The 450281-nt window shown below is 68.3% G+C and carries 432 protein-coding genes, 11 tRNA genes and 3 pseudogenes (1 of these 446 running past the window's edge); 207 read left to right on the top strand and 239 right to left on the bottom strand.

What is annotated here, in order from left to right:
* The 8 genes from acs to ACP2AD_RS09050 form a co-directional block, all read right to left on the bottom strand.
* Positions 1-1050, bottom strand: partial view of an acetate--CoA ligase gene (gene acs, locus ACP2AD_RS09085; RefSeq protein WP_425229749.1) — the 5' portion only. It extends 882 nt beyond the left edge of the window; the window shows 1050 of its 1932 coding nt (coding positions 1-1050); it begins with the start codon at positions 1048-1050; its stop codon lies off the left edge, out of view.
* Positions 1047-2519, bottom strand: coding sequence for a flavin-containing monooxygenase (locus ACP2AD_RS09080; RefSeq protein WP_425229748.1), 1473 nt, complete (start codon positions 2517-2519; stop codon positions 1047-1049). The genes acs and ACP2AD_RS09080 overlap by 4 nt, the downstream gene beginning before the upstream one ends.
* A 55-nt stretch (positions 2520-2574) precedes the next feature.
* Positions 2575-2650 (bottom strand) — tRNA-Lys (locus ACP2AD_RS09075).
* A gap of 78 nt (positions 2651-2728) precedes the next feature.
* Positions 2729-3838, bottom strand: a complete 1110-nt coding sequence (gene rodA / locus ACP2AD_RS09070) for a rod shape-determining protein RodA (RefSeq protein ID WP_425229747.1) — start codon at positions 3836-3838, stop codon at positions 2729-2731.
* A gap of 10 nt (positions 3839-3848) precedes the next feature.
* Entirely contained in the window at positions 3849-5921 is a 2073-nt protein-coding gene (gene mrdA, locus ACP2AD_RS09065; RefSeq protein WP_425229746.1) for a penicillin-binding protein 2, read from the bottom strand.
* Complete coding sequence (mreD, locus tag ACP2AD_RS09060) at positions 5918-6424, bottom strand: rod shape-determining protein MreD (protein ID WP_425229745.1); 507 nt, start codon at positions 6422-6424, stop codon at positions 5918-5920. The genes mrdA and mreD overlap by 4 nt, the downstream gene beginning before the upstream one ends.
* Positions 6421-7275, bottom strand: coding sequence for a rod shape-determining protein MreC (gene mreC, locus ACP2AD_RS09055; RefSeq protein ID WP_425229744.1), 855 nt, complete (start codon positions 7273-7275; stop codon positions 6421-6423). The genes mreD and mreC overlap by 4 nt, the downstream gene beginning before the upstream one ends.
* A 139-nt stretch (positions 7276-7414) precedes the next feature.
* Complete coding sequence (locus tag ACP2AD_RS09050) at positions 7415-8431, bottom strand: rod shape-determining protein (RefSeq protein WP_425231135.1); 1017 nt, start codon at positions 8429-8431, stop codon at positions 7415-7417.
* A gap of 140 nt (positions 8432-8571) precedes the next feature.
* On the opposite strand from ACP2AD_RS09050, the gene mutL reads away from it, so the two are divergent.
* Positions 8572-10377, top strand: coding sequence for a DNA mismatch repair endonuclease MutL (mutL, locus tag ACP2AD_RS09045; RefSeq protein WP_425229743.1), 1806 nt, complete (start codon positions 8572-8574; stop codon positions 10375-10377).
* Positions 10378-10683: 306 nt separating this feature from the next.
* Here the strand turns inward: mutL and rplI are convergent, their stop codons facing one another.
* From rplI to rpsF, 3 genes are read right to left on the bottom strand one after another with little or no spacing between them, the layout of a single operon-like run.
* On the bottom strand, positions 10684-11280 hold the full coding sequence (rplI, locus tag ACP2AD_RS09040; protein WP_425229742.1) for a 50S ribosomal protein L9: 597 nt from the start codon (positions 11278-11280) through the stop codon (positions 10684-10686).
* Positions 11281-11293: 13 nt separating this feature from the next.
* Complete coding sequence (rpsR, locus tag ACP2AD_RS09035) at positions 11294-11518, bottom strand: 30S ribosomal protein S18 (RefSeq protein ID WP_095996642.1); 225 nt, start codon at positions 11516-11518, stop codon at positions 11294-11296.
* Positions 11518-11976 (bottom strand): 30S ribosomal protein S6, encoded by a 459-nt coding sequence (gene rpsF, locus ACP2AD_RS09030; RefSeq protein ID WP_425229741.1) that lies wholly within the window; start codon positions 11974-11976, stop codon positions 11518-11520. Before rpsF ends, rpsR begins: the two co-directional genes overlap by 1 nt.
* A 201-nt stretch (positions 11977-12177) precedes the next feature.
* Between rpsF and fabD the strand changes: the two genes are divergently transcribed.
* From fabD to fabG, 3 genes are read left to right on the top strand one after another with little or no spacing between them, the layout of a single operon-like run.
* Positions 12178-13137, top strand: a complete 960-nt coding sequence (fabD, locus tag ACP2AD_RS09025; RefSeq protein WP_425229740.1) for an ACP S-malonyltransferase — start codon at positions 12178-12180, stop codon at positions 13135-13137.
* Entirely contained in the window at positions 13134-14078 is a 945-nt protein-coding gene (locus ACP2AD_RS09020; RefSeq protein ID WP_425229739.1) for a hypothetical protein, read from the top strand. The genes fabD and ACP2AD_RS09020 overlap by 4 nt, the downstream gene beginning before the upstream one ends.
* Positions 14079-14085: 7 nt before the next feature.
* The gene (gene fabG / locus ACP2AD_RS09015) at positions 14086-14826 is read left to right on the top strand and encodes a 3-oxoacyl-[acyl-carrier-protein] reductase (RefSeq protein ID WP_425229738.1); all 741 of its coding nucleotides are present in this window, start codon (positions 14086-14088) and stop codon (positions 14824-14826) included.
* Here fabG and ACP2AD_RS09010 read toward each other — a convergent pair.
* A complete protein-coding gene (locus ACP2AD_RS09010) occupies positions 14755-15987 on the bottom strand; it encodes a glycosyltransferase family 87 protein (protein WP_425229737.1) in 1233 nt (410 codons plus the stop codon). The two genes, fabG and ACP2AD_RS09010, sit on opposite strands and share 72 nt — an antisense overlap.
* 115 nt (positions 15988-16102) lie before the next feature.
* On the opposite strand from ACP2AD_RS09010, the gene ACP2AD_RS09005 reads away from it, so the two are divergent.
* From ACP2AD_RS09005 to mltG, 3 genes are all read left to right on the top strand, one after another.
* Positions 16103-16339: an acyl carrier protein gene (locus tag ACP2AD_RS09005; RefSeq protein ID WP_425229736.1), complete on the top strand. Its 237-nt coding sequence runs from the start codon at positions 16103-16105 to the stop codon at positions 16337-16339.
* Positions 16340-16441: 102 nt separating this feature from the next.
* Complete coding sequence (gene fabF / locus ACP2AD_RS09000; RefSeq protein ID WP_425229735.1) at positions 16442-17701, top strand: beta-ketoacyl-ACP synthase II; 1260 nt, start codon at positions 16442-16444, stop codon at positions 17699-17701.
* A gap of 6 nt (positions 17702-17707) precedes the next feature.
* Positions 17708-18673, top strand: a complete 966-nt coding sequence (gene mltG, locus ACP2AD_RS08995; protein ID WP_425229734.1) for an endolytic transglycosylase MltG — start codon at positions 17708-17710, stop codon at positions 18671-18673.
* 137 nt (positions 18674-18810) lie between these two features.
* Here the strand turns inward: mltG and ACP2AD_RS08990 are convergent, their stop codons facing one another.
* Genes ACP2AD_RS08990 through ACP2AD_RS08965 form a run of 6 tightly spaced genes read right to left on the bottom strand, consistent with a single transcriptional unit; the run spans position 18811 to position 23611 of the window.
* Positions 18811-19776, bottom strand: coding sequence for a glucokinase (locus ACP2AD_RS08990; RefSeq protein WP_425229733.1), 966 nt, complete (start codon positions 19774-19776; stop codon positions 18811-18813).
* Between the two features lie 11 nt (positions 19777-19787).
* A complete protein-coding gene (gene pgl, locus ACP2AD_RS08985; RefSeq protein ID WP_425229732.1) occupies positions 19788-20507 on the bottom strand; it encodes a 6-phosphogluconolactonase in 720 nt (239 codons plus the stop codon).
* 43 nt (positions 20508-20550) lie between these two features.
* Entirely contained in the window at positions 20551-22014 is a 1464-nt protein-coding gene (zwf, locus tag ACP2AD_RS08980) for a glucose-6-phosphate dehydrogenase (protein WP_425229731.1), read from the bottom strand.
* A 13-nt stretch (positions 22015-22027) separates the two neighbouring features.
* Positions 22028-22942 carry an N-acetyl-gamma-glutamyl-phosphate reductase gene (gene argC / locus ACP2AD_RS08975; RefSeq protein ID WP_425229730.1) on the bottom strand — a complete coding sequence of 305 codons (915 nt, stop codon included), beginning with the start codon at positions 22940-22942 and terminating at the stop codon, positions 22028-22030.
* Entirely contained in the window at positions 22939-23217 is a 279-nt protein-coding gene (locus ACP2AD_RS08970; RefSeq protein WP_425229729.1) for an SH3 domain-containing protein, read from the bottom strand. The genes argC and ACP2AD_RS08970 overlap by 4 nt, the downstream gene beginning before the upstream one ends.
* 52 nt (positions 23218-23269) lie before the next feature.
* A complete protein-coding gene (locus ACP2AD_RS08965) occupies positions 23270-23611 on the bottom strand; it encodes a MarR family transcriptional regulator (RefSeq protein WP_425229728.1) in 342 nt (113 codons plus the stop codon).
* Positions 23612-23809: 198 nt separating this feature from the next.
* On the opposite strand from ACP2AD_RS08965, the gene secG reads away from it, so the two are divergent.
* Complete coding sequence (gene secG / locus ACP2AD_RS08960) at positions 23810-24190, top strand: preprotein translocase subunit SecG (RefSeq protein ID WP_425229727.1); 381 nt, start codon at positions 23810-23812, stop codon at positions 24188-24190.
* Positions 24191-24275: 85 nt separating this feature from the next.
* Positions 24276-25910: a CTP synthase gene (locus ACP2AD_RS08955; protein WP_425229726.1), complete on the top strand. Its 1635-nt coding sequence runs from the start codon at positions 24276-24278 to the stop codon at positions 25908-25910.
* A 112-nt stretch (positions 25911-26022) separates the two neighbouring features.
* On the opposite strand, the gene ACP2AD_RS08950 is transcribed toward ACP2AD_RS08955, so the two are convergent.
* Entirely contained in the window at positions 26023-26493 is a 471-nt protein-coding gene (locus tag ACP2AD_RS08950; protein WP_425229725.1) for an Hsp20 family protein, read from the bottom strand.
* Positions 26494-27019: 526 nt separating this feature from the next.
* Here ACP2AD_RS08950 and ACP2AD_RS08945 point away from each other — a divergent pair.
* Genes ACP2AD_RS08945 through ACP2AD_RS08910 form a run of 8 tightly spaced genes read left to right on the top strand, consistent with a single transcriptional unit; the run spans position 27020 to position 36313 of the window.
* The gene (locus tag ACP2AD_RS08945) at positions 27020-28267 is read left to right on the top strand and encodes a lipoprotein-releasing ABC transporter permease subunit (RefSeq protein ID WP_425229724.1); all 1248 of its coding nucleotides are present in this window, start codon (positions 27020-27022) and stop codon (positions 28265-28267) included.
* Positions 28260-28940 carry an ABC transporter ATP-binding protein gene (locus tag ACP2AD_RS08940; protein ID WP_425229723.1) on the top strand — a complete coding sequence of 227 codons (681 nt, stop codon included), beginning with the start codon at positions 28260-28262 and terminating at the stop codon, positions 28938-28940. The genes ACP2AD_RS08945 and ACP2AD_RS08940 overlap by 8 nt, the downstream gene beginning before the upstream one ends.
* Positions 28937-29590, top strand: a complete 654-nt coding sequence (gene lepB / locus ACP2AD_RS08935; RefSeq protein ID WP_425229722.1) for a signal peptidase I — start codon at positions 28937-28939, stop codon at positions 29588-29590. The genes ACP2AD_RS08940 and lepB overlap by 4 nt, the downstream gene beginning before the upstream one ends.
* Entirely contained in the window at positions 29587-30186 is a 600-nt protein-coding gene (locus ACP2AD_RS08930; RefSeq protein WP_425229721.1) for a GNAT family N-acetyltransferase, read from the top strand. The genes lepB and ACP2AD_RS08930 overlap by 4 nt, the downstream gene beginning before the upstream one ends.
* Positions 30183-30662 carry a glutathione peroxidase gene (locus ACP2AD_RS08925; protein WP_425229720.1) on the top strand — a complete coding sequence of 160 codons (480 nt, stop codon included), beginning with the start codon at positions 30183-30185 and terminating at the stop codon, positions 30660-30662. The genes ACP2AD_RS08930 and ACP2AD_RS08925 overlap by 4 nt, the downstream gene beginning before the upstream one ends.
* A gap of 49 nt (positions 30663-30711) precedes the next feature.
* On the top strand, positions 30712-31047 hold the full coding sequence (locus tag ACP2AD_RS08920; protein ID WP_425229719.1) for a hypothetical protein: 336 nt from the start codon (positions 30712-30714) through the stop codon (positions 31045-31047).
* Between the two features lie 51 nt (positions 31048-31098).
* Complete coding sequence (gene dnaE, locus ACP2AD_RS08915) at positions 31099-34701, top strand: DNA polymerase III subunit alpha (protein WP_425231134.1); 3603 nt, start codon at positions 31099-31101, stop codon at positions 34699-34701.
* A 16-nt stretch (positions 34702-34717) separates the two neighbouring features.
* Positions 34718-36313: a long-chain fatty acid--CoA ligase gene (locus ACP2AD_RS08910; protein ID WP_425229718.1), complete on the top strand. Its 1596-nt coding sequence runs from the start codon at positions 34718-34720 to the stop codon at positions 36311-36313.
* Between the two features lie 44 nt (positions 36314-36357).
* Here ACP2AD_RS08910 and ACP2AD_RS08905 read toward each other — a convergent pair whose 3' ends face one another.
* Positions 36358-36498: a hypothetical protein gene (locus tag ACP2AD_RS08905; RefSeq protein ID WP_425229717.1), complete on the bottom strand. Its 141-nt coding sequence runs from the start codon at positions 36496-36498 to the stop codon at positions 36358-36360.
* A gap of 198 nt (positions 36499-36696) precedes the next feature.
* Between ACP2AD_RS08905 and ACP2AD_RS08900 the strand changes: the two genes are divergently transcribed.
* Positions 36697-37152, top strand: a complete 456-nt coding sequence (locus ACP2AD_RS08900) for a hypothetical protein (RefSeq protein ID WP_425229716.1) — start codon at positions 36697-36699, stop codon at positions 37150-37152.
* 2 nt (positions 37153-37154) lie between these two features.
* On the opposite strand, the gene ACP2AD_RS08895 is transcribed toward ACP2AD_RS08900, so the two are convergent.
* Complete coding sequence (locus ACP2AD_RS08895) at positions 37155-38225, bottom strand: PA0069 family radical SAM protein (RefSeq protein ID WP_425229715.1); 1071 nt, start codon at positions 38223-38225, stop codon at positions 37155-37157.
* Between the two features lie 39 nt (positions 38226-38264).
* Between ACP2AD_RS08895 and ACP2AD_RS08890 the strand changes: the two genes are divergently transcribed.
* Complete coding sequence (locus ACP2AD_RS08890; protein ID WP_425229714.1) at positions 38265-38621, top strand: VOC family protein; 357 nt, start codon at positions 38265-38267, stop codon at positions 38619-38621.
* On the opposite strand, the gene ACP2AD_RS08885 is transcribed toward ACP2AD_RS08890, so the two are convergent.
* The 4 genes from ACP2AD_RS08885 to ACP2AD_RS08870 all read right to left on the bottom strand — a co-directional run bounded on the left by ACP2AD_RS08885 (position 38618) and on the right by ACP2AD_RS08870 (position 42232).
* Positions 38618-38944 carry a PilZ domain-containing protein gene (locus tag ACP2AD_RS08885; RefSeq protein ID WP_425229713.1) on the bottom strand — a complete coding sequence of 109 codons (327 nt, stop codon included), beginning with the start codon at positions 38942-38944 and terminating at the stop codon, positions 38618-38620. The two genes, ACP2AD_RS08890 and ACP2AD_RS08885, sit on opposite strands and share 4 nt — an antisense overlap.
* 170 nt (positions 38945-39114) lie before the next feature.
* Positions 39115-39642 (bottom strand): molybdenum cofactor biosynthesis protein B, encoded by a 528-nt coding sequence (moaB, locus tag ACP2AD_RS08880; protein WP_425229712.1) that lies wholly within the window; start codon positions 39640-39642, stop codon positions 39115-39117.
* A gap of 116 nt (positions 39643-39758) precedes the next feature.
* A complete protein-coding gene (locus tag ACP2AD_RS08875; protein WP_425229711.1) occupies positions 39759-41534 on the bottom strand; it encodes a transglycosylase SLT domain-containing protein in 1776 nt (591 codons plus the stop codon).
* The gene (locus ACP2AD_RS08870; RefSeq protein WP_425229710.1) at positions 41531-42232 is read right to left on the bottom strand and encodes a uracil-DNA glycosylase family protein; all 702 of its coding nucleotides are present in this window, start codon (positions 42230-42232) and stop codon (positions 41531-41533) included. Before ACP2AD_RS08870 ends, ACP2AD_RS08875 begins: the two co-directional genes overlap by 4 nt.
* 111 nt (positions 42233-42343) lie before the next feature.
* Here ACP2AD_RS08870 and ACP2AD_RS08865 point away from each other — a divergent pair, with 111 nt between their 5' ends.
* The 5 genes from ACP2AD_RS08865 (at position 42344) to ACP2AD_RS08845 (ending at position 48018) form a co-directional block, all read left to right on the top strand.
* Complete coding sequence (locus tag ACP2AD_RS08865) at positions 42344-44005, top strand: electron transfer flavoprotein-ubiquinone oxidoreductase (RefSeq protein WP_425229709.1); 1662 nt, start codon at positions 42344-42346, stop codon at positions 44003-44005.
* Between the two features lie 124 nt (positions 44006-44129).
* On the top strand, positions 44130-44951 hold the full coding sequence (locus ACP2AD_RS08860) for a 4-(cytidine 5'-diphospho)-2-C-methyl-D-erythritol kinase (RefSeq protein ID WP_425229708.1): 822 nt from the start codon (positions 44130-44132) through the stop codon (positions 44949-44951).
* A gap of 110 nt (positions 44952-45061) precedes the next feature.
* The gene (gene recA / locus ACP2AD_RS08855) at positions 45062-46135 is read left to right on the top strand and encodes a recombinase RecA (protein WP_425229707.1); all 1074 of its coding nucleotides are present in this window, start codon (positions 45062-45064) and stop codon (positions 46133-46135) included.
* Between the two features lie 233 nt (positions 46136-46368).
* Complete coding sequence (locus tag ACP2AD_RS08850) at positions 46369-47214, top strand: methyltransferase domain-containing protein (protein WP_425229706.1); 846 nt, start codon at positions 46369-46371, stop codon at positions 47212-47214.
* Between the two features lie 174 nt (positions 47215-47388).
* Positions 47389-48018, top strand: a complete 630-nt coding sequence (locus ACP2AD_RS08845; protein ID WP_425229705.1) for a glutathione S-transferase family protein — start codon at positions 47389-47391, stop codon at positions 48016-48018.
* On the opposite strand, the gene ACP2AD_RS08840 is transcribed toward ACP2AD_RS08845, so the two are convergent.
* Positions 48009-49343: a dicarboxylate/amino acid:cation symporter gene (locus tag ACP2AD_RS08840; RefSeq protein WP_425229704.1), complete on the bottom strand. Its 1335-nt coding sequence runs from the start codon at positions 49341-49343 to the stop codon at positions 48009-48011. The genes ACP2AD_RS08845 and ACP2AD_RS08840 overlap by 10 nt on opposite strands.
* A gap of 75 nt (positions 49344-49418) precedes the next feature.
* Here ACP2AD_RS08840 and ACP2AD_RS08835 point away from each other — a divergent pair, with 75 nt between their 5' ends.
* The 4 genes from ACP2AD_RS08835 to ACP2AD_RS08820 are packed head-to-tail and all read left to right on the top strand — an operon-like array spanning position 49419 to position 55106.
* Positions 49419-50669, top strand: coding sequence for a M24 family metallopeptidase (locus ACP2AD_RS08835; RefSeq protein ID WP_425229703.1), 1251 nt, complete (start codon positions 49419-49421; stop codon positions 50667-50669).
* Positions 50666-51568: a diacylglycerol/lipid kinase family protein gene (locus ACP2AD_RS08830; protein WP_425229702.1), complete on the top strand. Its 903-nt coding sequence runs from the start codon at positions 50666-50668 to the stop codon at positions 51566-51568. The genes ACP2AD_RS08835 and ACP2AD_RS08830 overlap by 4 nt, the downstream gene beginning before the upstream one ends.
* Positions 51569-51579: 11 nt before the next feature.
* Entirely contained in the window at positions 51580-54249 is a 2670-nt protein-coding gene (gene alaS / locus ACP2AD_RS08825) for an alanine--tRNA ligase (RefSeq protein WP_425229701.1), read from the top strand.
* The gene (locus ACP2AD_RS08820) at positions 54246-55106 is read left to right on the top strand and encodes a hypothetical protein (protein ID WP_425229700.1); all 861 of its coding nucleotides are present in this window, start codon (positions 54246-54248) and stop codon (positions 55104-55106) included. Before alaS ends, ACP2AD_RS08820 begins: the two co-directional genes overlap by 4 nt.
* 17 nt (positions 55107-55123) lie before the next feature.
* Here the strand turns inward: ACP2AD_RS08820 and ACP2AD_RS08815 are convergent, their stop codons facing one another.
* The 3 genes from ACP2AD_RS08815 to ACP2AD_RS08805 all read right to left on the bottom strand — a co-directional run bounded on the left by ACP2AD_RS08815 (position 55124) and on the right by ACP2AD_RS08805 (position 58470).
* Positions 55124-56887: a cation:proton antiporter gene (locus ACP2AD_RS08815; protein WP_425229699.1), complete on the bottom strand. Its 1764-nt coding sequence runs from the start codon at positions 56885-56887 to the stop codon at positions 55124-55126.
* Positions 56888-56937: 50 nt separating this feature from the next.
* Positions 56938-57129 (bottom strand): hypothetical protein, encoded by a 192-nt coding sequence (locus tag ACP2AD_RS08810; RefSeq protein WP_425229698.1) that lies wholly within the window; start codon positions 57127-57129, stop codon positions 56938-56940.
* A 120-nt stretch (positions 57130-57249) separates the two neighbouring features.
* Complete coding sequence (locus ACP2AD_RS08805; protein WP_425229697.1) at positions 57250-58470, bottom strand: NADP-dependent isocitrate dehydrogenase; 1221 nt, start codon at positions 58468-58470, stop codon at positions 57250-57252.
* 304 nt (positions 58471-58774) lie between these two features.
* Here ACP2AD_RS08805 and ACP2AD_RS08800 point away from each other — a divergent pair, with 304 nt between their 5' ends.
* Together ACP2AD_RS08800 and ACP2AD_RS08795 are read left to right on the top strand one after the other, a co-directional pair.
* On the top strand, positions 58775-59512 hold the full coding sequence (locus ACP2AD_RS08800; RefSeq protein ID WP_425229696.1) for a phosphatidylserine decarboxylase: 738 nt from the start codon (positions 58775-58777) through the stop codon (positions 59510-59512).
* Between the two features lie 148 nt (positions 59513-59660).
* The gene (locus tag ACP2AD_RS08795; protein ID WP_425229695.1) at positions 59661-60452 is read left to right on the top strand and encodes a CDP-alcohol phosphatidyltransferase family protein; all 792 of its coding nucleotides are present in this window, start codon (positions 59661-59663) and stop codon (positions 60450-60452) included.
* Here the strand turns inward: ACP2AD_RS08795 and ACP2AD_RS08790 are convergent.
* Positions 60403-60642, bottom strand: a complete 240-nt coding sequence (locus ACP2AD_RS08790; protein ID WP_425229694.1) for a hypothetical protein — start codon at positions 60640-60642, stop codon at positions 60403-60405. The genes ACP2AD_RS08795 and ACP2AD_RS08790 overlap by 50 nt on opposite strands.
* A 314-nt stretch (positions 60643-60956) precedes the next feature.
* Here ACP2AD_RS08790 and rpsB point away from each other — a divergent pair, with 314 nt between their 5' ends.
* The 11 genes from rpsB to fabZ all read left to right on the top strand — a co-directional run bounded on the left by rpsB (position 60957) and on the right by fabZ (position 72318).
* Entirely contained in the window at positions 60957-61802 is an 846-nt protein-coding gene (rpsB, locus tag ACP2AD_RS08785; protein WP_425229693.1) for a 30S ribosomal protein S2, read from the top strand.
* A 97-nt stretch (positions 61803-61899) separates the two neighbouring features.
* A complete protein-coding gene (gene tsf, locus ACP2AD_RS08780; RefSeq protein WP_425229692.1) occupies positions 61900-62859 on the top strand; it encodes a translation elongation factor Ts in 960 nt (319 codons plus the stop codon).
* Between the two features lie 88 nt (positions 62860-62947).
* On the top strand, positions 62948-63718 hold the full coding sequence (gene pyrH / locus ACP2AD_RS08775; protein WP_425229691.1) for a UMP kinase: 771 nt from the start codon (positions 62948-62950) through the stop codon (positions 63716-63718).
* A 3-nt stretch (positions 63719-63721) separates the two neighbouring features.
* Positions 63722-64279, top strand: coding sequence for a ribosome recycling factor (frr, locus tag ACP2AD_RS08770; RefSeq protein WP_425229690.1), 558 nt, complete (start codon positions 63722-63724; stop codon positions 64277-64279).
* A gap of 125 nt (positions 64280-64404) precedes the next feature.
* On the top strand, positions 64405-65115 hold the full coding sequence (gene uppS, locus ACP2AD_RS08765; protein ID WP_425229689.1) for a polyprenyl diphosphate synthase: 711 nt from the start codon (positions 64405-64407) through the stop codon (positions 65113-65115).
* Positions 65112-65963 (top strand): phosphatidate cytidylyltransferase, encoded by an 852-nt coding sequence (locus tag ACP2AD_RS08760; RefSeq protein WP_425229688.1) that lies wholly within the window; start codon positions 65112-65114, stop codon positions 65961-65963. The genes uppS and ACP2AD_RS08760 overlap by 4 nt, the downstream gene beginning before the upstream one ends.
* 7 nt (positions 65964-65970) lie before the next feature.
* The gene (gene dxr, locus ACP2AD_RS08755) at positions 65971-67125 is read left to right on the top strand and encodes a 1-deoxy-D-xylulose-5-phosphate reductoisomerase (protein WP_425229687.1); all 1155 of its coding nucleotides are present in this window, start codon (positions 65971-65973) and stop codon (positions 67123-67125) included.
* Entirely contained in the window at positions 67122-68255 is a 1134-nt protein-coding gene (locus ACP2AD_RS08750; protein ID WP_425229686.1) for a M50 family metallopeptidase, read from the top strand. Before dxr ends, ACP2AD_RS08750 begins: the two co-directional genes overlap by 4 nt.
* A 137-nt stretch (positions 68256-68392) precedes the next feature.
* Positions 68393-71152, top strand: a complete 2760-nt coding sequence (gene bamA, locus ACP2AD_RS08745; RefSeq protein WP_425231133.1) for an outer membrane protein assembly factor BamA — start codon at positions 68393-68395, stop codon at positions 71150-71152.
* Complete coding sequence (locus tag ACP2AD_RS08740; RefSeq protein WP_425229685.1) at positions 71152-71817, top strand: OmpH family outer membrane protein; 666 nt, start codon at positions 71152-71154, stop codon at positions 71815-71817. The genes bamA and ACP2AD_RS08740 overlap by 1 nt, the downstream gene beginning before the upstream one ends.
* Positions 71818-71868: 51 nt before the next feature.
* Positions 71869-72318: a 3-hydroxyacyl-ACP dehydratase FabZ gene (gene fabZ, locus ACP2AD_RS08735; RefSeq protein ID WP_425229684.1), complete on the top strand. Its 450-nt coding sequence runs from the start codon at positions 71869-71871 to the stop codon at positions 72316-72318.
* On the opposite strand, the gene ACP2AD_RS08730 is transcribed toward fabZ, so the two are convergent.
* Complete coding sequence (locus tag ACP2AD_RS08730; protein ID WP_425229683.1) at positions 72284-72715, bottom strand: hypothetical protein; 432 nt, start codon at positions 72713-72715, stop codon at positions 72284-72286. The genes fabZ and ACP2AD_RS08730 overlap by 35 nt on opposite strands.
* A gap of 135 nt (positions 72716-72850) precedes the next feature.
* Here ACP2AD_RS08730 and rpmE point away from each other — a divergent pair, with 135 nt between their 5' ends.
* The 3 genes from rpmE to ACP2AD_RS08715 all read left to right on the top strand — a co-directional run bounded on the left by rpmE (position 72851) and on the right by ACP2AD_RS08715 (position 74224).
* On the top strand, positions 72851-73084 hold the full coding sequence (gene rpmE / locus ACP2AD_RS08725) for a 50S ribosomal protein L31 (protein ID WP_425229682.1): 234 nt from the start codon (positions 72851-72853) through the stop codon (positions 73082-73084).
* Between the two features lie 84 nt (positions 73085-73168).
* Positions 73169-73450: a PilZ domain-containing protein gene (locus ACP2AD_RS08720; protein WP_425229681.1), complete on the top strand. Its 282-nt coding sequence runs from the start codon at positions 73169-73171 to the stop codon at positions 73448-73450.
* A gap of 69 nt (positions 73451-73519) precedes the next feature.
* A complete protein-coding gene (locus ACP2AD_RS08715; RefSeq protein ID WP_425229680.1) occupies positions 73520-74224 on the top strand; it encodes a DUF6445 family protein in 705 nt (234 codons plus the stop codon).
* A 102-nt stretch (positions 74225-74326) separates the two neighbouring features.
* On the opposite strand, the gene ACP2AD_RS08710 is transcribed toward ACP2AD_RS08715, so the two are convergent.
* Positions 74327-74416, bottom strand: a tRNA-Ser gene (locus ACP2AD_RS08710).
* Between the two features lie 105 nt (positions 74417-74521).
* On the opposite strand from ACP2AD_RS08710, the gene ACP2AD_RS08705 reads away from it, so the two are divergent.
* The 9 genes from ACP2AD_RS08705 (at position 74522) to mazG (ending at position 82654) form a co-directional block, all read left to right on the top strand.
* Positions 74522-75547, top strand: a complete 1026-nt coding sequence (locus ACP2AD_RS08705; protein ID WP_425231132.1) for a lytic murein transglycosylase — start codon at positions 74522-74524, stop codon at positions 75545-75547.
* A 13-nt stretch (positions 75548-75560) separates the two neighbouring features.
* Positions 75561-75914, top strand: coding sequence for a septal ring lytic transglycosylase RlpA family protein (locus tag ACP2AD_RS08700; RefSeq protein ID WP_425229679.1), 354 nt, complete (start codon positions 75561-75563; stop codon positions 75912-75914).
* Between the two features lie 69 nt (positions 75915-75983).
* On the top strand, positions 75984-77141 hold the full coding sequence (locus ACP2AD_RS08695; protein ID WP_425229678.1) for a D-alanyl-D-alanine carboxypeptidase family protein: 1158 nt from the start codon (positions 75984-75986) through the stop codon (positions 77139-77141).
* Positions 77142-77150: 9 nt separating this feature from the next.
* A complete protein-coding gene (locus tag ACP2AD_RS08690) occupies positions 77151-78116 on the top strand; it encodes a DNA polymerase III subunit delta' (RefSeq protein WP_425229677.1) in 966 nt (321 codons plus the stop codon).
* A gap of 62 nt (positions 78117-78178) precedes the next feature.
* Positions 78179-79729, top strand: coding sequence for a methionine--tRNA ligase (gene metG / locus ACP2AD_RS08685; RefSeq protein WP_425229676.1), 1551 nt, complete (start codon positions 78179-78181; stop codon positions 79727-79729).
* Positions 79729-80508, top strand: coding sequence for a TatD family hydrolase (locus ACP2AD_RS08680; RefSeq protein ID WP_425229675.1), 780 nt, complete (start codon positions 79729-79731; stop codon positions 80506-80508). The genes metG and ACP2AD_RS08680 overlap by 1 nt, the downstream gene beginning before the upstream one ends.
* Complete coding sequence (locus tag ACP2AD_RS08675) at positions 80505-81269, top strand: MBL fold metallo-hydrolase (RefSeq protein WP_425229674.1); 765 nt, start codon at positions 80505-80507, stop codon at positions 81267-81269. The genes ACP2AD_RS08680 and ACP2AD_RS08675 overlap by 4 nt, the downstream gene beginning before the upstream one ends.
* Positions 81266-81874 (top strand): retropepsin-like aspartic protease family protein, encoded by a 609-nt coding sequence (locus ACP2AD_RS08670; RefSeq protein ID WP_425229673.1) that lies wholly within the window; start codon positions 81266-81268, stop codon positions 81872-81874. The genes ACP2AD_RS08675 and ACP2AD_RS08670 overlap by 4 nt, the downstream gene beginning before the upstream one ends.
* Before the next feature lie 72 nt (positions 81875-81946).
* Positions 81947-82654, top strand: a complete 708-nt coding sequence (gene mazG / locus ACP2AD_RS08665; protein ID WP_425229672.1) for a nucleoside triphosphate pyrophosphohydrolase — start codon at positions 81947-81949, stop codon at positions 82652-82654.
* On the opposite strand, the gene hflX is transcribed toward mazG, so the two are convergent.
* From hflX to dusB, 7 genes are read right to left on the bottom strand one after another with little or no spacing between them, the layout of a single operon-like run.
* Positions 82635-83942: a GTPase HflX gene (hflX, locus tag ACP2AD_RS08660; RefSeq protein WP_425229671.1), complete on the bottom strand. Its 1308-nt coding sequence runs from the start codon at positions 83940-83942 to the stop codon at positions 82635-82637. The two genes, mazG and hflX, sit on opposite strands and share 20 nt — an antisense overlap.
* Positions 83939-84493: an RNA chaperone Hfq gene (gene hfq / locus ACP2AD_RS08655; RefSeq protein ID WP_425231131.1), complete on the bottom strand. Its 555-nt coding sequence runs from the start codon at positions 84491-84493 to the stop codon at positions 83939-83941. The genes hflX and hfq overlap by 4 nt, the downstream gene beginning before the upstream one ends.
* Positions 84494-84526: 33 nt before the next feature.
* Positions 84527-85900: a sigma-54-dependent transcriptional regulator gene (locus ACP2AD_RS08650; protein WP_425229670.1), complete on the bottom strand. Its 1374-nt coding sequence runs from the start codon at positions 85898-85900 to the stop codon at positions 84527-84529.
* Positions 85901-85906: 6 nt separating this feature from the next.
* Positions 85907-88105, bottom strand: a complete 2199-nt coding sequence (locus tag ACP2AD_RS08645) for an ATP-binding protein (protein WP_425229669.1) — start codon at positions 88103-88105, stop codon at positions 85907-85909.
* Positions 88106-88158: 53 nt separating this feature from the next.
* Entirely contained in the window at positions 88159-89589 is a 1431-nt protein-coding gene (gene ntrC / locus ACP2AD_RS08640; protein ID WP_425229668.1) for a nitrogen regulation protein NR(I), read from the bottom strand.
* Positions 89586-90647 carry a two-component system sensor histidine kinase NtrB gene (locus ACP2AD_RS08635; RefSeq protein ID WP_425229667.1) on the bottom strand — a complete coding sequence of 354 codons (1062 nt, stop codon included), beginning with the start codon at positions 90645-90647 and terminating at the stop codon, positions 89586-89588. The genes ntrC and ACP2AD_RS08635 overlap by 4 nt, the downstream gene beginning before the upstream one ends.
* Positions 90634-91632, bottom strand: a complete 999-nt coding sequence (gene dusB, locus ACP2AD_RS08630) for a tRNA dihydrouridine synthase DusB (protein ID WP_425229666.1) — start codon at positions 91630-91632, stop codon at positions 90634-90636. Before dusB ends, ACP2AD_RS08635 begins: the two co-directional genes overlap by 14 nt.
* Before the next feature lie 78 nt (positions 91633-91710).
* On the opposite strand from dusB, the gene ACP2AD_RS08625 reads away from it, so the two are divergent.
* The 3 genes from ACP2AD_RS08625 to ACP2AD_RS08615 are packed head-to-tail and all read left to right on the top strand — an operon-like array spanning position 91711 to position 93889.
* Positions 91711-92853 carry a bifunctional 2-C-methyl-D-erythritol 4-phosphate cytidylyltransferase/2-C-methyl-D-erythritol 2,4-cyclodiphosphate synthase gene (locus ACP2AD_RS08625; RefSeq protein WP_425229665.1) on the top strand — a complete coding sequence of 381 codons (1143 nt, stop codon included), beginning with the start codon at positions 91711-91713 and terminating at the stop codon, positions 92851-92853.
* Entirely contained in the window at positions 92850-93374 is a 525-nt protein-coding gene (locus tag ACP2AD_RS08620; protein WP_425229664.1) for a hypothetical protein, read from the top strand. Before ACP2AD_RS08625 ends, ACP2AD_RS08620 begins: the two co-directional genes overlap by 4 nt.
* A complete protein-coding gene (locus tag ACP2AD_RS08615) occupies positions 93374-93889 on the top strand; it encodes a CinA family protein (protein ID WP_425229663.1) in 516 nt (171 codons plus the stop codon). Before ACP2AD_RS08620 ends, ACP2AD_RS08615 begins: the two co-directional genes overlap by 1 nt.
* On the opposite strand, the gene ACP2AD_RS08610 is transcribed toward ACP2AD_RS08615, so the two are convergent.
* Positions 93835-94308 (bottom strand): type II toxin-antitoxin system RatA family toxin, encoded by a 474-nt coding sequence (locus tag ACP2AD_RS08610; RefSeq protein WP_425229662.1) that lies wholly within the window; start codon positions 94306-94308, stop codon positions 93835-93837. The two genes, ACP2AD_RS08615 and ACP2AD_RS08610, sit on opposite strands and share 55 nt — an antisense overlap.
* Positions 94301-95233 (bottom strand): lipoyl synthase, encoded by a 933-nt coding sequence (gene lipA, locus ACP2AD_RS08605; protein ID WP_425229661.1) that lies wholly within the window; start codon positions 95231-95233, stop codon positions 94301-94303. The genes ACP2AD_RS08610 and lipA overlap by 8 nt, the downstream gene beginning before the upstream one ends.
* Positions 95234-95284: 51 nt before the next feature.
* Between lipA and ACP2AD_RS08600 the strand changes: the two genes are divergently transcribed.
* Complete coding sequence (locus ACP2AD_RS08600) at positions 95285-95914, top strand: carbonic anhydrase (RefSeq protein WP_425229660.1); 630 nt, start codon at positions 95285-95287, stop codon at positions 95912-95914.
* Positions 95915-96035: 121 nt separating this feature from the next.
* Here the strand turns inward: ACP2AD_RS08600 and ACP2AD_RS08595 are convergent, their stop codons facing one another.
* Positions 96036-97415: an APC family permease gene (locus tag ACP2AD_RS08595; protein ID WP_425229659.1), complete on the bottom strand. Its 1380-nt coding sequence runs from the start codon at positions 97413-97415 to the stop codon at positions 96036-96038.
* Positions 97416-97540: 125 nt separating this feature from the next.
* Here ACP2AD_RS08595 and ACP2AD_RS08590 point away from each other — a divergent pair, with 125 nt between their 5' ends.
* A complete protein-coding gene (locus ACP2AD_RS08590) occupies positions 97541-98860 on the top strand; it encodes an APC family permease (protein WP_425229658.1) in 1320 nt (439 codons plus the stop codon).
* 3 nt (positions 98861-98863) lie between these two features.
* Here ACP2AD_RS08590 and aspS read toward each other — a convergent pair whose 3' ends face one another.
* The gene (gene aspS / locus ACP2AD_RS08585; protein ID WP_425229657.1) at positions 98864-100681 is read right to left on the bottom strand and encodes an aspartate--tRNA ligase; all 1818 of its coding nucleotides are present in this window, start codon (positions 100679-100681) and stop codon (positions 98864-98866) included.
* 95 nt (positions 100682-100776) lie between these two features.
* Between aspS and rnd the strand changes: the two genes are divergently transcribed.
* Entirely contained in the window at positions 100777-101970 is a 1194-nt protein-coding gene (gene rnd / locus ACP2AD_RS08580; protein ID WP_425229656.1) for a ribonuclease D, read from the top strand.
* A complete protein-coding gene (locus ACP2AD_RS08575) occupies positions 101967-102239 on the top strand; it encodes an I78 family peptidase inhibitor (protein ID WP_425229655.1) in 273 nt (90 codons plus the stop codon). The genes rnd and ACP2AD_RS08575 overlap by 4 nt, the downstream gene beginning before the upstream one ends.
* A 12-nt stretch (positions 102240-102251) precedes the next feature.
* On the opposite strand, the gene ACP2AD_RS08570 is transcribed toward ACP2AD_RS08575, so the two are convergent.
* Genes ACP2AD_RS08570 through ACP2AD_RS08555 form a run of 4 tightly spaced genes read right to left on the bottom strand, consistent with a single transcriptional unit; the run spans position 102252 to position 107791 of the window.
* The gene (locus ACP2AD_RS08570; RefSeq protein ID WP_425229654.1) at positions 102252-103730 is read right to left on the bottom strand and encodes a Ppx/GppA family phosphatase; all 1479 of its coding nucleotides are present in this window, start codon (positions 103728-103730) and stop codon (positions 102252-102254) included.
* On the bottom strand, positions 103727-105895 hold the full coding sequence (locus ACP2AD_RS08565) for an RNA degradosome polyphosphate kinase (RefSeq protein ID WP_425229653.1): 2169 nt from the start codon (positions 105893-105895) through the stop codon (positions 103727-103729). The genes ACP2AD_RS08570 and ACP2AD_RS08565 overlap by 4 nt, the downstream gene beginning before the upstream one ends.
* Positions 105892-106521 (bottom strand): HdaA/DnaA family protein, encoded by a 630-nt coding sequence (locus ACP2AD_RS08560; RefSeq protein ID WP_425229652.1) that lies wholly within the window; start codon positions 106519-106521, stop codon positions 105892-105894. Before ACP2AD_RS08560 ends, ACP2AD_RS08565 begins: the two co-directional genes overlap by 4 nt.
* A gap of 22 nt (positions 106522-106543) precedes the next feature.
* Positions 106544-107791, bottom strand: a complete 1248-nt coding sequence (locus tag ACP2AD_RS08555; protein ID WP_425229651.1) for a heavy-metal-associated domain-containing protein — start codon at positions 107789-107791, stop codon at positions 106544-106546.
* A 67-nt stretch (positions 107792-107858) separates the two neighbouring features.
* On the opposite strand from ACP2AD_RS08555, the gene purM reads away from it, so the two are divergent.
* Genes purM through ACP2AD_RS08535 form a run of 4 tightly spaced genes read left to right on the top strand, consistent with a single transcriptional unit; the run spans position 107859 to position 110449 of the window.
* Complete coding sequence (gene purM / locus ACP2AD_RS08550; protein ID WP_425229650.1) at positions 107859-108950, top strand: phosphoribosylformylglycinamidine cyclo-ligase; 1092 nt, start codon at positions 107859-107861, stop codon at positions 108948-108950.
* 34 nt (positions 108951-108984) lie between these two features.
* Entirely contained in the window at positions 108985-109494 is a 510-nt protein-coding gene (gene purN / locus ACP2AD_RS08545) for a phosphoribosylglycinamide formyltransferase (RefSeq protein WP_425231130.1), read from the top strand.
* Positions 109491-109868: an MmcQ/YjbR family DNA-binding protein gene (locus tag ACP2AD_RS08540; protein WP_425229649.1), complete on the top strand. Its 378-nt coding sequence runs from the start codon at positions 109491-109493 to the stop codon at positions 109866-109868. The genes purN and ACP2AD_RS08540 overlap by 4 nt, the downstream gene beginning before the upstream one ends.
* On the top strand, positions 109865-110449 hold the full coding sequence (locus ACP2AD_RS08535; RefSeq protein ID WP_425229648.1) for a hypothetical protein: 585 nt from the start codon (positions 109865-109867) through the stop codon (positions 110447-110449). Before ACP2AD_RS08540 ends, ACP2AD_RS08535 begins: the two co-directional genes overlap by 4 nt.
* Here ACP2AD_RS08535 and ACP2AD_RS08530 read toward each other — a convergent pair.
* On the bottom strand, positions 110446-110955 hold the full coding sequence (locus ACP2AD_RS08530; RefSeq protein ID WP_425231129.1) for a GNAT family N-acetyltransferase: 510 nt from the start codon (positions 110953-110955) through the stop codon (positions 110446-110448). The genes ACP2AD_RS08535 and ACP2AD_RS08530 overlap by 4 nt on opposite strands.
* A 14-nt stretch (positions 110956-110969) precedes the next feature.
* A complete protein-coding gene (gene ndk, locus ACP2AD_RS08525; protein WP_425229647.1) occupies positions 110970-111392 on the bottom strand; it encodes a nucleoside-diphosphate kinase in 423 nt (140 codons plus the stop codon).
* Between the two features lie 88 nt (positions 111393-111480).
* Between ndk and ACP2AD_RS08520 the strand changes: the two genes are divergently transcribed.
* Positions 111481-112404, top strand: coding sequence for an MBL fold metallo-hydrolase (locus tag ACP2AD_RS08520; protein ID WP_425229646.1), 924 nt, complete (start codon positions 111481-111483; stop codon positions 112402-112404).
* A 111-nt stretch (positions 112405-112515) separates the two neighbouring features.
* Here ACP2AD_RS08520 and ACP2AD_RS08515 read toward each other — a convergent pair whose 3' ends face one another.
* The 3 genes from ACP2AD_RS08515 to ACP2AD_RS08505 all read right to left on the bottom strand — a co-directional run bounded on the left by ACP2AD_RS08515 (position 112516) and on the right by ACP2AD_RS08505 (position 115767).
* Complete coding sequence (locus ACP2AD_RS08515) at positions 112516-113694, bottom strand: acyltransferase family protein (protein ID WP_425229645.1); 1179 nt, start codon at positions 113692-113694, stop codon at positions 112516-112518.
* A 110-nt stretch (positions 113695-113804) separates the two neighbouring features.
* Positions 113805-114245 carry a DNA polymerase III subunit chi gene (locus ACP2AD_RS08510; RefSeq protein WP_425229644.1) on the bottom strand — a complete coding sequence of 147 codons (441 nt, stop codon included), beginning with the start codon at positions 114243-114245 and terminating at the stop codon, positions 113805-113807.
* A 49-nt stretch (positions 114246-114294) separates the two neighbouring features.
* Positions 114295-115767 (bottom strand): leucyl aminopeptidase, encoded by a 1473-nt coding sequence (locus tag ACP2AD_RS08505; RefSeq protein WP_425229643.1) that lies wholly within the window; start codon positions 115765-115767, stop codon positions 114295-114297.
* 152 nt (positions 115768-115919) lie between these two features.
* Here ACP2AD_RS08505 and ACP2AD_RS08500 point away from each other — a divergent pair, with 152 nt between their 5' ends.
* The 4 genes from ACP2AD_RS08500 (at position 115920) to rsmA (ending at position 121422) form a co-directional block, all read left to right on the top strand.
* Entirely contained in the window at positions 115920-118157 is a 2238-nt protein-coding gene (locus ACP2AD_RS08500; RefSeq protein ID WP_425231128.1) for an LPS-assembly protein LptD, read from the top strand.
* A gap of 112 nt (positions 118158-118269) precedes the next feature.
* A complete protein-coding gene (locus ACP2AD_RS08495; protein ID WP_425229642.1) occupies positions 118270-119595 on the top strand; it encodes a foldase protein PrsA in 1326 nt (441 codons plus the stop codon).
* A complete protein-coding gene (gene pdxA, locus ACP2AD_RS08490) occupies positions 119588-120586 on the top strand; it encodes a 4-hydroxythreonine-4-phosphate dehydrogenase PdxA (protein ID WP_425231127.1) in 999 nt (332 codons plus the stop codon). The genes ACP2AD_RS08495 and pdxA overlap by 8 nt, the downstream gene beginning before the upstream one ends.
* Positions 120583-121422, top strand: coding sequence for a 16S rRNA (adenine(1518)-N(6)/adenine(1519)-N(6))-dimethyltransferase RsmA (rsmA, locus tag ACP2AD_RS08485; RefSeq protein WP_425229641.1), 840 nt, complete (start codon positions 120583-120585; stop codon positions 121420-121422). The genes pdxA and rsmA overlap by 4 nt, the downstream gene beginning before the upstream one ends.
* On the opposite strand, the gene ACP2AD_RS08480 is transcribed toward rsmA, so the two are convergent.
* The 4 genes from ACP2AD_RS08480 to guaB form a co-directional block, all read right to left on the bottom strand.
* Entirely contained in the window at positions 121423-121926 is a 504-nt protein-coding gene (locus ACP2AD_RS08480) for a tetratricopeptide repeat protein (protein ID WP_425229640.1), read from the bottom strand.
* A 37-nt stretch (positions 121927-121963) separates the two neighbouring features.
* Positions 121964-123130, bottom strand: a complete 1167-nt coding sequence (locus tag ACP2AD_RS08475) for an RsmB/NOP family class I SAM-dependent RNA methyltransferase (protein WP_425229639.1) — start codon at positions 123128-123130, stop codon at positions 121964-121966.
* A 121-nt stretch (positions 123131-123251) separates the two neighbouring features.
* Positions 123252-123608 carry a hypothetical protein gene (locus tag ACP2AD_RS08470; RefSeq protein WP_425229638.1) on the bottom strand — a complete coding sequence of 119 codons (357 nt, stop codon included), beginning with the start codon at positions 123606-123608 and terminating at the stop codon, positions 123252-123254.
* A 164-nt stretch (positions 123609-123772) separates the two neighbouring features.
* Positions 123773-125230, bottom strand: coding sequence for an IMP dehydrogenase (gene guaB, locus ACP2AD_RS08465; RefSeq protein WP_425229637.1), 1458 nt, complete (start codon positions 125228-125230; stop codon positions 123773-123775).
* Positions 125231-125417: 187 nt separating this feature from the next.
* Between guaB and ACP2AD_RS08460 the strand changes: the two genes are divergently transcribed.
* Positions 125418-127172, top strand: coding sequence for a DUF885 domain-containing protein (locus ACP2AD_RS08460; RefSeq protein WP_425229636.1), 1755 nt, complete (start codon positions 125418-125420; stop codon positions 127170-127172).
* A gap of 341 nt (positions 127173-127513) precedes the next feature.
* Here the strand turns inward: ACP2AD_RS08460 and ACP2AD_RS08455 are convergent, their stop codons facing one another.
* Entirely contained in the window at positions 127514-129139 is a 1626-nt protein-coding gene (locus tag ACP2AD_RS08455; protein WP_425229635.1) for a phosphoenolpyruvate carboxykinase, read from the bottom strand.
* A gap of 149 nt (positions 129140-129288) precedes the next feature.
* On the opposite strand from ACP2AD_RS08455, the gene ACP2AD_RS08450 reads away from it, so the two are divergent.
* The 7 genes from ACP2AD_RS08450 to ACP2AD_RS08420 all read left to right on the top strand — a co-directional run bounded on the left by ACP2AD_RS08450 (position 129289) and on the right by ACP2AD_RS08420 (position 134568).
* The gene (locus ACP2AD_RS08450; protein ID WP_425229634.1) at positions 129289-129996 is read left to right on the top strand and encodes a response regulator; all 708 of its coding nucleotides are present in this window, start codon (positions 129289-129291) and stop codon (positions 129994-129996) included.
* Entirely contained in the window at positions 129965-131584 is a 1620-nt protein-coding gene (locus ACP2AD_RS08445; protein ID WP_425229633.1) for a stimulus-sensing domain-containing protein, read from the top strand. The genes ACP2AD_RS08450 and ACP2AD_RS08445 overlap by 32 nt, the downstream gene beginning before the upstream one ends.
* Positions 131577-132008, top strand: coding sequence for an HPr kinase/phosphorylase (locus ACP2AD_RS08440; protein WP_425229632.1), 432 nt, complete (start codon positions 131577-131579; stop codon positions 132006-132008). Before ACP2AD_RS08445 ends, ACP2AD_RS08440 begins: the two co-directional genes overlap by 8 nt.
* A complete protein-coding gene (gene rapZ / locus ACP2AD_RS08435; protein ID WP_425229631.1) occupies positions 132005-132922 on the top strand; it encodes an RNase adapter RapZ in 918 nt (305 codons plus the stop codon). The genes ACP2AD_RS08440 and rapZ overlap by 4 nt, the downstream gene beginning before the upstream one ends.
* A 3-nt stretch (positions 132923-132925) precedes the next feature.
* Positions 132926-133333: a PTS sugar transporter subunit IIA gene (locus tag ACP2AD_RS08430; protein ID WP_425229630.1), complete on the top strand. Its 408-nt coding sequence runs from the start codon at positions 132926-132928 to the stop codon at positions 133331-133333.
* Positions 133334-133343: 10 nt separating this feature from the next.
* On the top strand, positions 133344-133622 hold the full coding sequence (locus tag ACP2AD_RS08425; protein WP_425229629.1) for an HPr family phosphocarrier protein: 279 nt from the start codon (positions 133344-133346) through the stop codon (positions 133620-133622).
* Positions 133623-133773: 151 nt separating this feature from the next.
* Entirely contained in the window at positions 133774-134568 is a 795-nt protein-coding gene (locus ACP2AD_RS08420; RefSeq protein ID WP_425229628.1) for a TrmH family RNA methyltransferase, read from the top strand.
* A gap of 12 nt (positions 134569-134580) precedes the next feature.
* Here ACP2AD_RS08420 and ACP2AD_RS08415 read toward each other — a convergent pair whose 3' ends face one another.
* The 3 genes from ACP2AD_RS08415 to recR all read right to left on the bottom strand — a co-directional run bounded on the left by ACP2AD_RS08415 (position 134581) and on the right by recR (position 137416).
* Positions 134581-135927, bottom strand: a complete 1347-nt coding sequence (locus ACP2AD_RS08415) for a DNA recombination protein RmuC (RefSeq protein ID WP_425229627.1) — start codon at positions 135925-135927, stop codon at positions 134581-134583.
* A 299-nt stretch (positions 135928-136226) separates the two neighbouring features.
* Positions 136227-136751: a peptide deformylase gene (gene def, locus ACP2AD_RS08410; RefSeq protein WP_425229626.1), complete on the bottom strand. Its 525-nt coding sequence runs from the start codon at positions 136749-136751 to the stop codon at positions 136227-136229.
* Between the two features lie 68 nt (positions 136752-136819).
* The gene (gene recR / locus ACP2AD_RS08405) at positions 136820-137416 is read right to left on the bottom strand and encodes a recombination mediator RecR (RefSeq protein WP_425229625.1); all 597 of its coding nucleotides are present in this window, start codon (positions 137414-137416) and stop codon (positions 136820-136822) included.
* A 198-nt stretch (positions 137417-137614) separates the two neighbouring features.
* Here recR and fmt point away from each other — a divergent pair, with 198 nt between their 5' ends.
* Both fmt and truA read left to right on the top strand, forming a co-directional pair.
* Positions 137615-138526: a methionyl-tRNA formyltransferase gene (gene fmt, locus ACP2AD_RS08400; RefSeq protein WP_425229624.1), complete on the top strand. Its 912-nt coding sequence runs from the start codon at positions 137615-137617 to the stop codon at positions 138524-138526.
* Positions 138523-139260, top strand: a complete 738-nt coding sequence (truA, locus tag ACP2AD_RS08395) for a tRNA pseudouridine(38-40) synthase TruA (protein ID WP_425229623.1) — start codon at positions 138523-138525, stop codon at positions 139258-139260. The genes fmt and truA overlap by 4 nt, the downstream gene beginning before the upstream one ends.
* On the opposite strand, the gene ACP2AD_RS08390 is transcribed toward truA, so the two are convergent.
* The 11 genes from ACP2AD_RS08390 to dapA form a co-directional block, all read right to left on the bottom strand.
* Positions 139250-140416: a class I SAM-dependent RNA methyltransferase gene (locus ACP2AD_RS08390; RefSeq protein ID WP_425229622.1), complete on the bottom strand. Its 1167-nt coding sequence runs from the start codon at positions 140414-140416 to the stop codon at positions 139250-139252. The two genes, truA and ACP2AD_RS08390, sit on opposite strands and share 11 nt — an antisense overlap.
* Positions 140413-141858 carry an NAD(P)H-hydrate dehydratase gene (locus tag ACP2AD_RS08385; protein ID WP_425229621.1) on the bottom strand — a complete coding sequence of 482 codons (1446 nt, stop codon included), beginning with the start codon at positions 141856-141858 and terminating at the stop codon, positions 140413-140415. The genes ACP2AD_RS08390 and ACP2AD_RS08385 overlap by 4 nt, the downstream gene beginning before the upstream one ends.
* 1 nt (position 141859) lies before the next feature.
* On the bottom strand, positions 141860-142207 hold the full coding sequence (locus ACP2AD_RS08380; protein ID WP_425229620.1) for a hypothetical protein: 348 nt from the start codon (positions 142205-142207) through the stop codon (positions 141860-141862).
* Positions 142208-142304: 97 nt separating this feature from the next.
* The gene (gene ilvD / locus ACP2AD_RS08375) at positions 142305-144023 is read right to left on the bottom strand and encodes a dihydroxy-acid dehydratase (protein ID WP_425229619.1); all 1719 of its coding nucleotides are present in this window, start codon (positions 144021-144023) and stop codon (positions 142305-142307) included.
* Positions 144024-144097: 74 nt separating this feature from the next.
* Positions 144098-144448, bottom strand: coding sequence for a response regulator (locus tag ACP2AD_RS08370; protein WP_425229618.1), 351 nt, complete (start codon positions 144446-144448; stop codon positions 144098-144100).
* 75 nt (positions 144449-144523) lie between these two features.
* Positions 144524-146896 carry a response regulator gene (locus ACP2AD_RS08365; protein WP_425229617.1) on the bottom strand — a complete coding sequence of 791 codons (2373 nt, stop codon included), beginning with the start codon at positions 146894-146896 and terminating at the stop codon, positions 144524-144526.
* A 68-nt stretch (positions 146897-146964) separates the two neighbouring features.
* The gene (locus ACP2AD_RS08360) at positions 146965-149004 is read right to left on the bottom strand and encodes a M13 family metallopeptidase (protein ID WP_425229616.1); all 2040 of its coding nucleotides are present in this window, start codon (positions 149002-149004) and stop codon (positions 146965-146967) included.
* Positions 149005-149082: 78 nt separating this feature from the next.
* The gene (locus ACP2AD_RS08355; RefSeq protein WP_425229615.1) at positions 149083-149646 is read right to left on the bottom strand and encodes a DUF2062 domain-containing protein; all 564 of its coding nucleotides are present in this window, start codon (positions 149644-149646) and stop codon (positions 149083-149085) included.
* Entirely contained in the window at positions 149639-150121 is a 483-nt protein-coding gene (smpB, locus tag ACP2AD_RS08350; protein WP_425229614.1) for an SsrA-binding protein SmpB, read from the bottom strand. The genes ACP2AD_RS08355 and smpB overlap by 8 nt, the downstream gene beginning before the upstream one ends.
* A gap of 67 nt (positions 150122-150188) precedes the next feature.
* Entirely contained in the window at positions 150189-150983 is a 795-nt protein-coding gene (locus ACP2AD_RS08345) for a DUF805 domain-containing protein (protein WP_425229613.1), read from the bottom strand.
* Complete coding sequence (gene dapA / locus ACP2AD_RS08340; protein ID WP_425229612.1) at positions 150980-151876, bottom strand: 4-hydroxy-tetrahydrodipicolinate synthase; 897 nt, start codon at positions 151874-151876, stop codon at positions 150980-150982. The genes ACP2AD_RS08345 and dapA overlap by 4 nt, the downstream gene beginning before the upstream one ends.
* A 74-nt stretch (positions 151877-151950) precedes the next feature.
* On the opposite strand from dapA, the gene ACP2AD_RS08335 reads away from it, so the two are divergent.
* Genes ACP2AD_RS08335 through ACP2AD_RS08320 form a run of 4 tightly spaced genes read left to right on the top strand, consistent with a single transcriptional unit; the run spans position 151951 to position 155896 of the window.
* Entirely contained in the window at positions 151951-153912 is a 1962-nt protein-coding gene (locus ACP2AD_RS08335; protein WP_425229611.1) for a lytic transglycosylase domain-containing protein, read from the top strand.
* Between the two features lie 8 nt (positions 153913-153920).
* Positions 153921-154406 (top strand): transcription elongation factor GreB, encoded by a 486-nt coding sequence (gene greB, locus ACP2AD_RS08330; RefSeq protein WP_425229610.1) that lies wholly within the window; start codon positions 153921-153923, stop codon positions 154404-154406.
* 60 nt (positions 154407-154466) lie between these two features.
* Positions 154467-155267, top strand: a complete 801-nt coding sequence (locus ACP2AD_RS08325) for an NYN domain-containing protein (RefSeq protein ID WP_425229609.1) — start codon at positions 154467-154469, stop codon at positions 155265-155267.
* A gap of 50 nt (positions 155268-155317) precedes the next feature.
* Positions 155318-155896: a Uma2 family endonuclease gene (locus ACP2AD_RS08320; protein ID WP_425229608.1), complete on the top strand. Its 579-nt coding sequence runs from the start codon at positions 155318-155320 to the stop codon at positions 155894-155896.
* On the opposite strand, the gene ACP2AD_RS08315 is transcribed toward ACP2AD_RS08320, so the two are convergent.
* Positions 155803-156306 (bottom strand): ribose-phosphate pyrophosphokinase, encoded by a 504-nt coding sequence (locus ACP2AD_RS08315; protein ID WP_425229607.1) that lies wholly within the window; start codon positions 156304-156306, stop codon positions 155803-155805. The two genes, ACP2AD_RS08320 and ACP2AD_RS08315, sit on opposite strands and share 94 nt — an antisense overlap.
* Positions 156307-156351: 45 nt before the next feature.
* On the opposite strand from ACP2AD_RS08315, the gene ACP2AD_RS08310 reads away from it, so the two are divergent.
* A complete protein-coding gene (locus tag ACP2AD_RS08310; RefSeq protein ID WP_425229606.1) occupies positions 156352-156924 on the top strand; it encodes a Uma2 family endonuclease in 573 nt (190 codons plus the stop codon).
* Between the two features lie 217 nt (positions 156925-157141).
* On the opposite strand, the gene ettA is transcribed toward ACP2AD_RS08310, so the two are convergent.
* Positions 157142-158821 carry an energy-dependent translational throttle protein EttA gene (ettA, locus tag ACP2AD_RS08305; protein ID WP_425229605.1) on the bottom strand — a complete coding sequence of 560 codons (1680 nt, stop codon included), beginning with the start codon at positions 158819-158821 and terminating at the stop codon, positions 157142-157144.
* Positions 158822-158923: 102 nt separating this feature from the next.
* On the opposite strand from ettA, the gene ACP2AD_RS08300 reads away from it, so the two are divergent.
* From ACP2AD_RS08300 to ACP2AD_RS08290, 3 genes are all read left to right on the top strand, one after another.
* Entirely contained in the window at positions 158924-160354 is a 1431-nt protein-coding gene (locus tag ACP2AD_RS08300; RefSeq protein WP_425229604.1) for a M28 family peptidase, read from the top strand.
* A gap of 128 nt (positions 160355-160482) precedes the next feature.
* The gene (locus tag ACP2AD_RS08295; RefSeq protein ID WP_425229603.1) at positions 160483-160755 is read left to right on the top strand and encodes a hypothetical protein; all 273 of its coding nucleotides are present in this window, start codon (positions 160483-160485) and stop codon (positions 160753-160755) included.
* Positions 160756-160846: 91 nt separating this feature from the next.
* Complete coding sequence (locus ACP2AD_RS08290) at positions 160847-161113, top strand: hypothetical protein (RefSeq protein ID WP_425229602.1); 267 nt, start codon at positions 160847-160849, stop codon at positions 161111-161113.
* Between the two features lie 104 nt (positions 161114-161217).
* Here ACP2AD_RS08290 and ACP2AD_RS08285 read toward each other — a convergent pair.
* Positions 161218-161291: transfer RNA gene (locus ACP2AD_RS08285), tRNA-Ile, on the bottom strand.
* A gap of 271 nt (positions 161292-161562) precedes the next feature.
* Here ACP2AD_RS08285 and ACP2AD_RS08280 point away from each other — a divergent pair.
* Positions 161563-161639 (top strand) — tRNA-Pro (locus ACP2AD_RS08280).
* A gap of 2 nt (positions 161640-161641) precedes the next feature.
* Here ACP2AD_RS08280 and ACP2AD_RS08275 read toward each other — a convergent pair.
* On the bottom strand, positions 161642-162586 hold the full coding sequence (locus ACP2AD_RS08275) for a polysaccharide deacetylase family protein (protein ID WP_425229601.1): 945 nt from the start codon (positions 162584-162586) through the stop codon (positions 161642-161644).
* 62 nt (positions 162587-162648) lie between these two features.
* The gene (locus tag ACP2AD_RS08270; protein WP_425229600.1) at positions 162649-164391 is read right to left on the bottom strand and encodes a histidine kinase dimerization/phospho-acceptor domain-containing protein; all 1743 of its coding nucleotides are present in this window, start codon (positions 164389-164391) and stop codon (positions 162649-162651) included.
* 180 nt (positions 164392-164571) lie between these two features.
* Here ACP2AD_RS08270 and ACP2AD_RS08265 point away from each other — a divergent pair, with 180 nt between their 5' ends.
* Positions 164572-165039 carry an Lrp/AsnC family transcriptional regulator gene (locus ACP2AD_RS08265; protein WP_425229599.1) on the top strand — a complete coding sequence of 156 codons (468 nt, stop codon included), beginning with the start codon at positions 164572-164574 and terminating at the stop codon, positions 165037-165039.
* Between the two features lie 28 nt (positions 165040-165067).
* On the opposite strand, the gene ACP2AD_RS08260 is transcribed toward ACP2AD_RS08265, so the two are convergent.
* Positions 165068-166429 (bottom strand): hypothetical protein, encoded by a 1362-nt coding sequence (locus ACP2AD_RS08260; protein WP_425229598.1) that lies wholly within the window; start codon positions 166427-166429, stop codon positions 165068-165070.
* A gap of 156 nt (positions 166430-166585) precedes the next feature.
* Here ACP2AD_RS08260 and ACP2AD_RS08255 point away from each other — a divergent pair, with 156 nt between their 5' ends.
* Positions 166586-167335, top strand: coding sequence for a YaaA family protein (locus ACP2AD_RS08255; RefSeq protein WP_425229597.1), 750 nt, complete (start codon positions 166586-166588; stop codon positions 167333-167335).
* On the opposite strand, the gene ACP2AD_RS08250 is transcribed toward ACP2AD_RS08255, so the two are convergent.
* The 12 genes from ACP2AD_RS08250 to ACP2AD_RS08195 form a co-directional block, all read right to left on the bottom strand.
* Positions 167332-168789 (bottom strand): methyltransferase domain-containing protein, encoded by a 1458-nt coding sequence (locus ACP2AD_RS08250; protein ID WP_425229596.1) that lies wholly within the window; start codon positions 168787-168789, stop codon positions 167332-167334. The genes ACP2AD_RS08255 and ACP2AD_RS08250 overlap by 4 nt on opposite strands.
* Positions 168783-169211 (bottom strand): hypothetical protein, encoded by a 429-nt coding sequence (locus ACP2AD_RS08245; protein ID WP_425229595.1) that lies wholly within the window; start codon positions 169209-169211, stop codon positions 168783-168785. The genes ACP2AD_RS08250 and ACP2AD_RS08245 overlap by 7 nt, the downstream gene beginning before the upstream one ends.
* On the bottom strand, positions 169208-172012 hold the full coding sequence (gene tssH, locus ACP2AD_RS08240) for a type VI secretion system ATPase TssH (RefSeq protein ID WP_425229594.1): 2805 nt from the start codon (positions 172010-172012) through the stop codon (positions 169208-169210). Before tssH ends, ACP2AD_RS08245 begins: the two co-directional genes overlap by 4 nt.
* A 3-nt stretch (positions 172013-172015) precedes the next feature.
* On the bottom strand, positions 172016-173047 hold the full coding sequence (gene tssG / locus ACP2AD_RS08235; RefSeq protein ID WP_425229593.1) for a type VI secretion system baseplate subunit TssG: 1032 nt from the start codon (positions 173045-173047) through the stop codon (positions 172016-172018).
* The gene (gene tssF / locus ACP2AD_RS08230) at positions 173011-174873 is read right to left on the bottom strand and encodes a type VI secretion system baseplate subunit TssF (RefSeq protein WP_425229592.1); all 1863 of its coding nucleotides are present in this window, start codon (positions 174871-174873) and stop codon (positions 173011-173013) included. Before tssF ends, tssG begins: the two co-directional genes overlap by 37 nt.
* Positions 174874-174886: 13 nt before the next feature.
* Positions 174887-175423, bottom strand: a complete 537-nt coding sequence (tssE, locus tag ACP2AD_RS08225; RefSeq protein ID WP_425229591.1) for a type VI secretion system baseplate subunit TssE — start codon at positions 175421-175423, stop codon at positions 174887-174889.
* An 11-nt stretch (positions 175424-175434) separates the two neighbouring features.
* Positions 175435-176223, bottom strand: coding sequence for a type VI secretion system accessory protein TagJ (locus ACP2AD_RS08220; protein ID WP_425229590.1), 789 nt, complete (start codon positions 176221-176223; stop codon positions 175435-175437).
* 34 nt (positions 176224-176257) lie between these two features.
* The gene (locus ACP2AD_RS08215; protein ID WP_425229589.1) at positions 176258-176740 is read right to left on the bottom strand and encodes an Hcp family type VI secretion system effector; all 483 of its coding nucleotides are present in this window, start codon (positions 176738-176740) and stop codon (positions 176258-176260) included.
* 66 nt (positions 176741-176806) lie between these two features.
* Positions 176807-178294 (bottom strand): type VI secretion system contractile sheath large subunit, encoded by a 1488-nt coding sequence (gene tssC / locus ACP2AD_RS08210; protein ID WP_425229588.1) that lies wholly within the window; start codon positions 178292-178294, stop codon positions 176807-176809.
* Between the two features lie 78 nt (positions 178295-178372).
* On the bottom strand, positions 178373-178906 hold the full coding sequence (tssB, locus tag ACP2AD_RS08205; RefSeq protein ID WP_425229587.1) for a type VI secretion system contractile sheath small subunit: 534 nt from the start codon (positions 178904-178906) through the stop codon (positions 178373-178375).
* Positions 178907-178978: 72 nt separating this feature from the next.
* Positions 178979-180022 carry an ImpA family type VI secretion system protein gene (locus ACP2AD_RS08200; RefSeq protein ID WP_425229586.1) on the bottom strand — a complete coding sequence of 348 codons (1044 nt, stop codon included), beginning with the start codon at positions 180020-180022 and terminating at the stop codon, positions 178979-178981.
* 39 nt (positions 180023-180061) lie between these two features.
* A complete protein-coding gene (locus ACP2AD_RS08195) occupies positions 180062-180874 on the bottom strand; it encodes an OmpA family protein (protein ID WP_425229585.1) in 813 nt (270 codons plus the stop codon).
* A gap of 220 nt (positions 180875-181094) precedes the next feature.
* Between ACP2AD_RS08195 and ACP2AD_RS08190 the strand changes: the two genes are divergently transcribed.
* Genes ACP2AD_RS08190 through tagH form a run of 3 tightly spaced genes read left to right on the top strand, consistent with a single transcriptional unit; the run spans position 181095 to position 185597 of the window.
* Positions 181095-183116, top strand: a complete 2022-nt coding sequence (locus ACP2AD_RS08190; protein ID WP_425229584.1) for a type VI secretion system Vgr family protein — start codon at positions 181095-181097, stop codon at positions 183114-183116.
* A 28-nt stretch (positions 183117-183144) separates the two neighbouring features.
* Positions 183145-183747: a DUF6931 family protein gene (locus tag ACP2AD_RS08185; RefSeq protein WP_425229583.1), complete on the top strand. Its 603-nt coding sequence runs from the start codon at positions 183145-183147 to the stop codon at positions 183745-183747.
* Positions 183744-185597: a type VI secretion system-associated FHA domain protein TagH gene (tagH, locus tag ACP2AD_RS08180; protein WP_425229582.1), complete on the top strand. Its 1854-nt coding sequence runs from the start codon at positions 183744-183746 to the stop codon at positions 185595-185597. The genes ACP2AD_RS08185 and tagH overlap by 4 nt, the downstream gene beginning before the upstream one ends.
* A gap of 120 nt (positions 185598-185717) precedes the next feature.
* Here tagH and ACP2AD_RS08175 read toward each other — a convergent pair whose 3' ends face one another.
* The 6 genes from ACP2AD_RS08175 to tssK are packed head-to-tail and all read right to left on the bottom strand — an operon-like array spanning position 185718 to position 195702.
* Positions 185718-187952, bottom strand: a complete 2235-nt coding sequence (locus tag ACP2AD_RS08175; protein ID WP_425229581.1) for a protein kinase domain-containing protein — start codon at positions 187950-187952, stop codon at positions 185718-185720.
* The gene (locus tag ACP2AD_RS08170) at positions 187949-188707 is read right to left on the bottom strand and encodes a PP2C family protein-serine/threonine phosphatase (protein ID WP_425229580.1); all 759 of its coding nucleotides are present in this window, start codon (positions 188705-188707) and stop codon (positions 187949-187951) included. The genes ACP2AD_RS08175 and ACP2AD_RS08170 overlap by 4 nt, the downstream gene beginning before the upstream one ends.
* Positions 188708-188712: 5 nt before the next feature.
* Positions 188713-189255: a type VI secretion system-associated protein TagF gene (gene tagF, locus ACP2AD_RS08165; RefSeq protein ID WP_425229579.1), complete on the bottom strand. Its 543-nt coding sequence runs from the start codon at positions 189253-189255 to the stop codon at positions 188713-188715.
* A gap of 10 nt (positions 189256-189265) precedes the next feature.
* Positions 189266-192784: a type VI secretion system membrane subunit TssM gene (gene tssM, locus ACP2AD_RS08160; protein WP_425229578.1), complete on the bottom strand. Its 3519-nt coding sequence runs from the start codon at positions 192782-192784 to the stop codon at positions 189266-189268.
* A 16-nt stretch (positions 192785-192800) separates the two neighbouring features.
* Positions 192801-194351, bottom strand: a complete 1551-nt coding sequence (icmH, locus tag ACP2AD_RS08155; protein WP_425229577.1) for a type IVB secretion system protein IcmH/DotU — start codon at positions 194349-194351, stop codon at positions 192801-192803.
* Positions 194352-194361: 10 nt separating this feature from the next.
* Entirely contained in the window at positions 194362-195702 is a 1341-nt protein-coding gene (gene tssK / locus ACP2AD_RS08150; RefSeq protein WP_425229576.1) for a type VI secretion system baseplate subunit TssK, read from the bottom strand.
* A gap of 117 nt (positions 195703-195819) precedes the next feature.
* On the opposite strand from tssK, the gene ACP2AD_RS08145 reads away from it, so the two are divergent.
* Positions 195820-197244 carry a peptidoglycan DD-metalloendopeptidase family protein gene (locus tag ACP2AD_RS08145; RefSeq protein ID WP_425229575.1) on the top strand — a complete coding sequence of 475 codons (1425 nt, stop codon included), beginning with the start codon at positions 195820-195822 and terminating at the stop codon, positions 197242-197244.
* On the opposite strand, the gene ACP2AD_RS08140 is transcribed toward ACP2AD_RS08145, so the two are convergent.
* The 9 genes from ACP2AD_RS08140 to ACP2AD_RS08100 all read right to left on the bottom strand — a co-directional run bounded on the left by ACP2AD_RS08140 (position 197237) and on the right by ACP2AD_RS08100 (position 213844).
* A complete protein-coding gene (locus ACP2AD_RS08140) occupies positions 197237-198115 on the bottom strand; it encodes a lysostaphin resistance A-like protein (protein ID WP_425229574.1) in 879 nt (292 codons plus the stop codon). The genes ACP2AD_RS08145 and ACP2AD_RS08140 overlap by 8 nt on opposite strands.
* Before the next feature lie 17 nt (positions 198116-198132).
* Entirely contained in the window at positions 198133-198612 is a 480-nt protein-coding gene (locus tag ACP2AD_RS08135; RefSeq protein WP_425229573.1) for a DUF4123 domain-containing protein, read from the bottom strand.
* Positions 198609-199091 carry a PAAR domain-containing protein gene (locus ACP2AD_RS08130; protein ID WP_425229572.1) on the bottom strand — a complete coding sequence of 161 codons (483 nt, stop codon included), beginning with the start codon at positions 199089-199091 and terminating at the stop codon, positions 198609-198611. Before ACP2AD_RS08130 ends, ACP2AD_RS08135 begins: the two co-directional genes overlap by 4 nt.
* Position 199092: 1 nt before the next feature.
* Positions 199093-199566 carry a hypothetical protein gene (locus ACP2AD_RS08125; RefSeq protein ID WP_425229571.1) on the bottom strand — a complete coding sequence of 158 codons (474 nt, stop codon included), beginning with the start codon at positions 199564-199566 and terminating at the stop codon, positions 199093-199095.
* A complete protein-coding gene (locus ACP2AD_RS08120) occupies positions 199557-200375 on the bottom strand; it encodes a hypothetical protein (RefSeq protein WP_425229570.1) in 819 nt (272 codons plus the stop codon). The genes ACP2AD_RS08125 and ACP2AD_RS08120 overlap by 10 nt, the downstream gene beginning before the upstream one ends.
* Positions 200376-200388: 13 nt before the next feature.
* A complete protein-coding gene (locus ACP2AD_RS08115) occupies positions 200389-200724 on the bottom strand; it encodes a hypothetical protein (RefSeq protein WP_425229569.1) in 336 nt (111 codons plus the stop codon).
* Positions 200725-200788: 64 nt separating this feature from the next.
* Positions 200789-203962, bottom strand: a complete 3174-nt coding sequence (locus ACP2AD_RS08110; RefSeq protein WP_425229568.1) for a CHAT domain-containing protein — start codon at positions 203960-203962, stop codon at positions 200789-200791.
* Entirely contained in the window at positions 203959-212025 is an 8067-nt protein-coding gene (locus ACP2AD_RS08105; protein ID WP_425229567.1) for a filamentous hemagglutinin N-terminal domain-containing protein, read from the bottom strand. The genes ACP2AD_RS08110 and ACP2AD_RS08105 overlap by 4 nt, the downstream gene beginning before the upstream one ends.
* A 52-nt stretch (positions 212026-212077) precedes the next feature.
* Entirely contained in the window at positions 212078-213844 is a 1767-nt protein-coding gene (locus ACP2AD_RS08100) for a ShlB/FhaC/HecB family hemolysin secretion/activation protein (protein WP_425229566.1), read from the bottom strand.
* A 302-nt stretch (positions 213845-214146) separates the two neighbouring features.
* On the opposite strand from ACP2AD_RS08100, the gene ACP2AD_RS08095 reads away from it, so the two are divergent.
* From ACP2AD_RS08095 to ACP2AD_RS08050, 10 genes are all read left to right on the top strand, one after another.
* Positions 214147-215175 carry an SPFH domain-containing protein gene (locus tag ACP2AD_RS08095; protein WP_425229565.1) on the top strand — a complete coding sequence of 343 codons (1029 nt, stop codon included), beginning with the start codon at positions 214147-214149 and terminating at the stop codon, positions 215173-215175.
* 7 nt (positions 215176-215182) lie between these two features.
* Positions 215183-215854 (top strand): DUF4178 domain-containing protein, encoded by a 672-nt coding sequence (locus ACP2AD_RS08090; protein WP_425229564.1) that lies wholly within the window; start codon positions 215183-215185, stop codon positions 215852-215854.
* Positions 215855-215857: 3 nt separating this feature from the next.
* Positions 215858-217195 (top strand): DUF4178 domain-containing protein, encoded by a 1338-nt coding sequence (locus ACP2AD_RS08085; RefSeq protein ID WP_425229563.1) that lies wholly within the window; start codon positions 215858-215860, stop codon positions 217193-217195.
* The gene (locus tag ACP2AD_RS08080) at positions 217195-217359 is read left to right on the top strand and encodes a hypothetical protein (protein ID WP_425229562.1); all 165 of its coding nucleotides are present in this window, start codon (positions 217195-217197) and stop codon (positions 217357-217359) included. The genes ACP2AD_RS08085 and ACP2AD_RS08080 overlap by 1 nt, the downstream gene beginning before the upstream one ends.
* Before the next feature lie 10 nt (positions 217360-217369).
* Positions 217370-217576 carry a DUF350 domain-containing protein gene (locus ACP2AD_RS08075; RefSeq protein ID WP_425229561.1) on the top strand — a complete coding sequence of 69 codons (207 nt, stop codon included), beginning with the start codon at positions 217370-217372 and terminating at the stop codon, positions 217574-217576.
* Positions 217569-219221, top strand: a complete 1653-nt coding sequence (locus ACP2AD_RS08070; RefSeq protein ID WP_425229560.1) for a polyamine aminopropyltransferase — start codon at positions 217569-217571, stop codon at positions 219219-219221. Before ACP2AD_RS08075 ends, ACP2AD_RS08070 begins: the two co-directional genes overlap by 8 nt.
* Entirely contained in the window at positions 219218-220837 is a 1620-nt protein-coding gene (locus ACP2AD_RS08065) for an FAD-dependent oxidoreductase (protein WP_425229559.1), read from the top strand. The genes ACP2AD_RS08070 and ACP2AD_RS08065 overlap by 4 nt, the downstream gene beginning before the upstream one ends.
* Before the next feature lie 9 nt (positions 220838-220846).
* Positions 220847-221197, top strand: coding sequence for an adenosylmethionine decarboxylase (speD, locus tag ACP2AD_RS08060; protein ID WP_425229558.1), 351 nt, complete (start codon positions 220847-220849; stop codon positions 221195-221197).
* A gap of 117 nt (positions 221198-221314) precedes the next feature.
* Positions 221315-222007, top strand: a complete 693-nt coding sequence (locus ACP2AD_RS08055; protein ID WP_425229557.1) for a response regulator — start codon at positions 221315-221317, stop codon at positions 222005-222007.
* Between the two features lie 138 nt (positions 222008-222145).
* Positions 222146-223702, top strand: coding sequence for a sensor histidine kinase (locus ACP2AD_RS08050; protein WP_425229556.1), 1557 nt, complete (start codon positions 222146-222148; stop codon positions 223700-223702).
* Here ACP2AD_RS08050 and ACP2AD_RS08045 read toward each other — a convergent pair.
* A complete protein-coding gene (locus tag ACP2AD_RS08045) occupies positions 223680-224273 on the bottom strand; it encodes a TetR/AcrR family transcriptional regulator (protein ID WP_425229555.1) in 594 nt (197 codons plus the stop codon). The two genes, ACP2AD_RS08050 and ACP2AD_RS08045, sit on opposite strands and share 23 nt — an antisense overlap.
* A gap of 99 nt (positions 224274-224372) precedes the next feature.
* On the opposite strand from ACP2AD_RS08045, the gene ACP2AD_RS08040 reads away from it, so the two are divergent.
* From ACP2AD_RS08040 to ACP2AD_RS08015, 6 genes and pseudogenes are all read left to right on the top strand, one after another.
* Positions 224373-227393: a DUF2339 domain-containing protein gene (locus ACP2AD_RS08040; RefSeq protein ID WP_425229554.1), complete on the top strand. Its 3021-nt coding sequence runs from the start codon at positions 224373-224375 to the stop codon at positions 227391-227393.
* A gap of 11 nt (positions 227394-227404) precedes the next feature.
* Complete coding sequence (locus ACP2AD_RS08035; protein ID WP_425229553.1) at positions 227405-230791, top strand: acyl-[ACP]--phospholipid O-acyltransferase; 3387 nt, start codon at positions 227405-227407, stop codon at positions 230789-230791.
* Positions 230792-231050: 259 nt separating this feature from the next.
* Positions 231051-232067 carry a 4-hydroxyphenylpyruvate dioxygenase gene (hppD, locus tag ACP2AD_RS08030; protein WP_425231126.1) on the top strand — a complete coding sequence of 339 codons (1017 nt, stop codon included), beginning with the start codon at positions 231051-231053 and terminating at the stop codon, positions 232065-232067.
* Positions 232068-232212: 145 nt separating this feature from the next.
* Positions 232213-233496, top strand: a complete 1284-nt coding sequence (gene hmgA, locus ACP2AD_RS08025; RefSeq protein WP_425229552.1) for a homogentisate 1,2-dioxygenase — start codon at positions 232213-232215, stop codon at positions 233494-233496.
* Positions 233493-234116, top strand: a complete 624-nt coding sequence (gene maiA / locus ACP2AD_RS08020) for a maleylacetoacetate isomerase (protein ID WP_425229551.1) — start codon at positions 233493-233495, stop codon at positions 234114-234116. The genes hmgA and maiA overlap by 4 nt, the downstream gene beginning before the upstream one ends.
* Positions 234113-234469: pseudogene (locus tag ACP2AD_RS08015) on the top strand (Rieske (2Fe-2S) protein); the annotation flags it as partial. The gene maiA and the pseudogene ACP2AD_RS08015, both read left to right, overlap by 4 nt.
* Before the next feature lie 227 nt (positions 234470-234696).
* Here ACP2AD_RS08015 and ACP2AD_RS08010 read toward each other — a convergent pair.
* Both ACP2AD_RS08010 and ACP2AD_RS08005 read right to left on the bottom strand, forming a co-directional pair.
* Positions 234697-234771, bottom strand: a tRNA-Gln gene (locus tag ACP2AD_RS08010).
* A gap of 43 nt (positions 234772-234814) precedes the next feature.
* Positions 234815-235906: a branched-chain amino acid aminotransferase gene (locus ACP2AD_RS08005; protein ID WP_425229550.1), complete on the bottom strand. Its 1092-nt coding sequence runs from the start codon at positions 235904-235906 to the stop codon at positions 234815-234817.
* A 127-nt stretch (positions 235907-236033) separates the two neighbouring features.
* On the opposite strand from ACP2AD_RS08005, the gene ACP2AD_RS08000 reads away from it, so the two are divergent.
* Positions 236034-236459, top strand: coding sequence for a MarR family transcriptional regulator (locus tag ACP2AD_RS08000; RefSeq protein ID WP_425231125.1), 426 nt, complete (start codon positions 236034-236036; stop codon positions 236457-236459).
* Between the two features lie 156 nt (positions 236460-236615).
* Here ACP2AD_RS08000 and ACP2AD_RS07995 read toward each other — a convergent pair whose 3' ends face one another.
* From ACP2AD_RS07995 to dxs, 7 genes are all read right to left on the bottom strand, one after another.
* Positions 236616-237392 (bottom strand): pyrroline-5-carboxylate reductase family protein, encoded by a 777-nt coding sequence (locus ACP2AD_RS07995; RefSeq protein WP_425231124.1) that lies wholly within the window; start codon positions 237390-237392, stop codon positions 236616-236618.
* Between the two features lie 35 nt (positions 237393-237427).
* The gene (locus tag ACP2AD_RS07990) at positions 237428-237931 is read right to left on the bottom strand and encodes a YbjN domain-containing protein (RefSeq protein ID WP_425229549.1); all 504 of its coding nucleotides are present in this window, start codon (positions 237929-237931) and stop codon (positions 237428-237430) included.
* A 103-nt stretch (positions 237932-238034) separates the two neighbouring features.
* Complete coding sequence (locus ACP2AD_RS07985) at positions 238035-238307, bottom strand: accessory factor UbiK family protein (RefSeq protein ID WP_425229548.1); 273 nt, start codon at positions 238305-238307, stop codon at positions 238035-238037.
* A 21-nt stretch (positions 238308-238328) separates the two neighbouring features.
* Positions 238329-238880, bottom strand: coding sequence for a TspO/MBR family protein (locus ACP2AD_RS07980; RefSeq protein ID WP_425229547.1), 552 nt, complete (start codon positions 238878-238880; stop codon positions 238329-238331).
* Between the two features lie 52 nt (positions 238881-238932).
* A complete protein-coding gene (locus tag ACP2AD_RS07975) occupies positions 238933-239679 on the bottom strand; it encodes a TlyA family RNA methyltransferase (protein ID WP_425229546.1) in 747 nt (248 codons plus the stop codon).
* Positions 239660-239794, bottom strand: a complete 135-nt coding sequence (locus ACP2AD_RS07970) for a hypothetical protein (RefSeq protein ID WP_425229545.1) — start codon at positions 239792-239794, stop codon at positions 239660-239662. Before ACP2AD_RS07970 ends, ACP2AD_RS07975 begins: the two co-directional genes overlap by 20 nt.
* Positions 239791-241713, bottom strand: a complete 1923-nt coding sequence (gene dxs, locus ACP2AD_RS07965) for a 1-deoxy-D-xylulose-5-phosphate synthase (protein WP_425229544.1) — start codon at positions 241711-241713, stop codon at positions 239791-239793. The genes ACP2AD_RS07970 and dxs overlap by 4 nt, the downstream gene beginning before the upstream one ends.
* Before the next feature lie 140 nt (positions 241714-241853).
* On the opposite strand from dxs, the gene ACP2AD_RS07960 reads away from it, so the two are divergent.
* Positions 241854-242330 (top strand): GNAT family N-acetyltransferase, encoded by a 477-nt coding sequence (locus ACP2AD_RS07960; RefSeq protein ID WP_425231123.1) that lies wholly within the window; start codon positions 241854-241856, stop codon positions 242328-242330.
* Here the strand turns inward: ACP2AD_RS07960 and ACP2AD_RS07955 are convergent.
* Both ACP2AD_RS07955 and ACP2AD_RS07950 read right to left on the bottom strand, forming a co-directional pair.
* Entirely contained in the window at positions 242327-242797 is a 471-nt protein-coding gene (locus ACP2AD_RS07955; RefSeq protein ID WP_425229543.1) for a Fur family transcriptional regulator, read from the bottom strand. The two genes, ACP2AD_RS07960 and ACP2AD_RS07955, sit on opposite strands and share 4 nt — an antisense overlap.
* A 55-nt stretch (positions 242798-242852) precedes the next feature.
* Positions 242853-243233 carry a MerC domain-containing protein gene (locus ACP2AD_RS07950; RefSeq protein WP_425229542.1) on the bottom strand — a complete coding sequence of 127 codons (381 nt, stop codon included), beginning with the start codon at positions 243231-243233 and terminating at the stop codon, positions 242853-242855.
* Positions 243234-243389: 156 nt separating this feature from the next.
* On the opposite strand from ACP2AD_RS07950, the gene ACP2AD_RS07945 reads away from it, so the two are divergent.
* From ACP2AD_RS07945 to ACP2AD_RS07925, 5 genes are all read left to right on the top strand, one after another.
* Positions 243390-244334, top strand: coding sequence for a hypothetical protein (locus ACP2AD_RS07945; protein ID WP_425229541.1), 945 nt, complete (start codon positions 243390-243392; stop codon positions 244332-244334).
* Positions 244335-244519: 185 nt separating this feature from the next.
* Positions 244520-245554 (top strand): COX15/CtaA family protein, encoded by a 1035-nt coding sequence (locus ACP2AD_RS07940; protein WP_425229540.1) that lies wholly within the window; start codon positions 244520-244522, stop codon positions 245552-245554.
* Positions 245555-245682: 128 nt separating this feature from the next.
* Positions 245683-246162, top strand: coding sequence for a 50S ribosomal protein L13 (gene rplM, locus ACP2AD_RS07935; RefSeq protein WP_425229539.1), 480 nt, complete (start codon positions 245683-245685; stop codon positions 246160-246162).
* Positions 246162-246710, top strand: a complete 549-nt coding sequence (rpsI, locus tag ACP2AD_RS07930; protein ID WP_425229538.1) for a 30S ribosomal protein S9 — start codon at positions 246162-246164, stop codon at positions 246708-246710. Before rplM ends, rpsI begins: the two co-directional genes overlap by 1 nt.
* 224 nt (positions 246711-246934) lie before the next feature.
* Positions 246935-247615, top strand: coding sequence for a 5'-methylthioadenosine/S-adenosylhomocysteine nucleosidase (locus ACP2AD_RS07925; protein ID WP_425229537.1), 681 nt, complete (start codon positions 246935-246937; stop codon positions 247613-247615).
* Between the two features lie 256 nt (positions 247616-247871).
* On the opposite strand, the gene ACP2AD_RS07920 is transcribed toward ACP2AD_RS07925, so the two are convergent.
* Positions 247872-249626, bottom strand: a complete 1755-nt coding sequence (locus tag ACP2AD_RS07920) for a class I adenylate-forming enzyme family protein (protein ID WP_425229536.1) — start codon at positions 249624-249626, stop codon at positions 247872-247874.
* A 123-nt stretch (positions 249627-249749) separates the two neighbouring features.
* On the opposite strand from ACP2AD_RS07920, the gene ACP2AD_RS07915 reads away from it, so the two are divergent.
* The 6 genes from ACP2AD_RS07915 to ACP2AD_RS07890 all read left to right on the top strand — a co-directional run bounded on the left by ACP2AD_RS07915 (position 249750) and on the right by ACP2AD_RS07890 (position 257784).
* On the top strand, positions 249750-250973 hold the full coding sequence (locus tag ACP2AD_RS07915; protein WP_425229535.1) for a serine hydrolase domain-containing protein: 1224 nt from the start codon (positions 249750-249752) through the stop codon (positions 250971-250973).
* A gap of 14 nt (positions 250974-250987) precedes the next feature.
* Positions 250988-253015, top strand: coding sequence for a 3-hydroxyacyl-CoA dehydrogenase NAD-binding domain-containing protein (locus ACP2AD_RS07910; RefSeq protein WP_425229534.1), 2028 nt, complete (start codon positions 250988-250990; stop codon positions 253013-253015).
* Positions 253016-253079: 64 nt separating this feature from the next.
* Positions 253080-254420 (top strand): amidase family protein, encoded by a 1341-nt coding sequence (locus ACP2AD_RS07905; RefSeq protein ID WP_425229533.1) that lies wholly within the window; start codon positions 253080-253082, stop codon positions 254418-254420.
* Complete coding sequence (locus ACP2AD_RS07900; protein WP_425229532.1) at positions 254417-255616, top strand: acyl-CoA dehydrogenase family protein; 1200 nt, start codon at positions 254417-254419, stop codon at positions 255614-255616. The genes ACP2AD_RS07905 and ACP2AD_RS07900 overlap by 4 nt, the downstream gene beginning before the upstream one ends.
* Positions 255617-255763: 147 nt before the next feature.
* Positions 255764-256891, top strand: a complete 1128-nt coding sequence (locus tag ACP2AD_RS07895; RefSeq protein ID WP_425231122.1) for an acyl-CoA dehydrogenase family protein — start codon at positions 255764-255766, stop codon at positions 256889-256891.
* Positions 256891-257784, top strand: coding sequence for an acyl-CoA thioesterase (locus tag ACP2AD_RS07890; protein WP_425229531.1), 894 nt, complete (start codon positions 256891-256893; stop codon positions 257782-257784). Before ACP2AD_RS07895 ends, ACP2AD_RS07890 begins: the two co-directional genes overlap by 1 nt.
* On the opposite strand, the gene ACP2AD_RS07885 is transcribed toward ACP2AD_RS07890, so the two are convergent.
* The 5 genes from ACP2AD_RS07885 to ACP2AD_RS07865 form a co-directional block, all read right to left on the bottom strand.
* Positions 257781-258578, bottom strand: coding sequence for an SDR family NAD(P)-dependent oxidoreductase (locus tag ACP2AD_RS07885; protein WP_425229530.1), 798 nt, complete (start codon positions 258576-258578; stop codon positions 257781-257783). The two genes, ACP2AD_RS07890 and ACP2AD_RS07885, sit on opposite strands and share 4 nt — an antisense overlap.
* Positions 258579-258594: 16 nt before the next feature.
* On the bottom strand, positions 258595-259359 hold the full coding sequence (locus ACP2AD_RS07880; protein ID WP_425229529.1) for an SDR family NAD(P)-dependent oxidoreductase: 765 nt from the start codon (positions 259357-259359) through the stop codon (positions 258595-258597).
* A 39-nt stretch (positions 259360-259398) separates the two neighbouring features.
* Positions 259399-260442: a phosphotransferase family protein gene (locus ACP2AD_RS07875; protein ID WP_425231121.1), complete on the bottom strand. Its 1044-nt coding sequence runs from the start codon at positions 260440-260442 to the stop codon at positions 259399-259401.
* Positions 260443-260504: 62 nt separating this feature from the next.
* The gene (locus ACP2AD_RS07870) at positions 260505-261590 is read right to left on the bottom strand and encodes a Zn-dependent alcohol dehydrogenase (RefSeq protein ID WP_425229528.1); all 1086 of its coding nucleotides are present in this window, start codon (positions 261588-261590) and stop codon (positions 260505-260507) included.
* Positions 261591-261673: 83 nt separating this feature from the next.
* Positions 261674-262963: an acyl-CoA dehydrogenase family protein gene (locus tag ACP2AD_RS07865; RefSeq protein WP_425229527.1), complete on the bottom strand. Its 1290-nt coding sequence runs from the start codon at positions 262961-262963 to the stop codon at positions 261674-261676.
* Positions 262964-263104: 141 nt separating this feature from the next.
* Here ACP2AD_RS07865 and ACP2AD_RS07860 point away from each other — a divergent pair, with 141 nt between their 5' ends.
* Positions 263105-264349, top strand: a complete 1245-nt coding sequence (locus tag ACP2AD_RS07860; RefSeq protein ID WP_425229526.1) for a TetR/AcrR family transcriptional regulator — start codon at positions 263105-263107, stop codon at positions 264347-264349.
* Positions 264350-264587: 238 nt separating this feature from the next.
* Here ACP2AD_RS07860 and ACP2AD_RS07855 read toward each other — a convergent pair whose 3' ends face one another.
* The 3 genes from ACP2AD_RS07855 to ACP2AD_RS07845 form a co-directional block, all read right to left on the bottom strand.
* Complete coding sequence (locus ACP2AD_RS07855; protein WP_425229525.1) at positions 264588-267473, bottom strand: TonB-dependent receptor; 2886 nt, start codon at positions 267471-267473, stop codon at positions 264588-264590.
* Between the two features lie 229 nt (positions 267474-267702).
* On the bottom strand, positions 267703-268770 hold the full coding sequence (locus ACP2AD_RS07850; RefSeq protein ID WP_425229524.1) for an acyl-CoA dehydrogenase family protein: 1068 nt from the start codon (positions 268768-268770) through the stop codon (positions 267703-267705).
* Positions 268771-268955: 185 nt separating this feature from the next.
* Positions 268956-270194: an acyl-CoA dehydrogenase family protein gene (locus ACP2AD_RS07845; RefSeq protein WP_425229523.1), complete on the bottom strand. Its 1239-nt coding sequence runs from the start codon at positions 270192-270194 to the stop codon at positions 268956-268958.
* 290 nt (positions 270195-270484) lie between these two features.
* On the opposite strand from ACP2AD_RS07845, the gene ACP2AD_RS07840 reads away from it, so the two are divergent.
* Positions 270485-271714, top strand: coding sequence for an MFS transporter (locus ACP2AD_RS07840; protein WP_425229522.1), 1230 nt, complete (start codon positions 270485-270487; stop codon positions 271712-271714).
* Here ACP2AD_RS07840 and ACP2AD_RS07835 read toward each other — a convergent pair.
* A complete protein-coding gene (locus ACP2AD_RS07835; protein ID WP_425229521.1) occupies positions 271686-272483 on the bottom strand; it encodes an SDR family NAD(P)-dependent oxidoreductase in 798 nt (265 codons plus the stop codon). The genes ACP2AD_RS07840 and ACP2AD_RS07835 overlap by 29 nt on opposite strands.
* On the bottom strand, positions 272480-273094 hold the full coding sequence (locus ACP2AD_RS07830) for a glutathione S-transferase family protein (protein WP_425229520.1): 615 nt from the start codon (positions 273092-273094) through the stop codon (positions 272480-272482). The genes ACP2AD_RS07835 and ACP2AD_RS07830 overlap by 4 nt, the downstream gene beginning before the upstream one ends.
* 65 nt (positions 273095-273159) lie before the next feature.
* Between ACP2AD_RS07830 and ACP2AD_RS07825 the strand changes: the two genes are divergently transcribed.
* The 5 genes from ACP2AD_RS07825 (at position 273160) to ACP2AD_RS07805 (ending at position 277983) form a co-directional block, all read left to right on the top strand.
* Positions 273160-274692, top strand: a complete 1533-nt coding sequence (locus tag ACP2AD_RS07825) for a class I adenylate-forming enzyme family protein (protein WP_425229519.1) — start codon at positions 273160-273162, stop codon at positions 274690-274692.
* Complete coding sequence (locus tag ACP2AD_RS07820; RefSeq protein WP_425229518.1) at positions 274689-275462, top strand: thioesterase family protein; 774 nt, start codon at positions 274689-274691, stop codon at positions 275460-275462. The genes ACP2AD_RS07825 and ACP2AD_RS07820 overlap by 4 nt, the downstream gene beginning before the upstream one ends.
* Positions 275463-275559: 97 nt before the next feature.
* On the top strand, positions 275560-275880 hold the full coding sequence (locus tag ACP2AD_RS07815) for a hypothetical protein (protein WP_425229517.1): 321 nt from the start codon (positions 275560-275562) through the stop codon (positions 275878-275880).
* Between the two features lie 30 nt (positions 275881-275910).
* A complete protein-coding gene (locus ACP2AD_RS07810; RefSeq protein ID WP_425229516.1) occupies positions 275911-276630 on the top strand; it encodes a response regulator in 720 nt (239 codons plus the stop codon).
* A 57-nt stretch (positions 276631-276687) separates the two neighbouring features.
* Positions 276688-277983, top strand: coding sequence for a sensor histidine kinase (locus ACP2AD_RS07805; RefSeq protein WP_425231120.1), 1296 nt, complete (start codon positions 276688-276690; stop codon positions 277981-277983).
* Here the strand turns inward: ACP2AD_RS07805 and ACP2AD_RS07800 are convergent.
* The 9 genes from ACP2AD_RS07800 to ACP2AD_RS07760 all read right to left on the bottom strand — a co-directional run bounded on the left by ACP2AD_RS07800 (position 277980) and on the right by ACP2AD_RS07760 (position 285772).
* Positions 277980-278183 (bottom strand): hypothetical protein, encoded by a 204-nt coding sequence (locus ACP2AD_RS07800; RefSeq protein WP_425229515.1) that lies wholly within the window; start codon positions 278181-278183, stop codon positions 277980-277982. The genes ACP2AD_RS07805 and ACP2AD_RS07800 overlap by 4 nt on opposite strands.
* On the bottom strand, positions 278180-278929 hold the full coding sequence (locus ACP2AD_RS07795) for a Crp/Fnr family transcriptional regulator (RefSeq protein ID WP_425229514.1): 750 nt from the start codon (positions 278927-278929) through the stop codon (positions 278180-278182). The genes ACP2AD_RS07800 and ACP2AD_RS07795 overlap by 4 nt, the downstream gene beginning before the upstream one ends.
* Positions 278930-279022: 93 nt before the next feature.
* Positions 279023-279475, bottom strand: coding sequence for a MaoC family dehydratase (locus ACP2AD_RS07790; protein WP_425229513.1), 453 nt, complete (start codon positions 279473-279475; stop codon positions 279023-279025).
* 130 nt (positions 279476-279605) lie between these two features.
* Positions 279606-280502 carry a crotonase/enoyl-CoA hydratase family protein gene (locus tag ACP2AD_RS07785; protein ID WP_425229512.1) on the bottom strand — a complete coding sequence of 299 codons (897 nt, stop codon included), beginning with the start codon at positions 280500-280502 and terminating at the stop codon, positions 279606-279608.
* Between the two features lie 151 nt (positions 280503-280653).
* Entirely contained in the window at positions 280654-282636 is a 1983-nt protein-coding gene (locus ACP2AD_RS07780; RefSeq protein ID WP_425229511.1) for an acetyl/propionyl/methylcrotonyl-CoA carboxylase subunit alpha, read from the bottom strand.
* Between the two features lie 118 nt (positions 282637-282754).
* Positions 282755-283243, bottom strand: a complete 489-nt coding sequence (locus tag ACP2AD_RS07775; protein WP_425229510.1) for a nuclear transport factor 2 family protein — start codon at positions 283241-283243, stop codon at positions 282755-282757.
* Positions 283243-283695, bottom strand: a complete 453-nt coding sequence (locus tag ACP2AD_RS07770) for a hypothetical protein (RefSeq protein ID WP_425229509.1) — start codon at positions 283693-283695, stop codon at positions 283243-283245. The genes ACP2AD_RS07775 and ACP2AD_RS07770 overlap by 1 nt, the downstream gene beginning before the upstream one ends.
* Before the next feature lie 14 nt (positions 283696-283709).
* The gene (locus ACP2AD_RS07765; RefSeq protein ID WP_425229508.1) at positions 283710-285311 is read right to left on the bottom strand and encodes a carboxyl transferase domain-containing protein; all 1602 of its coding nucleotides are present in this window, start codon (positions 285309-285311) and stop codon (positions 283710-283712) included.
* A complete protein-coding gene (locus ACP2AD_RS07760) occupies positions 285308-285772 on the bottom strand; it encodes a DUF3237 domain-containing protein (protein WP_425229507.1) in 465 nt (154 codons plus the stop codon). Before ACP2AD_RS07760 ends, ACP2AD_RS07765 begins: the two co-directional genes overlap by 4 nt.
* A 51-nt stretch (positions 285773-285823) precedes the next feature.
* On the opposite strand from ACP2AD_RS07760, the gene ACP2AD_RS07755 reads away from it, so the two are divergent.
* On the top strand, positions 285824-287206 hold the full coding sequence (locus tag ACP2AD_RS07755; RefSeq protein WP_425229506.1) for an aromatic ring-hydroxylating oxygenase subunit alpha: 1383 nt from the start codon (positions 285824-285826) through the stop codon (positions 287204-287206).
* A 33-nt stretch (positions 287207-287239) separates the two neighbouring features.
* Here the strand turns inward: ACP2AD_RS07755 and ACP2AD_RS07750 are convergent, their stop codons facing one another.
* From ACP2AD_RS07750 to ACP2AD_RS07730, 5 genes are all read right to left on the bottom strand, one after another.
* Positions 287240-287494 (bottom strand): hypothetical protein, encoded by a 255-nt coding sequence (locus ACP2AD_RS07750; protein WP_425229505.1) that lies wholly within the window; start codon positions 287492-287494, stop codon positions 287240-287242.
* Between the two features lie 10 nt (positions 287495-287504).
* Positions 287505-288674: an acyl-CoA dehydrogenase family protein gene (locus ACP2AD_RS07745; RefSeq protein WP_425229504.1), complete on the bottom strand. Its 1170-nt coding sequence runs from the start codon at positions 288672-288674 to the stop codon at positions 287505-287507.
* A gap of 135 nt (positions 288675-288809) precedes the next feature.
* Positions 288810-288894, bottom strand: a tRNA-Leu gene (locus ACP2AD_RS07740).
* A gap of 57 nt (positions 288895-288951) precedes the next feature.
* A complete protein-coding gene (locus ACP2AD_RS07735; protein WP_425229503.1) occupies positions 288952-289527 on the bottom strand; it encodes a DUF805 domain-containing protein in 576 nt (191 codons plus the stop codon).
* Between the two features lie 513 nt (positions 289528-290040).
* Positions 290041-291549 carry a YifB family Mg chelatase-like AAA ATPase gene (locus tag ACP2AD_RS07730; RefSeq protein ID WP_425229502.1) on the bottom strand — a complete coding sequence of 503 codons (1509 nt, stop codon included), beginning with the start codon at positions 291547-291549 and terminating at the stop codon, positions 290041-290043.
* Between the two features lie 233 nt (positions 291550-291782).
* Between ACP2AD_RS07730 and rpmH the strand changes: the two genes are divergently transcribed.
* The 5 genes and pseudogenes from rpmH to yihA all read left to right on the top strand — a co-directional run bounded on the left by rpmH (position 291783) and on the right by yihA (position 294988).
* A complete protein-coding gene (gene rpmH / locus ACP2AD_RS07725) occupies positions 291783-291917 on the top strand; it encodes a 50S ribosomal protein L34 (protein WP_017978410.1) in 135 nt (44 codons plus the stop codon).
* 17 nt (positions 291918-291934) lie between these two features.
* A pseudogene (gene rnpA, locus ACP2AD_RS07720) lies at positions 291935-292264 on the top strand (ribonuclease P protein component); the annotation flags it as partial.
* 3 nt (positions 292265-292267) lie between these two features.
* Positions 292268-292480: a membrane protein insertion efficiency factor YidD gene (gene yidD, locus ACP2AD_RS07715; protein WP_425229501.1), complete on the top strand. Its 213-nt coding sequence runs from the start codon at positions 292268-292270 to the stop codon at positions 292478-292480.
* A 16-nt stretch (positions 292481-292496) separates the two neighbouring features.
* Positions 292497-294236, top strand: coding sequence for a membrane protein insertase YidC (gene yidC, locus ACP2AD_RS07710; RefSeq protein ID WP_425229500.1), 1740 nt, complete (start codon positions 292497-292499; stop codon positions 294234-294236).
* A gap of 155 nt (positions 294237-294391) precedes the next feature.
* A complete protein-coding gene (yihA, locus tag ACP2AD_RS07705; RefSeq protein WP_425231119.1) occupies positions 294392-294988 on the top strand; it encodes a ribosome biogenesis GTP-binding protein YihA/YsxC in 597 nt (198 codons plus the stop codon).
* Here the strand turns inward: yihA and ACP2AD_RS07700 are convergent.
* Positions 294985-295452, bottom strand: coding sequence for an OsmC family protein (locus ACP2AD_RS07700; protein ID WP_425229499.1), 468 nt, complete (start codon positions 295450-295452; stop codon positions 294985-294987). The genes yihA and ACP2AD_RS07700 overlap by 4 nt on opposite strands.
* 77 nt (positions 295453-295529) lie before the next feature.
* On the opposite strand from ACP2AD_RS07700, the gene ACP2AD_RS07695 reads away from it, so the two are divergent.
* Together ACP2AD_RS07695 and dapE are read left to right on the top strand one after the other, a co-directional pair.
* The gene (locus ACP2AD_RS07695) at positions 295530-296198 is read left to right on the top strand and encodes a glutathione S-transferase family protein (protein WP_425229498.1); all 669 of its coding nucleotides are present in this window, start codon (positions 295530-295532) and stop codon (positions 296196-296198) included.
* Entirely contained in the window at positions 296195-297319 is a 1125-nt protein-coding gene (gene dapE / locus ACP2AD_RS07690; protein ID WP_425229497.1) for a succinyl-diaminopimelate desuccinylase, read from the top strand. Before ACP2AD_RS07695 ends, dapE begins: the two co-directional genes overlap by 4 nt.
* 33 nt (positions 297320-297352) lie before the next feature.
* Here dapE and ACP2AD_RS07685 read toward each other — a convergent pair whose 3' ends face one another.
* The 4 genes from ACP2AD_RS07685 to ACP2AD_RS07670 form a co-directional block, all read right to left on the bottom strand.
* Complete coding sequence (locus ACP2AD_RS07685; protein ID WP_425229496.1) at positions 297353-297511, bottom strand: hypothetical protein; 159 nt, start codon at positions 297509-297511, stop codon at positions 297353-297355.
* Between the two features lie 128 nt (positions 297512-297639).
* A complete protein-coding gene (locus tag ACP2AD_RS07680) occupies positions 297640-298155 on the bottom strand; it encodes a Smr/MutS family protein (protein ID WP_425231118.1) in 516 nt (171 codons plus the stop codon).
* Positions 298156-298180: 25 nt separating this feature from the next.
* On the bottom strand, positions 298181-299452 hold the full coding sequence (locus ACP2AD_RS07675; RefSeq protein ID WP_425231117.1) for a murein transglycosylase A: 1272 nt from the start codon (positions 299450-299452) through the stop codon (positions 298181-298183).
* A 40-nt stretch (positions 299453-299492) separates the two neighbouring features.
* Positions 299493-300143 (bottom strand): Tim44/TimA family putative adaptor protein, encoded by a 651-nt coding sequence (locus ACP2AD_RS07670; protein ID WP_425229495.1) that lies wholly within the window; start codon positions 300141-300143, stop codon positions 299493-299495.
* A 148-nt stretch (positions 300144-300291) separates the two neighbouring features.
* On the opposite strand from ACP2AD_RS07670, the gene secB reads away from it, so the two are divergent.
* The 4 genes from secB (at position 300292) to ACP2AD_RS07650 (ending at position 304627) form a co-directional block, all read left to right on the top strand.
* Complete coding sequence (gene secB / locus ACP2AD_RS07665) at positions 300292-300789, top strand: protein-export chaperone SecB (RefSeq protein WP_425229494.1); 498 nt, start codon at positions 300292-300294, stop codon at positions 300787-300789.
* Positions 300790-300888: 99 nt separating this feature from the next.
* Positions 300889-302460 carry a murein biosynthesis integral membrane protein MurJ gene (gene murJ, locus ACP2AD_RS07660; RefSeq protein WP_425229493.1) on the top strand — a complete coding sequence of 524 codons (1572 nt, stop codon included), beginning with the start codon at positions 300889-300891 and terminating at the stop codon, positions 302458-302460.
* A 5-nt stretch (positions 302461-302465) separates the two neighbouring features.
* Positions 302466-303470, top strand: coding sequence for a tryptophan--tRNA ligase (gene trpS / locus ACP2AD_RS07655; protein ID WP_425229492.1), 1005 nt, complete (start codon positions 302466-302468; stop codon positions 303468-303470).
* 98 nt (positions 303471-303568) lie between these two features.
* On the top strand, positions 303569-304627 hold the full coding sequence (locus ACP2AD_RS07650) for a CAP domain-containing protein (RefSeq protein WP_425229491.1): 1059 nt from the start codon (positions 303569-303571) through the stop codon (positions 304625-304627).
* A 14-nt stretch (positions 304628-304641) separates the two neighbouring features.
* Here ACP2AD_RS07650 and dnaA read toward each other — a convergent pair whose 3' ends face one another.
* The 3 genes from dnaA to mutM form a co-directional block, all read right to left on the bottom strand.
* Entirely contained in the window at positions 304642-306030 is a 1389-nt protein-coding gene (gene dnaA, locus ACP2AD_RS07645; protein WP_425229490.1) for a chromosomal replication initiator protein DnaA, read from the bottom strand.
* A gap of 399 nt (positions 306031-306429) precedes the next feature.
* Complete coding sequence (rpsT, locus tag ACP2AD_RS07640; protein WP_425229489.1) at positions 306430-306693, bottom strand: 30S ribosomal protein S20; 264 nt, start codon at positions 306691-306693, stop codon at positions 306430-306432.
* A 101-nt stretch (positions 306694-306794) separates the two neighbouring features.
* Positions 306795-307610, bottom strand: coding sequence for a bifunctional DNA-formamidopyrimidine glycosylase/DNA-(apurinic or apyrimidinic site) lyase (gene mutM, locus ACP2AD_RS07635; protein WP_425229488.1), 816 nt, complete (start codon positions 307608-307610; stop codon positions 306795-306797).
* A gap of 63 nt (positions 307611-307673) precedes the next feature.
* Here mutM and ACP2AD_RS07630 point away from each other — a divergent pair, with 63 nt between their 5' ends.
* From ACP2AD_RS07630 to ACP2AD_RS07605, 6 genes are read left to right on the top strand one after another with little or no spacing between them, the layout of a single operon-like run.
* Entirely contained in the window at positions 307674-308405 is a 732-nt protein-coding gene (locus tag ACP2AD_RS07630) for a class I SAM-dependent methyltransferase (RefSeq protein WP_425229487.1), read from the top strand.
* A 7-nt stretch (positions 308406-308412) separates the two neighbouring features.
* Positions 308413-309954 (top strand): 2-polyprenylphenol 6-hydroxylase, encoded by a 1542-nt coding sequence (gene ubiB / locus ACP2AD_RS07625; protein ID WP_425229486.1) that lies wholly within the window; start codon positions 308413-308415, stop codon positions 309952-309954.
* A gap of 32 nt (positions 309955-309986) precedes the next feature.
* The gene (locus ACP2AD_RS07620) at positions 309987-311072 is read left to right on the top strand and encodes a hypothetical protein (protein ID WP_425229485.1); all 1086 of its coding nucleotides are present in this window, start codon (positions 309987-309989) and stop codon (positions 311070-311072) included.
* Positions 311069-312253, top strand: a complete 1185-nt coding sequence (gene coaBC, locus ACP2AD_RS07615; protein WP_425229484.1) for a bifunctional phosphopantothenoylcysteine decarboxylase/phosphopantothenate--cysteine ligase CoaBC — start codon at positions 311069-311071, stop codon at positions 312251-312253. The genes ACP2AD_RS07620 and coaBC overlap by 4 nt, the downstream gene beginning before the upstream one ends.
* On the top strand, positions 312250-312687 hold the full coding sequence (gene dut, locus ACP2AD_RS07610; RefSeq protein WP_425229483.1) for a dUTP diphosphatase: 438 nt from the start codon (positions 312250-312252) through the stop codon (positions 312685-312687). Before coaBC ends, dut begins: the two co-directional genes overlap by 4 nt.
* Complete coding sequence (locus tag ACP2AD_RS07605; protein WP_425229482.1) at positions 312684-313436, top strand: HesA/MoeB/ThiF family protein; 753 nt, start codon at positions 312684-312686, stop codon at positions 313434-313436. Before dut ends, ACP2AD_RS07605 begins: the two co-directional genes overlap by 4 nt.
* 137 nt (positions 313437-313573) lie before the next feature.
* On the opposite strand, the gene ACP2AD_RS07600 is transcribed toward ACP2AD_RS07605, so the two are convergent.
* Complete coding sequence (locus ACP2AD_RS07600) at positions 313574-314572, bottom strand: NAD-dependent epimerase/dehydratase family protein (protein ID WP_425229481.1); 999 nt, start codon at positions 314570-314572, stop codon at positions 313574-313576.
* Entirely contained in the window at positions 314572-315441 is an 870-nt protein-coding gene (gene galU, locus ACP2AD_RS07595) for a UTP--glucose-1-phosphate uridylyltransferase GalU (protein WP_425229480.1), read from the bottom strand. Before galU ends, ACP2AD_RS07600 begins: the two co-directional genes overlap by 1 nt.
* A 117-nt stretch (positions 315442-315558) precedes the next feature.
* On the opposite strand from galU, the gene wecB reads away from it, so the two are divergent.
* From wecB to ACP2AD_RS07550, 9 genes are all read left to right on the top strand, one after another.
* Positions 315559-316695: a non-hydrolyzing UDP-N-acetylglucosamine 2-epimerase gene (gene wecB / locus ACP2AD_RS07590; protein WP_425229479.1), complete on the top strand. Its 1137-nt coding sequence runs from the start codon at positions 315559-315561 to the stop codon at positions 316693-316695.
* On the top strand, positions 316679-317983 hold the full coding sequence (wecC, locus tag ACP2AD_RS07585; protein ID WP_425229478.1) for a UDP-N-acetyl-D-mannosamine dehydrogenase: 1305 nt from the start codon (positions 316679-316681) through the stop codon (positions 317981-317983). Before wecB ends, wecC begins: the two co-directional genes overlap by 17 nt.
* 49 nt (positions 317984-318032) lie before the next feature.
* Positions 318033-318788, top strand: a complete 756-nt coding sequence (locus tag ACP2AD_RS07580) for a metallophosphoesterase family protein (protein ID WP_425229477.1) — start codon at positions 318033-318035, stop codon at positions 318786-318788.
* 130 nt (positions 318789-318918) lie between these two features.
* The gene (locus ACP2AD_RS07575) at positions 318919-319164 is read left to right on the top strand and encodes a hypothetical protein (protein ID WP_425229476.1); all 246 of its coding nucleotides are present in this window, start codon (positions 318919-318921) and stop codon (positions 319162-319164) included.
* A 201-nt stretch (positions 319165-319365) separates the two neighbouring features.
* Positions 319366-321345 carry a polysaccharide biosynthesis protein gene (locus ACP2AD_RS07570; protein ID WP_425229475.1) on the top strand — a complete coding sequence of 660 codons (1980 nt, stop codon included), beginning with the start codon at positions 319366-319368 and terminating at the stop codon, positions 321343-321345.
* An 88-nt stretch (positions 321346-321433) separates the two neighbouring features.
* Complete coding sequence (locus ACP2AD_RS07565; protein WP_425229474.1) at positions 321434-322375, top strand: hypothetical protein; 942 nt, start codon at positions 321434-321436, stop codon at positions 322373-322375.
* Positions 322376-322380: 5 nt separating this feature from the next.
* Complete coding sequence (locus ACP2AD_RS07560) at positions 322381-323130, top strand: glycosyltransferase (protein ID WP_425231116.1); 750 nt, start codon at positions 322381-322383, stop codon at positions 323128-323130.
* The gene (locus tag ACP2AD_RS07555) at positions 323121-323783 is read left to right on the top strand and encodes a hypothetical protein (protein WP_425229473.1); all 663 of its coding nucleotides are present in this window, start codon (positions 323121-323123) and stop codon (positions 323781-323783) included. The genes ACP2AD_RS07560 and ACP2AD_RS07555 overlap by 10 nt, the downstream gene beginning before the upstream one ends.
* Positions 323780-324883: a glycosyltransferase gene (locus ACP2AD_RS07550; protein ID WP_425229472.1), complete on the top strand. Its 1104-nt coding sequence runs from the start codon at positions 323780-323782 to the stop codon at positions 324881-324883. Before ACP2AD_RS07555 ends, ACP2AD_RS07550 begins: the two co-directional genes overlap by 4 nt.
* Here ACP2AD_RS07550 and ACP2AD_RS07545 read toward each other — a convergent pair.
* The 5 genes from ACP2AD_RS07545 to ACP2AD_RS07525 are packed head-to-tail and all read right to left on the bottom strand — an operon-like array spanning position 324867 to position 329782.
* Complete coding sequence (locus ACP2AD_RS07545; protein ID WP_425229471.1) at positions 324867-325646, bottom strand: FkbM family methyltransferase; 780 nt, start codon at positions 325644-325646, stop codon at positions 324867-324869. The genes ACP2AD_RS07550 and ACP2AD_RS07545 overlap by 17 nt on opposite strands.
* Before the next feature lie 37 nt (positions 325647-325683).
* Positions 325684-326973 (bottom strand): lipopolysaccharide biosynthesis protein, encoded by a 1290-nt coding sequence (locus ACP2AD_RS07540; RefSeq protein WP_425231115.1) that lies wholly within the window; start codon positions 326971-326973, stop codon positions 325684-325686.
* A gap of 44 nt (positions 326974-327017) precedes the next feature.
* Entirely contained in the window at positions 327018-327770 is a 753-nt protein-coding gene (locus tag ACP2AD_RS07535) for a glycosyltransferase family 2 protein (RefSeq protein WP_425229470.1), read from the bottom strand.
* A 12-nt stretch (positions 327771-327782) separates the two neighbouring features.
* On the bottom strand, positions 327783-329147 hold the full coding sequence (locus ACP2AD_RS07530) for a hypothetical protein (RefSeq protein ID WP_425229469.1): 1365 nt from the start codon (positions 329145-329147) through the stop codon (positions 327783-327785).
* Entirely contained in the window at positions 329144-329782 is a 639-nt protein-coding gene (locus tag ACP2AD_RS07525; RefSeq protein WP_425229468.1) for an FkbM family methyltransferase, read from the bottom strand. Before ACP2AD_RS07525 ends, ACP2AD_RS07530 begins: the two co-directional genes overlap by 4 nt.
* A 212-nt stretch (positions 329783-329994) precedes the next feature.
* Here ACP2AD_RS07525 and ACP2AD_RS07520 point away from each other — a divergent pair, with 212 nt between their 5' ends.
* Entirely contained in the window at positions 329995-330570 is a 576-nt protein-coding gene (locus tag ACP2AD_RS07520; protein WP_425229467.1) for a sugar transferase, read from the top strand.
* On the opposite strand, the gene ACP2AD_RS07515 is transcribed toward ACP2AD_RS07520, so the two are convergent.
* Genes ACP2AD_RS07515 through ACP2AD_RS07495 form a run of 5 tightly spaced genes read right to left on the bottom strand, consistent with a single transcriptional unit; the run spans position 330567 to position 337224 of the window.
* Positions 330567-331481 carry an NAD-dependent epimerase/dehydratase family protein gene (locus ACP2AD_RS07515; RefSeq protein WP_425229466.1) on the bottom strand — a complete coding sequence of 305 codons (915 nt, stop codon included), beginning with the start codon at positions 331479-331481 and terminating at the stop codon, positions 330567-330569. The genes ACP2AD_RS07520 and ACP2AD_RS07515 overlap by 4 nt on opposite strands.
* A gap of 8 nt (positions 331482-331489) precedes the next feature.
* A complete protein-coding gene (locus tag ACP2AD_RS07510) occupies positions 331490-332830 on the bottom strand; it encodes a hypothetical protein (RefSeq protein ID WP_425229465.1) in 1341 nt (446 codons plus the stop codon).
* On the bottom strand, positions 332784-334970 hold the full coding sequence (locus ACP2AD_RS07505) for a GumC family protein (RefSeq protein WP_425229464.1): 2187 nt from the start codon (positions 334968-334970) through the stop codon (positions 332784-332786). Before ACP2AD_RS07505 ends, ACP2AD_RS07510 begins: the two co-directional genes overlap by 47 nt.
* A 9-nt stretch (positions 334971-334979) precedes the next feature.
* The gene (locus ACP2AD_RS07500) at positions 334980-335756 is read right to left on the bottom strand and encodes a polysaccharide biosynthesis/export family protein (RefSeq protein ID WP_425229463.1); all 777 of its coding nucleotides are present in this window, start codon (positions 335754-335756) and stop codon (positions 334980-334982) included.
* A 19-nt stretch (positions 335757-335775) separates the two neighbouring features.
* Complete coding sequence (locus ACP2AD_RS07495; RefSeq protein WP_425229462.1) at positions 335776-337224, bottom strand: O-antigen ligase family protein; 1449 nt, start codon at positions 337222-337224, stop codon at positions 335776-335778.
* Positions 337225-337450: 226 nt separating this feature from the next.
* On the opposite strand from ACP2AD_RS07495, the gene ACP2AD_RS07490 reads away from it, so the two are divergent.
* On the top strand, positions 337451-338626 hold the full coding sequence (locus ACP2AD_RS07490) for a hypothetical protein (RefSeq protein ID WP_425229461.1): 1176 nt from the start codon (positions 337451-337453) through the stop codon (positions 338624-338626).
* A gap of 8 nt (positions 338627-338634) precedes the next feature.
* Here ACP2AD_RS07490 and ACP2AD_RS07485 read toward each other — a convergent pair whose 3' ends face one another.
* Entirely contained in the window at positions 338635-339243 is a 609-nt protein-coding gene (locus ACP2AD_RS07485) for an FKBP-type peptidyl-prolyl cis-trans isomerase (RefSeq protein WP_425229460.1), read from the bottom strand.
* 110 nt (positions 339244-339353) lie between these two features.
* Positions 339354-339560 carry a 30S ribosomal protein S21 gene (gene rpsU, locus ACP2AD_RS07480; RefSeq protein WP_007404630.1) on the bottom strand — a complete coding sequence of 69 codons (207 nt, stop codon included), beginning with the start codon at positions 339558-339560 and terminating at the stop codon, positions 339354-339356.
* A gap of 209 nt (positions 339561-339769) precedes the next feature.
* On the opposite strand from rpsU, the gene ACP2AD_RS07475 reads away from it, so the two are divergent.
* The 6 genes from ACP2AD_RS07475 to cysS all read left to right on the top strand — a co-directional run bounded on the left by ACP2AD_RS07475 (position 339770) and on the right by cysS (position 346453).
* Positions 339770-340555 (top strand): response regulator, encoded by a 786-nt coding sequence (locus ACP2AD_RS07475; RefSeq protein WP_425229459.1) that lies wholly within the window; start codon positions 339770-339772, stop codon positions 340553-340555.
* Positions 340542-341837 carry a sensor histidine kinase gene (locus ACP2AD_RS07470; protein WP_425229458.1) on the top strand — a complete coding sequence of 432 codons (1296 nt, stop codon included), beginning with the start codon at positions 340542-340544 and terminating at the stop codon, positions 341835-341837. Before ACP2AD_RS07475 ends, ACP2AD_RS07470 begins: the two co-directional genes overlap by 14 nt.
* Positions 341838-341927: 90 nt before the next feature.
* Positions 341928-342875: an intradiol ring-cleavage dioxygenase gene (locus tag ACP2AD_RS07465; protein ID WP_425229457.1), complete on the top strand. Its 948-nt coding sequence runs from the start codon at positions 341928-341930 to the stop codon at positions 342873-342875.
* A 64-nt stretch (positions 342876-342939) separates the two neighbouring features.
* Complete coding sequence (gene gmd / locus ACP2AD_RS07460; RefSeq protein ID WP_425229456.1) at positions 342940-344022, top strand: GDP-mannose 4,6-dehydratase; 1083 nt, start codon at positions 342940-342942, stop codon at positions 344020-344022.
* Positions 344019-344984: a GDP-L-fucose synthase family protein gene (locus ACP2AD_RS07455; RefSeq protein ID WP_425229455.1), complete on the top strand. Its 966-nt coding sequence runs from the start codon at positions 344019-344021 to the stop codon at positions 344982-344984. Before gmd ends, ACP2AD_RS07455 begins: the two co-directional genes overlap by 4 nt.
* 41 nt (positions 344985-345025) lie before the next feature.
* The gene (cysS, locus tag ACP2AD_RS07450) at positions 345026-346453 is read left to right on the top strand and encodes a cysteine--tRNA ligase (RefSeq protein ID WP_425229454.1); all 1428 of its coding nucleotides are present in this window, start codon (positions 345026-345028) and stop codon (positions 346451-346453) included.
* On the opposite strand, the gene ACP2AD_RS07445 is transcribed toward cysS, so the two are convergent.
* Positions 346445-347413 (bottom strand): M48 family metallopeptidase, encoded by a 969-nt coding sequence (locus tag ACP2AD_RS07445; protein ID WP_425229453.1) that lies wholly within the window; start codon positions 347411-347413, stop codon positions 346445-346447. The genes cysS and ACP2AD_RS07445 overlap by 9 nt on opposite strands.
* A gap of 62 nt (positions 347414-347475) precedes the next feature.
* Between ACP2AD_RS07445 and ACP2AD_RS07440 the strand changes: the two genes are divergently transcribed.
* A complete protein-coding gene (locus tag ACP2AD_RS07440) occupies positions 347476-348414 on the top strand; it encodes a D-2-hydroxyacid dehydrogenase (RefSeq protein ID WP_425229452.1) in 939 nt (312 codons plus the stop codon).
* Between the two features lie 7 nt (positions 348415-348421).
* Here the strand turns inward: ACP2AD_RS07440 and ACP2AD_RS07435 are convergent, their stop codons facing one another.
* Both ACP2AD_RS07435 and ACP2AD_RS07430 read right to left on the bottom strand, forming a co-directional pair.
* Positions 348422-349441, bottom strand: coding sequence for a UDP-glucuronic acid decarboxylase family protein (locus tag ACP2AD_RS07435; protein ID WP_425229451.1), 1020 nt, complete (start codon positions 349439-349441; stop codon positions 348422-348424).
* A gap of 36 nt (positions 349442-349477) precedes the next feature.
* On the bottom strand, positions 349478-350059 hold the full coding sequence (locus tag ACP2AD_RS07430; protein ID WP_425229450.1) for a TetR/AcrR family transcriptional regulator: 582 nt from the start codon (positions 350057-350059) through the stop codon (positions 349478-349480).
* Positions 350060-350102: 43 nt separating this feature from the next.
* Here ACP2AD_RS07430 and ACP2AD_RS07425 point away from each other — a divergent pair, with 43 nt between their 5' ends.
* Complete coding sequence (locus ACP2AD_RS07425) at positions 350103-351536, top strand: carotenoid oxygenase family protein (RefSeq protein WP_425229449.1); 1434 nt, start codon at positions 350103-350105, stop codon at positions 351534-351536.
* Between the two features lie 29 nt (positions 351537-351565).
* The gene (locus ACP2AD_RS07420; protein ID WP_425229448.1) at positions 351566-352975 is read left to right on the top strand and encodes a class II 3-deoxy-7-phosphoheptulonate synthase; all 1410 of its coding nucleotides are present in this window, start codon (positions 351566-351568) and stop codon (positions 352973-352975) included.
* A 3-nt stretch (positions 352976-352978) separates the two neighbouring features.
* On the opposite strand, the gene ACP2AD_RS07415 is transcribed toward ACP2AD_RS07420, so the two are convergent.
* Positions 352979-353890, bottom strand: coding sequence for a class I SAM-dependent methyltransferase (locus ACP2AD_RS07415; protein WP_425229447.1), 912 nt, complete (start codon positions 353888-353890; stop codon positions 352979-352981).
* 274 nt (positions 353891-354164) lie between these two features.
* On the opposite strand from ACP2AD_RS07415, the gene ACP2AD_RS07410 reads away from it, so the two are divergent.
* The gene (locus ACP2AD_RS07410; RefSeq protein ID WP_425231114.1) at positions 354165-355280 is read left to right on the top strand and encodes an N-acetylneuraminate synthase family protein; all 1116 of its coding nucleotides are present in this window, start codon (positions 354165-354167) and stop codon (positions 355278-355280) included.
* Here the strand turns inward: ACP2AD_RS07410 and ACP2AD_RS07405 are convergent.
* The 9 genes from ACP2AD_RS07405 to ACP2AD_RS07365 form a co-directional block, all read right to left on the bottom strand.
* On the bottom strand, positions 355277-356239 hold the full coding sequence (locus ACP2AD_RS07405) for an FkbM family methyltransferase (RefSeq protein ID WP_425229446.1): 963 nt from the start codon (positions 356237-356239) through the stop codon (positions 355277-355279). The two genes, ACP2AD_RS07410 and ACP2AD_RS07405, sit on opposite strands and share 4 nt — an antisense overlap.
* Positions 356227-356745, bottom strand: coding sequence for a GtrA family protein (locus ACP2AD_RS07400; RefSeq protein WP_425229445.1), 519 nt, complete (start codon positions 356743-356745; stop codon positions 356227-356229). Before ACP2AD_RS07400 ends, ACP2AD_RS07405 begins: the two co-directional genes overlap by 13 nt.
* Positions 356742-358559 (bottom strand): thiamine pyrophosphate-binding protein, encoded by a 1818-nt coding sequence (locus ACP2AD_RS07395; protein ID WP_425229444.1) that lies wholly within the window; start codon positions 358557-358559, stop codon positions 356742-356744. Before ACP2AD_RS07395 ends, ACP2AD_RS07400 begins: the two co-directional genes overlap by 4 nt.
* Entirely contained in the window at positions 358556-359593 is a 1038-nt protein-coding gene (locus ACP2AD_RS07390; RefSeq protein ID WP_425229443.1) for an NAD-dependent epimerase/dehydratase family protein, read from the bottom strand. The genes ACP2AD_RS07395 and ACP2AD_RS07390 overlap by 4 nt, the downstream gene beginning before the upstream one ends.
* Positions 359590-360924, bottom strand: coding sequence for a hypothetical protein (locus tag ACP2AD_RS07385; RefSeq protein WP_425229442.1), 1335 nt, complete (start codon positions 360922-360924; stop codon positions 359590-359592). The genes ACP2AD_RS07390 and ACP2AD_RS07385 overlap by 4 nt, the downstream gene beginning before the upstream one ends.
* On the bottom strand, positions 360921-361934 hold the full coding sequence (locus ACP2AD_RS07380) for a glycosyltransferase family 2 protein (RefSeq protein ID WP_425229441.1): 1014 nt from the start codon (positions 361932-361934) through the stop codon (positions 360921-360923). The genes ACP2AD_RS07385 and ACP2AD_RS07380 overlap by 4 nt, the downstream gene beginning before the upstream one ends.
* Positions 361921-363048: a capsule biosynthesis protein gene (locus tag ACP2AD_RS07375; RefSeq protein ID WP_425229440.1), complete on the bottom strand. Its 1128-nt coding sequence runs from the start codon at positions 363046-363048 to the stop codon at positions 361921-361923. The genes ACP2AD_RS07380 and ACP2AD_RS07375 overlap by 14 nt, the downstream gene beginning before the upstream one ends.
* Complete coding sequence (locus tag ACP2AD_RS07370) at positions 363048-365027, bottom strand: SLBB domain-containing protein (protein WP_425229439.1); 1980 nt, start codon at positions 365025-365027, stop codon at positions 363048-363050. Before ACP2AD_RS07370 ends, ACP2AD_RS07375 begins: the two co-directional genes overlap by 1 nt.
* 130 nt (positions 365028-365157) lie before the next feature.
* Positions 365158-365994: an inositol monophosphatase family protein gene (locus ACP2AD_RS07365; protein ID WP_425229438.1), complete on the bottom strand. Its 837-nt coding sequence runs from the start codon at positions 365992-365994 to the stop codon at positions 365158-365160.
* An 88-nt stretch (positions 365995-366082) separates the two neighbouring features.
* Here ACP2AD_RS07365 and ACP2AD_RS07360 point away from each other — a divergent pair, with 88 nt between their 5' ends.
* From ACP2AD_RS07360 to ACP2AD_RS07350, 3 genes are all read left to right on the top strand, one after another.
* A complete protein-coding gene (locus ACP2AD_RS07360; protein WP_425229437.1) occupies positions 366083-366736 on the top strand; it encodes a M23 family metallopeptidase in 654 nt (217 codons plus the stop codon).
* Between the two features lie 701 nt (positions 366737-367437).
* On the top strand, positions 367438-367638 hold the full coding sequence (locus ACP2AD_RS07355) for a hypothetical protein (protein ID WP_425229436.1): 201 nt from the start codon (positions 367438-367440) through the stop codon (positions 367636-367638).
* Positions 367639-367772: 134 nt separating this feature from the next.
* Positions 367773-368090 (top strand): Crp/Fnr family transcriptional regulator, encoded by a 318-nt coding sequence (locus ACP2AD_RS07350; protein WP_425229435.1) that lies wholly within the window; start codon positions 367773-367775, stop codon positions 368088-368090.
* A 51-nt stretch (positions 368091-368141) separates the two neighbouring features.
* Here the strand turns inward: ACP2AD_RS07350 and ACP2AD_RS07345 are convergent, their stop codons facing one another.
* Entirely contained in the window at positions 368142-368315 is a 174-nt protein-coding gene (locus tag ACP2AD_RS07345) for a hypothetical protein (RefSeq protein ID WP_425229434.1), read from the bottom strand.
* A gap of 307 nt (positions 368316-368622) precedes the next feature.
* Between ACP2AD_RS07345 and ACP2AD_RS07340 the strand changes: the two genes are divergently transcribed.
* Positions 368623-369267, top strand: coding sequence for a DUF433 domain-containing protein (locus ACP2AD_RS07340; RefSeq protein WP_425229433.1), 645 nt, complete (start codon positions 368623-368625; stop codon positions 369265-369267).
* The gene (locus ACP2AD_RS07335) at positions 369267-369671 is read left to right on the top strand and encodes a DUF5615 family PIN-like protein (RefSeq protein ID WP_425229432.1); all 405 of its coding nucleotides are present in this window, start codon (positions 369267-369269) and stop codon (positions 369669-369671) included. The genes ACP2AD_RS07340 and ACP2AD_RS07335 overlap by 1 nt, the downstream gene beginning before the upstream one ends.
* Before the next feature lie 131 nt (positions 369672-369802).
* Here ACP2AD_RS07335 and ACP2AD_RS07330 read toward each other — a convergent pair.
* The 4 genes from ACP2AD_RS07330 to rfbF all read right to left on the bottom strand — a co-directional run bounded on the left by ACP2AD_RS07330 (position 369803) and on the right by rfbF (position 372782).
* Positions 369803-369878: transfer RNA gene (locus tag ACP2AD_RS07330), tRNA-Glu, on the bottom strand.
* A gap of 110 nt (positions 369879-369988) precedes the next feature.
* Positions 369989-370843, bottom strand: coding sequence for an outer membrane protein (locus tag ACP2AD_RS07325; RefSeq protein WP_425229431.1), 855 nt, complete (start codon positions 370841-370843; stop codon positions 369989-369991).
* Between the two features lie 89 nt (positions 370844-370932).
* On the bottom strand, positions 370933-372015 hold the full coding sequence (gene rfbG, locus ACP2AD_RS07320) for a CDP-glucose 4,6-dehydratase (protein ID WP_425229430.1): 1083 nt from the start codon (positions 372013-372015) through the stop codon (positions 370933-370935).
* Positions 372012-372782, bottom strand: coding sequence for a glucose-1-phosphate cytidylyltransferase (rfbF, locus tag ACP2AD_RS07315; protein ID WP_425229429.1), 771 nt, complete (start codon positions 372780-372782; stop codon positions 372012-372014). Before rfbF ends, rfbG begins: the two co-directional genes overlap by 4 nt.
* 105 nt (positions 372783-372887) lie before the next feature.
* Between rfbF and ACP2AD_RS07310 the strand changes: the two genes are divergently transcribed.
* Positions 372888-374540: an ArnT family glycosyltransferase gene (locus ACP2AD_RS07310; RefSeq protein ID WP_425229428.1), complete on the top strand. Its 1653-nt coding sequence runs from the start codon at positions 372888-372890 to the stop codon at positions 374538-374540.
* 16 nt (positions 374541-374556) lie between these two features.
* Here ACP2AD_RS07310 and ACP2AD_RS07305 read toward each other — a convergent pair whose 3' ends face one another.
* The 3 genes from ACP2AD_RS07305 to ACP2AD_RS07295 form a co-directional block, all read right to left on the bottom strand.
* Entirely contained in the window at positions 374557-376566 is a 2010-nt protein-coding gene (locus tag ACP2AD_RS07305) for an SPFH domain-containing protein (protein ID WP_425229427.1), read from the bottom strand.
* 66 nt (positions 376567-376632) lie between these two features.
* Entirely contained in the window at positions 376633-377271 is a 639-nt protein-coding gene (locus ACP2AD_RS07300; RefSeq protein WP_425229426.1) for a hypothetical protein, read from the bottom strand.
* 33 nt (positions 377272-377304) lie between these two features.
* Positions 377305-378801: a hypothetical protein gene (locus ACP2AD_RS07295; protein ID WP_425229425.1), complete on the bottom strand. Its 1497-nt coding sequence runs from the start codon at positions 378799-378801 to the stop codon at positions 377305-377307.
* A gap of 203 nt (positions 378802-379004) precedes the next feature.
* On the opposite strand from ACP2AD_RS07295, the gene ACP2AD_RS07290 reads away from it, so the two are divergent.
* The gene (locus tag ACP2AD_RS07290) at positions 379005-379952 is read left to right on the top strand and encodes an OmpA family protein (protein ID WP_425229424.1); all 948 of its coding nucleotides are present in this window, start codon (positions 379005-379007) and stop codon (positions 379950-379952) included.
* A gap of 32 nt (positions 379953-379984) precedes the next feature.
* Here ACP2AD_RS07290 and ACP2AD_RS07285 read toward each other — a convergent pair whose 3' ends face one another.
* The 3 genes from ACP2AD_RS07285 to ACP2AD_RS07275 all read right to left on the bottom strand — a co-directional run bounded on the left by ACP2AD_RS07285 (position 379985) and on the right by ACP2AD_RS07275 (position 384750).
* The gene (locus ACP2AD_RS07285; RefSeq protein WP_425229423.1) at positions 379985-381838 is read right to left on the bottom strand and encodes a CHASE4 domain-containing protein; all 1854 of its coding nucleotides are present in this window, start codon (positions 381836-381838) and stop codon (positions 379985-379987) included.
* Complete coding sequence (locus tag ACP2AD_RS07280; RefSeq protein ID WP_425231113.1) at positions 381838-383688, bottom strand: two-component system response regulator; 1851 nt, start codon at positions 383686-383688, stop codon at positions 381838-381840. The genes ACP2AD_RS07285 and ACP2AD_RS07280 overlap by 1 nt, the downstream gene beginning before the upstream one ends.
* Before the next feature lie 147 nt (positions 383689-383835).
* Complete coding sequence (locus ACP2AD_RS07275; protein ID WP_425229422.1) at positions 383836-384750, bottom strand: ROK family protein; 915 nt, start codon at positions 384748-384750, stop codon at positions 383836-383838.
* Positions 384751-384854: 104 nt separating this feature from the next.
* On the opposite strand from ACP2AD_RS07275, the gene ACP2AD_RS07270 reads away from it, so the two are divergent.
* The gene (locus tag ACP2AD_RS07270; protein WP_425229421.1) at positions 384855-385850 is read left to right on the top strand and encodes an SDR family oxidoreductase; all 996 of its coding nucleotides are present in this window, start codon (positions 384855-384857) and stop codon (positions 385848-385850) included.
* Positions 385850-386359 carry a DUF4142 domain-containing protein gene (locus tag ACP2AD_RS07265; protein WP_425229420.1) on the top strand — a complete coding sequence of 170 codons (510 nt, stop codon included), beginning with the start codon at positions 385850-385852 and terminating at the stop codon, positions 386357-386359. The genes ACP2AD_RS07270 and ACP2AD_RS07265 overlap by 1 nt, the downstream gene beginning before the upstream one ends.
* Positions 386360-386384: 25 nt before the next feature.
* Here ACP2AD_RS07265 and glmS read toward each other — a convergent pair whose 3' ends face one another.
* Positions 386385-388205, bottom strand: a complete 1821-nt coding sequence (gene glmS / locus ACP2AD_RS07260; RefSeq protein ID WP_425229419.1) for a glutamine--fructose-6-phosphate transaminase (isomerizing) — start codon at positions 388203-388205, stop codon at positions 386385-386387.
* A gap of 241 nt (positions 388206-388446) precedes the next feature.
* Between glmS and ACP2AD_RS07255 the strand changes: the two genes are divergently transcribed.
* On the top strand, positions 388447-389322 hold the full coding sequence (locus ACP2AD_RS07255) for a hypothetical protein (protein WP_425229418.1): 876 nt from the start codon (positions 388447-388449) through the stop codon (positions 389320-389322).
* 19 nt (positions 389323-389341) lie between these two features.
* Here the strand turns inward: ACP2AD_RS07255 and glmU are convergent, their stop codons facing one another.
* Positions 389342-390694 carry a bifunctional UDP-N-acetylglucosamine diphosphorylase/glucosamine-1-phosphate N-acetyltransferase GlmU gene (gene glmU / locus ACP2AD_RS07250; protein ID WP_425229417.1) on the bottom strand — a complete coding sequence of 451 codons (1353 nt, stop codon included), beginning with the start codon at positions 390692-390694 and terminating at the stop codon, positions 389342-389344.
* A 60-nt stretch (positions 390695-390754) separates the two neighbouring features.
* Between glmU and ACP2AD_RS07245 the strand changes: the two genes are divergently transcribed.
* Positions 390755-391435 carry an HAD-IA family hydrolase gene (locus ACP2AD_RS07245; RefSeq protein WP_425229416.1) on the top strand — a complete coding sequence of 227 codons (681 nt, stop codon included), beginning with the start codon at positions 390755-390757 and terminating at the stop codon, positions 391433-391435.
* Here ACP2AD_RS07245 and ACP2AD_RS07240 read toward each other — a convergent pair.
* The 4 genes from ACP2AD_RS07240 to ACP2AD_RS07225 all read right to left on the bottom strand — a co-directional run bounded on the left by ACP2AD_RS07240 (position 391401) and on the right by ACP2AD_RS07225 (position 394011).
* On the bottom strand, positions 391401-392423 hold the full coding sequence (locus ACP2AD_RS07240) for a nucleotidyltransferase domain-containing protein (RefSeq protein ID WP_425229415.1): 1023 nt from the start codon (positions 392421-392423) through the stop codon (positions 391401-391403). The two genes, ACP2AD_RS07245 and ACP2AD_RS07240, sit on opposite strands and share 35 nt — an antisense overlap.
* The gene (locus ACP2AD_RS07235) at positions 392408-393250 is read right to left on the bottom strand and encodes an HprK-related kinase A (RefSeq protein WP_425229414.1); all 843 of its coding nucleotides are present in this window, start codon (positions 393248-393250) and stop codon (positions 392408-392410) included. Before ACP2AD_RS07235 ends, ACP2AD_RS07240 begins: the two co-directional genes overlap by 16 nt.
* Positions 393247-393516, bottom strand: coding sequence for an HPr-rel-A system PqqD family peptide chaperone (locus tag ACP2AD_RS07230; protein WP_425229413.1), 270 nt, complete (start codon positions 393514-393516; stop codon positions 393247-393249). Before ACP2AD_RS07230 ends, ACP2AD_RS07235 begins: the two co-directional genes overlap by 4 nt.
* An 87-nt stretch (positions 393517-393603) precedes the next feature.
* Positions 393604-394011 carry a hypothetical protein gene (locus tag ACP2AD_RS07225; protein ID WP_425229412.1) on the bottom strand — a complete coding sequence of 136 codons (408 nt, stop codon included), beginning with the start codon at positions 394009-394011 and terminating at the stop codon, positions 393604-393606.
* A 98-nt stretch (positions 394012-394109) separates the two neighbouring features.
* Here ACP2AD_RS07225 and ACP2AD_RS07220 point away from each other — a divergent pair, with 98 nt between their 5' ends.
* The 5 genes from ACP2AD_RS07220 (at position 394110) to ACP2AD_RS07200 (ending at position 398700) form a co-directional block, all read left to right on the top strand.
* Complete coding sequence (locus tag ACP2AD_RS07220) at positions 394110-395324, top strand: ATP-binding protein (protein ID WP_425229411.1); 1215 nt, start codon at positions 394110-394112, stop codon at positions 395322-395324.
* A gap of 3 nt (positions 395325-395327) precedes the next feature.
* On the top strand, positions 395328-396020 hold the full coding sequence (gene phoB, locus ACP2AD_RS07215) for a phosphate regulon transcriptional regulator PhoB (RefSeq protein ID WP_425229410.1): 693 nt from the start codon (positions 395328-395330) through the stop codon (positions 396018-396020).
* 121 nt (positions 396021-396141) lie between these two features.
* Positions 396142-396579, top strand: coding sequence for a hypothetical protein (locus ACP2AD_RS07210; protein WP_425229409.1), 438 nt, complete (start codon positions 396142-396144; stop codon positions 396577-396579).
* 79 nt (positions 396580-396658) lie between these two features.
* Complete coding sequence (locus ACP2AD_RS07205) at positions 396659-397558, top strand: SDR family NAD(P)-dependent oxidoreductase (protein WP_425229408.1); 900 nt, start codon at positions 396659-396661, stop codon at positions 397556-397558.
* A gap of 77 nt (positions 397559-397635) precedes the next feature.
* A complete protein-coding gene (locus ACP2AD_RS07200) occupies positions 397636-398700 on the top strand; it encodes a hypothetical protein (protein WP_425229407.1) in 1065 nt (354 codons plus the stop codon).
* Between the two features lie 9 nt (positions 398701-398709).
* Here the strand turns inward: ACP2AD_RS07200 and ACP2AD_RS07195 are convergent, their stop codons facing one another.
* From ACP2AD_RS07195 to epsC, 3 genes are read right to left on the bottom strand one after another with little or no spacing between them, the layout of a single operon-like run.
* Positions 398710-399090: a hypothetical protein gene (locus tag ACP2AD_RS07195; protein WP_425229406.1), complete on the bottom strand. Its 381-nt coding sequence runs from the start codon at positions 399088-399090 to the stop codon at positions 398710-398712.
* Between the two features lie 41 nt (positions 399091-399131).
* A complete protein-coding gene (locus tag ACP2AD_RS07190; protein ID WP_425229405.1) occupies positions 399132-399470 on the bottom strand; it encodes a DUF2794 domain-containing protein in 339 nt (112 codons plus the stop codon).
* Complete coding sequence (gene epsC, locus ACP2AD_RS07185; RefSeq protein WP_425229404.1) at positions 399470-400156, bottom strand: serine O-acetyltransferase EpsC; 687 nt, start codon at positions 400154-400156, stop codon at positions 399470-399472. The genes ACP2AD_RS07190 and epsC overlap by 1 nt, the downstream gene beginning before the upstream one ends.
* Positions 400157-400266: 110 nt before the next feature.
* Here epsC and ACP2AD_RS07180 point away from each other — a divergent pair, with 110 nt between their 5' ends.
* A complete protein-coding gene (locus ACP2AD_RS07180; RefSeq protein ID WP_425229403.1) occupies positions 400267-400881 on the top strand; it encodes a fasciclin domain-containing protein in 615 nt (204 codons plus the stop codon).
* Positions 400882-400896: 15 nt separating this feature from the next.
* Here the strand turns inward: ACP2AD_RS07180 and ACP2AD_RS07175 are convergent, their stop codons facing one another.
* The 3 genes from ACP2AD_RS07175 to pgsA are packed head-to-tail and all read right to left on the bottom strand — an operon-like array spanning position 400897 to position 402181.
* Positions 400897-401373, bottom strand: a complete 477-nt coding sequence (locus ACP2AD_RS07175; protein ID WP_425229402.1) for a molybdenum cofactor biosynthesis protein MoaE — start codon at positions 401371-401373, stop codon at positions 400897-400899.
* Positions 401370-401621 (bottom strand): molybdopterin converting factor subunit 1, encoded by a 252-nt coding sequence (moaD, locus tag ACP2AD_RS07170; RefSeq protein WP_425231112.1) that lies wholly within the window; start codon positions 401619-401621, stop codon positions 401370-401372. Before moaD ends, ACP2AD_RS07175 begins: the two co-directional genes overlap by 4 nt.
* 8 nt (positions 401622-401629) lie before the next feature.
* Positions 401630-402181, bottom strand: a complete 552-nt coding sequence (gene pgsA, locus ACP2AD_RS07165; RefSeq protein ID WP_425229401.1) for a CDP-diacylglycerol--glycerol-3-phosphate 3-phosphatidyltransferase — start codon at positions 402179-402181, stop codon at positions 401630-401632.
* Positions 402182-402346: 165 nt separating this feature from the next.
* Between pgsA and ACP2AD_RS07160 the strand changes: the two genes are divergently transcribed.
* Positions 402347-403678: an MFS transporter gene (locus ACP2AD_RS07160; protein WP_425229400.1), complete on the top strand. Its 1332-nt coding sequence runs from the start codon at positions 402347-402349 to the stop codon at positions 403676-403678.
* On the opposite strand, the gene ACP2AD_RS07155 is transcribed toward ACP2AD_RS07160, so the two are convergent.
* Positions 403650-403817: a hypothetical protein gene (locus ACP2AD_RS07155; RefSeq protein WP_425229399.1), complete on the bottom strand. Its 168-nt coding sequence runs from the start codon at positions 403815-403817 to the stop codon at positions 403650-403652. The two genes, ACP2AD_RS07160 and ACP2AD_RS07155, sit on opposite strands and share 29 nt — an antisense overlap.
* 161 nt (positions 403818-403978) lie before the next feature.
* On the opposite strand from ACP2AD_RS07155, the gene ACP2AD_RS07150 reads away from it, so the two are divergent.
* Positions 403979-405409: an NAD-dependent succinate-semialdehyde dehydrogenase gene (locus ACP2AD_RS07150; RefSeq protein ID WP_425229398.1), complete on the top strand. Its 1431-nt coding sequence runs from the start codon at positions 403979-403981 to the stop codon at positions 405407-405409.
* A gap of 274 nt (positions 405410-405683) precedes the next feature.
* Here ACP2AD_RS07150 and ACP2AD_RS07145 read toward each other — a convergent pair.
* Both ACP2AD_RS07145 and ACP2AD_RS07140 read right to left on the bottom strand, forming a co-directional pair.
* Positions 405684-405759: transfer RNA gene (locus ACP2AD_RS07145), tRNA-Ala, on the bottom strand.
* Positions 405760-405843: 84 nt separating this feature from the next.
* On the bottom strand, positions 405844-406170 hold the full coding sequence (locus ACP2AD_RS07140) for a TIGR02300 family protein (RefSeq protein ID WP_425229397.1): 327 nt from the start codon (positions 406168-406170) through the stop codon (positions 405844-405846).
* Positions 406171-406271: 101 nt separating this feature from the next.
* On the opposite strand from ACP2AD_RS07140, the gene aroA reads away from it, so the two are divergent.
* The 7 genes from aroA to ACP2AD_RS07105 all read left to right on the top strand — a co-directional run bounded on the left by aroA (position 406272) and on the right by ACP2AD_RS07105 (position 412618).
* The gene (aroA, locus tag ACP2AD_RS07135; protein WP_425229396.1) at positions 406272-407618 is read left to right on the top strand and encodes a 3-phosphoshikimate 1-carboxyvinyltransferase; all 1347 of its coding nucleotides are present in this window, start codon (positions 406272-406274) and stop codon (positions 407616-407618) included.
* Positions 407615-408232 (top strand): (d)CMP kinase, encoded by a 618-nt coding sequence (cmk, locus tag ACP2AD_RS07130; RefSeq protein WP_425229395.1) that lies wholly within the window; start codon positions 407615-407617, stop codon positions 408230-408232. Before aroA ends, cmk begins: the two co-directional genes overlap by 4 nt.
* Positions 408233-408524: 292 nt before the next feature.
* Entirely contained in the window at positions 408525-410237 is a 1713-nt protein-coding gene (gene rpsA / locus ACP2AD_RS07125; protein ID WP_425231111.1) for a 30S ribosomal protein S1, read from the top strand.
* A gap of 129 nt (positions 410238-410366) precedes the next feature.
* The gene (gene ihfB, locus ACP2AD_RS07120) at positions 410367-410645 is read left to right on the top strand and encodes an integration host factor subunit beta (protein ID WP_425229394.1); all 279 of its coding nucleotides are present in this window, start codon (positions 410367-410369) and stop codon (positions 410643-410645) included.
* A gap of 46 nt (positions 410646-410691) precedes the next feature.
* A tRNA-Leu gene (locus tag ACP2AD_RS07115) sits at positions 410692-410772 on the top strand.
* On the top strand, positions 410742-412190 hold the full coding sequence (locus ACP2AD_RS07110; RefSeq protein ID WP_425229393.1) for an ABC transporter substrate-binding protein: 1449 nt from the start codon (positions 410742-410744) through the stop codon (positions 412188-412190). The genes ACP2AD_RS07115 and ACP2AD_RS07110 overlap by 31 nt, the downstream gene beginning before the upstream one ends.
* Positions 412191-412195: 5 nt before the next feature.
* Positions 412196-412618: a DUF4112 domain-containing protein gene (locus tag ACP2AD_RS07105; protein ID WP_425229392.1), complete on the top strand. Its 423-nt coding sequence runs from the start codon at positions 412196-412198 to the stop codon at positions 412616-412618.
* Here the strand turns inward: ACP2AD_RS07105 and ACP2AD_RS07100 are convergent.
* The 11 genes from ACP2AD_RS07100 to ACP2AD_RS07050 all read right to left on the bottom strand — a co-directional run bounded on the left by ACP2AD_RS07100 (position 412615) and on the right by ACP2AD_RS07050 (position 420644).
* Complete coding sequence (locus tag ACP2AD_RS07100) at positions 412615-413316, bottom strand: ribonuclease T2 family protein (protein WP_425229391.1); 702 nt, start codon at positions 413314-413316, stop codon at positions 412615-412617. The genes ACP2AD_RS07105 and ACP2AD_RS07100 overlap by 4 nt on opposite strands.
* Positions 413313-413795, bottom strand: a complete 483-nt coding sequence (locus ACP2AD_RS07095; protein WP_425229390.1) for a hypothetical protein — start codon at positions 413793-413795, stop codon at positions 413313-413315. The genes ACP2AD_RS07100 and ACP2AD_RS07095 overlap by 4 nt, the downstream gene beginning before the upstream one ends.
* A gap of 12 nt (positions 413796-413807) precedes the next feature.
* Complete coding sequence (gene nadC, locus ACP2AD_RS07090; protein ID WP_425229389.1) at positions 413808-414677, bottom strand: carboxylating nicotinate-nucleotide diphosphorylase; 870 nt, start codon at positions 414675-414677, stop codon at positions 413808-413810.
* 145 nt (positions 414678-414822) lie between these two features.
* Complete coding sequence (nadA, locus tag ACP2AD_RS07085) at positions 414823-415824, bottom strand: quinolinate synthase NadA (RefSeq protein ID WP_425229388.1); 1002 nt, start codon at positions 415822-415824, stop codon at positions 414823-414825.
* Between the two features lie 40 nt (positions 415825-415864).
* A complete protein-coding gene (locus tag ACP2AD_RS07080; RefSeq protein WP_425229387.1) occupies positions 415865-416542 on the bottom strand; it encodes a hypothetical protein in 678 nt (225 codons plus the stop codon).
* Positions 416527-417384 (bottom strand): MBL fold metallo-hydrolase, encoded by an 858-nt coding sequence (locus ACP2AD_RS07075; RefSeq protein WP_425229386.1) that lies wholly within the window; start codon positions 417382-417384, stop codon positions 416527-416529. The genes ACP2AD_RS07080 and ACP2AD_RS07075 overlap by 16 nt, the downstream gene beginning before the upstream one ends.
* Positions 417385-417471: 87 nt before the next feature.
* Positions 417472-419088 (bottom strand): M56 family metallopeptidase, encoded by a 1617-nt coding sequence (locus tag ACP2AD_RS07070; protein ID WP_425229385.1) that lies wholly within the window; start codon positions 419086-419088, stop codon positions 417472-417474.
* Positions 419085-419453 (bottom strand): BlaI/MecI/CopY family transcriptional regulator, encoded by a 369-nt coding sequence (locus ACP2AD_RS07065; RefSeq protein WP_425229384.1) that lies wholly within the window; start codon positions 419451-419453, stop codon positions 419085-419087. Before ACP2AD_RS07065 ends, ACP2AD_RS07070 begins: the two co-directional genes overlap by 4 nt.
* A gap of 288 nt (positions 419454-419741) precedes the next feature.
* Complete coding sequence (gene grxD / locus ACP2AD_RS07060; RefSeq protein WP_425229383.1) at positions 419742-420074, bottom strand: Grx4 family monothiol glutaredoxin; 333 nt, start codon at positions 420072-420074, stop codon at positions 419742-419744.
* Between the two features lie 4 nt (positions 420075-420078).
* Positions 420079-420315, bottom strand: a complete 237-nt coding sequence (locus ACP2AD_RS07055; RefSeq protein WP_425229382.1) for a BolA family protein — start codon at positions 420313-420315, stop codon at positions 420079-420081.
* 5 nt (positions 420316-420320) lie between these two features.
* Entirely contained in the window at positions 420321-420644 is a 324-nt protein-coding gene (locus ACP2AD_RS07050) for a DUF1476 domain-containing protein (protein ID WP_425229381.1), read from the bottom strand.
* Between the two features lie 139 nt (positions 420645-420783).
* On the opposite strand from ACP2AD_RS07050, the gene ACP2AD_RS07045 reads away from it, so the two are divergent.
* The gene (locus ACP2AD_RS07045) at positions 420784-421230 is read left to right on the top strand and encodes a hypothetical protein (RefSeq protein WP_425229380.1); all 447 of its coding nucleotides are present in this window, start codon (positions 420784-420786) and stop codon (positions 421228-421230) included.
* A 34-nt stretch (positions 421231-421264) separates the two neighbouring features.
* Here the strand turns inward: ACP2AD_RS07045 and ACP2AD_RS07040 are convergent, their stop codons facing one another.
* From ACP2AD_RS07040 to ACP2AD_RS06975, 14 genes are all read right to left on the bottom strand, one after another.
* Positions 421265-422263: an NADPH:quinone oxidoreductase family protein gene (locus ACP2AD_RS07040; protein ID WP_425229379.1), complete on the bottom strand. Its 999-nt coding sequence runs from the start codon at positions 422261-422263 to the stop codon at positions 421265-421267.
* Positions 422226-422858, bottom strand: a complete 633-nt coding sequence (gene leuD, locus ACP2AD_RS07035) for a 3-isopropylmalate dehydratase small subunit (RefSeq protein WP_425229378.1) — start codon at positions 422856-422858, stop codon at positions 422226-422228. The genes ACP2AD_RS07040 and leuD overlap by 38 nt, the downstream gene beginning before the upstream one ends.
* 194 nt (positions 422859-423052) lie before the next feature.
* Positions 423053-424489, bottom strand: coding sequence for a 3-isopropylmalate dehydratase large subunit (gene leuC / locus ACP2AD_RS07030; protein WP_425229377.1), 1437 nt, complete (start codon positions 424487-424489; stop codon positions 423053-423055).
* Between the two features lie 42 nt (positions 424490-424531).
* Positions 424532-425407, bottom strand: a complete 876-nt coding sequence (locus ACP2AD_RS07025) for an alpha/beta hydrolase (RefSeq protein WP_425229376.1) — start codon at positions 425405-425407, stop codon at positions 424532-424534.
* Complete coding sequence (locus ACP2AD_RS07020; protein WP_425229375.1) at positions 425407-426045, bottom strand: CoA transferase subunit B; 639 nt, start codon at positions 426043-426045, stop codon at positions 425407-425409. Before ACP2AD_RS07020 ends, ACP2AD_RS07025 begins: the two co-directional genes overlap by 1 nt.
* A 3-nt stretch (positions 426046-426048) precedes the next feature.
* Positions 426049-426390 (bottom strand): DUF5076 domain-containing protein, encoded by a 342-nt coding sequence (locus tag ACP2AD_RS07015; protein ID WP_425229374.1) that lies wholly within the window; start codon positions 426388-426390, stop codon positions 426049-426051.
* Positions 426387-427184, bottom strand: a complete 798-nt coding sequence (locus tag ACP2AD_RS07010; RefSeq protein ID WP_425229373.1) for an HAD family acid phosphatase — start codon at positions 427182-427184, stop codon at positions 426387-426389. Before ACP2AD_RS07010 ends, ACP2AD_RS07015 begins: the two co-directional genes overlap by 4 nt.
* Before the next feature lie 167 nt (positions 427185-427351).
* Positions 427352-428080 carry a CoA transferase subunit A gene (locus ACP2AD_RS07005; RefSeq protein ID WP_425229372.1) on the bottom strand — a complete coding sequence of 243 codons (729 nt, stop codon included), beginning with the start codon at positions 428078-428080 and terminating at the stop codon, positions 427352-427354.
* Positions 428081-428119: 39 nt separating this feature from the next.
* The gene (locus ACP2AD_RS07000) at positions 428120-428863 is read right to left on the bottom strand and encodes a glutathione S-transferase family protein (RefSeq protein ID WP_425229371.1); all 744 of its coding nucleotides are present in this window, start codon (positions 428861-428863) and stop codon (positions 428120-428122) included.
* On the bottom strand, positions 428860-429333 hold the full coding sequence (locus ACP2AD_RS06995; protein WP_425229370.1) for a GNAT family N-acetyltransferase: 474 nt from the start codon (positions 429331-429333) through the stop codon (positions 428860-428862). Before ACP2AD_RS06995 ends, ACP2AD_RS07000 begins: the two co-directional genes overlap by 4 nt.
* Positions 429326-430264: an SMP-30/gluconolactonase/LRE family protein gene (locus ACP2AD_RS06990; protein ID WP_425229369.1), complete on the bottom strand. Its 939-nt coding sequence runs from the start codon at positions 430262-430264 to the stop codon at positions 429326-429328. The genes ACP2AD_RS06995 and ACP2AD_RS06990 overlap by 8 nt, the downstream gene beginning before the upstream one ends.
* A gap of 286 nt (positions 430265-430550) precedes the next feature.
* A complete protein-coding gene (locus ACP2AD_RS06985; protein WP_425229368.1) occupies positions 430551-430754 on the bottom strand; it encodes a CsbD family protein in 204 nt (67 codons plus the stop codon).
* A gap of 90 nt (positions 430755-430844) precedes the next feature.
* Entirely contained in the window at positions 430845-431852 is a 1008-nt protein-coding gene (thiS, locus tag ACP2AD_RS06980; RefSeq protein WP_425229367.1) for a sulfur carrier protein ThiS, read from the bottom strand.
* 13 nt (positions 431853-431865) lie between these two features.
* The gene (locus tag ACP2AD_RS06975) at positions 431866-432084 is read right to left on the bottom strand and encodes a hypothetical protein (RefSeq protein ID WP_425229366.1); all 219 of its coding nucleotides are present in this window, start codon (positions 432082-432084) and stop codon (positions 431866-431868) included.
* A gap of 48 nt (positions 432085-432132) precedes the next feature.
* On the opposite strand from ACP2AD_RS06975, the gene aroQ reads away from it, so the two are divergent.
* Genes aroQ through ACP2AD_RS06955 form a run of 4 tightly spaced genes read left to right on the top strand, consistent with a single transcriptional unit; the run spans position 432133 to position 434662 of the window.
* The gene (gene aroQ, locus ACP2AD_RS06970) at positions 432133-432564 is read left to right on the top strand and encodes a type II 3-dehydroquinate dehydratase (protein WP_425229365.1); all 432 of its coding nucleotides are present in this window, start codon (positions 432133-432135) and stop codon (positions 432562-432564) included.
* Positions 432565-432576: 12 nt separating this feature from the next.
* The gene (gene accB / locus ACP2AD_RS06965; RefSeq protein WP_425229364.1) at positions 432577-433053 is read left to right on the top strand and encodes an acetyl-CoA carboxylase biotin carboxyl carrier protein; all 477 of its coding nucleotides are present in this window, start codon (positions 432577-432579) and stop codon (positions 433051-433053) included.
* A gap of 2 nt (positions 433054-433055) precedes the next feature.
* Complete coding sequence (gene accC, locus ACP2AD_RS06960) at positions 433056-434408, top strand: acetyl-CoA carboxylase biotin carboxylase subunit (RefSeq protein WP_425229363.1); 1353 nt, start codon at positions 433056-433058, stop codon at positions 434406-434408.
* The gene (locus ACP2AD_RS06955; RefSeq protein WP_425229362.1) at positions 434405-434662 is read left to right on the top strand and encodes an arsenate reductase (glutaredoxin); all 258 of its coding nucleotides are present in this window, start codon (positions 434405-434407) and stop codon (positions 434660-434662) included. The genes accC and ACP2AD_RS06955 overlap by 4 nt, the downstream gene beginning before the upstream one ends.
* Before the next feature lie 116 nt (positions 434663-434778).
* Here ACP2AD_RS06955 and ACP2AD_RS06950 read toward each other — a convergent pair whose 3' ends face one another.
* Positions 434779-435723: a hypothetical protein gene (locus ACP2AD_RS06950; protein ID WP_425229361.1), complete on the bottom strand. Its 945-nt coding sequence runs from the start codon at positions 435721-435723 to the stop codon at positions 434779-434781.
* Positions 435724-435977: 254 nt separating this feature from the next.
* Between ACP2AD_RS06950 and ACP2AD_RS06945 the strand changes: the two genes are divergently transcribed.
* From ACP2AD_RS06945 to ACP2AD_RS06930, 4 genes are all read left to right on the top strand, one after another.
* Positions 435978-436316, top strand: a complete 339-nt coding sequence (locus tag ACP2AD_RS06945) for a P-II family nitrogen regulator (RefSeq protein ID WP_425229360.1) — start codon at positions 435978-435980, stop codon at positions 436314-436316.
* A gap of 49 nt (positions 436317-436365) precedes the next feature.
* Positions 436366-437778, top strand: a complete 1413-nt coding sequence (gene glnA / locus ACP2AD_RS06940; RefSeq protein ID WP_425229359.1) for a type I glutamate--ammonia ligase — start codon at positions 436366-436368, stop codon at positions 437776-437778.
* 151 nt (positions 437779-437929) lie between these two features.
* The gene (locus ACP2AD_RS06935) at positions 437930-438484 is read left to right on the top strand and encodes a DUF1579 domain-containing protein (protein WP_425229358.1); all 555 of its coding nucleotides are present in this window, start codon (positions 437930-437932) and stop codon (positions 438482-438484) included.
* A gap of 67 nt (positions 438485-438551) precedes the next feature.
* Positions 438552-439850: a M20/M25/M40 family metallo-hydrolase gene (locus ACP2AD_RS06930; RefSeq protein WP_425229357.1), complete on the top strand. Its 1299-nt coding sequence runs from the start codon at positions 438552-438554 to the stop codon at positions 439848-439850.
* 10 nt (positions 439851-439860) lie between these two features.
* On the opposite strand, the gene ACP2AD_RS06925 is transcribed toward ACP2AD_RS06930, so the two are convergent.
* The 3 genes and pseudogenes from ACP2AD_RS06925 to ACP2AD_RS06915 form a co-directional block, all read right to left on the bottom strand.
* A tRNA-Met gene (locus ACP2AD_RS06925) sits at positions 439861-439934 on the bottom strand.
* Between the two features lie 56 nt (positions 439935-439990).
* On the bottom strand, positions 439991-440521 hold the full coding sequence (locus ACP2AD_RS06920) for a 2'-5' RNA ligase family protein (protein ID WP_425229356.1): 531 nt from the start codon (positions 440519-440521) through the stop codon (positions 439991-439993).
* 29 nt (positions 440522-440550) lie between these two features.
* A pseudogene (locus ACP2AD_RS06915) lies at positions 440551-440802 on the bottom strand (TM2 domain-containing protein); the annotation flags it as partial.
* A 705-nt stretch (positions 440803-441507) separates the two neighbouring features.
* Between ACP2AD_RS06915 and ACP2AD_RS06910 the strand changes: the two are divergent.
* A complete protein-coding gene (locus ACP2AD_RS06910) occupies positions 441508-441762 on the top strand; it encodes a hypothetical protein (RefSeq protein WP_425229355.1) in 255 nt (84 codons plus the stop codon).
* 149 nt (positions 441763-441911) lie between these two features.
* Here the strand turns inward: ACP2AD_RS06910 and ACP2AD_RS06905 are convergent, their stop codons facing one another.
* A complete protein-coding gene (locus tag ACP2AD_RS06905) occupies positions 441912-443888 on the bottom strand; it encodes a potassium transporter Kup (RefSeq protein ID WP_425229354.1) in 1977 nt (658 codons plus the stop codon).
* Positions 443889-443984: 96 nt separating this feature from the next.
* On the opposite strand from ACP2AD_RS06905, the gene ald reads away from it, so the two are divergent.
* Positions 443985-445091 (top strand): alanine dehydrogenase, encoded by a 1107-nt coding sequence (gene ald, locus ACP2AD_RS06900; protein ID WP_425229353.1) that lies wholly within the window; start codon positions 443985-443987, stop codon positions 445089-445091.
* A 37-nt stretch (positions 445092-445128) separates the two neighbouring features.
* Entirely contained in the window at positions 445129-445353 is a 225-nt protein-coding gene (locus tag ACP2AD_RS06895) for a DUF3072 domain-containing protein (protein ID WP_425229352.1), read from the top strand.
* A gap of 172 nt (positions 445354-445525) precedes the next feature.
* Here the strand turns inward: ACP2AD_RS06895 and ACP2AD_RS06890 are convergent, their stop codons facing one another.
* The 7 genes from ACP2AD_RS06890 to ACP2AD_RS06860 all read right to left on the bottom strand — a co-directional run.
* Complete coding sequence (locus tag ACP2AD_RS06890) at positions 445526-446152, bottom strand: tetratricopeptide repeat protein (protein ID WP_425229351.1); 627 nt, start codon at positions 446150-446152, stop codon at positions 445526-445528.
* Positions 446153-446326: 174 nt separating this feature from the next.
* The gene (locus ACP2AD_RS06885) at positions 446327-447400 is read right to left on the bottom strand and encodes a Glu/Leu/Phe/Val family dehydrogenase (RefSeq protein ID WP_425229350.1); all 1074 of its coding nucleotides are present in this window, start codon (positions 447398-447400) and stop codon (positions 446327-446329) included.
* 24 nt (positions 447401-447424) lie between these two features.
* A tRNA-His gene (locus ACP2AD_RS06880) sits at positions 447425-447501 on the bottom strand.
* A 174-nt stretch (positions 447502-447675) separates the two neighbouring features.
* Entirely contained in the window at positions 447676-448389 is a 714-nt protein-coding gene (gene gspN / locus ACP2AD_RS06875) for a type II secretion system protein N (protein ID WP_425229349.1), read from the bottom strand.
* Positions 448386-448862, bottom strand: coding sequence for a type II secretion system protein GspM (gene gspM / locus ACP2AD_RS06870; RefSeq protein ID WP_425229348.1), 477 nt, complete (start codon positions 448860-448862; stop codon positions 448386-448388). The genes gspN and gspM overlap by 4 nt, the downstream gene beginning before the upstream one ends.
* Complete coding sequence (gene gspL / locus ACP2AD_RS06865) at positions 448859-449941, bottom strand: type II secretion system protein GspL (protein WP_425229347.1); 1083 nt, start codon at positions 449939-449941, stop codon at positions 448859-448861. Before gspL ends, gspM begins: the two co-directional genes overlap by 4 nt.
* A partial coding sequence (locus tag ACP2AD_RS06860; RefSeq protein ID WP_425229346.1) for a type II secretion system protein GspK occupies positions 449938-450281 on the bottom strand: 344 nt, incomplete at its 5' end. The genes gspL and ACP2AD_RS06860, both read right to left, overlap by 4 nt.

The following is a 450281-nucleotide window of genomic DNA, read 5'->3' as shown; positions in this document are numbered from 1 at the left end:
GACAGTGTGGACCTGATGCCGGTCGACGATCTGCCAGATGCGGCTGGCGTCGGGCCAGTTGGGCAGCCCTTCGTACATCAGCGTCGTCGCGCCGTTCGCGAGCGGGCCATAGAGGATGTAGCTGTGGCCGGTCACCCAGCCGATGTCGGCCGCACACCACCACACGTCACCGGGGCGATAGTCGAAGCACCATTCATGTGTGCAGGCGGCCCAGAGCAGATAGCCGCCCGTGGTGTGCATCACGCCCTTTGGCTTGCCCGTCGACCCCGATGTATAGAGCAGGAACAACGGGTCCTCCGCCCCCATCGGCGCGGCCGGGCAGCTGTCCGCAACGTCCGCGACCGCCTCATGATACCAGCGGTCGCGCTCGTTCGTCGCCACGTCGGCGCCGGTTGCCCTCACGACGATCACGCAGTCGATCGGCACGCGCTCCGCCGCCGCGTCGACATTCGCCTTGAGCGGCACGCGCTTGCCACCGCGTCGCCCTTCGTCGGCGGTGACGACGACCCGCGAGCCGCAGTCCTCCATCCGCCCCGCCAGCGCCTCGGGCGAGAAGCCGCCGAACACCACAGAATGGACCGCGCCGATCCGTGCGCAGGCGAGTACCGCGAACGCCGCCTCCGGGATCATCGGCAGGTAGATGGTGACCCGGTCGCCTTTCTTGACGCCCTGCGCGGTCAGGACGTTGGCGAAGCGGCACATCTCCCGGTGCAGCTCACGATAGGTGAAACGGCGCGGTTCCTCCGCCGGATCGTCGGGCTCCCAGATCAGCGCGACCTGATCGCCGCGGGTGTAGAGATGCCGGTCAACGCAGTTCGCCGCGGCGTTGAGCACGCCGTCCGCAAACCATTTGATGTGAAAATCCTTCTTCCCGAACGACCAGTCGCCCGCGATCGTCGGCTTCTTGATCCAATCCAGCCGTTCGGCCTGCTCCATCCAAAACTTCGCCGGGCTGCTGACCGACTGTTCGTACACCCGCTTGTACCCCCCCTCGTCGATGCGGGCATGCGCCGTCCACGATGCTGGAACGGGGTAGGTCTGGTCGGTCATGCCGGCTCCGGGATTAGCAGGAGGTCCTCGCGCCGGACGCGCTCGGTCGCGGCGGCAAAAGCGGCGGCGTCGCTCCCCCAATTCTGCGGATTGCGGCCGTCCGCGGTCTTGTACCAGGACGTGCAGCGCGGATCGGCCCACACCGTCTTCGCGAGCTTCGTCTGCAGTTCGGCGTTGAACCGCGCCTGCGCGCCCGCGTCGACCTCCAGAGCCGCCTTGCTTTCCGCGTCGAGCAGCCGGAGCGCGTCGAGCATGAAGGCGACCTGTGCCTCCATCATATAGGTGATCGAGTTGTGCCCGAGGTTCGTGTTGGGCCCATAGATCACGAACATGTTCGGGAAACCGTGGACCAGCGTGCCCAGATACGCCTGGGGCGCGGGCCGCCATGTCTCGGCAAGGCTACGCCCGTCGACACCGATGACCTCGAACGACCAGTTCCAGCCGGTCGTCTCGAACCCCGTCGCGAGGATGAGCACGTCGAGCGCGTGCTCGGCTGCCGCGGTGGTGACGCCCGCTGCGGTCACCGCGCGGATCGCAGCGACCTCCAGCGTCACGTTTGGCCGGGTCAGCGCGGGGTAGAAATCGTCGGAGAAGATCACCCGCTTGCACCCCGCCGGGTAATCGGGGGTCAGCTTCGCCCGCAGGCCGACGTCGGTCACCTGCGCGTGAAGGTGGTCGCGCGCCTGTCGCTCGACCGCGGCGCGCCCTTCCGGCGTCCATTCGATCGCCTGGAACAGGAAGGCGTCGGCGTTCTCGAAGATCATCGCACGCTGCATCTGGTACAGCCGCATCGCCGCCTCCGGCCGCGTCATCGCCAATGCCATGTCCTCTGGCGTCACCGCCCGGTCGTTGCGTGGCAGCAGCCAGTTGGGCGAGCGCTGGAAGACCGTGAGGTGGCCCGCGACCTTCGCCAGTTCGGGGACGATCTGCGCGGCGCTTGCGGCGGAGCCGATGATGCCGACACGCTTGCCGGCGAGATCGACCCCGTGGTTCCAGCGCGCCGAGTGAAAACGCGCGCCGGCAAAGCTCTCCAGGCCGGGCAGGGGCGGGGTCCACGGCCGGCTTAGCTGCCCCGTCGCAGGCACCAGGACATCGAATCCCTCGTTCCCACCCGCCATGGTCTCGACCTGCCATTTCGCGGAACGCCCGTCCCACGCGACGCGTGTGACGCCTTCGTTCAGCCGCAGCGTTTCGGTTAGGCCGAACTGTTCGACCAGCGCCTGCGTATAGGCGTGGATCTCCGGCTGACGCGCATAGAGGTGGCTCCATGCCGGGTTGGGCGCGAACGAGAGCTGATAGAGTAACGCGGGCACATCACACGCTGCGCCAGGATAGCGATTGTCCCGCCACACCCCGCCGACGCTGTCGCCCGCCTCGAAGATGGTGACGGCATGCCCCGCCTCGCGCAGCTTGATCGCCGCGGTCAGCCCGCCCAGACCGGCTCCGATAATCGCCACCCGCTTTGCCATCGCGCATCCTCTCTCGCGCACGGCGTAGCGCAGGTGAGGAGCATCCCCAAGGGGATGGTGGACGCACTTGGGCTCGAACCAAGGACCCGCTGATTAAGAGTCAGCTGCTCTACCAACTGAGCTATGCGTCCGCGATCGGCGGCGGGAACGGCGCTCCCGGGATCGGAGGCGCGCTGTTAGCATTCCGGCGGCGCGATGCAAGCCCCTCATCACCGCCAGCCGACCCGCTTGCGGTTCTGCCGGTCCATGGACATCAGGATCGCGAGGCACAGCAAGACCGTCATCTGGGCCGAACCGCCGAAACTCACTAACGGTAACGGTATCCCGACCACAGGCGCGAGGCCCATCACCATCGCCAGATTGATCGCGACGTAAAAGAAGATCGTTGTCGCAAGCCCAGCCGCGGTCAGCCGGGCGAAGCGGCTCTCGGCGCGCTGGCCGACGTCGATGCCCCAGCGGATCACCAGCAGAAACGCGAGGATCAGCAGGCAACCGCCGACCAGCCCCCATTCCTCTGCCATGGTCGCGAAGACGAAGTCGGTGTGCCCCTCCGGCAGATAATCGAGGTGGCTCTGCGTTCCGTTCAGGAAGCCCTTGCCCCAGATGCCGCCCGACCCGATCGCGATCTTGGACTGACTGATGTGATAGCCGGTGCGCAGCGGATCGCTTTCCGGATCAAGGAAGATCAGGATGCGGTTGCGTTGATATTCGCGCAGGAACCCGAACCCGATCCGCCCGACGACCGCGGCGCCCAGCGCACCGCCGACGAACAGCCGCAGCGGCAGCCCGGCGAGGAACATCACCGTCGCGCCGCCCGCCCCGATCATGATCGCTGTGCCGAGATCGGGCTGCAGCATCACCAGTGCGGCGGGAACGGCGATCAGCACCGCCGGTCCGATCACCGCCGGCCAGCGGCGGATCTCGGCGGGCGGCATGAAGTCATAGAAGCGCGCGACCGCCAGGACGATGGCGGGCTTCATCAGTTCCGACGGCTGCAGCCGGATGAAACCGAGATCGAGCCAGCGTTGCGATCCCCCCGAAATGTGGCCCAGCGCCTCGACCCCGATAAGCGCCAGCGTCAGCAGCGCATAGACCGGCCAGGCGCCGGCCTTCCACACCCCTTCCGGTACGCGCGAGGCGGCGACGGCGGCACCCAGGAAAACGACCAGCTTGATCCCCTGCGACAGCGCCCAGGGGCGCACCGACCCGCCCGCCGCCGAATAGAGGACGAGCAGGCCGAACGAACCGATCGCCAGCACCAGCAGGATGATGCGCCAGGGCAATTCCGCCAGCGGTTGGGGAATAATGCCCGCCCTCATCTGCCGTCCCTCACTCGTCCGGCCGTTCGGTCGAGCCGTCCTGCGCCACCGTGTTGCCCTGCGGCCCTGCCGTTGCCAGGCTCTCCTGCACATTGGCGGCCTGATCGGTCGCGGACTCGACCGCGTCCGCGGTGGAGGGCACTTCCGCGTCGATCTTGGTCGCGGCGGCAGCAGGGGGGGGCAGTCTGGACAGGCGATACGCCTCCGCCTGCGCCGCCATCCGCGTCTGTATATCGCCGCCCCAGGTCGGCTCGAGCGCGGCCAGCGACTGCAGCGCGCGATCGCGATCGAGCAGATAGGTCATCACGTCGCGACCGATCCCCGGCGTGTCGAGGTTGCGTTCGGTATGACCGCCATGTTCCAGCACGATACCTGCCGCATAGCGGGGATTGTCGGCGGGTGCGAAGCAGATGAATAGCGCGTGGTCTCGCATGCGGAACGGCAGGGCGGCATTGCGCAGCACCCCGGTCGCGCGTTCGGCCATCGTGATGCGCCGAACCTGTGCGGTGCCGGTTTTCGCCGCGATCTGGACGCCCGGAATCGCAAGCCGCGCCGCGCCGCCGGTGCCGCCGCCGTTCACCACCTTGACCATCCCTTCGCGGACGATCTGAAGATGGGCGGGATCGACCGGCAGCCGCGCGGCCGGGCGCGCCGCCCCTGCAAGCAGCGTCGGCTGCAGCAGCCGTCCCGAAGCGATGCGCGACGCGGCCACCGCGAGTTGCATCGGATTGGCCAGCACATAGCCCTGACCGATCGAGGCGTTGACCGAGTCCGCGACGGTCCACCGGCTGCGGTACTTGCGCTGCTTCCAAGTGCTGTCGGGCACGGTGCCGAACCGCTGCGTGGAAAACGGCAGATCGAAGCGTTGCCCCAGCCCCAGCATCCGCAGCGAAGGGGCGAACCGGTCGTACCCCAGCCGTCGCGCCATTTCGAAAAAATAGACGTCGCAGCTCTGCGCGATCGCGTTGCGCAGGTCCATGGCGCCATGACCGCTCTTCTTGTGGCAATGAAAGATGCCGTTGCCGACGCGGATCGCACCACGGCAGACCACCCGATCCTCCGCTGCGACTCCGGCAGCGAGCAGCGCCAGCCCGTTCATCGGCTTCACCGTCGAGCCGGGGGGATACAGCCCCTGCGTCACCTTGTTCATCAAGGGGACGTGATCGTCCTCCGACAGCATCTGCCATTCCAGATGGCTGACACCGTCAGAAAAGGTGTTGGGGTTGTAGGCCGGCATCGATACCAGGCTGAGGATTTCGCCGGTGCGGCAGTCGAGCACCACCGCCGATCCCGAATTGGTGCCGAGGCGGCGTGCGACATACTCCTGCAAGCCCGCGTCGATCGTCAGCCGCTGCGTTGCGCCCGGCGTGTCGGGACGGCTGGCGAGTTCGGCGACCAGCTTGCCCCGGGCCGTGACCTCCACCCGCTTTGCCCCCGGCACCCCGCGCAGCTTCGGCTCGAGCGCACGCTCCAGCCCGTCCTTGCCGAGCTTGAACCCCGGCGTGACGAGCAGCGGGTCTTTCGCGGCGCGATACTGTTCTGCGGTCGCCGCCCCGACATAGCCCGTCAGGTGCGCTACCGCCGCGCCGGCAGGATAGGCGCGCGAGAACCCCCGCGACGGCGCGACGCCGGGCAGTTCGGGCTGGCGTAGCGAGACGGCGGCGAACCGCTCCCAGCTGATATTCTCGGCCACCTGCACCGGCTGGAACCCTGCCGCCTGCTTCAGGTCGAGGCGGATGCGGTTCAGGTCGGCGGGCGCGAGCTGCAACAGCCGGCCGAGCAGCGCCAGCTCGCGCTCGGCATCCTCCAGCCGCTCGGGAATAATATCGACGCGGAAATCGGTGCGATTGTTTGCGATCGCGACGCCGTGCCGGTCGACGATCCAGCCGCGCCGCGGCGGCACCAGCGTCGTGTTGACGCGGTTGCTCTCGGACAGCACGCGGTAATGCTCGTTCTCCGCGATCGCGAGCCACCCCATCCGCACCGCCAGCGCGCCGCCGATCACGCCCTGGGCGGTGCCGAGCAGCCAGGCGCGGCGCGAAAAGCTGAACGCCTGGCTGGCGGCGGTGGGCGCGGGTTTCACGGATAGGCTCGCTTGGCGTCGATCCACGCCGCCACCCGCGTCGCCAGCGGAAACAGCAACACCGCCATGCCCCACTGCGCCACCACGGCGGCGTCGAGATGCGCCGCGAGCGGCACCGCGATCAGGCGGCCACCCCACAGCGCAAGGGCGAGCAGGCCGGCGGCGATCAGCCAGTCCTGCCAGAAGTCGCGAAAGGCGAGCCGCTGTTCGATCAGGTCGATCATCAGGAAGCAGAGCGACCAGAGCAACACCGCGGATCCGAGCGGCTGGCCGCTCAGCAGATCGTCGACGAAACCCAGCGGCGCCGCCGCCCAGCGTCGCATCGCGTAGCGCGCGAGCAGCCGCCATCCGAGCAGCATGAGCAGTCCGAAGGGCGGCAACAGCGGGACATGCGCGACAAGCGGGACTGCGGTCAGCAGCGACCCCGCAATGACGCTGAACCATGGCAACGCGCGGGCGGGATTGCGCGGCAGCGGCGGCGCGAAAGGGCGATCGGGCGTCACTGTCCCGGCGCCGGCATCAACGCCCGGGTCACCAGCGCGAAATCGAGCGCCTCGGGCCTGGCGATCGGCACCGCGGGCGCATTGTCCTCACCAGCGGCCATCACGCGCGCCACCGGCAGGCCGGGCGCGTAGATGCCGCCGGTGCCGGTAGTGACGAAGACGTCGCCCGGCCGCAGCTGCGTGTTGGTGCTGACCGATCGGATGTCGAGCAGGCCGTCGCCGCGCCCGACCGCGATCGCGGGCACGCCGTCGCGCGTGCGGCGGACGGGCACGGAGCTCTCGGCATCGGTCAGGAGCAGCACGCGGGCAACGGCCGGCCCGGTTTCGACCACCCGCCCCACCAGGCCGTCGGGTCCGGTGACCGGCATGCCGGCATGAACACCCTGCCACCGCCCGGCGTCGAGCAGCGCGAAACGGCGTCCGGACGAAGCGGTGGAGCTGACCAGCCGCGCCGTGACGACCACGTCCACGCTGCGATCACGCACCGCCAGCAGCGCGCGGAGGCGGCGATTGTCGTAGACGATCGAGCGGGCGCGGGCGAGCAGCGCCCGGTTGCGGCTGATCTCGCCGCGCAACCGCGCATTGTCGCTCTTGACCGCGAAGTGATCGCCGATCGCATCGGGTATCGCCGCCACCCAACCGGCCACCGTATCGAGCCCAGCGGAAACCGGTACGGTGATGCTCGCCGCGGTCATCCTGACCGCGGCAAAGGCGGGCGGGTCCAACCGCGAGAGCAACAGCAGCACCGCACCGACCACCGCGCCAGCGACGGCGACGACATAGCTTGCGAAGGCGCCATACTGCCGTCGCCGCGAGAAGCCGGTACGGCGGTCGCGAGCGGAAACGGCCATGCGCGCGCGCCTTCACCACCCCGGCGACGGCCGGGGACCAGCAGCGCAGCAATTGATCGGGCCGGGAGCCTGCATCGTTGGCCGTTTCGCACCTGGGCCCCGGCCGTCGCCGGGGTGAGATTGCCGTTGGGGCGTCGTCTTAGCCGCTTTGCAGCACGCCGCGGTAGACCGGATCCTCCAGTGCGCGGCCGGTGCCCAGCGCAACGCAGGTCAGCGGGTCCTCGGCAACCGTCACCGGCAGACCGGTCTCGTCGCGCAGCACCTCGTCCAGTCCCTCCAGCAACGCACCGCCGCCGGTCAGGACGATGCCCTGGTCGACGATATCGGCGGCGAGTTCGGGCGCGGTGTTCTCCAGCGCGACGCGCACGCCCTCGACAATGGTCGCCACCGGCTCCGACAGCGCCTCCGCGATCTGGCCCTGGTTGATCTGGATCTCCTTGGGCACGCCGTTGACGAGATCACGTCCCTTGATGAAGATCACCTGGCCGATCCCGTCCGCCGGGGGGCGGGCTATCCCGACTTCCTGTTTGATCCGCTCGGCGGTCGATTCGCCGATCAGCAGATTGTGGTTGCGCCGGACGTAGCTGACGATCGCCTCGTCCATCTTGTCGCCGCCGGTTCGCACCGAGGTGGTGTACGCCAGGCCGCGCAGGCTGAGCACCGCGACTTCGGTGGTGCCGCCGCCGATATCGACCACCATGCTGCCGATCGGCTGCGTCACCGGCATGTCGGCGCCGATCGCCGCCGCCATCGGCTCCTCGATCAGCCACACCTGGCTGGCGCCCGCGTTGGATGCAGCATCGCGGATCGCGCGGCGCTCCACCTTGGTGGAGCCCGACGGCACGCAGATCACGATTTCCGGCCAGCGCGCGAACTTGCGCGGCCCGTGCACCTTGCGGATGAAATGCTTGATCATCTCCTCGGCGATGTCGATGTCGGCGATGACGCCGTCGCGCAGCGGGCGGATCGCCTCGATCGAGCCGGGGGTCTTGCCCATCATCAGCTTGGCGTCGTCGCCGACCGCCTTGACGCGCTTGACGCCATTGATCGTCTCCACGGCGACGACCGACGGTTCGTTGAGCACGATGCCACGGCCGCGCACATACACCAGCGTATTGGCGGTGCCGAGGTCGATCGCCATGTCGTGCGACATCATCTTGAAGAAACGAGAAAAGATGCTGGGCAAAGTTCGGGTCCGATTGCGAGGGGCGCGGCTGTACCCCGCGCCCACCGCCGTCGGTGCGTGCCTCGTCAGCGGGGTCGCGGGATGCGGCCGGATGGGCTAGGGTTTGCCCGGTGTCAATACGCCGTCTGCCCGAGCATCTGATCAATCGCATCGCGGCGGGCGAAGTGGTGGAAAGACCCGCCAGCGCGTTGAAGGAGCTGGTTGAAAACGCGCTGGACGCGGGCGCGACTCGCGTCGCGGTCAAGCTGGCGGGCGGCGGCATCGACCGGCTGGAAGTTGCGGACGATGGCTGCGGCATGAACCCGGCCGAGATGGCGCTGGCGCTGGAGCGGCATGCGACGTCGAAGCTGCCCGACGAAGCGATCGAGGCGGTAACGACGCTGGGCTTCCGCGGCGAAGCGCTGCCGTCGATCGCCAGCGTCGCCCGGCTGACGGTGGAGAGCCGGGTCGGCGGCGGGGAGGGCTGGATGCGGGTCGTCGACAACGGCCATCCGGCGGGGGAGGGGCCGGCCGCGCTGCCGCCCGGGACGCGGATCGTGGTCGAGGCACTGTTCGCGCGCGTTCCCGCCCGGCGCAAGTTCCTTAGGTCGGTGCGGTCCGAATATGCCGCCTGCCTAGAAGTCGCGCGTCGGCTGGCGATGGCGCGGCCGGAGGTGGCGTTCTCCGTCGAGCATGACGGCCGCCGCGTGCTCGGCGTCCCGGCGGGACAGGACCGGCCGGCGCGGGTAGCGGCGCTGACCGACCGCTCGCTGATCAACAATGCCGTGCCGGTCGACTTGGTGCGCGAAACGCTTCAGCTCGGCGGGGTGGCAAGCCTGCCGACGTTCAATCGCGGTGTCGCCGATCATCAGTATCTGTTCGTCAACGGCCGCCCGGTGAAGGACCGGCTGCTCCTTGGCGCGATCCGCGGCGGCTATGCCGAGATGCTGCCACGCGACCGCCACGCCGTCGTCGCGCTGTTCCTCGACCTGCCAGCGAGCGAGGTCGACGTGAATGTGCACCCGGCGAAGACCGAAGTCCGCTTCCGCGACCCGGCGATCGTCCGCGGGCTGGTCGTGTCGGGCCTGCGGCGCGCACTCGATCAGGCGGGGTTCCGGGCGGCACAGCCCGCCGCCCCCGACCTGCGGGCGCTGTTCCGGGCGGGCGGGCTTGGCAGTTTCATCGGTCATCCAGACGGCGACTACCCATCACCTTCCTGGCCGCTCGCAGACGGCGGGCCGCAGGCTGTCGCGGGAGTGTCGGCGGCTGCGCTCCACGAGGCGCGCCCCACCTTCTTCAACCCTCCGCCCCAGGCTCGTGCCGACATTGCGGTCGCGGCGCCACCTCCGACGGTCACCCATCCGCTCGGCGTCGCCCGCGGGCAGGTCGCCAGGACCTACATCGTCGCCGAGGCCGAGGACGGGCTGGTGCTGGTCGATCAGCATGCCGCGCACGAGCGGCTGGTGCTGGAGCGGATGCGGGCTGCGCTGGCCGATGGCCGCGTCGCAGCGCAGACGCTGCTGATGCCAGCCGTCGTCGAACTGGACGAGCCGGCCTGCGACCGGCTGGAGGCGCGGGCGCAGGAGCTTGCGGATTACGGATTGGACCTGGAACGTTTCGGCCCTGCCGCGATGCTGGTCCGCGCGACTCCGGCAGCGCTCGGTGCCGCCGACCCGAGCGCGCTGGTCACCGACCTGGCCGACGAGCTCGCCGCATTCGACGAAACCCTGTCGTTGCGTGAGCGGCTCGATCGCATCGCCGCGACGATGGCGTGCCACGGTTCGGTCCGCGCCGGGCGCGTGCTCGCCGTCGCCGAGATGAACGCGTTGCTGCGGGAGATGGAAGCGACCCCACGGTCCGGCCAATGCAACCACGGCCGTCCGACCTGGGTGAAGCTGGCGCATGGCGATATCGAGAAGCTGTTCGGACGGCGGTGATCAAGCCGACCCGCTAAACGGACTCAACCTTCTGGTTCAGCCCTTCGCAACCTTTGCGCGTCAGGAACATTCAAGCAGCAACCCAGAACAAGCACAGGTTGCTCGGCCATGAAACAGATGTTCCCCCTAGTGATGGCGCTCATTCCCCTGTGTGCGGTGATCGGCGCCTGCGTCAGCTGCCCCTGACCAACGATCTCTTTGACCGGAAGAAGATAGGGCCGCTCGACTGATGTCGAGCGGCCCTTAACTTTGGCAAGACGGTCAGAACCGGATGCCCGGTCCACATCGCCGGCCGGACAGTCGCCGTTACGCCTGCTGGCCGTCAGCCGCCGGCGCCGGAACCTCGGCGGTGGCACCAGGTTCGGCGTTAGGATCATAGGCCTCGACGAAACCCGCCTCGTCCTTCTCGAACATCGCCGACATGACGTCGACGCCCGACGCCTGCATCTCGGCCTCTTCGGGCGAACGGGCGACGTTGACCTTGACGGTCACCGCCACCTCGGGGTGCAGCGCCAGCTTGACCTCATACAGCCCGATCGCCTTTATCGGCTTGTCGAGCACGACCTGCGCCTTCGACACCTTGTGACCGTCGGCGACGAGTGCATCGACCAGGTCGCGCACCGCGACCGAGCCGTACAGCTGGCCGGTGTTCGACGCCTGACGAATCAGCGTCACGGTCGCCTTTTCGAAGGTCTTGGCTTCCGTTTCGGCCTCGCCGCGGCGGCTGGCATTGTCGGTCTCGATCCGCGCACGATTGCTCTCGAAAACCTTGCGGTTGGCCTCGTTGGCGCGCAGCGCCTTCTTGCGCGGCAGCAGGAAGTTACGGGCGAAGCCGTCCTTCACCTTGACCACGTCACCGATGGCGCCGAGCTTCTCGACGCGTTCCAGCAGAATGACATCCATTGCTGCTACTCCCTCACTTCACGACATAGGGCAGCAGGCCCAGGTGACGCGCGCGCTTGATCGCGACCGCCAGCTCGCGCTGCTTCTTGGCCGACACGCTGGTGATGCGCGACGGCACGATCTTGCCGCGCTCGGACACGAAGCCCTGGAGCAGGCGGACGTCCTTATAGTCGATCCGCGGCGCGTCCTTGGCGCTGAACGGACATGACTTGCGGCGGCGGAAAAACGGACGGGCCATTATGCCATCTCCTCTTCACGACGCGGACGGGGAGCGCCGCCGTCACGGCTACCGTCACGATCGCGGCCGCCGTCACGGCCGCCTTCGCGCGGTCCATCCCGCCCTTCGCGGTCGGCGCGGCGCTCGCGGTCGCGCTCCTGCTTGCGCATCATCACGCTGGGGCCGGCCTCGGCCTCGTCGACCTTGACGGTCATGTAGCGGATGATGTCCTCGTTGATCTGCATCTGCCGCTCCAGCTCGGCGACGGCGCCGCCGGGCGCATCGATCTCCAGCATCACGTAATGCGCCTTGCGGTTCTTCGCGATCCGATAGGCGATCGAGCGCAGGCCCCAGCTCTCGGTCTTGGTGACCTTGCCCTGGCTATCGGTGATGATCTTGGTGGCGGTTTCCGCCAGCGCGTCCACTTGCGCCTGAGCCAGATCCTGGCGCGCAAGGAACACATGCTCGTATAGAGCCATGTTTCCGGTTCTCCTGCCGATCGCTGACGCCGCCCCATGCGGCGCCCCTCCGGCTGTCGTCTCAAAAGCAAGCGGGCGAGAGACTTGCGTCCTCGCCCGCTGGGGAGGCCCCTAGCCGAAGTGCGGGCCGGCCGCAACTCTTGCCGTTGCCGTGCGCTTGCTCGTAACGGCCGAACGGCGAAACGAAGCGAGAGGAAGCCGATGCGGGCATTCATCTTTCCCGGGCAGGGCAGCCAGGCGGTCGGCATGGGCAAGGCGCTTGCCGACGCCAGCCCCCACGCGCGCGAGGTGTTGCAGGAGGTCGACGAGGCGCTGGGGCAGAGCCTGTCGCGGCTGATGGCGGCGGGGCCGGCCGAGGAGCTGACGCTGACCGAGAACGCGCAGCCTGCGATCATGGCCAATGCAATCGCGACGCTCCGGGTGCTGGAGCGCGAGGGCGGGGTGCGGCTGGCCGAGAAGTGCGATTACGTCGCGGGGCATTCGCTGGGCGAATATACGGCGCTGTGCGCGGCGGGGGCGTTGGACCTTACGACGACCGCCCGGCTGCTGCGGACGCGGGGGCAGGCGATGCAGGAGGCGGCGCCGGTCGGCGAGGGGGCGATGGCGGCGCTGCTCGGCTGCGGCCTTGACACGGCGCGCGCGATCGCCGGCGCGGCCCGCGACGCGATCCGGCTGGAGGGCGGCGGCGAGACGGTCTGCACGGTCGCCAACGACAACGACCCGTCGCAGGTGGTGATCTCCGGCCACCGCGCCGCGATCGAGCGGGCGATACCACTGGCGAAGGAGCTGGGCGCGAAGCGTGCGGTGCTGCTGCCGGTCTCTGCGCCGTTCCACTGCGCGCTGATGCAGCCCGCCGCCGACGTCATGGAGAATGCGCTGCTCGACGCCGATCTGCGCGCGCCCTTGGTCCCGGTCTACTGCAATATCGATGCCGTGCCGATCGCGACGCCGGGTCAGATCAGGGTGGCGCTGGTGCAGCAGGTGACGGGCATGGTGCGGTGGCGGGAATCGGTGCTGGCGATGGTGTCAGCGGGGGTGACGGAGTTCGTCGAACTGGGCGGCAAGGTGCTGGGCCCGATGGTCAAGCGGATCGCGCCGGACGCGACCGTGACCAGCATCGTCGCGATTGCCGATATCGAAGTGTTGGCGGCGACCCTGTGACGCGCTGGCTGCTCGCGATCTTGGCGCTGGTGCCGTTACCGGCGATCGCGCAGACCGGCGCACCACGTGTCGAGCTGCCGGTGCGCGAGGTCGACCTGCCCAATGGCGACCGGCGGTTCGCGACGACGCTGCAGATCGACGGACGCGCAGTCGAGGTGGGGATCGACACCGGCTCGACCGGCCTGCGGGTGCTGCCGCGCGCGTTGGGTCCGGCGGGCGCGGCTGCGCATGGTTCCCGCGTGACCTACAGCTATGGCGCGGGCACCGGCTTCGCCGGGTCGGCTGTCGATGTCGCGGTCGCCGCGGGCGCCGTCGCCGGCACGATCAGGGTGATGCGGATCGAGGCGGTCGGCTGCACCGCGACGCATCCCGACTGCCCCGTCGCGCATGCCGACCTCGCCGCCTATGGCGTGCAGGGCGACGGCATCGCGGGGCAGGGCTTCGCCGCCATCCTGGGCATCCGCCTGCAGCATGACGAGATTGCCAACCCGTTCGAGCAGCTCGGCGTGCGCCGCTGGATCGTCGAGCTGCCGACGTCGGGCACGCAGCCCGGGCGGGTCATCCTCAACCCCGACGACGCGGAGGTGGCGGCCTATGCGCGGGTCGATGTCGACGCCGCCGGGACCACGCCTGTATGCCTGCAAGGACCGGAGCGTATCTGCGCGCGCGGGTTCTTCGACAGCGGCGCGGCAGGGCTGCGCGTGATCCGCGCGGCGCCGTTCCGGCCTTGGCCCAACGGCACCCCCACGACGATCACCGTCGGCAGCGGCGGCGCGGCGCAGCAGATGGCGGTGACGATCGGCCGCCGCGATCAGGCGAGCGCCCTGCTTTATGCGCCCGGCGGCGGCGACACGCGGCTGTCGCTAGGCTTCGCGCCCTATTTCCACTGGTCGGTGCTGTACGACGCCGCCGCGCATCAGATCGGGCTGAAGGCCCGCTAGGAGGATCATGTTCGATCTCAGAGGCATGACCGCGCTGGTCACCGGCGCGTCCGGCGGCATCGGCTCGGCGATTGCGCGCGCGCTGGCGGGGCAGGGGGCGCGGCTGGCGGTGTCGGGATCGAATGCCGACAAGCTGGAGCAGTTTCGCAGCGAATTGGGCGGCGATCACGTCGCGGTGCCTGCGAACCTGGCCGACGCGGCCGAGGTCGACGCGTTGGTGCCGACCGCGGTTGAAAAGCTCGGCGGCCGGCTCGACATCCTGGTCAACAACGCCGGCGTGACGCGCGACAATCTCGCAATGCGGATGAAGGACGAGGAGTGGGATACGGTCATCCGCGTCAATCTGGAGGCCGCTTTCCGCCTGATCCGCGCTGCCGCCAGGCCGATGATGAAGGCGCGCTTCGGCCGCGTGGTCTCGATAACCTCGGTGGTCGGCGCGACCGGCAATCCGGGGCAGGCGAACTATGCCGCGTCCAAGGCGGGGCTGGTCGGCATGTCCAAGGCGCTGGCGCAGGAGCTGGCGAGCCGCAACATCACGGTCAACTGCGTGGCGCCCGGCTTCATCCGCTCGGCGATGACCGATGGGCTGCCCGAGGCGCAGAAGACCGCGCTGCTGACGCGCATCCCCGCGGGCGAACTGGGAGCGGGCGAGGACATCGGCGCGGCGGTAGTGTACCTAGCCAGCCGCGAGGCGGGCTATGTCACCGGGCAGACGCTCCACGTCAACGGCGGCATGGCGATGCTCTAGCGGCAGCGCCCGCCTGATCGCCAGCCCGGCCACCATCAGGATTGCGAAAAGGTTGAGCGGTAACCCCGTCGCCTGCGCGACGGCGCGGCCGACCAGCGGCGCGATCCAGGCGAGCGCCAGTGCGGTCTTCTCCCAGTCCCGCCAGCCGCTCGCCTGCGCGTCGGCGGCGAGGAAGGCGATGGCGAGGCCCAGCACGACCATGTCGTAATCGAATGCGTAGGGCGTCGCGAGCAGCGTCGCGGCGCAGACGATCGCGTTGCGCATCGCCGGCGGCCCGCGCCAGGCGGTGACCGCCGCCGCGATCACGGCCGTGGCGCTCACGATCGCCTGCACGCCATAGGCGAGCGCGACGCCGCCGCCGTTCAGCCGCACCGCCGCGAACGCGCTGACGATCTTGTACGCGCCGGTGTCCGCGCCTTCGATCACCACCGTCCGCGTCAGCGTCAGCGAACGGGCGAACGCCGTCCACACCTCGACGCCCCAGATCCCGGTGGTCAGCGCCACCAGCGCCAGCGCCGTCACCACCGCCGTGCCCGTCGCGCGCCAATGGCGGCCCATAAGCAGCAGCAGCGGCAGCACCGGCGCGAACTGCGGCTTGTAGCACAAGCAGCCAAACAGCACCCCCGCCAGCACCGGCCGCCGCTCCAGCGCGAGCAGCCCGCCGCCGAGCAGCGCCGCGGTCAGGAAGCCGTTCTGGCCATGCCCCAGGCACACGAACACCGCCGGATAGCCCAGCGCGACGAGCCCGGCTCCCGGCGCGATCCGCCGCGTCACCAGCCACGCCGCGACCAGCGTCACCGCCTGATAGACGAGGTACGATGCCACATAGGGCAGCCACGCCAGCACCGTCGCGACAAGGAGAAACGGCGGGGGATAGTGCCAGCCATAGAACGGCACGCCGCGCCCATGCAGCGCCTGCTGCGCCGCATAGTGCTGCGGCCAGTCCCAAGCCGCCGCCGCGCGGCCGGCGCCGGCCATCTGCCCGGCGGTCCAGACGTTCGAGAAATCCGTACCTACCGGCCGTCCCCAGAGGTCGACGGTGCCGTGCGCGGTCAGCACCAGCCAGCCGATCGCCAGCACCGTCATGGCGACGCTGACGATCGCGAACCGGTGTGCGCGATCGGTGGTCAGCCAGGTGCCCGAGCGAAGCGAACGCCACATCCGCAACCTGTTAGGCAAGCCTTCGTTAAGGATGCCTCACCGCCGCACGGGCTTGTCAGGCTCCCGACCCCGTTCTACGGCGGGCCCAGCACCAACCCCAAGAGGGAATGAGTTTATGAGCGAGACCGCCGACCGCGTGAAGAAGATCGTCGTCGAGCACCTCGGCGTCGAGGCCGACAAGGTGACCGAGGATGCGAGCTTCATCGACGATCTCGGCGCGGACTCGCTCGACATTGTCGAACTGGTGATGGCGTTCGAGGAAGAATTCGGCGTCGAGATACCCGACGACGCGGCGGAAAAGATCACCACGGTCAAGGATGCGATCAGCTATATCGACGAGCACAAGTCCTGAGCCTTTGAGGCTGGGCCATCGCTCGTCATGACATATGAACGGCTCCCGCCCGGGCCACGGGCCGGGGGCCGTTTTTTTTTGATCAAGGGAAAGGGAGCGCAGATGCGGCGTGTCGTCGTTACCGGCCTGGGCCTGGTCACCCCGCTCGGCGCGAACGTCGAGACAGCCTGGGCGAACATCATCGCCGCCAAATCCGGTGCGGGCACGATCACCCGGTTCGACGCGACCGACTTCCAGTCCAATTACGCCTGTGAGGTGAAGCCGGCCGACCACGAATACGGCTTCGACCCCGGCAAGCGCGTCGACCACAAGGTGCAGCGGCAAGTCGATCCCTTCATCGTCTACGGCATCGACGCCGCGGGGCAGGCGCTGGAAGACGCCGGGCTGACCGACATGGCGGAGGCGGAGCGTTTCCGCGCGGGCGCGTCGATAGGCTCGGGGATCGGCGGGCTGCCGGGGATCGAGAGCGAGTCGCTGGTCCTCGCCGAGAAGGGGCCGAAGCGCGTCAGCCCGCACTTCGTCCACGGGCGCCTGATCAACCTCATCACCGGCCAGGTGACGATCAAATACGGGCTGATGGGCCCGAACCATGCGGTCGTCACGGCGTGTTCGACCGGCGCGCACTCGATCGGCGACGCGGCACGAATGATCGCGATGGACGACGCCGACGTCATGCTCGCGGGTGGCGCAGAGGGAGCGATCTGCCCGCTCGGCATCGCCGGTTTCGGCCAGGCGCGCGCGCTGTCGACGGGGTTTCGCGACGAGCCGTGGCGCGCCAGCCGTCCCTATGACAAGGGTCGCGATGGGTTCGTCATGGGCGAGGGGGCGGGCGTCGTCTGCCTCGAGGAATATGAGCGCGCGAAGAAGCGCGGGGCGAAAATCTATGCCGAGGTGATCGGCTATGGACTGTCGGGCGACGCCTATCACGTCACCGCCCCGCATCCCGAAGGCTCGGGCGCGTACCGGGCGATGGAGATGGCGATGAAGAAGTCAGGGCTCGCGCTCGGCGATATCGACTATATCAACGCGCACGGCACCTCGACCCCCCTTGGCGACGAGCTGGAGCTGGGCGCGGTGCGGCGGCTGTTCGGCAACGCGATTGGGACGCTGTCGATGAGTTCGACCAAGTCGGCGATCGGGCACCTGCTGGGCGGTGCCGGCGCGGTCGAGTCGATCTTCTGCATCCTGGCGCTGCGCGATCAGGTCGCGCCGCCGACGCTAAACCTCGACGATCCCAGCGATAATTGCGCGGGCGTCGATCTGGTGCCGCACCAGGCGAAGCAGCGACCGATCCGGGCGGTACTGAACAACAGCTTCGGCTTTGGCGGGACCAATGCGTCGCTGGTCATGACGGCGGTCTAGCAGCTGATGCGCCGGCTCGGCTGTTCCGGTCTCGTCGCGATCCTCGCCGCGGTAGGCGTGCTGTTCTGGACGGTGCGGAGCTGGGGCGGGGCGGGGCCGAGCACGCACACGATCACCTTCGAGGTGGCGCCCGGCGCATCGCTCGCGTCTACTGCGCAGAAGCTGGAGCATGCCGGCGCGATCCGTTCGGCCGACCGCTTCCGGCTGCTCGCGCGGGTGTTCGGCTCGGGCGAGGGGATCAAGGCGGGCGAATACCGGCTCCCGCCGCACATCTCGGCCGCCGACGTCCTGAAGCTCGTCCAGGGCGGCCGGACGCTGCAGCGGATGGTCGTCGTCCCGGAGGGCTGGGCGTCGGTGCAGGTGCAGGATGCGCTTCGCGACGCGCAGGGGCTGACCGGCCCGCCGCCGCTGCCGCCCGAGGGCTCGATCCTCCCCGACAGCTACGCCTTTGAGCGCGGCGCGACACGCGCGAGCGTCGCGGCGCGAATGGAAAAGGCGATGCGCGATTACCTCGCCGCAGCGTGGGCGAAGCGGAAACCCGGCATTGCGGTGACCACGCCCGAACAGGCGATCGTCCTCGCCTCGATCGTCGAGAAGGAGACCGGCAAGGCGTCCGAGCGGCGGCTGGTCGCGGCTGTTTATTCCAACCGCCTGCGGCGCGGCATGAAGCTGCAGGCCGATCCGACGGTGATCTATCCGATCACCCACGGCCGCCCGCTGGGCCGGCGTATTCGCGAGTCGGAATTGCAGGCGGTGAACGGCTACAATACCTATGCCGCGATCGGGCTGCCGGCCGGGCCGATCGCCAATCCCGGCCGCGCCTCGATCGACGCGGTACTCGATCCGGCGGACAGCCAGGCGCTGTACTTCGTCGCGGACGGCAGCGGCGGCCACGTCTTCGCGACGACGCTGGACGAGCACAACCGCAATGTCGCGAAGTGGCGCGCGTACCGCGCGGCGCACGGGACCTGATCCCCCGCGCGTGCGGAGAGGTGGCGCGCGGCGCAGCCGCGGGACGGAGGGGCGGCCGTTTCAGGCGGCGTCGCTAACGGGATACCCCTCCACCACGCGCTTCGCGAGTGGTTCCCCTCCGCCGCAAGCGGGGAGGATCACCCAAACTGCTGGGCCGCCGCCGCAGCCGCGCCGAACAGGCCAGGCTGCGGGTGGGTGATGAGCTTGACCGGCAACCCCGCCATCAGCTGCTGGAACCGTCCTTTCGCGGTGAAGCGCACCCCGAACCCTGACCGCGGCAGCCGATCGCGCAGCCGATAGCCCAGCCCGCCCGCGATCACGACCGCCTTCGCGCCCTGCGCCAACGCGAGGTCCCCCGCTACCGCGCCGAGCGCGAGACAGAAGCGGTCCAGCGCCGCCACCGCCAGCGGATCGTCGCCGTCGAGCGCAGCGGTCCAGATCGCGCGGTCGTCGCGATGCGTCACCGCCGCGCCATCCAGCCCGGCCAGCGTCTCATACCAGGCGACGATCCCCGGTCCCGCACACACCCGCTCCGCCGACACCCGCGTGAACTGCGCGCGCAGCCGGACGATCAGGGCGTCCTCGACCGCGTCGAGCGGCGCATAATCGACATGACCGCCCTCGGTCTCGATCACATGATAGCCGCCTGCCATCCGCAACAGCTGCGCGACACCCAGCCCCGTGCCCGGCCCGCAGATGCTGATGCTGCCCATATCGGGCAGCGCCATGTCGGGGCCGCAGAGATGCTCGAACTGATCGGGCGCCGCATGCTGGACTGCGTGGCCAACCGCGCCGAAGTCGTTGACCAGCAGCTGCCGGTCGAGCCCCAGCTGCGCAGCCAGCTCGGCGGGGCGGATCACCCAGGGGTTGTTGGTCAGCTTGATGACCTCGCCCCCGACCGGCGACGCGATCGCCAGCGCTGCGGCACGGGGCAGGGGCTGGCCGACGCTGCGCCCGAACGCTGCCCAGGCGAGCTGGAGGCTGCCATGTTCGGCAGTCTTGAGCGTCACCGGCTCGCTGAGCCGGACGACATGGCCATCGGCGACCTCTGCAAGCGCGAACCGCGCGTGAGTCCCGCCGATGTCCGCCGCGACCAGTTCCATCGCCGTCGCCTCTATGGCGCCCAGTGGATGTCGACCGGCAGGTCTGCGCCCGCCAGCACGCGCCCGATCGGATAGCTCGACGATTCGCCCTGCTTGATCGCATCCTCCAGCACCTGGCGCTTCTTGGCGCCGGTGATGACCACTGTCAGCGCCTTCGCGGTGACGATCCCCTGCCGCGACAGGCTGACGCGGGCGACCGGCGCTTCGGGCGGCAGCGGCGCTGGCATCACGCCCAGCGCCCGGCGCTCACGCGGGCCCGACAGCGCCTCGTCATAATCGGGGCCATGGAAGATCGAGGCGGTGTGCCCGTTCTCGCCCATGCCGAGCAGCACCAGGTCGAGCGGCCAGTGCAGGTCCTGCATCAGCGCATCGGCGGAGCGGCCCGCCGCCTTGTAATCCCCAAGGGATGCCGGCGTCGCCTGCGGGACGATCGGCATCACGCGCGCGCCCTTGGGAATGAACGCCTTGCCGATCATCGTCACGTTCGACAGCTTGTCGCCGATCGGAACGACGCGCTCGTCGGTTGGGATGATCGTCACCCGCTTCCAGTCGAGCTTGGCCGCGGCGAGCTTGGCATAGACCGGCGCGGGGGTGCTGCCGCCCGCCAGCGCAATCACCGCCGCGCCGCGCGCGTCGAGCGCCGATTCGATCACGAACTGCACATCGCCCGCGACGGCGTCGGCGAACTCCGCCGCGTCGTCATATTCCCACCATTCGACTTCTTCGGTCATCAAACTTCCTCGGATGACCTCTCCCGCTGGCGGAAGAGGGTGTTCAATCGTCCTGCCATGTCACGCCGTCGCGCTCGGTCAGCGCGATCGCGGCGGACGGCCCCCAGCTGCCCGAGGCGTAGCTCTTCGGTCGCGTCCCGTTTGCAGCCCAGCCGGCGCGGATCGCATCGATCCAGCGCCATTGCCCCTCCACCTCGTCGCGGCGAACGAACAGCGTCTGGTCGCCCTCGATCAGGTCGAGGAGCAGGCGTTCATAGGCAATACGCCGCCGTTGGCCGCCGAACTCCTGGTCGAGGCTGAGGTTCAACGGCACCTCGCGCAGCTTGACGCCATCGCGATCGAGCCCCGGCTGCTTCGCCATCACCAGCAGCTGGATATACTCCTCCGGTTGCAACCGAATGACGAGCACATTGGGCTGGAGCATGCCGCCGCGTCCGGCAAACATCGAATGCGGCACCGGCTTGAACTGGATCGCGATTTCCGACCGCCGCACCGCCAGCCGTTTGCCGGTGCGCAGGTAGAAGGGCACGCCTTGCCACCGCCAATTGTCGACATAAGCCTTGATCGCGACGAAGGTCTCGGTGTCGGATGGCTTGCCCAGCTCGTCGGTATAGCTCTTGACGATCTCGCCGCCCGAGGCGCCGGCACCGTACTGGCCGGAGACGACGTTGCGGCCGACATCTTCGGGGGTGATCTCGCGCAGCGAGTGGAGCACCTTCGCCTTTTCGTCGCGGATCGCGGTCTTGTCGTAGCGGGCAGGGGGCTCCATCGCGACCAGCGTCAAGAGCTGCAGCGTGTGGTTGGCGATCATGTCGCGCAGCGCGCCCGCGCCATCGTAATAGCCCGCGCGCTCCTCCAGCCCGACCGTCTCCGCGATCGTGATCTGGACGTTGTCGATCCCGCGCGCGTTCCAGATCGGCTCGAAGAAGGTATTGCCGAAGCGCAGCGCCAGGATGTTCTGCACCGTCTCCTTGCCCAGATAATGATCGATGCGGAAGATGCGTTCCTCCGGAAAAACCTTGGCGACCGCGTCGTTGATCTCGCACGACGAGGCGAGGTCGTAGCCGAGCGGCTTTTCCAGGCCGATGCGCACCGTCGGCCCGGCAAGGCCGACCGCCTCCAGCCCGCTGATCGCCGCCTCGAACAGCGACGGCGCGGTCGAGAGATAGATGGCGAGCCCGCCCGCCACGTCGCCGACTTTGTCCGCCAGCGGCTTGAACTGGTCGGGCTGGCTCATGTCCATCGCCTGATAGCCGAGCCGCGGGAGGAAAGTGCCGAGCGCGCTTTCGTCCTTCAGCTCGGGCGGCAGGAACTTGTCGAGCGCCTTCTTCGCGAAGTCGCGATAGCTGTCGTCATTATAGTCGCTCCGCGCCGCGCCGGTGATCGTCAGGTCCTTGGGGAGCAGCCCGTCGGCGTGGAGGCCGTAGAGCGACGGCAGCAGCATTCGCTGCGCAAGGTCGCCGGTCGCGCCGAACAGGAGGAGCTTGGAGACGGGATTGCGGTCCATCGGCGTTCCTTCGCTACACGACGAGGCCGGTCAGCGGATCGACGCCGGCCATAAGGTTAAGGTTCTGCACCGCGGCACCGGCGGCGCCCTTGCCGAGATTGTCGAGCACGGCAACCAGCCGTGCCTGCGTTCCGGCTGTGTCGGTGGCCACATAGAGGTCGAGCCGGTCGGTCGGCGCGGCGTCAACCACGATCAACAGCTCGGCCGGCACGGTGTCGTGGACGCGGACCAGTGGCGCGCCGGCGAACTGGCGGTGGAGCACGTCGAGGATCGCGGCGCGCGAGGGCCGGGCGGGCAGCGCCGCGAGCGGCAGCGGCACCTCGACGATCATGCCGCGAAAGGCGCGGGTGACGCTGGGCGCGAACACCGGCGGATGGGCGAGGCCGGCGTGGCGCTGCATCTCCGGCACATGCTTGTGATCGAGCGCGAAACCATAGCTGCGGAAGGCGAGCGTCGTGTCGCCCTCGACCCGTTCGATCAGCGCCTTGCCGCCCCCCGAATAGCCCGACACCGCATTGACGGTCAGCGGCCAGTCGGCGGGGATCAGCCCCGCACGGACCATGGGCGCGATGAACGCCAGAAAACCGGAGGGGTAGCAGCCAGGGTTCGACACCCGCCTCGCCGCCGCGACGTCGAAGCCGAGTTCGGCAAAGCCATAGGTCCAGCCCGCCGCCACCCGGTGCGCGCTCGAAGCATCGATCACGCGGGTAGCACCGCGGATCAGCGCCACCGCCTCGCGCGCGGCGGCGTCGGGCAGGCACAGGATCGCGATGTCGGCGTCGTTCAGCGCCTCGGCGCGCGCGGCGGCGTCCTTGCGCCGCGCCTCGTCCAGCACAATCAGCGACAGGTCGTCGCGCCCCGCCAGCCGCTCGCCGATCTCCAGCCCCGTCGTTCCCGCGGCCCCATCGATGAAGACGCCCGTCGTCATGCCAGCGCCAGCGCGGTGCGATCGCAATAGCCGACCAGTCCGGCCCCCTCCGCGATTCCCCAGGCGCTGCCCCCCGCGAGCTCCAGCAGCGCGAACGCTTCGCCGGGCGCGAGCTCGGCGAGCAGCTCGCCGTCGTCCCAACGGCTATGCAACGCGGTCGCCACGCTCACGAGGCAGGCGATCGGCAGCGCGTAATGCGGTGCGAATACCTGGTCGGCGAGGCGGACGTCTGCAAGATCGCCGCGCACGGCATGGGTCCGCGGATCGAGGCGCACGGACGGGCCGGTCAGTGCAAATTGCGGCCGGACGGTAAGTCCGCCGCCGGGGTCAGGCGACCGCGGGCTGGGCAGTGGCGTGCTGGAAGAGCGCGGGGCGTCGCTCGCGTTCGCCAATGAATTGCCCGAACTCTTCAAGGAAAGCCGCCCCCCGGGGTGTGCGCGCGACGAAGATGTTGCGCTTGTCGCTGTCGTCACGTTGCCGGCGCAGATAGCCGAGCGTCCCCAGCCTGTTCAAGGCGCGCGTGACCACCGGCTTCGACACGTTCAAACCCTGCGCCAGCCCGCGCACCGTATGCGGGCCGGGATCGAGATAGACGACCATCAGCAGCGCCATCTGACGGTTGGTCAGGTCCGGCTCGCCCGAGCGGACGTAATCGACCAGCGTCGCCATCCAGCTCGATAGGGTAGGGGCCAGGCTCGGCACGGGCACGCAGGTCCGATCTCAGTCGTTGCGCTTGCATAACGCCCTGGCCTAGCGACGGTTTCGCTGGGGCAAGGATTATCCGGACTGCGCATCAGGTTGATCGGCCGGGCGCCTGCGCCTATGTCGCGCGCCGACCACCGAACCGCGAAGGCTTCACCCGCGCCCATGTTCCAGTTTCTGCTCGTCATCCACGCGCTGGTCGCTGCCGTCCTGGTAACGGTGATTCTGATGCAGCGGTCCGAAGGCGGCGGGCTGGGGATGGGGGGTAGCCCGTCGGGGTTGATGAGCGCGCGTGGCGCTGCCGATTTCCTGACGCGGATGACGTCGATCACCGCGACGCTGTTCGTCGGGCTGTCGATCGTGTTGGCGGTAACGGCGGCAACTCGGCACAACGAGACGATCGACACCTCGCTGGCGCGCCGGACGCCGGCGCCGGCCGCGCGGCCTGCGCCAGTGATCGATCCGGGCGCGCCGCCCGCCGAAGCGCCAAACACGACCTCGCCTGCCTCACCGCCCGCCAACGGTCAGGCGCCGTTCGGGCAGTAATCCACAGCTGTCGTCGCAGCTCGCCGCCCGTCTGACCCGCGGGCGCTTGCCGCGCATGCTTCCTTCCGGCTAAGCGGATTTCCCCATGGCCCGGTTCATTTTCGTCACCGGCGGCGTGGTGTCCTCGCTCGGCAAGGGCCTGATGGCCGCCGCGCTCGCCGCGCTGCTTCAGGCACGCGGCTACCGCGTCCGCATCCGCAAGTTCGATCCCTATCTCAATGTCGATCCGGGTACGATGAGCCCGTACCAGCATGGCGAGGTCTATGTCACCGACGACGGGGCGGAGACCGATCTCGACCTGGGCCATTACGAGCGCTTCACTGGCGTCGCCTCGCGCCAGTCGGACAATGTCACCTCGGGCCGCATCTATCAGCAGATCATCACGCGCGAGCGCCGCGGGGATTATCTGGGCGCGACGGTGCAGGTGATCCCGCACGTCACCGACGCGATCAAGGCGTTCGCACGGGCGGAAACCGAAGACCTCGACTTCGTCCTGTGCGAGATCGGCGGGACGGTCGGCGACATCGAATCGCTGCCCTTCATCGAGGCGATCCGTCAGCTCCGCAACGAGCTGGGGCGCGGCCAGACGGTCAGTATCCACACCACGCTTGTACCCTACATTACTGCTGCGGGCGAGCTGAAGACCAAGCCGACCCAGCATTCGGTGCGCGAGCTGGCGGCGCTGGGCGTGGTGCCGGACGTGCTCGTCTGCCGCTGCGAACACCCGCTTCCCGCCAGCGAGCGCGCCAAGATCGCGCTGTTCTGCAACGTTCCCGCGTCGGCGGTCATCCCGGCGCTCGACGCCAAGAGCATTTACGCCGTCCCGCTCCAATATCATGCCGAGGGGCTGGACGAGGAGGTGCTCCGCGCCTTCGGCATCATGCCCGCGAGCGCGCCCGACCTGTCCCGCTGGACCGATATCGCCGATCGCCTGACCAATCTGGAAGGCGAGGTGACGGTCGGCGTGGTCGGGAAATATGTCGGGCTGCAGGACGCGTACAAGTCGTTGAACGAGGCGCTGGTCCATGGCGGGCTAGCCAACCGGGTCAAGGTCAACATCCGCTGGATCGACGCTGAACTGTTCGAGGGCGAGGAGGCGGACGTCGCCGCAGCGCTGGAGCCGTGCCACGCGATCCTTGTCCCCGGCGCGTTCGGCGAGCGCGGCGCGGAAGGCAAGATCGCCAGCGTCCGCTTCGCGCGCGAGCGAGGCGTGCCGTATTTCGGCATCTGCTTCGGCATGCAGATGGCGTGTGTGGAAGGCGCTCGCAGCCTCGCCGGAATAGCGGGCGCTAGCTCCACCGAGTTCGGTCCGACGCCCGAGCCGGTGGTCGGCCTGATCACCGAATGGATGGGGCGTGACGGCCTGGAGAAGCGCGAGGAGCAGGGCGACCTCGGCGGCACGATGCGGCTCGGCGCCTACGAAGCGCGCCTCGACGGCAATTCGGTGGTCGCTTCGATCTATGGCGGCAGTATCATCAGCGAGCGGCACCGCCATCGCTATGAGGTCAACACCGGCTATCGCGACGCGCTGGAGCGTGGCGGCCTGGTCTTCAGCGGCATGTCGCCCGACGGCATGCTGCCCGAGATCGTCGAGCGGCCCGACCACCCGTGGTTTGTCGGTGTCCAGTTCCATCCGGAGCTGAAGAGCAAGCCCTTCGCGCCGCATCCCCTGTTCCGCAGCTTCATCGAAGCCGCGGTGAAGCAGAGCCGGTTGTTCTAAGGTCTTCGCCCCGGTCCCGCAGTGCCCCCTGGTGCTCGCCGTTGCCCCCACGCGAAAAGGGCGCCCGGACCACCGGCCCGGACGCCCTAGGCATCGTCAGACGCGGGCCGGCTTACGCCGCCTTTGTCTCGTTGTCGGACGCGTTCTCGACGGCGGCGAGCGGCGCGCCGGTCTTGATCGACACCGTCTTAGGCTTCATCGCCTCGGGCACCTCGCGGGCCAGGTCGATCACCAGCAGCCCGTCGTTCAGCCGGGCATCGCTGACCAGCACGAAATCGGCCAGTTCAAAACGACGCTCGAACGAGCGGTTGGCGATACCCAGGTGGAGGAAGTCGCCCTGCGGCGCCTTGTCGTCCTTGCGCCCAGCGACGAGCAGCAGGTTCTGCTGTGCGGTGATCTCGATCTCGTCGCGAGTGAAACCGGCGACCGCCAGCGTGATGCGGTAGCGGTCATCGGCGACGCGCTCGAGATTGAACGGCGGATAGTTGTCGGCTGACGCGCGCTGTGCGGTGGTCTCCAGCATGTCGAACAGCCGGTCGAACCCGATCGTCGAGCGGCGGTAGGGGGTCAGGTCAAGTCGCATGTGATCAATACCTCTGGTTGAGCGAGTTGATGTGAGCGGGGCGCCCGCCGATGTGCGGCGCTCCGTACGGCCCCGAAGGCGCCGCATGGATGAGATGGGATCGGGCTGCGGCGCGTCAAGGGCCGCCTGCCGGTTGCGCATCAGCGCAAGGCTGCGGCGGCAAAGGTGCGTGCCGATGTTCCAAAGGCTACCGCTCATTCGAACGGCCGCCTTGGCAGCCCAGAGTGCAGCGCACGCACAAACGCCCGGGCCTTTCGGCCCGGGCGTCCTGCGTGACGAAAACTCGTCAGCCCCCGATCTCTCTTCCGCCGCGCGCGCGCGCTTGGCTGCGCGCTGACAGACCCTTCCCCGAACCACGGCCATTGCCTGTGCCTCGAACGACCAGGTGGGTAGGTCAGGGCTATGGCGTTGTCATCCGGCAAGTATCGGCGATCGCACGATTGCGGCGGGTCTGTGGCAGCCGCGCAACATAGCCTGCCGGGTCGCCCCGGTTGCCACTCGCGCAGCCCGTCCCTAAGCGCCGCCCATGCTGCTGTCCCGCTACGAACGGCTCATCGCCCGGCGCTATCTGCTGCCGGGCAAGGGGGAGCGCTTCATCGTCCTGGTCGCGGGGCTCAGCCTGGGCGCCGTCATGCTCGGCGTTGCGGCGCTGGTGATCGTGCTCAGCGTGATGAACGGATTCCGTGCCGAGCTGTTCGACAAGATCGTCGGCCTGAACGGCCACGCCGTCATCCAGGGCGTCGGCGGCCGGCTGCCCGACTGGCGCGAGGTGGTGCAGGCGGCGCGGCATACGCCGGGCGTCACCAGCGCGGTGCCGCTGATCGAACAGCCGCTCGCCGCCACCTATAATGGCCGCGCAGAGGCGGTGTTGGTCCGCGGTATGCAGCTGGAGGACATCCGCGCGCTCGGCGCCAAGGGACAGGTCATCGCGGGCAGTCTGGCGAGCATCACGCCCGGCTCAAATCGCATCGCGATCGGATCGCGCCTTGCCGAACAGCTCGGCGCACAACCCGGGTCCGAGATCGCGCTGTTCAGCCCGCAGGGGCAAACCACGCCGTTCGGTACCGTGCCGCGGATCGTCAGCTATACCGTCGGTGCGATCTTCGAGATCGGCGTCTATGATTACGACAAGGCGTTCATCGTGATGCCTATTCCCGATGCGCAGACGCTGCTGCTGATGGGCGACGATGTCGGCATGGTCGAAATCCAGACGGACGACCCCGACCATGTCGGCCGGATCCTCCGCCCGCTGCAGGGCCGGATCGGCGGTCAGGCGGTGATCGCCGACTGGCGAAGCATGAACGCCAGCCTGTTCGACGCACTGGCGGTCGAGCGGATCATGATGTTCCTGGTGGTCGGGCTGGTGATGCTGGTCGCGGCGTTCAACATCGCGTCGGCGCTGATCATGCTGGCGCGCGCCAAGACCCGCGACATCGCCATCCTGCGCACGATGGGGGCGAGTCGTGGCGCGATCCTGCGCGTCTTCATGGTCGTCGGCACCAGCATCGGCGTACTCGGCACGATCGCCGGGCTGGGCTTGAGCGTCCTGTTCCACTTCAATCGGCAAGCGGTGGTCAACGCTGTCCAGTTCGTGACCGGGCAGAACCTGTGGGACCCGTCGATCCGCTACCTGACCGAGCTGCCGTCGAAGCCTAATCCGCTCGAAGTCACCGTGGTCGTCGCAATGGCGCTGTTCTTCTCCTTCGCGGCGACGCTGTACCCGGCGTGGACGGCGGCGAGCACCGACCCGGTGCAGGTGCTGCGCTATGAGTGACGCGGCTGCGGTGCTGGCGACCGCCGGGCTGTCGCGCGATTTCACGCAAGGGGGGCAGACGATCCATGTGCTCCGCGGCATCGACCTCAGCGTCGAGCCTGGCGAGATCGTGGCGCTGCTCGGCGCGTCCGGGTCGGGCAAGTCGACGCTGCTCCAGGCGGTCGGGCTGCTCGAAGGCGGGTTTTGCGGGTCGATCCGCATCGACGGCGAGGAAGCGGCGCGGCTCACCTCCGCGCAGCGGACCGCGCTGCGCCGCGACCGGCTCGGCTTCGTTTATCAGTTCCACCATCTGCTGCCCGACTTCACCGCCGTGGAAAATGTCGCGATGCCGCCACTCATCGCCGGGCGCGCGCACGGAGAGGCGACCGCGCGCGCGACCGAATTGCTGGCGGCACTCGGGCTGGGGCACCGTCTCGGTCACCGCCCCGCCAAGCTGTCGGGAGGCGAGCAGCAGCGCGTCGCCGTCGCGCGCGCGCTCGCGAACCGGCCGCGGCTGGTGCTGGCGGACGAGCCGACCGGCAACCTGGACGAGGCGACCGCCGATATCGTTCTCGCCGAGTTCCTCCGCCTGGTCCGCGGCGAAGGCGCCGCCGCGCTGATCGCCACGCACAACGAGCGGCTGGCGGCGAAGATGGATCGCGTAGTGCGCCTGCACGACGGCGTCCTGGCATGAGCCGGGCGGCGCGCTTCGGGATCGCCATCGCGCTGGCCGGATGGGCGATGATCGGCATAGCGATCTGGCTCGCCTGGCCCGCGATCGGTCAGATGGCCGATCCGCACAGGCCCAAGACCTGTTACATTCCCTCCGAAAGCATGCTCCCGACCCTGCACGTCTACGACCGGTTGCGGCCGCGCGAGGCCGTCGAGCAGGATTTGCGGCGCGGCGTCGTGATCGTCTCTCAAGCCCCGTCGGCCGTTCGCGTCGCCCGCATTGTCGGCGTCGCCGGGGATGTGATCGCGCTGCATGCTGGTATTCTGGCGGTCAACGGTCATAGCGCGGTGCGCCGGCTGGGCCCCGGCCCGTTGATCGACGGCGCGCCGACACAGCTTCAAGCCGAACGTCTTCCGGGAGAGGCCGGTGAGCATCGCCTGCTCGACGCCGGTCCGTCAATTGGCGACGAGTTTGGCCCGGTCAGCGTTCCGGCCGACTATCTGTTCGTCCTCGGCGACAACCTCGATCGCGCCGCCGACAGCCGCTATCAGCCCGATCAGCTGGGGGTCGGGATGGTGCATATCAGCGCGGCGATCGGCATCGTCGACCGGCTCCTGTGGTCGGCCGGGTTCCATGACCTTGGCCGGCCGATCGACGCGGTCAGGCGATGAGCGCCTGGCGCGAGACCCCGACGCTGCGCGGCGCGCATGTGACGCTGCGTCCACTTGACCCGGCCGACCTGCCCGCGATCGAAGCGGCGGCGGCCCAAGACGATCTATGGGACACTTTCTACGCCGGTGTCGCGCAGCTCAAGGACGGAGCGCGCTGGCTCGCCGCGGCGATGGAGCAGCGCGACGCCGGGCGCGCGCTCCCCTTCACCGTCCTCGACGCCGGCGGTGCGGTGGTCGGGACGACGCGGTTCATGCGGATGAGCGAAGCCAACCGGCGGCTGGAGATCGGCGGCACCTTCTACGCGCGCCAGGTGCAGCGCACCGGCGTCAACACCGAGGCGAAGCTGCTCCTGCTCACGCAAGCCTTCGACGCGCTCGGCTGCCAGTGCGTGCAGATCCGTACCGACTGGCTCAACAAGGGGTCGCAACGTGCGATCGAGCGGCTGGGCGCGAAGCGCGACGGCGTGTTGCGCGGGCATCAGCGCTTCGCCGACGGCCGCTTGCGTGACACGGTGGTCTATTCCATCCTCGACCGGGAATGGGCGGGGGTTCGGGACAATCTGCAGCTGATGCTCACGCGCGGAGGACGATCATGACGGCGATCACCGACATCGAGGTGAAGGCGGCCGACGGCGGCGTGGTCAGCCTCGACACGTGGCGGGGCAAGGTCCTGCTGATCGTCAATACCGCGTCGAAGTGCGGCTTCACTCCCCAGTATGAGGGGCTGGAGGAGCTGCACGCCCGCTATGGCGGCCAGGGGTTCGAGGTCCTGGCGTTCCCGTGCAACCAGTTCGGCGGGCAGGAGCCGGGCGACGCGGCCGAGATCGCCAATTTCTGTTCGCTGACCTACGATATCACCTTTCCGATTTTCGCCAAGATCGACGTCAACGGGCCGAAGACGGACCCGCTGTTCCAGGAACTAAAGGAACAGGCCCCGGGAGTGCTGGGCAGCCGCGGGATCAAATGGAACTTCACCAAGTTCCTGATCGACCGCGACGGCAAGGCGGTGCGCCGCTACGCCCCCACGGTGAAGCCGGAGGCGCTGACGCGGGATATCGAGGCACTGCTTTGATCGCTTCCTGGCCGCGCCGTTTGCCCATCCGCGCGTCTTCGGGCTGCGCGTGCAGCAGACTGAGGCCAGCGTCATCACCAACCCCTCGCAGTTCCTCCGCTCCGATGGCTGGCCGGACCTCGCGGCGGGGGCGACCCGCAATGTCTACGCGATCGAGACACTGGCCAATGCCGATCGCGACGCACGCCAGCAGAGCCATCGTGACCACCTCCAGGACGCGATCACGCTCGCGACGGCGGTATCCCGCGGGCGTGGCCGTGGCGGAGGCGGCCGGATGGAAGCGCGCGGGCACGCCTTTACCCAGCGCGAAGTTCCGCTTCAACAAGACGCTGCAAGGCAACAGCTTCTACACTACGGACCTGAGCGCGGCGTGAGCCGGGGATAGTCCGTGCACAGCCGGTGGCTGGGCGAATCAGCCGCGACGGCGCATAGCAACCTGATGCATGCCGATTACGTCCCGCTGCGCATCTTCTCGTCCTACACGATGCTTGACGGCGCGATCGAGCCCAAGGATCTCGCCGCTCGGGCCGCGACGCTCCGCTTTCCGGCGGCCGCCCTGACCGATCGCAACGGGCTGTACGCGGCGATGGCCTATTCGGACGCGGCGCGTGCGAAGGGGGTGCAGCCGATCATCGGCGCGATGCTTGCGGTCGCGCGGCCCGACATGCCCGAGGGCGCGGCGCCCGTGCTCGACTGGCTGGCGCTTTATGCGCAGGACGAGGACGGCTATCAGGCGCTGTGCGCGCTGGTGAGCGAGGCGCATCTCGACCGGCCGATCGAACAGCCCGCACATGTCCGCTTTGCTGCACTGGCGGAGCGCACCGCGGGACTGCTGGCGCTGACCGCTGGCGGGGAGGGCGCGGTGGCGCGGCTGCTGGCGGAGGATCAGGCGGCGCGCGCCGCGGCGTATCTCCACCGGCTGGAGCTGTTGTTCCCCGATCGGCTCTACATCGAGCTCGCACGCCGCGGCGATCCGGTCGAGGAGCGGGCGGAGGAGGCGCTGATCGACCTCGCCTACGCCCGCAACCTGCCGCTGGTCGCGACCAACCCCAGCTGCTTCGCCGAGGCGGCGTTTGGTGACGCACACGACGCGATGCTGTGCATCGCCAGTTCCTCCTATGTCGACAGCGAGGATCGCGCGCGCAGCTGCCCGCACGCGTGGATGAAGCCCGCCGCCGTCATGGCCGAGCTGTTCGCGGACCTGCCGGAGGCGATCGCCAATACGCTGGTGGTGGCGCAGCGCTGCGCGGTCGCGGCGCCGGCGCGCAAGCCGATCCTGCCGACGCTGGCGGGCGATACTGCGGCAGAGGCCGACCTGCTGCGTCGCGACGCCCGCGCCGGGCTGGAGATACGGCTGGGCAGGATCGAGGAACTGGGAAAAGGCGGGGAAGGCGACTGGCGCGAACCGTACCGCGCCCGCCTGGCGTTCGAGCTCGACGTCATCATCCAGATGGGCTTTCCAGGCTATTTTCTGATCGTCGCCGACTTCATCGGCTGGGCGAAGGATCACGACATTCCGGTCGGGCCGGGGCGCGGGTCGGGCGCGGGCTCGGTCGTCGCATGGGCGCTCAGGATCACCGACCTCGACCCGCTCCAGCTCGGGCTGCTGTTCGAACGGTTCCTCAATCCCGAGCGCGTGTCGATGCCGGACTTCGACATCGACTTCTGCGAAACCCGGCGCGAAGAGGTGATCCGCTACGTGCAGGGCCGCTACGGCGCCGACAAGGTCGCGCAGATCATCACCTTCGGCCGGTTGAAGGCACGAGCGGTGCTGAAGGATACCGGCCGCGTGCTGCAGATGAGCTATGGCCAGGTCGACAGGCTGGCGAAGCTGGTGCCCAATCACCCCACCGACCCCTGGACGCTGGAGCGCGCGCTGAACGGCGTGCCCGAGCTGGCGCGCGAATACGCCAACGACAATGGCGTCCGGCGCCTGCTCGATCTCGCCCGGCAGCTCGAGGGGCTGCCGCGCCACTCCTCGACCCACGCCGCCGGGGTCGTGATCGGCGACCGGCCGCTCGCCGAGCTGGTGCCGCTGTACCGCGATCCGCGCTCGGACATGCCGGTCACGCAGTTCGACATGAAATATGTCGAGGGTGCGGGGCTGGTGAAGTTCGACTTTCTCGGCCTCAAGACGCTGTCGGTGCTGCAGAAGGCGGTGCAGCTGCTGGCGGCGCGGGGGATCACGGTCGATCTCGATGCGCTGACCTGGGATGACCCGGCGGTCTATGTGCTGCTCCAGCGCGGCGACACGGTCGGCGTGTTCCAGCTTGAATCGGAGGGGATGCGGCGCACGCTGGCGGCGGTAAAGCCGAGTAATTTCGGCGATATCATCGCGCTGGTCTCGCTCTACCGCCCCGGCCCGATGGACAACATCCCCAGCTTCGGCCGTCGCAAGGGAGGCAGTGAGCCGATCGACTATCCGCACCCGCTGCTGGCCCCGATCCTGGGCGAGACCTATGGCATCTTCGTCTATCAGGAACAGGTGATGCAGGCCGCCCAGGTGCTGGCCGGCTATAGCCTGGGCGGCGCCGACCTGCTGCGCCGGGCGATGGGCAAGAAGATCAAGGCGGAGATGGATGCCCAGCGCGCGACCTTCGTCGACGGCTGCGCCGCCACCAACGGCATCGCCGCGGCGAAGGCCAATGCGCTGTTCGACCTGATCGACAAGTTCGCCGGCTATGGCTTCAACAAGAGCCACGCCGCCGCCTATGCGCTGCTCGCCTATCAGACCGCGTGGCTGAAGGCGCATCACCCCGCCGAATTCTACGCTGCGTCGATGTGCTACGACATGGCGCTGACCGACAAGCTGGGGCTGTTCGTCGAGGATGCGCGCCGTCTGGGCGTTGCGGTTCTGCCCCCCGACATCAATCGCAGCGGAGCGGATTTCGGCGTGGAGCTTGTCGAGCATGGCAAGCCCCTCCCCTTCAGGGGAGGGGATGGGGGCCGGGCCCCTGCTCTAGACGAACGGCTCGGGGCGACGCCCCACCCCAACCCCTCTGCTGAAGGGGAGGGGCGAACCACCGCCGTCCGCTACGCGCTCGGCGCGCTCAAGTCGGTCGGTGAAGGCGCGATGGAGCGGCTGGTCGCAGAGCGCGACGCCAATGGCCCGTTCGCCAGCCTCGACGACCTCGCCCACCGCGTCGACCCGCGCCTGCTCAACAAGCGGCAGCTGGAGACGCTGGCGGGGGCGGGGGCATTCGACGGCATCGACGCGAACCGGGCCGGCGCGTTCGCGGTTGCGGAGACGATGCTGGCCGTCGCGGCGCGGACGCATGAGAACCGCACCAGCGGGCAGGGCGGGCTGTTCGGCGCCGACGCTCCCACCGGCGACGCGGTCCAGCTGCCGCATTCGGCGCGCTGGAGTATCGCGGAGCGGATGGAGGCGGAAAAAGAAGCATTCGGCTTCTACTTCTCCGCCCACCCGGTCGACCGTCACGCGCATCTGGCGCGGATGTACGGCGCGCGGGCCTATGCCCGGCTGGGCGAGTTGCAGATTCCCGACGACGGCACGCGTGCCGGCGCGACGATGGCCGTACTGGTCGAGGACACCCGCTGGCGCACCTCGGCGCGCGGCAGCCGCTACCTGATGGCGACGCTGTCCGACGCGTCGGGCCAGTTCGTCGCGACCTGTTTCGACGACGCCGTGTCAGGCGAGCTGGAAGCAGGCGCCGCGGCGGGTGGTTGCGCGCTCGTCACCGTCGAGCTGGACCGCCGCCCGGGCGAGGATGCGCCGCGCGTCGCCGTCAAGCGCGTCCAGCCGTTCGAGGCACTGGCGGCGGGCGCGCGCTTCGCGGTCGAGCTGACCGTCACCGACGCCGCTGCCTTCCCGGCGCTGGCGGCACTGCTGGCCGATCATCGCGGCGCGCGTGGGGAGCTGCGCGCCCGCGTCCCGCTGGCGGACGGCGGCGAGGCCAGGCTACTGCTCGGGCGCGACTTCCTGCTCGACGCGGAGCTTGCCGGGCGATTGGAGGCGATGCACGGTGTGGAGGCCGTGGAGTTCAGGCAGGCGGATACGCGCCTCCAGCTCGTCGGATAGGCAGAGGAAAAAGGCCATGAGCGGTAGCGAGAGCACGATGCAGGATTTCGCACTGCGCGTGCCGCGTCTCATCGATCACGCCGCCCGCGAACATGGCCGCCGCGAGATCGTCAGCCACTGGGCCGACGGCGGCGAGACGCTGACCGACTGGGCAGGCATCGCCCGCGACGCCCGCAGGCTGGCCCAGGCGCTTGAACGGTTGGGCGTGAAATCCGGCGACCGCGTCGGCACATTGGCGATGAACCACGCTCACCATCTGGTCGCCTGGTACGGCACGATCGGCATGGGCGGGGTGATCCACACCATCAACCCGCGCCTGTTCGACGACCAGCTCGTCTACATCGCCAACCATGCCGAGGATCGCGTCCTCTTCTACGACAGGCAGTTCCAGCCGCTGGTCGACCGGCTGCGCGATCGCTGGACGACGATCGAGCATTACATTCCGTTCGATGGCGGGCCGCAATGGGATGCGCTGCTCGACGCGGAGGATGGCGATTATGCCTGGGTCGAGGGGCCGGAGCGCGATCCGTGCATGCTGTGCTATACCAGCGGCACGACGGGCAACCCCAAGGGCGTGCTCTATGAACACCGGTCCACCGTCATCCACGCGCTGGCGGAGATCGCGCCCGCGATCTTCAATCTGTCGAGCCGCTCGGTCGTGCTTCCCGTCGTGCCGATGTTTCACGCCGCCTGCTGGGGGCTGCCGTTCGCGGGCGCGCTGGCGGGGGCGAAGTTCGTCTTCTCCGCCACCAACGACGCGGCCGTGCTCTGCGGGCTGATGAACCGCCACCGGGTCACGCACTCGGCCGGCGTGCCGACGGTCTGGCTCGCGATGTTCGGACACATCGACGCGACCGGCGATGCGCCGCAATATCTGGAACAGGCGACGATCGGCGGCTCGGCGGCGCCGCGCGCGATGATCGAGCGGATCATGGGCATGGGGGTGGAGGTCAAGCATCTGTGGGGCATGACCGAGACCTCGCCGATCGGCACAGCCGGTTCGTCCCCGCCCGACTGGGCGGCCATGAGCCTGGACGAGAAACTCGACCGCGTGTCGAAACAGGGTCAGGTGCCGTTCGGGATCGAACTGCGCGTGGTCGGCGATGACGGCGTCGAACAGCCGCGCGACGGAGTCAGCTCCGGTCGGCTGCAGGTGCGTGGCCCGTGGGTGGTGCAGCGCTACTTCAAGGCCGACGCGCCCGCCGTTGATGCCGACGGCTGGTTCGACACCGGCGATGTCTCAGTGATGCACCCCGACGGCACGATGCAGATCACCGACCGCGCCAAGGACGTCATCAAGTCCGGCGGCGAATGGATCAGCTCGGTCGAGCTGGAGAATGCCGCGATCGGCTGCGCCGGTGTGGCGGAGGCGGCGGCGATCGGCGTCGCGCATCCCAAATGGGACGAACGTCCGCTGCTGCTGGTCGTCCGCAAGCCGGGCAGCGCGGTGACGGAGATGGAGGTCCGAACGCATCTGACCGGCGTGGTCGCCAAATGGTGGCTGCCCGACGCGATCGTCTTCGTCGACGACTTGCCGCACACGGCGACGGGCAAACTGCTGAAGACCGCGTTGCGCGAGCAGTTCAAGGATTTCAGACTGGCAGCTGCCTAGGCCGGCAAGGTTGACGGGCCGGCCCGCGCCGGCCCGCCGGAGACTTATTCCTTGGCGTCGCCCGTGCCCTCGGTCTCACCCTTCTGCTTCTCGTCGGCGCCATTGTTGCCATAGCCCGCCCCGGAGCCGCCCGCGTCGCCGCCGGTCTTGCCCGAGCTGTCTTCGCCGGTCTTTTCGTCAGCCATTCTACCCTCCTGCTGGTGCGCCTTGCCGAACGGTCGGCAGGCGATTCGGTTCAACCGAACCGGCCCATCTTGCGCCGACGGCCAGGGCGGGGCGAGTCCCGCGCCGTGCCTGTCGGCGATTGTCATGCGGCGGCGGCTTACGCCACGGACCGGACCTGTTAGCGTGACTGCAGAAGATCCGGGTAAATTCACATGATGATGGCCGCATTGCTGACGCTCGCACAGGCTCATCTCGATCACCGGCCAGGCTATCGGCTGCGGGCGCCGTCGGGCTGCGTCATCGCCGGTGCGACGCCAGTGGGACGGCTGGACGCGATCCCGACGGGCATCCGCCAAGCGGCCGACCTGCCGACAATGGCGGAGGCGGACGAACCCTTTAACGGGCGCGACATGGTGGATTGGCGGCCGAGCGCCCGGTTTCTGCGTGCCTATCGTCACGGCGACCAATGGGCGATCTGGTTCGAAACGGGCGGCTGGCATCCCCGGCGGCATGCCGTGGGCGTCCGCCCCGGCCTGGTCCACGGCGATATGAAGCCGCTGCTGTCGGCTTACTTCCTGGCCGGGAACGACGAAGTGCTGTGTCTGGCGTCCCGCGCGTTCTTCGCCGGCGCCTCGACGGAGGTCGAGCTGCGGCCCCGATCGGACACGCAATAGGGTCAGAACAGCTCCCCCTGCGGTCCTCGTGGCGCGCGGAACAGGTCGGTGCGCAGCGTCATGCGCTCGTTGCCCAGACCGTGTTTACGGCAGGCCCGCCCAAACCGCACCTTGAGCAGGTCCGCCCACGCCCCGCTGCCTTTCATTCGCGTGAAGAAGTCCGGATCGTTGTCACGGCCACCCCGTAGCGACTGGATCGTCGCCATCACCTTGCCTGCACGCTCCGGGAAATGCCGGTCGAGCCAGGCGCGGAACAGCGGCGCGACCTCCCAGGGCAGCCGCACCGGAATATAGAAGCACCCTCGCGCCCCCGCCTCTGCGGCGCGCTCGATCAGATGCTCCAGCTCATGGTCGGTGATCGCCGGGATAACGGGCGCGATCGAGACGAACACCGGCACGCCCGCGTCGGCCAGCCGCCTGACCGCGGTCAGCCGCCGCTCCGGCGCGGGTGCACGCGGTTCCACCGTCATCGCGATCCGCGGGTCGAGCGACGTCACCGACAGGCACACCGCCGCCAGCCCCTTCGCCCCCATCGGCGCGAGCAGGTCGAGGTCACGCACCACCCGGTCGGACTTGGTGGTGATCGTCACCGGATGATCGACCTCGCGCAGCACTTCCAGCACCCCACGCGTCACCCGCCACTCGCCCTCGATCGGCTGATAGGGATCGGTGTTGGTCCCCATCGCGATCGGCTTGCAGACATAGCCCGGCTTGGCGAGTTCGGCGCGCAGCAGCGCCGCCGCGCTCGGCTTGGCGAACAAGCGGCTCTCGAAGTCCAGCCCCGGCGACAGGTCGTGAAACGCATGGCTCGGCCGCGCGAAGCAATAGATGCAGCCATGCTCGCAGCCGCGATATGGGTTGATCGACTGATCGAACGGGACGTCGGGGGAGGCGTTGCGGGTCAGGATTGTGCGCGGGTGCTCGACGGTGACGGTGGTGCGCAGCGGCGGCGCCGCGCCATCGATCTCGTCGCGCGCATCAAGCCAGTCGCCGTCCGCCTCGCGCGCGGGCAGGTTGAAGCGGCTGCTCTCGGCGTTGAGCGTGGCGCCGCGGACGGCACGGGTCTTGGCCATGCTGATGCACTATGCTAATCGCCAGAACATAGCAAGAACTTGGAGGACGGGATCAGAGCCAGGATCAACTATGTCGAGCTGCCGGTCGCCGACACCGCGGGGATAAAGGCGTTCTATGCGCAGGCGTTTGGGTGGACCTTCACCGACTGGGGCCCGGACTATTCGGCGACGACGACCGGCGACACCGATTTGGGGCTGAACGGCGACCGCGCGCAATGGACCGCGCAGTTGCTGCCGGTGATTGAGGTCGACGATCTCGAAGCCGCCCTGGCGGCGGTCGAGGCGGCGGGCGGAGCCGTCACACTGCCGGTCTTCGCCTTCCCCGGCGGCCGCCGCTTCCACTTCCGCGACCCCCACGGCCACGAACTGGCGGCGATGCAGGCGGACGGCGGCTAGACAGCGCCGGGCAATAGCGAGCGCATCAGGTTCTGGCTGATGGGGGCGGCGAACCGGCAGCCGGCGACGTCGCCCTCGACCCAGGCGACAGCGGCGATCACCGGGGGCGAGCCGGGCAGGCGGACCCACAGCCGCTCGCCGGGTTCCAAGCCTGCCGCCTCGACCAGGCGACAGCCGAAGCTGGAGATGTTGTCGAGCAACGCCGCGAAGGGCTGCTCGCCGGGGTCGGCCGCGTCGCCGCGCGTGGTCACGCGCACGCATTGAACCCGATGCCGCGCCTCATCGCGCTGCTCGACCAGCGCCGCCTCGCGACGATTGAACAAGACCCTTGTCGCCATTTCTCACCCGCTCGGCGCTTCTCGTGCGAGCAGGCAGGCACCAGCAAAGCTGCAGCTTCGATGAACGGACCGTCAGCATTGTCCGCCGCTACGTCCGGTTGTTCATCATCGACGATGAGCCGAACATTTCCAGCAGCTTAGCCGGTTTGCATCGACTATCTCTCGGTCAGCCTCGGCATCAGCTCGACAAAGTTGCAGGGCCGGTGGCGGCTGTCGAGCTGGTCCTGAAGAATGCCGTCCCAGCCATCCTTCACCGCGCCGGTCGAGCCCGGTAGCGCGAACAGATAGGTGCCGCGCGCGACCCCGGCACAGGCGCGCGACTGCACCGTGGAGGTGCCGATCGTCCGGAACGACAGCCAGCGGAACAGCTCGCCGAACCCGGGAATCTCCTTTTCCCATACCCGCGCGAACGCCTCGGGGGTGACATCGCGCCCGGTCACTCCGGTACCCCCGGTCGATATTACGCAATCGACCGTCGGGTCCGCGATCCACGCATGCAGCCGCGCGACGATGAGGTCGGCGTCGTCGCGCTCGATCGCGCGATCGGCGAGGACATGGCCCGCCGCGGTCAGCCGCGCCACGAGCGTATCACCCGAGCGGTCGTCGGCTGGGCCGCGCGTGTCGCTGACGGTGAGCACCGCGATGCGGACGGGGAGCAGGGGCAGGGTAGAGTCGATGGGCACTGGCACCTCGTCATCCCGACATCCTGCCGGGATCCATCGTCGAACCGGGCGCGCCGCCCGCGTTTGACGCCGAGCGCCAAGATGGGTGCCGGGTCAAGCCCGGCATGACGACCGATTCAGTTCGTTCCGGCCGACGCCACCGCGACGCCTGCCACCGCCGCGCGCGGCTCCACCCGCACCGCCGCTGCGCCCGGCAGCCCCGGAAAGCGCGGCCACAGCCCCTGCGCCAGCGCCGCCCGGCTCGGCGAGCGGGTGCGGCCCGTCTGTGCTTCGTACACCCAGTAGTTGCGCAGCACGGTCAGCACGTAGCCGCGCGTCTCCCAATAAGGGATGCTCTCGATATAGAGCAGCGGATCGCCGCCGTCGCGGACTAGCGCATTCCAGTCGCCGACCGGCCTCGCGCCAGCATTGTAGGCGGCGATCACCTTGGGCAGCAGCCCGCCGGTGGCGGTCATGTCGCGCAACCGCTCTAGCTGCCGCTGACCGACGTCCATGTTGGTCGAGGGGCGGGCGAGGGCGTTACGGTCGACCGCAGGCAGTCCGCGCTCTCGGGCGAAATCGGTCGCCGCGGCGGGCATGATCTGCATCAGGCCATAGGCGCCGGCGGCGCTGGCGACCCGCTGACGGAACCCCGATTCCTGGAGCATGTGCGCCAGCACCAGCGGCCGGTCGACGCGCCAGCCGCTGTCCGGCCGCCAGCTCGGCGTCGGAAAGCGCGCCTCGGGTGCGGCAGCGACGCCCACGGGACAATTGTGCGCGAGCCAGACCGTTGTCGCCGGCAGGTCCAGCGTCTCGGCCAGCCGCACCAGCGCCGGAAACTCGCCCGCGGGCCCGATCCGCGCCTGCTGCCGCACGACGCGGTCGGCCAGCTCGGTCTCACCGACCTCGACCAGCGCCGCGGCGACGCGGACATTGGGCCGCGCCTGCAGCGCCGCCCAGTCGGCCGGAACCAGCCCACCGGCGGGCCGCGCCGCCGTGCCCAACCCCAGCGCCTGGCGCGCCAGCTGTCCGTAGAAACTCTCGGTCCATTGCGCCGCGGTCTTGAGCCGCCCCTCGACCCGGTCGGGCCGCCCGCCCGCAATGTCCGCACGCGCCGCCCAATACAGCGCCGCCGCGCGCAGGTCGACATCGCCCGCCCGCGCCGCCACCGCCTGGAACGCCACGCTCGCCGCCGTCCAGTCACCCAGCCGCCACGCCGCCAGCGCCCCGGTCCAACGCCCCTGCACCGCCCAGTCGCCCGCGCCGTCCTGCGCCAGCGCCGCGAGCCGCCGCGCGTCTGCGTCGTGCCCCGCATGATAGTACATCCAGGCCGTCCGCGCCTGCCATTCGGTTGTCGCTTCCGGCGACAGCCCGGTGGTCGAGCCCAACAGCGCCTCCGCCCCGGTGCCGTCGTCGGCATGGACGAACGGCTGCATCGCCGCCGCCAGCGTCGACGCCACAGCGTCGCCCCGCGTTGCATGCACCCGCACCCGGACCGGCGCGCCTTCCTGCCAGATCAGCGCCCGCGTATCGGGAAGCGGCGGCAGCTCGACCGCGCCGCGTGCGCGCGCCAGCCGCTGCAGCGCCTCCGCCTCGGGCAACTCGGGCGCTTCGTTGAGCAGCTGAACCACGGGGTCGAGATCGACCCGGGGGCTGCCGTGCGCGGTGAACAGCTCCGCGCGCGCGATCGCGTGGAGGGGGCCGGGGGCGATCGCGTCGAGCGCCAGCTGCGCATCCTGCCAGCGACCCTCGCGGATTGCGGCGAAGACGCGGACGTATCCCGCCCGCTGCGTCGCATCGAGCAGCGGCGGGATCGCCGCTGCCGCCGCCACGTGCGTGCCGCCGGCCGGCTCGGCGAACAGCGGCGCGGGTGCAGCCGCCACCAGCAGCGCAAGGAGCAGCGCGTTTCTCATCCGGCACCCATCAGCAATTGCAGGTCGCGCCACGCCTCCGCCTTGCGCGCCGGGTTCTTGAGCAGGAAGCGCGGGTGGAAGGTCGCCACGGCTATCGTTTGACCACCGTCATGGTTAACGGCGTGTAAAGCTCCGCCCGCGCGCACCACTTCGGTTCCGAGCAGCGCGCGCGCCGCGCCGTCGCCCATCAGCAGCAGCCGCTTGGGCGCGAGCAGGCCGAGATGATGCCGTGCCAGCCGATGCAGCTCGCCCTCGACGTCGCGCACGGCATAGGAGGTGGCGGGCCGCCGCGCGCATACCGCTGCCAGGTGCACGGAGTCGCGGCCGAGCCCGATTGCCGCGAGCATCCGATCGAACAGCCGCCCCGCCTCGCCGCCGAGCAGCCGCTCGCCGTCCTCGCGATCGGGGCAGTCGACCAGCACCATCGTATCGGCATCGAGCGGCCCTGACGGCGCGACCCAGGCGCCGCGCCACGTGGCTTCGGGGGCCGTCTCGCCAACGCGCCAAATCAGGAACGCGGCGAGCGTCGCGGGCAACGCCACCGCCGGCGCTGTCGCCACATATGTCGGGACCGGCTCGACCCTGGCCAGCCAGTCGCGCGGCGTCTCGTCGACCAGCACGTCGACCCCTGCCTCGCGCCACCAGTCGAGCGCGCTGACCGCGGCCGCTTCCCAGCCCCCCAGATGCGCCAAACTCACGATCCGGACCTAGCGCCCCGGTTGACGCGGCGGTCAACTTGGCCAATCGGCTTTGTCGTCAGGACGTTGCGCGGCCACGGCGATCCGTGCGCCCGCCCGGGAGCGAAGAGAATGACCGAACGCGAGTCGATGCCTTATGACGTGGTGATCGTCGGCGCCGGCCCGGCCGGGCTGTCCGCCGCGATCCGCCTCAAGCAGCTCGCCGAAGAGAAGGGTGCGGAGCTGGCGGTCTGCGTGCTGGAGAAGGGGTCGGAAGTCGGCGCGCACATCCTGTCGGGGGCGGTGATCGACCCGAGCGGTATCGACAAGCTGATCCCGGACTGGCGCGACACCGATTGTCCGCTGGCGGAGACGCCGGTGACGCAGAACCACCATTGGGTACTGACCCGGGGCAGGAAGTTTAACCTGCCGCATCTGTGGACGCCGCCATTCCTCCACAACAAGGGCACCTACACCTGCTCGCTCGGCAATTTCTGCCGCTGGCTGGCGGGCCGGGCGGAGGCGATGGGGGTCGAGATCTTCCCCGGCTTCGCCGCGGCGGAAATCCTGTTCGATGACGACGGCCGCGTGAAGGGCGTTGCCACCGGCGACATGGGCGTGGCGCGCGACGGCACGCACAAGCCCGATTATCAGCCGGGCCTGGAACTCCACGCGAAATATGTCTTCTTCGCCGAAGGGGTGCGCGGTCACCTCACCAAGGAGATCATCCGCACCTTCGACCTCGCCCGCGATGCACAGCCGCAGGTTTACGGTCTTGGCATCAAGGAGCTGTGGGACGTCGCGCCCGGCAAGCACGAGCCGGGCAAGGTCGTCCACACCCAGGGCTGGCCGCTGACCGAGACCGACGGCTCCAACGGCGGCGGCTGGATCTATCATCAGGCGAACGGGCAGGTCAGCCTGGGGTTCGTCACCTGGCTCAACTACACCAATCCGTACCTCTCGCCGTTTCAGGAAATGCAGCGGTGGAAGACCCATCCCGCGGTGCGCGACCTGCTGGAAGGCGGCAAGCGCGTCTCGTATGGCGCGCGTGCGATCAACGACGGCGGGTTGCAGGCCATCCCGAAGCTCGTCTTTCCCGGGGGTGCGCTGATCGGCTGTTCGGCGGGCTTTCTCAACGTGCCGCGGATCAAGGGCACCCATGGTGCGATGCTGTCGGCGCAGATGGCGGCAGAGGCGGCGTTCGCGGCGATCGAGGCGGGGCGCGCGCAGGACGAACTTGCCGCGTATCCCGAAGCGTTCGACCGTTCCGGCCTCAAGAAGGAGCTGTCGATCGTCCGCAACGTCGTGCCGCTGGTCAAGAAATGGGGCGACTTCGTCGGCTCTGGTCTGTCGGGCGTCACCATGTGGCTCGAGCATTTCGGGCTGAAGATGCCGTTCACGATGAAGCATCATCCGGACAATGAGAGCCTGTGGCGCAGGGACCTGGTCCAGCCGATCAGCTATCCCAAACCCGATGGGGTGCTGACCTTTGACCGGCTGTCGAGCGTGTTCCTGTCGAACACCAACCATGAGGAGGACCAGCCGGTCCACCTGACGCTGCGCGATCCCGACATTCCGGTGGGCTATAATCTGCCGATGTATGATGGCCCGTCGCAGCGTTACTGCCCGGCCGGCGTCTATGAGTTCACCGGCGTCGAGGAGGGCAATCCCAAGTTCGTGATCAACGCGCAGAACTGCGTCCACTGCAAGACCTGCGACATTAAGGACCCGCTGCAGAACATCAACTGGGTGGTGCCGGAGGGCGGCGGCGGGCCGAACTATCCGAACATGTAGCGCAGCCGGCAAGCACGCAACGCAGCTGCGGGCGAGACGGGCAAGCCCGGCCGGCGGGTCGCAGAGCGAACCCGTCCGACGTCCCGGGATTTACTCGCGTGACGGCTTGCCCATAGCGGATGCGGTGATCACCGAACCCGCCCCCGCCAAGATCAACCTCGCGCTGCACATCCGCCGGAAGCGTCCGGACGGTTACCATGACCTCGAAACCCTGTTCGCCTTCGCCCGTGACGGCGACATGGTGACCGTCGCTCCGGCCGAACGGGACAGTTTCACGGTCACCGGCCCGTTCGCCAAGGCGCTGGGGGACGGCGACAACCTCGTCACCCGCGCTCGCGACGGCTTTCGCTTGGCGTGCTCCTGCGCGCCGGTCACCATCACGCTCGACAAGAACCTCCCCGTCGCATCAGGTATCGGCGGCGGTTCGGCCGACGCGGCGGCCACGCTGCGGGCGCTGGCGCGACTCACCGGCGTCGATCCCGCCGATCAGCGGCTATTCGCCACCGCCGCTGGCCTCGGCGCCGATGTTCCCGCCTGCCTGCGTGGCCAGACCGCCTTTGCGACCGGCCGCGGTGACGACCTGCAGCCGCTGCCGCCGCTCGGTGATCTGCCGCTGCTTCTCGTCAATCCGAACGTGCCGCTGTCCACCGCCGCGATGTTCGCAGCGTGGGACGGCGTCGATCGCGGGCCGATTCCCCGCCGCGGCGCGACGCTGGCGTGTGCCTCGGCTGGACACAATGATTTCACGCAGCCGGCCGTGCGCGCCGCGCCTGTGGTTGGCGAAGTCCTGCTGCTCCTGAACGCCGCGCCCGGCTGCACCTTCGTCCGAATGTCCGGATCAGGTGCTACCTGTTTCGGGCTCTTCACCGACGCCGGGAGCCGCGACATGGCGGCGGCGGCGGCTGCGGAGCGGGGCTGGTGGACGCTAAGGACCTTCGCAACCTGAGCGTCGAAAATCCCCATGTTCCTCTCTTGTTCCCAGCGAACAAAGCTGATACGCAAGCTTCCATAGCGTTGAACCGGGCCGGTAGATGCCCTAGCGATGGAGCCTGACGAATGGCCGCTCAACTGAAAGTGATCGACACCGGCATGGCAACCGCAACGACCGACCGGCAAAAGGCGCTGGACGCCGCGCTGGCACAGATCGACCGCGCCTTTGGCAAGGGCTCGGCGATGAAGCTGGGCGCCAAGGAGACGATGCAGGTCGAGACGATCTCCACCGGTAGTCTCGGGCTCGACATCGCGCTTGGCGTCGGCGGTTTGCCGCGCGGCCGTGTCATCGAGGTCTATGGCCCGGAAAGCTCGGGCAAGACGACGCTCGCGCTCCATGTCATCGCCGAGGCGCAGAAGGGCGGCGGCACCGCCGCATTCGTCGATGCCGAGCATGCGCTCGACCCGGTCTATGCCAAGAAGCTGGGCGTCAACATCGACGAGCTGATCGTGTCGCAGCCCGATACCGGCGAACAGGCGCTCGAGATCGTCGACACGCTGGTCCGCTCCAACGCGGTCGACGTGTTGGTGGTCGATTCGGTCGCGGCGCTGGTCCCGCGCGCAGAAATCGAGGGCGAGATGGGCGATAGCCATGTCGGCCTGCAGGCGCGGCTGATGTCGCAGTCGCTGCGCAAGCTGACCGGATCGATCAGCCGCTCGCGCTGCATGGTCATCTTCATCAACCAGCTGCGTATGAAGATCGGCGTGATGTACGGCAATCCGGAGACGACGACGGGCGGCAACGCGCTGAAGTTCTACGCCAGCGTGCGTCTCGACATCCGCCGCACCGGCGCGATCAAGGACCGTGACGAGGTGACCGGCAACGCTACCCGTGTGAAGGTAGTCAAGAACAAGGTCGCACCGCCGTTCAAGCAGGTCGAGTTCGACATCATGTATGGCGAGGGCATTTCCAAGATCGGCGAAATACTCGATCTGGGCGTCAAGGCGGGGCTGGTCGAGAAGTCGGGCGCCTGGTTCAGCTACGACTCGGTACGGATCGGGCAGGGACGCGAGAATTCGAAAACCTATCTGCGCGACAATCCCGACATGGCCGCGCGTCTGGAAAAGGCGATCCGCGCGCGCACGGACAAGGTCGCCGAGGAGCTGATGGCCGGACCCGATGCCGATGACGACATGTAGCGCACTTCTTTTCCATTTAGGGGGCGTCGAGCGGGTCATGCCCCCGGCATGGCCTAGACGGAGTGGAATGCTGTTCACCTGATGCGGAAGGGACCGCAAACCGGCGGAGGGAAAGAAGAGACGACAATTGCTTGTATCGTTCGCCTGGAAAGGTCTCGGCGACGGCAGGCCTATCGTCCATTCGCGTAGCGTGACATGGAAGCGTTACGCATGAACTTCATAAACTTTGACGCATGCGGCAGGGCGATGTGACTACCGCCATCGAATGGTCCGGCCCCGTCGGCGACGTATGGGCGGCCGAGTGGCGGCGCACCGATCGCAGCTTCGCCGGGCTGACACCGCATCTTGACGCCGCGATCCTTGCCGCGGCCCCGGCCACGGGCGGCAGGGCGGTCGACCTCGGCTGCGGCGCCGGCCAGACCAGCATCGCGCTCGCCGCCGCGCTGCCCGGCCTGGCGGTGACCGGCGTCGACATTTCGGCGGAACTGGTTCGCCTGGCAGCCGGGCGCGCGGTGGCTATGCCTAACCTCCGCTTCACGGCCGCCGACCTCAACAGCGACGTCGCCGTAGCCGACGGCGCGGACCTGCTCTGCTCGCGTCACGGTGTCATGTTCTTCGCCGATCCCCGCACGGTCCTCACCCGGCTCCACGCCGTTGTGGTCCCAGGCGCGCGGCTCGTCTTCTCCTGCTTCCGCGTGGTGTCGGAAAACGCCTGGGCAGGCACCCTCGTCGAGCGGCTGACCGGGCAATCCTTGCCTGCGCTGGACGGCTACGTGCCGGGACCATTCGGCTTTGGCGACGAGGAGATGGTCGCCGCGATGCTGAAGAACGCGGGCTGGGCCGCCCCGCCGCCCGTACCGATCGACTTCGACTATGTGGCTGGCGAGGGGGCCGACCCGGTCGGCGACGCGGCCGCCTTCTTTCGCCGCATCGGCCCGGTCGCGGCGGCGCTGCGTGCCGCGCCGGATGATCAGCGCGTCGCGATGGGGGATCGCCTGCTCACTGTGCTGACGGAGCATCGCTGCGGCGATCGCGTCGTCTTCCCCGCAGCCGCGTGGATCTGGACGGCGCAGGCCTGAATCCGGGGCTGTCCTACAGCGGCCGACCTGTCATAAGGCGGCGCCGATGATGACGCTTCGACCCGAACCCGGCGGCGCGGCGCGTTCGACCCGCCGGTACGCCGGTGGCCGCGCCTTCACGCCGGCCCGCGCAGGCCTCTACTTAGCCTCTACTTCCGACCGGAGCCGTTGCCGATGATCATCGTCCACCACCTCGAGAACTCCCGCTCGCAGCGCGTGCTGTGGATACTGGAGGAGCTCGGCCTGCCTTACGAAATCCGCCGCTATGAGCGAAACAAGAGGACGATGCTCGCCCCGCCCGAGCTCAAGGCCGTCCACCCGCTCGGCAAGTCGCCGGTGATCGAGGACACCCAGGAGGGCCGGGTGGTCGCGGAGACCGGCGCGATCGTCGAATATCTGGTCGAGAAGGCCGACGGCCGGCTCGGTCCGCCGCCACACCGCGAGGATGCGCTGCGCTATCGCTTCTGGCTCCATTACGCCGAGGGCTCGCTGATGCCGCCGCTGCTCGTCAAGCTGGTGCTCACCCGCATCCCCATCTTCGGCAAGGCCGGGCAAAAGCGCATTCAGCCGATGATCGATGTCCATCTCGACCATGTCGAAGCCGAGCTGGCGCAGCGTTTCTGGTTTGCAGGCGACCAGCTCACCGCCGCGGATGTGATGATGAGCTTCCCGCTCGAAGCCGCGCGCAGCCGCGCCGGCCTGGATGCGAGCCGCCCTGTGACGATGGCGTGGCTCGACAAGGTCCATTCCCGCCCGGCCTATCAGACGGCGCTCGCCAAGGGCGGCCCCTATGCCTATGCCTGAGGGCGATCCGGAAGCGGTGCCTGGTCGATCCGCTCTAAGTTGACCGGTTGGGGCGGCAGGCCCCCTGACGGGGCGGGAGCGTTGTCGATGACCGGCGATCCCGCCCGGTCGAGCTGCCCCTCCCATCGCGCCACCACCGCCGTCGCCACCGCGTTGCCGACCACGTTGGTACCGGTCCGCCCCATGTCGAGGAACTGATCTACCGCCAGGATCAGTACCAGCCCCGCCTCGGGCAGCCCGAACTGCGCCATCGTCCCCGCGATCACGACCAGCGACGCGCGCGGCACCGCAGCCATGCCCTTCGACGTCAGCATCAACGTCAGCAGCATCGTCACCTGCTGGCCGAGAGAAAGGTGGATGCCCGCCAGCTGCGCGATGAAGATCGACGCGAACGTCATGTACATCATGGAGCCGTCAAGGTTGAATGAATAGCCCAGCGGCAGCACGAAGCTGGCGATTCTGGGCGGCACCCCGAACCGGTCGAGCGCCTCCAGCGTGCGGGGATAGGCCGCCTCCGACGATGCAGTCGAAAAGGCGAGCAGGATCGGCTCTCGGATGTAGCGGAACAGTGTCAGCGCGCGCCTGCCGATGACGAGATACGCGGCGACCAACAGCAACGCCCACAACATCGCCAGCCCCAGATAGAAGGAGCCGATGAACTTACCGAACGTCAGCAGCACCCCCAGCCCGTTGGTCGCGACCGCCTTCGTCATCGCCGCGAACACCGCCAGCGGCGACACCCGCATGACATAGTTGGTGACGACCAGCATCACCTCGACCAGCGCGTCGATGCCCCGGACGATGGGCCGCGCCTTGTCGCCGACCGCGGTCATCGCCACGCCGAAGAACACCGAAAAGATGACGATCTGCAGCATCGTCGTGTTCGCCATCGCCTCGAAGATCGACTTGGGCGCCATTTCGGTGATCGTGGTGAACATGTCGGCATGGACGGCGTCGATCCCCGACGATCCGTGCGCGGCGGCGATGTCCAGGCCCGAATTGATCCCTGGCTGGAGCAGGTTGACCAGCGCCATGCCCAGCGTCAGCGACACCAGGGTCGCACCCAGAAACCAGCCGATCGTCTTCGCACCCACGCGGCCCAGCGACGCGGTGTCGCCCATATGGACAATCCCGGCGACCAGTGTCGCGAACACCAGCGGCCCGACGATCATCTTGATCAGCCGGAGGAAGATGTCGGTCACCATCTTGAACCACTTGCTCGCCTCCGTGATCGTGGCGGGCGACAGGGTCGCGTGCATGACGGCGCCGACGACGATGCCGAGCACCAGGCCGATGAAGATGAACAGGGTCAGGCGCTTGGCCATCTAAGGCTCCCGGAGTGTGTAGGCCGGAGGGAAGGGGATTGCGGCGACGCGGTCAAGCGCTCACACGCTGCCGCCATGATGCCGAACCGTCGCCAGCTTCTCGCTGCGGGCGCTGCAGCGCCGCTTCTTGCAGGGGCAGGGGCGGCCCGTGCCGCCGACCCGGAACTGTCGGCGTTGCGGGACATGACGGCTGCGGCCTGCCCGATCGACGCCGCCGAGCGGGCCGGCCGGCTCGCCCGCGCCCGGGCGCTGATGCGCACGCAGGGATTGGGCGCGGTGATCGTCGAGGCCGGCTCGTCGATGAGCTACTTCACCGGTGTCCGCTGGGGCCGGAGCGAGCGGCCGACGCTGGCGGTCATCCCGGTCCAGGGACAGCCCTGCATCGTCACACCGTTCTTCGAGGAGCCGTCGGTACGCGAGACGCTCGCCGTCCCTGCTGAGGTGCGAATTTGGCAGGAGGACGGCAGCGCGTTCACGGTGGCCGCAGGGTTCCTGCGCGATCGCGGCTTGGCCGCGCGGCCGGTCGGGGTTGAGGAGACGGTGCGCTTTTTCATCAGCGACGGACTGGGGCAGGCGCTGGGCAGGCGGCTGGTCTCGGCCAATCAGGTGGTGCGCGGGTGCCGCATGATCAAGACGCCGGCCGAGCTGGCGCTGATGCAGGCCGCGACCGACGTCACGATCGCCGCCTATCGCTGGACCTATCCGCGTGTCGAGGCGGGGATGACCGGCCCCGACGTCGCGGCACTGATGAACGCCGCCACGCGACAGCTGGGGGGCAGTCCCGAGTTCGCGCTGGTGCTGATCGGCGAGGCCGCCGCCTATCCGCATGGCAGTCGCGAAGTCCATCGCGTCGCGCCCGGCCAAGTCGTGCTGATGGACTGCGGCTGTACGGTGCAGGGCTACCAGTCCGACGTTTCGCGGACCTTCGTCTTCGGGACCGCCTCGCGCGAACAGCGCACCGTGTGGGAGCAGGTCGCACAAGGGCAGCGGGTCGCCTTTGCCGCCGCACAGATCGGCACGCCCGCGGGCAACGTCGACGATGCGGTAAGGCGTTACTACGCCTCGCTCGGCTATGGCCCTGACTATCGCTTGCCGGGGCTGTCGCACCGTACCGGCCACGGCATCGGCCTCGACGGACACGAGCCGGTCAACCTCGTCCGTGGCGAGATGACGCCGCTGGCGGCTGGCATGTGCTTTTCCGATGAACCGGGGCTCTATCTGCCTGGAAGGTTCGGCGTGCGGCTGGAGGACTGCTTCCACATGACGCCTGAAGGGCCGCGCTGGTTCAGCGAGCCGCCCCGATTGCTGGATGCGCCGTTCGGATGAGCGAGCGTGTCCCTGTGCTCGTGAACGCGGGGGGCGGGACGGCGCGCACGCTAGGCGAGCGCTGCCCGGCCGAGGTCGAAGCGGCCTTTGCGGCGGCGGGGATGACGGTCGACGTGCGCATGGTGCCGGGCGGCGCGATCGGCCGCGAGGCAGCGGCGCTTGCCGGCCGCCGCCTGGTCGTGGTCGGCGGCGGCGACGGCACGCTGGGGACGGCCGCCGGAGAGCTGGCGAAAAGCGGCGCGACACTGGGCATCCTGCCGCTGGGGACGCGCAACCATCTCGCGCGGGACCTGGGCATCCCCGACGATTTGGGGGAAGCCGCAAAGCTGATCGCGAGCGGCTCGGTGCGGCGCATCGACCTTGCGCGTGTCAATGGCCATGCCTTCGTCAACAATGCCTCGATCGGCGCCTATCCGCATCTGGTCGAGGAGCGGGACCGGCATACCGGTCCGAAATGGTTGGGTACTATTCCAGCCGTGCTGTCGGTGCTGAAGAACCTCCGTCACCACCGGCTGCGGCTACAGTCCGGTGATCAGGAACGGCCGATCGCGACCCCGTTGCTGTTCGTGGGCAATAACCGGTACGCGCTGGATGCCGGTCATCTGGGCGAGCGGGCCGCGCTGGCGGATGGCGTCCTGTCGGTGTTCGCGGTCGCGGCGCAACGGCGGCGCGAGCTGATCGGGTTCGGGCTGCGAACGCTGCTGGGCCGTGCCGATGCGGGGCGCGACTTCGCGGCGATCGACGACACGCCCGTCCTGACGGTCGCAGGCCATGCCCGCCTGATCGCGGTCGCGCTGGACGGAGAGGTCATGCGTCTGCCGCTGCCATTGCGCTTCAAGGTCGAAGCCGGGGCCCTTGCCGTCGTCGCTCCGCTTGAGGGCAAAGCCGCAACCGCCTAAGCCGCGGCGACATGACCTCCACCAACGATATCCGCCGCGGCTTCCTCGACTATTTTGCAGGTGAGGGTCACCAGATCGTCCCATCAGCGCCGCTGGTGCCGCAGAACGACCCAACGCTGATGTTTGTCAACGCCGGCATGGTGCCGTTCAAGAACGTCTTCACCGGGCTGGAGACGCGATCCTATCAGCGGGCGACCAGCAGCCAGAAGTGCGTGCGCGCGGGGGGCAAGCACAACGACCTTGACAATGTCGGCTACACCGCCCGGCATCACACCTTCTTCGAAATGCTGGGCAATTTCTCGTTCGGCGATTATTTCAAGGAACGTGCGATCGGCCTTGCGTGGACCCTGCTGACGAAAGAATGGGGGCTGCCGGCGGAGAAGCTGACCGCAACGGTATACCACACCGACGACGAAGCGTTCGAGCTGTGGCGCAAGATCGCGGGCCTGCCCGAGCACCGCATCATCCGCATTCCGACCAAGGACAATTTCTGGGCGATGGGCGACAGCGGCCCATGCGGGCCGTGTTCCGAAATCTTCTACGATCACGGCGAGCATATTCCCGGCGGCCCACCAGGATCGCCCGACGAGGACGGCGACCGCTTCGTCGAGATCTGGAACCTCGTCTTCATGCAGTTCGAGCAGGAGGCGAACGAGATCACCGGCGCGTTGCCACGGCCGTCGATCGATACCGGCATGGGACTGGAGCGCATCGCCGCGGTGATGCAGGGCGTCTCGGACAATTACGATACCGACACTTTCAGGGCGCTAATCGCCGCATCGGGCGCGCTCACGCACACCGCGATCACCGGCGCAGCTCAGGCGAGCCACCGGGTCATCGCCGATCACCTGCGCACCGCCGGCTTTCTGGTCGCCGATGGCGTGCTGCCCGCTAATGAGGGGCGGGGCTATGTGCTGCGCCGGATCATGCGGCGCGCGATGCGGCACGCGCATCTGCTCGGCAGCGCCGAGCCGCTGATGTGGCGGCTGGTGCCCGCGCTGGTCGCCGAGATGGGTGCCGCCTACCCCGAGCTGGTGCGGGCGCAACCGTTGATCGAGGCGACGCTGCGCCAGGAGGAGGTGCGTTTCCGCCAGACTCTCGACCGCGGGCTGAAGCTGCTCGACGAGGCGACCTCCGGGCTGGCCGCGGGCGGGACGCTGGCGGGCGAGACCGCGTTCCGGCTCTACGACACCTATGGCTTTCCTTATGATCTGACCGAGGATGCATTGCGGGCCCAGGGTTTTGGGGTCGATCGCATCGGGTTCGACACGGCGATGGCCGAGCAGAAGCGCGCGGCGCGGGCAGCATGGAAAGGCTCGGGCTCCAAGGCATCCGACGATCTGTGGTTCGACCTCGCCGAAGCGTTCGGCGCGACCGAGTTCACCGGCTACGCCGCGGAGCAGGGCGAGGGCGAGGTGCTCGCGATCCTCAAGGACGGCGCACGGGTCGGCCGGGCGGCAGCGGGCGAGACTATCGAACTCGTGCTCAATCAGACTCCCTTCTACGCCGAGAGCGGCGGTCAGGTCGGCGATGCCGGAACAGCGCGCAGCGACAAGGGCTTCGCCGGCGCGGTCCAGGACACGCAGAAGCACCTCGGCCGCATCTGGGCGCACCGCACGCGTATCGAGGCCGGTGAGATCGCGGTCGGCGACGCGGTGCAGCTGACCGTCGATCACACGCGCCGCGGTGCGATCCGCGCCAACCATTCGGCGACGCACCTGCTCCATGCAGCGCTGCGCGAGCGTCTAGGCGCCCATGTCGCCCAGAAAGGCTCGCTGGTCGCGCCGGAGCGGCTGCGCTTCGACGTGTCGCACCCGGCGGCGATGAGCGCCGCCGACCTGGCGCAGGTCGAGGCGGATGTGAACGCGCAGGTGCGGGCGAACACGCCGGTGACGACCCGGCTGATGACGCCCGACGAGGCGATCGCCGAGGGCGCAATGGCGCTGTTCGGCGAGAAATACGGCGATGAGGTACGCGTCGTCTCGATGGGAACCGACGCGGGGCGCTATTCGGTTGAGCTGTGCGGTGGCACCCATGTGGGAGCGCTGGGCGATATCGGACTTTTCAAGGTGATCGGTGAGGGCGCGGTCTCGTCGGGCGTCAGACGTGTCGAAGCGTTGACCGGCGAGGCGGCGCGGGTATGGCTGACGGCACGGGACGACAAGCTGCGTGAGACGGCCACGGCGCTGAAGACCTCACCCGACGAGGTGCCGCTGCGCGTCGCGGCGCTGGTCGAAGACCGGCGGCGGCTCGAGCGCGAACTCGCCGAGGTCAGGAAGCAGCTTGTTTCGGCGGCTGGACTGGCGAGCGGGACATCGACCGCGCAGGGCGTCAGCCAGCTGTTGGTGGGCGGCGTCGCCTTTGCCGATACCATCGCGGATGGGCTGAACCCCAAGGACTTGCGCTCAACGGTGGACAATCTGAAGCAGCGTCTCGGATCGGGCGTCGCCGTCGTGGTGGCGGTCAACGACGGACGCGCTTCGATCGCGGTCGGGGTCACCGACGACCTCACCACCGGAATTAGCGCGGTGGACCTGCTCCGCGCCGCCGTGACCGTCCTTGGCGGGCAGGGCGGGGGTGGGCGTCCCGACATGGCGCAGGGCGGCGGACCGGACGGCGGCAGAGCCGTCGACGCGGTTGCGGCAGTGCGGGCGGCGCTCGCGGAGCGGGCGGCGGCATGATCCTGCCCTTCCTCCTGCTCGTCCAGGCAGGCACGGCGCAAGCGGCGGCACATGACGTCACGGTCACCGCCCGCCGCCCCGATCATGACCGCGCGGTGCAACACATGACTGCGACCATCGCCCCGCTCGGCGACGCTAGCCAGCCGCTGCCGCGCTTCGCTGCACCGATCTGCCCAGAGGCCGCTGGGCTGCCGCCCGCCATCGCCGTCCGCTTCGCCGGTCGCATGCGGCAGGGCGCGCGGGCGGCGGGGCTGCGCGTGGACGAAGTCGGCTGCGCGCCGAACATCACCGTCGTCTTCGTGCCAAACGGTCAATCGGTGGTCCGCGCGTTGAAGCGCAGCAACCCCGCGATGTTCGGCGGGCTGGAGCCATATCAGGTTCGCCGTCTCGCGGCCGACAGCGGTCCAGTCCATGCGTGGAGCTTCACGGAGGTGATGAGCCGCGATGACGACCGGCCGCGGGTCGGCACGAGCACCGGACTGCAGGCGCCCGAGCTGCAGGTGCGCAGCGCGTCCATCCTGTCATCGCCGATCCGCATCGTCGTCGACGGCGCGGTACTGCTGATCGATCAGGGCGCGGCCGAAGGCAAGACGATCACCCAGCTTGCCGATTATGCGACGATGCGGTTGCTGGCATCGGCGCGTCCGGTCGGCGACGCCGCTTCTGAGCCGACCATCCTGCGGCTATTCGATCGGGCCGGCACACCGGCGGCGGGCCTGACGCCGTTCGACACTACATATCTGCGGGCGCTGTACCGCGGTGAGCCGACCGATTTTGCGACCACGCGGATCTCGACCATGGCGCGGCAGATCAATCGCGATCTGGCGCGTGCCGTAGCGGGAACGCCCGCGCCCTAACCGAACTGGCGACATTGTCAGGCGGGCTTGCGTCGGCCCCGGATGCGGCGGATGCGCGGCTCGCGCTCCAGGTCGGCGGCGACGCGGATCGCCTGGCGCAAGGCATCTCGCTTCTCGTGGATCGAAGCGATCACCGGACCCATCGCGACACCCAAATCTACCAGCACGGCTTCCGATAGCTGCAGCGAGCTCTCGAGCGTCTCGGGCACCGCATCGGTCACTCCGGCGCGATAGAGTTCCGCAGCGTGTGCAGGATCGCGGGCACGGGCGATCAGAGTCAGCGACGGCGCCAGCGCGCGGACCCGCTTCGCCAAGCTTACGGTGAGCGGCGGGTCGTCCATCGTCAGCACCAGCGCCTCGACCCGGTCGAGGCCAAGCCGCTCGATCAGGTCGGCGCGAACCATGTCGCCGTACATGACGGGGAAGCCGTCGCGGCGACCGGCGGTGACGCAGTCGACGTCGGCGTCGAGCGCTAGAAACCGTCGGTCGTGCGCCTGCAGCATCTCGGCGACGAGCCGTCCGACTCGACCGAACCCGATGATGACGGTGCCCGGTCCGGCTTCATCGATGTCGACGACGGGCAGCGCTGTCGCTCTTCGGCTCAAAGTGCTAGTCGCGATCTGACCAAGGCGGACGATCAACGGGGTGACCGTCATACCCAGCGCCGTCGCGGTCTGCCAGAATGCCGCGTCCGCATGGCTGACCAGCATCGCCTCCGCAGCAACGCCAAGCACGATCAACGTCGTCTCGCCGGGACTGCCGAGCAACAAGCCGACCTCGATGGCGACGGCCCATCCTTCGCCACGCTGGCGGAGCAGCAAGGCGGTGACTAGCGTCTTGACCACGACAACGCCCGCGAGTGCGGCCGCCAACAGGGGCCAGCCGGATAGCAGCGCCTTGAGATCAAGACGCATCCCGACCGTGATCAGAAACACGCCGAGCGCCAGCCCCTGAAACGGGCGAACGATGTTCTCGACCTCCTCGACATAAGCGGTCTCAGCGATCAGCAACCCGGCAAGCAGGGCGCCTACGATCGGCGACAACCCTGCAGCGGCTGTGGCCAGGCTTGCGGTGATCGCGACGAGGAGCGCGGCGGCGAGAAACAATTCGGGGCTCTTCGTTCGTGCCGCTTGGGCGAAAAGGCGCGGCAGCACCGCCCGCCCGGCGCCGAACATCGCGATGACGGTCAGCCCGCCCAGCAATGCCGTCCGGCCGACGCCGCCGAGCCCCCCGCCGGCCATCGCGCCGAGGGCGAATACGATCGGCACCAACGCCAGGTCTTGCAGCAGGAGCAGTGGAAAGGCGCCACGGCCGAGCGGGCCGTCAGTGCCGGTGATCGGCAGCACCAGCGCGGTCGAGGACAGCGCGATGGCCAGCGAGATCGCGACCGCAGCGCCGACCGGCTGACCTGTAATTAGCAGGGCCGCGCCGAGCAGGATGGCGCAGAGCAGCAGCTGGATGCTGCCGGAACCGAACACGCTTGCGCGCATCGTCCACAGGCGGCGGAAGGATAGCTCCAGCCCGATCGAGAAGAGCAGGAGGACGATACCGATCTCCGCGATCGGCGCCATCGCCGCAGGATTCGTGATCGTGACGTGATAAAGCCACGGGTGGCGGTCGACCAGTGCGCCAAGGCCGGCGGGCCCAACCGCAATCCCGACCAGGATAAAGCCGATGACCGGGCTGATCCGCACCCGGGCGAACGCGGGGATGATCAGCCCGGCCGCGCCGAGCACGACGAGCGCATCGCTGATCCCGTCGCCGCCCAGCTCGCCTGCCATCCGGCGGTTAGATCAGCGCCGCACCGATAATGCCAGCATATTGTCGGCCGTCAGCGGCGGCGCCCGGTGTGACGCGCCGGAGTGGCGCTGGGCGTCGTCGGGGTAGTTGGCTGCGACTCGGCGGGGGTGACGGTGGGGCCGTCGACGCCCGGTGGAGTGGTCGAGCTCGGCGGGTTGGTCTGCGCGAGGGCCGCAGTCGCGGTCAGGGCGGCGGCGGTAGCGAACAGGGTGACAAAACGCATGAGTGTGGCTTTCGTTGTTGATCCCACTCATCAACAGCCCGGCCACACCGGCCACACCGGCCGTTCCGGCCGCGACACGGTTGATCGCGCGCCGGCCACAGCCTGCCCCTTGGTGCGGGGTCAGGCCTCGCTGGCCATCGCCTGTTCGAGATTGACGCGGACCGCCTCGAAAAAACGCTCGGTCGTCATCCAGGGCTGATCGGGACCGATCAGAATTGCGAGGTCCTTTGTCATGTCTCCCTTCTCCACGGTCTGGATGCAGACGCGCTCCAGCGTCTCGGCGAAGCGGGTCACGTCGGGCGTGCCGTCAAACTTGCCGCGATATTTCAGGCCGCCGGTCCACGCGAAGATCGACGCGATCGGGTTCGTTGAGGTCGCCTTGCCCTGCTGATGCTGGCGATAGTGGCGGGTGACGGTGCCATGCGCCGCCTCCGCCTCGATCGTATTGCCGTCCGGCGTCATCAGCACCGAGGTCATCAGGCCCAGTGATCCAAAGCCCTGGGCGACCTGATCCGACTGGACGTCGCCGTCATAATTCTTGCAGGCCCAGACAAACTCGCCGCTCCACTTGAGCGCGGAGGCGACCATGTCGTCGATCAGGCGGTGTTCGTAGACGATCCCGGCCGCCTGGTACTGGTCCTTGAACTCGGCCGCGAACACCTCTTCGAAAATGTCCTTGAAACGGCCGTCATACGCCTTGAGGATGGTGTTCTTGGTCGAAAGGTAGAGCGGCCATTTGCGGCCTAGCGAATAGTTCATGCTGGCACGCGCAAAGTCGCGGATCGACTCGTCGAGATTGTACATCGCCATCGCGACCCCAGATGCGGGAAAGTCGAACACGTCATGCTCGATCGTGTCGCCGTTCTCGCCTTCCCATTTGATCGTCAGCTTGCCTTTGCCGGGCACGCGAAAGTCGGTTGCGCGATACTGGTCACCGAAGGCGTGGCGGCCGACCACGATGGGCTGCGTCCAGCCAGGGATCAGCCGCGGAACGTTACGGATCACGATCGGCTCGCGGAAGATGACGCCGCCCAGGATGTTGCGGATGGTGCCGTTCGGCGACTTCCACATCTTCTTGAGATGGAACTCCTCGACCCGCGCTTCGTCCGGCGTGATCGTCGCGCATTTCACCCCGACGCCATAGCGCTGGATGGCTTTCGCGCTGTCGACGGTGACCTGATCGTCGGTCGCGTCGCGATGCTCCACGCCCAGGTCGTAATAGTCGAGCTGAATGTCGAGATAGGGCTTGATCAGGCGTTCGCGAATCCATTCCCAGATGATCCGCGTCATTTCGTCGCCGTCGATTTCCACGACGGGCGTCTTCACCTGAATCTTGGCCATGCTTTTCGGTCCTCGGATGCGTTGGGCGGGCGTCTAGGCAGTTGGGATAAGGCAATCAAGGCGAGGGCGGGGCAGGGACATGTTGTCCATGTTGTCCGCCAAACGCGTTTCTCGGTCTGGCGCGGCGAGCCGGGCGCGGCGACGCGCAGCAGGCCGGCGCGAACGCCCCAAGGGCGCGAGGCCAAGCGACGGAGGCGTTGGGGCGAGATCGTATCGAGCGCATCGCCTGTCCAGAGCACGGCCGGGGGGTTGTAGGACAGCGCTGATTGTGTCGGGGCGTTCACGCGGGTACACGCCTTGCCGCATGGCATCGCTCGACAAGCCGCCCCACACGCCGTTGCCGACGACGACGGTCAAGTGGCGCTTTCCCGCCGTCCATTCCGAAGGCTATAAGTTCGTCGCGATCGCGATCGGGCTCACGCTTCTGCTCACGATCGCGTCCAACATCCTGTTCTGGCCGATGGTCGGGCTGACAATCTGGGTCGCCGCCTTCTTCCGCGATCCAATCCGGACAACACCGCAGGGGCAGGGGCTGATCATCGCGCCCGCCGACGGGCTGATCACGATGATCGAGCGGGTGCCGGTGCCGCGCGAACTTGACGGGCCCAACGGGCTGCTGACCGGCGACTATGTGCGGGTGTCGATCTTCATGTCGGTGTTCGACGTCCACATCAATCGCTCGCCGATTGCGGGGACCGTGAGGCAGGTAGTCTATGTCGCGGGCAAGTTCCTGAACGCCGATCTCGACAAGGCGTCGGACGAAAATGAGCGGCAGTATTTCGTGGTCGAGGGGCATGACGGCCGGCGCGTCGGGTTCACGCAGATCGCCGGGCTGGTGGCGCGGCGCATCCTGGGCTTCGTCAAGGCGGGCGACATCGTCGCGGGCGGGCAGCGGATCGGGCTGATCCGCTTCGGCAGCCGCGTCGACGTGTTCCTGCCCGAAGATTGCGTATGCCAGGTCGCGCTGGGGCAGCGCAGCATCGCGGGCGAGACGGTGCTGGGCCGCGCCGGCGGGATCGCGCCGGTGGGCGTGGCGCAGTGAGACGTGCAGCGGCCCTCCCCGGAGAGGGGGGTGGTGCGTGCCATACGACGGAGGGGGGTCGCCGGCTCGACCGGCATGCGTTCACGTCAAAAGCCTCACCCCTCCGACCGGCTGCGCCGGTCACCTTCCCTTGCAGGGAAAAATCCAGGTGACGGTGCGTCCCCGCTTCCGGCCGCGGCCGCGCGGCATCCCGCTGCGGGCGGTGGCGCCCAACGTCATCACCGCACTGGCGCTTTGCTCCGGCCTGTCGGGGGTCCGCTTCGCGATCGCGGGCGAGTGGGAGCGTGCCGTGACGATGATCGTTCTCGCGGGCGTACTCGACGGGCTCGACGGGCGCGTCGCCCGGATGCTGCGCGGTGAGAGCCGGTTCGGGGCGGAGCTCGATTCGCTTGCCGACGCGATCTCGTTCGGGGTCTCGCCGGCGCTGGTGCTGTTCCTGTGGTCGCTGACCGGGTTGCCGCGGCTCGGGTGGATCGCGGCGCTGATGCTGGCGGTCTTCTGCGCGCTGCGGCTGGCGCGGTTCAACGCGCAAATCGATGTCGACGATCAGCCGCGCAAGGCAGCGGGGTTCTTCACCGGTGTGCCCGCGCCGGCGGGGGCGGGGCTGGCGCTCTTGCCGCTGATCGCATGGCTGTGGAGCGGGGAGCCGCTGCTGCGCTCCTATTGGCTGGTCGCGCCCTGGGTCGCATTCGTCGCCACGCTGATGGTATCGAGCGTGCCGACGTTGAGCTGGAAGTCGTTCCGCCTGCGCCGCACCGTGCGGTTCGAGGCGATCGCGGCGGCGGTGGTGCTGGCCGCCGCACTGGTCACCGCACCGTGGCAGACGCTGACGGTTGTCTCGATCTTCTACCTGCTGACCATTCCGGCCAGCATGGTCAGCTATGCGCGGTTCAGGCGGCGCGCAGCTGCCGCACCACTCGCACCGCCACCGGCGACGTAGCGGCGGCCCAGCGGCGCACCGCAATGCGATGCTCGGCGCGGGCGAGGTTCGCCAACGGCTGGAACGGCTGATCGGGATTGCCCGCGGCGAGCCGCACGATGCGCCGCCATTGCGGCGCGATGCTCACCCAGATCGCCGCCGACGCCAGCGCCATTGCGCCCGTGAAAACAATCGTCCCGATCACTGCCATCATGTTCGCCTCCCTGACGCGAACGCACCCTTCGATAGTGCGTTAACCATCCAGTTATCCACAGGTTCCCGCAACCTGTGGAAAAGTTGTTCGTTCAGAGGATGCTGGCCCGGATTGTTGATCCGCATCAGCTCAACGTGCCTCTTACGAGCACTGTATGTTCTACTCGCGTTCTTTCTGTCAAGGCTTGTCAGTCGACAGCCGCGCGACTATGTGGCGCGACTTCAACACCGCATGGGAAGCATCATAACCCGGTGTCCGCGCTCGCGTGGATCATCCGCTTTCCAGAGGCATAACCGGAAGGATCGATCCCTATGGCGGCTCCTGTCGTCTCCATGCAGCAGCTCATCGAGACGGGCGCGCATTTCGGCCATCAGACGCATCGCTGGAATCCGAAGATGAAGCCATACATCTTCGGCGACCGCAACGGCGTCCATATCCTCGACTTGTCGCAGACCGTGCCGCTGTTCGCGCGCGCGCTCGAGTTTGTCAGCTCCACCGTCGCCGGGGGCGGAAAGGTGCTGTTCGTCGGCACCAAGCGTCAGGCGCAGGAGCCGGTCCGCGACGCGGCGCAGCGTTCCGGCCAGCATTTCGTCAACCATCGCTGGCTGGGCGGGATGCTTACCAACTGGAAGACGATCTCCAATTCGATCCGGCGGATGAAGAGCCTGGAGGAGCAACTCCACGGCGACACCGTCGGGCTGACCAAGAAGGAAGTGCTGCAGCTGACGCGTGAGCGCGACAAGCTGGAGATGAGCCTGGGCGGCATCCGCGACATGGGCGGCATTCCCGAAGTCATGTTCGTGATCGACGCCAACAAGGAAGAACTGGCGATCAAGGAGGCCAATACGCTGGGTATCCCGGTGGTGGCGATCCTGGATTCGAACGTGTCGCCGGATGGCATCGCCTTCCCGGTGCCCGCCAATGACGACGCCAGCCGCGCCATTCGCCTGTATTGCGAGGCGATCGCGATCGCGGCGACGCGTGGCGGACAGGAGCAGCAGGCGCGCTCGGGCCGCGACATCGGCGCGATGGACGCGCCGCCCGCGGAGGAGGCGCTGACCGAGCCGACGCCGCACGCCGAGCCGACGGCCGAGGCTGAGTTCGCGCCGGTCGAGGCTGCGCCTGCGACGACCGAGGGCGCAGACGCCGCCGTCTGACCGTCACATTTGCCGATTACCGGCATCAACGACCGGGCGGGCGGGGCTGAAGCGATCAGCGCCGCCCGCTGTACATGCTATATTGAAGGACGATGACATGGCCGACATCACGGCTGCGATGGTCAAGGACCTGCGCGAGAAGAGCGGCGCGGGGATGATGGACTGCAAGAAGGCGCTGAACGAGACCGGCGGCGAAATGGACGCGGCGATGGACTGGCTGCGTACCAAAGGCCTTGCCGCCGCGCAGAAGAAATCGAGCCGCACCGCCGCCGAAGGGCTGGTCGGCGTCGCCGTCAGCGGTACGCGCGGTGCGGCTGTGGAAGTCAATTCGGAGACCGACTTCGTCGCCAAGAACGAGCAGTTCCAGAACTTTGTCCGCGAAGTGACGCAGGTCGCGCTCACGGGCGCGGCGGACGTCGACGCGATCAAGTCGGCGGCGATGCCGTCGGGCACGACGGTCGCGGAGACGCTGACCAACAACATTGCCACGATCGGCGAGAACCAGTCGATCCGGCGCGTCCGGCGGCTGGAGGTCGGCAAGGGCGCGGTGGTCAGCTACGTCCACAACGCCGCCGCCCCGGGGCTGGGCAAAATCGGGGTCCTAGTGGCGCTGGAGAGCGAGGCGCCGGCCGACGCGCTCGCCAAACTGGGCAAGGACCTGGCGATGCACATCGCCGCGGCCTTCCCCAAGGCGCTGAACGAGGGCGACCTGGACGAGGCGGAGATCGATCGCGAGCGCGCGATCGCGACCGAGAAGGCGGGCGAGTCAGGCAAACCCGCGGACATCATCGCCAAGATGGTCGAGGGCTCGATCGCCAAGTACCGCAAGGAGCATGCGCTGGTCAGCCAGTTGTTCGTGATGGACGGCAAGACCAAGATTTCGGACGTCGTCGCCAAGGCGGGAAAGGATGCGGGCGCGGCCATCGTGCTCACCGATTACGTCCGGTTTCAGCTGGGCGAGGGGATCGAACGCGAGCAGTCCGACTTCGCGGCCGAGGTCGCGGCGGCGAGCGGCGTGCCGCAGAAGCCCAAGGACGAAGACAAGCCGCAGGTTTGAGCCGGTTTTCCTTGTCCTGCAGGCGGGAGAAGGAGAAACGGTGCAGACGGTTGCCCCCGTCACCTTCCCCGCGTAACCCGCTCTCCCGATGACCGCCCGCCGCTTCAACCGCATCCTCCTGAAGCTGTCTGGTGAGGTCCTGATGGGCGGCGCGGGCCAGGGCGACGGCTATCCCGAGGACCGCCGCAAGGGAGGCGGCGACGGCGGGCTTGCGATCGACCCGACGGTAACGGCGCGCGTCGCGCAGGAGATCGCGGACGTCCGCGCGGAGGGCTATCAGCTCTGCGTCGTCGTCGGCGGCGGCAACATCTTCCGCGGACTGTCGGCGGCGGCCAAGGGGATCGAGCGCGCGACAGCCGACTATATGGGCATGCTGGCGACGGTGATGAACGCGCTCGCGGTCCAGAACGCGCTGGAGCAGATCGGGGTCGAGACCCGCGTCCAGTCGGCGATCCCGATGGCGGCGGTGTGCGAGCCCTTCATCCGCCGGCGCGCCGAGCGGCATTTGCAGAAAGGGCGGGTGGTGATCTTCGCCGCCGGCGTCGGCTCGCCCTTCTTCACCACCGACAGCGGCGCGGCGCTGCGCGCGGCGGAGATGAAGTGCGATGCGTTGTTCAAGGGCACCAGCGTCGACGGCGTGTACGACGCCGATCCGAAGAAGGTGGCGACCGCCACGCGCTACGAAACGGTGAGCTACGGCCGCGTGCTGTCCGACAACCTGAAGGTCATGGACGCGAGCGCGGTGGCGCTGTGCCGCGACAACAACATTCCGATCGTCGTCTTCAACATCCGCGAGCACGGCAATTTCGCTGCAGTGCTCGCCGGGAGGGGGATCAGCACGGTCGTGCAGGGAGGATGAGCGATGCCGGCATATGACAAGGCCGATCTGGAGCGCCGGATGACGGGCGCGGTCGACTCGCTCAAGAGCGACCTGGCCGGTCTGCGCACCGGCCGCGCGTCGACCGCGCTGCTCGATCCGGTGACGGTGGAGGTGTATGGCAGCCACATGCCGCTCAACCAGGTGGCGACGGTCTCGGCGCCCGAGCCGCGGATGCTGTCGGTGCAGGTGTGGGACAAGAGCAATGTCGGCCCCGTGGAAAAGGCGATCCGCTCGGCCGGGCTGGGGCTCAATCCGATCAACGACGGCAACAACCTGCGGCTGCCGATCCCCGACCTGACCGAGGAGCGGCGCAAGGAGCTGGCGAAGCTGGCGGGCGCCTACGCCGAAAAGGCGAAGATCGCGGTGCGCAACGTGCGGCGCGACGGCATGGACGCGCTCAAGACCGACGAGAAGAAGCACGTCTTCGGCGAGGACGAGCGCAAGCGCCACGAGACCGAGCTGCAGAAGCTGACCGACAAGACGGTCGGCGACATCGATGTCGCCGCGGCGGCGAAGGAAAAGGAGATCATGGGGAAGTGAGGGGACAAGCGTCTCTTCACCCCTCCCCTTCAGGGGAGGGGCCGGGGGTTGAGCCTCTCGGTCGGGCGAATGGCTTAAGGCACCACCCCACCCCAACCCCTCTCCTGAAGGGGAGGGGTTAGCCGATGGCCACCGCGCTTGCGCCGCAGCCGGCCCCTATCCCCCGCCACATCGCCATCATCATGGACGGTAACGGGCGCTGGGCGAAGCGGCGGCATCTGCCGCGGCTGGCGGGGCATCGCGCCGGTGTTGAGGCGGTGCGCCACGTGACGCGTGCGGCGCGGGCGATGGGGATCGAGGCGCTGACGCTTTACGCCTTTTCGTCGGAGAACTGGCGGCGGCCCGAGGCGGAGGTCGGCGACCTGATGGGGCTGTTGCGGCTGTTTATCCGCTCCGACCTGGAGGAGCTGGTCCGCGAGAATGTCAGGTTGAAGGTGATCGGCGATTTCCGCCGCTTCGCCCCCGACCTGGTGGCGATGGTCGACGATGCGGTGGCGCGGACCGCGCGCAACACCGGGCCGATCCTGGCGATCGCGCTCAATTATGGCGCGCAGGCGGAACTGGCGGCGGCGGCGCGGCGGCTGGCGGCCCGGCTCAGCCCGGAGGAGATCGACGAGGCGGCGATCGAGGCGGAACTGGAGACGCGCGAGCTGCCGCCGCTCGACCTGCTGATCCGGTCGTCGGGGGAACAGCGGCTGTCGAACTTCCTCCTGTGGCAGGCGGCCTATGCCGAGCTGCTGTTCGTCGACACGCTGTGGCCCGATTTCGGCGCGGACGAGCTGGCCGAGGCGGTGGCGGCGTTCGGACAGCGGCAGCGGCGCTACGGCGGGCTGTGAGCGGCGAGGCCAAGCCCAAGTCGGACCTGCCGGTGCGCGCGGCGGTGGGGGTGGCGCTGATCGTCGTCGCGCTGGTGGCGGTGTGGTTCGGCGGTGCGGCCTATTGGCTGCTGGTGACGGTCGCGGCGCTGTTGATCGTCGATGAATGGGGCAATCTTCACGGTGCTAGTCAGCGGGCGAAGCGGCTGGCGCAGTTCGCGCTGTTCGTACCGCTGGTGACGATGGCGCCCGCCTGGATCATCGGCGAGACGCGCGACTTCTTCACGCTGGGACTGCTGGCGGGCGCGGCGTTCTTCGTCGTCATCGTCACGCGCCAGCCAAAGCTTGCGCTCGGCGTCCTCTATGCCGGGCTGCCGGTGCTCGCGCTGGTCGTGGTGCGCCGACAGCATGGCGTGCTGGCGTTCGGCGGGCATCGCCTAGGCGAGGGCCTGACCTATACGGTGTGGGCGCTGGCGCTGGTGTGGGTGACTGACATCGGCGCTTATTTCGCGGGACGGACGATCGGAGGCCCGAAGCTGTGGCCTGCGGTCAGCCCCAACAAAACCTGGGCGGGGCTGATCGGCGGCGTCGTGGCGGCGAGCCTATTCGCGGTCGCGATGCACTTTCATGCCGGGCTGCCGCTGCGGCTGACGCTGGCGACGCCGGTGCTGGCGGTGCTGGCGCAGGGCGGCGACCTGTACGAGAGCTGGCTTAAACGGCGGGCCGGGGTCAAAGATTCGGGCAGGCTGCTGCCCGGACATGGCGGAGTGATGGACCGGCTTGACGGACTGGTGCCGGTAGCACCGGTGGCGGCGGTGCTGGTCGTGCTGCCCAGCCTGCTGCGCTATCTGCACGCGCAGTTCGGGTGAGCTGGCGGTGAGGAGCGTAACGGTGCTGGGCGCGACCGGGTCGGTCGGGCGCTCGACGCTCGACCTGGTGGAGCGTGCGCCCGACCGTTTCCGGGTGCGGGCGCTGACCGCCAATTGCGATGTTGACGCGCTGGCCGTGGCGGCGCGGCGGACGCGCGCGGGGCTGGCCGTGGTCGCCGATGAGGCTTGCCTCCCGGCGCTGCGCGAGGCGCTGGCCGGGAGCGGCGTCCGCGCGACGGGGGGGCGTCATGCGGTGATCGAGGCTGCGGCGGGCGCCGACTGGACAATGGCGGCGATCGTCGGCTGTGCGGGGCTGGAACCCGTCATGGCGGCGATCGCGGGCGGCGGCACGGTGGTGCTCGCCAACAAGGAGCCGCTGGTCTCGGCCGGCGAGCTGGTGCTGGCCGCCGCGCGCGCGTCGGGCGCCACGCTGCTCCCCGCCGACAGCGAGCACAACGCGATCTTCCAGTGCTTCGATTTCGCCCGTCCGGAGCGCGTGCGCCGGATCGTACTGACCGGCAGCGGCGGGCCGTTCCGCGACTGGACGCGCGAGGCGATGCGCAATGCCACCCCCGAACAGGCGGTGGCGCATCCGAACTGGTCGATGGGGGCCAAGATCTCCGTCGACAGCGCAACCCTGTTCAACAAGGGGTTGGAGCTGATCGAGGCGGCGCGGCTGTTTCCGGTGCCGCCGGACGCGATCGAGATCGTCATCCACCCGCAATCGGTGATCCACAGCCTCGTCGATTATGTCGACGGGTCGATGCTGGCGCAGCTGGGGCCGAGCGACATGCGGGTGCCGATCGCGCACACGCTGGCCTGGCCGGACCGGATGCCGACGCCGATGGCGCCGCTCGACCTGGTCGCGCTGGGGCGGCTGGACTTCGCGGCGCCCGACGCGGCGCGCTTCCCAGCGCTCGGCCTGGCGCGCGCGGCGCTGGTCGCGGGCGGCGCGCGGCCGGCGATCCTCAATGCCGCGAACGAGGTCGCGGTCGCGGCGTTCCTGCAGCGGCGGATCGGCTTTCTTGAAATCGCCGCAATCGTCGCTGATACGCTGACGCGCTACGACCCGCCCGCGCCCGCCACGCTCGACGCCGTGCTAGCGGTCGACACGGAGGCGCGGGCGTTGGCCGGAGAGCGCGTGAAGGATTGCGTTTCTTGATCCACTCCCCCGGCCTCGCGCTGACGATTGTCGCATTCCTGTGCGTCATCGGCCCGCTCGTCTTCGTGCATGAGATGGGGCATTATTGGGCGGCGCGGCTGTTCGGGGTGAAGATCGACGCCTTTTCGATCGGGATGGGACGCGAGGTCGGTGGCTGGACCGACCGGCGCGGCACGCGGTGGAAGCTGGGCTGGGCGCCGATCGGCGGCTATGTCCGCTTCGCGGGCGACATGAACGCGGTATCGCAGCCGACCGTCGAGTGGCTGGCGCTGCCCGCGGGCGAACGCGCCCGCACCTTCCAGGCGAAACCGGTGTGGCAGCGCGCGATCATCGTCGCGGCGGGGCCGTTCGTGAACTTCCTGCTGGCGATCCTGATCCTCGCGGGCTTTGCGATCGGCTATGGCGACAGCCGAACGCCCGCGGTGGTCGGCGGCGTCGAGGCCCACAGCGGGGCGGCGGCGGCGAGGCTGCAGGCGGGGGACCGGATTACGGCGCTCGGGGGCCGCGAGACGGAAGTGTTCGGCGACTTGGCGCAGTATCTTCAGATACGCCCCCACGAACAGGTGCGCGTCGACTTCGTACGCGGCGGCCGTGCGCAAAGCGTGCAGGCGACGGTCGGGGCGGACACCCTGGTCGATCGCTTCGGCAACCGCACCGAAATCGGCCTACTCGGCATCGCCCCGCCGCCAGCGGTAGTCGTACCTGTCGGCTTGGCGCAGGCGCCCGTCGTCGCCGTTCGGCGCACCGGCGAGGTCCTGCGCTTGATGATCGACACCATCGGTCAGATCGTGACCGGTCAACGCTCGTTGAAGGATATGGGCGGCCCCTTGCGCATCGCCAAGGCGTCGGGCGAGCAGATGTCGCAGGGGCCACAGGCGTTCGTGGCGTTGATCGCCCCGGTCTCCATCAATCTGGGGTTCATCAACCTGCTGCCAGTCCCGATGCTGGATGGCGGCCACCTGTTCTTCTACGCGATCGAGGCGATCCGGCGAAGACCCGTGGGGCCGGAGGTGATGGAATGGGCGTATCGCGGCGGTCTGGCCGCGCTGCTCGCCCTGATGCTGCTGGTGACCGTTAACGATCTCGGCTCCTTCGGCTTGTGGCACAGGCTGGCCGGGCTGGTCGGCTGAAGATTGATAAGCGGGGCAGAATAGGGCAGGGGGCGCGGCTTGGGCCGCGAGGGCTTTCTTTCCACGCGGGTTGGGGTTTTTTGGTGGCATTTTCGAAGCTTTCTACGCCCGGCGCGCGCTCCGTCGCGACGCTGCTGATGACCAGCACGGTGCTGGTGAGCATCCCCGTGCCCCTCTATGCACAGACCGGCGCCGGCGGCGCGCCGCGGGCAGGACAGGCGCGGCGCGGCGCGCCGCCCGCCGGGCGTCCAGGCAATCTGAGTGTTCCCGCCACTGCGCGCGCGGAACAGCTGCCTGCACCCAATCCCGCCGCGCCGCGGCCGGTTACCGACCCCGCCGCCCGCACCATCCGCACACTGCGCGTCGAGGGGGCGCAGCGGATCGAGCCGGAGACGGTGCTGTCCTACACCCGCCTGCGCGTCGGTGTGCCATACAATGCAGAGACGCTCGACCAAGCGTTGAAGGACCTCCAGGGGTCCGACCTGTTCGCCGACTTCTCGATCTCGGGTGTCGAGAGCGGCGACATCGTGCTGCGCGTGCGCGAAAACCCGATCATCAATCGCGTCATCTTCGAGGGCAACCGCGCGCTCAAGACCGACAAGATCCAGAAGGAAGTGAAGCTCGCGCCGCGGCAGATCTTCACTCGCTCGGCGGTGCGCGCCGACGTTGCACGGATCGTCGAGCTGTACCGCCGCCAGGGCCGCTTCGCCGCCGTCGTCGAGCCGCAGATGGTCAGCCTCGATCAGAACCGCGTCGACATCGTTTTCTCAATCACCGAGGGCGCCAAATCCAAGGTCCGCCAGATCAACATCATCGGCAACCACGTCTTCTCCGCCGACCAGCTGCGTGGCCAGATGGCGACCAAGCAGGCGCGCTTCTTCCGCCTGCTCTCGTCGGGCACCAGCTACGATCAGGATCGGCTAAACTACGATCAGCAGAAGCTGCGGCAGTTTTACCTGACACATGGCTATGCCGACTTCCGCGTCGTCTCAGCGGTCGCCGAGCTGACGCCGGACAAGCGCGACTTCATCATCACCTATGTGGTGGAGGAGGGTCAGCGCTATCATTTCGGCGGCGTCACGGTGGACTCCGAGATTCGCGATTTCGACAACACGCGGCTGGCGGCGACGCTGCCAGTCAAAGCCGGCGAATGGTACAACGCCAAGCTGGTCGAGGATTCGATCGACCAGCTGAGCGAGGCGGCCGGGCTGTTCGGCTACGCCTTCACCGACGTCAGCCCGGAATACACGCCTGATCGCGAACATCTGACGATGACGATCAACTTCCACATCGCGCAGGCCCAGCGCACCTATGTGGAGCGCGTCGAGATCAACGGCAACACGCAGACCCAGGACAAGGTGATCCGCCGCGAGATCAGGCTGGCGGAAGGCGACGCCTTCAACAGCTTTCAGGTCAAGCGGTCGCAGGATCGCATCAATTCGCTGGGTTTTTTCCAGGACAAGTTCGAAATCCATCAGACGCCTGGCTCCGCGCCCGACCGCGTCGTGCTCGAAGCGAATGTCGAGGAGAAGTCGACCGGCGAGCTGCAGCTGTCTGCTGGTTACTCGAGCCTGGAAAAATTCATCATCCAGGCGAATATCACCCAGCGTAACTTCCGCGGGCGGGGCCAGGAGCTGCGGCTGGGGGTGAACTATTCGAGCTATTCCAAGTCGATTGAGGCCGGCTTTACCGAACCTTATCTGTTCGACAAGAATGTTGCGCTTGGGATCGACGTTTTCCGGCGCGACTACAACGCATTCAATTACGTCGGCAACCAGCGCCAGACGACGTACACGCAGGTGTCGACCGGTTTTCAGGCGCGGGTCGGCGTACCGCTGACCGAATATTGGTCGCTGTCGGGTCGGTACGGACTGTCTTATGACGAAGTCGGGCTGGACCAGAGCACCTATTTCACCAACGGCCAGTGTGATCCGCTCAAGGCCGGGCGTTATCTGTGCGAGGCGTTGGGCAATCGCTGGACGTCGTCGGTCGGCTTCTCGCTGATCAACGACAGCTTGAACAGTCGCCTCCGGCCGACTGCCGGGTCTCGCTTTTCGCTGGGCGCCGACTTTGCCGGGCTTGGCGGCGACGTGCGCTATTTCCGCGCGATCGGCAATTATGCGCGGTACAAGGACATCGGCAGCGGGTTCATCGCATCCGTCAACCTGGAGGGCGGCTTCATCCGCTCGCTCGAGGCGAGCCGCGGGGTTGGCGTTGACCGGGTGCGGATCACCGACCGGTTTTATCTCGGCGAGCCGCAGTTCCGGGGCTTCGACATTCGCGGGGTCGGGCCGCGCGTGCAGCGGATCGGCTATACCACCGATGCGAATACTGGCGCGCAGGTGCTGGTCACCGACCGCGACCAGATCGTCGACGATGCGTTGGGTGGGCGGGCCTATTATCTCGGCCGACTGGAGGTGGAGCTACCGCTCGGCTCGGGCGCGCGCGAGCTGGGCCTGCGGCCGTCGGTCTATGTCCAGGCTGGCTCGCTGTTCGGGATCACCCGGCCGTTGCCGACCGCCACCTTCCCTGTCGTCAACGGCGTGGTGCAGCCGATCGTGACACCCGTGCTGGATAGCTCCGGCCGGCAGCTGTATGTCGTTGACGCGGCAGACACGACCAATGCCGGGCTGTTGACGACCTGTCAGACCGGCTATTCGGCGACGCTGGGCGGCGCCTGTGCCGGCACCTCGACCAACACCGCTTACGCCACGACGACCAGCCCGTTCCTCGAGCGTTTCCTCGGCAACTCGGCCCGGCCGCGCCTGTCGGTCGGGTTCGGGGTCAACTGGAACTCCCCCTTCGGCCCCTTGCGCATCGACGTCGCCAAGGTGCTGCTGTCGCAACCGGGTGACGACAAGAAGCTCGTCACCTTCAACGTAGGAACGCAGTTCTGATGACCAAAATCGCCAAGATCATGCTCGCCGCCGCGCTGGTCGCGCCCGGCGCCGTCGCCGTCGCGCCCGCCAGCGCGCAGGTCGGCGGGGTCGCCGTCGCCGATCCGCAGGGCGCGGTCGCCAACAGCCATGCGTGGCAGGCGGCACGGACGCAGATCCAGACCACGTACGCAGCCCAGCTCGCACAGGCCGAGACGCGCAGCCGCGCGATCCAGGCCGAGCTCGCGCCGATGGTGACTGCGTTCCAGACCGCGCAGCGCGCGCCCAACGCCAATCAGGCGGCGCTGCAGACGCAATATACCGCGATCCAGACCAAGCAGCAGACCGGCCAGCAGGAGCTGGCGCGGATCACCGCTCCGGCCGAGCGGGCGCAAGCCTATGCAGTGGAGCAGATCCAGGGGCATCTGGGCGAGGCCGTCCAGAACGTCGTGCGCGCGCGCAATGTCAACCTGCTGATCTCGCCGCAGGCGGTCTTGTTCCTGCAGCCGACCGCGGACATCACGCCCGCGATCACGACCGAGCTCGACCGGCTGGTCCCGACCGTCAGCACCGCGGTGCCGGCAGGTTGGCAGCCCGGCCAGCAGCAGGCGCCCGGTACGGCGCCGGCGCCCGGAACCGCGCCTGCGCCCGCGACGACGCCTTCAACGCGCAGCAACGGCCGCTGAGCCACGCTGCCGGTGAGCGAGGGATCGAATAGCGGCGGGGGCAGAGCGCCGATGGGCGCGCTTGATATCGGGCGCGTCATGACGGCGCTGCCGCACCGCTATCCGATGCTCCTCGTCGATCGGGTGGAGGAGCTGATCCCCGACGAGCGGATTGTCGCGATCAAGGCCGTCTCGATGAACGAGCCGTTCTTTCAGGGTCACTTCCCCGGCCGCCCGATCATGCCGGGCGTTCTCCAGGTGGAGGCGCTGGCGCAGGCGGCGGGGGTGCTGGCAGTGGAGAGCCTGGGCCTCGCCGGCACGGGCAAGCTGGTCTATTTCATGTCGATCGACGGCGTGAAGTTCAGGAAGCCGGTCGAGCCGGGCGTGCTGCTCCGGCTGGAGGTGTCATTCCTTCAAAAGCGCGCGCGCGTCTGCAAGTTCGCGGGTCGTGCGTTGCTCGACGGCCACATCACGGCCGAGTGCGAGTTCACCGCGATGATTGCGGACCCGCCACAGGGCTAGCGTCCTTCGTCTGCGTGGCAGCCGGGGTGGCGTCCGTCTCGGGCCTCTGCCCGGCCGGCGCGGGTTGCAGCGGCATCGGCGCCCCGGCAAGCGTGATGACGGGTGGCTGGATCTGCGCGACCTTTGGGGCCGGATGATGCGCGCCCCTTGACGGCGCCTTTGCCGACGCCCCCGATGCGACCAGCGCCGCCGCAGCGAGCACGGACGCGACCGGCACCCGGTAGCTCACGCAGATGTCGCCGTCGCATCGCCGCAGCAGCGCCGCGCGCTCGGCGTCACTCAGATCGGTGATGTCGTGGACCTGCTGTCCGCAGACACGGCACCAGTCGCCGTCCATTACCGCCGACAGCTCGGCCTGATAGGGGCAGGGGCGTCGGAAGCTCGGGAACAGCGGCATGGCGTCTCTCCTATATGGCACAGTATAACATGACCGATTACGTATGGCCAGCCGGTTGCCGCAGCCGGCTGCCTCTGCTAGGCGCGCGCCTTCCGTTCGAGGCTGGTCGGAACCAGCCACCCCAGGAGCTTACCCATGAAGGCCGAAATCCACCCCGACTATCACCTGATCAAGGTTCAGATGACCGATGGCACCGTGTACGAGACCCGCTCCACCTGGGGGAAGGCCGGTGACACAATGACCCTGGAGATCGATCCGCTGGCGCATCCCGCCTGGACCGGCGGCCGCGGCACGATGCTCGATCAGGGTGGTCAGGTCGCACGCTTCAACAAGCGCTTCGGCGGGGGGCTGACGCTGAAGGGCCGCTGAGCCGGATCGTCGGCGTCGCTAACGCGGCGTTTACCATCGGCGGCTAGGCTCCACGCCATGTTTGCCGCGGAATATGAACCAGCCGTGCTCGACCGGCGCCGGAGCCCGCGGGCCCCGGTTTCGCTGGACGCGCGACTGGGCCGCGGCGGACTGGAACGTGCGCTGTGCAAGGTCGTCGACCTGTCGATGCACGGTGCGCGCGTGCAGAGCTATTCGGGGATGAAGAAGGGCAGCACCATCTGGCTGACTCTGCCCGGCATCGCGCCAGTTGCCGCCGACGTGATGTGGGCGGAGGATTATGTCGCGGGCTGCCAGTTTCGCGTGCCGCTGACGGTGGAGCAGTTCGAGGGGCTGCTGGAACGGTAAGGCAGGGCGTCGCGCGCCGTTTCTTCGGATACGGCTCTGGCGGGAAATGTTGCGGCTCGGTCGACCGCGATGCAGAAGGCACGCGTGACGCCCTCCCTTGCCCTTGTCGGAGCATGTTCCAGTCCGATCCTGGTGATTGACGGCTTTGACGGTGATCCATTGAGGGTCGTGGTGACCGCCGCTGCGCTCAGCCCTTTCCCGAGCGCAGAGGGCACCTATTATCCGGGCCTGCGGAGACCTCTGACACGAGAGGACAAGACGGCCTGGCGTTATGTCGAGCGCTCCGTCCGAGCGGTCGCGCCATTCGTCGGTCGCGCGTTTGGTGTTGCGGCGTTCGACCTGCTGGCCGCCAGCTTCTCTATCGTGACCAGCTTACCCGCCACGCTTTCGCCGGTTCAGCGCATTCCGCACTTCGACTCCGCCAACCCCAAAGTTTTGGCGATGCTGCATTATCTGGGCGGCACGACCGGCACGGGCACCGCTTTCTATCGGCAACGATCGACCGGCATCGAGATGGTCGACGAGGAAAACCGCGCGGCTTTTATCGCTGCCGCCAGCCCGGCGAGCGCCAGTGCAACGGGCTATATCAACGCTTCGGACAATCATTTTGAGCAAATCGCATTCGTGCCAGCGAAACCGGACAGGTTGGTCGTTTATCAAAGCGCCCTGCTTCATTCCGGCATCATACCGGCCGACCTTCCGTTCTCGGCCGATCCGAGCGTCGGCCGATTGACGGCCAATTTCTTTCTCGAGCTTGCCGATCGCCACCAGTAGGGGAGGGGTACGCCCCGGCCACATCCGGCCCTGGGCGCGATCGCATGGCGTTCAGGGCCTTATGCGGCCGCATCGTCTCGATCGGCCGGATGCGGAAATCGGTGGCGGAGCGGGTGGGATTCGAACCCACGGTGGACTTGCACCCACGGCGGTTTTCAAGACCGCTGCCTTAAACCACTCGGCCACCGCTCCGGTGTCAGCGCCCTAGGGCCGCCGCGGCGCTGCGTGCAAGGGGCGCGACGAAAGGGGTTCGCCGCGCGGCGCCGCCATGGCAAAGCTGCGGCCATGTGGGGATGGATGAAAACGGGGGCGATGGCGGCGCTGCTGGCGATGGCCGGCGGCGCATGGGCGCAGGAAGACCCGCCGCGAGGAGACACCGCGTTCCAGGCGTATCTGGGCGATCTGCGCGCGCAGGCGATCGCGGCGGGCGTGCGACCGGCGACCGTGGATGCGGTGCTGCCGACGCTGACGCTCGACCCGCAGGTGATCCGTAACGACCAGGCGCAGCCAGCGCCGGTCAATACCGACCGGTTCAGCCCCTTCGCGCCGTATCGGGCGCAGCATCTGACCGCTGGCCTGATCGCGGGTGGCCGCCGGGTCTGGGCGGCACAGCGTTACCGGCTGACGGCAGTCGAGCGCGAGACGGGCGTGCCCGAGGCGATCACGGTTGCGATCTGGGGGCACGAGACGAGCTACGGCGTCGTCACCGGGCGTTACGACCTGCTCCGCAGCCTGGCGACACTGGCCTATGAAGGCCGACGGCGGACGCTGTTTGCGGGTGAGTTCGTCGCGACACTCCGGATGCTGGAGCGCGGCGTCCCTCGCGAGCGGCTGCGAGGGAGCTGGGCGGGCGCGTTTGGGGGGCCGCAGTTCCTCCCGTCGGTCTATCTGCGCCTGGCGCGGGACGCCGATGGCGATGGGCTTGCCAATCTCTGGAACAGCGACGCCGACACGCTGGCGTCGATCGGTGCCTATCTGCAGGATGCCGGATGGCGCGCTGGGCAGCCCTGGGGCCTCGCGGTCGGGGTGCCGCCGGGGTTCGACCGGACGAGCTTCCGCTCGCGCCTGCTCGCCCCGCGCTGTCCGCGAGTGTTCGTGCGGCATTCGGGATGGCGGACGATGGCGGAGTGGCGGGCGGCCGGCCTGGTCCCTCAAAATCGCGGCTGGCCCGCCGATGACGTCATGGCGACACTGATCGAGCCGGACGGCGAGGGCGCGACCGCCTATCTGCTGACGAGCAATTATCGCGCGATCCTCGACTATAATTGCTCCAATTTCTACGCGCTGTCGGTCGGGCTGCTGGCGGATGCGGTCGAGGGCTAGTCTTGCGGCAGCGGTGCTGGCGCTGACGGCGTGCGGCGGTGGCCGCGAGCACCTGCGCGCGCCAGCCACGGCGATGCGGTATGACGAGACCGGCATCGCAAGCTGGTACGACGCTGCCTTTGCCGGACGGCCGACGGCGTCGGGCGAACGCTTCGACCCGGCGGCCATGACCGCCGCGCACCGGACGCTGCCGTTCGGCACGTTCGTCCAGGTGACGGCGCTGACCACCGGCCGGTCGGTGGTGGTGCGGATCAATGATCGTGGTCCGGGACGCCGCGACCGGCTGATCGACCTGTCGCGCGGGGCGGCAGGGCGGCTGGGCATGCTCGACGGCCTGGCGCGGGTGCGGGTGCGCACGATCCGCTGAGCTTCGCGCGTGACGCCGCCGCACCGCATGGTTAAGGCCATGGCGTCTGCCGAAGCACACGGACCTGTCATGACCCGCTACCTCGCCGCTCCCCTCGCGATCGCGCTGCTCGTCGCGCCCTCGACCGCCGCCGCGCCGCAATTCGCCGGCGCCGCGCCGATCGCGTTCATGGAGGACGTGTCGACCGGCGCGGTGCTCTACGCGCGCGACGCCGACCGCCGGATGCCGCCCGCGTCGATGGCGAAGATGATGACCGTCTACGTCGCCTTCGACATGATCAAGCGCGGGCAGCTGCGGCTCGACCAGACCTATAACGTCAGCCCCGACACCTGGCGGCAATGGCACGGGCCCGCGGCTGGATCGACCATGTTCCTGTCGGTCAACGAGAATGTCAGCGTCGAGAATCTGCTGAAGGGCATTGTCACCTTGTCGGGCAACGACGCCTGCGTGGTGCTGGCGCAGGGCGTGTCGGGGACCGAGCAGGCGTTCACCGACCGGATGAACGAGACTGCGCGGCGGCTAGGGCTCGCCAACAGCCATTTCGGCACGTCGAACGGCTGGCCAGACAATGGCGTCACCTATGTCAGCGCGCGCGATCTGGCAGCGCTGGCGACGGCGACGATCCGCGACTTTCCGGACCTATACCGGCGCTTCTACTCGCTGCGCGAGTTCACCTGGGGGCATACGCTCGGCAGCAACGCCGACATCACGCAGGCAAACCGCGACCCGCTGCTGGGGCATGTCGCTGGCGCCGATGGGCTGAAGACCGGGCATACCGACGAGGCAGGGTACGGGTTCACCGGCTCGGCCGAACAGAACGGACGGCGGCTGGTGATGGTGGTGGCTGGACTGCCGACCTTCGGCGCGCGGGCCGCCGAGTCGGTCAGCTTCATGAACTGGGGCTTTGCGGCGTGGCAGGCGAAGCCGATCGTCGCGGCGGGGCGGCATGTCGCCGACGCTGAGGTCCAGCTGGGCGACGCCCGTACCGTTGGGCTGGTCGCGTCTCAGGCGCTGAGCGTCGCGATCCCGTCGGGGGCGTCCCCGCCGCTGACCGCGCGCGTGGTTTACGAGGGGCCGCTCAAGGCGCCGCTGGCCAAGGGTGTTCATGTCGCCGACCTGGTGGTGACGAGCCCCGGCCTGCCCGAGCAGCGCTTGCCGTTGGTGACGGCGGCGGCGGTGGGAGAGGCAGGGTTCTTCCGCCGCGCTTGGACGGGGCTGTTTGGCTGACGTGACGCCGTGACGTCAATCGTCGGAAACACCGCCGCGCAGACGCAGTTCGCGGCCGCGCTGGCAGGAGGCGCGCTCCACCACGCCTGGCTGATCGCCGGGCCCCCGGGGGTGGGAAAGGGCAGCTTCGTGCGGGCGGCGGCGGCAACGCTGATCGGTGGCGGAGCGCAGCGCGACTCACTGATCGCCAGCCGCGGCCATCCAGACTATGTGCTGATCGAGCGTGAGCCGTGGACGACCGGGTCGACGCCGCGGGTGGTACCGCTCGACGAGCGCAAAGGCGACGAGCCGATCGCGCGGTCGATCCGCATGGCGCAGGTACAGGCGTTGGCGCCGAAGCTGGCGATGCGCCCGTCGTTCGGCGAACGCCGCGCGATCGTCATCGATGCGGTCGACGATCTGGAGCGCGGCGGGGCGAATGCGCTGCTCAAGAATCTGGAGGAGCCGCCGGCGGGGACGGTGTTCCTCTTGGTCAGCCATGCGCCCGGCGGGCTGTTGCCGACGATCCGGTCGCGGTGCCGGCTGCTACGCTTCGGGTTGCTGAACGAGGCCGAGGTCGGGCAGGTGCTGCGCGCCGTCGAGCCCGAGCTGGGCGACGCGGAGGTCGCGGCGCTGGCCGCGGCGGGGGAGGGGTCGCCGGGAAGGGCGCTGCGCTTCGCCGGGCTCGATGTGCGTGGGCTCGACCGCGCGATCACGGCGATCGCAGGCGACGGCGATCCCGACAATGCGCAGCGGAGTGCACTGGCGCGGTCGCTCGCCGGCAAGGCGGCGCAGGCGCGCTACGAGGCTTTCCTCGAACGCGTGCCCGCATTCATCGCACAGGCGGCGCGGCGGCGGAGCGGGGCAGCGCTGCAGGCGACCCTGGGCGCACATGCCCGGGCACGCGACGTGGCCGGCGCGGCGCTGGGCCTTAGCCTCGACGCGCAGGCGACGGTGTGGGAGATGGCGGGGGTGCTTGCCGGTTTGCCGCGCTAGCGGGGGGTGACACGCGCTGGCGGGGGTGACGGGGTGCAGCGGCCTCTGCTAGTCGCGTGATCATGGCCGAGCCCTTCTACGTCACCACGGCGATCAGCTACCCGAACGGCCGTCCGCATATCGGCCATGCCTATGAAGCGATCGCCGCCGACGCGATCGCCCGGTTCCAGCGGCAGGCAGGGCGTGACGTGCGCTTCCAGACCGGCACCGACGAACACGGCCTGAAGATGATGCAGGCGGCACGTTCTGCAGGGCTGGCGACAGCTGTTTATGCTGAACGGATGTCGTCACAATTCAAGGCGATGTGCGATCGTCTTCAGATCAGCTACGATCGATTCTTCCGCACGACGGACCCCGCGCATCACGCTGCCAGCCAGGCGATCTGGGCAAGAATGGCGGCGAATGACGACCTGTACCTGAGCCGCTACGAAGGATGGTATTCGGTACGCGACGAGGCGTTCTACGACGAGAAGGAGCTGACCGGGGAGGGCGAAGCGCGCCGATCGCCACAGGGCACGCCGGTCGAGTGGACGACGGAGGAAAGCTGGTTCTTTAGGCTGTCGAAATACCAGCAGCCGCTGCTCGACCTCTACGCCGCCAATCCCGATTTCATCCGGCCCGACAGCCGCCGAAACGAGGTGATGCGCTTCGTCGAGGGCGGACTGTCCGACCTGTCGGTGTCGCGGACCAGCTTCGACTGGGGCGTGCCTGTGCCGGGGTGTCCGGGGCATGTGATGTATGTCTGGGTCGACGCGCTGACGAGCTATCTGTCGGGCACCGGCTGGCCCGGGGAAACGCCGGACGCCCGTTTCTGGCCCGCCGACCTGCACCTGATCGGCAAGGATATCGTGCGCTTCCACACGGTCTACTGGCCCGCCTTCCTGATGAGCGCATCGCTTCCTTTACCTAAGAGCATATTCGGACACGGCTTCCTGCTCAGCCGGACGGGCGAGAAGATGTCGAAGACGGTGGGCAACGTCGTCGATCCCGACGCGCTGGCCGACGCCTTCGGGGTCGACGCGCTGCGCTATTTCCTGCTGCGCGAGGTCAGCTTCGGGCAGGACGGCAGCTATTCCCCAGAAGCGATCGTGACGCGGGTCAATGCCGAGCTTGCGAACGGCTTCGGTAATCTGGTCCAGCGGACATTGTCGTTGGTCGCCAAGAACCTGGAAGGCGCCTTTCCCGAACTGGGCAAGGTCGACGCTGCGGACGGCGTGCTGATCGAGGAGGTGGTGGTCGCCTGCGCCGGTTTCCGATCGGCGTTCGACGACCTGATGCTGTCGCAAGCGATCGAAGCATGGATGCGCGGGGTATTCGCGTGCAACGGGTACATTACCGCCGAGGAGCCCTGGGCGCTGCGCAAGACTGATCCGTCGCGGATGCATGCGGTGCTGGGAACGCTGCTGCGCGCGATCCGGATGCTGGCGATCACGATCCTGCCGGTGGTGCCGGAGGCGGCGGCCAAGGTGCTCGACCAGCTTGGCGCCCCAGCGCGCGATCACGCGGCGGTGGACGATGACGGCTGGTACGCGCGGACGGCGGCGGGCGGCTTCCGCATCGCCCCGCCGACGCCCGTCTTCCCGCGGCTCGAGCTGCCGGCGGAGCCCGTCTGATGCTGGCGGACAGTCACTGCCACCTGAATTACAAGGGCGTGGCCGAGGATCAGGCCGGCATACTGGCGCGGGCACGCGCCCGCGGTGTGACGGCGATGCTCAATATTGCGACGCGCGAGAGCGAATGGGATGCGGTGCTGGCGACCGCCGAACGGGAAGCGGACGTGTGGGCGACGGTGGGCGTCCATCCGCATGAGGCGGACCAGCACGCGCATGTCGATGCGGCCAAACTGGTCGCGCGCGCGCAGCATCCGCGCGTTGTCGGCATCGGCGAGAGCGGCCTCGACTATTACTACGATCATAGCGATCGTGCGCGGCAGCAGGTGAGCTTCCGCACCCACATCGTTGCGGCGCGCGAAGCCGGGTTGCCGATCGTCGTCCATACCCGCGATGCCGAGCAGGATACGCTGGGCATCCTCGCCGACGAACTGCGTCAGGGAGCGTTTGCGGGCGTCATCCATTGCTTCACGGGTACCGGAGCGTTCGCCGACAAAGCGCTGGAAATGGGCTTCTTCATCTCCATTTCCGGGATCGTGACCTTCAAGAGCGCGCGCGATCTTCAGGCGACGGCGGCGCGGCTGCCGGTCGAGCGGCTGCTGATCGAAACGGACGCCCCGTTCCTCGCGCCCGTGCCCCATCGGGGAAAGGCGGGCGAGCCGGCCTTTGTGGCCGACACGGCGGCCTTCCTTGCCAAGCTGCGCGGAGAGGACGTCCAAGAGCTGACGAGGCGGACCGCCAAAAACTTCCACACGCTGTTCAGCAAGACGGTTGCGGCGTGAAGGCCCGCATCCTCGGATCGGGTACCTCTTCCGGGGTGCCGCGGCTGGGGAACGATTGGGGAGCGTGCGACCCGGCCGAGCCCCGCAACCGGCGTACCCGTGCGTCGCTGCTGGTCGAGCAGGACGGCGTACGCGTGCTGGTCGACACTAGCCCTGACATGCGAGAACAGCTGCTGGCGGCGGATGTGGCGACGGTCGATGCGGTAATCTGGACGCACGACCACGCCGACCATCTGCACGGCATCGACGATCTTCGGCAGGTCTACCACGCCCTTGGCCGGCCGGTACGCGGGCTCGCCCGGGCGGAGACGCTGGCGGTGATCGGCAGACGATTTGGCTATGTCTTTGCTGGACGTGAGGGGTATCCGGCGACCGTGGCGGCACAGCAGCTGCCCGACCGGCTGCAGATCGGCGGGCTGACGATCCGTTGCGTCGATCAGCCGCACGGGAGCATCTCATCGGTCGGGCTGAGGTTCGAAGGAGACGGCAAGAGCATCGGCTATGCCACTGATTTCCATGATCTCACCCCAGCCATGCATGCGCTCTACACGGATCTCGACGTATGGATTGTCGATGCGCTGCGTCATGCGCCGCATCCGACCCATCCAACGGTAGCCTCGGTGCTCGATTGGGTGAGGGAGTTGCGGCCGCGGCAAACCGCGCTCATTCATATGGACAATTCAATGGACTATCGGACGGAGGCGGAAACGCTGCCCGCGGGGGTCGAGCCAGGCTATGACGGGCAGGAGTTCATGCCATGAACGACATTGGTCCGAACATCTGGATCTATGCGGCGCTGCTGGTCCTGCCGCTGTCGGCGCTTGTTGCGCGACGCGTGCCGTTTCTGCGGGTCGTCACCATGCTGGCGACCTGGGGCGCGTTGTTCACCATCCTGGCGCTGGTCGTTGCGCAACGCGAGCGGTTCGACCCCTATCTGGCGCGTGTCACCAGCGTGCTTCATCTGTCGGATCAGCAGGTCGAGGGCGCGGAGGTGCGAATCAGGATGAGCGGCGACGGGCATTTCTGGGCGGATGTCGACCTGAACGGCACACAGCGGCGGATGCTGATCGACAGCGGCGCGACGATCACCGCGCTGTCCAGCGGTACGGCAGCGGCAGCCGGCATTACACCGGAACGGCCGCTCTTTCCGATGGTGATCGAAACGGCCAACGGCCGGGTCTCGGCGAAGACCGCAACCGTGGCGACACTAAGGTTGGGCAACGCCGTGGCGCGCGATCTGCCGGTGGTCGTGTCGCCGGCCTTTGGCGAAACGGACGTGCTAGGGATGAATTTCCTGTCGAAGCTCAAAAGCTGGCGGGTGGAGGGACGGACCCTGATCCTCCAGCCCAACCATCCAGCTAATTAAACATAATGTGTATTATCGGACTCCGATGTGGTTGAGGAAGCGGGCTCCCCCATCGCGCGACTGACAGCGATCATGGCGCGGCTGCGCGACCCGGTCAGAGGCTGCGATTGGGATCTGGAGCAAAGCTGGGCTTCGATCGCACCGTATACGATCGAGGAAGCTTACGAGGTGGCGGACGCGATCGCACGCGACGACGCGGCGGACCTGAAGGACGAACTCGGCGATCTGCTGCTCCAGGTCGTTTTCCACAGCCGTATCGCCGAGGAAATCGGTGCGTTCACGCTTGCCGACGTCGCCACCGGGATCGCCAACAAGATGGAGCGCCGGCATCCCCATATCTTCGGCGACGCTGACGCGCTCGACTGGGAACGGTCGAAGGCGGCGGAGCGCGCGGCCAAGGGTGCGGCTGGCGCACTCGACGGCGTGGCGCTGGGATTGCCGGCGCTGTTAAGGGCGGAAAAGCTGCAGAAGCGCGCCGGGCGGGTCGGCTTCGACTGGCCTGATGCGAGCGGACCGCGCGCCAAGATCGACGAAGAGTTGCAGGAAGTTGAAGAAGCTTGCTGCGAAACTATCAAGGAAGAAGTCGGCGACCTGCTATTCGCAATCGTGAACTGGGCGCGACATCTGGGCGTCGACGCCGAGGCAGCGCTGCGGGCGGCTAATGGCAAGTTCGAGAAGCGATTCAGGGCGATGGAAGCCGATGCCGGAGCGGCCTTTGCCGGCCTGTCGCTGAACGATAAGGAAGGGCTGTGGAACGCCGTCAAGCATCGCGGCGGGTGAAGCGTTCATAGTCGGCGGGCGACAAGCGCACCTCGTAGCTTGTCTCCTCCTCCCCCGGCACCTGCATTAACACTTCGCCATGGGCATGCAGCCAGGCGGCACCCGCCCCGTCGGCGGCGCCCAGTACGACCGTATAGCGGCGGTGACCCGCCGTCAGATCGGTCGCGATGTGCCGGGTGAGGACGTCCACGCCCTCTCCCGTCAGCGCTGATACCGGTATTACATCGGTACGCCTGGCGGCGTCGGCGAGTAGCGCGTCGCGGTCTGCGGCGTCGATCAGGTCGAGCTTGTTCCACGCCTCGATCCGCGGGGTTTCAGCCGCGACGCCGATCTCTGCCAGCACCGCCTCAACGTCGGCGCGCTGAGCCTCGGTGTCCGGATGAGCGACATCGCGGACGTGGAGGAGCAGGTCGGCGGCGACCACCTCCTCCAGCGTCGCCTTGAACGCGGCGACCAACTGGGTCGGCAGGTCGGAAACGAAGCCGACGGTGTCCGACAGGATCGCCTTGTCCAGCCCCGGCAGGCTGATCTGGCGCAGCGTCGGATCGAGCGTCGCGAACAACAGGTTTTCCGCCATGACGTCAGCGCCGGTCAACCGATTGAAAAGCGTCGACTTGCCGGCATTGGTGTAGCCGACCAGCGCGATGACCGGCCAAGGCGCTCGCTGGCGCCGATCGCGGTGGAGACTACGCGTGCGGCTGACGCCCTCAAGCTCGCGGCGCAGGCGCGCCATGCGGTCGCGGATCAATCGGCGGTCGGCCTCGATCTGCGTCTCGCCAGGGCCGCCCAGAAAGCCGAACCCGCCGCGCTGACGTTCGAGATGGGTCCAGCTGCGCACCAGACGGCCGGCCTGATAATCCAGATGGGCCAGTTCAACCTGCAGCCTGCCCTCCGCGGTGGCGGCGCGTTCACCGAAAATTTCGAGGATCAGCCCGGTCCGGTCGATCACCTTGGCGTCGAGCGTCGTCTCCAGATTGCGCTGCTGCACCGGCGTCAGGGCGCCATCGAAGACGACGAGCTGTGCTTCTTCCTGCCGCACGCGAACCGCCAGCTCATCCGCCTGACCGGAACCGATCAGCGTCGCCGGGCGCGGCGCGCGGACGCGCAGCGCGACCCTGGCGGCGACGACAAGGCCGATCGCCGCGGCGAGCCCCGCCGTCTCCGCCAGCCGAGCGTCGGCATCGCGCGTCGCGTCGCCACGGTCGGGCAGGACGACCAGCGCACGGGCGCCGCGGGCGAACTCATCCTTGTCGCGATCGAACCCGCCGCTCGTCACCGGCAGGCTCAATCCGGGTCGCCATCGGGCTCGGCCTGCTCCTCGGCGAGATTGAGTGGACGGGCTGGCTGAATGGTCGACACCGCGTGCTTATAGACCAGCTGCGCCATACCCTCCCGCGTCAGCAGCATGCAGAACAGGTCGAACCCGGCGATATAGCCCTGCAGCATGACGCCGTTGATGAGGAACATCGTAACGCTTTCATCCGAGCGGCGGACGGCGTTGAGAAAAACATCTTGCAACAACGGCTTGCGCGCCGTTTCTGCGATCGGTCCCACGATCGCGTCGAGGTCGATCGAACCCGCCGGCATAATCGTCGAGATGGCGTGTTTGTAGATCAGCTGCGACTGCCCGTCGCGGCGCAGCAACACCGAAAAATTGTCGAACCAGGTGACGATGCCCTGCAGCTTGACGCCCTTGACCAAGAACATGGTAACTGGCGTCTTGGTCTTGCGAACGCCGTTGAGGAACAGATCCTGCAGCGAGCCCTGCTTGTCGGTCATCGCCTGTACCTTTCGTTCTTGGCGGGTCCATGCCCCGCGTCGCGCCGGTTCCGGCGTCAGGATCCACAACGTAGGGAGCGGCGCGCCCGGCGTCTATGAGTCGTCGCGCGTTTCCGCGATCCCGAGCAACTTCAGTTTTCGATGAAGAGCGGAGCGCTCCATGCCGATAAAGCTGGCGGTGCGGGAGATGTTGCCGGAAAATCGGCGGATCTGAACGCGGAGATACTCGCGCTCGAAGCTCTCGCGCGCCTCACGCAGCGGTGCGCCCATCATCGCGCCCGCCCCGCCCCCACTGCCCCCTTCGCCCAGCACCTCGGCCGGGAGCAGATCGAGATCGATCCGCCCGATCCGATCGCCGGGTGCCAGGATAATGGTGCGCTCGATGACATTGCGGAGCTGGCGGACATTGCCCGGCCAGTCATAGGATTGCAGCGCCACCATCGCATCGGCGGCAACCTCCGGCGTCGGCACGCGGCGGTCCGAGGCGTAGTGCGCGGTGAAATACTGGACCAGCGGCGGGATGTCCTCCCGCCGCTCGGCCAATGCGGGAAGCGACACGGGCACGACGTTCAGGCGGTAATAGAGATCCTCGCGGAAGCGGCCCTCGGCGATCTCGTGGGTCAGGTCCCGGGCGGTGGCGGAGACGACGCGGACATCGACCTTGACGATGCGGGTGCCGCCGACCCGGGTGAAACTCTGGTCGGTCAGGACACGCAGGATGCGCGCCTGTGTGGCGACCGGCATGTCGGCGATCTCGTCGAGAAACAGCGTGCCGCCATGCGCCTGTTCGAGCAGGCCGGGGCGGACCAGGTCGCCACCCTCCTCAACCCCGAACAGCTCCTCCTCGACGCGCTCGGGCGTCATACGCGCGGCGGAGACGACGATGAAGGACCCGCCCGCGCGGTTGCTCCAGCCGTGGAGCAGGCGCGCGGCGACTTCCTTGCCTACCCCCGCCGGCCCCATGATCAGCACCCGGCTGCCGGTCGCGGCCACGCGCTTCAGCGTTGCCCGGACCGCGTTGATCGAGGCTGAGCTGCCGGTCAGATCACCGTCGCGACCGGCCGAGGCGCGCAGCGAAACAATCTCGCGGCGCAGGCGCTCGGCCTCGGTCGCGCGCTCGACCATCAGGAGCAGGCGTTCGGCCTCGAACGGCTTTTCGATGAAGTCGGCGGCGCCGCGGCGGATCGCGGCGACGGCGGTGTCGAGGTTACCGTGCCCGGAGATGACCAGCACAGGCAGCGTCGGGTCGCGACGCTTCACCTCGTCGAGCAGCTCCAGCCCGCCGAGCCGCGAGCCGTGCAGCCATACGTCGAGCAGAACGAGCGACGGGCGGCGGGCGGCGATCGCCTCCAGCGCATCGTCGCTGTTCGCCGCGGCGCGGGTGTCGTAACCTTCGTCCTCCAACACCCCGGCCACCAGCTCGCGGATGTCCTGTTCGTCGTCGACCACGAGAATATCGAGCGCCATGAGGGGTCAGGTCCGTAGAGGCATGAGTTGGGCGAGCTGTTCCTCGCCTGACGCGCCGGCGTGATCGCCATTGTCGCCTAGGGCGGCAAGCGCGACGGTATCGAAGGAGAGCAGCACAACCGTGCCGCCGCCGTCGCGGTCGGACAAGGTCATCGTGCCCGCATGTTCCTCAACGATCTTTGCCACGATGGCGAGTCCCAAACCGGTGCCGCGGGCGCGGGTGGTGACGTAAGGCTCGAGGATGCGCGCACGGTCGGCGGGCAGACCGATGCCGGTATCGCTGATCGCGATCGTGGTGCGCGCATCGGCTTCGCCCAGAGCCAGCGTCACCTCACCTTGCGCGGCCCCGGTCGCCTCGATCGCCTCGGCAGCATTCTTGACAAGATTGGTCAGCGCTTGGCCGATCTGGCGGCGGTCACAGATCAGATGCGGCGCTGGGTTGGGTGCGTCGAGGCTGAAGCTGATGCCGGGGTGCGCGACCTCGTGGAGGAAGAGCGTCTGGCGGGCGATGTCGGCGAGCGGCTCGTCGCGGAACACCGGCTTGGGCATGCGCGCGAAGGACGAGAATTCGTCGACCATGCGGCGGAGATCGCCAACCTGGCGAACGATGGTGTCGGTCAGCCGCTGGAAGGTGGTGTCGCCCGCCTCGACCTTGCCGCCGTAACGCCGCTGCAGGCGCTCGGCGGCGAGCTGGATCGGCGTAAGCGGGTTCTTAATTTCGTGCGCAATGCGGCGTGCGACATCGGCCCAGGCAGCGCGCCGCTGATCGAGCTGTTGCTCGGTGATGTCGTCAAAGGTCAAAATCGCGCCGGTCCCGCCGCGCGCGATACGCACCGCGAGCGTGCGTTGCTCCCCCTCCCCACCGACCTCGATGATCGCTTCACGCTGATTGTCGCGGACGAGTAGATCGAGCGCGGGCGCTGTCTCGGCGAGCGGCCGTCCGGGCAGCGAGGCGCCGCCGAGCAGGCGGATGGCGGAGCTGTTCGCCACAGTGACGGTGCGATCGGCGTCGGTGGCGATGACGCCCGCGGAGACCCCCGCCATCACCGCCTCGATAAAGGCGCGGCGGCTGTCCAGCACGCCGTTCTGCTCCTGCAACCGTCCGGTCATCCGGTTGAAGGCGCGCGCGAGCGTGCCAACCTCATCGCGCTCTTTGGTCTCTGCGACGCGGGCAGACAGGTCGCCCTCGGTCACCCGTTGCGCGGCACCGACGAGTTCGTCGATCGGCCGGACAAGACGGTCGGCCAGGCGCAAGGCGATCCAGACGGCGATGCCGACGATGAGGAGGCCCAACAGCAGCAGCGCGGCGTTGAAGCGGAGCTGAAGCGAGCGGGACCGGGACTGGAGCGCGCGATAGTCCGACGCGATCGCATCGCTCCGCTGCATCTGCGTTGCGAGCCGCTCCTGAAAAACCCGCGATGTGTAGAGATAGGTGTGGCTACCGTAAGCCAGCGGCAACAATACGCCCAGCCGGTCGCGTTCCTCGATCAGAACCTGCGGCTCCCCGCGGTCTATTGCGTTCATCATCGCCGATGTGACGACGTTGACCAACGGGCGGCCGTAAGGATTGAGCACCGCCAACGGATCGCGGTCCGCCCGGTCGACGATCATCGCTTCGGACAGGTTGCGAACATAAGCCTGATACAAGAGCGCATCGGTGAAAGCCTTGCTGCTGATCGAGGATTCGGCCAGCGTTCTCGCCAGGTCGCCGCTCATCGCCTTGCCTTCGTTGGCGACTCTGTCCTGCTCGGTCCGGTAATTCTCCTGCACCAGCGCCCGGGCGTTGCCGAGCATGGCTTGGGCACGCTGCGAGGACCAGAACTCCGTGCCGTACTGAAATAGCAACGACGCCGTGATCGTGACCAGGATCATCGGCACCGCCGCCGCTGTCGAGAACAGCGCGACCAGCCTGACGTGAAGTTGGCCGTTCCCGCCCGACGGCGAGCGGGCGGCGCGGCGGCGCGCGATGCTGCGGCCGATCAGGACCAGGACCGCCGACCCGGCGATCAGATTGCCGACCAGCAGCAGCGCAATCAGCAGCGGGTTGTATGGCGTCGCGGCACTGCCCTGCCGCGTGATGTAGATGTAGCTGCCGGTCGCGGCGGCGACGAGCGCGGCGACCAGCATGGCCCGCCACACCGGCGCCAGGGTCGGCGGGGAGAGGCGAAGCTCCCCACCACTGTCCGCAAATACGCTCGACGCCATTACCTGTCCGCTACCGCGTCAGGTGTTGCAAGGAAAGCACATATTGCGGATGGCTACCCTGCGTCGGGTCCTCGCGCCACGATGCCGAGCATATCCAGACGTTTTTTGAGGGTGTTGCGGTTCAGTCCCATCGCGCGGGCCGCGCGGAGCTGGTTGCCGCCGTGACGGCTCAACATGGCCTCGATGAGGGGGCGTTCGACATCGGCGATAACGCGGTCGTAGAGCGATCCATCGTCGAGCGCTCCAGTACGTTCACGTGCGATCTGCTCGATCAGCAGCCGGACAGCCACCGCCATGCCGTCGGTCGCCTGCGGCTCGCGCTGACCGCCCAACATGGCGCGGATGCCGTCGGCTTCGATAACCTCGTCGCGCGCAAGCACCGCCAGGCGTCGCATGAGGTTCTCGAGCTCGCGGACGTTGCCGGGCCAGTCATGGGCGGCGAGCACGACAACCGCATCAGCGGCAAGCAGACGGCGGGGCAGCCCCTGCGCGGCGGCGATCTCAAGAAAATGACGGGCGAGCAGCGGCACGTCCTGCCGACGCTCGCGTAACGGCGGCAGCCGGACCGGGACGACGTTGAGCCGGTAGAACAGGTCTTCGCGAAACACGCCGCCAGTCACCTGTGAAGCAAGATCGCGGTTGGTGGCGGCGATGATCCGGACATCGGCACGGATCGCTCGGGCGCCGCCAACGGTGGTGAACTCGCCCTGCTGCAGGACGCGGAGCAGGCGGGTCTGCGCCTCGATCGGCATGTCGCCGATCTCGTCGAGGAACAGCGTGCCCCCCGCCGCCTGCTCGAATCGGCCGGCGGTGCGCTGGGTCGCGCCGGTGAAAGCGCCGCGCTCATGCCCGAACAGCTCGGCCTCGATCAGCTCACGCGGGATCGCAGCCATGTTTATCGCGACGAATGGCGCGGCGCGGCGCGGACCCAGATCGTGGATGGCGCGCGCGACCAGCTCCTTGCCCGTGCCCGACTCGCCCGACACCAATACGGTCAGGTCGTTGGCGACGACGCGTGCGATGACGCGATACACGTCCTGCATCGACGGCGAGCGGCCGATCAGCGGCAGCCCACGTTCCTGGGCGGCGTCCTCCTCCCCCGCCCCGCTCTCCGCGACCGCGCCGCCGCGAGCGAGCGCGCCGGCGACAGCGTCGGTCAGCGCCCCCAGATCAAACGGCTTTGGCAGATATTCATAGGCGCCCATCTCGGTCGCGCGAACCGCGGTGGTGAGCGTATTGCGCGCCGACAGGACGATCACGGGGAGCGCGGGGTATAGCGCCGCGACATTGGCGAGATGATCCAAGCCGTTGCCGTCGGGAAGCACGACGTCGGTGACGAGGACGTCGGGCGCCGCGGCGGCGAGCGCACGATCTGCGGCGGCGAGCGTCTCGACCGCCTCAACCTCATGCCCGGTGCGCCGCAGCGCCTGGGCGACGACGGTGCGAATGGCTGCGTCATCCTCGATGACCAGGATGCGACTCATGCCGCTCTCGGCAGCAGGAGGCGCAGCACCGTCATCTCGGGCACGCCCTCGCGGGCATATTGGACGATGCCGCCCTGGTCACGCATCAGCTTGTCGACCAGCGCCAGCCCCAGGCCCTGCCCTTCCGGACGGCCCGAGACGAACGGATCGAACAGATGGTCGGCGATATCGGCGGGCGCGCCCGGTCCGTTGTCATGAACGCAGATTTCGATCGGTAGCGGTTGCCGCGGGCGATCGGGACCGGCGCTGACCGCCATGCCGTGACGGTACGCGGTGCTGAGCATCAGGCGCGGTTGGACGATCCCGCGAACCGCCTCGCGTGCGTTCTTGAGGAGGTTGAGCAGGATCTGCGTCATGGCGTCCGCGTTGACTTGGGCGGGCGGCAGCGACGGATCGAACCGTTCCTCGATCGCGACCCCCGCCGCGAACCCGGCCTGCGCCACCCCGCGGACGTGAGCGAGCAGCGGATAGATGTTCGCCGGCTGGGTCGGCAGCGGGCGTGTGTCCGCAAAATCGGCCATCCGGTCGATCAGCGCCGCGATGCGGTCGACCTCGGTGACGATCAGCTGCGGCAGCGCGGGTCCTGCTTCCCCCTGACCGATCAGCTGCGCGGCGCCGCGGATGCCCGACAGCGGGTTCTTGATCTCGTGCGCCAGCATTGCCGCCGCGCCGACCGCCGCGCGCGCGCCGGCGTCGCGATCGGCGGAATGACCGAGCCGGCGCGAGGCGGCGCCGGGATGAAGCGTGATCAGCCGCCAGCCGGAGCGGTGTGGCACCTGCACCTTCAGGTAGTCGACCCGCAACGTGCCGCGAGGGGTTGTGATCTGTGTGTCATACGCCGCAAAATTGTGGCCGTCGCGGCCGCCGCCATGATCGGGCGGGGGCAGCACGGTTGCGAGCGGCTGGCCGATCATGTGGCGTTCGGACATCTGAAGCAGCTGCTCCGCGACGGCGTTGGCGTGGGCGATGCGATCGCCGGGGTCGACCAGCAGCGCTGCGACGGGGAGCGCGGCGAACAGCTCGCCGCCGTCCGGCCGCGACCGTTCAGGCGGCGGCACGCGTCCGCCAGGGCAGGTAGAACTCAGCCAGCATCGTGCGGACGCGCTGCGGGCTCGGCTCCTGATTGACCGCATTGCGGAACTCGGCCGAGCCGGGCAGCCCCCTGGTGTACCAGCCGATATGCTTGCGCGCCATGTTGACGCCGGTGACGATGCCGTAATGCGCCAACATCGCCTCGTAATGGCCAGCGATCGTGTGATATTGCTCGTCGAGCGACGGATCGGCGATCTGGCGGCCGGTGCGCAGCCCCTCCATCACCTGCGCCAGCAGCCAGGGGCGGCCATAGCTGCCGCGGCCGATCATCACGCCGTCGGCGCCCGACTGGTCGAGCGCCGCCTCCGCGTCCGTCACCGAGCAGATGTCGCCATTGACGATCACCGGCACACTCACCGCCTGTTTGACGCGGCGGACAAAGGCCCAGTCGGCCTGACCCTTGTACATCTGATTGCGGGTGCGGCCGTGGACCGTGACCATCTTCACGCCCAGATCCTCGGCGATCCGCGCCAGCTCGGGCGCGTTGAGGCTGTCTTGATCCCAGCCCATCCGCATCTTGAGCGTGACTGGGGCGCCGACCGCCTTGACCACGCCCGCCACGATCGCTGCGGCGAGCCGCAGGTCGCGCATCAGTGCGGAGCCCGCGTCCCCCGACGTCACCTTGCGGACCGGGCAGCCCATATTGATGTCGATGATCGCCGCGCCGCGATCTTCCGCCAGCCGCGCCGCCTCCCCCATCTCATAGGGCGTGCAGCCGACCAGCTGCATAGACACCGGCTCCTCGATTGGATCCCAGGCGAGCTTCTGGAGCGACTGGCGCGTCTCGCGAATGGCGGCCTGGCTGGCGATCATCTCGGTCACGTTGAGGCCGGAGCCGTAGCGGCGGACGAGCGTGCGGAACGGCAGGTCACTGACGCCGGTCATCGGCGCCAGGATGACGGGGGTGTCGATCTGGACGGAGCCGATCTTAAAGGGAGCGAGAGTACGCATGCGTGCCTGAAAAACGGGCAGCGTGTACGCCGATTGTGCAGTTGCAGCAAGGCTCCAGGAGGGAGTAGCGGCGCGGACATGTCGGTCGCCGCCATCATTGTCGCCGCCGGGTCCGGCATTCGCGCGGGCGGTGCCCTCCCCAAGCAGTTCACGACGGTGGCGGGGCTGCCGATGGTGGCGCATAGTTACCGCGTCTTGCGGGCTCACCCGGCAATCGCGGAGATCGTGATCGTGGTGGGCGAGGGGCAGGACGCGTTGGCGCGGACCGCGACCGGTGAGGCTCGGTTATCGCTGGGCGGTGCGACACGGCGGGAGTCGGTGCGCAACGGACTGGCGGCACTGACGAACCGGCCTGCGCGAGTGCTGGTCCACGACGCCGCGCGGCCGTTCGTGCCGGCGGCGGTGGTCGACCGGCTGCTGTTCGCGCTCGATACCCATGATGGCGCGGTCCCGGTGCTTGCGGTAGCGGACACGCTGGTGTCTGCCGATGGAGAAACGGTCGACCGCGCGCCACTACGCCGGGTACAAACACCGCAGGCGTTCCGCCGGGACGAACTGCTGGCCGCCCACGCGGCGTGGTCCGGACCGGAGCCGACCGACGACGCACAGATGGTGCGCGCGCTTGGCGGCAGCGTCGCGCTGGTGCAGGGCGACCCGATGCTGGACAAGGTCACCTATCCGGAGGACTTCGCCATAGCGGAGGCACGCGCCCAAGCTTTCGGAACGTGGGAGTGGCGCAGCGCCACCGGGTTCGACGTCCACCGGCTGGCGGCGGGCGAAGAGCTGTGGCTCGGCGGCGTGCTGATCCCGCACGACCGGGGTTTGTCGGGGCACAGCGACGCGGACGTGGCGCTGCACGCGCTGACCGACGCGCTGCTCGGCACGATCGCGGCCGGGGATATCGGCACGCACTTTCCGCCGAGCGACCCGCAGTGGAAGGGTGCGGCGTCGCACCGCTTCCTGACCCATGCCGCCGGCCTGATCGCGGCACGCGGCGGGCAGGTGAGCTTCGTCGACCTGACGCTGATCTGCGAGGCGCCGAAGATCGGGCCGCACCGGGCGGCGATGCAGGCGCGGATCGCCGAGCTGCTGAGGCTCACCCCCGACCGAGTCAGCGTCAAGGCGACAACCACCGAGCAGCTGGGCTTCACCGGCCGCGGCGAAGGTATCGCGGCGCAGGCGAGCGCGACGGTGCGGCTGCCGGCGGGCGCGCCGCGATGAGGGCGGTAGGGGCTATAGCGGCCGCGCTGCTGCTGACCGCCGCCGCGCCGCCGGCCGACGCGTGCCTGACCGATAGCGAGGCGCAGGCGCTGGCGAGCGCGGCGCTGCCCGAAATCCTGCGTCAGACGGGGACGGCCTGTGCCACGCGGCTGCCGGCGACCAGCCTGCTCAGACGGACGCCGTCACCGCTGCTGGGCCGCTACGATGCCGAGGCCGACCGCGCCTGGCCGGCGGCGCGGGCGGCGCTGGTCAAGCTGTCCAACCCGACCGCCGACGCGTTGCTCGGCTCCGCCTATGCGCGGCCGCTGCTCGCCTCGCTGGTCGCGCCGCTGATCGTGGGCCGGATCGCGCTGCGCGACTGCGGCACCGTCGACCGGCTGGTGACGCTGCTGGAGCCGCTGCCGCCCGCCAACGCGGCGGGCGTGATCGTGACCGCGCTGCGCTACGCCGCGGCGCAGCCGTCGCCGGGCGCACGCAACCCCGTCGCGACGCTGCCGTTGTGCCCGGTGGAGACCCGCTGATGGACACGCTCTTGCCCGCCGAACTGGTCGAGGCCGCGCGCAAGGTGATCGACGCCAACCGCGCCGCCGGTCGGCGGGTGGCGGTGGCGGAGAGCTGTACCGGCGGACTGGTATCGGCGGCACTAACCGAACTGCCCGGATCGTCGGATGTGTTCGTCGCGGGCTTCGTCACCTATGCCGACGAGGCGAAGGCAGGCATGCTCAAGGTCTCGACCGACGTGATCGAGACCTTCGGCGCGGTCTCGATCGCGACCGCGTGGAGCATGGCGCAGGCGGTACTGAAGCGGACCGAAGTCGACGTCGCGGTGGCGATCACCGGTGTCGCCGGGCCCGGCGGCGGATCTGACCGCAAGCCGGTTGGCACTGTCGTTTTCGCGCGCGCCGAGAAGGGGCAGGACCCGGCCGATGTCCATGCAGAGCGCAAGGATTTCGGCGACCTCGGCCGCGGCGGCGTCCGGCTTCAGGCGGCGCTGTGCGCGCTGGAGCTACTGCTGCCCGCCTCGCCCGCGCCGTAGAGCTGGGCGGCGCGGGTCTCGAACGCGCCGATCATCCGGCGCAGCGCCTGGCCGAACACCTGTCCCGCCAGCAGCTCGAACACCCGGTTCTTGAACGCGAAGTCGACGGTGAAGTCGACCGCGCACCCCTGCCCCTCCGGCCGGAACGCCCAGTCGTTGCGGAGGTGCTTCAGCGGACCGTCGATATAGTCGACATGGATATGCTCCGGCCGCAGCTTGCCGACGCGGCTGGTGAAGGTCTCGCGCAGCCCCTTGAACCCGACGATCATGTCGGCGAGCGTCTCGGTCGGCGTGTCACGGCGGACGCGCATGGCGCTGACCCAGGGCAGGAACTCGGGATAGCGCTTCACGTCGGCGACCAGATCGAACATCTGCTGCGCGGTATAGGGCAGATGCCGGGTCTCGTGGTGGCTAGGCATGCGCGGGGGTACGACGGAGCAGCGCCTCCCGCGCCGCCTTCATCTTCGCAAAATCGTCGCCGGCATGATAGCTCGAGCGCGTCAGCGGGGTCGCGGCGACCAGCAGGAAGCCCTTCGCCCGCGCGATCGCGGCATAGGCGTCGAATGCCTTGGGGGCGACGAACTCGGCAACCTTGGCGTGGCGCGGGGTTGGTTGCAGGTATTGGCCCATGGTCAGGAAGTCGATGTCGGCCGAGCGCATGTCGTCCATCACCTGGTGCACCTCCAGCCGCTCCTCGCCCAGCCCCAGCATGACGCCGGACTTGGTGAAGATCGACGGGTCGTGGCGCTTCACCGATTCGAGCAGGCGCAGCGAGGCGTAGTAGCGCGCGCCGGGGCGGATAGTCGGGTAGAGCCGCGGCACCGTCTCCAGATTGTGGTTGTAGACGTCCGGTCGCGCCTCGACGATCGACTCGACCGCGGCCTGCGCCTTGTTGCGGAAGTCGGGGGTCAGGATCTCGATTGTCGTCGCGGGCGTGGTGCGGCGCAGCGCCTGGATCACCTTGACGAATTGCGACGCGCCGCCGTCGGGCAGGTCGTCGCGATCGACCGAGGTGACGACGATGTGGGTGAGGCCCAGCTCCGCCGCGGCAACGGCGACATGTTCGGGCTCATGGGCGTCAACCGCCCGCGGCATGCCGGTCTTGACGTTGCAGAAGGCGCAGGCGCGGGTGCAGGTGTCGCCCAGGATCATCACCGTCGCGTGCTTCTTGGTCCAGCACTCGCCGATATTGGGGCAGGCCGCCTCTTCGCAAACCGTGGCCAGGCCCAAGCGCCGCATCAGCTTGCGGGTCTCGCCGACCCCGGCCGAGGTCGGCGCTTTGACCCTGATCCAGTCGGGCTTGCGTTGCCGGGCAGGAGCGGCCAGCGGGAGAGCGTCACTCATGGAGCGGCAGATAGCGACTGCCCGGCCGCCAGACAACGAAGGGACACGCGCGTGACGCACTTCACCGACCTGATCGAGGGCTATTACCGGTTTCGTGGCACCGAATGGCAGGCCGAGCGCGCGCGCTGGTCCGAGCTGGCGACGGGACAATCGCCCAAGGTGATGGTGATCGCCTGTTCCGATAGCCGGGTCGACCCCGCGACGATCTTCGGCAGCCGCCCGGGCGAGGTGTTTGCGGTCCGCAACGTCGCCGCGCTGGTGCCGCCTTTCGAGACGGGAGGTATCTATCATGGCGTCTCCGCCGCGCTGGAGTTCGCGGTTACCAAGCTGGAGGTGGAGGAGATCGTCGTGCTGGGCCATGGCGCGTGCGGCGGCGTGAACGCCGCGCTGACGCAGAGCTTGGCGGGAGCCGGGATCGGCGAAGGCGGCTTCGTGGCGAACTGGATCTCGCTGCTCGACGCTGCACGCGACAAGGTGGCGGCCGAGCATGGCACCGGCGCCGAGGGCCAGGCGGCGCTGGAGCAGGAAGGGGTCAAGGTCTCGATCGCCAACCTGATGACCTTTCCCTTCGTCCGCGAACGGGTGGAGGCGGGGACGCTCCACCTCCACGGCGCGGTGTTCGCGATCGCCGACGGCAAGCTGCGGGTACTGGGCGAGGACGGACGGTTCGCGGCGGCGTGAGACGCGGAAGTAGAGGCTAAGTAGAGGCTCGATCAGTCGCGCGTCCGACCTGTCCCAGCGCGTTACCGGCACCTCTCCGCCGGCGCGGTGGTGATGCACAGCGCGGCGCATGTAGGACAGTTTATTCGGGGACGTTCACGGTCCACGCCCCCCGGCGGCGCAGCACCAACCAGTACCACGCCGCCGCCGCGGCGATCTGCACCGCGGTCGCGATCAGCGCGGGGCGGCCGGTCTGACGGTCCATCCAGTTGGTCCAACCGACGTAGAACAGCGCTGCGACCGTGACGAGCGGCGCCAGCGGATAGAGCGGCATCCGGTACGGCGCGTGGGCACTGGCGCCGCTGCGGCGGCCAACCATCACCGCAACCGCAATTCCAGCGTAGATCGCAATCAGCCCGGTGCCGCTCCACACCTCCAGCCGCGCCTTGTCGATAAAGCAGAGCAGCATGCCGACCGCGCCGACCACCAGCGTGCCGATCCACGGCGCGCCGGTCCGCGGATGGATTGCGGTGAGCAGCCGGTCGACCGGCGCGCCCCAGCTGCGGTCTCGCGCGGTGCCGTAGAAGAAGCGCGCGCAGGCGAGCACCCAGGCGATCAGCGCGTTGACGATGGCGAGCGCGACCCCAACGGCGACCCACCTCGCCAGCCCTGCGCCGCCGAGCTGCGCGACCAGCTCGCCGAACGGATTGCCGCTGTGGAACAAGGCCGGCAGGTCGCGGGCGCCGGTGAGCGCGGCGACCAGCGGCAGCGCCTCCAGCGCCAGCGTCAGCACCAGCGCCCCCATGATCGCGCGGGTAATCTTCGCCGGCGCATCGAGCATCTCCTCGCCGAAATAGACCGCCGCGCCATAGCCGTTGAGCGCAAAGATGGCGATCGAGGTGGCGACCCCGACCGAGGCGATCCCGGCAGGCGCGAGCGTCGGCCCCGCGACTGGGTCAGTCAAGAACGCGACCGGCGAGCGCACGGCGTCGCTCAGGCCGAGCGCGGCGACGACGGCCAGCGTCGCCACCTCCAGCGCGAGGAAGCAGCCGGTGATGGCGGCGTTCACGCGGATGTCGAACAGCCCGACCACGGTGCATGCCGCGACGACGCCGAGCGCGACCGGCAGCTGCGGCAGGCCGGGCAGGACAACTGACAGGACGTCGCTGATCCCCAGCCCCGCAACGGGAAGGAAGATGAGGTTGTTGACAACGTTGACGCCGAGCATGACGAAGCCCGCGAACGGGCCCAGCGTCTGTGCGACCATGACGTACTCGCCGCCCGCGACCGGCCAGGCGGAGGAAAGCTCGGCATAGATGAACGCGGTCGCGACGCAGACCAAAGCGGCGATGACGAACGCCCACACCGCACCGGTACCCGCCGCGCCGAACATGTCGGGGATGAAGACGAACACCGAGGAGGCGGGCGTCGCGACCGACAAGGTGAGGAACAGCACGCCGAGGACGCCGAGCGAGCGCACGAACGGCGGCGGCGCGTCGGAACCGAGCTGTGCTTTCTGCATGCGTCCCCCGATGTTGGCGCGCTTGGTGGTGGCACGCTCGCTGGGCCACGTCACCCGGCTTGCTGCAGACCGCGTACTCTGCTCTTGTCGTTGCGATCCCGGAACAGTCAGGATGGGAATAGCAGATGGCCGAGGTTATGACGGGCCAGCTTCGCCGGGTGCTGGGTGTGGTGTTCGGGATTGCGGCGATCATCGGCGGCACGATCGGTCAAGGCATCCTGCGCGCGCCCGGACAGGTCGCGGCCGGCGTGCCCGACGCGACGATCATCATGGCGGCGTGGATTGTGGTCGGGCTGTTCTCTTTTGTCGACGCGATGTCCACTGTGGAGTTGGCGGTGGCGATCCGGCGCACCGGCGGGCCGTACACCTTCGCCGAGCGCGCGTTCGGCCCGTTTGTCGGGCTGGCGGTCGGGCTGACAGACTGGGTCAGCAACGTCGCCGCGATCGGCTATATCAGCGTCGTGCTGGGCGAATATCTGCACCGCATGGGTCTGGCGACCGCGGTACCCGTCGGCGCGCTGGCGGCGCTGCTGCCGATCGCGATCGGCGGTATCCAGCTCACGGGGACGAGGGCGGCGGGGCGGTCACAGGAATTGGGCAGCGCGGTCAAGATGCTGTTGTTCACCATGCTGATTGTCGCGTTGCTGTTCGGCCCGCGGGGTGTGCCGGTCGTGCATGCCGCCCCGCCGGTCGCGGTGTCGATCCTTGGCGTCGTCGCGGCGCTGCGCGCGGTGATCGGCACGTACAACGGCTGGAACGGCGCTGCTTATTATTGCGAGGAGACGGTGGATCCGCGCCGGGCGATCACGCGCGCGACCTTCAGCGGTATCGCTATGGTCACGGCGTTGTACGTGCTCGCCAATCTCGCCTTCCTGCGGCAGGTCGCGCCGGCGGCGATGGCAGGCGATACGCTGGTCGCGGCGAGCGCGACCGCAGGTCTGTTCGGCCCACGCGCCGATTTCTACGTCACCGCGCTCTCCACGATATCGCTGGTCACGATCGTGAATTCCTCGCTGATGATGTACACGCGCGTGCTGTGGGGCGTGGCGCGCGATCGACGTGTGCCGGTGCTCAACGCGGTCGCGGCCAATGGCACGCCGCGGACGGCGCTGCTCGCGACGGTCGCGGCGTCGGCGCTGATGGCGACCGTGGGACTGTTCGACGTGCTGCTGGCGTTGAGCACGGCGCTTTACGCGGGAATGTGCGCCAGCGTGAACCTGGCGGCGCTGGTGCTTCGGCGCCGTGAGCCGGCGCTGGAGCGCCCTTACCGGATGCCGCTCTTTCCCGCGCCCGCGCTGCTCGCCCTCGCGGTCAACACGGCGCTCGCTACCGCCTTCACGATCGAGTCGCCCCGCTCCGCGGGCGCGGGCTTCGCGTTGATGCTGGCCGTGACGGCGATTGTGCAGGTGGCAGTGGGGCGATCGGGACGCGCCGCCACCGCCTAACGGCTAGCCAGCCTGAATCGACACCGCGGCCGCATCCTTCACCTCCGCCGTCGAGCGCAGGTGAAGCTCCTTCAGCTGCTTCGCGCTGACGAAGCTGGGCGCGCCCATCATCAGGTCCTCCGCCTTTTGAGTCATCGGGAAGGTGATGACCTCGCGGATGTTCGGCTCGTCGGCGAGCAGCATGACCATACGATCAATGCCGGGCGCGGAGCCGCCATGCGGGGGAGCGCCGAACTTGAAGGCGTTGATCATGCCCGCAAAGTTCTTGTCGACGTCCTCGCGGCTATAGCCGGCGATCTCGAACGCCTTGTACATGATCTCCGGCCGGTGGTTGCGGATTGCCCCCGACGACAACTCGATGCCGTTGCAGACGATGTCGTACTGATAGGCGAGGATGTCGAGCGGGTCCTTCGAGACAAGCGCAGCCAGCTCGCCCTGCGGCATCGAGAAAGGGTTGTGGCTGAAATCGACCTTCTTGGCGTCCTCGTCATATTCGAACATCGGAAAGTCGACGATCCAGCAGAACTCGAAGCGCTTTGCGTCGATCAGGCCGAGCTGTTCGGCAACACGGGTGCGGGCGAGGCCGGCTAGTCTTGTCGCCTGCGCGACGGGGCCCGCCGCGAAGAACAGCCCGTCATCCGGGCCGAGGTCCAGCGCGTCGGCCATCGCCGACATCTTGTCCTCACCATGGTTCTTGGCGATCGGGCCGCCCCACTCGCCGCCCTTGCGCGTCGCGTAGCCGAGGCCGGCGAAGCCCTCGCCCTGCGCCCAAGCGTTCATATCGTCGAAGAACTTGCGGCTTTTGTCTGCGGTGCCCGGCGCGGGGATCGCACGGACGACGTCGCCCGCCTCGACAATCGATGCAAAGCGGCCGAAGCCAGAACCGCGGAAATGGTCACTGACGTCCGCGATGAGGATAGGGTTGCGCAGGTCGGGCTTGTCGTTGCCGTATTTCAGCATCGATTCGCGGTACGGGATGCGGCGAAACGGGAGGGCCGAAACCTGACGACCCTTGCCCTGCCAGTCGGCGAACTCCTCGAACAGGCCGTGAAGGACCGGCTCGATCGCGGCGAAGACGTCGTCCTGGGTGACGAAGCTCATCTCGAAATCGAGCTGATAGAACTCGCCCGGCGAGCGGTCGGCGCGCGCGTCCTCGTCGCGGAAGCACGGCGCGATCTGGAAATAGCGGTCGAAGCCGGCGACCATCAATAGCTGCTTGAACATCTGCGGCGCCTGCGGCAGCGCGTAGAACTTGCCGGGGTGGACGCGGCTGGGGACGAGATAGTCGCGCGCACCCTCCGGGCTGGACGCGGTCAGGATCGGGGTCTGGAACTCGGTAAAGCCCTGCCCGATCATGCGCTGGCGGATCGAGGCGATGACCTGCGCGCGCAGCATGATGTTGGCGTGGAGCCGCTCGCGACGGAGGTCCAGAAAGCGATAGCGCAGCCGGATGTCCTCCGGATATTCAGCCTCGCCGAAGACGGGGAGCGGAAGCTCCTGCGCGGGCGACTGGACCGTCACCTCGCCCGCCTCGACCTCGATCTCGCCGGTCGGCAGATTGGCGTTCGCCTGACCCGCCTCGCGCGCGACGACCCGGCCGGTGACGGTGACGACCGTCTCGACGCGCAGCCCCTCCAGCAGCGCGAAGACAGGGCTGCCGGTCTTGGCGACGATCTGGGTAATGCCGTAATGATCGCGCAGGTCGATGAACAGCACGCCGCCATGGTCGCGTTTGCGGTGAACCCAGCCGGATAGGCGGACGGCGTTGCCGACGGCCTCGGCGTCGAGCGCGGCGCAGGTGTGGGTGCGGTAGGCGTGCATGGGTATCGCGATCGTCGAGAGGCTGTGAACCGAGCGCGGGCCCTCCCCACCCCTCCCCCTTTTGTCAACCCGATGCAGCGCCTATGGCCCGGCCGATGCACGTTCACCCGCTGGTCACCGACACCGACACGCTCCGCCGCCTGTGCGACCGCTGGTCGCAATGCGACTTCGTCACGGTCGACACCGAGTTCATGCGCGAGAGCACCTACTGGCCGGTGCTGTGCCTGATCCAGGTCGCGGGCGGCGACGATGCGGCAGCGATCGACCCGATGGCGGGCGGCATCGACCTGTCGCCGCTGCTCGACCTGCTGACTGCCAACGAAGAGGTGCTCAAGGTCTTCCATGCCGGCGGCCAGGACCTGGAGATCATCTACAATCTGACCGGCAAGACTCCGCACCCGCTCTTCGACACGCAGGTCGCGGCCATGGCACTGGGGCAGGGCGAGCAGATCGGCTATTCGAACCTCGTCGACAGCTGGCTGGGCATCCAGATCGACAAGGGTGCACGCTTCACCGACTGGGCGAAGCGGCCGCTGGAGGCGCGGCAGATCGATTATGCGATCGGCGACGTCACCCATCTGCTGCAGATTTTCCCCAAGATGCTGGAGCGGCTGAAGAAAAACGGGCGCGGCGGCTGGCTGGATCAGGAGATGGAGCGGCTGGCGGACCCTGCCAACTACGCCAACGACCCCGATCTCGCCTGGCGCCGGGTGCGGGTGCCGAGCCGCAAGGCCGAGGTGCTGGGGCGCCTCAAGGCGCTGGCACGGTGGCGCGAGATGGAGGCGCGCGGCAAGGACCTGCCGCGCGGCCGCATCGTCAAGGACGAGACGCTCGCCGATCTGGCGGGGCATGCGCCGCGGCGGCAGGCCGACCTGGCCAAAGTGCGCGGGCTGTCGGCGACCTGGGCGGGGAACGAGATCGGCGCACGGCTGATGGCGGCGATCGAGGGCGCGTCGCCGCTGAGCGAGGCGGAGCTGCCGCCGCGTGAGGACCGGACGCCGGGGTTGGGCAAGGACGGCGCGCTGGTCGCGGACCTGCTCAAGCTGCTGCTCAAGATCAGGGCGCGCGACATCGACGTTGCGTCCAAGCTACTGGCGCGCGCCGACGAGCTGGAAGCGCTGGCGGCAGGCGTGCGGAGCGGGCTGCCGATGCTGGAGGGCTGGCGTTTTGACCAGTTCGGCCGCGACGCCCTCGACCTGGTGGAGGGGCGATTGGCGTTCGCGGTCACCAAGGGCAAGCTCAAGATGACGCGAACCGACGATCAGGCTGAAGAGGAGATGGCGGCATGATGCTGGCCGTGATGCTGATGCTGGCGCAGTCCGCTACGCCGATCGATCGCGACGATGCGGTGCCGGGCATGTGCGCGGCGGCGGCGGCCGAAGTGCTGGTCGGCGAGCATTACCGGCGGCACGTGCCGACCCGGGCCAGACAATTGTCGGGCGCGCGGACGGTGCGGGTGATCTGGCCGGGGCAGATGGTGACGCAGGATTTCCGCGAAGACCGGCTGAACCTGCGCATCGATCACCGGCGGACGATCACGGCGGTCAGCTGCGGGTAGCTGCTCGCCCGATCAGGCGCTGAGGATCGGCAGGCGGCCGAGGAACGCGGCCAGTCCGGTGTGCCTGCGCTCCACCGCTTCGCCGTAGAGGGCGCGATCCTCGGGGGCGAGATGAAGCGTCACCGTGCCCTCGTCCGCCGACAGGCGCGAGCGCTGGAGCGGGCCGGCCAGGCCACCGCTAAGCCGCTGGCCTAGCCGCATCGCCAGGCCCCAGGCAGTGGCGCGATCGAGGCGGTCCTTGGGCGCCAGTCGCGGCAGCGGATCGGGCGCGCCTTCGCCGCCCAGGCTGGCGTGGAGCGCCTGGGCGAGCTGGGCGCGGCCGGGCGCGTCGATGCCGACCCAGTTGCCGTGCAACGCGACCTCGACCGCGCGCACTGCGCGGAACTCCGGATTGGCGCGCCAGCCGACATCGGCGAGCTGACAGGCGGCGTGGCGGAGGCGCGCGGCGGCAGGCTGATCGCGGTCGAACAGGGGTGCGAGCCAGCGGTCGAGCAGGTCGCCATGTTCGGGAAACCGCCCTGCCCTACGCCCCTCGTCGCGGGTCGCGACCGCGAGCGGGTCCTGCAACCGCGTGGCGGCGTCGAGGTCCTGGAACAACAGCCCTTCGCGCAGGCCATAGGCCGAGGCGATCGTCGCGGTGCTGCCGAGATGCCTGAGCAGCAGCGTCAGCACCGCCGCCGCGTCGCCCAGCGTCGGAATGCGGCCAGCCGACAGGCCCGGCGCGGCGCGCACGCGACCCTTGGGAGACTGGTCGATCAGTATCTTCAGCCGCCCGACGGCAGCATCGTCCATGCAGTAATGGTGGATCATCGGCAGCGGGTAATCGGTCTGGACCATGTCGAGCCGCGCCAGCGCACGCCACGAGCCGCCGACCAGATAGAGCGGCAGGCCCTTGCCCCGCCCGCTCCACCCCGCCTTGTCGATGGCGCGGACGACCTGCTTCTCGAACGCCGCGTCGCCCTTCGCACGCGCGGCGGCGACGCGGAGCACGCCCAGGGGGAACGACACCCGCTCGCCCGCCTCGCCGTCCCTCACGCGGATCAGCTCCAGGCTGCCGCCGCCCAAATCGCCGACGATGCCGTCTGCGTCGGGAAAGGCGGACAGGACGCCGTGACCGGCGGCGAGCGCCTCGTCCTCCCCCGACAGCAGCTCGACTGAAAGGCCGACCTCCTCGGCATAAGCGATCAGCCTCGCGCCGTTGGCGGCATCGCGTACCGCGGCCGTGGCGACGGTGCGGATCCGAGTGACGGTCATCTCGCGCGCCAGGGCGGCGAAGCGGGCGAGCGCGGCGCGGGCGAGCGCCATCGACTCGGGCGCGATCGCGCCGGTCGCGGCGAGCCCGCGGCCGAGCCCGGCGAGCACCTTCTCGTTGAACAGGATCGAGGGGACACGCGGCGGCCCGGCATAGACGACGAGCCGGATCGAATTGGAGCCGATGTCGATGATCGCGGTACGAGGATCGGCGGTCTTGCTGCGGCCGAACAGGTTCAACTGCCCTGCCCCAGCGACAGATGCGGGACCTCGCCGCCTTCCTCGCCCGCCGCGCCGCGGCCCGACAGCGACGGGTTGGTCATGAAGTAGCGGTGGAGGTTGAACGGCCGCTCGCCCGGATCGGTTCGGGAGTAGTCGCCGTCGGCGCCGAGCGCCCAGCTTTGTTCGGTATCGATCAGGTTCGCGACCATCACCTGGTCGAGAATCTGTTCGTGGACGGTCGGGTTCTCGATCGGCAGCATGTATTCGACACGGCGGTCGAAATTGCGCGGCATCCAGTCCGCGGACGAGATGAAGAGCGCCGCACGGTCATTGGGCAGCGCCCTGCCCTGTCCGAACGCCCAGACGCGGCTGTGCTCCAGGAAGCGGCCGACGATCGACTTGACGCGGATGCGCTCGGACAGGGCGGGGACGCCGGGTTTGAGGCAGCAGATACCGCGAATGACCAGGTCGATCTCCACCCCCGCCGCACTCGCCTCGTACAGCTTCTCGATGATCGCCGGGTCGACCAGGCTGTTCATCTTGGCCCAGACCGCGCCGGGACGGCCGGCCTGTGCATGCGCGATCTCCGCGTCGATCAGTGCGGTCAGCCGGGTCCGCAGGTCGCGTGGACTGAGCGCGAGCTTGGCGAGCCCGGTCGGCTCGACATAGCCGGTGATGTAATTGAACATCTGCGCCGCATCGCGCCCGGTCGCCGGATCGGCGGTGAAGAAACTGAAATCGGTATAGATGCGCGCGGTGACCGGGTGATAGTTGCCGGTGCCGAAATGGCAGTAGGTGCGAAACGCCGTGCCTTCGCGCCTCACCACCATCGCGACCTTGGCGTGGGTCTTCCAGTCGATGAAGCCATAGACGACCTGCACCCCCGCGCGCTCCAGCGCCGACGCCCAGGCGAGGTTCTGTTCCTCGTCGAAACGCGCCTTCAGCTCGACCACTGCAGTAACCGACTTGCCCGCTTCGGCGGCGGCGATCAGCGCGTTGATCACCGCGGACTGCTTGCCGGCGCGATAGAGCGTCTGCTTAATCGCGACCACGTCGGGGTCGGCGGCGGCCTGTTTGAGAAAGGCGATCACCACCTCGAACGTCTCATAGGGATGGTGGACGACGATGTCCTTTGCCCGGATCGCGGCGAAACAGTCGCCGCCATATTCGCGGATGCGCTCGGGAAAACGGGGGGTCAGCGCGGCGAACTTCAGGTCGGGGCGGTCCTGGTCGACGAGCAGCTCGAGGTCGGCGAGACCAAGCAGCTGGCCCGATTCGGTGACGATCGCGTTGGCGCCGCCCAGCTCGTCGCGGAGCACGGTGGCGAGCGCGGCAGGGGTACCGGTCTCCAGCTCCAGCCGGATGACGCGGCCGCGGCGGCGGCGCTTGATGGCATTGGCGAAGTAGCGGACCAGATCCTCCGCCTCCTCCTCCAGCTCGATGTCGCTGTCGCGGAGGACACGAAAGGTAGCGCTGCCGCCGATCGAGTAGCCGGGAAACAGGAGAGGCGCGAAGCGTTTGAGCAGCGTCTCGACGGCAACGAACCGCGCCGGTTCGCCGGGTAGCTGGACGAAGCGGCGGGTAACGGCGGGAAGCATGACCAGCTCGCGGATCGGTTCGCCATCCGATTCGCGAACCAGATCGAAGATCACCGACAGGCCGCGATTGGGGATGAACGGGAACGGATGCGCGGGATCGAGCGCCTGCGGAGTCAGCGTCGGGAAAACCTGATCGCGAAAATGCTCCTCCAGCCAGATCGAGCTGGCGGCATCGATCTCGTCGCGCCGCAGCACGCGCAGGCCCGACTCGTCCAGCTCGGCGCGCAGATCGGCCCAGACGCGCTGCTGCGACGCCATCAGCCGGTCGGCCTCGACAACCACCGCGGTCAGCTGCTGACCGACAGTCAGCCCGTCGGCGGAGCGGTGGTCGACGCCCTGCAGTTGCTGCCCCTTCAGTCCGGCGACGCGGACCATGAAGAACTCGTCGAGGTTGGAGCCTGAGATCGACAGGAAGCGCAGCCGTTCGAGCAGCGGGTGGGCGCGATTACACGCCTCCTCCAGCACGCGGCGGTTGAACGCGAGCCAGCTCAGCTCGCGATTGAAATAGCGATCGCCCTGCGGCCCCGCGCCCGCCGGATCGTCGTCGGGCTCGGTCAGCCGCGCAAGATAGGGTCGACCGGTCATGCCCCCTCCAAACGCTCCGGGTTCGCGATCAGCCCCGCCGCCCTGAGCGCCGTGCGGGCGAGCGGGATCGAGAGGCGTTTGCGGGTTTCGAGCACCTCCTGATCCAGCACATCCACCGTCCGGATGACAGCTACATGACTGCGCTCCAACCGCGCCGCCAACCAATCGATCAGGTCGGCGCGCGCATCGAGACCGCGGCGCTCGAACTGAGCGGCCAGAAGCGCGCGGACGAGCTGGTCGTCGGGCGCGCCGATCTCGGCGACGATGCCGGCTGCCAGCCGCGAGCGTAGATCGGGCAGCGTGATGGTCCAGCGCGGCGGCGGCGCATCCGCGACCATCAGCAGGGGACGACGCATGGCCTGCGCGTCGTTCCAGGCGTGGAACAGCTGTTCCTCCGGCGCACGCTCGGCGTCGTCGATCACCCGGCCCCCGCTCTTCGCGGCGAAGATGCGCGCGAGCAGGCTGCGTCCTGACTTGCGCGGTCCGACGAGCAGCGCCGCCAGTACGGGCCACGCGCCCCAGTGGTCGAGCAGGTGCGCAGCATGGGCGTTGGACGCGGTGACGAGAAACGCATCGTCGCGGGGCCGGGGCGGCCAGCCGAGCGGCAGCGCGATCTGCCCGCTCACGTCGCGCGATCCCTGGCGCGGGTCACCCGCTCGGCCGGTCGTCCGTGGGAAAATCGGGCAGCTGCAGCTGCGGTGCGCGCCGGATCCGCAAGGTCGTGCCGCTGCCGTTGACGGTATAGCCGCGACTCTCCAGTGCCGTGCGCAGCCCCTCCGGATCGCCGTCGAAGACGACGCGCATCAGCGACACGCCGCCCAGCGCCAGGCTGCTTGTCTGCGCCGAGCGGACACCCGCCACGCCGCGCAACGTCGACTCGGCGTTCGCGACCGATGCCGCTGATGGCGAATCATACTGGACGGTGACTGTAACAGCCTGTCCGGCCCCGGCGGCCGTCGGGGCATCGTCGGCCGTGTCGGTCGCGTCGATCAGATCGCCGACCTCATCCGGCGGCGGCGCGACCGGCTGCGGCGGCGGCGTTAACGCGATGTCGCGGCTGAGCGCGCCGAGCGACAGCGCGCGCGCGTACAGCGCATCCATCCGCCGAACCCCGGCGTCGAGCAGCGCGGCAACGCCGTCGGCCGAGGCGACCCGGAGCGAAAAGCTGTCGAGCAGCTCGTTGTCGGGGCCGTGCCGCGCCTCGAACACACCGATTACCGGGCCGCCGGGCCATTGCCGCTGCAGCCGGACAATCGGGATCAGGATGTCGGACGCACCATATTGATCGAGCAGCATTCGCCACCAGCCACGGCCGCGCCGCTGCGCCTGCCCTGCGGTCAGCAGCAGCGAATCGGGGCCGGTGCCGGCCGCACGGACATAGTCGATCGCGCTGTTGCCCGTGCGAAAGCGCGCCCATGCCTCCTGCCAATCGGTGCGCGCCTCGAACACCTGCGCGACGCCGCCCGACACCTGCACCGGGATGACGAGCATGGGCGAGGAGTGCGCCGCCTGGTCGACGATGCCCAGCATCGCGGAGGTCCGAGCACGGTCGAACAACACGCCAAGCCGCGCGATGTAGCGGGTCGGGCCGATCTGCTCATTCTCGACGACGATACCGGAGACGAGCTGGTCGAGCGTGCCGTCGCTGACCGCGCCCCCGCCCGCGCCCATGCGCCGCGACAGCTGAGTCCATGCCTTGCGCTGGGCCGCGCGCCAGCCGCCATAGCGCGCCTCGTCGGCGGTCCTGGCGGCGACATCGACAGTGATGCCCGACACTTCGTAGGACGAGGTACCCGCCATCGGCGCGACGCCGCGATCGCCACCTTCGATCTGCGCCCACGCCGCCGCCGCGAGCGCGGTTGAGACAAGACCGGTGAGGATGAGGGACGCGCGCATGGGTTGCCGCAGCTTTTGGCAAGGCGGCGGTGGAAAGGGAAGCGGCAACGGTCTAGGCGGCGGTCCGATGAGCGACGACGCCTATAGCTATGCCCGCGCGGGCGTGTCGATCGCGGCGGGCAACGCACTGGTCCGCGCCATCGCGCCGCTCGCCCGCGCGACGCGCCGGCCCGGCGCCGACGCGGAGCTGGGCGGCTTTGGCGGGGTGTTCGATCCCAAGGCGGCCGGGTTCGTCGACCCGCTGCTGGTCGCGGCGAACGATGGCGTCGGCACCAAGCTGAAGCTGGCGATCGAGTGGGGCCGGCACGACGGCGTTGGCGTCGACCTGGTCGCGATGTGCGTCAACGACCTGATCGTGCAAGGCGCGGAGCCGCTGTTCTTTCTCGATTACTACGCGTGCGGGCGGCTGGAGACCGCCGTCGCCGAGCGGGTGGTCGCCTCGATCGCCGAAGGGTGCCGGCAGGCGGGCTGCGCGCTGATCGGCGGCGAGACGGCGGAGATGCCGGGGATGTACGCCGGGGGCGATTACGACCTGGCGGGCTTTGCGGTCGGGGCGGTCGAGCGCGAGCGGCTGTTGACCGGCGCGCACATCACGCCGGGCGACGTGCTGCTGGGGCTGGCGTCGACCGGTGTCCACTCCAACGGCTTTTCGCTGGTGCGGCGGCTGGCGGCGGACAAGGGCTGGCGGCTCGACCGGCCGGCGCCGTTCGACCAGGACCGGCTGCTGATCGACACGCTGATGACACCGACGCGGATATACGTCGCATCGCTGCTGCCGCTGCTCAAGACGGGGCGGATCAAGGGGCTGGCGCATATCACCGGCGGCGGGCTGCTGGAGAATGTGCCACGGGTGCTGCCGGCCGGGTGTCATGCCTCGATCGCGGCGGACGCGTGGGAACAGCCGCGGCTGATGGCGTGGCTGCAGGCGCAGGGTGCGATCGAGCCGGAGGAGATGGCGCGGACGTTCAATTGCGGGATCGGGATGGTCGCGGTGGTCGCACCCGCCGAGGCCGATAGCGTCGCCGCCGCCCTCTCCGCCGCGGGCGAAACGGTAATTCCGATCGGCGACGTGCAAGCCGGCGAGCGCGGCTGCACCGTGGCCGGTGGCCCAGAGGATTGGAGCGGCCGGAGGGCGTGGTCCGGCATGCACCTTGCATAAGGTCGGCGTGCTGATCTCCGGGCGCGGGTCGAACATGATGGCGTTGGTGGACCAGGCGCGCGGATACGCGCTGACGCTCGTTGGCTCCGACAATCCCGACGCGGCTGGGCTGGCATGGGCACGCGAGCGTGAGCTGGCGACCTTTGCACTCTCGCCCAAGGGGATCGGCAAGGCGGCGTATGAGCAACGGCTCGACGCGGCCCTTCGCGACGCAGAGGTCGAGGTGATAGCGCTAGCGGGTTATATGCGGCTGCTGTCGCCCGATTTCATCGCGTGCTGGCGGGGGCGCATCCTCAACATTCACCCTTCCCTGCTGCCGCGGCACAAGGGGCTCGACACGCACGCCCGCGCGCTGGCGGCGGGTGACGTCGAGCATGGCTGTTCGGTCCACCTCGTCACCGCCGAACTGGACGCGGGCGAGGTGCTGGCGCAGGCGCGCGTGCCGGTGCTGGCCGGCGACACGCCGGAAAGCCTTGCGGCGCGGGTGCTGGTGGAGGAACATCGGCTCTACCCGGCGACGCTGGCGGAGTTCGTGACGCGATGAGTCCAGACTATCCCGCCGACCTGGAGCGTCTCCGGGCCATCGCGCTGGCGCTGCCCGAGGCGGTCGAGCGCACCTCGCATGGTTCGCCGGGTTTCCTGATCAAGGGCGGCCGGTTCTTCGCCTATATGTGGCACGACCATCACGGCGACGACGAGACGGCGGTAATCGTCAAGTGCGCCGACCGTGACGAGCAGGCGATGCTGGTCGGGGCGGACCCGGCCTTCTACTATGTCCCTGCTTATCTCGGGCCGTCGGGCTGGGTGGCGATGCGGGTCGGTGCGGCCGACACCGACTGGGACCGGATCGATGATCGCGTGGCACGGAGCTGGGAGCTGGCCGCGCCGCGGCGGTTGCTGGAGGCGGGCGGACGATGAACGGGTCCGGTAATGAGACGGTGGAGCAGAAGGTGCGGCGGCGGCGCTGGCTGTCGCTCGCCGAGTTCGTCGCGGTGGCGGGCGTGCTGATCGCGGGCGCTGGACTGTATCTGACCTGGTCCGACCGGCAGGCGTCGCGCGCCGACCATGCGCGATCGAGCGCGGCGGAGGAGCGCGTGACGCTGACCGCGACGGTGGCGGACGGCGGCCGGACGCTCCGCCTGGCGGATACGCGGCACGAGATCAGCGATGTCGCGATCGCCTATCCGCGGGCGTTGGGAATCGTAACGCAGCGGCCGTCGGGCGACCCCGTCATCACGACGGATGCAATTGGAGACACGCTGCTGCGGCTGACCGACGGTGGCTCCGACAGCAGGAGCGGGCGGCTGCCGGTGCTCGTCACCGTCACCTATGTCGACGGCGACGCGCGGCGCGATGCGAGCGGCGTCTATGACGTCGTCTGGGCGACGCACGGCCGGATGCTGCGCGGGCGGGTGCTGGTGCTGACCGGGCTCAGGCTGCGCCAGCGCGGCGGCGGACAGGCGGCGGTCGACGCGGCCTGGGCGCGCGAGAAGCCCTAGAGATCGAGGGCGTAGATCGGGTCGGTGAACCGCTGCGTTCCGACGGCGAAGGTGCGTTCGCCGACCACCGTGAAGCCGTTGCGCTCGTAAAAGCGCCGCGCCCGGCGATTGTCAGGGTGGACGCCGAGCAGCAGGCGGTGGTGACCGCGCGCGCGGGCTTCGATCAAGGCGGCGTCGAGCAGCGCCGGCCCGAGCCCCGCCCCATGCGCGGCGGCTAGCGTGTAGATGCGACGGAGTTCCCAGTCGCCGGGTCGCAGCACCGCCGCCGGGAATTCGGCTGTGGTCAGGACCGCGTAGCCGAGCGGCGCTTCGGTGCCAGCCGCGCCCGCGTAAAAGACCTGCGAGTCAGCGCCCGCGATCCAGCCGCCGAACGCCGCGGCGCTGCTCTTGCCGGTCGTGTGCGCCACCAGGTCGGCGGCGGGAATGATCGCGTGAAACGTCTCCAGCAGCGTCGCGCCCGCGACCAGCGCCAGCGCGCCCGCGTCGCCGGCGCGGGCCGGACGCAGGGACCAGCCGACGCTCAGCCGACGATCTCCTCGGGCTTGAAGAAATAAGCGATCTCGATCGCCGCGTTTTCGTCCGAATCAGAGCCATGGACGCTGTTCGCCTCGATCGATTCGGCCAGCTCCTTGCGGATTGTGCCGGCATCCGCATTGGCGGGGTTGGTCGCGCCCATCACATCACGGTTGCGCTGCACGGCGTTGTCGCCCTCCAGCACCTGCACCACCACCGGGCCCGAGATCATGAAGCTGACCAGGTCGGCGAAGAACGGGCGCTCGCGATGGACGGCGTAGAAGCCCTCCGCCTGATCCTGCGTCATCCGGATCCGCTTCGACGCGACGACGCGCAGCCCCGCCTCCTCCAGCATCCTGGTGACCGCGCCGGTCAGATTGCGGCGGGTGGCGTCGGGCTTGATGATCGAAAAGGTACGGGTCGCGGCCATGACGGTCACGTGCTCCTGGGTTCAACGGTTGCGGAAAGTCGCGCGCCCCCTAGGCTGGGCAGGCGGCGAGCGCAAGGAGGGGACGATGGTGGCGCGGTGGCTGCGACGGCTGGGCTGCGCCGGGGGAGTGATCGTCCTGCTCCTGGGCGCGGCGGTGTGGTGGCTGTTCTACGACAACCGGATGCCGCGTTCGGGCCGCTTCGACCTCGATCTGGCGGCGATCCGGGCGGAGGCGGCGCGGCTGCCCGGGCCGGGGCCGGCGCGGATCGAGGTGGAGCTGCTGTCGCATACCAATGCGCCGCGGATCGGCATCGTCGCCGGGACGAGCTGGGGCAAGATGGACATGGTGCGCGCCAGCTATCGGCTGGTCTGGCCCGATCAATCGATCATCGTCGACACGGGCAACAGCGGCGCGCTGGCCCGGCGTTTCGGGGCGCGCAGCTATGACGCGGCGGCGTGGTCGCGGTTGGTCGCGGCGATGGACCGCGCGAGCGATATCGTCGTCACTCACGAGCATGCCGACCATATCGGCGGGCTGGTAGAGAGCCCGCATCTCGCCGCGATCATCGGCCGGGCGCGGGTGACGCGCGAGCAGCTGGCCGACCCGACCGAGATGGAGCCGCTGCGCTGGCCGCGCGGCCAGACGCCGACGCCACTGATCTATGACCGCCTCCATGCGCTTGCGCCGGGCGTCGTGCTGATGAAGGCGCCTGGGCACACGCCGGGGTCGCAGATGGTCTATGTCCGCCGCGCCGACGGGCGCGAGTATCTGTTCATGGGCGATGTCGCGTCCAACGCCGACAATGTCCGGCTGCAGCGCATCCGGCCGCGCTACACGACGACCTACCTCGACGGCCACCACGACGATCGTCGCGCGGTGATGCTGGAGACGCAGGCGCTGGGGCGGCTGGCGACGAGCGACCCGGCGCTGGTGCTGGTGCCGGGTCACGATGCGATCGCGATCCACGAGTTGGTACGTCGGGGACTGCTCCACTGCGGCTTCCGGCTTTAGGTGCGCAGGTCCGGGCGCTGGCGTCGGCATTCTAGCGATAGTCCGGCGAGCCGTCAGGGCTGTTGACGCGCGGCCGGCCGGGGCGCGATTTATGGATCGCAAGCGCTATCGCTAGGTTGCGACTGGTATCCCACCGGCATTACGCTCGTGCGGATTGCCCGTCACGGCCGTCTCCGCCGCAATTTCGATCGGATCGGGCGCGCCGAGCCGGAGCGCCCAACGTTTACCCAGCTGGCGGCCTGGACGCTCGACAACCCGGTAGACAACCTCCTGTATCACCAGCACGAGGGGCACGGCCGGGAGCATCCACAGGGTCAGCGCCGGTCCGGCTGAAACGCCCCGGTGGGTGGCGATCGCACCCATCAGCGTGATGATCGGCCAATGCAGCAGGTAGGTCGAGTAGGAGCGCTCCGCCAGAAACAGGGTCGCCCGGCTTTCCAGCAGCGCCCGCATGACGCGAACATGCACTAGGTCCATGCCGATCGCGACGTCCGGTTTCCTGAGCACGAAGGCATAGACGAGCATCCACATTGCAATCGACGGCGGCCCGATCCACAGCAGCGAACAGGCAAGGCTAAGCCCCGTCGCGGCGACGTAAGGTAACCGCCCCGCCAGATAGGGCGCCGCGAAGCGGCAGCCGATGCCGATCAGAAAGAATTTGGCCGTCCCGACGAGAAAGCTGGGCCGATCCCACAGCGGGCGCAGCGCGAAATGGTAGGCGACGCTCATGATCGCGACCGTCCCGACCAGCACGACGGCGCGGCTGTGAGTGCGGCACAACCAGATCACCGCCGGCGCGACCAGATAAAACTGCCATTCCAGCGACACGCTCCAGCCGGGCGGGATGAACGCGTATTCGGACAGGGGCAGCACCGTGTTCGGGATGGCGCCGTGCAGCATCAACAAATGGGCGACGCTATGCGCAGGCAGGTAGGCGATCAGGTTGCGGTATTCGATGCCGTGAGACGGTTCGAACCAGCCCGCCGCTGCCCACTGTGATCCAAGGGCGAGCGATCCGGCGCCCAGCGCACAGGCCACGACGAAGGCCGGAAACAGACGCATGAAACGAGGGATGATGTAGGCGAGATAGCCGCCGGACCGTTCGATCAGCAGATGCGTGATGACGAAGCCGCTGATGATGATGAACGTGTCGACCGCCTGTCCGCCGAGGTCGAGCTTGATCCAGGCGGCCGGGCCGCCGCCGGGCAAGCCCTGCTGAACAATGTGCATGGCGAGCACCAGCCATGCCATCCACGCGCGAAGTCCATCGATCGCGACGAAGCGCAGCATCGCCGTCGGTGCGGCTCCCCTGTCCAACCCTCAGCCCCCAATTGCTCCGACGAGCCTTTACCCCCTTCTGGTATTAACATGGTTAAGCAGGGGGAATGCAATTGCGGCAGTCAGGCGACCTGCTCCCAGCGGCCGGTATCGTTCTGCTTCCAGTAGCGCGGCTCAACGCCGTCGCGGTCCTTGACCAGCCGCCAGGCGGCGCGTGCATCGGCAATACGTTCTTCGTCGAAGAAGTGGAATGCGCGGTCGAAGTCCAGCGCACCGTCGCGCCATTTGCCGTCGGCGAGCGCCACGTTGCGGGCGCCGTTGGCGGCGTTGATGTCGGGCGCGAGGAGGACGGGCTGGGCCGTGTCGCCGCCGGTGCCGACCTGCGCGTGCGGCATGAAACTGCCGGCAGTGTAGGTCCAGAGATGACGGTCGAGCCGGACCCGCTCGGCTTCATCCTCGACGACGATCAGCAGGCGGTCGCCCGCCGCGAGCACCTTTTCGGCGATCTGCGGCAGGACGCGGTCCAAGGGCTGGCGGGTAAGGTGATAGAAGTCGACCTGCATCCAACCTCCGCCATGCCGGGCGCGACGAGAAACAACGCGAAATGCCGGGTCAAGCCCGGGATGGCGAGGCCTGTTCGACATTGTCGCGGACGAAGCGGTCGAGCAGGCGGACGCCGTAGCCGGTGGCGCCCTTGTCGTGATGAACGCCAGGCTTGTCGCTCCACACCATCCCGGCGATGTCGAGATGAGCCCATTTCACGCCGTCTTCGACAAACCGCTGGATAAATTGCGCCGCGGTGATCGACCCCGCACCGCGCGGGCCGACATTCTTGACGTCGGCGATCGGCGAGTCGATCAGCTTGTCGTAGGTCGCGGACAGCGGGAAACGCCACAATTTGTCGTCGGTGGCGAGTCCCGCCGCCTCCAGCTGCCTGGCCAGCGCGTCATCGTTGCTGAACAGCCCGCCATATTCATGGCCCAGCGCGACGATCATCGCGCCGGTCAGCGTCGCCAGGTCGACGATCGTTTCGACCCCATGCGTCCGCTGTACCCAGGTGATGCAGTCGCACAGCACCAGCCGCCCTTCGGCATCGGTGTTGAGCACCTCGATCGTCTGACCCGACATCGAGGTCAGCACGTCGCCCGGACGGATGGCGTTGCCGTCGGGCATGTTCTCGACCAGCCCCATGACGCCGATCACGTTCGCCCTTGCCTTGCGAACGGCGAGCGCCTTCATCGCGCCCGCGACGGCGCCGGCCCCGCCCATGTCCCACTTCATGTCCTCCATGCCAGCAGCGGGCTTGATCGAGATGCCGCCGGTATCGAAGGTGACGCCCTTGCCGACCAGCGCGATCGCGGGCGCGCCCTCTCCCGCCCCGTTCCACCTGAGCGCCAGCAGGCGTGCGTCGCGGGCCGAGCCCTGGCTGACGCCGAGCAGCGCACCCATGCCGAGCTCACGCATCGCGGGCTCGTCGAGGACGGTGATCTCCAGGCCAAGGCCTTCGACCGAGGCCGTCACCTGTTCGACGAATGTCTCCGGATAGAGGAGGTTCGGCGGCTCGGTGACGAGCTGACGGGTCAGCGCCATGCCGTCCGTGACCGCGCTCTGCGCCAGCCAGGCGGCGTCGGCGCCATCGGGCGCGCCGACGATCGTCAGGCTCGCGAGCGTCGGCTTTTGCGCCTCGGGCAGTCTGGTGCGGTAGACGTCGTGCCGCCACGCGCGCTGCGCCGCCGCGCCCGCCAACCGCGCCACCGCCGCCGGGGTGACCGAGATACCGGTCAGGTCGATCGTTGCCGCCGCTGCGGTGGTCAGCAGCTTCGCGGTCAGCGCGCCGCCCGCCTTTGCCCAGTCGGCCTCGTCGCCGCCGCCGACGCCGAGCAGGATGCGGTGGCGCACCCCCGCCGCTTCGCCCGCGAACAGATCAACGCTGCTGCCCGCCTCGCCGGTGAATCGCGCGGCGGCGGCAGCGGCGTCGGCGACCGCGCGCGCGTCAGCCAGATCGCGGCGGCCGAGCGCGTCCTTCTCGACCGGAAGGACGAGGACGTCCGCCTTGCCGGCAACGGACGCGAAACTGATCTGCATGGAAAGTCAGGCCTTTGCGGTGATGATGTCCCGCCTCTACGCCGTGCGGGCGGCGAGGCAAGCGATTGCGGTGGCGGCGGGGCTGCGATAGGCGCGCGGTCAGCGGCGGATCGGCCGCCAAAAGGGGTCGGCTTATCCTCCTGTTGCGTGATTTGTTGCGGGCGAGTTCCGCTGCGCTCGCGTTGGCCGCGGTGACGCCGGCGGGCGCGCAGGATCTGCAGACCCGGCCGGTCGCGCCGCCGCCCGCGATCGATCCGGCGGCGGCTCAGGCGGCGCCGGCGGACGCGCAGCAGGTCCAGTTCTCGTCCGACAGCCTGGAATATGACAACAACGCCGATGTCGTCACCGCCGTCGGCGCAGTGCGCATGACGCGCCAGGGCAACCGTTTGCGCGCCGATCGCGTCGTGTGGAACCGGCGCACCGGCCAAGTCGTCGCGACCGGCAACATCGCCGTCGTCAACCCGCAGGGCGACGTCGCCTATGGCGATTCGATCGAACTGACCGACAGCCTAAAGGATGGGGTCGTCGACAACATGCTGGTCGTGCTGGAGCGCGGCGGAAGGCTGGCGGCGGCGCGCGGCACGCGGTCGGAGGACGGGACGGTCGATCTCAACCACGCCGCCTACACGCCGTGCGCGGTGGTCAACAGCGCAGGCTGTCCCAAGGCGCCATCGTGGAAGATCACGGCCGTGCGCGTGACCTATCGCCCCGACCGCGAGCGCATCTATTTCGTTGGCGGCCGATTTCACCTGTTCGGTCTGCCGACCATCCCGCTGCCGAAGTTCTCCGCGCCAGTGGGCGAAGACAGCGACAGCGGCTTTCTGACCCCCGACATCCGTTACAAGAACGTCAACGGGCTGGAGATCGTCGCACCCTATTATTGGCGGCTCGCGCCCAATCGCGGGCTGACCTTCACGCCGCATCTATTTACCGCGGTGCTGCCGATGGTGGAGCTGTCCTATGACGCGCTGGGCACGTCCGGCGCGTTCAAGGTGACCGGCTATGCGACCGCGAGCCGGCGCAGCGACGACCTATCGACGGTGACGGGAAGCGGCACGGAGCAGGCGTTTCGCGGTTACCTCGACGGCGTCGCGCGCTATCAGTTCTCGCCCATGTGGTCGGCCAGCGGCTCGCTTCGCGTGACGACCGACCGCACGTTCCTGCGCCGCTACGACATATCGCGCGATGACCGGTTGCGCTCGACCGCGTCGCTAGAGCGTATCGACCGCGACAGCTACTTCGCGATCACCGGCTGGGCGGTGCAGACGCTGCGCGTCGCGGACAGCCAGGGCATGCAGCCGATCGCCCTGCCCGAGATCGACTATCGCCGGCGCTTCACTCAAGTCGCGGGCGGGGTGGCGCAGCTACAGCTCAATAGCCTGGCGCTGACGCGGACCGGCGGTCAGGACACGCAGCGCGCCTTTGCGAGCATCCGCTGGGATCTGCGGCGGGTGACGAGCGGCGGGCAGGTGCTGACGCTGACCGGCTATGCCCGTGGCGACGCCTACAACACCCACGACACGCTCAGCACGGCGGTCACCAGCTATCGCGGGCTGGAGGGGTTCCACACGCGCGCCATCGGCGCTGCGGCAGCCGACCTGAGCTGGCCGCTGATCGGTGCGCTCGGCGGCGGCACGCAGCGCTTTACGCCGCGGCTGCAGATCGTCGCCTCGCCGCGGATCGCCAACCTGTCGCTGCCCAATGAGGACGCGCGCGCGGTCGACCTGGACGACAGCAATCTGTTCGCGCTCAATCGCTTTCCCGGATATGACCGGTGGGAGGACGGAACGCGCGCGACCTATGGCGCGGAATGGGCGCTCGACCTGCCGGGCCTCCGGGTCGATGCGGTGGTCGGGCAGAGCTATCGCCTGACGCGGCGCGCGGGCATTCTGCCGGACGGAACGGGGCTGGCCGATCGCTGGTCGGATATCGTCGGGCGGACCGAGGTGAGATTCCGCGACTTCGTGTCGGTGACCCACCGCTACCGGCTGGACAAGGACAGCCTCGGGTTTCGCCGCAATGAGCTGGACGCGACGATCGGCTCGCGCTCGACCTATGTGCTCGCAGGATACCTGCGGCTGGACCGCAACATCTATCCCGCGATCGAGGACCTGCAGGACCGCGAGGAGCTGCGGCTGGCGGGGCGGGTGCAGTTCCGCCGCTTCTGGTCGGCCTTCGCCAGTACCGTCATCGACCTTACCAACAAGGCCGAAGACCCGCTCAGCCTTGCCGACGGTTTCGACCCCGTCCGCCACCGGGTCGGGGTTGAGTATCAGGACGATTGCCTGCGGCTGGGACTGACCTGGCGGCGTGATTACCAGGATACTGGCGACGCGCGTGCGGGCAACGCCTTTTTGTTGACACTGGCCTTCACTAATCTCGGTCGCTAAGCGCGCGTTCAGGGCACGGCAGCCAGTTGCGGTCGCGGATGCAGGGCCGCGCCGGTGCGCGTGCGGGAGTGACGACAGAGTGATCAGGCGTTTCAGAAGCGTGTGTGCAGCCGTGGCGGCGCTGGTGACGATCGGCGCGGGAGTTTCCGCTCAGACGGTGCCGGACCAGAGCGCGCCGGAAACCGGCGGACTGGATATCCCGGCCAATCTGCAGATTTTCGGGCGGTTCGATCCCAACATCCGCAAGCCGACCGCGGTCGTCAACGAGACGGTGATTACCGGCACCGATGTCGATCAGCGCATGGCGCTAATCGCGCTGTACAACAACGTGCCGGTGGCGAGCATCACGGGCGACGAGCGCGACCGGTTGCGGCTCCAGGTGCTGCGCCAGCTGATCGACGAAACCCTGCAGCTGCAGGAGGCGAAGACCGCCGAGATCACCGTCACGCCGCCTGAGATCGAACAAGCGTTCGCGCGCACCGCGCAACAGAGCTTTCACGTCACGTCGCCGGCGATGCCCGCGCTGCTGCAGCGCGCGGGCACGTCCGAGCGGACCCTGCGCCATGAGATCGAGGCGGAGCTGGCGTGGCAGCGCTATCTGCGGCGCAAGATCTCGCCCTTCGTCAACGTCAGCGATCAGGAGGTGGCGGGCATCCTCCACCGCCTGGAGCTGGCGCGCGGGACCCAGGAGTTCAACGTCCGCGAAATCTTCCTGCGCGCGACGCCCGCCAACGAGCAGCAGGTGTTCGCCACCACGCGCCAGATCATCCAGCAGCTGAGCGCCGGCACGCTGACCTTCGACGCGGCGGCGCGCCAATATTCGCAGGCTTCGACCAGCAGCGTCGGCGGCGATCTGGGCTGGGTGCGCGCCAACGTGCTGCCTTCCGAGCTCGCACAGGCGGCGCAGGAGATGCAGATCGGGCAGGTTGCGGGACCCGTGCAGAACTCTGGCGGTTTCTCCATCCTGTACATGACCGACAAGCGGCAGGTGCTGACCGCCGATCCGCGCGATGCGCGCCTCAGCCTCAAGCAAATGACGCTGCGATTCCCCGCCGGGATCACCCAGGCTGATGCGACCGCGCGCGCCGCGGCGTTCGCGACCGGGCTGCGGACGCTGCAGGGGTGCGGCACCGTCGAGCGCATCGGCGCGTCGCTGGGCGCCGAAGTGGTCGACAACGACGCGGTCCAGCTCCGCGCGCTGCCGCCGCAGCTGCAGGAGATCGTGCTGCACCTGCAGATCGGTCAGGCGACGCCGCCCTTCGGCTCACCGACCGAAGGCGTTCGCGCGCTGGTGCTGTGCGGACGCGATGATCCCACCACCGCACAGCTGCCGCGCGCCGATCAGGTGCAGGACCAGCTGGAGCAGACCCGCGTCAATCTGCGCGCGCAACAGCGGCTGCGTGACCTGCGGCGCGATGCGGTGATCGACTATCGGTAAGCCGGCGCTGCGCCCGCTCCCGCTGGCGGTGGCAATGGGCGATCCGGTGGGTATCGGGCCCGAGATCATTGGCAAGGCGTGGCGCGCCAGGGAGGCGGAGACGCTGCCGGTGTTCGCCGCGGTAGGCGACGCTAACGCGGCGTGGGGCGTGCCAGTCGAGGTGATCGGGACGGTGGCCGAGGCGTCATCCATCTTTGACCGCGCACTACCGGTGCTCGCCGTCGCCGAGGCGGGCCGCCACGCGCCGGGGACGCCCACGCAGGCGGGGGCACGCGCCGCGTTCGCATCGCTGACCGCTGCGACCGGCCTTGCACGCGCCGGTGACGCTGCGGCGCTGGTGACCGGACCGGTGGCGAAAGCACAGCTCTATGCGATCGGGTTCGATGCGCCAGGGCAGACCGAGTTCATCGCGGACCGGTGCGGCGTCGCCCGGCGTGACACGGTCATGATGCTGGCGGGGCCGTCGCTCCGCGTCGTGCCGCTGACGGTGCATGTGCCGCTCGCCGATGTCTCGCGGCTGCTGACCGTGGAGCTGATCGTCGCCAAGGCAATCGCGACGGCGGCGGGACTGCGGCGCGATTTTGGGATCGCCGCACCGCGGCTCGCGGTGGCGGGGCTGAACCCGCACGCAGGCGAGGACGGCACCCTCGGGCGCGAGGAGATCGACGTCATCGCCCCCGCCGTCGCGGCGCTGCGGGCGCAGGGCATCGATGCCCGCGGGCCGTTCGCGGCCGACACGCTGTTCCATGCACGAGCGCGCGCCGCCTATGATGTGGCGCTGTGTCCGACGCACGACCAGGCGCTGATCCCGATCAAGACGCTCGACTTCGACGAGGGCGTCAACATGACGCTCGGCCTGCCAATCGTGCGGACATCGCCCGATCACGGCACGGCCTTCGACATCGCGGGTAAGGGCATGGCGCATCCGGGCGCGATGATCGCCGCGATCCGGATGGCGGGCGAGGCGGCGGCCCGGCGCGCCGGAGCGTGACCCCTGACCTGCCGCCGTTGCACGCCCTGCCCGCTCTTCGAGACGTGGTGGCGCGGCACGGGCTGCAGGCCTCGAAGGCGCTGGGGCAGAACTTCCTGTTCGATCAGCGGCTGCTCGCCCGGATCGCGGCGATCCCGGGCGACTTGGCCGACGCGGCGGTGCTGGAGGTTGGACCCGGTCCCGGCGGGCTGACCCGGGCGCTGCTCGCGGCGGGTGCGCGGGTGACGGCGGTGGAGCGCGACCGGCGGTGCCTGCCGGCGCTGGCGGAACTGGAGTCGGTATATCCCGGACGGCTGCGGGTGATCGAGGGAGACGCGCTGGCGATCGATCTGCCGGGGCTGTTCGACGCTCCCGCGCATATCGTGTCCAACCTGCCGTACAATGTCGGCACCGCGCTGCTGGTCCAGTGGCTGACTGCCGCATGGCCGCCCTGGTGGGCATCGGCGACGTTGATGTTCCAGCGCGAGGTGGCGGAGCGGATCGTCGCAGCCGCCGGTAGCGGTCATTACGGCCGGCTGGCGGTGCTTGCCCAGTGGCGCGCGGCGGCGCGGATCGCCATGCCGGTGCACCGCTCCGCGTTCACGCCGCCGCCCAAGGTGATGTCGGCAGTGGTCCATCTGGCGCCGGGCGCGTCGCCAGCAGGCGTAGAGGTCGCCGTACTGGAGCGGCTGACCGCGGCGGCGTTCGGAAAGCGGCGCAAGATGCTCCGGCAGAGCGTCAAGGCCGTGCCGGGCGCGCTCGCGGCGCTGGACGCGCTCGCGATCGATCCGGCGCGGCGGGCGGAAACCGTCACCGTACCGGAGTGGATCGCAATGGCGCGGCTGCTGTCGGGCTGACTATTCGTGCGCTGCGGCAGGGACGGGTGTCACCGCCTGCGCCGTCGCGACCGGCGGTCCGTGGGCGATCGCGGCGGTCAGCTGGGCGAGCTGAGGGCAGCCGCCACGGCACAGCGTGCGCACCCTGGCGAGGTTTTCACGCGCGCGATTGACGGCGCCGCGGCGGACCAGCGCCTCGCCTTGCCCCGCCAGCGCGACGACGTCGTTGGGCTCCAGCTCCAGCGCCTCGCGGTACAGCCTGATCGCCTTTCCGGGCAGATTGCGTGCTTCCGCGATTTCGGCGAGCTGGATGAACGCCTGCCGATTGCGAGGATCGACCGCGGCCGCCGCCTCCAGCGCGTCCTGCGCCGCGTCGAGATCGCCCGCAGCGCGCGCCGTCTTGCCCTCCGTCAGCAGCTGCAGCGAGCGCGTGTCGATCGCCGCAGCGGGACGCTGCCCCGCAAGCGAGGTGGATATGGAGAGCACGGCCAGCGAACCGGCGAGCACGAGCGGCAGGGAACGCATCATCATCTCCAGACGGGATCGCACGCGCAGCAGGCTATCACGGTGCCCGGAACCGCGCGACAAAAAAGCCGTCTGTATCGTCGTGCGCCGGATCGAGCCGCCAGCCGGCGCCGTGCGCACAGCCTGCGGACAGATCGACCTGCTCGGCCGCCCAGCCGCTGCGCGCCGCGAAGGCGGCGGCCTGATCGGCGCCTTCCACATCAAGTAGTGAACAGACGACATAGACCAATGCGCCACCCGAACGGAGCAGCGGTGCGGCGATGTCGAGCAGGCGCGCCTGGGTCGCGGCGAAACGCGCGAGCCGATCGGCGTTGAGCCGCCAGCGCGCCTCCGGATTACGCCGCCAGGTGCCGGTGCCCGAACAGGGCGCGTCGACAAGCACCGCGTCCGCCCTGCCCTGCCACCCGGCCAGTGCCTCGCGTTCGCGATCGGGATCGAGCAGCAGCGTTTCGATAATCCTCGCGTCCGCCTTTTGGGCACGCATGGGCAGCCGCGACAACCGGCCGCGATCGGTGTCGCAGGCGACGATGCGGCCGTCATTGACCATCGCGGCCGCGAGCGCGAGGCTCTTGCCGCCTGCGCCCGCACACAGGTCGACAACGGTTTGTCCCGGGCGGGCGTCAACGGCGAGCGTCACGAGCTGACTGCCCGCGTCCTGCACCTCGACGCGGCCGAGGACCGGGGCGATGTCGGTCCCCGCGGGCAGGCGCAGCGCGGCGGACAGGCCCGCGATCGGCCTGCCGCCGATCTCTGTCGCGACCGCTGCCGGGTCGGCGAGAAGCGTGTTGACGCGAACGTCGAGCGGCGCACGGTCGATCAGCGCATGCTGCCCCGCGGTATCGATCCCGGACGCCGCCAGCAGCTCGGCGAGCCAGGCGGGCGCGACGCCGGCCGTGGCGATCCGCTCGCCCGGAGCGATGGCTGCAGGCCCGTGTGGCGAACCGTCGAAGGTGGCGGCGACCGCCGGATCGGCCTTCGCCAAGAGCAGCAGCGCCGCGCGCCCGCTCTCCGGCCGCTCACCGGCGGCGCGGACCGCGGCGTAGACCAGCGCGCGCACGGCCCGGCGGTCCTTCGATCCTGCATAGCGCCGCACCGCGAAGTATCGGCCGATCAGCGTATCGGCCGCCGGGCCATGGTCGCGTGCGGCGGCGATGATGGCGTCGAGCAACTCGATAGCGGCTTGGGTACGGGCGGCAGGGGTCATCGCAGCTACTCGATCCTCACCCTGCAGGACTCGCTAAGGCCATGTCCGCGGCCAGTGTGCCGCGGCTCGCCGGCCACCAATGGTCATAGCCGCACGCCGCACGCGGGTCGAACGGCGATGCTCAAGGAACCGGCTTGCGTCCGAAGCCGCGCGGCGCCGCCGTCGCGACAACCGGCGAGGTGGATCGCTCCGCACGGGGCCGTGCGACTGCGGCCGGGGGGTCGGCGGCGACGCCGGCCGGTGCGGCGGGATCGGCGTTACTGCCGCGGAACGCACGAAAAGCGCCGATGCCGGCATAGATGAAGCAGGCGAGCGCGCCGATCGTGGCGACCAGCGCGAAAAGGTGGTATTGAAGTGCCCCGGCATTGTTGCCGGTTGCATGGTCGATATCGCCCAACTCGCCGATCAGCTTGCCCAATCGGTACAAGCCAAAGCCGATGCCTGCAGGGAGCGCAGTGCGGGTGAAGGAGAGCGCCATGCGCGGCCGGATAGCGGCGCAGGGTTAAGCATTTTCTACCCGCGCCGATGCGATCTGCATCGCAACGGCAACTCACCGACGTTGACCGGCGGCGTGGGCGACAACGCTGCTTCCCGCCAGCTGCGCTCGGCCGAATGGTGCGTTTGGTGCTGCCCGCACATGCGTCATCGCGTGGGGTAGTTCGGTGCTTCCCTGGTGATCGTCACGTCGTGGACATGGCTTTCGCGCAGGCCGGCGCCGGTAATCTGCACGAAGCGGGCGCGGGCGCGGAGTTCATCGAGGGTCTGCGCGCCGGTGTAGCCCATCGCTGCCTTCACCCCGCCGACGAGCTGATGGACGATGTCGCGCGCCGGGCCTTTGAAGGGGACCTGGCCCTCGATACCCTCGGGGACTAGCTTCATCTGGTCCTTGACGTCGCCCTGGAAATAGCGGTCGGCCGAACCGCGACCCATCGCGCCGACCGAGCCCATGCCGCGATAGGATTTGTACGCGCGGCCCTGGTAAAGGAAAGTTTCGCCCGGCGCCTCCTCAGTGCCTGCGAGCAGCGAGCCGATCATCACCGACGATGCGCCCGCCGCCAGCGCCTTGGCGATGTCGCCCGAGGTGCGAATGCCGCCGTCGGCGATCACCGACACGCCCGCGGCGCGGCCCGCCTCGGCGCACTCCATTACGGCGGTCAGCTGCGGCACGCCGACGCCGGCGACGACGCGGGTGGTGCAGATCGAGCCGGGGCCGATCCCGACCTTGACCGCGTCGGCGCCCGCACCAGCCAGCGCGCGGGTTGCCTCGGCGGTGGCGACGTTGCCGGCAACGACCTGAACCGAGTTGGAGAGCTTCTTCACCCGCTCGACCGCGCGCGCGACGTCGCGGTTGTGGCCATGCGCGGTGTCGATCACGACCAAGTCGCATTCGGCGTCGACCAGAGCCGCGGTCCGTTCATAGCCCTTGTCGCCGACCGTGGTCGCGGCGGCGACGCGGAGGCGGCCGGCGGCGTCCTTGGTCGCGTCGGGATAGGTCACCGCCTTTTCGATGTCCTTGACGGTGATGAGGCCGATGCAGCGATAGGCGTCGTCGACGACCAGCAGCTTCTCGATCCGGCGCTGATGGAGCAGGCGGCGCGCCTCCTCCTGCCCTACCCCATCGCGGACCGTCGCAAGGTTGTCGCGGGTCATCAGCTCGGCGACAGGCTGGGCGAGATGTTCGGCAAAGCGGACATCGCGGTTGGTGAGGATGCCGACCAGCTTGCCGTCGGCCTCCACCACCGGGATGCCGCTGATCCGGTGGCCGGTCATCAGTGCGCGCGCGTCGGCCAGCGTCGCGGTCGGCGCAATAGTGATCGGATTGACCACCATGCCCGATTCGTAGCGCTTGACCTGACGGACGGCGGCGACCTGCTCCTCGACGGAGAGGTTGCGGTGGAGCACGCCGACGCCGCCCAGCTGCGCCATCGCGATCGCCATGTCAGCCTCGGTCACCGTGTCCATCGCCGACGAAAGGATGGGGATATTGAGACCGATGCCGCGCGTCAGCCGCGTCCGGGTGTCGGCGGCGGTCGGAAGCACGTCCGATTCGGCGGGAATGAGGAGGACGTCATCGAAGGTGAGGCCGAGGCGGATGTCCATTTGTGGCTCTTAGCGAGGTCAGGGCGGGAGGCAAGGCAGTCCGCCCCCCTCCCCTGTAGGGCAGCGAGGGGGGTGGCGTGGCGTCACAAGCGCAGTGCTCGGGGAGAGGCCCCACCCCAACCCCTCCCCCGCAGGGGGTGGGCGATACTCGCTTGCGGCCGTCGCCGCCTTCGCCGAAGCTGGCGAGATGCTGACCCGCCGCGCTGTCCTCGCCGCCACCACCGCCACCGTCGCGGCGGCCGCCGTTCCCGCCTTCGCGGCCGGCGACGATCCGACGGTTGCGCTCGACGCGATCGCCGAGCGGTTCCTGCAGGATTATCCGGCGCAGGCGTCGGAGCTGGGGGTCGACACCGGCGCGCGCGCGGCGCTGCGCGGGCGGCTGGCGGACCGCAGTCCGGCGGGACTCCAGGCGATCGCAGGGCATCTGCGCGACGGCTTGGCGCGGCTCGAGCGGCTGGACCCCAGGCGGCTCGACCCGGCGGCGCGGGTGCATGTCGACGTGGTGCGGACCGCCTACACCAGCGCGCTGGAGGGGTTCGCCTTTGCCTATGGCGAGGTCGATGTCGGCGGGTGGCGCAACTCGCCCTATCCGGTGATCCAGAATGTGGGCGCGTTCATCGACGTGCCGCGGCTGCTGACGGGCACGCAGAAGCTGGACAGCGTCGGCGACGCCGATGCCTATCTGGCGCGGCTGGCGGGCTATGCGGCGCAGCTGGAAGGCGAGACCGAGCGCGTGCGGCTGGGCACGGCAGCGGCGGCGGTGCCACCCGACTTCCTGCTCGACAAGGCGATAGCCGCGCTGACCCTGTCGCGCGGCGGCGATCCCGCGGGGTGGCCAGTGGTGACGACGCTGGCGTCGAAGTTTCCGGCGCGCGCAGCCGAAGCGGTGCGGCTGTGCCGGGAGCGGGTCGTCCCGGCGCTCGACCGGCAGATCGCGGCGTTGCGCGACCAGCGGGCACGGGCGGGGAGCGACGCGGGGGTGTGGCGGCTGCCGCAGGGCGACGCCTATTACCGCTGGGCGCTGGCGGCGGCGACGACGACGACGCGCTCGCCCGACGAGATCCATCGCCAAGGTCTGGACGAGCTGGCGCATTACCAGTCGGAAATGGACGCTATCCTGCGGCCGCTCGGCTACACGCAAGGATCGGTCGGCGCGCGGATGACCGCGCTCGGACGCGACCCGCGCTTCCTGTTTCCCGACAATGATGCCGGCCGGGCGCAGATCATCGCCTTTATGCAGGTGCAGATCGACGCGATCCGGCCGAAGCTGCCGGGCGCCTTCGCGCATCCGGTGCGCGGGCAGGTGGAGGTGCGACGAATCCCGTCGGCGGAGGAGCCGGGCGCCGCGGGCGCCTATGGCGGCGCGGGCGCGATCGACGGCTCGACGCCGGGCAAGCTGTGGATCAACCTGCGCTCGCCCGGCGCGCTCCCCCGCTATTCGCTGCCGACGCTCGCCTATCACGAGGCGATCCCCGGCCATGTCTGGCAGGGCGAATATGCCTTCCGCCTGCCGGTGATCCGCAACCTCCTGAGCTTCAGCGCCTATCAGGAGGGCTGGGCGCTCTATGCCGAGCAACTGGCCGACGAGCTGGGCATGTACGCCGACGCGCCGGTCGACCGGCTGGGCTTCCTGCAATCGATGGCGTTCCGCGCGGGTCGGCTGGTGGTCGATACCGGGCTGCACGCGAAGCGCTGGACCCGGGACCAGGCGATCCGCTGGTTCGCGGCGGCGAACGGCCAGGATCCGGGCGAGGTGACGAGCGAGGTCGACCGCTATTGCAGCTGGCCGGGCCAGGCATGCGCGTACAAGGTCGGGCATTCGGAGATCCTGCGGCTGCGCGCAGCAGCGCGCGGACGGCTGCACCTGAAGGCGTTTAACGACCGCGTGGTTCAGGCCGGGCCGGTGCCGATGACGGTGCTGGCGCGGATCGTGGCGGCATAGCCTGCGGCGTCAGAAAGCGCGTCACGGAGCCGCGCCGAGCCTACACGACCCCGTGTCCATGCTGCTAATCATCTTAATTGTGCGCTGGATACTTAGGTCTGTCCGGCTAACGACGTACGACAACAGCCTGTTCTGGAAGCGTACCTCTGTTGGCGTGAAGGCGGCAGGATAGCTTTCCGAATAGCCGGTCGATCTAAGTGCGGTGGTGACAGAGCCGTTCGCCTCGTCAGCTGTCACGTCCAATACTGCGTCGTTACCGGGAAGGTACATTGCAGATAGGTCGACTGACCAGTCAGGGCAGCTAAAAGAAATAAGCTTACTATTAATTTAGAATCCTTCGCTCAGGCCGGCTCGCTGACCTTCGTCACCTTGGGCGCGGCCTGGCGGACGCCCTCGTCGACATGCTCCGCGAACTGAGCGAAGTTGTCGACGAACTTGTCGACCAGCTCGGCCGCGGTGGCGTCATAGGCCTGCTTGTCGAACCAGGTCGCGCGCGGATCGAGGATCGTGCTGTCCACCCCCTGCACCGCCACCGGCACCTGGAAGCCGAAGTTCGGATCGGTCCGGAACTCGGCCGCGTTGAGGCTGCCGTCGAGCGCGGCGTTGAGCAGCGCGCGGGTGACCTTGATCGGCATGCGGTGGCCGACGCCGTATTTGCCGCCGGTCCAGCCGGTGTTGACCAGCCAGCAATCGACCCCGCCCGCGGCGATCCGCTCCTTCAGGAGATTGCCGTAGACCGACGGGTGGCGCGGCATGAACGGGGCGCCGAAACAGGTGGAGAAGGTCGCGTCGGGCTCGACCACCCCGATTTCGGTGCCTGCAACGCGCGCGGTGTAGCCCGAAAGAAAGTGATACATCGCCTGGTCGGGAGTCAGCTTCGCGATCGGCGGCATCACGCCATAGGCGTCCGCGGTCAGGAAGATCATGTTGGTCGGGACGGGCCCGAGATTGTCGCGCGACGCATTGGGGATGAAGTTGATCGGATAGACGCCGCGGCTATTCTCCGCGAGCGTCGGATCGTCCAGGTCGAGCGTCCTCGCTTCGGCGTTCATGACGACGTTCTCGAGCACGGTGCCGAAGCGCTTCGTCACCGCGAAGATCTCCGGCTCCGCCTCCGCCGACAGCCGGATCATCTTGGCATAGCAGCCGCCCTCGAAATTGAAGACCGCGGTGTCGGACCAGCCATGCTCGTCGTCGCCGATCAGCGTGCGCGTCGCATCGGCCGACAGCGTCGTCTTGCCGGTGCCCGACAGGCCGAAGAAGATCGCAGTGTCGCCCTTGGGCCCGATATTAGCCGAACAGTGCATCGGCATGACGCCGGTCGGCGGCAGCAGGTAGTTGAGCAGGCTGAACACCGACTTCTTCATCTCGCCGCCATAGCGCGTGCCGCCGATCAGGATCAGCCTGTCAGTGAACGACACGGCGATCACCGTCTCGCTGCGGCAGCCGTGCCGGGCCGGGTCGGCGCGGAAGCTCGGCAGGTCGATGATCGTGTAATCGGGGCGAAAGCCTGCCAGCTCACGCTCTTCCGGACGGACGAGCATGTTGCGGATGAAGAGGTTGTGCCAGGCGAACTCGTTGATCACGCGCACCTTGACCCGGTGCGACGGTTGCGATCCGCCGAACAGGTCCTGAACGAACAGCGTCTCCTTGGCGCTGAGCGCAGCGAGAAAGTCGGTCTTGAGCGCGGCGAAATGCGCAGGATCCATCGCCTGGTTCGACTTGCCCCACCAGACGGTGCTCTCGGTCGCGGCGTTGCGGACGATGAAGCGGTCCTTGACCGAGCGGCCGGTATGCGGCCCGGTCTCGACCACCAGCGGACCGTCGGCTGCGAGCTTGCCTTCCTCGCGCGCGACCGCGGCCTCGACCAGCGCAGGCGCGACCAGGTTCCAATGGACCTGCGCATTCGTATGTAGATCGTGACCGAGCCCCTCTGCCAGGCCGATCGCGGGAACACGCTGGCTCAACGTAAACCTCTCCATTCAATTGCTTGGAGCGCCTGCCCGGCACTTGCCGCGGCGCTTATCGGCGGCGCTTATCGGCGGCGGGGCACAGCGTCAAATAGGTCAGCGCTGTCGGTTGAGCCGGGCGTCCAGTTCCGATACGCCCCGTCGCGATGACGGCGACGATTGCCCTGGTCGATGACGACCGCAACATCCTGACCTCGGTGTCGATCGCGCTGCAGGCGGAAGGCTTCCTGACGCGGATCTATTCGGACGGCGAGACCGCGCTGAAGGCGCTGGTCGAGAATCCCACCGACCTCGGCATCTTCGACATCAAGATGCCGCGGATGGACGGGCTGGAGCTGCTGCGGCGGTTGCGCGAGCGGAGCCGAATGCCCGTCATCTTCCTGACCAGCAAGGACGATGAGCTGGACGAGGCGCTGGGGCTGGCGATGGGCGCGGACGATTATATCGCCAAGCCATTCAGCCAGCGGCTGCTGATCGCCCGCGTCCGCGCCATTCTGCGCCGGACCGAAGCGCGCGACACCCTTCCGGGCGAGTCGACGGAGGAGGCGGCCGGACCGATCGAGCGTGGACGGCTGTCGATGGACCCGGCGCGGCACCGCACCACCTGGGCGGGCGGCGCGGTGACGTTGACGGTGACCGAGTTCCTGATCCTGGAGACCCTCGCGCAGCGGCCCGGCATCGTGAAGACCCGCAATCAGCTGATGGACGCGGCCTATCAGGACGACATCTATGTCGACGACCGCACCATCGACAGCCACATCAAGCGGCTGCGACGCAAGTTTCGCGCGGTAGACCCGCAGTTCGATTCGATCGAGACGCTGTATGGCGCCGGCTACAGGTTTTCCGACGAGTAGCCCGCCGGTGAGCGATCCTCCGGCAACCGACGCGCTGGAGGGCAGCGATCTAGCGCTGCGCTGGTCGGGGCAGATCTCGCTTACGCGACGCATCCTGGCGGTAAACATAGTCGCGCTGCTGCTGCTGGCGGGGGGGTTCTTCTATCTCGATTCGTTCCGATCGCGGCTGATCGACAGCCGGGTGGCGCAGGCGTTGCGCGAGGCGCGGCTGATCGGCGAGGCGATCACCGCCGGCGGCACGCGGCGGCGCGACGAGCTCGTGGTGCGGCTGGCGCAGGATTCGGGCGTGCGCGTGCGGCTCTACGACAACCGCAACACGCTGATCGCCGACAGCCGCGCGCTGGGGGTGCGCAACTTCGTGCTGAGCGACCCCGACAAGGACGATTGGGGGCAGGCGATCGCGCGTTTCCTGGACGCGACGATCGACACGGTGGTCGGCGCGCCGCGGCCGCCGCTGTATCGCGAGCGGCGCAACGGCGCGGGCTGGCCCGACGCGAGCGCTGCGCGCGACGGCAAGATCATCGCCGCGACCGTGTGGCGCGCGCCCGACCGTACCCCCGTCATCACCGCCGCTTCGCCGATCGGCGACGACGGCGTGGTGCTGACGGCCGTCAACGCGCGTGACATCACGCAGGTGGTGCGGGTCGAGCGGTTCCGGCTAGGCATGGTGCTGCTGGTCGTGACGCTGTTGTCGGTACTGCTGTCACTATTCCTGGCGCGCACGATCGTCCGGCCACTGCGGCGGCTGGCGCGCGCGGCGGTGCGGGTGCGGCTGGGGCGCGCGCGCGAGGTGGTGGTGCCACGCCTCCCCGACCGGCGCGACGAGATCGGCAGTCTGGCGCGCGCACTGTCCGACATGAGCCTGGCGCTGCGCGCACGGATTGATGCGATCGAAGCGTTCGCGGCGGACGTGGCGCACGAGCTGAAGAACCCGCTCGCCTCGCTGCGATCGGCGGTCGACGGATTGGGGCTGGTCAGCGACCCGGCGCTGCAGGCGAGCCTGCTCGGCATCGTCAGCGACGACGTGCGACGGCTGGACCGGCTGATTACCGACATCGCCGAGGCGTCGCGGCTCGATGCGCAGCTGAGCCGTGCGACCTTCGAGCCGATCGACGTCGCCGCGCTGCTGGAAGGTCTGCTGGGCCAGCGCGAGGAGCGCGGGCATGAACGCGGGGTGCGCATCCGCTTCGACCGCGCCGGTGAGGGGCCGTTCACGGTGCTGGGCGAAGGCGCGCGGCTGGAGCGGGTGTTCGAGAATCTGCTCGACAATGCGGTTTCCTTCTCTCCCGGCGGCGGGCTGGTGACGGTGGCCGCGGCAAGCGATCGCGACACCCTGGTGGTGCGCGTCGAGGACGAGGGCGTCGGCGTGCCCGAGGACGCGCGCGAAACGATCTTCCGCCGCTTCCAGTCGATCCGCCCCGAGGCGGAGGCGTTCGGGCAGCATTCCGGCCTCGGCCTCGCGATTGCGCGGACCATCGTGGAAGGGCATCAGGGTCAGGTGACGGCGGAAGCGCGTGAGGACCGGCTGGCAGGGGCACGTTTCGTCGTGCGCCTGCCGCTGATGCGGGGCGGCAGCGCTCGTGGCTGAGCCGGCCGTGGTGACCCTCCATGCCACCACCGTCGCGATCGGCGGACAGGCGGTGGTGATCGAGGGCGCCTCGGGCGACGGCAAGTCCGATCTGGCGCTGCGGCTGATCGACCGCGGCGCGGTGCTGGTCAGCGACGATCGCACGACGCTGACCCGCGACGGCGACCGGCTGACGGCGCAGGCGCCGGCACGGATGGCGGGGCGGATGGAGGTGCGCGGGCTGGGCATCGTCAGCGTGCCGCATACTGGCGACGTGCCGGTCGCGCTGCTGGTGCGGGTCGGTGGCGAGGATGAGCGGCTGCCCGCGCGCGAGGAGCGCGAGATCGCAGGTGTGACCGTCCGCCTGCTAAGCGTCGACGCCTTTCGGCCATCGGCCGCGATCAAGGTCGAGTGGGCACTGAGCCGCCCGGAACTGCCCGCATGAGCGGGCAGTCGGTCCTGATCGTCACCGGCATGTCGGGCGCGGGCAAATCGACCGTGCTCAAGACACTGGAGGATCTGGGGTGGGAAGTTGTCGATAACCTCCCCCTTCCCCTGCTTGGCCGGGTGCTCGGCGCGCCGGCCGATGGCGAGGAGCAGCCGCGACCGCTAGCGCTGGGGCTGGGTTCCACCACCCGCGACTTCGATCCCGATCGCGTGATCGCCCGCGTCACCGAGCTGCGCAAACGCGAGGATGTTTCGATCGGCACCCTGTTCCTTGACTGCGCGGGAAGCGAGCTGGGGCGGCGCTATGCCGAGACGCGGCGGCGGCACCCGCTGGCCGACGATCGTCCTGCCGCCGACGGCATCGCGCAGGAACGCGAGCTGCTGGCGCCGTTGCGCGAATGGGCGAACCGGCTGATCGACACGACGACGCTGTCCGCGCACGAGCTGGCGGGGCAGGTGCGCCAGCTGTTCGCGGGCGGCGATAGCGACGCGCCGGTGCTGTCGGTTATGTCGTTCGGCTTCGCGCGCGGGCTGCCACGCAGCGCAGATCTGGTTTTCGACATGCGTTTCCTGCGCAACCCGCATTGGGACGCGGCGTTGCGGGCGGGCACGGGACTGGACCCTGACGTCGCGGCCTATGTCGTTGCCGACCCGGCCTATGAGGAGGCGGTGGGACGGATCGAGGCGCTGATCGCGCTGCTGCTCCCGCGCTACCGGGCGGAGGGTAAATCCTATGTCACCGTCGCGATCGGCTGTACCGGCGGGAGACACCGGTCGGTCCACGTCGCCGACCGCATCGCGGGCTTCTTGCGCGGCCGCGGCTTTTCGCCCACGGTGCTGCATCGCGACCTCCGGGCCGCGCCGCAGGACTCGCTGGAAGACCGGCCGGTCGATGGGGATAGAAGCGTCTAGCACATGATCGGCTTGGTTCTGGTAACCCATGGGCGGCTGGCGGAGGAGTTCGCCACCGCGATGCAGCATGTCGTCGGCCCGCAGGAGCAGGTCGCGACCGTATCGATCGGCCCCGAAGACGACATGGAGGGACGGCGCGACGACATCGCCGCGGCGATTGCCGCGGTGGATGGCGGCAAGGGCGTCATCGTGCTGACCGACCTGTTCGGGGGCACGCCGTCAAACCTCGCCATCTCGTTGATGGAGCGCGGCCGCGTCGAGGTGATCGCGGGGATGAACCTGCCGATGCTGATCCGGCTCGGCTCGGCGCGCAAGGCGATGAAGGTCGTCGACGCGGTGGCGGCGGCGCGCGAGGCGGGGCGTAAATACATCTCGGTCGCGTCCGAAGTGCTTGGCGCAGCGGCCGCATGAGGATCGGGGCGTGAGCGATGTCTCAAAGACCGTCGCGATCACCAACCGGCGCGGGCTCCACGCGCGCGCGTCGGCCAAGTTCGTGACGCTGGCGGCGCAGCAGCCCTGTGAGATACTGGTCGAAAAGGACGGGTCGGGCGAGCCGGTAACGGGCACCAGTATCATGGGGCTGATGATGCTGGGCGCGGCGATGGGCGATTCTATCCGCATCAGCGCCAGCGGCGACGAAGCGGCGGGCGTGGTCGACACGATGGCGGCGCTGGTCGAGGGAAAGTTTGGTGAGGACTGAGTGACGCCAAGCGGATTGGCCCGCCAATTCGCCGGTTCGGGCGTCACTCCGGCCGGCATAGCGCAGCTACGACCGACGGCGCGGCTTTGCCGTGGCGGGATCGAGCTGGCCCTCCCCCTGATCGTATCGCCGGCGGCGGCAATCTAGCACAATGCCGAGAACAATCACCGCCTATTCCAATCCGCTCGTCAAACATGCACGAGACCTGCGCGACAAGCGGCATCGGCGGGAAAAGGGTCAGTTCCTCGCCGAGGGGCTCCGCATCCTGACGGAAGCGCGCGACGCGGGGCGGCTGCCGGTACAGGTTTTCTTTGCGGAGGCGAGCGCGGTGCACCCGTTGGTGCAGGCGCTGGTCGCCGACGTCGAACGGGCGGGCGGCGAGGCGATTGCGACAACGCCCGCGATCCTCGCAAAGCTGTCGGGCAAGGACAATCCGCAGGCCGTGGTTGGCGTCTTCGAGGCATGGGAGACGCCGCTGGACGCACTCGATCGTGATGCGAGCAGTATCTGGCTGGTCGCCGAGCGCCTGCGCGACCCCGGCAACCTCGGCACCATCCTGCGCACCGGCGATGCGGTGGGTGCGGGCGGGCTGATCCTGATCGGCGAGTGCGTTGACCCCTTCTCGGTCGAGGCGGTGCGCGCGAGCATGGGGGCATTGTTCACCGTGCCGGTGGCGCGGGCGGAGTGGGCGCCGTTCCTGGCGTGGCTGCGCGCCGGCCCGGGGCAGCTGGTGGGGCTGAGCCTGGACGGCGGCGACTATCACGGGGCGCGGTACGATGCGCCGACGTTCCTGCTGACCGGCAACGAGGCGCAGGGGATGCCGGAGGAGTATGCCGCCGCGTGCGACCTGCTGGTCAAGCTGCCGATGCTGGGCAAGGCCGACAGCCTCAACGCGGCGGTTGCGACCGCGGTGATGGCATATGAGGTGCTGGGGCGGCAGGGCTGACGACCTGCCTCGTCACTCCGCTGCCTCGTCGAGCACCGCCAGCTTAGTCAGCGGCCGGACGGCGCTGTCGATCACCGCGGGGGTGTCGATCGGCTTGCCGCCCGTGTCGACATTGAGCGTCTCGAAGCGCTTGGCTTGGGTCAGAACCTGCGATTCGAGGCTGCCGACGAAGCTGTTGTAGGCGTCGTTAGCAGTGGCGAGGTTTTTGCCCAGGCGGCTGACGTGCGCGCCCATGGTGCACAGACGGGCGTAGAGGTCCTTGCCCAGTTCGGCGATCGCCCTCGCCTCGCCCGCCAGCTTCTCCTGCCGCCACACCGCTGAGACGGTGCGCGCGATTGCGATCAGGTTGATCGGCGTGGCGAGCAGGACGCGATGGCCGTGCGCCCAATCCCAGAGGTCGTTCTCCTGCTCCATCGCGGCGGTGAGGAAATGCTCGCCGGGGATGTACATGACGACATACTCGGCCGCGTCGCCGAACTGCTGCCAATAGGCCTTCGAGCCGAGCTGCTGGACGTGGTTGCGGATGGAGGCGAGGTGCGCCTTCAGATGCGCCTTGCGCGTCGCCTCGTCGGTCGCGTCGGCGGCGTCGAGAAAGGCGTTGAGGCTGCACTTGGCGTCGATGATGAGCTGGCGCCCGCCGGGCATCGAGACGATCACGTCGGGCCGCAGCCGGCCGTCCTCAGTGTCGACCGACACCTCCATCCGGAAATCGGCGTAGGGCGAGAGGCCGGCCTGTTCGAGGACGTTCTTAAGGCTCTGCTCCCCCCAGCGACCCCGTGCCTTGGGGGCGTTGCGGAGCGCGTTGACCAGGCGTGCGGCCTCGGTCGAGACACGCTCCTGCCCTTCGCGCATGGCCTGGATCTGACCGTCGAGCGCGCCGAAGGCGGTGCGGCGCTCCTGCTCGACCCGGTCGACGGCCTGCTCGTACTTGGTGAGGCGATCGTTCACGGGGGCGAGCAGCTGCGCGATCTTCTCGCCCTGCAGCTTTTCCGATTCGGCGAAGCGCTGGTGCGCGCGGTCGAGGAACTGTGTCTGGGCGGTCTCCAGCGCTTGGGCAGCGGCGTGGCCGAACTGCGCGGTCATCGTCTCGCGCGCCTGTTTGAGTTCGTCGAGCGTCCGGGCGTGCGCCGCTTCGCGTTCGGCGGCGCGCTCTTTCATCCCGCGCAGCTCCTGGTGCGCGTCGTTGCGCTCGCGTTCGACCGCTTCCTTGGTCTGGCGGACCAGCTCGGCATCGGCGGCCCTGCTTTGCGCGACGGCGAGGTCGCTCGCCAGCGTGCCGGCGCGGCGACTTGCTATCAGCCAGCCGATCGCAAGGCCGATCGCTGTCGCCAGCAGGGCGACGAGAACAAGCTCAGCCACGGCGGATGGTCACACTCGGGTCACACCGACCCGCATCGCCGGGGACGCCGTGCCGCTGCGTCGCGGTCCGAAGTTGTCGAAGTTGCTGTGAAAACGACAAGTTTGGACCCCTTCTTCTCGCCCAAAGCTCGGCGATCTCGACCGGAACGTAGCCGGAACGGGGCATGTAGAACAGGGGAAAAGAAGAAGCCGCGGATACCGCGGATTAGCGCAGCGGCGAAGCCGCGTCGCCGGTCCTCGGCGGTGCCGAAGCCCGCAGGGCGGCCGCCTCTCGCGACCAGCTCCGCTGCTCGCGTGGGCTAGGCCGCCTTGCGCTGCTTCGTCAACTTCCGCATCACCATGTCGCGCTTCAGCCGGCTGAGATGATCGGTGAACAGCACGCCGTTGAGATGGTCGATCTCGTGCTGCATGCAGGTGGCGAGCAGGCCGTCCATCTCCCCCTCGTGAGTCGCGCCCGCCTCGTCCTGCCAGCGGACGCGGCAGCGGGCGGGGCGGGTGACCTCGGCATATTGTTCGGGAATCGACAGGCAGCCTTCGTTGTAGACGGACGCCTCGTCGGAGACCTCCAGCACCTCGGGGTTGACGTAGGCGCGGGGGTGCCGGACCGGCTTGTCCTCCTCGTCGCGCTCTTCCTGCAGGTCGATGACGAGGACGCGCCGGTCGACGCCGACCTGGATCGCGGCGAGCCCGATACCGTGGGCGTTGTACATGGTCTCGGTCATATCGGCGATGAGCGAGCGCAACCTGTCGTCGAAAGCCTCGACCGGGCGGGAGACGAGGCGGAGACACGGATCGGGAACTTCGACAATGGGGAGGACGGCCATCGGGGGCAGCTAGGTTTCGGCGGGTGAAGCGTCAAGCAGGCGCGCGGCGCGACAGTGACCCCACGGGATCAGGAGACTGGCCGTCGCGCCCGCAGCGCCTGCGCCAGCGTGCCCTCGTCCAGATAGTCCAGCTCGCCGCCGACCGGCAGGCCGTGGGCGAGCTGCGTCACGCGGACGGGAAAGCGCTGGATGCGTTCGGCGACGTAATGCGCGGTGGTCTGACCCTCCAGCGTCGCGTTCATCGCGAGCACGACCTCGTCGACCCCGCCCGCCTCGACGCGGCGGACGAGCGTGTCGATCGCCAGGTCCTCCGGCCGCACGCCCTCCAGCGCCGACAGCCTTCCGCCGAGCACGTGGAAGCGGCCGGGGAAGAGCCGCGAGCGGTCGAGCGCCCACAGGTCCGCGACCTCCTCGACCACGCACAGCGCGCGCGTGTCGCGGCGAGGGTCGGCGCAGATGCTGCATGGGTCCGACGTGTCGACGTTGCCGCAGGTGGTGCAGGTGGCGAGATTGGCCTCGACCGCCTGCAGCGCGGAAAGCAGCGGGCCGAGCGCGGCTTCGCGGCGCTTGAGCAGATGCAGGACGGCGCGGCGAGCCGAGCGCGGCCCAAGGCCGGGCAATCGACTCAACGCCTGGGTCAGGGTCTCGATCTCGCGGGAGGCCATATCCGCTATATGGCGATCGGCAGAAGCGGTCGCCAGCCCGGCGCGCTTCAGCCGATCAGGGCGCAGCAACCTGTTCGCGCAAGTCGATGGTGGCAGGTCCAGCGCCGACGTTGGTTCGGGAGTAGCGCTCGCCCCGGACCGGCTACAGCACGTTCGACGCCGTTTGCGAGCGCGCGCATCTCGCGGCAAAGGGCGGCGATGCGGATCGTCTTCATGGGCACCCCCGACTTCGCCGTGCCGACGCTGGAGGCGTTGGCGGCGGCGGGGCACGCGGTCGCCGCCGTCTATACGCAGCCGCCGCGGCCAGGCGGACGGCGGGGGCGCGAGCTGGTCCCCTCCCCCGTCCAGCGTCGCGCCGAGACGCTCGGCATAGCGGTGCGCTCGCCCGTGTCGCTCCGGCCGGCGGCGGCGCAGGCCGAGCTGGCGGCGCTCAACGCGGAAATCGGCGTCGTCGCGGCATATGGGCTGATCCTGCCGCAAGCGGTGCTCGACCTCGCGCCGTGCGGGTTCCTCAACGTCCACGGCTCGCTGCTGCCGCGATGGCGGGGCGCGGCGCCGGTGCAGCGCGCGATCATGGCGGGCGACAACGAGACCGGGGTCTGCATCATGCGCATGGAGGCAGGGCTCGACACCGGGCCGGTGCTACTCGACGGGCGGGTGCCGATCGACGGCAAGACCGCGGGCGAGCTGACGACAGAACTGGCGCAGCTTGGCGCGGCGCTGATGGTCGAGACGATGACGACGCTGGACGCGCGAGTGGCGGTGGCGCAGCCCGACAAGGGCGTCACCTATGCGCACAAGATCGACAAGGCGGAGGCGCGGATCGACTGGACCCGGCGGGCGGTTGAGATCGAACGGCTGGTGCGGGCGATGAACCCGGCGCCGGGGGCCTGGTTCGACGTCGCGGGCGAGCGGGTGAAAGTGCTGGCGGCGGAGGTTCTGCCCTTCACCTTTGCGGGCAGCGAAGGCGCGACGGTGGACGGCGGCCTGACTGTCGCCTGCGGGACCGGCGCGCTGCGGCCGACGCTGGTCCAGCGCGCCGGCGGGCGGCCGATGGACGTCGCCGAGCTGCTGCGCGGCTTCCCAATCCCGCCCGGCACGCAGCTTTGACGCGGTTCGCGCTGACGGTGGAGTATGACGGCCGGCCGTTTATGGGGTGGCAGCGGCAGGCGCATGGGCCGAGCGTGCAGCAGGCGCTGGAGGAGGCAGTACTCGCCGTCACGGGTGAGGCGGCGGCGGTGCAGGCGGCGGGGCGGACCGATGCGGGCGTGCACGCCACCGCGATGCGCGCGCATGTCGACGTGGCGAAGCCGATCGCGCCGTTCCGGCTGGGCGAGGCGCTCAACGCCCGGCTGCGGCCGGCGCCGGTGGCGGTGCTGGCGTGCGACGTGGTGCCCTACGACTGGCACGCGCGCTTCGCGTGTACGGGACGGGGGTACGAGTACCAGATCGTAAACCGCCGTGCGCCGCTGACGCTGGAGCGCGGGCTGGCATGGCAGGTGGCGCGGCCGCTGGATGCGGACGCCATGGCGACGGCGGCGCAGCGGCTGGTGGGGCGGCACGACTTCACCACCTTCCGCTCGGTGCATTGCCAGGCGGACAGCCCGGTGCGCACGCTAGACCGGCTCGACGTGGCGCGGGACGGCGAACGGGTGACCGTGCACGCGGCGGCGCGCTCGTTCCTGCATCATCAGGTGCGCTCGATGGTGGGAGCGCTGGCGGAGGTCGGGCTGGGGCGATGGACGGCGGACGATCTGGCGCAGGCGCTCGCCGCCGGGGACCGCGCGAGGCTGCCGCTCAACGCGCCGCCGGACGGGCTGTACTTCGTCGGCGCTACCTACTGAGCGCCGCCGCCAGTTCGACATGGGTCGACCAGCGGAACTGGCCGACCGGCTGGACCCAGTCGAGCCGCCATCCACCCTCGCAAAGCGTCGCGGTGTCCCGCGCGAAACTGCTGGGGTTGCACGAAACATAGGCGAGGCGCGCGACCTTGCTCGCTGCAAGCTGCGCCACCTGTTCGCGCGCGCCGGCGCGGGGCGGGTCGAGCACGATCGCGTCGAACCGGTCCAGCTCCGCCGTGGTGAGCGGACGGCGGAACAGGTCGCGATGCTCGGTGACGACAGGCCGTCTGGCCAGCGCGGCGGCGGCCTTGAGCGCGAGCAGCGCGTCGCGCGCGCCCTCTCCCGCATAGACCCGACCGGGCAATGCGAGCGCGAAGGTGCCGAGCCCGGCGAACAGGTCCGCGATCGTGGCGGCGCCTTCAGCCGCCTCACGAACGGCGGCGACGAGCGCTGCTTCGCCCTCTGCGGTGGCCTGCAGAAAGGCGGCGGGGGGCAGCGGGACGGGCGTGCCGGCGAAGGTCACGGCGACCGGCTGCGGCTCCCAGCGCGTCTCCGGCCCATAGCCATCGTCGACCGCGATCCGCGCCAGTGCGTGCGCCTGTGCGAACCCGGTCAGCGCCTCGGCGGCGGCGAGGCCGTCGGGAAGCCTGCCCCTGATCAGCAGGTCGACCCCCTGATCGGCGAGCGTCAGATGCAGTTCGGCCCTGCCCTTTGGCCGCAGTCGCTGGAGCAGCGCGCGGAGCGGCGCGACGAGCGCGAACAGCGCCGGATGGAGGACATGGCACTCGCGCATGTCGACGATGGCGTGGCTGCCCTCGGCCGTGAAGCCGACCAGCCCGCGCTCGGCATGGAGCGTCGCGCGGCGGCGGGTGCGCGGCGGCGACAGGGCGGTGGGACGGAGCGGGGCGTCGATACTTTGGGCCGCCAGCGCCGTGGCGATGCGGTCTGCGACGAAAGCCGCGTAGCTCTCGTCGTCGAGATGCTGGAGCTGACAGCCGCCGCATTGCGGAAAGTGGCGGCAGGGCGGCGGCTGGTGGTGCGGGCCGGGGATGATCTCGCCGGCCTCGGTCAGGGTATCGCCGGGTGCAGCGAAGGGAGCGTGGCGGCCGTCCTCCGCCACGCCGTCTCCGCGCGCGGCGACGCGGACGATCGTGCTCACGCGGCCGGGACAGTCGCGGCCGCAACGGCGCCTGGCAAGCCCGCGCACAGATCGTCGGCGATAAACGGACGCGGCAGACGACGCGCCGTGGCGGTGTGCAGCCAGACGGCGGCGGTCGCGGCACCGAGCGGATCATGCGGCTGCTGGGCGAGCATTGCGCCGACCGTCCCTGCCAGGACGTCGCCCGTACCGGCGACCGAAAGCCGCCAGTCGGTCTCGACCGCGACGTTTGTCCACCCGTCGGGGCGCGCGACCACCGTGTCAGGACCTTTGTGGACGACAACCCCGCCGGCGCGACGCGCCGCGTCCTGCGTTCGTACGATCTTGCTGCCGTCGCCCTTGCCGAACAGCGCGTCAAACTCCCCCGCGTGCGGCGTCAGCACCGTTGGCGCCTGGCGCGCGCTGATCTGCGCCAAGTCGAGCAGGTGCAGCGCGTCACCGTCGATCACGAGCGGGTGCGGCGATGCCAGCGCAAGGTCCAGCTTCGCGCGCGCGCGTTCGTCCCTGCCCAGCCCCGGTCCGATCACGACCGCGCCGATCCGCTGGTCAGCGAGCGCCTGGTCGGACCAGGCCCGGCGCACGATCGCATGCGGCAGCTGCGGCAGGCCGCCGGTGAGCAAGAGGACATAGCCCGCACCCGCACGATAGGCCGAAAGAGCCGCGAGCTCGGAGGCGCCGTGCATCGCGCCGGCGACGACGGCGACCATGCCGCGGTTGAACTTGTGCGACCAAGGCTCCGGCCGGAGGAGGTGCGGCGGTGCAACGGTTTCGACAGCGCTGACGTGCTCTCGCGGGCTTGACACGTCGTCCAGCCCCAGGCCAATATCGAGCAGCCGCACCTCGCCGCACGCCAGCGCGCCCGGCTGCAATACATGCGCCGGCTTCAACGCGCCGAGTGCTAGCGTCAGGTTCCAATTCGGAACCTGGAAGCGATTTAGCGCCGCGCCGGTGTCCGCATCCAAGCCGCTCGGCACATCGACCGCGATCGATAGCGAGGCATAGGCCGCGAGCGCACCGATCGCCTGAATCGCTTCGCCCTCGACCGGGCGCGACAGCCCGGTCCCGAACACCGCGTCGACGGCGACCGCGGCGTAAGCAGCTTCGTCCCGCAACGACGAAGGAAAGCCCTCGATTGGCCCGATCCACTCGGCCCGGGCACGCCGCGCTAAATCAGTCGCCGGTTCGCCCAGCGCTGCCACGCGCACCGCATGGCCCCTCTCCCGCAACACCCGCGCGGCGACATAGCCATCGCCGCCGTTGTTGCCGGGGCCGCAGAGAATCAGCGCTTCGGCGCCTGCGGACAGGCGGCGGACGGCTTCGGCGACGCCGTGGCCGGCGCGCTCCATCAGCGCGTACATCGCGTCAGGCGTCGGTGCGGCGCGTCGTTCCGCCGCGCGCATCTGCGCGACGGTGAGGATCGGCTGGCCTTCGATGGGGAGCACTCTACGGCACGACGGGCAGGCGGTAGTGGTCGGGGCCGACACTTACCTCGACGCCCTGCGCGGTGCGGGTGACGTGGGCGGGCTCGGCGCCGTCGGCGGCGGCCACGACGTCATCGGACTTGATCAGCAGGCGGCGGAAATGTCCGTCGGGATGACGAAAGGTCAGCACGGTGCCGCGCGGCGTTGCGCTGCGCTCGGCGGTGCACTCGGGGCGGAGCGGGCCGCCTCCGTGTGCGCAGGGAAAGTGCGGCTCGGGGGCGGCGCTTCGCTGCGTATCGGGGACGGATTGCGCGCGCTGCGGCTGGGAGTGCTGCTGACAGGCGGCGAGAAGGAGCGCGAGCGTGGTCACCCTGGCCCCTCCCCTGCGGCGTCGCGGCGGGTTCCCTGCCCTCTCCCGGTGGGAGCGGGGCAAGGCGCGACAGCGCCGCGGGGTGAACGAGACCGGATCAGATATCCGCATAAACATGGCTCTCCGCCGCCGCGCCGGGGTGCGTCACCGCGCCGAGATGCGCGGGCCCGACGGTGCGGGCGTAACGCCAAAGCGTGCCCGATCCGTAGCCGTTGTCGCGCGGCCGCCAGGCGGCGCGTCGCTCCGCGATCACCGCAGCGTCGACCAGCAGGTCGATCGTGCCCGCCTCCGCGTCGATGCGGATGGTGTCGCCGTCCGCGATCAGCCCGATCGGGCCGCCGTCCGCCGCCTCCGGGCCGACATGGCCGATACAGAAGCCGCGTGTCGCGCCGGAGAAGCGGCCGTCGGTGACCAGCGCCACCATTTCGCCCATGCCCAAGCCATAGAGCGCGGCGGTGGTGGAGAGCATCTCGCGCATGCCGGGGCCGCCCTTGGGCCCCTCGTTGCGGATGACGATGACCTCACCCTCGACGATCGCGCGCGCCTCAACCGCCGCGAACGCAGCCTCCTCGCCATCAAAGACCCGCGCCGGGCCTTCGAACTGGAGGCGGTGCATGCCCGCGACCTTCACGATCGCGCCGTCGGGGGCCAGCGACCCGCGCAGGCCGACCACGCCGCCCGTGGGCGACAACGGCGTCTTCACGTCGTAGATCACCTTTTGATCGGGGTTCCAGGTGACCTCGGCGATGTTCTCGCCCAGCGTGCGACCGGTGACGGTCAGGCAGTCGCCGTCGAGCAGGCCGTTCGCCAGCATCGTCTTCATCAGCATGTAAACGCCGCCCGCCTCGTACATGTCCTTGGCGACGTACCGGCCGCCGGGCTTGAGGTCGGCGATGTAGGGCGTCGACTTGAACACATCGGCGACGTCGTGGAGGTCGAAGACGATCCCCGCCTCGTTTGCCATCGCCGGCAGGTGCAGCGCGGCGTTGGTCGAGCCGCCGGTCGCCGCCACCACGCGCGCGGCGTTGACAAAGGCGGCGCGGGTACAGATCGCACGCGGCCGCAACTGGCGCTCGACCAGCTCCATCACCTGCGCGCCCGCCGCGACCGCGATCTGCTCGCGCGAGCTGTAAGGCGCGGGCACCATATTGCTGTTAGGCAGCGACAGCCCGATCGCCTCGCCGACACAGGCCATGGTGTTGGCAGTGAACTGGCCACCGCAGGCGCCATCGCCGGGGCAGGCGACCTTCTCCAGCGCGTGGAGGTCGTGGACCGGGCAGGTGCCGGCGGCGTAGCGCCCGACCGCCTCGAACACGTCGACCACCGTCACGTCGCGGTCCTCGAACCGGCCGGGCAGGATCGAGCCGCCATAGACGAAGATGCTGGGCACATTGAGGCGCAGCATCGCCATCATCATGCCCGGCAGCGACTTGTCACACCCGGCGAACCCGACCAGCGCGTCGTAGCAATGGCCGCGCACCGACAGCTCGACCGAGTCCGCGATCACCTCGCGGCTGACGAGGCTCGCCTTCATGCCCTGATGACCCATGGCGATGCCGTCGGTGACCGTGATGGTGTTGAAGCGCCGCGGCATGCCGCCATTTGCGATCACGCCCGCCCGCGCGGCGTCGGCCTGAGCGTCGAGGCGCGTATTGCAGGGCGCGCTGTCGTTGCCGGCGCTGGCGAGCGCGACGAAGGGCTTCTGAATGTCCTCCTCGCTGATCCCCATCGCGTAGTAATAGGACCGGTGCGGCGCGCGCTCGGGGCCGAGCGAAACGTGGCGCGAGGGGAGCGAGGCCTTGTCGAAGCGTGGCATATCCGCGCCTATGTCACGCGGCACCGGCTTCGTCACCCAAGCTTCTGACTCCCGGCTTCTCCCCGGCTAGCAGCTCAAAGGCTTTCCAGCGCCTTTTGCACGCCATCCATCGTGAAGGGCTTGGTCAGACAGGGACGGTCGCGGAAGCGCGGATCGAGCGCCTCGTCGCTGCTGCCGGTGGCGAAGATGAAGGGCACACCGCGTTCGGCAAGCGCCTCGGCAATGGGGGTGGAGCGCTCGCCCCCGCGCAGGTTGAGGTCCAGGATCGCGGCATCGATGCCGCCCTGCGCGACCCGGGCGAGTGCGGACTCGACGCTGTCCGCGGTGCCGACGGCGCGCTTGTCGAGTACCTCCAGAAAGTCCTCGAGCATCATGGCGATAAGCGGTTCGTCCTCGACGATGAGGATCTGTTGCGGCCCCGTCATGACCGGCCCTGTAACGGGAGTTTGTTGCAAGTCCAGGTAATTAGAGCGTCCAAGGCGGGGCGTCGACTACCGGCATCACGTCAGGGCGGCGCGCGCCGCCTCGGCCAGCTGCTGCACACTGAACGGCTTGGGGAGAAAATTGACATTCTCCAGGTCGATCGACTTGCGCAGCTGTTCCTCCGCATAGCCCGACATGAAGATTACCGGCAGGTCGGGATAGCGCTCACGCGCCTTGGCGACCATGGTCGGGCCGTCCATCGTCGGCATCACCACGTCGGAGATGAGCAGGTCGGGGCGGCCGCTCGTCTCCAGCAGCTCCAGCGCCGCCTCGCCATGTTCGGCGGTCAGCACGCTGTACCCCTGCCGGGCCAATGCGCGCTCGGCGACGGCGCGCACCATCTCCTCGTCCTCGACCAGCAGCACAGTGCCGGTGCCCCAGGTCTCGGTCGGCCGGGGCGGCGTCCGGACGGGCAGCCTGGCGGGCGCACCGGCGGCGTGGACGGGCAGGTAGATGGTGAAGGTCGCGCCCTGCCCCGGCTTTGAATCGGCAAAGATCCAGCCGCCCGACTGCTTGACGATGCCATAGACGGTGGAGAGGCCGAGACCGGTGCCCTTGCCCAGCTCTTTGGTGGTGAAAAAGGGCTCGAAGATCTTGCCGATGATGTCGGGCGGGATGCCCGCGCCGGTGTCGCTGACCACCAGCGCGGTATAGTCGGCGGGCGGCAGGACGTCGTTGCCGAGCGCGCGGACCTCGGCCGGTGTCACCGACTTGGTGGTGATGGTCAGCGTGCCGCCGCCGCGCGGGTTGTGCTGGAGGATGGCGTCGCGCGCGTTGACCGCGAGATTGACGACGACCTGTTCCAGCTGGCCGGGGTCGGCACGGACGGCGCCGAGACTGCGGCCATGCGCGACGACCAGCTTCACCGTCTCCCCCATCAACCGCTTCAGCAGGTTCGAGACCTCCGCCACCACGTCGGGCAGCTGCAACACCTGCGGCCGCAGGGTCTGCTGACGGCTGAAGGCGAGGAGCTGGCGGGTCAGCGACGCGGCGCGGTTCGAATTGGCCCGGATCTGCTGGATGTCGTCGTAATCGCTGTCGCCGGGCGAATGGCGCATCAGCATCAGGTCGCAATGACCGATGATGGCGGTCAGGATGTTGTTGAAGTCGTGCGCGACGCCGCCCGCCAGCTGGCCCACCGCCTGCATCTTGGTCGCCTGCGCCACTTCGCGCTTCAGGCGGCTTTCCTCGCTGTTGTCCTTGAGCGACAGCAGCACCGCCGCGTCCCCCAGCCCGCGCGCACCGGCGATGGTGAGCGCGACCGGTTCGTCGGGGTGCGGCTTGAGGCGCACCGCCATGTCGGCCGAATGCGCCGCGCCGCCGGCAAAACGGCGGATGGCGTCGGCGACCGCCGCCTTGTCCTCGCGCACCACGAGGTCGCCCGGATAGAGCGGCGGTGCGCCCGGATCGACCTGTGCCGCCCGCGCGAAGGCGTCGTTCATCTGCAGAAAGCGGCCGTCGCGGTCGACCAGCGCCATGCCGAACGGCATCAGGCTGACCAGGCTGCGGACGTGCGCCGACGCCGAGCCGCCGATCGCGGGGACCTTCGCCACCTCGTCGTCCAGCAGTGCGACGAGCAGCGGTGCGTCGTCGCCGGGCAGCACCGGCAGCTGGACGACGCGCAGGGGTGCGCCCTCCAGCCCCTCGCGCTCGAACCGGACCAGCCCGCGGCTGTCGGTGATGAGCAGATGCGCGAAATCCCGGCCCGCGACGGCGGCAGGCGTGTCGCCGAACGCGCGTTGCGCCAGGACGGCGTTGGCGGCGGTGATGCGGCCGTCGACGTCGATCATCGCCGCCATGACGCCCCCTGCGCCCAGCCGCTCGCCCGCAGCGCCGGTCAGCATATGGGCAAGCGTCGCGCCGCCGTCGCGGGCGGCGGGCGTGACCGCGAAGCGCCACACCAGCATGTCGGCCTCCGCGCCGGCCCGGGTGACGACGACGGCAACGCGACGGCCGTCGCGGTCGAGCACCGCCCTGCCCTCGCCATCTCGCCACGCGGTGCGGCCGACGGTGCCGAGCGTGGTCACGTCGGCGTCGGCGAGCGGCACGCCGGGCGGGGTCGGGAAGCCGCCGAACAGCGCCGCCCACGCGTCGTTGGCACAGACCAGCCTGCCGGCGCGGTCGGTCACCGCCACGGCATCGTCGCTGGCGGCGGCGAGGCTGCGCGCCAGGCTCCAGTCGGTGTCATGCCCGCCCGCCGCCATGGCCGGGGTCAACAGACGCCACACGGCCACGGCGCCCGCGAGCACCAGCGCGGCAACGACCACACCTGCAGCGACGACGGCGTTGTCGAGCGCCCACAGCACCACCAGCGCCGCCAGCAGCCCCGCCGCCGCTGCGACGAGGGCAGCGGTGCGCGTGGGGGTCATGGTCGGAGCGACGGCGGCCATCCGGCGGCTTGTGGATCAGTGGTCGTGACGGTCAAGCCCCGCCCGCGCGGCTGCAGACACGGAACGGTCTACCACATGCGTACCCGCTGCTGCGGCGTCAGATAAAGGCGCTGGCCGGGCCGGACCGCAAAGGCCGCGTACCAGGCGTCGAGGTTGCGCACCGTCAGCACGCGCTGATGCCCCGGCGAATGCGGGTCGCTGAGCAGCCGCGAGCGCAGCGATTCCTCGCGCTGCTTCTCGCGCCACACCTGCGCCCAGCCGAGATAGAAGCGCTGATCACCGGTCAGCCCGCCGATCACCGGCGCCGGTCGACCATTGAGCGAATGATGATAGGCGTCGAGCGCCACCGTAAGGCCGGCGAGATCGGCGATGTTCTCGCCCAGCGTCAGCCCGCCCTGGATGTGCTGGCCGGGGATCGGCTCGTAGCGGTCGTACTGCGCCACCAGCTGATCGGTGAAGCGGCGGAACTGCGCGACATCACGCGGGGTCCACCAGTCGGTCAGCCGGCCGGTCGCGTCGTATTTGCGTCCCTGATCGTCGAAGTGATGGCTGATCTCGTGGCCGATCACCGCGCCGATGCCACCGTAATTGACCGCCGGGTCGGCATTGGGATCAAAGAAGGGCGGCTGCAGGATCGCGGCGGGAAAGACGATCTCGTTCATCGTCGGATTGGCGTAAGCGTTGATCGTCATCGGGGTCATGCCCCATTCGCCGCGGTCGATCGGTTGGCCCAGCTTGTTGAGGTTGCGCTGCCATTCGAAGGCGTTGGCACGCGCGACGTTGCCGACCAGGTCGCCGCGGTCGACGCGCAGTGTACCGTAATCGCGCCAGCGGTCCGGGTAACCGATTTTGGGGCGGAAGGCGGCAAGCTTGGCCAGCGCCTTGACCTTGGTTTCCGGCGCCATCCAGGTCAGCGCGCGAATCCGGCTGCCCATCGCGGCGATGATGTTGTGGACCAGCCGGTCTGCGGCGGCCTTGGTCGCTGGCGGGAAATACTGGGCGACATATTGCTGCCCGATCGCCTCGCCCATCGCGTTCGAGACGACGCCGACGCCCCGCTTCCAGCGCGGCTGCTGCTGCGGCACGCCCGACAGCACGGTGCCGTAAAAGGCGAAATTGGCATCGTCGACGTCGTGGCTGAGATACGGCGCATAGGCGCGCATCACCCTGAGCCTCACAAAATCCTGCAGCACCGGCAGCGGCGTGTCTGCAAACAGCCGCGCCTCGCCGGTCAGCGCGCTGGGCTGCGCGACCAGGTAGAAGGGTTGGCTGCCGACCCCCATGCCGGTCATCCACGCCGCCCAGGGAAAGCCCGGCGCGACGCTGGCGAACTGTGCGGGCGTCCAGCGGTTATAAGTCTTGTCGGCGTCGCGGCTGTCGATCCGGGTCCAGTGCGCCTGCGCGATCGCCTTTTCGAGATTGAACACCGCGACCGCGCGCGGCGTCCCGTCGGGCTGACCGGCGATGCCCAGCATCTGCGCCTGATAGAGCTGATAGCGGGCACGGACGTCAGCGAGCTTGGGGTCGTCGCGGAGGTAATAATCGCGGTCGGGCAGACCCAGCCCGGCCTGGCCGAAGCCGACGACATAGGTGTCGGGCGCCTTGTCGTCCTGGCCGACATCGGCGCTGACCAGCCCCGGCACGCCCTGCCGCTGCAGGTCGGCCATCACCGCGACGAGCTGATCCTTGCTCGTCGCGGCCGTGATGCGGTCAAGCCAGGGCTGCACGGGCGCGAGGCCGCGGGCGTCGATCGCCGGCTGGTCCATGAAGCTGGTGTAGAAGTCGCCGATCCGATCGCCCGGCCGCTGCGCCGCGGCCTCCAGGATGCCACGGGTCCGCGTGCGCGACAGATCGTCGAGCACATCGAACATGCCGTATCGCGCCTTGTCGGCGGGCAGCTGTGTGCGGGCGTACCAGCCGCCATTGGCGAAGTCGAAAAAGTCGTCGCCGGGCATCACCGTCGTGTCGCGACCCTCAAGGTCGAGCCCGAACGCGCCGTAGGTCGGCCGCCCCGCGGGCGCGGCGGCGTTGCGGTGCGCACCCTGCGCGATGGCGAGGGTGGAAGCGGCGGAGGCGAGAAGGAGAGCGACGATGACCGGCTTGCGCATGACATATCCCTTGCAGCTCCACGAAGACGCGGAGAGGATCGATGCGCAGCGTTCTAGCCGGGCGGACGCGCCGGTCAATTACGCTCGCACACGCCGCCGCCGGTGCCAGCGCCGGCCGACCCTGACCCGCCACAGCCACGCCGCGAGCGCGTAGCAGGCGATCGCCAGCACCGGCGCCAGGATCAGCAGTCCGACGATCGCCGCCGGCCCGTTCGCTGCTAGCCAGGCGAGAAAGCCATGATGGATGTGGACGTTCGCCGCGATGGGACGCCCCGGAACATCGCGGTCGAGGCGCAGGACGAAATGGCCGATCTGGCGCGCCACGTAGAGGATACCCGGAAAGATGAAGAGCCCGGGGACGGTGATCACTACCGCCAGCGGAACGTTGGCACGCGCCGGCACCGACGCCAGTGCGGCGGCGGGCATGTGCGCGACGGGAAACAGGACAGTGCACACCGCGCCCACCGCGGCGGCGCGGGGCACCGAGCGGCGATTGAACCGCCACAGATCGGGCTTCAGGATAAGGTGCGCAACCGGCCGCAGGAGCCGGTTGCGGCCGATGCTCTCACGCGTCGGGACGTGCCGCCGCAGCCAGCCGCCGATTCCGCCTCCGGTACGCGGCTCGAGCGCGGGCTCAGCCACGCTCACGCAGCAGCCTTCCCGCTTCCTTCTTCCACTCGCGCTCCTTGATGTGCTCGCGCTTGTCGTGCGCCTTGCGGCCCTTGGCGAGCGCGATCTCCACCTTGGCGCGGCCGCGGGCATTGAAATACACGGTGAGCGGGACCAGCGTCATCCCCTCGCGCGCGACGGCGCCGTGGAGCTTGTTGATCTCGCGTTCGTGGAGCAGCAGCTTGCGCGGCCGTTTCGCCTCGTGGTTGAAGCGGTTGCCGTGGCTGAACTCGGGAATGTTGGCGTTGATCAGCCACACCGCGCCGTCCTGGATGTCGGCATAGGATTCGGCGATCGACCCCTCACCGAACCGCAGCGACTTCACCTCGGTCCCGGTCAGTGCCAGCCCCGCTTCGTAGGTGCTCTCCACCGCATAGTCGAAGCGCGCACGCCGGTTCTCGGCGACGATCTTCTGCTTGTCGAACACGGCGGGCTTGGGTCGGGCCATGGCCGCAGCCTGTAGGCGGTTCGGCGCGCGCGCGAAAGGCTCTGGGCGGAAGCCCGGGGCCGGGAGCTCAGAGCTGGGCCGGCGGATCGCCCCAGGGCCGCACGATCCGCGCCGGCGACGGCGGCGGGGGCGGTGCAGGCGGCTGCCACTGCGGCGGTGGGCCGCCCTGCCACTGTGGCGGTGGGCCGCCCTGCCACTGCGGCGGTGGGCCGCCCTGCCATTGCGGTTGCCGCCAGACCTGCGGCGGTGGCAGCAGATCGTCGCCGTAGCGGTTTGGTCCGATCGTTCCACGCGACGCGAGCTGGATGATGAGCACGATCATCAGCCCGAAGCCGATCACGCCGGACAGCATCGCGAACAGGAAGACCGGCATCACCGACGCCATCGCAGCGTTGGCCTGGTCGGGGGTGGTCTGCGGCCCCATGGTGCTCACCACGGACAGGAAGTGCGGAATGGCGATGAGGTAGAGGGTAAGCGTGACGACCTGCGCCACCAGCAGCGGCGCCGCCCACCAGCCCGAGCGATTCCCGTCGTGGAGCCGCCGCACCACCGCCGCCGCGATCAGCCCGACCGCGATCAGCCCCATGACCATTCCGGCGATTACGAGCGTCCGCATCATTGGCAGCATCGCCGACATGACGAGCTGCTGCGCGATCTCGGGATGGCGGTTGAGATAATCGGGGTCCTGCCCGGTCATCGCCTGCATCGACGAGAACATGTGGAGCATCAGCGGGATCATCACGATCGTGTTGAGGATCGTCTGGCCGATATAGATCATCAGCACCCACAGCCAGAATGGCTGCCGGTTCTCCCGGCCCGAGAAGTCGGCGAGGCGGGTGAGGTGGCCGGTGACGAGGTTCATGCGATCGGCTCCAGAAGACCGGCGGCGGCCAGCGCCGCATCGACCGCGCGCTGCGATGGTTCGCCAGGCCAGGTCATGGGCAGGCGCAGGCCGCGGGGGGTAGCGGGGCGGACGCGGCTGAGCGCGTATTTGACCGGACCGGGCGAGGCGTCGCTGAACAGCGCCGTGTGGAGCGCGAACAGCCGGTCGTGGTGGGCGCGCGCGGCGGCGTGGTCGCCCGCGGCGCAGGCGGTCTGCAACGCGGCGCACAGCCGCGGTGCGACATTGGCGGTCACCGAGATGCACCCGACCCCGCCCAGGCTGTTGAACGGCAGCGCGAGGTCGTCGTTGCCCGACAGCTGTATCCAGTCCGGGCCGATGAGCGCGCGATGCTCCGACACGCGCTGGAGCTGGCCGGTCGCGTCCTTGATGCCGACGAATATCGCGCGGTTCGCCGCGACAATGCGCGCGACGGTCTCTGGCTGGATGTCGGTAACGGTGCGCGAGGGAACGTTGTAGAGAATGATCGGCAGCGCCGCCTGCTCCGCCAGCGCGGCGAAATGCTGTACGATACCCTCCTGGTTCGGGCGATTGTAATAGGGCGGAACCATCAGCGCGGCGTCGGCCCCCGCCGCCTTGGCCGCCGCCAGGTTCTCCGCCGCGACCCGGGTGTCGTTGGAGCCCGCGCCCGCAATCACGGGCACCCGCCCCCGCGCCTGATCGACGCAGACGCGGACGACGTGGAAATGCTCGTCCTTGGGCAAGGTCGCCGCTTCGCCCGTGGTGCCGCAGGCGACCAGCGCCGATGATCCCTCGGCGATCTGCCATTCGACCAGATCGCGGAACGCGGCCTCCGCGAAGCTGCCGTTTTGCTCGAACGGCGTCACGAGCGCAGGAATCGAACCGGCGAACATCTGAAAGGCTCCCGCCGGACGCGCCCGGCCATTTTGTTCACGACAGATAAGGGCGCACGCCTTATCCTGTCCACATGTTCGCCAGCCCGCTGAAGACCACATTCCTCGTCGCTGCGCTGGCGGGCGTCGGCGGGTCGGGGATGCAGGGTCCCGCGGCGCCGCAGCCGGTCGCCGCCGCGCCCGCGCCCGATACCGGGATCGCCGCGGCGCTGGCGGAATGGCGGTCGGTGTCGGACACCAGCCAGCTAACGTTCGACAGCTATGCGCATTTTCTGCTCGCGCATCCGGGCTGGCCCGGCGAGGCGGCGATCCGGCGCGCGGCGGAAGCGCAGGCCGGCGCGGCGGCGCCGGGCGCCGCCATACAGTATTTCCGAGCCTTTCCACCGCAGACCGGCAGCGGCCGCGTCGTCTTTGCACGCGCGCTGATCGCCGGTGGCGACCGGGCGCGATCGATCGAAGCAGCGCGGTCGGCGTGGCGTGGCGGCGCCTTGTCGCCCGCCGATGAGAGCTATGTGCTGACGACCTTCGGCGGCGAACTCGCTCAGAGCGACCATGCGGCGCGTGCCGACGCGCTGCTGTGGGCGGGGCAGACCGGTGCGGCGGCACGGGTGCTGCCGCTGGTGGCGTCAGAGCGGCGTGGCGTCCTGACCGCGCGGCTGGCGTTGCGCAGCAACGCGGCCGACGCATCGGACGTCGCCGCGACGACGCAGGCGCTGTACGGCGGTGACGCGGGCTATGTCGCCGATCGCGCAACCTGGCTGCGGACCAATGGCGCCGGCCCGAGCGCGCGCGCCTGGCTGGCGCAGCCGCGGCGGCTGACGAGCGTCCCCGGTGACCCGGCACGATGGCTGGAGCTGCTGCTGACCGTCGCGCGCGGGGCGGTGGCGGAGGGGCAGTGGCAGACAGTCTATGACATCGGCCGGCAGGTCGATCAGGCCTATGCACCCGAAACCGACGTCACGAGCAAAACCTATGCGGAGCGCGACGCCTATACCGACCTAGCCTGGCTGGCGGCGCAGGCGGCGCTGAAGCTCGGGCGACCAGCTGACGCGATGACGTTGTTCGACCTTTATGGTCACGGCTCGTCGACTCCGTCGGTCCGGTCGAAAGGCGCCTATTGGGCGGCGCGGTCGGCGGAACGCGCGGGGCTGCGGGTCGATGCGGCACGGCTGTGGGCGGCGACGGCGGCCTTTCGCGATCAATATTACGGGCAGCTCGCGGCCGAACACCTCGGCCGTCCCCTGACCGCCCCGCCGCCGATGACGGCCCAGCGGGTGGAGCCGCTGATGCGGCTGGCGTTTGGCCAACGTGACATGGTGCGCGCGGCGCGGTTCCTGGGCGCGGCCGGGCTGTACGAGGATCAGACGGTGTTCCTCCGCCAGATCGCGCTCGATGCAAAATCCGACACCGATCATCTGCTGGCAGCCGATCTCGCCCGCGAACTGCAGCGGCCCGATCTCGGCGTGATGATTGGACGCAGCGCGCTGGTGAATGGCTTGTCCGACTATTCCGCCGCCGGCTTTCCGACCGTGGCGGTGCCGAGCGGCTATGAAGGCGACTGGACGATCATCCACGCCGTCGCGCGGCAGGAGAGCCAGTTCAACCGGACCGCGATCAGCCGCGCCGGGGCGCGGGGATTGATGCAGCTGATGCCCGGCACCGCACATGAAATCGCGGGGCAGATCGGCATCAGCTATCGCCCCGACGAGTTGACCAGCAACCCCGACCTGTCGATGAAGCTGGGCGCAAGCTATTTCCGGCGAGTCTACGCGCTGTACGGCAGCTACCCGATGGCGATCGCGGCCTATAATGCGGGGCCGGGCAATGTGAACCGCTGGCTGCGCGCCAACGGCGACCCACGCACCGGCACCGTCGACATGGTCGACTGGGTGGAAGCTATCCCGATCCAGGAAACCCGCAACTATGTCCAGCGCGTGCTGGAGAACGCGGTGGTGTACGACCTGATGCGCCCCGATCGCGCAGTCTCGCACGGGCCGGCAAACCTCAGCTGGTATCTGGGGCGGCGGCCGGGCTGACCTTATTGGTGGAACAGCGTCCGAACTACATCACGCCGGCTGGGTTGGCCGCGCTCCGCGCCGAATATGAACAGCTGTTCGCGACCGAGCGCCCGGCGCTGGTCGAGACGATCGCCTGGGCGGCCGGGAACGGCGACCGGTCCGAAAACGGCGACTATATCTACGGGCGCAAGCGGCTGCGCGAGATCGACCGCCGCCTGGGTTGGCTGTCAAAGCGGATGAAAGCGGCCAAGGTCGTCGATCCCGCCCGGCAGGAAGACCGCGGCCGCGTCTGGTTCGGTGCGACGGTGACGATCGTCGATGAGAACGAGCGCGAGCGGATGGTGACACTGGTCGGCGATGACGAGACCAATGCCGGCAAGGGGCTGGTCGGCTGGAATTCGCCAGTCGCCCGGGCACTGCGCGGCGCCGGTGTCGGCGACCTGCGTCGGGTGACGCTGCCGGCGGGCGAGAAGGAATATGAGGTGACGCTGATCGTCTACCCGACCGATTGATAAAGGATCTGCCCCGCCAACCGCGTTGCGTCCGGCGTTGCAGCACCCCACAAGGCCAGGATGCCCGACACGCCTCGCAACGTTGCGCTCCTAATCGATGCCGACAACGCTCAACCCGCCGCGATTGACCCGGTTCTGACGGTGCTTGCCGAGCTCGGCACCGTCAACGTCCGGCGCGCCTATGGCAACTGGTCGAAGCCGGGGTTGAACGGCTGGCGCGAGAAACTGGTCCGCTTCGGCATCGAGCCGCAGCAGCAGTTCGACCTCACCAAGGGCAAGAACGCGACCGACATGAAGATGACGATCGACGCCATGGACCTGATGTTCCGCGCCAGAATCGATGCGTTCGGGATCATGTCGTCCGATTCGGACTTCATGCCGCTGGCGACACGGCTGCGGCAGGAGGGACTGCCGGTCTACGGCTTCGGGACGGGGCGCGCTCCGCAGGCTTTCCAGAACGCGTGCACGCGCTTCATCGATGTCTCCGCGCTGATTGGCGCGGAACGGCCCGACGAGCAACCGCTGCCGCTGCCAGAACCTGTACCGTCGCCGGAGCCGGCGCAGGAGACAGCGTTCGATACGCACCCGCTGGGCGAGGCGCTCCCCCCACCGATCAAAGCGCGGCTAGCGCCCGGTAAGGACCCTGAACTGGTCAAACTGCTGGTCGATGCCTATGACGCCATGAAGCGCGACGCGCGGGGCTATGTCAGCCTGTCAGGGCTAGGGCAGCTCGCCGGTAACCGCTCCAGCTTCGACGCCCGCAATTACGGGTTCAAGCGGCTGAGCGACCTGATCGAGGCGGTCGACAGCTTTCAGGTCGAGCGGCGCGAGAATGGCCTCTGGGTCAAGCGGGTGCGGTGAGTAGCTGACCGCCGGTTGATGCCGTTCGCCGGCCTGCTAGACTGCGGCGCATGACGGCGCAGCTGCCCATCAGCACCGATGTTCAACGCGCGAACCTGACGGCGCGCGACTTCTGGACGCTGACCGAAGCCGGTGCGTTCGAGGGCTTTGCGAAGACCGAGCTGATCGAGGGGGAGATCTGGGTCGCGAACTCGGTCTGGGCGTGGCACGCGAAGACGACGGCGTTCTTCACCATTGAGCTGGGGTTCGCCCTGCGCGCGCTCGCGTCGGACCTGATCGTCTACACCTCGGGCAGCGTCGACATGGCGGATGACAGCGTGCCGGAGCCGGACGTCTCGGTGGGCGTCGATCATCCGGAGCGCACGGGCCTCCCGCTCGACAAGCCGGCCCTGGCGGTCGAGGTGTCCGACTCGACGCTGAAGAACGATCTTGGCCGCAAGGCGCGGCTCTATGCCCGGTGCGGGGTGCGCGAATACTGGGTCGTCGACGCGAATGGACGCATGGTTCACCAGATGTGGGGGCCATCGGGCGACACCTATGCGGAGCGGCGGCAAGTTCCCTTCGGCGAGCCGCTCGCCTCGGCGACGATCGCGGGGCTGAAGGTGCCGACCAAAGCGCTGTCCCAATAGGCGAACGCCCGCGCCTGTTCGGCCCGCACCAGCGCCGTCGCGCCGGGGCCGGTCCACTGGCCCGCATACCCGGATCGCGCCGCCGCCCCGACCCACCAGCCCTGCCCGGGCAGCCCGTCACCCTCACGCACCACCAGCACCGCCAGCGGCGGCTCTCCCGCCGCCGCACCGGCGGTGTCGATCGCGTCGAGCGTTTTGCACAGAGCGCGCATCTTGGGCCGGGTGAAGCGGTGGCCGAGCTGGCCGAGCAGCTCGCTGTAGCTCAGCGCCCTGCCCTCCCGCGCGGCGGCGACGAGCAGCACGCGAACGCGCGGCACGTCGGCGATGCTGCCCGGACCCTCGGCAGCCGCGGGATCATGCCCGTCCAGCCACTCGGCCAAACTCTTGTCGAGGTTGCTCGGTCGACCCATCGCTCGCTGCCTTACATGACCGCCCGCTTGTGTTAGAAGGCGATCGTGACCGAACTACTGCCCATCGACACCTCGCTGCGCCGGGCGAAGCTCACCGCCGATGATTTCGCATTGCTTGATCGGCACGGTGCGTTCGCCGCTTATCGCAAGACCGAGCTGATCGACGGAGAGGTGTATTTCGTGAATGCGCAACACCGCCCGCACGGCATGGTCAAGATGCGCCTGTACGATGCGCTACTCGCGCGCCTGCTTCATCTCGGATCGCGCTATCGCCCGGTTTGTGAGTTCACGCTCAGCCTGTCCCGCCACGACCGGCCCGAGCCGGACGTCATGCTGACGAGCGAGCCCGACGGCGACGGCTTCGTGCCGGTGGCGACGGTTCCCCTCGTTATCGAGGTATCCGATACGACGCTGCGGATCGATCTGGGCCGGAAGTTGAGGCAGTACGCCCGCGCGGGCGTTCCGGAATATTGGGTGGCAAATGTCGGCAATCGCGTGATCCACCGTTTTTGGACGCCGGCCGGAGCGGCTTTCAAGGAACGTGACCTAGTAGCGTTCGGGCAGCCGATCGCGTCGGCGACGATCGACGGTTTGTCGATTGAGACTGCCGGATTGTGAAGCAATAGACCCGCGAGCGCATGCCGCGTTGCGCGCTGGAGCTTGCACGTCCAACGATTCGGCCAAGCTTCTATCGGGCTGCTCCGGCGACCCATCCGCCGCTATCTCACGATCAGTGACCGAGACGCTGCTCCACTTCGATCAACTGCGCCGCCGCCGACCGGAACGTCCGCGAGAGTTTTGATCGAGATCTTCGGGACGTTGAACCGCTAATCAGTCACCGCGTCAGCTTCTTGTACGCCAGCCGCGTCGGACGGTCGGCGGCGTCGCCCAGCCGCCGCCGCTTGTCCTCCTCATAGCTTTCGAAATTGCCCTCAAACCACTCCACGTGGCTGTCGCCCTCGAACGCAAGGATGTGGGTGCAGAGGCGATCGAGGAAGAAGCGGTCGTGGCTGATGACCACCGCGCAGCCGGCGAAGCTCTCCAGTGCTTCCTCCAGCGCACGCAGCGTCTCGACGTCGAGGTCGTTGGTCGGCTCGTCGAGGAGGAGGACGTTGCCGCCCTCCTTGAGCATCTTGGCCATGTGGACGCGGTTGCGCTCGCCGCCGGATAGCTGACCGACCTTCTTCTGCTGGTCGGGGCCGCGGAAATTGAACGCACCGACATAGGCGCGCGTGCCCAGCTCCTGCTTGCCGAAGCGGAACACCTCCAGCTCGTCCGAAATCTCCTGCCAGACGTTCTTGGCAGGATCGAGATCGTCGCGGCTCTGATCGACATAGCCTAGCTTGACCGTCGACCCGACCTCGATTGAGCCGCCGTCGGGCTGCTCCTGGCCGGTGATCAACTTGAACAGCGTCGACTTGCCCGCGCCGTTGGGCCCGATCACGCCAACGATCCCGCCCGGTGGCAGCGTGAAGTCGAGCCCGTCGAACAAGAGCTTGTCGCCATAGGCCTTGGTCAGCCCCTTGGCTTCGATCACCTTCCCGCCCAAGCGCTCGGGCAGCTGGATCAGGATCTGCGCCTTGCCCGCGGTGCGGTTCTCCTGCGCCTCCATCAGCTGCTCGAAATTGCGGATGCGCGCCTTGCTCTTGGTCTGGCGCGCCTTGGGCGTCTGGCGCATCCAGGCGAGCTCGTCGGCGATCGCGCGCTGCTTGCCCTGCTCCTCGCGCTCCTCCTGCTCCAGCCGCTTGGCCTTCTTCTCCAGGTAGCCGGAGTAGTTTGACTCATAGGTGTAGTAGCGGCCGCGATCGAGTTCGAGCACCCAGTTGACGACATTGTCGAGGAAGTAGCGATCGTGGGTGACGAGGATGACGTTGCCGGCATAGTCCTTGAGGTGGTTCTCCAGCCAGCCGACACTCTCCGCGTCCAGATGGTTGGTCGGTTCGTCGAGCAGCAGGATGTCGGGCTTCGACAGCAGCAGCTGGACCAGCGCGACGCGGCGCTTCTCGCCGCCGGACAGGTTGGTGACTGCCGAGTCCGACGGCGGGCAGCGCATCGCCTCCATCGCCTGCTCCAGCTGGCTGTCGAGCGACCATCCGTCGGCGGCGTCGATCTTCGCCTGGAGATCGCCCATCTCCTCCATCAGCGCGTCGAAGTCGGTGTCGTCCTGCGGATCGCCCATCTCGGCGGAGATCGCGTTGAAACGCTCGATCATCCCCACCACCGGTCCCGCGCCAAGGCGGACATTTTCGATCACCGTCTTGCTGTTATCGAGCTGCGGCTCCTGCGGCAGATAGCCGACACGGATACCGTCTGCGGCCCAGGCTTCGCCGACATAATCGGCGTCGATGCCGCCCATGATCTTCATCAGCGTCGACTTGCCCGACCCGTTCGGCCCGATGATCGCGATCTTCGCGCCCGGAATGAACTGGAGGTGGATGTTGTTGAGCACGGGCTTGTTGGCGCCGGGGAAGGTCTTGGTCAGACCCTTCATGACGTAGGTATACTGGACGGCCATGATGGTCGCTGACGCTCCGGATTGCAGATGCTGGAAGTACCGGAGCATGTAGACAGCGCCACCCCCGTTGGCAAACGCCGCGCCGCAGCTTACGCCGCCGCCATGACCAAGCGCTCCCTGCTCGCGGCCGTCGCCGCGCTCGCTCTCCCCGCACCCGCTGCGGCGCAGAATGCCCCGGTTCAACCTGCCGGCCGGCGCGCCGCACCGCCGGCCGCGCAACCTGTCGATCCGGCCGTTGCCCGCCTGCGCGATGCGGCGCTGAACGATACGGTCGCCTATGACATCCTGGAGGGGATCACGACCGAGGTCGGACAGCGGCTGGCGGCGACGGAGGCGGAGGCGCGCGCCAGGACCTGGGCCGTCGCGAAACTGCGCTCGCTGGGCTTCCGCAACGTCCATATCGAAACCTATCGCATGCCCGTCTGGCTGCGCGGGCAGGAGACGGCGGAGGTCGTGTCGCCCTTTCCGCAGCGGCTGTCGCTGGTCGCGCTCGGCAATTCGGGCGCGACGCCGGAGGCGGGTGTCACCGCGCCGGTCGCGGTGTTCAGGACCTTCGGCGAGTTGCAGGCTGCACCGGCGGGCAGTCTGACGGGAAAGATCGCCTATATCGGCAACGCGATGGAGCCGGCGCAGGACGGGTCCAGCTATGGCGCGTTTGGCGCGGCGCGCTTCGTCGGCCCGGCGCTGGCGGCGAGCAAGGGCGCGGTCGCGGTGGTCATCCGCTCGGTCGGCACCGACGCCCACCGCAATCCGCACACCGGGGGCACGAACTGGCCGACGGGCGTCCAGCCGATTCCCGCCGCCGCCCTGTCGGTCAGCGACGCCCTGCTGCTGGAGCGGATGGCGGCGCGGGGACGGCCGATCACGCTCCACCTGACGCTGACGCCGCACTTCGCCGGCGAGGGCGAGTCGGGGAATGTCGTCGCCGAAGTCCCGGGTAGCGACCCGGCGGCGGGCATCGTCTTAATCGGCGGCCATCTCGACAGCTGGGACCTGGGCCAAGGCGCGATCGACGACGGCGCCGGGATCGCGATCACGACGGCGGCGGCCAAGCACCTGCTCGACGGCCCGCGGCCCCGGCGCACGATCCGGGTGGTATGGTTCGGCGCGGAAGAACCGGGCGGCTTTGGCGGACGCGAGTATGCCCGCGTTCACGGGGCCGAGCGGCACGCAACCGCGCAGGAGAGCGATTTCGGCGCCGATCGCGTCTGGCGGTTCGAGGTCAACCTTCCTGCAGGTGCGAGCGTCGTCACGGACCGGCTGCAGTCGGCGCTAGCCCCGCTCGGCATCACCCGCGGGCGTGATCCTGCAGGCGACGGGACCGATGTCGGTCCGACCATCGCCCTCGGCGTCGGGTCGGTGGATCTGAATCAGGACGGCACCCGCTATTTCGATACGCACCATACGCCTGACGATACGCTGGAGCGGATCGATCCGGCGCAACTGCGGCAGAATGTGGCGGCGTGGACGACCATGCTGGCGATCGTCGCCAATGCGCCGGAGGAGATCGGACCCGTACCGCATCGCAATTAAGGCAGAAATGCGGCGAACCGTTTACCTACTAAGTGATTGGGAATTGACGCGCCGCCACTTTGCCGCCATCCATTCATCCAGCGAGCGGCGGGGGCCGATCGCCTTGACGATGATCTTGGGAGCTCCACATGAAGAAGATTGTTTTTGCGGTCGCAGCCGCCGGTCTGCTGACCCTCGGCGCGTGCAACAAGCACGACGAGAACCCTGCTGCCGCCAACCTGGAAAACGCGGCCGACACTAACGACGCGGTGGCGGACAACCTGTCCGGCAACGCTGCGGACGCGGTGCAGAACCTCGCCGACAACCAGCATGCCATGGCGTCGAATGCCGCCGACGCTGGCCCCGCCGCCAACCCGGCCGTGCAGGCGAATGTCGCTGCCGGTAACGGGAACGCGATGTAAGCTTTCGCAAGAAGCTGTAATCGAGCGGCGCTCGCATCGGGTGATCTACTCGATGCGGGCGCCGCTTCCGTTTGGGGCAGTGGGGATTTGCATGAAGATCCGGGTCGCACTGCTGATGACGGGCATGGCCGTGCTCACCGCATGCCACCGGCGCTCGCCCGCGGCGGAAGCTGTCCAGACCAACGCCGCCGCGCTGGAGGCGAGCCTGGAGAACCGGGCGGCCACGCTGGAGGCGGAGGCGAACGACGATGCCAATCGCAGCGCCGCCGACGCGATGCGCAACGCGGCCGATCAGTTGCATGACGAGCGCGGCAATGTGGCCAATGCGGCGGATGTGACGCTGGGGAACATGCGCTGAGTTGCGTCGGCACGGCACGGCAAAGCCGCGTCGTACAGCGCCCAAGCGCCGCCGGCCGTGCTTGGGCAGATCCCGCGCCCGCGCGGCCTACGTCGCCCGCGCGGTGGGCCCGGCAGGACTCGAACCCGCAACCTAGCCGTTATGAGCGGCCAGCTCTAACCAATTGAGCTACAGGCCCCACCGCCGCGCGCACGCTCGCAGCGAAGCTACGCGCGGTACGCACAAAGTCGGCCAGCGCACGCAGTGCGACTGACGGCGCGGCTTTGCCGCGACGGCCCTTTGAACGCAAGCAACAGCGCGCGACAGACCCGCCGCGGCAAGCTTGTTCTGACCGCCTGTCCTTTGGCCGATCGACCGGCCGCATTGTCGGAGAGGCTCGGCTGCACCGCCCAACGGGTCCGGCCGGTTGCGCGTCGACGGTAGCTCCGCTACCGGCGTCGGCATCCGGCCGGGGAGTGGCGCAGTCCGGTAGCGCGCCTGCTTTGGGAGCAGGATGTCGCAGGTTCGAATCCTGTCTCCCCGACCACCCTACCCTGCCGCCGCCAGCACCTCGGCCAGCGACGCCGCGCGCACGCCGCGCGCCGCGAGGCGATCCAGCATCGCCGCCCACCAGCGCCAGAACGCCGCCAGCCCCGCCGCATTGCGGACGTAGGGCGTGTGTCCGGGCTCCAGCGACGGCGAGTGGAAGGAAAAGGCGAGCAGTTCGACGCCCGCCGCCAGCGCCGCGTCGACCGCCGCCAGCGCTGCGCCGATCGGCATGTCCTCTGGCGTAAGCGCGACGCGCTGAAGCAGGCCGGCGCGTGCCGCCGCCCCCCGCGCGCGCGGCAGCATACCCAGCGCGCGATAGAGCCCCGCCCCGCCGCCGCGCAGGGCGCCGGTGAAGACGGTGGTCAGCGGCAGCTCGATCAGCCCGCCCGCCCGGAAGGCGCCGGGCCCGATCGCCGCGTAATCCGGACCGCCCTGTGCCGCATAGCTGTACCGCGCGCGCACCGAGCTATCGAGCCGATAGCCTGCCGCTGCCAGCAGCGCCCAACTGTCGGGCCCCAGCCCATAGCGCCCGGCCCTGAACGCCAGCGGCCGCGAGCCGAACGCCGCGTCGATCGCGTCGTTCAGCGCGGCCAGCTTGGCGGCCTGCAGCGCGCGCGGCAGGTTGCCGGGGAAGCTGGCGAACGGCCTCACCGCCTCATCGTGCGGCGGGTTGACCCACGGATGAAGCTGCGCCCCGATCGCCGAGCGGCCATCGGCGGCCACATCGCGCAGGACCGCGACGGCATCGGGATCGGTCGCGATCGGATAGTCGACCATGCAGGTCAGCCCGACGCCGGCCTCGACGAAGCGGCGGTGTGCCGCGGGGAAAGCGCGCATCGCGGTCGTCGCCCGCTGCGCCCGGTCGAGCGGTGCGAACCAGTCGAACTCCTCCTCGACATCGACGAAGACGATGAAGCGGCGACCGAAATCGGCGGCCCAGCGCACGGGCGGCCCCCGCCGGGGGGCGAACGGCCGGTGACCGCGCGGGATCCCCGCACGCCCGTCCGTCACTGCGCCGCCGCCCGCTCCATCTTCGATGTTACGGCGGCGGGGAGTCGCAAAGTCAAGCGATCGGGGGTGATCGCGAATGCGCCGCCCAGCGCCGTCGCGAGGTCGCGCACCAGCCGCAGCGTGAAGTCGGCGCCGAGCAGCGGCCCGCCCTCGCCCGCCGGCGCATCATCGAGCGCGAGCAGCGCGTCGCCGCTGCCGACCGTCAGCGCCCTGGGCCGCGTGATGTGGAGGCGGACCCCCTTCGCCTTGACGAGCAGCTGGACGCGCAGCCGCTCGTCCGGCTCGGCGTTGCTGAGCGCGGCGAGGAGCAGGCGGTCGAGCAGCAGCCGCGCGAGGCGGTCGTCGGCGCGAACCGTCGCCGCCTGCGTCTCCGCGGCGAGCGTGACCCGGCGATAGGCGGCGAACGGCTGCACGTTGGCGACGGCTTCGGTCAGGAGCGGCGCGAGGTCGAGCACGGCAGGGCGCAGGTCGAGCGCATCGCTCTCGATTCGCGCCGCGGTGTCGAGGTCGTCGATCGCTGTGGTCAGCCCCCCGGCTTCGCGCTCGATCAGCTGCGCGCGCTCGCGATAGACCGGCGGCACCGGGCCGAGCAGCGCCGCGCCGATCAGCTGCGAAAAGCCCGCGATCGCGTTGACCGGGGTGCGCAGCTCGTGGACGAGCTGGCGCAGCGAGTCCGCACCGGTGGCGATCGGGGCGGGCTCGGCGACGCGGCGCGCGACGCCCGCCAAGCCGACGAAACGGCCCGTGCCGCGGTCGAAGCGCGGCAGGCCCGACAGGCGCCATTTTCCGGTCGCGCTCGAATCGCCCGCGACCCAGCAGTCCACCCGGTCGAAGCGCCCGCGCGCCCTGAATGCAGCCGCAGCCTCCCTGCCGACCTCCACCACCCCCTGCGGCTCGGTACGCGTTAGGTCGACGCCGATCAGCGGCGCACGAGCGACGCCCTCGACCCAGCGGATCACGCCCGTGGCGTCGGTGTGAAAATCGAAGCGATCGGCCGCCGCAGGGGTCGCGGCCACCTGCGCAGGCTCGGGCCGGTCGCGGCGGAAGGCGTCGATCCGCGCCACGATATCGGCGATTTCGAAGCGCGCGGGGTCGGCCGCCTGCCGCATCGCCTCCGCGACGACGGGTAGCGCGCGCGCGACCTCGCCGATCGCGACGAAAGGAGCCGGCTCAAGATCGACCGGCGCGGGCGCGACCTCCGGTTGCACCGCTGGCATCGGGGCCGGTGGGCGCGCGATCTGCGCTTCGACAGCCGGCGACGGCGTCGCGGTGGGCAGAGGCGGCTTTGGGTCCGACCCCCCGGCCTCCACCTCATGACCGAGCACGAAGTCGGTCGCACCGAAGCTCGCCAGGCCGCGCACCACCTCGGGCGGCAGGTCGCGGCGATGGCGCAGCACCGATCGCTTGGCGGGCGTCAACTTCGGTAGCAGGGCCAGCCAATCATCGCCGGTCAGCATGGCAGTGCGCAGGATCGGCGCGGCGGCGGCCAGATCGTCCTCGGCAAAAAACCGGACCAGCGCCGCGGGCGCGTCGACCCCGGCAAGGGCGCGGCCACTGGCGGCACGCACCGCGGCGGGGACGTCATCGCGCAGGTCGCGCAGCCGCGCGATCGCCGCGCCGATGTCGGGCACCCTGCCCCGTCCGACCAGATCGACGAGCTGCCGCCAGGCCGACTGCGCACCGACCCCGGCCGCGGCGTCGGCGGCGAGTACGGTCGCCAAGCTGTCGTCGAAGCGCACGTGCGAAAGTCCTTCTCCGGCGCAACGCCTGTAACGGTCAACCAAGTCTTAACGTGCGAGTGCGGCGGCGAGAACCGTTCCCGGGATCGCCCAGTCGCAATGTGGGACGATTGCGTGCCGCGCAATTTTCTTACAGGCTATCGGCGTAGCGATGGCCGATTTTGTGCGCAGGAGTGGGACATGGTGCTCGACCGGATCGACCGGCAGATCCTGGCGCTGCTGCAAGGCGATGGCCGCATGACCAATGTCGAGCTGGCGGCGCGGGTCGGGCTGACCGCCCCGCCATGCCTGCGCCGCGTCCGCGCGCTGGAGGAGGCGGGCGTGATCCGCGGCTATCGCGCGGCGCTGGACGCGCCGCGGCTGGGCTACCCGATCACGGTGTTCGCGATGGTGTCGCTGCGCAGTCAGGCCGAGCACGATCTCGCCGCGTTCGAGGCGCACGTCGCCTCGATCCCGGAGGTGCGGGAATGCCATATGCTGAACGGCGAGATCGATTTCATCCTGAAGATCGTCGCGCCCGACCTCAACGCCTTTCAGACGATGCTGACGACGCGCCTGACCGCCGCACCCAACGTCGCCAGCGTAAAAACCTCGCTGACCATCCGCACCGCCAAGGCGGAGGCCGGCGTGCCTGTTGCCGTGGAGTGATCCGCGGCGGCGCGCCGGCTTGAGCGCCTCAGTTGCCGGCGGGGGCCGGCGACGGTGCGGCAGGAGCGGCGGGGGTCGCTGCCGCCGCCGGGGCGTTGAGGTAGGTCGTCCAGAACGACGCGATGTCTGCGCGCGGCGAGCCGTGGACTGCGGCAAAGGCGGCGAGCGCCCCTGCCTTGTCGCCCGATCGCGCCAGCGCGATGCCGAGCCGCGTGTTGATGGTGTCGGCGTCGACCGATCCCTTGGTCAGCGCGGTGCGATACAGCGTCGCCGCCTTGGCGTAATTGCCGGTGCTCAGATACGCATCGCCCGTCTGGCCCGCCAGCTGACCGTTGGCGGCGGCGTTAGCCTGCGTCTCGAGCCGCACCAGCGACCCTTCGGCCGCGATCGCGCGGGTCAGCTCGACCTGCATCGCGCGCGCCTCCGTATTGGCGGCCGGGATCTTGCCGTTCGCCAACCCCTCGCGCAGCACTGCCTGGGCTTCCAGCGGCAGCCCCGCATTCTGCGCCTTCTGTGCATATTCGATGTAGAAATACTGGTCGGCCAACCCCCCGGTCGCGCGCATCAGGCGGAACAGGTCGATCTTTTGCGGATTGTCGAGCCGCGCTGTCGCATCCTGCTGAAAACCATAGGTTACGAGCACCTCGTACCAGGTCTGACCGACCGGATAGGCGGCGGCGTAGCGGTTCATCCACGCCACGGTCTGCTGAGTCAGATGGGCCTTGTTCGACCGCCCGATCGCATAACGGTAATACTCCACCGGCGCCCGTTCGCCGCGCGCCGTCGACGCGGCAATGATATGCTCCAGCTCGGCCGTGCCGCCAGCGACATCGCCGCTGTCGATCTTGGCCTTGACGATCGCGAGATCGAGGTTGGCGTCGGTGAAGCCGAGCGTGCGCGCCTGGGTGAAGAACTGGATCGCCTGCGGATACTGACGCACGGCATAGGCGATCTCGCCGCGCCGAGCAGCGTACTTGCCGCGATCGGCCGCCGGCGTCGCCGGATTGGCAATCAGCGAATCGAGCGGCGCGGCCTGTGATGCCTCGTCGACCGTGGCACGCGGGTTCGCGACCTGCGCCGCGTGCGCTTTCTGCGATTCCAGCTGATAGCGAAGCAGCGCGGCGACATACTTGTCCCCGTCGAGCGTCGACGCCGCTTCAAGCGCGGCGACCAGCGGCTCGGCCGCGGCCGGGTTGTTGGCCTGAACTGCCGCCTGCGCTGGCCGGGCCGCAGCGAGTGCCGCGGGACTTAGGTGAAGCTGCGGCGGCGCATTGGCGGCCGGCTGCTGCCGGTCGCGCCCAGCGGCGGGGACGGCGAGCGCCAGCGTGGCGCCACCGGCGAGCAGCGCCGCAACGATCAGCTTCGACGCCGGCTTCGGGAACGATGTCATCGGAAACTCTCTCCTTGAGCGTTGAAGGGCGCGCCTTGCCGGTCGCCATCGGCGGCGGCTGTATCGGTGCATGGTCAACCCTTCAAGCGACGTTGGTTTCCCACCGTTATGGCGTGGCGTTGAACCGTCTTTGAACGCCCGCTATCCGACAGGGCGATGCTAGCCGTGATATCGCCCGCCAAAACGCTCGATTACGAGACGGCTTTGCCCCCGGTCGCGGTCACCACACCGCGGTTCGGCGGCGAGGCGGCAACGCTGGCGCGGTCGGCGGCGCGGCTGCCGCAGCGGCGGCTACGCGCGATGATGGGCATTTCCGCGCCGCTCGCAAAGCTCAACCATGATCGCTTCGTCGACTTCGCAGACGCGCCTGAACGGCCTGCGCTGTATGCATTCGCGGGCGACGTGTACCGCGGGCTGGACGCAGCGACGCTGGACGCGGCGGCGGTTGCCTATGCGCAGGACCATCTGCGGATGCTGTCGGGCCTTTATGGGCTGCTCCGCCCGCTTGACCTGATGCGGCCACACCGGCTGGAGATGGGCACGCACTGGGCGCCACGGCACGCCAAGCTGACCGACTGGTGGGGCGATCGAGTCGCGCAGGCGATCGCAGAAGATCTGGCCGAGCAGGGCTCGGGGTCGGTCTTAAACCTGGCGAGCCAGGAATATTGGACGGCGGTCGACGGAAGACTGCCGCGGAGCGTCGCCGTCGTCAGCATTGATTTCCGCGAGGGGCCGGAGCGCCGCTTCGTCTCGTTTCACGCCAAGCGCGCCCGCGGGCTGGTGGCGCGCTGGGTGGTGGAGCACCGCATCGACCGGGCCGAAGGGCTGCGCCACTTCGACAGCGAGGGCTATCGCCACGATGCGGAAGGCAGCACGCCGGACCGGATGCTGTTCGTGCGCGGCTAGGCGACGAACAGCGCCTCGTTCAGCATTGCGGTCAACGCCTGCTCGGACGTCATCGCACCGGCGGCCAGCGCCGCGGCGAGGCGGCCTTCATCCGGCTTGCCATCCATCACCAGCAGCGCGGCGACGGCGACCGGATCGAGCTTGATGACGCGATGATCGAGCGTCGCCAGCCACGGCATCTCCGCTCTCGCCATCCATGCCGCGAGCAGACTCGCCGTCGGGCATGCGCCCTGCACGGTCGCGAACGGTGCGGGGCCGCTGTGGAGCGCGAGCATGTCGTGCGCCGACAGGTCCACCAGCGCGCGCAACCGATCCGGATCGAGGCCCAGATCGGGCACCGCCAGACGACCCGGCCACGCGGCCGCCAGTCGGTCCAGCGCCGCGCCCAGGGCCGGGTCCGGCATTTGTACGTGCCGCCGGCCGCGGGCAAAGGTCACCCCATGCCGGACGGCGTCGCTCGCCGCATAGAGGCCGCTCAGATTCGAGGCGGAGAACACGCGGGCCGGTGCGGCGCCGGCTCGGACAAGCAGCATGCGGCGAAACTGGCAGAAGTCCGCCTCGTCGCCGTCGCATACCAGCTGTTCGAGTTGACGCTGATGATTGGCGGCGGGGTCGACGGCCCTCGGCAACAACGCCTCGGTGATCAGCTCGGGCGAGCTGTCGCCCAGAAAATCCAGTCCGTGCACGCCCGCCCGCGCGATCACCTCGTGAAGATAGGCCGGGGTATAGTTCGGGTTCAGCTCGTCGTGGATCAGGATGCCGACATCCGCGCGGGCGAGCGTCTCCTTGGCCTGCTTCCGCACCGTCTCACGCATCGGCGCGTCGCCGCCATCGGGGCCGGCAAGCCGCTCAAGCGCCGTCCGGGCGCGCGCCATCCGTTCGTCATGATCGGTCGCATCGCCGATCGCGCGCAGCATCGCGTCGCGCAGCGCGAGACGCAGATAACAGCCGGGCAGCGTGTTGAAGCTGACGCAGGCAACGCCCTGCGGCGCGAGCAGCCGGCCGATCAGCGCCAGCAGCGCCTCGGCGACCGGCGCCGGCACCCAGGCATACACCCCGTGCGCGATGATATAGTCGAATGGGCCCGCAAGCCGATCAACCGCGTCGAGCAGGTCCATCGGCAGCAGCGTGACGTTGTGTGCGCCCAGCTCCTCGATCCAGCCCTGGCCGACCCCGATCGCCAGCGCGTCGATGTCGATGCCGGTGAAGCGTGCGTCCGGAAAAGGCTGCGCCATCGCGAGCAGGTTGAAGCCGTTGCCGACGCCAACCTCCAGCACGCGCGCAGTACGCAGGTCGGGTGGGTCCATCCCGACCAGCCGCGCGACGACGGCCAGGCGGTCGGGATGGGTGGAAGGATGGATCAACGTCGGGTACGGCGTCCGCTCATAGGCGGCGGTGTCGGCGTCCTGTGCCGCCGCGAGCGCGGCGCGGTCGTCGAGTCCGGCCATCAGCATGCGGGCGCGACGTCGGCGGGCTCGACGCAGAGCACGCCGGCCTGATCCAGCGACAGCCGCAGCGAAGAACGGCCGAGCAGCCGCACCACCACGCTCTGACGGTCGGCGGACCAGTCGAGCAGCGGCTCTTCCGCCTGCAGGCCGAGCATCGCGCTGCCGGCATGCAGATGCCACCGCTCCTCGCCGGCCGTCTGATCAAGCAGGCGCACATACACCTCTTCGCCGTCCGCCATGTCGCGCGACAGGTAGCGATCAACCGCGACCAGCAGCGGTCCGATCTCGCCATGCACCATCAGCTTGTGAGCATGGACGGAGCGCACCACCTCCCGATCGACGACGATGTCTACGGTCTGGGGATTGCCCGGCATCGGCAGATAGAGCGATGTCCGATCACTGTCGCCGGACCCCGCCACCTCCGTCACGCGGGCACGCCCGAGCCGGGCTGCGCCGCCTCCACTTCGGCCTCGCCCTTTCCAGCAGCAGGCGCATCGATCATTTCCGCCAGCAGCGCCTCGCCGGAAAAGGCGGTCAGCTCGCTTTCGACCGGCGCGGTCACCACCGCGTCCTTCACACCCTTGCCGTGGAAAGCGTAGGTGAACTGCTGGTCCGCCACCCCGACCTCGATTGCCTCGACCTCCTCGCCCGACATCTGCTTGCCGAGCAGCGCGATCGACATATCGGGCAGCATGGTGTTGGTCAGGATCGCGTCGATCATCCGCCCGCCCGACGCCACCTCGTTGCAGCGGCTGACGATCAGGTCGACGACCTCCTGGGTATATTCGAAGCGGATCTTGTGGTTCTCCGCGATCCGCTTCTTGATGCGGTTGAGCTGGAGCTTGACGATCCCCCCCAGCATTTCCGGAGACAGCGGGAAATAGGGCAGGACCACCAGGCGGCCGAGCAGCGCGGGCGGAAACACCTTGAGCAGGTCGGGCCGGAGCGCGGTCGCCAGCGCCTCCGGCTCCGGCGCCATCTCCGGGTCCTCGCACATGTTGGTGATGAGGTCGGTGCCGGCATTCGAGGTCAGCAGGATCAGACAGTTCTTGAAGTCGATGAACCGCCCCTCGGAGTCGTTCATGAAGCCCTTGTCGAACACCTGGAAGAACATCTCATGGACGTCGGGGTGCGCCTTCTCGACCTCGTCGAGCAGTACGACGCTGTACGGCCGCCGCCGCACCGCCTCGGTCAGCACGCCGCCCTGGCCATAGCCGACGTAACCCGCAGGCGCCCCCTTCAGCGTCGAGACGGTATGCGCTTCCTGAAACTCGCTCATGTTGATGACGATCATCGAATCGTCGCCGGAATAGAGCAGCTCCGACAGCACATGCGCGGTCTCGGTCTTGCCCACCCCCGACGGGCCGGCGAGCATGAAGACGCCGACCGGCTTGTTGGGGTTGTCGAGCTTGGCGCGGCTGGTCTGGATACGCTTGGCGATAGCGTCCATCGCATGATCCTGGCCGACCACGCGCTTCTTCAGCTCGTCGGCGATTTTCAGCACTGCCTGGATCTCGTCCTTGACCATGCGGCCGATCGGGATGCCCGTCCAGTCGCCGACAACCGCCGCGACCGCGTCCTGGTCGACGACGCCGAACACCATCGGGTCGTCGCCCGACGCCTCACGCATCGCGGCGATGGCGACGTCTAATCCGGCGCGCTGTTCCGTCTCGTCCGCGCCCTCGGTCTCGCGAACCGTCCGCAGCGCGTCGCGCGCCGCGACCAGCTTCTCCAGCGCCTCCTTCTCGCGCGCCCACTTGGCGTCGATCTCGCTCGACGCGGCGCGGGCGTCGGTCAGCTCCTCGTCGATCTTTTCCAGCCGGTCGTCGGAACGGTACTGCCCCGCCCGCTCACGCTCGACGATCTCGCGCTCCACCTCCAGCAGCTCGACGCGGCGCTTGCGGTCCTCAACCTGTGCGGGCGTCGCATGCTGCGACACCGCGACGCGCGCGCAGGCGGTGTCGAGCAGGCTGACCGCCTTGTCGGGCAGCTGCCGCGCGGGAACGTAGCGCTGCGACAGCACCACCGACGACGCCACCGCCTCGTCGAGCACGACCACATTGTGGTGCTTCTCCATCATCGGGGCGACCGAGCGGATCATCGCGATCGCGACCGGCGTCTCCGGCTCGGCCACATCAACGGTCTGGAAGCGGCGGGTCAGCGCCGGGTCTTTCTCGAAATACTGCCGGTATTCGGCGTAGGTCGTCGCCGCGATCGTCCGCAGCCGCCCGCGCGCGAGCGCCGGCTTGAGCAGGTTGGCGGCGTCGCCCGTCCCCGCCTGCCCGCCCGCGCCGATCAGGGTGTGCGCCTCGTCGATGAACAGGACAATCGGCACCGGGCTCGATTCGACCTCGTCGATCACCATCCGCAGGCGCTTCTCGAACTCGCCCTTCACGCTCGCGCCCGCCTGCATCAAGCCGATGTCGAGCGCGCGCAGCGTGACGCCTTGCAGGCTGGGGGGTACGTCGCCGTCGACGATGCGCTTGGCGAAGCCCTCGACGACGGCGGTCTTGCCGACGCCCGCCTCGCCGACCAGAATCGGGTTGTTCTGGCGGCGGCGCAGCAGAATGTCGACGACCTGCCTGATCTCGCCGTCGCGCCCGACGATGGTGTCGATCTCACCGGCACGTGCTTTCGCAGTCAGGTCGACCGAGAACTTGGTCAGCGCCTCACCCTCGGCGACCGGCCCCGCGCCGGGCTCGCCGCCCTCGCCGCCGCCCGTGGCCGCGGGGCCGGCGTCACGCAGCGTCTGTTCGGTCGAGGCGCGGACGATCGTCTCGAACTCCGCGCCCAGCTTCTCCACCTGCACCTTGCGGAACTCGCTGGAGATCGTGAACAGCGCGTTCTTCAGCGTCGGCGTCTTGAGCATCCCATACAACAGGTGCCCGGTTCGCACCCGGCCCGCCGAGAACTGGAGCGACGCGTAGAGCCAGCCCTTCTCGATCGCCTCCTCGATCTGGGGGGAGAAGTCGCTGATCGCCGTCGCGCCGCGCGGCAGCGAGTCGAGCTGCGCGACCACGTCGCGCGCGACCTGCGTGTCGTTCAGCCCGAACGCGGTGCGGATCGCCGCCAGGTCGTTCTGCGCGTCCTGCAGCAGGATGTGGAGCCAGTGGACCAGCTCGACATATGGATTGCCGCGCATCTTGCAGAAGCCGGTCGCGGTCTCGATGGCTTTGAGCCCGGTCGGGTTGAGCCGCCCGAACAGGGCGGAACGGCTGATCTCGGTCATGTGTCAGTCCCCCAAAAGCGCGCGAGTCCCCTTCGCGCGGCGTGTCAGATGTGCGTCCGAACGGATGTTAGTGCCAGAGCCCGGTTTCAGCCAGCCGGTCCAGCCAAGCTGCGTGCGGCCATCTAGCGCGGCGGGGCGGGCGTGGCGCTCCGCCATCTCGATCATGATGTCCCATTCGAGATGGCTGGGCGCGAAAGAGTCGAGCGCTTCCGATGCGATCGCAAAGCGTGCCGACGTCGGCAACAGCCGCTCATATTCCGCCATCGAGCCGGCGCGGATCGCGACGCGGAACGCGTCTGACGCGACGCGGGTGCGGCTGCCGATGACGACCCCCTCGTCCAGCCGCGCGAAGCTGCGCCCAAGCCGGGTCTGGTCGTCGCGCTCGATATCGCGCCAGCGCGGCTGATACTCCAGCACCCGTACCGGCTGGCGCAACAGGTTGCCGAGTGCATCCTCGATCCCGACCGCCGACCGGCGCGAAGCGTACAGCGCGGCGTAGAACAACCGGGCTTTGGCCGGGAACAGCGTTCGCTCGCCGACGCCTTCCGCGGCGCCGGTCAGCGTGCCCAGATAGTGCGCGAAGCGATCGTCGTCGGGCCGGTCGGCCTGCACCGTCGGCTGCGAATCGCCCCACGCCCGGAAAAAGAACTGGAGCATGCGGTTGGCGATCAGGTCGAGCCACCGTCCGAACGGCCGCGCATTGGCGTAGCGACGCTCGTAATAGGCGAACTCGGTCAGGTGCGTCGGCAGCGGCCCCATCGGCCCGGTCAGCCCCAGCCAGCGGCCGTGCAGCGTCGGCCGGCCGAAGCGGATCTCCACCTCCTCGATCGTCGCATCGGGAAAGGCGAGGCCCGGCACCTGAGCCAGATCGACGGTGTTCTGCGCGGGAAGGCGCGCGCGCCCGATCCGCGGCTGGCCGGGCGCACGCGCCTCCGCCCCGCGGACGAGCGGAAACATCCCGTAGCGCCGGACCTGCTCGGCCGCGCGCTGCAGGAAAGTCAGATGTTGGGGCGGCGGCCGATCCGCGGCGGCCATCGCGCGAACTCCCCTTCCAACGGACTTTCGAAACACGTCTCGGTGAACGAATTGATGCTCGCGATTTCGCACAGAAAGCGTTCGAGCACCGCCGAGAACAGGAACATGCGGCTGCGCTCGAAGGCGGCATCGTCCAGCTTGATCGAGATACGATGACCGCGCGCGATCGCCATCCGGTCGAGCCCGGGCACGCGACGCGCGACCTTGCGGCTGCGGATCGAGAGCAGGCCATCGATCTGCTTGCGCAGCGCCGCATCGTCCTGCTGCCCGTATAGCGTCAGGTGATCGCGCAGCACCGACGGATCGTCGTGATCCTCCGGCGCGAGGGTCGCGTAGTTGGGCGTCAGGTGCCCGATGACCCGCCAAGCGGATTCGCCCATGCCGAGCGGCGGCCGCGGCCGGGTCGGCGCGCGCAGCACCGACACGCCGCGCGCGGGAACGCCGGAGATCAGGAAATGCTTGTCGCCGCGAAACTGCAGCAGCTCCGGCAGCTCGCGGTTCGTGACGAGCGCGCGGACCGACAGCTCCTGCACGTCGTCAAGCCGCGACGCGTCGCCCGGCGCCGTCAGGCTCAGCCAGGTCTCCGTGCCGACATATTCGGTACGCCGCCGCAAGCGCTGCTCGCGCGTCGACAATCGCCGCGGCCGCAGCTGCGTCGTATAGAACAGCGCCTCCTGCCAATCGTACAGCAGCGCGCCGAATGCATAGAGCGGCGCGACCGTCCGCGCGTTGACGTTCTCGCGGTCGTAAGCCTTCACTTCCTGCAGCCGGAACACCTCGAAATCCAGTGGCTTGGTCCGGTCCGGAATGACGTGATATTCATGCTCGTAGGGTGTCACCTGAACGCGGCCGAGCTGCTTTTCGAAGAGGTTGATCGCCGGTGTCGCGAACAGGCGGAACGTGTTCGGCTCCACGGCGCCGGTCAGCACCTGCGACGAGCGTGAGAACAGGAACACGATGTCGCAGGCCCTGGGCGATTGCGCAAAGGCGCGGCCAGGCTCCTTCAGATCGACGAACAGGAAGCGTTCCGGGCAGGCGAAATATTCGGTGAGCAGCCGGTAGCCGCGGAACGACCGTTCCTCCGCCGGCAGCAGCGCCTGATCGTCCTCGAAGCCGATCTGTCCCGGCTGTGGCAGCCGGAGCCACGGGGCGTTGGCGGGGGCGTCCGCCGAGCGCGCCAGCACCGTCAGCGTCTCGCCGATCAGCTGGCGGTACAGCTCGCCCGGCACCGCCTCAGCGCCCGCCAGATACAGCGGAAGGTTTGCGGGCAGCACCTGCGGCAGATCGACCCCGCCCGTCGCCTCGAATCGTAGCCGCAGCCCCGCCTCCGCGCGCACGTCCGCGGCGGCCGCAAAGGGCGCCACTGCGGCGCGGCTGGCAAGATACTCGACCTCGGCGATCTTGAGCGGCCACAGTGTCACGTCGTGACCGGTGCGGAACGGCACGGGCGCGTTGCCCTGCTCGGTCGCGGTGGCGGTCAGCTCGGTGCCGCGGGGCACCTTGTGACCCTTGATCAGGATCTGGTCGCCTTCCTTGGGATCGAATCCGGCGACGCAGATCGACGGCATCGGCGCCAGATAATGCGGCTGGATCGCGTGCAGCAGATGCTGCGTGAACTCAGGATACTGGTCGTTGAGCTTGAGCTGGACCCGGGCGCCCAGAAAGGCGACGCCTTCCAGCAGCCGCTCGACATAGGGATCGATGTCGGTCGGCGTCTTGAGGCCGAGCCGCCCGGCCACCGTCTCGTGCTCTTCGCCGAACTCGCGCGCCGACTCGCGCAGGTAACCCAGTTCATCATTGTAGAAGCGGAGAAGGCGGGGATCCATCGGACGCTAGACGCTATTCCTCCACGTCGACGGACGCGGTGTCGGGGTCGACATGGGTGTGGAACTTGACGGGCATGGCATAGGCTGCGGCGGAGATGTCACCCTGGATGGTGAAGGTCACCTGGTGGCGATGCTCCTCGTCACGGACGATCTCGACGACCAGCGTCTTGGGGTCGATGCGCGGCTCGAACATCTTGATGGCGGCCCTGATCTCGCGCGCCCGCTGCAGCAGCGCCCGTGGGTTCGACACCTTGCCCGCCATGTCGGGCAAGCCGTAATTAAGCACCGACGTCTCGATCTGGGGATAGGGCGTCAGCTCGTACGTCGCGCCGAAATTGGTGGTATTGAGCAGCCAGGCCAATTCGCGCTTGACCGTGTGGCGCAGCGCCGCCTCATTGAATCGCTCGAGCTGCGGCACGGTGTAGAAGCGAAACGCCTCACGCGTCACCGTGCTGCGCGACTCCTCCGTCTCGCGCATGCCCGCAATATCGGTGTCGGCGATCAGCTTGTCGAACAGGGTGGGCGTCAGCCGCTGCTTGACCGCCGCCACCATTCAGCTCGTCAGGAGAAGGTCAGCGAGCGTACCGACATCAGGTCGCGATCGTCCTCGGTCGACAGCGCCCACAGATGTTGGCCGATCCCCGCCTGGCCCGCATCGGTGTCGTGCCAGCTGGTTGCGCGGCCGAGCCGCTCGTTGACGTCGTCCGATTCTTCGCTGCCCGGGTAGCGGGCGGGCAGCATGGCAGCGACCGAATGGCCGCCCTTCAGCGCGATCTGCACCGGATACCAGACGGTATCGCGCAGATCCTGCGGCCCGTCGCTTTTAAGGCTGGCGACTGCATCGAATGCGATCAGGCCGTATTTGCCGCCGACAATCGCCTCAAACGCCGGACCGAACCGACTGTCGGCATCGGCGATCCAGTCGAACGCGACGCCGTCGAGCATGCCGGGGGTATCGGGCGCCGCTTCAAACGCGGCGTCGCGCGCTGCGTCGCCCTCGCTCGTGCGGCCATGCGCATGATGTTCGATGGCGTCGGCCAGGCCCCCGGCCCAGTCGCTGGGCACCAGCAGCGCCATCCGCTCGGCGCCTGCGAAAACCTGCCCGCGGGTACGCTCGGCGTCAACTGCCTGACCGTACGCAACGCTGAGCATCTGCGCCTCGGGCGAGAGCTGGGCGAGCAGATTGAGCTGAGTACGTGCCTTGTCCCACTCGCCGGCCACGGCGAGCAGCTGGAATAGAAACATGCGTGCCTGCTGGTCGCCAGGCTTGGCCTTGACAACCTCGACGAGCGCGCGCCGCGCGCCGTCGAGATCGCCTGCGCGCAGCAGGGTGTCGGCAATATCATCCATGGCGACCCCCCGCCGCGCGCGCTTGCGTGTCCAACTAGACCTTGCCGCCCTCGCGGACGTTGAACCCGGCCCGGTTGGTGCCGGCGACGCCGCCCTGAGCGTTGATCTCCTTGTACTCAAACTCGATCTTCGAATAGCCGAACGAAATCTGCTCGGTCATTTCGCTGCCGCCCGCGCCCGAGTTCTGGAACGAGGTGATGAGCACATCCGACAGCGTAACGGTGAAATACAGCGTCGGGGTGTCGGTACCCTTGAACCCGGTGAAGATCGCCGTCGGAATGTGACGGCCGGTGCCCGCAACCTGGTAGAGCATCGCCGACGACTTGTCGGTGAACTTGGTGAAGTGGATGTCACCGAACGATGCCTTGCCGGTCGAAAGACCCGAACCGGTGCGGCCGATCGCCGCCGGCTGGCTGACGCCGAAGGTCATCGAGTGAACATCGATCTGACCCTTGCCGTGGGTGGCGGTCGCTTCGCCCGGGATGCCGTCAATCTTGAGAAAGAAGTCAGTCGCCATTGCTATTCCCTCCGTTGTGGCCGCTGACCGTCACGGACGGCCGGCCGAGTGGTGCTGCCTGTGAGATCAGGCGGCCTTGGGCAGGCGCGAAACCATGCTCATCGCGATATCCATGCCTTCCATCTGGTAGTGTGGAACGAACATGAACTTCCCCTTGTAGTAACCCGGGTTCTCCGGATCGGGAGTGATTTCGACCTGTGCCCCCTTGAGAGGTAGACGGGCTTTGGTCTCTTCGCTCGAGTTTTGCGGCGAACCGTCGACGTATTGCATCACCCAGTTGTTGAGATCGCGCTGCAGCTGGAAGGCCTCGCGGCTGCCGCCGATCCAATCGCGCACCATGCACTTCAGGTAATGCGCGAATCGGCACGACGCAAAGATGTAAGGGAGCCGCGCCGACAGGTTCTGGTTCGCCGTCGCGTCGGCGTTATCGTACACCTTCGGCTTGTACAGCGTCTGGCCGCCGATAAAGGTCGCCTGGTCGGTGTTCTTGCGGTGCACCAGCGCCAGCATGCCCGCATTGGACAGCTCTGCCTCGCGACGGTCCGAGATCGCGATCTCGGTCGGGCATTTCTGATCGACGCCGCCGTCATCGGTCGGGAAGGTCGCAGTCGGCAACCCCTCGACGGTGCCGCCCGACTCGACGCCGCGGATCCGCGTGCACCAGCCCCAGGTGCTGAACGCCTCGGTGATGCGCACCGCCATCGCATAGGAGGCATTGACCCACAGATGCTTGTTGTGATCGCCGCCGGTGTTTTCCTCGTAGTCGAACGCATCGACCGGCTCCGACTTGGCGCCGTAGACCGGACGACCCAGGAAACGCGGCATGGTGAGCGCCAGGTAACGCGCGTCGTCCGACTCACGGAAAGTCCGCCATGCCATGTAATCGGTCGCGTCGAACAACTTGGCCAGATCGCGCGGATTGGCGAGCTCCTGCCAGCTTTCCATCCCGAACAGCGACGGCGCCGCGCCCGCGATGAAGGGCGCATGCGCGGCTGCGCCGATCTTCGCCAGCCCCTTCATCACCTCGAGATCCGGCGCCGAGTGATCGAACGCATAATCGCAGGTGAACGCACCATATGGCTGACCGCCAAGCTGGCCGAACTCCGATTCGTAGATTTTCTTGAACAGCGGACTCTGATCCCATGCCGCGTCACGATATTGCCGGAACATCTTCCGGCACTCGTCCTTCGACATGTTCATGACGCGGATCTTCATGTCCTTGCCCGTCGCCGTGTTCATGACCAAATAGTTGAGACCCCGCCACGCGCTTTCCAGCTTCTGGAAATCTGCATGGTGGATGATCGCGTCCATCTGTTCGGACATCTTGCGATCGATCGCCGCACGCATCGCATCGACGGTGGTGAACACGTCGTCGCCGATCACCGCCGCGTCGGCCAGCGCCTGCTGCGCCAACGTCTGCACCGCCTGGCTGATGCGATCAGCCTTCTTGCCGTCCTGAGGCTTGAATTCCTTTTGCAGCAACGACGAAAAGTCGTCGAACTGAATTGCCTCGGCTTGCGCCTGTTCGCCCGCCTGAAGTGCCTGCTCAGCCATAACCCGCCTCCAACCCCCGTTGGGTTTCCTGTCGTGAAAGAAACGGCGACCGGCCCGCGGCCGGCCACCGCGTGATCGTTACTCGGCCGCGGGCGACTCAGCCGCCGCGCCGGCCTCGCTGTTCTGATTGGCCGAGGACAGCGCCTGCATCAGTGTCGGGTCCTTGAGCACCTTGTCCAGCAGCTCCTGCGCACCGTCCTTGCCGTCCATATAGAGCAACAGGTCGTTGAGCTGCTGGCGTGCTTCGAGCAGCTTCGCCACCGCGGGCACGCGCTTGGCAACCTCGCCCGGCGAGAAGTCGTCCATGTTCTTGAAGGTCAGGTCGACGGCCATCTTGCCCCCGCCCGCCAGCGTATTCTCGACGTTGAAGGCGGCGCGCGGCGCGATCGCCTCCATCCGCTGTTCGAAATTGTCCATGTCGAATTCGGTGAAGTCGCGCTTGGACGCCTCCTTCTTCTCGACGAGGCTCTTGCCGCTGAGATCGCTCAGCACACCCATCACGAACGGCAGCTGGACCTTCTGCTTGGCGCCGTAGGTCTCGACTTCATATTCGATGTGGACGCGCGGCGCCCTGTTTTCACGGATGAACCGCTGACCGCTCTTCACCGGCATGACATTTCCCCCAAAAAGTCGCGCGACAGACTCGCGTACCCCGCACACACGTTACTCTAGCCGCCATCCTAATCAATAGGTCGAGTAACCGTTGTCGCTGCCGCCGCCGCCATTCCCGGTCTGCTCGTCGCGCTTGGACACGAGGATCGTTTTCGCCGCGGCGACGCTGTCCGGCACGAGGTCGTCGAGCAATTCCATGAAATCCATTTCCACCCAATGCCGCGCCCGTTTCAGGAGGACGGGGACGGGGCTCGCGGGCTCGCGGGTGGCGTAATAGCCGACGATGGCGTCAATCGCGCGGATCACGTCATTGCGGGTGTGGACAGCGCCGGAAAGCGCTGCGCCTCCCCCACCGCCGACGTCATAGCCAAACTCGTCCGCCTGCGGCTCCGGCTCCAATCCCGCAAACGGCACCGCCGCGGCTCTGATCGAGGCGATTGCTTCATAAGTCGGATCGAAATTGGTGCCCGTGTCGCTGCCAGCATGAGCGACCAGAACGTTGTCGACCCGCTTCAGCGAATCGCGGATCGCATCAAGCTTCTCCACTGCCGCGGCGAACGACGCCTTGATCTCGGCTGCGCGATCGGCGTCATCGGTTTCGATCGCACCGCGAAACTGCGCAAAACCTTCGGCCGCCGGCCCCGCGCTCGCGAACCGCTCGAGATCCTCGCCGGTAACCTTGCCCATACGATGCTCGAAAAGCGTCGTGCGGCGGAGCGGATTGAGGAACTCGCGGATCTTGGTGAACGATTCGCACGGTGTCTTGCGGCCTATATAGTCGGCCTCCTCAAGCGTGGGATGGACCTCGTCCCACAGCCCTTCCATCAACGCCGCCAGCATGGCGGTGCCGTCGACCACCGTGTCGAGCTCGCCGACTTTCGCTCCCGCGCGTGCGAGATAGGTGGCGAGCCACAGGTCGCGGGTCTCCGCCGCCTGCGCGACGATCAGCTTGATCGAATCGCGCCAGGCGCGCTCCTCGACCGTGTCGCCATTGGCGTCGAGCTGAAAGGGCGCCTCGATTGCGGAGCGCTCGTTGGAATAGCTCAGATCCGGCCCGGCCTGCGCCCCATCCTCAAAGGAAAGGGGCGTGACCAGCGCCGTTATGTCTATCGCCATGACCAGCCTTCCCCCCGGAAGCGCGCGCGGCGGGTCACGCTACGAGAGCAGCACGGCCTCGACGCGCCGGTTCGCCTCGGCGGATGCCGGATGACCGGGCAGCGGTTGGTCGGGGCCGACCCCGCGAACCTCGACCCGAGTACGATCGACGCCCTGTGCGATCAGGAAATCGGCTACGGTCTGCGCGCGGCGGCGCGACAGGTCGATGTTCGCCGTCCGCGACCCGCCGGCATCGGTGTGCCCCTCGATCAGGAAACGCTTTGGCCGAAGCTCGTCCATCATCAACGCCTGCGCGAAAGTGCGCGCACGGGCCTCCCCCGCCGGAGTCATGTGGTCGGAGTTCAGCTCAAAGGTCAGCATCAGGTCCGCCCGCGCCTGGCCGACGGCCGGAGCAGGGCGCGCACGCGTCGTGGCAACGTAACGGCCGCCCGACGAACGAGGGCCGCGCGCCGCCGGCGAGGTCGCCGCCGCAGTGGAGGCGGCCGACGCAACGGGAACGGCGCGCGCGATCTGGAAACCGCGCACCGGCCCGGCGGGGCGGCTGGTCGCCGCCGCCGTGGTCGCCGCCGGCTGCCCGCTCGCGATACGGAAGCCGCGGGTCTCCGGCATCGGATGGGTGGGCGCGGCAGCCGGCGCCTGATTCGCAGCGGCGATGCGGAAGCCCTTGGTTTCTGGCATGGCGCGAGTCGGCTCCTGCTCCGGCTGGGCGGCAGCCGTGCCGCATTGCCCGCCAAAGGTGCACAGATAGCCGGCCATATCGCTGCCGGCGGGCTGCGCCGTCTGCTGCTGCGCCAGCGCCGACGTCGAAGTGAGCAATCCGGCGAGTCCCATCGCCACCAAACCGTACCGCATATGAACCCCCGTTCACGCTATGGAGCTGAAAAGTCTAAGGTCGCGGCCCATACCGCAAACCCCATTCGCTGACAAGCGACGCTCCGGACGAGGCACCGTACAGCATGGCGAAGGGTTTGGCGCGAGCCCCGCCATGCGATAGTGTCGCAATTCCGTCGACATTCGCGTCGCGGGCGCGCGCCTGCTGGGGCAGACACGGCGCGCAAGAGGGGAACCGGGCATGGCCGCAGTCAACGATACGCGCCAGGTACAGATGAGCGTCGATCTGGGCGGCGAGCAGGTGCACATCGAACGCGCCCGCTACAAGGACACGCTGGGCCACCCCTTCACGCTACAGGTCGACATCATCGCCTCGCTCGGTGAGATCGACCTGCTACCCCATCTCGGCAAGCCCATCGCCGTCCATCTCCACGAAGATGACGAGCTGATGCGGCACTTCCACGGCGTTATTGTCGGCGGCGAGTTCCGCAACGAAACCGGCGTCGGCTTCCATTACCGGCTGGAGGCGCGGCCCTTCACCTATTTCCTCGACCAGAATCGCGACATGGCGATCTTCGAGGATAAGACCGTGCCGCAGATCATCCAGGCGGTGTTCGGGGCCGCAGGCATCTCCGATTTCCGGCTCGACCTGCAGGGCAGCTACCGGACTTGGCCCTACCGGACGCAATATCGCGAGAGCGACCTAACCTTCATCACCAGGCTGATGGAGGAATCGGGCATCTACTATTACTGGGAACACAAGGCCGACAAGCATGTGATGGTGCTGTGCGACTCACCAAGCGCGCACCATGCCGGCACCCCTGGTTCGCTGGAATACACCACCACGGCGGGGGCGATCCACCGCGCCGGATCGTCGCAGCGGGGAGGGCACAGGCACTTCCTGGAGAGCTGGGTCGAAAGTGTCGGGACCGGCGGCGAACAGAAGGTCACGGTCCGCGGCTTCACGCTGCGCAAACCCGAACGCCCGCTGGAAACCAGCGCCGAGGGGCCAAAGCAGCATCCGCATGACGACCGGGAAGTCTACGACTTCGCGGTGCGCGGGTTTCCAGAGGCGGGTAAGCAGGTGGCGACGCTCCGCCAGAGCCGGCAGGTTTATTCGGGGCGGTCGCAGGCCACCAATCTCGCGACCGGAAAGAAGGTGACGGTCACCCATCATCCGGCCGGCCGGCTCAACCAGGACTATCTTATCACCAGCACGGAGCATGTGCTCCAGTCCGAGCAATATCACGCGCACCAGAACACGCTGCGCGACGATGAGGAGGATGTTACCCACGTCACCATCTCGGCGATCCCGGCCGACCGGCCATTCCATCTCAGGCAAAGGACGCCACGCCCGCTGGTAGAAGGGCTCGAGAGCGCCATCGTCACTGGCCCCGACGGCGAGGAAATCTACACCGACGAGCTTGGCCGGGTGAAGATCCGCTTTCACTGGGACCGGTCCGGCCGGCCCGGAGAGCGGGCCAGTTACTGGGTGCGGGTCGCGCAGTTCGGGGGGTTAGGCAACATCATCCTGCCCCGCGTGGGTCAGGAGGTGATGGTCGATTTCATGAACGGCAACCCCGACTATCCGATCGTCATCGGCTGGGTGTTCAACAATGCGCAGATGCCGTCCTATCCGCTGCCCGACAACAAGACGATCGCGACCTGGCGGACGAAAAGCTATCCCGGCGGCAAGTCGACCAAGTTCCCCGATGCGACGATCCTGGACACCGGCTCTCCTGGCGCCAACGAGCTCCGGTTCGAGGACAAGTCCGGCAAGGAGGAGGTGTTCCTCCACGCCGAGAAGGACATGAACCTGCGGTCGCGCAACGATCAGACGAACTTCATCGGTCGAGACCAACATGAGGAGGTCAATCACGACCGCAGCGCGAAGGTTGGCCGCGACGAGACGATGGAGGTCAAGCGCAACCAGAAGCTGACCATCCATGACGGTAATCAGACCGAAGAGCTGGAAAAAGGTAACCGCACCGTCACCATCGACCAGGGTAACGACACGCTCGACGTGAAGATGGGCAATATCAGCATCAAGGCTGACCTCGGCTCGATCACGATCGAGGCGGCTCAGTCGATCACGCTGAAATGCGGCGGCAGCTCGATCACGCTGAACCCGATAGGGATCGAAATCAAAGCGACGATGGCGACGGTCGAGGGGCAGGCCATGCTCCAGACCAAGGGCGCGATCATCCAGCAGGAAGCGCAGGCCCTGCATATCGTCAAGGGCGGCATAGTGATGATAAATTGACGATTTAGGTGCCATCGCGCCATCGACGATGTCGACCGCACTGCATAAGGTTAACGACGCTATGGAGTGGAACCAGGTACGCTGGACAGAGGCGCACCAGATCGCGTCGGCGATGGGCGCCGATGACGACGCATTGCCAGCTGACGGCGTCACGCCGGAACAGCATTTTCGGGCGATGCGCGAACAACTGGATCGCGGCGGCGCCGTCCGCTTTTTGGGCCATGCGCTACCGCGGCTGGAGGCGTTGGCCTGGGCCGCGCGCGTGCTGGAAAGCGAGGCCCATGGGCGCGAGTTGAAGCGCGCCGATCGCCAGGCGCTCGACTTCTCGCTGCGCTGGCTGGGCGATCCGAGCGATCAATGCCGTCGCGCAGCCAAGGACGCCGCCGACGCGGCGGGCGACAAAAGCCCGGAACGACTGCTGGCTTACGGCGTGTTCTTCTCGGGTGGATCGATCGCCCCGCCCGACCTGGCGCCTATCCCGCCACAACCGCAGCTCGCCGGCCAATTCGCCGCCAGCGCGATCGAGGTCGCGGCCTATCGCGCCGCCGATGCCTCGGCGGCGTTCGACCGCGCGCTCGATCTCGGCGAACGTGTCGCCGCCGACGGCTTGCCGGCGCTGGAGACCGCATGAGCCTGACCCTGACGGTCCGCAATCTCGACCGGCTCGATAACGGCATGCCGGCCGAATTCGTGCTCAACCGCCGCGGCGCGATGATCGGCCGCGCGGCGACATGCGAGTGGAGCCTGCCCGACCCGCGCGCCTATATCTCGTCGCGCCACGCCGAGCTCAGCTTCCGCGAAGGCTTTTACTACTACGACGACATCAGCACGAACGGCACCTTTCTGAACGGCGGCGGCGAGCGGATGCAGAAGGGACAGCCGCGCCGGATCGAAAATGGCGACCTGTTCCTGATCGGCCAATATGAGGTGGTCGCCTCGCTGTCGGGCGAGGCGGTGGTCGCGGTCGAACGGCACGAACAGCATGCAGCCGAAGAGGCGCAGCGACAGGCCGGATGGAGCTGGGATCAGAGCGGCGGACAGGCGGCCGCCCCGCCCCCTTCCCAGCCGAACGGCGGCTGGGGCGGCGGACCGCCAGCGGTCGATGGCAATGGCTGGGGCGGCGGCGGACAGCCCGGCGGCCATTACCAAGGCGAACCGAACCAGGACTGGGGGCCGGCGCCGGCGAGTGGCGGCAACGAGAACTGGGGCGCTCCGGCCGGTAATGCGAACAGCGGCTGGGGCGCACCTCCGGCAAACGGCGCAAATAGCGGGTGGAACGCGCCGCCGGCCGAGCCGGGCTGGGCGCCGCCCGCCAACGTCTCGCTAAGCGCGCCAACGCCCTATGCGCAACGTGGCGGCGGCGGTGGCGCGCCGATGCCCATGCCCGGCGGACCGCCGGTCGGCAACGACGCCTGGGTGCCGAACGCGACCGGCCCGATCGAACGCGCGCCATCACCGTGGGACCCGGCACAGACGCCTGTCGCGCAGGCGTCCACCTGGTCGAGTGTAGCCGACGACCGCCCCGCTGCCGCGACCCCGAATGATCTTTGGGGGTCGATGGAGAGCAGCAACGTCGTCGACTGGGCGCGCGCCGACTTCGGGCAGAAGATCAAGGAGAATGACGATCCGCTCGGGCTGAACCGTCCTGCCCCCGGCGCCTCGCTGCCGGAGCAGGCGCCGCCTGTTCCTGGGCAAGGTGCGCCGGCTGACGGCGGCTGGGGCGGCGGACCGCAAGGTCCGACACCGGGTCCGGCTGGCCAGGGCGACTGGGGTCCGGGGCCGGCGCAGCCGGATCGATCCTCCGAAGGTGGCGCCTGGGCCGGTGCAGCGCCTTCCGCCCCTCCGCAGCCGCCACCCGTCGCCGCCCCCGCCCCCGCCGCGATGAGCGAGGCGCAGATGGCGACGATCGTCGCGGGCTTCGCCGCCGCCGCGGGTGTCCGTCCCGATCAACTCAGGCAGCTGTCACCGGCGACGCTGGAGCGCGCCGGCCAGGTACTGCGGCGGCTGGTCTCCGGGCTCGTCGTGATGGTCGAGGCCCGCGCCCGCGCCAAGTCGCAGATGGGGGCCGAGCAAACCGGGCTGGAGTTCGACGGCAACAACCCGATCAAGTTCGCCCGCGCGCCGGAGCAGGCGTTGGCGCAGTTGCTCAATCCGCCCGAGCGCGGGTTCATGCCCGCCGAGAAGGCGATCGAGGATGCGTTCTTCGACCTTCAGTCGCATCAGATGGCGACGCTCAAGGCGATGCAGGGCGCATTGCGGGCGACGCTCGACCGCTTCTCGCCCGATGCGATCAAGAAGCGCGCCGAGAGCGGCGGCTTCCTCAGCCGCCTGCTGCCGGGCGGCCGCGAAGCCACGCTGTGGCACACCTATGAGAAGGAGTTCTCCGGCGTCGCACGGGGCTCCGACGAGGCGTTCATGGACGTCTTCGCGAAGGAGTTCCGTGATGCTTATAACGAACAGAGCCGCAACCGGCGGCGGTGACGTACCGGTGTAGATAAGCGAAGCCGCGTCGTGACGCTGGACAGGAACGCTGTGCCTCCGATCCCGCTTATGCGTACCGTATCAAGCCTCGGTGCTGGCGCTACTTATATGTGCTGCGGGTTACTCCCGGACCTCGTCCACCGTCTTGTACCACACCATATCCGACTGCCACCCGTTCGCCGCCGCGGTGGAGACGAAGCGGTTGAGCCAGTCGGGACCGCGCGCGCCGATCGGCGGGGCGACGATCGCCTGCGGAAACGGACCCTTGCCGGTCAGCAACAGGATCCCCGACCAGCCCTGGTGATCGACGTCGAGCTGCAGCCGGTAACGATTGCCGCCCAATTTGGTGATCGGCACGCCGTTGGTGGACGGGATCGCTTCAAAGGCGCGGCGGCTCGCAATCTCCTGGCTGATGACCCCTGACGGCTCCAGACCGATGATCGAGAAATCGGTCGCCGCGTCGCCCGGATTGATGTTGATGACGCTGTTAGCCGCGATTTTGCCCGCATAAGCCTGGCCGGCGGCCTGCATACGCATTTCGAATTTATGCTGCGGCACCGAGATGCGCTGGCTGTCGGGCGCGCGAATCTGGCGATAGGCGTCGAGCGCCGCACAGCCCGACTGCGTGATCGGCGAAACAGCCTCGAAGTCGATATCGGCGTTGGGGATGTGCTGGCCGGTCAGTGCGCGGCTGATCTCATTTTGCGCGGCCGACGGGTTACCCGCGACGCCGGTCAGCGCCACCGCAATCCGGCTCCCCACCTTCTCGACCTTGACGATTTCCAGCCACGTGCAGGACACCGACGGCAACGTCGAGTCGAGCGTCGAGCGCGCCAGCACGACCGGATCCGAAGACGCAGTCACGATGCCGCCCGGCCCCTGACCGATAATGCCGTGCCCGCGGCCGAGCACCAGGAAGCCGATCACCGCAATCAGCGCGAGCAGCCCAATGCCTGCCCCGATCAGCAACCCTGTTTTCGGTCCTGCCGGCGGCGCGACCAGCGCGATCTTGGGCTCCAGCTCGGCCAGCACCTCGTCCATCGAGCGCAGCCGGTCCGCCGGGTTGGGCGCGAGCATCCGTTCGAGCACCGGTTGAATCTCGTACGGCGCCGCGGACAGGTCAGGCCCGGCGCGACGCTTGTCCACGGCGTCGACCAAGCTGCCGCCCATCTGAACGTTCCGGCCCAGCGCGACGGCAAGGATGACCAGCGCCAGGCTGTAGACATCGGTCCACGGCCCGATCTCACGCCCGAAATCGCCCAGCTGCTCGGGCGCGACATAGTTGAGCTTGCCCGCAAAGCCGTCGCCCACGATCGTCTTCGATCCCGGGTCGAGGTCCTTGGCGATGCCGAAGTCGATCACCTTGGCGCGGCCAAGCTCGCCATTTTCCAGAATGACGTTGTCTGGCGCAATATCGCGATGAATCGCGCCCAGTTGATGCGCCACCCGCAGTCCGGAGGCAAGACGGCGCAGCAGCAGCGCCAGATCAGCGGCGGTCGGCTGTTCCTTGCCGAGCGAATCGGCGAGGTTCACGCCGTCCACATATTCGGTGACGATGTATAGGACGCCGAGCTGCGGCTCCTGCGCCAGCACACGATAATTGACCAGCGCCTCATGATTAAGACGCGTCAGCGTGCGCGCTTCCCGGCGGAACATTCCGATCACGTTGGGATCGGCGGCCAGCTGGGGCAGCATGACCTTGATCGCGACACGCTCGTCGGTGTTGACGTTGATGCCCTCGAACACCTCGCCCATGCCGCCACGCGCGATGAAGCGCCGAACCTCGAAGATGTGGTTGAGGACATCGCCAACCTTGATCCCCTCACCGACTTCGCGAGGCGCGAACTGCGTGGAGAAGCCGCCCAGCGTCGGGTGATAGGAGGTCGACATGCCCGGACCCTGCTGCCCCGGACCCGGACCCTGACCCTGCCCCTGGGGAGGCTGCTGCGGCGGATAGGGCGAGCCGGGCGGGAGTCCATAGCCTGGAAAGTTCGATCGCTCGCCCTGACCGGGAGTCTGACCCGGATAGCCCTGACCGGCGAAACCCTGACCCGTGTAATTCTGTCCCGGGCGGCCGGGGCCGGAATAGCCTTGCCCCGGATGGCCCGGTTCGGTTGGCGGCGCCCAATTGCCGGGCTGCTGGCCCTCGGCGGGCGGCGATGCCCAGCCGCCCTGATCAGGGTGCGGCTGCCCGGCCGGCGGCGTCCAGCCGCCTTGATCGGGATGCTGTTGCGCTTGCTCCTGCCCAGGCGCGGTCCAGCCGCCGGGGCCGGCAGCGCCCGGAAAGGGCTGGAAAACGGTACGCGGCTCTGCCGAGGGCGGCGGGCCGGATGCGTTGTCGTCGTCGTCGCTCATGGCGCCACCAGGTGAACGGGTTGATTGATCCGGAGCAGCGTCGTCTCCGGCACCCCGACTGTGATCACCGTCACATTGTCCGGCGCGCCGCGATCCAGCGTCAGCTTGACCAGCCGCTGCACCCGGGTGTCGGCGTCGGGTTCGGTCAGGATATTCTCGATCTCGCCATCCTCTACCCGCGCCATCAATCCATCGGAACATAGCAGAAAAGTGTCACCCGATTCGATTTCGTCGGCGATGACATCGACTTCCACCGTCTCGCGCACGCCCATCGCACGGGCGAGAATGTGGCTCATCGGATGCCCTTCCGCATCCTGCGCCGTCAGCAGACCGCGGTCGACCATCTCCTGGACCTGCGTATGATCGTGGCTGAGCCGGATCAGCTGGCGGTCCCGGAGCAGATAGGCGCGGCTGTCGCCGACCCACAATATTGCAAACCGGCCGCTGCGGATGAACAGCGACACGGCGGTCGAGCCCATCTGCAGCCCGCGGCTCTGCGCTTCGGCGAAGATGATGGCGTTGGCGCGGTGCAGCGCCTCGGCGATGGCGACGCTGGCCTGATCGAAATCATCGGGTAAGACGACCCCGCGGAAGGTGTCGGCGATCGCCGCCGACGCCCATTCACCGTTTTCATGGCCGCCCATGCCGTCCGCGACGAGGAACAGCCCCTCCTCGGCGCGCACGCAGAACGCATCCTCGTTGTTGGTACGCACCCGGCCCTCATGCGACAGGGCGGCGTGCTCAAGCCGGGTCATGCCGTTCATGCGTCCTCGCGACCCCCCGCGTGCGCCGCGGGTGTCAGGACCGCGGTCATCAGGCCGGCCGGGCGCGCGCCCAGCAGGTAGCTCTCGTTAAACCGCTCGGCCCCCAGCGTCCACCAGCCTTCGCCGCCCTCCCATGCCGCGTCCGGCGCGGGGTGGAGCAGGCCCGCGGCCGCGTAGAGGCGATCGGCGTCCCAGCCAGCCTCGAGCGCCTCGTACAACAGGCTCTCGATCAGGTCCGTCGCCTGATCGACCTGATTATCGGCGAGCGCATCCAGTGCGAGGAGGATCGGGTAGCGCCGCCCGACGCTATCGACCGACAGCGCCATTGCGCCCGCGGTCCATCCTGGCGCTCCACTCCAGGCGAAGCGCCACGGCGGCGCCTCCTCGTAAAGCTCGTCAAACGCGCCGCCGTGCGCCGCCCGCCCTTCGGCAAGCGACTGCGCCAGCCAGAAATCGAGCGCGTCGCGGGTGTCGGGAGCGATCCCGCGCGACACGAAATCGCCATGCGCAGGCAGTTTGCCGAACAGCAGCGCGGTCACGGCCGCGCGGTCAAAGCTTGAGCGGGCAGCGGAACGACCATACCCCGCCGCGGCTGAAGGGGTTCTGTTCCGACGGCAGCTTGACGAGAAACGTGACCGCGCGGCTCCCCTCGCCGAAGGTGACCTTGAACGCCGTCGGGCCGGCATTCTCCTTCGACGTCGCCTTGTCCATCAGCCGGAACAGCGCCCAGGGGCCCTCGGTCGCGAAACGGCGCAGTTCCGCGCCCGGCGCACCGCCAGTTCCCGGCGCGTACAGCACGACATCGGCGGCCGGCGTGCCGCTGTTGGCGCTCCACTGCAGCGGCTTTTCGGCCATGTCTGTTTTGGAGAAATGATAGGTCGTGCCGCCGCTGGCGAACTCGACCGAGTCGACATCGCTGCCAAACGAAGCGACCGAGATCTTGAGCGGGAGCCCGCCCGCCAGCAGATCTCGAATCTGCGCCGCCTTGCTGAACTGTTCGGGCGTCTGCGGGTCGAACGTGGCGGCGACGGGGTCGTCCGCCTTCCACCGCCACACCGGGCCGGCGGTGTCCATCCGCGGCGCCAGCGCCCGCTGGAACCCGTCTAGCGTGCCGCCCATGCCGAAGGTGCTGAGGACCCTAGGTACCTCCGCATCCTGCAGGGCGGCGCCGAAAAAAGGGTAACGGTCCTGGGCCACCTCCCTGCAGACCGGAGCGACACTGGCGAGATAGCCCTCGTTGTTCGCCGTGCTGGTGGTGGAGATCTGTTGCGCAGCACCTCCTCTCGCGGCGGCGGCGACGAAGCCCTGTAGCTGCGGCGGCGCGACCGCACCGGCGGTGGAAACCTGCGCGGTCGCGGTCGACATCGCCGCCTGGGTTGCGGCGCCGTCGGCCCCCGGCGCCCCGTTTGCCGCCGCCAGCATCGCCGCGCCCGCCGACTTGATCGCCGCCACGAAGTCGTCGATCGGCGCCGGGTCGTTAGCGTTGCCGACATAGTCATGGACCGGCTTGAAATAGTTCGTGATCTCGTCGCCTGCCGACAGGCCGCTGGCGCGGCCCGTCTGCGCATCATGAATGACCCGCCCGAGGCGCGTGGACCCGATCCGCCGCTGCGCCATCATCGTTGCCGCCCCGCCGACGCCGCCGCCGAAGATCGTGTTCTTCCTGAGCTCCAGCAGCACGCGCTTCAGCGGTGACGGCATCTTGACGAACGCGCCATAGGCCGCGGACAGCGTCCGGACTCCGCTCTGGTCCTGCAGGTGGAGATAGTCGGCGGGCTGCAGCGCCTTGATCACCGCCTCCCACGCCGCGATGTAATCGCGCGCGTAGAGCCCGGCGACGCCGGGGCGGACGTTCTGCATCTCCTGCTGCACGCCCTCGGTCCGCGCGTCGCCGCCCAGCACCCACAGGTCGCGTTGCAGATCCTGCTGCACCGTCGCCAGTCCCAGCGTATAACTTTTCTCGAACCCGTCGCGGGTGAAGAAGAACGGGACCTGCACCGCCATGACGGCATTCGGATTGGAGAAAGCAAGCGCGTCGCCCTGGCTCAAGATGTTCGCCATCTCCCAGGCAGGGCCGGCGGTCGCCGCCTTCTGCTTCATCACCGCATAGGCGCGCTCGGCGAGGCTGAGCGTCCCGATCGCGGCGCGCGCGCTCGCGATCTGCGGGCCGTTCAGGGGCGCATGCCGATTCTCCCACGCAGCGGGCAGATCCGGATCGTCGAGCAGCGCGTCGAGGTGTCGCGCCAGCTGCGTCCGCTCCGCCTGCGAGTCGGACCCCGGAAAGACCTCGGTCGCCCAGTCGGCGGTGATGAATGCCCGCACCGACGCCTTGTCCATCGGACCCTGCGAGCCGAGCATCAGATAGACTTTGAGCGGCTCGTAAAGCTTGATCGCGTCGCCCGCGTTGGCGGCCATATATTGTTCAAGCCGCAACAGCAGCCGCGGCAGCATCACGCGCCGCAGCGCCGAGCGGTACGTTCCCTGCGCCGTGCCGCTCAGCCCCGATTGATAGAGGCCCAGCCGCATCATCAACGGCGGACCGCTCGCCTGCGTCTCCGCGTATCCGCGCGGCAGATCGCGCAGGGCGTTGAGCGCAGGCAGCGCCGCACGCAGGTCAGCATCGCCATCGCGAACTTCCTTCAGGTCGACGCCCGATTCGTGCAGCGAAGCCTGCGCAGCGGTGGTCTGGGTCAGCAGGTCGTTCTGAAACGATCGGTTGTGTGCGTAGCTGACACCCCAGCCCGCAAAGACGAGGACGCAGAACAGCGCGATTGCCGTCATGGCCCCGATCAGCTGCCCGCGCTGCCGCGCGCGCGCTTTCGGGTCCATCGTCACCAGCCCCGCTTCGGGGAACATCACCTCCGTCAGCAGGCGGTTGAGGAAATAGGCGCGCCCCTGCGTGCCGCCGCCCTCGCCGCGTTGCATATGATGCGGGCGGTCGTAAACGTCGGCCATACCGGACATGATCCGGTCGAGCGGCGTTCCCTCCTGCACGCCCGAGGTCAGGTAGAAGCCGCGCAGCATCCCGCCCGGCTCGTCGCCCGACACAAAGGCGCCGTCGACGAACCGCATCAACCGCGAGCGCAGCGACTGGAGCTGCGCCGGAAAGCCCAGCAGCAGCGAACGCCGCGCAGCATCCACCTCATCGAACAGGCGCTTGGCCTGACGGTCGCTTACCGCCTGCGCCATCTCGTCGAACGCGCGCGCCAGCGCCTCGCCGGTCGGCTTGCCCGCCGAGAAGGGCAGCGTGGCGCCGAGCACGGAGCGGCGGCCCTCGACGTCCAGGTCGTCATAATATTCGGTGAAACCGGCCAGCAGGTCCGACTTGGTCAGCATCACATAGACGGGCGCCGCGACCTCCAGCGTGCGGCGTAGTTCCACCAGGCGGCGGCGCACGGCGCGGGCGTGCGCGTCGATCTTCGCGCAATCGGAGCGGATCAGCTCGTCGACGCCGATCGCGACGATGATGCCGTTGATGGGCTGCAGCGGCCGGTTTTTCTTGAGCAGCTGAAGGAAGCTGGTCCACCCCTTCGCGTCCACCGCCGCGTCTGAATCCTGCGTCGTGTAGCGCCCGGCGGTGTCGACCATCGCCGCCTCGTCGGCAAACCAGAAATCGAGGTTGCGGGTGCCGCCGACGCCTTTCAGCGCCTGGTCGCCGATCGGGAAGCGCAACCCGGAATTGAGCAGCGCCGTTGTCTTGCCCGCGCCGGGCGGCCCGATGATGACGTACCACGGCTTGGTGTAGAGATAATCACGTTTCCGGTTCGCCGAAGAACGCAACGTCGCCATCGCCTCGCCCATCCGCTTGGCGAGCGCCGTGGATTCGGCATCCGACGCGCTGGGCTGCGCCAGCTCGGCGGCGATCGCGTCCGACGCCTTGCGCGCCTTGCGCACGCGCAGGAACGCTAACAGTCCCCAGATCGCGGCCACCACGAGAACGCAGGTGATCCGCACCCAAAGCGGGCGCAGGAAGGCGACGAACAGCGGCAGGCCCCACGCCAGGATCGCCGCGACGATGATCGCGCCGAGCACGGTCAGGAACCACCAGCTCCCGAAAAACTTCTTCATGGGAGCCCCCCTCCCCTTACTGATAATGACGCGGCACGACGACTTCGACGCGGCGATTGCGCGTCTTGCCGGCGGGCGTGTCGTTGGATGCGATCGGCACCGTCTCGCCCAGGCCGCGGACGATGACGCGATTCGGGTCGGCGATGATGCCCTTGATGATGTTCGCCACCGTCGTCGCCCGCTTCTGACTCAACGTCATATTGTCAGGGAACTCGATGGTGTTGATCCGGGCACTGTCGGTATGGCCCTCAACCGTGATCTGGCCCTGCTCGTTCTGCACCGCGCGGGCGATCCGCTCGAACAGTTGGCGCTGCCCGGGTTCGAGCTGATCGGAGCCTGACTGAAACAGCTGGCCGACCTTGGTCCGCACCCGCACGGTCTGCGCGTCCTCCTCGATCGACACGAGATTCTGCTGAATCTCGGGCGCGAGGAATGTCTGTAGCGCGCCCGCCTGCGCGCTCGGTCCGGGCGCCGCGACCGGGCCGCCATTGCGCGACAGCCGCAGCGGATCGCTGGGCATCGCGCCGGTCAGCCGGTCACTCGGCGCTTCGCCGGCGGAGCCGAGCAGCAGGAGCAGGACGACATACACGACCAGCAGCAACGCCGCCGCCGCGGCCGCCGCGATCGCGACATAGGTCCACAGCCCGACCTTGCCGAGCGGCGCCTTTTCACCGCGCCAGCGGGGCGACATCTCCAGCATCGACAGCGAGCGGACATGCTCCAGCGCGCCCTGCAGCCGCGCCATGATCTCGTGCAGCCGCCGTTTGCCGTCGGGCATGACGCGGAAGCGCCCCTCGAACCCGGCCGCAAGACAGGCGTGGTACAGCTCGATGATATCGCGATTGTCGCTCGGCGTGCGCAGCATGTCGTCGACCAGCTGCCAGAAACGGTCGCCGCCGATATTCTCGCGGAAGAACTGCACCACCATCGACCGGCGCGCCCACTCCGCGCCGTCATTGCCCGCACCCGGCAGGTTCTGCGCGACGTCGTCGATCGTCGCGCAGACCGCATACTTCGCGCGCTGCCGCGTCTCTTCGGAATAATGCGGCGCGATCGCGCGTTCGAAGTTGGTGATCGCCCGCGTCGCCTCGCGATGGAACTGCGGCAGCGGCGTGCGCAGCCGCCCAGCGCGCATCCCGGCGGCAAGCGCCAGCACCGGCCCCGCTTCCGCCAGCATGACGTTGCGCGTTTCGCGCGGCGTGGCGGGCAGCGGCACGTCGTCCTCGCCCAGCCGCGAAGGGGTCAGCACGGGGGCAGGTCCCTGCGCGTAGCCCTGTTGCGGCGGCTGCTCATGCGACAGGGTCGGCATCGCGCCATAGCCGTGAGGGTCGTTGCCCGTCGCGGCCGCACCCCAATTCGGCGGCGGCGGCGCCTGCGGCGGGGGTGGTGGTGCCCCCCATCCCTGCTGCGGCGGAGCGGGCGGCGCGCCCCACCCGTCAGCGGGCGGCGGAGCGCCCCAGCCGCCGCCCTGCGGTGGCGGCGGCGACGCCGGGCCACCCGCCCCTCCCTTGCGCCCCTGCAGCGGGGAGGGGCGAAAGACGGTCTTGTTTCCGCCGGAATCGCTCATCGCCGGTTACTCATCTGTTCGCCCTTTTCACGGCCCACAGTTCCATCTTCAGCTGCGGCCAGTCGCTCGCCACATGCAACCCCAAAGCGGGCGCCGTCGCGAACTCCCGCCAGTCGGGCACGCCTCGATCGAGCTCGAAATAAACGAAGCCCGGCAGCACCCTGATCTGCGGCGGCGGCGTGGGCGTGTGGCGCAAAGGTACGCCCGGCAGCGCCGACTCGACGATCTGCCGCATCTTGGTGACCGACCCGATCTTGGCGACGGAAGGAAAGCGTCCGCGAATTTCCTCCACCGGATTGGCGGCGGAAACGGCGAGGTAGAAATAGCCGGTCTTGAACAGGTTGTTGTCGGTGATCCGGCTGACATACGCCCCCGGACCCGCCGGCTCGAGCGGCAGCTGGATCGCGGCCCGGTCGAACACCGCCGACAGCATCGACTGGATCAGGTCGAACACCGGATCGAAGCACGCCTGCGGGTTTTCGTGATCATAGCGCGGCATGGCGGGTGCCTTGCGCTCCTGCCGGATCATCGTCGCCAGCTCGCCGGCAAAGCCGATGAGCGATTCATACAGCCGTTCCGGGTGGATCGTCGGCAGCCCCTCAAGATGCTCCAACATCGGGATCCAGCGATTGAGCGCCTGCAGCAGCAGGAAGCTCGCGAAGCTGTCGGCACCGCCCTCGACGGTTTCCACCGCGCGCAACGCCAGCTCGTCGGCGCGCTGCTCGGCGCGGCCGATGATGTCGGTCAACCCCGCCGACAGCCGCTGCGACGCGGCGATGTCCAACGTCGGCGGGATGTAGCGGTCGTCGAACATCAGCCGCTTGTTCTGCACCTCGCGGACCTTGACGGTGCCGAGCGTGACGCGTCCATAGAGCTGGTCGCGGGTGATGCCGAAGCGCAGGTTCGGACGGCCGAGCTCGACCGGTTCGGTCGTGCGGTCATCGGAAAAGGCGTCGCCGACCTCCACCTCGTCGACCAGAAAGCGCGCATCGAGCGCACGCGCATCGGCCTCCTTGAACTCGACCGCGCCGACCTGTCCGGCCGGCAGCGTCAACGCGATCAGCGCGTCGCGCGATTCGGGCGGCACGTCGAGCGGCTCGGGCGGCGGCAGCTCGTCGGGGATCGCGAACGGCGTGCCGTCGGGCATGATGCCGCGGGCGCGGGTGATGCCGAACTTGCCGAGGCTGGCCAGACTTTCGTCGATCACGATCTCGGTAAAGCCCCAGGCCCAAGGCTGGATGCTGTCGACGCGGGCGCGCAACTGCGAATCGAGAAACCGGTCCTGCGCCTGAAAATGCTGCGGACGCAGGAACATGCCCTCGCGCCACGCAACACGGTTCTTACCCGCCATCGATCCCCCCAATCCCCGCATACGCTTTAAGCACAGCTTCCGCTTCTGCAAAAGCCGGGTTATTCAAGGGCGCAGCGCGGAAGCGGGACTTGTGCGCGAAATGGGGGACGCGCGGGCATGGCCGACGACGAGCGGACGTCGTTCGATCCGAAGACATGGCTGATCGCGCCGGGCGAGGCCGGCGCGCCGCCGCCGCTGGTTGCGGTATCGCAGCCGCAGGCGCGGACCATGCCGCCGCGCGCAACGGTCCTGCCGCCCAGGCCGGTCGCTGCCGCAGCCGGGAAGCCGCCCTATGCCCTCGCCGCCATGTTGTCGGTGCTGCTCCTGACCGGCGGGGCGGCGGCCGCCTATCTGACGCGCAGCGCATCGCCCGCTGCCGTGCCGATGGCGGCCCAACCTGGAGCGCCCTCGGTCGTGGCACCGCCGCCGCCCGAGGTGATCGACGCCAGCCGCCGTACCCTCGTTGTCGCAGGGCCTGGCGATGTCGCCGCCACGCTGGCGGGCACCGGCATCGCTGCGGACGCCGCCGCCGCGGCTACCCGCGCAGCTCAGGCCGCGATCGGGCCGGACCCTGGCGAGATCCGCATGGTCATCGACCTGACCGGTCCAGACGGCGCGCGGCGGATGACGCGGCTGGAGGCGACGCGCACCGACGGATCGGGCGCGATCCTGACGGTGCGTCCCGACGGCAGCTATGGCAGCGAGGTCCAGCAGGCGCGGCTGACCACGGAAGTCCAGGTCGTGCGGGGCGAAATGGATGCGACCAGCTTCTACAACGCCGCCGTCACCGCGGGCATTACTGACTCGCTGATCGAACCGTTCGCCAAGGCGCTGTCGTTCGATTTCAACTTCGCAACCGACGTCCACCCTGGCGACGTGTTCGAGGCCGCGTTCGAACAGAAGGTCAATCCGCAGGGCGAGCAGGTCGGCTCTCCGACGCTGATCTACGTCTCCATCCAGACGGAGGCGAAGTCGAAGGCGCTCTACCGCTTCCTCGCGCCCGGTGAGACCGAGGCCGGCTGGTTCGACGGCAATGGCCACTCGACGCAGACGGCGCTGATGCGCACGCCGGTCGACGGCGCGCGCATCACGTCCGGGTTCGGGATGCGTTTCCATCCAGTGCTCCACTATACGCGGCTGCACGGGGGCGTCGACTTCGCGGCGCCGATCGGCACCCCGATCTACGCCGCCGCCGCCGGCGTCGTGACGAGCAGCTCGCCCACCGCCTGCGCCGGCAACATGCTGATCCTCCACCACGATAACGGCTGGGAAACCCGCTACTTCCACTTGTCACGCTATGCCGATGGGATCCATCCTGGCGTGCGCGTGACGCAGGGCGAGACGGTAGGCGCGATCGGCACCACCGGCTTCTGCACCACCGGGCCTCACCTCCATTTCGAGGTCCACATCAACGGCGAGAAGGTCGACCCGATGACCGTCGACTACGGAACGGGCAAGGCGCTGAGCGGCGACGGCCTCGCCGCCTTCCGCCGCGAACGCGACCGGATCGACCGTGCCCGGGCGGCGCCGACGACTAGCTGACCGCCGCGACCGGCCTGGCAGTGACCGGCATGGCCGCCGCGGGCAGCCGCCGCCAGCTTAGCAGCACCAGCGGCAGCAGGATCGCGAGCAGTACGATAGTCATACCGATGGACCCGTTCAGCCCCTCGGTCGAGCCGCCCCACATCGTCGCGCCGACCAGTTCCTTGTCGACGGCCGCGCCGAACGGACCGATGCCGGGATTGGGATCGAGCCCCCAGCCCAGCTGCTCCGCCGCATTCCACGCGAAGTGCGCGCCGATCGCCGTCGCCAGCCCTCCGCTGCGCGCGGCGAACAGGCCGAACATCAACCCGCCCAGGAAGAGGTTGAGGAGACTCAGCGGCTCGCGCGCCCCGCCGGCGACATGCAGCGCACCGAACGCCAGCGCGCCCGCGACGATCCCCGCAACCTGTCCCCAGCGTACGGTCAGCGCCGGTTGCAGCCAGCCGCGAAAGTAGATTTCCTCCGCCGCCGTCTGCAGCAGGACGACACCAGCCCCCCACGCCAACAGCGTCGCCGTAGCGCCGGTCGAAACGCCGTCCGCCAGCGTGCCCGCCAGCTTTGCGTAGAGCACTGCCGTGCTGAGCCCCCCCAGCCCGACCAGCAACCCGATCCCCAGCCCCGCCGCCGCCCGCCGCCCCGGCGCCAGCGCGTTGCGCCGTTCGAAGGCGGCGGCAATCACGGCGATCAGGATCAGCGGCACGAACACCAGCACGTTGAATACGGTCTCGACCAGCGGCGGGATACCCATTCGCGCCGCCCCGATCAGCGTGGTGATCCAGCGGCCGCCATGCGCCTGTCCGGTCACGACGACTCCCCAGCAGATGCCGACTGCGACCGCCAGGATCGCCAGGCCGATCAGGACCCTGCTCATCATCGTCCCCTCGGACCTCAGGCCGCGACCGCGGGCCGGTCGCCGTCGAACAGCCGCTCACCGCGCCAGCGAAAGCTGTGCTGCGCGCCGTCCTCGCCCTCGACCGAGAACTGCCGCACCTCCTCGAACCACTGCCGCTGCTGCTCGGGCGGCGCGGCGGGCAGATAGATGCGAAACACGCGCGGGTCGAAGAAGCGGAACAGCGCCTGCGTCCCGTCCGGCAACATCACCTGCAGGAAGCGGCGCAGATGTTTGCGCAGGCCATCGAGCGACAGGGTCGTTTCGATCAGTACGCCCCAATTCTGGCCGGCGCCATGCTCCTGCCACCGGCCGATCAACGGCTCGCGTTCGTCGATCGTGACCAGCCAGGGCGACGCCGCCGCAAGCACGGGCGCGAGATCGCCCGACAGCAGGCAGACGCGATCGGCGCATTGCTCCACCAGTGGGTGGAGACGCTCGTCCTGCGCCGTGTCGATCACCGCGAACCAGCCGCTCACGGACAGCGCGCGCAGAACGCCGCGCCGGTCTTCGCCGCGTCCTTGTACACCGCCGCCTGCTGGGCGGGGACGCTGTACGCCGAGGCTGCATTGAGCATCGTCCCGACCTCGCCTGGGCCGGAGCCCATCCCCGCCCCAGCGCCGCCACCGCCGCCGCCGCCGCCGCCCCCGCCACTGTCGCCGATCAGGACGGTTGGCAGGCCCATGACGATGGCGCCGCCATGCGCGCACATGTCGGTCAGCCGCGCGGCGGGCTGACCAACGACGAGCACGGTGAACGCGCCCATGACGATGACGTCAGGCGGCCCGACGCACAGCGCCATGTCACCCATCCGCGCCTGGGGCATGCCGCCGGTCAGCACCGTCACCGCGCAGGGCGGCAGGATCGGTCCGCCGACATGCGGAATCGGCGGCACGCCGGGCGTCACCATCGGGCAAACGTGCATGTCGCCCAGGCGGGCGGCTGGCAATCCGGCCATGTCAGTGGCTCCTGCGCTGCGGCGGCCAGCGCCGCGTCTCGATCAGATGGCGGACGTCGCCCTGCGGTGGCGGCGGATCGGGGAAGCCGATCGCGCGCAGCTTGTCCCTGACCCGGACCTTGGCGTCGCCCTCCGCCGTGCCGGGCGGGAACGGGTTGGTGCGGATGTAGTGCATCGCGGTCAGCCCGAACTCGTCCGCCGCCCAAGGATCGGCGCCATGGTCGGCCAGGATTTCGGCGATGACATATTGGCCGGTCGCGATCGCCTTCAGGAACGGCGTCGCACCGCTCTCGTCGCGCTGCTCCAGCCCGCGACGGGCGACCGCCGCCTCGCGCGCGGCGGCGGGGTCACCCTGTTCGACCGCAACCATCGCGTTCATCGCCTGATGCCGATCCCCGTCATTTCTATTACCGTCGCCCATGCACCCCACCATCGTCATCGCCGCCACCGGCCAAAGCCAGCGCCTCAGCGGCATTTGTTGTCCTTGATCGCCTGATCGACCTGCCCCGCGCGCTTCGCCATTGCGTCGTTCGCCGTGCCCATGCCGTGCAGCGCCAGCTGCCGGTTCTTGAAGGCGATCGCGCGGTTCTTCAGGTCGTACCAGGGGTATTTCTTCGCGACATCCTGTCCGAGATAATCCGGCGGATCGAGCTTATACACCTCGGTACCCGGCGTTGTGCCGATCAGCCCCTCGTTCGCGGCGGTCAGCGGATCGCCGCGCACGTTCACGGCGTCGATCCGGCCGTTGGTGTTCGGCTGCGGCACCGTGCCCTTGTTGAGCGACGCGGCGTTGAAGGTCGCCGCCGGCAGCCCGCTGTTGCGCGACGCCGCTGTCGCCAGGCCGCCGCCGAGCGAGTGGCCCGTGAAATGCGTGTTCGCGGCCTGGGGCGAGGCGGCGATCGAGCCGCCGATCCGCTGCGCCTGCTTGTAGTAGAAGCTGTCCATACCCGCGCCCTGACGCAGATTCTGGCCCCAATCGGCACCGGATTCCGTGCCCTTGAACGCGACGATACGCTCACCCGTGGTGGAGTTGACGAACACGCGCGCGCGAAAATCGGTCGGCTTGCCGTTACCGTCCCTGGGATGCTCTAGCATCGCCGGATTGAGGTTCATCTCGCGCAGTTGCTCGGGCGTCGCTTCGGTATAGCCGGGAGGCACACCGTCCGGGTCGCCGGGCGGCTTGTAGGCCGCCGCCGCCGCCGCGCCGTCCGCACGCAGCCGCTTGAGCTTGGCTTCCTCCGCCAGCAGGTCCTGGCAGGTGCAGGGCTGGACCGCGCCCGCCATCAGGCTGCCGTGCTCATGCCGCGGTTGGTCCGCGTGCGGCAACGCCACGGATGCGCTCCAGCCGGGCCGCGGCCGGCTCGTCGAGGAACAGGATGTCGCTGACCTGCAGGAACTGGATGCCGTCCATCTCGGGCATCAACGCGAAGGCGGCGGCGTAGAGCGAGATACGCCGGTCCTCGTCGTCCTCGATCCCCAGCTGCGCCGCCTCCTGCGCCGCATGCTGCCGCCGCGCCTCCAGGTCTCCCGGCGGGAGGCCGTTCTGCGCCCACCATTGGCCGAACTGCGCCGGCTGGCGCCGCGCCGCATCAGCCTCCAACGCCGCCAGCGTGTCGGGATGGATCTTCAGCACCCCGCCATCCTCACTCCCACGCGCCGCCGACGCAAGCACCCCGCGACCAAGGACCGACGGGCCGTCAGCGCGTCGCCGTCCCCGTTCCCCCCGCCGCGGGTGCGGCCGTGGACCCGGGCGTCGCGGTATGAACGTTGGACAGCATCATCTTGGTCGAGTCACCGACGACGAAATACGGCCCCCAGTAGAAGGGATGCGAGAATTCCGGATTGTGCATCAGCGTTTCCTGCGCGGTCTGCAGCGAACCGCCGATGCTCTGTTGCCGCGCGACCGAATAGAAGCGCTGGATGAACTGGTCGGTCTCCTGTCCCGCCGACACCGGCCAGAAGGTCGCCAGCACCGCGCGGCTGTTGGCGGTCAGAAAGGCGCGGACCAGTCCTTCCAGCGTCGATCCGGCCTCCTCCTGCCCCGATCGCCGCGCCAGCGCCTCGTCGCGCACGCCCGACGCGGTGTCGCAGGCGGACAGCACGACCAGGTTCGCGTCGAGCCGCAGCCGCGCGATCTCGTCGAAGCTCAACAGCCCGTCCGAGTTGGCGTCGCCGAACGACGTGACCAGCGCGGGCGGCGACTTGTTGCACCCCCACACCCCTTCCTCCAGCCCGTGGGTGGCAAAGTGGAGCACCTCGAAATCGGCGAGGTCGGTGCGGTTCTCGACCGCCGTGTCGCTGAACGCGGCGCCCGTCACCTCCGGCGCGTCGGGCACCCCCAGCGCCGCCGAGGCGAGCACCAGCTCCTCGCGCGCGATCGGGCGCAGCTGATGCGACAGATCGGCCAGCGTCGAGAAGTTGACGGTGCAGCCGAAGCCGACCGACACCTGCCGCGTCGCGTCGTCGCCGGTCGGCGTCGGCGCGGGCTGATGCTCGCCCAGCCCGAGGAACGCCTGTCGTGCAGTCGAAGGCGGCAAGGCGCGCGCGACCAGGAACGAGCGCGGCGACAGGGCGGTCGAGATCGGCAGTTTGCCCGCCAAGAAGCCGACATGGCTGAAGTCGAATGGGGCGGCGGTCTTGCTGGCGGCGTAGCGATCCACGCTGGCGCGGTCGGTGACGAGAACGCCGGCGGGCAGATTCTGGAGCGGCCCGGCAGGATCGACCACCAGCGCACTGGCGTGCAGCATTGCGTCTGTCGCCGGACCGGTAATCAGCGCGAACAGCGTATAGGCGTCGGGCACCGCGAACGGCACCATCTGGCCTTGGTCCAAACGCCCGTCGATCGACGCACGCACGCGGGTGGCGAGGCCGTCCAAAACCGTTTTCGGCGCGACGATGGGATAGATGAAGGTCCGGTCGGAACTGACATACATGCCGTAGGCGCGGCTGTTCAGCTCGACGAGCTTGAAGAACCCCTCCCCCGGCCGCAGCGCTTGACGGAGCTCGGCGATCGTCGCCGGGCGGTCGTCGATCGCACGGTAGCGGGCCGATGCGCCCAGCTCGGCGTCCAGCTGATACAGCCTTGCCTCGGCGGTGGCGCGCTGCTGCTCCATCGCCGTCGTCGCCTGGCCCGCCTGCGCCGCCGCGGAGATGTCATAGCGAAGCTTGGTGATCTCGCGTTCGAGCTCGGCGCGGTCGCGCACCTTGACCCCGATAGCCGGGTCGGCGGTCACCACCGACTGCAGCTGGGTGAGCTGCCGCGCGACCGCAGGCTCCCCGACCGCCTGCACCGCGCGGAAGAACCGTTCATAGGTGTCGGGCGAGTGCGTCCGCCCGGCATCTGCGATCAGCAGATCGAGATAGCGCGCGACGCCGTTCGGCAGCGACGTTGCCCCGCCAACCTCGTTCGCATCGATCAGCAGATCGATCGCCGCATCATATTCGCGCCGGATCTGCTGGGGGTCGCCGCCCGCATCGGCGATGATCCCCGCCCGCTCCAGCGCGGTTTCGGCGATGGTCGGCTCCGTGCCGGTGCCCGCCGTGTTGAGCGCGCCCTGCCGCAGCTGCGCCAGCGCCCGGTCAAAGCTGGCGATCGCAGCCGGATATTGGTGACGCCTTGCTTCGAGCCGTCCTTCCTGGCGGTTGATGTGGGCGCCGAGCCACTGGATCAGCGTCGGGTCGATGCGCTCGCTGACCAGCGGGCGATAGGCCGCCGTCGCCCGGTCCAGCGCCGCCTGCGCGCCCGTCTCGTCCCCCAGCGCCAGCAGCGCCACCGAACGCGCCCAGCTCGCCTGCCCGTCGAGCACCAGCTGCTGCAACGCCGCCGTCTCCGGCACCGCGATCGAGCTCGACACATCGGCGCCCGAGCGGCCGGGCTGGTTGAGCAACCGGACCGTGGCCGCATCCTCCAGGGGCTGGCCGACCGGCGCAGGCGCCGACACCAGCCGGTCGAGCGCCGCTAGCGCCTCGCGGAACTTGCGCTGATTGAGCAGATCGAGCGCGCGGTACGCATCGCGCTTGCGGCCGAGAAACGTGATTCGCGGGCCGGCGCCGGCGGCGGCGAGGAGGGTGTCGGCTTCAGTGAAGTGTTCGGCGGCGGAGTCGCTGAAGCGGATGTTCGAGTCGGCCAGCCCCGCCTCGAGCAACAGCTCGGCGCGGGTCGCGGGCGAGGCGCTGGCGGGCAGGCGGCTCAAAGCGTCGTTGAGCACGCGCGAGGCCTGTACGTACAGCCCCTTGTGGTTGAGGTTAATCCCGTCGCTCAGTGCCACCGCCGAGTCGAACGCGGCCGCGCCGTGCGCGTCGGTGCCGGCGGGCGCGGCGCCCAGCGCGGCGAGCTGGATTGCGGGCGTCACGGTCCGGCCGTTGTCGGTCGAGGCACGCTCGTGCCCGACGATCAGCCGCACCGCCTCCTCCGCCGGACCGAGTACGCTTTCCGCTGCGGAGACGATCACGAAGCGGTTGCCCACTGCGGTCTCGAACGACACCGAAGGCGTGGCGAGCAGGCTGTCGTAACAGCGCCGCGCCTGCACCGCGCCCACGTTCGCGATCTGCACCGCGCGCGCATCGCCGCAGTTCAGCGTGCGGCTGATGCTGTCATGGCTTTCACCGACGTGCAGCAGCCGGACGGAACCGAGCGACCGGCTGGCGGCGACGTTGCGGCAGCCGATCGACCAGCTCTGATCGAACGAGTCCAGCATCGCCGGGTCGCGCCAGTTGCGCGTCGCCGTGCACGGTTCGCCCGCCGCATTGCGCCCCAGGTTGAAGCTGTCGGGCTGACCGCGCAGCGCCTGTGGCCCCGCGCATGCCGTCATGGCGACAGCCAGAGCGGCGACCGACGCGACCCCGGCAAAACGTCCAAGCGCTGTGCTCACTGATGCTGCTCCCTGTTCTGCACGCAGTTCGGCTGGGTCGTGTCGTTCGGACACTGCGTGTCGGTCACCGGCCCATCGATCAGCCCGAAGCCGGAGAACAGCGCCTCATTGTTGGTGCCGACCACCGGATCGAACGGCAGCGCCAGGTCGTCGGCGGTGTGGAAGACGTTGAGGCGGCTGGCGTCGAAGACATTCAGCAGCGGCTGGCTCACCACCGCCGTGAGGCAGCCCGCACCCGACCCGGCCAGACAGCCGTTGATGCGCGTATTGGCGAGGTCGACCCCGCTGACCTGTACGAACGAAGAGCCGGTGACCGCAGCCCCGGTACCGGTGATGCCGTTGATCGATCCGAAGATCGCGAACGCGCTGGTCGTACCGGTCCCCGGCCCCTGCACCACCAGCGCGGGCACGGCGGGCGACGCCGCCGAGCCCAGCGCTGCCCCCGTATTGGCCCCGGGCACGCCCGCATTCTGGAACAGCGCATAGTCGGTGTAGCGAACCGTCAGGCTGCGCGCCGACACCAGCACCGAATCCGTGAGGTAGGCCGCACCGCCGAAGGTCGAATTGTAGAGCGACGAATTGGGATTGCCGACATAGTTCGACGCGACCGCGGAGGCCGACAACGGCGTCGCGCCGCCGGCGAAGCCGATCGGATCGAGGAAGCCCGCCGCCTGACCGACGCCGATCCGGCCGCCGCGCAGGTCGAGGTCCGCAGTATCGAACAGCAGCCGACCGCCGGTGTTGGTCGTCGACGCGACGCCGCCCGCATCGGGCGTGGCGACGACACGGATTACGCTCGCCTTGTCGGTTGTCGTCGCCAGCGTACCGCCCAGGCGGAAGGTCCGCCCGCTGCCCGATCCCGAGACGCCGCCCGTCACGTCGATGCGACCCGTCGCCAGCATGTCGACCCGCGTCCTGCCCGCCGCCGCGTTGAACGCGAGCGTGCCGAGTTCGATCGCGCCGGTTCCCGCGTCGAAGGTCAGCTGGTTGGCGTCGACGAAGTTCACTTCCGCCTGTGACAGCTGAAAGCCGTTCGCGGCCGTGCCGTTGCCGAGCCGCAGCGTGGTGGTCGCGGGGGAGCGGTCGGTGAACACCACCGTCGCGGCGCGCTGCGTGCCGGTGATCGCCGCGTCCAGCGCCCGGATCGAGATCGTCGCGCCGGTGCCCGCGATCACTTGGCCCAGCGCTGCGCTGCCGCCCGCATCGAACGTCGCGTTGCCGCTGGCCGACGAGTTCCCCGACAGCGCGATGTTACCGGTGCTGGTCAGCGTCAGCGCGGCATTGGCGACCGACTGGCCCGCGATCGTCTGCCCCGCGGTGATCCCGGCCGCGGTCACCGTCACGCCCGCGCCCGCTGTCGTCTGGCCGAGCGTCGCCGCGCCGGCCGCGGTCACGGTCGCGGCGCTGCTGCCGCCCGCGGTAAGCGTCGTCGCCGCAAGCGTCCCCGCCGATTTGAGCGTCAGCGCGCCGGTCGTGGTGACACCGGTGCCGATCGCCAGCGCCCCGGCCGTGCTTGTCACATCCAGCGTGGTCTGCGCCTTCGCCATGCCGGTCACGTTGACGCTGCCGCCGGTAACGCTGATCGCGGCGCCCATCGACGTGATCGCGGCGATCGTGGTCGCCCCGGTCGCGGTTGTCGTGGCGTTGCCGCCGCTGGTCAGCGAGGTGCCGATCGTCAGCGCGCTGTTGGTGCCTTGCGCGTCCAGCGTCGCCGTTCCCGGCGCGCTGCCGGTGCCCAGCGACACCGCCCCCGCCGTGCCGCGGATCAGCAGGGTCGATCCCGAGTTCGCCGTGCCGACCGCCGCCGCGCCGCCGATCACGCTGATCGCGCTGCCGCTGAGCGAGGTGGCGATGATTGCGCCGCCCGCACCGACCCCGAGCGCGCCGGTGCTGGTGATCGCGCCCAGCGTCTGGTCGCCGGTAGAGGTCAGCGCCACACTCGCCGCGTTGCCCGTACCGAGCGACAGGCCGCCGGCGTTCGCGGTCAGGGCGAGCGCCCCGCCCGCCGTCGCCGCGGTCAGCGTCACCGCGCTGCCGCTGCCGGCCACCGTGGTGCCGGCCAAGATCGTCCCGCCGGTCAGCGCGCCAGACCCGGCGGTCAGCGTCGCCGCACCGCCGGTAGCGGTCAGCGTGGCGCCGGTGAAGGTGATCCCCGGCGCCGTGAGCGTCAGCGCCCCTGGCACCGTCAGATTCTGCGTCACGCTCAGCGCCTGGCCGTCGACGAGCTGGAAATTGGCGCCTCCACCGGTCAGCGTGAAGGCTCCGAGGCTGGCGATCTGATTGGTCTGCGCCAGCGTGACGCCGCCGGTCGCGGACCCGGTCAGCGTCGCCGCGGTCAGGACGCCCCCCGTCTGGGCGAGCGCGCCGTTGCCGACGAGGCTGACCGCCCCTCCGGTCACCGCACCTTGCAAGACGATGCCGCCGCCATCGGCCTGCAGCGTCAGCGCGCCGGCGCCGGTAGTGACCGGCCCTGTCACGGTGAGCCCGGTCGCGGTGTGCAGCGTCAGCCCGCCCGCCGTCAGCACGCCGAGTGTGGCGATGTTGTTGGCGTTGCCCAGCGTCACCGCGCCGCCCGTTGCGCCGGCCAGCATGTTCGCGGTCACGACCGACCCCGCGGTCTGCGTCACCGCGCCGGTGATCGGGTTAGCCGTGGTGCCGAGCACCAGCGTCGCCCCCGCACCGGTGTTGACGGTGCCGAGCTGAACGCTGCCCGCATTGAGAAGCTGGACCGCGGCCGCCGAGCCGTTGGTGGTGGTCAGCGTGCCGTTCAGCGTCACCGCGCCGCCGCCGCCGTTGAGCAGCAGCACGCCCGCGCCGCCGTTGACGGGCGCAGCCGCCGCCTGGGTGATGCCGTTGCCGGTCAACGCCACCCCGGCGCCGGTGACCGCCTGGTTGAGGGTCAATGCGCCGCCGTTGACGGTCAGCGACGCCGACCCCGGCGTCGTGATCCCGCTCAGCCCGTCGACGGTGCCGACCGTCAGCGCCTGGGTCAGCGTCTGCGCGATCGCGACACCGACATCGGCGGCGATGGTGCCGATCGCATTCGGTCCGCCGGTCGCGAAGTTCCCGGTGCGCAGCGCCAGCGCGGTCAGCGGCGCGGTGTTGCCGATCCGGCCGGAGACGGTGAACGATCCCGCATAGGGGGTTGTGGCGCCGGTCTGCACCGACAGCGTGCGTGTACCGTTGACGTTGCCTGTCACCGTCACCGCCGCGGCGGTCGTCCGCAGTTTCGTGTCCGCGCCAAGCGTCATGTCGTCATAGCTCTGCGCGCCGGCCGTCGTCACCACGCCGCCGTTGATCGCCACCGCATTGTCGACGGTCAGCGACGCCAGCGGCGTCCCCACGATCGCTGCGCCGCCCGGCGGCGTGCCCCCGCCGACCGCGCCGCCCAGGATGGTCGGGCCGGTGGTCGAGATGCGCAGCGACTGGCCTCCGGCTGTCGTCGCATCGACCTTGGCGAAGCTGATCGCCCCGGCGCCGGCGCCGCCGTTGCTCTGCACGACCGTATTGCCGGTCAGGACGACATCGTCGGTATAGGTCTGGCTGCCGGTGACGTTGATCGTGCCGGTAAGGCTCGTCGTGCCGCCGCCGCCGCTCGCGAAGTTCCGGACGCCGGTGAAACTGCCCGCGTTGAGGACGGTGAGGCCGGAGAAATTGAGCGTCAAATCGAAGCCGTTGCCACCGATCGCGCCCGCGAAGCTGCCGTTGACGCCGGTCAACACCGTGTTGGCGTCGAGCACGACCGCATCGCCATAGGTCTGGCTGCCTGTGGTCGTGATCGCGTTCGACAACCGCGTCGTGCCGCCCGCATCGGTCGTGATGAAGTTGGGTGCGGCGGCGCCGGTGCCGGTGATCTGGGTCGTGCCGGCGGTGTTCACGGTGAGGCCGCGTGGTCCGCTGAGCGTTCCCAGGGCGACCAGGCCGCCGCCCACGGAGGTCAGCGTCACGTCGCCCGCGCCGTTGAGCGTGGTCGCGCCGTAGGATTGGCCGAGGTTGGTCGTGACGGCCGTCGTCTTGATCTGCGTGACGGCAGCGCCCGTCGCATCGATCCGGTCGAGCGGAGTCGTGCCGCCGGCCGCGCCGCTCAGCGTCAGCGTGCCGGGCGTCGCCACGATCAGCGCGCCCGGGCCGTCCAGCGTGTCGCCAAAGGCGATGTCGCCCGCCGTTCCCGCGCCCGTACTCAGCAGCTGCGTCGTCGCGAGCAGCCTGACCGGCGTCAGATAGGTCTGCGTCCCCGTGGTCGCGACCGTGCCGCCGTTCAGCGAAAGCGGTCCCGCCCCGTTGACGAGGAAGTCGCCGACATTGGCGACCGCGCCCGCGGGCAGCGATGTCGCCGCCGTGAAGGTCAGCGTCAGGTTGCGGTGTGCGCCGGTGCCGTCGACCGTGGTCTGCGTCAGCCCGCGCCCGATCAGCGTCGCCGACTGGTTCAGCGTCAGCGCTCCATAGCTCTGATCATTGACGGTGCGGATCGTCACCGGCATGCCGCCGCCGATCGTCGTGGCGCCGCCGGTCTGCAGCGACAGCAGCCGCACGCCGCCGCCCGCAGCGCCCCCGGCATTGCCGTCGAACTCGGTCGGCGAGTTGGTGATCAGCCCCTGCGCTTCGTTGGTGCTCGCCACCGTGTTGGCGAACCTGATCAGGCTCGCCCCGGCGTCGAGCGTCACCGTCGCGCCGAGCGTGACCGGATCATTGTAGGTCTGTGCACCGGTCGTGGTGAGATTGCCTGTCAGCTGCAGCGTGCCCGCCGCGTCCGTGGTCAGCGCGCCGACGCCGGTGACGGTGGCGCCCAGCTGCTGCGCGCCCGATGTGTTGAGCGTCAGGCTGTTGCCGGCGCCGGCGACGCCGGTGGTAAAGGTCGCGACCGTCCCGCTCAGCACCGTGGCGGTCGTCAGCGTCAGCGTGTCGCCAAAGGTCTGCGCACCGCTTGTGGTGACGACGCCCGTGTTGAGCGTCGTCCCGCCGCCCGCATCGGTGGTCAGCGCCGGCAGTCCCGTCACCGCACCGTTGAAGCTGGTCACACCACCGGTGTTGACGGTCAGCGCCACCGCGCCAGTGGCCGTGCCCGCAAGCGTGATCGCCCCGCCGCCGGTCGAGGTCAACGTCACGGCCGGACCGGCGCCGCCGGTTGTCACCGCGCTGTATCGCTGCAGCCCGGTGGTGGTGACGTCGGCGTTGAGCGCGGACCCGCCGGCCGCGCCGCCGGTGTCGACCGAGGTCAGCGCCGTGCCGCCGCCGACCGCGCCGTTGAAGGTGATGCTGCCAGCCGTCGTCGACATCAGCGTCTGCGCGCCGTTGACCGTGCCCGCAAAGCTGATGTTGCCGTTGGCGCCCGTGCCGCTGCTGTTGACCGCGACGGCGCCGCCCAGCGTGACGTTGTCGCCATAGGCCTGCGTGCCCGATGTCGCGACGACGCCGTTCAGCGTCGTGCCGCCGCCCGCATCGGTGGCAAGGTTCCTGACGCCACCGATGGTGGCGCCGTCGAGTGTCGTCGCCGCCGATAAATTGAGCGTCAGGTCGTGCGTATTGCCGGTGACGCCGCCGGTGAACAGGGCAGTCGTGCCGGTGAGGATCGTGTCGGTGCCGAGCACCAGCGGACCGGTATAGGTCTGGCCGTTGACGGTTCGCAGCGCGCCGCCGTTGAGCGCGACGTTGCCCGCGCCGTTGCTGGCGAAGCTGTCGAACGCCGCCGTCGTGCCCACCGGGCCCGCCAGCGTTACCGTGTTCGCGCCCGCGGCGACGGTTAATGCGCCCGCCGTGCCCGTGCTGTTGACGCTGCCGTTGAACGCCACCGGACCGCCCACCGTGAGCGACGCGGCGCTGAACAGCGCGTCGCCGTTGATGGTCAGTCCGCCCGGCGCGACCAGCGCGCCCGCGGTGAAGGTGCCCGCGACCCGCAGGTGCGTGCCCGTCAGGCCCGTACCGATCGTCGCCGTCGAGCCGTCGTCGATGCCGAGCGACGTCACCGCGGTCGTCACGCCGATGCCGCTGGCGACGGCGATCGCCGACCCGGCGCTGCCGCGCAGGGCGACGCTGCCGCCGTCGATCGCGGTGCCGGTGATGCCGCCGCCCGACGTCAGGTTCTTGCCGCCGCTGCCGGCCAGGCTGGTGAACGTCGCGCCGCCGGTGCCCGCCTGAACAATCAGCCCGCCGGTGAGCGTGCTGTCCTGAAGACTGACCGCGGCCGCGCCGGTTGCCGCCGTGACGGTGATCGCGCCGGTCCCGGCGGCGAGGTTGCTCAGCGTGCCGCCGATCGTCGCGCCTGCGTCGCCGCGCAGCGTCAGGTTGCCGCCGGTCGCGACCGCGCCGGTGCCGAGCGTCAAGCTGGTGCTGATCGCGTTCGCGCCCGACAGCGCGAGGTTGCCGGTGGTGATCGCACCGGTGCGGCTGATCGCGCCCGGCGTCGCCGCCGCCGCCCCGATCTTGCCGCTGACGATCGCCGCCTGCACATTGCCGAGCTGAAAGCCGCTGCCGTCGGCCGCCGTCGCGAACTGGATCCCCGCCGTGGCGGCGGGGTTTGCGATCAGCGTGCTGCCGGTCAGCGCCAGACCGGCCGTGCCGTCGCCACCGACCTGGAAGACGCGGCTCGCCTGACCGGCCGTGTCGCCGGTCAGCGTCACGCCGCCGCCGATCGAGACGACACCGCCGGCGGCGTTGAGGCCGATGTCGGTCAGCACCGTATCGGCCACGACCGCCGCGCCGTTGCCGAGCGAAACATTGAACCCGGCAAGCGACAGCGAACCGGCGTCGATCGCGCCCGTCACCGCCACCGCGCCCGCGGCCGGCGTCGTGCCCAGGTTGGTGGTGAGCGTCAGCGCGTCGCCCACGGTAACGGCGCCGGCGGTGATGTTGCCCCCGCCCGTGGCGCCGGACCGTCCGCTCACCTGCAACGAGCCGACGGCGCCCGGTGTCGTCGCGCCGACCGGAGTGCGCAGGTTGACCGGGCCGATGGTGAAGGAGGTCGATCCGGTCGTGTTCGCGCCCGGGTCCAGCGCGACGCCCGTCGCACTGAAACTCTGCGCCGTGCCCAGCACCACCACCCCGGCGGGGGTCAGCCCGGCGTTGGTGACCGTCGCGCCGCTCATGTCGAGCAGCGCGTCGACCGCCGCCTGCGGGTTGATCAACGCATAGACCTTGTCGGCCACGATCGCGCCGCTGATCGCGTTGCCCGCCACCGGCGTGCCCGAATTGATCGTGATCGAAAGCGGACCGCCCGGCGTCGTGCTTACCGAAACGTCGTTGGCGATCACGAACGAGACGGAGCCGTTCGCGTCATTGCCCGCGTCGCTGGCGCCGGGCCGGAACTGCGCGGTGACGTTGATGCTGGGGGCGATCAGCGCCAGCACGCCGCTGGTCGTGTTGATCTGCGCGGCCGCGCCGCCGCCGGTGATCCCGTTCGCCAGCGCAGGATTGTTCGGGTCGGCGGCGGTAGTGACGTAGCGCAGCGCATAGGCCCCGCCGATCGCCGTTGTCCGGAAGGTCTCGACATTCGCCGCGTCCAGCCCGAGCGAGCTCAGCACCAGCGCGCCGGTGTTGATGTTGGCGTTGGCGCCGATCATGATGCCGTTGCCGTTGACCACCCAGACCTGGATGTTCGACGCCGCATTGACCGTCCCGCCCAGCGTCGTGGTGCCGCCGGCGACCTGGTTGAGCACCGCCCGGCTCGCCACCGCGTTGCCGTCGCCGTTATTGTAGTTGGCGACGGTGTTCGCGGGAACGTTGAACTGCGCCCAGTTGATGACGGTGTTGCGTGCGAACAGATTGACGTTGAGCGTTTCGGGCGTCGGGGTCGGGCCGCCCGAGGGCGCCGTCCGCACGATCGTCGGCGCATCGGGCGTGACGTTGACGCCCAGCACCTGTGTCGTGGTGTTGGTGGTCACGTCGGCGTTGAAGTCGTTGATCGACCCGAAGCTGCCATAGTTGCTGGTCTGCGCTGCCGCGGGCGCGGCCAGGACGCCCAGGCTGACCCCAAGCGCGCTGCTGAGCGCCAGCCGGCGGCGCACGGACAGGCCGGGCGTTCGGCCGGCGGACCGGCGGTTCGGGCGGATGGCGGCGGTGCGGGTCATCGATACTCTCCCGAAGATACTGGCCGAAGATTCTGCCCGAACATGTTCGTCGTCATCGCGCGCGGGGGTCGAAGCGGGCGGTGATGGAGATCAGGAAACGATTGGGCGGACGCGTCTTGTCGATGGTCAGCGCCCGATCCTGTGGATGGGCATACATCGCTTCGACCGACACCTGATTGGCGAAAATGGCCCGCAGCCCCCCGCCGAACGAGCGCAGGTGCCGGTCGACCTCCGTCGAGTTGCGATCCAGGTTGGTCAGCCAGACGCTGTCGTAAAAGCCGAACACCTGCGTATCGAACCGGGTGGAGTTGAGCGGGAGGTGCGCGATCAGCTCGCCGCGCACCCCCACCGCCCGGTCACCGCTGTTCGAGCCCGGATCATAGCCGCGCCCGATCGTCAGGTTGCCGAGGCTGAACTCCTCGTAATTGAGCAGCGGATCGTTGGCATATTGCGCCCGCACCGCGCCCGCGACCGAGAAGATCCGGCTCAGCGCCGCTTCGCCGTCGAGGTCGAGCCGCACCACCGTCGCGCGGCTGTTGCCGTCGACGCGGCTCGGGATCGCGCCGGTGCCGCTGACGCTGCCGATCGGCGTCGCGCTGAAGATGTTCAGCCCTTTGCGCGCCTCCAGTCCGCCGCGCAGCGAATAGGCGATCGAGCCGTCGCCGCGCCGCCCCGTAAGGTCGCCGCTCAGCCGGGCGAAGACGATCCGCAGCCGGTCGCGGTTGAGCGGCGTCGCCGCCGATCCGCCGGTTGCCACCGAGGTGGTCTGGTTGACGAAGTCGAAGCCGGCGCCGATGCGCAGGTTGGAGCCCAGCGACCGTCTGAGCGGCGCCGACAGGTCGAAACCGGTGATCAGCGTGCGCGTATCGAGGTCCAGCGCCGCCAGATCGGGCCTCGACCACGCATAGATGATCCGCGGCCCGAACGAGATGTTCTCCAGCCCCAGTCCGAAGGTATAGCCCGCCTGGACGATCTTCTGTTCGGAAAACTGGGTCGTCGCCGACGCCCCGACATAGGCGACATCCTGCAGCCCGGTCAGCCCGTACAGCTCGCCGCGGACATAAACCGTCTCACGCCCCAGCGCCTTACTGTTGAAGTTCTGCGCATTGCCGATCAGCGCATAGGGCCGATAGGTGATCAGCAGGTCGCCGATCACGTCGCCCGGCTGCGTACCCGCCGGCCGCAGCGCCAGCTGCACGTCCAGCCCCGGCACGTCGCCCGCCAGCAACAGCGCGCGTTCGGCGTCGTGCTCGTTCAGCGGGTCGAGCGAACGCAGCTGGTCGAGCCGCCCCTCCAGCGCTGCGCGGTACGGGCCCGGGGTGCCGCGGACGCGGATTTCGGTGATCCGCGCGGTCACCACCTGGAACTTCAGCTCGCCGGTCTCGATGCTCTGCGCCGGGATCTGGACGGAGGCGACCCAGCCGTCGCGCCGCAGCGCCTCGTTCGCCGCATCGCGCAGATCGCAGATGACGCGGATCGGCTGGTCCCCGCCCGGCGCGGCCACCCCCGCCAGCGTGCGCGCGACCGGCGCCTGCAGCGGGCTGCCGTCGGGGCGGGTGAAGCTGACCCGGTTAAGCGTGAGCCGGATCGGCGAGGTCTCGAACGGGCAGCTCGACTGGACCAGCGCCGCGCGCGAATCGACGCTCGCGGTCGCCGGCGGCGCGGTCGTCGGAGCCGGCGGGGTCACCTCTTCGCGGCTCGGCAGCGGGTTCCCCTGCGGGGTCACGGTCTGCGCACCAGCCACCGCCGGCCAGGCGAAGGCCAGCGCCAGCCCCGACACCGTCGTCGTCGCGATCCCGAGGCGCCGCTGGCTGCCCATGCATATTCCCCCACAATGCCGATCCGCGCGCAGCGCCCGTCGAGCGCTGTCCCGTCGAACGGACCGACAATCCCCCGCCGCGCCGGACTCGCGGCATGACCCCACGCTGCTACCGCCTTACGCTTCGCATAGTCAAATCGTCCGGACGCATCGACCAATCACCGGATACATCCATCCGTCATGACATTGTCATGTCAATCCAGCGACTTCGCGCTTCCGTCAAATCGGGCGGCGACGCCTTCCCCCGGCCGCGGGGATGCCGTAAGACCGGGCGGAAAGCTTGTTCCGAGGGGGGCCGCACGATGAGCTTGTTTGGTTTCATTTCAAAGCAGCTGGTCGACGTCATCGACTGGACGGAGCAGCCGGGCGACCTGGCGCTGCGCTATCCGATCGCCGACCGGGAGATCCAGAACGGCGCGCAGCTCACCGTCCGCGACGGTCAGATCGCGCTGTTCTATGACGAGGGCCGCGTCGCCGACGCATTCCAGCCCGGGCTCCATACGCTCGACACGGCAAATCTGCCGATGCTCACCTCGCTACGGCATTGGGAGACGGGCTTCCGCTCGCCCTACAAGGCCGACGTCTATTTCTTCACGACGCGCGAGCATACCGGGCTGAAATGGGGCACGCCGCAGCCGATCACGGTGCGCGACAAGGAGTTCGGCGCGATCCGCATCCGCGCCTTCGGCTCCTATGGCTTCCGGATCGACGACGTGCCCACCTTCGCCGGCAAGCTGATGGGGACACTGGAGCATCTGAGCGTCGCCGATGTCGAGCCGCAGCTGAAGAGCGTTATCACCACGGCCATCGCCGCCGCGCTGGGCAAGGGGGATACCGCGTTTCTCGACATCGCCGCCGATCAGGCGGCGATGTCCGAACGGCTGATGGCCGCGGTCGCCCCCGCCTTCGCGCAATGGGGGCTGAAGTGCACCAGCTTCTATGTCGAAAGCGTCTCGCTGCCCGAGAATGTGCAGGAGTATCTCGACAAGGGCAGCCAGATGCGGATGGTCGGCGACCTCAACCAATATGCCCGTTTCCAGGCCGCAGACTCGATCGACGAGGCGGCGGCGGCGAGCGGCGGGGTCGCGGGTGTCGGCGCGGGGCTGGCGATCGGGCAGAATATGGCCGCCACGCTGGGCAGCGCCTTTGCCCAACCCACCCAAGCGTCCGCGCTGGCCAGCGCGCCACCGGCCGCAGCGCCAGCCGGGCCGATCTCCTCCGACGATGCGTTCGAGCAGATCGAGAAGCTCCACAAGCTGCTGCAGATGGGCGCGCTGACCCAGGCCGAGTTCGACGCGAAAAAGGCTTCGTGGCTGGCGCGCATGGGCTGACGCCGCGATGCTGTCGACCAACTGCCCGAATTGCGGCGCGCCGCTTCAGTTCCGCTCGGCCAATCTGGCGGCGAAGGTGTGCGACTATTGCCATTCCACCATCGTCCGCCGCGGCGACCAGCTGGAGAACGCTGGCAAGGCCGCGACGGTGCCCGACGACGTCAGCCCGCTCCAGCTCGGCGTCCGCGGCCATGACGGCCCCCGCCCGTTCGAGATCGTCGGCCGCGTCCGCTGGGCCTATCGCGACGGCGCGTGGAACGAATGGTGCGCGCTCTACGGCGACGGCCGCTACGGCTGGCTGAGCGAGGCGTCCGGCCGCTGGATGCTCTTGGAGGAAATCGGCATATCCGATTGCAGCGGCGACGCGGTGCTGGCGATGTGGAACGGCCAGCCGGTCACGCCGGGAATGCCCGCAAAGCTGGGCGACTTCGATTTCACCGTCGCCGATGTCGAGCAGGTCGGCTGCGTCGGCGCAGAGGGCGAACTGCCCTACCCCGTCCCGATCGGAACCACGGCGGTCAGCGTCGACCTGCAGCGCCCAGACGGCCGTACCGCATCGCTCCAGACCGAGGCGGGCCAGCTCTCCGCCTATACCGGCCGTTACGTGACGCTGGCCGAGATCGGCGCGACCGGCCTGCGCGAGTTCGACGGCTGGCCGATGCCGCGGTTCGCCGCCTGACGCATGGCTACCCGTCCCGGTACCGTCCGCGCGCTCAACTGCCCCAATTGCGGCGGGACGATCGCGTTGCGGGCGGCAGGGGCGACGGTGTCGCTGATCTGCGAACATTGCGGCTCGACGCTCGACGCCACCACCCCGGAGCTGCGCCTGGTCGTCGCGGCGCAGGCGGCGATGCAGCGCCCGCTGATCCCGCTCGGGACCCGCGGTCAGCTGGCCGGCCTCGCCTGGGAGGTGGTCGGCTATCAGGAGCGCACCGACGACGAGGTGTTCTGGAGCGAATACCTGCTCTTCAACCCCTATGAGGGCTATGCCTTCCTGGTCGACGACGGCCGCCGCTTCAGCCTTGGGCGGCTGCTGACGGTGCTGCCCGGCGACCGCTGGGGCGGGCTGACCCTGGACGGCAAGAGCTTCAACCGGTTCGGCACCACCTATCCGGTGCGCACCACCTTCGTCGTCGGCGAGTTCTACTGGCGCGTCGCAGTCGGTGATCTGGTCGGGGAGACCGATTACGTCCGCGACGGCGTCATGCTGGTCTGTGAGGAGTCGGGCAACGAACGCACCTGGACCGCGCTCGACATGCAAGGCTGGGGCGTCGCCGAGCGCGCGTTCGGCCTGACGCCGCGCGCGGCGAGCTACAGCGGCACCCCCGCCCCGCACGAGCCTTCGCCCTACCGCACTGCGATGCGCGACGCGATGATGATCGCGGCGCTCGCGCTGGCGGCCTGCATCGTGATCGCGATCGGCACCGGGCTGTCGACCCGCGTCTTTGCGCGCGACCTGACGGTGCCGCTCGACGAGGCGACGCACAGCACCGTGCTGGGCCCGATCACCGTCACCGCGCCACACGAGAAGGTCCAGATCACCGGCCGCGCGGGCAACCTCGACAATATGTGGGTTGACCTCGATTACTCGCTGGTCAACCGGCAGACGCAGCAAAGCTACGACGCCTATGGCCTTGCCGAATCCTATCACGGCACCGACAGCGACGGCGCGTGGAACGAGGGCAATAGCGGCCCGGAGACCGGCCTCGCCGCGATCCCGGCGGGCACCTATGACCTGGTGGTCGAGTCGGCCGCGCACCGCTGGACCGACCCCCACGCACAGAACGGCGCAACCGGCATCTTCGGCTCGTCATCGGACGGCGCCGGCTTCGGCGGCAGCGTGCCGGTATCGGTCACTGTCGACCGCGGCGGCGGGTTTGCCGGGCCGTTCTTTCTCGCGGTGCTGGCGATCGTCATCTGGCCGCTGATCGCCTGGGGACGGCACAAGGGGTTCGAGAAGCGCCGCATGGCGCCCGTCACGGGCGGCGGCGATGATTCAAGCGGGGACGATGACGACTGATGAGCCGCTCGGGTCTCCTCTTCGCGCTGTTCTGCATGGGCGTGGCCGCGCTCTATTTCATGTCGGCGCGCAACGGCTATTCGCCCTTCGCCGATGGCGGCAATCGCGGCGGTGCCTTTTTCTACGGCGGCCGCTCGGGCGGCGGCGGCCCGCATCATAAATAGGGAGATTGCCATGCTCACCACCGCCGTCCTGCTCGCCACGCTGGTCTATACCGGCATCGGCCTGGTCATCTTCGTCGCCGGCTTCTGGCTGTGGGACAAGGCGACGCCGGTCGATCTGTGGGGCGAGGTGTGCCGCGGCAATCAGGCGGTAGCGATCCTGGCGGGCGCGGTCGCGATCGGGCTGGCGCTGATTATTTCGTCGGCCATACATGGGTAATCAAATCCTCCCCGGCACGGGGAGGGGGACCGCTCGCGAAGCGAGTGGTGGAGGGGGCCCGACACCGGGCGATCCGCTTGCGGCCGGCCCCCCTCCGTCACGCGCTGACGCGCGCGCCACCTCCCCGTCCCGGGGAGGAGTTCAGGCCTCCCGCACCGGCTGGGCGCTCCTCGCCAGCGCCTTCGTCGTCGCCACCTGCGGGCTGATCTACGAGCTGCTCGCCGGCACGCTAGCCTCCTACCTGCTCGGCGACAGCGTCACGCAGTTTTCCACGATCATCGGCGCGTATCTGTTCGCGATGGGCGCGGGCTCCTGGTGCTCGCGCTATGTCCGCACCAACGAGACCGCCGTCTTCGTCCGGGTGGAGGTGCTGATCGCGGCGATCGGCGGCGGGTCGACCGCGCTGCTGTTCCTCTTGTTCGACCGGGTCGAGGATTTCCGCCTGCCGCTATACGGGCTGGTGCTCGCGATCGGCGCGCTGGTCGGGCTGGAGATTCCGCTCCTCATGCGCATCCTCAAGGACCGGCTGGAGTTCGGCGATCTGGTCTCGAAGGTGCTGACCTTCGACTATATCGGCGCGCTCGCCGCCAGCCTGCTCTTCCCGCTGCTGCTGGTGCCGCATCTGGGGCTGATCCGCACCGGCTTTCTGTTCGGGCTCGCCAATGCCGGGGTGGCGGTGGCGCTGATCGCGATGCTGCCGGGGAAGCGGCTGCGCGCGGAGCTGACGGGCGCGGTCGTCGTGATCGCCGCATTGCTGGTCGGCTTCGTGCTCTCCGAACGGATCGAGCGCACCGCTGAGGTCGCCGCCTATGGCGATCCCGTCATCTTCGCCCAGCAGACGCCGTATCAGCGGATCGTCATCACCAAGCGCGCCGACGACCTGAGGTTGTACCTGAACGGCAACCTCCAATTCTCGTCGCGCGACGAATATCGCTACCACGAGGCGCTGGTCCACGTGCCGCTCAGCCGCGTGGCACGCTTGCGCGACGTGCTCGTGCTCGGCGGCGGTGACGGGCTGGCGGTGCGCGAGGTGCTGAAATATCCGGGCGTGCGGTCGGTGACCCTGGTCGACCTCGATCCGGCGATGACCGCGCTGTTCACCCGCTCCGGGCTGCTAGCGCGGCTCAACCACCGGTCGTTCACCGATCCTCGCGTTAGGGTCGTCAACACCGACGCGTTCCGCTGGCTGCGCGCAAACCGGCGGCAGTTCGACGCCGCGCTGGTCGACTTCCCCGACCCGAGCAACTTCTCGATCGGCAAGCTATACACCGTCAGCTTCTACCACGAGCTCGCCCGTGCGCTCGGCCCCGGCGCCGTGGCGAGCATCCAGAGCACCTCGCCGCTGGTCGCGCCGCGCGCCTACTGGACGGTGTCGACGACGCTGGAGGCGGCGGGGCTGCAGACGCACGGCTATCACGTCTACGTGCCCAGCTTCGGCGAATGGGGATTCGTGCTCGCCAGCCACGGCACGCTCCCCGCCCCGCGTCCGCTGCCCGCCGGGCTGCATTTCCTGACCCCGGTCGCCGACCGCCTCGCCTTCTTCTTTCCGCCCGACATGGCGCGCGTGCCGACGCCGGTGAATCGCTTGGACAATCAGAGCCTGGTGCGTCAGTTCGAGGCGGAATGGGCAAAGTACGAGGGATGACGCCCGATCGCCGCACCGTGATCGCCGGGGGGACGGTAGCCGCCGCCGCGAGTGCCGGTGTACTGGCGCTCGGCCACGGCGAGGACGCTATCCCCGGCACCCTCTCCGGCGCAAACTTCGTCAGCGGGCACCGGCTCCGCGGCGACGGCTTCCCCGCCCCCACCCGCACCGGGCGCACCCGTGTCGCGATCGTCGGCGGCGGCATCGCGGGGCTTGCCGCGGGCTGGGCGCTCGCCGACGCGAACGTGCCCTTCACCCTGCTCGAACTCGAGGACCGCGCCGGCGGCAACGCGCGCGCCGGACGCAACGCGATCAGCGCCTATCCGCTCGGCGCGCATTACCTCCCCATCCCCAACCCCGAGGCGACGGGCGTGCTGCGCCTCCTCGAACGGCTCGGCATCGTCACCGGCTGGGACGACGGCAAGCCTGTCTTCGATCCCTATCAGGTTGTCGCCGACCCCGACGAGCGGCTGCTCCATCTCGGCCGCTGGCGCGACGGGCTGGTGCCGGCGGTCGGCCTTACCGCCGCCGATCAAGCCGACCTCCACGCCTTCTTCGCCGCCACCGAGGCGTTCCGCCACCGCATCGGCCGCGACGGCCGCCCCGCCTTCGCGCTGCCGATGGAGGGATCGAGCCGCGACCCCGACCTGCTCGCGCTCGACCGGCTGTCCTTCACCGGCTGGCTGCACGCACAGGGCTGGCGCTCGCCGGTGCTCCACGCGCACGTCCGCTATTCGATGCGCGACGATTACGGCACCGAGCCGCAGCACGTCAGCGCCTGGGCGGGCATCCATTACTGGGCGGGCAGGCGCGGCGAAGCGGCCAACGTCGCGGGCGACGCGGTGCTGACCTGGCCGGAGGGCAACGGCCATCTCGCCGGGCGCATGGCGGCACGGCTGCGCGACCATATCGCGCCGGACCGGCTGGCGTTTCGTGTCGCGCCGTATGGAGACGACGTCGCGGTCGACAGCCTCGCCGCCGATGGCACCGTGATCCGCACCCTGGCCGACGCCGCGATCCTGGCGACGCCACATTTCGTGACCAGGCGCCTGCTCGGCCGCGGCGCTGCGGCGAGGGCGGAGGCGGGGTTCGACTACGCCCCCTGGCTCGTCGCCAACGTCACGGTAGACCGCCCGCCCGCCGGGCCGGGCGCCGCCCTCGCCTGGGACAATGTCAGCTGGACCAGCGACAGCCTGGGCTACGTCGTCGCGACCCATCAGTCGCTTGACCCGACCCCCGGCTCGACCGTGCTGACCTGGTACATGCCGCTGTCGACGATGCCGCCCGCCGCCGCCCGCCGCGAGCTGCTGGCTCGACCGCTCGCGCATTGGCAGCGGATCGTGCGCGACGACCTGCTCCAGACCAACCCGGACCTCGACGGCGCGATTCGGCGGATCGACATCTGGCGCTGGGGGCACGCGATGGTCCGCCCCGCCCCGGGCTTCTTCTGGAGCGGCGCGCGCGAGGCCGCCGCCGCACCGCAGCCGCCACTGTTCTTCGCGCATTCGGACCTCAGCGGCCTGTCGCTGTTCGAGGAGGCGCATTACCGCGGTACGCGCGCCGCAGAGGACGCAATGACGACGCTGGGCGTCGCCTATACGTCGACGCTCGTCTAGGCTGACGGCGTGTATACCGGCACCCATCTCCTTGCCGACCTGACGGGCTGCACCGGGCTGGATGACGGCGACCGCGTCGAAGCGGCGCTGCGCGAGGCGGTCGCGGCGGCGCAGGCGACGTTGCTCGACGTCCGCCTCCACCATTTCGGCGAAGGCCATGGCGTCACCGGGGTCGCGCTGCTCGCCGAGTCGCATATCTCGATCCATACCTGGCCCGAGCATGGCTATGCCGCGGTCGACATCTTTCTGTGCGGCAGCGGCCACGATCTCGATGCGGCCTTGGCGGCGCTGACGGCGCGGCTGGAGGCGACGGACTGCGAGGAGCGCCGCGTCGCGCGCGGCTTCGGCCTGCCCGCCTAGGCGCGCGCGTCTGCACCACATCTGCACAAGGCGGCCGTCACGTCCTGCACCCGGCCACGTTACCCCGTCGCCATGCTCGCCCTTGACCTTCCCGCCCCGACCCGCATCGTCTGCCCGATGCCCCGCTCCGTCCTGGTCGTCGACGACGACCCGCACATCCGCCAGCTCCTCGTCTTTGCGCTCGGCAAGGCCGGGTTCGACACGAGCGAGGCCGCCGACGGCGAAGCGGCGCTCGCGGCGGTCGAGGCGGGCGCGCCCGACCTGATCGTGCTCGACATCAACATGCCGCGGATGGACGGGCTGGAGGTGTGCCGCCGCGTCCGCGCAGTCGGTGACACTCCCGTCCTGTTCCTCTCCAGCCGCGACGACGAGATCGACCGCGTCGTCGGCATCGAGCTGGGCGCCGACGATTATGTCGTCAAGCCCTTCTCCCCGCGCGAAGTTGTCGCGCGCGTCCAGGCGATCCTGCGGCGCACCGGCGCGCGTGCGCCCGTCGTCACCGGTCCCGCCATCCGCCATGGCAGGCTGGCGCTCGACCTCGACGGCTGGCGGGCGAGCTGGGCGGAGGAGGACGTCGCGCTGACGCTGACCGAGTTCTCGATCCTCCGCACCCTCGCCGCCCACCCGGCCAAGGTGTTCAGCCGCGACGCGATCATCGACCGGCTGCACGGCCCCGGCTTCGCGATCACCGACCGCACGATCGACAGCCACATCCGCAACCTCCGCGCAAAGTTCGCCGCCGCGGGCGCGGCCGACCTGATCGAGACCCGGGCGGGGATCGGCTATCGGCTGGGCAGCTGCACGGGGTGAGGGTTGCGCCCTTCTGCAAGCCTCCTCCCTTCAGGGAAGGGGTTGGGGTGGTGCGGCTTCGCCAGGTCGGTCGCTTGGGGCGAGGCCCCGCCCCGACCCCTTCTCCGAAGGAGAGGGGCAAGCCCTGCCTCGTCGACGATGATTGACGCCGCCAAGGACTGGCTCAAAGCCCGCTGGCCCCGTGTCCGCCTGCGCACCGTCCTGTTCGCGACGCTGTTCGTCGTTGCCGCCATGCCGGGCGTCGGCGCGGTGGCGCTGCGCGTCTACGAGAACACGCTGGTCCGCCAGACGGAGGCGGAGCTGGTCGCGCAGGGCGCGGTCCTCGCCGCCGCCGCGGCGCTGGAATGGCCCGGCAGCGTCCCGGCCCCGCTGCCCGCGCCGACCGAACTCCAGCCCGAACCGCCGCAGGTCGACCTCAGCGCCACGCCCATCCTGCCGTCACGTGAACAGCCGCGCTACGCCGGGCCGCCCGCAGCGGACGCCGTCGCCACCGTCCGCCGCCTGGCCCCCGTGTTCGCGCGCACCCGGCAGGTAACCCTTGCCACCACCTATCTGCTCGACCGGCAGGGCCGCGTCGCCGCGGGGCCGCTGACGGGCGGCTCCTATGCCGGCCTGCCGGAGGTTCGGGCGGCGCTCGCCGGCCATGCCGCCACCGTGCTCCGCCGCAACGGCGCCTATCACCCGACCTATCCGTTCGAATGGCTCAGCCGCGCCGCCGCCATCCGCGTCCACCATGCCCGCCCGGTGATCGTCAACGGCCGCGTCGTCGGCGTGATCCTGCTCTCCCGCTCCGCCCGCGCGCTATTTCGCGGGCTGTACGAGGATCGCGGCAAGATCGCGCTCGGGATCGCCGCGATCCTGCTGGCGCTGGTCGGCCTCACCGCGCTGCTGTCGCGCAGCATCGCCCGGCCGGTCGAGGCGCTCAGCGCCGCGACCCGCAGCGTCGCGCAGGGCCGCGGCGTCGTCCCGCCGCCGCCCCCGACCGCGGCGGCGGAGATCCAGGACCTGTATCGCGACTTCGCCGTCATGGCGGCCGCGATCGAACGCCGCTCGCGCTACCTGCGCGACATGGCGCATGCGGTCAGCCACGAGTTCAAGACCCCGCTCGCGGGCATCCGCGGCGCGCTGGAGCTGGTCGGCGAGCATGACATGACCGCGGCCGAGCGCCGCCGTTTCCTGGCCAACGCCGACACCGACGCAGCGCGGTTGCAGCACCTCGTCACCCGCCTGCTCGACCTCGCCCGCGCCGACATGACCACCGCCCAGGCCGACGCCGCGACCGATCTCGCGGCAGTGATCGCCACTGTCGCCGACGCCGGCCGCAGCGACGCGTTCACGGTAACGGCGGTGCTGGCGCCGCTGCCGCCGGTCGCGGTGCCGGCCGCGGTGCTGGAGCGCATCCTGGTGACGCTGCTCGACAATGCGCGGCAGGCAGGCGCGACCCGTGCCGCCTTCGCCGCCGCAATGACCGGCGGCGCGGTGCAGCTGACGCTCGGCGACGACGGCCCCGGCATCGCCCCCGCCGACGCGGAGCGCATCTTCGAGCCTTTCTTCACGACCCGCCGCGACACGGGCGGCAGCGGGCTCGGCCTCGCGATCGTCCGTTCGCTGCTCGATGCGGTCGGCGGCGAGATCGCGTTGATCCCGGCCGAAGCCGGCGCTTGCTTCCGCCTCAGCCTGCCGCGGCGGCGCTGAGCGTCTCGCGCACCCGCGCCAGCGCCACGCCCTCCGGATCGGGCTCGCCCATCAGCGCGAACGCGCCGGTCAGCGCGAAATGGCAATGGCCGTGCACCGTCGCCACCAGCGATCGCGTGAGCGCCGCGACCTCAGGCCGCTCGCGCCCGAGCGCGCGCGCAATCTCGTCCGCGACGATGCCGGTCAGCTCCGCGCGCGTCGCCTCGTCGGCGGCGGGGATGCCCGCGCCGGGTGGCAGGCGGTGATCGTAGATCGCCATCCACAGATGCGGATGCGCGCGCGCGAAGCCGAAATAGCCGTGGACCAGCGCCGCGATCCGGTCGGTCCCTGCCCCGGCCAGCTGCGCCCGCAGATGCTCGGCCCACAACGTGAAGGTGCGCGTGTTGATCGCCAGCACCAGCCGGTCATAGCTGCCGAAGACGTTGTAGATCGTCCCGATCGTATAGCCCGCCCGCTTCGCCACCTCGCGCGCCGAGAAGCGCGCAAAGCCGACGCTGGCCATCAGCGCATGCCCCTCGCCAAGGATCAGCGCCTCCAGTTCCGCACGGCTATGATCCGATCGCCTGCCCATCGCAAGGCGCTAATCACAAAAATTGAGCGCTGTCCAATTTAGTTATTGAACACCGCTCATTTTTATGCGAGGCCAGCGGCAACACGGGAGAAGGCTGTCATGCTGACGGTGATCGTTCTGGCGCTGATCGGCGCGCTGGCGAAGCTCTGGGTCGATGTTGTCGCCCTGCGCGATCGCGTTCGCGCGCTGGAATGGGGCGGCGCGCCGCGCCTTGCCCCCCTTCCCACCGGTTGGGGCGCGCCCGGACCGCAGCCGTGGGAGGCGCCGCCCGTTGCCTACGCACACCCGCAGCCGGCCGCACGGGTCGTCGGATCGGCCCAGTTTGCGGAGGACAACGCCCACGACGGCGTCGCCGATTCAGAGCCCCTGCCCGATGCGCCTTTTTCCTTCAGGGGACTGAATGGCGACGGGGCCGCTCCTCTGGACGAAAGGCTTGGGGCGCCGTCCGATTCCAACACCTCGCCTGACGAGGAGGGACTCAACGCGGCAACCCCGGCTCAGGACGATGTCGGCGCCGCGCCTGCCCCCGCCCGCTCCCTCGGCTTCGAGGATATTTTCGGCCGCAAGCTGCCGATCTGGGCAGGGGGCGTCACGCTGGCGGTGTGCGGATTCCTGATCGTCAAATATTCAATCGACGCGGGGCTGCTGTCTCCGCTCGTCCGCGTGATCGGCGGGCTGCTGTTCGGGCTCGGGCTGATCGCCGGCGCCGAAGCGGCGTTGCAGAACGAAGAGCGGGTCCGCGACCCGCGCGTGCGTCAGGCGCTGAGCGGTGCAGGGGTGGCGACGCTCTATGCGACGACCCTCGTTGCGGCGAACCTCTACCACCTCATCCCGCCGCTCGCCGCGTTCCTGTTCATGGCGGCGACCACCGTCGTCGCGGGCGCGCTGTCGATCCGGTTCGGCGCGCCGTCGGCGGTGCTCGGCCTGGTCGGGGGGCTCGCCGCACCGGCGCTGGTCGGGACCGGCAATCCGAACGTGCCGCTGCTCGCCGCGTATCTCGCGCTCGCGGTAGGCGGGCTGGCGGCGCTCGGGCGAGCGCAGCGCTGGTGGTGGCTGGGCGTCGCGGCGCTGGCCGGCGGGTTCGGCTGGGGCGCGGTGCTGATCGGCTCGGGCGCGCTCGCACTCGCCGATGCGCTGTCGGTGGGCGCGTTCGTGCTGATGCTCGGGGTCGGACTGCCGGTGCTGCTGTTCGGCGGGCGGCAGGGGCATGTCGTCCGCCTGGTCGGCACGCTCGTTGCCGCGGCTCAGCTGGCCGCGCTGATCGCCACCGGCGGCTTCGCGCTGCTGACCTGGGGTCTGTTCGGCCTGCTCGGGCTCGCCAGCGTCTGGCTTTCGCGCCGCGAGGCACCGCTCGCCGACCTGCCCGTGCCCGCGTTGCTGACGGCGCTGTTCCTGATGAGCGCCTGGCCGCTGCCGCAGGCGCACGACTTCACGCTTGTTCTCGCGGGCGCAGCGGCGATCTTCGGGCTGCCCGCCGCGTGGCGGGTCGGCCGCAACCGGGGCACGTTGGGCGATGCGGGCAGCGTCGCCGCGTTCGCCGCCGCGCCGCTGGCGCTGTGGCTGGTCCATTTCGATCCGTCGACGCAGACGTCCGCGGGTCTCGCGCTGCTAGGCGCGGCGGCGGCGAGCGCTGTCGCCGGGCTGGTCTGGCCTGACGCCACCCGCCGCTGGGACGCGCGCTTCGCGGTGTTGACCGGCGCAGCCGCCGTGCTGCTCGCGGTCGCCGCCGCGTTCGGGCTGGCCCCGTTCGCGGTCGCCCCCGCCTGGGCGGTCATTGCCGCCGGGCTGGTCATGCTTGCCCGAACCGCGCAGGATCGCCGCGTCGAGGGGCTCGCCTGGACACTCGGCGCGGCGATCATCCTGCTGCTGGTGATCGATATCGAGCGCAGCAGCGCGCTCGTCTGGGCCGCGGGGATGCACGTCGCCCAGCCCGGCTGGCGCGTGATCCTGACCTGGGCCGTTCCCGCCGCCGCGGCGCTGGTGTTCGGCCGGTTCATGCCCGGCCGCGCCGCCGCGCCGATCGGCAACGCCGTCGCGGTCCTGGTCGGCTATGTCGCGGTCGCGCAGGCGCTGCCACAGCCGTTGCTGCCGCTCGTCCCCGCCATCGGTGCGGCAGCGCTCGGCTACTGGCGGCGCCCGGACGCGGCGACCATCACCGCGGGCGGGCTTGCCGCGGCCTGGGCGCTATGGCCCATGCTGACCTGGCTGGCGGGCGTTGGTGGCGCCGTGATCGGCTTCCCGCTCTACGTCGGCGCGCTGCCCGGCCTGGCCGATGCAACGACCCGCCTCCTCGCGCCCGCCGCCGCTGCGGCGATCGTGCTGTGGCGGCATCCGCCCGAGGGCGCGCGGCTGCGCCAGGGCTGGCTCGCCGCCCTCGCCCTGCTCGGCGGCGCCTTTGCGCACGTCGCCTACAAGCAGCTGTTCGCGATCGGCGATCACGCCGCCTTTGTCCGCCTCGGCCTCGCCGAGCGCACGCTGTGGGAGGCGCTGCTTGCCGCCACCGCGATGCTGCTCGCCCGGCGCCTGCCGCAGGCGAGCCGCGGGCTCGGGATCGCTGCCGCCGCGCACCTCGTCTGGTTCACGCTGCTCCTCCACGACCCGTTGTGGAGCGAGCAGGCGGTCGGCCCGCTGCCCGTCCTCAACCTGCTGCTCCCCGCCTATGCGCTCGCCTTTGGGCTGCTCTGGGCCGCGGGCCGCACCGCGCTGCCGTCGCTAGCCGAGCGGGCACGCGGCTGGGCGCAGATGCTGCTGATCCTGCTGTTCGCCGCCACCGAGCTGCGCCAGCTCGTCCACGGCGCGATCCTGGCAGGGGGCGGCGTCGCACCGGCGGAGGACATCACCCGCTCGCTTCTCGCGATCGCGATCGCGGTCGGGTTCCTGGTCTATGGCATCCGCGCGCGGCTGCAGGACTGGCGCGTCGCGAGCCTCGCCGTGATGCTCGGCGCGGTCGGCAAGGTCTTCCTGCTCGACGCCTCCGGACTCGATGGGCTGCTCCGCATCGCCTCCTTCGCCGCGCTGGGGTTCAGCCTCATCGGCATCGGCTGGCTCTACAGCCGCTATCTGCCGGACGATGCCCCTATCAGCTCCGGCGTTAACCCTGTCGTCGCCGCAAACGGCTAAGGATCGCTACCATGGCCGCCCCCGATCTATCGCTCCTCGCCAGGCGCCGCTTCGCGCCGCTCTTCGCCGTCCAATTCCTGGGCGCGTTCAACGACAATCTGCTCCGTTTCGCGATGGTGTTCCTCGCCACCTTCACGATCTACCGCGCCGATCCGGGGCATGCCGAAAGCCTCGCCACGATCGCCGCGGGGCTGTTCACGCTGCCCTATTTCCTGCTGTCTTCGGTCGCCGGACAGCTTGCCGACGGCGTCGACAAGGCAAAGCTGGTCCGCGCGGTGAAGGCGGCGGAGATCGCGATCATGGCGGTGGCGCTCGCGGGATTCCATCTCGCGTCCGTGCCGCTGCTGCTGACCTGCGTCACCGCGATGGGGGTGCACTCCGCCATCTTCGGGCCGGTCAAATACTCGATCCTGCCGCAGCATCTGCACAGCCGCGAGATCATGGGCGGCACCGGACTGATCGAGGCGGGCACGTTTCTCGCCATCCTCGGCGGCCAGCTGCTCGGCGGCCTGGTCGCGCCGGTCCTGGCGGGCGAGATCGCGATCGGCGTCGCCGCGCTCGGCCTCCTGACCAGCTTCCTGGTTCCCCCCGCGCCGCCCGCGGCCCCGCTGCGCGTCGATGCCAATATCGTCCACGGCACCGCCCAGATCCTCCGCGCCGCTCAAGGAGGCCGAGGGGTGTGGCTCGCGATCCTCGGCATCAGCTGGTTCTTCTCGGTCGGCACCGTCGTCACCGCGCAGCTGACCGCCCTCGCCAGCGGCACGCTCGCTGCGGGGCCCGACGTGGTCATCCTGTTCCTGCTGGTCTTCTCGATCGGCGTCGCGGCTGGCTCGCTGCTGGTCAATCGGCTGCTCAAGGGCGAGGTCTCGGCCCGCTACGTCCCTGCTGCCGCGCTAGCGATGGCGGCGGCGCTGATCGGCTTGTGGATCGCCGCGCGCACCTACAGTCCGTCCGGGCAACCCGGCTGGCAGGCGTTCGCGGCGCAACCCCAGTCGTGGCCCATCCTCGGCTGCGTGGCGATGCTCGCGGTCGCGGGCGGCGCGTTCGTGGTGCCGCTCTATGCGATCCTGCAGACGCATGCCGACCCCGCGAACCGTTCGCGGATCATCGCCGCCAACAACATTCTAAACGCCGCCGGCACGGTCGGCATCGTCGCCGTGACGCTGGGCCTGATGGCGGCGGGCGCGGGCGTGCCCGGCGTGATCGGCGCGCTCGGCTTCGCAACGCTGGCGGTCGCGCTGATCACCTGCTGGCTGCTGCCGGAAACGGTGTTCAAATGGCTGATCCGCGGCGTCCTGACCGCGCTCTACCGGGTCCGCGTCACCGGCGCGCAGAACATGCCGGCGGCGGGCAGTCCCGCGGTGGTGGTCGTCAACCACGTCTCCTTCCTCGACGGCCTGCTCCTCGCCGCCTTTCTGCCCGGCAAGCCGACCTTCGCGGTCCACACCCGCATTGCGCAGGCATGGTGGGTCAGGCCGTTCATCAAGCTGTTCGATGCCTTCCCGGTCGATCCCATCAACCCAATGGCGGCGAAGGCGATGGTCAAGGCGGTGCGCGAAGGGCGCACGCTTGTCATCTTCCCGGAAGGCCGCATCACCGTGACGGGCGCGCTGATGAAGGTGTTCGACGGCCCCGGCATGGTCGCCGACAAGGCCGACGCCCCGATCGTCCCCGTCCGCCTCGACGGCGCGCAGTTCACCCCCTTCTCGCGGCTGGGCGGCAAGGTCCGCCGCCGCTGGTTCCCGCGCATCAGCCTTACCGTCCTGCCGCCCCGCCGGTTCGATGTGACGGGCGACAGCGCCCGCGCCCGCCGCGCCGCCGCGGGCCGCAAGCTCTACGATGTGATGAGCGACGCGATCTTCGCGACCAGCGATATCGACCGCACGCTGTTCCACGCGCTGATCGACGCCAAGGACGTCCACGGCGGCAAGGCGGCGGTAGTCGAGGACATCAGGCGTATGCCGCTGACCTATGCACGCCTGATCGCCGGCGCACTGGCGCTGTCCGGCCCGCTCGCAGAGGACACGGCGCAAGGCGAGGCGGTCGGCCTGCTGCTTCCCAACGTCAACGCGGTGGTCGCGAGCTTCTTCGCACTCCAGTTCACCGGCCGCGTGCCCGCGATGCTCAACTTCACCGCGGGCCTCGGCAATATCGAGGCGGCGTGCACCGCGGCCGAGGTGCGGACGGTGGTCACCTCGCGCGCGTTCGTCGAGCAATCGAAGCTGCACCCGCTGATCGACGGGCTCACAGCGGCGGGCATCCGCGTTCGCCACCTGGAGGACATCGGCGCGCAGATCGGCGGACTGAAGAAGCTCGGCACGCTGATCGCGACCCGCTGGGCCTTGCGCCTCCATCGCCGCAAGCGGATCGCGCCCGGCAGCCCGGCGGTGATCCTCTTCACCAGCGGATCGGAGGGGCTGCCCAAGGGCGTCGTCCTGACCCACCGCAATCTGCTGGCGAATTGCGAACAGCTGTCCGCGCGGATCGACTTCAACGAGGGCGACGTGGTGCTGAACGCATTGCCGGTGTTCCACAGTTTCGGGCTGACCGGCGGCACGCTGCTGCCGATCCTCCACGGCGTCAGGACGGTGTTGTACCCCAGCCCGCTCCACTACCGGATCGTCCCCGCGCTCGCCTATGACGCCAACGCGACGATCCTGTTCGGCACCGACACCTTCCTCAGCGGCTATGCGCGGATGGCGCACGGCTACGACTTCTACAGCCTGCGCTACATCTTCGCGGGCGCGGAGCGGGTCCGCGACGAGACACGCAAGGTATATGCGGAGAAGTTCGGCCTTCGCATCATGGAGGGTTATGGCGCGACCGAGGCGGCACCCGTCATCGCGGTCAACACGCCGATGCACTTCAAGGCGGGCAGCGTCGGCCGCTTGCTCCCCGGCGTCGAAGGCCGGCTCGATCCCGTGCCCGGCATCGAAGAGGGCGGCCGCTTCTCGATCCGCGGGCCCAACGTGATGGCAGGCTATCTGAAGGCCGACCGTCCAGGCATTCTCCAGCCGCCCGAGGAGGGCTGGCACGACACCGGCGACATCGTCACGATCGACGACGCCGGTTTCGTCACCATCCGCGGCCGCGCCAAGCGCTTCGCCAAGATCGGCGGCGAGATGGTCTCGCTGCCTGCCGTCGAGGGCTATGCGGCGAAGCTCTGGCCCGACGCGGAGCACGCGGTCGTCACCCGCCCCGACGCCCGCAAGGGCGAACAGCTCGTCCTCTTCACCACCCGCACCGACGCGACGGCGGCCGCGCTCCAGGCATGGGGCCGCGGCAACGGCGTCACCGAGCTGATGCTGCCCAGGGACGTCCGCATCGTCGCCGCGCTGCCGGTGCTGGGCACGGGCAAGCTCGACTATGTGACGATGGGCCAGCAGGCGGGGGCTTGAGTTTTCGCTGTCCTACAAGGTGTAGACGGTGCCACGCCGTCGCCATGCAACGGATACGCGCTCCACGTTCAGGCCGTCAGTTCATCGTTCGCAGCACGCCCGAGGCGCCGGCATGGCCGACGGATGTGCACGAAGCGGACAACATGGACAACATCGCCGCGCCGCTTCCGGTGCCTCGGGCGTTTTGCCAACGCCGCGGCGGCCCGGTACAGGCGGGGTCATGACGCAGGAGAGAGCAGTGGATCGCCCCGACAATCCCATGGGCCTCAACGGATTCGAGTTCGTCGAGTTCACCTCGCCCGACCCGCTGGCGATGGCGACGCAGTTCGAGCAGCTCGGCTTCGTCGCCTCGCACCGTCACCCGACCAAGAACATCACCCGCTACAAGCAGGGGCGGGTCAACCTGATGCTCAACCGCGACGAGGCGGGGCGGGTGAAGGACTTCCGCAATGCGCATGGTGCGTCGGCCAGCGCGATGGCGTTCCGCGTCGCCGATCCGGCCAGGGCGGTCGAATGGGCGCTCGCCCACGGCGCCGAGGCGACCGAGGAGAACGACACCGTCATCAAAGGCATCGGCGGGTCGTATCTCTACTTCATCGCCGATGGCGCGGACCCCTATGCCGACTGGGCCGAGCTGCCCGGCTGGCGCGAGGCGGAGGCGCAGAACAATGTCGGCCTCGACCTGCTCGACCACCTCACCCACAATGTCCGGCGCGGCCAGATGCGGGTGTGGAGCAGCTTCTACAAGGAGCTGTTCGGCTTCGAGGAACAGAAATATTTCGACATCAAGGGCAAGGCGACGGGGTTGTTCAGCCAGGCGATGATCGCCCCCGACAAGGCGATCCGCATCCCGTTGAACGAATCGCAGGACGAGAACAGCCAGATCGAGGAGTTCATCCGCGAATATCACGGCGAGGGCATCCAGCACTTGGCGCTCACCACCCCCGACATCTTCGACACCGTCGAGCGGCTGCGCGCCCGCGGGGTCAAGCTGCAGGACACGATCGAGACCTATTACGAACTAGTCGACAAGCGCGTCCCCGGGCACGGCCACGACCTGGAGCGCTTGAAGAAGAACCGTATCCTGATTGACGGCAATGTCGGAGATGAAGGCCTGCTGCTGCAGATTTTCACCGAGAACATGTTCGGCCCGATCTTCTTCGAGATCATCCAGCGCAAGGGCAATGAAGGCTTCGGCAACGGCAATTTCCAGGCGCTGTTCGAGTCGATCGAGCTGGACCAGATCAGGCGCGGCGTCATCATGGTGGATGCCTAAGCTCCTCCCCGTTTACGGGGAGGGGGACCAGCCATTGGCTGGTGGAGGGGGCTCTCCACCGGCAATATCGTTTGTGGAGAGCCCCCTCCACCACTCGCTTCGCGAGCGGTCCCCCTCTCCGTCCCGGGGAGGAGCAAGGGATGGAATGCCAGATTACCTCCCCGGCTTCGCCAACCACCACGCCACCGAAGCCGTTCCCGGCGCCCTCCCGATCGGCCGTAACTCTCCTCAGCGCACCCCGTTCGGCCTCTACGCCGAACAGCTGAGCGGCACTGCCTTCACCGCACCACGAGCCGAGAACCGCCGAAGCTGGCTCTACCGTTTGCGCCCGACCGCGCAGCATCCGGCGTTCACGCCCTACGCCGGCGCAAAGCGCTTCCGCTCCGCGCCTTTCACCGAACAGCCCCCCTCCCCCAACCGCATGCGCTGGGACCCGCTGCCGCTCCCGACCGAGCCTGCCGACTGGGTCGACGGGCTCGTGACCTATGGCGGCAATGGCGACGCGGAGGCGCAGGTCGGCGTCGGCATCCACCTTTATGCCGCCACCGTGAACATGGACCGCGCCTTCTTCTCCGCCGACGGCGAGCTGCTGATCGTTCCCGAGCAAGGCCGCCTCGCCATCGACACCGAACTCGGTCGCATCGAACTTGCCCCGTTGCAGGTCGCGCTGATCCCGCGCGGCATCCGCTTCCGCGTCAAACTCCCTGACGGGCAGGCGCGGGGCTATGTCTGCGAGAATTACGGCGCCCTGTTTCGGCTGCCCGATCTCGGCCCGATCGGCGCCAACGGCCTCGCCAATCCCCGCGACTTCGAGACGCCCGTCGCCTGGTTCGAAGACAAGGACGACCCGACCGAGGTGGTCCAGAAGTTCGGCGGCGGGCTGTGGACCACCACGCTGGACCATTCACCGTTCGACGTCGTCGCCTGGCACGGCAACCTCGCACCCTGCCGCTACGACCTCACCCGCTTCAACACGATCAACACCGTCAGCTTCGACCACCCGGACCCGTCGATCTTCACCGTGCTGACCTCGCCCAGCGATACGCCCGGCACCGCGAACTGCGACTTCGTGATCTTCCCGCCGCGCTGGATGGTCGCGGAGGACACCTTCCGTCCGCCCTGGTTCCACCGCAATGTGATGAGCGAGTTCATGGGGCTGATCCAGGGCCAGTACGACGCCAAGGAAGGCGGCTTCGCGCCGGGTGGCGCGTCCCTCCACAACCGCATGAACGGACACGGCCCGGACCAGGCGAGCTACGAGAAGGCGGTTACCGCCGACCTCAAGCCGGTCAAGATCGCCGACACCATGGCGTTCATGTTCGAGACTCGCCTGCCCGTCCGCCCGACCGGCTGGGCGGTCGAAACGCCGACGATGCAGCTCGATTACGACGAGGTCTGGCGCGGCTTCGCCAAGGCGCGGTTACCATGATCCTGCATGGCTATTGGCGCTCCGGCACCAGCTACCGCACCCGCATCGCGCTCAACCTGAAGGGCCTCGCCTACGAACAGGCCGGGGTCGACCTGCGCGCCGGCGACCAGCGCAGCGATGCCTTCCGCGCCCTGAACCCGCAGGGCCTGGTGCCCGCGCTCGAGACCGCGGACGGCGTGCTGACGCAGAGCCCCGCGATCCTGGAATGGCTGGAGGAGCGTTATCCCGAGCCGCCACTCCTCCCGGTTACGCCCGCCGATCGCGCCGTCGTCCGCGCAATGGCCGCGGCGGTTGCGTGCGATATCCACCCGCTCAACAACCTCCGCGTCCTCAACGCCGTTCGCGCGCTGGGCGGTGAGGCGAACGCCTGGGCGGCGCAGTGGATCACTGCGGGCTTCGCGGCGCTGGAGGTGATGATCGCCCGCCGAGGCGGCGGCTTCGCGTTCGGCGACCGCCCGACGCTCGCCGACTGCCACCTCGTGCCGCAGGCCTATTCCGCCGAACGCTTCGGCGTCGACCCGACGCCCTACCCGCATCTCATGGCGGTGGTTGAGACCGCCTGCGCCCACCCCGCCTTTGCCGACGCACACCCCGACCGCCAGTCCGACGCCGACGCGTGAGCGAGCGGCTCTCCGCCACCCCCGCCGGCGTCGTCCTCTGCCCGCTCGACCTGGTCGCCGATGGCGCCGCACGCAACTTCGTGCTCCAGCTCCGCGCCGGCCGCTTCCACGGTTTCGTGGTCCGGCGAGATGACCGGGTTCATGGCTATGTCGATCGCTGCCCCCATGCCGGCCTGCCGCTCGCACAGCAGCTCGACGGCTATCTCACGCCCGATGGCGACCTGATCGCCTGCTCCTGGCACGGCGCGTTGTTCCGGGTGGACGACGGCCTCTGCGTCGGCGGTCCCTGCGTCGGTCAGCGGCTGACCTCCTGGCCGGTCGCGGTCAACGACGGCCAGATCGTCACCGCGGCACCAGCGGCCGCACCGGACGTTCTGCCATCGCAACGAGAGGATCATCCGATGCCAGAGACCGACAAGACCGCGGCGGCGAACAAGGCGAACGCCGAAGAGATCAAGCGGATGGATCAGCTGGAGCGCGGTGCCCGCGGCAACATCCTGAGCGAGGCCGACGCCGATGCGGACCAGGAGCTGCCGCCCGCGGACGGGCCGCCGCCGCTGCCGAACTGATCGCGGCACGATGGCTGGGGCGGCAGGATTCGAACCTGCGAATGGCGGCATCAAAAGCCGCTGCCTTACCACTTGGCGACGCCCCATCGCGCGGCGGCTCCTATCGGAGCGGCCGCCGGGACGAAACCCCTAAAGCAGATGCCGCCAGGCATGCGGATCGGGGGCGCGGCCGCGCTGGATCGCGGTGAGACGATCCAGGAAGCGCGCGGTCAGCTGCCCCATTCCACCGCTGCCGACCTGAAACGAATAATCCGGCCCCCTTGCCGAGGCGATCGGGGTCACCACCGCGGCGGTGCCGCATGCGAAGCTCTCGACGAGATCGCCCCGCTCGGCGTCCGTGCGCCAGTCGTCGATCGCGTAAGGTGCCTCCTCGACCCGCAGCCCCTCGTCGCGCGCCAGCGTCAGGATCGAATCGCGCGTGATCCCGGGCAGGATCGTCCCCGTCAGCGGCGGCGTTCGCAGCGTGCCGTCGGCGAACACGAAGAAGATGTTCATGCCGCCCAGCTCCTCCACCCAGCGGCGCTCGATCGCGTCGAGGAACACCACCTGATCGCAGCCGCGCCGCGTCGCTTCCGCCTGCGCGACCAGCGAGGTGGCGTAGTTGCCGCCGCACTTCGCCGCGCCCGTCCCCCCCGGCGCGGCGCGGGTATAGTCGTGGCTGACCCACAGCGAGATCGCCCGGACCCCGCCCTTCCAATACGACCCCGCCGCGGAAGCGAGGACTATATAGAGATATTCGCCTGCCGGCCGGACGCCGAGGAACGCCTCGCTCGCGACCATAAATGGACGCAGGTACAGCGAGCCGCCGTCGATCGCCGGAATCCAGTGCGCGTCCGCGCGCACCAGCGCCTCCAGCGAGCCGAGGAATAGTTCCTCGGGCAGCTCCGGCATCGCCAGCCGCTGCGCCGAGCGGCGGAACCGCGCCGCGTTCGCCACCGGCCGGAACAGCGCGATGCCGCCACCATCGAGCCGATATGCCTTCAGCCCTTCGAAAATCTCCTGCGCATAATGGAGCACCGCGCACGCGGGATCGACCTGGAACGGCTTGCGCGCGGTGATGTGCGGGTCATGCCAGCCCTCGGCGGCGGTGTACCCCACCACCGCCATGTGATCGGTGAAGACGCGGCCGAAGCCGGGGTCCGCGATCTGCCGCCCGCGCTCGTCTGCGGCGACAGGGCTGCCGTGCGGTTCGTGGCGAAAGGCGGGCAGCGGCGCGGACATGGCGGACGAAACTCGGCTGGAGAGGGGTTGCCGCGGCCTAGAGCCGCTGTCTAAACGGGTCAACGTGACTGCCATAGCGCCCACGGCTTCCCCGCTTTTTCTCCGCGAGGCGGAGCTGCGTCGCGGCATGGAGCTGATCTATTTCGGCTACAGCCACCTGACCCGCTCGATCGACCGCGACCTCGCCCGGCAGGGGCTCGGCCGCGCGCATCACCGGGCGCTTTATTTCGTCGCGCGCAAGCCCAACCTGACGGTCAGCGAGCTGCTGTCGCTGCTCGCGATCACCAAACAGTCACTCGGGCGCGTGCTGAACGAGCTGAGCGAGCGCGAGCTGGTTGAGACGCGCCCCGGCGAGCGCGACCGGCGACAACGGCTGCTTCGACTAACCACCAAAGGTACCGCGCTGGAGGCGCACCTGTTCGACGCCGCGCGGCAGAAGATGGCGGCAGCCTATGCCCGGGCGGGCCAGCAGGCGGTCAGCGGCTATTGGGCGGTGCTGGAGGGGCTGATCCCCGAAGACGAACGCGCGCAGGTGCTGGGGCTAGGCGGCTGATCCTAACCTCTCCGCTCGCCCGAAGGTGAACAAAGGTGACATCAAGACGATGTCGCTGCGATCACCCCGCACTACGAGCGTGGTATTTGAGCATGGCTACTGGCAGGACGCGGCGGCATCCGCGTTGCTGGACCAGCAGCGGCGTTGTGGAACAGTCTAACCGGAGCCCGCCTTGCGCGCGGCGGCGGCCATTTCGCCATTGCGCCGGGCCGCCGCGGCCAGCGTGCCGGTCAGCAGGCGCATCAGCGCATCGTCGTCATCGAGCACGTTCAGCCCCTCGCGCGTCGATCCGCCTGGGCTGGCGACGCGATCGGCGAGCACACCCGGCCGCACGTCGCTCCCCGCCGCCAGCGCCGCCGCGCCCGCGGTTGTCGCCAGCGCCAGCCGCGCCGCCTGGTCGAAGGGCAGGCCCAGCGCCTCCCCCGCTCGCGCCATCGCGTCGACGAAGCGATACAGAAAGGCCGGACCACTCCCCGCCAGCGCCGTCACCAGGTCGAACAGCCGCTCATCGCCGATCCATTCCACCAGCCCTAGCGGCGTCATCAGCGCCGCTGCGCGCTCACCCGGCTCGGTGCCGCGGCCGCCGTGCAGCGCCACTACGCCCTTGCCGATTGCGACCGGCAGGTTGGGCATCGCCCGCACCACCGGTGCCCGCGTCAGCGCTGTCAGCGTCGCCACCTCGACCCCGGCGAGGATCGACAGGAGCACCCGCGGCGCATGTCCGTGTAGGGTCGGCGCGACGGTCGCCAATTGCTGCGGCTTGCAGGCGAGCACTACGGTGTCGAACGGTTCCGCCGGAATGACCTCGACAACACGCACGCCGATCGGCTGGGTGCGCCTCGATGGGCTCACCACGGTCACCCGCTCCGCCGCCACGCCGCTCGCCAGCCAGCGGGCGAGCATCGCGCCGCCCATGTTGCCGGCACCGACCATCAACAGCCGGCCCGCGGCCTGGCCCGGCGTGAGACTCAAGCTTCGCCCTGCGTGTCGATCAGCGCCGCGGCAAGCGCGTCCTTGGGCGACTTGCCGCCCCACAGCACGAACTGGAAAACGGGGTAGAAACGTTCGCACTCCTCAACCGCAGTCTCGACCAGATGTTCGGCCTGCGCCAGCGTCAGCGCCGCGCCGTCGTCGCCGTCGACCATTGCCGCATGGCGATAAAGCAGCACGCCCGACGACGACCACAGCTCGAAATGCCCGACCCACAGCTGCTCGTTGACCAGTGCCATTGCCTCGAAAACGACGGCCCGGCGGTCGTCGGTCACTTTGATGTCGGGAAAGGCGAGGAACTGCAGCACGCTGTCGCCGTCGCGCCACAGCGCGCGCAGCTCGTAGGTCGTCCAGCTGCCCTTGACCGAGGCCGTGACCTCTTCCTCGTGCCGCTGGTTGTCCCAGCCGTGCGCGTCGAAATAATTTTCCAGCATGTCGAGCGGCGCGGCAGCGTCCGCGTCGTGATCTGCTTCGTTCAGCATGGTCCCCTCGCCCCCATGCGGCGCATCATAGCATGGCTTCGCACCGATGCCGCCTTGCAGGCGGCATCGGTGGACGGTCCTGTAGACAAAGCTGTGGAAAAAGTCAGACGGCGGTCCCCTCAGCGGCTACGGACGTGGCCTTCGCTTCCAGCGCATCGAGCCGCGCCTTCAGCGCGTCGGCCTCGTCGCGCGCCGCCGCCGCCATCGCCTTGACCGCCTCGAATTCGTCTCGGCCGACGAAGTCGAGCCCGCCGATCCATTCGCGCGCGCGCGCGCGAACGCCCGCCTCCGCCTCACGCCCGACGCCCGCCAGCGTCCCCGCCGCGCCGTTCAGCACCTTCACGATATCGTCGATGACCCGGTTCTCGGACTGCATGATCTGAATAGCTCCGTAAGCCTACAGCATCTGGGTAGCGTGCGCGCCCGGCGCAACCCGCCCCGCGCCGGGGTTGAGCTGTCCAATCCGCCAGCACAGCACGCCCGCGAACGACACCCAGACCAGCAGCGGCACCATCAGCCACGCCGCCGATGACCTGACCCGCCCAAACAGCAACGCCACGCCGATACCGACCACCAGGATCGCGGCGATCAGCGCGGTCGCAGCGCCGATCCGGTGCGCGCCGAAGAACAGGGGCGTCCAGGCGAACAGCAACGCCACCTCGACCGCGAACAACGCGACCGCGAGCCCCCGCCCCCGCGCCCCGCGCGCGTTGAGCACGGTCGCGACCGCCAGCCCCATGCAGACGTAGATGATGCTCCACGCTACCGGGAACGCCCAGTCGGGCGGATTGATTGCTGGCTTGGCGAGCGCGGCATACCAGCCGTTATGGCTGCCCGCGGGCGCCATGCGGCCCGAGACGAAGCCGATCAGCAGCACCAGCGGCACGCACACCGCCGCCCAGCGTGCGAACGACCACCGCAACTGCCCTTTCGACGCCAGTTCGCTCACGCCCGTTCCTTCTCGGTTGTACCTGTGCCCCTGCCGCAACGCGCGACGGCGTTCAACCGAGCGCGCGCGGCTTATATGCGGCGAGCAGGAACTCGACATTGCCTTCGGGCCCGGTGATCGGGCTGGGTATCACCCCTTCGACCCGCCAGCCCTGCGCAGTCACCCAGGTGGCGGCTTCCTCGCATACCCGCGCGTGGACGGCGGGGTCACGTACCACCCCGCCCTTGCCGACCTCCTCGCGCCCCGCCTCGAACTGCGGCTTGATCAGCGCCAGCAGACGCGCTTCGGGTTTGGCGAACGACAGAGGCCGCTCCAGCACCTTGGCGAGACCGATGAAGCTGGCGTCGCAGACGATCAGATCGACGGGCTCGGTAATATGCGCCGCGGTCAGCACCCGCGCGCTGGTCTGTTCCAGCACGACGACGCGCGGGTCCTGGCGCAGCCTCCACGCCAGCTGGTTGGTACCGCTGTCGACTGCATAGACGCGCGCCGCACTTCGCGAGAGGAGCACGTCGGTAAACCCCCCCGTCGAGCTTCCCACGTCGATCGCCAGCGCGCCCGCCACGTCCCAGCCGAAATGGTTGAGCCCATGCGCCAGCTTGACGCCCCCGCGCGACGCCCAGGGATGGTCGCGCCCGCGCACTGCCAGCGGCACATCAACCGCAAGCAGCTCCCCCGCCTTCGCAACCTTGCGCTCGCCCGCAAACACCAGCCCGGCCAGGATCAACGCCTGCGCCCGCGTTCGCGACTCAACGAGTCCCCGATGGACCAGCAGTTGGTCAGCGCGGGTCTTGGCCACCAATCCTCGCCGCGCGCATTGCCCCTCGAACCCGCCGCCAGACCGCCAGGTTCAGACCCGCCAGCCCGATCACCGCCACCACCGTTGCCGCGATCACCTTTTCCCAACCGGTCACGCCCGCGCTTCCGCGACCCCGCCGCTGTTGTGGCGGAGCGCACCGAGAACGCTGCGCACGATCGCGTCGGCGTCGAGGTCCGCTTCGGCATATTGCCGGTCGGGCGCGTTCTGGTCCTGGAAGCGATCCGGCAGGCGCAGCGTGCGCAGCTTCAACCCGGCGTCGGTCAGACCCTCATCGCTCGCAAGCGTCAAGACGTGCGCACCCAATCCGCCGACCGCGCCCTCCTCGATCGTCACCGCAACCTCGTGCGTGGTCAGCAGGCGGCGGATCAGCGCCTCGTCCAGCGGCTTGGCGAAGCGGAGGTCGGCGACGGTGGTCGACAGCCCCTTCGCCTCCAGCTGCTCGGCCGCCTTCAGTGCCTCGGCCAGCCGCGTGCCGAGGGACAGGATCGCGACCGTCTTGCCCTCGCGCACGATCCGGCCTCGGCCGATCGTCAGCACCTCCGGAATCGCGGGGAGCGCCACGCCGGTGCCATTGCCGCGGGGATAGCGCACCGCGATCGGGCCACCGTCGTGGCTGACCATGGTATGGACCATGTGAACCAGCTCCGCCTCGTCGGCGGCGGCCATCACCACGAAATTGGGGAGCGTCGCCAGATAGGTGACGTCGAACGACCCGGCATGCGTCGCCCCGTCCGCCCCGACCAGCCCGGCACGGTCGATCGCGAAGCGGACCGGCAGGTTCTGGATCGCGACGTCGTGAACGACCTGATCATAGGCGCGCTGCAGGAAGGTCGAGTAGATTGCGCAGAAAGGCCGCATCCCCTGCGCCGCCAGCCCGGCGGCGAAGGTCACCGCGTGCTGTTCGGCGATGCCGACGTCGAAAAAGCGGTCCGGGTGCGCCTTCGCGAACTTGTCGAGGCCGGTGCCCGACGGCATCGCCGCGGTGATCGCGCAGATGCGAGGGTCAGCCTGCGCCTCGCGCGTCAGCGCCTCGCCGAAGACGTTCTGGTACTGCGGTGGCCCCGGCGGCGCCTTGGACTGCGCGCCGGTGATCACGTCGAACTTCTGGACGCCGTGATACTTGTCTGCCGACGCTTCGGCGGGGGCATAGCCCTTGCCCTTCTTGGTCACGACATGGACCAGGATCGGGCCTTCCTCCGCGTCGCGGACATTCTCCAGCACCGGGATCAGCTGGTCGAGATTATGTCCGTCGATCGGCCCGACATAATAGAAGCCGAGCTCCTCGAACAGCGTGCCGCCCATCGCCATGCCGCGCGCGAACTCGTCGGTCTTGCGGGCGGCGGCGTGGAGCGGGCGTGGCAGCTTGCGCGCGAGCCGGCGCAGCACCTCGCGCACGCCCAGAAACTCGCGGCTTGAAACGATCCGGCTGAGATAGGCTGACAGCCCGCCGACCGGCGGCGCGATCGACATGTCATTGTCGTTGAGGATGACGACCAGCCGGTTGCCCGCGGCTTCCGCGTTGTTCATCGCCTCGTAGGCCATCCCCGCCGACATCGCACCGTCGCCGATCACCGCGATTGCCTTGCCCGGCCGGCCCGACAGCTTGTTGGCGATCGCGAAGCCTAACGCCGCCGATATCGACGTCGACGAGTGCGCCGCGCCGAACGGGTCGTACTCGCTCTCGCTGCGCTTGGTGAACCCAGACAAGCCATCGCCCTGTCGCAGCGTGCGGATACGGTCGCGCCGCCCGGTCAGGATCTTGTGCGGATAGCATTGGTGCCCGACGTCCCAGATGAGCCGGTCGTCGGGCGTGTCGAAGACATAATGGATCGCGGTGGTCAGCTCGACCACGCCGAGCCCGGAACCGAGATGCCCCCCCGTCGTCCCCACCGCCGAGATCGTCTCCGCGCGCAGCTCGTCGGCGAGCTGTCGGAGCTGGTCAGGGCTCAGCCGACGGAGGTCGTGAGGCGTGCGGACGGTATCAAGCAACGGGGTCGCGGGAAGATCGGCCATGCCCAGGCGCTTACCCCCTCGCATCGCGGGTGTCGATTGCGCGCATCTGGACAGCTGACGCACGTTATCTGCATAACCGTGGCGTGCCCCGCACCCGCCTCCTTGCGACCGAAGCCGACCTGCCCGTGATCGCCGCGCTGATGGATCGCGCGATCACTGCGCTGCAGCAGACGTTCCTAACGCCCGACCAGATCGCCGCCAGCCGCGCGAGCATGGGGCTGGACACGCAGCTGATCGCCGACCGGACCTATTTCCTGATCGAGGACGAGGGCGCGCTGGTCGGCTGCGGCGGGTGGAGCCGGCGGGCGACGCTGTATGGCGGCGATCATGCGACTGGACTGCGCGACGCGTCGCTGCTCGACCCGGCGCGCGACGCGGCGCGGATCAGGGCGATGTACACCGACCCCGCGCGGGCGCGGCAGGGGATCGGACGCGAGGTGCTGGCACTATGCGAGAATGCGGCGCGGGCGGCGGGGTTCGGCCGCGCGCAGATGATGGCGACGCTGGCGGGCGAGCCGCTCTACGCCGCATGCGGCTACCGGGTGGTCGAGCGGGTCGAGCGGCTTGCCGCGATCGGCGTCGCGGTGCCGGGCGCGATCATGGAGAAAGCGCTCTAGCCGCCCTCGCACTCGGCGCAGGTGCCGCGCACCTCGATCACCGGACGCACGGGCGAAAAGCCCGCCGCCGACGCGGCGCTGCGCACGCCCTTGGTCAGCCGGTCGTCGTCGAGATGCGTCGTCTGTCCGCAGGAGTCGCAGACCAGGAAGATGCAGTCGTGGAGGCAATCGGGGTGCGCGTTCGCAACATAGGCGTTAGCGCTTTCCACCCGCCGCGCCAGGTTCGCGCCGACGAATAGGTCGAGGATGCGATAAACGGTGTTGGCGGCGACGCGGCGGCCCTCGCGCTTCGACACCGCCTCGGCGATGTCATAGGCCGACGCAGGCTTGGCGAACCCGGCCAGCGCCTCGAACACGCTCGCGCGCATTGTCGTCCACTGCTCGCCCGCGCGCTCCAGCGTCGCCTGAGCCGCATCGGTCAGCGCCGCGCCCTCATGTTCGTGGTGGTGATGGGCGTGGACAGCCATGGAGAAGAAAATAGGCATGGCGCGGGCCGGCGGCAAGGAGCCGACTGCGGCGCGGCTAATGAGTGGCGCGGTAGTTTAGGTCGTGACCGAAGGCGAGGATGCCGACCCCGATCACCGTCCACACCGCCTCCGACCCGCCCGAACCGTCATGCGGCAGGTGCAGCGCCCCCGCCATCATCCCCAGCCCCAGCGAGCCGACCACCGCCGGGGCCATATAGCCGTGCTCCAGCGCCCCCTTACCCAGCGCGATCGCGCCGAGGCTAATCGCCAGCGTCAGACCGACTTCGTGGATCAGCGGGTTGAGCAGCCCGCCCGCCGCCGACATCAGCGCCAGCGCGACCGAGGTACCGATACAATGCACCACGCACAGCCCCGACAGCCCGATCGCGAGACGATCGAGCGGCAGCGTCCAGGGCAGGCGAATCGTGCGCGTCACGTGCAGCCATATGGTCGTATGTGCGGCAAGTTACAACATCACATTGCGGGTGCATTCGGTGCAACGGAGGTGCAGAACCGTTGACCTGCCTCAAACTGCGGATCAGCATGAGCTGGGGTCCCCGTGGCGTAGCGGACATCTTCCCGGGAGTGGACCATGCGCGCACCTGCCCCCATGCTGGCGATCCTTGCCATGAGTCACGCCGGCGTGGTCAGCGGAACGCCAACGTCGACGAACCCGCATTGCCGCGTCCGCGTCACGCAAGCTCAGGCGAGCGCCGGCCCGTGCGGTTTCGACGTAGGCAGGCGCGCCTTCGCCGGAACGCCGCGCGAGCAGGCCCGGTGTCTGTTGCGGCACGTCGGTCAGGGTGCGAGCTTCGGCAGTTCCGACCTTACATCCTATCTGGCGGGAGTCGTCGGCGAGGCGACCCAACCGGGGCTGACCCAAGTCGCCCGTTACCTCGACGTGCACCATGTCGACGCGGCCCATGAGCTGGGCGGTCCGTTACGCGGGGGGCTTCAGGCAGCCTACTTCGTCATCCACGACACCAGCTCGCCCAACTGCTCGCAGCCCGGTGCCTGCGCTGTCCTCGGGGCTTTCCCCGCCAACATGGACGCCGCCGAATGGCCGGACAATCGCTCGTTCGGCGGCTACTTGCGCGATCCGGCTTCGCTGAAGGCGCATGTGATCACCAATCGCACCGGCGGATCGCTGACCGCCCGCGATCTGGCGGAGCATCAGTCGCACACCCGGTTCGATTATTGTTTCGACGCACCCGCCAAGCGCAATCTGTTCGTCGGCGTGGAGAACATTCAGCCGCGCATCGGGTCTCCCGCTCGTCCGGCACCCGGCCGCCCGGTCAACGATGCCGTCGCGCCGGTGCCGGGCTTTACCGACGCGCAGTATGAGCGGCTGGCGCTGATCTACATCGTCGCATCCGCGCGGCACGGCCGCTGGCTGGTCCCCGCCTACCACGCGGTGCTCGACCCCTATTACGACCCGCCATCTGCGCATGACGACCCGCAGCATTTCGATCTTGGCGTCTTCTCGGCAAAGGTCGAGTCGCTCGCCGCCGCGATCAATCGGGACGGAGGGAGCTGATATGCCCGGCCTGCCGATCGCGTCCTTGCTGGCGGCTTAGGTCGCGACGGTGTCACCGAAACTCGCGTAGATGCAACGCGCGTAACACCCGGCTGCGCCGCCCCGCACGGCTGACCGAAGCCCTGAGCGAATGCCGTGGCCGGTACGCGCTTGGCGTTCGCCTTGCCGAGGCCTATCTGCCTTCCATGCTCCAGCCCAGTCCCGACTTCATGACGCGTGCGCGGCCGCTGGCGCTGGCGCGCTGGCTATTCGCCGTCGCGGCGCTGATCGTCGCGATGGTGGTGGTGGGCGGCATCACGCGGCTGACCGAGTCGGGGCTGTCGATCGTCGAGTGGAAGCCGATTACCGGCGCCATCCCGCCGCTGACGACCGCCGACTGGCAGGCGGCGTTCGACGCCTACAAGCGCATCCCGGAATATGAGGCGTTCAATCGCGGGATGACGCTGAGCGGGTTTCAGGCGATCTTCTTCTGGGAATATCTCCACCGGCTGCTCGGCCGGGTGATCGGGATTGCCTTCGCCGCGCCGCTGGCGTGGTTCTGGGCCAAGGGATATATCCCGGCAGGGTACAAGTCGCGTCTGGTCGCGCTGCTGGCGCTGGGGGGGCTGCAGGGGGCGATCGGCTGGTGGATGGTCGCGTCCGGCCTGTCGGTGCGTACCGACGTCAGCCACATCCGGTTGATGGTCCACCTCCTGACCGCGCTGTTCATCCTCGCCGGGATGGTGTGGACCGCGCTCGACCTCGTGCAACTGCGGCGACCGTTTGCGGCGCCGGCGCGGCTGGCGCCGGTCGCGGGCGTGGCGCTGATCCTGTTGTTCACCCAAATCGGGTTCGGCGCGCTGACCGCGGGGCTGAACGCGGGGCATGCGTTCAACAGCTGGCCGCTGATGGGCGACCGGCTGTTCCCGGCCGGCGGGCTGCCTGCGGGCGCCGGATCGGGGGAGCTGGTCAACAACCCGATCGTCGTCCAGTTCGTCCATCGCTGGCTCGCCTTCGTCGCCGCCGCCGGGCTGCTCACGCTCGCCTGGCGCGCGGGGCGGATCGGGAGCCGGACGGGGCTCGCGGTCGTGGCACTGGTAGTGGTGCAGATCGGGCTGGGCGTCACCACGCTGTTGACCGGCGTGCGGATCGAGATTGCCGTCTGGCACCAGTTCAACGCAGCGCTGCTGCTGATCGCGGCGGTCGCGGCGGCGCACGCGATCGGCCGCCGCACGGCTTAGGTATCCAAATACCCGTTGCCAAAGCCGCGCAAATGCTTGACTTCGGCGCAACCGCGCGGCACTAGCGACGCCACACGCCGCCTCCTCACCGGGGCGGCGCTTCGTTTTATCCAGAAAGGCCCAGCCCGATGAAGGCGCTGATGAAAACCACCAAGGCGGCCAAGCCGCATGAGGTGGAGAAGAAGTGGCACCTGGTCGATGCCACCGACCTGGTCGTCGGGCGCGCGGCGGTGGTGATCGCCAACGTGCTGCGCGGCAAGCACAAGACCAGCTTCACGCCCCATGTCGATTGCGGCGACAATGTCGTGGTCATCAATGCCGGCAAGATCCGCTTCACCTCCGACAAGGCGGCGAAGAAGGTCTATTACAAGCACACCGGCTATGCCGGCGGGATCAAGGCTATCACCGCCGCCAAGGTGCTGGAGGGACGTTTCCCCGAGCGCGTCCTTGAAAAGGCCGTTGAGCGCATGATCCCCCGTGGGCCGCTGGGTCGCGAGCAGATGCGCAACCTGCGCATCTTCGCCGGGAGCGAGCACCCGCACACCGCGCAGGACCCGCAGACGCTCGATATCGCCGGCATGAGCCGCAAGAACAAGGTGGGCGCATAATGTCCGACAATCGCCAATCGCTTTCCGATCTCGGCGCCGCGCTCGGCCAGCAGCGCGAGGCCGCCGCCGCCAATGCCGATGGGTCAGCCGATGCCTATATGGCCGGCGACCTGCAGGCGCCGGTCCAGCGCGCGCCGCTGCGCGAGCAGGAGCTGGACAAACAGGGCCGCGCCTACGCCACCGGCCGCCGCAAGGACGCGGTCGCGCGGGTCTGGCTGAAGCCGGGCTCGGGCAAGATCACGATCAACGGCCGCGATCAGGAAGTGTATTTCGCGAGGCCCACGCTGCGCCTCGTCATCAACCAGGTGTTCGGCATAACGGAGCGCGACGGCCAGTATGACGTGATCTGCACCGTCAAGGGCGGCGGCCTGTCGGGTCAGGCCGGCGCGGTGAAGCACGGCATCAGCCAGGCGATCACCAAGTACGAACCGATCCTGCGCGCGCCGGTCAAGGCCGCAGGCTTCCTGACCCGCGACAGTCGCACCGTCGAGCGCAAGAAGTACGGTCGCGCCAAGGCCCGCCGCAGCTTCCAGTTCTCGAAGCGCTGATGTGGGCGTCACGCGTATTGCGCAAGCAAGACGCGTGACGCCGCGGCCGCCGGATGCCGGCATGGCCGCCACGTTCGACGTCACGGAATTACGCCGTGAGGGCGCTTCCGCAACCGAAAGGGCAACCCCGCGACGGGTTGCCCTTTTGCGTTTCCTATCACCCGTGTCTTCCACGCATTCAGGTCGCCGTCGCGGCGCTTCAACGATCACGATAGAGCAGGCCGATGCCGCCCCTCCCTCACGTCAATCGCCTTGGTCCCTGCCGCCTACTCTTCGTCATGGCGACCGACCACGAATACGGCCCGCGACTGCGCGCGCGCATCTCCCCGCTCCTTACGGGCGTCGGCCCGATCGAGGGGGCAGCGGCAACCGCGGCGGCGCTGGGTGCTCTTGTCGCCGCGGGCGAAATCCCCGACGCGGTAGTCAGCCTGGGCTCCGCCGGCTCGCGCCGCCTGCCGCTAGGCGAGGTCTATCAGGTCAGCGAGGTAAGCTGGCGCGACATGGACGCCTCGCCACTCGGATTCGCGCGCGGCGTGACGCCTTTTGCCACCTTTCCAACGGTGATCGACCTTCCGACGCCGCTGGAGGGCGTACCAACGGCAACCCTGTCCACCGGCGCGGACGTCGTGGTCGGCGCCGCCTATAACGCGATCGAGGCGGACATGGTCGACATGGAGACCTACGCCGTCGCCCGCGCCTGCGCCCGGTTCGGTATGCCGCTAATCGGACTGCGCGGGGTGTCGGACGGGGCTGCCGAAGGCGAGCGGCTGGACTGGACGGCGCTGCTGGGACTGCTCGATGAGCGGCTGGCGTCGGCGGTGGATCAGCTGCGATCGTCGCGCCTGCTAATCAGCGCTGAACACGAGCCTTGCCTATCAAGCTTTGAACGAGCCTCAAGCGGATGAGCCCGGTCAAGCTCAGGCCGAACAGCAGTGTGAAGGCCATCGGATGACGCTCGCGGCTTCATATGAAGGCTTTGCGAAAGTCCGGATGCATAGCCCACGCCGCTATCGGGGCCCGCGCGGACCAGACGGCGAGTAGGTGCGGTCCCCAGACAGCCAAGATCGCTGCGACGCCAGCGACTTGATGCCGTCGATCCACCTGCTCCGGTTATTCGATCACCAGTCGACTAGGCCGACGGGAAGAAATATCCGGTTATGTCTACTGTGTTCGATCCTCGAACAGCAGCCCCAACTCGCGCTTCAGTATCTTCCCGTTCGCGTTACGCGGCAGCGTCTCGGGCACGAACCGCACCGCCACCGGCGTCTTGAACGCCGCCAGCCGCGCCTTCACCCACGCCTGCAGCTCCGCCTCGGTCGCCTGCATCCCCGGCGCCAGGTGCACCACCGCCGCGGGCTCCTCGCCCAGCGTGCGGTGCGGCAGGCCGATGAGCGCGCAGTCGGTCACCGCCGGATGCTCGTACAGGCAGTTCTCGACCTCGGTCGAATAGATGTTCTCGCCGCCGCGGATGATCATGTCCTTGGCGCGGTCGACGATATAGACGAAGCCCTCGTCGTCCAGCCGCGCCAGGTCGCCGGTCCGCACCCAGCCGTCGACGAAGGTGGCGGCCGACGCCTCCGGCTTGTTCCAATAGCCCTTCACGATCATCGGCCCTCGCGCCCACAGCTCGCCGACCTCGCCCGTCGCCAGCGCTGTTGTGCCGTCGTCCGCCCTGATCTCCAGATCGGCCACCGCGACCGGGGGGCCGGCGCTGGTCGGACGGTTGAGGTAATCCTCCGACGAGTGGCTGGTGACAGTCGCGGTCGTCTCCGTCATGCCCCAGCCGTTGCCGGGCAGCGCGCCGAACTCCTCATAGATGCGCTTGACCAGTTCGGGCGCGGACGGCGCACCGCCATAGGCGATCGCCTCGATCGAGCTGAGGTCGTAGTTGCCGCGTTCCGGATGCTCGATCAGCTGCCAGGCGATGGTCGGCACGCCGCCGGTGATGTTGACCCGCTCGCGCTCGATGATCTCCATCGCGCGCACCGGGTCCCATCTGCGCATGAAGATGGTCGTGTTGCCCGCCGCCAGCGAGGGCATCATTCCCGCCGACAGCGCGGTGGCGTGGAACATCGGCACCACGGTCAACGAGGTACGCGGGCTCGGTTCGGGGATCGGCTCGCCGCGGCGGAGATAGGAGCGTGCCGCGCCGAACCCGCCTGACAGGATGTTCGTGACGAAGTTCCGATGCGTACCGAGCGCGCCCTTGGGCGCGCCGGTGGTGCCGCTGGTATAGAGGATCGAAGCACTGTCGTCGGGCGCGATCTCGACCGGGGGCAGTTCCCGGTCGGGCAGCGTCGTCCAGTCGTGCGGCGTGCCGATGCTGTCTTCCAGCCGCTCGGCGATGCCGGTCAACGGCTGTGCGGCGCGGGCGACGACGACGTGCCGCAACGCCGGCAGCGCCGCATAATGGTCGCTCAACCGCGCATGTCGCTCATCGTCGCAGAGCAGCACCACCGACCCGGAATCGGCGAGGCCATATTCCAGCTCCGCGCCCGTCCACCAGGCGTTGAGCGGCACCGCGATCGCGCCCAGCGAGACGATGGCAAAGAAGGCGACCGGAAACTCGGGCAGGTTGCGCATCGCGATTGCGACGCGGTCGCCCCGGGTCACGCCCAGTGCCTGTAAGCGATGCGCCAGCGCCACCACCGCGCGCCAGTTCGCCTCGAAGCTGACGCGCTCGTCCTCGTAGATGGTGACCGGCCGCTCGCCATGCATCCGGCTAAACGCGATCAGCGCGCGCAGCGACGGCGGTGCATTCTTCCACACCCGCGTCGGCACGCCGCGAATGGTCACCGTCTCCATCTCGAACTTCGCGCCCGGCGCGGTCAGCGCCGCATGGCAATCGGCGAGCGACCGCGCCGGCCAAGCGGGTGACAGCGGGATAACGGGCTCGACGATGGGCTCACTGGCCAAGGCGGCTTCCTCTCACGCGATCGAACAACGGGTTTTCCCGCCCGACTGCAAGGTTAGGATTGATTCGCGGCGCGCTCAAGGCGATAGGGCAGCACCGATTTGAAACGAGGGTATGGACGCCGGATGGTCACCGTCGACGCTGCCGCGCTGGGCTTCGACGCCAACCGCCTCCATCGCATCGACGCGTTCCTGCGCGACAAGTATATCGACACCGGCCTGCTCCCTCACGGGCAGCTGCTGATCGCCCGCCACGGCAAGATCGCGCATTTCAGCAGCATGGGCGCGGCGCGGGAGGGCGGCGCCGCGCTGGCGGACGACGCGCTGTTCCGCATTGCATCGATGACCAAGCCGATCACCTCGATCGCCTTCATGCAGTTGGTCGAAGACGGGCTGGTCGCGGTCGACACCCCGGTCCATCACGTCCTGCCGGAGTTCAAGGGCGCAGGCGTATATAACGGCGGCGGTGCGGGCGTGGCGTTCGTGACCAAGCCGACCACCGAGCCGATGCGGATGCTCGACCTGCTCCGCCACACTGCCGGGCTGACCTACGGTTTTCAGAACCGCTCCAATGTCGACGCCGCCTATCGCGCCGCCAAGCTGGGCGAATGGCATGGGGGCGACGACCTGACCGGCTTCATCGGCAAGGTCGCGGCCCTGCCGCTGGAATTCTCGCCCGGCGAGGCATGGAATTACTCGGTCGCTACCGACGTTATCGGCGCGGTGGTGGAGCGGGTGTCCGGCAAGACGCTCGACCTGTACTTCCGTGACCATATCTTCGCGCCGCTCGGCATGGAGGACAGCTTCTTCACCGTCCCCGCCGACAAGGTCGGGCGGCTGACCGACTGCTATGCCTTCCACCCCGTCAAGCAAACGCGGGTGATGTACGATCGCGGCGCGGAGAGCGCCTGGAGTCGTAGGCCGAACCTGCTGTCGGGCGGCGGCGGGCTGGTATCGACGGCGCTGGACTATCACCGTTTCTGTCAGATGTGCGCCAACGGCGGCACGCTCGACGGCGCCCGCGTCATCGGGCGCAAGACGCTCGAGCTGATGCGGATGAACCATCTGCCCGGACAGGCCGACCTGGCGAGCATGTCCAAATCGTTGTTCAGCGAGACACAGAACGCCGGCACCGGCTTCGGCCTGGGCTTCGCCGTGGTGCAGGACGTCGCCAAGACGATGATGCCGGGCTCGATCGGCGAATATTATTGGGGCGGGATGTTCTCGACGGCGTTCTTCATCGACCCCGTCGAGCAGCTGCACTGCGTCTTCATGACGCAGCTGATGCCCTCCTCCACCTACCCGATCCGCCGCGAGCTCAAGACCATGATCTACGCGGCGCTGGCCTGACCCGGAGAATCAGCATGACTTCCCCCATCCGCACCGAGCGCCACGGCGATGTGCTCGTCATCATCTCCGACAACCCGCCGGTCAATGCGCTCGGCGCGGCGGTCCGCTCCGGGCTGGACGCCGCGATCAGGCAGGGCGTCGCCGACGCCAGTGTCACCGCCATCGTGATCCGCTGCGACGGGCGCACGTTCTTCGCAGGCGCCGACATCACGGAATTCGGCAAGCCGATGCAGGGTCCTGGACTGGGCGAGGTGATCGACATGACCGAGGCGGCCGACAAGCCGGTCGTCGCCGCTATCCACGGCACGGCGCTGGGCGGCGGGTGCGAGGTGGCGCTGGGATGCCACTATCGCGTCGCGGTGCCGTCGGCGAAGATCGGTGTGCCGGAGGTCAAGCTGGGCCTGCTCCCGGGCGCGGGCGGTACGCAGCGGCTGCCGCGGATCGCGGGCGTCGCCCTGGCGGTGCAGATGACCGCGCTGGGTGATCCGATCTCCGCCACGCGCGCGGCCGAGGCGGGGCTGGTCGACCGCGTGGTGGGCGAGGACAGCCTCGCCGCCGACGCCATCGCCTTTGCCAAAGAGGTCGCGGCGAAGCGTCCGATCCCCCGCGCCAGCGAACGCTCCGTGCAGCCCGATCCGGAAGCGATCGAGGCATTCAAGAAGGCGCAGGGTCGTAAGATGCGCGGCTTCGACGCGCCTGCCGCCAATATCGCCTGCGTCGAGAAGGCGTCCTCCGGGGCATCCTTCGCGGAGGGCATCGCCTACGAGCGGCAGGAGTTCATGACGCTGATGACCGGCACGCAGTCGGCCGCACAGCGCTACATGTTCTTTGCCGAGCGCCAAGCCGCCAAGATCAACGGCCTGCCCGCCGACACCCGGCCGCGCCCAATCAGGAAGGTCGGCGTGATCGGCGCCGGCACGATGGGCGGCGGCATCAGCATGAACTTCCTCCAGGCGGGCATCCCTGTCACCATCGTCGAGACCGCGCAGGAGGCGCTCGACCGCGGCACCGGCGTCATCCGCAAGAACTACGAGAACTCCGCCGCCAAAGGGCGGTACACGGCCGAGAAGGTCGAAGGCATGATGGGGCTGCTCACCCCCACCCTGTCGCTCGACGACCTCGCCGGCTGCGACCTCATCATCGAGGCGATCTACGAGAATATGGACGTCAAGAAGGAGCTGTTCGCCAAGCTGGACAAGATCGCCAAGCCCGGCGCGATCCTGGCGTCGAACACGTCCTATCTCAACATCGACGAGATTGCGGCGGCGACTTCGCGGCCGGAGGATGTGGTGGGCATGCATTTCTTCTCGCCCGCCAACGTGATGAAGCTGCTGGAGGTAGTGCGTGGCGCGAAGACTGCGCCCGACGTGCTGGCGACGGTGATGGCGCTGGCCAAGCCGATCGGCAAGGTCGCCGTGGTGTCGGGCGTCTGCCCCGGGTTCATCGGCAACCGCATGCTGTCGCAGCGCGGCGCGCCCGCCAACCAGATGCTGATGGAGGGCGTTGCGCCCGAGCGGATCGACAAGGTGCTGACCGACTTCGGGATGCCGATGGGCGTCTACCAGATGAGCGACCTGGCCGGCGTCGACATCGGCTGGCACCGTGATCCGACCCGGATCGAGAGCATCCGCGACGCCCTCGCCGCAAAGGGGCGCTGGGGGCAGAAGACCGGCAAGGGCTTCTACGATTACGACGAGAAGCGCCAACCGACTCCTTCGCCCGAGACCAGGGCGATCATCGACGAGTTCCGCGCCAAGGGCGGCCATGCGGCGAAGGACTATAGCGACGACGAGATCCTCGCGGGGCTGCTATACCCGATGGTCAACGAGGGCGCGAAGATCCTTGACGAAGGCATGGCGCAGCGCGCGTCGGACATCGATACCGTGTGGATCTACGGCTATGGTTGGCCAGTCTATCGCGGCGGGCCGATGTTCTGGGCGAACACGGTCGGGCTCGACAAGGTCGTCGCCGGGCTGGAGGCGCAGGGCGTCGCGGTCGCCCCGCTGCTACGCCGCAAGGCGGAGGCGGGGGAGCTGTTCTGATGGTCACCGAGGTCCCTCGGGCTTTCAGGAAAGCGGGCGCTACCGCAGCAAAGGCGAGCACGGAGTGATATCGGCCCTCGCCACCGTCGCCGCAATCCGCGCGGGCGGAACCACCGCCCTCACCGAAGCCGACGCCGCCATCGCCCGCATTCAGGCAGGCGACGGCGCGATCAATGCGGTCGTGCTCCGCGACTTCGACCGCGCCCGCGCCGCCGCGCGTGCTTTCGACGAGGGCGGTAACAAGGCGCTGGCCCTTGCGGGGGTGCCGATGACGGTCAAAGAGAGCTTCGACGTCGCCGGCCTGCCGACCAGCTGGGGCTTCGCGGAGCATGCCGACCACGTCGCGCAGACCGACGCCCTTGCCGTACAGCGTCTCAAGGCGGCGGGCGCGATCATTCTGGGCAAGACCAACATCCCGGTCGGGCTCGCCGACCTGCAGGCGAACAACCCGAACTACGGCCTTACCCGGAACCCGCGCGACCCGGATCGGGTCAGCGGCGGCTCGTCGGGCGGGTCCGCGGCCAGCCTCGCAGCGGGGTTCGTGCCGATCGAGCTCGGCTCAGATATCGGCGGCTCGATCCGGGTGCCTGCCGCCTTTTGCGGCGTCTGGGGGCTAAAGCCGACCTACACCGCGCTTAACCCCGACGGCCATTACTTCCCGCGCACCGACAACGCCCGCGTCGCGCTGTCGGTGATCGGCCCGATGGCGCGCGACGCCGCTGATCTCGCCGTGCTGCTCGACGTGCTCAGCGACGTCTCGATGCCGCGTGCCTCGGCAAAGCCGGTCGAGCGGCTGCGCTTGCTGGTCCTGACCGGCCACCCGATGGCGAGCACGCAAACCGCCGTCGCCGCTGCGATCGAGCATCTTGCCGTCGCGCTTGCTGCAGCCGGCGCGACGGTCGAGCGCGACAGCGAGCTGCTGCCCGACCTGGACAAGCAGCACCGCGCCTATTGGCGGATGCTCAACATCGCGATGACCCGCGGCGTGCCGCTCGACGGCAGCGCCCCCGCCCCGCTCGCCGAGTGGTTCGCGCTGTCCGACGAGCAGGCGCGCAACACCCGCGACTGGGCGCGGCTGTTCACCCGCTACGACGCGGTGATCGCGCCGGCATTGGGCGCGACCGCCTTTCGCCACGACGACACGCCGCTCGCCGCTCGCATACTCGACATCGACGGCGAGGCGACGCCGTTTGCACACCAATTCGTCTTTCCCGGCCTCGCCACCTTCCCGATGCTGCCCGCGGTCAGCGTCCCGGTCGGCGTCGATCCCGACGGCATGCCGATCGGAGTGCAGGTCATCACCGACTATAACCGCGACCACGACGCCATCCGCATCGCCGGCCAGTGCCACCAGCTGGTCGGCGGCGCCGCTCCCCCACCCATAGCCGAAGCGAGCAGCCGATGACCGACCCCGACGCCGACCTGGCCACCTTCCGCAGCGATGCCCACGCCTGGCTTGCCGCGAACTGCCCGCCCGAGATGCGCGAGCCGCTGCGCACCGATGCCGATGTCTGCTGGGGCGGGCGCAGCTATGATCCCGCCGCCAATCCACCCCAGGCCGCTTGGCTGAAGGCGATGGGCGAGCGCGGCTGGACGGTGCCTGACTGGCCGAGCGCCTATGGCGGCGGCGGTCTTTCGGCGGCAGAGACCAAGGTGCTGCGCGAGGAAATGGCGGCGATCCACGCCCGCAACCCGCTCAACAGCTTCGGCATCTCGATGCTCGGCCCTGCACTCCTCAAATACGGCACGGAGGCGCAGAAGCTGGAGTATCTGCCCAAGATCGCCCGCGGTGAAATCCGCTGGTGCCAGGGCTATTCGGAACCGAACGCGGGCTCCGACCTCGCCGGGCTGCAGACCAGCGCCGTGACCGACGGCGACGATTACATCGTCAACGGGCAGAAGGTGTGGACCAGCTACGCCGACGAGGCCGACTGGATCTTCTGCCTCGTCCGCACCTCCAAGGAGTCGAAGCAGGGCGGGATCAGCTTCATCCTGTTCGACATGGCCTCACCCGGCGTCTCGACCAAGCCGATCCTGCTCATCAGCGGCTATTCGCCCTTTTGCGAGACGTTCTTCGACAATGTGCGCGTGCCGAAGTCGCAGCGCGTCTATGAAGAGAACAAGGGCTGGGACGTGGCCAAATACCTGCTCGGCCACGAGCGCGAGATGATCAGCGGCATGGGGCTGGGCGGCCAGGGCGAGAACCCGCTCGTCGCCGGCGCGATCGCCACGATCGGTATCGACGCCGACGGCCGCCTCGCCGATCCCGTGCTGCGCGGCCAGATCGCGTTGTTCGAGCTCCGCGCCAAGGCGTTCCGCGCGATGTCCGAACGCTTCGTCGACGAGCTCAAGGCGGCCAAGGCACACCCCGCCCAGCCGAGCATGATGAAATATTATGGCACCGAACTGAACAAGAGCCGCCACGAACTGATCATGGCGGCGGGCGGTTCGGACGCGTTGGAATGGGAGAGCGACCGCTCCAACGGCGGCAGTGCCCCCCGCGCCTGGCTGCGCACCAAGGCCAACTCGATCGAGGGCGGTACCAGCGAGGTCCAGCTCAACATCGTCGCCAAGCGCATCCTGGACCTGCCGGGAGCGTAAGGCCCTCTCCCATCGGGAGAGGGAGGGAGCCGCCCGAGCGGCGGAAGGGTGAGGGTGATCGGGCCCGTACCTCACCCTCACCCTTTCCAATCGCTTCGCGAGCGGGCCCCTCCTTCTCCTCGTGGGAGAAGAAACATGGAGTATCGTATGCCCCTCTACCTCAACGACGACCAGACCACGCTTCAGGACACGATCCGCGATTTCGTCGCCGACGCTGCCCCAGTGTCGCACATGCGCGCGCTGCGCGACGCGGACGACGCGACCGGCTTCAGCCGCGACCTGTGGAAGCAGTTCGCGGAGATGGGCTTTACCGGTATTCTGATCGGCGAGGACCAGGGCGGGCTCGGCCTCGGCCATGTCGAGGCGGGTGTGGTGCTGGAGGAGATCGGGCGCAACCTTTCGCCCTCACCTTTCCTGGCCACCGCCGTCGCGGCGGTCGAGGCGCTGAAGGGCACGGGCGCGGCGGACCGCTGGTTCCCCGGCATCGTCGCAGGCGAGACCGTCGCTGCCTTAGCCATCGACGAGGGCGCTAAGCACCGCGAGACGGTCGGGCTCAAGGCTGAGCGGTCCGGCAACGGCTTCAAGCTGACCGGGGCCAAGCGCTTCGTCACCCATGGCCATGTCGCCGACCTGCTGATCGTCGCCGCGCGGACGGCGGGCGGGGCGGACGACGAGGATGGCATCACCCTGTTCGCGGTCGAGAAGGGGGCCGCCGGGCTGACCGCCTCGCCCGAGCGGCTGGCCGACGCGAGCATCGCCGCACGGCTGGAACTCGACGGGGTCGAGGTTGATGCGGACGCGGTGATCGGCGAGGTCGACGCCGGCCGCGATCCGCTCGCGCGCCTGCTCCGCGCCGGCCGGACCGGCGCGTCGGCGGAGCTGCTCGGCGTCGGCGGCGGCGCGATGACGATGACGCTCGCCTATCTCAAGGAGCGAAAGCAATTCGGCCAGCCGATCGGCAGCTACCAGGCGCTCCAACACCGCGCCGCGCATCTCTATAGCGAGATGGAGGTCGCGCGCGCCGCGGTCCTGAAGGCGCAGCAGCTGCTCGATGGCGGCAGCGACCGTGCCGACGAGGCGGTGTCGGTGGCCAAGGCACAGGCCGCGCTCGCGACCGCGCTGTCGGTGCAGGAAGGCATCCAGATGCACGGCGGCATCGGCATGACCGACGAATACGACATCGGCTTCTACATGAAACGCGCCCGCGTGCTCGCTGAGCTGTTCGGCGATGCGGCGTTCCACGCTGATCGGCTGGCGCGCGCGGCGGGGTATTGATGGACGACTGGACCCCGCCTCCGCCCGAGCAGCTCGCCGCCAATCTGGTCGCGCTGCTCGATGTCGAAGAGATCGACATCGACCTCTATCGCGGCGCGCGCAATCCGGGCGGCAAGGGCCGCGTGTTCGGCGGCCAGGTGATCGCCCAGGCGCTGCAGGCGGCGCAGCGGTCGGTCGAGGGCAAGGTCGCCCACTCGCTCCACGCTTATTTCATGCGCGCCGGCGACGAGCAATTCCCGATCGTCTTCCGCGTCGTCCGAGATTTCGAGGGCAAGAGCTTTGCCAACCGCCGCGTCATCGCCATCCAGCGCGGCCAGCCGATCCTCAACATGATCGCGTCTTTCCAGACGCCGGAGGACGGGTTGCACCATCAGGACGCGATGCCCGACGTGCCCGCGCCGGAGACGCTGAAGTCGGAGACCGAGCTGCGCAAGGATGCGGCCCAAGACGTGCCCGAGCAGTTCCGTACCGCGTTTCTGCGCCGCTCCAGCCCGATTGATATCCGTCCGCTTTACCCGCGCAGCTGGTTCACCCCGGTCAAGCGCGCGCCGCAGAATTACAGCTGGTTCCGTGTCGTCGCGTCGATCGGCGACGATCCGGCCATGCACCGCGCCGTATTGGCTTATGCCTCCGACATGGCCTTGATGGCGACGAGCATGATGCCGCACGGCGTCAACTGGACGTCGCCGGGCATGCAGTCTGCCAGCCTCGATCACGCGCTATGGCTGCACGAACCGGTGCGGGCGGACGAGTGGATGCTGTACGCGACAGATAGCCCCTGGGCGGGGCACGCGAGGGGGATGAACCGCGGCAGCATCTTCAGCCGCGACGGGCGCCTGATCGCCAGCGTTGCGCAGGAAGGGTTGATCCGGATGCGCGAGCCGAAAAACTAGACCGCGGTCCGTCCATATTCCTGCTTGGTCACCGGGTGGGACGACGACAGGCCGCCGTCGACCGCGATCGCCTGACCGTTGACATAGCTGGCGTCGTCGGAGGCGAGGAACAGCGCGACCCGCGCCAGTTCCTCGGGCTGCGCACCCCGGCGCAGCGGGTTGAGGCGGCCGACCCGGTCCATCTTTCCTGCCTCGCGGGCATAGTCGAAGGTCGGCTTGGTCATGCCGGTCTCGGTCAGCCCGGGGCAGATCGCGTTGACTCGCACGCCAGAGCCGCTGAGCTGCTGCGCCGCGGTTTTCGCCAGGTTGATGACTCCCGCCTTCGAGGCCGAATAGGCCGGCGAGCCCGCGCCGGAGCGGATGCCCGCGACGCTGGCGGTGAGGATGATCGCTCCCTGCCCCCTTTTCGCGATCTCCGGCGCGGCGTGCTTTATGGCCAGATAGGGGCCGATCAGATTGACGCGAAGCACCTCGGTAATGAGCGTCACGTCGGTGTCGAAGATGTTTGCCATCCCGCCCGAGATGCCGGCGTTGGCGAAGATGATGTCGAGCCCGCCGAACCGCTCGAGCGCGAGCGCGACGGTGCGCTGAACATCCTCCTCCCGACCGGCGTCCATCCGGATCGTCTCCGCCGTGCCGCCCGCGTCGAGGATCGCCGTGGCGGTCGCATCGGCGCCTTCGGTCTGGTCGGCGCAGACGACGCGTCCGCCCTCGGCCGCGAACAGCGTCGCCGCCGCGCGGCCGATGCCGGAGCCGGCGCCGGTGACGATGATCGACTTGTGTTGAAAGCGCATGCCGTTCTCCCTGCGGTCAGACCGTGACGCCGCCGTCAATCACCATCGTCTGCCCGGTCATGAAGGTGCTCGCCCGGGACGCGAGGAATACGACGGCACCCGCGATCTCGTCTGGCTCGCCGATCCGGCGGAGCGGCACGCGGCTGTTCGCCTCTTCCTGCCGCTTCGGGTCCTCCCAAAGGGCGCGGGCGAAATCGGTCTTGATCAGCCCGGGCGCGATGCAGTTGACGCGTACCCCGTCGGGCCCGAACTCGTGCGCAAGGTTGCGGGCAAGCTGCATATCGGCGGCCTTGGAGATGCAATAGGCGCCGATCACGGTCGAGCCGCGCAGGCCGCCGATCGACGAGACGATCACGACCGACCCGTCCCGCCGCGCGCGCATGGCCGGTGCCGCCATCGCAATCAGCCAATGGTTGGAGACGATGTTGTTGTCGAGGATCTTGCGGAACTGCTCGTCCGCGATCCCATCCTGCGGACCGTAATAGGGATTGGAGGCCGCGTTGCAGACCAGACAATCGATCCGCCCGAACCTGGCGGCACTTGCGTCGACCAGATGCTGCAGCGCCGCCTTGTCGGAAATGTTGGCGGCGACCGCGATCACCTTGTCCTCGCCGAACCGGCCCGCGATCTCTTGCGCCAGCGCATCGCAGGCGTCCTGCTTGCGCGACGAGATGACGACGTTGGCGCCCTGCTCGGCGCAGGCGATCGCCGACGCCTTGCCGATCCCGCGGGAAGAGCCGGTGATGACGACGGTGCGCCCGGTGAGATCGAATTGCGACATGTTCTTCTCCGTTCGCCCGTCAGGGACGCATTCCGCCGGTCATGCCCCGGCTTTTTCGGCGAAGCTCCACGCCGCCGCCGCCAGCCGGTACACGCCCGCGGCGCTCTTCTCCGCCTGCGCGCTGGACGCGGTGCCGTCGATCACGCGCCTCTTGATGCCCTGGATGATCCCGGTCAGCCGGAACAGATTATACGCGAAATACCAATTGAGGTCGGGCAGGCCGTCGCGCCCCGTCGCCGCGCAGTAGCGTTCGACCATCTCCTCCAGCGTCGGGATGCCCGTTTCCGGCCCGGTATGCCCCATCACCCCCGACCGCCCTTCGGGCTGCGATACCCAGCTGTTAAGGAAATAGCTGAAGTCCGCCAGCGGATCGCCCAGCGTCGACAGCTCCCAGTCGAGCACCGCGATCACCCGCGGTTCGCCCGGGTGCAGGATCATGTTGTCGATGCGGTAGTCGCCATGGACGATGCTGGTCCGCGTCTGCTCGGGAAGCGTGCGCGGCAGCCAGTCGATCAGCCGCTCGACCTCGGGCATGTGCTCGGTCTCGGCCAAGCGGTATTGCTTGGTCCAGCGTTCGACCTGCCGCGCGAAGTAGTTACCCGGCTTGCCGAAGTTATCCAGCCCGGCGGCGGCGTAATCGGTGTTGTGGAGCGCCGCGAGCGTGTCGCCCATCGCATGATAGATCGCGGTGCGCTGGGCGGGCGTGTAGTCGGGCAGCGTCCCGTCCCACAGGTTGCGCCCGTCCGCGAACCCCATGACGTAGAACATCGTACCCAGCACGCTCTCGTCGGTGCACAGGCCATAGGGCTGCGCGACGGGAAAGCCTGTCGGGTAAAGCCCGGCGATGACGCGAAATTCGCGGTCGACCGCGTGGGCGGAGGGAAGTAGTTTTCCGAACGGCTTGCGGCGGAGGACATAGTCGCCCGAGGGGCTGATCAGCTTGTAGGTTGGGTTGGACTGACCGCCCGCGAATTTCGCGTAGGACAGCGGTCCTGCGAAGCCCGCGACGTTCGCCTCCATCCAGGCGGTGAGCCGGTCGAGATCAAGCCGGTCCCTGTCCTCGACCGCGATGGTGCCGGCCATCGTCTGCGCCGTCGCGTCAGCCACGGCGCGCTCCTGGCGCTGCGAGAGCGACGGTGGTCGGGCTATGCATCGAACACGATGACCGAACGCGTCGTGTCGCCTTTGCGCAGCTCGTCGAAAGCGTCGTTGATCCGTTCGAGCGGCATCCGGTCGGCGATGATCGTGTCGAGATCGAGCGCGCCGCGCTGATAGAAATCGACCAGTCGCGGGATGTCGATCGGGAAGTGGTTGCGCCCCATCAGCGCGCCCTGCACCTTCTTATCCGCGAGCAGGTCAAGCGCGGAAAGTCCGACCTTCTCGGTCAGCGGCATCATACCCAGGATCGTCGCGGTGCCGCCACGGCGGAGCACCTTGACCGCGGTCGCGGCCGACTGCGGGCGTCCGACCGCCTCGATGGCGTGGTGGACGCCGCCGCGGGTCAGCTCGATCACCTCGTCCGCCGCGGTCTCGCTGGCTGCATCGACGACGTGCGTGGCGCCCAGCTTCTCCGCAATCGCCCGCTTTTCGGCAACTGGATCGACCGCGATCACCTTTCCCGCGCCCGCGATCCTGGCGGCGTTGACGGCCGCCAGCCCGACGCCGCCGCAACCCACCACACACACGGTCTCGCCCGGCACCACCTTTGCCGCATTGAAAATCGCACCTGCCCCCGTCGTCACCGCGCAGCCTAGTATCGCAGCGCGGTCCAGCGGCATTTCGGGGTCGATCGCAACGCAGGCATGTTCATGGACCAGCATCATCTCGGCATAAGCGCTGAGATTGAGCATCTGCGCGACGGGCATGTCACCGAGCATCAGCCGCGGCCGCACGTCCTTCGGCCGGCGCACATCGCCGCTGATGCACAGCGCCATGCGGCCGGTGAGGCAGAACTCGCAATGGCCGCAGAATGCGCTCAGGCAGGTGACGACATGATCGCCGACCTTGACCGTCGCCACCTCGCTGCCGACCGCCTCGACAACGCCCGCTGCCTCGTGCCCGGGGATACCCGGCAGCGCGTGCGGATAGGCGCCGTCGACGAAATGCAGGTCAGACCGGCACACACCGCACGCGACGGTACGGATCAGCACCTCGTGAGGACCGGGCGCATCGACCGTCACGTCCTCGATCGAAAGCTTGGTCTTGGGCTCGAAAAGTACCGCGGCTTTCATCTTCGTCCTTCGTCGTGCCGGCTCGCTGCCGGGCTCCGTCGCGCAGCCGGCGGCATTAAGCGATCGCCCCCCCCGGATCAGGGTTAGCGCGCCGCCGCCATCTCGCCGGAGCTCATCCGGTCGTTCTGCGCCTTGTAATCCGCGTATTTGCCGAACTCGTTGCGGGCGATCGCGCGGTTGTGGACCTCGTCCGGCCCATCGGCGAAACGCAGCGTCCGCATCGCCGCCCACTGGTGCGCCAGCGGGAAGTCGTCGCTGACGCCGCCACCGCCATGCGCCTGGATAGCATCGTCGAGGATCGACAGCGCCATATTGGGCGCCGCGACCTTGATCATCGCGATCTCCAGCTGCGCGGATTTGTTGCCCGCCTTGTCCATCATGTCGGCGGCTTTCAGGCAGAGAAGACGTGTCATCTCGATGTCGGTCCGCGCCTTCGCGATGCGCTGTTCCCAGACCGAATGGCTGGATAGCGTCTTGCCGAATGCGACCCGGCTCAGCAGCCGCTTGGCCATCGCCTCGATCGCAGTCTCGGCGGTGCCGATCGTGCGCATGCAATGGTGGATGCGCCCCGGCCCGAGCCGGCCCTGCGCAATCTCGAAGCCCCTGCCCTCGCCGAGCAGCACGTTCTCGACCGGCACGCGCACGTCCTTCAGCTCGACCTCGCCATGGCCATGCGGCGCATGATCATAGCCATAGACGCTCAGCATCCGCTTGATTCGAACGCCCGGCGTGTCCATCGGCACCAGGATCTGCGACTGCTGGGTATGGCGCGAGCTCTCCGGGTTGGTCTTGCCCATCACGATCGCGACCGCACAGCGCGGATCGCCCACCCCCGACGACCACCATTTCGTGCCGTTGATCACATAATGATCACCGTCCCGCTCCATCCGAGTCTCGATATTGGTCGCATCGGACGAGGCGACGGCGGGCTCGGTCATCAGGAAGGCGGAGCGGATCTCGCCGTTCATCAACGGCTTCAGCCAGCGCTCCTTCTGCTCGCGCGTGCCGTAGCGGTGAAACACCTCCATGTTACCGGTATCGGGCGCCGAGCAGTTGAAGCATTCGGACGCCCAGCCAACCTTGCCCATTTCCTCCGCACACAGCGCATATTCGAGATTGGTGAGCTGCGTGCCCTCGAACTCGAAACTGTCGTCGACATGGCTCTGACCCGAGTGCGGCGGCATGAAGAAGTTCCAGAGCCCCGCGGCCTTGGCCTTTGCCTTCACCTCCTCGATCACCGGGATCACCTTCCAGCGATCGCCCTGGTGATGCTGTTCGTGATACTCGTGGTCGCGCGGCGCAATCTCGCGCGCGATGAAGTCCCGCACCCGATCCCGGAAGTAGGTTTCGCGTTCGCTGAGCGTGAAATCCATCGCCGTCGCCCTTTCGCCAATACCGTGCCGCAGCGGCGCTTAAGCCATACCCGTTCTTCGGTAAAGGCGCGTTTGGGACCGTCGTGCGCCTGGGGACTATTGCACTGTTGCTTCTAAACAGACCGTGGTTAGCATGGCGCCATGGCGGGGTCGGCGGCGGCAGAGGGCGGTGATCAGGGGACGCCGCGCTTTCGGCAGAAGCGCGACGCCATCCTGGCCGCCGCGGCGGAGGCAATCAACGAACAGTCCGCCAAGGGCATGACCTTCGCCGACGTCGCGCGGCGCGTCGGGCTGAACACCACCAGTGTCACCTACTATTTCAAGCGTAAGGAAGATCTAGCCGCCGCCGCGTTCGAACACACGCTCGACTATCTCCTCGTCATGCTCGACACCGCGATGGAGGCGTCCACCCCGTCCGAGCGCGTCCGGCGCTACCTCGCGCTCAACATGGCGCGGCTGCGGCGGATAGAAGCAGGGGCGGAGCGCCCCCTGGCGGTGCTCTCTGACCTGCGTGCGATGGAAGAACCCATGAAGGCGCGCCTTCTGTCGGGCTGGCGCGAAGTGTTCCGGCGCACGCGAGCATTGTGGGGCCCGCCCGCAAGCCGCGCGCACACCGACCTTTACGGCGCGCGCGCGCATGTGCTGCTGGAGAACACCTTCTGGCTGCCGGCCTGGCTGCACCGGTACGAACTGGACCAGTATGACCGGGTCGAGGCGCGGCTGTTCGACGTCCTCGCGCACGGCCTGGCTGTCCCCGGGGCCGCGTGGAGCCCCATCCCGCTCGACATGGCGCACGAGGAGCGCGAGCCGGGTCGCGCGGCATTCCTGCTGGCGGCGACGCGGCTGATCAACGAGCTCGGTTATCGCGGCGCATCGGTGCAGCGCATTGCGTCGCAGCTGAATGTCACCAAGGGCAGCTTCTATCATCATCTCGACGCCAAGGACGAACTGGTGATCGCCTGCTACCGGCGCAGCTTCGAGACCGTCGCGGCGGCGCAGGCGCATGCCGACGAGATGGGCGGGACACATTGGCAGCGGCTATCGAGCGCGGTCGCGACCCTGCTCGACATCCAGTTCGCCGAGCGCGCGCCCCTGCTGCGAACCACTGCGCTCAGCGGCCTGCCTCCACAGGTGCGCACCGCGATGGTGGACCGCTCCAACTCCATCGCACGACGCTATGCGGGGACGATCATGGACGGCGTTGCCGAGGGTTCGATGCGCGCGGTCGACGCGCTGATCGCGGCGCAGGCGCTGATGGCGCTGCAGAATGCCGCCTTCGACATGCGCAAATGGGCGAACACCATGCCACGCGAGCGGGCGGTGGCGATGTATGCGTCGACGCTGTTGTATGGGATGTTCGCCGATGGGCGCACCGGGCCAGCGTAGCCGGCGCGGAGAGGCCCGAGGCCGGCCGGCGGATCGCGCCAGCAAACCCGTCTGACGTCACGACGCGGCTTCGCTGCGGCGCCTGCACCTTCAACAGGAGGCTCGACCGCGTCCTTTGACGCCGCTGCTCTCCACCCAGCCCGCCGCGGCAACGCCGTGTCGTCGGTCGTCGCTGAGCGACGCTGGCCGCACTTGCTGGTCTCGCGTGCAGCTACGCTGCATGCGAGACCCGCTGCGCCTAGAACCTGAACCGCACCGTCGCGCCGTAGGTCCGCGGCTCCGCCAGGAACGCCGAGTACACCTGCGTGCCCCCGGGATAGAGGTTCGCCGGATACGTCGTCGCCAGCCCGTTCGCCGCGCTGGGCGTCGGACCCGCCTGGAAGGGGGTCGAAAACGCGACCTGCGTGTACTGGGTGTTGGTCACGTTCTGCGCCCAGATTTCCAGTGCCCAACGGCTGTTTGGCCCGCGGATGCCGGTACGTGCGTTGACCATGACGAACCCGTCCTGCTCCTTTTGCGGGAACAGGTCGGAGCCGGTATTGTAGTCGCTCGACAGGCGGCCATCGACATAGAACAGCGCCGACAGCCCGTGGCCGATCGGCGGCGTCCACGATACGGCGCTGGTCGCGACCAGCCCCGGCGCATTGGACAGGTTATCGCCGGGCAGATAGCGCAGCGCCGGATCGAGCGGCGCGCCGCTGCTGTTACCGACCAGGTTCGACCGGAACTTCGTCTCCGCCAGCGTCACCCCCATGTTGACGGTGAAGTTGCGCGCCGGCGAGATCGACGCTTCCACTTCGACGCCGCGGCTGATCACACCCGCCCGGACGTTGTCGGTCGAGCACGCACCCGTGGCTGCCGACGTATCGCGGTCGGCGAAGTTCAGGTTGGTGGAGCAGCTGTTGACGTTCTGGACGAGGAAAACCGAGCCGTTGAAGGTGTTCAGCTGGAAGTTGTCGAACGCCTGATGGAAGGCGGCGATGTTCAGGCTGAACATAGGCGCGGAGAACTTCGCGCCGATTTCAAAGGCGTTATTTACCTCAGGGTCGAACTGCAGGTTGCCGACCAGCGATTGCGCGCCCGCCGCCGAGCTCGCGCCATAGGCGGAGAAAGGAAGCGTCGGCGACTTTAGCGCCGACCGATCGAGGTTGAACCCGCCCGCCTTGTAGCCGCGCGCATAGCTGCCATAGACGAGCAGCCGCGGCGTGACCTTGTAGGACAGGATGGCGGTGCCGGTGACCTTGTTCTCTGACCGTCCGCTGCTGATCGCGACGCCGTTCAGCTCGGACGACGAGTTGCCTTGACAGGTCAGGCTGATGAGACCGCCCGCCACCGCGGCTAGGCCGCCGCTCAGCAACGGCGCCAGCGCCGCCTGCTGCGCCGGGCAGGCCGTATTGTCGTTGCCGAACAGCGCGTTCAGCCGCTTGCGCTCGTGCGTGTACCGCGCACCCAGCGTCAGGTTCAGGCCGTCCGCGATGGTGATGATGTTGTGGGTGAAGAACGCGTAGTTCTCGCTGTTCTGCCGATAGCGGTCTGTGGTGCTGCCGCGATCGTTGACCGTGTCGAGCCGGTCGAAGCCGCTCAGCACCAGCGCGCCGCCCGGCCCGAACGGCCCTGCCGGGCTGGCCAGCGCACCGCGGCCCGCCGCGCTGAGGCAGCTCTGGCCGGTCGGGCTGTAAAGTGATCCCAGACCAAACGCGAAGACCAGGCGGCAGGTCGCGAACCGGCCATACTGCGCGCCGAAGCGCAGATTGTCGCGAACCGTCAGATCCTCATGAGCGTAATAGCCGCCGACCAGCCAATCGAGATGGCCGTCGAACAGGCTTCCCTGCAGGCGCAGCTCCTGACTGTAGGTCTGGAACTGACGGGCGCCTGCGTTAAAACCGGGCGCACGATAAAGGATGTCGACCGGGCCGTAATCGGTGTCCGACGCCTGATCGTTGCGATAGAAACGGTACGCCGAGATCGAGGTCAGCTTTGCGCCGCCGAGATTGTAATCGATCTGGGCCGAGCCGCCATAATCCTCGGTCGTCCCGACGAACGTCCGCCCAGCGTTGATGTAGGTGTTGCGACCGAAGGGGTTCGTGAACGGCGCGCCGCCAGACCGCGACGGATCGAGGTCCTGCAGCACCCGGACGATCGGGTTCAGCGCCGGGTTGAGCAGGTTGGCGTTCGCCGGCGCGACCGTCTGGTCGATATATTCGGCGGCGCAGCAGGACTCGCGGCGGTGCGTGTAGTCGCCGATCAACCGTACCGACAGCGCGTCGGTAGGCTGGAACAGCAGCTGTCCGCGCACGAAATAGCGATTGCGGTCGTTGATGCGGCGGTTGTTGTTGACGTCCTTCAGAAAGCCGTCGCGGCTGACATATACCGCGTCGATCCGCGCCGCGATCGTGTCGCTCAGCGGCAGGTTGACGTTGCCGCCGACCCGGACGAAATTGTAATTGCCGTAGGTCGCCTCCGCGCCGGCGCTGAGCCGGTTGAGGTCGGGCGCCTTGGACACGATCGAGATGATGCCGGCCGACGCATTGCGGCCGAATAGCGTACCCTGCGGCCCGCGCAGCACCTCGACCCGCTCGATGTCGCCGAGTTCGTTCAGACCGACGCCCGAACGCGAGCGATAGACGCCGTCGACGAACACCGCGACCGAGCTTTCCAGCCCGGGGTTGTCGCCGACCGTGCCAATGCCGCGCAGACGCGCGGAGCCGTTCGCTTCATTGCCCGTCGACGACACCAGCAGCGATGGTGCGACCTGGGTGATCTGGCGGATGTCAGACGCGCCGGTGCGCTCCAGCGTGGCGGCGTTGACCACCGACACCGCGACCGGCACGTTCGACAGCTGCTGCGCCCGGCCCTGCGCGGTCACGACGATGTCGCCGTTGGACGCGGTCGGCGCCCCCTGCGGATCAACCGAGTTGGCAGGTGTGCCGTTGTTGCCGCCGGTGGTCGACTGGCTCGACTGTTCCTGGCCGTTGGCGGTCGTGGCGCCCGGCGGCGGCACAGTCTGCGCCGGGGCATTAGCGCCCGCTCCCGCCTGGTCGGCCGTCTGCGCCGCGGCGGGGGTCGCCACCGCGATCGCCAGCGCCGAAAACGCACACGCCGCCAGGAACTGCTGCTTGGCCATCATTCTCTCCTACCGGCCGGTGACCTTGCGCCTACCGTACCGTTGCCACGACTAGAAGCCGCAAGCCGCCTCAGCGTCAAGCTTTACAACTGTTGCCTCGGCAACCGTGTATGGGAAATCATTGGAGTGTGGCGCAGATGCAACGGCCGCCGTGGACCAAACCCGTTCTTCTAACGGTTACATGACGGCAGTTTGCAAGGCAGTTTACAGGCGTCGCCGATGCTTCGCTTCAATAATCGTTCAGGCGCGCAAACCGTTCACGATGATAGGACGCATTGCCCCACATCGCTTCCAGCACTGCTGACCGCTTGAGATAGAAGCCGGCATCATGTTCGTCGGTCATGCCGATGCCGCCGTGGAGCTGCACCATTTCACGGCTGATGAGCTTGAGCGTGTCGGACGCCACCGCCTTGGCGAGGCTCACGGTCTGGTCGAGGTCGGAGCGCCCGGCGTCGATCGCCTCCAGCGCGCCCTCGACCACGGAGCGCATCAACTCCAATTCCGTGAACATCTTCGCCATTCGATGCTGCAGCGCCTGAAAGGTCGATAGCGGCTGGCCGAACTGGACACGGGTCTTGAGGTAATCGTTGGTCTGCGAAAACGCCGCCTCGGCCATGCCCAGCATCTCGGCGCACACCACCACGGTCGCACGGTCGACGATCGCAGCGGTCAGCTCCGGCCCGCCCAGCTTCACCGCCGCGGCGCCGTCGAACGTCACATCGGCATGGCTACGGCTGTCCGCCATATGCCGGGTCCGCCTGGTCACCCCTGCGCCATCGGCGACAAGGTACAGACCGTCCGCCGCCGCGACGACGAACAACCCGGCGCTGTCACCTTCGGCGACGAATTGCTTGAAGCCCGTCAGCGCGCCGCCCTCAACCTTCGTCGCGAGCTTGGACAGATCGTGACGCGGCCCTTCGTCAACGGCCAGCGCCGCCACGACCTCGCCGGCCGCGATCTTGGGCAGCCACTCGCCCTTCGCGCCATCGTCAGCGCCCATGGCGATCGCGGTCGCGGCGGGGCCGGTGGAGGCCAGCGGCGACGCCGTCAGGTTGCGCCCGAGCTGCTCGACGACGAGCCCCAGCGACAAATAGCCGAATGCCGACCCGCCATGCTCCTCGGGCACGACGACCCCCGCCCAGCCCATCTGCCCGATCGCGCCCCACGCTTCGGCGTCGAAGCCTGTGGCGGGCGCGGCCGCGCGCAGCTTGCGGAATGCGGTGACGGGCGCCTCGTTGTCCGCCCACTCCCGCGCCATATCGCGCAGCATCACCTGTTCGTCGTTCAGGACGGCCATTTGCGTGTTCCCTTGTGAAACTGATCGGGAGGTCCGGTTCAGCCGTCCCTCGCCTTCCTCTTCATACCGTCGTTATGCCGGCGATCGACCCGGTCCCCGCGTCGCCACAGCCGCTCCCCACATGGCCGGGCGGACCCCGGGTAAGTCCCGGCGGGACGAGACTACCGCCCGCTCAAGCCCGCCGTTCACTGGTGATCGAGCATGCCCAGGATGCGCTTGGCGACGATGTTGTTCTGGATTTCCGTCGATCCGCCGTAAATCGACACTGCCTTGCCCCATAGCCAGGTACGCGTCTGCGCCAGTTCGGCCTCCGAAAAGCCCTCGCCGTCCCAGCCCAGCCCCTGCATTCCCATGATCTCGACGCCCAGTTCCGCCTTGTCCTGCGTGATCCGCGCGCCGACATTCTTCATGATCGAGGTCGCCGCCGACGGGCCCTGGTTCGATTTCGCCTCCAGCGCCGCACGCCTGAGCGTCATCGCGAAGGCACGGGTATCCATGTCGTGCTTGATGATGCGGGTGCGCAGGTCGGGATCGTCCACCCGCCCCTTGTCGTCAGTGCCGCGATATTGCTTGGCGAGGTCGGCGACGGTCGGCCCGGCCATCATCCGCCCCATCGAGCCGCCGCCACCCGACAGTGAGTTGCGCTCGTGCTGGAGCAGCCGCGTGCCGATCTCCCAGCCCTGTCCCTCGCGCCCGACCAGATTCTCCTTGGGCACCTTCACGTTGGTGAAGAAGGTCTCACAGAAGGGTGACTGGCCGCTGATCAGCCGGATGGGCCGCACCTCGACGCCGTCCGCATGCATGTCCTCGATCAGCAGAAAGCTGATGCCGGCATGTTTCTGCGTCTTGTCGGTACGCACCAGGCAGAAACACTTGTCCGCCCACTGTCCGCCGGACGTCCAGGTCTTCTGGCCGTTGACGACGTAATGGTCGCCGGCGTCCTCGGCGAAGGTCTGGATATTGGCCAGGTCGGAGCCGGCGTTGGGCTCCGAATAGCCCTGGCACCAGCGCACGTTCGCCATCGCGATGTCGGGGATGTACTTCTTCTTCTGCGCCTCGGTGCCGTATTCCAGCAGCGTCGGGCCGAACATCATTACGCCCATCCCGCCGATCGGATTGTACGCACCCGCCCGGCCCAGCTCCTCCTGCAGCACGCGGGCCTGCGCGCGGTCGAGCCCGCCGCCGCCATATTCCTTCGGCCAGGTCGGCACCCCCCAGCCCTTCTCGCCCATCGCGATCCGCCACGTCTCCTCGTCGGCCGACGCCGCGCCGCCGCCCTCGATCGTCGCCATGGCGTTGTCCTTGCCCTTCAGCGACGCGGGAAAGTTCGCCGCGAGCCAGCTGCGCGCTTCCGCGCGGAAGGCCACGGTCGGATCGTCAGTCTGATCCGGGGCGGAACGGTCGAGTTCGGGGGCGGTGGCCATCAGCTCTTCCTCGAATCTGAAGATCGGGTATGGCGGCGTCTTGCCACGGATCGACGCCCTTGGCAAAGCGGAACGCGATCGACCTGCGTGCCCGCATGGTCGGAACCGAGGGCCTGTCCTACAAGCGTCGCCCTGTGCCATAGCCTTGGCATGACCAGCGCCGCGCCGCCCTCGTCCCTGCGTTCCCATTGCGCGCTCCCCCGCACGATGATGTGGATCGCAGCCCATGGCGCCACAATCCGAGGGGACAACATGGACAACATGGCGGACCGGCGCCGGACCGCGACGGCGTGAGTCGCTTCGCGCATCCCGCCATCCCGATCGTCGTTGCCGCCGCGGCGATCGACGTGATCGGCTTCGGCATCGTCGCGCCCGTGCTGCCGCGGCTGATCACCGAACTCGGCCATCTCGATCTGCCCGCCGCGACGCGGGTCGGCGGCTGGATGCTGGCGGTGTTCGCGATCGCGCAGTTCTTCGCTGGACCTATCGTCGGCAATCTCGGCGACCGTTTCGGCCGGCGGCCGGTGCTGCTCGCCTGCATGCTCGCCTTTGCGATCGACTATGGTGTGCAGGCGGCGGCGCCGACGCTGGCCTGGCTGTTCGTCGGCCGCGCGATCGCGGGGCTGACGGGCGCGATCTATGGCCCGGCGGGTGCGGTGATCGCCGATGTCTCGCCGCCCGAGAAGCGCGCCGCCGGCTACGGCATGCTCGGCGCGGCGTTCGGGATCGGCTTCGTGATCGGCCCGGCGCTCGGCGGATTGGTCGCGACGCTGGGGCTGCGCGCCCCCTTCATCGTGGCCGGCCTGCTCGCCGCGCTCAACGCGCTCGTCATGTATTTTGTCCTGCCCGAGACGCTCGACAGCGCGCACCGCCGGCCCTTCCGCCTGCGCGAATCCACCGTTGTCGGTGCGTTCCGCCCGCTGTTCACGGCGGGGAACGCGGCGCCGCTGCTGATCGCCTGGTTCCTGTGGCAGCTAGGCTCGATCGTCTATCCTGCGACGTGGAGCTTCTGGGCGACGATCCGCTTCGGCTGGGGCCCGAAGGAGATCGGCTGGAGCCTGGCCTGGGTCGGGCTGCTGATGGGGCTGGTGCAGACGCTGCTGACCGGCCGGATGGTGGCGTGGCTGGGCGAACGCCGTGCCGCGGTGGTGGGGCTGCTGTGCGGCGCCGCGTGCATGGTCGCCTACGCCTTCACGACGCAGGTGTGGCAGGTCTACGCCTTCTTCCTCGTTGGCGCGCTCGGCGCCTTCGCCTGGCCGGCGCTGAACGGCCTGCTGTCGCGCATGGTCGACGCGACGCGGCAGGGCGCGCTGCAGGGCGGGATCGGCTCGATGAACTCTGTCGCGGCGATCCTGGGTCCGCTGATTGCGGCGCAGAGCCTGGCTTGGGGTGCGGGCCGCGGCTTCGACGGCACGGCCTTCCTCGTCGCGGGCGCGCTGATCGGCGCCGCGGCGCTGATCATCGCGCTGCTCGTGCGGTCGGCCGCCGCGGTCAGCCCTCCCGGCCCGGCCGGCGGCTGAGCCCGATGTCGAGGTGGGCGCCGGCATCGAGCACCAGCGTCTCGCCCGTCATCACCCGGCTGGCCGGGTCGAGCAGCATGGCGATCGGACCGGCGATGTCATCCGGCCCCGCCGCCATCGCCATCGGCGTCGCCGCGGCGATCCGCGCGTTCAACCGCGCGAAGCCCTCCTCGCCCAACCGCTTCTCGAACCAGCCCGTTCCGACATAGCCCGGCGCGACGGCGTTGACGCGGATCGCGGGGGCCAGCACCCGCGCCAGACTGTTGGTCATGGTGACGAGCGCGCCTTTCGAGGCCGCATAGGCGACCGACGAGCCGATGCCGAACACCCCGGCGACGCTGGCGACATTGACCACCGCCCCCATGTTGCTCGCGCGCATCAGCGGCGCGGCCGCGCGGATCATCTGAAAGGCCGCGACGGTGTTGAGGCGATAGATGTCGACGAAGTCCTCGGCGTCGAGCGCATCCAGATCCTCATGGTTGGCGAACTTCGTCCGCCCGGCATTGTTGACGAGGAAGTCGACCCGCCCGAACGCCTCCTGCGCCGCCGCGACCAGCGCGCGGCAGGCGCCGTCTTCGACGATGTCCGCCTGCACCGCGATCGAGCCGTTGGCGACCTCGGCCGCCAGCGCCTCGGCCTCGTCGCGGCTGGACGCGTAGTTGATCACCGAGCGAACGCCGCGCGCGGCGAGCCGGCGCACCACGCTGGCGCCGATCCCGGTGCCGCCGCCGGTGACGATCGCGACGCCCCCGTCCATCGCCCCGCTCACGCCTGGGCGCTCGGGCGAGCGGTCGCGCGGGCATGCCATTGGGCCAACGCAATCAGATCCTCGGGCATGGTAATGCCAATAAAGGTCGCAAAGTCGATCGTCGTCAGCAGCACGATGTCGGCAATCGTGTACCGCTCACCGTCCAGCCACTCGCGCCCGTCGAGCGCCCGGTTGAACTCGCCCATCGCCGCCAGCACGCGGGGCCGCTGGCTCTCGCCAAACTCCCTATATTGCGGCTTCACGACCCGCGCCGTGAACGGGTGCGTATGCGCCCATACCATCGCCAGCGGCGTCATCAGCCTGAGTTCGACGCGCCGCGTCCACATATCGACCTGGGCAATGTTGAGCGCGCCGTGGCCGAACAGCGGCGGCTCCGGATGCAGCGCCTCCAGATACCGGCAGATCGCGACGCTTTCCGTCAGCACCGCGCCGTTGTCGAGCGCGAGCGACGGCGTCTGCCCATGCGGGTTGACCTGAAGATAGTCGGCACCCTTATGCTCGCCCTGGGTGATCGACACCGTCGTCGACGGCACCCGCAGATGCTTTTCGGCCATGAAGATGCGCACGCGGCGCGGATTGGGCGCCGGGTTCGGGCTATCGTAGAACAGCAACTGCCTCTCCCGTTTAGAACATCGCGTATGGCATTTGGACGCGCCCTCGCCTAGCCATGCCGGCGATGACCGAAGCCATCCAGATGCTCGCGCAGGACTTCGGCCTGCTGCCCCACCTGATCGCCGCCCATGCCCAAGAGCGCGGCGACCGGCTGGCGATCGCCGACGATCGCCGGTCGATCACCTATGCCGAACTTGACCGGCTGATGGACCGGGTCGCCGCCGCGCTCCAGCGCGACGGGACCACGCAGGGGCAGGCGGCGGCGATCGTCGCCTATCCCAGCGTCGACTATGGCGTCGCCTTTCTCGGCATCCTGCGCGCGGGCAGCGTCGCCGCCCCGATCGCGCCGTCCTCGACCCCGCAGCAGATCGCCGCCATGATCGCGGACAGCGGTGCCGACATCTGCTTCGTCGATGCGGCCAACGAGCAGGCGCTCGCGGGACAATCCGTTGCGGCCACGCAGGTGCGGCTCGACCGCGACTTCGACGCGTGGCTGGCGCCGGACGGCAGCAAGCCCGCAGCGGTCACGATCGCTCCCGCGGACGGCTTCAACATCATCTATTCGTCGGGTACGACCGGCACGCCCAAGGGCATCGTCCAGAGCCACGCGATGCGATGGGGGCACATCAACCGCAACGGCCCGGCGGGGTTCGGCGATGCGGTGACGCTGCTCGCCACCCCGCTATATTCCAACACCACGCTCGTCAGCTTCCTGCCGACGCTCGGCTGGGGCGGGACGGTGGTGCTGATGGGCAAGTTCGACGCGAACCGCTATCTTGAACTGGCCGAAGATCACCGCGCGACCCATACCATGCTGGTGCCGGTCCAGTATCAGCGGATCATGGCGCTGCCCGATTTCGACGGGTTCGACCTGTCGAGCTTCCGCTTCAAGACCTGCACCAGCGCGCCATTCTCCGCCGCACTGAAGGCCGATGTGGTGAAGCGCTGGCCCGGGGCGCTGATCGAGTATTACGGCATGACCGAGGGGGGCGGCGGCTGCATGCTCGCGGCGCACGAGTTTCCCGGCAAGCTCCACACCGTCGGCCGCCCCATGCCGGGGCACGAGATGAAGCTGATCGACGATGATGGACGCGAGGTCGGGCCGGGTGAGAGCGGCGAGGTGGTTGGCCGATCGCCGACGATGATGAACGGCTATCACGGCCGCGCCGAGGCAACCCGCGACGCTGAATGGTTCGATCCTGACGGCAACCGCTACATTCGCCACGGCGATGTCGGTCGTTTCGACGAAGACGGCTTCCTGATCCTGATGGATCGCAAGAAGGACATGATCATCTCTGGCGGCTACAACATCTATCCGTCCGATCTGGAGGCGGTGCTGGCCGGGCACCCGGCGGTAGCCGACGCCGCCGTGATCGGCGCGCCGAGCGAAACTTGGGGCGAGACGCCGGTCGGCTTTTTTGTGCCGCGCCCGGGCGCGACCGACGAGCCGCTGGAGATCCTGACCTGGGTCAATGCGCAGGTCGGCAGGACGCAGCGTCTGTCCGCCCTCCACACAGTCGATGAACTGCCGCGCAGCGCGATCGGCAAGGTGCTCAAGCGTGAGCTGCGCGACCGGCTGGCGGAGACGCCGGCATGATCTCGCTGCCCGACACGCTCGCCGCGCTGACGCCGATCGAGGGCGGCTTCACGGGCACGATCCCTGAAACCTGGCTACAAGGCCGCACCGCCTATGGCGGCTTCTCCGCGGCGCTGGCGCTCCACGCGGCGCAGCATTCCGATGCGGACCTGCCGCCGCTCCGGTCTGCGCAGATCGCCTTTATCGGGCCGCTCGCCGGCCGCGTGACGGTGCGCGCCCAACGCCTGCGCCGCGGTCGCAACGCCGCCTTCGTTCAGGCCGATGTCGAGAGCGAAGCGGGGCTGGGCCTGCGCGCGACCTTCGTCTTCATGGGCCCGGTCGAGTCCAAGGTCGAGCTGCGCCAGGGCACCGTGCCCGCGTTCGAGAAGCCGACAGGCGCAACCGCGCTGTTCACCGGCAAGGCGCCGTTCTTCACCCAGAACTTCGATTTCCTCGACCGCCGCGACGACACGGTCGGCCCGGCCGAGTGGCTGCGCTGGGTGCGGCTCAAGGATCGGACGGGGCTCGATCCGATGATCGAGTTGATCACCGTCGCCGACTGTCTGCCGCCCGCCGCACTGAAGCTGGTTGGCGGCCCCGCCCCGGTCAGCTCGATGACGTGGCTGCTGAACATCCTCGGGCCGCAGCCGCAGACCCAAGATGGCTGGTGGCTGCTCCGTGCCAATGCCGATTTTGCCAGCGCGGGCAGCTCCAGCCAGCTGATGGGCATCTGGAACAGCGAGGGCGAGTCGATGGCGGAACAGATGCAGAGCGTCGCGATCTTTGCCTAAGCGTTGCGACAAGTTGCGACACTTTGGTCGGCGCGCGACACATGCGGGCGACACCCGCCCGGCACTGATCGCTCACCATCAGAGGAGTTCCCCGCTCATGAAGCCCCTGCTTGCCGGTCTCGCCGCTTTTCTCGTCTCCAGCGCCGGCCTCGCGCTGGCGCAGGACATGCCGCAAATGGCGCCGCCAGCCGCCGCGTCGCCGCGGATGCCCGGCGGCATGATGCGCGCCGACACCGATGGCGACGGTGCGATCAGCCGCGCCGAGTACTTGGCGGCTGCGGGCGTCCGCTTCGATCGCATGGACGCGAACCATGACGGCAAGCTGACCCCCGACGAGCTTGGCGCGCGTATGGGCGGCGGCCGTCGCGGTGGTGGTGAGATGCCGCCGCCGCCCGCGCCGCCCCGGCCGCAGCAGTAAGCCATAGGCGCAGGGGGGGCGGTAAAGCCGGTGACGGACGCTCCCCACCTGTTGCTCGTCGACGACGAGCGTTCGATCCGCGAGCCGCTTGCCCAGTATCTCGGCAAGCAGGGCTTCCGTGTCACTCAGGCGCCCGACGCCGCCTCGGCGCGGACGCGGCTGGCGGCCTATGCAATCGATCTAGTCATCCTCGACGTGATGATGCCGGGCGAGGACGGGCTCAGCCTCTGCCGCCATCTCCGCGCCACCGGCGACCTGCCCGTCATCCTGCTGACGGCGCGCGCGGAGGAGACCGACCGCATCGTCGGGCTGGAGATGGGTGCGGACGATTATGTCGTGAAACCCTTCTCCCCGCGCGAGCTGGCGACGCGGGTCAAGGTCATCCTGCGCCGCGCCTCGGCCGGCGGCACGCGCCAGCATGCGCCCGAGAGCGGCAGCTACGCTTTCGCAGGGTGGGTGCTCAAATCGGGGGAGCGCGCGCTGATCGATCGCGACGGCGTCTCGGTGCCGCTCTCGACCGGCGAGTACAACCTCCTCCTGGCGCTGGTGACGCGGCCGCGCCAGGTTCTGACCCGGGACCAGCTGCTCGACCTGACCCACGGGCGCGAGGCGATCGCCTTCGATCGCGCGATCGACAACCAGGTCAGCCGCCTACGTCGCAAGATCGAGGTCGACGCCAAGACACCGGACATCATCAAGACGGTCTGGGGCGGCGGCTATACGCTGGCCGCCGAAGTGACGCGGTTGTGAGGCACCGGCGATGAGGCGGATGTGACAAGGCTGTGGCCGCGCAGCCTCGCCGGACAGATGGCGCTGCTGATCGCGCTGGCGCTGTTTGCGGCGCAGGCGGTCAATTTCGGGCTGGCGCTGCGCGACCGGCGCGAGTTCCGCCTGGCGCAGGCAACCCGACCGGCTGCGATCCGGATCGCCGATGCGCTGGAGCGGGAAGCACAAGGCGGCCGGTCCATTCAGCCCGACCGCGGCCGCGTCCGTCGCGTCGCCGCCGACCCCGTACCAGCCGCGGCCGACCGCCGCCACGCCGAGGTACCGGGTGAACTGCGGCTGCAGCTGGCCGACCTCGGCGTCAGGGCGGGAAGGATCGACATCGGCCTCGTCCCCCGCCCTGCCGTCGATGAGCTGAGGCGGGCGGAAAACCGCGGCAGAGATCGCCCCGAACTGCTGATGATCGCGGTGGAACAGCCAGGCCGCGGCTGGATCGTCGTCTACGCCCCTTGGGTTCAGTTCGGCTCGCGTCTGCTCGCCGCCCTGTTGATCCAGACGCTGATCCTTTACGTCGTCATCCTTTTCCCCGTGCTCTGGATTGCACGAAGGCTGTCGCTGCCGCTTCGTGATCTGACAGCGGCGGCGGGCAGTTTCGATCCGCATGCTCGAGGGGAACCGGTCGTCCCCGCCGGGCCCGACGACCTTCGCCGTCTGGTCGACGCCTTCAATGCGCTGCGGCTGAGGGTCACGGCGATGCTGGACGAGAAGGACCGGATGCTCGGCGCGATCGGCCACGACCTGCGCACCCCGCTCGCGGCGCTGCGGGTCAGGATCGAATCGGTCGAGGACGAGACCGATCGCGCGCGGATGGCCGACACGGTGATCGAGATGGATCGGACGCTCGACGACATTCTGTCGCTCGCGCGTATCGGCCGCCCCAGCGAGCCGCCCGTCGAGGTCGACCTCGCGGCGCTGGTCGATGCGGTGGTCGACGACTTCCATGCGCTGGGCGCCGACGTGACGCTGGCCGATAGCGGCCGGGTGCGGGTGCGGCTCCGCCCCAATCTAATGCGCAGGGCCGTGCGCAACCTGATCGAGAACGCCGTCAAATATGGCGGCGGCGCGGCGGTACGGCTGGAGGAGCCGCCGGGCGGGGTGGCGGTCGTGGTCGAGGATGAGGGCCCCGGCATTCCCGCGGACCGGCTTGCGGGCGTTTTCGACCCGTTCGTCCGGCTGGAGGAGTCGCGCAATCGCGACACTGGCGGGGTCGGGCTGGGACTGGCGCTGGCCCGCTCAATCGTACGCGAGGCGGGCGGCGACATCCGCCTCGCCAACCGGCCGGGCGGCGGGCTGGCGGCGACGATCAGCCTGCCGCGCTAGACGTCATTCGCCGCCGGTGATGCGCCCTGGCCTGCCGCCTGTTCGGCCGCCGCGATCAGCCGTTCGCCGGTCTCACGTGCGGCGTCCGCATCCATCGTCACCGCGACGCCGTCGGGGCCGTCGAGCACGACCAAGCCCTGCTCTGCGCTCGCCGTGCCCGGCCCGTCCTCAGGCTCCTTGGGTTCGGTATCGATCGTCATGCTGCGCTTCCTTCCCGCGCGTCGGCGATCCAGCTGCTGTGCTGGCCGTACAAATAGATCGGGTCGAACTCGGCCAGCGCCGCCAGCCGCTTCCGGTCGAGAATCCGAACCTCGCCCGCGCGGAAGGTCGCCAGCTCGCGCTCGCGCATCAGCCTGAGCACGCGGTTTACGTGCACCCCAGTTATCCCGCACGCCTCCGCCAAATCCGCCTGCGTCGCCGGCAGCGAGAACCGGCCATCAGCGGCCAGTTCCACCATCTCCAGCCGCGCGTTCATCTCGCAGAACAGGTGCGCCACGCGCCCCTCTGCGCCGAGCCGCCCGAGCCGGAAAATCCATTCGCGGTGGATCGCGGCGTCGAGCAGAGTCGAAAACCACAGCCAGCGCGTCAATCGCGGGTAGGTGGCCTGAATCTCCGCCAGCGTGCGATGCTCGTACACCGCCACCGTACAGACGCCGAGCGTAACGACGTCGTGGTCGAGCCGCTTGAGCGGAAAGCCGTGCAGGTCGACGAAGTCACCCGGCACCTGGATAGACACCAGCTGGCGATAGCCCTCCCGGTCATCCAGGTAGCGGCACATGAAGCCGTCGAGCAGCATGATGCTCTGATGGATCGGCTCGCCGCGGCGGGTGACGCAGGTTCTCGCCGGGATGGTCCGCACGCCGGACATCGACTGCTCGATCACCCGCCGTTCTTCCTCGCTCAGCGCGTCGCGCGTGCGGCCGAGCAGAAACCGCCGGGTCAACATTCGCAGATTTTCCCCTCTTTTCAGAAGGCTGTTGTACCAGCTTGTGCAGCGCGTCGCGCCAAATCATCCTAACAAATGTTGGCATGGTCGCGGTCAGCGCTGACGGCGCGACACAAGCGCGGTTCGCAGGCATTCGCAGACCAGCTCGCCGCGCTGGTTGTGGAGGCGATGGCGAAAGGTCACCAGCCCCGCACGCGGCCGCGACCGGCTTTCGCGCAGTTCCGTGACCTCCGTCTCGGCGCGCATGGTATCGCCGATGAAGACGGGGCTTGGCATCACCAGCTTGTCGTAGCCGAGATTGGCGATCAGCGTGCCGAGCGTCGTCTCCCCCACCGACAGCCCGACCATCAGGCTGAAGGTGAAGGTGCCGTTGACGAGGATCTGCCCGAACTCGCTCGCCTTGGCCGCCTCCGCGTCGAGGTGAAGCGGCTGCGGATTATGGGTCATGGTCGAGAAGAGGAGATTGTCCGTCTCGGTCACGGTGCGGCGGATCGGATGCTCGATCCGATCGCCGACGGTCCAGTCTTCCCAATGCCTGCCGACCATGCCGCTTTCCCATCAACTTGTCGAAGTTGGCGCTTAACGCCAAGCCTTCGCGGCCAGCTACGTCTGGCACTACCGCCGTCTCTAGGGCGCTGCCACGACGGCGGCGTTGTAGGACAGCGCCATCTGCGGTTCACCAGCTGAGGTCGTCGAGCCAGGGGGTGAAATGTGGCAGGTCGGTGCTGACGCGATCGGGATAGGCAGCGGGGCGCTTGTCGATGAAGCTCTGGACGCCCTCGCGCGCGTCGCCGCTCTGCCCGCGCGACCAGACCAGGCGGCTATCGAGCCGGTGCGCCTCCATCGGGCTCGCCGCGCCGAGCATCCGCCACATCATCTGGCGGGTGAGCGCGATCGACACCGGCGCCGCGTGCGCGGTCAGCTCATGCGCCAACGCGCGGGCCGCGGGGAGCAGGTCGGCCTGGGTGTGGACCGAGCGGACCAGTCCCGCCGCCTGCGCCTCCGCGGCCGGCACCAGCCGCCCCGAATAGGCCCAGTCGAGCGCGGTCGAAATGCCGACCAGCCGCGGCAGGAACCAGCTCGACGCCGCCTCCGGCACGATGCCGCGCCGCGCGAACACGAAGCCGAACCGCGCGGTGTCGGCGGCAAGGCGGAAGTCCATCGGCAGCGTCATGGTGACGCCGACCCCAACTGCAGCGCCGTTGATCGCGCCGATCACGGGCTTGCGGCACTGAAAGATGCGCAAGGACAGCTGGCCGCCGCCGTCGCGGATGCCGGGGTGATCGTAGTCGACTTCACCGTCGGCGCCGACCGGGCTCTGCCCCGTCCAGCGCGAGCCCTTCGCATAGTCGAAGGTCTTGGCTCCGCCCGAAAGGTCCGCGCCCGCGCAATAGGCGCGCTCGCCAGTGCCGGTGACGATCACCGCGCGCACCGCGTCATCGGCGTCGGCGCGGTCGAAGGCGGCGATCATCGCCTCCATCATGTCGCGGTTGAAGGCGTTGAGCGCGTCGGGCCGGTCGAGGGTGATCGTCAGGATGCCGTCCGTCAGATCGGTGCGGATGGGATCGGTCATCCGATCCTCCCCGGGACGGGGAGGTGGCGCGCGGCGCAGCCGCGGGACGGAGGGGGCAGGCCGCAAGCGATACGCGATAGGCGAACCCCCTCCACCACTCGCGGCGCGAACGGTCCCCCTCCCCGTCCCGGGGAGGATTGCAGGTTCGCGTTCATTCGCTTCTCTCCACCCGCACCAGCAGCTTGCCCTCGCTCACCTGCCCGCCGGCTTGCGCGTTCAGCTCCGCCACCGTGCCGTCGAAGGGGGCGACGAGGCTGTGCTCCATCTTCATCGCCTCCAGCGTGACGAGCTTCTGCCCTTTGGCGACGCTGTCGCCCGCCGCGACCTCTACCGCGATGACGCGGCCGGGCATGGGAGAGAGGATCGCGCCGTCGGCGGCGGCTCCGGTCCCCGCCGCCGAACGCCGCGCGCCAAACACGAACTGCTCGCTGCCGCCCTTGCTGAACACTCGGATCGGACCCTCGAAGGGTTCGCCGGCCATTGGCCCGTGGGTTGCCGGCAGGTCATCCGGCACGGCGAAGTGGGTGCGACCATCAACGGCGAGCAACCATTGCCAGTCAGATCCCTGAGTCTCTAGCATGGCCGACGCCACGTGCGGCTCACCGTCGCGAGTGAAACTGAGTCGTGCGGGTTCGGGCGCACGGTTGAGTCTAAAGCCGAATAGCGCGCGCGGGTTCGCGGCCCAGACGTCCGCATTGCTTTTGTATTCGGCGTCCATGAACTCTTCGAGACGCCAGCTAAGCGCCGCAAGCACGGCGGCGTCGCTCCGCAACGGCCGAGTGAGTTCTTCAATATGCGCGCCGATAAAGCCGGTTGTCACCTTGCCAGCCTTGAAGTCCTGCGACTTTAGGCAGCTGGCGAGAAAGGCGGCGTTGGTCCGGACGGGCGCGACCTCCACGGATTCGCAGGCGGTCAGCAAGCTCCCGATCGCGTCGGCGCGCGATGATCCATGAACGACGATCTTGGCGATCATGGGATCATAGAAAGGGCTGACCTCACCGCCCTGCACAACGCCGGTTTCAATCCGAGCTGCGTCCGGCAACCGGAAGTGCTCCAACAATCCGATTGATGGCAGAAAACCCGTAGTCGGGTCCTCCGCATACAGCCGCGCCTCCATAGCCCAACCGTCGATGCGCAGCTCCTCCTGCCGCTTCGGCAACGGCTCGCCCGACGCGACGCGGAGTTGCCATTCGACCAGGTCCTGGCCGGTGATCTCCTCCGTCACCGGGTGCTCGACCTGAAGGCGGGTGTTCATCTCCATGAACCAGATGCGGTCGGCGCGCAGGCCATCGCTCGCATCGGCGATGAACTCGATCGTGCCTGCGCCCTCGTAGTCGACGGCCTGCGCCGCCCTCACCGCGGCGCCACACACGGCCTCCCGCGTCGCCTCGTCCATGCCGGGCGCGGGGGCTTCCTCGATCACCTTCTGGTGGCGGCGCTGAAGCGAGCAGTCCCGCTCGAACAGGTGGACGACCTGGCCGTGGCTGTCGCCGAAGACCTGCACCTCGATATGGCGCGGCGAGAGGATGTATTTCTCCAGCAGCACGCGGTCGTCGCCGAAGCTCGACGCCGCCTCGCGCTTGCAGCTTAAGAGCGCGTCCTGGAACTCGGCCGCGCTCTCGACCCGGCGCATCCCCTTTCCGCCGCCGCCTGCGACCGCCTTGATGAGCACGGGATAGCCGATCGCGTCGGCCTCGGCCTGCAGCCGCGCGGGCGACTGGTCCTCGCCCAGATAGCCCGGTGTCACCGGCACGCCCGCAGCGATCATCCGCGCCTTGGCGGCGTCCTTCAGCCCCATCGCGCGGATGCTGGCGGGCTGCGGTCCGACCCAGATCAGCCCCGCGTCGATCACGGCCTGCGCGAAGTCGGCATTCTCCGACAGGAAGCCGTAGCCGGGGTGGATCGCCTCGGCGCCCGTCTGCTTCGCCGCAGCGATGATGCGCTCGCCCACCAGGTAGCTCTCGCGCGCCGGCGACGCGCCGATATGCACCGCCTCGTCCGCCTGCCGCACATGGAGCGCCTGCGCGTCGGCGTCCGAATACACCGCGACCGTGCGGATGCCGAGCCGCCGTGCGGTGCGGATCACCCGGCAGGCGATCTCGCCGCGGTTGGCGATGAGGAGCGAGGTCAGCATCGGAAGTAGAGGCTAAGTAGAGGCGTAAACGCTTCGATTTTCGTTACCAAATCATTGTAAAGACGCGCTTCGTCTGGTCCGGCGCGGCATAGGCCCATCGCTTGCTGTAGGACAGGATTCATTGCGCCGCGCACCCGGCCGTCCGCTGCGTCCAGCTGATGTTGAGGATCTTCCACTGCCCGCCCTCGCGGATGAGGTCGAAATGGTCGACCCCGCAATGCACCAGCCGCTCGTCGACCATCACGGTGTAGGGCGACCACACCATCGCGATGTCACCATCGACCTCGACCGCCGGATCGGTCAGCGCCTCGACGAAGCGGGGCCCGGTGGCCGGCAAGCGAGCGAGGAATTGCGGCCAAGTCTCATGACGGAAGGTGCGCGTGCCGTCGGGCTGCTCGACCACCGCCTGCGCACCGCCGTCGGCGCGGAAGAAGCTCTGCGCGCGCGTCATGTCGCGCGCGGTCAGTGCGGCGAACAGCCCGTTGACGGCGGCGAGGATCGCGGGCGCGTCGCCCTGCGCCTCTGCGGTTGCGGGCGGCAGGCCGGTGCCGTGGGGCATCGGCTGAACGGGGGTGACTTGCGCCAGCGCGAGGAGGAGGGGCAGCATCAGCAGGCGGTCCCATAGCTGCCGCGGATCGTCTCCGTCCGGCGGCCGTCGGTGACGGTCAGCACCGCCGGATAGTCGCTGCTGTCGGCTTCGGCATGGGAGGTGACTCGTCCGACCCGGCGCACGGACACGCGCCGGCCGCCGCAGGACAGGGCCTTGCCGCCCTCACCGAACCCTTCCGCCTGCGCGTCGGTGAAGGTGCACTGATGCAGCCCCGCGCGGCCGGGGCCGGTGCGGAGCATGAAGCTGGTGTTGCGCATGAAGGTCCAGCTGGTCACTTCCTGCGCGAAGGCGGATTCGCACCCGCTGCCTCCGACCAGCATCGAGTCGGCGTCGCTGACGGGGAGGAGGAGGCGAGGTGCGGGCGCGCGCGCCGCCGGGGCCGCCGCCATCACGCAAAGCCCCGCCGCGACCGCCAATGCCGCGCGTATCGCCATTCGGCCTGCCCGCATGCCCTTCTTCCTCCTCACATCCGGAACACCCCGAACTGCGCGCGTTCCGGCACGGGCGCGTTGAGCGTCGCGGCGAACGCGAGGCCCAGCACGTCGCGCGTCTGCGCCGGGTCGATGACGCCGTCGTCCCACAGGCGGGCGGTCGCGTAGTACGGGTTGCCCTCATCCTCGTACTTCTGCCGCACCGGCGCCTTGAACGCCTCCGCCTCCTCGGGCGTCCAGCGGTCCGCGTCGCGGTGGACCGTCGCCAGCACCGATGCCGCCTGTTCGCCGCCCATGACGCTGATCCGGCTGTTGGGCCAGGTGAACAGGAACCGCGGGGAATAGGCGCGGCCGCACATGCCGTAATTACCCGCGCCGAAGCTGCCGCCGATCAGCACCGTGATCTTGGGCACACTGGCGGTGGCGACCGCGGTCACCAGCTTCGCGCCATGCTTCGCTATACCTTCCGCCTCGTACTTGCCGCCGACCATGAAGCCGGAAATGTTCTGGAGGAACAGCAGCGGCACGCGGCGCTGGCAGGCGAGTTCGATAAAGTGCGCGCCCTTCTGCGCGGACTCGGAGAACAGCACGCCGTTGTTGGCGAGAATCGCGACAGGGATGCCCCAGATATGCGCGAAGCCGCAGACAAGGCTCGATCCGTACAGCGCCTTGAACGCGTGGAACTCGCTACCATCGACCAGCCGTGCGATCACCTCGTGCACATCGTAGGGCGCGCGCACATCCGGCGGGACGATGCCGTACAGTTCTTCCGTCGCAAACTTGGGCGGACGCGGGTCGCGCAGGTTGATGTCGGGCTTCACAGGCGGCTGCAGCGTCGAGACGATGTCGCGGACGATCGTCAGCGCATGCTCGTCATTCTCGGCGACATGATCGACCACGCCGGACTTGCGGCCGTGCGTCTCGGCGCCGCCCAGCTCCTCGGCGCTGATGACCTCGCCCGTCGCGGCCTTCACCAGCGGCGGCCCGGCGAGGAAGATCGTCCCCTGCCCGCGGACGATGATCGTCTCGTCCGACATCGCGGGGACGTAAGCGCCGCCCGCGGTGCAGCTGCCCATCACGCAGGCGATCTGCGGGATGCCTTTGGCGCTCATGTTCGCCTGGTTGAAGAAGATACGCCCGAAATGGTCGCGGTCGGGGAACACCTCCGCCTGATGCGGCAGGTTCGCGCCGCCGCTGTCGACCAGATAGATGCAGGGCAGCCGGTTCGCTTCCGCGATCTCCTGCGCGCGTAGATGCTTCTTTACGGTGAGCGGGTAATAGGTGCCGCCCTTCACCGTCGCGTCGTTGCACACGATCATGCACTGGCGGCCCGAGATACGGCCGATGCCCGCGATCATCCCCGCGCCAGGGACTTCGTCGCCGTACAGCCCGTTGGCTGCGAGCTGGCCGATCTCCAGCAGCGGCGAGCCCGGATCGAGCAGCCGCTCGACGCGGTCGCGGGGAAGCAGCTTGCCGCGGCCGGCATGGCGGTCGCGCGACGCCGCCGATCCGCCCAGCGCGGCCTGCGCCACGTCGGCGCGCAGCCGCTCGACCAGTGCGCGGTTGTGCGCGGCGTTGGCGCGGAAGACGTCGCTGTCGGACGATAGCTTGCTGTCGAGGACGGGAGCGCTCACCGGCCGATGTCGAACAGATGATAGACTGGGCCGCCCGGGGTCTGCTCCCCCACCCCCACCACGGTCGCATCGTTAAGCCAGGCATAGCGCGCATCGCCGCACTCCAGCCGCGCGGTGACGGTCAGCGCATAGTCGTCCGCGGCCAGCTGCTCGCCCTTGCGGAACCGCGACATCGCATCGCCGCGGCCGTTCATCGCGCCCTGATAATTGAGGTACACCGTCACCCCATCGCCGGTTGTCAGCGTCAGCCGCACGTCGATCGCGATGCTGCCGTCGGGGCGGGTGACGAACCAGTCCTGCCCGGGTCCGACCGTGCCGCTCAGCCGTTCGCCCGTGAACCGTCCGCCCGTGACCGGGGCAATGCCGCGAAACCCGGCGCGGGTCTGGCCGATCGGCGTCACCCCGGCAAAATCGACGTCGAGCGCCAGCGTCGTCAGGTGGCGGTGGGGCAGCATCTCCATTGCCATCGCGCTAGCATGGCGGCAGGCTGGCGCAAACAGGAGCGCCGCCGCATGGACACCTCAACGGACATCATCGCCCGCCGGCCCGGTCCCTCGGTGCAGGACGTGCTCTCACGCGACCCGATCGCCGCGCCCGCGGTGCTGCGCGCCGAGTCGCCACCGCTGAACCCGTCGACCGAGGACGTTTCCGCCGAGCGGTATTTCTCGCGCGCCTGGCATGACCGCGAGGTGGAGAGGGTCTGGCGCAGGACGTGGCAGTTCGCCTGCCGCGTCGAGGAGCTCGCACAGGTCGGCGACCAGGTCGTCTACGACATCGTCGACGATTCGCTGCTGATCGTCCGCACGGCGGCCGGCAACGGGGCCGACACGATCAAGGCCTACGTTAATTCCTGCCTCCACCGCGGCACGATGCTGCGCACCGAGGCGGGCAACGCCAAGCAGATCCGCTGTCCCTTCCATGGCTGGACCTGGACGCTCGACGGCAAGCTCGCCGTGCTGCCCGGCCAGTGGGACTTCCCGCAGGTCGACAAGGCGAAGTTCTGCCTGCCGGAGGCCCAGGTCGGGCTGTGGGGCGGGTTCGTGTTCGTCAACCTCGACCCGGCGTGCGAGCCATTCGAGGCGTATCTGGAGAACCTGCCCGATCATTTCGAGGCGTTCCAGCTGGAGAACCGCTACGTCGCCGCGCACGTCGCCAAGGTGATGCCATGCAACTGGAAGCTGGGCATGGAGGCGTTCATCGAAGCCTATCATGTCGGCACCGCGCACCCGCAAGTGACGGGCTATTATGGTGACACCAACACGCAATACGATGTCTGGCCGGGCGTCCGCCACGTCAGCCGCATGATCAGCGTCCAGGGCGTGCCCTCCCCCGGCCGCGCCGCGATGACGCCTGCGCAGACGGTGGAGGAGATGCGCCGCGACGTGCCGTTCTTCGCGGGCAAACCGATCGCGTTAGCCGATGGAGAAGACGCGCGCCCCGCACTCGCGGCTCGCGCACGCGAGAAGATCGGGCGCTCGTCGGGGCGCGACATGAGCGACCTGTCGGACAGCGAGGCGCTCGACCTGATCGAATATCTGCTGTTCCCCAACATGGTGCCCTGGGGCGGGCAGGCGCTGCCGATCACCTATCGTTTCCGCCCCAATGGCAACGATCCCGACAGCCACATCATGGAGATCATGTTCCTGTTCGCCAAGGCGCCCGACGGCAGCCACCCGGCGCCTGCGAAGATGCGGATGCTGGGGCCGGACCAGGACTGGAAGGACGCACCCGAGCTGGGCTCGGCGGCGATGGTCGCGGATCAGGACACCGACAATCTGCGCCGCATCCAGAAGGGGCTGAAGGCGTCGCGAAAGCCCGGCGTTACGCTCGCGCGCTATCAGGAAAGCCGCATCCGGCATTTCCACGAGACGCTGGACGCGTATATGGCGGGGTGAGGGATCGGCGCAGCGTCGGCGTCCGCAGCGAGCCTAATACCGTTCCTTGTCGCGATCGAGCCAACGGCCCAAAGCGTAGCCTAGCGAGAAGAGCGCCACGCCGGCCATGAAGTCGACCACCGCGTCGACGAGCAGCGGCAACAGGGGCGGTATGACGGGCTGCGTCAAGGCGGCCAGCGCGATCAGCGCAGCGACGAGAACGCCGATTACGAGGAACGGGCGTGCCGACCAGGCGGACGTCACCCGTCCATAGGCGGAGACACCGACCAGTACGGCGATCAACAGCACGTATTCGCTCTCACTGCGCCACCGTGTCAACCGCGCCGATCAGTTCGCGGCCGATCAGCATGCGCCTGATCTCGTTCGTGCCCGCACCGATGTCGAGCAGCTTGGCGTCGCGCAGGAAGCGTTCGACCGGCCAGTCCTTGGTATAGCCCGCCCCGCCCAGCGCCTGCACCGCTTCGCCCGCGACGCGGAACGCGTTCTCGCTCGCGAGCAGGATCGCGCCCGCCGCATCGAACCGCGTCGTGCGCCCGGCGTCGCAGCTCTTCGCCACCGCATAAACATAGGCGCGGGCCGAGTTGAGCGCGACGTACATGTCGGCGACCTTGGCCTGCATCAGCTGGAACGCGCCGATCGGCTGGCCGAACTGCCGGCGCTCGCGCAGGTATGGCAGCACGACGTCGAGGCACGCCTGCATGATGCCGAGCTGGATGCCCGCGAGCACGGTGCGCTCGTAGTCGAGCCCGCTCATCAGGACGCCGACACCGCCGTTGAGCGGCCCCATGACCTGCTCGTCCGGCACCTCGCAATCGGTGAAGACCAGCTCTGCAGTCGGCGACCCGCGCATCCCCATCTTGTCGATCTTCTGCCCGATCGCGAAGCCGGGCGTGTCCTTCTCGATCAGGAAGGTGGTGATGCCGCGGCTGCCGTCGCCCGTCTTGGCATAGACGACCAGCGTGTCTGCGTAAGCGGCGTTGGTGATCCAGAACTTCGTGCCGTTGAGGACATAGCCGCCCTGCACGCGATCGGCCCGGAGCTTCATCGACACGACGTCGGAGCCGGCGCCGGCTTCCGACATGGCGAGGCTGCCGACATGCTCGCCGCTGATGAGCTTGGGCAGGTATTTCGTCTTTTGCTCGGGACTGGCCCAGCGCGCGATCTGGTTGACGCACAGGTTCGAATGGGCGCCGTAGCTCAGCCCGATCGACGCCGATGCGCGGCCGACCTCTTCGCACGCGATGACGTGTTCCAGATAGCCGAGCCCCAGTCCCCCGTCCGCCTCCGCCACGGTGATGCCGTGAAGGCCGAGCGCCCCCATTGCGGGCCACAGCTCGTCGCGCGGAAACCAGTCGTCGGCATCGATCCGCGCGGCGAGCGGCGCGATCCTGTCGGTGGCGAAGCGGCGGGTGGTGTCGCGGATGGCATCGGCCATCTCGCCCAGCGCGAAGTCGAAATCGGGGGTCATGCCGGTGGTATAGCGTGCGAAGGAGACTTTGGAACCGAGGCGATGTGCCGGAAGGTTAGCCGGGCGACGCCGCGGCCTAGCCGCGCCGTGCCGTCGGACGGGTTTGCTGAAGCGACCCGCCTGCCGCGCTGCGCGTGGTGCGGGTGGTCGGGCTCGAACCGACACTCCTTGCGGAACGGGATTTTGAGTCCCGCGCGTCTACCAATTTCACCACACCCGCGTGGCGACCCCGCCGGGCCGCGGGCGCGCTACCCCAGCGCGTCCGCGGCGGCAAGTATCACCAGGAGTTCTGTTGCGGCGCGCCATAGCCTTGAGCGGGTTGCTGACCATAGCCTTGGCCGTAGCCCTGGTCATAGCCGCCCGGCCCGCCGCGCCCCTTGGGATCGGGCCCGAACCGGTTCGCCCCCGCCGTGCCGTCGGAGAAATACCAGACCAGCAGGAGCACGCCGATCACCAGCCCGACCAGCCCGCCCACCAGTGCCACCACCTGGCTATGCATCGCACCGCCCGCGACCTGGATGACCGAGCCGATCATCGGCGCGAGTATCCACCAGCCCGAATGATCGGTGTCGTGCAGCCGCCTGACTGCCACGGCCAGCGACGGCAGGAAGATCGCCAGCAGGAAGATGCCAAACAACGCGAAGACGATGATCGCGCCGCCCGCGCCCGCCGCGGTTCCGCCCGAGCTGCCCTGACTTGCGCCAAGGATCGCGGTCGCGCCAAGCGCTACGCCGAGCACGACGAAGACCAGATAGACGACGAAGATGAACAGCGTCCACATCCAGTATTCCATGCGCCGCGACCGGCCGCTGAACTCCGCGTAGCGCCGGAACGGCATGAACATGAACTCCATGTAAAAATTCCCCCTTCTCGCCTGCGCACCCCTGCGCGACTCGCCACGATGGTGCCGGACGGCGGGCCCGGGAGCAAGCACGCAGCGGGCCCGAGCCGGCGACCATCGGGATCAGCGAGGCGGGAGGCTGCTGGCCACAGGGCGGCGGATGATCGGCCGGGCCGCGGTCCCTCCCATAGGCCGTCGCGACGCCGCGCATCTTCGGGCCGGCCCCGAAGCGGTTGGAGCCGGCCCTACCGCTCATCAGATACCAGACCAGCAGCAGCACCCCGAGCAGCAGCGCGATCAGGCCGCCGATCAGCGACACCGGCACGGTATCAGGATGAAGAGCGGCCACCGCGGGTATTCCCGCCGCCGCGAGCGGCCGCTGAAGTCGGCATGCCGCTTGAACGGCATCAGCATCCATTCCACCGCAATCGCCCGTTCACCGGCCACCCTGCGCGGCTCACCGCGAGTTTGCCGAGCTGGCTGATCTCGATCAACCGCTGCGCTACCGGCCGCCGCGGGAGACATTCACGCGCGTGGCGCCGTCCGCCGATAGCTCAGCGCCTCTGCAACGTGCAGCCTGCCGACGCCGTCGCTGCCCGCCATGTCGGCGATCGTGCGCGCGACACGCAGGATGCGGGTATAGCCTCGCGCCGACATCCGCATCGCCTCCGCCGCCTGGGCGAGCAGCTTGCGGCCCGGCTCGTCGGGGGTGGCGACCCGCTCCAGCAGCGCACCTTCGGCTTCCGCGTTGGTGCGGACCGGCTCCTCGGCAAAGCGCGCCGTCTGTAGCCGGCGCACCGCGGCGACGCGCTTCGCAACCTCGGCCGACCCCTCCGCGGGCGGCGGCAAGACCAGGTCGGCGGCGCTGACCGCCTGCACCTCGACATGGAGGTCGATACGGTCGAGCAGCGGCCCCGACACCTTGGTCTGATAATCGGACGCACAGCGCGGGGCCCGGGCGCAGGCGAGCCCCGCATCGCCCAGATGCCCGCAGCGGCACGGGTTCATCGCCGCGACCAGCTGCACCCGCGCGGGAAAGGTGACATGGGCGTTGGCACGCGCGACGCTGACCGTGCCGGTCTCCAGCGGCTGCCGCAGCGAGTCGAGCACGGCGCGGTTGAACTCGGGCAGCTCGTCGAGGAACAGGACGCCGAGATGCGCGAGGCTGACCTCGCCCGGCTTGACCCGCAGGCCGCCGCCGGTCAGCGCCGCCATCGAGGCGGAATGGTGCGGGCTGCGGAACGGCCGCGTCCGGGTCAGCCGGCCGCCCGTCAGCGTTCCCGCTACAGACTGCACCATGCTGACCTCCAGCGCCTCCGCGGCGTCGAGGGGCGGCAGGATGCCGGGCAGGCAGCTGGCCATCAGCGACTTGCCGGCGCCGGGCGGGCCGACCATCAGCAGATTATGGCCGCCCGATGCGGCGATCTCCAGCGCGCGCTTTGCGGTCTCCTGGCCCTTGACCTGGGCGAGGTCGGGGCCGTGGACGGCGTCGTCGGCCTCGCCGGGCACGGGCGTGTCGAGCAGCCCCTGCCCCTTCAGATGATTGAGCAGCGACAGCAGATCGGGCGGCGCCACCACCTCGACCGTCCCGGCCCAAGCCGCCTCGGCACCCTGCGCGGCGGGGCAGATCAGGTTCTTGCCCGCTTCGGATGCGTGTAGCGCGGCGAGCAGTACACCGGGTGAGGGCGCGATCCGGGCGTCGAGGCCGAGCTCGCCCACGACGACATATTCGCCCAGGGCCTCGACATCGACGATGCCCATCGCCGCCAGCAGCGCCAGCGCGATCGGCAGGTCGAAATGCGATCCCTCTTTGGGCAGGTCGGCGGGCGAGAGATTGACTGCGATCCGCTTGGGCGGCAGCGCCAGCCCCATCGCGGCGATCGCGCCGCGGACGCGCTCCAGGCTCTCGCGCACTGCCTTGTCGCCCAGACCGACGATGTTGAAGGCAGGCAGGCCGGGAATGAGCTGTACCTGCACCTCGACGCCACGCGCCTCCAGTCCCAGATACGCCACCGTCGACACGATCGCCGCCATGCGGTCCCCCTTGTTCCTGCGGTGTTCTTACCGGAATTTGCGGAGAGCGGAAGGTCGGCCCGCTGCGGTCGAGCTGCCTTGTATCGGCAACACACCCGCCCCACCTAAGCGGCGTGACGGGCCTTCTCGCCTACTGCCCCGCGTTGACTTTGACGGCCCCCTTCCGTATGCGGTTGCCCATTCAGGCCGTCCTCGGGGCGGCCTTTTGCTGTTAAACGAATTGGGAATGACCGATGAAGCGGACCTTTCAGCCGAGCAACCTGGTGCGCGCACGCCGGCACGGGTTCCGGTCGCGGATGGCGACGGTCGGCGGCCGGGCGGTGATCCGCGCCCGCCGCGCGCGCGGCCGCAAGAAGCTGTCGGCGTAACCGTCCTCTCGCGCCGCAAGGATTTCCTCGCGGCCAACGGCGGCAGACGCGCACCGATGCCGGGTTTCGTCCTGCTGGTGCGTCCGCGTAACGACGGCTCGCCTGCGATGCGGGTCGGCTACACCGTTACCAAGAAGATCGGCAACGCGGTCGTCCGCAACCGCATGAAGCGTCGCTTCCGCGCGCTGGCGGCGGCAATGCTGCCAGGAGGCGGCGTCCCGGGGGCGGACCATGTCCTGATCGGCCGCGCTGGCGGCGTCGAGCGCGACTTCGCGCTGTTGAAGGCGGAGCTAGGCAAAGCGTTGCGGAAACTGGCCGCGCTCCTCGCCCCTGCAGGGAGGGAGTAAGCGGTGCTGACCCGCCTTCTGATCCTGCTCGTCCGCGGCTGGCAGCGGGGACCGTCGGCGGTCATGCCGCCGACCTGCCGGTTTCAGCCCAGTTGTTCCGCCTATGCAATCACCGCCCTTGGCCGCTATGGGGCGGCCAAGGGCGGGTGGCTGGCGATCAGGCGCATCGCGCGCTGTCATCCCTTCGGGTCGTACGGCCCGGACCCCGTACCCTGATCCCTAAGGCTTCCGCGTGACCGAAGAACGGCGCAACTTCATCCTGTTCGCGGTGATCGCGGCGGTTATCCTGCTGAGCTGGCAATGGGCGATCCATCGCTATGCGCCGGCCAATCCGCCCGCGACGCAGATCGTCGACGGCCGCTCGCGCCCGGTCGCGAGCCCCGCCGCCGATCCGACCGCCGACAGCCCGGCGGCGACCCGCACGCGCGCGCAGGTGCTTGCGGCCACGGCCGGCGAACGTGTCCGGATCGACACGCCGGCGCTCAGCGGCTCGATCAACCTGCGCGGCGCGCGGATCGACGATCTCGTGCTCAAGCGGCACCGCGAGACGATCGCTTCCGACTCGCCGCCGATCCGGCTATTCTCGCCCGACGGCGCGCCGCAGGCTTCGTTCGCGCAGCTTGGCTGGCGTGGCGGCCCCGGGCCGGAGACGCTGTGGCGCGCGTCATCGACGGTGCTGGCCCCGGGCCGGCCGGTGACGCTGTTCGCCGTCAATTCGGCCGGGCAGCGGTTTCGCATCGAGCTGGCGATCGACGACGATTATCTCTTCACCGTCCGGCAGACCGTGGCCAACGCCAGCGCCGCTGCGGTGCAGGTCGCGCCTAACGCCTCGATCGTCCGGGTCGGCGTCGCCAAGGATCTGAGCAGCTGGCAGTCGCATGTCGGCCCAATCGGCGTGTTCGGGTCGGGCGCCAACTACGACATCGACTACAAGAACCTGCAGGGCAACGAGCCCGGCATCTTCTCGCGCATTTTCGGCACAACCGCCAAGCCGGGCGACAATCTGTTCGCGGCGCGCGGCGGCTGGGTTGGCTTCACCGACAAATACTGGCTGACCGCGCTGGTGCCGGCGGCGACCGCGCAGGTGCAGAGCGGGTTTCGTGCGACGACCACCGACCGGTTCACCGGCGGCTTCACGCTGGCCGACGCTCAGCTACCGCCCGGGAAGGCGCTGATCTCCACCGCCCGGCTGTTCGCGGGGGCCAAGGAAACGCGGCTGCTCGACCGCTACGCCGCGGCCGGGGTGACGCAGCTCGACTATGCGATCGATTGGGGCTGGTTCCGCGTCGTCGAGAAGCCGATCTTTTATTATCTCGACTGGCTGTTCCGGGTCGTCGGCAATTTCGGCGTCGCGATCATCCTGCTTACCGTCACCATCCGCGCGCTGATGTTTCCGGTCGCACAGCGCCAGTTCGCGTCGATGGCGAAGATGCGGGTGGTTCAGCCCAAGATGAAGGCGGTGCAGGAGCGCTGGAAGGACGATAAGGAGCGGATGCAGAAGGAGGTGATAGCGCTCTACAAGACGGAAGGCGCCAATCCCGTCGCAGGCTGCCTGCCGACGCTGCTGCAGATCCCGATCTTCTATGCGCTCTACAAGGTGCTGTCGCTGACGATCGAGATGCGGCACCAGCCTTTCGTCGCTTGGATCAAAGATCTGTCCGCGCCCGACCCGCTGACGCCCATCAACCTGTTCGGGCTGCTGCCGTTCACGCCGCCAGGGATGCTCCACCTAGGCGTGCTCGCGATCCTGCTCGGCGGCACGATGTGGGCGCAGTTCCGGCTCAACCCCGCGGCGCCCGATCCCGCGACGCAGCAGGTGATGGGGATCATGCCGTGGGTGATGATGCTGTTCTTCGCGCCGCTCGCGGCGGGGCTGCAGCTCTATTATGTCATGTCCAACCTGATCTCGATCGGCCAGCAGCGGCTGCTCTATCGCCGCCACCCGCAGCTGAAGGAGGCGCCCGCGAAATGAGCAATCCTCCCCAGCATGGGGAGGTGGCGGCACCCGGCGCCGACGGACCGGGTTCGCCTCCGGGCGATCCGCGCGCGACGGGCCACCTCCCCCACTCGGCTTCACCGAGCGCTCCCCCTCCCCGTGCCGGGGAGGATTTAGAGGCCGCGCGTAAACTGTTTGCCGGGCCGGTGACTTTCCTTAAATCGGCGCCGGCGCTGCAGTTCCTGCCCGACCCGGTCGCGCCGGAAGTGGCGTTTGCAGGCCGGTCGAACGTCGGCAAGTCGTCGCTGCTCAACGCGCTGACCGGCCGCAATGCCCTTGCCCGCACATCGAACACGCCGGGGCGGACGCAGGAGCTGAATTTCTTCGACGTCGGAGCCGGTCCGGTGCTCCGCCTCGTCGACATGCCCGGCTATGGCTTCGCCAAGGCGCCGCCCGAGATGGTCCGGCGCTGGCGCTTCCTGGTCAACGACTATCTGCGCGGACGGCAGGCGCTGAAACGCGCGCTGGTGCTGATCGACGCACGCCACGGCATCAAGGAGGTCGACCGCGACATCCTGGCGATGCTCGACGCCGCCGCGGTCAGCTATCGGCTGGTCCTCACCAAGGCCGACAAGATCAAGGCGAGCGAGCTGGCGGACGTGACGCAGCGGACTGCTGCCGAGGCGCGCAAGCACCCCGCCGCGCACCCCGAAATCGTCGCGACCTCGTCCGAAGGCGGGCTCGGCATCGCGGAGCTGCGCGCCGCCGTGCTCGACGCGATCGGCTAGACCTCGCGATAGGTCGCCGCATAGTCGACCGGGAAGTTGACCGACCGCGCGATGAAACAATGCCGGTGCACCTCGGCGTGGATCGCCTCCGACCGCACCAGATCGGCGCCCGCCCGCACCGTGATCGTTGGCTTCAGCGTCGCGCGCAGAAACCGCCCCGTGCCGTCGGACGCGCTTTCGCCCTTCGCGACCGGCTGATCGACATAATCTGTCACGACGATGCCGGCGATGCTCGCCAGGTGCAGATACCAGAGCATGTGGCACCCAGACAGCGTCGCCAGCAGCAGATCCTCCGGGTTCGGCAGCCGCGGATCGCCGCCCAGCAGCGGGTCGTTGGAACAGTGGATCACCGGCTTGCCGGGCGTCGATATATCCCAGGTTCGGTCGTAGCCGCGATACGCGCGCGTGCCCTCGCCGCGATTGCCGGTCCAGGCGATGCGGCAGGTATAGTCGTGCTCGGCCATGCTCCTCCCCCTCGCGCCCGCAAGGTAACGTCCACGACGGTTGTCGGCAAACCGCAGGGTGGCTATTCCTGTCGCCCATGAAGCTTCTCATCGGCAACAAGGCCTATTCGTCCTGGTCGCTCCGCGGCTGGCTCGCGTGCAAACAGTCGGGGCTGCCCTTCGAGGAAGTGGTGGTCCCGCTCTACGACGCCGAATGGGACAAGCGCCGCGAGGGCGACGAGTTCGCGCCGTCCGGCGGCAAGGTGCCGGTGTTGTGGGACGGTGAGGAGATCGTCGTTTGGGACAGCCTGGCGATCGTCGACTATCTCGCCGACAAGGTGGGTCGCGACCGCTATTGGCCCGCCGGTGACGCCCCGCGCGCGATGGCGCGGTCGATGGCGGCGGAAATGCATTCCAGCTTCGCCGCGCTGCGCCGCAAGCATTCGATGAACGTGCGTCAGATCCACCCCGCGCACACGCCCGACGATGACGTGCTCGCCGACCTGAAGCGCATTATGGAGCTGTGGGCGCAGGCGCGCGCGCGGTTCGGGGGCGCAGGCGATTTCCTGTTCGGCGATTTCGGCGCGGCCGACATCATGTTCGCGCCCGTCGTGACACGCATCTTCACCTATCAGCTGCCCTTCGCCCGCTTCGCTTCGGCGTACCTGGAGGCGATGCTGCTCCATCCGTGGATGCAGCAGTGGATCGCCGAGGCGCAGGAAGAGGAATGGGTGATCGAGCAGTACGAAAAGCCCGTTCAGGAGTGATTGACCCCGTCGCGCTGCTCCAGGCGCTGATCGCCGAGCCAAGCGTCACGCCTGCGCGCGGCGGGGTGTTCGATGTGCTGCAAATGGCGCTGGTGCCGCTGGGGTTCGTGGTGGACCGGTTCGAGGCGGGCGAGCCCCCAAATGGGCCGGTCGAGAACCTGTTGGCGGTGCGCGCGGGCGCGGGGCCGCTGTTCGCCTTTGCCGGGCACCTCGACGTCGTGCCGCCGGGCGAGGGCTGGACCGGCTCGCCCTGGGACGGCGAGGTGCGCGGCGGGATGGTGTATGGTCGTGGCGCGGTGGACATGAAGGGCGCGGTCGCCGCGTTCGTCGCGGCGGCGGCGGCGGTTCCTGAAACTGCATGTGCGCTGGTCGTCACCGGTGACGAGGAAGGCCCGGCGCTGCACGGCACCCGAGCGCTGATCGAGCGGATGCGCGCGCGCGGGATCGCGCCGGCGATGTGCCTGGTGGGAGAGCCGACCTCCGTGACGCGGCTGGGCGACACGGTGAAGATCGGGCGGCGCGGATCGCTTTACCTGACGATCGAGGTGCCGGGTAAGCAGGGCCATGTCGCCTACCCGCACCTGGCGGACAATCCAGTGCCCAAGCTGATCCGCGCGCTGGCAGCAATCGATGCGATCCGGCTGGATGGGGGCACCGACTGGTTTCAGCCCTCGAACATCGAGATCACTGACATAGGGGTCGGCAACCCGACGAGTAACGTCATCCCGGCGCGCGCGAGCGCGCGGCTGTCGGTGCGGTTCAACGACCTCCATCGCGGCGAAGCGCTGGTCGCGCGGCTGACCGCGATGGTGAAGGAGCACGCGCCCACGGCGGTGGTGACCGCGCGTGTGTCGGGCGAGTCGTTCCTGACCGCGCCAGGGCCGCTGTCCGACTTGGTCAGTGCGGCAGTGGCGGAGGTGACTGGCCTGAGCTCCGAGTTGTCGACCAGCGGCGGCACCTCCGACGCGCGGTTCCTGACGGAGGTTTGCCCGGTGGTCGAGCTGGGTCTGATTAACGCCACGATGCATCAGGTCGACGAAGCGGTCGCGGTGGAGGATGTGGAGGGGCTGGCGGCGATCTATGAGGCGGTGTTGCGGCGCATTGTTGCCTGCACATCATAGGCGTACCGAATCGCCTTCGATCGGCATTAGGGTTCACATGATAGCTTCTTTGCGTGCACTATATTCTTGCTCGACCAGCGCGCTGCGGCTGTCGAACGCCTTTCCGAAGGCGCGCTTCGTTGAGGCTGTTGCCCAGACGACGATTTCTTTGTTGCACTCACCAGCAATCCTGTTGCGCTGGCCTTCCGTCATGACTCTTCCACTAGGCATGCGCGCAGCCACGCAGCTTCGCGCTGGCGCGGTGACGTCTCGGCGTTCCGCGCACTCCGCTAGAACAAACAAGGTGATCGTGACTAACGAAGCGCGAGTGCGGAGGCACCTCATCGCCGCCTGAGCACGATATACAAAGCCCCCGCGCCGCCGTGACGCGGGTGGGCGTTTCTAACCGCGGCGATGCGGTCGGCAAATCGACTCGCGGCGAGCCAGTCCGCCACCGCGGCCCTGATCGCGCCGCGGGCATGGGGGCGTTCGCTTTCTGGGCGAGGGGGTTTGCCGGTGACGAGGAGGAGCAGCCGGTCGCCGCGGGCCAGTGCGCGATCGAGGCCTTGATCAAGCAGCGCATGTGCCGAGGCGAGCGTGTGGCCGTGCAGGTCTAGGCTGGAGTCGGGCTGCGCCAGGCCGCGGCCGAGGCGGCGGTCCCAGCTGCCGTCGAGCGTGGCCGTTGCGTGCGGCGGGGAACGGCGTGGCTCGCCCTCACCCTTCCGGCACTCTGCGCCTCCGTCCCTCTCCCGATGGGAGAGGGAATTGTTCGCCGGAAGCGGGCGCAGGAGTGCGGGTGGCACGGAGGGTGCCGCCATCTTCGCAGCGACGGCCCGCAAAGGCCGCACGCTCGCCATCACCCGGGCCCAGGCCTGCGCCTCGTCAGCGTTGAGGCGCCGGGCCGTCACTGCCGAAGCCTTGCGCCGTACCGCCCTGACCGGACGGCGCGCCCTGCAACCGCGCCAGCGTGCCCACCGGCAGCAACAGCCAGGCGGTGCCGTGCGCGCTCATGCCGCCTGCGATCGCCTCCGCCTGCGCGCCTGCACCCCAGAAGGTGTCGATCCGGTTGGCGCCCCTGATTGCGCCGCCCGTGTCCTGCGCCACCCACAGCCGCGAGGCGTCGGTGCGGTCCATCGACAGGAAGACAGGGGCGCCGAGCGGCACGAACTTCGGGTCGGCGGCGACGCTGACCCCGCCCGCGACCGGATAGCCCATCGCGCCGAGCGCGCCGCCGGTCAGCTCGCGGAAGAAGACGAAGGAGCGGTTCTCGCGCATCAGCGCCGCGCCTTCGTCAGGGTGATCGTGGAGATACTGGACGATCCCCTGCATCGACGCCTGCCCGGGGCCGAGCAGCCCGCGCTGCCGCATCAGCGCGCCGATGCCGGTATAATCGCGACCGTTCTGCGTGTCGTAGCCGATCCGCAGCAGCGAGCCGTCGGGCAGGCGGAGATTGCCCGAGCCCTGGATTTGCAGGAAGAACAGCGCCACCGGATCGGCCGCCCAGGCGAGCACCCGCGCCCGGCCGCCCAGCGCCCCGCCCTCTATTGCGGCGCGGTCATAATAGGGCACGAAGGCGGCTCCCTCGACGCGCCCCCTAATCTTCCTGCCGCGCAGCTCGGCGTTGAACTGGCCGAGGTCGACGTCGATCAGATCGGTAGGCCGCGCGTAGATTGGCGTGTCATAGCCCGGCCGCCGTTCGCGCGACGCGGTGATCTCGGGAATGTAATAGCCCGTCGCGAACGCGCGCCCGTCGCCGACCTGCACCGCCTCGAACTGCGCGGCGAAAAAGGCGAGAGCGGGGCCGCCCTGCCCCGCCGCCTGACAGGGCGCGCGCCAGTCCTCGGACCGGGTCAGCCCCGTCGCATCGGTCCGTCGCAAAAGACCGGGGCAGGACAGCCGGAACGCGTCACGCGCCACCGCCGCCTGTTCCTCCCCGATCGGCAGCGCGGCGACCGACGGCCCGGCGACTAGCCCGGCTCCTGCCGCCGTCGTCGCGCCTGGCGTAGTGGTCGCGGGCATCGGCCCGAGCGGCACTGCCCCCGTCGGCCGCGCGACCGGCGCGGGCGGGCGCGGGTAGCTGGGGTAGTTGCGGCGCGGCAGCGGCGTCGTATCGACCGCGGGCGGCACCAAGCGCCCGGCGCACGCAGCGAGCATCAGCGCCAAGGCCACGACGATCAGGCGGCGCACGACCGCCTCAGGCTTCGTCGGTGTCGGCAAGCTTCCAGTTCGGATCGCCGCTCTTCAGCGTCCGGGCGAAGGTCCACAGATCGTGGGTCTCGACCGCATCGGTCAGCGTCCCCGCGATCACCTCGCCCGCGGCGTTGCGAGTTACGGCGGCGATATCGGCGTCGAAGCGCACTGTAATCTGAGCCTCGCGCCCCTGCGCCTGGCTTTCGACGATTGCGGCGCGGTCGATCCGGACCAGCCGGTTGTCGAGCACCTCCCCCGCTTCGTTGCGGGCGGCGATGGCGGCGGCGAAATGCTCGCGCACTTCGGGCGTGCAGAGGTCGGCCAGCGCCGCCTCATCGCCGCGCCAGAACGCCTCCAGCGTCATCCGGTACGCCGCCTGCGCGCCGTCGAGAAAGCGTGACACGTCAAACCCGGGCTCACCCGCGACGATCGCGCGGATGCCCGGTTCGGCGCGCGGCTCGATCGGCTTCAGACCGGGATCGCGCGGTTCCGGCAGCGGCTCCACCGCGCGCGGCAGCGTCAGCGGCAGCGCGCGATCCTCCGCGGCACGCGCGAACGGACGTTGCTCATGCCCGGTACGCTTGCCGAGCACGCTGTAGAGCCGCAGCGCCAAAAAGCCTGCGACCATGCCGAGGACCACGATATAGAACGTCATACCGGTTCAACATAAGCCAAGTGCACGCGGTTTCAAAGCGCCGCCCCGTTGAATCGTTCCGCCCTCGCTGCTAGCGGCGGCGCTTTCCCACGCGACGGCCCTCCACGATCGGCCGCGCGCTTCATCTTGACGAGGAACAGGGCTTCTCATGGCAGACGACACCCCCGGCGATCAGCCGCTTGCCAACGGCGCCGACACCGCGCCGTCTGCGGGCATGATCTCGCAATATGTCAAGGACCTGTCGTTCGAGAACCCGGCCGCGCCGTCCGTCTATCAGAGCCAGGAAGCGCCCGCGATCGACGTTCAGTTCAACATCGGCTCGGCGCAGGTCGGCGACGAGGTGCATGAGGCGACGCTGAAGATCGAGGCGCGTGCCGACATCGCCGGTCAGGTCGCCTTCATCGTCGACCTGACCTATGCTGGGTTGTTCGGCTTTCGCAACGTTCCTTCCGACCAGATCCAGCCCTTCCTGCTCGCCGAGGCGCCGCGGCTGCTGTTTCCCTTCGCGCGGCGCGTGCTGGCCGATGCGGTGCGCGACGGCGGCTTTCCGCCGCTGATGCTGGAGCCGATCGACTTCGGCCAGCTCTACCTGCAGCAGCAGGCGGCGCAGGAAACCGGCACCGAGGGCGCGGCGGGTACAGCGTAGCGCAATCCTCCCCGGCACGGGAAGTGGCGCGCGGCGCGTGGTGGTTCCCCTCCCCGTGCCGGCGAGGATGCGCTAGGTCCATGTTGTGAACCCACGTCCATGAATCTCACCCGCGCCTTGGGCTCGGTCGGCGGGCTGACGCTGGCCAGCCGCGTGCTGGGCCTGATCCGCGATTCGCTGTTCGCGCGCTATGCCGGCGCGGGGCTGGCGTCCGACGCGTTCCTGATCGCCTTCCGCTTGCCCAACATGTTCCGTGCGCTGTTCGCGGAAGGGGCGTTCTCGGCCGCCTTCATTCCGATGTTTAATCGCAAGGTGAACGACGCCGAAGGGCGCGGGCTGGTCGACGGCATCGCCTTTGCCGACGACGCCTTGTCGGTGCTGCTGCCGGTGCTGCTGCTGATGACGGTCGCGGTGGAGCTTGCCGCCTGGCCGGTCACCTGGCTCCTGACCTTCGGGTACAAGGACGCGACGCCGGAACAGTTCGCCTATGTGGTCGAGCTGTGCCGCTGGACCTTTCCCTATCTGCCGCTGATCAGCCTGGTGTCACTGCTCGGCGGCATCCTCAATTCGATGCACAAATTCTGGGTCAACGCCGCTGCTCCGATCCTGCTCAACGTCACCCTGATCGCGGCGCTGGTGTTCCTGCACAGCGTCGATCCACTGCAGACCAGCCGCAATCAGGCGATCGCCGTCAGCGTGTCGGGGGCGTTGCAGCTCGCCTGGCTGGTCCAGAACTGCTGGTCGAACGGCGTCCGGCTGCGGCTGCGGCGCCCGACGCTCAACGCCGACGTGAAGCGGCTGCTGTCGCTGATCTGGCCGGCGGCGGCGGGCGCGGGTGCGGTGCAGATCAACCTCGTCATCTCGACCGCGCTCGCCGCCAAGCTACTCCCGCACGGTTCGGTCACCTACATCTACCTCGCCGACCGGGTGAACCAGCTGCCGCTCGGGCTGATTGGGATTGGACTTGGCACCGTGCTGCTGCCGACGATTTCCGCCCAGCTCGGCCGCGGCGCGGAGGCGGAGGCGATGGCGACGCAGAACCGCGGGCTGGAGCTGGCGCTGTTCCTGACGCTGCCGGCGACCGCGGCGCTGGTGACCGCGGGCGTGCCGATCGTCGCGGCGCTGTTCCAGCACGGCCGCTTCGACCCCATCGCGGCGCAGAACACCGCCGCTGCGCTCGCCGCCTTTTCGATCGGGCTGCCCAGCTACATCCTCGTCAAGGTGTTGACGCCGGGCTATTACGCGCGCGCCGACACCCGTACGCCGGTCCGCTATGCGATCGCGTCGATGATTGTGAACCTGATCCTCAACCTCCTCTTCATCGTCCCGCTGCAGCAGGTCGGGCCTCCGCTCGCCACCGCATTGTCGTCGACGGTCAACGTCCTGCTCCTCTACCGCACGCTGGCCCGGCGCGGTCACTTCGTCGCCGACGCGCAGCTCCGCCGCCGCGCGTGGCGAATGGCGGCGGCGGCGGTGGTGATGGGGGTCGCCTTGTGGTTCGCATCCGACCGGTTCGCGGCGCACATGCATGTCGCCGGGCTGGCGCGCTGGGGGGTGCTGGCGCTGCTGGTCCTGCTCGGCGGCGGGCTGTACGGCGCAGCGTCGCTCCTGCTCGGGGCGTTCCGGCTGGCGGACCTGCGCGGCCTGGTGCGCCGCCCCTCAAAGGCTTGATCCTCATGCGCGTCGTCTCCGGTATCCAGCCCACCGGCAACCTCCATCTCGGCAATTACCTCGGTGCGATCAGGCAGTGGGTCGCGATGCAGGATGCAATGGAGGCGGGCGACGATTGCCTGTTTTTCCTCGCCGACCTGCATTCGCTGTCGGAGCATGTCGCGCCGGCGGATCGCCTGCGGTCGCTGATCGAGATGACGGCGACGCTGATCGCCTGCGGGATCGATCCCGACCGCGCCATCCTGTTCAACCAGGCGCGCGTCCCCGCCCATGCCGAGCTCTGCTGGCTCCTGAACGGCACGGCGCGGATGGGGTGGCTCAATCGCATGACGCAGTGGAAGGACAAGGCGGGCAAGAACCGCGAGGGCGCGTCGGTCGCGCTGTTCGACTATCCCGTCCTCCAAGCGGCGGACGTGCTGCTGTACCAGGCGACGCACGTGCCGGTCGGCGATGACCAGAAGCAGCATCTGGAGCTGGCGCGTGACATCGCGACCAAATTCAACCTCGATTTTAGAGACGCGCTCTTCACGCTGCCCGAGCCGTACATCTCGCCGGCCGCGCCGCGGATCATGTCGTTGCGCGACGGCGCGGCGAAGATGTCGAAGTCCGATCCGTCGGATGCAAGCCGGATCAACCTGATCGATGACGATGACACGATCGCCGCCAAGTTCCGCAAGGCGCGCAGCGATGCGGAGGCGCTGCCCGGCGACGAAGCGGGGCTGGCGGGACGCAGCGAGGTGCGCAATCTGGTGACGATCTACGCGGCGCTGGCGGGAGAACCGGTGCAGGCGGTGATCGATCGTTTCGCCGGACAGGGCTTCGGCGCCTTCAAGTCGGCGCTGACGGACCTGGCGATCGCCCAGCTTGGGCCGGTCCGCACGCGCCTGCAGCAGCTGCTCGCCGATCGCGACGCGGTGGCGGCGGTGCTGGAGCGGGGGGCTGAACGCGCCCGGGCGCTCGCCGCCCCTACCCTGCTTGCCGCGCAGCGGGCAGTGGGGTTGCAGGTCTGAACCGCTCGTCGCAGCGGAGCGCGGCTTCGTCGCGGCGCAAGTAGCTGAAACCGTTGCCGTTAATCGGTCGGTAACCAGCTGCGGCGATGGTCCGTCGCATGAAACTTTCCACCGTCGCGCTGCTGCCGCTCATCGCCCTCGTCGCCGCCTGTGGCGATAGCGGCGGGTCGAGCGCCGGCGCGGTCGCCGTGGTCAGCGCCACCCCGACGCCGGCCGCGACCGCCACGCCGACGCCAACCCCGACTGCGACCCCCACGCCGGCGGCGACGCCAACGCCGACACCGACCGCCTCGGGCTTCACCGCCCAGGCGGCGGCGATGTATACCGCCGGGCCGAGCATCGCGAACTGCACCCCCGGTCAGCTCACCAGCAGCGTCACCAATACGCTGCTGACGGACCTCAATACGATCCGCGCGTTCCACAAGCTGCCGCCCGTCACCTATTCGCCGGGGGACGAGGCAGCGGCACAGGCATCGGCGCTGATGCAGGCGGCGAACGACTCGCTCAGCCACACCCCGCCGACATCGTGGAAATGCTATTCCTCGCTTGGCGATACCGGGTCGTCGACGAGCAACCTTTACGGCGGCTTCGGCAACGGGCTGACGCTGATCAGCGAGGACGAGGTGCTCGCAGGCTGGCTGACCGAGACCAACAACATCGTCGCCGACAGTGTCGGGCACCGCCGCTGGCTGCTCTACCCGTTCCTCGGCAGTGTCGCCTATGGCCGCGTCGCAGGCGCCTCACCGACGCAGACGCGCGGCGACGCAGCGGCGCTCAAGGTGTTCAACAACACGGGCTCGGGCGTCGCCAATGGCACGCTGCCGCCCTATGTCGCCTATCCGTACCAGGATTACCCGGCGCGCTATTTCGCGACGACCTCGCTCCTGTCGTTCAGCGTGATCGCCAGCAGTAACCCGAACAGTTCGGCCAACTCGACGGTCAACTTCGCCAATGCGCGCGTGACAGTGACGCAGCGCGGCGGCAGCGCGCTGACGGTGTCGAACCAGACCTACGACAATCAGGGCTATGGCCTGCCCAACAACCTGCAGTTCGCGGTCGCGGGGCTGCGGACGGGCACCTACTACGATGTCACGATCACCGGCGTGGTCGTCAGCGGCGCGACGCAGAGCTACAGCTACTATTTCCGGATCGTCTGAGGCGCGGGCACCCCCTAGCCTTCAAGTTCCCTCAGCAGCACGCGGACCGCCGAGTCGATCTCCCGGTCGGTGTCCCGCAATTGTTCGACCTTGCGCACCGCGTGGATCACCGTGGAATGGTCGCGGCCGCCAAACTTGCGGCCGATCTCCGGCAGCGAACGCGTCGTCAGCCGCTTGGCGAGGTACATCGCGATCTGGCGGGGGCGGGCGACGGCGCGGGCGCGCCGCGCACTGATCAGGTCGAGCGGCTTCAGCTCGAAATGCTGCGACACCAATTTCTGGATCTCGTCGATCGTGACCCGGCGCTGCTGTCCGCGCAACGCATCGCCCAGCGTCGCCACCGCGAAGTCGAGGTCGATCGCATCGCCGGTTAGCTGCGCATAGGCCGTGATGCGGTTGAGCGCGCCTTCCAGCTCACGAATCGAGCCGGTGATCCGCCCGGCGAGCAGGTCGAGCACCGGCAACGGCACTTCGGCCTGAAGGTCGGCCATCTTGCGATCGAGCACCGCGCGGCGCAGATCTAGGTCGGGCGCCTTGATGTCCGCGACCAGCCCGATGCCGAGCCGCGACAGGATGCGCGCCTCCACCCCGTCCAGCGCCTGCGGACAGCGGTCGGCGGAGATCACCAGCCGCTTCCCCGCCGCCATGATCTCGTTGATCGTGTGGAAGAATTCCTCCTGCGTCGAATCCTTGCCGGCAATGAACTGGAGGTCGTCGATCATCAGCAGGTCGGCGGCGCGCAGCCGCTGCTTGAACGCGAAGGTGTCGCGGACGCGGACGGCGGCGACGAAGTCGTACATGAATCGCTCCGCGGACATGAACAGCACGGTCGCATCGGGCTGACCGAGGAGGAAGCTGTGTCCGATCGCATGCATCAGATGCGTCTTGCCGAGCCCGGTGGTCGAATGGATGAACAGCGGCGAAAAGCGTGGGCTGCCGGGTTCGGCCAGCGCGCGGGCGGCGTTGACCGCAACCTTGTTCGACGCCGCCACCACGAAACGATCGAAGCACAACCGCTCGTCGAGCTGCGGGCGCGGTGCGGGCGGCCGCGCCGGTACCGCGACCGCGACCGGCGCGGGCTCGGCGGTCAGCACCGTCGGCTGCGCGCCCGCGACGCGCGTTTCGATGCCGACGCCGCGAACCTGGGGCAGGTGCGCGCGGAACTCGAGAAGCAGCCGGTCGGCGTAATGGCTGCGCACCCAGTCAGCCATGAATTGCGACGGCAGCGCCAGGCGGACGGAGTCGGCGTCCGAGTCGGTCAGCAGCTCGATCGGCTTGAGCCACTGGTCGAACAGGCGCGCGCCCGCCGACTCGCGCAGGCTCACCCGGATCCTCGTCCACGCCCGCTCCACCTCGGTGCCGCCGCCAATCGTCGTCAGTCGCTGCCCGTGGCCCACGCACATCTCTCCCCTCCCCGCGCGCGATGCCGCGTGAGGCCATGTTGTCTTCGACGACGTTGTTCCTCCGCGCCCCCCGGCTCTTCGGTGTGCGTGCCGATGCTAGTTCAGCCGGGACGTCCGTCCCTGCGTTACGGTTTTATGATCGTGGTCGGCTGAGTCGATCAAGACCGGCAAACGGTCCTAATCGCAAATAAACCGGATTGACTCGGTTTCAGCGACGGAAAACCGTCGAACTATCGCATAAGTGTCTGTCATTGCACGTCTTTTGTCCGCGGCATGCCGACGGGCCTTAAGCGAATCGCGGTGAGTCCTTGGGTTGCGACTTCGTTCCGGGCGCGCAGCAAAAAGCCCGCCCGACCACGCTGGTCCGGCGGGCTGATCAACCCCGAAAATCGATGGGGATCAGGCGAGCGCGGCAACCGCCTTGGTCAGCCGCGCAAACTTGCGGCTCGCCGTGTTTTTGTGGAGCACGCCCTTGGCAACGCCACGCGCCAGCTCCGGCTGCGCCTGCTGCAGCGCCGTTGCGGCTGTCGACTTGTCGCCGGCCTCCAGCGCCGTCTCGACCTTCTTGATGAAGGTCCGGATGCGGCCGACGCGGGCACCGTTGATCTCGGCGCGGCGATCGTTGCGGCGGATGCGCTTCTTGGCTTGCGGCGTGTTCGCCATTCGACTGGAACCTCTAGATACAAAGAAAAGGGAGCGCGGAAGCAGCCCTCCACGCTCGCGTGGTCCGCGCCCTACCCAAAGAGGTGCGCGTGGTCAACACATCAGCCCCTCTGGCAGCGCGGGCACCAGAAGGTCGAGCGCCCCGCCTCCACCCGCCGCCGGACGGGGCCGCCGCACGCGCACGCCCCGCCTTCGCGGCCATAGACCAGGAACTGCTTTGAGAAATAGCCCAGCGCGCCGTCGGGGTGGGCGAAGTCGCGCAGGCTCGACCCGCCCGCGGCGATCGCCTCCTGCAGCACCGCCTTGATCGCGTCGGCGAGCCGCTCCAGCCGCGGCAACGCGATGCGGCCCGCGGCGCGGCTGGGCGCGATCCTGGCGCGGTGGAGCGCCTCGCAGACATAGATGTTGCCCAGCCCCGCGACGATCCGCTGGTCGAGCAGCATCGCCTTGATCGGCGCCGTCCGGCGGCCGAGCGCGGCGAGCAGATACGCCCCCGTCAGCGCGGGACCCAACGGCTCCGGCCCCATCGCGGCGAAGGGCGGGTAGGCGTCGAGCGCGTCGGTCCGCACCAGGTCGAGAAAGCCGAACCGCCGCGGGTCGTTGAGCGCCAGGCTCCTGCCCGCCGCCGTCGCGATGAGCAGATGGTCGTGCGGCTCGATCGTGCCGGGATTGAGCCTCCACCGCCCCGACATGCCGAGGTGGAAGATTAGTGTGTCGCCGCGATCGGTGCCGATCAGCCCGTATTTCGCGCGCCGCCCGAGCGCGGTGACGGTCGCTCCGGTCAGCCGCTGGCGCAGATCGACGGGGATCGCCTTGCGGAGGTCGGCGCGGCGCGGCTCCACCGACGCTAGCCGCTGCCCCGCCAGCACGGGGGTCAGCCCGCGCACCGTGGTCTCGACTTCGGGCAACTCGGGCATCTGCATCACATAAGCATGGGCCCGGGCTTTGCCACCGCCGCGACGCGCCTCTAGAGGCAGGACATGACCGACACCGTCTCCTTCGGCTATGAAGACGTCGCCCCCGACGAGAAGACCCGGCGCGTCGGTGGCGTCTTCTCTTCCGTCGCCAGCCGCTACGACCTGATGAACGACGCTATGTCGGGGGGCATGCACCGGCTGTGGAAGGACCGGTTCGTCCGCCGGGTGAAGCCGCGCGACGGCGAAGCGATCCTCGACATGGCCGGCGGCACGGGCGACATCGCCTTCCGGTTGGCGGAGAGCGGCGCGGCGGTGACGGTCGCCGACATCAACCCGGAGATGCTCGCCGTCGGCATGGAGCGTTCAAGGAAGCGAGGGTTTGAGGCGCTGATCTGGTCCGACCAGAACGCCGAGACGCTGAGCTTCGCCGACCGGAGTTTCGACGCCTACACCATCGCCTTCGGCATCCGGAACGTAACGGACATCCCCGCGGCGCTCGGCGAGGCGCATCGGGTGCTGAAGCGCGGCGGGCGCTTCTTCTGCCTGGAGTTCTCGACGACGCAATGGCCGGGCTTCGCCGAGGTGTACGACGCCTATTCGCATCGGCTGGTGCCGCAGCTCGGCAGGCTGCTGGCGGGGGATGCCGACAGCTATCGCTACCTGATCGAATCGATTCGCCGCTTCCCCGACATGCCTGCGTTCGAGGCGATGATCCGCGACGCCGGGTTCTTGCGGACTGCGGTGGAGCCGATCGCCGGCGGGCTGGTCGCGATCCATTCCGGCTGGAAGATTTGAGCAACCGTTGACCTCCCCCCTCGTCCACACTTGGCGGCTGCTGCGCTGGGGGCGCACGCTGGCGCGGCACGGCGCGCTGCGGGGGATCGAGCGCGACCCGAACACCCCTGCGCCCGTCCGCCGCCTGGCGCGGCTGGCGCGGTTCGGCGCGCGGGTACCCGCTGTGCCGCATTACGCCGACGCGTTCCAGGCGATCGGGCCCGCCGCGATCAAGCTGGGGCAGAGCCTCGCCACCCGCCCCGACCTGGTCGGCGACGGCGCCGCGCTCGACCTGCAGCGGCTTCAGGACCAGCTCCCCGCCCTGCCCTTCGCCATCATCCGCCAGGCAGTCGAGGCGAGCCTGCACCGCCCGCTGGAGACGGCGTTCGCCAGCTTCGAGGAAGAGCCGGTCGGCGCCGCCTCGATCGCGCAGGTCCATCGCGCAGTGACGACCGATGGCCGCACCGTCGCGGTGAAGGTGCTCCGCCCCGGCGTCGAGGACGAGTTCAAGCGCGCGATCGATACCTATCAATGGGCCGCAGCCCAGCTGGAGGCGATGAGCGTCGAGGCGCGCCGCCTGCGTCCGCGGCTGACGATCGAGACCTTCAAGCGCTGGACAGCGCGCGAGCTGAACTTCCGGCGCGAGGCGGCGTCGGCGAGCGAGCTGGCGGAGGCGATGACCGCCGAGCCCGATTTCGTCGTACCGGAGATCGACTGGCAGCGATCGACCGCGAAGGTGCTGACGATGGCCTGGGTCGACGGCGTCAAGTTGACTGACCGCGCCGCGCTCGCCGCCGGAGGGTTCGACCTCCGAAAGATCGCGCGGACGCTGATCCATGCCTTTCTGCGCCAGGCGATCGCGGAAGGCTTTTTTCACGCCGATCTTCATCAGGGCAATCTGTTCGCTCTGCCCGGTGACAGAATCGCGGCGATCGATTTCGGGATCATGGGCCGGATCGATCGCCGGGCGCGGGTGTGGCTGGCAGAAATCCTTTACGGCCTTATCACCGGCGACTACCGCCGCGTCGCGGAAATCCATTTCGAGGCGGGCTACGTTCCCTCGCACCATAATGTCGCCGAGTTTGCGACCGCCCTTCGGGCGGTCGGCGAGCCGATGCGCGGGCTGCCGGTCAAGGACATGTCGATCGGGATGATGCTCGACGGCCTGTTCTCGATCACGCGCGACTTCGACATGGTGACGCAGCCGCATCTGCTGCTGCTGCAAAAGACGATGGTGATGGTCGAGGGGGTGGCGACCAGCCTCGATCCCAACATCAACCTGTGGGAGACGGCGGCGCCGTTCGTGCGCGAGTGGATCAGAACCGAACTGGGACCGGAAGCCGCGCTGGCGGATCGCCTGATCCTCGACGTCCGCACGCTGGCGCGACTGCCCGATCTGGTCCGCCGGATCGAAGCGCGGTTCCCGCCGGCAGGCGGCGAGCCCCCCGCCCCGCCGCTCGCCGCGGTGGAGGTGGTGCGGCTGGGCGGCGGCTGGCGCTACGCCGCGACCGCGCTGCTGAGCGCCGCGATCGGCGCGGGGGGGCTGTGGGCGGCGCTTCGCTGGTGGTGACCGTCCCCGCTCCGTCGCGGCGACGGGCGCCTGTGTTGTTGACAGCGCCGTCGCGCTTTGCCGCGCTGACGCAGGCGCAGGCGCGCGTGGCGCTGGCGGTGATTGCGGCGCTGATCCTGCTGAGCTGGACCGCGCTGATCGCCGCCGACCCGACTGGGGCGAGCGACGGGGCTCAGGCAGGGAGCGACGTTCAGCTCTACACCGGCATCGTCGATGCGGTGCGCCACGGCGGCAGCTATTATGCCTCGACCGCCGATGCGCTGCGGGTCGGGCATTATCCGCTCAGGCCGTTCGTCACTTTCCGCCTGCCGACGCTGGCGGTCGTCGAGGCGTGGCTGCCGCCGATCGTCACGCCGATGCTGCTCTACACGCTGGCGATCGGCGTCGCGCTCGCGTGGGTCGAGCGGTTCCGCGAGGCGTTCCGGCGGCCGTTCGGCGCGGTCGCGGCGACATTGTTGCTGGCGGGGGGCGCGGTTGCGTGCTGGCAGGTCGAGCTTGCCGCGTTTCACGAGATCTGGGCCGGACTGCTGATCGCACTGTCGCTGGCGCGCCATGCGCCGGGGCGGTGGCTGGAGGCGCTGGGCTGGGCGCTGGCCGCGGCGCTGATCCGCGAGACGGCGGCGGCGTACCTCGTCGTGATGGGCCTTTACGCTTGGCGCGAGGGCGACCGGCGCGAGGCGATCGGCTGGGCAGCGGCGCTGGCGGCGCTGGCGACGGTGGTCGCGCTCCACGCCTGGGCGGTGGCGCAGGTGGTGACCGCGGCCGATCCATCGTCGCCGGGCTGGGCGGGGCTGCTCGGGCCGGGCTATGTGGTGCGGACCTGGTATGCGTCGACCGCGCTCAGCCTGCTGCCGCTGGCGTTTGCCGCCCCGCTGGTCGCGTTGACATTGGCGGGGTGGACCGCCTGGGCTGCGCCGGTCGCGACGCGGGCGGCGGCAACGCTCTTGGCGTATGCGCTGCTGCTCGCCACCGCCGGGCGGCTCGACACCTTCTATTGGGGGCTGCTGACCGCGCCGATCCTGCTGATCGGGCTCGCCTTCGTGCCCGACATGCTCCGCGACCTGATCGCGGCCGCGCTCGACAGGCGGCGGATCACCGTGCGACGGGTGACGCCATGAGCCAGGTCCTGTTGATCGTCGGCGGCGGCATCGCCGCGTACAAGGCGTGCGAGCTGATCCGGCTGCTGCGCAAGGGCGGGCATCGCGTACGCTGCGTGCTGACCGAGGGCGGTGCGCATTTCGTGACGCCGATGACGCTGGCGGCGCTGTCCGAGGACAAGGTCCATACGACACTGTGGGACCTGAAGGACGAGACCGAGATGGGGCATATCCAGCTCAGCCGCGAGGCCGACCTGGTCGTCGTCGTCCCCGCCACCGCCGACCTGCTGGCGAGCATGGCGACCGGGCGGGCTCACGATCTGGCAACGACGCTGCTGCTCGCCACCGACAAGCCGGTGCTCGCTGCGCCGGCGATGAACGTCCGGATGTGGCAGCATGCCGCGACGCAGCGCAACGTCGCGCAGCTGCGAGACGACGGCGTGACGGTGCTGGAGCCCGGCGAGGGACCAATGGCGTGCGGCGAGTACGGACCCGGCCGCCTCCCCGAACCAGCCGCGATCGTGACGGCTATCGAAAAGTTGCTCAGCCCGGGGGCTGGGCCGGCTGGACCGCTGACGGGGCGCCACGTCCTGGTCACCGCCGGGCCGACGCACGAGCCGATCGACCCCGTCCGCTACATCGCCAACCGCTCCTCGGGACTTCAGGGCTTCGCAATCGCCGCCGCCGCCGCCGCGGCGGGCGCGCACGTGACGCTGGTCGCCGGGCCGGTAGCGCTGCCGACGCCGGCCGGGGTGACCCGGATCGATGTCGAAAGCGCCCGCGATATGGCGGCGGCGGTTGCCGCGGCGCTGCCCGCCGACGCCGCGGTGATGGTCGCCGCCGTCGCCGACTGGCGGGTCGAGGCGGCGGCGCAGAAGGTTAAGAAGGGCGGCACGGCCTCTGCGCTGACGTTGGTCGAGAACCCGGACATTCTCGCCACCCTCGCCGCCTCGCCGCACCGCCCACGGCTGCTGATCGGCTTCGCGGCGGAGACCGAGCGGGTCGTCGAGCACGCCATTGCCAAGCGCGCGCGCAAGGGTTGCGACTGGATCGTCGCGAACGACGTGTCATCGGACGTCTTCGGCAGTGACGGCAACGCCGTCCACCTCGTCACCGCCGACGGGGTCGAAGGGTGGGAAAGGCGACCCAAGGACGAGGTCGCGCGGCGGCTGGTCGCGCGAATGGCGGCGGCGCTGGCATGATCGCGATCGAGATCAGGCGGCTGCCGCACGGCGCGGGCCTGCCGCTTCCCGCCTATGCGACGGACGGTGCGGCCGGGATGGATGTGGTTGCGGCGGAAGACCTCACCCTCGCCCCCGGGGCACGCCACGCGGTCGCCACCGGTTTCGCGCTCGCGATCCCGGACGGCTGTGAGGTGCAGGTCCGCCCGCGTTCCGGCCTGGCGCTCAAGCACGGCGTCACGTGTCTCAACACGCCCGGCACGATCGACAGCGACTATCGCGGCGAGGTCAAGGTGATCCTCGCCAATCTCGGCGGCGAGCCCTTCGCGATCCGCCGCGGCGACCGCGTCGCGCAGCTGGTGCCCGCGCCGGTGCTCCGCGCCACGTTGCGTGAGGTGGACGCGCTCGACGACACCGTGCGCGGCAGCGGCGGGTTCGGCTCGACCGGGGTGTGACGCTCTCCGACGCGGAGCTGGACCGCTACGCCCGCCAGATCGTGCTCAAGGAGATCGGCGGCGCCGGGCAGGCGCAGCTCAAGGCGGCGAGTGTCACGGTGATCGGCGCGGGCGGGATCGGGTCGCCGGTGATCCAGTATCTCGCCGCGGCGGGAGTCGGGCGGCTGGTGATCGTCGACAATGACCGTGTAGAGTTGTCCAATCTGCAGCGGCAAGTGGTGTTCGACTCGGCGTTGCTGGGCCGGCCGAAGGCGGCCGAGGCCGGGCGCGCCGCGTGCCGCCTCAACCCGGAAGTGCGGGTCGCGCCGGTGGCCGAGCGGCTCGACGCCGCGAATGCCGGGGCGCTGCTCGCCGACGCCGACGTGGTAATCGACGGCTGCGACAATTTCGCGACCCGCCTCGCAGTGGCCGATGCGGTGCTAAGGCTGCGCATCCCGCTCGTCTCCGCCGCGGTCGGGCAGTTCGAGGGGCAGCTCGCGGTCTATCGCGGCTGGGAGACGGACAGACCGTGCTACCGCTGCTTCGTCGGCGACGCGCCCGATCGCGCGGAGGCGAGCTGTGCGGAAGCTGGCGTGCTCGGCCCCATCACCGGCGTGCTGGGCAGCCTCGCCGCGCTGGAGGCGATTCGCGCGATCGTGCCGTTCGGTGACGACCCGGCGGGCAAGCTGTTGCTGGTCGACTTGCTAGCCTGGAGGTTCCGGACGCTGACGCTGCCCAAGGATCCGGGGTGTCCCTGCTGCGGCCGCTGAAGCGCGTGGATTTTGCTGTCCTACAGCCGCGCCTTGCGTCCATTCGGGCAGGGTGACAGCGGACCGACCATTTACTCTGCCAATCGACAACCGCCGCTAACGCGAAACGACGCGATTCGCAGCAACTTCGACAACTTTCAGGCCGTTGCAACGCCGCTTGTGTAGCGCCCGTACCACTCGACGAACCGCGGCAGTCCCTCCGCCAGCGGCGTTGCAGGCTTCCAGCCGAGATCGCGCGTCGTCTCGCCGATGTCGGCATAGGTCGCGGGCACGTCGCCCGGCTGCATCGGCTGCAGGTCACGGATCGCAGAACGCCCGCATGCCTGCTCGATCACCGCGATGAAGCGGTCGAGCGGTTCGGCGCGGTTGTTGCCCAGATTGTAGATCGCGTGCGGTGCCGTGCCCCCGCCCGGCTTGGTGGCGCCGTCGTCCGCCGGCGGCCGGTCGAGTGCTGCCAGCACACCGGCGACGATATCGTCAATGTAAGTGAAATCGCGCTGCATCCGGCCTTGGTTGAAGACCTTGATCGGCCGCCCCGCAATAATGGCGGCGGTGAACAGCCACGGGGCCATGTCGGGGCGCCCCCACGGCCCATAGACGGTGAAGAAGCGCAGCCCTGTCTGCGGCAGGCGGAACAGGTGCGCGTAGGATTCGCTCATCAGCTCGTCCGCCTTCTTGGTTGCGGCATATAGCGAGACGGGATGGTCGACCCGGTCCTCGACCCGGAACGGCAGCGATTCGTTGCCGCCATAGACCGAGGACGACGAAGCATAAGCGAGGTGCCGCACCCCCCGCTCCCGCGCCAGCTCCAGCACATTGAGGTGGCCGAGCAGATTGGCGCGCGCATAGGCCCGCGGGTTTTCCAGCGAATAGCGCACCCCCGCCTGCGCGCCGAGATGAACGATGCGGTCGATGTCCATTCCAGCCACCGCCGCCGCCAGAGTCGCCTCGTCCGCGAAGTCCGCCTCCACGAAGCGAATGTCCGGCGCGAGTGCCGCCAGCCGGTCGCGCTTGAGCTGTGGCGGATAGTAATCATTGAGATTGTCGAGCCCGATCACCTCGTCGCCGCGGGCATGGAGCGCGGCGGCGACATGCGCGCCGATGAACCCCGCCGCCCCCGTGACGAGTACCGCCATCAGCCGAGCAGCCGTTCCGCGAACCCGCGCACCGCCGGACCGATGTCCGGACGCGCCAGCGCCAGTGCCAGGTTCGCCTGGATGAACCCCGCCTTATCGCCGCAGTCGTAGCGGTCGCCTGAGAAGGTGTAGCCGTGAAAGGGCTGCTTCCCGATCAGCTGCGCCATCGCGTCCGTCAGCTGGATCTCCCCGCCAGCGCCCTTTACCGGGTTGTCGAGGATGCGCATCACCTCGGGCTGGAGGATGTAGCGGCCGGGCGTCATCAGATTGGATTTCGCCGTCCCCTTCGCCGGTTTCTCGATCACCTCCAGCACCTCGGTCAGCGGACCGTCGATCCCGCCGGGCGTGATGATGCCGTATTTGTCGGTGTCCTCGGGCGGCACCTCCAGCGCGCCGATCAGATTGCCGCCGACTCGTTCGTAAGCCTTCACCATCTGCGCCAGGAAACCGGGCGCGCCGACCATCAACTCGTCGGGCAGCAATACCGCGAACGGCTCGTCGCCGACGATCTCGCGCGCGCACCAGACAGCGTGCCCCAGCCCGAGCGGCTCCTGCTGGCGAATGTAGACGGGCGAGCCCGGCTTCTGCCGGATACCCTCGATGGCGGCCAGGCTCTTGCCGCGGCCGCGCATCGTGTCCTCCAGCTCGTAAGAGACATCGAAATGGTCCTCCAGCGCGCCCTTGCCACGGCCGGTGACGAAGATGATCTGCTCGACGCCAGCCTCCAGCGCCTCTTCGACCGCGTACTGGATCAGCGGCTTGTCGACGACGGTCAGCATCTCCTTGGGCATCGATTTGGTCGCGGGGAGGAAACGGGTCCCCAGCCCCGCCACCGGAAACACGGCCTTGCGCACTCGCTTGAACGTCACTGCCGGTCCTCGCTTGTTCGTATACGCCCGCGCCTAGCGGCGGGTGCGGATCGTCGCAAACCACATGCGGCAAGCCGGTAAAGGGCGCTTTAAGCGGACGGCGCTAGGGAAGGCCCCATGAGCACTATCCTCGTCATCTTCGGCACCCGTCCCGAGGCGATCAAACTGTTTCCTGTCATCCGCGCGCTTGGCTCGACGCCCGGGCTGCGCGTGCGGACGTGCGTCACCGCACAGCATCGCGGGCTGCTCGATCAGGTGCTGTCGATCGCCGACCTGACGCCCGACATCGATCTCGATCTGATGGAGCCGGGGCAGACGCTCGACCGGCTCACTGCGCGGCTGCTGACCGGACTTGGCGAGGTGATGGATCGCGAACGGCCCGATTGGGTGGTCGTCCAGGGCGACACCGCCACCGCGATGGCAGGCGCGCTGGCGGCCTATTATCGCCAGGTGCCGGTGGCGCATGTCGAGGCGGGGCTGCGTTCGGGCGATATCTACCATCCCTGGCCGGAGGAGGTGAACCGCCGCATCGTAGCGCCGATCGCGGCGCTGCACTTCGCGCCGACCGGCACGGCGGCCGCGGCGCTGAAGCGCGAGAACATCGCTCCCGATACGATCCACGTCACCGGCAACACGGTGGTCGACGCGCTGCAGTGGACGCGGGCGCGGGTCGCGGCGGACCCTGACCTGGCGGGAGGACTGGACGATGTCCTCGCGCCGCTCACTGGCAAGCGGCTGGTGCTGGTCACCACCCACCGCCGCGAGAACTTCGGCGACGGCATGGCGGCGATCGCGCGCGCGCTGGTCCGGATCGCCGATCGCGGCGACACGGCGCTGCTCTTTCCCGTCCACCCCAATCCGCAGGTCGGGCCGGTGATGGACGCGATCATCGGCGCCAAGGAAGGTGGGCGGCCGGAGATCATCCGCACCGCGCCGCTCGACTACCCCCACTTCGTCCGCGCGCTCGCCGCCTGCGACTTGGTCCTGTCCGATTCGGGCGGCGTGCAGGAGGAGGCGCCGGCGCTCGGCAAGCCGGTGCTGGTGATGCGCGAGACCACGGAGCGCCCGGAGGGCGTCGCGGCCGGCACCGCCAGATTGGTCGGGACCGACGAGGACCGAATCGTCCACGAAGTCTTCAACCTTCTCGACGATAGCGGCGCCTATGCCGCCATGGCTCGCGCCCACAACCCGTTCGGCGACGGCCATGCCGCGGCACGGATTGCGGAGCTGATCGCGGATGCTTGCCGACACTGACCTTTCCGTCTGCGTCCTGGGGCTGGGCTATATCGGCCTCCCCACCGCGGCGGTGATCGCACGCACCGGCGCGCAGGTGCTGGGCGTCGACGTGACGCCGCACGTCGTCGACACCGTCAATTCGGGCAAGGTGCACATCGAAGAGGTCGATCTAGACGCGCTGGTCTCCGGCGTCGTCGCGCGCGGCACGCTGCGCGCGTCGACCGCGATCGCGCCCGCCGACATCTTCCTGATCGCGGTGCCCACTCCGTTTGCCGACGATCACCAGCCGGATATCGGCTATGTGCTCAAGGCGGCGACCACGGTCGCGGCAGTGCTGAAGCGCGGCGACACGGTAATCCTCGAATCGACCTCGCCGGTCGGCACCACCGAGCAGGTCCGCGACCTCTTCGCCCAGCTACGCCCCGACCTGACCATGCCCGGTCGCAGCGGCGCCAATGAAGGTTGGGCCGATGTAGCTATCGCCTATTGTCCGGAGCGCGTGCTGCCTGGACGCATCCTCCACGAGCTGATCGCCAACGATCGCGTCATCGGCGGGATCACCCCGCGCTGCGCGCGCAAGGCGCTCGCCTTCTACCGCCGCTTCGTCCGCGGCGCCTGCGTCACGACGACGGCCAAGGCGGCGGAAATGACCAAGCTGGCCGAAAACGCCTTCCGTGACGTCAACATCGCGTTCGCCAACGAGCTGAGTCTGGTCGCCGATGCGATGGGGGTCGATGTTTGGGAGGTGATCCGCCTTGCCAACCGCCATCCGCGCGTCTCGATCCTGCAGCCCGGACCGGGGGTCGGCGGCCATTGCATCGCGGTCGACCCGTGGTTCCTGGTCGCCGCCGCGCCCGATTGCACACCGCTGATCCGGACCGCTCGCGAAGTGAACGACAGCAAAGTCGAGCATGTCATCGCCGAGGCCACCAGGCTGATCGACGCACAGCCCGGCGCACCGGTTGCCTGTCTGGGTCTCGCTTTCAAGGCCAACATCGACGATTTCCGCGAGAGTCCCGCCCTCGCCGTCACGCTCGCCTTGGCGCGGCGGTTCGGCGCCCGGGTCAAGGTGGTCGAGCCTTATGCCGCTGCCCTGCCCGCGGCCTTTGCCGGCACCGGTGCGGCGCTGATCGACCTCGACACGGCGCTGGCGACATGCGCGGCGATGGTGGTTCTGGTCGACCACGACCTGTTCCGCTCGGTGCCGCTGGAGGAGCGCGCACAGGCCGCCGTGCTCGACACTCGCGGCATCTGGCCCGATCAGCCGCGTCCGCTCGCCCCGGTCCCGCTGCGCCTGGCGAGCTGACCGCGCGGGTTGCGGGACCGGGGGGCGCCGCCTATGTGCGCCGCTCTTCATGATCGGTAAGTTTCTACGATCGCGCCGGTCGCTTGCGCCCGGCTCCGCCATACCCGCGGGCCAGCGCGTCTATGCGATCGGCGACGTGCACGGCTGCCTCGCCGAACTCGACCGGCTGCTCGCGCAGATCGACGCCGACGACGCGGCGCGCGGGCCGGCGGACACGACGCTGGTGTTTCTGGGCGACCTCGTCGATCGCGGTCCTGACTCGGCGCGGGTGGTGGAGCGGGTAGTGCAGCTAACGTCCGATCGGGCCGACGTACACTGCCTGCTCGGCAATCACGAAGAGGTCTTCATCGGCGCACTGTCCGGCGATGAAAAAGCCCTGCGTCTGTTCTGCCGGATCGGTGGTCATGAGACGGCGCTCTCCTACGGCATGACCGCGCTTGCCTATGAGCGCGCCGATTATGGCGAGCTCGCCGAAGCGCTGCAGCGGCTGGTACCCGCCGCGCATCGCTCGTTTCTCGCCGGTTGCGAGGATATGGTCGCGATCGGCGACTATCTGTTCGTCCATGCCGGGGTTGCGCCGGACCTTCCGCTTGACCGGCAGCGGCCGGAGGATCTGCGCTGGATCAGGGCGCGCTTCCTCGATCATGACCGGCCGCTGGAGCGAACGATCGTGCATGGCCACACGATCGCGCCCGAGGTCGAAATCCGCCCCCATCGTATCGGCATCGACACCGGCGCGTACCAATCAGGGGTACTGACTGCGCTCGCGCTGGAGGGGCAGGAACGCTGGGTCCTGCAGAGTTAAACTGCGTGTCGCCTTATTGCCGCACGTCACCGCGAAACGCGGATACAACCGTATTCCCGCGGGTTATCGGGGTTGTCATCACCAAGCGGGCATGGCATGACCCGCGTGAGAGTTCAAAAGGGAGTACGACATGCGTCTTGGGAAGTATCTCATGGCCGCCGCTGCCGCCACGATGGCGGTTGCTCCGGCGGTCGCAGCGCCTGCCAATCCGGCCGCTGGCCTGTCGGTGACGAAGTCGGCGCGTGCCGGGTCGCCGTCGGCGCGTCGCAGCAACCTTGATGGTGGCGGCAGCTTCATCGCCATCGCCGCGGCGGTCGCCGTGATCCTCGGCATTGTGATCGTCGCCGGCGAGGACAACACGCCCAAGAGCCCGTAGGTTCTGGTGCACCGTTGATGGAAATAGCGGCCCGCGGGCCGCTATTTTTTTGCCTCGAATGACCATAGGTGCAGGTTGCGACGGCTGGTGTTGCCGTTCGTCTGCGACGGCGGGGGGCAGGCATTCATCGCGCTGGCTTCCTCCGCTTGCCCGTGACATAGGCTTGCCAGCCGGGTACGTTGGGCTGGAGTCCGCATCATTATGCAGCAGCGCTTGAGGGGTGCCAGCGCGCGATTGAGCCAACGATTGCTCCGGCTCGACAGATGGCAAAAGCGGTCGGTCGCGATTGCGTTCGACGTCTTGCTTTGTGCATTCAGCGTGTGGTTCGCTTATTATCTGAGGCTCGGTTATTGGCCGGCGGTAACTGCTGGCCCTGCTTGGCCGATCCTCGTTTCCGTGTCGCTTGCCGTTCCGGTTTTTGCGGTTGTTGGCCTATATCGCGCCATATTCCGTTACGCAGAGCTTGCCGCGATACACAGCATCGGCTGGGCAGTGAGCATCTACGGTGCGCTGTTCTGCTGGTTATACACCTTCATCGGGGTGGCGGGCGTCCCGCGAACGGTAGGTCTGATTCAGCCCCTATTATTGCTCGTGATGCTTTGCGCGTCGCGAGTTGGAGTACGGGTGTGGCTTAACGGCGCGACAGCAGATCGCAACCGTCGCGATAACAAGCCGCGGGTGATGATCTATGGTGCGGGCTCAGCAGGGCGTCAGCTCGCCAGCGCGATCATCGCATCACGCGGCATGAAGTTGATCGGGTTCCTGGACGATGATCAGCGGTTATGGGGGGCGACATTAAATGGCGTGCGTATCTGGAACCCGGCAAAGCTGGATACAATCGCCAACCGATGGGGTTTGACGGACGTTTTGCTTGCAGTGCCATCTGCAACGAAGGGTCGCCGGAACGCAATTGTTGCCGCACTACGGCACTTACAACTGCATATTCAGACCTTGCCCGCGGTACTGGACCTAGCCCGCGGAAGCGTTTCGATCGCAGATCTAAAGGAATTAGAGATTGAGGATTTACTCGGTCGTGAACCGGTAGCTCCTGATCTCACGCTATTGCAAAGGAATATCACAGGTAAAGTAGTCCTAGTAACAGGTGCGGGCGGTTCGATCGGAAGTGAGTTATGCCGGCAGATAATCCTAGCCGATCCAGCGTTGCTTCTACTTGTTGACCTGAGTGAGCACAGTCTTTATCTGATCCATCAAGAGCTCATCCGCTTTTCCGGAAGCAACTCTTCAGTGGTGCCGGTTGCCCTGCCGCTCCTGGCATCGGTTCAGGATGAGCGGCGAATGCGCGAGATAATTGGGACATGGCGTCCCGATACGATCTATCATGCCGCGGCTTACAAGCATGTGCCGCTGGTCGAACATAATACCGTGGAGGGGGTGCGTAACAACGTCCTCGGCACCCTGGTCACTGCATCGCTCGCGATCGAGTACGCAGTCGCCAATTTTGTCCTTATCAGTACGGATAAGGCGGTACGCCCGACAAACATAATGGGCACAAGCAAACGACTAGCCGAGATGGTGCTGCAAGCCCTACATGCCGAGGGTTGTGATACCTGCCTCTCGATCGTCCGCTTTGGTAACGTTTTAGGCTCCAGCGGTTCAGTCGTACCGCTATTCCGGCAACAGATCGCTACCGGCGGCCCGATCACGATTACCGATCGTGAGATTACGCGCTATTTCATGACAATTCCTGAAGCGGCGCAGCTCGTCATCCAAGCAGGCGCCATGGGCGGTGGCGGCGACGTTTTTGTGCTAGACATGGGTGAGCCCGTGCGCATTTATGACTTGGCGCGCAATATGATCGAACTCAGCGGCTTGTCGCTTCGAGATGACGCGAATTTGGACGGCGACATTGCTATACGGGTCGTGGGACTGCGGCCGGGCGAGAAGCTGTTTGAGGAACTGCTGATCGGCGGCGACGTGACCGCCACCAGCCATGCCCGTATAATGCGCGCGCGCGAGCGTATGCTGCCGTGGGGCGAGCTTTCGCTAATGCTCCAGTCTATCTCAACCGCACTTGAGCAGGGTGACGCCGCACGAGTTCGCGCGTTGCTCAGGGCGGCCGTTCCTGAATACAGCCAAACATCTGAACTGGTCGATTGGGTCGCGCGCCAACGTTCGGCTGCGATGTCTGATGCCCGTTCTGATCGGCGACCGGGCGGATAGCTCACGACGCCCTACAAACCTTGTCATAGCCAATGCGCTGTGCAAGCGCACCCCGAGCTTTACCATCGGCCGAGAGACACGTTAACCCATGATCGGCAACTTTCACTCCGCTCCGATATTGCTAATTGTCTTCAACCGGCCACAAAAAACGCGGGCGCTGGTCGATCGGCTGATGGAGTGGAGTGGACTGGACATCCTAGTTGCCGCAGATGGGCCAAGGAATGCAGCGGAACGTGGCAAATGCGATGCGGTGCGTGCAATTATCGCGGAGCTCGCCGCCCGGCATCGGGTTCAGACACGGTTCTCTGATGTTAATCTGGGCTGTGGAGCCAATGTGGCAGGTGCGATCACTTGGGCATTTGCCCAACGCGAGACGCTGATCATCATCGAGGATGACATCGATATTACTTCAGAGTTTCTAAGTTTTTGTAATGACGGATTAGATCGCTATCGTGATCACTCCGAGATATTCTGCATCTCAAGCGGTCCGCTAGTAAACCTTAACTCTAGCTATTCTACATTGTTCTTAACAAGGTTCCCCAATATCTGGGGATGGGCTAGTTGGCGGGATCGATGGGCAGGATATTCTTTGACATTAGATGGTCATTCCACGAAGGCAATCTGGCGTGTGTTATCTGATACCTTTCCTTCCGTCACTACACGCCTTTACTTTTTAATACTGCTTCAGCTGATGCGGACACGACGAGTCGACTCTTGGGATTTTCAGCTTTACTTTCTGGCTTGGGCCAAAAGCGCTTTTGCTTTGATCCCTTCGCATAATCTAGCACAAAATGTCGGATTTGACGAGGAGGGAACGCATATGCGCCGCGTACCGGCTAATGTCGGGGTCGTGACCGCAACTAGGATGGCGCTCGATCTGGCGCAGCCAATCGCCCTTTCCAACACTTACGATCAGATGATCGCCCGAGATGTATGGCGGATCAGTTTATATCGCGTGCTACGCTTCGTCATTAAGTACCTGATCACGCGGCCTGCACGCTATTCTATGCTCGGTGGTCAAACGTCGTGACGGGTATGGTCGAGCCACCAGGCCCATTAATTACCGTCGTGATCGCCCTTCGCAACGATGCCAAGGCTTTAAATAATACTTTGGCCTCGATGGTAGGCCAGGAGTCCGTTGAGCGTACGCTTGTACTCATCATCGACTCTAATTCGCTTGATGCGCCCATCGATATCGTCCACAAGTATGAAGATAGGGTTTCGATTGAGTTCTGTACAGGCTATGATAGCGGCATATACAACGCTTGGAACAAAGCCCTTAAATTAGTTAGAACCCCTTGGCTGACCTTTTTCGGTGCTGGGGATACTTTTTGCGAGTATGCCCTTACTAAGCTGATCACGCACATAGTGGAAGATCCGCCAGTAGATATCGTCTCGTCTCGATCTCGCAACATTTATAGCCCGACGCATCATGTGATCGGCGGAAAGCCCTTTCGTATGGAGGAGTTCTGTCGTCATTTTACAGTTAATCACTCTGGCTTACTATATCGGCGGGAAGTCTTCAACTCTTACGGGAATTTCGATGAACGATATCGCAGCTCGGGTGATTACGATTTTCTGGTCAGGATAGGATCACGAGTACGTTTCGACTTTCTTGACGCAATCGTCAGTAATTATCTAGTCGGCGGGATCAGCTCACGGTCACTCATGCCGATCAGGGAGACCTATCAAGTTCGTAGGCGACATGGACTTGCCAGCCGGTGGAGCAATTATGCGCAATTTGCTCGCGCGGCGACAGCCTATTATATGAGCAGATGGCGGTGATAATGTCGCGTGGTAACCAGGAAGACGCTGAAGCAGAAGGCCAACTGCGGCGCACGTGGCGAACTTACGGATTGCTTGGTGTGGTACGGCTCACGCGCGACCTGCTGCTGACCCGTCTGATGTATCCGGGGTCTCGAATTGTCCGCTACCCATGCACGGTTCGGGGACGCCGGCATGTTCGCCTGGGGCGTGAATTGACAGTCGGCATAGGACTGCGGCTGGATGCATTCGGTACAGCCGATGCCGGCATCCTGATCACGATTGGTGACAATGTCGAGATCAACGATCACGTCCACATCGCCGCCATCAAACGGATCGTGATCGGAAATGACGTACTGATTGCCAGTCGAGTGTTTATTAGCGATCACAACCACGGCGACTTGGACGGAGACACTTTAACGAACGGGCCCGCTGTTCCGCCCGCTAAACGGCCGCTCAACGCGCGCCCGGTTGTGATCGGCGCTAGGGTGTGGATCGGAGAGGCTGCACTGATCCTGCCCGGTATCACGATCGGCGAAGGCTCGATCATCGGCGGTGGTGCGGTAGTCACGCACGATGTTCCCGCAGGCTGCGTCGTAGCGGGCAATCCAGCGCGGATGCTCCGCCGCTTTGATCCGGTGACTGGCCGCTGGCAAAAAGTGCTGACCGCGTGAAAATCGTCGTATCGGCGGTCAACTTCACGGAAGGCGGTCCGCTGACGGTACTGCGGGAATGTCTGGCCGCCGGGCGCCAGCTGTTCGGATCAGAGGTCGAGTTGATCGCGCTCGTACATAGCGCTGACCTTGTGGCAATTAAGGGCGTCCGCACGATCGAGTTTCGACGAGCCAAGTCTTCTTGGTTTAGACGGGTATATCTAGAATATCACTACTTCCGGAAGCTGGCGCGGCAGATACGCCCCGATTTCTGGTTTTCGCTCCATGATGTCACTCCACTACTCGATGATGTGCCTCAGGCCGTATATTGCCATAACCCTGTTCCCTTTTTTCGGCCGACACTCCGGGACGTCTGGCTCGACCCCACATTGTTGGCCTTTCGCTTTCTTTACGGGTTATTCTATCGCTTCAATATCGGGAGTAACCGTTCGGTCGTGGTGCAGCAACAGTGGCTCCGAAGCGCGTTCGAACGGCGCTACCGAGCTGCCAATGTCATCGTCGCGCACCCCGGAGTCGCAGACCTTCACCGCGCGTCGGACAAAGCAGCGCCATCGGGTAAGCTGATCCTTTTCTATCCTACCGTTCCGCGCGGCTTCAAGAATGTAGAGGTTTTGTGTGAGGCGATGGCGCTCATGCCGCCCACCCTGACCCGCAGTGTCGAGCTTCGCATTACGATCGTCGGGACCGAAAACCGCTATGCTCGCTGGTTGTACAGAAGGTATAAAGGCGTTGCTGGTATATCTTTCGTTGGCCGGCAGGATCGGGTGGCGATGGCACGCCACTATGCCGATTGCGGTGCCCTTGTCTTTCCGTCACGGCTAGAAACCTGGGGACTGCCGATCACCGAAGCAAAGCAGGCCGGCAAGCCGATGATCGTAGCCGAAGCTCCATACGCTCGTGAAGCGGTCGGCAATCATGACCGGGTGCAATTCACCGACCCGACCAACGCTTCAGCATGGGCCCGAGCCATTGTTGCGGCGTCAGAGGGATCACCCGGCTGGGGCCCAGCTCAATACGACGTACCGGCGGCACCGTACGCGCCCGACTGGACCGCCCTATGGAAGATGCTAGTGCCGGAAGCCGTCAGCATGACGGAGTAAAGAAGATGTTGTACGTAGCGTTGATCTTTGCCGGATCTAACGGGACAAGAGCTGAACCGTCCTCCATCACTGTATGAGGAGCATAGCCCCAGTTTTGCATCGTTTCGACAATCTGCGCGACCGTGGTATCATACGAGGCGAGGTTAGCGTCGTAGAGTTCCAGCATCATCAATCGAGGTCTGCGCGATGGGTCACGGAACAGCGCCTCGCCGCCTCGCAATACCTTCTCCTCAGCGCCCTCAACATCGATTTTAACGATGTCTATCCGCTCGATTTGCTGAGTGGCAAGGTATTGGTCCAGCCGGACCGCTCGGACGGCGATTGCCTGAGCCTCACTGAAAGTCCCCGTTGCACGCATCGACGAGTAGGCAGAATCAACAGAGATACTGAATGCGACAATCCCGTCTTCATCACTCAGCGCGAGCTGATTGATTGTGATGTTGTGTAGTCCACTCAACTCTGTGTTAAGATGGATCATCGCTACGTTGAGTGGGATCGGCTCAAAGGTGTGAACATGCCCCTTACGAGCGCACCGGGCCATCAGGAGAGAAAAATAACCAATATTTCCGCCAACATCGATACAGATGTCACCAAGCCTGATCTCTCGTTCAAGGAAAATACTTTCCGAGGCCTCAAAGACGCCATTTAGCCAGATAAGCCGGCCGACATCCTCATTCGCGAATACGAGCATTTCTCCAGCCCCTGTGCGTACGAGACGGATAGACCGACGGCCGCGCGGCACCCGCACGATCGACCACCGCATCCTCACTCCATTAGCCAACCGCTTGGCAAGACGCATGCTACTGTTCACCGAAAGTTGGAGAGGAAGACCCGCGAGCACGCAGTTCGCTGAACATCTGACGTGCCAGTAAACAGATCACGATCGCGTAGGCCAGCCGGCCGAAAGCCGCGGCCGACAAGCCCCAGTGCCGGATCGCCACCCAGGTGACCAGAAGGCCGATGATCCCTGCAGATATATTGACGAGCGCGACGGTTCGAGATCGCCGCAAACCGAGGAGAACGAAGTGCGGCACGTTGTTAATGGCGAGTACAGCGAATGCAATTGCCAGCACGGTTAGGATCGGCGTCCCGGTAGCCGCGAAGTCCCCGCCCACCCACAGCCACAAGATCCAATGGCCGAATATGATGAGGCAAAGCGCCGCGATGCCCGCGGCCGTGGTCAGAATGAGCATCGCCTTTGCAGCCATGCCGCCGATTGTGTCGCTTCCTTCGGCGTCCGCCCTGCTAACCTTGGGGAGCAGCACCTGCGCTGCAGCCGCAGGAACGGCGGTGATCTGTTGGGCGAGCTGTAGGCAGACGCTGTAGCGGGCAAGTGGGTCGGCGCCCAGCATCCCGCCGATCAGCAGCCTGTCTGCCATGCCGAACAGTGCGGAACCAACGGCTTGACCCCAGGTCCAGACACCAAAGCTGAATATCCGCCGCACCACGGGCGGGTCCCACCGCGGGATCAACCAGCCTTGACGCAGAAACTTCGTGGCAATGATCCCTTTCGCGAGACAGCGCACTGCCGTCAGCGTGACCGTGGTCACAACAACCGACGAAAGGCTGGACCAGACCCACGCTGCAGCAACCGCCGTAGCGACAATCGCCGACTTGCTGGCTAGCTCAATGCGGGCGGAAAGATCGAAACGTTCCGCGCCGCGCAGAGTGCTCGCAAATACCAAGTCGACCTGCTCCAGCGCGATCAGCGTCGCCGCGCCTACGAACAGCATTCGAATGGTATCAGGCGGCCCCATGCGCTTCAACAGATTTGGTCCGAGGACGACGCCGACGGCCAGTAATACCATGCAGAGCAGCGCCGTGGCCACCAAAGTGACGGCAAGACCGCTGCGTACTCCCGCCCCAGCACCCTCGGCGTCGCCGCGCCCGCGCGCTTCGGAAACCTCCTTGACCACGGCCGTGCCCATGCCAAGGCCTGCGATCCCGCCAAAACCATTGAAGGTTAGCAGCAGCAGATACTGTCCATATTGCGCCGATCCCAATCCCCGTAACAAAAACGGTGTCGCTGCGAACATCATTAGGGGGTAGGCAATGTATTCAGCGACTGCCCAGACGCTTTGTCCGCCCACCCGCCCTGTACGGAGCACACCGCCTTGTACCTTACTTTGCTTAGTCACGGGTAAGTCTTAGGTACAGCGGGCCAGCGAGGGTGCAGCCAAAACAGTCGCAGATAGCTGGCGATATGCCAACGAAAGTATCGCCAGCTTCTACGGCTCTCGCGGCGGGCATCGTGAACTACGGCGGCCTGAGGACAGATGTAAATCTCTCCGCCTCTAGAGCGAAGGCGCGCACAGATGTCAACATCTTCACAGTAGAGAAAGAACCGCTCGTCGAAGCCATTCGTGCTGATAAAGGCATCCCGGGAAAACAGCATAAACATGCCAGCAATCCAGTCCACTGCAAGAGGCGTACCGGCGGCTGCTACCGAATAGCGGCCGCTGTCTCCCGCCGTGTACCGTTGCACAAGAGACCATGGTGTTGGAAAGTGGCGAGCACTATCTTCGACGTTGCCATTTGGCGCGAATACGGCGGGGGCGACCAATGCTGCCCCGGTCGTGCGCAAGTGATTGAGCAGTGGCGGAAAGGGATTGGTGGTCATCCGCAAATCGGGATTAAGGACGCAAAACTGGTCCCCAGTTGCAGCCAGAAAGGCATTGTTGTGATTATGACCAAATCCGAACGGCACGGCGTTCTCTATAATGCGGCCGCTCAAGCCCGCCGGCAGTCCCAAAGGCCCGGTGCCGTCGGGTACATTTACTGTAAGGATAACCTCCAGCGGTGTCTCACGCGCGATCTCGACGAGGTCCGCAAGTAATTCAGAAACAAGACGGCCATGACCGTGGCTGACAATCGACAGGCTGATCATGTTGGCATCCAGTCAGACCGCCACTCGCTCGCGCGGTCCGTCGACCTGAGGCCCGGCTGGCCTAGCTGCGATCATACCAAAATGGCGAGCGACTGAGCCAGGCAGAGTTATCGTCGCCCGAAGGGGTACCGTGCAGAATAGTAGCATCGAGACAACGAACTGGGATCGAGAATAGGTAGGCTCCTTAAGCAGAATACCCGCAAGAAGCGTTACCGAAAAAGTAAAGAGAAACACTTGATGTTTGGATTCCTCAGTAAGAGGAAGTCGACCATCCCCGGTCGCGTGCCACATCTCAACGAGCCTCCCCCCCAAGACAAGCAGCATAATACCAGCAACGATGGGCCCAAGCTCAATCGTGAGGCGAAAGAAGCCACTGTAGGCATCAAGCCGGTTCAAGTCGCCAATACCGGCACGGAATAGCTCCTCACTATACGAAGAGTAAAAGTCGAATTGGCCCGTACCGCCTAGTCCAGCGCCAATCACCGGGTATCTCCGTAATGACGCAACCATTTGATCGAAACCCTGTAACCAGGATAGAAGCGAAAGGTTCGATGACGCGTTATAAACATCAACGCGGCTTGTGTAGTGAGCGTCATTGGTCACGAACCAGTACAGTACGCCGAGCAGCGGCGCGACGATGGCTAAGGTGCGCAAGGTGAATGCGCGCGAGACTATGCCAACCACTATAAGGGCGATTGCGAAGGAGATGATATGAGTTGTCTTGATAATAAACGAGATAAAGGTAAACCCTAACGCTGCGGCATAGCCGATCCACCGCTCACTCGGCGTTGCCCATTTTGCGGAGACAATCAGCCCCGCCCCCGCGGCGAGTGCCACCAGTCCCGCAGGACTAGGCTCTGCCATAGTTCCCGCCGGACGATCAATTCGTAGCCACAATAACTGGTAGAGCAGTACGGTACACATGAGCACGACGCCGGCCAGGATGACCCGGTACGCTAAACTAGCGTCGAGCGGGACTTGCGTTCGCCTACCGAACAGCACGATGATAGATGTCATCCACAAAAAGCCAGAGGCAAAGCGGGCAGGTGGCGTACCATGAGCAAAGAATGATACAATTTGAATGACGATATAAATCCCGAAAAAGGCCTTGAAGAAGCCGGACAACGGCGCACGGCCATTTCCAAACCCGATTGAGGCAACGAAAGCTACGAACACTAGATTTGCGAGATCCCACTTGGACGTACCTACATCCACTCCCCAGACTTGAAACGGTAGAAGCGCAAGTACAAGCAACAGAAGCAGACCCCGCACGTCGGTCGGCAAAAAAATCGGCGGCGCTGCCGTCAACGCCACCGTCTTCGAACTTGCTCGAATCGTGACAGGCTTATTCAGGCTGCTATCGTCTGCGGTAGTCACGAAGGCTGGTTATCCACGCGAGTAAATATTCCATCGATCTGTAACGTTCTGAAACTAGTTGGATCAATGAATGCTTGGTTGAGTCCCGTCATGGTAAAGCCTCGGGCTTCTATCCACGCACTAACCTCACGCCAGAGAGGTTGCCCGGCATACAGCTCGACAAGTGAGAGCTCCAGAAGAACGCAATCGATCCGACTGAGCATATCCTCAGCACCCTTCAACACTTCAAGTTCGAAACCCTGGGTATCGATCTTGAGAAAGACTTTGGAGCACCCGTGCGCGAGCGCAGGGCCGAGACGGTCAATCGTCTCTACCTCGACATGCTCTTGGCCAATTGTTGCAGATCCCGGCGCAGCCTCGTGGTGACGGGCTGCCATCGTGAGCAGCGAACTCGATGCCTGCAGGCCCGAAATGTAGATGTTGGCCGTGCCTCGTGCGGCGCCCAGCGCACCGCGGGGCGCGACCATCCACTTGTCATCGTTGCATGCGGTGGACGTTAGCCGGGCGTGGGCAATCGCCAATGGCTCAAAGGACACGATACGATCCCGATACCCGAATGCGCGAAGCTCTTTCCCGAATTGGCCGTTGTTAGCGCCAACGTCTAGAACCAGGTCGTATCCGCCGTCGATCACCATGCGGGCAACTTGCAGGCCGAAATTGCTGAGGGGCGAGAGCCTGCCAACATCGACGCCTAGACGTCTGAGTTGCGACTTTACTGATGATCGAAACATGCAGGACCTGAGCGGGTGAGTGACGGACCGTCCGGCCACGGGCGCGAACACCCCTATCGGGTACAGCCGCGTAACCATGCGCGCAAGCATTCCGCCATTGACCGGACGATCGTCTCATGCTGACAGACGCTGTGAAACGTGTGTTTGACCTGCTGCTTTGCACCGCCCTGATGCCAGCGGCCGTCGCCATATGCCTGTTGGTCATGCCGCTAATTTGGATCGAGACCGGCACGACGCCGTGGTTCGCACAACAAAGGGTCGGTCGCGGTCAGCAGCCGTTCCGTATGATCAAGCTGCGTACCATGCGCGCCGACACGGTATCCGCCGCATCCCACCTCACCGCCGCGAGCCAGATCACTCGAAGCGGGCAATGGCTGCGGCGATTGAAACTCGACGAACTACCACAGTTGCTCAACGTTTTTACGGGAGCCATGAGTTTCGTCGGCCCCCGGCCTTGTCTGTCTTCGCAGACTACCCTGATCGAGGCGCGCGAGAAGCTTGGCGTGTATGTCCTACGACCAGGTATAACCGGGCCGGCGCAGGTTAGGGGTATCGACATGTCGACCCCCGAGTTATTGGCGGCCTTGGATGCGACCTATTTGCAACCTTGGTCGGCATGTGGCGATCTTACCCTGCTGAGGCTGACCGCATTCGGCGGCGGGCGCGGGGACGCGGTGCGGGGCAGCGGCTAGCGTACGCTGAAAGCGTCTGCTATCGCTTCATCGACTTTCATTGGCGGCGACCAGCCAAGCATGTTCCGCGTTATCGAGTCGTCAATTTCCAGGCTGTCTATTATGCTGGAGGCCCCTTTTCTCGCGCCAATAAGGCGGGCTGCCAAACGCATGAAGCGGAGGGGCACAGGAAACAGCCTTGTCGAGCGGCCTTGCGCCGCGGCCATCGCTCGGACGAGATCTGGTGTGCTGATGATCGTATCGTCCGCTGCAAGCAGCACGTTTGTGTCGCCCAACGGACGCTCCAGCAACGTCACAATTAGATCGGCGAGGTTGCCGACATGCATGAGCGATCGGCGGTTGGCGATTGACGCGAATGGTAGCGGAATACCACGACTGACCAAGCGTGCTAAGGCAGCCACATTGCCTTTTTGGCCGCTGCCGAAAAGAAGTGGCGGGCGAAGGATAATGGCTGTCATTGGTGACTCGGCCAACGATGCAAGGACCATGTGCTCGGCGGCAAGCTTGCTGCGCGCGTAGTCGTCTTCCGGCGCGGGCAAGTCATCCGGCCTAAAAGGTCGGTCGAAGGTCCGCTCTCCGTTCACCTTGATGGAGCTCAAGTAAATAAAACGAGACGCACCTGCACGGCAGGCAATTTCCAGCGCACGCGCCGTGCCGCCAACATTGACCCGGTGGAGCAAACCGTTTTGTCGTGTGGACTTGCTATGCGTCAGGGCGGCGAGATGAATCATCGCGTTGATTTGTGGGATCTGCACGGGCTGCGGTTCGGTCCCCAAATCACCGATTACGATCGCGCATTTATCCGCCGTCGCACGGCGTACTAGCGGAATTACGACATGCGCCCTCGCGCGTAGCCGCTCCGTCAGCGTTCGTCCGACGAAACCCGTCGAGCCGGTGATCGCAACCTTCATGCTGTTGCTCAGTGCTGCCCCGCCGCGCCTTCGCTCCCTGAGTGTCGCCCCCCGTCCACGACGATCAGAGGCGAGCCGATGTCGGCAGTCGAGCCCTGCGACCCATCGCCGCCAGCCATCTCGACCTCGAGCACCTGCATTGCGCAGCGCGAGTCAACTGTGAATTGCACCCGAAGCTTCCCAGGTTGCACTACCTCGCGCGACCAAAGTTCACGCATATCGCCGAAGTCGGCACAGTGCAGTCGAAACCGAACGAAACCACCGTTCGAAAACGTTGTCGAACGGATTTGCACTCCGAATACATAGCTGTTTGGTGTCAGAAATAAAGTCCGCTGGGCGAGCTTAGCCAATGTGTCAGAAGCACCCTGCAGATGCATCTGCAAGCCGTCTCCCCCACCGCCAGCAATCAGTAGCGCAGCGCCGTCTGGCGTTTCAAGCAAGCGCCACCCAACCGCGCCATCCGCCCAATCCCGATCGCGCGACGCAAAGCTTGGCGAAATGAGGCGAGCCCGTGTATGTTCCGGCGCAGCGAGGTAAACAAGTTGCGCAGTTAAGGCGTCGCCGTCAGAGATCGACCTTTCGACCAGCCGTTTTCCAAGCTCTGCGTGCGCGGGATCGGCGAGGAAGCCAGGTGACTCCACTATCAGCTTACCAATTGCCGACGGTTGCGCACTATGAGCGATTGCATAACCGAGAAAATCTTCGAGCCAAGGTCGACGTCGAGCAAGATAGCGCACGAGACCCCGGCGCACCGCGGGCTCGGCGAGCGCGTTGGTCAAGGTTTGGTAGAGCAGATTGGTAGAAGAGGTTCCCGTGCTCAACGCCAGATCATAATGGGCCAAGGCACCATCAACGTCGCCAACCCGCACGGAATATTCGATCAGCCAGAGCTGCGCCCCGACATCGCGGCGGGACATGCGAGTGGATAGGGCGATCAGTCGCGCAGCCTGCCCAAGCCGTCCCTTAAGATCGGCAGCATAGCCTAGAATCCTCAGTGCGCGAGGGTTCAGGGGCTGTGCTCGTGCCGCCGCAGTAGCCAGCGCGGAAGCATCGGCGGCGCCCGTAACGGGGGCCGCTAGCATGATAGCGTCCGCTTTCGCCACCAGCGCGGCGGGGTTGCCAGGGGCAAGGCGCAGCGCAAGATCGGGCGATCCGTTGGCGAGCGCAGTTCCACCCGCGGCTGCAAACGACACCGCGGCGAGCAGCAGCGAAGCGATACCCAAAAGCGCGGTCCTGATCCGGAAAGATCTAGAGATGTCCCGGTTGTGCGCGCTCGCGCTACCTACCATGGTGAATGGACCTTTAGCGGTCACGGCCGCCTGCGGTGTTACCGCCATAATCTGCACCATAGCCGTAGCCGTAGCCGTAGCTGGCCTGTTTATTCTTCAATTTGGTCAGTACCACGCCGAAGACATGGGCGCGGACCGCGCGCAACCTCCCCAATGACGCCCGGACGCCACGAACGGCAACGCCCTCCGCCTCAACCACGAACACACAGCCTTCCACAGCCCGGGACAGCAGCGGAGCATCGGCAAGTCCGAGGATCGGCGGAGCGTCCACGACCACATGGTCGAAGCTCTCGGCCAGCTGACCGATGAGCATCGCCATGCGGTCACTACTCAGGAGTTCGCCGGCGCTGGGCGGAGTCGGCCCCGCAGGTAGGACACTCAGGCCGCGGTATCGTGTCGCATGGAGCATCCGCCGCCAGTCATTGTCGCCCGCAAGATTGTTACTTAGGCCTTCAGCGTTGCTTACCTCCAGCAGTCCGTGCATTGACGGCGAGCGCATGTCGGCGTCGATCAGCACGACATTGGCCCCGGTTCGGCCGAGCATAACAGCCAGCGCCAACGCCGTCGTGCTTTTGCCCTCAGCCGGCCTCGTGCTGGTGACCATCAACGCACGCGGAACGCCGTGATCCGTCGAGAAAGCAATGTTGGACCTTATGCTGAGATACGCTTCCGTCAGCGGCGACTTGGGATCGCCAAGCGCCGACAAGATGTCGTGGTCCTCCACCTCGAGCACCGAGCCCAGCAACGGCACCCCGAGCAGCCGTGCTACGTCGCCCGGGTCACGCAGTCCTTCGTCTATCTGCTCGAGGATCAACGCACCGGCCACCGCTAAGCCTAAGCCGGCGATCAGCGAAAGAAGAATATTCAGCGGTAGATTAGGCGAGGACGGCCGTTGCGGGACGTCGGCGGTGTCGACAATCGAAACATTATTTGCGCCGACCGACGCCACCCCGATTTCTTTGTAACGCTGAAGTAGCCCCTGATATAGCTCGCGGTTTGAATCCGCCTCCCGCTGATAAATATTATACTGAATGCTGTCGCGTTGCTGCTGTCCCATCGCCTGCTTCAATCGATCAACCCGATCGCGTAGGCCCTGCTCGCGCGCAATCGCTTCCCTGTACGCGATTGTACGACCGCCGCTTACCCGTGCCACTTCACGCGCAATAGCCGTGTCAAGTGATGCAACCTGCTCGGCTATCGCGCGAGCGGCTGGATAGCCCGGTTCGAATTGCACCATCAAACGAGCATATTCTGCGGCAGCTTCGGCTCGCCTTTGTCTCAGACTTGCGATTGCGACGTTGCTTAATGAATCGCTGTTACTGCCGTCGGCTCCGGCATGACCAGCCTGACTTTCGGCTGCGACCCGATCGGCCGTTGCCTTTGCGAGTGCCTCGTTAAGTGCTTCCAAATCGGCAGACGTCAGCGTGCGCTGGACCTCTGTCGACCCATTCTCACCGCGAACCCGGTCAAGCGCGACAATACCCTTATCAGCTGCGTAGTTGACCAAGGCGCGTTCGGAAGCTTCCAGACGTTGCCGAAGCACCGCCAATCGTCCTTCCAGAAATGCTCGCGCATCCGCGGTCGAAGCGAAGCGCCGATCCATGCTCGCAGCGATAAACTGCGTCACCCACATGTTGGCTACTTTCGCCGACAGCTCCGGTGACGCGCTGGTGTATTTGACGTCCACCAAGGCGGAGCCGCGGATCGGAGCGATCGAGACGTTGCGCAACAGCAACGCGATGGTCTGTCGCTCCGTTGCAGTCCGACCCGTGCCGCCACCCGCGACCGGCCTGACCCCATGAGCCGCAAAGAAGGTGGGGTCAGAGGTCAGGTGCAGGGCATGCGCGACACGTGAAGCAACCGACTCGGCTTCAAGAAGTGAATATTGGGTCTGATAAAACTCCAGGTCGCGGCCAGCTTCACCCGACTCCAGCCCCTCAACATTTGTAACTTTCTTTTCCTCGCGGCTGATCTCAATCCGCGCACTCGCCGTAAACTTGGGCGTCATCAGCAGCGTCAAGACTAGGCCGGTCGCCAACACAACTGCAACAATGCCGGACATGACCCATTTCCAGCGCTGGGCCACATGCCAGATGTGGACCAATGCTGGCGGCGTCAACGCTCGCGCCGCGACCTGATCGCCGGAATCGAAAGGCATGTCGTAGCGCAGCGGCACGGCGGAAGACGTTTGTTGAAGCATCGAACCCGATCAGCGCGTGAGCAAAATGGTGAGCGGCCCGGCAAGGCTGGGAACCGTGGCCAAAAGGTCTCTGAACAAGCGGCGAGCTGGAGAGTCGCCGACCACCACCACGTCGTTGGCGTAGATTTCGGGATCGGCATATACACCGCGCCTGATCGCGCGAAGGTCGTACAGTGCAGCCATTTTTTGACCGTTCACCGTGCGGAAGACGACCACATCATTCAACCGAGCGTATTGATCGAGCCCTTTGGCTGTCGCGATCGCGCGGATCAATGTCATCCTTCCAACGACAGGATAAAGTCCGGGCTCGCGCACCTGACCGTCGACGGTAACGACTTGACTGACCGTCTCCTTCAGATTGACGGTGACCTGGGGATCGCGGACGTAGCGACCGCGCAGCCGCTCGCGTAGGATCGCCTCAATCTCCCCCGGGGTATGCCCCGCCGCTTCGATAATGCCGGCGAGTGGAAAGGAGATGCGTCCCCCCGCGTCGGTCTGCACCTCCTTGCCGCTCAGCTCCTGAATACCGAACACATCGATGATAAGCTTATCGAACGGACCGACCACATATGGTCGGTCCGATCGCCGGATATCTGCAGCAGATGGCGGCGGCAGGCCGTCGGTACCGGCAACAACGACCGCGCCCGAGGTTGCGCTGACCGTTGCGGGCGGTCCTACCGTCGGCCGCCCCTCACACCCTGCGACGATGAGCGGAGCGAGCAGAAGACATAACGCGCGGCGCTGCGCGGCTCCGGCCGGACCGCGGAAGGGCAAGCATTCGGACATCGAAACCTTGAGAAAAGCCTTAGCTGCGATCTAGATTGGCGCGCTCGGGAAAGCTAGCCCCTGCGCCGTCGCGCACCGCGGTAGCACCCATCGACAACCACGCGGCGCACAGCGCACACAAAGCCGCGAGCGAGGGCGTACGAACCGGATAATCGACTGCGCTCGCGACGGCCATCAGGGACAGGATTGCCGCACCAAGCCGCGCCAATCCGATCGTCGGATCGCTGCGGCGTGCCCGCGTCCGAATTACACGCGCAACGGCGCTGAGCCCCAAGATTAGCGAGGTTCCCAGCACAGCCGCCGCGCCGACGCCGCCCGTCATCCAGAGTTCAAGCCAGTCATTGTGTGCGTGATTGAGGTAAGTCGGCGCGAGTTGTGATGTCGGCTCGTAAATCCGGAAAACATCATCGAACGTGCCGTAACCCGAACCAAAGGGCAGGTGATCACTAGCTATCCGCATTACTTCGCGCCAGCTGTCCAGACGAGAGTCGCTGCCGTCCGCCGTGTTCTGGAAGCGGTCCAGAACGCCGCGGCGCATCAGCGCGGCGACGACGCCGATAGCTACAAGCGCGGCTATACCGGCGAGGATCGCTGGAGACACGCGGCTGGCGAAGTGCGGCTTATGGCGACGCGGCGAGAAAGAGGGGTGGCGATAAAGCATTGCCGCGAAGATCAACCCCAGGGCCGCGCACGCCACGCCCGCGCGCGATCCGGTAATCACGATCAATGGGACTAAGACGATCGCCATAGCCGCTGCGGCGACCAGGCGGCGACTCCGCGTGTCCGGCGACGTGTCCATCGTTCCTACCGACGCTAGGAACGGAAAGAGGCATGCCAAGAAGACGGCCGCATGATTACGGTTGGCAAACAGCCCGACCGACGAGCCGTTATTGGTTATGGCGTAGAGGTAAAATGGCCCGGCCGGCGGACCAAGAATCTGCAATATTCCCAGCGCGCCTGAGATCAGCCCGAGCCCAATGATCACTAAAGTAGCGCGCGCTGATTGAGTTGGCGGCAGGGTGATCGTCAGCAGCAGGACCGCCAACGGAGTCAACAGCGAAAACAGCGCATTCTCGGTGCCGGTTGGCGCCAGACTTAGCGGGCGCCAGCGGTCAGCAAACCCCAGCGCCGCATCGGTTTGCACAATTAACTGGTGGCCCGCTAGGCCGTGCCACCAGGCAGGCGGCAGCGGAACGAGGTATGCGCCAACCAGGAGCACCGTCGCAGCCGCCAGCGCCAGCAGGACACGGTGTTTTACGATGTCTGCTCGTTGCAAGCGATAAACCGCGTAACCACAGACCAGCGCCGACACGGGGCGCAACAACAGTAACGATAAGATATCCGCTCGTGCGCCGCCGCCGGTCAGAAATGTCAGCACCAAAAATGCGGCAAGCACGAAGAAAGGTGCCTGCGCGAGCAACCGCGCGCGCCGCTGCTGCAGCCGCGACGCCGCGCGATTTTTGCTCAAAAGTTCACTCTTCAAGACTGCCCGAGCACAAAGCCATCGGGAGATTGGCCGATCCGGACAGCAGGTCGTCTACCGCCGCCTCCGCTTCGATATGACGGGACCTATCATCGGTAAGCGACAGCCTCAACCCTTTCGCTTGCGCCTTGAACAGTGATGCGAGCGGCGGCATGCCGACTGGATGCCTCGGAGGATGTTGGTGGACCAAGACAGGCGACGAGCTCTTGCTGTGGTCGCCGCGACGCTTGGCGCGGGACCCGGCGCCACGCAGTTATCGCCGCCGGTCATCGCTGGGACGCCGCGCTCCCCCGCGACGTGCTCGACGTCGGTTATCGACTTCGGCGCCGTCGGCGACGGCATGGCGGATGATGGGGCCGCGCTGCGGCGGGCGCTGGCTTGGGCAGCGTCGGTCCACGGCAGCACCGGCGGCGCCACGCCGCGGCTACACGTTCCGCCCGGAACTTACCGCTACGCGCAATCGCCTAATTTTGCCGTGTCCAACCTGCATCTTGATTGCTCACCGGGTACGGTATTCCGGCATTCAGATGAGGGACCGGCGTTTCTGCTCGATGGCGGCAGCATCGGCGACGGGGTTTACCGCGTACAGGTGACGGGAAACCCCATGATCGGTGGCAACGCCGCTACCAGCTATGGCCTTGATGTTCGTGCACTTCACCATTCGCTGATCACCGCCTCGGTCCGCGACGTCGCCGCTGCTGCGCTGCGCACCCGATGGTCCGTCTGTACGGAGTATGGCGTGCGCGTGACTGGACTTGCGATCGGCGGCATGCAGCCTTCTCCCATCGATGGGTTCGTGCTCGACGCGCGCGGCGAAGGCGAAGACACCGCAGCTTGCCTCTTCCGCATGCCGATCGCCGAGCAGGCGCGCGATGTCGGCATTCGCCTAGTCCATACGATCAACTGCACCTTCTTGTCGGGCACGGCCGAGGGAAACGGCCAAGGTGGACTGCTGGTCGAGCGGGGTGCGTCGGACAACCTATTCCTTGGCATGGATTTGGAGGTCAACGGCACGTTCGGGGTGCGGTGCGAAGGCGACCGCAACAGCTTCGTCAACCTGTACGACGACGGCATCGCCGTGTTCGCAGGAACGGCGAACCGCGTTCAGGGAAGCCAATTTAATACGATCCACAATCGTGGGGACGGCAACAGCTTCGAAGCCGTCAGCTATGCGTCGACCGCCGCTGGCCGTTTCCACGATACAGGCCGCAACACACGCCGAACACTAATACGCAACCTGACAAGCGGCATACTGGATCGCGACCTGTTGTGCGCGCAGGGGCCACCTATCATTGCCCCTGCCGGCGGTGTGGTGCAGGATATCGAGGCCCGCCGGACCCTCGCCGCTATCCTTCAGCAGCTCAGAACAGCGGGCGTTCTGAGCTGATCGAAGGATCAGCGCCCAATCGGTGCCCCACCCGGGGGAATCGCCCCACCCGGAGGCGCCACCCCCGGCGGCACAGCCCCACCCGGCATGCCGCCCATGCTTTGCTGAGCCTGCATCTGGCGGAGGACGGTCTCGGGGATGAAGTCGATCAGCTCGACGTCGAAGACCAGCGTCGCGTTGGCCGGGATCGGCGCACCGGGCGGCGGCGTGGCGCCATAGCCGAGCGACGGCGGCATCCAGACGCGGACCTTCTCGCCCTTGGTCATCAGCTTCAGCGTCTCGGAAAAGCCGGGCACGACCCCCGACAGCGGCAGCGGCGTCGGCCGCTCCGACTTGTCGAAGGTGGTGCCGTCGAGCAGGCGGCCCTGATATTGGATCAGCGCGACGTCGGACGCGGTCGGGTGGGCGCCGCCCGCCTCGCCCGGCTTGACGATCTTGTACTGCAGCCCGGATGCGGTGGTGACGATGCCGTGGCCACGCGCCTCGCGGACCAGCGCCGGATCGCCCTGCCGCGCCAGCGCCCAGGCAGAAACGCAAGCCAGGATGATGCCGAGCCACAACCAGATCAGATAGCCGCGCTTGACGGGCTGAAGCGGGACGGCGGTCACGGTGGTCATGGCGATCCCCGGTCAGCGCCGCGCTCACCGGCGGCGAAACGTGCGGCGCGCGCTAGGTTAATCGAACCCGTCGCGCGTGGAAGATGAGGCTAAGTAGAGGCTCAAACGCCTCACCGCGCCCCGTCGCGCTCGGCGCGCTTGCGCTCCAGCTTGCGGGCGCGGCGCACGGCGGCGGCGCGCTCGCGGGCACGCTTTTCCGACGGCTTCTCATAGTGCCGGCGCAGCTTCATCTCGCGATACACGCCCTCGCGCTGCAGCTTCTTCTTGAGCGCGCGCAGGGCCTGGTCGACATTATTGTCGCGAACGATGATCTGCATGGGAAGGGTCGAACTCCGGGCGAATGACAAGCGCGGCGCGGATCGGGTCCGCGCCGTCAGAACAGCGGCTGCCTAGCAGCGCGGCTCCAACATGGCAAGCATCGGCTGCGCCCCAGCAGCTGTTGCACCGATGCCACAGCAGCTGCGCAATCCCGCATTGTTGCAGTGCTGCAAAGTGCGGGATACGCGCGACGCTCACTCCTTGGGGCATGCTCCAGCTCGCCGACCCAGCCGATCAGATGGACCTCGCCACCCGCCTCCTCGTCGTCGACGACGACCCCGGTATCCGGGAGCTGACCGCCGGGTTTCTGGCGGCGCATGGCTATCAGGTCGATACCGCCGCCGACGGGGCAGAGATGCGAGCCAAGCTGGCGCGCGAAACCTATGCGTTGATCGTGCTGGACGTAATGATGCCGGGCGAGGACGGATTGTCGATCCTTCGCTCGCTTGATCGTGCGGCAAGCCCGGCGGTCATCATCCTGTCGGTGATCGGCGAGGAGGTGGACCGCATCGTCGGGCTGGAGATGGGCGCCGACGACTATCTTGCGAAGCCCGCCAACCCGCGCGAGCTGCTTGCGCGTATCCGCTCGGTGCTCCGCCGCCACGCAGAGCGGTCGGGGGCGGAGCGGCCGGTGGCGGCGCGGCCGGCGGAGCCGGTGCGAGCCTATCTTCGCTTCGCCGGCTGGCGGCTCGATCCGATGGCGCGCCAGCTGCTCGACTCCGACGAGGTGGTGATCAACCTGTCGGACGGCGAGTTTCGGCTGCTGATGACGCTGGTCGAGCACCCGCGCCGGGTGCTGACCCGCGACTTCCTGCTCGACCACAGCCGCGGCCAAGACGCCGAGCATTTCGACCGCGCAATCGACGTCCAGGTCAGCCGCCTGCGCCGCAAGCTACAGCGCAGCGACGGGCCCAAAGGAACCTTGGGCGGCGACGAGATGATCCGGACGGTGCGCAACGAAGGCTATATGTTCACCTGCGATGTCGCGCGCTGAACCGCAACGCCGCGGGGGCCGGTCGATCGCCTGGTCGATCCTGCTCCTCGTCGTGGCGGCAGCGGCGGCGGCGACAGCGGTCATGTTCGCGGTCACCTTCAACGGCCCGCCGCCTATGCCTGCCCCGCAGCCCTATGCCAATATCGTGACCGCGTTGCGGACCGGGCACGGCCCGTCAGGCAACGGCCGGCCGCTGTCGGTTGTCGAGCGGCCGATACCGCCCGAGCCGCGCTTCACCGACCGGCGCGATCCCGCGGCGGAGGTGCAGCTGGCACGGTTGCTCGGCGCGCCCGCCGCCGATGTGCTGGCGCTGATGCCGCCGGGACACAGCGACGTGCCCGATGAGGTGCGCGGCCCGTTTCAGGTCGGCTGGCGTCATGACGGCGCGTGGCGCATCGTCGAGACCCGGCCGGACTCATTCTTCACGCCCTGGCATCGGGTGACGCTCACCGCGATGCTGCTGGTGCTGGCGTTGCTGTCCGGGCTGGCGTGGTTCGTCGCACGGGCGATTTCACGGCCGTTGCGCCAGGTCGCGGACGCCGCGCTGGCGGCGCGTGCCGGTACGCCGCTGAAGCCGCTCCCCGCCGGTGGCGCGGCGGAGGTGCGCGATCTGACCCGCGCGGTCTTGACGATGCACGACCGGCTGCAGCGGCACGCGGAGGGCCGCACCGCGATGCTCGGAGCGATCGCCCACGATCTGGGCACCCCCCTTTCCCGCCTCGCCTTTTGGATCGAGCAGTTGCCCGAGGCGGCTCGCGCCCGCGCCGCGGGCGACATCGACGAGATGCGGGCGATGATCGCCGCGACGCTGGTGTTCGCGCGCGACGAGGCGGCCCCGGCCCAGGCCGCGCGCGTCGATCTCGGTAGCCTGCTCGATTCGCTGGTCGAGGACATGGCTGTGGCAGGCGCGCCCGTGAAGCTGACGGCAGGCGACAGGGCGATCGTCCGCGGCGATCCCGGTGCATTGCGGCGCCTCTTCGCCAATCTGATTGCGAACGCGGTGCGGTATGGCGACACAGCGGCGCTGAGCTGGCAGATGGTGGATGACGCGGTCGCCGTGCGGGTCGACGACGCGGGGCCGGGACTGGGCGGTGCGGACGCCGAGCGATTGTTCGAACCCTTCGTGCGCGGCGAATCGTCGCGCAACCGCGCGACCGGCGGCGCAGGGCTGGGCCTCGCTATCGTGCGAACCATCGCGACCCGCCACGGCGGCACGGTGATGCTGAGCGACCGCGTTGACGGTGTGGGCGCGCGGGCGGAGGTGATGCTGCCGATCGCCTGAAACATCCTGCAACAATCGGACCGGGCGGCGAAATATCCTTGTTATGCGGAGTGCTTAGCCGGGGTGAACCGGACACAGAGGAACCACACCATGCTCGATCACGATCAGCGCGGCCATCATGATCACGGCGACGGGATGGCGGACGACCTTCCCCGTCTGCAGGCGCTGATCGCGCGGCGCCGGGCGCTGCAATGGTTCGCCGGTGCAGGCACGACGGCCCTGGTTGCGGGCTGCGGCGGCAGCGGCTCGGGGTCGGGCAGCGTCAGCGTGGTCAGCGCGGCGGGCGCCACCAGCACGCCGACCCCGACCCCCACCGCGACGGCCACCGCGACTGCCACGCCCACCCCAACCGCCACCGCCACCGCCACCTCGACCAGCTCGGGCTGCATCGCCGATCCGACGGAGACCGGTGGCCCCTACCCTGCCGACGGCACCAACTCGTCGAGCGGGGCGACCAGCAACGTGTTGACCGCGAGCGGTATCGTCCGTTCCGACATCCGGTCGAGCTTCATCAGCTCGACCACCGTCGCTACTGGCGTGCAGGTCAAGATCACGATCACGCTGGTCAACGTCAACGCCGCCTGCGCGCCGCTGGCGGGCTATGCCGTGTACCTGTGGCACGCCGACCGGCAGGGCCGTTATTCGCTCTACACCGCGTCGACAGAAAGCTATTTGCGCGGGGTTCAGGTGACTGATGCCAATGGCCAGGTGACCTTCACCACCATCTACCCGGCCTGCTATGACGGACGCTGGCCGCACATGCATTTTGAAGTGTTCTCCAGCGTCGCGAACGCGCTGGGCGGACGTTATGCGGTGCTGACCTCGCAGTTCGCGCTGCCCGCCGCGATCAACGCCGCGGTCTATGCCGACACAACGACCTACCCGTCGAGCGCCACCATCTATCGCAACGTGAGCCTGTCGTCGGACAATGTGTTCGGCGACAACACCGCCGCCCAGCTCGCACAGCAGACGCCGGCTTTCACCGGCAGCCCGTCGGCGGGGTATAGCGCGACGGCGCTGATCGGCATCGCGCGCTAGCCGCGGAGGTAAGACACGGGGTTCCAAGCCACCCCCGCTCCGCTATGGGGCGGCGGTATCGTTGATGGCTGAAGGGCGGCTCGTGTCGGGCAAGACGGCGTTGATTACCGGCGTGACGGGGCAGGACGGCGCGTATCTGGCGCAGCTGCTGCTGGACAAGGGCTACCGCGTCCACGGCATGAAGCGCCGATCGTCATCGTTCAACACCGGACGGATCGAGGACATCTACGAGGACCCGCACGTCGAGCACCCGCGCTTCTCGCTCCACTATGGCGACATGACCGACAGCACCAACCTGATCCGGCTGGTGCAGGAGACGCAGCCCGACGAAATCTACAATCTAGCGGCGCAGAGCCATGTTCAGGTCAGTTTCGAGACCCCCGAATACACGGCAAACTCTGACGCGCTGGGGACGCTGCGGCTGCTGGAGGCGATCCGCATCCTGGGCTTCGAGAAGAAGACGCGATTCTATCAGGCGTCGACCTCCGAGCTGTATGGGCTGGTGCAGGAAGTGCCACAGCGCGAGACCACGCCCTTCTATCCGCGCAGCCCCTATGCCGCAGCGAAGCTTTACGCCTATTGGATCGTCGTCAATTACCGCGAGGCCTATGGCATCCACGCCTCCAACGGCATCCTGTTCAACCACGAAAGCCCGCTGCGTGGCGAGACCTTCGTCACGCGCAAGATTACCCGCGCCGCCGCCGCCATCGCGCTGGGGCGGCAGGAGACGCTGTTCCTGGGCAATCTGGGTGCGCAGCGCGACTGGGGACATGCGCGCGAATATGTCCGCGGCATGTGGATGATGACGCAGATGGATGAGCCGGACGACTATGTGCTGGCCACCGGCGAGACGACGCCGGTGCGCACCTTCGTCGAATGGGCGTTCGCCGATGCCGGCATCAAGCTGGCGTGGCGCGGCGAAGGCGTCGGCGAGCAGGGCTATTGCACCGCGACGGGCACGCTCCGCGTCGCGGTCGACCCCCGCTATTTCCGCCCGACCGAAGTCGAGCTGCTGATCGGCGACCCCAGCAAGGCGCACCGGAAGCTCGGCTGGCGGCACGCGACGGGCCCCCGCGAGCTGGCGCGCGAAATGGTCGAGGCCGACCTTAAAACGATGCGCGACGCGCCGATCGGCAAAGGCGCGTGACCTTGCCGGTGCAATACCCTCTTGAAGGCAAGCGCGTCTGGGTCGCGGGACATCGCGGCATGGTCGGCGGCGCGTTGGTCCGGCGGCTGGCGGGCGAGGATTGCGAGGTGTTGACCGCGACCCGCGCCGAACTCGACCTGCGCGACGCGGCGGCGGTGCGGCGGTGGGCGGCGGACCGGCGGCCGGACGCCGTGTTCCTGGCGGCGGCGACCGTCGGCGGCATCGTCGCCAACGACAGCCGCCCGGCCGATTTCCTGCTCGACAATCTGCTGATCGAGACCAGCATCGTCGCCGCGGCGCATGCCGCTGATGTCGAGAAGCTGCTCTTCCTCGGCTCGTCCTGCATCTACCCGCAGCTGGCGCCGCAGCCGATCCGCGAGGAGGCGCTTCTGACCGGTCCGCTGGAGCCGACTAATCAATGGTATGCGGTCGCCAAGATCGCCGGAATCAAGCTGACTCAGGCGTTCCGGCGCCAGCACGGCCGGGACATGATCGCCGCCATGCCGACCAATCTCTACGGGCCGGGCGACAATTACGACCTCACGTCCAGCCATGTCGTTCCCGCGCTGATCCGCAAGGTCGACAGCGCCAAACGGACCGGCGACCCGGTGACGGTGTGGGGCACGGGCACGCCACGGCGTGAGTTCATGTACGTCGACGACTGCGCCGACGCCTGCGTCCACTTGATGCAGCATTACTCCGGCGAGGAGCATGTCAATGTCGGGACGGGCGAAGACCTGTCGATCCGGGCGCTGACCGAGCTGGTGATGGAGGTCGTCGGCTATCGCGGCGAGATGGTGTTCGACCGGTCGAAGCCCGACGGCACGCCGCGCAAGCTGATGGACGGACGCCGGCTGGCGGCGCTGGGCTGGCGCGCGCGGACGCCGCTGCGCGAGGGGCTGGAACGCGCCTATGCCGCCTATCGCGCGGGCGAGTATCGCGACGTGGCGATGGTCGTCTGACCGCTTGCGGCGGGCGACCGCGCGGCTAGAGCATGGCTTCCATGCTCCCCCTTTCCTTCTACAACAGCCTTAGCCGATCGCTCGAACCATTTGCGGGGCCGCGCGATGGGAAGACGGTGCGGATCTACACCTGCGGGCCGACGGTCTATAACTACCAGCATATCGGCAACATGCGGGCGTTTTTGTTCGCCGACACGCTGGGGCGGGTATTGCGGTGGCGGGGGTTCGCTACCAAGCACATCATCAACATCACCGATGTCGGTCACCTGACCAGCGACGCCGACGCGGGCGATGACAAGATGGAGCAGGCCGCCGCCGCCCAGCAGCGTTCGATCTGGGAGATCGCGGCGCATTATACGGACGCTTTCAAGCGCGACGTGCGGCGGCTCAATATCGTCGAACCCGCCGAATGGACGGTCGCAACCGACCACATTCCCGAGATGATCGAGTTCGCGCGAACTATCGAAAAGAGCTGCTATCGACTTGAGAGCGGGCTATATTTCGATACCTCGACCGTTCCGCACTACGGCGTGCTGGCCCGCGCGAGGGCGGACGAGGGCGAGAGCCGGATCGATCCGGTGTCGGGCAAGCGCCACCCGCAGGACTTCGCGATCTGGCGGACGTCGGCGCCGGACGATCGGCGGCAGATGGAGTGGGACAGCCCCTGGGGCCGCGGCGCGCCGGGCTGGCACCTGGAATGCTCGGTGATGAGCCTCCAGCATCTCGGCCACCCGTTCGACATCCACACCGGCGGGATCGATCATCGCGAGATCCACCATCCCAACGAGATCGCGCAGAACCAGGCGCATTGCGGCTGCGCCGATACGGGCGCGGGGCTGTGGATGCACAACAATTTCCTGGTCGACCGCAGGGGCAAGATGTCCAAATCGAGCGGCGAGTTCCTGATGCTGCAACGGCTGGTCGACCGCGGCGTGCACCCCCTCGCCTATCGGCTGATGTGCCTTCAGGCCCATTACCGCAGCGAGCTGGAGTTCAGCTGGGCGGGGCTGCTGGCGGCGCTGACCCGGCTCAAGCGGCTGGCGCAGGCGATCGAGGGATTGCGCGCGCGGGCTGGCGACGCAGCGAAGGGCGACGGCGCGGCGTATGCCGAGCGCGTGGCCGATGCGCTGGGCGAGGATCTCAATACCGCAAAGGCGCTGACCGTGCTGGACGAGCTGCTCGCCGACAAGCGACTCTCGCCCGATGTTCGGCTGGCGATGGCGACTGACGTCGATGCGGCGCTTGGCCTACAGCTGACGACGCTGACCCGCGCCGATCTGCGGGTGCGGCCAGCCGAGGCGCGTATCGGCGAGGATGCCATCACGGCGCGGCTGGCCGAACGTCGGGCGGCGCGGGCGGCGAAGCAGTTCGGCCGCTCCGATGCGATCCGGGCGGAACTGGCTGAGGCAGGCGTCGAGGTGATGGACGGCGACCCGCTCGGCTGGGACTGGAAGCTGGACCTAGCGTAGCGATTGATCGCGTGTGGCCAAGACCGCGGGCGCGTCATCGCGCGCGCCCGGCGGCGGCAATATCGCCACCTCCGCCGCCAGCGCATCGGCTCGGGCGCGCGGCGAGGGGTGGGTCGGGCTGCGGAACAGGCCGGCGTCGATCTCGCCGCCATGCGCGCGCCAGAAGGCAACCGCCGCGCCGGGATCATATCCGGCGTTCCTCAGCAGGTGAACACTGAGCCGGTCGGCGTCGTCCTCGGTCCGCCGAAACAGCCGGGCATTGCGGCCGAACTCCCCCGCCAGTCCCCAATGCACCCCCGCCGCCTCCAGCCGCGCGCGGTGGCGCAGGATCGTGTGGCTCAGCTCGTGCGCGACGATCGCGGCGATCGCGGCATCGTCATAACGCTCGAAGAAGCGCACCGAGACCTGGACAACGCGCCCGTCCGACGACGCCGTCATCCCCGGGCCGAGCAGCACCTCGAACGCCGAACGGCAGCCGGGACTCGCGGGCACCACCACGGTGCGTGCGACGCCGCGATGCTCGACCGTCAGCGTCAGCGGACGGCCGGCGGGCTGCACGGCGATCAGCGCCTGCGCAGCGTCGCGGGTGACGCTGGTGTCCGCCGCGTCGGGCGCAGGTCCGGTAACTGCGGTGTCCCCGACCGCGAGCAGCGCGTCGTCGGCCGCGATCCGTGCCGCGGCAGCCGGGCTACCCGGTGCGACCGCCTCCACCTGCACTGGGCGGGCAAAGCCGAATGCCCGGCGCGCGCCGGGCTGCGCGTCGATCGCGTACTGGTCGATGGCGTGGAGCTGCAGCCCGGGCGTCGGCTCCACCTCGCGGCACAGCGCGGCGTTGGCGGTGGTCAGGCGATAGGCGATCGTCCCCATCCGCCCGTCGACGGTGCGGAGGGCCGTCCAATAAGCGGGATCGACCGCGGCGGCGGCGGCGAGGGCGACCATTATTGCGGCGACGCGCACCATGCCTCCGCCCTAGCGCATTCCGCCCCTCGCCTGTAGCGCTGCGCGTAGATAGGGTGATCGCCATGAAAGCCGTGCTCCCCGCCCTCGCCCGCCCGATGCTCGAACCGCAGCTACCCGCCGGCCTGACGGTGGCGTGGTTCGCCAGTCCGGCCGAGGCGAACGCCGGGATCGCTGACGCCGACATCGCCTGGGTCGACATGCAGCCGACCCACCTGACCGCGGAAGCGATCCGCGCCGCCGGGCCGGAGCTGAAATGGGTGACGACAATCTATGCGGGGCTCGACGCCTTTCCGCTCGACCGGCTGCGCGAAGGCAAGGTGACGGTGACCAACGGCGCAGGCATCAACGCCTATGCCGTCGCCGAATATGCGGTGATGGGCGTGCTGGTCGCGGCGAAGCGCTTCGACGAAGTGGTTCGCGCGCACGACCGCCAGGACTGGCTGAAGGACTCGCCCGGCAAGGTCGAGCTGTTCGAGACCAGGGCGCTGGTGATCGGCTATGGCGCGATCGGGCGGCTGATCGGCGAGCGGCTGGCGGCGTTCGGGGTCGAGGTGACGGCGGTGACCCGCTCAGGCCGCAACAGCAGCCTGACGCCCGACCAGTGGCAGGCGCGGCTGGGCGAGTTCGACTGGGTGGTGCTCGCCGCGCCGTCCACCGACGCGACCAAGGCGCTGATCGGCGCGCCCGAGCTGGCGGCGATGAAGAAAAGCGCGTGGCTCATCAACATCGCACGCGGCGACATGATCGACGACGACGCGCTGCTGGCGGCGCTGCGCGGCGGCGCGATTGGCGGCGCGTTTCTCGACCCGACCAGCCCGGAGCCGCTGCCACCCGAGCACCCGCTCTGGTCCGCGCCCAACTGCATGATCTCGATGCACCTGTCGGGGCGGGCGCAAACCAAGATGTTCGGGCGCGCGGCGACGCTTTTCCTGCAAAACCTGGCGGCATTCCGCGAGGGGCGGCCGATGCAGAACGTCGTCGATCTCGACGCGGGGTACTGACGCGCGTTCAGGCCGAGAGCTGGACCACGTCGGCGACGCGCGGCGCTTTGCTCAGCAATCGGTCGAAATACGCGATCGTCCGCCCCAGCCCTTCGCGCAGCTTCACCTTCGGTCCCCAGCCAAGCATCGCCCGCGCCTGCGCAATGTCGGGTTGGCGCTGGCGCGGGTCGTCGGCAGGCAGCGGCTTGTGCACCACCGTCGACGCCGTGCCGGTCAGCTCCTGCACCAGGTCGGCCAGCTCGCGCATCGTGAACTCGTCGGGATTGCCGAGGTTGATCGGCCCCGTCACCTCCGCATCCGTGTTCATCAGCCGCAGGAAGCCGTCGACCAGATCGTCGACATAGCAGAAGGACCGCGTCTGCGTCCCCTCGCCATACAGCGTGATCGGCTGGCCGGTCAGCGCCTGGACGATGAAGTTCGACACGACGCGGCCATCGTCGGGATGCATCCGCGGGCCATAGGTGTTGAAGATCCGCACAACCTTTATCTGCACGCGATGCTGGCGGTGATAGTCGAAGAACAGCGTCTCAGCGCACCGCTTGCCCTCGTCGTAGCAGGAGCGGATACCGACTGGATTGACGTTGCCCCAGTAGCTCTCCGGTTGGGGGTGAACGGCGGGGTCGCCATAGACCTCGCTGGTCGACGCCTGGAGGATCGGGACCTTGAGCCGCTTGGCAAGGCCCAGCATGTTGATCGCGCCCATGACGCTGGTCTTGGTCGTCTGAACGGGGTCGAACTGATAGTGAACCGGGCTGGCCGGGCAGGCGAGATTATAGATGCGGTCGACCTCGGTGTAGAGCGGGAAGGTCACGTCGTGGCGCAGCACCTCGAACTTCGGATCGGCTAGCAGGTGACGGATATTGTCGCGGCGGCCGGTGTAATAGTTGTCGACACACAGCACCTCCGCCCCGCCTGCCAGCAGCCGCTCGCACAGGTGCGAGCCGATGAACCCCGCCCCACCGGTCACCAGCACCCGTTCGTTGGTATAACCCACTTGCCACTCCCGACCTTCGTTTCCGCCCTTCATGCAGGAAAGTGCCCGTGCCGCAAGGTCTTCCGCCCGTCAGGCGCCGGTCCCGAGCATGGCGTGCGCATCCACGACCCGCGCGATCATCGACTCGTCGACCGGCACCGCACCATCGAGCATGAGCATCGCGAGGCCGTGCGCGACGGACCATGCCTGAAGGGCGAAGACGCGCGTATCGACGCCGCCCGGAGCGAGCGCAGCGGCGTTGGCGAGCAGAAAGGTCATCGCGTCGTCGTCATCGCCACCAACGCCGCTCGCCATCGCGTGATCCAGCGGCTGCGCATAGATCAGCCTGAACAGCGCCGGATTGGCGAGCGCGAACCTGACATAGGCGACCCCGGTCGCGTTGAACCCCGCCGCACCGCCGCCGGCCGCGTCATAAGCCGCGTGCTGCGCCGCTCCGAGCTGCGCCAGCCCCGCCTTCGCGATCGCCGTCAGCAGCGCGTCCTTGTCGGGAAAGTGCCGGTACACCGCCGTGGCGCTGACTCCCACCCGCCGCGCCACCGCGCGGAGCGACAGCTCGTCGGCCTCTGCGACCAGAGCCAGTGCCGCGTTTACAAGCGCGGGACGAAGGTCGCCGTGATGATAGGCTCGGGTTGATGTTGACACTGTTACCATCGACGCTATGTTTACCCCGTCAACATTGCAGGAGCGAGTCGTGATGGCAAGCATCGTCGAAAATGTCGTTCGGTCCACCGTCGCCAAGGGCATGGGCAAGGTCGCCGCGTTTAACCGCCGCCGCCTGCCGCACGAGGAGCACCCCTTTCTCACGGGCATTCATCAGCCGATGACGGATGAGCTGACGCTGACCGACCTCGCCGTTACGGGCGCGATCCCGCCGGTGTTTGACGGCCGCTACCTGCGCATCGGGCCGAACCCGATCAAGCCCGATCCCGCCGGGCACCACTGGTTCACCGGCGACGGCATGGTTCATGGCATCGCGCTGAAGGACGGGCGGGCGCAATGGTATCGCAACCGCTGGATCCGTTCCCGGCATGTCGGCGAGGTCCATCCCGACGGGGCGGCGCCAGGGCCGCGGCATGGCTTCGACACCGTCAACACCAACGTCGTCGGCATCGGTGGCCGCACCTGGGCGCTGGTCGAGGCGGGCAGCTATCCCGTCGAGCTGTCCGATACGCTGGAAGAGCAGACCTACAACGCGTTTGACGACACGCTGCTCGGCTCTTTCACCGCGCACCCGCATCGGGACCCGCTGACCGGCGAGCACCATGCGGTTGCCTATGAGGGCACCGACCCGGGCGTCGTCCGCCATATCGTACTGTCCCCGGACGGTCAGGTGGTGCGCGAGGAGCCGATCGCGGTCGCGCACGGGCCGTCGATCCACGATTGCGGGTTCACCGCGCGCTACGCGATCGTCCTCGATCTGCCCGTCACCTTCTCGATGAAGGCGATGATCGGCGGTCACTCCTTCCCGTACCGCTGGAACGAGGGGCATCAGGCGCGGGTCGGCCTGCTGCCGCGCGGCGGCGCCGACGCCGACATGATCTGGTGCCCGGTCGATCCCGCCTATGTCTTCCATGTAGCCAACAGCTTCGACGATGCGGACGGGCGCGTCGTGCTCGACGTGGCGGCGTACCGGACGATGTTCGCCGACGGGCGGCACGGGCCGGACGGGCAGAACCTTGGCCTGGAGCGGTGGACGATCGACCCGGCCGCGCGCACCGTCGAACGCCGCACGATCGACGCGAGCCCGCAGGAGTTCCCGCGCCCCGACGAGCGCCGCTGGGGCCAGCCCTATCGCTACTGCTATACGATGGCGTTGCCGGACACGGCGGCCGATCAGTTCGTCGGCGCGACCCGGCTCTACAAGCACGATCTGGAGACCGGCACGCGCGCGGCGCATGAGTTCGGCGCCGGCCGCTATCCGGGCGAGTTCGTCTTCGTCCCTGCGTATGCCGACGCGGCGGAGGACGAGGGCTATCTGATCGGGCTGGTCGTCGACCTGCCCGGTGAGACCACCGACCTCGTCATCCTCAACGCACGCGCCTTTGCCGGGGATCCGGTCGCCAGCATCCGCCTGCCGCATCGCGTTCCGCCGGGATTTCACGGCAACTGGCTGCCCGACGCGGGCTAACCGATTTGCGAAATCGCGGCGTTCAGCGCATGGCGGGGCGACCTGATCGTTCCAACGGAAACCCCGCCATGCCCCATTGGGCTCCCGACAGCTGGACGGCGCACGAAGCGCTGCAGCAGCCCGACTATCGCGACACCTCTGCGCTCGACGCCGCCACCGCGACGCTGAAGAACTTTCCGCCGCTGGTGTTCGCGGGCGAGGCGCGCAACCTGACCGCCTCGCTGGCCGAGGTTGCGGCTGGCCGCGCTTTCCTGCTCCAGGGCGGCGACTGTGCGGAGAGCTTCGCCGAGTTCCACCCCAACAACATCCGCGACACCTTCCGTGTCATCCTGCAGATGGCAGTCGTCCTGACCTATGCCTCCAAGCTGCCGGTGGTGAAGGTCGGGCGGATGGCGGGTCAGTTCGCCAAGCCGCGCTCGGCGCCGACGGAGACGGTCGATGAGGTCGCCCTGCCCTCCTATCGCGGCGACAACGTCAACGATATCGCCTTTACGCCGGAAGCGCGCGAGCCCGATCCGCAGCGGATGATCCGCGCCTACAGCCAGGCGGCCGCGACGCTGAACCTGCTCCGCGCCTTTGCGCAGGGCGGCTATGCAAACCTCCATCAGGTCCATCGCTGGACCCATGATTTCCTTGGCTCCTCCCCCTGGAGCCGCAAGTACCGCGAGACCGCGGACCGGATCGGCGACGCGCTAGAGTTCATGCGCGCGTGTGGCATCGACCCGGAGACGGTGCCGCAGCTGGCGCAGACCGCGTTCTACACCAGCCACGAGGCGCTGCTGCTGCCGTACGAGCAGGCGATGGCGCGGCAGGATTCACTGACCGGCGACTGGTACGACACGTCCGCGCACTTCCTGTGGATCGGCGACCGCACCCGCTTCCCGGGCTCTGCGCATGTCGAGTTCCTGCGCGGGATCGGCAACCCGGTCGGCGTGAAATGCGGGCCCAGCCTGGAGCCCGACATGCTTTTGCGGCTGCTCGACACGCTCAACCCGGCGCGGGTTGCGGGGCGGATGACGCTCATCACCCGCTATGGCTATGACAAAATCGAAGGCGCGCTGCCCAAGCTGGTGCGGGCGGTGTCGCGCGAGGGGCATCCGGTGGTCTGGTCGTGCGACCCGATGCACGGCAACACCATGCAGTCGATGACCGGCTACAAGACGCGGCCATTCGAGCGCATCCTGGCGGAGGTACGCGGCTTTTTCGCGGTGCATCGCGCCGAGGGGACGCATGCGGGCGGCATTCACGCCGAGATGACCGGGCAGAACGTCACTGAATGCACCGGCGGCGCGGTCGATGTCACCGAACAGAGCCTGGCCGACCGCTACCACACCCATTGCGATCCGCGGCTCAATGCCTCGCAAAGCCTGGAGCTGGCCTTCCTGCTCGCCGAGATGCTCAACGAGGAGCTGGCCGAGCGCCGTCGCGCGGCCGCCTGAGGATCACTTCTCCGCGACGGTGATGATGTTGCCGAGCCGCAGGCCCAACGCCGTTTTGGGCAGCGGCAGGCGGTCAAGCCTGACCCCCACCGTCCCTGCCGCCTGCCGCGCCATGAAGTCGATCGGGAAGTAGTTGCGGCTGCGGCGCACGCGCGTCGCGGCATAGCCGGCGCGGCGCGCGAGCGCGGCGATGGAGCGCGGGTTATACAGCTCGGGATGCTGCAGGCAAAAGGGCGGCCACTTCCGCCCCATCACCCTGCGCAGCAGCGACGCTTCGTTATGCGTGACGATCATCAAGCGCCCGCCGGGCTTGAGCTTGCGGTGCAGCGTGGTCAGCGTTGCGAGCGGGGCCAGCAGGTGATCGAGGACGTGCACCATCACGGCGAGCCCGACCGACCCATCGGGTACCGCCGACAAATCCTCCAGGTCGGTCAGGATAGCGTGCGGCCGGTCGCCAACCGCTGCCGCCAGCTGCGGGTGGACCGACCGGTTCGGCTCGACCAGCCAGAACCGGTCGAACCGGCCCTCACGCGCGGCGTGGCCAGCCACGTAGCCGATATCCGGTCCCAGCTCCAGGAAATCGCCGTCAAGCGTGGCGCCCTCCGCCGCGGTGTCGAAATAGCCGCGTTGCGTCCGCTCGATCGCGGCGAGCGGCACGACGTCCATGTTGGGCGCCATGTCGGCGTACAGCTCGTCAAGCTGCGCGTCGGTGAAGAAAGCCGGTGCATAGAGCAACCCGCACATTCCACACCGCGCATAGGAGAAGAACGGCTTGTCGTCGTTGAGCCCCATCCAGGCCGGGCGCAGCGCATCGAGCGACATCGCCTCCGCCGGGTGCGCGCTCGATACCTCGACCTTCGGCTGGTCGGCGGCACAGGCGGGGCAGGCGCGATGGGGAAAAGTCGCGTCGGTCATGGCGGGTCCAGGGAAGCGGCGGCGGATTGGTCCTGCCGATTAGGTGATCGTGACCCGTGTGGCAAACCGTGCGGGAAGCGCGATGTTGCGATGCAAAAACTTTCGACAGCGCGGTTGCGGCGCTCCGGACAGCCGTTTACAGAGTCGCCAACTCGTTGGATTAACGATCTTAATCATCGCATTTATAATTGCTTAACCGAAGGTTCCGCACAGCTGCTGCTGGAGCGGCGGATGGCGGGTGATCACGATGGTTGGAGATAAACTGGTGTCGCAGATGATCTTCCACGACCTGTTTGTGCTGGAGCTGGCGAACAACCATTGGGGTAAGCTCGACCGTGGGCTGAAGATCATCGACGACTTCGCCGATGTGGTCGCCGAGCACGGCGTCTATGCGTCGATCAAGCTGCAGTTCCGCGACGTCGACAGCTTCATTCACCCCGATTACCGCGATCTCGAGGAATCGCGCTACATCAAGAAGACGCAGCAGACGCAGCTGCCCTGGCACGCGCTGCGCCAGATGGTCGATCGCGTCCGCGCGCGCGGCATGCTGACAATGGTGACGCCGTTCGACGAGACATCGGTCGACAAGGCGGTCGAGTTCGGCGTCGACATCCTCAAGATCGCCAGCTCAGACGTGCGCGACAAGTCGCTGCTGCGCCGTATCGCGGCCAGCGGTCTGCCGGTGATCGCATCGTCGGGCGGCGCGGCGCTGGAGCATCTCGACGAGCTCGTCCGCTATTTTGCGGCTCGGGGGACGCCGTTCGCGCTTAATCACTGCGTGTCGATCTATCCGTCCGATGACAGCGAGCTAGAGCTGAACCAGATCGACTATCTGCGCGCGCGCTATCCCGATGTCACCATCGGCCTGTCGACGCACGAGCATCGCGACTGGCACGATTCGATCCTGATCGCCTATGGCAAGGGGGCGCGCACCTTCGAGCGTCACATCGACATCGACCATGAAGACGTGGCGGTCAGCCCCTATTGCACCCTTCCCGAACAGGCCGCGACCTGGTTCAAGGCGTTCAAGAAGGCCAAGGAGATGTGCGGCGGTCCACCCGAGTCGAAGCGCCACTGCCCCGACAAGGAGGTGCGCTACCTCGATGCCCTGGTGCGCGGCGTCTATGCGCGCCGCGACCTGCCCGCCGGGCATGTCCTCACCGACGCCGATGTGTTCCTAGCGGTGCCGCTACAGAAGGGACAGATGTCGACGCGCGAGTTCCTGGGCGGCGAGCGGTTGCTGCGCTCGGTCAAGGCCAGCGCGCCCGTCGCATTCGAGGGCGTGCACGGCCGCTTCAGTAACGACCATGCGCTGGGCCGGCTGGTCGCCGACCGCGGTATTGACGTTACCCACGCAGCCGAGCCGCCGCGGCTCCGCCTCGCCTCCTAGACCGGGCGCGCTTGGACCAGCGAGAAGGTGAGCCCCTCCTGGCTCACCACCTCGCAGGCATAGCCGTTCGCCTCCAGGAACGCGGTGATCGGCGGGATCGTGCTGACGCCGTTGACCAGATGCCCCTCGATCAGCAGGCGCGGACGGTATTTGGCCAGGAACGCGGAGCTTGCCCGGACGACCATCTCCTCCGCGCCCTCGATGTCGATCTTGACGAAATCGACGGCCGCAAGCTCGTGATGCCGCGCGATGCTGTCCAGCGTCCGCGCCTCGACGCTGACGGTGGCGCCGCGATAGCCGCCAACGATCGACACCAAGGCCGAGCCCATCGTCCCTTCCGAGCTCATCGCCATCTGCCCGTCGGCGTCCGACGCCGCCCAGGGCAGCAGCGTGATATTGTCGAGCCCGTTCACGCGCGCATGGGTGGCGAGGTTGTACGCGGCGGCGCGAAAGTTCATCGGGTCGGGCTCGAGCGCGATCACCCTGCCGGTCGGCCCCGCTGCCTTTGAGAAGGCGATCGCGGTCAGCCCCGAATAGGCGCCGAGGTCGATCACGACGCTGCCCGGCCTGATCGCGGCGAAATCGAGATATTGCGCGGTCGTCGAGAAGGGCTCGGTCGAGCTGGGGCAGAGCACGGCGAAGTCATCGAACCCGCTGACGTGATGGAGCCGCGGCGTCGAGAAATCGGTCAGCGCATAGATCGCGTCGCCTTGCCGGATTGCAACCGGGTCGGCCGAGGCGGCGTAATAGTCGAACGATTCGATCATGTCGGGTAAGTGGACGGCGTTGCCGGCGCCGATGCGGACGATCTGACGTGTCTCGTCCCTGATCACCTCCAGCCGGTCGCCGATCTTGCGGACGCGGATACCGCGTCGGCGCTCGGCGGGCGCGCGATAGTAGAACAATGTGGGACGCGTGCGGGCGATCAGCTTCGCGAGGGTGTGCTTCAGGGTCGGCATGCGGTGTCGTCTTCTTCCCTGGCCGCGGCCGCCGCGTCACCGAAGAGCGACGGGCGCGGTTTGAACGTCACGCGGCTGTGCCAAAAATAACTGCCGACGATCACGGCGCCGGTGAAGCCGAGCTGCGACAGGATCGGGTTCCAGCGCAGCACCTCGACCATAAACGGTAGGGCTGCCCAGTTCGCAGCGTAATTGACGAGGTAGAAGGACGCGAACCGGACGAACTCGGCTAAGATGTTGCCGCGCGTGCGAAACACCACGAGCTTGTAGGTGGTAAAGGCGAACACGAGGCAGCTGGCCTGCGCAATCCCTAACGCCCCATATTTCTGCACATGGAGGACCGCGTACAGAACCGGATAGGCCGCCAGCCCCACCGCCGTGTTGAGCCCTCCCGCCGCCACGAAGCGCAGCGACGTCCTCCCGTCGCGCGTCCGCAGCCGGGCGAGCAACCCCGCCGGCGGCACAGTCGCGATCACCGGGTCGGCAGGGGGGTCGGGCGCCGTCACTCGTCGAGGAGGTCGATGAGCATGTTTTCGCGCAGCACATCGCGCGGCAGGAAGGGCGATAAATCCTCCAGTGGCGGCGAGGTGATGCGGCCGTCCGGGTGCTGCTTGGCGCCGAGCTTGGGCGCGAAGGGCACGTTCTCGTCGAGGATCACCTCGCACATTACCGGCCCCGGCGTCGCTAGCGCTTCGGCGAGCGTGTCCTTGAGATGGTCGTGCGCGGCGACGCGGAAGTGCCGGAAGCCGAAGGCGGTCGCGACCTTGCCGAAATCCGGGAATGTAACGTTGCTCTTAGGGCCGCCGCCGACCTCGACGCCGTTGAAGAAGTTGCGATGGGTCTGGAAGATCGAAACGTAGCCGCTGTTGTTGAGCAGGATCACCTTCACCGGCAGGCGATTGCCCGCGATCGTCTGAAGTTCCTGTAGGTTCATCATGATCGACCCGTCGCCCGCCAGCGCGATGACGCGCCGGGCACTGTCGGTCGCGGCGCATGCGCCGACCGCACCGGGTAGGTCGTAGCCCATCGTGGCGCTGCCCGAATTGGACCAGTGGCGCTGCCCTTCCTTCAGCTTGCCCGCCTGGAACGCGACGACGCAGGCGGTGGCGTTGGCGGAGACGATGATGTCGTCGGCGTCGAGCTGCGCAAACAGTTCGTCCATGACCACATAGGGGTTGCAGACCTGATTATGCTGATATTCGGGCTGCACCACCGGAAAGCGCCGCTTGCGCTCCAGCGACCAGGTTAGCCAGTCGCGATGCGCCGCCGTCGGTCCGTCATAGGGCGCGGCGAGCAGCGCGGGAATGAAGTCCGCGAGATCTGCGACGATCGCGGTGTCCGGGCGGACATTGGGCTTCTGATGCTCAAGCGGGTCGATGTCGACCCAGATCTTGTGCGCCGCGCGCGCGAAGGTCGCCCAATTATAGCTGATCTGACGGATGTTGAGGCGGCTGCCCAGCACCAGCAGCAGGTCGGCGCTCTGGGTCACCATATTGCCGCCGCGGTCGCCGATGGTGCCGGGGCGGCCGGCGTAAAGCGGGTGGTCGTGCCACAACGCGTCATGGCCGTTGAAGCTGGTGACGACGGGAATGCCGAGCCGCTCGATCAGCCGGAGGAATTCGGCATACCGGCCGCTCAGCCGCACCCCGCTGCCGGCGAAGACGACCGGACGTTCGGCGGCGCGGAGCTTCGCCAACACGTCGGCGGCGGCGGCGTCCACATCGGTCGCGCGCCAGGGCTCGTCGACCTCGGCGGGGTCGAAACCGGGCAGCAGGTCGTCGGGATCGATCTTCGCCGCCTGCACGTCGAGCGGGATGTCGAGCCAGACCGGCCCCGGCCGCCCGTGCGTCGCGAGGTACAGAGCCTTCTCCAGCTCATAGCGGATCGCGCGCGGATCGGTGACCATCGTCGCATATTTCGTGATCGGCCGGACGAGCTGCTCGATGTCGAGTTCCTGGTCGCCATACTGGCGCAGCGGCAGCCCGGTAAAACGGACGGTGGTCTCGATCTTCACCTGGCCGGAGATCACCAGCATGCCGATCGAATCGACATAGGCGCCATAAACGCCGGTGATCGCGTTGGTGCCGCCGGGACCGGACGTGACATTCACCAACGCCAGCCGGTTGGTCAGCCGATAATAGGCCTCTGCCGCCATCGCCAGCGCCTGTTCGTGGTGCATGAACACGGTCTTGAGCCGCGGATTGGTGCCGACCGAATGATTAAGATGCATCGCGCCGCCGCCGGTCAGCATAAAGGCGTGGCGGATGCCATGCTCCACCAGCCGGTCGGCGACCCAGTCGCTGAGCTTGATCTTCGTCATCGCGTCCATCCGTTCCAACGCGCCGTGCGCCTGATCGCTTCGTCCAGCCCGACCGTGGCGGCAACCCCCAGGTCGCGGCGGATCGCCGCCGTCGCGGGGACGTAACGGCCCGGGTTCCACCCCACATCGGCCCGGCCGAGCACCTCGTGCCCCGCCCCGCCCAGCACGCGATCGACGCGCGCGGCGAGCTCCGCGATCGACACCGCTTCCTCCGAGCCGACGTTATAGACGCTCCCCGCCTCGGCGCGGAGCAGGATGGCCCACAGCCACGTCGTGACGTCGGCGAGATAGAGGTAGGAGCGCACCGCCGTGCCCACGCTCTCGATCCGTATCGGCCGTTTTGCCATCGCGTCGCGGATGAAGTTACCCGCGGCGAAGTGGATGTCGAGGCTGAGCAGCGGCCCTAGCAGCGCGAAGATGCGCGCCGTCACGACGTCGAGCCCGAACTGCTTGACGTAGATCGCGCACAGCATCTCGGCGGCGCGCTTGCCCTCGGCATAGGCGGCGCGCGGATCGCGGGGATCGGGGCCGCCTATCCAGTCCTCGCCGACCCCAGGGACCTCGAAGGGCTGATTGCCGTAGACCGCGCCCGAGCTGAGGAAGAAGAAACGCTCCGCCTTCGACGCGACCGCCAGATCGAGCGCCCGCCGGGTGCCGGTGACGACGGTGTCGAACATCCGGCGCGGGTCGCATTCGTTGAGGTCGGCGCTGGCATCGGTGGCGGCGTGGATGACGTGTGTGAAGCGCTCGTCGCCCGGCGCCAGCGTCAGCACGTCGCCGGTGACAAAGCGGAACGCCGGGTAATCGGCCAGATGCGGGGCGCGCGCGGCAAAGGCGGCCGGGTCGCGGGTCAGCACCGTCGCCTGCACACCGAGGTCGAGCCGCCGGTCGGCATCGCGCAACGTCTCCAGCAGCCACCGGCCCAGGAGCCCGGTGCCGCCGGTGACGAACAGCCGCGCGCCCTTCAACCGGGACCAGTCGGGTGCAAGCGCGGCATGGACCGACGCGAAGTCATCGCGGAAAGCCCAGCTCATGCCGGCTGCAAAGCAGGTGCGGCGGGCGGCGCCACTTCCAGGGTCGGCCGGCGCAGCCGGTGCGCGCGCGCGATCAGAAGGACGCTGTCGAGCGTCAGCGCCCATTGCATCAGCACGATCAGCGCGGGCCGGACGAACATGCCGACAGACACCCCGAACGGCGACGAGATCGTCCGGCCGCCGAGCCAGCTGTCGCCGGTCAGCGTGACGATGTTCGACAGGACATAGTCATAGGGCACCGACAGCAGGTAACCCATGGTAAGCGCGACGATCGGCCCAAGGCGCTCCCACCGCTCCAGAAACAGCAGGAAAACCAGGAACACCTCCGTGTATCCGCCCGGTGACTGGTTGATGAGCGAGGTCGCGAGCAGGACCAGGGCAATCCGGTTGCGGGTCAGCGCCTGGGGCTGCAGCCATGCGCCGGCCATCGTCGCCAGGCCAAGCACCCGGCTGATGTTGATAAGGATCGGGATGGCGTGGAAGAAGGGATCGATCGTCTTCTGGGCGAGGAACTCGTGGGTTGGAAAGCGGTACGTGTTGAACTCCAGGAACGGCGCGAAGCTGGTCGAGTAGTAAACCTGCTCCCAAACGAACCCCGTCGTTCCCGTCACCCAGGCGCCGAGATTGGCGACGATCTCCGCCGGGCTGCCGCTGCCGAACAGCGCAAAGCTGGCAAGGTACACGCTCAAAGTCGCGAAGGCGGCCAGCTCTAGATATCGCCAATGCCGTTTCGCCACATCAGCTAGCGCCGGGACGAGCAGATACGGCTTGAAGTTGATCGTCACCGCCACCCCGATTGCGCGAACGACCCGCGACCGGGCGATGTCGCCATAGGCGAGCACGAAGAAGATAAAGCATGGCAGGATCAGGTTGCCGCGCTCCAGCGTGTACAGCCACGGCAGGCCCAACCCGAACGCCACGCCGCGGAACAAAGCCGTGCGCGGTTCGGCCCGCCAGAAGGCGAGCGCCGCCAGTCCTGCGCCAATTGCGAAAGAGGCGAGTATCGTCCCCTTCCCCACCCAGTCGCAATCGCGTGCGTAAAGCGAACTGGACAAGTAGCAGTCCGAGATGCCGAACAGGCCGAGGAAGTCGAACGACAGTGGCGGGTAGACCGTCCGCCAGACGTCGAACGCCCCGGGATGGTGCGCCCAATAGGCGGTGTTGAACCAGTCCATCCAGGTGTCGTTGATGTCGAACACGAAGGGCTGCGGCAGTTTGCCGTCGACATGGAAGCGGACGACGCAGTTCGCGAGGCCCGCCAGCACCAGCAGCGTCAGCAGCAGTTCGGGCAGGCGTCGCCGCGCCTCGCCAGGAAGGCGTGCGATCTTCACGTCCGGCCGGCGGGCCGGACGGGCTGGATGTACGTCCGCTCGGCCGGCTGCTGGCGATCCGGCGGGAAGTTGATCCGCTCCTCCTCCAGCACCAGCGGCACGTTGCGCGTCCGCTCGGAGATGGCGCGCACCTGTTCGCCGATCAGCCCCAGGAACAGCATCAACACCGCGAAGATGCCGCCCTGCACCGAAAGCAGCAGGAGCAGCCCCGTATGCGACCAGCCCAGAATCGCGGAGATCAGCGTCCCCAGTCCCAGCAGCAGCACAGCCGCGACGATGTAGAAGGACAGCAGGATCGGCAGCCGGAGCAGCCCTTTGGCGGATCCCGCCAGTCCCGACAACGCGAAGTCGAACAGCGCGCTCATATTGTTCTTGGTCTCGCCCGCGACGCGCTGCGGCCGGTCGAACGGAATCAGCGCGACGCGGAACCCGCCCTCGACCACCATGCCGCGAAAGAAGGGCTCAGGCTCGTTCCAGGCGGCGAGCGTGTCAATGACCTCGCGGCTGAACAGGCCCCAGCCCGTGACACCGGAGATGACCCGATAGTCGGCGTAGCGGCCGAGAAAGCGATAGCCGCTCCTGCGCGCGAGCGTCAGCAGCCACGAGGCCTGCTCGGACCGCCGCTGCCCGAACACCACCTGCGCGCCGCCGCGCCACAGCCGGATCACGTCGGGGATCAGCGCCGGCGGATCCTGGAAATCGGCGCCCATTCCGATCACCGCCTCCCCTTCCGCCTGGTAAAGCCCATAGGTCGGCGAGCGCATCTGGCCGTAGTTGCGGGTATTGAAGATCAACCGCGTCTGCGGGTCGCCCGCGGCGATGTCGCGCATCAGCGCGCGGGTGCGGTCGGTCGAGCCGTTGTCGATGAAGATGATCTCGTGCGACCGCGCATGGGCGAGCAACTCGCGCTGCACGGCGGCGTGGATCTCGCGGACATTCTCCTCCTCGTTATAGCAGGGGATGACGACCGACACCTCCGGCCGCGCGCCCGCACCGTCAGGCAGGGTCATCGACGCCCTCCCGGCCGAACATGTCGCGCCACCTGAGGCCGGTGGCGGGGACGTACAGCTCCGTGAACAGCGCCGCGAGGACCAGCAGCGCCAGCGCGGCGACGGCCGAAACGTTGTAGTGCCGCTCGGCGTCGAGGTTCGCGGGCTCGACCACCTGGATGTAGCTTGCGCTCTCCGCGACCAGGTTCTCGACCGCGGTCTGCTCGTTGGCGCGGGCGTAGACGTCGTAGAGCGCCTGCGCGAAGCGGTAGTCACGGAATAGGTCGAAATAGCGCGTGGTCAGCGACGATAGGCCCGACACGTTCGGCCCGGCGCTGCCGATGCTGGGACGGTCAGTCTGCGCGAGCTGCGCCTGCAACGTGGCGATCTCCGCCTGCAAGCTGTTGCGCAGCGGATTCTCGGGCCCGGCGAACTGATCGATGCTGCGCAACTCGACCTGCTTCGCCGACAGCCGCGCCTGCAGACCGGCACGCAGCGTCAGCTCGCTGCCGAGCTGCTGTTCCGGGCTGGCAAGGCGATATTGCCGGCGAAAGCCGTCGAGCGCGGCCGACGACTGCGAAACGCGCGCGTTCGCCTCGCGAAAGCGGCTCTGCACGATCTGCGCCTTGCGCGCGGCGGTCTCCCGGCTGAGCGCGCCGATGCGGTTGCTGATCGCCGACTGATAGGCCGCGGTCAGCCGCAGCGCCTCGTCTTGGTCACGGGCGCGGGTCTCGATCTCGACCACCCCGCCCAGGAGAAGGTGGATGTCGACCTTGGCCGCCAGCGCGATGCGCGCGTCAGCCTGCGTCGCATAAGGCCTGCCCTCCCCCGCCAGGTCGAGTGCGCGGACGACGTCGTTGGTTACGGTCGAGCTGCGCCCGATGATGAGATACAGGTCGTTGGGCGGACGGCCGCCGCTCAGGAGGCTGGCGAAGCTCTGTAATTGCCCGCCGAGCGAGCTGACCACCTGCCCCAGCCCGGCGCTGCTGCTGTCCTGTGGCAACAGCTTGGCGCGCGCCACGTAAGGGCGCGGCACGACGCAAAGGAGCGCGAGGAGCAGCGCCACGACCGCATAGGCGAACCGGCGGGCGCGCGGATCGCGGAGCCGATGCCGCGAGGCGCTCGCGTCCGCCATCAATTCGTAACCGACTTGACCGTCGCCGCCGCCAGCGCGCCATTGAACAGCACGCTGGTGATGTCCCGCAGCCGCGCCCAGAACTCGCCGCGGTTGCTGTCGATCGGCACGAAGACCAGGTCGCCGGGCAGCGCCGGCTGGCTGAGGAAATTGCCGCGCGAGGAGCGTGACAGGACCGTGCCGTTGGCGCGGACCACGAAAATCTGCTTGCGGTCGCCGATCTTCTGCACCCCGCCTGCCCGCGCGAGATAGTCGGCAACGCGCGTGCCGGGGCGGTACTGGAACGAAGCGGGGCTCGGCACGGAGCCGAACACGCCAACGCTGACATTATACGGCGGCACATAGATCGCGTCGTTGTTCTCCAGCACGACCACGTCGGGCAGCGCCGTCGCATCGGGCTGCGCTTCCAAGATCAGCCGCCCCTCCGGCCGGCGCGAACGGAGTTGCTCGACGACCGCGCGAACCTGTTGCAGGCGCTCGGCGGAAAGCTGGTTGGTACTTGACGACGCGGTGGTCAGCGGCTGCGCGGTCAGCAGCAGGTCGACGTCGCGGACGGCGCGATCGTAGCTCATCTGCTGCTGGGTGCGCAGGCTGTCGCGAGTGAAAACGGCGCCGAATGGGTAGGCTTCGGCGGTCAATCCGCCGGCCTGCGCGACCACCGTCGCCAGCGTCGTGCCCGCGGGCACGTAATAGCGACCGGGGTGCGCGACCTCGCCGCTCAGCGTCACCAGCACCGGCTGCTGCTGGAGCGGGCGGGCAATGTCGATGCCAGACAGGACGCGGATCACCTGCCCGCGCAGCGCCGGGCGGGTGCGCACCTCGGCGGGCGTCAGCTGCTGATAGCCCGTCCCCGTCGTTCCCAGCGCGTCGAGGACGAGGAGTCGGCTGTCGTCGGCGACCGTGCTGACGCCGCCGGCATAGAGCAGGACATCGTTGAGCGTCTCGTGCGCGCGTGCCTCGAAGATCGCCTCGTTGTTGACGGAACCGACCACCGCCACCTGCGCGCCCGCAGGCGCGACGAAGATGACGTCGCCGTTCTGGAGCAGCGCGTCAGCCGACCGGTCGCCCTTCAGCAACAGGTCGTACAAGTCGAAATCCGATACCAGCCGGCCGCCGCGCCGGACCTGGATCGAGCGGAAACTGCCGCCCGCAGACGGGCCGCCCGCCGCCAGCACCGCATTGACCACGGTCGCCAGTCCGCTGACCGTGTACGATCCGGGCTGTGCGGCGAAGCCGGTGACGTAGACGGTGATGCCGTGCAGCCGCCCGACCGTGATCGAGACGCGGAAGCCGTGATAGACACGTGTCACAGCGGCGGCGATCCGCGCCTGCACGTCGCCGTAGCGGACGCCGCCGACGCTGACCGCGCCGACGCGCGGGATGAAGATGCGGCCCTCGGAGTCGACCGTGAGGCGCAGGTCGCTCGCCTGGATCGACCCGGTCAGTCCGATCCGCAGCTCGTCGCCCGGGTTGAAGCGATAATCCTCCGGCACCGCCACCGTCTCGGGCGGGGCGGTGAAATCGAGCGCGTCGGGGACCAGCAGGTTGGCGCCGAACCTGCGTAGCGGCCTGTCGACGATACGCGACACGAACGCCTCGAACTCGCTGGGCGGCGGCGGAGTGCGGCTGCGGCGCAGGCGCGCCAGATCGGCGCGGTCCCGGTCGGTGAGCCGCTCGGCGTCCGCCGCGTCGGCGCCGCGTCGCGAGGCCGTGCCGTCGGTCGCGCGGGTCTGATCGCTCGCCCGGATTTCATCGGGCTGATAGCGGTCGGACCGCGCCTCGACCTGGGTCGCCGCCGCATCGCGACTTTGCTGGGTGGCCGGCATGGCCCGGGAGTCGGCCGCCGCCGCTCCGGTGCTCCGCGTCGCATAGGGATCATCCTGCCCGGAGCCATAGGCGGTATCGGCGATCTGAGCCGCGGCCGGCGTCGCCGCCCACCCCAACGACACTGACGCGCAGGCGAGCGCAAGTCGGGACACAACGGGCCTCATCATCGACGTCAAATCCAGACCGGGCGGCCGACCGGCCCCTCGCCGTCAGCCGCAGCCGTCCCCCGACGCGCCCTTACCGGCATCGGTCGCGGCGCGCCACCACCTATCGGCCCTCCCTTCAGCCTGCAAAGGGCGGCGGCGGCGGACCCTGTTCAAAGAACAGCCGGTGTGCGTCTGCCCATAGCCGCGCGTCGGTGGCGGCGATGAGCCCGGCCTTGCCGTCGCCAATGCGGTACGCAGCGCCGTCCCAGCGCGTCACCGCTCCCCCGGCTTCGAGCAGGAACAAGGCGCCCGCGGCATGATCCCAGGCGAGCGTGCGCTGGAACAAAGCGACGTCGTTCACTCCCAGCGCGACGCGCGGATACTGCTCCGCGGCACAGCGGGGAATCGGCGTCAGATCATAGGCCGCCGTCCCGCGCGCTTCGACGGTCGCGCGCTGGTCGGCGGACATGAACTGCGTCGCCAGCCCCGCGATCGGGCGGGCGCGGCTCGACGGCGTGACGCGGAAGGACGCGCCGTCGATCCAAGCGCCATCGCCGCGCCGCGCATGGCAAAGGCGACCGGCGAGCGGGTCAAGGATCCAGCTTGCGAGGGGCACGCCGTCATCGATCAGCGCAACCATGATCCCAAACGGTCCGCGCCCGACGGCGAAATTGGCGGTGCCGTCGATCGGATCGACGATCCAAACCAGCCCCTCGCCGATCCGATCGACCAGCGCCGGGTCGGCGGCGCACCCCTCTTCGCCGATCACCCGCGCGGCGGAAAAAATCGCCGCCAGTCCCTCCGTCAAGCGTTCTTCGGACTCGCGGTCGGCAATCGTCACCAACTCCCCGGGCGTCTTTTCGAGCACGTCGGCGGCGGCCAGCCGACCGAAACGCGGCATCACGAAGTCGTCTGCGACGTAGCGCAGCAAGGCGGTGACGGGCGGGTCGAGCGCGGCCAGGTCGAGGGGCATCGGTGCGCCGGTAGCGGTTCGGGCAGAGCGGGGGAAGCCGCTCCGCTCCGCGCTTACGCGCCGATACGGTTTGGCGTAAGGGATGGGAATGAACAGGTGTCGCGTTCCACCCGGCCTGACGCTGATCGCGGCCGCCATTTTTGCAACGGCGGCGCCGGCCGGCGGCGATCCGGCGGCATCGCTGCCGTCAGGGGCAGACGCTCAATATCGTGCGCGCATGCTGTCCTGGGTCGCGCCGGCCGCGACGGCGCAGGGCGGCGACACGTTGCTGCCTCCAGTGGCGCTGGATCGCCTGTCGTCGGGTTTCGGTACGCGGATCGACCCGATCAACCGTTCGACGCGTCGGCATCTCGGCATCGACCTGCCCGGCGCGATCGGCACCCCGGTGCACGCGGCGGCGGACGGCGTGGTGGCGGTGGCGGGGCGCGCCGGCGGCTACGGCAATCTGGTGGAGATCGAGCATGCCGGCGGCGTCGAGACGCGCTATGCGCATCTGCTCGCGATCGATGTCGTGCCGGGTATGACCGTCAGGCAGGGCGACATCGTCGGGCTGATGGGGTCGACCGGGCGCTCGACCGGTAGCCACCTGCACTTCGAGGTCCGCATTGACGGCCGCGCGGCGGACCCGGTGGCGCAGCTATCAGACGAATCTGTGCGCGCGCTCGTGCCGGCCCCGACAGTGACGGCGCGATGGGGCGGCTGGAGCACGGGAGATCGGTTGCCCGGGTCGGTGCTACGGTAAGGCTGGTCCGACTTGATGCCGATGTCGGGCACGTCCGGAGCCGGATGCGTTTGACGGCGGGGATCGGGCCGGACTGCGCATCGCGCTATCCTGCCGATGCCGGGACAGCATCCGGCGCCCTCAGGCGTCGGTAGTGACCCCTATGGAGAGGGTAACCATCAACTAAAAGCCGGCGGAGTCTCTTCATTTTCTGGTATCGCGATTTAGCTAACTGTACCTGCCAACTGCTTTTCCCCTGTACCCGCATATCGTCGCAGGTCCGTCCTGCGATTGAGACTGGGTACCGTGCGGCAAGCAGGCCTTCCAATCGGCAGTCCGCCGGCAGCTTAGCGCTCTAACATCGGTCGTTCAGCTGTGAGTGAACCGATTTCGTCTAGAGAGCTGCCGTTGAGCGGATTCGCTAGTAGGATTGGCCATATCCCAGCTGCCGGCCGCTTCCGACCCACATTCTGTCTAGCGTTGGATGCGGCTCGACCAAAAAGAGCTGCTAAAGACGGATCGGCCGGCCAGAGCGCTGTGCAATGGGCTAACTCATGTTATGGCTCACGCCGGTAAAAGGCTGGCTATTTTAAATCAAGCATTGGAGTGCATCGATCGAGCGAGCCAGGGAAATGCCACGCCCGTCAAACCATTCAGCTTTGGAGCTTTTCGTTAGGCGGCTTTCGCGACATTCGCGGCTCGACGATAGTGAGCGTCAACAGTTGCTGTCGCTTCCGGCCAAACCCGTTCAGGTCTCCGCGCACGTCGATTTCGTACGGCTTGGCGAGACGACACTGCAAGCGTGTCTCGTGTCCGAGGGTCTTGTCGGCCGGTTCGGCCAGACGGCCGAAGGCAAGCGCCAGTTCGTATCGGTGCACGTGCCAGGCGAACTGGTCGATCTGCCGTCGGTGATGATGCCGTAGTCGACCACCGCGCTAAACGCACTGACCGCCTCCACGATCTACAAGATCGAGCACGAAACCTTGAGCGACCTGGGTTCCACTATCCCGCGATCGCAGCGGCATTCTGGCGCGATTGCGTCATCGATGCGCGGATCATGGCGCAGTGGCTGGTGAATATCGGCCGGCGTGACGCGCGGTCGCGCATGGCCCACTTTCTCTGCGAACTGGCGTCGCGGTATCGCATGATGGATCAATCCGATGGCCGCGCTGTGCGGTTGCCGATGTCGCAGGAGCAAATCGGCAACGCGCTGGGTCTGACTGCAGTGCACGTCAACCGGACGCTGGGAGGGCTCCGCACCGACAACCTCGTTTCGTTCGAGCACGGCCAGCTCACCGTCCTAGACCCGCACGGCCTGGCCCGAGCGGGCGACTTCGATGCGGCTTATCTGTCCGAAAACGAACCTCCGCGCTAACGAGCCATCGCCTCGCTGATCTTGTGCAGCAGCGTGCCGGTGTTCGCCGCCCTACGAGAAGTAGAGACGACGCCAACGCTGCTCGTCCTGATCGCGATGCTCGGCACCACGCCTCGGGAACAGCGTGCTGCCATGATCGAGCAGCTTGCGTCGGCGGCCGTCGGCGGCGGCGGGGTGCGGACAGCGGTCGAGATCATCACACGGGAAGGTGTACTGATGGGGCATCCCGCCTCGCCTATGCGCTTGCGCCGGCCGCGACCTGCGTGCTGCTTCCGGTGCCAGCGCTATAACGCGCATGGCGTCAGCATGGGCGGCAGTGGATTGGCCTATATGGGCAGCGGCGAGCGCAGAACCACGGCTACACCACCGTGAGCGTCCCGGTGCCGCGCAGCGTGTTGATGCAGGCGATCGTCGAGGCGATGTTCGTGAGCAGAACCTCGAGCCAAGACGCTATAGCTAACGACTGCATCAGCGGTTGGAGTCGCGAGATTGCCGCTGGAAGACCCAGCACGGTGCGGGTAGAGTCCGCGATATGAGCGGCGAGAACGTCATCGGAGCATTCAGCGAGGAGCAGGTTGAACGCCTGACCGACGTCACGCGCGCCCAGCTTCGCCGGTGGCACCGCACGGGGTTCCTGCCGGCCGAATTCGCTTTAGAAGACAGCAGGGCTCCCTACAGTCACATCTATTCCTTTAAGGACCTGGTGACGCTTCGCGTGCTCAACAAGCTGCGGAACGTCCATGGTGTCAGCATGCCCGAACTTCGCAAGACGGCCGAAAAGCTCGCTCATCTGGGTGACGAAAAGTGGACAGCCACGACGCTTTACGTGTTCCGGCGCAAGGTGGTATTCAACGATCCCGATACGCTGACGAAGCGCGAGGTGACCACAAACCAATTTGTGGCGGACATCCCGCTTGAAGTGGTGATCTCTAACACCCGATCTGATGTGGCCCAGCTAAACGCCGAGCGAGATGATGCCGAGCGCGGTCGAGTCGTGAAGACGAAGTTCGTCAATCGCAGCGCCCCGGTGATCGCGGGCACCCGGATCACGGTGAAGGTGATCCAGGACTTCGCAGCCGCTGGCTACTCGGTGGCTCGCATTCGCAAGGAGTATCCGACCCTCACCAAGGAGGATGTCGAAGCGGCGATCAACTTCGATGCCGCCATCGCTGCCTAATGGGGCCGCGTGGCCCGATTCCGTTCTTCACTGACGAGGACGTCGCGGATTCTGTCGGGGATGCGATCAAGGCTGCCGGGCACGAACTGATAAGATTGCGGGACGCGATGCTGCGGGGATCGGCTGACCCGGTGGTTGCCGCCGCTTGTCGGGAAGGCGGCTTGGTCCTTGTCACCCACAACTACCGTCACTTCCGGAAGCACTCACGCGATCTGGAAACAACCCAAAAGAGCTTCGACAAGCTCAGCCGTGTGGAGCTCGAATGCTCGCAGGTAGTCGCTGCCCGCCGCTTCGCTGAGGAGATCGGGCTTATCGAATTAGAGTGGGAACGGCAGGGCGGTCCAGACCAGCCCGGCATGCGGATCACGATCGGTGACAAGATTGTTCGGCTGGCCCGCTTCTGAGCGGCCTGTCCTTACAATAGTCTCAGGCTGTTCCCGCCCGGTTCACGCTGCGTCAGCGCGTATATTCCCCATTCAATACCTAAGTGCGCCTGAGTGAGAGAAGATTCTGCAACTAAGTAGCTGCAATCGCTTGGTGACCCCTACGGGACTCGAACCCGTGTTTTCGCCGTGAGAGGGCGACGTCCTAGACCGCTAGACGAAGGGGCCTCGCGGACGCGGGCAGGTAGGCGGTGGGGACTGGGCCGTCAAGCGTGAGGCCGCCAACTCGCGAGCCTGGCGGCGGAGAGGTCGCCTACCGCCCTCCCCGCCCAAGGTGATCAGAAGCGAACGCCGACCACGGCGCGCAGGCTGTGCCAACGGAAGTTGGTGTCGTTACGCCGCAGCGACGTCCCGGCGGTGAACGGCGCCAGCACGAACGGGTTGGTCGCCGCCGCGGCGCCGCGCTGGACCAGCACCTTATAGTCGTCGGCCTGCCCGTTATAGACATGCGCGCTGTATTCCAGCCCGATCGAGAAGCGGCGCATGATCCGCTGCTCCAGGCCGCCGCCGACGACGAAGCCCTTGCGATCGCGATCGTCGACCAGCGTCGAGAAGCTGTTCGCGGTGTTCGTCGTGAAGAACCGGTTCTTGAACCGGGCATAGCCGACCTTGCCGAAGCCGTAGAACAGCGTCTGGTCGGCTGCATAGCCTGCGCGCAGGCCACCGGTCGCCTCCCAGTCGACGCGGCGGCTGAATACATAAGAGGCGGGCGTCGTCGAGAACGCCGAGGTGTAATCGACGATATCGGTGCGGCCGAACTCCCCGACGAGCCCGATCACGATATTGCCGAACTGACGGTCGACCCCCGCACGGCCATAATAGGAGCCGCGGTTGCGATCATTCTCGCAGCCGCCGGGCAACAGCTGCGGCCCTCGCGCCTTGCCGCCGCAATAGCCCGGCGAGAAGGCGTCTGCGCCGGCCGCGGTCGGCACCGCATCGCTGAAATTGCCGTCGCCGTTGCGGTCGAAACCGATTGTCGCGCGGCTGTCGTCGCTCTGGACGTCATAGCCGCCGGAAGCGCCGACATAAACGCCGTTATAGGCCCGGCTGTCCACCTGCGCGTCCTGCGCCAGCGCCGGTGTCCCGACCGCAGCCGTCAAGACGGCGGCAGTCGCCGCGAGATAATGCTTCATGTTTGTGACCTTCCCAGATGTGTGTCGGGCTTTCCAACGACTTGGGACCGGGCGCTATCCGTTGATCGCCACAAACGCCTTAGCTGTGGCTAAAACGCCACAGCAGATTGTCGGCTGGCGCGTTCTCGATAGGCAATGATCTGAGCGGCTGTCACTGCACGTGCATCTTCACCAGCGCGGACGCGACGATGCCAGTCGACGATCCAATCGAGCGCATCGGCAAGCGGCAGCGCCGGGCGCCAGCCGAGTAGAGCGCGAGCCCTGGACGTATCGAGCCTGAGCAGCCCGGCCTCGTGCGCCGGCGTGCCCGTCCAGGGTGCAGCCGCGGCGGCATCACCGCCCCACAGCACACGCATCCGCTCGACAATCCAGCCGACCGGACGGGCATCCTCGTCGGCCGGGCCGAAGTTCCAGGCATCCGCAACGGCCCGGTCGCCCATGAGCAAGCGTTCCGCAATCAACAGATACCCGCCCAGCGCCTCCAGCACATGCTGCCACGGCCTGACCGCCGCGGGCGCGCGGATCGCGGGCGCCTCGCCTGCCTCGAAGGCGCGGACCAGATCGGGGATAAGGCGGTCCGCCGCCCAGTCGCCGCCGCCGACGACATTACCCGCGCGCACCGACGCCAGCCCGATGCCTGCAGCGTCAAAGAACGAGTTGCGATAGGCGGCGATCACGAGCTCGGCCGCCCCCTTGCTGCTCGAATAGGGGTCGTGCCCGCCCATCGGGTCGCTCTCGCGATAAGGCCATACCCATTCGCGGTTGTCGTAGCATTTGTCGGTCGTGATCGCGACGCATGCTCGCACCCCGCCGATCTGGCGCGCCGCTTCCAGGACATGCACCGTACCCATGATGTTGGTCGCGTAGGTCTCGACCGGCTGGTCGTAGGACAACCGTACCAGCGGTTGTGCCGCGAGATGAAAGACGATTTCGGGCCGCGCCGCCCGCAGCGCCGCCGTCACTGCGGCCAGATCGCGGATGTCGCCCTCGATATGGGTGACCAAATCCCGAAGCCGGGCGCCATCGAACAGGCTCGGATCGGTCGGCGGCGGCAGCGCGAAGCCGGTCACCTCCGCCCCGAGCTGATGCAGCCACAGCGCCAGCCATGCGCCCTTGAACCCGGTATGGCCGGTCAGGAAAACGCGCCGGCCGTGCCAGCCGGACCTGCTCACCACCGCTTCCAGGGCGCCCGCCCGCTCGCCCACAGATCCTCCAGCAACAGCTTGTCGCGCAGCGTGTCCATCGGCTGCCAGAAATTGGAATGGCGATATGCCATCAGCTCGCCGCCGGCGGCGAGGGTCTCCAGCGGCGTCTGTTCCCAGATCGTCTCCGGCCCGTCGATCAGGTCGAGCACGCTCGGGTCGGCGACGAAAAAACCGCCATTGATCTGGCCGCCGTCGCCGGCAGGCTTTTCCCGAAACGCCACGACACGGTCGCCGTCGAATTCCAGCGCGCCGAAGCGCCCGGGCGGCGCGACCGCGGTGATCGTCGCCCGCCGGCCGTGCGCGCCGTGGAACGCGACCAGCGCCGCGATGTCGATGTCCGCAACGCCGTCACCATAGGTGAGGCAGAAGGGCTCGGCCAGATCGAGATACGGCCGTACCGCCGCAAGCCGTCCACCCGTCTGCGTGTGCGCGCCGGTTTCCACCAGCGTGATCCGCCAAGGTTCGCTGCGCGAATGATGAACGTCGAGGCTGTTGCGGCTCAGGTCGATGGTGACATCAGCGGTGTGGAGGAAGTAGTTCGCGAAGAACTCCTTGATGACGTACCCCTTGTAACCGAGGCAGACGACGAAGTCGGTGATTCCGCCCGCGGTATAGATTTTCATGATGTGCCAAAGGATCGGCATGCCGCCGATCTCGACCATCGGCTTCGGGCGCACGCTGGTCTCTTCACCGAGCCTGCTGCCAAGGCCGCCCGCAAGGATCACCGCCTTCATGGAGCGAGCGCCTGACCGGTGTGGGCGCGCTGTGTCAAGCGCTTCAGGTTGCCAGCACGCGGCCATGTTCCTAGAGCCCGCCGCCTATCGGAGAGACGCGCGACCGTGTTGATCAACGCCCGGCCGTCCCCGACTAGGCTGCTGCTGATCGGCATTCTTCTCGCTGGATTGCTGCTGCGGCTCCGTGGGCTCGGCTTCGGCTTGCCGGCACTTTATGACCCCGACGAACCGCTGTTCGTCCTGACCGGGCTAAAGCTGCTGCGCGACGGTACGCTCAATCCCGGCTGGTTCGGCCACCCGGGCACGCAGACCATCTACGTGTTGGCGGCGATCGGCGCCGGGTTGTTCGGCTGGGGGCGGCTGACCGGTGCATTTCCGAACGCAGAAGCCTTTGCGCAGTCGATCTACCATGATCCCACTGCGCTGTTCCTGTCCGGGCGCGTGTTCATGGTCGTCTGTGCGCTCGTCGTCATCCTGCTGACATGGCTGGTGGCGCGGCGGCTGTTCGATGCGCGAACCGGGCTGCTGGCGGCGGCGCTGCTGGCGATCGATCCGATCCACATCCGCTGGTCGCAGGTGATCCGCACCGATGTTCACGCGACGGTGTTCGTGCTGCTGACGCTCCTCGCGGCCGTGGCCGTCGCGCGGCGAGGGGCGCTGCGCGATTACGCCTGGGCCGGGGTCGCGCTGGGCTTTGCCTGCGCGACGAAATGGCCGTCCGCGGCGGCGGCGATCGGGCTGATCGGCGCCGCGGCGCTGCGCTGGCACGACGATCCGGGCGAGCGGCGCCGGATCATCGCTGGGCTCACGCTGTTCGGCGTCGCCGCGGTGGCAGGGCTGTTCGTCGCTTCGCCCTATCTGTTCCTCGATTGGCGTACGGTGCTGGTCAACCTGCACGGCGAGGGCCGCGCGACGCATCTGAGCGCCACCGGCAACGGGCTGTTTCCCAACATGGCGTGGTATCTGATGGGGCCGCTGGCGCAGGGGTTGAGCTGGGCCGGGCTGGTCCTGGCGGCGGCGGGGCTGTGGCTCGGGGCGCGGCGGAGCCGAATGTTCGCGGCGGTGGTCGTGCCGGTCACCACGGCGTTCTTCGTCATCATATCCGGCCAGGCGCTGATCTGGGAGCGGTGGGTGGTGCCGCTGCTGCCGCTGCTGTCGATCGCGGCCGCGGTGAGCATGCTCACGGTGATCGACTGGGCGGCGAGCCGATGGGGGCGGCGAGGCGCCTGGGTCGCCGCCCTGTCGACAGGTCTCGCGGTTGCCCTCCCCCTTGCGATCACCGGCAATGCGCAAGCGGCGGAGCGCCGCACCGACACGCGCCGCCTCGCCAGCGACTGGGCGCGAGCGCATATCGCGCCGGGCAGCAGTGTCGCGATCGAATATCCGGCCTTCGACGTGCTCGGGCAGCCCTGGCGCTTCCTCTACCCGGTCGGCAACGCCGGCTGTGTCGACGCCCGCGCCGCATTGCAGGGCAAGGTCCGCTATTCCACCGTGCTTCACAAACAGGGTGAGCGGACCGTCATCGACCTCGCGAACATCCCGCCGGAGCGGATCGCGAGCTGTCGTGGCGACTGGCTTATGATCGTCAACTGGGATCGCTACCATGACGAGGCCCCCCGCTATCCGGCCGAGCTGGCGATCTATCGCCGCATGACGGCGGGCGGCGTCGAAGCGGCGACCTTCCGGCCGGCGCCCGGCGAGATCGGCGGACCGGTCGTGCGGATCGTCAGACTTGCGAAAGCATCGCCCCGGCGCTGAGCCGGAGCAACGGTGTCTACTCGGCCGCGATCGATCTCGGCGTCGCCGCATCGTTCGCCGCCGGCCCGGTCAGCGCGGTCAATCCCTTCTCGGACAGTACCAGCCCCATCAGCGCATCGACCAGCGTACCCCCCTGCCCCTGCTCGCCGCCGGTCGAGATCTGGACGCGCGGCACGATATCGACGCCCGACCGCTCCAGCGCCTCGGCGATCCGCTCGACGATCTGGCGCGTCAGCTGGTACTGCGCGCCGCCCGACGCCGCCACCTGCTTCTCGATCGTCTCCGCGGTGGCGATACCGACCTTGCTGATCCGTTCCGCCTCCGCCGACGCCAGCGCGACGGTCTTCGCCGCCTCGCCCTCACCGATGATGCGGATGCGGTCACCCTCGGCGCGGGCGACGGTGCGCGTCTGCTCGGCCTCCTGCGTCGCGCGCTTCGCCGCGGCCTTCCCCTGATTTTCCTGCACGGTGATCGACAATTCCGATTCGGTGATCGAAGTCTGCTGGTGTGCGCGCGCCTCCGCCTCGCGCAGCGACTTCTCGCCCTCGGCGGCGACCTTCTGCTTTTCAAAGGTGGCGACGCGCTCCTCGGCGACCTGGCGCTGACGCAGCTGGTTGAGCACCTGCTCGATCTGGTCGCCGCCCGAGCCGCCGGCACGCGGCGTGCCGATCAGCACCTCCTGCATCTCCAGATTATAGGCGGAGAACTTCGCCCGCATCTCCTCGCCCGCCTGCTCCTGGATGTCGGAGCGCTCCTGCAGCAGCTGGATCAGCGTCTTCTTCTGCGCGACGTTCTTGAAATAGGCGCTGACCATCGGATCGAGCGTCTGTTCAACCAGCTTCTTGATGTCGCCGAAGCGCTGAATGACCAGCGGCGCCTTGCGATAATCAATATGGACGACCACCGCGAGCGGTAGCGTCGGCTCGAATGCGTCGCGGGTGATGAGCGACACCTCCGACAGGTTCTCGTCGAACTTGTGCTGGCCGGTCGTATCCTGCTCCCACTTCAGGATGAAGTTGGTGGTCGGCACCGTCACCAGCTTGCCGGCATAGGTGTTGAACGCATATTTTCCCGGCAGCAGCGGCTCAGACCACACGCCACGCGACCCGCGCGCGACCAGCTCGCCATGGCGATAGTCCTGCCCCGACGTATCGGCCCCGGTCTCGCCGGTATAGCTGATGACCACGCCGACATGGCCGACCTCGATCACCGTCTTGGCGACCTTCTCCACCGTCGCGAACAGACGGTTGATGAAATAGCTGCCCTCGACCAGCACCTGCAGCTGCCGCCCGCGGCGGCCGCCCGCGGCGATGAACTTCTCCGGGTCTTGGAAGCTGTTGTGGAAGGTGGCGGAGTCGTCCTGGTCCGTCCCGACCTGCGGCGCGATGATCTGGTCGGCGGTCAGCGCCGGGCCATCATGCACCGTCACCACGCCGATCATATCGTCGGCGTCCTTCAGCACCACCGCCGCGAAGCCGCCGCGCTGGTCGATCACCGACTTCATCTCGGCGAACAGCCCCTCGTCCGCACTCTCCAGCATCAGGCCATAAATGCGTTCGGCGGTCAGGATGACAAACTGGGCGAGGTTCACCGCATAGGTGCCCTCGCGCAGGATGGTGCGCTGCGGCCCCTTCTGCCCGCCGTCCTGCAGGAAGCGACGCACGTCGAGAAAGTCGGCGGAGCGCACGTTCGACGCCAGCGTCTGCGTCGGCCCGAGCGGCAAGCCGTCGCGCGCGAAAACATAGCCGATCTGGCCTTGGGGAATCGTGACCAGCGGCTGCGCGTGGATGCGGAACTGGAAGGGGAAGAAAAAGTGGTAGCCGCCGCGCAGCACCTCGGGCTGGAACCCGGCTTCGCGATTGAGCGCGATCAGGCCGCCGGCGATCGAGCCGTTGCGGCTCCACAGCTTCTCCACGATCGCGACGCGGTTGTTGCCAACGTAGCGGACCATGCGGCTGAAGGTGAACAGAACGAGCAACACCAGCGCCACCGCGACGGCGGCGCCGAGCGAAACGAACTGCGTCATGTGCGTAAGTCCCCAGATGGGGACGAGGATCGCCCCCGCCTGCTAAATTACGCCTGTGCCGGAGCGTTATCCAGCGGAATCGAGAGCAGAAGAAGGCGCCTCGCCATAACGGGCGTCGAGATAGGTCGCGACGGTGCGCGCGTCGCCTTCGTCGAGCCGCTGGCGCTCGACAGCGAGCGTGTCCAGCGCGGCGGCGAGGCGCTCGATCGAGGTGGCGGCGAGCGCCAGCACCGTCTTGCGGCGGTCGGGGATGGCGGAACCGGCGGCGGCGGCGAAGGTGCGTGCCGCGGCGTCCAGATCGGCGGCGATCTGCCGGTATCGCGCGTCGGCATGGTCCCAGCGCGCGGCGTCGATCCGGTCGAGCGCCCGGGTGAGGCAGCCATCGGCGATCCCGCCGAGCCGCGCGCGCGCGTCCGACACCTGCGCCCGCGACACGGCGACCGGATCGGGCGCACGCGGCCGGCGGCGATCGATGAGCGCCCCGACGCCACCCGCCACCGCCGTCGCGAGCAGGAAGGTGGGAAAGAACCACAACGCCGTCCACAGCATCCGCGCGGGCGCGCCCGCCCACGCCGTCACGACGGGCCGCACCAGCAGCGCCGCCGCTAGGCAGCTCAGCAGATAGGCGGGCGGGCAGAAATGGAGGAGGATGCCGGCCAGCAGGCGCGAAGTCGGAATGGCGCCGGCGGGCGGTTCACGCGTCACGCTCTCGCTCTAGCACCGCCGCTGGGCAATCGGCTAGCGGCGGCGGCACCCCAGCGACATTGCCAGCCCGGCGCCGAAGTCACGGCATTCCCATCGCGGATCGCGCATCAGCCGCCCCGGCCTCCGCAGCAGATCCGGGCTGGGCGCGTTACCGACCCACAGGATCGCGTCCGCGCCGCCCTGATCGGCACGCGCCAGCACCGCCGCCGCGGCAGGGGCGTCGACGGGAACGTGGAGTACGTCGATAGCGGGATGCTGCCCCGCGCGCTGGAAGAAGAAGCCGCCCAGATCGACTAGGTTGACGTCGAGATCGGGGGCGAGATCGGCGGTGCTGTCCGACCAGAAGAAAACGACGCGCCGTACCGGCCGCTCGCCGACCCACCGGCTGGCAAGGTCGAAGCCGAAGGCATGACGCTGGTCGATCGCGGTGTCGCGCCAGCCCGAGACCGACAGGCCGAGGCTGCCGACGATCATCGCCAGCAGGAACGCCACCGCCGCCGCCTCGCCGCGCCTGAGCGCGCCAGCCAACCACCAGCTCACCGCAAACAACAGGCCGGGAATAGTCGGGATGAAATAGCGCAGCGCCAGGCCGGGCATCACCAGCCCGAGCGCGAACAGCGCACCAAAGGCGCTCAGAGCCGCAGTCGCGGTCAATGCCTCCGGACTAGGCCAGCCGGTCCGCACCGACCGCGCGCGGCCGAGCAGGCTCCATGCGACCGCGCCACCGAGCAGCAGCGCGAACAGCCCGTCTCCGACGAGCAGCGCGGGCAGCTCGGCAATGACATAGGGGGTCAACGTCGTGGTCTGCGGCATACCGCGCGCTTCGACGTGGATCACGAACGGCAGATGGATCGCCATCCACGCAGCGAGCGGCAGGAACGGCCACGCCGCAGGCAACAGCCTCAGCACCGCCTTCCGCTGCACCGCGACGAAAAGGAGCCCCTGCACCATGCCCGGCACCAGCGACAGGTAATGCGTCAGCCCCATCAGGGCCGTTACCGCAGCCCAGCGCAGCGCCGCCGCGCGGTTCGGCGTCCGCAGCAGCGCGCAGAACGCGGCAATCTGCAGCGTGCCGAGCAGCACCAGCAGCGCATAGGGCCGCGCGTCGTTCGCCAGCACCGCGGCCGGCATCCACAAGAGCAGCACCGCCGCCCAACCGAGCCGCAGCGTCGAGTCGGGATGACCCCGCCGCCACACGAACAGCGGCGCCGCCAGCGTGCAGAGCAGGCTCGGCAGCCGGAGCGCCTCCGTCGACACGCCCGCAACCCGGGTCCACAGCCACATCGGCGCGTAGAAGAATGGTCCGGTCAGTTCGGTTCGAAGCCAGTGCCAAAGCCCGCCGACGGTCACCTGCCCGGCGATCACCCCGGTGAAGGTCTCGTCGAACCAGAGCGGCATGCCGCGATCGTAGAGCAGCCGAGCCGCCGTCCCGAGGACTACCGCCGTAACCAGCAACGCCGGCTGCCACCAACGCACGACGAGCCGCTCAAGGGCGTGCTTCCAATGACCGGTCAACGCTATCGCCGTCATGAACCAGCTCTAACCGGCCTGCGTCAACGTTCGATTAATCTCGCTATTTTGCCACAAAAACACATTATCACAATATGTTGATCAGCTTGGATAAGCTGCTCTACATGTAGATAGCCAAACGCCAAAGATAGTATTTGACTTTTAACTGTCGAAATCCGACAAATTCAAAAACGATATGTCCGTGCTTTATCGGGAGAAGGCACATGTATGTCGGTGTCAAGGAGAGCAACTGGACATTCGTGACATCCGCAGGCGTTTCTGCTGGTTTCGAGTATGTCGCTGCTTCGTCTGGCTACGTTACCTTGTTGAGTCCTTTTGGCCATGAGTTTGATTTCAACTACGTATCGTTGAGTGGCTCGCTTTCTTTGGGCTCACCCATTAATTCAAATCTTTCGACTTCGGGAATGCCCAGTAAGGGTCAGATATGGATGCTGTATCGATCGATGCATGACTTAGAGGCTGACGACTTCACCGGCTTCTACAGCGTAGAGGAGGCCTCCATAGGCTCTATCGCGGGTTATTCAGTAACTGGGTTGGTGTTTGGCGTTCCCAATGTCGTGATGGGACCAGCCTATTATGCCCTGAAAAGATTAGGAGTCTTAGAGCGTTTCGGTATCAAGCAAGGCGCAACCGCCATGCTGGCGATGAGAGGCCCGAACCTCGGATATCAGCTCAGTATCGGCATATCATCGGGCACCGGCTACATGTGGGTCGGAGAAGAAAGGCCCGAGTGGATCGACTATTTTGAAGCAATGCCTGTCGGCCACGAAGAGCCAGCGTTACCCTACCAGATCGCGCAACCCGAGGGCGGCTTCTGGAGCTTCCCGATGAACACGCTGTTCGACTTCGATAAGGCGGTCATCAAGCCGGAGGGTATAGCGATCTTGATGCCGGTCGCGGTTCTGATCCTGAACTCGAACGCTCGCGCAGTGTTGATCGACGGCCATACCGATTCGATCGGGTGTGAGGCGTATAACGAGCGTCTGTCGAAACGTCGTGCCGAGGCGGTGAAACGGTTCTTACGGCCGTTTCTTCCTGCAACCAAGCTCATCACCCAGGCGTGGGGCGAGACGCGGCCAGTCGCCTCGAACAGGACCAAAGTTGGCCGTGGCCTCAATAGACGAGTGGAGATCACGCTGCACCGGGACTGAACCGACGGTAGCGTGCAACCTGATCTGAAGCGTCAGGCCGCCTCGGCCCGCGGTTCCGCCGCTGCCGCCTTAAGGGTCAGGATCGCAACCGCCCCCCGCCCCCGGCCCGCGCTCTCCAGTCGCAGCGAGCCGTCCATGGCGGTCATACTGTTCGCGCACCAGTGCAGCCCCAGCCCGCCCGACTTGTGCCGGCGGGTCGAAAAGCCGCGTTGGAACAGCGCCTGGCCGACGTCGCCGTCGAAGCCCTCGCCATCATCGCGGATCGAGACCACCACGCGCCCGTGGCGCGCCGCGACGGTGACCGCGATCGTACCGCTGCCGGTCCCCCGTGCCGCGATCGCCTCCGCCGCATTGCCGAGCAGATTGCCGATCACCTGGCTGAGGATGACCCGGCTCGCCAACACTCGATGAGGCGTCCCCGGAAAGGAAAGCGCGATGGCGGCATGCTGCGAGTAGCGCGCGATGATGGCGTTGCGGGCGACGATCTCCGTCACGTCGCACGTCTCCAATGGCGGACGTTCATGCGCTTGGTGCTGCTGCTGGCCGATGATCTCCAGCGCGTGCGCCATCGCCTCGCGTCCGACCGCCAGCTCGCGCTTCATCGCTTCGCGGCCGGTCGACCAGGCATCGACGGCGACGGTGACGAACGCGGTCAGCTTTGCGCGACGCGCGGCGGGCACGTCTTCCCTGGCCAGCTCAGCCAGCGCGCGATTGAGCATCCCGGTATCGACCGGCGGCTGGCTCATCTCCTGCGACAGGATGGTGGACACCGGGTTCAGGGCATTGCGAACATTATGCATCACCGCCACCGCGCTTTCTGACCGCCCGAGCGCGAAACTCTGCACCTCGATCTGCTCTCGCAGGTCGTTGAGCTGGCGCAGCATCGCGTTGAAGGAGCGGCCGAGCGATCCGATCTCGTCGCGGCGTCCATCCTCGTCGAGGAGGGCGAGCGAGCCCGATGCCCGTACGCGCTGCATATGCGCCTCGACGTGGTGCAGCGGCTTGAGCACCTGCTGCGCGATCATCCGGCGGAGGACCGACAGCACGATCAACAGCAGCACGATCGATCCCGCGACTGCAAGCAGCAGCATGCGCCGCCCAAGCAGTGACACGTCGCGGCGCACGCCGAAGCGGAGGGTTGCGACCGGGTGGCCGTCAAGACCGACGATGGGGACGCGAATATCCGCCAAGGAGCGGCTGGGGCTGCCGATGGTGACGATGCGCGCGCCGGGCGGTTGGATCCGGGCGTCCAGCTGGGGCAGGTCCGCGACCCGGCGCGACGTAAGGACCCGCGCCATCAGGACCCATCCCCGCGGGGCGCCGGTGCCGTCTGAACGACGGACCTGCGCGACGCCGACCGCGGCCACCTCATCGCCCACCCGCATGAAGAAATGTCCTGAACCGCCTCCGTGCAGCGCTTGCTGCAAGGAAATGCGGCCAAGCGCGGCGATCAGCCTGGCGCGCTGATCGGGCCGTTCGCGCTGCGTTCCGGGCTGCAGCCAGCGCGCAATGACGAGACGACCATCGGGTGCTAGATAGGCCATCCCCTGCACGCCCAGGTTGCTCATCGCCAGCGGCGAGAGGCGCTCCTGACCGAAGGCACCGGTCGGGTGCGCCATATAGGCGTAGCCCGCGTCCCAGTCGCCATAATCGTGCACCGCCATTTCGACCTTGGAGCCGTATTCGCGCAGCACCGCGGCGGTACGCTCGATATGAGCGTGGATCACCTGCTGCTCGAGGCGGTTGAACGAGGGCGTGATGACGGCGGCGAGCAGCAGAGTGATCGCCAGCGCACCGATCAGTCCCGCAGCAGTCAGGATCAGCGCAAGCTTTGCGCCGAGCGATTCCGGGTCTCGCCAGCGCTGGGCGCGCCAATGCCAGGGCATCAGCCCTGCGTCCCGGTGGCGGTCGCCTCCTCACCTTCGCCAACACCGTCGCTGAGATATCGCCGCGCCGCCATGTCGCGTGCGATCTCGGCGGCGACGGGACGCGAGAAGTAATAGCCCTGCAGGTGGCTGGCGCCCGCGATGCGAAGCATCTGCACCTGGGCAGCGGTCTCGACACCTTCCGCGATGACGCCCAATCCCAGGGCGCGGCCGAGGTGGATGATCGAATGAACGATCGCCGCCGATTCGCGCTCACGGCCCATGCCGTCGATGAACGAACGATCGATCTTGAGGCTGTCCAGCGCGAACTTGCGGATGTTGTAGAGCGACGAATAGCCGGTGCCGAAATCGTCGAGTGCGATCCGGAAGCCCATCTGCCGCAGCTTGTAGAGCGTGTCCGCGGCGCGTTCGGCATCGTCGAAGATTGCGGTTTCGGTGATCTCGATCTGCAGCCGTCCCGGCTCGACCCCGGCGCGCTGGACGCATTCCATGATGTAGCCGACGAAATTGTGGCGGCGGAACTGGCGCGGCGAGAAGTTGACCGAGACGTACTGGCCCGGCCAACGCTTCAACTCGTCGAGTGCGGCGTGGAGCACCCAGTCGCCGAGATCGTGGATAAGGTTCGACTCTTCCGCGATCGGGATGAAGACGGCGGGACTGATCGGCCCGAAATCGGCGGTGTTCCAGCGCAGCAGCGCCTCGAACCCTTCGATCTCCAGCGGGCCGCGCGACACGATCGGCTGATAGGCGAGGCTGAGCTCGCCGCGGCCGATCGCCTCGCTCAGTCCGTTTTCGACGCCGCGGCGAAAGCGGATGCCCTCGTCCATGCTTTCGTCGAACAGGCGGACGACACCGCGCCCGGCGCGCTTGGCGTCGTTCAGCGCGAGGTCGGCGCGGCGGACGACGTCGATCGGGTCGATCGCGCCGCCCTCGGTCACCATCAGCCCGGCCGACGCGCCGCCCTGTACCGCATGGCCAAACACCTGCAGTTCGGTGGACACCGCCGCGATCAGCCGGTCGCAGGCCATCGTCGCGGCTTCCTCGCCAGGCGTGTCGAAGAGCACCCCGAACTCGTCGCCTCCCAGCCGCGCGATCATCGCATCGGCCGGTGCGGCCTCATACAGCATGACGCAGACCTCGCGGAGCATCGCGTCGCCTGCGAGATGGCCAAGCGTGTCGTTGACCAGCTTGAAGCGGTCGAGGTCGACCATCGCGCAGCCGAACAGCCCCGGCTTCTTCGCCCGCTCGCCCAGCGCGCGCACAAAGGCGAGGCGGTTGGGCGCGTCGGTCAGCGAATCGTGAGTGGCAATATGGATCGCGCGGCTTTCGTTGGCGGCGAGCTCGGCGGCCTGCATTTCCAGCTGCTGTACCTGTGCGGCCAGCTGCGCGCGCGCGCCGGCCAGGGCGCGGTCGTTCGCCCAGCGCGCGACCAGCGCCGCGGCGGTCTGCTGCACTTCGGCGACCTCGAACGGCTTGGCGATGTAGAAGATCTTGTCGGCCGGCCCCGCTACCTTGCTGATCTCCAGCGGCGAGAAATCCGAAAAGCCGGTGACGATGACGATGTTGATCTCGGGGTCGAGTGCGCGGATGCGCTTTGCCGTCTCGCGCCCGTCGATACCCGGGGGCATGCGGATGTCGATGAACGCAACGGCATAGGGGGTCCCCGCGGCGAGCGCAGCCTCGACCGCGGCCACCGCTTCGAGCCCCTGGTAGAGATACGTCGGCGCATAGTCTGGCACGGCCTCTGCGGAGTCCGGCATGTCGTCCCACAGCTCGGCGGCCATCGCTTCGAGCGTTACTTCCGCTCCACCCGCCGCACCGGCAAAAGTCCGGCGATAGCTGTCATGCATGCCCGGTTCGTCGTCGACGATCAGGATTTTGGGGGCGATGCGGGACGTGGTAGCGTCGGTCGACAAGGCGGCTTTCCCTCGGCTCGTGCGCGGCAAGGGACACCCCGCACGGTTCACGGGGCGTAAGCCGATGCGGTTACCAGCCGGTTAAGCGTCTTCGCAGCGGCCCCGCTCGACGCACGCCAGTTCGCCGAGCAGGATCGCACCCAGCGGCCCGGCCTGTGCGCCGAGCCCAGCCAAAACCACGAAGCTTTCGGCCTGCGCCACCTCGGGCAGCATCGAATAGCCCGCCAGACTTCTCGCCATCGCCTCACGCAACCGCGGCAGCAGATGCTGCGCGCCCGTCATGACGCCGCCGCCCATCACGATCCGGCGCGGTACGCCGGTAAGGACGAGCGTGTGGAGAAGCTGCCCCAGCGTGTGTGCGACGCCGTCCCATGCCGGATCGCCCGGCGCCAGCTCCTCCGCTTTCCGGCCCACGCGCGCCGCGATGGCGGGGCCGGACGCGAGCCCCTCGATGCACGCGCCGTGGAAGGGGCAGACGCCGATCCAGTCGTCGCCAGAAAATCGCACCGGGCGTATGTGGCCCAGTTCCTGATGCGTCAGGCCGTCGACCGGCATGCCGCCCGCCACCAGACCGACCCCGATGCCGGTGCCAACGGTTACATAGGCGACATCCGCCAGCCCTGCCGCCGCGCCCCATCGCGCCTCGGCCAATGCGGCCCCGACGACATCGGTGTGGAAGCCGACGGGAACGCCGTAGCGCCGCTCCAGGCGGCGGCCGACGTCGGTGTCGCTCCAGCCCGGCTTGGTGGTGACGGTGATCCGGCCCCAATCGGCGGCATGACGATCGATGCCGACGGGGCCGAAGCTGGCGATGCCGAGCGCGGCAAAACCGGCCCAGCGATCCAGCACCCCCTCTACCGCACCCAGCGTCTCCACGGCCGACGTGGTCGGGATCCGCACCTCCTCCTCGATCCGGTCTGGGCCCGACGCGAGAATGCAGACGACTTTCGTGCCACCCAGCTCGACGCCAGCGATCAGGGGAGCAGACTGGGTCATCGAAAAAAGATCATAGCCTGGGTTAAGTGCGGCGCAATCGGCGTGGCACCGATCGGCTTTGCTGGCGTTGGCGGCCGTAAGGAACCATAAAAAGGGTTGCAGCGGTGAGCAATGACACGACACGCCGGACGGTAATCGGCGGCGCGGCGGCGGGCCTGGCCGCGGCGGCGGGCGGCACGCCCGCGCTGGCGCAGGGCGACGCCGCACCGCGTGCACGCGGCGGCAAACAGAACCCGCGCGACAAATATCCAAAGCCGCCCTTTCACGCGCAGTCGCAACCGTGGCCGGGGCTGGCGAGCCGGATGGACCCGCGGCCGGATCATGGCGAGACCAGCTATGCGGGCTCCGGCCGCCTGACCGGCCGCCGGGCGCTTATTACCGGCGGCGATTCTGGCATGGGGCGAGCCGCCGCGATCGCCTATGCCCGCGAGGGCGCGGACGTGGCGATCAACTACCTGCCCGAGGAGGAGCCCGACGCACGCGAGGTCGTCGACCTGATCCGCCAGGCCGGACGCCGTGCAGTGGCGATCCCCGGCGACATCCGCACGGAGGCGTTCTGCCGCCAGCTGGTGGATCGGGCGATAAGCGGGCTGGGCGGGATCGACATTCTGGTGATGAACGCCGCGCGGCAGCAGTCGATTCCGGTACTGGCCGACGTCACGACCGAAGAGTTCGACCGGACGATGAAGACCAACATCTACGCGCCGTTCTGGATCATCAAGGCGGCGCTGCCGCATCTGGAGCCGGGCTCGGCGATCATCGGCACCACGTCCGAACAGGCGTACAATCCCGACCCCGACCTTTACGCCTATGCACAGACCAAGGCGGCCACGATGAATTACGTCAAGTCTCTCGCCAAGCAGCTCGGGCCGAAGGGCATCCGCGTCAATGGCGTAGCGCCCGGCCCGATCTGGACGCCGCTGCAGGTCTCCGGCGGGGCGAGTCAGGGCAAGCTCGTCACCTTCGGCGCCACCGCGCCGCTAGGGCGGCCGGGCCAGCCGGCCGAACTGGCGGGCATCTATGTTCGGCTAGCGGAGGATGACGGCAGCTACACGACGGGCAACATCTACGGCGCCGGCGGCGGTCAGGGGCAGCCGTGATGCGCCGGCTGCTGCTCCTCACCGCATTGGTTGCGGGTGCCGCCGCAGGCCAGGAACCGAGACAGGACCCGGGCTCTCGCCAGACCCGCGAGTTCGTCCAGGCGGCAGGGCAATCTGATACCTTTGAGATGATGGAAGCCTATTCGGCGCTGGCCGAAAGCCGCGACGCGCAGGTCCGTTCCTTTGCGCAGGACATGCTACGCGACCACGGCCGGACAGCCCAGGCGCTGACCGCCGCGACGGCACGGGCAGGGCTGAAGCCGCCGCCGATGGCGCTCGGCAACGACCAGTCGCAGATGCTGGCGGCGCTGCAGAGCCAGCGTGGCGGCGATTTCGACCGGACCTACTGGAAGCAGCAGGCGCTGGCACACCGCGCCGCGCTGGTCGTGCAGCAACGTTATGCCGAGACGGGCGACACCCCCGCGGTGCGTCAGGCGGCGGCGGCGGCGGTGCCGATCGTCGAGGAGCATCTGGCGATGGCGGAGCGGATGGCAGCGACCGGGCAGTGACGTCGCGCGTCTGACCGGGCCGGGGTCACTCCACCGTGACGCTCTTCGCCAGATTACGCGGCTGATCCACGTCCGCGCCCCTGGCGACGCCGACATGGTACGCCAGCAGCTGCACCGGTACGGCGTAGACGAGCGGAGCGATCAGCGGGTGGACCTGCGGCATCTCGATCGTCGCAAGACATCCCTCGCCCGCCGCGGCGATGCCGGCGGCGTCGGAGATCAGCACCACCTTGCCGCCGCGTGCGCGCACCTCCTGCATGTTGCTGACCGTCTTGTCGAACAACGGGCCGGACGGCGCGATGACGATGACGGGAACGTGCTCGTCGATCAGCGCAATCGGCCCGTGCTTCATCTCGCCCGCGGCATAGCCTTCGGCGTGGATGTAGCTGATCTCCTTGAGTTTAAGTGCGCCTTCCAGCGCCAGCGGATAGTCGGTGCCGCGGCCCAGATACAGCACGTCGCGCGCGACTGCGACGGTATGCGCCATGTCGCGGATCGCGTCGTCATAGGCCAGCGCCTGGTTGATCGCGGCGGGCGCCTCCGCCAGGTGGCGCACGATCGCACGCTCCTCGTCGGGCGCCAGCTTGCCGCGCGCGCGCGCCAGATTGGCGGCGAGCGCGGCGAGCACCGCCAGCTGGCACGCGAACGCCTTGGTCGAGGCGACGCCGATCTCCGGCCCGGCGTGAGTGGGCAGCAGCAGGTCCGCCTCGCGCGCCATCGAGCTGGTCGGCACGTTGACGACCACCGCGATCTTCTGCCCCTCGGCACGCGCGTGGCGCAGCGCCGCCAGCGTGTCCGCGGTCTCGCCCGATTGCGAGATGAACAGCGCCAGCCCGCCCGCCTCCAGGATCGGCGCGCGGTATCGGAACTCGCTCGCGACATCGAGGTCGACGGGCACGCGCGCGAACTGCTCGAACCAGTATTTCGCGACCATCCCCGCGTAGAAGCTCGTCCCGCAGGCGACGATCGTCACGCGCTTGATCGTCGCTAGATCGAACTCCGGGATGGGCAGCGTCACCCGCTCCTCCATCCGCTGCAGGTACGAACGCAGCGTCTGCGCGACGACGATCGGCTGCTCGTAGATCTCCTTGAGCATGAAGTGCGGATGGTTGCCCTTGTCGATCACCTCGGCGACCGCGCCCGCCACCACCGCGCGCTCGACGGGGTTGTTGGCGCGATCGAACACCTGCGCGCCGTCATGCGTGCAGACCACCCAGTCGCCCTCGTCGAGGTAGCTGATCCGCTGCGTCAGCGGCGCCAGCGCCAGCGCGTCGGAGCCGAGGTAGCTTTCCCCGTCGCCATAGCCGATCACCAGCGGCGAGCCGAGCCGCGCGCCGATCAGCAGGTCGGGTCGCGCGCGGAACAGGATGGCGAGCGCAAACGCGCCATGGAGCCGGGGCAGCACGACCCGCACCGCCTCGGCCGGCTCGCGCCCCGCCTCGATCTGTTCGGATATGAGGTGCGCGACGACCTCCGTATCGGTCTCGCTGGTGAACTGCCGTCCACGCGCGATCAGCTCGTCGCGCAGCGGTTTGAAGTTCTCGATGATGCCGTTGTGGACCACCGCCACCTCCGCGGTCGCGTGCGGATGGGCGTTGTTGGTGGTCGGTCCGCCATGCGTCGCCCAGCGGGTATGCGCAATGCCGGTGTCGCCGGGTAGCGGATCGGCGGCGAGCGCCGTCGCCAGGTTGACGAGCTTGCCCGACGCGCGGCGGCGGTCGATCATCCCGTCATGGTCGGTCGCGATTCCGGCGGAGTCGTAGCCGCGATATTCCAGCCGCTTGAGACCGTCGAGTAGGCGTTCTGACACCGCCCCACAGCCCACGATCCCGACAATGCCGCACATACGCTCGCCTGTTCCTAACTGGTCGACGGCGACGCCTTACGGCGTTTGCGCGCCGAGTGCGACAGGCGCCGCCGATCGAATGTCCGCGCTTTCGACCGGAGCGCGACGGGTGTAGAGCCAATCGACTCGATACGAGCACCGGTCGCAAACTTCTTATCTTCCCGGTCGGCTTCGGCTGGATCTCAGAAGGATCGCGACCGTCTTCACCATCAACCTCGGCGATCGCAGTCCGCGCACGACGGTGCTGCAGGTACTGCTCAACAGCCATCGGTTCGCAGGGGCGAATGGACGACGGCTGAGGGTTGACGGCGAGTATGGACCGCAGACGCGGTTCGCCGTGGCCGCCGCGGGGCGCGCCACCGGCATCGCTGGCGATGGCGAGACGGCGCCGATCGCGCTGCTGCGTCAGTTGCTCACCGATGTCGATCTTCAGGTCGTCAGCTCGGTCGATATTGCCGACGCGCGGCTGCAGGCCGATGTGGATGTGCTCACCAGCAATTACGATGACCCGATTTTGCTGGGCGGCATGTGCAATGGGCTGGCGCAGATGGTGCAGGAGGTGCGGTCGCGCGGACGTCCGGGCAAAGTTGCGCTGCTCCGCTTCGACGGGCACGGCAATCTGGGTGAATGGCTGACGGTGTCGGTCGGCAACGTCGCGCATATCCGCCGCGGGGACGCGGCCGAGAAACAGGAATATGCGCGGATCGAGCAGGAAACGAACAGCTATATCAGCGCGCAGAACTTCAATCGGGTGAGCGGCGCCATCCAGCCGCTCCGCTCGGTTTTCGCGCCGTTCGGTTTTGCGGAGCATCGCGGCTGTACGCTGGGCGCGCGGCCGCAGACGCGGGCGATGCTGCAGCGGCTCGCGGACCTGTGGAACGTACCGATCCGCGTCGGCATCCAACGCCAGACGATCGGCCTGGCGCTCGAGATTTCGGGACCTGCGTTCACTGCCTATCCGCGCGGGCGCAATCTACACACTTGGTCCGAGCAGTTTCAGCTGCTCGACCTTCCCGGCGCGTCGCAAGCACCGAGGGCAAGTGCCGCCTCAACGCGCACCCCGCCATCCATCAGTCATCCCGATCTGGTCAGTCCCGGCTCTCACAGACCGGAGTAACGAGCAGGACGTGGCCGCGTCAGCGACGGTTCGCCTGCTTTCGCGCCTGCATCGCCTCGCGAAAGCGCTTCGCCCAGCCAGGCTTCGTCTGTTGCGGCGGGCGGACCAGCGCCAGCGCGTCGGGTGCGACGTCCTCGGTCACCACGCTGCCCGCTCCCACGATCGCGCCCGCGCCGATGCTCACAGGCGCGACCAGCGCCGAGTTGGAGCCGATGAACGCGCCCGCGCCGATGGTCGTGCGGTGCTTGAAGAAACCGTCGTAATTGCAGGTGATCGTGCCCGCGCCGATATTCGCGCCCGCGCCGATCTCCGCATCACCGAGGTAGGACAGGTGGCTTGCCTTCGCCCCCTCGCCCAGCGTCGCCTGCTTGACCTCGACGAAATTGCCGACCTTCGTGTTCGCGCCGAGCACCGCGCCGGGCCGGAGCCGGGCATAGGGGCCAACCTCGGCGCGCGGACCGACGGTCGCGCCCTCCAGATGCGAAAAGGCGTGGATCGTCGCGCCATCGGCAATGCTGACACCGGGGCCGAACACGACGTGCGGCGCGATCGTCACGTCGCGGCCGAGCACCGTGTCGTGCGCGAACCAGACGGTGCCGGGCGCGACCAGCGTCGCGCCGTCAGCCATCACCTGCGCGCGGCGGCGATCCTGCCAGGCGGCCTCGACCACCGCCAGCTCGGCGCGGCTGTTGACCCCCGCAACCTCGTCGGCTGCCGTCTCGATCACCGCCGACGGGCGGCCGGCGAGCATGACGATGTCGGGGAGATAATACTCGCCCGCGGCATTGGCGTTGCCGACCTGCGCCAGCCATGCGAACAGCTCCCTCGACCGAGCCGCCATCAGCCCCGAATTGCAGAGGATTACAGCGCGTTCCTGGGACGAGGCGTCCTTGAACTCCACCATGCGCTCGATCCGCCCGTCGGCAGTCGCGATCACCCGGCCATAGGCGGCGGGGTCGGCGGGGCGGAAGCCGAGCACGACGGTTGCAGGATCGTCCGCCGCCGCCAGCCGGTCGAGCATCCGCCGCATCGTCGCGGTCGTGACCAGCGGCACGTCGCCATAGAGGATCAGCACGTCGCCGTCGAAGCCCGCCAACGCCGCTTCGGCCTGGTGCACCGCATGCCCGGTGCCTAGCTGCTCGGCCTGGACGGCTACCTCCGCACCCAGTGGCGCGACCGCCGCCTCGACCTGTTCGCGGCCGGCGCCGACCACCACCACGGTACGCGCGGGCGACAGCGCCGCGACGCTGTCGAGCAGGTGGTGCAGCATCGCGCGCCCGGCGAGCGGATGCAGCACCTTGTGCAGGTCCGATTTCATCCGCGTCCCCTGTCCCGCAGCGAGGATGATGGCGGCGAGCGGACGCGTCGGCATGCGCGCGCCCTGCCACGAAGCCCTTGCCAAGGCCATAGCTCGCGCCCACCGCGGCGCCGGATGACGGACTTTTCACCAACGCGGTTCCCCTTCTCGATCGTTGGGTTCGATCTCGACGGGACGCTGGTCGACACCAGTGCGGACCTCGCCGCGGCGGTGAACCATGCGTTGACGACTGACGGCCGGGCCGCGCTGCCGGTCGCCGCGATCACGCCGATGATCGGCGGCGGCGCGCGGCATATGCTGGCGCAGGCGCTGGGCGGCGATGAGGCGGCGGTCGACCGGCTGCTGCCGGCGCTGCTCGACTTCTACGCGGCGAACATCGCGGTCCATTCACGCCCGTTTCTGCGCGTGGTCGAGACGGTCGATGCGTTGCGCGCGCTCGGCGTCATATGCGCGGTGGTCACCAACAAGCGCAGGTCATTCGCAAACAAGCTGTTGCAAGCGTTGGGGCTGCTCGACCGCTTCGCATGCGTGATCGGCGGCGATACGCTGGGCGCGGGGCGGAGCAAGCCGGCGCCCGATCCGATCCTGGCGATGATCGAGCAATGCGGCGGCGGCCGGGCGGCGTTCGTGGGCGACTCGGTCTATGACGTCATGGCGGCGAAGGCGGCGGGAACGCCGGTGGTCGCGTGCAGCTTCGGCTTCCTCGATCGCCCGGTAGCGGCGCTTGGCGCGGACGCGACGATAGACGATTACGCCCAACTCATTCCGGTGCTGACGCGCCTCGGCGCCACTTGATCCACAGGTGCCGCGCCAGCATTCCGGGCGGCATCCGAAGCCAGTGCGAGCGCGCGTAGAAGCCGAGCCGGGTCAGCGGCCGCATCGCCCTGCCCCAGCCGTCGCGCGCGAGCAGGCGGCGGCGGAACAGCGGGTCGGCGCTGTCCCAACCCTGCCAGGCAAGCGGGATTTCCGTGCCGAACAGCGTATGCGCCTGCCGCGCGGCGCGCAGCACTTGACTGCGCAGCCCATGCAGGGCGGCGCGCGCCTCCAGCCCGTCGACGCCGAATTCGTCGATCAGGCAGTGGATGTCCCACAAATTGCGCAACCCGCCCGCCAGATCGCCATCGGCGAACAGGTGCGCGGCGGCGTGGACGATCATGTCGGCGGGCGCGAGGACGGACAAGCCCCCCTCCCCATTGGCGCTCAGCGGCACGGCGTTGGCGATCAGCGCTTCAGGGTCGGGGGTCGGGCGGGCGGTAAGCGGCAGGATGGTGTGGTGGACGTCCGCCATCCGGTCGCGCTCGCGATGGATCAGCGGCGGCAGCTCGTGCATCCACCGGCGGTAATAAACGTCGTCATAGGGGTCTGGCTTTACCCACTCCCACCCCCGCGCGATCAGCGCCGCCTCGACGGCGTCGAGCCGGGCGCGCGGGACGAGCAGGTCGAGGTCGCCGATGCTGCGGCCCTGACCCGCCTTCAGCCCGGCGGCGGCATAGGCAGTGCCCTTGAGCAGGATCACCGGCACGCCCAACGGCGTGAGCGCGCGGCGCACCATCTCCGCCTCCCACAGCGCGCTCCGCCGCTGTTCCTCCGCCCAACCGCGCGCATCGGCGAGGATCGGGGCGACGCGCTCGGGCGCGGGCAGGCCGGTCAGCCGCCAAGCCAGCGTGCCGAACAGGTTCTCCGCGCGCGCGACGGTGAGCAAGGCGGTCCAGCCCGCGGCGTCGAGCGACAGCGCTTGCCCCGGCTCGGCGAGGATGCGGGCGAGGATTAGCGCTGCGCCCACAGCTCCTCCACTGCCGCCACGCCGGCGGCGCCATCCGGATAATCCACCGCGATCGCAGGTATCTGGCGGACGAAGCTCGTGAGCGCGCGAAACCCCGTCTCGCCGAGCGCCGCATAGTTCGTCGAGGCTTGGGTCAGCCGCGCAAAGGTCTCGCTGGGCAGCAGAGGGCGCGTCGCGGGCGGATAGCCGAAGCGCGGGAAGAGCAGGAGCTTCGGCGCGGCCACGGCGATGCCTGGGGGCACGGGCGCGATGTGACGGACGTTGCCCTTGGGCGTGGCGGTGAGAAGCGGACCCCAGCGTGCGCGCGGCGACGCGGCGGCGACGGCCGCAATACTCTGGTTCTTGAGGCTGATGAGCCGCGGGTGGGCGCGGAGCTGCGCCGCGTCGAGCGACAGGAAAGCGAATTCGTCACCGAAGAAATCCCAGCCCCGCCCCATCAACAGCGCCGCCAGTGTCGACTTGCCCGCGCCCGACTCGCCGGTCATCACCACCGCCCGGCCGTCGCGCGCGACGACGGCGGCGTGGAGCAGCAGGTGGCGGCGCCAGCCGAGCGCAACCTGCAGGTTCATCGCCATCTCCGCCGCAAGCAGGCCGTGGGCGAGCGGCAGCGGCACGGCGCCGGGCAACGTCAGGTCGCCCGCGATCGCCACCTGCGGGCGCAGCCAGCGCCGCCACGGCCACGGCGCCTCCAGCCGGATGGTGAAATCGGGCACGTCGACCTGCGGATAATCCGCGTAGAGCGCGTGGAGCTGATCCAGCGGTGCGCGCCAGTCGCTGCCGAGCCGATAACCGACCGGCCCGACCTTGAGGCTGAGTTGATGCCTCACGTGGTCTCGACCAGCCCCGCCGCCACCAGCTCGTCCAGCCGCGCCACGAGCGCATCGTCGGTGACATCGGGCAGGTCGTAAGCGACGGCGAGTTGGTCGCGCAGCTCGGCCAGTGTCAGCGGCTTGCTAGCAAGTGCCGCGAGCAGCTGCGGCGCGGGTTCGGCGAGCAAATGGGTGATCCCCGAGCGGCGATCGTAGAGCACGACGAACGGCTCCTGCTCGACGGTGACGCAAGCGTCGGCGGGCAGGGCGCGATAAACCGGCACAGGCAGCTGTGTATCCCGTTCGCCCCGAGCTTGTCGAAGGGCTCTACGACCGGCTCGGGCCGAACGGACCTGGCGGTCGCCCGCCTTCTACCCGCGCGGCATCTGCAGGCTGGCGAAGCAGGTGAAGCCGCCCTGGCCGCGCTGCAGCCGCCGGATATAGTTGAGATAGGCGCGGCTCGCGTCGCCCGATGCGTTGGGAAGCTGGCCGCCGGTGAGCGCGCGCCTGACGTCCTCGCCCCGGAACGGCGCGCCAGGCGGGGCGAAGGCACCGGGCGTGCCGGCGGCGACCGTCTTGCCGTCGGCGGCAATATAGCTGCCGGCGCGCGCGGTATCGGGCACCGGGATCTGGCAGTTGAGCACCGACCCCGTGGTCTGCGCCAGCGCCGGGCGCACCGACAGCACCGCGCTGGCGGTGACCGCGCCCACCATCAACGCACGCCGGGTCGCCGTGGGAGACGCCTTGCGGTCAGCCTGTTCGGGTGTATCGTCGCTCATCCCGTCCGCCTTGTAGGCATGAAGCTGTTTCACAAAGCGCAACGACGGGCAAGGCGCGTGCTGGTTCCTCTGGAAACGCTGGTGTAGCGCCGCGGGACATGCGACTCGCCACTACCGCCCGAAGCTGGCCCGCCGCCGCGCTGGCCGCCGGCGTCGCCGCCAGTGCCTTCACGCTGCTCGCGCTGGGCCGGCGGCAGGACGCAGAGCCGCCGTCCGAACGCAACGGACCGGCGCTCGGCGATGTGCTCGACGCGGTGGCGGAGCCGGTGCTGCTGGTCGAGGACTGGCGCATCACCCTCGCCAATCGCGCCGCGATCACGGTGATGGGCGCGGACCTGGTCGGCAAGGATGTGCGAGAGGCGATCCCCCACCCCGCCGCCGCCGAGCGGCTGGGCGACGCGGCGACCGACCGGATGGGTGACGACGGATCGCCGGTGGAGCTCAAGGGACTAGGCCCGCTCAAGCAGCGCTGGCAGATGCGCGTCAATCCGGTCGGTGGCGGCCGGCGGCTGGTCCATCTGATCGATCACACCGAAAGTCACGCCGCAGAGCGGATGCGGACCGATTTCGTCGCCAACGCCAGTCACGAACTGCGCACCCCGCTGGCGGCGGTACGAGGCTTCATCGAAACGCTGGAGGAAGCGGGCGACGACCGTGAGGCACGGCAGCGCTTTCTGGCGATCATGGGCGCGGAGGCGCTCCGGATGCAACGACTGGTCGAGGACCTGATCTCGCTCTCCCGCATCGAGGCGGAGAAATATCGCCTGCCCAACGAGGCGGTCGACCTGGGCGGGCTGATCGCGGAGGTCCATGCCGAGCTAGTCCGCGGCGGCGATGGTCGTGGGCGCGACATCGTGTTGGCGCTGCACCCGGTCAGTCACGTTACCGGCGACCGCGCGCAGCTGTCGCAGGTCATCCACAATCTGGTCAGCAACGCGATGAAATACGGTCGCGCGGGCACGCCGGTCGAGATCGCGCTGAGCGGCGACGGCGGGGAGGTGCGGCTCGCCATCACCGACCGCGGCGAAGGCATTCCGGCCAAGTACATCCCGCGCCTGACTCAACGCTTCTATCGCGTCAACAAGGGGCGCAGCCGCTCGCTGGGCGGCACCGGGCTGGGGCTGGCGATCGTCAAGCACATCGTCGAGCGGCATCGCGGGCGGCTGCTGATCACGTCCACCGTCGGGCTGGGTTCGACCGTCGCGGTAACGCTGCCGGCGCGCGCAAAGGCCGCTGTCACGAAAGTGTCAGCTGTCATCAAACCGTCATCGGCCGCGCCCAAAGCTCGCGCTGCAATGCCGGCAAAAGGATAGTCCATGCCCCGGCCCCATATGTTGCTCGTCGAGGACGATCCCGCGATCGCCGAGCTGCTCCAATGGCATTTCGCGCGCGAGGATTTCGATATCGCGCAGACCGCGGACGGCGAGGAAGCGCTGCTATTGGCGCGCGAGAAGACGCCTGACATCGTCCTGCTCGACTGGATGCTGGAGACGCTGTCGGGGCTTGAGGTCTGCCGCCGCCTGCGTCGCCAACCCGAAACCGCGAATGTGCCGATCATCATGCTGACCGCGCGCGGCGAGGAGGAGGACCGCGTCCGCGGGCTCGACACCGGCGCGGACGATTATGTCACCAAGCCCTTCTCTCCCCGCGAGCTGGTGTCGCGCGTGAACGCGGTCCTGCGCCGCGTCCGCCCGGCGCTGGCGGGCGAGATGCTGACCTATGCCGATGTCGAGATGGACTTGGGCTCGCACAAGGTGAAGCGCGCAGGCGAAACCGTGCCGCTGGGGCCGACCGAGTTCCGGCTGCTCAAGCATTTCCTGGAGCATCCCGGCTGGGTGTTCTCGCGCGAGCGGCTGCTCGATGCGGTGTGGGGGCATGACGCCGATATCGAGGCAAGAACGGTCGACGTTCACATCCGGCGGCTGCGCAAGGCGATCAACACCGGCGACCGCGCGGACATCATCCGCACGGTGCGTTCGGCCGGCTACGCGCTCGACTCGGGCAGCTAGCCGCACGGCCCTCCCGGTTCACCGATTCGGCACCGTAACGATGGAAACCTCCGGCGCTTGAGGCGTTGGATGGCCGCGCTGAACACAGGGCGCTGCCCTATCCATGAGGAGTTCCCGGATCATGAAGATGCTGTTCCTGGCCGCCACCGCGCTGCTCACCGCGCCCGCACTCGCCCAGACCACGCCTGCCACTCCCGATCAGACGATGCCCGCAGGCCAGACCATGCCCGCAGGCCAGACCACGCCCGACACCGGCACCCCCGCCGCCGCCCCCGCGGATACCGCGACGCCGCCGATGGCCGGCCAGACTAATACCGCGCCGATGACCACCGGCACCGATCCCGTCGGCGGCTATCAACCCGCGGCCCCCGCGCTGAGCGGTCCCGCCCAGCCCGGGACGACGCCCATCTTCCGGCAGGCGCCGACCCCGGCGGAAGCCTATCCGGCCCCTGCCCCGATGGCGAGCTATCCCGTGTGCCGCCCGGGTCAGTTCGACAAATGCATGCAGGGGCCACACTCGACCCACTCACGCCAGGTGCACGGTCGCGCTTCGCGCTGAGCCGCGGATTGCTCGCGGTTGCACCGCGCGCCGCCATCAATAAGGAAGGGCGCTCCAGCACATCAGGAGCGCCCTTTTCATGTCAATTCGTTTCGACGGCCGCGTCGCGATCGTCACTGGCGCCGGTGGCGGCCTCGGCCGTCAATATGCGCTCGAACTCGCGCGCCGCGGCGCCAAGGTGGTGGTGAATGACCTGGGCGGGGCCCGCGACGGCACCGGCCACTCTGACGCGGCGCTCAAGGTCGTCGAGGAGATCGAAGCGTTCGGCGGCGAGGCGATGTCGAACGGCGGCAGCGTCGCCGAATACGACCAGATGGTGGAGATGGTCGCGCGCGCCAAGGAAAGATGGGGCGGCGTCCACGTCATCATCAACAATGCCGGCGTGCTGCGCGACAAGACCTTCGCCAAGATGGAACCCGCCGATTTCGAGTTCGTGATTCGCGTCCACCTGATCGGCTCCGCCTTCGCCACCAAGGCGTGCTGGGACACTTTCCGCGAGCAGAATTACGGCCGCGTGCTGATGACCGCATCGTCGACCGGGCTGTTCGGCAATTTCGGCCAGGCCAATTACGGTGCGGCCAAGATGGGGTTGGCCGGGCTGACCAAGACGCTCTACATCGAAGGTGCGAAACACGACATTCGCGTCAACACGCTGGCGCCGACCGCGGGCACACGGATGACTGAGGACCTGTTTCCGGCCGAAGCGTTCAAGCTGTTCGACCCTGCAAAGGTCGTCCCCGCCGCACTCTTTCTGGTGTCGGAAGACGCGCCGACCAACCAGATCGTCGCCTCGGGCGCGGGCGTGACCGCGACCTCGTACGTAACGCTGACGCCGGGCAAGCTGCTGACCGGCGACGACCTGTCGCCCGAGGGCGTCGCGGCGAACTGGGCGGCGATCAGCGACCGAACGGGAGAGATCGTGCCCAAGACGGGCAGCGAGCAGGGTATGATGGCCGCCAAGGCGTTGCAGGCGGGGTAACCACCACGACCGCGCGGTGCCGTATTGCTACAACAACACACCCTATGCTATGACCTTCTGCGAGGGAGAGCATCGGCATGTACAGCGAAAGCGACATCGACGCGGCGGTTGCGGCGGGGGCAATCACGCCGGACGCGGCGGCGTCGCTGCGCGGGCATGTGGCGAGCCTGCGCGGCGCGCCCGCGGTCGACGAGGAGCAGTTCCGGTTGTTGACCGGGTTCAACGACATCTTCGTGTCGATCGCCTGCCTGCTGCTGCTCGCGGCCGTGGCGGGGATAGGCGGGGCGATTGCGGCGGTGCTGGCGCCCGCGGCGGTGGCTGGGACCGCCTGGGGGCTGGCCGAGTATTTCACGCGGCGGCGGCGGATGGCGCTGCCGTCGATCATCCTGCTCCTCGCCTTTGTCGGCGGCGTCGCGGGAACGCTGGGCGTCGCACTCGCCAACGATACCATCGGCAATTGGATCAAATCGCTGAGCAGCGACCAGAATGTCCAGATCGGCGTAGCCGCGCTGCTTGCAGCGCTGGTCGCCGCCGCAACCGCGGGGGCGGCATGGCTGCATTGGCGGCGCTTCATGGTGCCGATCACCGTCGCGGCGGGCGCGGTTGCGGTGGTCGGCGTGGCAATGGCGCTGATCGTCGGGCTGATCCCGCCGGCGCGCAACGCGGTGCTGCCGCTGGTGCTGGTGTCCGGCGTGGCGATGTTCGCCTTCGCGATGCGCTGGGACATGAGCGACCGCGAACGGCGAACGCGGCGATCGGACGTCGCCTTCTGGCTGCACCTCGCCGCCGCGCCGATGATCGCGCACGCGCTGTTCAACATGCTTGGCGTTTTCCGCGACCAGATCGGGCTGGTCCAGGCGGTGGTAGTGCTGGCGCTCTACATGGCGTTCGCGCTGGTGGCGCTGGCAGTCGACCGGCGCGCCTTGCTGGTGTCGAGCCTCGCCTATGTCCTGTTCGCGCTCTACACGCTGTTTCAGCAGGCCGGCGCGCTGGAACTGTCGGCGGCGTTCACCGGACTGGTGATCGGCTCGGCGCTGCTGCTCCTCAGCGCCTTCTGGCACGCCGCGCGGCGCTACGTGGTGGCACTCCTGGGCGGGGTCATCGCCCAGCGGCTGCCGCCGGTGCAGATGCTGCCGGCCTGAACCTTGCCGCTACGCCGCCGGGACGGGCTGCTGCAGCCAGCGGTCGAGCCGCTCGGTGAACTTGCCGATAACCTTGCGGTGCAGGCGGAAGCCGAGCCAGCCGAAGCCGGGATGACGAAACGCGATCAGCGCCTCGTCGGCCACCTTGCTGGTCCCGACAAGATAACCGGGGTCGACCTCGACGTCGGTCAGCCGGGCGCCCTGGTCCAGCTCGGGCGCGACCTCGTCGAGCAGCTGTGCCCTGCCCTGGGCCAGCGCGTGGATCAGCTCGTCCAGTTCGGGAGCCTCCAGCCGCGCGCCGAATAGCAGGCGATCGTCGTCGCCGGCGATGGTGAGGAGCACCGCGTTGCGATCGCCCTCGACGGTGAGGCTAAGTTGATGCGTGGTCACGACGAACAGGACGCTTCAACCGGCCATCGCGTTCCCGCCTATTACTCGACCAGCTTCATCAGTCGCCGCTCGACGGGCGCCAGAACAGGGCCGAGTTCATGCCCGCGCTTTACCACCTGTCCTGCTTCGCCGATCAGCGCCCACATGCCCTGCTTGCCGCGCAGGCCGGGTCGCTTCTCGATCCGGAACTCCGGCCGCTCGGCGGCGCGGCGAAAGGCGGCGAACACCGCGGCGTCGCGGCCCAGCTCGATGGCATAATCGCGCCACTGCCCCGCGGCGACCATGCGCCCGTAGAGATCGAGGATGCGCGTCAGCTCGATCCGCTCGAACCCGATCTGCGTCGCACGGCCAGGCTGCGGAAACGGCGTGACGATGCCCATCAGGCGCGCTTCTGCTCCTCCTCGACGAGTAGCAGGGCGCTCAGGATGTCGAGCCGCTTGCGCAGCGTCTCCAGTTCGCAGCGGAGCAGCTCGACCTTCTGCGTCTGCGGATCGAATAGTTCTGAGCAAGGCGTGCCATAGGCCAGAAACTTCGCCTCGCCTTTGCCGCCCGCGATCGTGGTCGGGCGCGCCGGAATGCCGACCATTACCGCGCCCTCGGCGACATCCTTGGTCACTACGGCATTGGCGCCGATCCGGGCACGCGCACCGACGGTGATCGGCCCCAGCACCTGCGCGCCCGAGCCGATAATCACGCCGTTCGCCAGCGTCGGGTGGCGCTTGCCGGCCACGCCGTTGTCGGGGCTGGTGCCGCCCAGCGTAACGCATTGGTAGATGGTGACGTCGTCGCCTATCTCCGCCGTCTCGCCGATGACGACGAAGCCGTGGTCGATGAAGAAGCGGCGGCCGATCTTCGCACCTGGATGGATGTCGATCGCGGTCCAGGCGCGCGCGCAGTGGTTGACGAAGCGCGCCAGAAAGAACAGCCGCCCGCGGTACAGGCGATGCGCGATCCGGTGAAACGCCAGCGCCGCGACACCCGGGTACAGCAGCACCTCCGCGCGGCTATGCGGCGCCGGGTCACGCGCGCGGATCGAGTCGAGATAGGCCCCCAGGCGGTTGGGCATCTGCTGTGTCCCTCTATTCAGCCGGCACTTATGATCGCTTGCGCCGAATTGCGAGGGGCCGCGCATCCATTTGCTTGCCTGCTCTCGACCGGCTTGCGACAAGTTGGGCAATGAGAGTTTTGCTTTCCGTCGCCGCCCTCCTCGTCACTGCACAGCTTATCGGCGGGTGCGCGCGGCCGGTCGAACAAATCCGGGTTGCGCCGGCAGCTGCGGTGGTCGGTTCGACGCCACGTCCGGGGCCGGTCGGCAACCCGCTGATCGGCGGCGTTGCAATGCCGGTTGACCGCCGCGTCGGCGCCGCAGTCGCGGCGGCGCCGACGCTGACGACGCTGTCACGCGCCGTGCAGGCGGCAGGTATCGCGACGCTGCTGGACGGGCCCGGGCCGGTAACGCTGTTCGCGCCGACCGATGCGGCATTCGCCAGGCTCGCGCCGGGAACGATCGACACGCTGCTACGGCCGGAGAACCGTGGGGCCCTCGACAAGCTGCTGCGCCTGCACCTGGTTGCTGGTCGGGTAACCTCGACCGACCTGCTCCGCCGCATCGGTACGGGCGACCGGACGCTGACGACGCTGAGCGGCGAGACGCTGACGCTGAGCCTGACGGGCGCGATCGTGACGCTAACCGATGCCGGCGGCGACAAGAGCTATGTCGAGACGGCCGACGTACGGCTGGCGAACGGCATGCTGCACGTGGTCAACGGGGTGCTGGTCCCGCGACTCTAGACGCTGTCGGAAAACCTAATCCTTCGCGGCGTGCAGAGGATTTTCGCTCCACCGCGCCGCCGCGGCATCGTCGCTAGCGCGCGCCTCTATCCATCGCGCCTCGCCGCCCCTTGTCTCGCGCTTCCAAAAGGGGGCGTCGGTCTTGAGCCGGTCGATCAGAAAGCCGCACGCCGCCAGCGCCGCCGTCCGGTGCGGCGCGGCGGCCGCGACAAAGACAATGCGCTCGCCCGGGTGCATCGGCCCGACGCGGTGAACGACCGTGGCGCCCAGCAGCGACCAGCGCGCGGTCGCCTCCTCGCACAGCGTAAGCAGCGTGCGCTCGGTCATGCCGGGATAATGCTCGAGTTCCAGCAAGCCGACGCTCCCGTCGTCATGGAGGTCGGCACGCACCAGCCCGGTGAAGGTCGCGACCGCCCCCGCCCCGTCGCTTTCGATCGAGACCAGTTCAGCCACGATATCGATCGGCTCGACCTGCACCGCGGCGCGGATCACCCGCCCGTCACCGGTGGGAACAGCGCGACCTCGCCAGGCGCGCCGAGGTCCGCATCGAGCGGCACGAAACGGCCGTCGATCGCCGCACGCAGCCTGCCGCGATCCGTGAAGGCGGCGGCGTGCGCCGCGCTGTCCCTCGCCAGCCAATCGACCAGCGCCGACACCGTTGCGACCTCTGGGGGCACGTCGAGCAGTTCCTCGCCGACGCCGATCGTCTCGCGCACGCTTGCAAAATAGAGGACGCGCAGCACGCGCGTCAGTCCATGTGCTTCAGGCCGACGCGCAGATAGTCCCAGCCGGTGACCAGCGTCAGCACCGCTGCGCCCCACAGGGTCGCCAGCCCAACATCCTTGACCAGCGGCACACCCGGTACCGCGCCAGCAAGGATCAGCGCGCCGAGCGCGACGAGCTGGAACGTTGTCTTCCACTTCGCCAGTCGCGACACCGGCACCGACACCTGCAGCCCGCCCAGAAACTCGCGCAGGCCGCTGACCGCGATTTCACGCAGCAGGATGATAAGCGCGGCGATAACGCTGAACCCGGCGATGTCGCGTGTCGCGCAGAGCATGAGCACGACGGCGGCGACCATGATCTTGTCGGCGATCGGATCGAGGAAGATGCCGAGTTTCGATACCGCACCCTGCGCCCGCGCCAGATAGCCGTCGAAATAATCGGTGATGCCCATCGCGCAGTACAGCACAAAGGCCGCGGCATAGCCCCATTGCCAATGCGGCCACCACAGCAGCGCGACCAGCACCGGCAGCGCCACGATCCGCGAAAGGGTGAGTAGGTTGGGCAGCGACAGCACATCCCGCCTCTACCGGGATGGCGGTGCGGTTGCAAAGCGTGTCCCGCAGGAAAGCCCGGCTTCCAAATGGTTGGCGGCGGCGCACGCCTTCCGCTAAGCCCGCCGCGATGATCCCGCGATGCAGTTCACCGCCGCCGTGCTGATCCCGCCAGGGATGGTCCGGGCATGATCAACAGCCTCGGGCTGCTCAAGCAGCGCCGCTTCCTGCCGTTGTTCGCGACGCAGTTCCTGGGTGCGTTCAACGACAACCTGTTCAAAACCTCGATGGTCCTGTTCGCGACCTATCAGATCTTCAATGACGAGCGCGCGGAGGGCTTCTTCAACGCGCTGGTTGCCGGGCTGTTCGTGGTGCCGTTCTTCCTGTTCTCCGCGCTGGCGGGCCAGCTGGCGGACACCACCGACAAGACCCGGATCATCCGTGTTATCAAGGTCGCGGAGATCGCAATCATGCTCGTGGGCTGTGCCGGTCTGATGCTAGGGCGCACCGGCGCGGTGACGCTTCCGGTCGGGTTGATGCTGCTGGCCGTGCTTGGCCTGGGCATCCATTCGACCTTTTTCGGTCCGATCAAATACGCGATCCTGCCGCAGCATCTGGAGGACTGCGACGTGCTCGGCGGCACCGGGCTGGTCGAGGCGGGCACCTATCTGTCGATCCTGATGGGTACGATCCTGGCGGGCGTGATCTATCAGAGCACCGTGCTGGTCGCGGTGCTGACACTGCTGGTCGCCGGCGCCGGGCTGGCCGCGTCGAAGGGGATCCCCTCGGCCCCGCGGCTGGGTGCGCCGCTCAAGCTCGACTGGAATCCGCTTCGGGCGTCGATCAGGCTGGTGTCGGATACGATGCACGTGCGCCGGCTGTTCCTTGCGATCTGCGCCATCTCGTTTTTCTGGACGATCGGGTCGGTCCTGATCATCGCCTTTCCGCCGCTGGTGAAGAACGTGCTGACCGCGCAGGCATCGGTCGCCAGCCTCGTGCTGGGCATCTTCTCGATCGGCGTCGCGATCGGTTCGGTGGTCATCAACCTGCTGCTGCGTGGTCGGATTTCAGCACGCTATTCACCAGCCAGCGTCGTGGCGATGGCGGCGGCGGTGATGGCGCTGTGGTGGGCCGTCGGGCGCTGGACGCCGGCGCCGGTGGGGCAGCTCTACGGCGTCGGCACGTTCGTGGCGCAGGCGGATGCGGTTCCCGTGCTGCTGGCGCTGCTCGCGGTGGCCATCTTCGGGGGCATGTTCGTCGTTCCGCTCTACGCCTTTCTTACGACCACCGTCGCCAAGGACCAGACTGCACGCACAGTGGCGGCGAACAACGTCGTCAACTCGGGCGCGATGACGCTGGGGGCGGCGGTCGTGGCGGGCATGATGGCGGCGGGCGTGTCGGCGATGCAGCTGCTGCTCGTCACCGCCGGCATGTGCTTGGTCGCGGCGTGGATCGCGCAACGGCTCCACCGCGCCTGCGATCACCCGCTCGTCACAACAGGAACGTGTAGAAGCATGTGAAAAAGGCGAGGAAGCTCAGCACGAAGAGCTTCCAGTCCTGATCCTCCGACCGCGGTATCGCCTGCGCGGCAACGCGCGGCAGCGAACGGCGGAAAGGGTGGCCGGCGGCCTCATCGGTCAGGACTAGTCTTCGTTTCATAGTGAGGTGTTAACGCCCGCTTCACCTTTCCGCCCAGCCGCAAAGAGGGTTAACATTTTGTTGTCCTCAAGGGGGACACCGCGATGGCCGCTTAACCATGAGCACGCTGCGCAGAAGGAACCCCGCTTGGCCGCACGCGGCGGCGGGCGTATGCGGCGCTGATGAGCGATCAACATGCCGAGCTGAAACTGTTCGTCGACGGCGCCTGGCAGGCGGGCGAAGGCCGCGATACCGGGCCGGTGTTCAACCCAGCGACCGGCGCCGCCATCGCCGAGGTGCCGCTGGCGACCGCAGCCGATCTCGACGCCGCGCTGTCGGCGGCTGACCGCGGCTTCCGTCGCTGGCGCGACACCGATGTCGAGACGCGTGCTGGTATCCTCCGCAAGGCGGCGGCGCTGATGCGCGAGCGCGTGGACGCCATTGCCACGCTGCTGACGCGCGAACAGGGCAAGGTCATCGCCGAAGCCCGCGCGGAAGTCATCGGCTCGGCGGGTGTGTTCGACTGGTATGCCGAAGAGGCGAAGCGGGCCTATGGCCGCGTGCTCGTGCGCCCAGCCGGGCAGCGTTCGATCGTGCTGCGCCAGCCGGTGGGCCCGGTCGCGGCGCTCAGCCCGTGGAACTTCCCCGTGTATCTGCTGGCGAAGAAGCTCGGTCCGGCGCTGGCGGCGGGATGCTCGGTGATCGCCAAGCCGCCGGAAGAGACACCCGGCTGCACCAGCGCCTTCTTCCGCTGCCTGCTCGATGCGGGATTGCCGGCGGACGTGTGCCAGCTTGTCTTTGGCGTGCCCGACCAGGTCAGCCGGCATTTGCTTGCCTCGGACGTAATCCGAAAGGTCAGCTTCACCGGCTCGGTGCCAGTCGGCAAGCACCTGATGCGTCTTGCCGCAGACGGCGTGAAGCGGATAACGCTCGAACTGGGCGGTCATGCGCCGGTGCTCGTGTTCGCCGATTGCGATCTTGAGAAGACGCTCGACATGGTGGTGCCGCAGAAGTTCCGGAACGCCGGGCAGGTCTGCGTCTCGCCGACGCGTTTCCACGTCGAAGAGCCGATCTATGAGGCGTTCCTGAAGGGGTTCGCCGAGCGGGCCAAGGCGCTGCCGGTCGGCGACGGATCCGATCCGGCCAGTCGCATGGGGCCGCTCGCTAACCGACGCCGTCCCGAGGCGATCGAGGCGCTCGTCAATGACGCAACGGCGAAAGGGGCGCGGGCGCTGGCCGGGGGCGAACGCGGAGAAGGCGGATATTTCTTCCAGCCGACATTGCTCGCCGACGTGCCGCTGGAGGCGGACATCATGACCAACGAGCCGTTTGGGCCGGTCGCCGTGACGCGCTCGTTCCGGACTGAGGACGAGGCGCTGGAGCAGGCGAACCGGCTGCCCTATGGGCTGGCCGCCTTCGCCTTCACGGAGAACGGCCGCCGCACGAACCGGTTGGGCGACGCAATTGAGGCCGGGATGGTGGGCATCAACACCTTCGCCATTTCGGTGCCCGACGCCCCGTTCGGCGGGGTCAAGGTGTCGGGGTTCGGGTCCGAGGGCGGCAGCGAGGGGTTTGACAGCTACTGCGTGGTGAAAGCGGTGCACCAGGCGTAGGGTGCGGCGCAGGCGCCAAGCAGCCAGCGGAGCTGGACGCGAGAGCGCCAAGCCCGGCCGGCGGGTCGCGCCAGCGAACCCGTTCGACGACGCGGCTTTGCCGCGGCGGGTCGAGACGACCGACGTCGTGTCTAAGCGTTGCTGGGTGAGCGCGACCGCTTAACGAGGCAGCGCGCCGCGGCAAAGCCGCGTCGTAGAAGCTCGGCTAAGGCCGAGCCCGGCCGCGCCTGCGCGTCCTGATCGCTGCTCCGCTGCGCCCATGCGCGCTGCGCGGTGGTGGAGCCGAGGGGGATCGAACCCCTGACCTCTGCAATGCCATTGCAGCGCTCTCCCAGCTGAGCTACGGCCCCATTCCTGCGCGGGAAGGCGCCCCCTAGCGAGCGCGCGCCCGGCTGGCAAGCGGCGCCATGGTCCGCACCGCCTGCCTCTTCACCTCAATGTTCGTCATCTTCTTTGCCGGTCTCGACACCCAGATCGTCGTCGCCGCCCAGATCGACCTCGTCATCGGCCGAGGGCTCCTCGTCCTCACCGGTGATCGCAGCGATGTCCTCCTCCTCGCCGCCTTCCAGATCGGCATCGGGGGCCTTGTCGACCGCCTTCACCTGCTCGAACGCAAGCGGCTGCTTGGACTTGAGGATCGGCTCGGGCGACCAGCTGTAGCTGCAGTTGATGCAGACGACAGGCTCGTCCTTGGTAAGGTCATAAAAGCGCGTGGCGCATTTCGGGCACGAGCGCTTCGTGCCCCATTCCGGCTTGATCATGCCGTGTCACAGCCTTTCGAGAGTGGATGTCGGAGGATCAAGCCCTCCAGATCGGGCGCGCCTTGCCACCGTGCAACCCCCCTGTCAAAGCCGCGCCGATCATGCTGCCCGCCCCGCCCCGTCCATTCCGCGTCGTGCCAGGCGGGCCGCTCACCGGCGAGATCACCGTCCCCGGCGACAAGTCGATCAGCCATCGCGCGGTGATGTTCGCCGGGCTAGCGGTGGGCGAAAGCCGGATCGAGGGGCTGCTCGAAGGCGAGGACGTGCTGGCAACGGCCGCGGCGATGCGAGCGATGGGGGTCGGCGTTGAACGCGATGCGGACGGCACCTGGCGGGTGCACGGCGTCGGGGTCGGCGGACTGCTCCAGCCTGTTGGGGCGTTGGAGATGGGCAATTCCGGCACGTCGACGCGTCTGCTGATGGGGCTGGTCTCGTCCCATCCGATCACCGTCACCTTGACCGGCGACACCAGCCTGTCGCGCCGCCCGATGGCGCGGGTGATCGAGCCGCTGGCGCGGATGGGCGCGGACATCACCGCCTCGCCGGGAGAGCGCCTTCCGCTGATGATCCGCGGCCTCTGCCCTGCAGTGCCGATCCGCTACATGCTGCCCGTCGCGTCGGCGCAGGTGAAATCGGCGGTCCTGCTCGCCGGTCTCAACGCGCCGGGAATCACGACGGTAGTCGAGCCGATCGCGACCCGCGATCACTCTGAGCGCATGCTGCGCGGCTTCGGCGCCGATGTGACAGTCGAGGACAGCGCCGACGGCAGCGTCATCTGCATCCGCGGCGAGGCGGAGCTGCGGCCGCAGCACATCGTCGTGCCGGGCGACCCGTCATCGGCTGCCTTCTGGGCAGCGGCGGCGCTTGTCGTGCCCGGCTCGGCGCTGCTGATCCGCAACGTCCTGCTCAACCCTACGCGCGCCGGCCTCTACACCGCACTGCGGATGATGGGCGGGGACATCACGGTCGAGAACGAGCACGCGGTCGGCGGCGAACGGGTCGGCGATCTCCGCGTCCGGCACTCGGCGCTGACCGGCATCGAGGTGCCGCCCGAGCTCGCGCCGAGCATGATCGACGAATATCCTGTCCTGTTCGTGGCCGCCGCCTTCGCGCAGGGCCGCACCATCGCACGCGGCGCGCATGAACTGCGGGTCAAGGAGTCGGACCGCATCGCCGCGATGCTGATGGCGTTGGGCGATGCAGGCGTGTCCGTCACCGAGCACGAGGACGGACTGACGATCGACGGCACCGGCGGCGAGCCGCTGCCCGGCGGCAACCGCGTCGCGACCCAACTCGACCACCGCATCGCGATGAGCATGGCGGTCGCCGGTCTGCACGCGGCGCGCCCGATCGCGATCGACGACGCCACGCCGATCGCGACCAGCTACCCGGCTTTCCTGGACACGCTCGGCAGGCTGGGCGTCCCGCCGATCTGGCTGAACGCATGATCATCGCGGTCGACGGCCCCGCAGCGTCGGGCAAGGGTACTGTGTCCAAGGCATTGGCCCGGCACTTCCGATTGCCGCATCTGGACACCGGCCTGTTGTACCGCGCCGTCGCCGCGACGGTGCGGCGGCTGGAGCTCGACCCAGCGATCGAAGCGGATGCGGTCGCCGCGTGCGGCTTCGATGAGCTGACGTTGGCCGACCCGGTCCTGAGGACGGCTGAGATCGGAGAATTGGCCTCCGTCGTGTCGGCGCACCCGCTGGTCCGCGCCGCACTGATGCAGCGTCAGAAGCGGTTCGCGCATCAGCCCGGTGGCGCGGTGCTGGACGGACGCGACATCGGCACCGTGATCGCGCCCGACGCGGACGCCAAGCTGTTCGTCAAGGCCACCCCGCAGACGCGCGCACGACGCCGCCATACCGAGCTGCAGACGCACGGTTCCACGATGAGCTACGACAAGGTGCTCGCCGACATCCGCGCCCGCGATGAACGCGACAGCAGCCGTTCCATCGCACCCCTGGTGATGGCCGCGGATGCGCTGCTGCTGGACACAAGCTTTCTCTCGATCGACGCGAGCGTGAGAAAGGCGATCGCGCTGGTCGAACGGCGGGTCTGACGCTGCGAGGATCGAAGGCCGGATGGCGTGGGCATACCCCTGCGGCCGGCATCACGATACTTGCTTATCCAGCACGCTCACGCTAGGGCGCGCCCATCCGGCGGGCAGGCGCTCGCGGAGGTTCGGCGCGGAGGCTTGCCTCACGCGCCCTTTTCGCATTTGCGCTAAGCTCCTCCGCTGTTCCTGTCCTTAGGATGCCGCGGTCTGCATGAGGCCGTCGCGGCCCATCGGCTTGAAGACCGCCGGAACCAACCGGCCGGCCGGCAACGTGACTGAGGACGACCTGACCCCTATGGCTACCCAAGCCCTTCCCACCCGCGACGACTTCGCGGCGATGCTCGATGACATGTTCGGCGGTGCCGACAGTTTTGAGGGTCGCGTGGTCCACGGCACCGTGACCGCGATCGAGAACGACATGGCGGTAATCGACGTTGGACTGAAGTCCGAAGGCCGCGTGCCGCTGCGCGAGTTCGCCGCGCCGGGTCAGAAGGCCGAGCTGAAGGTCGGCGACGAGGTCGAGGTCTATGTCGACCGCGTCGAGAACATGCATGGCGAGGCGATGCTGTCGCGTGACCGTGCGCGGCGCGAGGCGGCCTGGGACAAGCTCGAAGGCGAGTTCGCCAAGACCGCGCGCGTCGAGGGCGTGATCTTCGGCCGCGTCAAGGGCGGCTTCACCGTCGACCTGTCGGGCGCGGTGGCGTTCCTGCCGGGCAGCCAGGTCGACATCCGGCCGGTCCGCGACGTCACCCCGCTCATGGACATCCCCCAGCCCTTCCAAATCCTGAAGATGGACAGGAAGCGCGGCAACATCGTCGTATCACGCCGCGCCGTCCTGGAAGAAACGCGCGCCGAGCAGCGCACCGGCCTGATCCAGAGCCTGCACGAGGGGCAGATTATCGACGGCGTGGTCAAGAACATCACCGATTATGGCGCGTTCGTCGACTTGGGCGGCATCGACGGCCTGCTCCACGTCACCGACGTCAGCTACAAGCGCGTTCAGCACCCGTCCGAAGTCCTGAACATCGGCGACACGGTCAAGGTGCAGATCATCCGCATCAACAAGGACACGCAGCGCATCAGCCTGGGCATGAAGCAGCTGGAGTCCGATCCGTGGGACGGCGCCGCGGCGAAGTACCCAGTCGGTGCCAGGCTGTCGGGCCGCGTCACCAACATTACCGAATACGGCGCTTTCGTCGAGCTGGAGGCCGGCATCGAGGGGCTGGTCCACGTCTCCGAGATGAGCTGGACCAAGAAGAACGTCCATCCGGGCAAGATCGTGTCCACCTCGCAGGAGGTCGATGTGATGGTGCTGGAGGTCGACGAGGAAAAGCGGCGTATCTCGCTGGGTCTCAAGCAGGCGCAGAACAATCCGTGGGAGGCGTTCGCGGCGGCCCATCCGGTGGGCACTCAGGTCGAGGGCGAGGTCAAGAACGCCACCGAGTTCGGGCTGTTCATTGGCCTCGACAACGATGTCGATGGCATGGTTCACATGTCGGACATCGCCTGGGGCGTGTCGGGCGAGGATGCGCTGGCGCTCCATCGCAAGGGCGAGACCGTGCAGGCGGTGGTGCTCGACATCGATCCGGAAAAGGAGCGCATCAGCCTGGGCATGAAGCAGCTCGAGCGCGGCGGTCCGGTGGCCGGCGGCGTTGCGGCGGCGGGTGACCGGCTCAACAAGAACCAGGTCGTCACCGTCACCGTCCTCGAAGTGCGCGACGCGGGGCTGGAGGTTCAGGTCGGCGAGGACGGCGCGACCGGCTTCATCAAGCGCACCGATCTTGGCCGCGACCGCGACGAGCAGCGGCCCGAGCGCTATCAGGTCGGGCAGAAGTTCGATGCCATGGTGACGGGCTTCGACCGGTCCAAGAAGCCGACCTTCTCGATCAAGTCGATGCAGATCGCGGAGGAGAAGCAGGCGGTGGCGCAGTACGGCTCATCCGACTCGGGCGCGTCGCTGGGCGACATCCTGGGTGCCGCGCTCAACAAGGCGCGCACGGGCGAGTGACGATTTGGGGGGCGCTGCATTGCAGCGCCCCCCATCGTTCGCCGGTCGCGGGCATGTCGCAAACATGCTATACGATCGAGGGCGTGCGTCTGAATAGCCGATCCGAAGCGAGCATGTGCGGGAGGCATGATGATCCGTTCCGAGCTGGTCCAGAAGCTGACCGACCTTCACCCCGACCTTAGCCCGCGCGAGGTCGAGGCGATCGTCACGGCCTTTTTCGACACGATCGTTGACCGATTGGCGCAGGGCGGCCGGGTCGAACTGCGGGGCTTCGGCGCCTTCTCGACCCGCGGTCGCGACGCGCGTACCGGCCGCAATCCGCGCACCGGCGATACGGTTGCGGTGGATGCGAAGCGGGTGCCCTATTTCAAGCCCGGCAAAGAGATGCGCGCGCGCCTCAACGTGTGACGCAGGCTTGACGGCGTGACGCACGTCGGGCTCCGTCGGGCGGTGAGCGGACGTGGCGGAATCGGTAGACGCTGCCGACTTAAAATCGGTTTCTTCGTGAGTGCGGGTTCAAGTCCCGCCGTCCGCACCCTGTTGCTGCCGCTCGCACTCGCCGCGTGCGGGCAGGCCGATCGCGGCGGGCCGCTGGTCGCGAGCGTCGTTGGTGGCCCCCCGCGTCTGGCCGACGCCGCCCGCGCACCTGTCGACCTGCCGTCCACCCTGCTGATCGACAGCGTTGCGCAGGGATTGGTGCGTTTCGACGCAGCCGGGCAGATCGAGCCAGGGCTGGCTGAACGCTGGGCGGTCACCGATGGTGGGCGCGACTATATTTTCCGTCTCCGCGAGGCGCATTGGTCCGACGGCAGTGCAGTGACCGCCGAGCAGGTGGTCGACCGGCTGACGCATCAGCTCGCCCCCACCTCGCGCAACCCGCTCAAACCGTTCCTGACCGCGATCGAAGAGATTGTGGTGATGACGCCGCAGGTGGTCGAGGTCCGGCTCGGCCGGCCACGCCCGGACTTGCTCAAGCTCTTCGCGCAGCCCGAGCTCGCCATCATCCGCCGCACACGTCCGGCTGGGACAGGACCGCTGCAGATCGTTGCGGGCGGTGCGTCGCCGCTGCTGCGCCAACTGCCCGATCCGGACGCGCCGGACGACGCCCCATCGCCCGAGCGGCTGGGCGAGGTCAGCCTGACCGGCGAGGGCGCGGCGCGCTCCGTCGCCCGGTTCGTGGCGGGAGGTGCCGACCTGGTCGCGGGGGGAAGCTTCGCCGACTGGCCGCTGGTGCAGGCGGCGGGCGTATCCGCAGTTGCGGTCCGCATCGATCCGGCGGCTGGGCTGTTCGGGCTGGCGATCGTGGCGCGCGAGGGTTTTCTGGCGGATCCGGCCAACCGTGCCGCGGTAGCGCAGGCGATCGATCGCGCGGCGGCGATGGGGGCGGTGGCGAACGGCTGGGCGGCCGATGCCCGGCTCCTTCCCGACCGGTTGGACTCGGCCGCACCGCCGCAGATCGCCGCCTGGGAAGGGATGACCGCCGATCAGCGGCGCGGCGCGGCGCGGGCGCAGGTCAGGGCATGGCAGACGCCGGTGACGCTCCGCATCGCGCTGCCGGACGGGCCCGGCGCGACGCGTCTGTGGGGGGCGATCGCCGCCGACTTGCTTGCCGTCGGGATCACGCCGGTGCGAACGACCGCGACTGCGCCTGCCGACCTGCGCCTCGTCGATGTCGTCGCGCCGTACGACAGCGCCCGCTGGTATCTCGCGACGGCCTGCCAGCCTTGTAGCGAGCAGGCCCAGGCGGCGCTTGAAGCCGCGCGGCAGGCGCCGACACTGGCGGAACGGGCGCAGCACATCGCGGAAGCCGACGCAGCGCTCGCGACCGATGTCGCGTTCATCCCCCTCGCCCGGCCGTGGCGCTGGGCGCTGGTGGGGCCGCGGGTGCAGCTGTGGCAGCCGAATACGCGGGCGTGGCACCCATTGAACCGGCTGCTCCCCGATCCCACGTAATTCGCATGGCAAATCCGATCCGCTTCGACCCTGCGCTGCTGGACCGCATGCCGATCGGGCGCGACCCCGCCGCGGTGCGTCGCCGCATCGAGGCGATGGAGCATCTGCTGGAAGGGCTGTTCACTATCCCGGGCACGAACCGGCGGGTCGGGCTGGATGTGATCTTCGACCTGCTGCCGGTTGCGGGTGAGACGATCGCTGCCGTGATGGGCGGCTGGCTGGCATGGGAAGCGCGCAACCTGGGTATGCCGAAGCGAACGATCGTGCGGATGTTCGGCAATGTCGGCGTCGACTGGCTGCTGGGCCTGATTCCCTGGGTCGGTGCGATCCCGGACTTCTTCTTCCGTTCGAATACGCGCAACCTCAATATCATCAAACGGCACCTCGACAGGCACCATCCCGCGACCGCGCTGATCGAGAACCGCTAGCGTCGTCGCCGCCAGATTTTGACCGCGGCGGTCGCGCCTACGCCGCCGGTGTTCGCGCGGCAGCGAGTGTAGTGAAAGCGCGTGTCGAGGCAGAGCCACAGCTCGTCGAGCCAGCCGTGGCGGTTGATCGTCACCCGCACCGCTTCGGCGGGCAGCCCCGGATTGACCGCCGCCAGCGCGGCAGCCAGCGAACCCCCGGTCGCATTGTGCCGGGACAGCGCGTCCATGTCGGGAAAGCGGAGCTGGGTGTAAAGACCGGTGGAGCGCGCGAAATACTGCGCCGGATCGACGCCGGGCACGCAGGTCCCATGCTTCGCCCATTCGTGCTGAAGCAGCTGTGCCGAGGGCGTCGCGCACAGATTGGCGCGGATCACCGCGGGCGGCAGCAGCGCCGTCGTGCGGCAATATTGCGGCCAGTCATGTCCCAGTCCGTCCGGCCACAGTCCGTGCAGGGTGAAGCCGAAGCGGTTGCCGCCGCCGCATTGCAGCCGTGCGTCGCGTGCGGCGCTCCGGCACCCCTCGGGCGCCCAGGTCAGCGCGAGGGTATAGCCGCCGATCGGCAGCAGCCGCTGCGGCTGGTCGGGGGACGCGGCGTCGGCGTGCGGTCGCTCGACCTGCGCCGGGACCGTGCAGCGCAACGCCTGCGCCTGCGCCACGCCGGGGATGAGCGCGGCCAGGCCGAGCAGGTAGCGCTTCATGGCTCCGGCACCACTTCTTCGTCGACGGGATCGAACCATGATCCGGCGTCGGCACGGAACAGCATCGCCGCCGCGGCCACGGCGAGCCCGGTCGCTATCAGGCCGAGCGCCGTTGCGGTCGGGATGGGCGCCGTGCCGCGCGCCAGGCGCAGCAGCGCGAGCAGGCCGAAGATCGCGCCGATCGCCTCGGTGCCGACGACCAGCCACTTGCCCGCCACGCTGCGCGCCCGCGCCACGAGCCACCAGAACAGGAGCGAAACGAGCACCGTGACGATCAAAGATCCGGCCATGATGCCCCCGACCATCCCGGCCATCGCCGGGTTGGCCTCGATCTGCGGCGTCTGCACCATGATCTCGCGCGTCGCGGACCAAAATAGCGCGGCGTTGACGATGTAGAGCACGATCGAGCCGAGATAGAGACGCTCGAAAGCGATAATCGATGGCGGTCGCGGCACGCGGTGGCTCTCCTGCTGGGTCATTTATTGTGGCGGTCAGACAGCCGCGAAGTCCAGTCCGATATCGGCAGCGGGCGCCGATTGGGTCAGGCGACCGACGCTGACATAGGTCACCCCCGTTTCGCCGATCGCACGGATCGTCTCCAGCGTCACCCCGCCCGACGCCTCGGTCGGCACCCGCCCGCCGACCAGCGTCACCGCGCCGCGGAGCACCGGCGGCGCCATGTTGTCGAGGAGCAGGCGGGTGGCGCCGGCGGCGAGCGCTGGCTCGATCTGATCGACGCGGTCGACCTCGACGATCACCTCAGCGATACCGGCCGCCAGCGCGCGGCGCACCGCCTCGGCGACGCCTCCGGCGACGGCGGCGTGGTTGTCCTTGATCATCGCCGCGTCCCACAGCCCCATGCGGTGATTCTCGGCGCCGCCGACCCGGGTCGCATATTTTTCAAGCCGCCGCAGCCCCGGCAGCGTCTTGCGCGTGTCGAGCAGCGTGGCGCCCGTGCCGAGCAGCTTGTCGGCATAAGCGCGGGTCAGCGTCGCAATTCCCGACAGATGCTGCACCGTGTTGAGCGCGGCGCGTTCGGCGGTGAGCAGCGCACGGGCGCTCCCCTCCAGCCGCAGCAGGTCAGTGCCGGCCGCTACGCGCGCGCCGTCCTCGACCAGCCGTTCAACGCGTACCCGGGGGTCGAGCGCCCGAAAGAACGCCTCGGCAATCGGCAGCCCGGCAACCGTGATAGCATCACGGCTGTCCATGATGCCGGTAAAGCGCTCGCCGGCGGGGATCACCGCCGCCGACGTGATATCGCCCGCACCGCCAAGGTCTTCGGCGAGCGTGGCGACGACAAAAGCGTCAAGGTCGAAACCGGGCACCGCGAAAGTTGTCGAAGTTGCCGCAGGCGAGCTCATTGCCGGAAGCTCGACAGATGCGGTTGAGCACCGCCACGCGCTAGTCTTGCGGAGCCGGCAGAGCGCTCGCAGCGAGAGAGGTCAGGCACGGGCATCAGCCGTGCGTAGCGACGGCGCCGATTGTAGGACAGCGCGAAAATCGCGGCTAGTCGCCCGTCACCCGGGCCGGGCCGACATCACCCTGCCCCACCGTCGCGCTCGCCATCGACAGCATCGCGTCCAGGCTCTTCTTGGCGCGCAGGCGCAGGCCCTCTTCCATCTCGATCCGCGGCTCCAGGTCGCGCAGCGCGACGTACAGCTTCTCCATCGTGTTCAGCGCCATGTACGGGCAGATGTTGCAGTTGCAGTTCCCGTCCGCGCCGGGCGCGCCGATGAAGCGCTTGCCGGGCATCGCCTTTTCCATCTGATGGATGATGTGCGGCTCGGTCGCGACGATCAGCGTAGCGCTGGCGCTGGCGGTCGCATATTCCAGGATGCCGCGGGTCGAGCCGACATAATCGGCATGGTCGAGGATCACCGCCGGACATTCCGGGTGCGCGGCGACCGGCGCGCCGGGGTGCTGCGCCTTCAATTTGAGCAGCTCGGTCTCGCTGAACGCCTCGTGCACGATGCACACGCCCGGCCACAGAATCAGGTCGCGCCCGGTCTTGCGCGCGAGATAGCCGCCCAGATTGCGGTCGGGGCCGAAGATGATCGGCCGGTCCGCCGGAATCTGCGCGAGGATCGTCTCAGCGGACGAGCTGGTGACGATGACGTCCGACAGCCCTTTCACCTCGGCCGAGCAGTTGATGTAGGTCAACGCGATCGCGTCCGGGTGCTGCGCGCGGAAGGCGGCAAACTGTTCGGGCGGACAGCTGTCCTCCAGCGAACAGCCCGCGTCCATGTCGGGCAGGACGACGATCTTCTCCGGCGACAGGATCTTCGCGGTCTCCGCCATGAAGCGGACGCCGCAAAAGGCGATCACGTCCGCATCGGTGGCCTGCGCCTTGCGGGAGAGATCGAGGCTGTCGCCGACGAAGTCCGCCAGATCCTGCAACTCGGGCCGCTGATAATAGTGCGCCAGAATTACGGCATTGCGTTCGCGGCGGAGGCGGTCGATCTCCTCGCGAAGGTCGATGCCGGTGAGGTTCTGGGGCTGCGCGGTCATGGGACGCTATGTGGCCCCCATAAACGCCGCGCGCAACGCGCTACTCGTTCAGCACCTCGGCGATGGGCCTGCTCATGTCCCATTGGCGCCGGTCGAGCCCGGCCGGACGCACTTCCCCGGGCAGACGCACCACCACGCGCACGCCGGTCAGCCCCGCCGCGTCCAGCGGGGCGGCGACCAGCCGGGCGACCGCCTTGCGCGCGGCGGCCTGCGCTCGTCCGACATTTTCGGGTGCAGCGGCCGTTGCGCCCGCCGCGGCGGCAAGGTTGGCGGCGACCCGCTGCTGCATCGCGACGCCCGACTGGCGCGAGATGTAGAGCCCCGCCTGCGCGGTCCGCGCCTGCGCCAGGTCGACCGCGGGCGTGCCGACGACGACATCCGGGATCGTCACCGTCATCACCCTCGCCCGCGAGTTCCAGCGATAGCCGGCGCGGGTCAGGCGGCGCAGGTCGACCTGATAGCCGACGCTGTACGGCGCGCGGGTGACCTGGACGTTGCCGAACACGCCGAAGCCGCTGCGGCCGTCGACCCGCGTCACCGCCTCGCCGGACAGCCGCGCCACCTCCAGCACACCAGTGCGCTCGAAGGTAGCGGACAGCGTCCGCGACGCCGCCAGCCCCGCATCCCACTCCGCGCGATCGGCGCGGCGCTGCTGCCGCCAGAACGCCGCCGCCAGCAGCAGCGCCAGCAGCGCGATCAGCGTCAGCCTCTTCGCCACAGCCCTTCATCCGCTTGCGCCACCAGGCCGCGGTGAACGAGATCGATCACATGCGCGAGCACCGACCGCTCGGCGGCGGGAAGGAGACGCGGGTCGAGGCCGCCATACATTCGCGCCGTCATCGCGGGGATCGTGTGCGCGCCGCCGTCGAGCAGGCGCAGGATCTGCCCCTCACGCTGCTTGCGGTGGCCGAGCAACCCACGCACCAGCCGCCGCGGATTGTCGATCTGGTCGCCGTGCCCGGGATAGTAAACCCGGTCATGGCGGCCCATCAGCTTCTCCAGGCTCGCCATATAGGCGGTCATGTCGCCGTCGGGCGGCGAAACCACGGTGGTCGACCAGCCCATGACGTGATCGCCCGCGAACAGTGCTTCCGTTTCGGCCAGTGCAAAGGCGAGATGATTGGAGGTGTGCCCCGGCGTCGCCACCGCCGTCAGCGTCCAGCCCTCCCCCGTCACCGTCTCGCCGTCCGCCAGCACCCGGTCGGGGCGGTAGTCCCGGTCGAACGCGGCGTCGGCTCTCGGTCCGTCATCGGCGACGAAGGCCGGCGCGGCGCCGACGATCGGCGCGCCGGTCGCCCCCTGCAGCAGCCGGCTCGCCGGACTGTGATCGCGGTGGTGGTGCGTCACGACGATCGCGCTCACCGGCCGCCCGCCGATCGCCGCGATCAGCGCGTCGAGATGGGCAGGATCGTCCGGGCCGGGATCGATCACTGCGAGGTCGGTGGTGCCGACCAGATGCGTTTGCGTGCCGGTATAGGTGAAGGGCGACGGGTTGGGCGCAAGGATGCGGGTCACCAGCGTATCGAGCTGGACGGGGACGCCGGTGGGACCCTCTGGCATGCTACGCGAGATGGCGGTTGGCGCGGCGAATGGCAACGCCCGCCATCCGCCGCGCCCGCCGGTCGGGGTCAGGGTCGACCGGGTTCGTCAATTGTGATCACTGCGCAGCTCCGCCAATGCTTCATCCAGCCCGGCGAGCGCTTCGCGCTTCTGCTCGGCCGTCAGGTTGCGGTCCGCCTCGATCGAGACGCGGGCGCGTTCGACTCCGGCAAGCGCACTGGCACGGGCCTGGCGTTCGATGGTATCGGCATTGGCGGCCAGCTCGGCTCCTTCGCGCGCCTGGCGCTCGACCCGATTGCGGCAGATCACGATGCGCTGACGGCCGCGATGCTCGCTCGTCTCGACCATCGGTCCGGCGTCGCGGCAGTTGGCTGAGGAGACCTCCGGGATCGGCGGTATCGGCGGCAGCGGCGGCAGCGGCGCAACCGCATCCGGTGCGGCGGGCGGCATCGGCGCGGGATGGGCGCGAAGGTAGGCGTCGGCTTCGGCGCCCTCGTAACGGTGCGTCGTGCCGTCATCGTCACGGATCACGACGCGGCTACGGGCCTGCCCGTCGGGTCCCCCAACCGTGGCCGGCTGGGGCGGTGGCGTCATGGCCGGGTGCGCCGCGATATAGGCGTCGGCTTCCGCCCCCTCATAGCTGTGCGTCACACCGTTTTCGACGACCACGACGCGGCGTGTGCGGCGCGCGCCGTCGACCGGCGTCGGCGGCGCCGCCGCGGCCGGTTGCGCCTGCACCAGCGCGGCCGGGGCAACGGCGGCGATCGGCGTCTTGAGGGACGTGCTGATCCGTTCGGCGGCACTGCTGGATGCGGTCAGCCCGAGTCCGGCGGCACCCAGCAGGGTTACGGCAGCGGCGCCGGTCGCAAGACGACGGCGTGACGCCTGGCTGGTGGTCAGCATCTTCAGTCTCCCCTTGAGGTCAGTGACGGTATGGAGGTGGCAGGCCGCCGAGATTGCGCTTCCATGCGCCGCCTTGACGATCGCGCGGCCATAGGCGTGACGCGCGTCGGGAGCGCAGCCGGCCAGGACGCGCGCGTCGTTGGCCAGTTCCTGGTCGGCGCGGAACGCGCGGAACGCACGCCAGGCGAGTGGCGAGAACCAGTGCAGCGCCAGGACCGCGAGCGCCGCCCAGTTGGCGAGCAGATCGCGCCGGGCGTGGTGGCCCAGCTCGTGCGCCAGCGCGAGCGCGCGCTCGTCCGCATCGTAGCGGTCAGCGAAATCGCGCGGGAAAGCGACGTAGCGCTGCCAGATCCCGAAGGCGAGCGGCCCGGGCGCGGCGGCGCTGGCGATCACGCGGATGTCGCCATGCTGCCCGATCGGGGCCGCACCGCGCACGACGGCGCGGCAGAAGCGCAGATGGCGTAGCAGGTGCCAACCGAGGAACAGCGCCACCCCAGCCGCCCAGACGGCGGCGACCAGCAGCCCGACCGATGGCCCGCTCGCCGCCCGCATCGGCGCGGCGACATAGACCACGATCGTTTCCCCCGCGCGCGTGATCGGCGCGGCGGCTTCGCTGTGCCACCAGCCCGCGGGCAGCGGTGGCAGCAGCAGGCGCAGCGCGGGCAACGCCCAGAGCGCATAGGAGACGCGGGGGCCAAAGGCATGCCGGACCGGCCCGCGCGCCAGCAGCACCGCGCCGAGCAGCAGCGTGGACGCGATCAGTGCATCGAGCGCCCGGCCCGCCAGACCGACGGCGCTCACGCCTTTAACTCCCGAAGCAGCGCCTCGATCTCGGCAACGTCGTCGGCGGTCAGCTGATCGCGCTCGGCGAGATGCGCGACGAGCGGGGTCAGCTTGCCGCCGAACAGCCGGTCGATCAGCCGCCGCGACTCGCCCGCGACATAATCGTCGCGGCGGATCAGCGGCCGATAGAGATAGCGCCGGCCGTCCTCCTCATGCCCGATCGCGGCCTTGGCAAGCAGGCGGCCAAGCAGCGTCTTGACGGTGTTGGCGCTCCAGCCCCGTGCCGGGTCGACGCGCTCGGCGACATCCTGCGCGGTCAGCGGCGCTTCGTCCCACAGCACCTCCATGACCGCATGTTCGGCATCGCTGATCCGTTCGGCCACGACTCGCTCCCGCTTTGACTACGGCTGTAGTCGCATCGTTTACGGCTGTGGTCAAGTCGGATGCGTCAGCCGACGCGAAGCGGCGACATCAGTCCCGATGTGTGTCGAAAACGCTTACACCTGCCGCGCCCCCGGCAAGGTCATTTACCATTACACCCACGGAGATTGCGCGATCCCGTACCCTTGGCATGCCGTATGCATCACTATCGTCACCGATGCGCATGAACCGCGCTTCAGCAGGGTGGACCGGCCGCTTCCGCGATCTCGCGCCGGTCCACCCGCACCCGGTCAGCTAATGGACGCCGCGTTGACAGGCTGCAGCAGCTCGGCCAGTTCCCCGCTCTCGTACATCTCCATCATGATGTCGGAGCCGCCGACGAACTCGCCGTTGACGTAGAGCTGCGGGATGGTCGGCCAGTCGGAATAGGCCTTGATTCCCTGCCGCACGCCCTGGTCCTGCAGCACGTCGACGCTCTCGAACGCGACGTCGAGATGGTTGAGGATCGCGACGGCGCGGCTGGAGAAGCCGCATTGCGGAAAGAGCGGGCTGCCCTTCATGAAGAGAAGCACGGGGTTCGCCTTGACGAGGCCGTCGATGCGGGCCTGATCGGTGTCGGTCATGGGGTCAGCCTTTCGGGGCGGCGGTGGTGAGCTGAAGCGCGTGGAGGACACCGCCCATCCGGCCGCCCAGCGCGGCGTAGACGGCTTGGTGCTGCCGCACCCGGCTCAGCCCGGCAAAGGCGGCGGAGGTGACGCGCGCGGCATAATGGTCGCCGTCACCCGCCAGGTCGGTGATCTCAACCTCCGCATCGGGTAGGGCGGAGCGGATCATCGCAGCGATCTCGTCAGCGGCCATCGGCATGGCGGCTACTGCGCTTCCATCAGCTGGCGACGCGCCTCGACGGTATGCTCGTCGAGTGCGCGGCGGACGGTCTGCTCGTCGGTTTCGACTCCGGCCGCGATCAGGTCGCCCAGGAGCTTGCGGACGACGTCCTCGTCGCCCGCTTCCTCGAACTCGGCCTGAACCACCGCCTTGGAATAGCTGTCGGTTTCTTCGGGGGTCAGCTTCATCTGCTGCGCCGCCCAGCCACCGAGCAGCCGGTTGCGCCGCGCGGTCACCCGGAACGCCATCTCCTCGTCGCGCGCGAACTTGATCTCAAAGGCTTGCTCGCGGTCGTCGAAGGTCGTCACGGCGTTCTCCCCGGTGCGTGTCGGTCGCGAGATAAGGCCGGGCGGCCCAGGGTGCAACGGCGAGCACGACGCACGCGCCGCCGCCGGGGGTTGCGCCGCGCGCGGAAGCTGTCACCAGCTGCGGTCGAGGAGAAGTTCAATGATCAAGGCCGCCCTGCCCGTCGCCCTGCTGCTCGCCGCGCCCGCGCTTGCGCAGACCGGCGCAACGCCCCCCGCCCCCGCTCCAACCGCAGCGCCTGCTCAGCCGATGATGCCGCCGCCCGAGTTCATGACCGCAGCGCAGGCGTTCGGCCAATGTCTGAGCGGCAAGGTCGCCGCTGCGCCCGCGACCACGACGCCCGAGGCCGCGGCACATCAGGCGGTGACCGGCTGCACGGCCGAAAAGGCGACGCTGGCGGCTCGATTCGATAGCTGGGTGGCGAGTCCGTCCTTCCCCGCCGCGGGCCGGGCGCAGGCGCATCAGCAGTTCGACGGCCAGATGAATGACCTTGAGACGACGATCGCGGGTCAGATCCGGCAGGGCCGCAGCCAGGCGGGCGCGGCCACCGCACCCGCGCCTGCCCCCACGGCCGCGCCGGCGCACTGATGACCGGATCCTCTGCCGCGCGGACGGCGGAGGGTCAGCTGATCTCCACCACCAGCTTCCCGATCGCTCCGCGGTTCGCCATCTTGGCGATCGCGTTGCCGCCAAGCTCGAACGGGAAGATCTCGGTCACGCGCGGCGCGATCCTGTCCTCCGCCCAAAGGCGGAAGAGATGCTCGATATGGGCGCGGTTGGCATCGGGTGATCGCGCGGCGAAGGCGCCCCAGAACACGCCGCAGACGTCGCAGCTTTTGAGCAGGGTCAGGTTGAGCGGCAACCGCGAAATGCCCGCCGGAAAGCCGATCACGAGATAGCGACCCTCCCACCCGATCGAGCGAAGCGCCGGCTCGGCATAGTCGCCGCCGACTGGATCGTAGATGAGGTCGAAGCCGGCCTTCCCGCCCGCCGCCTTGAACTGTTCGGCCAGCGCTTTGGACTGGTCCTTGTCAAACGGCGCGCGGCCGTAGACTATCGTCTCGTCGGCGCCCGCCTCTCGCGCGGCCTGCGCCTTCTCGTCGGATGATACCGCCGCGACGACGCGCGCGCCGAACGCCTTGCCGAGCTCCACCGCCGCCAGCCCGACGCCGCCCGCCGCGCCCAGCACCAGCAGCTGCTCGCCTGCTTTCATGTGCCCGCGGTCGAGCAACGCGTGGATCGTCGTGCCATAGGTGAGAAGCAGCGACGCCCCCTCCGCGAAGCTGCGCCCCTCGGGCAGGCGGTGAAGCGCCGCCACGTTCATCGCGACGCGCTCCTGCAGCCCGGCCATGCTGACATTGCCCATGACGCGGTCGCCCGGCCGCCAGCCGGTGACGCCCTCCCCGACCGTCTCGATCAGGCCGGAAATCTCACCGCCGGGGGCGAAGGGACGCTGCGGCTTGAACTGGTATTTGTCCTCAATGACGAGAACGTCGGGATAGTTGATCGCGCACGCCCTGATCGCGACGACGACCTCGCCCGGCCCCGCCTGCGGGTCGGGCAGCTCGCCCATCTCCAGCGTGTCAGGTCCGCCCGGCGCCCTCGACAGCAATGCGCGCATGGTCACTCCTCGGCTGGGTCCAGGGGCGCTGCTCGCGCGTCGCCGCCTCGTAATCGGAAATCTGCCGGTCCCTTGCCAGCGTCAGCCCGACCTCGTCCAGCCCCTCCATCAGGCAGCGACGGCGGAACGGGTCGAGCGGAAAGGCGAAGCGGTCCTGGTACGCGGTGGTGACCGTCATCGTCTCCAGATCGACGGTGACCGGCTGGCCCTCCGCTGCGACGGCGAGTAGCCGGTCGATCGCCGCCTGCGGCAGCACGACGGGGATGATACCGTTCTTGACCGCATTGCCGGAGAAGATGTCGGAAAAGCTCGGCGCGATTACCGCCCGGACCCCCAGGTCGGCGAGCGCCCAGGCGGCATGCTCGCGGCTAGACCCGCAGCCGAAATTGTCGCCGGCGATCAGGATCGGCGCGCCGGCATAGGCGGGGTCATCGAAGATGTTGCCCGGCTGCGCGCGGACCGTCTCGAAGGCGCCCCGGCCGAGCCCGGCGCGGCTGATCGTCTTCAGCCAATGCGCGGGGATGATGACGTCGGTGTCGACGTTCTTCGCGCCCCATGGGTAGGCCGCGCCGCTGACGGTGGTGACTGGCTGCATGCATGCTCCGTCACCCGGCCTCGTGCCGGGGTCCATCTCTTCACCGGCACGCTCGCTCGCGGCACGGTGGATGCCGGGACAGGCCCAACATGACGATCAGTTCGCCACCTTCTCCGGCTTCACGTTCGCCGCCGCGACATAGGCCGCGACCCCGCTCAGCATCGCGCCCGCGACCAGCAGCGCCAGCACCTTTTTCATCTTCTCGCTCCCATCAACTCTCGTACGTCAGCCAGCCGTCCCGTCACCGCCGCCGCCGCCGCCATTGCGGGCGAGAGCAGGTGGGTGCGCGCGCCCGGGCCCTGGCGGCCGACGAAATTGCGGTTCGACGTCGATGCGCAGCGCTCGCCTGCCGGCACCTTGTCCGGGTTCATCGCCAGGCACATCGAGCAGCCCGGCTCGCGCCATTCGAACCCCGCTTCGGTGAAGATGCGGTCAAGCCCCTCGGCCTCCGCCTGACGCTTGACCAGTCCCGAGCCTGGCACGACCATCGCGCGCACGCCGTCCGCAACATGGCGGCCGGTCGCGACCGCGGCAGCGGCGCGCAGGTCCTCGATCCGGCTGTTGGTGCAGCTGCCGATGAAGACGTGCTGGACGGGGACGTCCTGCATCCGGGTGCCGGGCGTGAGGCCCATGTAATCGAGGCTCTTGCGCGCGGCGGCCTGCTTCGACGGATCGGCGAAGCTGTCGGGTTCCGGCACCGCGCCGGTGATCGCCACCACGTCCTCCGGGCTCGTCCCCCAGGTCAGGGCCGGGGCGATGACGCCCGCGTCGAGCCGCACCGCCTTGTCGTAGCGCGCGCCGGCATCGGTCGGCAGCGTCCGCCACCAGGCGACGGCGCGATCCCACTCCTCGTCCGCGGGGGCCATCGGCCTGCCCTGCAGATAGGCGAAGGTCGTATCGTCCGGCGCGATCAGCCCGGCACGCGCACCCGCCTCAATGCTCATGTTTGCGACGGTCAGCCGCCCCTCGACCGACAGCGCGCGGATCGCCTCGCCGGTGAACTCGATGACGTGCCCGGTCCCGCCCGCCGCGCTGATACGGCCGATGATCGCCAGGATGACGTCCTTGGCCGACACGCCAAAGCCGAGCGTGCCGTCGACGCGCACCTCCATCGTTTTCGCCTGCTGGAGCAGCAGCGTCTGCGTCGCGAGCACATGCTCGACCTCGGTGGTGCCGATCCCGAACGCCAGCGCGCCCAGCGCGCCGTGCGCAGACGTATGGCTGTCGCCGCAGACCAACGTCGTGCCGGGCAGCGTGAAGCCCAGCTCGGGGCCGACGACATGGACGATCCCCTGCTCGGGCGCGAGCGCGTCGATATAGGGGACGCCGAACGCGGCGACGTTGCTGCGCAGCGCGGCGAGCTGCGTCGCGCTGTCGGGGTCTGCGATCGGCAGCTCGCGTCCGGCGGCGTCGGTTCGCGGCGTGGTCGGAAGGTTGTGGTCGGGCACCGCCAGTGTCAGGTCGGGACGCCGCACGCGCCGGCCGGCAGCGCGCAGCCCCTCGAACGCCTGCGGGCTCGTCACCTCGTGGACGAGATGCCGGTCGATATAGATCAGGCAGGTGCCGTCATCGCGCCGCTCGACGACGTGCGCGTCCCAGATCTTCTCGTACAATGTGCGCGGCGCGGCCATGGCCCGGCGGCGTTAACCTAGATCGGCTGGTCCGCCAACGCCTTACCGCAGGTGCTGCCGCAGGAAGGCGATGCTGTCCGCCAGCACCGGCGCCTTGCCGCGGAACGGGACCGACAGCGCCATTGCCACATTCTCGTGACTCAACCCCGGATAGTCTCGATGGATCACGGGCGCCCCGAGCGATCGCAGCCGCGCCGTCAGATTGATCGCGTTGCGCGCCCTCACCTGTACGTCCTCACCCGCCGAGATCAACATCAGCGGCGGCGCGTCGGCCCTGGCGAACTGGATCGGCTGCGTCATCGCCGGCTCGCGGACGCCACGCATCGCCTCGACGGCGCGCCCGGTAAAGGGGTAGAAATCATACGGCCCGCACATCGGCACGCCGGCGCGGACGATCGCCGGATCGACCCCCTCAGCGCGCAGCCAGCGCCGGTCGAGCGCCAGCATCGCGACGATGTACGCGCCCGCCGAATGACCCGACAGCGCGACGCGGCCGGGATCGCCGCCATAGCGCGCGACATGGTCGCGGACCCAATGCACCGCCGCTGCACCGTCCTGCACAAAAGCGGGGAAGCGCACCTGCGGCACCTTGCGATAATCGGGCACGACGACGACGAAGCCCGCGCGTGCGAACGCTCGCGCCGCGAAATCATAGGCACGGCGATCGCCATGCACCCAGCCGCCGCCATAGAACCAGATCAGCACCGGCCGCGGCCCGGCGGCGGGCGCGTCGGGCGCCCAAATGTCGAGCGTCTGGCCGGTTGTCCCGAACGGCACGTCGTCCGCAACCAGCCGCACCCCGCGCCCGCCCCCCGCAATGCGGTCGGCCCAGCTCAGCAGCCGCGGCGGCTCGGTGTTCCAGGCGACGACACCCGCGACCACCAGCAGCGCGACCAAAAGGACCAGAGCGCGCTTCATCAACGGCCGTCGTACCGCGCGGTCGTCTTCGCCGCTATTTCATCCGCCGTCACGCCATCGGCCAGCTCGATCAGCCGGAAGGGGGACGCATGATCGTCGCGGCGGAACACCGCCAGGTCGGTGACGATCATATCGACGACGTTGCGCCCGGTCAGCGGCAGGGTGCAGGCGGGGATGAACTTGGGCTCGCCCGCCTTGGAATTATGCTCCATCACCACGATGATCTTCTTGACGCCCGCGACAAGATCCATCGCCCCGCCCATGCCCTTGATCATCTTGCCCGGGATCATCCAGTTGGCGATGTCGCCGCCTTCGCTGACCTCCATGGCGCCGAGTACGGTCAGGTCGATATGGCCGCCGCGGATCATCGCGAAGCTGTCCGACGAGCTGAAATAGGCTGACTGCGCCAGCTCGCTGATCGTCTGCTTGCCCGCGTTGATCAGGTCGGGGTCGACCTCATCCTCATAAGGGAACGGGCCGATGCCGAGCATCCCGTTCTCCGACTGCAATGTCACGGTCATGCCATCGGGGATGTTGTTGGCGACCAGCGTCGGTATGCCGATGCCAAGATTGACGTAATAGCCGTCGCGAAGCTCCTCTGCGGCGCGCGCCGCCATCTGATCGCGGGTCCAGGGCATGGATCAGGACTTTCCGGGTTGCGTATAGGTGATGAACTCGTCGTCGGCGGGCAGCGGCGGTGCGTCGCCGTCGGCCTCGCCGGCAAAACCCTGACGGATGCGGGCCTCCGCCTCCTCTATGCCGATGCCAGTCGCGCTGGCATAGGTCCGCGCGCCGTGCGTGACCGCCTCGTTCAAGGCGACACCGAACAGATACGGATCGGGGCCCAGCGGACGCGGGTTGACGAAGCAGGTGATCGGCCCGTCCTCGCTCGCCCAAAGACGCAGGAACTCGCGCGCGTCCTCGATCAGCTGCGCATGGGCGGTAAGGTCGATCGCAATCGGCCTGCGGACGGGACCGGTCATCGCGGCGCAGCCGCCCAGCGATGGTCGGTTGGAAAGACGTCGTCCGGCTCGCCGCGCAGCGCGGTGCCGTACACCGGGTTGGGCAACACGAACCAGCCCTTTCCCCACAGCCCCGCGGCCGAGCTGTGCTCCGCCAGCAGGCGGCGCTGGGCGACCGGCATGGGGGCGGCGAACAGGTCGGAGAAATCGCCCAGCTGGTCGCCCGCCAGCGCAAGGACGCAATAGCGTGCGGCGATCGCGGCGCGGCGCGCGTCCTTGGCCGATGGCGCGCCCGTGTCGCGGGTCCACAGCGTCTGGCCGAGAGTGAACTCGCCCAGCCCCGCTCCGCGCAGCGCGGCCGCCGTCTGCGCGGCGTGGGCGGTCGAGCGGTTGGTGTTGACGATCACCGTCACGCCAGCCTGACGGAGGTCGTCGAACGCGTGCTTCGCGCCCGGCACAGCGACGACCGCGCCGCCGCCGGTCCGCTCCCATGCCTGCCACCGCGCCTCTTCATAGGCACGGCCCGGATGCGCCGCCTCGTCCGCTTCGAACCCGAGATTGAGAATGACCGTCTCGTCGGCGTCGAACACCGCGGCGAGCGGCTTGTCGCCGCACGGCACGAAGGTGGCGTGGACCAGCGGCGATCCGGCGGCGAGGACGACGCCGTTCGCCGGCCGGTGCGCAGCCTTGTCGAGCGTGTAGGCGATCAGCGCGTGAAAGGCGGTGAGCTGGATCGCGGCCGCCTCACCCGAGCCGTACAGGAACTGGTAGGCGGGGGGTACGACCGTGGTGGGTAACGAGGCCGTGGCCGGCAACGCGGCAGGCGTCGTCGCGCAGGCAGAGAGGGCAAGCGCTGCGCCAAGCAAGCCCCTCCCCTTCAGGTGAGGAATTGGGGTGGGACGCTGCCCCAAGGCATTCGCCCGGTGGCCAGGCCCTACCCCCGGCCCCTCCGCCGAAGGGCAGGGGTGAAAGGTCGGAGCGCTCATGCTTCGTTCGCCGCCGCGCCCACTGGCTCGCGTGCGCGCACGGTGCGGAACTCGATTTTCTTGTCGTACGGCGCGCCGACGATCATCCGCTTCACATAGATGCCGGGCAGGTGGATCGCGTCGGGATCGAGGCTGCCGGTCGGCACCACCTCCTCCACCTCGGCGACGCACACCCGCCCCGCGGTCGCCATCGGCTGGTTGAAGTTGCGGGCGGTCTTACGGAACTGGAGGTTGCCGCTCTCGTCCGCGCGCCAGCCCTTGATGATGCTGAGGTCGGCGCGGATGCCGCGTTCGAGGATATAGTCCTCTCCGTCGAAGCTCTTCACTTCCTTGCCTTCGGCGACCAGCGTGCCGACACCCGTTTTGGTATAGAAGCCCGGGATGCCCGCCCCGCCCGCGCGGCAGCGCTCGGCGAGTGTTCCCTGCGGGCAGAACTCAACCTCCAGCTCGCCCGCCAGATACTGCCGCTCGAACTCCTTGTTCTCGCCGACATAGGAGGAGATCATCTTCGCGACCTGGCGGCTGCGCAGCAGCTTGCCAAGGCCTTCATTGTCGATCCCGGCATTGTTCGACGCGATCGTCAGCCCGGTCACCCCAGACGCCTGGATCGCGTCGATCAGCCTCTCCGGGATGCCGCACAAGCCGAACCCGCCGGCGCAGATCGTCATGCCGTCGCGAAGCAGGCCGTCGAGCGCCGCGGCGGCGTCGGGATAAAGCTTGTTCATGGCCCGACGGCTTAGCGCGCGGAGACGCGCAAGCAAGCCTCAGATCGGCATCAGACCGCGGCGCGCCTCGCGGCCGCCGACGCTCGCCGCGACTAGCGGGACGCCGGCTGCGAGCAGCGCCTCGCGCTGGTCGGCGCGGCGAGTGGTCAGCATGATTTGCTCGATCCGGATCGTCTCGGCGAACACTGGCAGCGCCTGTACTCGCGCGAGCCACGCCGCCGTGGCCGGCCAGGCGTCGGGCGTCCAGCGCGCGAGCGCGGCGTTGCGGAAGAAGCTGGCGAAGGTGAAATCCGCCACCATCGGCGTGTCGCCGAACAGGAAGCCGTTGCGCGGCGCCTGCGGCTCCAGCCACGCCATCACCTCCGGCAGGTCGCGTTCGATCGCCTCCGCCACGCGCGCCTCGTCGATGGGCTGCTTGAACACCGCCGGGCCGATGATCCGGTTGAAGAACAGCTTCCAGATGATCGCGTCGCCCAGCCGGCTGTCGGCATATTCCTCCAGCCATCGCGCCCGCGCGCGGTCGGGGGGGTTCGCCGGATAGAGCGGCGCGCCGGGATAGGCTTCGTCCAGATACTCGCAGATCACGGTCGAATCGTTCACCACCAGCGCGCCGTCGATCAGCACCGGGATTCGCCGCAACGGGCTCAGCCGCGCGAAGGCGTCATTGCCGAAGAACGGCGTGATGGGGTCGCATTCATAGTCAAGGCCTTTGGTCGCAAGCGCCAGATAGACCTTGCGCGCATAGGGCGAGACGTGCGCCCCGATGACGCGGCGCGTGGTCATCCGCGCCGCCCGCGTGGGCGCCCACGCGCACCAAGCCGCCGCCAGCGGTAACGGACGTCGGGCTGTTTCTCCTCGTTATGCGCGCCGTCGGTGAACTCCTGCGCGACGAACCCCGCCGCCTCGTAGAAGCGCCGCGCCCGTGCGTTCGCCTGGAAAGTCCAGAGTTGCAGGTCAGGCCGCGCCGCTTTCGCAATCGTCAGCAGCGCGCGACCGATCCCTTCACCATGCCGTCCGGGCTCGACGTAGAGATGCTCGATCCAGTCGGCGTAGAGCGCCAGGTGGCCCAGCAGCGTGCCGCCGTCGAACGCCCCCCAGATCGGCCCCTCCTCGAACACCCGCTCGCGATAATAGGCGCTGTCCTCCTCCGGCGTGTGGAGCATCGGATAGCCGGGGATAAGCTTGCTCGCGCGCCGGTGCAGCGTTGCCGCCTGGTCGGTCTCGTCGTGCCGGAGACGCCTGAACTCAGCCATTGTACTGGAGCCGCAGGCCCGGTCGCGGCCACCGCCCCTTCACCAGCCGCCCCGAACCCGAACAAGTGACGTAGGCGTCGCGCATGTCCGCCCCGCCCCAGCAGATGTTGGTGGTGAAGACGTCGTCGGTCGGCACGAACTCGACCAGCTCCCCGGCGGGCGAGATCACGCTGATCCCGCTTTCGCCGATCGTCGCGACGCAGATGTTGCCCTCCGCCTCGACGCCGAGCGAGTCGAAATATTTGTACCCGGCGGGACGGTAGAGCGGGATGCCGGGCCCACCCGGTCCAGCCGTGCCGTCGACCTCGCCCGGCGCGACGACGTTGAACGCCATCAGGCGGCAGGTATAGGTCTCCGCTGCATAGAGCCGCCTGCCGTCGGGCGCCAAGCCGACACCATTGGGGTTCTCGCTCGGGAATATCACTTCCTTGAGCAGCGAGCCGTCGGCCCGTGCGTAGAACACGCCGGTGACGTCGCGCTCGCGCGGGCGCGTCTTGCCATGGTCGGTGAACCAGAAACCGCCGGCATCGTCGAACACGATGTCGTTCGGCCCGCGCAGCGAGCAGCCAAAGTCGCCGTCCTTGTAGAGCGTCTCGACCGCACCGGTCGCGAGGTCGATCCGCTCGATGCGGCCACCGGCATAGTCGTCGGCTTGGCCGTGAGGGGCAAGATAGCCGTTCGCCTCGACCCAATTGAAGCCGCCATTGTTGCAGCAATAGAGCTTGCCGTCTGGCCCGATCGCGAGGCCGTTGGGCCCGCCGCCGGGCTCCGCCACCGTCTCGGTGGCGCCGTCGGGCCGGACGCGGGTGATCCGGCCCGCTGCGATCTCGACGAGAACGACCGACCCGTCCGCCATCGCGACCGGCCCTTCCGGAAAGCGCAGGCCGGTGGCGACGGTGATCCATTCGACGGCGGCGATCGTGTCGGTCATGCGCTTCTCCGTCGTCCCCGCGCGGCGGGGAAGTCTGCTCCTATGCGCCGCCAGGGTGCGAGAGGAAAGCGGGAAGGCCGCCTGAGGCGGGAGCCATGAGGTGCGGGGCGGTGTTCACGCAGAAAGAGCCACGCCGGTCACCCGGCGCGGCTCCTTTCATGATGACGCGGCCGTCGGGATCTTGCAGACCGCCGCGGCGACGCCGGAACGTCGAACGGGCGCCTAGCGCCCGCCAGCGGAACTCGGCCGTCTCGCGCACAGCCAGGCTGCGCGCGTGCCGCCTGCGCTAGATATCATCCCCCAGCGCGCCCTTGACCTTGCCCACCAGCTGCTCGCCCTTGCCCTTCAGCTCCTGGCCGGCGCCCTCGGCCTCCAGCTGGTCGTCGGCATGAGTGCGATTGGGATCGTTCGCGTCGCCGGCAAAGGCCTGCTTGGCCTTGCCGACCAGCTCGTCGACATTGCCTTTGATCTTGTCGGTCAGCTCGCCCATCGTTCTCACTCCGGTTGGTCCGGCGGGCCGAGAGCGACCCGTCGGGAGCAGAACGTTTCGACCCCGGCAAGGTTCCGATTCGGTGTTGACCTATATTAATCCGGCCAGCGGACTGGAGGGGTCGGCGTAGCGCCGCCGTCCCATTCGCCCGGCGCGATAGGCAAGCCGCCCCGCTTCGACCGCACGGCGCATCGCGGCCGCCATCATCACCGGGTCCTTCGCCTCCGCGATCGCGGTGTTCATCAGCACGCCGTCGCAGCCCAGCTCCATCGCCACCGCCGCATCGCTGGCGGTGCCGACCCCGGCATCGACCAGCACCGGCACGCCCGCACCCTCGACGATCAGCCGGATCGTGACCTGGTTCTGGATGCCCAGCCCCGACCCAATCGGCGCGCCCAGCGGCATGATGGCGACTGCGCCCGCCTCCTCCAGCTGCTTCGCCGCGATCGGATCGTCGACGCAATAGACCATCGGCTCGAAGCCCTCTTTGACAAGGATTTCAGTCGCTTTCAGCGTTTCCCTCATGTCGGGATACAGCGTCCGCGCCTCGCCCAGCACCTCCAGCTTGACGAGGTTCCATCCCCCCGCCTCCCGCGCCAGCCGCAGCGTGCGCACCGCGCTGTCGGCGTCGAAACAGCCAGCGGTGTTGGGCAGGTAGGTGACGCGCGCCGGGTCGATAAAATCGGTCAGCATCGGCGCGTTACGGTCGCTGACGTTGACGCGGCGCACGGCGACCGTGACGATCTCCGCGCCCGACGCGGCCAGCGCGGCGGCGTTCTGCGCGAAGTCCCGGTACTTGCCGGTGCCGACGATCAGCCGCGAGCGGAAGGTCCGTCCGGCGACCGTCCAGCTATCCGTATCGAACGCGCCAGGATGGTCGCCGCCACCGACAAAGTGGACGATCTCCAGGTCGTCGCCGTCCTCGACCAGCACCTGCGCCAAGGTTGAGCGCGGCACCACCGCCAGATTGCGTTCGACCGCGACCTTTTCGGGGATCAGCCCCATTTCGGTCGCCAGCTGTGCGAGCGTCAGCCCGGCGGCGACCCGCCGGTGTTCGCCGTTGACGGTGATGGAGACGGTGCCGTCGGTGTGAGGCATATCGGGTCCGGCCTCAGCCGGCCGAGAACTTCGTGAACGCCACGCCGGCCGCGAAGAAAACCGGGGCTGCGCCCATGACCGCAAAGATCAGCGTCCGCGGCGCGAAGCGTGTTTCCTGCTTGATCTTGATCGCCGTGGCCGGCTTCTGCTCGATGTCGGCCAGCTTCCGATCGATGCGAGCGCCACGCTCACGGCTATTGTAAACGGGCGAAGAGCGAGGGCCGGTGGTCATGGTGCTTGCGTGTCTATAGGGGCGAGTCGCCATGATTGCGAGACCCCGATGCCCACCGTCTTCGTCCTGAACGGCCCCAACCTCAACCTGCTCGGGACGCGCGAGCCGGAGGTGTACGGCCACGACACGCTGGACGACATCGCCGGGCGGCTGGAGGATCGGGCGCGCGAACTGGGTCTGGACATCGACATGCGCCAGTCGAACCATGAAGGCCATCTGGTCGACTGGCTCCACGAAGCGCAGGCGGGCGACGCGCGCGCGGTGTTGCTCAATGCGGGCGGCTTCACCCACACCTCCGTCGCGCTCCACGATGCCATCAAGGCGGTGCGCACCCCGGTGATCGAGGTTCACCTGTCAAATCCGCATGCACGCGAACCCTTCCGCCATGTCAGCCTGATCGGCCGGGCAGCGCGGGGCACCATCGCTGGTTTCGGCGCAACCTCTTACCTGCTCGCGCTTGAAGCCGCCGCACGCTTCTGACAGGACTGCCCGATGGCAGACCGCACCATGGACATCGACCTGATCCGCCAGCTCGCCGAGCTGCTGGACAAGACCAGCCTGACCGAGATCGAGGTGGAGGACGAGGGCGTCCGCATCCGTGTCGCCCGCACCGCCGCCGCGGTCGCGGCGCCTGCGCCGACGGTCGTGCACCACGCCGCGCCCGCCGCCGCCGATGCGCGCCCGGCAAGTGCGTCCGCCCCGGCGGAGACCGGCGCCTCCGCCCCCGCCCCGGCGGCGAACGCGGTCAAGTCGCCGATGGTCGGCACCGCATACCTCTCCGCCGAGCCGGGATCGAAGCCGTTCGTCAGCCCCGGGCAGACCGTCGCGGCGGGCGACACGCTGCTGATCGTCGAGGCGATGAAGGTGATGAACCCGATCACCGCGCCATCGGGCGGCACGGTGCGCGAAGTGCTGGTGTCGAACGGCCAGCCGATCGAGTTTGATCAGCCCCTCGTCGTGATCGACTGAGCATGCCCAAGATCAAGAAGCTGCTGATCGCCAATCGCGGCGAGATCGCGCTGCGCATCCATCGCGCCTGTCACGAGATGGGGATCAAGACAGTCGCGGTGCATTCGACCGCCGACACCGACGCGATGCACGTCCGTCTCGCGGACGAAGCGATCTGCATCGGTCCGCCCGCCGCGGCCGACAGCTATCTCAACATCCCCAACATCATCTCGGCCGCCGAAATCAGCGGCGCCGACGCCATCCACCCCGGTTACGGCTTCCTCAGCGAGAACGCCCGGTTTGCCGAGATCGTCGAGCTGCACGGTATCATCTTCGTCGGTCCCAAGCCCGAGCATATCCGGACGATGGGCGACAAGGTCGAAGCCAAGCGCACCGCCGGCGCGCTTGGCCTGCCGCTCGTGCCCGGCTCCGACGGCGCGGTGTCCGACATCGACGAGGCGCAGGCCATCGCAGCGCGGATCGGCTATCCGGTGATCATCAAGGCGGCGTCGGGCGGCGGCGGCCGGGGCATGAAGGTCTGCGCCGCGCCCGATCAGCTCGAAACGCTGATGAGCCAAGCGGGTAGAGAGGCGAAAGCGGCGTTCGGCGACGCAACCGTCTATCTCGAGAAATATCTCGGCAACCCGCGCCATATCGAATTCCAGGTGTTCGGCGACGGCGGCGGCCATGCGATCCATCTCGGCGAGCGCGACTGCTCGCTCCAGCGGCGCCACCAGAAGGTGCTGGAGGAGGCGCCCTCCCCCGTCATCACGCCAGACGAGCGCGCCCGGATGGGCGGCATCGTCGCCAAGGCGATGGCGGACATGGGCTATCGCGGTGCGGGAACGATCGAGTTCCTGTGGGAAGCGGGGAAGTTCTACTTCATCGAAATGAACACCCGGCTTCAGGTCGAGCATCCGGTGACCGAGATGATCACCGGGCTCGACCTCGTCCGCGAGCAGATCCGCGTCGCCGAGGGCGAGCCGCTGTCGTGCACGCAGGAACAGGTCCAGTTCCGGGGCCATGCGATCGAATGCCGGATCAACGCCGAGGACCCGCGCACCTTCGCACCCTCGCCGGGGCTGGTGAAGCAGTTTCATGCGCCGGGCGGCATGCACGTGCGCGTCGATTCAGGACTTTACGCCGGTTATCACGTGCCGCCCTACTACGACTCGATGATCGCCAAACTGATTGTTTACGGCACCACCCGCGACCGCTGCCTGGCGCGGCTGCGACGCGCGCTGGAGGAGTTCGTGGTCGACGGCATCACCACCACCATCCCGCTCCACCAGGCGCTGCTCGACGACCCCGAGTTCCAGCGCGGAGAGTATACGATCAAGTGGCTGGAAGAGTGGCTGGCGAAGCAGGACGCGTGAACGCGACGATCTGGCACAATCCGCACTGTTCGAAATCGCGCGCGGCGTTGCGGCTGTTGCGGGAAGCCGGTGCGGACGTGACGGTCGTCGAATATCGGAAGACGCCGCCCTCCGTCGCCGAGCTCCGCCCGCTTTACGCGCGCGCCGGCCTCACGCCGCGCGAAGGGCTGAGGGCGGGCGAGCCGGGCGCGGCGCATCTCGCCGGGGTTGACGACGCGGCGCCGCTGAAGCGCTGGTGGTCAACCCGGCGCTGATCGAACGGCCGCCGGTGGAGACCGGCAAGGCGTCGTGCTGGCGCGCCCGGCCGAGCAGGTTGCGCTGATTCTCTAGTCTCTGTCCCGCTCCAGCGCGGGAGAGGGCACACGCCGGATCAGTATTGGTAAGGCCGCCCCGACTGGATGAGCCGCTGCCGGTTGGTGTCGCCAGGCACCGCAATGTGCGTCGCGGGATCATATTCGCGGCCGACGCCCGCGCTTCCCGGCGGCACCCAGATGTCGACGACCGTGTTGGTGTAGCTGCTCGGCAGATAGCGGATCCAGTAGCCGTCGGGATGCTGGCTCCAGCGCCCGCCGGGAATGTCCAGGCTGCCCGGGCCGCGCCCGACCCGCCCGCCCAGCACCGCCAGGCGCTCCAGCTCGCCATAGCTGGCGCCCGACGCGAACGCCGACCGCAGCGATGCCTCGGCCTGCGCCACCTCGCGCAGCGGGCTGGGCAGGTTGTTGGCAACCGGGCCGCTGCTGAGCATGTCCAGCGCGCTGCGATTGAGCGTGGCGAGCTGACGCGGCGACAGCAGTTGCGCCGCGATGGCCTTGTGCTCGGTAGACAGATCCTCGAACCTTGCGCGCGCGACGATCGCCCATAACAGCGTCTGGATGCCGTGCTGGTCGATCTCGGGGTGGCGCACGGAGTTGCGGACGACAGTCATCACCGCGTCCTGCGCGGATCCCCGCGGCGGCGCATACAGATAGCCTTCGCCGCCGCCTGGCCCATGAGTGCCGGCGTGAAGGCAATAGCTCTGGTCGTGAAACTCATAATAGCCGGGCTGGAGGACGAAGCCGCCGTTCGGCGTCCGCTGCAGCCCGGTGAGCGCGCGTCTGGGCATCGGCGGGGTCCACCCGTCCTTGGTCGGATCGCCCCAGACGGCGTCGCTCAGGCTGGTCGAGATCGGCTGCGATCCGGTCAGCACCCGCGGCGCGGCGGCGCGTGCGCCCAGCCTGCCGAGATCGCGCAAGCTGCCGAACTGTGCCGTGGCCGGCCCGGTACCCACCACCATCAGCGCGGCTAATGCCACGCCCGCCAATTGCTTCATCCTCACGCCGCTTCCCCTCTTGCCCTGCCCCATAGACGATGCGACCCGTCAAATCCGGCCAGCCTAGCGCGCGCCGCGCGCTTACGCCAGTTGCCCGGCAACCGGGCAGCCGCGGCGTCTCTGCCGCCTTTTCGGGCACTCTCGCGGTAGCGGAATCGGCATTGCCCCGGGCGGCAGCTGCTGGCACGTTCCGTGCAACGCGCCCGGCCGGGCGGCGGTTTGAACGGGGTCACGGCCGGAGCCGTGGAACAGGGGTCTGCGTGAAGAAGATCGAGGCGATCATCAAGCCGTTCAAGCTCGACGAAGTGAAGGAGGCGCTGCACGAGATCGGCGTGTCCGGCATCACGGTCACCGAGGCGAAGGGCTTCGGCCGGCAGAAGGGCCACACCGAACTCTACCGCGGCGCCGAATATGTCGTCGACTTCCTGCCCAAGGTAAAGCTGGAGGTGGTGGTGGAGGACGGCCTGTCCGAACGCTGTGTCGAGGCGATCGCCGCGGCGGCGCAGACGGGGCGTATCGGCGATGGCAAGATCTTCGTGCTCCCCGTCGAATCGGCGCTGCGCATCCGCACCGGTGAACGCGACGACGCCGCAATCTGACCCATTCACCGGCTTCGGCCGGCAACCCGAAACGGAAAGAGAAGACACCATGGCGAATGCAGCCCACGACATCCTGAAGAAGATCAAGGACGAGGAGATCGAGTGGGTCGACCTCCGCTTCACCGATCCCAAGGGCAAGTGGCAGCACCTTACCATGGTCGCGTCGATCCTGGGTGAGGACGAGTTCACCGACGGGCTGATGTTCGACGGATCGTCGATCGAGGGGTGGAAGGCGATCAATGAGAGCGACATGACGCTCAAGCCCGACCTGGACGCGGTTTACACCGATCCGTTCTCGGCGACGCCGATGTTGATAATCTTCTGCGACATCGTCGAGCCTGGCACCGGCGAGCTGTACGCGCGCGACCCGCGCTCGACCGCCAAGCGCGCGGAGGCGTACCTCAAGCAGACCGGGATCGGCGACACCGTCTATGTCGGGCCCGAGGCCGAGTTCTTCCTGTTCGACGACGTGCGGTTCGAGAACAGCTATTCGACCAGCTATTACAAGATCGACGACATCGAGCTGCCGGGCAATTCGGGCCGTGAGTATGAGGGCGGCAACCTCGCCCACCGGCCGCGCGCGAAGGGCGGCTATTTCCCCGTCGCGCCTGTCGACTCGGCAGTCGATATCCGCGGCGAGATGGTCTCGACGATGATCGAGATGGGGCTGCCCTGTGACAAGCACCATCACGAGGTCGCCGCCGCGCAGCACGAGCTGGGGCTGACCTACGGCACGCTGACGCAGACCGCCGACCGCATGCAGATCTACAAATACGTCGTCCATCAGGTCGCGCACGCCTATGGCAAGACGGCGACCTTCATGCCCAAGCCGATCAAGGAAGATAACGGCTCGGGGATGCACACCCACTTCTCGATCTGGAACGAGGGCAAGCCGAGCTTCGCGGGCAACGGCTATGCGGGCCTCTCCGACATGTGTCTGTATTTCATCGGCGGCATCATCAAGCACGCCAAGGCGCTGAACGCCTTCACCAACCCGTCGACCAACAGCTACAAGCGGCTGGTGCCGGGATATGAGGCGCCGGTGCTGCTCGCTTATTCGAGCCGCAACCGGTCGGCGTCGTGCCGCATTCCGTACGGCACCGGCGCCAAGTCGAAGCGGGTCGAGGTCCGCTTCCCCGATGCGCTGGCGAACCCATACCTGGCCTATGCGGCGCTGATGATGGCGGGGCTCGACGGCATCCAGAACCGGCTTCACCCGGGCGAGGCGATGGACAAGAATCTGTACGACCTCCCGCCTGCAGAGCTGGCGGAGGTGCCGACCGTCGCCGGATCGCTGCGCGAGGCGCTCGACTGCCTCGACGCGGATTACGAGTTCCTGCTGCGCGGCGACGTCTTCTCGAAAGATCAGTTGGACGCCTATGTCGAGGTCAAGCGGGCAGAGGTCGCGCGGTGGGAGATGACGCCGTCACCGGTGGAGTATGACATGTACTACTCGGGCTGAGCTGCGCGGGGGGCGCAGCGGTGGCGGCGAGCGAAGCTAGCCGCCACCGTCCGAGTCGGCCGGCCTTGCCAAAGCGAGGATCGACGACGCGGCTTCGCCGCGGCGCGCTTCCCTGGCGCACCATCGCGCGCGTCACCACCGGAGCCCCCCGATGAAGCCCCTCGCCACCCTCGCCCTCCTGGCGCTGGCCACGACGGCCTCCTCCGCCCAGGCCCCAGTGCCCGATGTCGCCGCGCAGCGCACCGCGATTACCGCGCTCGACTTTCTCGACGGCGAATGGACCGGCCCGGCGACCGCGCAAACGCCCAATGGCCTTGTCCATCTGACGCAGACCGAGCGGATCGGCTCGTTGCTGGCCGGTACGATCAAGCTGGTCGAGGGTCGCGGCTACGACCAGTCCGGTGCGATGCTGTTCAACGCATTTGCGGTGATCTCATACGATGCGCCCCAGCACCGCTACACGATGCGCTCCTATGCGCAGGGACGCGTAGTCGACGCCGAGTTCGAGCGGACCCCGGCCGGCTTTGCCTGGGGCTTCGCGGTCGGGCCGGGGCGTGTCCACTATGCCGCCACCGTGGCTGACGGGCATTGGCAGGAGACCGGGGCGTTCGAGATGCCGGGCCGCCCGCCCGTTCCGACGACGACGCTGGACCTGCACCGCCGCGGGCCGACCAGCTGGCCCCTTGCGGGCGCGGTGATGCCGTAGCGGCTGCGTCGGTGCGATCCCGCGGTTGCACGCTTTCTCTTGCGGGGTTTGAGAGTAGACAGCGGCGATGTTTCGCACGCCCCTCCTCACCGTCCTACTCCTAACCACTCCTGTGCTGGCGGCGGATCGCCTGCCGGTCGATCGGCTGCGCGCTGCGGTGGATGCGGATGCGCCACGCGCCGAGGCGCTGCTACAGCGGCTGGTCGAGCAGAACAGCGGCACGCTCAACCGTGACGGCGTCCGCGCGGTAGCCGATCAGGTTCGCGCCGAGCTGACGCCGCTCGGCTTCACGGTGCGGTGGGTCGACATGGCGGCCGCTGGCCGCAGCGGTCACCTGATCGCGACCCATGCCGGGCGGCGCGGCGGCGGGCGGGTGCTGCTGATCGGCCATCTCGATACGGTGTTCGAGCCGACCTCGCCGTTCCAGCATTTCGCGCGGACGACGGAGACGCGCGCGACTGGCCCCGGCGTCGTCGATGACAAGGGCGGCATCGTCGTGATCGTCGGCGCGCTGCGGGCGATGCAGGCCGCGGGGACGTTGCGCGCCGCCAATATCGAGCTGGTGCTCACCGGCGACGAGGAGCGTCCCGGCCAGCCGACCGCGGTCGCGCGCGCCGACCTGATCGCCGCCGGCCGCCGCGCCGACGCGGCGCTGGAGTTCGAGCCGCTGGCGCGCGAGGGCGGGCGCGACTACGCCACCGTCGCCCGCCGTTCGGGCAGCGCCTGGGAACTGGGCATCACCGCACGCACCGGCCATTCGGCAGGGGTGTTCGGCGGCATCGGCGACGGCGCGATCTACGAGCTTGCCCGCATCCTCGACCGCTTCCGCCGCGAGTTGGTCGAGCCGCACGCGACGTTCAACGTCGGGCTGGTGGCGGGCGGCACCCCCGCCGCGATCGGCCCGACCGGCGCGACCGCGAGCGCGGAGGGGAAAACGAACGTCATCGCGGAGCGGGCCGTCGCGCGCGGCGACCTGCGCACGCTGACGCCCGAGCAGGACGCACGGTTGCGCAGCCGGATGGCGGTGATCGTCGCCGATCACCTGCCCGGCACGCTGACCGCCAGCTTCGACTTCTACGACACCACGCCGCCGGTCGCGCCAACCGAGCGGAATGCGGCGCTGTTGGGCGAACTCAACGCGGTCAATCGCGACCTCGGGCTGGACGAGATGCCGCCCTTCGACCCCGATCAGCGCGGGGCTGCGGATTCAGGATTCGTCGCCGCGGACGTCGCGGTGTTGGGCGGCATGGGGCTGGCCGGCGGCGGCACGCATGGCGAGGGCGAATGGGCCGACCTCGGCAGCATCGGGCGCCAGACGCTCCGCGCCGCGGCGCTGATCAGCCGGATCACTACCCGGCACCGCTAGCTTCGATCGGTAGCGGAGGAGGGACTTGAACCCCCGACCCCAGGATTATGATTCCCGTGCTCTAACCAGCTGAGCTACTCCGCCCGACCGATCGAAGAGCGGCGCGTATAAGGGCGCGTTCGCCGGGGGGTCAAGGCCGGTCACGCGAACAGGTGGCGGCTGAGCGGCGCCCACGGGCCGCCGCGATACCACCACGCCGCCAGCCCCGCGATCTCGACCGTGCGCGGCCGGAAGCCGCGGCTCAGCTCGGCCAGCAACAGCTTGGCGGTGGCGGGAGTCACCTTGTTCTGGATGGTGACGTGTGGCCGCCAGCCGCCCGCATCCTGTGGCGTCAGCAGCCCGGCGAACGCATCGGCCAGCTCGGCACGCAGATGCACCAGCGCGGGCGCCTCGATCCGGAACGCGACGCCGCGGCCGAGCGACATCAGCCCCGCCGCCTTTGCCTGGGGCGCCCGTAAGCCGCGCGTCGCGACGGTCAGGCGGTGCTTCAGCTCGTCGGCGGCGGATGGCGGCAGGTGGTGAAACAGCGTCAGATGTGCGTCGAGGTGGTTGCGCTCGGGCGGGAAATGTTGCCGCCGCAGCGCGTCGAACCACGCCTGATCTGCGCGTCCGAACAGCGCCGACACGATAATGGGCGCGGCGAATGCAAGCGCCGAGGCGTCGGACGACATCGGCGCCGTCCGGGCCGCGGCGTCGCCGGTCAGAACCAGGGGCGCCTGCCCTGGACATAGATGCGGTTGAAGTCTTCTTCGCTCTTGGTGAAGTAGATAATCGCCTCGATAAACGCGATGATCCCGATCGCCATCACGCCGAGCAGACCGACGACCACGATCGTTAGGATCCACGACAGGATGTAGCAGCCCAGCATGATGCCGCCCTGCGCATTGTAGCCCAGGTAGAATTTGTGGACGCCCAGCGTGCCGAGGAACAGCGCCAGCAACCCGGCAACGACGTGCGACTTCGGATAGGGCTGGCCCTGGCCGCCATAGGCCTGGCTGCCATAGCTGTCCGACGACTGGCCACCATAGCCCGACTGGCCGTACCCGGATTGGCCATAGCCGGATTGGCCATAGCCGCTGCTGGAGCCGTAACCCGCAGGTGGTTGGCCCTGGCCGCTCTGGCCATAGGGCTGCGGCGGCTGGAGCCGGCATAACCCTGGCTAGGATAGGGCGACGGCGCCGACGGTTGGCCGCCATACCCTTGGCCGCCATAGCCGCTCGAGGCGCTCCCGCTCTGCGCGCCATAGCCGCTGCCGGACGCGCCGCCGCTGCCCTGCGCGCCATAGCCGCTCGATGCGCCGCTACTCTGGCCGGGATAAGCGCTGCCGGGCGCACCGCTGCTCTGACTGCCGTACCCACCGGATGCGCCGCTACTTTGCCCCGGATAGCTGCTGCCGGCGCTGCTTTGCCCCGGATAGCCGCTGGCCGATGAACTGCCGCTCTGGCTGCCATAGCCGCTCGAACTACTGCTGCTCTGGCCGGGATAGCCGCTGGCTGACCCGCTGCTGCTTTGGCCGCTGCCGCTCTGACCGGGATAGCCGCCGGTGGGCGGGGTGCCGGCGCTCTGGCCCGGGTAGCTGCTGCCTGACGAGGCAGACGACGCCGTGCTGCCCGACGAGCCGCTGCTGCCGGCACCTGCGTAGCCCGAGGTGCCCGCGGTGTCGGTCGATGCAGCCGATGCCGGCGAGCCCCAGTCGGTGGTGCCGGTCTGGCTCGACGGCGCTGGTGCGGGGGACGGCGGCGGCGGCGGGGGAGGAGGGGGCGGCGAAGCCGCCGCGCTCGATCCCATCGGCTGGAACACGGTTGCCGCGTTGGGCCAGATATCGGTCGCGTTGCTGCCGTCGGCGCTGTCGAAATCGACTGCGAGACCCGGCGTCAGCGCGTCGGCGCCGCCTTTGAACTCGCTGGTCTGAAAGCTGTAGCGCTTGCCGTCGCTGGCCGAGATTGCGCCGCTGCCGCCGGCTGCGTCAAAGCCCAGAATCTTGCCCCGCATCTGTAACACTCCCCCAAGTACGGCGCGCAGCTAAGCGCGTGGCGCGCCCGAACGCAATGGGAAACGGCACTAGATCTCGATCTGCGAACCAAGTTCGACGACCCGGTTGGTCGGCAGCCGAAAGAACTCCATCGCCGACTCCGCGTTGCGCAGCATCCAGGCGAACAGCTTCTCGCGCCAGATCATCATGCCGGGGCGCTCGGACGGCAGCAGCGTCTGGCGCGACAGGAAGAAGCTGGTGTCCATCATCTTGAACTGCGCCCCGCATGCCCCGAACGCCTTGAGGCACGCGGGCACGTCGGGGTCCTCCATGAAACCATATTTCAGGATTACGCGGTGGAAACCCTGCCCCAAATCTTCCTGATAGAAGCGCTTCTCGTCGCTGACGTGGGGGACGTCGGTGACCTTGACCGTCAGCAGCACGATCCGCTCGTGGAGCACGCGATTGTGCTTCAGGTTGTGGAGCAAGGCGTGCGGCACGCCGTCGGGGGTGGAGGTCATGAACACCGCAGTGCCGCCGACGCGGGTGGCGGAGGTGGCGGCGGACTTGATGAACACCTGCACCGGCATCGCCGCCTCGCGCATCCGCGCCAGCATCAGCTGGCGGCCCTTCGCCCAGGTGGTCAGGAAGGTGAAGGCGACCACGCCGACCGCCAGCGGGAACCAACCGCCGTCGGGCACCTTGGTCAGGTTGGACGCGAAATAGCCGAGGTCGAACAACAGGAACCCGGCGATCATCGGCGCGGCCAGCAGCTTGTTCCATTTCCACAGCGTGGTCAGCACGGCGGCGAGCAGGATGGTGTCGATCAGCATCGCCCCGGTCACCGCGATGCCATAGGCCGCGGCCAGATTCGACGAGGTGCGAAAGGCGAGGACGAGCAGGATTACCATGATCATCAGCGCGCGGTTGACGATCGGGATGAAGATCTGCCCCGCCGCGGTCTGCGAGGTATGGATGATCTTCAGCCGCGGCACGAAGCCGAGCTGGATCGCCTGCTGCGTTACCGAAAACGCGCCGGAAATCACTGCCTGGCTGGCGATCACCGTCGCCGCGGTGGCGAGCAGCACCAGCGGCAGCCGCAAATTCTCGGGCGCCAGCAGGAAGAAGGGATTGTGGATCGCCGCCTGCGCACCGGCGGGCGGCAGGCTGAGGATCATCGCCCCCTGCCCCAGATAGTTGAGCATCAGCGCCGGCAGCACGAAGAACAGCCACGACACCCGGATCGGGTTGCGCCCGAAATGCCCCATATCGGCATACAGCGCCTCCGCCCCGGTCAGCGCCAGCACCACCGACCCCATCGCCAGAAAGGCGTGCAGCCCCTCGTCGAGAAAGAAGCGGACCGCGTAGATCGGGTTAAGCGCGACGATGATCGCCGGATCGCCGACGATGTGCATGACGCCCAGTACCGCCAGCACAACGAAATAGAGCAGCATGACCGGGCCGAACAGCAGTCCGACCTTGGCCGTCCCCCGGCTCTGGATCATGAACAGCCCCACCAGGATGCCGATCGCGATCGGCGGCGCGAACGGGGTGAAGCGTCCGTCGACCACCGCCAGCCCCTCGACCGCCGACAGCACCGACATCGCCGGCGTGATCATCGAATCGCCATAGAACAGCGCGGTCGCGAACACGCCGAGCAGGATGATGCCGCCCGTCCAGCGCTTGCGGTCCGCCTGCCGGTTGATGAGCGCGAGCAGTGCCAGGCTGCCGCCCTCCCCCTTGTTATCGGCGCGCATGATGATCGTGACGTATTTGATCGTCACCACCACCATCATCGACCAGAAGATGAGGCTGAGCACCCCCAGGATGTGCCCGCGATCGGGGGTCAGGACATGATGGCCCGCAAACGTCTCGCGAAAGGCGTAGATCGGGCTGGTACCGATGTCGCCGAACACCACGCCGACCGCACCGACCGCGAGCTTTAGCAGCCCCTCGCGGTGGCCGTGTTGACCGTCGAGTTCCGACGGTTCTTCAATGGCTTGCGCGCCCGCCGCGACCGTGTTCAACGATAAGGGTGCATCCGCGCCCACGGTGTCGGCTGGCATGACGCGCGCCTAGCACCCCGCCTTCTTGCCCGCAACGGGGACAAGCGCCGCCGCCCCCGCTATAGCCGCGCGATCACGAGAGGAGTTTGCAGGGCCATGAAGATCGGCGTCCCCAAGGAGATCAAGAACCACGAATACCGCGTCGGCCTGACGCCGTCGTCGGTCGCCGAGCTGGTCGCGCACGGGCATGAGGTGGTGGTGCAGACCGGCGCCGGGCTGGGCATCGACTTCGAGGACGGCGACTACACGGCGGTCGGTGCGACCATCGTCCCCGACGCGCCGGCGGTGTTCCGGGCGGCCGAGATGATCGTCAAGGTCAAGGAGCCGCAGCCGTCCGAGATCGCGCTGCTTGAGCCACGGCACCTGCTCTTCACCTATCTCCACCTCGCCGCCGACAGGCCGCAGGCGGAGGGGCTGATGAAGTCGGGCGCGACCTGCATTGCGTATGAAACGGTGACGGCGCCCGGCGGCGGGCTGCCGCTCCTGAAGCCGATGAGCGAGGTCGCGGGGCGTATGTCGGTCCAGGTCGGCGCGCATTACCTTGAAAAGGAACAGGGCGGGCGCGGCGTGCTGCTGGGCGGCGTGCCGGGTGTGGCGCCGGCGCGGGTCGCGATCCTGGGTGGCGGTATCTCGGGCGTGAATGCGGCGCAGATGGCGGTTGGGATGCGCGCCGACGTCACGATCTACGACGTCAACCTGTCGCGGCTGGCGGAGCTGGATATGTTCTTCTCCAGCCAGATCAAGACCGCCTATGCGTCCAAGGCGGCGGTGGCGGCGGCGGTGAAGAACGCCGCGCTGGTGATCGGCGCGGTGCTGGTGCCGGGCGCAGCCGCGCCGAAGCTGGTGACGCGCGACATGCTCAAGACGATGAAGCGCGGCAGCGTGCTGGTCGACATCGCAATCGACCAGGGCGGATGTTTTGAGACGTCGCATGCGACCACGCACGACGACCCGGTGTTCGAGGTCGACGGCGTAATCCATTACTGCGTCGCCAACATGCCGGGCGCGGTGGCGCGGACCAGCACCTTCGCGCTCAACAATGCGACGCTGCCCTTCGCAGTGAAGCTGGCGGACCTCGGCGCGGCAGCGGCGATGAAGGCAGACCCGCATCTGGCGGCGGGGCTCAACGTGTTCGGGGGGAGGATTGCCTACAAGGCCGTCGCCGACGATCTCGGCCTGCCTTTCGAAGCCTGGAACGAATAAGGAACACGACCGTTGATGCGCGTGAAGGAGTGCAGCGATGGCCGACCACGAGAATCCCAAGACCCACCCGACTTCCAACGCAGTCAAGGATCCCGACGACTGGACGACCGGCGATCAGCCGATGACCGGCGCGCAGGCGAGCTATCTCAAGACGCTGTCCGAGGAAGCGCACGAGGAGTTCGACGACGATCTGACCAAGGCCGATGCATCGAAGCGGATCGACGCGCTGCAGGAACAGACGGGCCGAGGGACCCACGATTAGCGGCGAGGCGCGTTTGATTTAGATCACTCCCTCCCCTTCAGGAGAAGGGCTGGGAGTGGAGCCTCTCCTCGGGCGATCGGCCTGGGGGTGCGCCCAACCCCAACCCCTCGCCTGAAAGGTAGGGCTTCTGCGGATTTTCGAACCGTGCCCCTGTCACTCAGGGGAAGACCGTCTACCGCCCCGCCTGCGCCAGATAGACGTCGAGTAAGGCCAGCCGTCCGGCGATCCGGCCGCGGTATGATGCGGCCGCAGGGCTCAGCGCCACCGCCTTCGCCCAAAACGGCCTTGCGGCGGGGAAGTCGCCCGCGCGGACATAGGCCAGACCCAGGAAGAAATACGGCCCCGGCTGCTCTCGGCCCAGTCTGATCGCCTGCCGAAAGGCGAACAGCGCGGGCGGCGACACGCGGCCACCGTCATGCGCCGCCAGCGTGTTGCCGAGCGCCGTCCACAGCAGCGGGCTGTCGGGAAAATGGCTGATACCGCCCAGCACCCATTGCACCGCCGCCTGCTTGTCGCCGACCCGCGTCATCGCGTCCGCGGCGACGACATAACCCGCCTGCGCGCTGCCGTGTCCGAGCATCTCGTCACGTAGCGCGATGAGGCCGGGGTCCTCGGCCTGCGCCGACAGCTCGGGCCGCGCGGGCCGGCTCGCGAGCGTCGGGCTACCCTGCAAAGCATAGCCGGTAGCACCGAGCATCAACGCGGCGCCCGCCAGCGACCATAACGGCCGCGCCAGGCCAAGCACGACCAGCGCCGCAAAGGCGACGCCGCCAAGCAGGACGAGGGTCAGCCAGCCCATCGGGAGGTCCGGGTCACGGGATGGGAATACCGCTGCGGCAATCGACCGTCACCCCACCTCGCCACCAACGAGGCCCGGGCACGAGCTGCTCGCCAAGCCGCCGCGGCGAAGCCGCATCGTCGGACGGATGCGCACCCGCGATCCGCCGGCCGGGCTTGAGCGTGTCGCAACCAGCTACGCTGTCTGCGTCCGCTCCGCGCGGCGCCCGATCAGGCGCCGCGCGATCGCGTCCGCCACGTCCGACGCCGGCCGGTCGGTCCGGTCGCTCTCGTCCCACACCTCCGCCAGCCGCGCCGGGATGCGGGCGATGCGGGCGCGGACCTCGTCCTCGTCGCCCTGACCCAGATACTCCAGCCCGACATTGATGATGCCGCCCGCGTTGATGACGTAATCGGGGGCATAGAGGATGCCGCGTTCGTGCAGCCGCCGCCCGTCGTCGGAGGTCCCCAGCTGATTGTTTGCGCCGCCCGCAACCGCCCGTGCCTTGAGTGCGCCGATCGACCGTTCGGTCAGGATCGCGCCCAGTGCGTTCGGACTGACGATGTCGACGTCGGCCGCCAGGATCGCCTCCGTCGGGACGGTGGTCGCGCCCAGTTCCGCCGCCAGCCGCTGCGCCCGCGTCTCGTCGACATCGGCGAGGGTCAGCACTGCTCCCTCCGCTGCGAGCAGCCGCGCGGTGCCGCCGCCGACCGAGCCGACCCCTTGGATCGCGACCCGGACGCCTCGCATCGCATCGCTGCCCAGCGCACGCGTTGCCGCCGCCTTGACGCCCAGATAGACGCCCAGCGCCGTGTACGGACCGGGGTCGCCCCCCGCCGCGCCCTCGGCGACCGGGAGCCCGGAGACGTAGCGCGTCTCGCTCGCGATCACCTTCATCCGTGCTTCGGACATGCCGACATCCTCGGCCGTCACATAGCGGCCGCCAAGCGACTCGACCGCGCGGCCAAACCCCTTGAGCTGCGCCTCGGTGATGATCGCGGCGGGCCGGTCGGCCAGCACGACGCCCTTGCCGCCACCCATCGGCAGCCCCGCCATCGCGTTCTTGAAGCTCATCCCGCGCGACAGCCGTAGCGCGTCGGTTATCGCGTCGCCGGGCCGGGCATAGTGCCAGAAGCGGGCGCCGCCCGCGGCCGGGCCGAGCGCGGTTGAATGCACCGCAATCACCGCCCTCAGCCCCGATGCCGGATCGGTGAAGAGGTGGACGCCCTCATGGTCGTCGAAATCGGGAAAGCCCCAATCGGCGGTCATAACCTGTTGTATTCCGTCGAGAAGTGGGGCGACCGACGGGACTTGAACCCGCAACTTCCGGCATCACAAGCCGGCGCTCTAACCAATTGAACTACGGTCGCCGTGAGGGGGAGCGCCGTAGCGGCGGGCGGGTCCGGGCGTCAAGATGCGGAGGTTGAGCAAGGGCGCCGCGGCGATCACGCCGCCGCCACGCTGTCAGACGGAGTCGCTGCGCGGCACCGCCGCCCGCCGTGGCGAGCCCTGAGCCAGATTGCGCGGGGACAGGCCGCCCGCACCTAGAACCTGCCCTCCACCGCCAGCCGATAGCCCCGCGCCCCGCCGACGAACCCCGCCCGCTCCAGCCGCAGCGCCACCCCCGGGTCGGGCGAACGCAGTGCGAACTCCGCCCGGTAGCGGCCATCGCCGAACACGCGCAGCGTCGCCTGCTCGGTCCCGGCCGCGCTGGTCAGCGGCAGCAGCAGTGCCCCCGCTTCGCACCGCGCCGGGCCGCTCAGCGTCGCAGGCAGCGGCACCCCCGCCGCTTCGCCCGCCAAGGTCGCCCGCACGCGACCATCGGCCGCCTCGCACTGGCCGTCGCGAAAGCGAACGCTCGCCTCATCGAGGTCCAGCGCGGTGACGGGCAGCGGCGCGAACAGTTGGCCGGTTGCGAGCGTCGCGGTCATGTTGTCCACGCCAAAGCCGTGCCGCCCGACCGTCACCGCACCGTGCAGCGGCCGCGCACCCGCGCCGTCGAGCTCGACGCGCGCTCGCCCGATCAGCAGCGGCCAGAAGGCCAGCCGCGCATCGAGGTCACCCAGGGCCACGTCGCCCCAGCGTGCCTCGACCAGCCGCCCCGACCACAGGCCACCCTCCACCCGCCGCGCGGTCAGCCCGGCATCGCCGAGCCCGACCGCGCCCAGCGCCAGCCGGAGGGGGATCAGCGCCAGCAGGCACCCGGCCAGCAACGCCCCCCACAACGCGCCCTTCGGCGTGGCCAGCCTAATCCTCATTGCGCGCGCCGCTTCAGCACGAGCTGCACGCCGACGCTCCGGTCCCCCTTGTCGGTCAGCGTCGCCGTATCGACCAGCACCCCCGCCGCCTCCAGCCGCGCCAGCCACGGCACCAGCGCCGCCGGCCGCGCGCCCGCGATACCGACCCTGACACGATCCGGCCCGTCCGTGTCGAGGCTGGCGACGGTGAACCCGGCGTCCGCGGCCGCACCGCGCACCGCGTCGGCGAAGCTGCCGTTCAGCGGCGGCGGCCGCTGATGCTGAACCTCGCGGATCGCTGCCACATCCGCCTGGGTCCGGCCAAGCCGGATCACTGCATCGGCATGCCGCTCCGCGGCGGACGACAGGGCGTCGCCGAGCGGCCGAATCACGCCGAGCCACACAATCGCCAGCGCCAGCAGCGCCAGCATGACGGCGACGAGCCGCTTCTCACGCAGCGACAGCGCCGAGAACCAGGTCCGCACGCCGCTCACGGGTGGCGCACCGTCATGTCGCCCGTCACCCGCCCGTTCGCCGAGGTGAAGACGCCCGCGTCCACGGTGAAGCCTGCCCGCTCGATCGCCCGCTTCAGGTCGGTGGGAAGCGATTCGCGCGCGGTCGCGACCGACAGCTTGAGGTCGCCATTGGGCTGAAAGTCTAGCCCGGTCACCTCCGTGCCTGGGGTCGCGCGGACGCCTGCGAACACCGCCGCCGTCATGCCGGTGAAGCCCAGCCCCGGCCCGCGCATCGCGCCCAACCGCTCGATCAGCTGCCGATCGGCGTCGATCAGCGTCTCGCCGCGCGGCAACCCGGTCGCAGCGAGCGCATCAGCCTGCGCCTCCAGCCGCGCCGCCGCGAGATTGAGCTTGACCAGCCGCGTCACGCCGATCGCCAATGTAACCGCGACAGTTGCGATACCCAGCACCGCCAGCCGCCGGATCAGCGCCCAGTCGAGCCCCGTCCGCCGCCGCCGCGCGAACGGCCCCTGGCGCAGGTCGAGCACCGGCGCCGCCGCCGCCGCCGCCAACGCCGCGTCCAGCTCTTCGCGTCCGACCGTGCGCGGCGCGACCCCGCCGGTGACCAGCTCGGTCAGCCGCGCCTCGTCGGCGAACCCGCTCGTCGCACCGCGGACGACCCCCGCGCCCGCCAGCTCGGCGCGGGCATAGCCTTCGGTCGGTCGCGGCAGCAGCAGCGGCGCAGGCACGATCGCGTCGGCGTCCATCCCCGCGGCTTCCAGTTCCAGCAGCCAGTCGCGCATCGCCGCCGCACCGACGACCGCGATCGGCCGTTCGTCACCCGCTTCTTCGCCGACCGCGACATGCAACTCGGCCGCCGGCGCCGCACTCGCGTCCGCGATCAGCAGCCGCGCCGCCGTAGCCGCCTGCGCCGGGGATCGCGCCGGCAGCACCGCCCAGTGCAGCGTCACCGCGTCGGCGGGGGGCACGGCGATCAGCGTCCCGCCCGCGGTCGCGGGGGGCACACCGCTGCCCTCCGCGATCTGGCCGCCATCGTCCCGACGCCACCACCGCCACGGGGTCGCCGCATCGGGCAGGAAGACGAGGGTCGCGGTCACTCCTCCCCCCATTGCCGCGCCACGAGCCGCGCGGGAAGCCTTCGCGCGTCGATCAGCGCGGTCTCATGCAGATCGGCCCCGTCCAGCGCCACATCGATGCGGAGCGCGAACCATGTCGAGGTGACGCCGGTCTGGCCGCCGGCGAGGCTGGTGTTGGCGACCCCGGGCTGCGCCGCCAGCGCGGCGACATTGGCGAACCCCTGCGGCGGGCGGCGCAGCAGCGCCCCCTGCGCCGCCTCGACCGACAGCGTGTCGGGCGCCAGCATCGCCAGCAGCGGCGCTTGTTCGGGTAGCAGCGTGTTGATGTTGAGCGTCGCCGGGGCCGCGACCGGCAGCGTGC

Origin of the sequence: Sphingomonas sp. (assembly GCF_965248875.1) — a bacterium.
Taxonomy (GTDB): domain Bacteria; phylum Pseudomonadota; class Alphaproteobacteria; order Sphingomonadales; family Sphingomonadaceae; genus Sphingomonas.
Note: the sequence above shows the minus strand (reverse complement) of the source record. Positions and strands in the feature narration are given on the sequence as shown.

Coding starts and splice junctions, on each gene's coding strand:
- ACP2AD_RS09080 (WP_425229748.1), bottom strand. CDS start 2,519: ATGGCAAAGCGGGTGGCGATTATCGGAGCCGGTCTGGGCGGGCTGACC.
- rodA (WP_425229747.1), bottom strand. CDS start 3,838: ATGAGGGCGGGCATTATTCCCCAACCGCTGGCGGAATTGCCCTGGCGC.
- mreC (WP_425229744.1), bottom strand. CDS start 7,275: ATGGCCGTTTCCGCTCGCGACCGCCGTACCGGCTTCTCGCGGCGACGG.
- ACP2AD_RS09050 (WP_425231135.1), bottom strand. CDS start 8,431: ATGATGTCGCACGACATGGCGATCGACCTCGGCACCGCCAATACGCTG.
- rplI (WP_425229742.1), bottom strand. CDS start 11,280: ATGGATGTCATTCTGCTGGAACGCGTCGAGAAGCTCGGCGCCATCGGT.
- rpsR (WP_095996642.1), bottom strand. CDS start 11,518: ATGGCCCGTCCGTTTTTCCGCCGCCGCAAGTCATGTCCGTTCAGCGCC.
- rpsF (WP_425229741.1), bottom strand. CDS start 11,976: ATGGCTCTATACGAGCATGTGTTCCTTGCGCGCCAGGATCTGGCTCAG.
- fabD (WP_425229740.1), top strand. CDS start 12,178: ATGCGGGCATTCATCTTTCCCGGGCAGGGCAGCCAGGCGGTCGGCATG.
- fabG (WP_425229738.1), top strand. CDS start 14,086: ATGTTCGATCTCAGAGGCATGACCGCGCTGGTCACCGGCGCGTCCGGC.
- ACP2AD_RS09010 (WP_425229737.1), bottom strand. CDS start 15,987: ATGTGGCGTTCGCTTCGCTCGGGCACCTGGCTGACCACCGATCGCGCA.
- ACP2AD_RS09005 (WP_425229736.1), top strand. CDS start 16,103: ATGAGCGAGACCGCCGACCGCGTGAAGAAGATCGTCGTCGAGCACCTC.
- fabF (WP_425229735.1), top strand. CDS start 16,442: ATGCGGCGTGTCGTCGTTACCGGCCTGGGCCTGGTCACCCCGCTCGGC.
- mltG (WP_425229734.1), top strand. CDS start 17,708: ATGCGCCGGCTCGGCTGTTCCGGTCTCGTCGCGATCCTCGCCGCGGTA.
- ACP2AD_RS08990 (WP_425229733.1), bottom strand. CDS start 19,776: ATGGAACTGGTCGCGGCGGACATCGGCGGGACTCACGCGCGGTTCGCG.
- pgl (WP_425229732.1), bottom strand. CDS start 20,507: ATGACCGAAGAAGTCGAATGGTGGGAATATGACGACGCGGCGGAGTTC.
- zwf (WP_425229731.1), bottom strand. CDS start 22,014: ATGGACCGCAATCCCGTCTCCAAGCTCCTCCTGTTCGGCGCGACCGGC.
- argC (WP_425229730.1), bottom strand. CDS start 22,942: ATGACGACGGGCGTCTTCATCGATGGGGCCGCGGGAACGACGGGGCTG.
- ACP2AD_RS08965 (WP_425229728.1), bottom strand. CDS start 23,611: ATGGCGACGCTGGTCGATTACGTCCGCTCGGGCGAGCCGGACCTGACC.
- secG (WP_425229727.1), top strand. CDS start 23,810: ATGTTCCAGTTTCTGCTCGTCATCCACGCGCTGGTCGCTGCCGTCCTG.
- ACP2AD_RS08955 (WP_425229726.1), top strand. CDS start 24,276: ATGGCCCGGTTCATTTTCGTCACCGGCGGCGTGGTGTCCTCGCTCGGC.
- ACP2AD_RS08950 (WP_425229725.1), bottom strand. CDS start 26,493: ATGCGACTTGACCTGACCCCCTACCGCCGCTCGACGATCGGGTTCGAC.
- ACP2AD_RS08945 (WP_425229724.1), top strand. CDS start 27,020: ATGCTGCTGTCCCGCTACGAACGGCTCATCGCCCGGCGCTATCTGCTG.
- ACP2AD_RS08940 (WP_425229723.1), top strand. CDS start 28,260: ATGAGTGACGCGGCTGCGGTGCTGGCGACCGCCGGGCTGTCGCGCGAT.
- lepB (WP_425229722.1), top strand. CDS start 28,937: ATGAGCCGGGCGGCGCGCTTCGGGATCGCCATCGCGCTGGCCGGATGG.
- ACP2AD_RS08930 (WP_425229721.1), top strand. CDS start 29,587: ATGAGCGCCTGGCGCGAGACCCCGACGCTGCGCGGCGCGCATGTGACG.
- ACP2AD_RS08925 (WP_425229720.1), top strand. CDS start 30,183: ATGACGGCGATCACCGACATCGAGGTGAAGGCGGCCGACGGCGGCGTG.
- ACP2AD_RS08910 (WP_425229718.1), top strand. CDS start 34,718: ATGAGCGGTAGCGAGAGCACGATGCAGGATTTCGCACTGCGCGTGCCG.
- ACP2AD_RS08905 (WP_425229717.1), bottom strand. CDS start 36,498: ATGGCTGACGAAAAGACCGGCGAAGACAGCTCGGGCAAGACCGGCGGC.
- ACP2AD_RS08900 (WP_425229716.1), top strand. CDS start 36,697: ATGGCCGCATTGCTGACGCTCGCACAGGCTCATCTCGATCACCGGCCA.
- ACP2AD_RS08895 (WP_425229715.1), bottom strand. CDS start 38,225: ATGGCCAAGACCCGTGCCGTCCGCGGCGCCACGCTCAACGCCGAGAGC.
- ACP2AD_RS08875 (WP_425229711.1), bottom strand. CDS start 41,534: ATGAGAAACGCGCTGCTCCTTGCGCTGCTGGTGGCGGCTGCACCCGCG.
- ACP2AD_RS08865 (WP_425229709.1), top strand. CDS start 42,344: ATGACCGAACGCGAGTCGATGCCTTATGACGTGGTGATCGTCGGCGCC.
- recA (WP_425229707.1), top strand. CDS start 45,062: ATGGCCGCTCAACTGAAAGTGATCGACACCGGCATGGCAACCGCAACG.
- ACP2AD_RS08850 (WP_425229706.1), top strand. CDS start 46,369: ATGCGGCAGGGCGATGTGACTACCGCCATCGAATGGTCCGGCCCCGTC.
- ACP2AD_RS08845 (WP_425229705.1), top strand. CDS start 47,389: ATGATCATCGTCCACCACCTCGAGAACTCCCGCTCGCAGCGCGTGCTG.
- ACP2AD_RS08840 (WP_425229704.1), bottom strand. CDS start 49,343: ATGGCCAAGCGCCTGACCCTGTTCATCTTCATCGGCCTGGTGCTCGGC.
- ACP2AD_RS08835 (WP_425229703.1), top strand. CDS start 49,419: ATGATGCCGAACCGTCGCCAGCTTCTCGCTGCGGGCGCTGCAGCGCCG.
- ACP2AD_RS08830 (WP_425229702.1), top strand. CDS start 50,666: ATGAGCGAGCGTGTCCCTGTGCTCGTGAACGCGGGGGGCGGGACGGCG.
- alaS (WP_425229701.1), top strand. CDS start 51,580: ATGACCTCCACCAACGATATCCGCCGCGGCTTCCTCGACTATTTTGCA.
- ACP2AD_RS08820 (WP_425229700.1), top strand. CDS start 54,246: ATGATCCTGCCCTTCCTCCTGCTCGTCCAGGCAGGCACGGCGCAAGCG.
- ACP2AD_RS08815 (WP_425229699.1), bottom strand. CDS start 56,887: ATGGCAGGCGAGCTGGGCGGCGACGGGATCAGCGATGCGCTCGTCGTG.
- ACP2AD_RS08810 (WP_425229698.1), bottom strand. CDS start 57,129: ATGCGTTTTGTCACCCTGTTCGCTACCGCCGCCGCCCTGACCGCGACT.
- ACP2AD_RS08805 (WP_425229697.1), bottom strand. CDS start 58,470: ATGGCCAAGATTCAGGTGAAGACGCCCGTCGTGGAAATCGACGGCGAC.
- ACP2AD_RS08800 (WP_425229696.1), top strand. CDS start 58,775: ATGGCATCGCTCGACAAGCCGCCCCACACGCCGTTGCCGACGACGACG.
- ACP2AD_RS08790 (WP_425229694.1), bottom strand. CDS start 60,642: ATGGCAGTGATCGGGACGATTGTTTTCACGGGCGCAATGGCGCTGGCG.
- rpsB (WP_425229693.1), top strand. CDS start 60,957: ATGGCGGCTCCTGTCGTCTCCATGCAGCAGCTCATCGAGACGGGCGCG.
- tsf (WP_425229692.1), top strand. CDS start 61,900: ATGGCCGACATCACGGCTGCGATGGTCAAGGACCTGCGCGAGAAGAGC.
- pyrH (WP_425229691.1), top strand. CDS start 62,948: ATGACCGCCCGCCGCTTCAACCGCATCCTCCTGAAGCTGTCTGGTGAG.
- frr (WP_425229690.1), top strand. CDS start 63,722: ATGCCGGCATATGACAAGGCCGATCTGGAGCGCCGGATGACGGGCGCG.
- uppS (WP_425229689.1), top strand. CDS start 64,405: ATGGCCACCGCGCTTGCGCCGCAGCCGGCCCCTATCCCCCGCCACATC.
- bamA (WP_425231133.1), top strand. CDS start 68,393: ATGACCAGCACGGTGCTGGTGAGCATCCCCGTGCCCCTCTATGCACAG.
- ACP2AD_RS08740 (WP_425229685.1), top strand. CDS start 71,152: ATGACCAAAATCGCCAAGATCATGCTCGCCGCCGCGCTGGTCGCGCCC.
- fabZ (WP_425229684.1), top strand. CDS start 71,869: ATGGGCGCGCTTGATATCGGGCGCGTCATGACGGCGCTGCCGCACCGC.
- ACP2AD_RS08730 (WP_425229683.1), bottom strand. CDS start 72,715: ATGCCGCTGTTCCCGAGCTTCCGACGCCCCTGCCCCTATCAGGCCGAG.
- rpmE (WP_425229682.1), top strand. CDS start 72,851: ATGAAGGCCGAAATCCACCCCGACTATCACCTGATCAAGGTTCAGATG.
- ACP2AD_RS08715 (WP_425229680.1), top strand. CDS start 73,520: ATGCAGAAGGCACGCGTGACGCCCTCCCTTGCCCTTGTCGGAGCATGT.
- ACP2AD_RS08705 (WP_425231132.1), top strand. CDS start 74,522: ATGAAAACGGGGGCGATGGCGGCGCTGCTGGCGATGGCCGGCGGCGCA.
- ACP2AD_RS08695 (WP_425229678.1), top strand. CDS start 75,984: ATGACCCGCTACCTCGCCGCTCCCCTCGCGATCGCGCTGCTCGTCGCG.
- metG (WP_425229676.1), top strand. CDS start 78,179: ATGGCCGAGCCCTTCTACGTCACCACGGCGATCAGCTACCCGAACGGC.
- ACP2AD_RS08680 (WP_425229675.1), top strand. CDS start 79,729: ATGCTGGCGGACAGTCACTGCCACCTGAATTACAAGGGCGTGGCCGAG.
- ACP2AD_RS08670 (WP_425229673.1), top strand. CDS start 81,266: ATGAACGACATTGGTCCGAACATCTGGATCTATGCGGCGCTGCTGGTC.
- mazG (WP_425229672.1), top strand. CDS start 81,947: ATGGCGCGGCTGCGCGACCCGGTCAGAGGCTGCGATTGGGATCTGGAG.
- ACP2AD_RS08650 (WP_425229670.1), bottom strand. CDS start 85,900: ATGGCGCTCGATATTCTCGTGGTCGACGACGAACAGGACATCCGCGAG.
- ACP2AD_RS08645 (WP_425229669.1), bottom strand. CDS start 88,105: ATGGCGTCGAGCGTATTTGCGGACAGTGGTGGGGAGCTTCGCCTCTCC.
- ntrC (WP_425229668.1), bottom strand. CDS start 89,589: ATGAGTCGCATCCTGGTCATCGAGGATGACGCAGCCATTCGCACCGTC.
- dusB (WP_425229666.1), bottom strand. CDS start 91,632: ATGCGTACTCTCGCTCCCTTTAAGATCGGCTCCGTCCAGATCGACACC.
- ACP2AD_RS08625 (WP_425229665.1), top strand. CDS start 91,711: ATGTCGGTCGCCGCCATCATTGTCGCCGCCGGGTCCGGCATTCGCGCG.
- ACP2AD_RS08620 (WP_425229664.1), top strand. CDS start 92,850: ATGAGGGCGGTAGGGGCTATAGCGGCCGCGCTGCTGCTGACCGCCGCC.
- ACP2AD_RS08615 (WP_425229663.1), top strand. CDS start 93,374: ATGGACACGCTCTTGCCCGCCGAACTGGTCGAGGCCGCGCGCAAGGTG.
- ACP2AD_RS08610 (WP_425229662.1), bottom strand. CDS start 94,308: ATGCCTAGCCACCACGAGACCCGGCATCTGCCCTATACCGCGCAGCAG.
- lipA (WP_425229661.1), bottom strand. CDS start 95,233: ATGAGTGACGCTCTCCCGCTGGCCGCTCCTGCCCGGCAACGCAAGCCC.
- ACP2AD_RS08595 (WP_425229659.1), bottom strand. CDS start 97,415: ATGCAGAAAGCACAGCTCGGTTCCGACGCGCCGCCGCCGTTCGTGCGC.
- ACP2AD_RS08590 (WP_425229658.1), top strand. CDS start 97,541: ATGGCCGAGGTTATGACGGGCCAGCTTCGCCGGGTGCTGGGTGTGGTG.
- aspS (WP_425229657.1), bottom strand. CDS start 100,681: ATGCACGCCTACCGCACCCACACCTGCGCCGCGCTCGACGCCGAGGCC.
- rnd (WP_425229656.1), top strand. CDS start 100,777: ATGCACGTTCACCCGCTGGTCACCGACACCGACACGCTCCGCCGCCTG.
- ACP2AD_RS08575 (WP_425229655.1), top strand. CDS start 101,967: ATGATGCTGGCCGTGATGCTGATGCTGGCGCAGTCCGCTACGCCGATC.
- ACP2AD_RS08565 (WP_425229653.1), bottom strand. CDS start 105,895: ATGACCGGTCGACCCTATCTTGCGCGGCTGACCGAGCCCGACGACGAT.
- ACP2AD_RS08555 (WP_425229651.1), bottom strand. CDS start 107,791: ATGCGCGCGTCCCTCATCCTCACCGGTCTTGTCTCAACCGCGCTCGCG.
- purM (WP_425229650.1), top strand. CDS start 107,859: ATGAGCGACGACGCCTATAGCTATGCCCGCGCGGGCGTGTCGATCGCG.
- purN (WP_425231130.1), top strand. CDS start 108,985: ATGATGGCGTTGGTGGACCAGGCGCGCGGATACGCGCTGACGCTCGTT.
- ACP2AD_RS08540 (WP_425229649.1), top strand. CDS start 109,491: ATGAGTCCAGACTATCCCGCCGACCTGGAGCGTCTCCGGGCCATCGCG.
- ACP2AD_RS08535 (WP_425229648.1), top strand. CDS start 109,865: ATGAACGGGTCCGGTAATGAGACGGTGGAGCAGAAGGTGCGGCGGCGG.
- ndk (WP_425229647.1), bottom strand. CDS start 111,392: ATGGCCGCGACCCGTACCTTTTCGATCATCAAGCCCGACGCCACCCGC.
- ACP2AD_RS08515 (WP_425229645.1), bottom strand. CDS start 113,694: ATGCTGCGCTTCGTCGCGATCGATGGACTTCGCGCGTGGATGGCATGG.
- ACP2AD_RS08510 (WP_425229644.1), bottom strand. CDS start 114,245: ATGCAGGTCGACTTCTATCACCTTACCCGCCAGCCCTTGGACCGCGTC.
- ACP2AD_RS08505 (WP_425229643.1), bottom strand. CDS start 115,767: ATGCAGATCAGTTTCGCGTCCGTTGCCGGCAAGGCGGACGTCCTCGTC.
- ACP2AD_RS08480 (WP_425229640.1), bottom strand. CDS start 121,926: ATGCGTTCCCTGCCGCTCGTGCTCGCCGGTTCGCTGGCCGTGCTCTCC.
- ACP2AD_RS08475 (WP_425229639.1), bottom strand. CDS start 123,130: ATGACCCCTGCCGCCCGTACCCAAGCCGCTATCGAGTTGCTCGACGCC.
- ACP2AD_RS08470 (WP_425229638.1), bottom strand. CDS start 123,608: ATGGCGCTCTCCTTCACCCGCACTGCGCTCCCTGCAGGCATCGGCTTT.
- guaB (WP_425229637.1), bottom strand. CDS start 125,230: ATGGACATCCGCCTCGGCCTCACCTTCGATGACGTCCTCCTCATTCCC.
- ACP2AD_RS08460 (WP_425229636.1), top strand. CDS start 125,418: ATGCTGACCCGCCGCGCTGTCCTCGCCGCCACCACCGCCACCGTCGCG.
- ACP2AD_RS08450 (WP_425229634.1), top strand. CDS start 129,289: ATGACGGCGACGATTGCCCTGGTCGATGACGACCGCAACATCCTGACC.
- ACP2AD_RS08445 (WP_425229633.1), top strand. CDS start 129,965: ATGGCGCCGGCTACAGGTTTTCCGACGAGTAGCCCGCCGGTGAGCGAT.
- rapZ (WP_425229631.1), top strand. CDS start 132,005: ATGAGCGGGCAGTCGGTCCTGATCGTCACCGGCATGTCGGGCGCGGGC.
- ACP2AD_RS08430 (WP_425229630.1), top strand. CDS start 132,926: ATGATCGGCTTGGTTCTGGTAACCCATGGGCGGCTGGCGGAGGAGTTC.
- ACP2AD_RS08420 (WP_425229628.1), top strand. CDS start 133,774: ATGCCGAGAACAATCACCGCCTATTCCAATCCGCTCGTCAAACATGCA.
- def (WP_425229626.1), bottom strand. CDS start 136,751: ATGGCCGTCCTCCCCATTGTCGAAGTTCCCGATCCGTGTCTCCGCCTC.
- recR (WP_425229625.1), bottom strand. CDS start 137,416: ATGGCCTCCCGCGAGATCGAGACCCTGACCCAGGCGTTGAGTCGATTG.
- fmt (WP_425229624.1), top strand. CDS start 137,615: ATGCGGATCGTCTTCATGGGCACCCCCGACTTCGCCGTGCCGACGCTG.
- ilvD (WP_425229619.1), bottom strand. CDS start 144,023: ATGCCACGCTTCGACAAGGCCTCGCTCCCCTCGCGCCACGTTTCGCTC.
- ACP2AD_RS08370 (WP_425229618.1), bottom strand. CDS start 144,448: ATGACGGGGCCGCAACAGATCCTCATCGTCGAGGACGAACCGCTTATC.
- ACP2AD_RS08365 (WP_425229617.1), bottom strand. CDS start 146,896: ATGGCCGCCGTCGCTCCGACCATGACCCCCACGCGCACCGCTGCCCTC.
- ACP2AD_RS08360 (WP_425229616.1), bottom strand. CDS start 149,004: ATGCGCAAGCCGGTCATCGTCGCTCTCCTTCTCGCCTCCGCCGCTTCC.
- smpB (WP_425229614.1), bottom strand. CDS start 150,121: ATGGCCCGACCCAAGCCCGCCGTGTTCGACAAGCAGAAGATCGTCGCC.
- ACP2AD_RS08345 (WP_425229613.1), bottom strand. CDS start 150,983: ATGAACCTCGTCACCGGCCACCTCACCCGCCTCGCCGACTTCTCGGGC.
- dapA (WP_425229612.1), bottom strand. CDS start 151,876: ATGTTCGCCGGTTCGATTCCTGCGCTCGTGACGCCGTTCGAGCAAAAC.
- ACP2AD_RS08335 (WP_425229611.1), top strand. CDS start 151,951: ATGTTCGCCAGCCCGCTGAAGACCACATTCCTCGTCGCTGCGCTGGCG.
- ACP2AD_RS08325 (WP_425229609.1), top strand. CDS start 154,467: ATGCCCGACACGCCTCGCAACGTTGCGCTCCTAATCGATGCCGACAAC.
- ACP2AD_RS08320 (WP_425229608.1), top strand. CDS start 155,318: ATGACGGCGCAGCTGCCCATCAGCACCGATGTTCAACGCGCGAACCTG.
- ACP2AD_RS08315 (WP_425229607.1), bottom strand. CDS start 156,306: ATGGGTCGACCGAGCAACCTCGACAAGAGTTTGGCCGAGTGGCTGGAC.
- ettA (WP_425229605.1), bottom strand. CDS start 158,821: ATGGCCGTCCAGTATACCTACGTCATGAAGGGTCTGACCAAGACCTTC.
- ACP2AD_RS08300 (WP_425229604.1), top strand. CDS start 158,924: ATGACCAAGCGCTCCCTGCTCGCGGCCGTCGCCGCGCTCGCTCTCCCC.
- ACP2AD_RS08295 (WP_425229603.1), top strand. CDS start 160,483: ATGAAGAAGATTGTTTTTGCGGTCGCAGCCGCCGGTCTGCTGACCCTC.
- ACP2AD_RS08290 (WP_425229602.1), top strand. CDS start 160,847: ATGAAGATCCGGGTCGCACTGCTGATGACGGGCATGGCCGTGCTCACC.
- ACP2AD_RS08265 (WP_425229599.1), top strand. CDS start 164,572: ATGGTGCTCGACCGGATCGACCGGCAGATCCTGGCGCTGCTGCAAGGC.
- ACP2AD_RS08260 (WP_425229598.1), bottom strand. CDS start 166,429: ATGACATCGTTCCCGAAGCCGGCGTCGAAGCTGATCGTTGCGGCGCTG.
- ACP2AD_RS08255 (WP_425229597.1), top strand. CDS start 166,586: ATGCTAGCCGTGATATCGCCCGCCAAAACGCTCGATTACGAGACGGCT.
- ACP2AD_RS08250 (WP_425229596.1), bottom strand. CDS start 168,789: ATGCTGATGGCCGGACTCGACGACCGCGCCGCGCTCGCGGCGGCACAG.
- tssH (WP_425229594.1), bottom strand. CDS start 172,012: ATGACCGAGATCAGCCGTTCCGCCCTGTTCGGGCGGCTCAACCCGACC.
- tssG (WP_425229593.1), bottom strand. CDS start 173,047: ATGGCCGCCGCGGATCGGCCGCCGCCCCAACATCTGACTTTCCTGCAG.
- tssF (WP_425229592.1), bottom strand. CDS start 174,873: ATGGATCCCCGCCTTCTCCGCTTCTACAATGATGAACTGGGTTACCTG.
- ACP2AD_RS08220 (WP_425229590.1), bottom strand. CDS start 176,223: ATGGATGATATTGCCGACACCCTGCTGCGCGCAGGCGATCTCGACGGC.
- ACP2AD_RS08215 (WP_425229589.1), bottom strand. CDS start 176,740: ATGGCGACTGACTTCTTTCTCAAGATTGACGGCATCCCGGGCGAAGCG.
- tssC (WP_425229588.1), bottom strand. CDS start 178,294: ATGGCTGAGCAGGCACTTCAGGCGGGCGAACAGGCGCAAGCCGAGGCA.
- tssB (WP_425229587.1), bottom strand. CDS start 178,906: ATGCCGGTGAAGAGCGGTCAGCGGTTCATCCGTGAAAACAGGGCGCCG.
- ACP2AD_RS08200 (WP_425229586.1), bottom strand. CDS start 180,022: ATGGCGATAGACATAACGGCGCTGGTCACGCCCCTTTCCTTTGAGGAT.
- ACP2AD_RS08195 (WP_425229585.1), bottom strand. CDS start 180,874: ATGCGGTACGGTTTGGTGGCGATGGGACTCGCCGGATTGCTCACTTCG.
- ACP2AD_RS08190 (WP_425229584.1), top strand. CDS start 181,095: ATGGCCGCAGTCAACGATACGCGCCAGGTACAGATGAGCGTCGATCTG.
- ACP2AD_RS08185 (WP_425229583.1), top strand. CDS start 183,145: ATGTCGACCGCACTGCATAAGGTTAACGACGCTATGGAGTGGAACCAG.
- tagH (WP_425229582.1), top strand. CDS start 183,744: ATGAGCCTGACCCTGACGGTCCGCAATCTCGACCGGCTCGATAACGGC.
- ACP2AD_RS08175 (WP_425229581.1), bottom strand. CDS start 187,952: ATGAGCGACGACGACGACAACGCATCCGGCCCGCCGCCCTCGGCAGAG.
- ACP2AD_RS08170 (WP_425229580.1), bottom strand. CDS start 188,707: ATGACCCGGCTTGAGCACGCCGCCCTGTCGCATGAGGGCCGGGTGCGT.
- tssM (WP_425229578.1), bottom strand. CDS start 192,784: ATGAAGAAGTTTTTCGGGAGCTGGTGGTTCCTGACCGTGCTCGGCGCG.
- icmH (WP_425229577.1), bottom strand. CDS start 194,351: ATGAGCGATTCCGGCGGAAACAAGACCGTCTTTCGCCCCTCCCCGCTG.
- tssK (WP_425229576.1), bottom strand. CDS start 195,702: ATGGCGGGTAAGAACCGTGTTGCGTGGCGCGAGGGCATGTTCCTGCGT.
- ACP2AD_RS08145 (WP_425229575.1), top strand. CDS start 195,820: ATGGCCGACGACGAGCGGACGTCGTTCGATCCGAAGACATGGCTGATC.
- ACP2AD_RS08140 (WP_425229574.1), bottom strand. CDS start 198,115: ATGAGCAGGGTCCTGATCGGCCTGGCGATCCTGGCGGTCGCAGTCGGC.
- ACP2AD_RS08130 (WP_425229572.1), bottom strand. CDS start 199,091: ATGGCCGGATTGCCAGCCGCCCGCCTGGGCGACATGCACGTTTGCCCG.
- ACP2AD_RS08125 (WP_425229571.1), bottom strand. CDS start 199,566: ATGCCGCTGAGGCGCTGGCTTTGGCCGGTGGCGGCGATGACGATGGTG.
- ACP2AD_RS08120 (WP_425229570.1), bottom strand. CDS start 200,375: ATGGCGGGCGCGGTCCAGCCCTGCACCTGCCAGGACCTGCTGGCGGAG.
- ACP2AD_RS08105 (WP_425229567.1), bottom strand. CDS start 212,025: ATGACCCGCACCGCCGCCATCCGCCCGAACCGCCGGTCCGCCGGCCGA.
- ACP2AD_RS08100 (WP_425229566.1), bottom strand. CDS start 213,844: ATGGGCAGCCAGCGGCGCCTCGGGATCGCGACGACGACGGTGTCGGGG.
- ACP2AD_RS08095 (WP_425229565.1), top strand. CDS start 214,147: ATGAGCTTGTTTGGTTTCATTTCAAAGCAGCTGGTCGACGTCATCGAC.
- ACP2AD_RS08090 (WP_425229564.1), top strand. CDS start 215,183: ATGCTGTCGACCAACTGCCCGAATTGCGGCGCGCCGCTTCAGTTCCGC.
- ACP2AD_RS08085 (WP_425229563.1), top strand. CDS start 215,858: ATGGCTACCCGTCCCGGTACCGTCCGCGCGCTCAACTGCCCCAATTGC.
- ACP2AD_RS08080 (WP_425229562.1), top strand. CDS start 217,195: ATGAGCCGCTCGGGTCTCCTCTTCGCGCTGTTCTGCATGGGCGTGGCC.
- ACP2AD_RS08075 (WP_425229561.1), top strand. CDS start 217,370: ATGCTCACCACCGCCGTCCTGCTCGCCACGCTGGTCTATACCGGCATC.
- ACP2AD_RS08070 (WP_425229560.1), top strand. CDS start 217,569: ATGGGTAATCAAATCCTCCCCGGCACGGGGAGGGGGACCGCTCGCGAA.
- ACP2AD_RS08065 (WP_425229559.1), top strand. CDS start 219,218: ATGACGCCCGATCGCCGCACCGTGATCGCCGGGGGGACGGTAGCCGCC.
- ACP2AD_RS08055 (WP_425229557.1), top strand. CDS start 221,315: ATGCCCCGCTCCGTCCTGGTCGTCGACGACGACCCGCACATCCGCCAG.
- ACP2AD_RS08050 (WP_425229556.1), top strand. CDS start 222,146: ATGATTGACGCCGCCAAGGACTGGCTCAAAGCCCGCTGGCCCCGTGTC.
- ACP2AD_RS08045 (WP_425229555.1), bottom strand. CDS start 224,273: ATGGGCAGGCGATCGGATCATAGCCGTGCGGAACTGGAGGCGCTGATC.
- ACP2AD_RS08040 (WP_425229554.1), top strand. CDS start 224,373: ATGCTGACGGTGATCGTTCTGGCGCTGATCGGCGCGCTGGCGAAGCTC.
- ACP2AD_RS08035 (WP_425229553.1), top strand. CDS start 227,405: ATGGCCGCCCCCGATCTATCGCTCCTCGCCAGGCGCCGCTTCGCGCCG.
- hppD (WP_425231126.1), top strand. CDS start 231,051: ATGGGCCTCAACGGATTCGAGTTCGTCGAGTTCACCTCGCCCGACCCG.
- hmgA (WP_425229552.1), top strand. CDS start 232,213: ATGCCAGATTACCTCCCCGGCTTCGCCAACCACCACGCCACCGAAGCC.
- maiA (WP_425229551.1), top strand. CDS start 233,493: ATGATCCTGCATGGCTATTGGCGCTCCGGCACCAGCTACCGCACCCGC.
- ACP2AD_RS08005 (WP_425229550.1), bottom strand. CDS start 235,906: ATGTCCGCGCCGCTGCCCGCCTTTCGCCACGAACCGCACGGCAGCCCT.
- ACP2AD_RS08000 (WP_425231125.1), top strand. CDS start 236,034: ATGGAGCTGATCTATTTCGGCTACAGCCACCTGACCCGCTCGATCGAC.
- ACP2AD_RS07995 (WP_425231124.1), bottom strand. CDS start 237,392: ATGGTCGGTGCCGGCAACATGGGCGGCGCGATGCTCGCCCGCTGGCTG.
- ACP2AD_RS07990 (WP_425229549.1), bottom strand. CDS start 237,931: ATGCTGAACGAAGCAGATCACGACGCGGACGCTGCCGCGCCGCTCGAC.
- ACP2AD_RS07985 (WP_425229548.1), bottom strand. CDS start 238,307: ATGCAGTCCGAGAACCGGGTCATCGACGATATCGTGAAGGTGCTGAAC.
- dxs (WP_425229544.1), bottom strand. CDS start 241,713: ATGGCCGATCTTCCCGCGACCCCGTTGCTTGATACCGTCCGCACGCCT.
- ACP2AD_RS07960 (WP_425231123.1), top strand. CDS start 241,854: ATGGATCGCGCGATCACTGCGCTGCAGCAGACGTTCCTAACGCCCGAC.
- ACP2AD_RS07955 (WP_425229543.1), bottom strand. CDS start 242,797: ATGGCTGTCCACGCCCATCACCACCACGAACATGAGGGCGCGGCGCTG.
- ACP2AD_RS07945 (WP_425229541.1), top strand. CDS start 243,390: ATGCGCGCACCTGCCCCCATGCTGGCGATCCTTGCCATGAGTCACGCC.
- ACP2AD_RS07940 (WP_425229540.1), top strand. CDS start 244,520: ATGCTCCAGCCCAGTCCCGACTTCATGACGCGTGCGCGGCCGCTGGCG.
- rplM (WP_425229539.1), top strand. CDS start 245,683: ATGAAGGCGCTGATGAAAACCACCAAGGCGGCCAAGCCGCATGAGGTG.
- rpsI (WP_425229538.1), top strand. CDS start 246,162: ATGTCCGACAATCGCCAATCGCTTTCCGATCTCGGCGCCGCGCTCGGC.
- ACP2AD_RS07925 (WP_425229537.1), top strand. CDS start 246,935: ATGCCGCCCCTCCCTCACGTCAATCGCCTTGGTCCCTGCCGCCTACTC.
- ACP2AD_RS07915 (WP_425229535.1), top strand. CDS start 249,750: ATGGTCACCGTCGACGCTGCCGCGCTGGGCTTCGACGCCAACCGCCTC.
- ACP2AD_RS07910 (WP_425229534.1), top strand. CDS start 250,988: ATGACTTCCCCCATCCGCACCGAGCGCCACGGCGATGTGCTCGTCATC.
- ACP2AD_RS07900 (WP_425229532.1), top strand. CDS start 254,417: ATGACCGACCCCGACGCCGACCTGGCCACCTTCCGCAGCGATGCCCAC.
- ACP2AD_RS07895 (WP_425231122.1), top strand. CDS start 255,764: ATGCCCCTCTACCTCAACGACGACCAGACCACGCTTCAGGACACGATC.
- ACP2AD_RS07890 (WP_425229531.1), top strand. CDS start 256,891: ATGGACGACTGGACCCCGCCTCCGCCCGAGCAGCTCGCCGCCAATCTG.
- ACP2AD_RS07885 (WP_425229530.1), bottom strand. CDS start 258,578: ATGCGCTTTCAACACAAGTCGATCATCGTCACCGGCGCCGGCTCCGGC.
- ACP2AD_RS07880 (WP_425229529.1), bottom strand. CDS start 259,359: ATGTCGCAATTCGATCTCACCGGGCGCACCGTCGTCATCACCGGCTCT.
- ACP2AD_RS07875 (WP_425231121.1), bottom strand. CDS start 260,442: ATGGCCGGCACCATCGCGGTCGAGGACAGGGACCGGCTTGATCTCGAC.
- ACP2AD_RS07870 (WP_425229528.1), bottom strand. CDS start 261,590: ATGAAAGCCGCGGTACTTTTCGAGCCCAAGACCAAGCTTTCGATCGAG.
- ACP2AD_RS07865 (WP_425229527.1), bottom strand. CDS start 262,963: ATGGATTTCACGCTCAGCGAACGCGAAACCTACTTCCGGGATCGGGTG.
- ACP2AD_RS07860 (WP_425229526.1), top strand. CDS start 263,105: ATGGCGGGGTCGGCGGCGGCAGAGGGCGGTGATCAGGGGACGCCGCGC.
- ACP2AD_RS07855 (WP_425229525.1), bottom strand. CDS start 267,473: ATGGCCAAGCAGCAGTTCCTGGCGGCGTGTGCGTTTTCGGCGCTGGCG.
- ACP2AD_RS07850 (WP_425229524.1), bottom strand. CDS start 268,770: ATGGCCGTCCTGAACGACGAACAGGTGATGCTGCGCGATATGGCGCGG.
- ACP2AD_RS07845 (WP_425229523.1), bottom strand. CDS start 270,194: ATGGCCACCGCCCCCGAACTCGACCGTTCCGCCCCGGATCAGACTGAC.
- ACP2AD_RS07825 (WP_425229519.1), top strand. CDS start 273,160: ATGACCGAAGCCATCCAGATGCTCGCGCAGGACTTCGGCCTGCTGCCC.
- ACP2AD_RS07820 (WP_425229518.1), top strand. CDS start 274,689: ATGATCTCGCTGCCCGACACGCTCGCCGCGCTGACGCCGATCGAGGGC.
- ACP2AD_RS07815 (WP_425229517.1), top strand. CDS start 275,560: ATGAAGCCCCTGCTTGCCGGTCTCGCCGCTTTTCTCGTCTCCAGCGCC.
- ACP2AD_RS07805 (WP_425231120.1), top strand. CDS start 276,688: ATGGCGCTGCTGATCGCGCTGGCGCTGTTTGCGGCGCAGGCGGTCAAT.
- ACP2AD_RS07800 (WP_425229515.1), bottom strand. CDS start 278,183: ATGACGATCGATACCGAACCCAAGGAGCCTGAGGACGGGCCGGGCACG.
- ACP2AD_RS07795 (WP_425229514.1), bottom strand. CDS start 278,929: ATGTTGACCCGGCGGTTTCTGCTCGGCCGCACGCGCGACGCGCTGAGC.
- ACP2AD_RS07790 (WP_425229513.1), bottom strand. CDS start 279,475: ATGGTCGGCAGGCATTGGGAAGACTGGACCGTCGGCGATCGGATCGAG.
- ACP2AD_RS07785 (WP_425229512.1), bottom strand. CDS start 280,502: ATGACCGATCCCATCCGCACCGATCTGACGGACGGCATCCTGACGATC.
- ACP2AD_RS07780 (WP_425229511.1), bottom strand. CDS start 282,636: ATGCTGACCTCGCTCCTCATCGCCAACCGCGGCGAGATCGCCTGCCGG.
- ACP2AD_RS07775 (WP_425229510.1), bottom strand. CDS start 283,243: ATGCTGCCCCTCCTCCTCGCGCTGGCGCAAGTCACCCCCGTTCAGCCG.
- ACP2AD_RS07770 (WP_425229509.1), bottom strand. CDS start 283,695: ATGCGGGCAGGCCGAATGGCGATACGCGCGGCATTGGCGGTCGCGGCG.
- ACP2AD_RS07760 (WP_425229507.1), bottom strand. CDS start 285,772: ATGGAGATGCTGCCCCACCGCCACCTGACGACGCTGGCGCTCGACGTC.
- ACP2AD_RS07755 (WP_425229506.1), top strand. CDS start 285,824: ATGGACACCTCAACGGACATCATCGCCCGCCGGCCCGGTCCCTCGGTG.
- ACP2AD_RS07745 (WP_425229504.1), bottom strand. CDS start 288,674: ATGACCCCCGATTTCGACTTCGCGCTGGGCGAGATGGCCGATGCCATC.
- ACP2AD_RS07735 (WP_425229503.1), bottom strand. CDS start 289,527: ATGGAGTTCATGTTCATGCCGTTCCGGCGCTACGCGGAGTTCAGCGGC.
- ACP2AD_RS07730 (WP_425229502.1), bottom strand. CDS start 291,549: ATGGCGGCGATCGTGTCGACGGTGGCGTATCTGGGACTGGAGGCGCGT.
- rpmH (WP_017978410.1), top strand. CDS start 291,783: ATGAAGCGGACCTTTCAGCCGAGCAACCTGGTGCGCGCACGCCGGCAC.
- ACP2AD_RS07700 (WP_425229499.1), bottom strand. CDS start 295,452: ATGGCCGAGCACGACTATACCTGCCGCATCGCCTGGACCGGCAATCGC.
- ACP2AD_RS07695 (WP_425229498.1), top strand. CDS start 295,530: ATGAAGCTTCTCATCGGCAACAAGGCCTATTCGTCCTGGTCGCTCCGC.
- ACP2AD_RS07685 (WP_425229496.1), bottom strand. CDS start 297,511: ATGACGGAAGGCCAGCGCAACAGGATTGCTGGTGAGTGCAACAAAGAA.
- ACP2AD_RS07680 (WP_425231118.1), bottom strand. CDS start 298,155: ATGGCGAGCGTGCGGCCTTTGCGGGCCGTCGCTGCGAAGATGGCGGCA.
- ACP2AD_RS07675 (WP_425231117.1), bottom strand. CDS start 299,452: ATGCTCGCTGCGTGCGCCGGGCGCTTGGTGCCGCCCGCGGTCGATACG.
- ACP2AD_RS07670 (WP_425229495.1), bottom strand. CDS start 300,143: ATGACGTTCTATATCGTGGTCCTCGGCATGGTCGCAGGCTTTTTGGCG.
- secB (WP_425229494.1), top strand. CDS start 300,292: ATGGCAGACGACACCCCCGGCGATCAGCCGCTTGCCAACGGCGCCGAC.
- murJ (WP_425229493.1), top strand. CDS start 300,889: ATGAATCTCACCCGCGCCTTGGGCTCGGTCGGCGGGCTGACGCTGGCC.
- trpS (WP_425229492.1), top strand. CDS start 302,466: ATGCGCGTCGTCTCCGGTATCCAGCCCACCGGCAACCTCCATCTCGGC.
- ACP2AD_RS07650 (WP_425229491.1), top strand. CDS start 303,569: ATGAAACTTTCCACCGTCGCGCTGCTGCCGCTCATCGCCCTCGTCGCC.
- dnaA (WP_425229490.1), bottom strand. CDS start 306,030: ATGTGCGTGGGCCACGGGCAGCGACTGACGACGATTGGCGGCGGCACC.
- rpsT (WP_425229489.1), bottom strand. CDS start 306,693: ATGGCGAACACGCCGCAAGCCAAGAAGCGCATCCGCCGCAACGATCGC.
- mutM (WP_425229488.1), bottom strand. CDS start 307,610: ATGCCCGAGTTGCCCGAAGTCGAGACCACGGTGCGCGGGCTGACCCCC.
- ACP2AD_RS07630 (WP_425229487.1), top strand. CDS start 307,674: ATGACCGACACCGTCTCCTTCGGCTATGAAGACGTCGCCCCCGACGAG.
- coaBC (WP_425229484.1), top strand. CDS start 311,069: ATGAGCCAGGTCCTGTTGATCGTCGGCGGCGGCATCGCCGCGTACAAG.
- dut (WP_425229483.1), top strand. CDS start 312,250: ATGATCGCGATCGAGATCAGGCGGCTGCCGCACGGCGCGGGCCTGCCG.
- ACP2AD_RS07600 (WP_425229481.1), bottom strand. CDS start 314,572: ATGGCGGTACTCGTCACGGGGGCGGCGGGGTTCATCGGCGCGCATGTC.
- wecB (WP_425229479.1), top strand. CDS start 315,559: ATGAGCACTATCCTCGTCATCTTCGGCACCCGTCCCGAGGCGATCAAA.
- wecC (WP_425229478.1), top strand. CDS start 316,679: ATGCTTGCCGACACTGACCTTTCCGTCTGCGTCCTGGGGCTGGGCTAT.
- ACP2AD_RS07580 (WP_425229477.1), top strand. CDS start 318,033: ATGATCGGTAAGTTTCTACGATCGCGCCGGTCGCTTGCGCCCGGCTCC.
- ACP2AD_RS07575 (WP_425229476.1), top strand. CDS start 318,919: ATGCGTCTTGGGAAGTATCTCATGGCCGCCGCTGCCGCCACGATGGCG.
- ACP2AD_RS07570 (WP_425229475.1), top strand. CDS start 319,366: ATGCAGCAGCGCTTGAGGGGTGCCAGCGCGCGATTGAGCCAACGATTG.
- ACP2AD_RS07565 (WP_425229474.1), top strand. CDS start 321,434: ATGATCGGCAACTTTCACTCCGCTCCGATATTGCTAATTGTCTTCAAC.
- ACP2AD_RS07560 (WP_425231116.1), top strand. CDS start 322,381: ATGGTCGAGCCACCAGGCCCATTAATTACCGTCGTGATCGCCCTTCGC.
- ACP2AD_RS07555 (WP_425229473.1), top strand. CDS start 323,121: ATGGCGGTGATAATGTCGCGTGGTAACCAGGAAGACGCTGAAGCAGAA.
- ACP2AD_RS07545 (WP_425229471.1), bottom strand. CDS start 325,646: ATGCGGTGGTCGATCGTGCGGGTGCCGCGCGGCCGTCGGTCTATCCGT.
- ACP2AD_RS07535 (WP_425229470.1), bottom strand. CDS start 327,770: ATGATCAGCCTGTCGATTGTCAGCCACGGTCATGGCCGTCTTGTTTCT.
- ACP2AD_RS07525 (WP_425229468.1), bottom strand. CDS start 329,782: ATGGTGATCGACGGCGGATACGACCTGGTTCTAGACGTTGGCGCTAAC.
- ACP2AD_RS07520 (WP_425229467.1), top strand. CDS start 329,995: ATGCTGACAGACGCTGTGAAACGTGTGTTTGACCTGCTGCTTTGCACC.
- ACP2AD_RS07515 (WP_425229466.1), bottom strand. CDS start 331,481: ATGAAGGTTGCGATCACCGGCTCGACGGGTTTCGTCGGACGAACGCTG.
- ACP2AD_RS07510 (WP_425229465.1), bottom strand. CDS start 332,830: ATGGTGCAGATTATGGCGGTAACACCGCAGGCGGCCGTGACCGCTAAA.
- ACP2AD_RS07505 (WP_425229464.1), bottom strand. CDS start 334,970: ATGCTTCAACAAACGTCTTCCGCCGTGCCGCTGCGCTACGACATGCCT.
- ACP2AD_RS07500 (WP_425229463.1), bottom strand. CDS start 335,756: ATGTCCGAATGCTTGCCCTTCCGCGGTCCGGCCGGAGCCGCGCAGCGC.
- ACP2AD_RS07485 (WP_425229460.1), bottom strand. CDS start 339,243: ATGACCACCGTGACCGCCGTCCCGCTTCAGCCCGTCAAGCGCGGCTAT.
- rpsU (WP_007404630.1), bottom strand. CDS start 339,560: ATGCAGATCATCGTTCGCGACAATAATGTCGACCAGGCCCTGCGCGCG.
- ACP2AD_RS07475 (WP_425229459.1), top strand. CDS start 339,770: ATGCTCCAGCTCGCCGACCCAGCCGATCAGATGGACCTCGCCACCCGC.
- ACP2AD_RS07470 (WP_425229458.1), top strand. CDS start 340,542: ATGTCGCGCGCTGAACCGCAACGCCGCGGGGGCCGGTCGATCGCCTGG.
- ACP2AD_RS07465 (WP_425229457.1), top strand. CDS start 341,928: ATGCTCGATCACGATCAGCGCGGCCATCATGATCACGGCGACGGGATG.
- gmd (WP_425229456.1), top strand. CDS start 342,940: ATGGCTGAAGGGCGGCTCGTGTCGGGCAAGACGGCGTTGATTACCGGC.
- cysS (WP_425229454.1), top strand. CDS start 345,026: ATGCTCCCCCTTTCCTTCTACAACAGCCTTAGCCGATCGCTCGAACCA.
- ACP2AD_RS07445 (WP_425229453.1), bottom strand. CDS start 347,413: ATGGTGCGCGTCGCCGCAATAATGGTCGCCCTCGCCGCCGCCGCCGCG.
- ACP2AD_RS07440 (WP_425229452.1), top strand. CDS start 347,476: ATGAAAGCCGTGCTCCCCGCCCTCGCCCGCCCGATGCTCGAACCGCAG.
- ACP2AD_RS07435 (WP_425229451.1), bottom strand. CDS start 349,441: ATGAAGGGCGGAAACGAAGGTCGGGAGTGGCAAGTGGGTTATACCAAC.
- ACP2AD_RS07430 (WP_425229450.1), bottom strand. CDS start 350,059: ATGGTAACAGTGTCAACATCAACCCGAGCCTATCATCACGGCGACCTT.
- ACP2AD_RS07425 (WP_425229449.1), top strand. CDS start 350,103: ATGGCAAGCATCGTCGAAAATGTCGTTCGGTCCACCGTCGCCAAGGGC.
- ACP2AD_RS07420 (WP_425229448.1), top strand. CDS start 351,566: ATGGCGGGGCGACCTGATCGTTCCAACGGAAACCCCGCCATGCCCCAT.
- ACP2AD_RS07415 (WP_425229447.1), bottom strand. CDS start 353,890: ATGACCGACGCGACTTTTCCCCATCGCGCCTGCCCCGCCTGTGCCGCC.
- ACP2AD_RS07410 (WP_425231114.1), top strand. CDS start 354,165: ATGATCTTCCACGACCTGTTTGTGCTGGAGCTGGCGAACAACCATTGG.
- ACP2AD_RS07405 (WP_425229446.1), bottom strand. CDS start 356,239: ATGCCGACCCTGAAGCACACCCTCGCGAAGCTGATCGCCCGCACGCGT.
- ACP2AD_RS07395 (WP_425229444.1), bottom strand. CDS start 358,559: ATGACGAAGATCAAGCTCAGCGACTGGGTCGCCGACCGGCTGGTGGAG.
- ACP2AD_RS07390 (WP_425229443.1), bottom strand. CDS start 359,593: ATGAGCTGGGCTTTCCGCGATGACTTCGCGTCGGTCCATGCCGCGCTT.
- ACP2AD_RS07380 (WP_425229441.1), bottom strand. CDS start 361,934: ATGACCCTGCCTGACGGTGCGGGCGCGCGGCCGGAGGTGTCGGTCGTC.
- ACP2AD_RS07375 (WP_425229440.1), bottom strand. CDS start 363,048: ATGGCGGACGCGAGCGCCTCGCGGCATCGGCTCCGCGATCCGCGCGCC.
- ACP2AD_RS07365 (WP_425229438.1), bottom strand. CDS start 365,994: ATGCCCCTCGACCTGGCCGCGCTCGACCCGCCCGTCACCGCCTTGCTG.
- ACP2AD_RS07360 (WP_425229437.1), top strand. CDS start 366,083: ATGAACAGGTGTCGCGTTCCACCCGGCCTGACGCTGATCGCGGCCGCC.
- ACP2AD_RS07350 (WP_425229435.1), top strand. CDS start 367,773: ATGGCGCAGTGGCTGGTGAATATCGGCCGGCGTGACGCGCGGTCGCGC.
- ACP2AD_RS07345 (WP_425229434.1), bottom strand. CDS start 368,315: ATGCCCCATCAGTACACCTTCCCGTGTGATGATCTCGACCGCTGTCCG.
- ACP2AD_RS07340 (WP_425229433.1), top strand. CDS start 368,623: ATGAGCGGCGAGAACGTCATCGGAGCATTCAGCGAGGAGCAGGTTGAA.
- ACP2AD_RS07335 (WP_425229432.1), top strand. CDS start 369,267: ATGGGGCCGCGTGGCCCGATTCCGTTCTTCACTGACGAGGACGTCGCG.
- ACP2AD_RS07325 (WP_425229431.1), bottom strand. CDS start 370,843: ATGAAGCATTATCTCGCGGCGACTGCCGCCGTCTTGACGGCTGCGGTC.
- rfbF (WP_425229429.1), bottom strand. CDS start 372,782: ATGAAGGCGGTGATCCTTGCGGGCGGCCTTGGCAGCAGGCTCGGTGAA.
- ACP2AD_RS07305 (WP_425229427.1), bottom strand. CDS start 376,566: ATGACGCAGTTCGTTTCGCTCGGCGCCGCCGTCGCGGTGGCGCTGGTG.
- ACP2AD_RS07295 (WP_425229425.1), bottom strand. CDS start 378,801: ATGACGGCGATAGCGTTGACCGGTCATTGGAAGCACGCCCTTGAGCGG.
- ACP2AD_RS07290 (WP_425229424.1), top strand. CDS start 379,005: ATGTATGTCGGTGTCAAGGAGAGCAACTGGACATTCGTGACATCCGCA.
- ACP2AD_RS07285 (WP_425229423.1), bottom strand. CDS start 381,838: ATGCCCTGGCATTGGCGCGCCCAGCGCTGGCGAGACCCGGAATCGCTC.
- ACP2AD_RS07280 (WP_425231113.1), bottom strand. CDS start 383,688: ATGCATGACAGCTATCGCCGGACTTTTGCCGGTGCGGCGGGTGGAGCG.
- ACP2AD_RS07275 (WP_425229422.1), bottom strand. CDS start 384,750: ATGACCCAGTCTGCTCCCCTGATCGCTGGCGTCGAGCTGGGTGGCACG.
- ACP2AD_RS07265 (WP_425229420.1), top strand. CDS start 385,850: ATGCGCCGGCTGCTGCTCCTCACCGCATTGGTTGCGGGTGCCGCCGCA.
- glmS (WP_425229419.1), bottom strand. CDS start 388,205: ATGTGCGGCATTGTCGGGATCGTGGGCTGTGGGGCGGTGTCAGAACGC.
- glmU (WP_425229417.1), bottom strand. CDS start 390,694: ATGCCGACGCGTCCGCTCGCCGCCATCATCCTCGCTGCGGGACAGGGG.
- ACP2AD_RS07245 (WP_425229416.1), top strand. CDS start 390,755: ATGACGGACTTTTCACCAACGCGGTTCCCCTTCTCGATCGTTGGGTTC.
- ACP2AD_RS07225 (WP_425229412.1), bottom strand. CDS start 394,011: ATGAGCGACGATACACCCGAACAGGCTGACCGCAAGGCGTCTCCCACG.
- ACP2AD_RS07220 (WP_425229411.1), top strand. CDS start 394,110: ATGCGACTCGCCACTACCGCCCGAAGCTGGCCCGCCGCCGCGCTGGCC.
- phoB (WP_425229410.1), top strand. CDS start 395,328: ATGCCCCGGCCCCATATGTTGCTCGTCGAGGACGATCCCGCGATCGCC.
- ACP2AD_RS07210 (WP_425229409.1), top strand. CDS start 396,142: ATGAAGATGCTGTTCCTGGCCGCCACCGCGCTGCTCACCGCGCCCGCA.
- ACP2AD_RS07205 (WP_425229408.1), top strand. CDS start 396,659: ATGTCAATTCGTTTCGACGGCCGCGTCGCGATCGTCACTGGCGCCGGT.
- ACP2AD_RS07200 (WP_425229407.1), top strand. CDS start 397,636: ATGTACAGCGAAAGCGACATCGACGCGGCGGTTGCGGCGGGGGCAATC.
- ACP2AD_RS07190 (WP_425229405.1), bottom strand. CDS start 399,470: ATGGGCATCGTCACGCCGTTTCCGCAGCCTGGCCGTGCGACGCAGATC.
- epsC (WP_425229404.1), bottom strand. CDS start 400,156: ATGCCCAACCGCCTGGGGGCCTATCTCGACTCGATCCGCGCGCGTGAC.
- ACP2AD_RS07180 (WP_425229403.1), top strand. CDS start 400,267: ATGAGAGTTTTGCTTTCCGTCGCCGCCCTCCTCGTCACTGCACAGCTT.
- ACP2AD_RS07160 (WP_425229400.1), top strand. CDS start 402,347: ATGATCAACAGCCTCGGGCTGCTCAAGCAGCGCCGCTTCCTGCCGTTG.
- ACP2AD_RS07155 (WP_425229399.1), bottom strand. CDS start 403,817: ATGAAACGAAGACTAGTCCTGACCGATGAGGCCGCCGGCCACCCTTTC.
- ACP2AD_RS07150 (WP_425229398.1), top strand. CDS start 403,979: ATGAGCGATCAACATGCCGAGCTGAAACTGTTCGTCGACGGCGCCTGG.
- ACP2AD_RS07140 (WP_425229397.1), bottom strand. CDS start 406,170: ATGATCAAGCCGGAATGGGGCACGAAGCGCTCGTGCCCGAAATGCGCC.
- aroA (WP_425229396.1), top strand. CDS start 406,272: ATGCTGCCCGCCCCGCCCCGTCCATTCCGCGTCGTGCCAGGCGGGCCG.
- cmk (WP_425229395.1), top strand. CDS start 407,615: ATGATCATCGCGGTCGACGGCCCCGCAGCGTCGGGCAAGGGTACTGTG.
- rpsA (WP_425231111.1), top strand. CDS start 408,525: ATGGCTACCCAAGCCCTTCCCACCCGCGACGACTTCGCGGCGATGCTC.
- ihfB (WP_425229394.1), top strand. CDS start 410,367: ATGATCCGTTCCGAGCTGGTCCAGAAGCTGACCGACCTTCACCCCGAC.
- ACP2AD_RS07105 (WP_425229392.1), top strand. CDS start 412,196: ATGGCAAATCCGATCCGCTTCGACCCTGCGCTGCTGGACCGCATGCCG.
- ACP2AD_RS07100 (WP_425229391.1), bottom strand. CDS start 413,316: ATGAAGCGCTACCTGCTCGGCCTGGCCGCGCTCATCCCCGGCGTGGCG.
- ACP2AD_RS07095 (WP_425229390.1), bottom strand. CDS start 413,795: ATGACCCAGCAGGAGAGCCACCGCGTGCCGCGACCGCCATCGATTATC.
- nadC (WP_425229389.1), bottom strand. CDS start 414,677: ATGAGCTCGCCTGCGGCAACTTCGACAACTTTCGCGGTGCCCGGTTTC.
- nadA (WP_425229388.1), bottom strand. CDS start 415,824: ATGACCGCGCAGCCCCAGAACCTCACCGGCATCGACCTTCGCGAGGAG.
- ACP2AD_RS07075 (WP_425229386.1), bottom strand. CDS start 417,384: ATGCCAGAGGGTCCCACCGGCGTCCCCGTCCAGCTCGATACGCTGGTG.
- grxD (WP_425229383.1), bottom strand. CDS start 420,074: ATGACCGACACCGATCAGGCCCGCATCGACGGCCTCGTCAAGGCGAAC.
- ACP2AD_RS07055 (WP_425229382.1), bottom strand. CDS start 420,315: ATGCCGATGGCCGCTGACGAGATCGCTGCGATGATCCGCTCCGCCCTA.
- ACP2AD_RS07045 (WP_425229380.1), top strand. CDS start 420,784: ATGATCAAGGCCGCCCTGCCCGTCGCCCTGCTGCTCGCCGCGCCCGCG.
- ACP2AD_RS07040 (WP_425229379.1), bottom strand. CDS start 422,263: ATGCGCGCATTGCTGTCGAGGGCGCCGGGCGGACCTGACACGCTGGAG.
- leuD (WP_425229378.1), bottom strand. CDS start 422,858: ATGCAGCCAGTCACCACCGTCAGCGGCGCGGCCTACCCATGGGGCGCG.
- leuC (WP_425229377.1), bottom strand. CDS start 424,489: ATGGCCGCGCCGCGCACATTGTACGAGAAGATCTGGGACGCGCACGTC.
- ACP2AD_RS07025 (WP_425229376.1), bottom strand. CDS start 425,407: ATGAAGCGCGCTCTGGTCCTTTTGGTCGCGCTGCTGGTGGTCGCGGGT.
- ACP2AD_RS07020 (WP_425229375.1), bottom strand. CDS start 426,045: ATGCCCTGGACCCGCGATCAGATGGCGGCGCGCGCCGCAGAGGAGCTT.
- ACP2AD_RS07015 (WP_425229374.1), bottom strand. CDS start 426,390: ATGACCGGTCCCGTCCGCAGGCCGATTGCGATCGACCTTACCGCCCAT.
- ACP2AD_RS07005 (WP_425229372.1), bottom strand. CDS start 428,080: ATGAACAAGCTTTATCCCGACGCCGCCGCGGCGCTCGACGGCCTGCTT.
- ACP2AD_RS07000 (WP_425229371.1), bottom strand. CDS start 428,863: ATGACCACGCGCCGCGTCATCGGGGCGCACGTCTCGCCCTATGCGCGC.
- ACP2AD_RS06995 (WP_425229370.1), bottom strand. CDS start 429,333: ATGGCTGAGTTCAGGCGTCTCCGGCACGACGAGACCGACCAGGCGGCA.
- ACP2AD_RS06990 (WP_425229369.1), bottom strand. CDS start 430,264: ATGACCGACACGATCGCCGCCGTCGAATGGATCACCGTCGCCACCGGC.
- ACP2AD_RS06985 (WP_425229368.1), bottom strand. CDS start 430,754: ATGGGCGAGCTGACCGACAAGATCAAAGGCAATGTCGACGAGCTGGTC.
- thiS (WP_425229367.1), bottom strand. CDS start 431,852: ATGCCTCACACCGACGGCACCGTCTCCATCACCGTCAACGGCGAACAC.
- ACP2AD_RS06975 (WP_425229366.1), bottom strand. CDS start 432,084: ATGACCACCGGCCCTCGCTCTTCGCCCGTTTACAATAGCCGTGAGCGT.
- aroQ (WP_425229365.1), top strand. CDS start 432,133: ATGCCCACCGTCTTCGTCCTGAACGGCCCCAACCTCAACCTGCTCGGG.
- accB (WP_425229364.1), top strand. CDS start 432,577: ATGGCAGACCGCACCATGGACATCGACCTGATCCGCCAGCTCGCCGAG.
- accC (WP_425229363.1), top strand. CDS start 433,056: ATGCCCAAGATCAAGAAGCTGCTGATCGCCAATCGCGGCGAGATCGCG.
- glnA (WP_425229359.1), top strand. CDS start 436,366: ATGGCGAATGCAGCCCACGACATCCTGAAGAAGATCAAGGACGAGGAG.
- ACP2AD_RS06935 (WP_425229358.1), top strand. CDS start 437,930: ATGAAGCCCCTCGCCACCCTCGCCCTCCTGGCGCTGGCCACGACGGCC.
- ACP2AD_RS06930 (WP_425229357.1), top strand. CDS start 438,552: ATGTTTCGCACGCCCCTCCTCACCGTCCTACTCCTAACCACTCCTGTG.
- ACP2AD_RS06920 (WP_425229356.1), bottom strand. CDS start 440,521: ATGTCGTCCGACGCCTCGGCGCTTGCATTCGCCGCGCCCATTATCGTG.
- ACP2AD_RS06905 (WP_425229354.1), bottom strand. CDS start 443,888: ATGCCAGCCGACACCGTGGGCGCGGATGCACCCTTATCGTTGAACACG.
- ald (WP_425229353.1), top strand. CDS start 443,985: ATGAAGATCGGCGTCCCCAAGGAGATCAAGAACCACGAATACCGCGTC.
- ACP2AD_RS06895 (WP_425229352.1), top strand. CDS start 445,129: ATGGCCGACCACGAGAATCCCAAGACCCACCCGACTTCCAACGCAGTC.
- ACP2AD_RS06890 (WP_425229351.1), bottom strand. CDS start 446,152: ATGGGCTGGCTGACCCTCGTCCTGCTTGGCGGCGTCGCCTTTGCGGCG.
- ACP2AD_RS06885 (WP_425229350.1), bottom strand. CDS start 447,400: ATGACCGCCGATTGGGGCTTTCCCGATTTCGACGACCATGAGGGCGTC.
- gspN (WP_425229349.1), bottom strand. CDS start 448,389: ATGAGGATTAGGCTGGCCACGCCGAAGGGCGCGTTGTGGGGGGCGTTG.